Below are 461,373 nucleotides of genomic sequence, written 5' to 3'. Positions count from 1 at the left end.
AAGATGCAGTAGATGCAGTTGGTAATCGTTTTGACTTAATTTTAGTTGCGGCTCGTCGTGCCCGCCAAATTGCTGTTGGTGGTAAAACGCCACTAGTAGACCCTGAAAACGATAAACCAACGGTTGTTGCTTTACGTGAAATTGAATTAGGTTTAGTTGATAGCGCTTCAATGGACTTAATTGACCGTGAAGAACAACAACACCAAGAAGCAGCAGAACTAGCTGCTGTTGCTGCCATTGTTGGTGGCAATCAATAATCGACCTCCCGGTCTGATTTAGCCAACGGCGCAGTATTTCTACTATAGCCGTTGGCAATCCATTCTTTTCATCGTATATTCGTAACTTACCTAATTTACTTCACTAGGGCCTGTTTATCTTTCGAGGTTAAATTTGCAGCAGCATGCATGGTATTTAGGCAAGGCAGAGCCTATGTAGTGTGGTTATTCCCCATGCATAGGCGATAACGCAGCATAAGTGCCAAACATGCGCAGCCCGAAGGGTTCTGCCTAGGGGCAATTTACTCTTTGTTGCTCGGTTTTTACTTAGCCCGCTAGGCTAAAAACCTCGCGCCGCGATTAAATCGCCCCTAGATTGAACAAATTTTAATCCTGAAAGGTCAACGGGCCCTAGAACATTGGAGTGTAAATGTATCTTTTTGAAGGTCTTAAAAAGAAAATTTCTGAATACTTGCCTGCTGCAGATGTAGAGCTGGTACAAAAATCTTACGTGGTAGCCCGAGAGGCCCACGAAGGACAAACTCGCTCAAGTGGCGAACCTTATATTACTCACCCTGTTGAAGTAACTCAAATTCTTGCCGGCATGCATCTTGACCATGAAACGCTCATGGCCGCGTTAATGCACGATGTAATTGAAGATACTGATTTTAGCCAACAAGATTTAGCTGAAATTTTTGGTGAAACGGTTGCTGAATTGGTTGAAGGTGTAAGTAAGCTCGATAAGCTCAGCTTTAAAGATAAAAAAGAATTCCAAGCCGAAAACTACCGTAAAATGATTATGGCTATGACTCAAGACATACGAGTTATTTTAATCAAGCTTGCTGATAGAACGCATAATATGCGCACATTGGGTGCTCTTCGCCCCGATAAACGCCGCCGTATAGCACGCGAAACACTAGAAATATACGCGCCGATAGCAAACCGTTTAGGTATTCACGACATTAAAAATGAGCTTGAAGATTTAGGTTTTCAAGCTCTATATCCTATGCGCCATCGTGCACTTAAATCTGAAGTTGCAAAAGCACGTGGTAATCGAAAAGAAGTTATTTCAAATATTCAAAACGAAATTGAAGCGCGCCTTGAAGAGTCAGGCATAAAAGCGACGGTATCGGGCCGCGAAAAGCACCTTTATAGTATTTATAAAAAAATGCTTAATAAAGAACTGTTATTTAACGAAGTCATGGATATTTACGCGTTTAGAATTGCGGTTGACTCTATGGATACGTGTTATCGCGTATTAGGTGTTGCTCACAGCCTTTATAAGCCTATTGAAACGCGCTTTAAAGACTATATTGCAGTGCCTAAAACCAATGGCTATCAGTCACTTCATACTTCTTTAGTTGGCCCACACGGCATACCTGTTGAGATTCAAATTCGTACTCACGACATGGATCATATGGCAGACAAAGGCGTGGCCGCACACTGGATGTATAAAAAATCAGGTGATGGCGCGGGCAATACGTCACAACAACGTGCTCGCCAATGGATGCAAAGTTTATTAGAGCTTCAGCAAAGTGCTGGCTCATCATTTGAATTTATAGAAAATGTAAAAACTGAGCTATTCCCTGAAGAAATTTACGTATTTACGCCAGATGGCCGAATCGTTGAATTACCAATGGGCGCAACAGCTGTTGATTTTGCATACGCTGTACATACTGACGTTGGAAATACGTGCGTAGGGGCAAGAGTAAATCGCAAACCTTACCCTTTGAGTAAAGCGCTTGATACCGGCCAAACAGTAGAAGTAATTACTAGCTCTGGGGCTCACCCAAATGCAACTTGGCTAAACTTTATTGTTACCGGTAAAGCACGGTTAGGCATTCGTAACTACCTTAAGAGTCAGCATCACGAGGAAGCGCTGTTATTGGGCAGGCGTTTACTCGACTCCGCACTTGGTGAAAATAAGTTCGACAGTATTCCTGATGAGAATATAGCGCGAGTACTTGAAGAACATGAACTTTCTACACTACTTGAGTTACTAGTAGCAATAGGCTCTGGTAATCTGATGAGCATGTTAATTGCTAAACGCTTATTACAAAACGAAAACGATGATTTAACAGACATTACCAACCAAGTCAAAGCAACCATTATTGGCACCGAAGGTATGTTAGTTAATTACTCTAAGTGTTGCCGCCCTGTACCTGGGGATGCAATAACTGCACATATAAGCCAAGGCAAAGGATTAACTGTTCATCGCCAGGAATGTAAAAATATTCGCGGCTGGGAAAGTGAGCGCTCTAAATACTTAGTTGTAAAGTGGGACGATAATCCAGAGAAAGAATATATCGCAGCCCTTAGAGTCGAGATTATTAATCATCAAGGGGCGCTTGCAAAGTTAACCAATGTTGTTGCGACTACCCAAGCCAATATTGTGGAAATAGCCACTGATGAAAAAGAAAGTAATTTATACGTGATAGATTTAGGGGTTACCGTTAAAAACCGTATCCACGTTGCTAACATTATGCGACGCATTCGCGTTATGCCTGATGTACAAAAAGTCTATCGTAAAAAATAAAATAGGAAACACATGAATAAAGCATTTATTTCTACCGACAAAGCGCCTGCAGCAATAGGCACATATAGCCAAGCCGTTAAAGTAGGAACGGCTGTCTACTTATCGGGTCAAATACCATTAGTGCCTGAGACTATGGAAGTTATTTCGGAAGACTTTGGCGAACAAACACATCAAGTATTTAAAAACATTGCTGCTGTATGTGAAGAAGCTGGGGGTCAGATACACGACCTAGTTAAGGTGAATATTTACCTTACTGATTTATCTAACTTTGCTATTGTTAACGAAGTAATGAGCCAATACTTCAAACAACCATACCCTGCTCGTGCCGCAATTGGTGTGCGTGCGCTGCCAAAAGGTGTGCAAGTTGAGATAGATGGAATAATGGAACTACCTTCAACTAATTAGTATTACCTACGAGCTATGGTCCCAGCTATAGCTCTATTTCTCCATAACCTCGTTTTGTTTTCTTGACTCAAAAGTAAATTTCTAGCAATCTGTTATTATGTAATATACTCAAACTTAACTTAAGTAGTAGAGAAGGATTAACTAGTGTTTAAGCTTGCTCATAATGGAAATATTTTACTTGATGTAAGTAAGCACGCTCCGCCGAGTGCTGCGTTCGTGATTGAAGCTCTCGAAATGTCGACTTTTTGTGACTGTAAAATCGATCATGAAGCCATAAACAACTTCTTCAAAAATAAAAATACTGAGTCAGTTTTAGTTGTTGCAACTAAGTACGATGCCGCAATCAAGATAGAAATTAGCGATGATAAAATGCTAGCTATAGGCGAGCTCACTCTCGCTCAGGGCGGTAAGCAGCTAAGCCTAGATGATGCGAAAAAATACCTTGTTAAAGCTGGAATAGTTCGTGGCTACAAGCAAGTATTTTTAGAACAATTACTAGAAAAACAAGCCGAGCTATCACCTGGGACAATCGTTAAAGGTACTCTCGCCAAAGGGCGGCTTCCAAGTGATGGATTAGCGACAAAATTAGTAACAGTGGTAGAAACCCTAAAAGATCGTTTAAACGCGCCAAAATTAAAAGAAGATGGCAGCGTTGATATGCGTGACTTTGGAAAACTCGCAAGTGTAGAACCTGGTACAGTACTTATTCGACAGCACCCCGCAACCCCTGGTAAAGAGGGCTTCACAGTAGTCGGTGATATACTTACCGCTAAACCTGGTGAAAATAAACAACTGGTCGCAGGTGAAGGCACTGAAATATCAAAATTAAACCCTATGGAATTAGTCTCTACTATTGCCGGCGTTCCTGTAGAAATTAATAACGGAATGCGTGTAGATGATATTTTTACAATATCTGATGTAAATGTGAAAAGTGGCCATATCGACTTTGAAGGCAGTGTGATTGTTACACGAAACATCGATCCTGGTATGAAAATAAACGCAAAAGGCGATATTACTATCTTAGGTACTGTCGAATCAGGGGAGCTTACTGCTGGCGGTAATATCACTGTGAAGCAAGGTGTAATTGGCCATCAAAAGCCTGAGGATAAATCGTTATCCTGCAAATTAGTTTGTGCTGGAGATGTCCATGTTTCTCATTCACAGTATTGTTATATAGAAGCAGCTAACATATTTATTGATCGCCAAACTAGCCACTGCGTTATGAAAGCGAAAAAATTACTACAAGTTGGTCAAACAGACTTACCTAAAGGTAAAATTTTTGGTGGTGAAATACTGGATGCTACAACGCTCATTGCTGGTGAAATAGGAAACGAATCAGGCGCAAAAATGGCAATAAATTTAGCAGCTTCAGGCGCTGAAATAACTGCTGACACAGACAATTGCTTTAAAGATTTAGCAAATACAGATCAACAATTAGATACTCTTCAAGCTGCTCTCGAAAAAGCTGATTTAGTTAAAGATATTGATAAAAAGAATCAGCTAATAGCCAAAATTGGCGCTACACAACTGCATTATTGCCAACAGGCTGAACAATTAGAAAAACGCCTTTCGAGCTTAGATCATGAGTTACATGATTTGCTTAGTGATGCAAACCTTGCTGTTAACACTGTTTTGCATTCTGGAGTAGAAATTCATATTTTTAATAAAGTACTCAAAACAATCCGTAATTACCCACCATGCAATGTAAAGTTGTTGAATAATAAAGTAGAAATCGAGTTTAAAACACACTAGAAATGAGTGCAAATACAGGCACTCAAATCAATAGCTCCTCATATACCCTAAAGTAAATCACTTACTGTATCGTAAGTTTTATTTGGCCACACACTAACCTGTACTTGTCCAATATGTTGCTTTTGCAGTAGTAACATAGCCAAGCGCGACTGCCCTATTCCACCGCCAATTGTTTGCGGAAATTTACTTTGTAGTAGCGCTTTATGCCAATCAAACTCTAAGCGGTCTTCATCTCCAGTTGTACTTAACTGCGCTTTTAAAACCTCAGGGCTTACACGTATACCCATTGATGAAATTTCAAATACATCTTCAAGTACTGGATTCCATACTAAAATATCACCATTTAAACCCATGTATTGATCGCATGTTGGCGTAGACCAATCATCGTAATCTGGGGCTCTTACATCGTGAATTTTGCCATCACCAAGCGCGCCACCAATACCAATTAAAAATACAGCACCATATTCTTGTGCAATGGCTTTTTCGCGTTGCTTAGCGCTAAAGTCAGGATACATTTTACGTAGCTCTTCACTGTGTACAAACTTAATGTCGTCCGGTAAAAAAGGCGTCAAACCATAAGACTCACTTACAAAAGCTTCCGTCTCTTTTATCCCTTTATAAATAGATTGAACAGTTTGCTTTAGTGTTGCCAGCGAACGCTCTGTCGTTTTGTTAATTACTTTTTCCCAATCCCACTGATCAACATATACAGAATGAATAGGACTTAATGAATCTTCATCTGGGCGCAAAGCTTTCATTTGAGTGTAAATACCCTCACCAACACCAAAGCCATAAGTTGCCAGTGTTTTACGTTTCCACTTAGCCAGTGAATGCACCACTTCGTAGCGGCTATCTGTAATCGCTTTCACATTTACAGCAACTGCGTTTTCATGGCCGCTTAAGTTATCTTGCGTGCCGTCGCCAACCTTAGCCAAAATAGGGGCTTGAACCTCAACCAGCCCTAGTTGGGTTTCTAGTTGCTGTGAAAAAATTGCTTAACTTTACTTATTTGCTGCTGTTGCTGGACATAGTGTGAACTCATAATAATTGGCCTCATTCCCAGTTATTGTTACTTGCTTAATTGATAAAAAACGCTCTAATGAGCGCCTTCAATGAAGTTAATGTAACGATTTAAAGGATTAATTCAATATCCCATAACAAAAATAGCTTCAATATATAAAAAGCATTAATTAAGTGGTATAAAAACCATATATTCGATAATTTTATGACAAATATATAATGGAAAATTATTTAATCGATAATCTCGATAAACAGATACTTCATGCGTTAATGGCAAATGCCCGTACTGCGTATGCCGAATTAGCAAAAAGATTTAATGTAAGCGCAGGGACAATTCACGTAAGAATTGAAAAAATGAAGCAAGCAGGGATCATTATAGGCACCCAATTAACGATTAATACTAAACAGCTGGGCTACGATGTGTGCTGCTTTATAGGCATTAATTTAAATAACGCACGTGATTACCCGCAAACGCTTATAAAGCTAGAAGCATTAGAGGAAGTGGTAGAGGCTTATTACACAACAGGTAACTACAGTATATTTATAAAGGTAATGACAAAGTCCATTGATCACTTACAAGATGTGCTGATTAATAAAATACAGGCAATAGAAGCCATTCAATCAACAGAAACACTTATTTCTCTACAAAATCCAATTAGCCGTACGGTAATGCCTTAACTGCAAAAATCTCGTATAATTGCCGAAAAAGAGGATAACCATGCAGCAAACTCGCTATCAAAGAATCGAAGACGTACTTTCGCGCCGTCAAACAGACCTAACCGTGTGTTTAGAAGACGTGCACAAACACCATAACTTATCTGCAATAGTACGAAGTGCTGATGCGGTTGGTTGCCATCACGTACATGCTGTATGGCCTGAAAAGCAAAAATGGCTAACAAATAATACCTCAGGTGGCAGTAAAAACTGGCTAGAGACGCACTTACATAGAAATATTGATGATGCCGTTACTGCAATGCGTGAACGCAATCCAGAAATACAAATACTCGCGACTCACCTATCAGAAGATGCCGTTGATTTTAGAGAAGTAGATTACACCAAGCCAACGGCTATTATTGTTGGACAAGAAAAAACAGGGATCTCAGAAAAAGCCCTAGAATATGCTGATCAAAATATTATTATTCCAATGCAAGGCATGGTGCAATCGCTAAATGTTTCAGTTGCTGCTGCGCTAATATTGTTTGAAGCACAGCGCCAGCGTGAACTTGCAGGTTTATACAATAGAGATATGCTCAGCGCTGAAGTTAAGCACCCGCTTTATTTCGAAGGTTGCCACCCTATTATTGCAAGGCAGTGTAAACAAAAAAAATTACCTTACCCTGCACTTGATGAAAACGGCGAAATAGTCGCTGATGAGCAATTTTGGCAAGCTTTAAAACATACTTGATGCACTTACACTCTGTAAGTACACTTAATCTACATTAAATAATAAAAGTTGAGCCTACTTTGTCTAAACCTAGCTTAAGCCAATACCCAATAACAGAACTTAAAGGGGTTGGTCCAAAAATGGCCGAGCGCTTGTTGAAGCTAGGTATTTTAACTGTACAAGATATGCTCTTTCATTTACCACTTCGCTACGAAGATCGCACTCGCTTATACGCAATTAATGAGCTGCTACTTCATAGTCATGTAAGTGTGGAAGCAACAATTGAAACAAGCCAAATCACGTTTGGTAAAAGGCGCATGCTTGTTTGCCAAATCAATGATGGTACTGGGAGGCTAACATTACGGTTTTTTAATTTTACCGCCGCACAAAAAAACGCATTTAGTGCTGGTAAAATAATACGTTGCTTTGGTGAAGTGCGCCGTGGCCGTGTTGGCTTTGAAATGAGTCATCCTGAATACAGCATCAGCGATACCTCTAACGAGCAGCCGGTAGCGACAACATTAACGCCCGTTTATTCAACTACCGAAGGTTTAAAGCAACTATCGATTAGAGCTTTAAGCGAACAGGCTATTGATTTACTAAATAAATACTCAGTAGAAGAACTACTGCCTTCACAGTGGCAGCCATCAAATATGCCACTAAGTGACGCCTTATTATTACTGCACCGCCCACCAAATGATGTTGATGTAACTGCATTAGAGCAAGGTACTCACCCTGCTCAACAGCGCCTTGTATTTGAGGAGTTACTTGCTCAAAACCTCAGCTTATTAAAAGTACGAGAGCAAGGGCAACAAGTTAAAGCCGTGGCATTAAATCCGGTAAACACATTAGAAAGCCAATTTTTAGAGCAACTTCCTTTTGCACCCACAAATGCGCAAAGCCGCGTAGTTGCTGAAATTAAAGGTGACATGCAACACGCGTATCCCATGATGCGTTTAGTACAAGGCGATGTAGGCTCTGGTAAAACCCTAGTAGCAGCACTTAGTGCACTAACAGCCATTGCTCAGGGCTTTCAAGTCGCTTTAATGGCTCCTACTGAAATTTTATCAGAGCAACATGGTGTTAATTTTACAACGTGGTTTAATCAACTAGGTATAACAGTTGCTTGGCTTGGCGGTAAAACAAAAGGCAAAGAGCGCGTAGCAACACTTGAAAAAATAGCCTCTGGTGAGGCGCAAATGATTGTAGGTACTCACGCTTTATTTCAAGATGAAGTTAAGTTTAATAACTTAGTGCTTATCGTTATTGATGAACAACACCGCTTTGGTGTTCATCAGCGTTTATCACTGCGTGAAAAAGGTAAGTTTGGTGATTGCTATCCCCATCAACTGGTCATGACTGCAACACCCATCCCACGCACACTCGCTATGACAGCGTATGCCGACTTAGAAACCTCTGTAATTGATGAGCTACCACCAGGGCGTACGCCAATTACAACAGTGGCACTTCCTGATACTCGCAGAGACGATATTATTGCCCGCGTTAAATTAGCGTGTAACGAGCAAGGCCGCCAAGTTTACTGGGTGTGTACACTTATTGATGAATCAGAAGTCCTGCAATGCCAGGCAGCCGAAGACAGTGCACTGCAGTTAAAAGAAGCATTACCAGAGCTAAACGTAGGCTTAGTACATGGGCGAATGAAATCAGCTGAAAAACAAGCCATTATGAGCGAGTTTAAGGCAGGTAATATACATGTTTTAGTTGCCACTACGGTTATTGAAGTTGGTGTAGATGTCCCTAATGCGAGCTTAATCATTATAGAAAACCCTGAGCGCTTAGGCTTAGCACAGCTGCATCAGTTACGCGGGCGAGTTGGCCGCGGCGCTACGGCATCGCATTGTGTGCTTTTATATCACGCACCACTGTCTCATACCGCTCAAAAGCGATTAGGTGTACTACGCGATAGTAACGATGGCTTTGTGATAGCAGAGCGCGATTTAGAAATTCGTGGCCCTGGTGAAGTTCTCGGCACAAAGCAAACTGGTTTAGCAGAATTCAAAATTGCAGACTTAACGCGCGACAAACAAACACTTAATCAAGTAAGACCTATCGCGCAGCAAATGCTAAAACAATACCCTCAACATGTAGATCCTCTGATTCATAGATGGCTTGGCAATAAGTCAAACTACGCACAAGCATAACCCTCATTGAAATATATTTTCACTTTTCTGCAGACGTAAAAAAGCCCGAATCGTTAGATCCGGGCTTTCTACAATGTGAAGTCGGTGCGCTACCCAGTAGAATGTCGTAGTGCCCACAGCGGTAGAAAGTCACGTAGCAAATGCTACTGTATTGGGAGGTCGGACTGGGATAATGGCCGACTGAGATATTGAGGGGTTTTGTTGTGATTCTAGCGTCGGGAGTCGCTTCGCTCGCTCGCCCTACGTGATGGGTGTTGATGTAGTGTGTGTTAATTGCGCATATTTCACTTTTCTGCAGACGTAAAAAAGCCCGACTATTTCTAGTCGGGCTCTCTACAATTTGAGGTCGGTGCGCTACGCAGTAGGATGTCGTAGTGCCCACAGCGGTAGAAAGTCACATAACAAATGCTACACTATCATTGTGTCGGGGCGGCCTTCCGTGGGGCTCGCCTTCGAGCTGTTTGGTTTCACTACTGAGTTCGGTATGGGCTCTGGCTACCGCTTTTATTTTCACTTTTCTGCAGACGTAAAAAAGCCCGACTATTTCTAGTCGGGCTCTCTACAATTTGAAGCCTGGTAATGTCTTAGTGCCCACAGCGGTAGAAAGTCACATAACAAATGCTACACTATCATCGGTCGAAGCTTTGACTTCACTACTGAGTTCGGCATGGACTCTTGGCTATTTATTAAATCCCAGATAGCAAAAAACCCGTTACATTACTGTAACGGGTTTCTTTAATTTGAAGCCTGGTAATGTCCTACTTTCACATAGCAAATGCTACACTATCATCGGCGCTGTTTCGTTTCACTACTGAGTTCGGCATGGGATCAGGTGGGTCCAAAACGCTATTGTCACCAAGCAAATATGGTGCAAAGAATTAATGACAAGCACGTAGTGCTACCATTTTCTTTGCGCAAGGTGCCTAAAATTTAACGCTACGCGCTAAGAGTCACCTCTTGAATTTGGAAAATATCTGATAATATTTTTTAAGTCTTTCTAAGTAATGTCTACTTTAGTCATATTAACTTCTTCGCTTGCTTCACTATCACATAAAACGCGTTTGGCGTTGTATGGTTAAGCCTCACGGGTAATTAGTACAAGTTAGCTTAATGGCTCACACCACTTCCACATCTTGCCTATCAACGTTGTAGTCTTCAACGGCCCTTCAGAGACTTTAAAAGTCTAGTGAGAACTCATCTCGAGGCCTGCTTCGCGCTTAGATGCTTTCAGCGCTTATCAGTTCCGAACGTAGCTACCGGGCAATGCCATTGGCATGACAACCCGAACACCAGCGGTTCGTTCACTCCGGTCCTCTCGTACTAGGAGCAACCCCTCTCAATTCTCAAACGCCCACGGCAGATAGGGACCGAACTGTCTCACGACGTTCTAAACCCAGCTCGCGTACCACTTTAAATGGCGAACAGCCATACCCTTGGGACCGACTTCAGCCCCAGGATGTGATGAGCCGACATCGAGGTGCCAAACACCGCCGTCGATATGAACTCTTGGGCGGTATCAGCCTGTTATCCCCGGAGTACCTTTTATCCGTTGAGCGATGGCCCTTCCATTCAGAACCACCGGATCACTATGACCTACTTTCGTACCTGCTCGACGTGTCTGTCTCGCAGTTAAGCTGGCTTCTACCATTACACTAACCGTACGATGTCCGACCGTACTTAGCCAACCTTCGTGCTCCTCCGTTACTCTTTAGGAGGAGACCGCCCCAGTCAAACTACCCACCAGGCACTGTCCGTAACCCCGATTCAGGGGCCAACGTTAGAACATCAAAACTACAAGGGTGGTATTTCAAGGTTGACTCCACAACAACTAGCGTCGCTGCTTCAAAGTCTCCCACCTATCCTACACATGTAGGTTCAATGTTCAGTGCCAAGCTGTAGTAAAGGTTCACGGGGTCTTTCCGTCTAGCCGCGGGTACACAGCATCTTCACTGCGATTTCAATTTCACTGAGTCTCGGGTGGAGACAGCGTGGCCATGGTTACACCATTCGTGCAGGTCGGAACTTACCCGACAAGGAATTTCGCTACCTTAGGACCGTTATAGTTACGGCCGCCGTTTACCGGGGCTTCGATCAAGAGCTTCTCCCTAAGGATAACCCCATCAATTAACCTTCCGGCACCGGGCAGGTGTCACACCGTATACGTCATCTTGCGATTTTGCACAGTGCTGTGTTTTTAATAAACAGTCCCAGCCACCTGGTCACTGCGGCTCCCGTCCGCTTAGAGAGCAAGTCTCATCACAGATAGGAGCGTACCTTCTCCCGAAGTTACGGTACGATTTTGCCTAGTTCCTTCACCCGAGTTCTCTCAAGCGCCTTAGTATTCTCTACCTGACCACCTGTGTCGGTTTGGGGTACGATTCCATATAATCTGAAGCTTAGAGGCTTTTCCTGGAAGTATGGCATCAGCAACTTCATCACCGTAGTGACTCGTCTCGTGTCTCAGGTTTAGTGTTCGTCCGGATTTACCTAAACAAACGCCCTACTCACTTTCACATAGACTACCAACGCTATGCTTGCTTAGCCTGCTCCGTCCCCCCATCGCAATTATATCGAGTACAGAAATATTAATCTGTTTCCCATCGACTACGCCTTTCGGCCTCGCCTTAGGGGTCGACTTACCCTACCCTGATTAACATGGGATAGGAACCCTTGGTCTTCCGGCGTGGGAGTTTTTCACTCCCATTATCGTTACTCATGTCAGCATTCGCACTTCTGATACGTCCAGCATACCTCCCGGTACACCTTCAACCGCTTACAGAACGCTCCCCTACCACTCAGAATAAATTCTGAATCCGCAGCTTCGGTGCATAGTTTAGCCCCGTTACATCTTCCGCGCAGACCGACTCGACCAGTGAGCTATTACGCTTTCTTTAAAGGATGGCTGCTTCTAAGCCAACCTCCTGGCTGTCTGGGCCTTTCCACATCGTTTCCCACTTAACTATGACTTTGGGACCTTAGCTGGCGGTCTGGGTTGTTTCCCTCTTCACGACGGACGTTAGCACCCGCCGTGTGTCTCCCGGATATTACTTTACGGTATTCGGAGTTTGCAAAGGGTTGGTAAGTCGGGATGACCCCCTAGCCTTAACAGTGCTCTACCCCCGTAAGTATTCGTCCGAGGCTCTACCTAAATAGATTTCGGGGAGAACCAGCTATCTCCCGGTTTGATTAGCCTTTCACTCCTAGCCACAGGTCATCCCCTAACTTTTCAACGTTAGTGGGTTCGGTCCTCCAGTTGATGTTACTCAACCTTCAACCTGCCCATGGCTAGATCACCGGGTTTCGGGTCTATACCTTGCAACTAATCGCCCAGTTAAGACTCGGTTTCCCTACGGCTACCCTATTCGGTTAACCTCGCTACAAAATATAAGTCGCTGACCCATTATACAAAAGGTACGCAGTCACCCAACAAGTGGGCTCCTACTGCTTGTACGTACACGGTTTCAGGTTCTATTTCACTCCCCTCACAGGGGTTCTTTTCGCCTTTCCCTCACGGTACTGGTTCACTATCGGTCAGTTGGGAGTATTTAGCCTTAGATGATGGTCCACCTATATTCAGTCAAAGTTTCACGTGCTCCGACCTACTCGATTTCACTTAAAATGTCTTTTCATGTACGGGACTATCACCCTGTATCGTGGCGCTTTCCAGCAGCCTTCCATTAACACATAATAAGCTTAAGGGCTGTTCCGATTTCGCTCGCCGCTACTTTCGGAATCTCGGTTGATTTCTTTTCCTACGGGTACTTAGATGTTTCAGTTCTCCGCGTTCGCCTCGTTAACCTATGTATTCAGTTAACGATACCTGCAAGCAGGTGGGTTTCCCCATTCGGAAATCCTAGTCTCAAGCGCTTTTTACTAGCTTGACTAGGCTTATCGCAAGTTAATACGTCCTTCATCGCCTCCAACTGCCAAGGCATCCACCGTGTACGCTTAGTCACTTAACCATACAACCCAAACGGGTCTTTGTTTTGTGACAGTTTAACTTCGCCAGAAGTCAATATTGAATACTAAAGTAGATACCAATCAATCAACGTAAAACGTTAATTAAATGGCACTGAATGGTACTGCTACCATTCTTTTTTACTTTTGAAAACTCTTGATAAATACAATGTATCTATCAGAATTTTATTATCAGCTTTTCCAAATTTTTAAAGAGCAAGAGATACAAAAACCTCTCAAAATTAAACACACTCTATTCTCAGGCGGTTAATGGCCCGATAAAGAATATTTATTTTTAAGAAGTAAAAGTGGTGGAGCTAAGCAGGATCGAACTGCTGACCTCCTGCGTGCAAGGCAGGCGCTCTCCCAGCTGAGCTATAGCCCCACATATGCTGGTACTTACTGTTTTAACCATCTTCTTGATTAGACAAGAAGTGGTGGGTCTGAGTAGATTTGAACTACCGACCTCACCCTTATCAGGGGTGCGCTCTAACCAGCTGAGCTACAGACCCAAAACAATAAGTGTTGTTCTCTTTACAATAACAATCATCTGTGTGGACACTACGAACAAATAAGTTCTAAATCGTATAAGGAGGTGATCCAGCCCCAGGTTCCCCTAGGGCTACCTTGTTACGACTTCACCCCAGTCATGAATCACTCCGTGGTAAACGTCCTCCCGAGGGTTAGACTATCTACTTCTGGAGCAACCCACTCCCATGGTGTGACGGGCGGTGTGTACAAGGCCCGGGAACGTATTCACCGCGTCATTCTGATACGCGATTACTAGCGATTCCGACTTCATGGAGTCGAGTTGCAGACTCCAATCCGGACTACGACGCACTTTAAGTGATTCGCTTACCTTCGCAGGTTCGCAGCATTCTGTATGCGCCATTGTAGCACGTGTGTAGCCCTACACGTAAGGGCCATGATGACTTGACGTCGTCCCCACCTTCCTCCGGTTTATCACCGGCAGTCTCCTTAGAGTTCTCAGCATTACCTGCTAGCAACTAAGGATAGGGGTTGCGCTCGTTGCGGGACTTAACCCAACATCTCACAACACGAGCTGACGACAGCCATGCAGCACCTGTATCAGAGTTCCCGAAGGCACCAAACCATCTCTGGTAAGTTCTCTGTATGTCAAGTGTAGGTAAGGTTCTTCGCGTTGCATCGAATTAAACCACATGCTCCACCGCTTGTGCGGGCCCCCGTCAATTCATTTGAGTTTTAACCTTGCGGCCGTACTCCCCAGGCGGTCTACTTAATGCGTTAGCTTTGAAAAACAGAACCGAGGCTCCGAGCTTCTAGTAGACATCGTTTACGGCGTGGACTACCGGGGTATCTAATCCCGTTTGCTCCCCACGCTTTCGTACATGAGCGTCAGTGTTGACCCAGGTGGCTGCCTTCGCCATCGGTATTCCTTCAGATCTCTACGCATTTCACCGCTACACCTGAAATTCTACCACCCTCTATCACACTCTAGTTTGCCAGTTCGAAATGCAGTTCCCAGGTTGAGCCCGGGGCTTTCACATCTCGCTTAACAAACCGCCTGCGTACGCTTTACGCCCAGTAATTCCGATTAACGCTCGCACCCTCCGTATTACCGCGGCTGCTGGCACGGAGTTAGCCGGTGCTTCTTCTGTCAGTAACGTCACAGCTAACGGGTATTAACCGTTAACCTTTCCTCCTGACTGAAAGTGCTTTACAACCCGAAGGCCTTCTTCACACACGCGGCATGGCTGCATCAGGCTTGCGCCCATTGTGCAATATTCCCCACTGCTGCCTCCCGTAGGAGTCTGGGCCGTGTCTCAGTCCCAGTGTGGCTGATCATCCTCTCAAACCAGCTAGGGATCGTCGCCTTGGTGAGCCATTACCTCACCAACTAGCTAATCCCACTTGGGCCAATCTAAAGGCGAGAGCCGAAGCCCCCTTTGGTCCGTAGACATTATGCGGTATTAGCAGTCGTTTCCAACTGTTGTCCCCCACCTCAAGGCATGTTCCCAAGCATTACTCACCCGTCCGCCGCTCGTCAGCAAAGTAGCAAGCTACTCTCTGTTACCGCTCGACTTGCATGTGTTAGGCCTGCCGCCAGCGTTCAATCTGAGCCATGATCAAACTCTTCAATTAAAAAGTTTTATGTCTTTCGACAGCTCAATGAATTCTGAATTTTTTAATATCTTTCGATATTGAATTGACTGTGCCGAATAATTATCGAAATAACTATTCTGTTGGTCACTCAGTTTTCAATTGAGACTCTAATTTGTTTGCCTCGATAATTACCCATAAAGAATAAGTAGTTTGGCTGTTAGAACTCAATCTGTACGAGTGCCCACACAGATGATTGCTTTATATTGTTAAAGAACGTTTTGAGCCGCTTTAGCGGCTCAAGGGGTGCGAATAATACACCCTTTATTTTTCGAGTCAATACTTTGTTTTAAACTTTCTTTTTAGAAGATTTAAAACCGAAGTTTTATTTAACTCTCTGAGTAGTTCGTGCCTCGCTATGCGTTGGCCTTTCCCGTCTCAGTGGGGTCGCATTATAGGGAGATCCGAAAACAGATCAACCCTTTTTTTAGATCTTTTTACTGTTCGAACAAAAATAGAACAGAACCGAGTGAAATCATATTAAAACCTTAGTAAAACGATGTTTTTTTGTGCTCTTCTTTATTATTTAATACAAATATCATTGCTATGTTCAATTAAGACGTTAAGATAGCAAGTTCACAATGTTAAATTAATGTTTATTTCCTGTTTATTGGTAGATCTAAAATGAAATTACCCGATCAAAAAGCTTTTATCTTCTCTGTTATTCTTGCTGTAGTTGGTTTTGTTGTTGTTAAGTTTGCTTTAGCAAGCCTGGCACTAGACCCTGCGCTTCTATTTGGTGTTGGTTTGTTAGTAGGCGCACTTGTTATTGCAGCAATGTCGTCTGATGTAACTGAAGAAGCCGAAGTAAAAACAAAGACTCTCTATGTTGGTAACCTTCCTTACCGCGCAAATGAAGGTGTTGTTCGTGCATTATTTGAAGAACAAGGCAAAGTATTCAATGTTCGTTTATTAAAGGATAAAAATACTGGCAAGCGTCGTGGTTTTGGTTTTGTTGAAATGGCACAAGCTGATGCAGACAATGCAATTGCTAACTTGAACGATAGCGAGTTCCAACAACGTACTTTAAAAGTACGTGAAGCAAAACAAAAACAAGAAGACGATTCTAATGCTCTACGTACTGAGACGGATCAGTCAGTGTAACTAGCTTTACCGCTAGCTTATTGCTAAACACATCAGCCGTTGCATAATATTGCAGCGGCTTTTTTATGTCTGTTCGCTTATTCACACATAGGTTAAGTTGGTTAAGTAGGTAGTTGACTCTGTTTGCTATCGCTACACCTGAATCAAGTAATTTTACATTCCCTTCAAAATACTGACTAATCGGCTCTACTAATATCGGAAAGTGCGTACACCCTAGTACAAGTACATCTATAGCTTTATCTATATTTAGGCCATCAAGCACTTGGTGCAACTTGTTTGTATCTAAATAGTCTGTAAAAAAGTGTTGCTCAGCTAATGTGACTAACTCCACACTGCTATATAGATTAACGATTACATTACGTGCATGTTCAGCAATTAATGTTTTAGTGTATGAACTGGCGACCGTGGCTGGTGTGGCTAATAAGCCAATATGATTTGAGCGTGTTAATTCTGCGGCAGGCTTTATTGCTGGCACAACACCTACTATAGGAATATCTGTCACTTGGCGAACAGCACTAAGTGCAGATGTAGAAGCCGTATTACACGCTATTACTATTAAATCAACGTCAAGCGTGTTGGCTTTGATGAAATGAATAAGTGAGCACAATCGGTTGATTATTGTTTGTTGGGATTGAGCACCATAAGGTAGGAATGCATTATCCATAAAATAGCTGTACTGAGCATTGGGGATACTTTGCTTTATATGTTCAAGTACAGTAGTTCCACCAATACCTGAATCAAAGACCATTATATGCGCTGACAAACTACCGTTCCCACTTTACTTTAAGAACGGCAGTTTGCCATGAGGTATTTATAAAAGAAAGTAGTTTAGCTTTGTGTGGTTTCTAAATCGGCAAGATCATCGGCCGCTGAATTTAATTGATTAAGGTTTTCGAACATAGACTTTGTGTAATCTACTAACTTATCTATTTGTTCCTGATCTTGATTTAACCATTGTAGAATGCCAGCTAGTTGATTTTGTAATCCAAGTTCACCCGCTTTTTCAAAAGCACTTTTAAGGTCGTCATTAAAAGGGGCTAAACCCTCTGCTACTTGTTTTTCTGGTGCTGGTTTATATTCTTCATAACTTTTAACTGTGGCTATTGTTTTTGTTTGGCGTAAATCCATAGAAAAAGCCACCAGCTGATCGCTGTCTAAACTCAGCTCTTGTGCTTGTTCAAATGCTTCATCTAAATCACCACCAAAAAAGGTTTTACTTAAATCTTGTAAGTCTTCCATCATCGCATTAATCGCTTCTTGCTCTTGCTCATTTAAGTCACCATTAACCGACATCGAAAATAATACCTGTCGAGATTGCGATGATGAGCTTGCAAACGATTCACTATCACTGTTTCTCTGATAGCCACTCGCCGATTGAGATTCAAATGCATCCGCAAAGCTAATACTTATCTCATCGCCTTCTGCGGTAGTGAATTTATACTCTGCATTGCTAGTCATACTGACATATTGAGCCTGACTTATATTTACGCTGGCAGGTTGTGGATTAAATAGCGACTCTTCAAATTTATCAAACCCATTGTAAATTCCCTCTTTGGACTTATTGATGCCCTCTTCCATTTCGTCATTAAATACACCTGTTCCTTTGAGTTCATCAACAGCGTCGTCAATCCCTATTTGAACTCCTTTGCGCGCATCGCCTAACATGTCTTTAAGCTTTTCATCATTAGCGCCATTAGCTTTTGCTTTATTTACAGCGCCGCTGACAAAATCGAGTACGTTTTTTACGATTTCATCAAAATCAAATAGTGGTTTGTCTGCTTTTTTCTGCGATAGGCAATCCAAGCTGCTCAGCCATTTTATCGCCAAGCACTTTTGCAGCTAATTCTTTGCCACGTTGCTGGTAACTATCTTGGGGAGATTGAATAGTAGGTTGCTGTATATCTGCTTTATTATTGAATTTATTAATGTTGTTGTTTGGCGTGAAGCCATAGTTACCTATTTTCATGTTACATCTCCTAAGCGTGCATAATTTATTATCGGCTATAACAATAAAAACTAAAGTGCAATGTGCAATAAAACAGCATAAATGCTAGTCAAAACTAGACAAATACGCAGCGCTCCCTACAATAGCGCCGATAAACAGATCTTAGATAAGGTAGTAGCGTTAATGGCAGTTATTAAAATAGATACCACACAGTACCAAGCGCAGTTAAGTGAAAAAGAGCAGCGTATTAGTGCGCAGTTTCAACGTTTTGGTGTGGAGCAACTAGAAGTATTTAGCTCAGAGCCAACTAACTACCGCCAACGTGCTGAATTTAGAGTATGGCACGACGGTGACGATCTGTTTCACATTATGTTTGATCAACAAACAAAAGAAAAAATCCGTGTTGATACATTTGATCCAGCAGCGCCTTTAGTAGGTGAAATAATGCAAGTGATGATTGAAAGCCTCAAGCCTTGTGAAATATTACGCCGTAAGTTATTTCAAATCGATTACCTATCAACGCTAAGCGGTGAAATTTTAGTAAGCTTGCTTTATCACAAACCACTGGATGATGAATGGTTAAGTGAAATTAAAGCACTTAAAGAAAAGCTTAGCAGTAAATACAAAATTGACTTTATAGGCCGTGCTCGCAAACAAAAAGAAGTACTAGGTGATGACTTTGTAACTGAACGTTTAACCGTTAATGGTCAAGAGCTTATATATCAACAAGTAGAAAATAGCTTTACTCAGCCTAATGCAAAAGTAAATATTAATATGCTGGAGTGGGCGCAAGATTTATGTAAACCACTTAAAAATGATTTATTAGAGCTGTATTGCGGTAACGGTAACTTTTCAATTGCGTTAGCGGGCTGTTTTAATAAAGTATTAGCAACAGAAATATCAAAATCATCTGTTCATTCTGCTCAATACAATATTACTAAAAATAACGTAGAGAACTTAGATATTATTCGTATGTCGAGTGAAGAGTTTACTCAAGCAATGAATGGCGAGCGTACTTTCTCTCGTTTAGATGGTATTGATCTTAAAAGCTATGACTGCCAAACCATATTAGTTGATCCACCGCGCGCGGGCATGGATGAATTAACGTGTGACTTAGTGGCTAACTACGAAAGCATAATTTATATATCGTGTAACCCTGAAACCCTTGAGCGTGATCTTGATCACTTAACACGTACGCACAACGTTAAGCACTTTGCTATATTTGATCAGTTCCCATATACACATCACATTGAGTCGGGCGTTTTCTTACAACGCAAATAACCAGCCAAAATTAAAGTGCCAGTACTTTTATAAGTGCTGGTATTTGCTCCTCACTAAATACTTGAATACCATTTTTCATTAATAATGCTGTAGTTAAACCTAGACCTTCGATTTTTACTCCGCGATGCTTTCCATCATATATTGTATTTCGTCCGCAAGAAGGACTCGATTCTTTAAGTAGAGCAAAACGCACTTGATTCTTTTTACAGAGTTCTAGCGCTATATTAGCCCCAGTTTGAAACTGCTCTGTTACATCTTCTCCTAAATTAGTAACTACACTCCCCTGTATTATTTCAGCAGGAGATCTAGGAGTAGGAAGCCCACCAGCGACCTCAGGACAAAACACAATTAATCTATTTTGTTTTTGCCACAAATTAAGCTGTGGATGCAAAATTGCGTGTCCTCTACCATCGTAGCGAACAGGTTGCCCTAGCAAACAACTCGATACTAATATTTTTTCCATCGCTATATCCTTATAAATAAAAAAAGCTCTTTAAGGAGCTTTTTTTATTTTGGCTAAATTTATTTATTAGCTAGGTAATTAATTAATTTTCCAATATCTTCTGGTTCAGTAATACCCGACTCACGACCCAGGTTTAATTTGTACTTACCATTTACAATAAAGGTAGGTACGCCACGTAGTGCGCCTTTTTCTTTAAAGTAGTCTTGATCGCGTTTCATTTTAGAGCTCAGCGTACGTACCGAGAAGCTTTTAAACAGCTTATCAAACTTATCACCATCAACGCCCTGCGCTACAAATATATCTTTTACATCTGCAAGCTCATTAAATTTAGCGCGCTTTGTATGGATATGATTAAAGATTGCAGAAATAATCTGATCTTTTTGTGGGAGTACTTCAGCTGTCGCAAGTGCTTGGCTCATCATCTGTTGGTTTTCTGGGTCACGTACACCCACAAAATCAACATGACTCTTTTTAAATTTAACATTTTTATCAAGCTTAGGCTTAAACTCAACAATTAGTGCCTCCATGTTATTACATGCAGGGCAGTAAAATGAGAAAAACTCTTTAACTTCTGGCTTTTTAGTTGCACGCTCAGAAACAACGTCGTAATGCACGCCTTCTTCATACGTTGCTGCAAAGCTTGCTGCCGCCATAGGAAGTAATACTGCAAGCAAACCTGCTTTAACTAATTTAATCATTATTATGCTCCGAAATTATAAGGCTAATAAAAACGCAACTAGTTCATCAAACTGTTGTTGGCTTTTAATTGTATTAATATTAATTTTATATTTATCGTTAACAATAAAAGTAGGTACACCTGTAAGTGCGCCTAATTTTGAATATTTGTTTTGATTATCTTGTAATGCACGCTCAGCTGAAATAATAGGCATGCTTGCCATATCTTTATCAAACGTTTCGCTATCAATGCCATTTACTTCTAAAAGTTTTTTCAAATCTTTCATCTCAGTCAATGGTGCACGTTGAACATGAATACTTTTAAATATTTGCTCTGTGATAGCATCTTCTTGCCCATGTTTTTTGGCGATCAGATAAGCAAAGCTCAGATTGGTTTGCGCCTGTGGTGAAACACCACCTAAAAAGTTAACATGATTTTTAATAAACGTTGCACCTGTTGGTAAGCTTTTTTCTATTGCCTGAGCAACAGGTTCAAACTTAAAGCAATGCGGGCAATAATATGAAAAAATTCCGTCACTTGTGGTGTTTTACTTTTCTCTGCATTAATAATTGTATATTGATTATCAGCTTCAAATTGTGCAGCAAATGCCGCAAATGGTAAACAAAGAAGTAGTAGGCCTAGTTTTAATTTTTTAAGCATTTGTATCTCGTTGTACTTGTCTTTAAATAAAATATTACGGCAATAACTTTAACGGCGCTTCTTGCAGTGCTGCAAGTTGCTCCTTCAGTGCTAAAATTTGTTGCTCCCAGTATTTGTCATCAGCAAACCATGTAAAGTTCCGCACAAAGGCAGGATCGCTCCATCGTTTAGCTACCCATCCCATATAATGGATAATACGCATTGCTCGCAGCGGTTCAATTAATTTGAGTTGAGAGTGATCAAAATCACAAAACTCTTCATACGCATTTACAAGGGTGTCTAACTGTAACAGTTGCGTCGCTCTATCGCCACTGAGCATCATCCATAAATCTTGGATTGCAGGACCTTGGCGGCTGTCATCTAAATCAACAAACATTAGCGCATCACCAGCCCACAAAATATTACCAACGTGGCAGTCACCATGTAAGCGAATACTTTGCACATCTTTATACTGTTTTTGCGCCTGCTCTATCACTAAATCTAAAATAGTATAAAAGGCAGTATTTATTCCCATGGGCACTAAGTTACTTTTTTGAAGATGAACTTTGGCTGTATGCAAATACTCATCACAGGTAACTGTTGGCCTGTAAGTAAAAGGTTTTGTTTTAGCTACTTGGTGCATACGGCCAATTAATCGCCCCATTACATCAAGCTGATCTAAATTATCAACCTCAAATAAACGCCCGCCTACACTTGGAAACAACACAAACAAATACCCTTCGTGTTCAAACAAGCTTTGCCCATTATATAAAATAGGGGCAACAACGGGTACTTCCGCTTCTGCTAGTTCAAATGCAAAGTCATGCTCTTCTTGAATTTGCTCTTTACTCCATCGCTCTGGGCGATAAAACTTCACTACGTAACGCAGGCCATCATCGGCTTTAAATTGGTACACTCTGTTTTCATAGCTATTGAGCGCCAATAAACCAGATTCGGCGTACACACCTACGCTTTCTATTGCATCGAGTATTAGGTCAGGTGTTAAGTCAATAAAACTAAATTTACTCATACTCTTCTTATATAAAATAAAAGCGGGTTATATACCCGCTTTTGTTAATTACTATATCAACTTACCTAATTAAGGTAAGTTGCGATTATCGTGCTTTAAAAAAGTTACTCGACTGCGATATTGTCTCATCCGGCTCATCTACCGGTGAAAGCACAAAGTTAAACTCAGTCATCGGCGCCTTCAAATCATAAGGGTCCATTACAAGTGACAATGGCACGTTATGAGATTCCCCTGCCTGCACAGTAAATGACTGCTTACCAATATACTTAAAGTTATCTAACCCTTGTACTTTAATATTAAAGGTTTGCTCATACTGCGCTTTATTAATTACCTTTAATGTATAGGTGTTCTCTACTAAACCATCAAAATCGACACGATATAATTGGTTTCGGTCACGAATAATATCAAAGTCCATTGTTTTACGCAGTGCTATATTAGCTACAAGCGCCCCCGTAAGCACAACAAGTATAACTGTGTAACCAATGATTTTAGCGCGTAGTGGATTAGTTTTATTTTCAGGTGTTTCGAGGTTTCGCTCTGTCGTATATGAAATAAGCCCACGCGGATATTCCATTTTATCCATTACGCCATCACACGCATCAATACACGCGCCACAGTTTATACACTCAGCTTGTAGCCCATTTCTAATATCAATACCCGTTGGGCATACTTGAACACATAAATTACAGTCTATACAGTCGCCTAGTTCTAAATCTTCATGATCTACTTTACGTGAACGAGGACCACGGCTTTCACCTCGGCTTTCATCGTACGTTACTGTGTATGTGTCTTTATCAAACATAGCTGATTGAAAACGTGAGTAAGGACAAATGTGTAAACACATAATTTCTCGCATCCAACCGGCATTGCCATAGGTACACACAGCAAAGAATATAATGCTTACTAATGCATAACCGCCTACGTTAAACGTTACAAAATCAGGAAGTAACTCTCTTATCGGCGTAAAGTAACCGACAAAGGAAATAGCGGTATATAACGAAAATAATACCCAACTAGTATGTTTTGCCGTTTTACGCCAAAACTTATCAAAATTCATGGGCCGTTGATCGAGTTTTTTACGTTGATTAGCAGTACCTTCAAACTTCTCTTCGAACCAAATAAAAATAAAGGTCCAAACAGTTTGTGGACATGTGTAGCCACACCACACTCGCCCATAGAAGGTGGTCACTAAAAACAGCGCAAATGCTGCCAACATAAAAATGAACGCGAGTATGGTGAAATCTTGTGGCCACAACGTTAAACCAAAAATATTATATTTTTGCCCGATTAAATCAAACAGCACAGCTTGTTGGTCGTTAAAATTAATCCATGGTAGTGCCATAAATGCAAGCAAACCTAAAAAACCAATACGCTGCCTTAATAATTGATGAAGACCTTTCACTGCTCGCACATAAATACGATTTCGGGGATTAAACCTGTCATCTTGACGGCTTAAATCCGGTTTTTGGATTTTTACCTCCACAGGAATGTTCTTTACTTTAATTTGTTTGTCCATCGAAGTTCCTCAACGCCGCTTGGAAATAAAAGTTTAGCAATATTCAAATGCCCTATACAGTAAAGTGTAGCAAGTTACTTGCTAGGCATGATCAGTTTGATAAATCATCATTTGAATACTTTCAGATATTTCAGAAACATCTGATTGCTATTAAGCATTATACCAATATTGATTAAAATTACTGGCATAGATCGCTAATAATTTATTCATCTCAGTTACTTGCTTTTAAAATGCATTTTATTACACTGCATGGTAATTCAACCTCATTCAGATCAAGGTTTACGTGCTCATGAAAAAATTTATAATACTGGTGTTAATGATCCTTGCTTTTTTTACGATCGATCATCCACTTATAAAAGAGCCTCGAGAGAAATTACTAGGTGAAGGTATTAGTTTTTTAAGCGAGACAACTAAAGTCAATCGCAGCCCCGCAGCTAATATGACTAAAAGCCGTATAAAATCACAATTAAGACTGTCTGACTCAGGGAAAGAGTACGTAGAGAAAACCTTTACAACAGACGAGTCAGTGCAGTTGTTTAATTTACGTTATTGTCGTGAGCGTGAGTTAAACCTATATTTTTACGATGAGCGTTTAAATACTGTATGTAAAATAATATCTGAAGCGTTAGAACAAAGGTGAGCAAAGTAATGGATTTTTCAAAATTAAATAAGAAAGCCAGTGACTCGTTTCATAAACAGCGCAACATGCTTAAAAAACTAGCGCAGGGAAAAACACTAAAGTGCGAGAAGTGCAGTGGTGTTTTAACGCTAAACCTAGCGACCACCGAAGCTGGTAAAGGAGTAGTAAGGTGTAAGCAAGGTTGTACTGACATTATTCTGGAATTGGGTACTTAATCTGAATTTTGGATAATAAACCAATCCCAAGCCGCTATTTAACGTTGAATTTACTTGCAATAGGCCCACGTAATAAAAATAACCTGAGCACTAAAAGTACACCTAGTCGTCCCAGCCTTCGTCTGTATATAAGCCACTATTAAGCGCTACAATCTCAACAAGTTCAGCAAAACCTAAAGCAAAATCGCCCATTAGCTCATATTGCTGTAAACAGAGTAACTGTTCATCCATTAAATTTTGTGCTGCAATTTGGCTAATAATTTGCTCATCGAGTGCAAAAAAGCTCAGTGTAGCTTGAGCGCTCTCTAGTGCTTCTTTATATTGTACTTCTAATTGTGGGGCATCTAGCAGTTTTTGAGTGTACATTGTGGTTGCTTGTAAAAAACCTTCACTCCAGCTTTTACAAAAATAAATATCATAATTAGCAGGCAATTTATAACCAGCTTCAAACACCTGTTCGCTAATTTGATGATATAGCGCCATAAACAAAAACAATGTCTCTTCGTCTAAATCATTGGCTTTATTTGATAATATTGTATCGAGCCATTCATGCACATCAAGTGGTTCAGGAGAGCAAATTACGCCAAACAAATAACCTTGGCTTTGTAATAATGTCATTGCTTGGGGCTGGGTATCTAAAAATGTGCTGAGCTGCTTCGCGTGCAACTCAGTAAATTGAGGTAATTGCATTAAAACTCTTTATTAGTAAATATTAAAAATTGAGCGGGTAACGACCTTGATTATCTGGACGACCCAAAAACTTAACCGCATCATGTACATCTTTTGGAAGACTGGCATCAGGTTTAACATAGCCCGCGACTCTGAAGTCAAAATTAGCTTTAAGTGTAGCATCAGCCTCAAGGCCTAACGTATTATCTGGATCAATTAATATAGCAATATCGCCCGACTTACAGCTTAATTTACCAGCCAGAGGGCCAATATTAAACCACCCATTTAAGCCTTGTACGTCAATATTAGGACTCGCTATTTCACCCTTTAATGAATCACAATATGGTGCACCGGTGCTGTATTCATCAATTTCCAAAATTACACGCCCTTTAGCGGTTACAGGCAGAGGAAGTCGCACTCGTTGCATTGCACGCTCTACTGTCGAACGAACAAGTCCATCAGTCACTATAACTTCCTTATTAAAAAGCCCATAGCTTACATCCGCATAACCCGAAATATCACTGCGCTCACGTGCATTGCCAAATTTTACATTAGTATTTAGTTTACCTATAAATAACTGCCAGCCAGCAATATCCCAACGGACATTATTTAACTGCTCGTCATCAAAACGGACCTGCATCATTTGACCTTGCCAGACAGTACCTACAGTTTGCCCTATTTCTAATTGTTTTGGTAAATACGGCTTTGCGATATCAAGCGCAATAGCTGCCGGTAATTTCATAATACAAAACACGATAAAACTAAGTAAAAAGACAATCGATAACGTTATTATTTTTTTCATTAATTAATTCTCTAATACCAAACGACTTACACGAACGTAGCCCGATTTATCATCACGACTTAAATCTAAATTTTCGACACGTAAACCATGCTGATTCACCAATTCGTCAAGCCATTCTATTAACTGGTTAAACTCTACGGAATCAAGTGTTAAACGTAATGAACTATCACTTGGCTGCATTTTACTAATACTGATATTATAACGACTACGCGTTGAGTTAACTATCTGGCTTAAGTTTTGGTTGCTTTCTATTCGCGTATTACCTGCGGCTTTAAGCTTAACAATACTTTCATCGACCCAAACTAATAACTCTTGCTGCTTAATTTGTGATTTTTCAGCTCGCTCAATTGCATTATTTAATGGTCTAAAAATTCCCATTACTAATACAAAAATAATAAACACGCCACCAGCACCAACAACTAATTGTTGCTCTTGTTCTTTTAGCGAACGCCAATATTGTATTAACTGCTTTTTCATACTGCACCTCGCAGTTTTATTTCACCTACAACAAAGTCACCATCATTGTTTAGTGATCCCTGTTCTACGGTCAAGCCCTGCTTTTCAAGAATACTTTTAACTTTACCAAAAGTTTGAAAGTCTTTAGCTCGGGCACGAATGCGTAACTCATTACGACGTTTATCGTAGCGAAGCGTTTCGGGGGTAAATTCACTCACTTGCGAAAAAACATCTACTAACTGAGCTGTTAAATCTAAAAACCCAGCATCACTTGTACCTTGTACTTTTTTTAGTGCACCATTAATTTGGCTCTTAATTAGCTGTGGGCGTACTTTAGTACCTGGAAATGCATTTTGATAGCGTTCTACAACTTGTGCTTTTGCTATATCAACTTTGGTATTTAATTGATGCAACTCTAACGCCTTTATTGCGATTGTTGACGCTAAAGCAACGCCGGCAATAATTGCCGCACTTTGCCAGTATCCCCACCACAATGTACTTTTCTTTTTAAGCTGATACGTCCCTTGGCGAAGATTAAATTTAACCTGTCCAAGCTGCTTTGCAAATAATGCCAACGGTAAATCGTAATCACTCGTTTGTGCTTGCAAATTTACACTCTCAGGAAAGTGATTAGCAGGGCTAAAATGTTTGATTTCAGGATTACCCATGGCTGATAAGTAACCGTTTAACCAACTGGTTTCTACAGCACTGATATGCCATTGGCCTTGCTTAAATAACCACTGATTATTAAGCTCTATTGCAGTGACTATATCGTTATCAGCAAAAGGGAGTAATAGGGCATCAGGAATAATTGTATATACCGCTAAGTGATGTTCGTTAAATAGTGCTAACCATTGCTCAAACCATTCTCTGTCAGTCATTGCAATTCGAACTGCGTGCTGTTCGCCAACCATTGTTGACTCACCAACAGCAATAAATAACTCATCGACATCACACGCTATATCTTCTTCAAGCATATAGGGTAAAGCTTGTTCTAATTTGCGATTCCACTTTGTTGGCAAAATGACTGTTTTCAGTTGCACCTGATCGCAAGGAAGCAATACGATCACTTCCCGACTTTGTGCTTTCTCGCTCAGCTCACTTAAGTGACTCGCATTTAATAGTTCACCACTTGCTATTATTTCTTGTTCTTGCGGTGAATAAATTAACCAATTAAGGCTATCTTGTTCAGTTTGACCCGTGCGGATCAACAGTATCTCTGTCACTGTACGCCTCCAAATTTTCGCGCCAGTATCGTTACGTCGCCATTTTCGGCGTACAGTAAGGTGGTCATCGAAAAACGCAGGTCAACGAAATTTGCCTGCGTTTGTAATTTAAAATAACTACTCTTCATATCAAATAAGTTTTCAACAGCTTTGACGTTTTTTCCGCCTTGTTGCTGAACCACTTCAAAAAACTCATCTTTACTATCAAAGCCCGCCTGCGGACGCGCGGCAATAACCGCTTCAGCTCCTGATAAACTAAGCTCATCAATTAATGCGCTAAGTATAAGTGCTTGCTCTGGTGCTAATGTATTTACGTTAATAGAAAGCAGCTTGCTGCCAGGAATAACACATATATAAGGTAATACCTTTTCCATTACTAAAGGATTAAACCCTTTAACTAAACGCAACTCTGATGTAGAAGCGAATAAACTATTTGCAGTCATATATGGGAATTCACGTGATAAGTACTCGTCTTCTTCAGCGCCAGAGCGATAGGTTATGCTATCGCTATCAAGCCAATCAAATACACTATCGGCCATCGCCTCTTCTGATTCATTCGCTGGTAAATCATCTATATTTTCAAGAAGAGCAAACAAAGCTTTGTGCGCTGGGTTTGTTTTTTCTGCGCTGTTTGGATCGGGCTCTACGGCTAACGCATTCAAATTTAAGCATGCTTGTAAATCAGTGATTTTTCCACTCAACGTACCGTTATCTACAGGGTAAGGCACATCACCTTGTGTTGCCCATACTTGCTCTAACGTGGTTTTTTCTGCATCATCTTTTTTACTTTGAATAAGGGCTTTAATGGCAAGTTCTTCTGCGCCATAGGCATACCATTTAGCTTGCTGATGCCCTTGTAAATTGGTACTTTTTTGGACTTGCACCATTAAATTTGCACTCATTTCTACAGCTAGAATTGCAGCTAAAGCAACAATAAATAATACAATGACTAAAGCGGCTCCACGCGAAGAGTGCTTATCCATTAAGGAGTCCCTCCGCTTGTTCTGCTTGAGGTTGTATTAGTAGAGTTCGTACTTGGTGGTACTACTATTTTCCCTTGCCCCGGCACTAAAAACACACGACGAATAGGTTCTGCGTCAACTTGCTGTAGAGTAACCGCAACGGCTTTAGGCAACGCTTTAATTTCCCATTTATCTTGCCATTCATTTTTATCATCTAAAAATTCAAACTTTAATTCTTCAATCCCTTCTAGAATAACTTGTATTCGCGGCTCCATGTTATCAAGCTGATCGACATAAACACGGTACACGCGCTCTAAGTTATCATCTATAACCCTATATCCAACGGCTTGAAGTTCAGAGCGTGGTAGTAAATTAATCGGGTTTATCCAACCATCGCGTACAAAAGCAATCCCATCATATTGACTATCAAGAACATATCGTCCGGCCAATAAATACAGCTCTTGCACATCACCAGATTCATTACGCACCGCTCGCTTTGTCATTTGGCTAAAATCTTGATCCATCAGTCTAAATGTAGTTTGTAGTCCATTAAGCTCGGCTATTTTTTCATCTGAGGCATCTTTCGCTCTCGTGGTGGTATCTAATATTTGGTGCGTAGCAATAATTACAAAAGCTAAGATCCCCAATGCCACCATAACTTCGAGTAATGTAAATCCACGTTGCTTCACTTACTTCTTACCTTTATTTAAATAGGTTGTAAGCTCATAAGTAGATTGCTCATACTTTTCATCGCTAAATACATTAATGGTCAGTTTTACAAAATTTTTATCTGCAGTAGGAATTACTTCTTGCTGCCAAAACCACTCTATCCCTGCCATTACTTCACTGCCTCGTGCGCCATTTTTACCTTGCCACTGCTCACCTTTAGTGCGCTGTTCTATTAAAACATTCTCAGCAACCCATGAAGCGTAAGTTTGCTCTTCAATCGTCGATAGATGGTGAATATGCTCGCCTGTTGCTTGCATAGCGGCAATACCTGCCATGGCACAAATACTCAATGCAACGAGCACTTCAAGTAAGGTGAAACCTTTATGGTTATGCATTTATTCTGGTTCTCGACGTAAATTAACTGGGGCTGTAAATTCACCTTCAATATAATAGACAGGCTCACTTTGCTCTTTTAATTCAAGTATTAGCTGAAATGCACTAACCTCTCCTGATGATAAAATAAGTACTTCTGGAATTTTAAGTTTTTTAAGTTCCAGCAAACTATCTTCGTCACCACCACTCATTAACTCACGCCAGTTAGCTTGCTCAAGCAAGTTATCTTGTGCCCAAGCTAAATCTTCAAGATTAAGTGTTACTTTAAAACGCTCATCAAACTCCGTTGGTTTAAACAAGTCTTCTCTATCGAAGGTTATCCATTTTTCGCCATCAAAAACTAAAAACTCAAACACATTGTCATCTAAGTGAAAACCAAGCTCTACCTGATTTAAAATAGCAAATTCTGACGCCATATTAATGGTGGTATGCAGCCTAAGTGCCTGAGTATCTAGCTCATCCTCAGCTCCGCCTTCTAAGCTGTATACCACCATTTTTGTGGCAAAAGCGATAATCACTAATACCACTAAAATTTCGATCAAACTAAAACCACGCGTTTTTGCGTTTATACGCGTAGAGCTTACTTGCATAGTAAGCTCTCGTTATTTACGTATAAAAACAATGTACTCTTAATTTGCATTATTGTTTTTCTTCATCCCAGTTCCCAATATCATCATCGGTTCCGGGTTCACCATCTGGGCCAAAAGAGAAAATATCAAACTTACCAACTTCTCCAGGGCTAATTAACTGATAAGTATTACCCCAAGGATCCTCTGGTAGTTCACTGATAAACCCACCATCTGGAAAGCGTTTAGGAACAGGCTCAATACTTGTTTTATTAACAAGGGCTTCTAAACCTTGCTCTGTGCTTGGATAACTTTTATTTTTAAGCTTGTATAGGCTCATTGCATCTTCAAGCTGCTGAATATCTAAATGCGCTTTATCAATAGCAGCCTCTTCTTGTTGACCCATAATATTTGGTGCCACAATTGACATGATCATTCCGATGATAACAAGTACCACCATTACTTCTAGTAAAGAAAAACCTGATTGTTTGTTCACGTAATTACCTCATTATTCTAAAAATACTAATATATTAAAAGTTATTTTAGGTTAAAGCCCAACGGCTTTATTCATTGCCATAATTGGCTGTAAAATTGCCATAACGATAAAAAGTACAATAACGGCCATTGACGCTATCATCGCGGGTTCTAATAACTTAAGCGACACATTAACCATACTTTCAAATTCGCGATCTTGGTTATTTGCAGCACGTTCTAACATTTGCTCCAACTCTCCAGATTTTTCACCACTGGCTATCATATGCAGCATCATGGGTGGGAATAATTTTGTTTGTTGAAGCGCAGCCCTTAGACTCGCTCCCTCACTTACTCTATCAGAAGCGTCAGCAACTGCTTTCTTAATTTTTTCGTTAACTAACACACCTCCTGATATTCGCATCCCTTCAAGTAGAGGTACCGAACTTGATGATAAAATACTTAGCGTGCGTGCAAAACGAGCTGTATTAACACCACGTGCAACTTTGCCAATTCCTGGCATATGCAGCACCCTATCGTCCCACCAAAAACGTATTTTTGGCTGTTTCAATGCATGCTTAATCCCAATAGCTATGCCTGTAATAGCAATTAAGCTAATAAACCAATAATTTTGCACAAAATGACTGCCGGCCATTACCCATTCTGTTGTCCAAGGTAATACTTGCTTGGTCTTTTCGAAGGTTTTTAATATTTTAGGTACAACTGTACCTAATAAAACCGACACAATACCAATTGCAAACACCACTAAAATAATAGGATAAACCATTGCTTGAGTAATTTGGCTTCGCATATGTTGACGCTGCTCGGTGTAATCAGCTAAGCGGTTAAGTACTTGGTCAAGGTGGCCCGACTTTTCACCTGCGGCAACCATTGCACGGTATAAATCGTCAAATACATGGGGGAACTCGCTCATACCATCAGCAAGCGTATAGCCTTCAACAACTTTTGAGCGTACTGACATAAGCATGCGCTTTAAACGCGGCTTTTCACACTGCTCAGCTACAGCCATTACAGCACCTTCAACTGGCAGTGCTGATTGAATCAGCGTTGCTAACTGACGAGTAATAAGTGCCAGATCAGATGTTGATATAGTGGGTTTAAAAAAGCTACCAAATAAAGGGGCTTTTTCACCTTTAACTTGTTTATCACTTTGCGCTGCTGGAACCACTTCGAGCGGCGTTAGCTTTTGATCACGTAAAATTTGACGTATTTGTCTAGCCGTATCAGCTTCTAAAATACCTTTTTTCTTTACCTCTACCATCGAGAGCACGATACTCAAACGCCGCCATAATTAACCTTCCTCACGGGTAACACGTAATACTTCTTCAAGTGTTGTTTTACCTGCGAGTACACGGCTACAGCCATCTTGGCGAATACTAGGGCTACGCTTACGAATGTATTTTTCTACGCTTTGCTCACCTTTACCGTTGTGAATCATTTCGCGTATTGTTTCATCAACTACAAGTAACTCATGAATACCCGTACGACCACGGTAACCGTTAAAGTTACACTCTTCACACCCGACCGCTCGGTAAATTGTAGGTTGGCTTTCAAAAGGGGCGCCTAACAGCTGGCATTCATGCTCATCAGCCGTGTGACCTTCTTTACAGGTATTACATAACGTACGTACTAAGCGTTGCGACAACACACCGAGTAACGACGATGAAAGTAAGAATGGTTCAACACCCATATCTTCCATACGTGTAATTGCACCCGATGCGGTATTTGTATGCAGAGTAGACATAACAAGATGACCGGTAAGTGACGCTTGAACACCAATTTGCGCCGTTTCAAGATCGCGTATTTCACCCACCATTACTACATCAGGATCTTGACGTAATATTGCACGTAAACCACGCGCAAAGGTCATATCAACTTTAGCGTTAACCTGTGTTTGACCAATACCCGGAATCTCATACTCGATCGGATCTTCAACTGTCAGAATGTTGCGATCGCGTGAATTGATTTGACTCATACCAGCATACAACGTAGTACTTTTACCAGAACCCGTTGGCCCTGTGACTAAGATAATGCCATGCGGTTTACTGATTAAATCAGAAAACAATGCACGATTTTCTGCGGTCATACCTAAATCTTCTAGATTTAAACGTGCGTTATTTTTGTCAAGTAAACGCAGTACTACACGCTCACCAAAGCTTGATGGCATTGTAGATACACGTACATCAACTGCACGCCCAGCAATACGCAAACTAATACGGCCATCTTGAGGAATACGTTTTTCGGCTATATCAAGCTTGGCCATTACTTTAATACGCGATACAAGTAACGATGCGAGTTTACGATTAGGCTTAAGGACTTCTTTAAGTACACCATCTACCCTAAAGCGAATAACAAGCTCTTGCTCGAAGGTTTCGATATGAATATCAGATGCCCCTTCCTTTATCGCTTCACTGAGCATGGCGTTAATAAGTTTGATGATTGGTGCATCATCATCACCGGCGAGCAAATCTTCTGTTTGTGGAAGTTCATCGGCGAGTGAGAACAAATCAACCTCATTCCCTATATCTTCCATCATTTGTTGCGTTTCAGAGCTATCACGTTGATAAGATGCTTCCAATAACAACTCAAACTTATCGTCAGCCAACTGCTCTAATGTAAAACCATTACCTGCAATACGGCGCACTTCTAAAAGTACTTCTACGTCAAGCTCACCACGATAATATACAATACGATTATCTTTATTTTTACTTAGCAATACACCTGCGCGCCTTGCATAAGAAAATGGTAAACGTTTAGCTGGTAACTCTATTAATACATCATCTGCTAATAGCGCATCCTGATGATGCGTATTAGGATGAACCACATCTTGGTTTATCTCTTGTATCGCATTAGTCATCTTTACGCTCTTGTGCATTTTGCTTACGTAAATGTTCTTCATACGTTGGTGGAAGTATTAATTCATCGTTCCATTCAGGCAATATTGGCGAATCAGTCGCTGGCATTAAATCAATCCCATCTTCGCGCTGTTTAAATTGCTCACCACGGATAAAGTTATACTTATTAAAACTTAGCTTATTCATGCTTACACCATCACGAATAATTGTTGGGCGAATAAATACAATAAGATTACGCTTACGACGTGTTGTATTGGTTGATCTAAACAAATGGCCTAAAATAGGGATATCGCCTAATAACGGCACCTTAGATACACTTTCTTGCACGTCTTCATCTATTAAGCCGCCAAGCACAACCATACCGCCATCATCAGCCATAACTGTTGTTTTAATTGAACGCTTATTTACTGAAATATCAACCGCAGTTGCACCACTGACGCTCGATACTTCTTGCTCTATCGTAAGCTGTACAGCAGAACCATCATTAATCTGCGGGGTAACAATTAGTTTAATACCTACTTCTTGACGTTCAACCGTTTGAAATGGGTTAGCATTATTACTGCCGGTTTGTGATCCAGTAATAATAGGTACTTCTTGACCGACTAAAATAGATGCTTCTTCGTTATCCATTGTAGTAATAGACGGTGTAGCCAAAATATTCGAGTTTGTATCGGTAGCTACTGCTTGAATGATTGCACCCCAGTCATTTTTAACAACACCCAGCGCCAGACCATTAATGCCACTAAGTAAGGAAGCTAATGGACCATAATCACCTTCGGTTGTTTCTGTATAGGGCGTTACAGTACCAGATTCTGTTCCTATTATATTTTTGGTAACCGTTACATCTTGTGCTTGCTCCGCCGCAACAGCTAATGAGCCAACGGGAACCGTAGTGCCGTTGTTAAACTGTAACATACCGCCCTGCTCAGAAATCCACTGCAGGCCTAAGTTAACCCCGTCGCCTTCCATTACTTCAATAATAATTGCTTCAACTAATACTTGTGCACGACGAATATCAAGACGCTCAATTACCGACTCTAGTGAGCGCATGGTGTCTGGCTGCGCGGTAATAATTAATGAATTTGAATCTGGGTGAGCTTCTATACTGCTTTCATTGCTGTTTCTGCTACGAGTTTTAGTTGTGCCGCCTTGCGCGTCATCAACAAGTGACTTACTCACACCTTGCAATACTTTTACTAAATCTTCAGCTTTAGCATAATTGAGGTAAAACACCTTGGTGTTACCTTGGCTTTCTAATTCACCATCTAAGCGTTTAATAAGTTCTATAGCACGCGTACGTGCTTGGCCTTCGCCACTTACAATAACGCTATTAGTTCGGCCATCGGCAACCACTTTAGGAATTAAAAATTCAGGAACACTGCCTTTACCACTGTCTTTATAAATGTTATCAACGACCGATACTACATCATCAGCAGTTGCATACTTAAGCTTTACTATATCTACACGCTTGTCACCCGCCTGATCAACAGAGCGAATAATCTCAACTAAGCGATTAACCGATGCTGCATGACCCGTTAGCATCATAACGTTAGCCGCATTAAAATTAGCAACATGACCACCATCTTTTTGATCGCTAAACTGACGAACTAATGGACCTAGCTCTTGTACGCTTACGTTTTTAACGCGCACAACGCGTGTAATCATCATGTCGCCACTAGCTTCATTACCCTCTGTAATAAGTGGGACATTTGATTTTTTAGCGTCTGAACTTTTCTCAACCTTAATAATGCCATTGTCCATTTCAACAGCTGAGTAGCCATAAACTTCTAATACATTTAAAAAGAACTGATAATAAAGTGCTTCATCCATCAACTCATAACTGCGCACATTCACTTTGCCGCGTACATTTGGGTCAATAATCACTGTTTTATTAAGATTTTTACCAACAATGTTAATAAACTCGTTGATATCTGTGCCTTTAAAGTTAGCTGCATACTCAACAGCAGAAACAGACAAAGAAATACTTGCTGCTAAAAAAAGTGCTGCATACTTAGCTAACCCTTTTTTAATTTTTTTGAGGTGTAGCACCTGAACCATTATATTAAAACTCCAAAGCTAAGTTATTACAGGCTAAATTGCACATCTAGTTGCTCGCCATCACGTTCTATAGTGATATTAGCATCTGTGCTATTGCGCAGCTCATTAATAGCTGACATTGCCTGTTTTAAATCTGTTAATTGATAGCCATTAATCGCAATAGCTAAATCGTTATTTTGTAATCCCATTTGCTTAAATAGCTCAGGTTCTTTTCCTGGACTTAAGCGATAACCTATAAGTACTCCATCACTCATCGCTTGTGAGACACGTATATAGTCAAATAATTTACCTGGTTCTTCGAGTAACTCTTCACGTGTTTCTATTAAGGCTTCTCTTACTTGTGGATCTGCGGTTGCATTTATTTTTTGATCGTTTGATGCTATTAGCATCTGTGGTCCCATTTCTGAATCGTCTCGGGCAGCAAGAACAGGCATTGATACTTTTTTTGTGAAATCTAAACCATCAAGCATTAATGTTTCAAAGCCACCACTTACGCTTAAAATTACACGATCTGGTAATATTTGTGCAACTTTCGCACGTGTTCCTTGTATAACTTCTTCCGCTAAGTAACTTATTTGTTTTCCTTGTGATTCTATAATAGCCACACCTGCTTTATCATCATGGCTTACCGCCACTATGCCTGTTAAATTTATACTTAAGCGTGTTTCAGGTGCATTGTTAATAACTTGTGATTGCCGCGTAGTACTATTATTTGTTGCAACTTTTTTACCAAACAAAAATTGCTCCACTATATGCTGCGTAGAGCGATTACCAGCGACACCCTTGGTTTGATTAGCGTAGTGCATTGGAGTAAGTGGAGATACAACCGGATTTGGCCACATAAGCCAAACCAATTTTGATAATAAAAAGCAAGATAAACAACAACTAATAGAGTCACTAATGCACTTAATTTTGCATGTGGTAAACGAATTAAAAATTGTTTAAGTTGCTGTATTTGCTGTTCCATAAATAATATTCTTATTTTAATTTACTGCGTAAGCGCGTACCCATAGTACCCTTTCATTTTTCATTCAACAAGCACGCTAATATTAAACTTTGTAAACAGAATGAGTTGACTCACTCTCTCAAGGCAAAACAGACTGCGATTATAATACCTTCAGCCTACAATGATTTCATGATAAATTTTAAGTTATAACACACTAGATTAAATGCCTTATGAGTAAAAAAAGTAACAGCCACGTAAGTTCAGACCATAAAGATGAGTTAAAAGTTCGATTAGATAAGTGGTTATGGGCCGCTCGCTTTTATAAGACTCGTGCGACTGCACGTGAAATGGTACAAGGCGGCAAAGTGCATTATAATGGACAGCGTACAAAAGCGAGTAAAATAGTAGAAGTTGGCGCAAACATAAAACTTGCACAAGGAGTAGATGAAAAGCTGATAACTATACTCTCAGTGCTTGAAAAACGCCAAAGCGCCCCCATAGCACAGACCATGTATCAAGAATCTGATGCCAGTATTGCTAAACGCGAAGAGAACAGCATCGCACGTAAAAATAACAGCTTTTTTGCCCCTCATCCGGATAAAAAACCGGATAAAAAGCAAAGACGCGAACTTTTAAAAATGAAATCAAGTTAGGTATAGCCGCTCATGCAACAAGATTTACTTCACCGTTATTTATTCAACGAACTAGATGTTCGTGGCGAACTCGTACAAATCGAGAATGCTTACAATGAAATGATTGCCGACCATAATTACCCAGACCCTGTTAAAGCATTACTTGGTGAGTTACTCGTTGCAACCTGTTTACTTACTGCTACCTTAAAGTTTGAAGGTGAAATTGCTGTACAGCTTCAAGGTGATGGCCCAGTTAAATATGCAGTTATAAATGGTGATGACAAACAAAACATGCGTGGTATTGCGCGCCTGCAAAGCGAAATTACGGGCACAACTGTAAAAGAGCTTATTGGCCAAGGCTATATGGTAATCACTATTACACCAGATAAAGGTGAACGCTATCAAGGGATAGTACCGCTAGAGCATGATACTCTTAGTGAATGTATCGAAAGTTACTTTGAGCAGTCAGAGCAGCTAAAAACACGCCTTTGGTTTGCAACCGACACAACAGAAGGTAGCGCAAAAGCATGTGGTCTATTTTTACAAGTACTCCCAGTTGATAAACAAAAATCAATTGAAGACTTTGCACACCTAGAAGCATTAAGTAACACGATTAAAAATGAAGAGTTGTTACACTTAGATGCGAACACTGTTCTTACACGTCTTTATCACGAAGATAATCCTCGCGTATTTGAACCTCAAGCGATTAAATTCAAATGTGGTTGCAGTCGTGATAAAACAATTACTGCACTTGTTAATATTGGACAAGAAGAACTACTCAAAGATGTAGCTGAGAAAGGGACTGTTAACATTAACTGCCATTACTGTTTAAAAGAGTATGTTTTTAACGAACAAGACATAAAAAGCATTTTCAACTAAATGTTCAGCTTCATCTATATATAGTAATTAAAGCCGCAAAATATGCGGTTTTATATTATAAAAAGATGATACCGGTGTCATATTTTCTGCTAATTCCATGACACCGGTATCATTGAAATTATTCATGTTTTTTCTTAAATATATGTGTTTTTAGGGGCTTTGCGGGCTCGAATATCTTAAAACCTTCTGTTACTATAATTTCAGTTTAAGGGCACTGATAACCCCAGAGCTATCCGTTCAAACTCTCACACATAGTTAGGTATAAACATGACTACAGGCGCTACACGTTTTGTCGATTTAACCGCAGCTGAACTTGTCGAGCATGCGATCCGCCGTGGCGAAGGTACTTTAGCCGCAAATGGTGCTTTTGTTGCAATTACAGGAAAACGAACTGGCCGTTCACCAAAAGATCGTTTTATTGTACAAGAAGCGACAACTCAAGATGACATTCAATGGGGCAACGTTAACCGCCCATTTAATGCAGAAAAATTTGACGCATTATGGGCTCGCGTAGAAGCACATGTTCAAAGTAATGACCACTTCACCTCTCACCTAGAAGTTGGCGCTGACCCTGAGCATTATTTACCTGTAGTCGTAACTACAGAAACAGCGTGGCACCATATTTTTGCCAAAAACATGTTTATCGAACCACAAAACTATAACGCCTCAAACTTACCACAATGGCAAGTAATGAACGTTCCTTCGTTTGTATGTGAGCCGGAACGTGATGGCACAAATAGCGATGGCACCGTTATTATTAACTTTGCACAGCGTAAAGTATTACTAGCAGGTATGCGCTACGCCGGTGAAATGAAAAAATCGATGTTTTCTGTACAAAACTTCCTACTACCAGCAAAAGGTGTATTACCAATGCACTGTTCTGCTAACGTTGGTGAAGCAGGCGATACAGCATTATTCTTCGGTTTATCTGGTACGGGCAAAACAACTCTTTCAGCAGATCCTACTCGCTTTTTAATTGGTGATGACGAACACGGTTGGGCACCTGGAAGCGTGTTTAATATTGAAGGCGGTTGCTATGCTAAATGTATCGACCTGTCACAAAAGAACGAACCTGTAATTTGGAATGCAATTCGCTTTGGTACTATTTTAGAGAATGTAGTGCTAGATGAGAAGGGCGTTCCTGACTTTCACGATACAAGCCTTACTCAAAACAGCCGTGCAGCATACCCACTTGAACACGTTGAAAAACGTAAAGTAGAAAACCGCGCAGGCGAACCAAAAGCAGTTATATTTTTAACTTGTGATGTAAGCGGTGTATTACCACCGGTATCTGTTCTTAGCGAAGAAGCTGCTGCTTTTCACTTCTTAAGTGGATACACGGCTAAAGTTGGCTCAACTGAGATTGGCTCTACTAGCGATATTGAATCAACATTCTCAACCTGTTTTGGTGCACCATTTTTCCCACGCCCTGCTGGTGTTTACGCTGAGCTTCTTATGAAGCGTGTACGCGAGTTTGGCGCTAAAGTGTACCTTGTGAATACAGGTTGGACTGGCGGCCCTTACGGTACAGGCAAGCGCTTTGATATTCCAACGACTCGCGCTGTAGTTGATGCTATTGTATCTGGTAAATTAACAGGCGTTGAGACTCAACATATTGATGTTTTAAATCTAGATGTGCCAGTTGCCGTTCCGGGTGTAGATACAAACTTACTTAACCCTATTAATACGTGGGAAGATAAAGCTAAATACAATGAATACGCAGCAAAACTTGCCGCAGACTTCACTGAGAACTTTGCTAAGTACGACGTATCAGATGATATAAAAAATGCAGGACCTAAAGCTTAAATAAACTTTAAGATTGTATTTTAACGCCAGCCTTGAGCTGGCGTTTTATTTTTTAAATATGCATTGTAAGAAGTGCGACAAAATGTCGCACTTTTCTTCTCTAAAACACTATAAAATACCTAATAATTATTGTTTAAGTACACTCACTTATTACGGCTACTTTATTCATGCTTCAAAAGCTTTCTTGGCAAAAGATATTTAGACGATTACACCTTTATTTAGGCTTATCAATAGGGTTTTTACTCACTGTTATTGCATTATCTGGCTCAGTATTAATATATTACCCACAAATAGATTCACAACTGAACCTCACTAAAGTAAATATAAAGCATACAGACAAAGTCGACTGGGATTTGGCATACAAAAACTTAAAAACGGCTTTTCCAGATAAGTATGGGCCCTGGCGGCTTGAGGTAACAGATGACAATTCAATCATACCGGCTCGTTACTATAACCCTGTAGAAACACAAAATCGTGAATTTGCAACCTTAATGATTTGGCTCTCAAATGATAAATATAAAGTAATTCGAAAAGATTACTGGGGCGATTATTTTGTTACGTGGTTATATAACCTGCACTTTTCATTACTCACAGGAAGTACCGGCATTATAATTGTGGGGTATATAGGCATTGCCACATTAATCCTTCTCATATCTGGGTTATTAGCGTGGTGGCCAAAAAAGGTCAATGGATAAAATCGTTAAAATTTAAACGTCGCAGTTCTAAAATAGGCCTACTTTATGACTGGCATAAATTAATTGGTTTAAGCTTGTGCATCCCATTATTAGCTCTAACGATTACAGGGATTATGCTTGCTATTCCAAAGCAGACAGATCCTATATTAACCGCTTTAGTTAGCGATATAAACTCCCCTTCAAAAACACAAATACAAATACAACCGAGTAAACAATCTAATATTCCTTTATCGCAAGCGATACTAATAGCTAAAAAAGCATTACCGGGTGCGCGTTTAGCTTGGATTGAAACACCATCAAACTTAAATGCGATTTACAGATTTAGATTTCAAACTGTAAACGATCCTTCTTATCGCTTTCCACATAGCTATATAGAGGTTAATGCTCTTACAGGGAAGTTAGAGAGCATGTTTAATATAGATAAACAAAGTACGGCTAGTAAAATTAAAAACTGGATACACCCTCTACATGACGGCAGCATTGGCGGTAACATTTTAAAAGTCATTTGGATGTTGAGTGGCTTCGGATCTGCAGCATTGTTCTTTATTGGCATATATAGATGGTTAATTAGAACCAGGAGAGTATAAAATAAACTTTAGTTTAAGGAGTACACAAAACACTTTTTAGTAAGTCTTGTCGATAGTTTTTAATATAAAGTATATGGCCTTAGTTAATCTTAGGGTTAAAAATTAATAACGCTCAGTACATATGAAATTAAAGCAGCCCCTAACCGCTTATCTGGCTATAAAACAATTAATGAATGCTGGTAGATAACGTGGCTAGTTTACACAGGCACTCCATAAGTACTATTAAATATCATGCCCTTTAGATTTAAGTTCATGTGTAAAACCTCTGTATCAATCTCTACCTAACTATTTTCATTCTCTTCAGTTAACCTACCCAAAGCGTATATAAAGGCTTAAAGGTCATGTTCAATACTTATAACAAGACCAGATAGTTAAAGCTTTTATATTAGGTAAGATGTTAAACCAATTGGTATTATTTACCCACAGTACAAATGCTACCACTCATTGTTGAGCGAAGGTTTTTTATGCTTTTTACGGGAGTCGCAACGCTCGCCCGACCTACGTGATGGGAGTTGATGTGAGAGAGTGTTAAGTGTGCACATTTCACTTTTCTGCAGACGTAAAAAAGCCCGACTATTTATAGTCGGGCTTTCTACAATGTGAAGCCGGTGCGCTACGCAGTAGGATGTCGTAGTGCCCACAGCGGTGGAGAGCCACAGTGAAATGCTACACTATCTTTGTGTCGCGATATGAGTGTGTGTTAATTGCGCACATTTCACTTTTCTGCAGACGTAAAAAAGCCCGACTATTTCTAGTCGGGCTCTCTACAATTTGAAGCCTGGTAATGTCCTACTTTCACATAGCAAATGCTACACTATCATCGGCGCTGTTTCGTTTCACTACTGAGTTCGGCATGGAGTCAGGTGGGTCCAAAACGCTATTGTCACCAAGCAAATTTGGGCGTTAATTCGTATCGCTACGCATTAACTGAATTTGGAAAATATCTGATAATATTTTTTAAGTTTTTCTAAGTAATATCTACTTTAGTCATATTAACTTCTTCGCTTGCTTCACTATCACATAAAACGCGTTTGGCGTTGTATGGTTAAGCCTCACGGGTAATTAGTACAAGTTAGCTTAATGGCTCACACCACTTCCACATCTTGCCTATCAACGTTGTAGTCTTCAACGGCCCTTCAGAGACTTTAAAAGTCTAGTGAGAACTCATCTCGAGGCCTGCTTCGCGCTTAGATGCTTTCAGCGCTTATCAGTTCCGAACGTAGCTACCGGGCAATGCCATTGGCATGACAACCCGAACACCAGCGGTTCGTTCACTCCGGTCCTCTCGTACTAGGAGCAACCCCTCTCAATTCTCAAACGCCCACGGCAGATAGGGACCGAACTGTCTCACGACGTTCTAAACCCAGCTCGCGTACCACTTTAAATGGCGAACAGCCATACCCTTGGGACCGACTTCAGCCCCAGGATGTGATGAGCCGACATCGAGGTGCCAAACACCGCCGTCGATATGAACTCTTGGGCGGTATCAGCCTGTTATCCCCGGAGTACCTTTTATCCGTTGAGCGATGGCCCTTCCATTCAGAACCACCGGATCACTATGACCTACTTTCGTACCTGCTCGACGTGTCTGTCTCGCAGTTAAGCTGGCTTCTACCATTACACTAACCGTACGATGTCCGACCGTACTTAGCCAACCTTCGTGCTCCTCCGTTACTCTTTAGGAGGAGACCGCCCCAGTCAAACTACCCACCAGGCACTGTCCGTAACCCCGATTCAGGGGCCAACGTTAGAACATCAAAACTACAAGGGTGGTATTTCAAGGTTGACTCCACAACAACTAGCGTCGCTGCTTCAAAGTCTCCCACCTATCCTACACATGTAGGTTCAATGTTCAGTGCCAAGCTGTAGTAAAGGTTCACGGGGTCTTTCCGTCTAGCCGCGGGTACACAGCATCTTCACTGCGATTTCAATTTCACTGAGTCTCGGGTGGAGACAGCGTGGCCATGGTTACACCATTCGTGCAGGTCGGAACTTACCCGACAAGGAATTTCGCTACCTTAGGACCGTTATAGTTACGGCCGCCGTTTACCGGGGCTTCGATCAAGAGCTTCTCCCTAAGGATAACCCCATCAATTAACCTTCCGGCACCGGGCAGGTGTCACACCGTATACGTCATCTTGCGATTTTGCACAGTGCTGTGTTTTTAATAAACAGTCCCAGCCACCTGGTCACTGCGGCTCCCGTCCGCTTAGAGAGCAAGTCTCATCACAGATAGGAGCGTACCTTCTCCCGAAGTTACGGTACGATTTTGCCTAGTTCCTTCACCCGAGTTCTCTCAAGCGCCTTAGTATTCTCTACCTGACCACCTGTGTCGGTTTGGGGTACGATTCCATATAATCTGAAGCTTAGAGGCTTTTCCTGGAAGTATGGCATCAGCAACTTCATCACCGTAGTGACTCGTCTCGTGTCTCAGGTTTAGTGTTCGTCCGGATTTACCTAAACAAACGCCCTACTCACTTTCACATAGACTACCAACGCTATGCTTGCTTAGCCTGCTCCGTCCCCCCATCGCAATTATATCGAGTACAGAAATATTAATCTGTTTCCCATCGACTACGCCTTTCGGCCTCGCCTTAGGGGTCGACTTACCCTACCCTGATTAACATGGGATAGGAACCCTTGGTCTTCCGGCGTGGGAGTTTTTCACTCCCATTATCGTTACTCATGTCAGCATTCGCACTTCTGATACCTCCAGCATACCTCCCGGTACACCTTCAACGGCTTACAGAACGCTCCCCTACCACTCAGAATAAATTCTGAATCCGCAGCTTCGGTGCATAGTTTAGCCCCGTTACATCTTCCGCGCAGACCGACTCGACCAGTGAGCTATTACGCTTTCTTTAAAGGATGGCTGCTTCTAAGCCAACCTCCTGGCTGTCTGGGCCTTTCCACATCGTTTCCCACTTAACTATGACTTTGGGACCTTAGCTGGCGGTCTGGGTTGTTTCCCTCTTCACGACGGACGTTAGCACCCGCCGTGTGTCTCCCGGATATTACTTTACGGTATTCGGAGTTTGCAAAGGGTTGGTAAGTCGGGATGACCCCCTAGCCTTAACAGTGCTCTACCCCCGTAAGTATTCGTCCGAGGCTCTACCTAAATAGATTTCGGGGAGAACCAGCTATCTCCCGGTTTGATTAGCCTTTCACTCCTAGCCACAGGTCATCCCCTAACTTTTCAACGTTAGTGGGTTCGGTCCTCCAGTTGATGTTACTCAACCTTCAACCTGCCCATGGCTAGATCACCGGGTTTCGGGTCTATACCTTGCAACTAATCGCCCAGTTAAGACTCGGTTTCCCTACGGCTACCCTATTCGGTTAACCTCGCTACAAAATATAAGTCGCTGACCCATTATACAAAAGGTACGCAGTCACCCAACAAGTGGGCTCCTACTGCTTGTACGTACACGGTTTCAGGTTCTATTTCACTCCCCTCACAGGGGTTCTTTTCGCCTTTCCCTCACGGTACTGGTTCACTATCGGTCAGTTGGGAGTATTTAGCCTTAGATGATGGTCCACCTATATTCAGTCAAAGTTTCACGTGCTCCGACCTACTCGATTTCACTTAAAATGTCTTTTCATGTACGGGACTATCACCCTGTATCGTGGCGCTTTCCAGCAGCCTTCCATTAACACATAATAAGCTTAAGGGCTGTTCCGATTTCGCTCGCCGCTACTTTCGGAATCTCGGTTGATTTCTTTTCCTACGGGTACTTAGATGTTTCAGTTCTCCGCGTTCGCCTCGTTAACCTATGTATTCAGTTAACGATACCTGCAAGCAGGTGGGTTTCCCCATTCGGAAATCTTAGTCTCAAGCGCTTTTTACTAGCTTGACTAAGCTTATCGCAAGTTAATACGTCCTTCATCGCCTCCAACTGCCAAGGCATCCACCGTGTACGCTTAGTCACTTAACCATACAACCCAAACGGGTCTTTGTTTTGTGACAGTTTAACTTCGCCAGAAGTCAATATTGAATACTAAAGTAGATACCAATCAATTAACTCATAGGAGTTAACTAAATGGCACTCAATGGTACTGCTACCATTGTTTTTTTACTTTTGAAAACTCTTGATAAATACAATGTATTCATCAGAATTTTATTATCAGCTTTTCCAAATTTTTAAAGAGCATATTAATTAGTTATCCCAAAGGGACACGCACTAATTAACAATCATCTGTGTGGACACTACGAACAAATAAGTTCTAAATCGTATAAGGAGGTGATCCAGCCCCAGGTTCCCCTAGGGCTACCTTGTTACGACTTCACCCCAGTCATGAATCACTCCGTGGTAAACGTCCTCCCGAGGGTTAGACTATCTACTTCTGGAGCAACCCACTCCCATGGTGTGACGGGCGGTGTGTACAAGGCCCGGGAACGTATTCACCGCGTCATTCTGATACGCGATTACTAGCGATTCCGACTTCATGGAGTCGAGTTGCAGACTCCAATCCGGACTACGACGCACTTTAAGTGATTCGCTTACCTTCGCAGGTTCGCAGCACTCTGTATGCGCCATTGTAGCACGTGTGTAGCCCTACACGTAAGGGCCATGATGACTTGACGTCGTCCCCACCTTCCTCCGGTTTATCACCGGCAGTCTCCTTAGAGTTCTCAGCATTACCTGCTAGCAACTAAGGATAGGGGTTGCGCTCGTTGCGGGACTTAACCCAACATCTCACAACACGAGCTGACGACAGCCATGCAGCACCTGTATCAGAGTTCCCGAAGGCACCAAACCATCTCTGGTAAGTTCTCTGTATGTCAAGTGTAGGTAAGGTTCTTCGCGTTGCATCGAATTAAACCACATGCTCCACCGCTTGTGCGGGCCCCCGTCAATTCATTTGAGTTTTAACCTTGCGGCCGTACTCCCCAGGCGGTCTACTTAATGCGTTAGCTTTGAAAAACAGAACCGAGGCTCCGAGCTTCTAGTAGACATCGTTTACGGCGTGGACTACCGGGGTATCTAATCCCGTTTGCTCCCCACGCTTTCGTACATGAGCGTCAGTGTTGACCCAGGTGGCTGCCTTCGCCATCGGTATTCCTTCAGATCTCTACGCATTTCACCGCTACACCTGAAATTCTACCACCCTCTATCACACTCTAGTTTGCCAGTTCGAAATGCAGTTCCCAGGTTGAGCCCGGGGCTTTCACATCTCGCTTAACAAACCGCCTGCGTACGCTTTACGCCCAGTAATTCCGATTAACGCTCGCACCCTCCGTATTACCGCGGCTGCTGGCACGGAGTTAGCCGGTGCTTCTTCTGTCAGTAACGTCACAGCTAACGGGTATTAACCGTTAACCTTTCCTCCTGACTGAAAGTGCTTTACAACCCGAAGGCCTTCTTCACACACGCGGCATGGCTGCATCAGGCTTGCGCCCATTGTGCAATATTCCCCACTGCTGCCTCCCGTAGGAGTCTGGGCCGTGTCTCAGTCCCAGTGTGGCTGATCATCCTCTCAAACCAGCTAGGGATCGTCGCCTTGGTGAGCCATTACCTCACCAACTAGCTAATCCCACTTGGGCCAATCTAAAGGCGAGAGCCGAAGCCCCCTTTGGTCCGTAGACATTATGCGGTATTAGCAGTCGTTTCCAACTGTTGTCCCCCACCTCAAGGCATGTTCCCAAGCATTACTCACCCGTCCGCCGCTCGTCAGCAAAGTAGCAAGCTACTCTCTGTTACCGCTCGACTTGCATGTGTTAGGCCTGCCGCCAGCGTTCAATCTGAGCCATGATCAAACTCTTCAATTAAAAAGTTTTATGTCTTTCGACAGCTCAATGAATTCTGAATTTTTTAATATCTTTCGATATTGAATTGACTGTGCCGAATAATTACCGAAATAACTATTCTGTTGGTCACTCAGTTTTCAATTGAGACTCTAATTTGTTTGCCTTACTTAGCGAACTAAGCTTGGCTGTTAGAACTCAATCTGTACGAGTGCCCACACAGATGATTGCTTTATATTGTTAAAGAACGTTTTGAGTCGCTTTAGCGTCTCAAGGGATGCGAATAATACACCCTTTATTTTTCGAGTCAATACTTTGTTTTAAACTTTCTTTTTAGAAGATTTAAAACCGAAGTTTTATTTAACTCTCTGAGTAGTTCGTGCCTCGCTATGCGTTGGCCTTTCCCGTCTCAGTGGGGTCGCATTATAGGGAGATCCGAAAACAGATCAACCCTTTTTTGAAGAAAACTTGAAATAATGTGCTGTTCGCTGAGTATTTGAGCTAAACGCTCAAAAACACAACTAAACCATCTCTACCCAGCGGTTTATAAAGCTATTTAAAATTAAAGTTATGGCAACCACCTATGGGTATAGATATATTTGCATCATCTATGCTGAAAAAGCTAGCCAATAGAGCAAGAGTCGTATAACTAAAATCACTTAAATTAGTCAAAAGCTGAAAATTGAATTGACTGGGCTATGTTTAACCATAGTTTTACATATTTAATAAGTAAGTTTACTTAACCTTACGATGAAGTTCATAGTATCGGTATAGATTAGAAAGAATACGTTATGTCTTATAATCACTCCTATAAATAGTGGAAATGATCTTTAGCTAGAATCTAATAGGCTATTTTGTATAAATGATAAGTGAAGAGTAACTAGGTAGAGCTATTAAAGCAGCTGTCAAAACAACTTATCGATTCAGAATCTATGAGTCGATACCCATAATAGAAGATAATTACTGATTCATATAGGTTGACAAATTTTAGGCAAGAAAAAGCCGAGCATAAGCTCGGCTTTTAGGTTTCTTTAAGACTTACTCTGCAGACTGTGCGTCTTCTTGAACTGCTTCGCTAGTCGCTGGGCGACCAACTAGTTCAATATAAGCCATTGGTGCATTATCACCAGTACGGAAGCCACACTTAAGAATACGAGTGTAACCACCTGGACGATCTGCATTACGCGGACCGATTTCACTGAATAATTTACCAACAACTTCATTATCACGCGTGCGAGCAAACGCTAAACGGCGATTTGCTACACTGTCAGTCTTAGCCAGTGTGATTAAAGGTTCAATTACACGACGTAACTCTTTCGCTTTAGGCAAAGTAGTTTTGATGATTTCATGTTTCACCAAAGAACCTGCCATATTGCTAAACATCGCTTTACGATGGCTACTGTTACGGTTTAATTGACGACCACTCTTACGATGGCGCATGACCCTATCCTTCTAACTAAACTAATATAGTGATTTAGATTATTCAGCTAAACTTGCAGGCGGCCAATTTTCTAGGCGCATGCCCAGAGAAAGACCACGTGAAGCTAGCACGTCTTTAATTTCAGTTAGAGACTTCTTACCTAGATTAGGCGTTTTAAGAAGCTCAACTTCAGTGCGCTGAACTAAATCACCAATATATTGAATTTGCTCGGCTTTCAAACAATTTGCTGAGCGTACTGTTAGTTCAAGATCATCAACTGGACGAAGTAGAATAGGATCGAACTCTGGCTTCTCTTCTTTCTCTTCTGGCTCAGTTACATCACGTAAATCTACGAATGCATCTAATTGCTCAGCTAAGATAGTAGACGCACGGCGGATCGCTTCTTCTGGATCTAAAGTGCCGTTTGTTTCCATATCAATGATTAATTTGTCTAAATCTGTACGTTGCTCAACTCGAGCTGATTCAACCGAGTACGCAATACGTTCAACTGGGCTAAATGATGCATCAAGCAACAATCTACCAATTGGACGCTCATCGTCATCAGAGGATAAACGACTAGATGCCGGCACATAACCACGACCACGTTCAACACGAATACGCATGCTGATCTCGCTGTTATTTGTAGTTAAATTACAAATAACGTGATCTGGATTAGCAATTGTTACATCGCCATCGTGCTGAATATCAGCCGCAGTAACAGGGCCTACACCAGATTTAGTCAGGGTCAGAAAAACTTCATCTTTGCCTTCTAACGTTACTGCTAAACCTTTAAGGTTTAATAGTATTTCAATGATGTCTTCTTGAACGCCTTCTTTCGCGCTGTACTCATGTAATACACCGTCGATTTCAACTTCAGTTACTGCACATCCAGGCATAGATGAAAGTAATATACGGCGTAAAGCATTACCCAGAGTATGGCCAAAGCCTCGCTCTAATGGTTCTAAAACTATTTTAGAACGCGTTGGGTTGATAGCGTCGATGTCGACTAACCTTGGTTTTAGAAATTCTGTAACAGAACCCTGCATTTTATCCTCTCTTAACTCTTAACTTTACTTAGAGTAAAGTTCGACGATTAGTTGTTCATTAATGTCCGCAGACAGGTCTGAACGCTCAGGTAGACGCTTAAAGCTGCCTTCCAATTTCTTACCGTCAACTTCAACCCAAGTCGGCTTTTCACGTTGCTCAGCCAACTCTAGAGCAGCGATGATACGTGCTTGTGTCTTAGACTTCTCACGGATTACAACAGTATCTTCTGGTGTAATTACGTATGAAGGAATGTTCACAACACGACCATTAACTAAAATCGCTTTATGGCTTACTAACTGACGTGCTTCTGCACGTGTGCTAGCAAAACCCATGCGATATACAACATTGTCTAAACGTTGCTCTAAAAGCTGTAACAAGTTTTCACCTGTGTTGCCTTTAAGGCGAGCAGCTTCTTTGTAGTAGTTACGGAATTGCTTTTCTAATACACCGTAGATACGACGTACTTTTTGCTTTTCACGTAATTGTAAACCGTAATCAGATAAGCGACCTTTACGAGCGCCGTGCTGACCAGGTGCAGTCTCAAGTTTACACTTAGAGTCGATAGCTCTTACGCCGCTCTTAAGGAACAGGTCAGTACCTTCACGACGACTCAGCTTGAGCTTAGGGCCCAAATATCTTGCCATGTTATTTCTCCTAACCTATTGTTAAACGCGACGTTTCTTCGGTGGACGACAACCATTATGTGGTATTGGCGTCACGTCAGTAATGTTGGTAATACGGTAACCAGCAGCATTCAAAGCACGTACAGCAGATTCACGACCTGGACCTGGACCTTTGATGAAAACTTCTAGATTCTTTAAACCGTATTCTTGAGCAGCAGTACCTGCACGCTCTGCAGCAACCTGAGCAGCAAATGGTGTAGATTTACGTGAACCACGGAAACCTGAACCACCGGCAGTAGCCCATGATAATGCATTACCTTGACGGTCGGTAATCGTTACAATAGTGTTGTTGAAAGACGCATGAACATGAGCCATACCATCAGCAACTTGTTTTTTAACCTTTTTACGACGAATTGGTGTCTTAGCCATAATACTATCCCCTTATCGCTTAATAGGCTTACGAGGACCCTTACGGGTGCGCGCGTTAGTCTTAGTTCTTTGACCACGTAGTGGTAAAGAGCGACGGTGACGTAGGCCACGATAACAACCAAGGTCCATTAGGCGCTTGATATTTAAAGTAACTTCACGACGAAGATCACCTTCAACAGTGTACTTGCCAACTGCATCACGCAGTACGTCAAGAATTTCGTCTGAAAGTTCACCGATTTTTGTGGTTTCGGCGATACCAGTCGCTTCTAAGATAGCCTTAGAGCGAGTCTTACCTATGCCATAAATAGCTGTTAAACCAATAACTGCATGTTTATGATCAGGGACGTTAATGCCAGCAATACGGGCCACTAACACATCTCCTATATTCGAATTTGGTAATCATAAGTTTGAAAAGCCCGTAAGGATACTCAAACGAAGACCAAATTACTACTAAAAACACAGGCCGAGAAAACTCAGCCTGCACGACTGTTTACTTAGCCTTGCCTTTGCTTATGCTTAGGCTCACTGCAAATTACGCGTACTACACCAGCACGTTTAATAACTTTACAGTTACGGCATATTTTCTTAACGGAAGCACGTACTTTCATTGCTCAACTCCGTAAACTGACCTTATCGACCGTAGCCTTTAAGGTTCGCTTTTTTCAGCACAGAATCATACTGATGAGACATCAGGTGAGTCTGTACTTGTGCCATAAAGTCCATGATTACAACAACGATAATCAAAATTGATGTACCGCCGAAATAGAATGGCGTTTGCCATGCCATAGTCATGAATTCAGGCACCAGACAGATAAAGGTTATATACAAAGCACCTGCCAATGTCAGGCGTGTCATCACTTTATCAATGTATTTAGATGTCTGCTCACCTGGTCGAATACCTGGGATAAATGCGCCAGATTTCTTAAGGTTGTCTGCAGTTTCACGCGGGTTAAACACCAACGCTGTATAGAAAAAGCAGAAGAAGATAATAGCCGCAGCTAAAACAAGTGAGTACAACGGTTGACCTGGAGTCAGCGTAGTAGCAACAGCTTGTAATACATCAGCGACCGGACCTTCACCTTGGCCGAACCAGCTTGCAATTGTACCAGGGAACAGAATTATACTGCTAGCGAAGATTGGTGGAATAACACCCGCCATATTTACTTTTAGTGGTAGATGCGTGCTTTGAGCAGCAAATACTTGACGACCTTGTTGGCGCTTTGCGTAGTTAACAACAATACGACGTTGTCCACGTTCAAAAAACACTACAAGATAAGTAACAGCGAATACGATTACCGCAACCATCAACAGTACAAAAACATTCAAATCACCTTGGCGCGCCATTTCGACTGTCGAACCAATAGCAGACGGCAAGTTAGCTACAATACCAACAAATATTAGAACAGAAATACCGTTGCCGATACCACGTTCTGTTATCTGTTCACCCAACCACATAAGGAACATAGTACCAGTTACTAAACTCACCACTGCGGTGAAATAGAAACCCATACCAGGGTTAACTACTAACCCCTCCATCATGCCCGGTAAGCTAGTAGCAATACCGATTGATTGAATAGTAGCTAGCACAAGCGTGCCATAGCGTGTGTACTGGCTAATTTTTTTACGCCCTTGTTCACCTTCTTTCTTAAGCTCTATAAACGGAGGATACATATGCGTTAATAGTTGCGTAATAATCGAAGCCGAAATATACGGCATAATACCCAGTGCTAACACTGAAGCTCGCTCAAGTGCACCACCACTGAACATGTTGAACATTTCAACAATGGTGCCCTTTTGTTGCTCGAAGAAATCGGCAAGTACAGCGGCGTCAATCCCAGGGATCGGCACAAATGAACCTAGACGGTAAATTATGATAGCACCCAATACGAAGAGTAATCGGCGCTTCAATTCCGAAAGTCCACTTTGTGCACTTTGTGTATCTTGACCTGGTTTAGCCATTAGTACTTCCTTAGTCTTCTACCTTGCCTCCGGCAGCTTCAATTGCTTCGCGAGCACCTTTAGAGGCTTTAAGGCCTTTAACGGTAACAGCGCGTGAAACTTCGCCAGATTTAACAACTTTAACGAAAAGAACGTTCTTTTTAACTAGACCAGCTGCTTGTAACGCGCTTAGGTCTACCACATCGCCTTCTACTTTAGCGATTTCAAAAAGGTTTATTTCTGCAGATACTAAAGATTTGCGAGAAGTGAAACCAAATTTTGGTAGACGACGTTGCATAGGCATTTGACCGCCTTCAAAACCAACGCGTACTTTACCGCCAGAACGTGACTTTTGACCTTTGTGACCACGACCACCAGTCTTACCTAGACCAGAACCGATACCACGACCAACACGTTTTGGAGCAGTTTTTGAACCTGCAGCAGGTGAAAGTGTATTCAAATGCATCGAATTAACCCTCTACCTTAACCATGTAAGAAACCTTGTTTATCATACCACGTACACATGCTGTGTCTTCTAACTCAACAGTGTGGTTGATACGACGTAAACCAAGACCGCGTAATGTAGCTTTATGTTTCGGTAAACGACCGATAGAGCTTTTTACTTGTGTTACTTTTACAGTTTGATTTGCCATGGTTACCCCAGAATTTCGTCTACGCGAAGGCCACGTTTTGCAGCGATAGACTGTGGAGAATTCATATTCTCAAGAGCCGAAATCGTTGCACGTACCACGTTGATCGGGTTAGTAGAACCGTAACATTTAGAAAGTACGTTCTGCACACCAGTAACTTCTAGTACTGCACGCATAGCACCACCTGCGATGATACCAGTACCTTCAGATGCTGGTTTCATGAACACTAGTGAGCCAGCATGACGTCCCTTAACAGGATGCTGTAATGTATTGCCATTTAGGTCTACGTTAATCATGTTGCGACGTGCCTTTTCCATTGCTTTTTGAATAGCAGCTGGAACTTCACGTGCTTTACCATAACCAAAACCTACTTTACCTGCGCCGTCACCAACTACAGTTAGTGCAGTAAAGCTAAAGATACGACCACCTTTAACTACTTTAGACACACGGTTTACCGCGATTAGCTTTTCAGCTAGATCAGGCTGTTGTTGCTTTGCTTCTACGTTAGCCATTGTCTACTCCTAGAATTGCAAACCGGCTTCACGCGCAGCATCAGCTAGCGCCTTCACACGGCCGTGATATTTAAAGCCACTGCGATCAAAAGCAATCTTTTCGATGCCTTTGTCAGCCGCACGTTCAGCAACCGCTTTGCCAACTGCTTGCGCAGCTTCAACGTTACCGGTGCCTTTAACTGTTTCGCTAATAGCCTTTTCAACAGTAGAAGCAGCAGCCAGTACATTACCCTCAGCATTTACTACTTGAGCATATATGTGACGTGGCGTGCGGTGGATAACAAGACGCGTTGTGCCTTGTTCAATATAATTTCTACGAGTGCGTTTAGCACGACGTAGACGAGCTGTTTTTTTATCCATCGTCTTACCTTACTTCTTCTTAGCCTCTTTACGGCGTACATTCTCATCTGAATAACGAACACCCTTACCTTTATAAGGCTCAGGTTTACGGTATGCACGAATGTTAGCAGCTGTTTGACCAACTAACTGCTTATCTACGCCCTTAACTAGAACTTCTGTTTGGCTTGGAGTTTCAATCGTAATTCCTTCAGGAACTGCGAAATTAACTGGGTGTGAGAAACCAAGTGTTAAGTCTAAAACTTTACCCTTAGCTGCTGCACGGTAACCAACGCCTACTAACTGAAGTTTCTTCTCGTAACCTTCATGCGTACCAACAACCATGTTGTTGATTAGAGCACGAGCAGTACCTGCTTGAGCCCATGCATTAGCTACGCCATCACGAGGTAAAGTTGTAATAACGTTGTCATTAACTTGTACTTCAACAGCGTTGTTGATAGTACGAGTTAGTTCACCGTTTTTGCCTTTAACTGTGATTTCCTGGCCTTTTAATGTAACTTCTACACCGGCAGGAACAGTAATTGGTGCCTTTGCTATGCGAGACATAGTTCCCCTCCGATTAAGCTACAAAACCAATGATTTCACCACCAACACCAGCACTACGTGCTGTGCGGTCTGTCATTAGGCCTTTAGAAGTTGATACGATAGCGATACCAAGACCACCCATTACCTTAGGTAATTGGTCACGTTTCTTATAGATACGTAAACCAGGGCGACTTACACGCTGGATATTTTCAATTACAGCTTTGCCTTCGAAGTACTTTAACTCGATAGAAAGCTCAGGTTTCGCTTCACTGTTAACAGCGAAATCTACGATATAACCTTCGTCTTTTAGTACTTTAGCTAATGCTACTTTCAGCTTTGAAGTTGGCATCGTTACAGATACTTTCTTCGCTGATTGACCATTACGGATACGTGTAAACAAATCCGCGATAGGATCTTGCAAGCTCATAGTCTTACTCCCATGATTCTATTACCAGCTAGCCTTTTTAAGGCCAGGAATTTCACCGCGCATAGCTGCTTCGCGAACTTTAATACGGCTCATGCCGAATTTGCGAAGGTAACCATGTGGGCGGCCCGTAATGTTACAACGATTACGTTGACGTACAGGGCTAGAATCACGAGGTAAAGCTTGTAGCTTAAGAACCGCGTCCCAACGATCATCTTCAGATGTGTTAACATCTGTGATGATAGCTTTTAGTGCTGTACGCTTTTCAGCGAATTGAGCAACTAGTTTTGTGCGCTTAGCTTCGCGCGCTTTCATAGAATTCTTTGCCATAACCCTACCCTTATTTCTTAAATGGGAAGTTAAACGCTTCTAACAACGCACGGCCTTCCTCATCAGATTTCGCAGAAGTAGTGATAGTAATATCCATACCGCGTACACGGTCTACTTTATCGTAATCGATTTCTGGGAAGATGATTTGTTCACGTACGCCCATGCTGTAGTTACCACGTCCATCAAAAGACTTAGCACTTACGCCACGGAAGTCACGAATACGTGGGATAGCGATTGATACCAAACGCTCAAAAAAGTCCCACATACGCTCGCCGCGTAGGGTTACTTTACAACCAATTGGGTAACCTTCACGCACTTTGAAGCCAGCAACAGATTTGCGTGCTTTAGTGATTAGAGGTTTCTGACCAGAGATTGCTGCAAGATCAGCTACTGCGTGATCTAAAATCTTCTTGTCAGCTAGGGCTTCGCCCACGCCCATATTCAATGTGATCTTTTCGATCTGAGGGACTTGCATGACAGAGCTGAAACCAAACTTCTCTTGAAGTTCAGCTACTACTTTGTCTTTATATACTTCATGCAGTTTCGCCATCATTCTACTCCAACTATTAGATAGTTTTACCAGTAGATTTAAAGATACGTAATTTCTTACCATCTTCAATCTTGAAACCTACACGATCAGCTTTACTCGTTTCCGAGTTGAAGATCGCAACGTTTGATGCATCCATAGATGCTTCTTTCTCAACAATTCCGCCAGCTTGGTTCAATTGTGGAACCGGCTTTTGGTGTTTCTTGATCAAGTTTATGCCTTCGACAAAGATTCGACCAGATTCAGTAACAACTGAAAGCACTTTTCCGCGCTTACCTTTGTCTTTACCTGCTAGTACGATTACTTCGTCATCACGACGTATTTTTGCTGCCATGATTGGCTCCTTACAGTACTTCTGGGGCTAGTGAAACGATTTTCATGAACTTATCATTACGAAGTTCGCGAGTCACAGGGCCGAAAATACGTGTACCAATTGGCTGTAAGTTATCATTTAAGATAACAGCAGCGTTGCTGTCAAAACGGATCAGAGAACCATCTGGACGGCGAACACCTTTTCTGGTACGCACAACTACCGCGTTTTTAACATCACCTTTCTTCACTTTACCGCGAGGAATAGCTTCTTTAACAGAAACTTTAATGATGTCGCCAATCGCTGCGTAGCGACGGTGTGAACCACCAAGGACTTTTATACACTGCACTTTGCGAGCGCCGCTGTTATCAGCAACTTCCAGCTGAGTTTGCATTTGGATCATGTTAATGACCTCCGGTGTAGTAATTACAACGTGTCTTAAATTTGTTTAAAATCAAGACATTTCGATTAAATCCCACTCAAAAACAAACGAGTTGTCTCTTAAGGGCGGGCAATTGTACCAGCATTGAGGGGGTAGCGATAGGTTATTTTTTAATTAATTTGGAGTGATGGGAAATTAAAGCTGAGCAATTCCGGCTATGTAGCTATTTTACAGGTGGTTACAAAACAAACAAGGCACCTGTAATGTGCCTTGTTTGTTTAGAGCGCAATAAATTAACCAAATAAACCTTTTAATTTATCTTTAATCTTATCTTTTGCTTTTTCTTTTGCCTTTTCTTTTGCCTCATCGACCTTTTGTTTAGCTTCATCTTTGAGCGCACTGCCAACGTCAAGCTTTATACCTACATCGTGGAAAGGGCCTTTTATGCGAAGTGGTATTTTAAAGCCTGTACTGTCATCAGTCGTTCCCTGTCCTTCAATCGATCCAACTATGCCTGTAACCAAACGGTAGTTAACCGTTGTTTGGGGTAAATCAACATCGCCTTCACCTGATATTCTAATAAGTGGGCTGATAAGTGATAGGTCGGTATTTTTGCCAACACCATTAGTAAAGTTGAAGCTTCCCGTTAGTGCAGAGAAATCTGTTTGCTCTGATTCTTCAAACCCAGTATCTAACCCTTCAGATGCTGCACCAAAGTTTCCTGAAATAAGCTCCTTACCTTTACGTACCATTTCAGCTATATTCGCGCCTTTTACAGCGCCATCAGCAAACTCAAACCCAAGTTTTCCGTTAAGCGCACCAATAAACGACTTTTGACTTTGGCCAGTTGTGCTTAGGTTCCAATTTAAAGAACCCTTACCCATTAGCTTGTCAAAACCTGCCGCATCCGCTAATAAAGGCTGTGCATCTATACCAGCTAAGTCAAAGTTAGTTGATATTTTATAAGGCACTTGTTGTGCGTTTACATTGATAACGCCTTTACCTGACCCTTCATAAGCAGAAAAGCTATCTAGGCTTAGTTTTGCAACGCTATCTTTTAAAACAACAGTAAATTGATTTGCGCCTAATTTAATATCATTGGCTTTTAATCCACTTGAACGAATCACTACATTTGCATCTAGTGAATTTAATGCACTTAAATCAATCTTAGTGTCATCCCATACTATTGGCTCTGCAGGTTTATCTTCTTGCTCTACTGGCTCTTCTTGTTTTGCCACTGCTTCAGGTAGGTACGGGTTTAAGTCAAGCATACCTAAATCAATATCTGCATTTACTGCTAAACGCTTACCTAGGTTAAGCTCGCTCTTACCTTTTATTTCTAATGCGTCTAACGTCGCAACTAAATCTTCTAAATTAAATTTCTCACCTAGTAGGTGCATTTTACCGTTTACACTAAATCCGTTAAATGCATTGTCTTTAGCGTCTAGCTCTACACCTTGCCATTTCGCAATACTTTTAACAGACTCACCGCTTAGTGCTAACTGACCTTTAATATCTTGGCCTTGCTTAGCTATGCTCCCTTCGAACGTTAAATCAACTAAACGAGAATCTAAGGTTTGTTTAACATTAAAAGTAGCACCTTCAATTGCTTTAGCTGGAGTATCTAATTTTATATCAAGCTCAAAACGCTCCTGCATATAAGTAATACCCCCTTTTACTTCTAATGTTTTACGAAGTGATGGAAGTAAAATAGCGAGTTCTAAATCACTAATTTGTTGCTTAGTACCTGTTTGACCATCTAGATAAGTAAATGTACCGCCATAAATAGCAACCTCACCTAGCTCAATATCAAAGTTATCTGGAAGCTTTATTGCTTCACCTGATTGGCTTTGCTCTTTAGGTTGCTCTGCAACTGCATCAAACAACTGCCAATTAGCTTTACCATTTTTGTCGGTTTCTAATAGGATATTTGGTTCGTTTATAACAAACTTATCTAATTTAAACTCACCACCAAATAATGAAAACCAAGGTATATGTACAGCAAGCTGTTTCAAACTCGCCATGTCGGCGCGCGAACCTGATCCCATATTTGCAAAATGCACGTCGTTAAGTTCTAACTTTAATGCAGGGAATACGCTAAGTGTTTTATCACCTTTAATAGTAAGAGTGCGCCCAGTTGTTTGTTCTACCTGCTGCGACACTTTATTAAAAATAGTATCAGTAGGAATTAAAAACGGTGCGGCAACAATTAGTGCTATACATAATAAAAGTATTACACCTACAATTTTAAGTAAGGTTTTCATGATCGTCCTTTCAAACGTGCAAATAATGCTCTTATCATAGCGAGTGTTAGCTTTAAAATCATTGCTGAAGTTGTAAAAATGCTATTTAGTTTAACTTATTTGGCATGATATGAATCCGTGCTGAAAATTTCAGTATAAAAAACATATAGTAGAGTACTAATGAAATGGTTAATGCTATAAAAAAGCATTAACTAAATAATTCAATTTAATGTTCTTGAAATTAAACATTGTAAATTTAATGACAATATCTCACAAAAACCTCAAATCAAAATAACTAATATTTACCTATAATTTAATCTTGATACATTGAAAAGTATACATATTTATCCCCTGTCACTATTAAGCATTGAGGACAGCGCTGTTGTTATTGATGTAATTGCGCTAAAATAGACCAGCAAAAAAATATATATCTAATCCGGAGATTCTACAAGGCATGAAAAAACTGCTAATTTCACCGTCAAAAATGACGCTAGGCGAACAAGAAAATCAAATCTATCAGAACATTCTGAAACAATCTTCAGAGTTAAGCCTTAACCTTATGGCCGTGAAAGTAGAAAACCACCCTGATGATTTTTTACCTTGGTGTTACGAACTATTAAATGCAAGTAGAGATCGTATGAACTACGATTTACTAGAGCCGCAACAATTACCTATACTTAAGAAGCTACACGATCAGCTTATTTCAGCTATCAGCTTTTTACAGGTTAAAACTTTACGTATTGCTCCGTGGCCTGTTGTAAGTGTATTTGTAGAACAACACAAAGACGTTATTGCTCTTGATGAACAGCTTCGCTTAGTAGACTACATTAAAAGCATTCGTGAACAATCTCTTAAAGATATGATTCCTGAAGATTTACTTGCGTTTAGCGGTAAGCATATGGCGTCACTTGATCCAAGCACATACAACTTTGATGTTGAATGGTTTGCCTCAACTAAGAGTGCAAAAAGCTTTCATCAAATGCTTAGCGATTTACCAGGTGATTTTGATGCAGCTCTAGCAAACATCCCACTTGAAGGTGATATCACTCAATATGAATACCAGCAATTTGTTGCTGCTTACTCAAAAGTGTTTACCGACAACAATGAAAAACCAACGCTAGCCCCTGCAACTCGCTTGCTAGCAATGCGTCGCCCTGATTTATTTACTCCGATTACAAATAATCGATTAGATGCATTATGTGGCGCTCTTGGAGTTCCAAAACTTAAAAATAGTGATTTTGAGCGTTACTGGCAAGATATCGTTAAAGGTATTCAAGCTATGTCGTGGTATAAAATGGCTAATGCAAGTAACGAACTAGAGGAACAGTTAGTTGCTATTAAAGCACTGATCCCATGTTTCTTTTATTATGCAGACACTAAAACACCTGACAGTTCAAACTACATCAAGTTACTTAGCAAGCCTAAGCGTAGTACAACAACGACAGGTAAAACTCAACGTAGAGGCAAAGAGTCTGCAGAAATTCTAGTAGACCGTGCTCTTGCTGCTGACGATATTCCTGAGCATATTCGCAGCAAACGTGACTCGATCATTAATGAAGTACAAAAAGGTCGAGGCGTTAACGAAACAATTAGTCTAATGCGTACTATTTTCGGCTAAATAAATCTAACCTAGCTGTACTTTAATGGTGCGGTTAGGTTAATTTATGCACCAGCAGCGTGCGAACACTTATTAAAATTACCTCAATAAAAAAACACTACTCCTTTGTAAGTCATTATTTTTAAACTATAAAAATACATTTTAAAGTAAATAAAACCAAGCTGGCACACACAGTGCACCACCTCCCCAGTTAAACAATAAAAATGCATCCAATTAAAAGGTTAAAGCAATACATAATAAAACCTTGGCATGCAAAAATCATATAACGGGAAATGGACATGCTCAAACTAAAAAAACAATTGCGATTAGCACCATCGCATTAATGGCTGCAACATCGGTAGTCTCAACATCGGTTCAAGCTGAAGTAACAGCAAATGCGGCAGCAACATCAAATTACTTATGGCGCGGCCAAGAGCAAACGGGTGGTGATGCGGCAATATCCGGTGGTATTGACTACGCTAATGAGTCTGGTTTTTATGCCGGTACTTGGGCTTCAAATGCATCTTGGGCTGACGAAATGACCTACGAGCTTGACTTATACGCAGGCTTCGGTGGCGACATTAACGAAAGTGTTAGTTACGATGTTGGTTATATTTATTACGCTTACCCAGACGCAGCTTCTGAAGCTGACGCAGATTTCTCTGAAATTTACGGTAGTATTAGTGTTGAAGGCTTCACGTTTGGCGCTTCTGTACTTGCAACATCAGCTGCAAGTGGTGACGGTACAGACTTTGGCGACTCACTTTACCTAACTGCTGATTATGGCTTTGCTGTCGGTAGTAACGGTACTGAAATGGCACTACATTTAGGTCATTACTCTGGTGATTTTATTGGTGACGACAATATCTTAGATTACGGTATATCTATTTCAAAAGACGGTTTTACTTTTGGTTTGTCTGATACAGATATAGATGATTCAGATATTAAAGCCTACGTAGCTTACTCTGTAGACTTTAACTTATAAAAAAGAATGTGTTACTTGCTGCAACACGAAGGGCCTTTTGGCCCTTTTCTCGTTTATAATATTACTTGAATGGTACCTTAGTACAACTCACTTCAACTGTTTTAGGGTACCAAGCCGGAGCAATTTGATTAACAGCCACCTCTGCCAAACCATTAGTAAACGATTTATACGTATGGACACTTTGCCATTCACCTTGTGGGCAATGAGTACTTAAATCTAACGGCTTAGATCCTTCATATAATGCAAGAGCAAAATTATGATGCCATTGTGAACTCTCTTGAGTTTTATTGCTCACGTTGTCTTGTACACCATTATCAAAGTAAATGTTCGTACATCCCGTTAATATAATCAGCATACAACTTGTTATAAGTAACTTAATACTCATAATGCCTCTCCTACTATTTCATCTTGGCACCATACTTTAATAGTGTGAGGTGCATATATACCAAATGTAATTAAACTAAGTGCTCCATCACTAAACGTTTGTTGTGACTGCATTTGAGTTACTGATTTATCTACACATACTTTTTTCACATCAACGCGCTCTTCTCCAACCAATCCCCATAAAAAGAACGGTCGACTATCTTCATAACTCGCTTTGCTTGTTATTTTGGCTGCTTGCTGTGGCTGAATTGTCACCGCAGAGCAAGCGGTTAGACTTAGTATTAAAACGCTTATCATTAGCTGCTTCATTCTTATCCCTTGTTGTTTACTCTTAATGACAGCAGTGTACAAAAAAACTAAAGTTAAGTTAGTAAGAAGGTGTGGGGAAAATGTAGCGGTTTATACAAAAATTTATACAATTTTCTACAAAGTTTAGGATGAGGGCTACTTACTAAATGAGTTTAGATATAGTAAAAATAACTTTACTGTTAGCTATCAATAACCTCTTTCAATAGCTATAAAAATGCCAGTCAGTAAAACAACTGGCATTTTTTATACTGCATTTAAAAGCTACAGTGCTTTAATATTATCGCCACTTTTCTTGTCAATTAACTTAATAAAAGGATCCACACCTGCAAATTTAGGTAATTCAGTTACCTTTAGTATAATGGTATTTACACCCGTTTTTATCTCGTGCTTTTGCATATAGATCACAGCACTTTCACTATGTACCTCATTCGGATCTGCGCTAAATAAAGCAACATCTATCATTTGCGCTAGCGGTACATCTTCTTCATTACCTTCGCCATCGGCATGCTTTTTCGCTGCAGCAATAGTCAATGTAATGATATGTTCCCCATCAGCAGATTCAGCCTCTTGCACATCAACATCACTGATTTTTAAATCATATAACGTAATGGCATTAAATTGATCTTCAATGAATGCTTGTTCTTGCTCACTCGCTCCTCGCTTTAGATAGGCAATAAAGTCTAACGTGGTTGGGTAAAACTCTTGCGCATATTGGTAATCTCGCAAAAACGCTCGCAAAGCGGCATTTACGCGCTGCTCACCTAACAAATCATGTATGGCCATCATTACCACGGCACCTTTGTTATAGTGGATATACTGCTGCCCTGCGGCGCGTGCAAGTGTACGTTCCTCATAAAGCTCTGTCGTGCGTCCTAATAAGTAACGATCAAGTTCATACTTTAAGAATTTACGAAGGTTGTTTTCACCATACTTTTCTTTCATCACCATGATAGCTGCATATTGCGATAGCATTTCAGATAAAATATTAGAGCCTTCGACATTCGCGCCAATCACTTGGTGCGCCCACCACTGGTGCGCCAATTCATGCGATGTTACATAGTAAGGAAAATTAATATTATCTGGGTCACGTGTATCTGTAATAAACCCCATATTTTCAGAGTACGGTACTGTATTAGCAAAACTCTGCGCAAAACTACGATAGCGAGGAAACTCAATAATACGCATTTGCTTATGCTGATAAGGACCAAACTCTTTAGAGAAGTAATCTAAAGAATCTTTAGTCGACTGAATCATTGCATCTACATTCCAAGCATGATCTTTGTGATGGTAAACCTCAATATGTACGCCATTATGCTGCTCTTTTTTCACCTCAAGCTCCATTGAAAGTAAAGTGTAAAAGTGCAACATAGGTGCATCCATTTCGTATACAAATGTGGTTCGGCCATTTTTAGTACTTTGTGATTGCAAGTAACCTGGAACCATCGCAATTTGCGACTCATCAGTGGAAATTGTGGCAGCAAAACTTACATAGTTATCTGCAAACAAAGGTTGATTATGATACTGCGTTTCTTCAATTTTATTACCGCGTTTTAACTCTGGTAAACCCCTTTGACGACGCTCACTTTTATCTTGTATTTGCTTACCAAAGGAATAACCAAAACTCGGGAACAGTGCCGTGTTGTCAATAAAAGTACCGTTATACACAAGTCGCTCATCGCTTCCTCTATCTTCAAACCCTTCGGTATAACGCTCTACACTCATTGTAATTTCGCGGCTCTCGTTTGGTTGCATGGGTTTAGTAAAATCTAACCAAGCATGACGATACTGCTCGTTTAACTCCCCAAGTTGCGCGCCATTCACCTCAACACTCCATTTATGAGTATGATCAGGCTTATTTACTAATATTCGTGTAATCGGTTGTTGCGATTTATTCTCTATCTGCATTACCACGGTAGCTGTAATACGACGTTCTTTAGGGTAGATATCAGCAGTAACAACAACATCTGTTGGAATAGGTAAAGCCGCATCTACAAACTGACCAAACTCACGCTCATACTGCTCTTGTAAGTCTTCATACTGTTCACTGGTTATAAATTGATTGAGAACCGTTGTGTTGTAGTAAATAAAACTTCCTACACCACCAAAAATAAGGGTACCACATACAATAACCGCTTTACCTGAATTGCCTAGCTGATAGCCTAACAACTGAACGCGTGCTTTTAAATTTTGCCCAGCCCCACGAGGCCAAAGCGCATAGCTAAGTGCAGCAATAATCATACTAAAACCTAACCAGTATAAATTATACCAATGCACCGCAGTTAAAAAGTGGCCATAACCATTAATATCTGAATAAGGCGCCTCTGGTGTCCGACCTATTACAAACATATTATGCTCAAAACCATAGTTACTCATCACCAAAGTAGCGATAAAGTACAGCACATATAATCCCATACCTACGTATTTATTTGGGCTAATTACTTGTAGTAAAAAGGCAAAACCACCTTGAAAGATAAGCCCGAGTACAAATAAATAACCGAGTCTAATTACATATTGTGCAATATCAAAGTTCGCCATGCCCATCATCATTTGATAAAACAATGTCACCACGGAGCCAAATGCGCATAACAATAATAAAACAGCACTCAGCGCTACATATTTAGAGCCCCAGAACACCCAATTCGCAACAGGGTACGCATCGATAATGTCGGCCATTCGTGATTCACGATCATGCCATACAAGTTCACCACAATAGTAAACAAGTACTATCATCATCAATATGCCAAAGCTACCTTGAATAAGCTCAACCATTCTAAATGTGACTGGCCAAACATCAGTTCCGTATGGACCCATTGAGCCTACCAACGCTGGAATTAATGTCGCTAAAGATAAAATAAGTAAAATACCAAACGAATAGCTTTTTATAACTTGTTTGACTTCAAAAAAAGTACGCGTTAAAAATTGCGACCACGCATTATTTCCCGTCGCTTTTGCCGTTATATTAAACTTAAGTGCAGCTGCAAAATTAGTATTATTATTTTTACTCGCCTTGCCTTTCACTTTTTGCTTTTGAGCCAAATGATGAGATGTATTGAGTGCTGCAATTGCCAATGCTAGTAAGGCAACACCGACCCAAATTAACCTATTATGTAATAACTGATCAGTTAACGTAATTTCCATTACATTACGCTCTGCTATTGTCCAGTATTCCATCTGCATTCTCATTGCCGACATACCAAACATATCTAGGTAAGCTGAGATTTCACGATATTGGATATCAGAGAAAATATTAGATCCAACCAAATAGCTAATAAGTAGGGCAACAGCAACTAGATAGAGCGTTACCATGCTACGAAAGCGCATTGCCACAGCATTAATGAGCGATGAGACAACAAACAAAGAAGGAGCTGCAATATAAAAGAAAGGCACTAAATAATAACTTAGTTGGTTTTCACCTATCATTTCACTGTCTAACCAACCCATTAAGCTACCAAAACCACTGCCAACCCACACACCCAACATAGTGCTTGAAAACACTAATAGCGTGACTAAATAAGCCCCAATGAATCGACCAGCTCTATACTGAGCGATGTTTAGTGGCTTACTCAGTACCAATTCGTTGAGCTTACTCACGTCATCACGAATAGCTGAGCTTCCAACAAAGTTGACCACTAAAAAAATAGCAAACACCGACATAATCGCAATAACTTGCAAAATTGCGTAAGGAGAATTTATATTTACATTGCTGCTTCCCCCTATTTGCACCGAGTCAGAAACCGATGCCATAAAAGTAAGAAAAAACAAAATAAGTGACGTGATATAGAAAGAAGGCTGACGCATAAAATAGCGCAGCTCAAATTGCATCATTTTAAACAACATAATCAGTATCCTTATGCTGCTTTATTGCGGTGTTGGTGCAATGTTGAAAAATAGACGTCTTCTAAATCAGCAGGCTTAGACTCAAACCCTTCTGGCGCATCGTCAGCAAACACACTGAGTAATGTTTGTCCTGCAAACAAACGCTTCGCTATTACCGGTAATGATTGTTCGAGTTCCAAAGCCTCGGCTTGACTCATTGCTTTGTGCCAAATTTTTCCCTGTAACGTATTCGTAAGCTCAATTGGGTTACCTTCAAGTAAAATTTGACCATTAGCTAATACGGCCATATTTGGGCAAAGCTCAGACACATCTTCAACTATATGCGTTGATAAAATCACCACTTTACTTTCACCTAAACCCACTAACAAATTATGAAAACGATTTCGCTCTTCAGGATCTAGACCTGCCGTTGGCTCATCTACAATGAGTAAATCAGGGTCACCTAATAAAGCTTGTGCAATACCAAAACGTTGGCGCATACCGCCCGAGAAACCACTTACCGCATTTTTTCGATGATCATATAAATTGGTTTGCGCTAACAACCCTTCAACGGCCTCTTTACGTTCAGCCTTATTACTTAAACCTTTTAAAATAGCCATATGATCAAGTAAATCATAAGCACTAACACGCTGATAAACACCAAAGTCTTGCGGTAAATAACCTAAACGCTCACGCAAGCTTTTAGGGTGTGTTAACACATCAATACCATCAAATACAACGCTGCCACTATCGGCTGATTGCAGTGTAGCGATCGTTCGCATTAATGAAGATTTACCCGCACCATTAGGACCCAGTAAACCAAACATCCCTTTAGGGATATTTAAATCAACACCTTGTAGTGCATGTACGCCGTTATCGTAGGTTTTTGATAACCCTGTTATTGATAGCATTTTTACTTCCTTGAATATAAGTAATTATTTTTATAATGTTTTATACCACAAAAAAATAGGAACATAAGTTACTTGCTGGTTAAATTTGTAACAACAAATAAACATAGTTTAAACTCATAATACTTGCTTGCACTGTATTCACTCGGTATAAAAACCACATATACTTTTTATAAGAAGCGAAAAGCCATGCAAGATCACCAAAGCCAGCCATTAAACGACTTTATAGAATACCCACACGACGAAATGCTAAATCGCGCTAACGAGTTTTTAACCACTAGCCAACGCCGCCATAGCATTCGCAGCTTTAGCGATCGCCCAGTACCAAAAAATATTATTGAGACATGTATAAAAGCAGCGGGCACAGCACCAAGTGGAGCGAATCATCAGCCTTGGCATTTTGTGGCTATAAACAGCAGTGATGTAAAAAAACAAATAAGAGAAGCCGCCGAAAAACTAGAGCGATCTTTTTACGAAGGCAGAGCAGGTGAAGAGTGGTTAGATGCGCTAAAACCGTTAGGCACCGACGCCAATAAGCCTTATTTAGAGCATGCACCTTGGCTTATAGCTGTATTTAGTCAAAAAAAGGGGGCGTAAGCACCGATGATAAAAATACTAATTACTACGTACACGAATCGGTTGGTCTAGCTACCGGCTTTTTAATTCAGGCTTTGCATCGCAGTGGTTTGGCAACCCTTACTCATACTCCAAAGCCAATGAGTTTTTTAACCGACATATGTGGCCGCGATAGGGATAACGAACGCCCATACATGCTACTTATTGCAGGTTACCCAAGTGATGATGCAACAATACCTGCTCATGCACTGGATAAAAAATCTATTGATGAAATAGCTACTTTTATTTAGTGTTTTCTGCTCGGCAAAACCACTCATATAGCAAAGCAATGATCGACTCAACTTTTGGGTCGGTCAATGAGTAATAAATAGTGTGTCCATCTCGGCGGGTCATAACCATATCCGCCTTGCGTAAACTGGCTAAATGTTGAGATAGTGCAGATTGAGCCAAGGGCACATTTTTATTTAATTCACCAACACTTTGCTCACCTTGTAGCAAACTGCATAAAATCATTAAACGATTTTTATTAGCCATTAATTTTAAAAACTGTTCGGCTTGTTCTGCATTCACAGCGAGTTGTTCAATATTCATTTAATCACATCATTTATAAATATGCTTTTAAGTATAGACTTTTACATTAGATAACTCTAATATAAATTAACATTAGGTATTACTAATATAAAATTGAGATTATAATGAAAATAAGCGATGCGATACTTTTAATCGGCGGTAGTGCAGTAACAATATCAGTACTTTTAAGCTATTTTGTACATAGTAATTTCCAGTTTCTAACATTATTCATAGGTATTAACTTAGTGCAGTCAGCTTTCACAAAGTGGTGCCCATTAATGTCTTTTTTACGCAAAAGAGGATTCACAGACTAATGCTTACTTCAATTCCTGACTTACTAAAAGTTATCACACCTAACCAGCGGCGTATTGACGCAGCGCAAGCAAAAATAGAGCTCGAACAAAATAAAGGCCTACTTATTGATGTGCGAGAACCCGCAGAGCACGCTACAAAAGCCGCTATAGGAGCAATAAACATTCCGCGTGGGTTACTCGAAATGAAATTAATGGAAATAGAAAAAGATGCTGCACGGCCAATATACTTACACTGTGCAAGTGGTGCTCGCGCAACATTGGGAGCAGAAGCGTTAACGCGTGTTGGTTATGAAAACGTTAGCGTTATTACCTGTGATGCAAATCAAATTTGTAGCGTATTTTAAGCATCAACTAAGTACTTATAATTATGCGCCTAACAAAGGTAGGCGTTTAACTTTGTGATAAGTCAGTGCTAATTTAATACACTCTTTAACTGGGTGTTCTGGTAATGGCTTTTCACTATTTAATACAATTGCCCGGTTACCTTCAAAAGTGAGACTGTGGGAATACAACTCTCTAAATGTGCTGACTAGCTTTGATTGGCAATGAAAAAACAAATAACACGATGAGCCCTTAAAGCCTATGCGAATGGGGCTGCCATTTATTACGTTATAACTTGGCTCTCCCCACTTTAAAGACTCTTCAACAGCTCCTAAGTTTTGCTCTTGTGCTACGGTATAAATTAACTCTCGTAATTTTATAAGCTTACTTTTTGCTATCTCAGGATAATTATTAAATATATTTTTTATATCCGTATTCATAAAAATATCCTTGTAAGCGCTCTACCTATACTTAAAGATAAATTACTTTTGTTGTTTTTCATCCAGTAAAACAAGTAGCATTTGTTCTATATTTTTTACACTATAAGTCAGCGCTCTTAGTAGCTCTTTCTCACTTTGCTCTGTCGACTGCTGCGACGTTTTACCTTGATTAGCCAATACATCTTTTTGTTCAAGTATCGCCTCTCTAAACTCACTCGCATTAACTACACCGAGCAAAGATACTAAAGCGCCGTGTCCTGATTGCCCTGCCGTTTCAAAACTTAAACGATATAACCCAAAGAGCCGCATTAACGGGCCTTGGCTCAACCCAACATCAGTTATTTTTTCAAGCGGTATCGACTTTTCCTCTTTAAATAATACCCCACGTTTAACTACTAGCTTTTGTGGTAATAGTTCAGCAGACATCGCAGCTAATATTCGCCCAGCCGCCAACCACACTATAAATAAAATCAAAGGGATGAGTGGAATAGTAACCAATGCTAAAAAACTAATGAGTGATGCAGTAACCATCCAGTATTGTTTTACTTTAAAATCGAATGATGCACTTTTTAAAATAATTTCAGCCATAATCATATTATTTCTAATCACCATAAAAATTTAAAGTACTCCATTACAAAATTGAATGCAATTTCATCAAATATAAAGTTATTCTAAAAATATGTTACTTATATTTCGTAATACATATAAAAAATTGCAATCCAAAAAACCACTAAACACTTTACTTCAGCTACTTACATATATTTAAAATTTCACACACTAACTTACAACTCAAAATACTTATAACCGTTACACTCACTGCGTCAAACCAATAACGAATCTTATAACTACATTAATAGCGAAGGTAATCATGAATACTTATGTGAAAAAGAGTTTGCAACTGTTACTTAGCACATTAGCCTTATCAAGCCTAATGGCTCAAGCGCAAGATAAATCTCCGTGGTCGGTTGGTGCTGGGCTTATTTCAACTGAATCTCCCTATGCGGGCACAGATAATAGAACATTGCTCTTACCTATGATCAACTATGAAGGTGAAAAATTAACCTTTAGAGGCTTTGTACTCGATTACAAATTAGTTGAAAATAAGGGGTTTAATTGGTCAGTAATACTAGAACCCGGTCAATTTTTTGATTCGTCTGATTCTGATCTCGCCGAGATTAAAGCACTCGACGATCGCAAAATATCTCTCTATGCAGGTTCTAAAGTAAGTTATACCACAGGGTATGGTAGTTTAAGTGCCAGTGCGTCACACGATATATTGGGCCATGGCGATGGCGCAAAATTAAAAGCTCGCTATAGCTACCCATTCAAACTTTCTAAACAAATTATGTTAATACCTTCATTTGGAGTTGAGCTAAGCAGTAGCAAAGTATCAAATTATTATTACGGTGTTACAAAGGGCGAATCAAACACTTTTGATGCATACGAATTAGGCTCTACAGTGAATTATAATGCCGGTATGCTACTCAGCTACCAGCTTAATAAAAAATGGAATGTGAGTGCTATGATTAACTACACACAACTAGACTCTGATATTGAAGACTCGCCAATTATAGATACGTCGAGTATCTCAACTGCCATGATGTCGGTTAGCTATCAGTTCTAATTTAAAACATAGAAGCCGAGCATATATAATGCTCGGCCTCTAAATGCTATTGTTGATTAATTATTACCTTTATATTATTTCTATCAGGGCCAATAACGCTAAATGTATAATTACCCTGCTCAGCAACGCTCAAAGCTATATTAGTACCCACCGCTTCCAGTAAAGTCAGTTCACCTATATTTACAATTGGGGATTCACCTACACCACCGTAATCAACGGTACTCCAATCCTCAGAAGCCACTTTAAACTCATAATCACCCGCTTCTAAAGCTAATGACGTTGTATAAGTAGCATTACCCTGATAAATAAGTGGGTTATCCGTATTCCATTCATTTAAATTGCCTCGAATAAATACTTGCGTATCAGCAAACATTTCCGCATTTAAAATGATTAATGTAACGGCGCTTAAATCGCTCGCATCCAATACAAATTGATATTCGCCATCATTAGCAATATCTATAGTCATATTTGCGCCACCAAGTGCTAATAGTTTAGCTTTGCCTAAAGTTGCACTAATATCGCTATCAGCAGAGCCATAATCAACCGAACTCCAGTCTTCAGAGGCAACTTTAAATTCGTAACTCCCTGCAGCGAGAGTATTAGTAAAAGTATAAATACCCTTTCCTTTGTAAATCAGTTCGTCTGTGACTCCCCAATTATTTAATGTACCTCGCACAAAAATGGCATTACCAACAAATGGCTCCTCGTTATAAATTTTAAGTGTTGGGCTCTCCTTATCGCTAGCATCAAATACAAACACATAAGTGGCATCAATAGCGGCAGTAAAAGTCATGTTAGACCCACTAGCTGTTAGGGGCTCACTTTGACTTTCAATTACTTCTTTATCAGCATCTGATAGCGCACCAAAATCGACAGTAGACCAATCTTCTGAGGCTATTTTAAATTCATAGTCACCCGCACTAAGCGTAACAGCTAAGCGGTACTCTCCATTACCAACATATTCAAGTACATCACGAGTACCCCAATCATTTAACGAGCCGCGCACATAAACGGCAGTACTCGCAAAAGGTACTACATCGGGGGCGCCCACCGTTGCATTAGCACTTAACCCTACACCTTGGCCATCGTCTTGCGGCTTAACAAATACCGCCATTGTGTATGCTGGTACGTTAAAGCTACCTTCACCATCTCCTTGAGTAAAAGAAGCTGCAGCCATCATTGGATCAACACTATCTTTAAGTATACTGTGTAACTCAAAGCCATTCGCCGTTGGTATGCTATGAGTAAGCAACTGCTCGGTGCTATTAATAACCACAACGAGCGCATCGTTGTTTGCATCAATGTCGGTTAATCCTTCGCCATCATCAATACTCATAACAATTAAGCCATGTTGCTGGTTTTTGCCCACATTATGAAAACCAACACGTTCTATTACATCTTGCTCTGTGGTTAATCTAAATAATGGGCTAGCACTGCGAATAGCTAAAAACTCTTGAAAAACACCACCAGCATAAGCAATATTTTGCGGTTGTGCAGCAGCTTGAGGGTTACCCGAAATAGGCATTATTTCAGACCATTTCTCTTGGTTTTTCTCAGCATTAGGTAAGCCAATATTCCAATTATTATTTTGCTTAGTTAAATCAACTGCATTAAACCAATCTCCGGCATTGTAACTATCACGATCCATTGACTTTGAACGCAGTAAATCAGCGCCCAGTTGCATAAATGGTATGCCTTGGCTTACAAGCGGCATAGCGAGCGCCATATTGTGAGCACGTACACGCTCTTCAATATTCATACTAGCAGCATGTTTATATTGTAATTGATCCCATAGCGTTTCGTTGTCATGTTTAGAGACGTAGTTAATGCTATCGGCAGGGTCAAGTGCATATGCTGTTGGCTGAGTATTCCACGTAAAGCTATTGCCCTTGGCTGAATTACCTTTAAAGTCTTTTAGAATATAATTTTGTAAATTCCCAGCAAGCGATAAACGCAATGTATCTTGCTCAGCTAAATTGCCATCGGTTGGGTTATTGCTAAACAATGCTCCACCTCGAATAGCCTCGCGGATACGGTCGTTAAAGGTACCCACCTCTGAACCCGCCATATCGGCTTGTTTTGCTTGCGTAAATAAACGGTTATTAGCTACTTCACCAAAGTCCCAACCTTCGCCATAAAAATAGTTATCTGCATCGATTGCTTGAACCGCTTCACGCGCTGCTAAAATAGATGATTTAGGCATATGCCCCATCACATCAAAGCGAAAACTATCATAACCAAAGTCACGGGCTAAAATCACTAATGAATCAGTGACAAACTTATCCATCATGACATGCTCAGTGGCGGTGTTTTCACAACATGTTGATTGCTCAATGCCACCACTCACTTCGTTGTACCTGTGATAATAGCCGGGTACTAATTTATCAAATACCGACTTATCCCAAATACCTGATGCTGTTGTATGGTTATAAACAACATCCAGCACGACTCTTAATCCAATTTCGTGTAGCGACTGCACCATAGCGCGCGTTTCAACTACGCGAGCAATACCCTCAGCCGTTGAGGCATAAGACCCTTCAGGGGCAATAAAATGATGCGGATCGTAACCCCAGTTAAAACCATCTAGGTCACGCATAGTACTGGCAAGTGCTTGGGCATCGTCAGAGCCTGGTAAATAACTTTGCAGCAACTGGACAATAGTGCTGTTCTTGTCTTCTGTTTTACAAGCGTCTGCTTCATCATTTATACGTTCACATAACTTACCTAACGTATCGGTTATTTCAACTCGCTCTGCGGCATTTTCTTCAATAGTGCCAATGTCTGTCACTGGTAGTAAATGAAAGTGAGTTAAACCCTTATCAGCCAACTGCTTAAGATGCTGCATTGGCACGCTTTCGCGCTCTGTAAATGCAAGGTATTTACCGCGATTTGGTGCACTAACACTGGTATCGCGCACACTAAAGTCACGTACATGCCCTTCATAAATAATCGCATCTTCTGGATTGGTAACGGTCGGTATACTGCGTTCATCCCAGCCCTGTGGTTTGGTGTCATCGTCATTTAGGTTGATTAGCTGCGAATACAAACCATTGCTTGATACATTGAGTGAATAGGGGTCTGTACTCCATAAACTTTCAATCGCTTTAGTGATTGGGTGATATACATCAAACGTAAAACGGTAGTAATGGCGATCGTATTTAGTATCTAAGCTGATAGACCAAATGCCAGTATTACTATCAAATAGCATTGCACTGCTATGCACTTGTGCTTTATCGGCATCAAACACATTAAGTATCATATTATTGGCCGTAGGTGCCCATACTGATACATCAATTGCATTGTTATTGTAATTAACGCCTAGTAGCGCCTCGTTAGCATCATTTTCATTTTGCGTATAAAGCGCATCTAGTGCTTTTGCTGTTTGAACGTAACTTGCTTCAAGAAGTTTGCCATCAAGATCAAAACCCGCCACTAGCAGTTGTTGTTTAATTAATTGCTTAGCGGCCTCTGCATCCCAGTTACCTTGATAAGCGGTCCAATCACTCAAGTGCGGTACTTTTAGTGCTTGCTCATCGGTTAAGTTGGTTTGTATCAACTCAATGCTTTGACCATTTAATCCAGTCTCTTCATCAACCTTTAAATCTGCGCTTGCAGAGCTATATAATTTAATGATTTGACTCAGTTCATTACTCGGTTTATACAATACTGTATTTAAATCTATCCAATGTGCAGAAGCCCCTGCAATAGCAACCGGACGCTCACCTAAATTTAAAATAGGAAACTCAAAAACAGACGGCTCACCATGTAAAGTAAAGTTCATACGCTGAAATTTTTCGTCGTCTTGCATTAATGGCATTGTTAAATCAACATCACCAAATGCCTTACCATCACCTTCTGTGCCTATATGAATAATAAAATTAGCGCACTCGTTGTAATCGGCTTTGAGCTTTATAATCCAATAAGCACCATAATTCGGATCTATCCCATCATGCACATGGCCGTTTTCCCAATCGCTCGTATCAAAAGGCGGTGCAAAAGCATCGCACACATCGTTATTCCACGAATGCAATCGGTAACCTTCATAGTTAGCGTCTGTTACGCGGTTATAAAATAAAATTGCCTCATTATCGCCAGGAAATACAACAGGATCAGGTAACGTTGGATCAGCGCCAACAATACAGCTTTCATTTTTTTCGTCGGGAACCGTTGGCGCTGCGCATTCAATCGGCTCAGGATCGACACACTGTGTGCCAGTTTCGTTTGGTACTTGAGGTACATTACAAGTGAGTAACACTTGCCCCGATTTCACATCATCACCACTGCCACATCCTACTAATAGCATTAAGTTTAAGGCGACTAAGAAGTAACTATATTTTTTAATTTTTTTCATTTTTAAACGCTCCAACTTGCTAAATTAATGACTATAAGTAAAACCAAGATAAAGCTGACGACCAAAGTACTGAGTCGTACCGGTGCGTTGCTTTGTGCCAAAGTAGCTTTGGGTCGGTTCATCTGTCAGGTTATTAACTTGCAAAAGCATTGTTAGGGAATCAGTAAGTTTGTATGACGTTTGAAAATCTATCACCGTTTCAGAGTCAAAATTAACAACTTGTTCGTTGATAGCAACTTGCTCAGATACAAACTCATCACGATAACGTGTATTTAAACGTGTTTCGAAGTTGTTATTTGAATAAAACAAAGTCGCGTTAACTACATTATTTGAAAGCCCAGGTAAAGATTGCGATACGGTATCGCCTCCTAAACTGGTAATAGACGAGATTTCGCTCTCGGTGTAAGAGTAACTACCGTTGATCCCTAACCCATTAAATGGCTCGGGTAAAAACGTAAATACATGGGTATAAGCTAACTCTAACCCTCTAATATAACCGCCCTTGCCATTGTTAACGGCGGTGGTGTAAATCCCATTGGTTGTGGCAACTTGTTCACCACTTATTGGGTCTTCAATAAAATCAGGTACGTTAAAACCATTGCCTTTAAAGTCGAAGTTTTCGATTGATAAGGTTTCAACAAACGAGTCTATGTTTTTATAAAATAGGGCTGCGGCTACAGACCCGTTACTCTCTTCAAAATAATATTCGTAAGATAAGTCATATTGGTCAGCATAAAATGGCTTTAAAAATGGGTTGTTATTGCTCGAACCATTAATGACCCCATCATCACTTACGTTAGCACTGGCATCACCGGCAAGGCGGTTTATTGGTGCTCGCGACATCACTTTAGCGGCAGCAAACCGCAATTGAGAATTGTCATTCAATTGCAGGTTTAAATTAAGTGATGGTAAATAATCGGTGTACTTTGTCCCTAGTACATTGGGTGCATAAAGGTCGTTAATAATCCCGTTTTCGTCGACAATATTTTGTGCTCCCAAGCGGGCATCACCATTTACGTTTTCAAGTACGGTTGCCGACTGGTCTGTCTCAATTCGACGTACACCCACGTTACCTAACAACGCTAAACCAGCAACTTCAGTATTTATATTCACCATCACGTAAGCGGCCAATACATCTTCAAACACTGAACCACTTTGCAATAATGTCCAGGAGTAATTACTAGTATATCCTTGGGCGTCATCAACACCGTCTGCATTACCCCATGTTTGCACTGGTTGTGGTGTCCCATCTGGAAACCATGCGTTTAGCGCTTTGTCTAAATCAATGGCTAAATAAGAGGGAAAATAACTAAACTCACCTTGCCAATCAACAATTGAGGTCATCTCGTCTGTTAAACGCATCGGAGGCTGTGTTGATGAAAATGCGCCATCATTTCCGTATTCAAATACCGAACGCTTACGGCTATATTCTCTATCAGAATAGCGTGCACCAAACTCAACAGAGCTAAATATATCGTTTTCTAATTCGTATTTAAAGTCGAGCCTAAATGCGGTTACTTCATCTTCGGTTTGATCCGGGTAAATACCGTATTTACTAACCATAACGCGGTTTATATCGCTAAATGCAGCGGCTTGATTAAAGCCAACATCGGGTAAACTTAGGCCATTTAATTGATAGTTAATCGCAACGTTCGTATCAAACACAGGGGCTTCTGCGTTGGCATCTTCAGCTACTAAGCTCCATAACAAACCATTTCTAAAGTTACTTTTAGCGCGTGATAATGACACGTCTGCATTAACGCTTAAACGATCATTCACTTGCCAATCAGCGTTAACACCAAAGCTATCTACTTCGTCAAAGTCTTGGTTATCATCATTTACTATTTCAACGCGAGTATAGCTTTGTGAAGTTCGATTTACAGCAGCGCCAATAACTGTATTTCCATCAAGCTGAGGATTTGCATATGCTGCAGAAGGGCCACCTAACTTCACCCTAAAACCACGAGCATATGACTTTTTATCAAATCGAGATAAAAACGCATCCCCTTTAAGTCTAAAGTTATCAACAGGTGCCCACTCTATTGCGGCTAAATAACCATTTCGAGTTTCTTCTCCACCTGAGTGCTGTAGTTCAAAGCCTTCACTTATGTATTCGTTTGCTGGATTTTGCGTTGGCCCATTAGTGTCGTTAGCGAGCCCATCAACATCTTTAGTATCATTGTAAGCAAGGCCAATAAACTGAGTTGCGACGCTTGGCTGAAATAATCGCGCATAACCAAGTGCTACGCCAAGTGTGTCATCGAGGTATTTACCTTGATATGAAAAACTAATCCGGTCGCCAAACTCCGTTGCATCAAATACCTCTGACGCACGGTCGTTATACATGCCTCGCACATTGGCTACAAATTTATGCTGTTGTGAATTATTTAATGGGCTCGCTGTTTCAAGTTCAACAGTGCCCGCTACACCGCCTTCAATTAAGGATGCTTTGGGTGATTTATATACCGCAGCAGAACTAATAAGTTCAGAAGGGTATTGGTCAAACTCAATACTACGACTACCACTGGTCGATACTTGCTCGCGACCATTTAATGTCGAAAAAACAAAGCCGCCCGAAAGCCCACGGATGTTAATTTGTGCAGCTTGGCCGCCGGTTCTTACCGCCGATATACCAGGTAAACGCGTCAGTGCATCAGCCATTGATATATCAGGTAAAGCACCTAAGTCATCCGCTGATATTTGCTCCGATACCGTATCGCTAAAGCGCTTTTGATTCAAAGACTGTATTAAGCTGCGGCTAAAGCCGCTCACTTCAATTACTTCTAAGTCTGCTTGAACTTTTTCAGGTTTACTTTCGTCCTTAGTTTGGCTTTCATTCGCTATTGCGCTATTTGCAGCAAATAATGCCAGCATTAGCGCGCTTAATTTGAATTTTTTCATGTGTGCGTACCTTTTAGTTATTGTTATTCGTTATGTCAGTCAGTGCAGTTAAAACATAACCAACAAAGTGTAACTAAAAGGTAATCAAATTGTGATGAATACGTATGCATCATAGAGGGCTTTGGCTGTAGCTATTTTGTACAAATAATTCAGCAACAACCAATTATAAAACTACAAACCAATTACCACCCTTATGGCTAGGGCAATAAACACAACACCCAGTATTTTGTCTAACCACGGGTTTTGCTTAGTAAAACCAAAACGATTTTTAGACACCTCAGTTAGCACTGCAACTAATAAATACCAACCAGTATCAATTACAAACACGGTTAAGCACATAATAATACCAATGCTTAAAGTGAGGTTTTGCGGATCTATAAATTGTGAGAACAACGCTAAAAAGAAAATCGCGAGTTTAGGATTTAAAAAAGCAATCGCGAATCCATCTTGTAGCGCTTTACTCGCACTTACTTCACTCTTTTGTACTTGCAGCTCGTTATTACTTGGTTTTGCTAGCAGTATTTTTAAACCTAAATAGGCTAAATACGCAGCGCCTAAATACACCAATATTTGGTATAGTGTTGGAAATTGAGCCATTAATGCTCCTAAGCCAAGTAATGAGGCAGCAGCATAAAGCCCAACGCCAATACCATGACTGAGCGCAGCAAGCATACCGTTTTTCATGCCACCACTAAGCGTGTGCTTTAACACCACCGCAAGGCTTGGCCCTGGCGACATCGCGCCCATCATGCATACCAATGCTAAACTCAACCAAACAGATAAAGCCATTTATGTTCCTTATAACTTATGGTTTTCAATAGCTAATCCGCATACGTACTTACCTATGCTTTTTTATTTAACCTGAACTCTGGTTAAGAGATTTACTAACGTATTGAATCATAATGATATTTAAATTTATTTTCTCTAGCCAGAGATTTTCAGTGAAAACAAGGCGAATTTACGCGTCAATAGCGGGCCTATTGCAAGTAAATTCAACGCAGTTAGCGCTGAAAATAGCTGCTCAAGATAGATTTATTATCCAGAATTGAGGTTATTTACTATCGAAAGTGTATTCAAAGTCATAGTAATGAATACCTTGCTCTATACGAATTTTCATACTGCCGCTTAAGCCTTCAAGTTCGCCAGTGCCTGAATCGGGAATTACATTTAAAATTAGGCTGTCTTGGCCTTTATCCATAGTGCCAAAATGCTGTAATACAAAACTGCCTTTTTTGCCGTCAAGCTCACCTAACACTTGCTCTATGGCAACATAACCGGCACTGCCTTGCGTAGGCGTCATGGCGCTAAGCATTTCGCCTTGGCTGGTGGCATTTAAGCTACCTTTAAATGTTTTATCTATCGACATGCGTCCTAAGTTAATGCCTTGCTGCCCTTTGGCATAACCTTCAATGGGCGCTAAAGTGACTGTAAATTCACCGTTTATTATATTTGTAGTCATAACGAATCCTTATTGATGATATTTAATACTATTGATTTTTAATTCGATGATGCCATATCTATACCTTAACCTTCAAAAAGAATCCACTATGTCAAAAGAAACATCTATAGCCGAAAAAGCTGCGTTTAGCAGTTTATTACCTGTTTTTGCGTTTATTAAACCGTACAAATGGATGGTAGTAGCCGCCCTAGCTGCGTTATTAGTTACCGCAGGCGTTAACTTGTCATTAGGGCAAGGTGTTAAATTTGTTATTGATCATGGCTTTATTGCAGGATCAAAGGCCCAATTACAGCAGGCCGTATTAGTACTTATTGGTTTAATCAGCTTATTAGCAGTAGGCACTTTTAGCCGTTTTTATTTAATGTCGTGGATTGGCGAACGAGTAAGTAACGATATTCGAAAAGCCGTGTTTAATCGTATTGTAACGCTACACCCTAGCTACTTTGAAGAAAACCGCAGTGGCGAGCTTATGTCGCGTTTAACCACCGACACCACATTACTACAATCAATTATTGGCTCATCATTTTCAATGGCGTTGCGCAGTGTACTTATGCTGATTGGTGGGCTTGCTATGCTGTTATTTACTAATTTAAAGCTCACCTTAGTGGTTGTGGCCTGTGTGCCGCTAGTACTTGTCCCAATGATGATATTTGGTCGCAAGGTACGAAAACTAGCAAGTTCTAGCCAAGATGCTATTGCCGACATAAGTACCTATGCAGGCGAAATCATACAAAATATTAAAGTAGTGCAAAGCTATAGCCACGAAGAACAAGAGCAACATGCCTTTGCACTCGAGACCGAAAAAGCCTTTAACGTGGCTAAAAAACGTATCAAACAACGTTCGTTTTTAATAGCCGTAGTGATTTTTTAACCTTTAGTGCCATTAGCGCAATGCTTTGGGTGGGTGGTAACGATGTACTTGCGGGTACTATGACCGGCGGCGAGTTAGGTGCATTTGTGTTTTACGCTATTATGGTGGCAATGTCGGTGGCTACCGTTGCTGAAGTGTATGGCGAACTACAACGAGCAGCAGGCGCGGCTGCAAGATTACTTGAGTTACTTGCTGTTAAAAGTGAAATAGAAAACCCGTTAAACCCACAAGATAGTAATTTACTGCAAGAAAGTAGCAGCCCTGCAATTGCGCTTGAAAACATTAGCTTTAACTATCCTTCTCGCCCCGACGTAAGTGCGCTTAATAAAATAAGCCTAAATATCGAGCAAGGCCAAACTGTGGCTATTGTTGGCCCTTCCGGCGCTGGTAAAACTACATTATTTGAATTACTACAACGTTTTTACGATCCGGCCAGCGGAGCTATTAAGTTTAAAGATATAAATATTAAAGACCTATCACTTAATACTCTGCGTAATAAAATGGGCATGGTAGCGCAAAACCCTATTTTATTTAGCTCCGATGTTATGCATAACATCCGCTACGGCAACCCAAATGCAACCGATGAGCAAGTGTATGCCGCTGCAAAACATGCCCATGCCGATGAATTTATAAAGCAGTTGCCACAAGGCTATCACAGCTTTTTAGGCGAGCAAGGCGTTAGGTTATCTGGTGGGCAAAAGCAACGTATTGTGCTTGCCCGCGCTATATTAAAAGACCCAGAAATACTCCTTCTTGATGAAGCCACCAGCGCACTAGATGCACAAAGTGAGCACTACGTACAAGCGGCACTTGAACACCTAATGCAAAACAGAACAACGTTAATAATTGCCCATAGGCTGGCCACGGTAAAACATGCTGATGTGATTGTGGTAATGGAAAATGGGGAAATAATAGCAACGGGTTCTCACCAAGCGTTATTAGCCAGCAATCCGCTGTATCAAAAACTATGTGAATTACAGTTTAATAAAGATTGAGCTGGTACAAGTAATTAATTAAAGTAGCAGCGGCTTTGCTGCTACTTTTTGCTAAACCATTTGTTCATAGCCGCATCATAAGCCTCTGTTAACTTAGTTTTACCGCACAATTGCCCTGCGGTTAAATAACTATCTGGTAATTCATTTTTTGGCATAACGCCTGCGCCAATAAACACCTTTTTAAAACAGGTATCACCTTTACGATAGGTAGTAGATTGCATACTTTGCTGCTCTATTTGTAATAGTGGTTTCACCGTTGCAGAGTATACTTTTGGAACTGTGATCCTCTTTACCGTTGCGTATTCATCAGCTGTTGTACCAGTAGAGGTTGTACTAGCAGGTAAAGATCCTATTTGTTGCTGTAAAATGCTATTAAGGCCTTTTTGTAAGTCGATTTTTTTATATGGCGTTAATTCTGCAGAGTGGGCATTTATTTTGGTCGAGCTTGTTATAGTGGAGTTTACCGGTTCAGCCGTTTTTTCTGCTTTTTTACTAGAAGAGCTTACTGATTTTAATACTGTTTTACTTACCGGCTCACTTGGCTTTTTTTCTATGCGCACACTTTTATTAACACTCTGTTGAGGCGCTTGCTGTGTTGCTTTAATTTTGGCTGGCACACTTACCATATAGGCTTTAATTGGCGGTGATTGCGGCTGTTTTATTTCAGGTACCTTTAAAGTTGCTAAAAAAACAACAATAATCCATGTAAAAGTATTGATAAAATAATTGTCGAACGCCACTTTGCCATAAATATGTCCCTATGAAAGAACTAGTTATGACAGCTAACCGGTTTAAAAGTGCCATTAAATAAACAAATAAACCGCGCATTAGCGCGGTTTATAACCAACTTCAACTGAAAATAATAAACTATCTCAAGTCACTATTTTCAACGTTAACTACGTTGAGTTTGCTTGAAGCAGGCAGATATCAGATTAATTACAATTAACCTTGCGTATTAGGCACTATCTGAATTTCTACGCGGCGATTTTGAGCACGACCATTTGCACTATCGTTAGTCGCAATTGGACGTGTTTCGCCATAGCCTTTAGTGCTAATACGTGCCGCCATAATTTGTTGATTCACTAAATAATCTTTTACACTTTGTGCACGCTCGCGCGACAAGTTCATGTTGTAGCTATCTTTACCTGTGCTATCGGTATGGCCTTCAACACTAAGGTAAGTTTTTTCATACTTATTCATAACGTTAGCAATCGCGTTTAACGTGTCGTTAAAACCTGATGAAATATACGATTGATCCGTCGCAAAGGTAATATTTGATGGCATAACCAAACGTAAGTTGTCGCCCTCACGCACAACTTCAACGCCCGAACCCGCTAGTTCATCACGAAATGCTTCTTCTTGCTTATCCATGTAGTCGCCAACAGCAGCGCCCGCAAGTGCCCCTATTGCTGCACCAATAAAAAAGCGTTTATCTTTATGGTTACTCGTAGCTTTACCTAATACGCCACCTGCAGCAGCGCCAATTGCTGCGCCTTTACCTGCGTTATTCATTTCACAACCTGAAAGCAATACAGCTAATACGGTTACGCTTAAAAGTGATTTAGTTAAAGTCATGATGTTACCTATTCAATAAGAATTTAGCAGGAGTATGCAAATACACGTATGAACAAACTATGAAGAGAGTGTTAAAAGCAGCGCATCTTGCTTGATTGTTAAACAGACCTCAAACTAATGTGCCGTTTTAATAAAAATGTCATACTACGCTGTGACAATTTAATGAATTTTACAAAGGATATTGGCGCAATGTTAATTGCTATTTTTAGACAATTTTTTTTACTAGGGTGCATGAGTTTTGGTGGCCCCGCTGCGCATTTAGGCTATTTTAAGCGCCACTTTGTAGACTCGTTAAATTGGTTAACTAACACGCGTTACGCACAACTTATTAGTTTAAGCCAAGCATTACCAGGGCCTGGCTCTAGCCAAGTTAGTTTTGCGATTGGTGTTGAGCGGGCTGGGGTACTTGGTGGTATAGCTGCTTTTTTAGGCTTTACTCTGCCTTCGTTTTTAATAATGGTGCTGCTTGCGGTTAGTGCTCATCAGTTTGACGCTGTTTACTTTGCTATTATTGCAGGCTTAAAGTTATTTGCCGTTGTTATAGTCGCTGATGCAACACTTAGTATGGCTAAAAGCTTTTGTACAAGTGCTGCGCTTAAGTTACTTGCGGTAATGAGTACACTTGCTTTGGTGTTATTTCCAATGATGGGAACTCAAATAGCAATTTTAATCACCGCTGCCACAATAGGTGCTATATGGCCTTTATTAAAACTTGGCACAGTAGCAAAAGGTGCTAGCAGTACAAAAAGTAATATTAATTGGATTGCACTGGGGTTGTTTGCGCTCTTACTTGGTGTTAGCTTTATTCCACTAGGGTATGAGTTTGCTTTGTTTACCCCTTTTTACCAAGCGGGTGCAATGGTGTTTGGCGGCGGACACGTAGTACTGCCGGTACTTCAAGCTGGCGTACCAGCATTGAGTGATGATCAGTTTTTAAGTGCTTACGCGAGCGCGCAGGCAGTGCCTGGGCCTATGTTTACTATTGCTACTTACTTAGGCGCACAACTTACTACTGAGCAACCTTTAGTGGGCGCCCTTATAGCTACACTGCTTATATTTATGCCTGGTTTTTTACTTATACTGGCGTTTCAGAAGAGCTGGCTTAATTTGGCAAGTAAGCCACGTTTTGCAAGTTCAATAGCGGCGCTTAATGCAGCGGTAGTCGGTTTTTTAGCGGCTGCACTGTATTCGCCAATTTGGACATCGGCTGTGCATAACTTTTGGCAAGTTGCGTTAGTAATAATTACATTTGCATGGCTGCGATTTAAAAAGCCACCTATTTGGTGGCTCTTAGCTTTATTTATTGCTGTGGGTCTTTTACAACACTATTTGCCATCACTCTAAATGTTGGCTTATCTGTTTGTTGCTCGTTAGGTGGGCTTAATTGTCCACTTACACTTTGATACGCTCTAAGCCCAAACACGGGTAATACCGCAAGTAAATGATCCATTATTTCGGCTTGTAAATGCTCGTACGAAATCCAGCGTTTGTCTTCACTAAAGCAATAAAACTCAATAGGTAAACCATGGTTTAGTGGTTGTAGCTCTCGTACCATTAACGTAAGCGACGTATTAATTTTACTGTGCTGTTTTAAATAGCCTTCAGCATAGCGACGAAACAGCCCTAAATTAGAAACTTGCGCAGGTAGTGTCGTTACTCGGATATAGTCATGTAGCGGAATAGCCGCATCAATTTGCTTTCTAAACTCATCACTTACTAAACAAATACTGTGCATATCTATATTAAGTGAACGTTTAATACGCCTACCGCCCGACTCTTGCATCCCGCGCCAGTTTTTAAACGAGCCCGCCACCAACATATAAGTTGGAATAGTTGTGATGGTATTATCCCAGTTACGTACTTTTACTGTGTTTAAACCCAAATCAATCACTTCGCCATCGGCGCCGTAGTTTTCTACTTGGATCCAATCACCATACGTTACTAAACGATTTGCAGCTATTTGAATGCTCGCTACAAAGCCTAATATGGTGTCTTTAAATACTAATAATGTAACCGCAGCAATAGCACCAAAACCAGAGAGAATATAAGTGGGTGACTTCTCAAGAAAAATGCTCACAATTAAAATTGCACACACAATAAAGGTGATTAGCTTAACAACCTGAATTAAGCCCTGAATAGGGACTTCACGAGCAAATTCAAGTTGGTTATAAATAGCGCCAGCAATACTCACTATGCTGCTTATAATAAAGCCGACGTAGATAATTAATAAAGCCTGCCCCACCGTTTTTAATATTTCGGCGGCCAATTCGTTAACCGGATAAACACTGTCGAAGGTCGCTAAAAATAAAACACAACAAAGCAACCCTGCAATACGTTTGTTGAGCTTGGTTAACATTGGAGAAAGTGCACCAATCCGCTCGGGAGAAAGCTTAGTTACTATTTTTTGAATGCCTGGCAACATTAAACGACGCGTAAATAAATACAGTACTAATAGAGAACATACGCCAATCGCAGTAGCTGTAATTGAGCTCAGGAAATCTGCATCGGGCACTTTATCAAACCAAGGAGTAATTAACTCCTGTAGGTGGGTATTCGTCATAGTGTTTCAATTTCCTTACTGATTTGTGGTTCAGGTAAATTTTGCTGAGCATAAATATCGGCAAGCTGCTGATCTTTAGCAACCCATAGCTCATTCACATAATGCTGAAAATTAACTTTAAATACGTCATCGCTTTGATAGCTGCCCTGCATATTGTCATTAATGGGCGTTACGTTTATTGAAACATAAATAGAATCTAACTCACCTTTTAACAAGTTACGGCAAACATGATCTGTTTTGCCGCTATATACTAAACTTGTATTAAGCATGGCATCAAATTGATCGGCTAATACTTCAAGCGCAAAAGCAATGCCGCCCGCTTTAGGTTTTAATAAATGCTTAAAAGGACTTTGTTGCAGATTATGTTTGGCTGGTGTATAGCGTGTACCTTCAACAAAATTAATGATGGTAGTAGGATGATGACGGAAATTACGACAGCTATGTTTAGTTCGCTCTACATCAAGCCCTTTGAGTTTAGGGTTTTTAGCAAGCTGCGCTTTGCTTACCCGTTTCATAAACGGCATACCCATAGCCCACGCACCAGTGCCAATAAAAGGAACGTATTTTAATTCATCTTTTAAAAAGAACTTAGGGGCAGGCAAAGCATGTAATGAGCTAAGTACGGTTATATCTAACCAACTCGCGTGATTACAAATAAGTAAATACCAACTTTTTGAGTTTAAGTCGCCACTTATATCAACCACAATATTAGGGCAACCTAACCAAAGCCCTAAACGATTGCCGTTACACCAACCACGATAAGCGCTGTGCAATATAGAATTAACAATAGGTAGAGGAAGCAATAACTTAATAAGACCCAGCATTAATACCAGCGACCCAAAAAGTATGACATTAGAAAACAACACGCAGCCTACAATTAAGCCGTTAAGCCAATTTGGTAACCACTTTTTTAGCATAACTGTAAGCTCATATTTTTTACCTTTTCTTTATGGTTTTTCGAGCGATTGCAATGTTTGCTCTTTATTTTCCCATAAACGATTTAACTCACTTTGAAAGCGAATTCTAAATTCAGAATCACCGGTGTAGTCACCAATAAGCTCTTCGCTTACCGGCCTTACTTCCACGTGTACGTTGATATTTTTTACCTTACCACCAGCAAAATCCATAAAAGTAGGGATGCCATCGGGGTAATGAATTGTGACGTTAACCACTTTAGTAATTTGCTCGCCCATTGCTTGCATTACAAAAGCAATACCGCCCGCTTTTGGTTTTAATAAATGTGGGAACGGGCTATTTTGGCGCGCATGCTTTTGCGTAGTAAAACGAGTGCCTTCAACAAAGTTAACCACACTTACTGGCATCTCTTTGAATTTTTCGCAGGCTTTACGCGTAGTTTCTAAATCTTTACCACGCAGCTTTGGATTCTTTTTTAATTGGCTTTTACTCGTGCGCGTCATAAACGGAAAATCAAGCGCCCACCAACACAAACCTAGAATAGGCACGTAAATAAGCTCCTTTTTTAAAAAGAAGTTTAAAAATGGAATTTTACGGTTAAACACGCGCTGCAATACTAAAATATCGACCCAGCTTTGGTGATTTGCAATTACTAGGTACCAATCCTTTAGCTTAAGGTCTTCAAGGCCAGTTACATTAAGTTTTGTTGGCGTAAATAACATTTGATTTAAGCTATTAAAAGTGACCCAAATAGTTGCACATTGTTTAGCAACCCAGCTCATTAATTTTTGCAGTGGCTTAATAGGGATAAGCTTTATAAGCCCACAAATAAAAATAGGCACAAACCAAAAGAGTGTGTTTATTGCGTACAAAATAATACTAAGTACACCGCGAATAACTGACATTACTTCTACTTCCTTTAAACATGGCGCAGCAACTAATACTACGCTTTCAGTTGCTTACAAATTAATCTTCAAAATAGGTATAACCTTCAAGGCCTGCATTAAGCTCAGCTAAATAACCTTGTTTACACTGCATCGATACATCAAGTTTATTAACTTGGTACGCAAAGTTGTCAGCTAAAATAGCGCTATCATAGTCAACAAACTTTAATACATCCTTAACGCTATCACCTTTTATGGCATTGGTTAACACATAACCTTCGTCGTTAAGCTCTACATGCACCGAATCGGTATCACCAAATAGGTTATGTAAATCACCTAAAATCTCTTGATATGCACCCACCATAAACATCGCAATATGGTATTGCTCGCCATGTTTATATTCTGGAATGGGTAAGCTAGTTTCGATACCAGCACCTTCAACGTATTCGCGGATTTGCCCGTCAGAGTCACAGGTAATATCTTGAATAATCGCACGTTGCGTCAATGGCTGAGTTAAATTTTCGATTGGCATAACCGGAAACAACTGCTGAATACCCCATACATCTGGCAATGACTGAAATAATGAAAAGTTAACAAAGAGTTTATCGGCCAGCTTTTCGTTTAAATCGTCGAGCACTTCACGGTGCGCGCGCGCGTTATTACTAAGCGATGCACGTACACGATGTAAAATAGTAAAATAAAGCTGCTCTATTTTTGCCCACTCTAGCATGCTTACTAAGCCATGCACGTACTGATCGTGCGCTTCGCTAAATAAGTGCATGGCGTCGTGATAAATCTCTAATGCCATACGCGGGTTTAAACGCTGTAAACACTGCCACATTTCATCAAGCACTAATGCGCTATTTTCAAGCGGTGGCTCTGGATTTAAATGATTTGGCGCTTTTTCTACGTCTATTACATCAGTAATTAATACCGCATGGTGAGCCGTTAAAGCACGTCCCGATTCGGTGATAATAGCCGGATGCGTAAGGTTATGTTGGTCGCACACGTCTGCAAATGCATTCACTACATTACGTGCGTACTCTTCTACTGTGTAGTTCATTGAACATGCACTGCGTGAGCCAGAGCCCTCGTAATCAACGCCTAAGCCGCCACCCACATCAACGGTATTTAACGGTACGTTTAATTGCGTAAGCTCAGCAAAGTGGCGTGCGCATTCACGCAAAGCACGGTGAATATCACGAATATTGGCAATTTGAGAACCAATATGAAAATGCACCATTTGCATTAAGTGCAGTTTATTATGCTTTTTAAGCACTTCAACAGCACTTAGTACTTGGCCTGCCGTTAAACCAAACTTGCCTTTTTCGCCACCGGTGTTTTGCCACTTGCCTTTGCCTACTGAGTTTAGGCGAATACGAATACCAATAGCAGGTTCAATGCCTAGGTTGTCTATTTCTTCAAGTAGTGTGGTCAGTTCTGAAAGCTTTTCTACCACAATTTTTACGCTGTGGCCCATTGCTTGACCAATACACGCTAAACGTAAAAACTCACTGTCTTTATAGCCGTTACACACAATAGTAATTGGCTCTTTTGCTACGCCCAAAATAGCCATAAGTTCTGGCTTTGAGCCTGCTTCTAGGCCAACAAGTCCGCTTGGGTGCGCTAATAGTTTACTTACTACAGAACGCTGCTGATTTACTTTAATTGGATAAACACAGGTGTATTTACCGTTATATTCACGATTTGCTCGCGCTTGCGTAAACGCGTTAGTAAGTGTGTCTACACGATTTTGTAAAATATCGGTAAAGCGTACTAAAACCGGCAACGTTAACCCTTGTTGCTTAAACTGCTCTGTTAATTGCGTTAAAGAAATGGCCGGTTTTGTTTGGTCGCCATCTGGGTAAGCTACCAGTTCGCCTTGTGCGTTAATATCAAAATAACCATCACTCCAATGAGCAACGTTATAAGTGGCGCGTGCTGTTTCTAAACCCCAGGTCATGGCAACTCTTCTTTAGTCAATTAGGTATAAAGCCGCATTTTAATACGTCACTATCCACTAGGCTAACAAAAATTGAACTTTCACTCACTCCTAACTAACTTTATTCGTTAAATCAGTTAAAATGTCGTTGAGCAAAACGCCAAGCACTGGCAAAATTGCCCCTTTTTCATACTCAACCTAAAAAGTGTAATAGCAACTATGGCAAATTTAGATCAAAGTAAGTGGTTTACTGAAATTAGCGACCGCGATGGCAGCGCATTTTCATTACGTATTAATAAAAAGTTAGATGAAAAACAGTCTCCTTTTCAAAAGGTAGAAATGTTTGAAACCACAGACTTTGGTAATTTAATGATCATCGACGGGTGTACTATGGTCACAACCCGCGAAAACTTCTTTTATCATGAGATGATCAGCCACCCTGCACTTTTAGCGCATCCAAACCCTAAAAACGTGGTTATTATTGGCGGCGGCGACTGCGGTACTTTACGCGAAGTATTAAAACACCCAGGCGTAGAAACTGTAACGCAAATAGATATCGACGAAGTAGTGACGCAAATGTCGTTAAAATACTTCCCAGAGCTTTGTGAATCTAACAACGACGCCCGTGCAACGGTTATGTTTGACGACGGTATTAAATACATGCGCGAAGCCGCTGGCGAATCTATCGACGTGGTTATTGTTGATGGCACCGATCCGGTGGGTCCAGGTGAGGGCTTATTTAACCATGCGTTTTACACAAGCTGTTTAGATGCATTGCGCCCAGGTGGTATTTTAGTACAACAAAGTGAATCGCCACTTATGCACATGCCATTGTTAGTTGAAATGCGCGAAGCAATGCTAAGCGTAGGCTTTAACGATTTACAAACACTGCCATTCCCACAACCAATTTACCCAAGTGGTTTATGGTCGGTAACACTTGCACGTAAATCACAAGCATTTAACGGTTTCAGAGAAGACGGCGCAGTACAAATAGCTGAGCAAAGTGAATACTACAACAGCGGTATTCACCATGGTGCACTCGCTACACCTAACTACATGAAACGCGCATTCGATAAAAAATAGTCCCATTCACTTAGATATAAATTGCATTAAAAAGGGGCCCTAATAGGCCCCTGATTGTTTTAATAGCTCACTGTTTAAACTTTAAAACGATGCACTAAACGATTTAACTCATCGGTTAATTGTTCCATTTTTTTAGATACATCTTCAGTTGTTCGTGCAAGTGCAACACCTTCAACAGTTTGATCATTTAGTGATGATAAATTTTGACTTATTTCGTCGGCGACCGTAGTTTGCTCTTCTGTAGCCTGCGCTGTTTGCATTGCCATATCGTTCACTTTAGTTGACGAGCTTTGCATTGCATTAAGTACATCATTAGTTTGAGTAAATGACCCCACAGCATCATCAGCAAACTGCTTTCCTTCATCAATTGCTTTTATAGATTGCTCAACACTTGTCGCAAAGTGCTCAATCATTTGTTGAATATCGTTAGTGCTTACCTGTGTACGTGTTGCAAGCGTTCTGACTTCATCAGCAACAACAGCAAACCCTCGGCCATATTCGCCAGCACGTGCTGCTTCAATTGCCGCGTTTAATGCTAATAGGTTGGTTTGCTCCGCAATAGCACGAATAACCTCTAATACTTTGGCTATGTTATCTGAACTTTGTTGTAGTTCAGTTGAGCGCGCCATCGCCTGATCCATATTTTGTGAAAGAGAGACAATACGAGCGCTCGAATTAGCAACGGCAGTTAAACCTTGTTGCGCCAAATTTAAAGAGTTATCAGCCTCACTCGACGATTGTTGAGCAACTCCTGCAACTTCTCTACTTGCCACACTCATTTCATGTACAGCACTGACTATAGATTCAGAAGCCTGACCTAAAGCTTGGTTTACACTGTTATTTTGATTCGCAACCTTACTTAGATCTGCACCTAACGTATTTAGTTCTTTTGATTGCTCTAAAATATCGCGAACAAGCTGCTGTAAATTGTCTAAAAAGCTATTAAAACCGGTAGCAAGATCTGCAAACTCATCTTGAGATGTTACTTGTATACGCCCCGTTAAATCACCATCCCCCGATGCAATATCATTAATACGTTCTGTAACAAAATTAATTTGTTGCGTTAACTGTTTAGGTATTATGTAGCTAAACCAAACGGCTATTAATAAGATAATTATAACGAAAACTAACATCATCAACTTGGTCGACTCTATTTTTTCGGATAATTTATTAATTTCTTGTTCGGAAGTTTTTTCAGCTAACTCTCCAGCGTGGTTAAGCCTTGCTCTTAAATCAGCAAATGTCTGTTCCGATTCAAACTGTTTTGCCTCACTCTTATCAGCCATATAATCGTTAGAAGCATTAAACCAAGCGTTAAAAGTAGCATCAAAACTTCTAAATTCATTTTTGATTTCAGGAAAATCAGTGAGAAGTTCCAGATATTGCTTTAATTTTTGTATTACTTGCGCTGCATTTTCTTTGTAGTCTGCCTTATATTTTTCAATATCATTAGTATGCGAAACAAAGTTTAACTCTGCGAGCTTAGCTTGATATAAGTCACGATCCGCATTTAATGCGAGTGAAGTTGCCTTAATAAATTTTTCAGATTGCACATCCAATGCATTTTTTTGTAGATTAATTAAATGGGTGTAGCCAATAATTAACGACAATACTGCAATTCCTAAAATCACTATAGGAAAAGAAACTTTAACGCGAATACTATGCAAATTCATTTATCACTCCTGACGGGATTACACACTATAACTAAGTTTTAAAAAGGCAACACATGCATTAAATTTATAATTTCCATTGCATGTTAAGCATTACTTGCTGTTGTGAAATAGACTGTTTAAAACCAATTGCAGCTCTATTTTCAACTACACTTTTAAGAGTAGCTCCTTCAACACCTATTTGTAACTTTTCACTCAACTGATAACGCCATGTTGCAGTTATACCTTCACCATGACTGCCATTAGGGTCAAATACAGTGGTATCGTTATCTGTAACTTTAAAATAATCATAACGCAACGATACTCTGTGCTTACCTTCTTTATGACTCATCATTAAATAATGACTATAGTATGTATTGTCTATTAACGCATTATATCCCATTTCAGTTTTACCACTTAACACTTGCGCAATGAGGCGTGTTTTTTTATTTAACTTATAGAGCCATGCGGCGCTGGTAAACCGAGTATCCCACGCATATTGTCCTGAGCTAATATTAAGCTTGGTCGGATCGCCATTGTTATCATAATAATAAATTCGAAATTGTGATTGTTTTAAGTAATCCCAGTGCATACCCACATAATAACCAAAGCGACCATCCACCTCTTCAAACGGTAATACTTGGTTAGCTTGCCAACGTAATTGGGATTCATTTAATGCTGCTATAGGTGCAAACCTGACGCCTTCGTTAAATGTTGTTTGCCTGTCATGTAATGCAAAACCACGCCATGCGAGCAATGTACCTGCGGGATCATTTCCTTTAAATGTAGCTCCTATAACGCTAAAGCCATGTGCACTATTAAAACGCTTTGCAGGTCGCTTTATAGTAACCTCAACTCCGACAGTACGTAGTTCTTCACCAATCCAACTATTAATTGCTGAATTTGTATAATTATATGGCGACGTCCAGCCAATATCTGGGTTTTCTAAAGACATTAATGGATAAAAGCCACCTACACGTACATGCCATTTATAGTTACTGTTAGATAACGGTTGGTACTTTATGTAAGCTTGCGTTAAACCTAAAGCCACATCAGGGTCTTGATTTATATTCAGTACACCATGAGCCGACCAACTAGATGCTAAATCAACATTAAAATCTAAAATACCTTGTGATAAAATAAGCTCATCGCTTTTAGCATCGTGCCGATACAATCCAATACCGCCCTCTTGAAAACTAAGCGTATCATCACCTTGCACTGCTCTAACTTGTATTAAGCCTTTTACCTGTGCACTTAACGCACCACTAAAAAATACAATACAACACAGCAGTGTCAGCTTTAGTAAGTTATTAGTAATCATCGAATTCGTCCGTGGCAAAATCAATTTGTTCGGTTATAGTTTGCTTTATTTTATAAGTAAGTGGGGCTGAATTTACAGTTACACTCTCTGATTCAACATTACTAATATCACCAAATCCTGAATGCCATACATTGAGAGTGTATTCTCCTAAAGGTGCTGCTAAATCAACCTTTCCTGTTATATCGGTAATAGCAAAAATAGTGCTATCAACCACAACGATATAACCCAACATCCAATCATGAATATTACACCCAAGCTCTACAACACCGGTTTGCTCAAACACCAAGGGCGCTTTAGGTTGTTCTTTATATAGCTTTAATTCGAATGTTTTAGCCTTAGAAAACGAATACACATGATGCATAATAGAATCTGCATTTGGAAACTCCACTTTAGCGTTTTGCGGTACAACTAAAATGCGTGGTGTAAACTCTCTGTTTTTTTGACTCATTGCATAAGGCGCATCCGGTGCAATGATTACTTCTGAAGTGTTTTTTGCAGTTAGCCACACGACGGCATTCGCCATTGGTTCATCTTTTGTATTTTTAATTGTTATTTGAATTGCCGCTGCTTGCCAACTTAAAACCATTGATATTATAAAAATTAAATACTTAATCATTCGCTTACCATTCTTATTTTCAACTTATTTATATTATAGACCGGTTAGATTACTTATTTCTTTCTATTTTTTATAACATTGAATACGTATGTAGAAGTTCGTATTCCTTAATAACTGCCTTTATGCTGGTTAATTCATACTGGCATACCAAGGATCTCATAATGAGAACATCAACACTTTTACTTTTAGCTTTTTCGAGCAGTTGTTTTGCTCAAACAGCGACGTTGCAATCTCCTAATGGCAATATAAAAATAACTATATCAGACGAACTAAATACTCCAACATATTCTATTGATTTTAAAAACAGACCAGTAATAACTAGCTCCGCTCTAGGGTTTGAATTTAAACAACAAGCACCTTTTAGCGAAGGCTTTAAAATAGCAAAAACCCAAAAACAAACCGTTAATACTCAATGGCAGCTGCCTTGGGGTGAGCGCCAAACAGTGACTGATAAGCATAATGAAGTTGCCGTAACATTTAATAAATCACAGCCTCAAGGTGGTACTTTCACCGTAAAATTTAGAGCCTTTAATAATGGTATTGGCTTTAGGTACGAAGTGCCTGAACAAATAGGTTTCGAAAAAACAGAAATAACCAAAGAGCTTACCGAGTTTGCAATAGCCGACAGTAACAATGCAACAGCATGGTGGATACCTGCTCGCGGTTGGAATCGTTATGAGTATGTTTATAACACCACCCCGCTTAATGACGCAGCTTTAGTGCACACTCCATTTACCTTTAAAAATAAAGATGGCATACATTTAAGTATTCACGAAGCTGCACTTGTTGATTACGCCGCCATGGTGCTTAATCAACGTCGCCCTGGTACATTTCAGGCAGATTTAACACCTTGGTCAGACGGTATTGCAGTTAAAAAACAAGGCGCATTCAATACCCCGTGGCGTACAATCCAAATGGGCGAACATGCTGTTGATTTAGTTAATTCGGATATTATTTTAAATTTAAACGAGCCAAATAAGCTCGACGATGTATCGTGGATTAAACCTGGTAAATACGTCGGTATTTGGTGGGGAATGCACATAGAAACACAAACGTGGGGGAGCGGCGAAAAACACGGAGCAACCACAAAAACAACTAAATACTATATGGATTTTGCAGCGCAGTATGGTTTTGATGGCGTATTAGTTGAAGGCTGGAATATTGGCTGGGATGGTGATTGGTATTTTAATGGCGATGTATTTAATTTTACAAAACCTTATGACGATTTTGATATTGCAACACTTGCACAATATGGCAAAGAGAAAGGCGTTCAGCTCATTGGTCATCACGAAACGTCAGGTAATGTGAGCAACTATCGTGATCAAATGGAAGACGCCTTTGCTCTTTACGAAAAATCAAACGTAAGCCAGGTAAAAACAGGTTACGTAGCTGATGGCGGGAATATTAAACGCATAGATGAAAACGGCATAGCTCGTCATGAATGGCACGATGGCCAGTTTATGGTTAACGAGTATCTTTACAACATAAAACTTGCCGCAAAGCATAAAATTAGTATAAATACCCACGAGCCGATTAAAGATACGGGTCTGCGCCGCACCTACCCCAACTGGATTGCGCGTGAAGGCGCACGTGGACAAGAGTTTAACGCATGGGGCTCCCCGCCTAACCCACCTGAACACATACCAATGCTTGCCTTTACCCGCATGCTTGCAGGCCCAATGGACTTTACACCTGGTATTTTTGGTATGAGCTTTAATGGCTTAGGTGATGACACAAATCGCCCACAAACTACACTTGCCAAACAGCTGGCGCTTTATGTTGTTTTGTATAGCCCAATTCAAATGGCGGCCGACTTACCTAAAAATTACTTAGCGAAGCCCGACGCATTTCAATTTATCCAAGATGTTCCCACCGATTGGCAGCAAAGTATTGCCCTAGATGGCGAAGTAGGCGACTTTATTGTATTTGCCCGCAAAGAGCGTAAAAGTGGTAAATACTCAGGAAACGATTGGTACTTGGGTGCCGTTACCGATGAAAAAGCCCGTACGATTAAAGTAAAACTCGATTTTTTAGATCAAGGCAAAAAATTTGAAGCACAAATTTATAAAGACGGTGAAAATGCCGAGTGGAAAAATAACCCATACAATTTAGCTATCGAGAAACGTATTGTAACTGCAAACGATAAGCTTACTTTAAAACTAGCAACAAGTGGTGGTACAGCAATTCGCTTTAAAGCACTTTAAATAACACAAAAAATATACCAAGTAACCTGGGCTATTGGCTTTTCAAGATTTTCAACCCAGGTGCTATTTAATCGCGGTGCGAAACTTGTAACTTAAATAGCAGCGTGCACTTACTTGGTATTTATGAGGGATAACCATATACATTAGGCGCAGCGTTGCCTACAAACCAAACACACATTTTTTAAATAACCCTTTGTCAGCCTCACCTATTCTTTTTTAGATATGCCATTTGCTGTAATGCTCTGTAATAGATTTCTTTAGCTGCATCATCTACCTTTATCAATAATTCCACATAAAAAATTAGTATTGGATAACAATAATCCTAAGTTGCAGCTAAAACGAAGAAGAACATAAAAAGTGGTTACTCATACAGCTTAGGCATTTAATACCTATTTCTTGCAATCTCGATTGCCAATCTCACAGCATTCCGAATGCAATATTGAAAACAAATAACAACGGTAGTTTTATTCTTTTTTTCGTAAAAATCACGCAGCTGAAATTAATAAAAATACAATATTTTCTCAAAACCAATTTATATCTCAATAGCTTAAAAGGAACACTTACAATGGCTAAAAAAGAAAATCCAACAAAACCATCAGCTAACAACATACCTTGTTGGTCAGATAACGAAAGTGTTGAACAAGCCTGTAGACGTTTAACTGAGATGTTTGTTGGCCTCGGCCAAGTACCACGTATTGATAAAGGTCAACAACCTGCGCAACGTGCCGTTTTTAGAAAGCAACATGGCATCGCATACGGTAAGTTTAAAATTAATCCAGACATAGACCCGCAATTCAAAATTGGTATTTTTTCTAAAAGTGAATATGAATGCGCCATACGTTTTTCGAGTGATACCACTCCTCCTCACCCGATTTACACAGCACACTTGGTTTAGCAATGAAGTTGTTTGCGGTCAATGGAGATAAATTAATTGGTGAAAGCAATACCGCTGATTTTATTTTTCAAAATATGGATCGTTTTTTCACTAAAAATGCGCAACAGATGTGCCAATTTACAACAGCAGGAGTGATTGATAAAGATTATGATGCTTACCTAAATGACCCTAAAAATAGTGACGTTGCTAACATCCTAAACGACATGCAAAAAGTTGAATCGAGCTGCTTAAGCGCCAAATATTGGGCTATTTTGCCATTCAAGCTAGGTGATCAACAAATTGTTAAATATCGCTTAGTTCCTGAAGAGAGTGAAGTCGGCGCGCCATGCGTTGATAACAATTACCTTGCTTTAGATTTACAGCGACGATTACGAGAAGGGAGTGCTAAATTTCGATTTGAGGTACAACTACGTACAAATCCAGAAACAATGCCACTCGATGACGCTCAAGCAGTATGGAGCACTCAACAAAGTCCTTATGTGTGTATTGCTCGTCTACATCTAGCACAACAAAATATTACAGCAATTGGCCAAGCCGAACTTGGTAGTAACTTGGCATTTAATATTTGGCGCACTTTAGCCGCCCATGAACCACTTGGCAGTATCGCACTTGCACGAAAGTCAGCCTATGCAGCCAGTGCAAAAGCACGTCATACAGCTAACGGACAACAGCTACAAGAGCCTACTAAATTAACTAACTTCAATCCAGAACAAGCACAAGAAGCGGATTCTGAATGTATTGTTTATGCCGGAATTTACCCTCCTATTGGCGTAATGCGCGTTGGCAACAGCAAGGACGATTATTTTATTGGTCCGCAGCAACCTCAACCAGTTCCCAATAGTGACGAATATGCGTATCGCGATAAAAGCGGTGCACTTAAACGCCAAGCTGCAGAGTTTAGAATTTATGGTTTTAACGCTGCAGGTAAGGCTATAAAAGAGCTTACACTAGATAATGCAGATATCACATGGCACGCCCAACTCGCCAATCAAAAATCATCTTGGTACGAGTTTCAAATTGCTTTAGATATTCCTGAAGCCGCAGACGCTCCACCTTCGCTACTGCGTAATAATAATGTAGCAGACCGAGATAAACTTCATATTAATGGTGGTCAGCGCAAGCTAAGTGGTAAAAACGTAAATAGCAAAAACGAACATAACTTTATTGGTAAGTTTATGGACGAAGATGTCTACTTAGGCGAGATGCGCAGCGATAACCACGGTCGATTAATAATGTTAGGAGGACATGGTGTTGCCCGTAATTTAAAAGGCGATATTGCGGTAACTTTCGCCAACAACGAAGGTTGGTATGACGATATATCCGATGGCCCAATTACTGCCGAGGTTGTTTATAATGGTGTTGCATTAAGAGTTGAACCAGCTTGGGTCATTTGTGCGCCGCCTGATTATGCGCCTATGCAAAAATCAGTTCGTACTATGTGGGATTTAATGCGCGATGTTGCTGTTAATAGTAGCATGCTAGCACGACCACAACGCCCATCATTCACAGAGGATATTCAACCTCTATTTTCTAGGATGACCAATTTACAGTGGGTTAATAGCGGCTTTGCTGGTGCATTCGGCTGGGGTGGTCAATTTGATTATACGACCCCAGAATGGTTGGCAAAACTTAGTGACCCATCACCTGCATATCAAGAGCTCCGCCGGACTTTATCTAATAACTTTCGTCGAACTGATGTATCAGGTGCACAAGCACCTCAACTATGGCCTTGGTTATATGGTGACGCTATTAGCATCCCTCCAACAGGCTCAGTACGCCAGCATGCGACTTTGTCTAATTTACAATTGTCGTTTTTAGACCAGTGGGTAAAAGGTGATTTCATTAATGATTACAAACCACAATCACGCTGCCCTGTGCCAACTCAGCCACCAACTATTGATGACTACCCTGTTGCCGAACAGCCTGAACAGCTAACGCGTGGTGCAATGGAGTTTTGCCTTGCTGATGCATTTCATCCAGGCTGTGAGATGACTTGGCCAATGCGAACGGCCGGAATGTATATGTCTCCATTTCGACTAAAACATGCATTACCTGATACACAAAGTGATCATTGTTATTATGGGCCTATTATGAATCATGATATTTATACTTTAGCAAAAGGCCCTTTGTTTGGTGGCCAAGTAGCAGGAGGGATCACACGTTGGATGGCTATTCCATGGCAAACTGACACGGCCAGTTGTCGCGATGGTTATAGCTCTGAGTATGACCCATTTTTACCCACATTTTGGCCAGCTCGTGTTCCCAATCAAATAATGAATCAACGACGCTATCAACAGGTTCTTGATACATCATTATCTGATAGTACCCGCCAGCAAGCGTTTGCATATAGAACAGATTGGCTTGATGACTTGCCCCTACATGGTAACCCTGCAACCTATACCAACCAAATAAATAGTATGGTTGAGCACTTTGCAGAACTTGCTATTGTACAAACACATACTGGTGCTATTAACGACGAACAATTCCCCAACACTATGCAGGTAGGCATGCTACCTCATAATAAAGCAGGCGAAGGTTTAGTTAACTTAGCCAGTAAAGCAATACAACATAGTAACGTTACTCTCTCTGTAGATTTGACTCATAATCGAAGCAAAGTAGATTTAGGCGTGACCGAAAAAGCCAACCGTTTTCATCGCATCAAAGGACGTTGAAATCGCTATGCCAATGATTAAAAATGAGGACGCAAAAAACAGTGTTGTGATCATTGGTGCTGGCGTGGCTGGATGTATTGCCGCGCTTGCTTTGTGCGATTCTTATAAGGTGACGCTTATCGATAAATCAGCATCTCCTGAAGAACGTATTGGAGAGTGCTTAGCACCCGCAGCAAGACGAATTTTAAAACAACTCAACTTACTAACTGAATTTGAAAGCCGATTAGAAACGGATATTGCACTTCCTCATCATTTGCCTAATGCCGGAATGCAAATAAGCTGGGGTCAAGAAGCCCTGCACATTGCAGATAACCTCAATAACCCTGATGGTTTCGGCTGGCGACTAGACCGAAAAAGGTTTGAGTTGTTTTTACGTGAAAAAGCCCAACAGCGAGGCGTAGAATGCATTTGGCCCGCTAAATTAATTAACAGTCAATACAAAGAAAACTCTTGGCATATTACACTTATAAATTCAGACTTAAATGAAGATCAGGAAGTAACCATAGTGTGTCCATTCGTTATTGATGCAACTGGTCGCCAAGCACATTTTGCCAAAAAGTATACCGATCGCCAGCAAAGTGATCGCCTCATATCATGTTGGGCAACTTTAGATGACAATAGCGAAAATAAACTGGGCAATATTCACTCAACTAATAATGGTTGGTGGTACAGTGCTCCACTTCCAAACCAGCGGCGTGTTTTAGCCTTCCAAACTGATTCAGACCTAATGCCTAAGGGGCTGCATCGCGATCCAGCATACTTTATTAAGTATGCTCAACAACACTCATCACTCGCAAAATTACTAAATGACAATCAAAAAACGCTAAATTTACAGGGCATTGTAAGTGCTAACTCAACACGTTTGAACAACTTTTCAGGTCAACAATGGGCCGCATTAGGTGATGCAGCTATAAGCTTTGATCCCTTGTCATCACAAGGAATTTTTAACGCAATGGCAAATGCGATGCAACTCGTATTACTGCTTAAAAAATCAAATATACTAAAAATTATCGACAATGATATACAACAGCACTTTAATAAAACTTACCAACAGCAAATAGAGCAAATATGGCGTCATTATTTACACCATCAACATTTCTTTTATAACCAAGAACAGCGCTGGTCTAAAATGCCTTTTTGGCAACGCAGACATCAATATAAAGCATAACCATGATTATTTTTACGCTAGAGTGTTGATCTTTCATGACTAAAGCTACTTTAGCTAGGGGTGATTTAGTTATCGCAGGAAGTTTGCAACCTAGTGGGCTAAGTAAAAACCGAAAAATAGTAAACCGTCTCTAGGGCAAACCCAAAGGGCTGCGCATGTTTGGCATTTATGGGGAGTAAAAATATATATTAGCTATCCAATGCTAATAATTTTTCTAACTACTCGAATAATTACAAATCAAGTAGCTATAAAAAGTAAGGTCACTATTTAATCTTCGTAATACCAAATAGCTTAATTAAGTAAGCTATTTTGAGGTAAGAAAACAGTGTCGATAATAAGGCAAAAATTCGTTATTTAGTTGTTCTATATAAGAAATATTTAACACAGTTAGCGTCAAGTTTAAGCTCTCAAATTGCTCAAAGATTATTACGAATTGGTATTAATGATTAATGATGTAACAGCTCAAAAGCATGCTAAGAAGCGATACAAACACTCTATTTTGCTCCATTATAAAAAACACTACGAAAAAGCTGTATACAATACCCTAAAAAAAACGATTAATGCCTGACCATACATAGCACATGTATTTTGAAATATGTGGAGGTAATCATATGGCTTATACCTTGTAAGTCCATTTGGTATTAAACACTTAGTTTACAGTTAGTAACTACACAGCTATTCGCTTTAAACAGCTTGGTTAGTTACTTTTATAGGCAAGTATATTTGCGCACTTAGCCCGCCTTCGGGACGATTTTCAAGCATCACTTTTCCATCGTGCATATCTACTATACGCTTGATAATTGCCAGCCCTAAACCACTGCCTTCGCTCCCTCGGGCAGCATCACCTTGCTTAAATGGTTCGAACACAGACTCTAACTCACTTTCAGGAATGCCGGGGCCATTATCGTTTACTGCAATAACGACATATTTTTTATTTGGACTAAAATAACTAAGTACTTCTATATCATCTTGTGAATAACGCAGCGCATTACCAATCATATTTGTTATTACACGCTTAATAGCCACAGAGCTTAGCGGTATATTGCCAATACTTGGGTTCTCTTTAAACGTAATTACACGTTGATGCTTTAGCTCCGAATGAATAACTTCAGCCACCAGTGCATTTATATTTTCACAGGTTAGTTCTTCACGCTTATGATGGCGTAAGTACTCGATAAATTGGTCGATAATACCGTTCATGTCTTCAATATCGTAAATAATACCTTCGCGTAAGTACTCATCAGCTTCAGCCATCATTTCAGTCGCTAAACGAATGCGTGTAAGCGGCGTGCGTAAATCATGTGACACACCAGCCATTAATAAACGGCGGTCATTCTCAAGTGCAGCAATACCCCGCGACATCTGATTAAACGCGCGCGTTACTTCTATCACTTCTGTTGAACCTTCCTCTGCTAACTTAGTAGTAAAATCACCTTTACCAACTTTTATTGCAGCTTGCTGTAACGCTTTAAGCGGCCTATTGAGGTGCCTTGCAAACAACCACCCACCTAACACACTTAAAAATCCGATGCTTGATAAATAAAAAGTTAAAAACTCTAAATTATTCTCTTGGAAACCAGTTAACGGTACTTTAACCCAGTAACCTGGAGCTTGGGGGCTTCGACCCAATATATGAGTGGACCAGTTTGGCTAATGCGCACACGCGAGAAGCCATTTAACTGTTTCGTCATACTGCGCGATAATCCTGAATACTCACGAGTTTGCCCTAACCCATTACGCATTGCCTCACGTTGAGTCATTACTTCAATTCCTGTGATTTCAAAAAACTTTTCTGAAACCTCGTCGTTTATCTCAATGCCGTCTTCCCAATCTATAAATACGGTTTTTATTTGCTTTGCGAGCATTAAATTTACTTGCTCAATTGTAGGCTTTACAACATATAAGCTTACTGTAACGTAAGACACTATTTGGTTTATTAGTAATAATGCGGCTACCAAAAAAACCGTTTGTCCAAACGCACTACGCGGAAAAAATCCCATATAAATTACTTTTCACCATCAGGAACAAATACATACCCCAAACCCCATACGGTTTGAATATAACGCGGATTGGCAGCATCAATTTCAATCATGCGTCGAAGTCGCGACACTTGCACATCAATACTTCGCTCAAGCGCACTGTAATCACGCCCACGCGCTAAGTTCATTAGCTTATCGCGGCTAAGTGGCTCTCGTGGATGCGAAACAAGCGCTTTAAGCACTGCAAACTCACCACTGGTAAGCGATATTGTTTTGTCCCCTTCACTCATTTCGCGCGTTGCTAAATTAAGGGTGAATTTACCAAATGCGATCAAGTTTTCTTCAGCAGCAGGGGCGCCTGGCACTTCTTTTGCGCGGCGGCGTAAAATAGCTTTAATACGCGCAAGTAATTCCCGTGGATTAAATGGTTTTGGGATGTAATCGTCAGCACCGAGCTCTAAACCTATAATTCGATCTACTTCATCGCCTTTAGCGGTGAGCATAACAATAGGGATTTCGTTTTCTTTTTGGCGTAACCTACGACAAATTGACAATCCATCTTCACCTGGAAGCATTAAATCGAGAACCATTAGATGAAAATTTTCACGCTCAAGGAGTCTGTCCATTTGCTCCGAATTTCCTGCGGTTCTCACAATAAAACCTTGCTCAACTAAGTAACGTTCAAGCAAACTGCGCAAGCGCATATCGTCATCAACAACCAATACTTTTGTGGTCTCGTGTCCCATAATCTCTTTCTTATTTTTATATCCAATTATTAGTTAATATAAATGAAAAACTGAATAATCAAAAACTAATTACTTGCTTAGATTGTTACTGAACATTTCAAAGCTTACTTGCTCGTACTTTATTACATTTTACGCTCGACAAGTTTTGGCAAATTTAATAACGTGCACACCATTAGAGTTAATAAAGAATTCACCATGAAAACAAATTTAGTTACCCGCGAAGGTTACTTACAATTACAACAAGAACACGACCAACTATGGAACGTTAAACGCCCAGAAGTAACAAAAATAGTCAGCTGGGCGGCCAGTCTCGGAGATCGCTCTGAGAACGCTGACTATCAATATAACAAGCGTTTGCTACGCCAAATTGACCGTCGCGTACGCTATTTACGCAAACGCATACCTGATTTAAAAATCATCGACTACTCTCCCGTTCAAGATGGAAAAGTGTTTTTTGGTGCATGGGTCGAAATTGAAAACGAAGAAGGTGAAACTAAAAAATTCAGAATTGTCGGACCTGATGAAATTTACGACCGAAAAGATTACATATCAATAGACTCACCTATGGCGCGTGCATTGATTAAAAAGCAAGTAGATGACGACTTTGAAGTACCTACTCCTCAGGGTAAAAAGCAATGGTATGTAAACAGTATTGATTACCAAAAAAAGAAATAAAAAGTTTTGATTCAGATCATGTTAACTTTTGATTGTGTAAATTAGGTCAATAAGCTATAAATGAATTATTCAAGTTGATTTGTTTAATTTGAAAGCAGTTAATTAAGGTCGTGGGTATGTCAAACATAGTACAGCGCATATTAAATAATGCCGTATTGTTTGCACTTTTAATGAGTGTAAGTTTGACGCTGCATGCCAATAACACTGAAGTAAACCTTGATAACGCTAAACTATCTAATCACTTTATTGCTTGTGATATTCCTGACCAGGCAAACCTCGATTTTGACGTAGACTCTCACGTTAATACTATTACCTTTAGGTCGCCTCAACCACTTCCTAATGTCGTAGATTCTTTTTATAAGAGCACCAATCTAAACAGACCTTTTAGCACTGCGTACCAACGCGGACCACCTAGCTATTTAATTTAATTCATTATTTTACAACTTAATTAAATTTTATAACGACTAAGGTGACTACTATGTCTAACTTTAAAGAATTACGTACTCAAAGCATTTCTCACGGCGTTATTGCAAGCACATTTGCAGATGACCAACCATTAATTGATTTATCATCTCCAGCGCTAAAAATGGTAAATAACTTTACCCAAAAAACGCCTATTCGTGCAGAGTATACAACAACGATTACAGATGCACTTAAACAAGTTAGTGCACAACAATCTGATTTTGTTTTAGTAACCGACGAGAACCAAAAGTTGATTGGTCTTGTTTCTAGCGCCGATTTACAAAGCTCTAAAATTACGATTATTGCAGAGCGTTTAAATTCCCCACGAAGTGAAGTAAGCTTGCGCGATATTATGACGCCAATTAGCCGACTTACAGGTGTAAGCATGCAAAGTTTAAGCTATGCATGTATTGGTGATGCGCTGCAAACAATGGAGCATCAAGGTGTAATGTTTTTATTAGTAACAACGGCAAGTAGCGAAATTTGTGGTTTAATTTCAGCTCGCCAAATAGCTAAAACATTACATATTCCACTGCATATTAGCCCTATAGCTCACTCTTTCAGTGAAGTATTAGAAAACATTGAGCACCCTCACTAGGGCGCTCTTTTAGTTGAATTGATTTACTCCCTTCCCAACCATCTTAAAGCAAGTGAAATAGCTTGCTTTAAGAGCTTTTTATTACTACCTCCTGTGATATTATTCAAGCAATTAACGGCGCCAGTAACACGCTTCTGGTCTTATTTTATTGTATAAAAAGGTTTTTGCATGAGCGATATCTCTGCACGTTTAGCCGGTGAGTTAAACGCACAGCAGCAACAGGTTGTTGCAGCTACAAAATTACTTGATGAAGGTGCAACTGTGCCTTTTATTGCTCGTTATAGAAAGGAAGTAACCGGTGGCTTAGATGACACCCAATTACGCCTTTTAGAACAGCGTTTATCATATTTACGTGAACTAGAAGAACGCCGCAGCTTTATTTTATCAACCATCGAATCTCAAAATAAATTAACAGCAGAGTTAAAGGCAGATATTAGTACTGCGCAAAGCAAAACTGAACTTGAAGATTTATATCTCCCGTATAAAGCGAAGCGCCGTACTAAAGGCCAAATAGCAATTGAGGCCGGATTAGAGCCACTTGCTGATGCACTGTTTAAAAATGCTAACCTTGATCCTGAACAACAAGCTGAACAATTTATAAATATCGAAAAAGGCTTTGCTGATATAAAGGCAGTGCTTGAAGGTGCTAAGTTTATTTTAATGGAGCGCTTTGCTGAAGACGCAAAACTACTTGCTAAATTTAGAAGCCACATTAGCCAAAATGGCGCAATTCAAAGTACCGTTATTAAAGGCCAAGAACAAGCTGGCACTAAATACCGTGATTACTTTGAACACCAAGAGCTTCTAAAAAAAGTACCTTCGCATCGCGCACTTGCAATGCTGAGAGCTCGAAATGAAGGTGTACTTCAGTTAAATGTTAACCCTGAGCCTAGTGCTGAAAATTCAGCGCAACTTTGTGCCAACATGATTGCTGAGCATTACCGTTTAGATATTAAATATAAAGCGGCAAGTCCTTGGTTATTAAACGTTGTGCAATGGGCGTGGAAAATTAAATTAGGGCTGCATTTAGAAAACGAATTTTTTGCAGCCATGCGCGAAAAAGCAGAAGCTGGTGCAATCGACGTATTTGCTAAAAACTTAAAAGATTTATTAATGGCTGCACCTGCAGGCCCTCGCACTACACTTGGCCTCGATCCTGGTTTACGTACAGGCTGTAAGATTGCCGTTGTTGATAGCACAGGTAAATTACTAGCTACACAAACTATTTTCCCTCATGCTCCACAAAATCATTGGGATAAATCGTTGCGTACGTTAGAGCAACTTTGTCGTCAGCATAAAGTTGAGCTAATTGCGATTGGTAACGGTACTGCATCACGCGAGTCAGATAAGTTAGTTGCTGAACTTATCAAAGCAAACAGCGAACTTAAACTTAGTAAAATTATGGTTAGCGAAGCGGGTGCATCGGTTTACTCAGCTTCTGAATTTGCAGCTAATGAATTTCCAGATTTAGATGTTTCTATACGAGGCGCTGTTTCTATTGCGCGCCGCCTACAAGATCCTCTTGCTGAACTTGTTAAAATTGAGCCAAAATCAATTGGTGTTGGCCAATACCAACACGATGTATCGCAAAGCCAATTAGGCCAAAGCCTTATCTCCGTTGTTGAAGACTGTGTAAACTCAGTAGGCGTAGATTTAAACATGGCATCGGTACCGCTACTTACACGCGTATCTGGTTTGAACAAAACATTAGCGCAAAATATCGTTAATTATCGCGATGCTAACGGCACATTTACTAAACGTAGTGAGCTTAAAAAAGTTGAGCGTTTAGGGCCAAAAGCATTTGAACAAGCGGCTGGTTTTTTACGTATTAACAATGGTAGCGATCCGCTAGATAACTCATCAGTTCACCCTGAAGCTTATCCTGTTGTTAAACGTATTTGTGAACGCAATAGCGTCGATGTCAGTAACCTAATCGGTAACAGCGACTTTTTAACTAAACTTGCTGCTAATGATTACACTGACGAAAAGTTTGGCTTACCAACCGTTACCGACATTATTACTGAGCTTGATAAACCAGGTCGAGATCCTCGTCCTGAATTTAAAACAGCTGAGTTTAAAGCCGGTGTTGAAAAAATTAGTGATTTAAAACCAGGTATGATTTTAGAAGGCGTGGTTTCAAACGTTGCTAATTTTGGTGCGTTTGTTGATGTAGGTGTTCACCAAGATGGTTTAGTACATATTTCCGCGATTACTAATAAATTCATATCAGATCCGCGCGAAGTTGTTAAAGCTGGTGATATTGTAAAAGTGAAAGTCGTAGAAGTCGATGCAGCGCGTAAACGTATAAGCTTTACTATGCGCTTAGATGACGACATTGACACAAGTAATAAGTCAGCAGCTCCAGCTACGCAAAAGCCACAAGCACGTGCTAATAATTCGCAACCTCGTGCTGCAAAGCCTAAACGTGACAACGGTAATGCGTTAATGGGTAATGCATTTGCCGATGCGTTCGCTAATGCTAAAGTGAAAAAATAATAGTTGTACAACTCGGGCGTGTTGACCTTTCGTGGTTGAATTTGCAGCAGTATGTTTGGTATTTGGGCAAGGCAGAGCCTATGTCGTGTGGTTACTCCCCATAAATAGGCGATAACGCAGCATAAATGCCAAACATGCGCTGCCCTTTGGGTTCTTTCTAGGGACGATTAACTCTTTGTTGCTCGGTTTTTACTTAGCCCGCTAGGTTACAAACCTCGCGCCGCGATTAAATAGCCCCTAGATCGAACAAATTTCAATCCACAAAGGTCAACACGCCCTAAACTAAAACGAAAAAAACCGCGTAAGCGGTTTTTTTGTGGTTATGTTTTGCTAGATTATTAACTTAACGCTGAAAAACTACTTTGGTTCGCTGGCGATGTCGCCATTTGATAAAAGTTAGCAATACGCCCTGCACGTGCCTCAACATTGGCATCACGTGTTTGCTCGTCACTTTTAGCTGTTTTTGTATCGCTGCTTTCATCGCTAGAGAATGAAGCTTCAAGTTTACTTTTTGCGTCTTCGTCATCTTCTTTTTCAGGTTGTGCAAGCTCAGCCTGAGCCGCTGCTAGCTTTTGCGTAGCATCTGCAGCAATAGAGCGATCAGCTCCCGAAGGCTCAGCAGGAGCTAATGCAGCAGCGCGCACCGTTTGCATTTTATCAATCGTCGCTTGTGGGTCGCCGGGTATTTCTGATACATCAATTTGTACTTCTCCGCCAACTGCGTAATTAGTACCATCGGGCCCGCGTTGATATTCATAACTTGGCGAACCTGCATGTTGTCCACCTACAGAGGCATGCGCTTGTTCGTGTATTCTGACTTCGGTATCTCGAGCCTTGAGCTCTTTAATTTGTAGCTGTTCTTGCTCTAATTGCAGCTCTTCTTGCTCTAATTCTTGTTGCTCACTTGCTTCGTTTTCTTGTTCAGAGCCTTCAGGGTTTTCTGAGTTTTCATCGCGTTGTTGAACTGATTTTTCGTCTGTTGTTTTTCCCGTTGCATCATATGTTACGCTATCACTTCCACCTGGCAACTTCGCTTTTTCAGCGTCACTTTGGGCTTTAGTTTCGGTATTACTTGCGCTACTTGATGCTGGTGCAGGAATGACTTCGCGTAGTTGGTTGTCACGTCGTGCAGTTTCCGTATAAACATTTGCAGTGTTTATATTGATAGATGGAAATGGCGTGACAATATTCATAATACTAAACTTTAATATCGATTAACGTGCCAAGTACATCATCGGCCGTTTGAATTGATTGCGTATTTGCCTTGGCATTAAACTCTTCAACTTTTAAGTTAACAAGCGCTTCATCAACACGGGCAGGTTGTGCTACAGGTGCAGTAATAGCTTCTTCAGGGCGTGCTGCCGTAAGCTGACGTTGCTGCGCTAACTGCGCGTCGTCTTGCTGTTCAATATTGGCACGATTAATCTCAGCACTGGCCTTTTCGATACCTTGGCTAGCACGATTAAATCCTTCAACACCGTTATTAAATACAGATCCGATTGGCATATTAAAACCTCCACCAAATTAACATTGCTTAATTATCGCTCAGGTTATGCACAAAATAAAGCTTTAAACTGCGCTATTTTCAGCTCAATTTTAAAGCATTGATTTAACGACAGATAAAAACTCTCTCTTATGAGAAATAAATGGGGCGTGCGATGCTTTATCAAGCACTTCATATTCAAACTCAGTATTTAGTGCTGATATTTCCGCAATCACTTTATAAGGTACAAGTGCATCTAAACGCCCGAATATACCTTTAATAGAGACCGGGCAACGAGTAAATAACTCACGCAAGTCTTCGTTTTTTAAAATATCCAAACCTGCCATAAGCGCTTCAGTATTTGGTGCGCTGTACTGATTTAGTAATAGTTTAAGTTGCTTTATATCATCCCTTGCCGACTCACTTCCCATCGCTTGAATTGCTAAAAATCGCTCTATCGTTTTTTCTCTATGATTAACTAGTTGGTCTTTAAATTGTTCTAATACTTTGGAATTAATACCAGGCCAATCTATTTGCTCTGCAAAAAATGGCGTTGATGCAACCAATATTATTTTTGACACTTTTTCAGGCCAATGCTTAGCAATATACAGTGCAAATAAGCCTCCTAATGACCAGCCCATTAAAATTGATTGTGGTTGTAGTTGTTCACTCAAAAGTGCGGCTGCATCATGGAGTGTATAAGGGCTTGGGCAAGCAATACTATTACCAAACCCAGGTAAGTCAAGGCTGCGTACATTCCCTGAATATAAAAATTCAAGCTCTGGCTGAACCAACTGCCATACCCCCTGATTCATTCCCCAACCATGTAATAACACTAACTCATTTTGCATATTTGCCTAACCTTTACCAAACTTAGGCTTATCATAACGTTTAAATAGGTGGTTGTAATGCACGGAGTGAATCAATGAAACAAGCCGTTTTAAATTGGTTATTTCCCTCTTATTGCGTGCAATGCCAAAGCCCGATTACAGCTAATTTAGGGTTGTGTGATTATTGCCTTGAAGATTTACCGTTATTTGATTTTAGTAAGCATACTAATTTACTGCACCGACCCGATATTGTTGAGATGTTTCCTAATTGCGAGTTTGATAAGTTATTTGCCTGCGCTTTTTATCAACCGCCCTTTGAGCATTGGCTTAAGCAACTTAAATTTAATAACCAAATTCATTATAAAAAGGCATTGCAGCAAGTCATTAAAAAACAGCTTGTACAACTGTTTGCTCAGAGCCAAAACTTACCTGATGCTTTTGTTATTTTACCACTGCATAAAAATCGTTTTTTGGACCGTGGATTTAATCAAGTCAGCCAAGTATGGTATCCATGTTTAACTAATTACTTACCATTGAGTAACGTACTTATTCGCGACAAAAAAACACAGGCTCAGTCAAAACTATCAAAAACAAAGCGTATTAAAAACTTAAAAAATGCCTTTATTTGTACAGAGGATATGCGCGGTAAAACCGTCGCTATTGTTGATGATGTAATGACAACGGGCGCTACATTAAATGCAGCGACTCATACATTAAAACAAGCTGGCGCTAAACAAGTATGGGCTTTTGTAACCTGTTTAACGCCAATTTAGTAATTAAAAAATACTACCCACCATTTGCGCGAAACGTGTGACCAAAAAATAAAGCATTGCTTAGCAGTCGACTAGTACCATACCAGTAACCTCTAAATACAGGATCGTCGGTCATACCAATCACAGTGCCTCGCCCGTATGAGTGCGCAATTAAGCCAGCACCACCAGCAACTTGCTCAACATTAACGGCATCAGTAAAACCTGCCAATAATGGTTTTTTAGTGTAGGTAAGTACATTTACGAACGGCGCATCGGAAGCTTCAAGTAACCATGTGCTGTTTTTAAATACCGGTAATGTATTACGATTAAGTGAAAAACTAAGTGGGTGAGTTAAATCTACATTGGTATTAAAAATGGCACCTGCAATGCGCTGACGTCCAGCTAAATGATCTTTGTCGCCATAACTTAAACCTGTCGTATTAAATGCGCTCGCTACATCTTGTCGTGATAGATAACTTGCTTTAAGTATTTGCTGATCAACTAAAAATTTAGCGCCGCCTTTATGACCCCAAATAACACCACCTTTTCTTACCCAGCTTTTAATTGCCACTTTATCAGTGTCAGATAAGCTATTGTAATTGCCATGAGCAAGTACAATATGGCTGTAATCACTTAGCTCAAGTGAGCTAAAGCGGTTCATTTCAACAATTGTTGGCGCTGCGCCAACAAAGCGATCTAGGTAATACCACACTTCGCCTACTTCGTACTGGCTCGCGCCCTGCCCACCAATAAGCAGTACCTTTGGCACACTAACAACGGCCATTGATCGTGAACCTAAATCAGCGCCTTTACTTGTTAAACCTGATGTAATTGGTTTAATTGCAATACCAAATTCACTTTGTGCTTTACTAAGCTGGGCAACCCAATCGATATTTGTTTGTAGGCCTGCTGGAATAATAATACTACCTGGTTCGAAGCTTACCTCCCCCGATGTTGATTTAGCAGTTAATGAGCTCAATGCAACGCGTGCTTTAATGCCTTGTTTAAGTAAAGTATTGAGCATTTTAGGGGCTAAATAATCGTCCCATGCAAAACCAAAGGCATAACCATTTTTTAAATCGGAAAAAGATGTTTTTACCGCTTTATTCCAAGCAGTATCTGCAACATCTAAACCCCAATTGCTTTTAACTTTTGCAAACGGTAAATTAAAAGCATGCGCTAGAGTCCAACCCGAAACATCATAGAATGTATTATCAGCAAAGTTTTTTTGCTCACTAAAAATAGCTTTTACTAAACGGTATTGCGGTTGAGCTAATGGCACAAAATAACTATGAGTACTAAAAATTTTTCCATTTTCTTTTAATGGTTTAGTAAGTGGGTAAGCGTTAATTTGATGCTGTTTTAGTAATTCTAAAAAGTGCTTAATACGGGTGTTGTCGCTCGCGCCTTCAACAACATAACCTTTAAAGCTCTCGTCACTGGCTAAATCAGCAGCCTGATTATAAAACTTCGCTTGGTAATCTAGTAACGCCTGGCGATTATCAATGGCTGCTTTAAAGGTTGATAAGCTCGTTAATAGCTGATTTTTAATAGTAAATGCAAAGCTTAAAGGCCCGTTTATAGTTTCTTGAATATGCCCACGAGAACTCGCTTGCTCGAATAAGATGCCTACACCACCATTTACATCCGGGTAGGTTGAGCCTTTTCCGTAATAAAAATCGTCAAAACTTTCTTCTGTAAAATAAAGTGCGTTATTTTCATCTAACGTTTTTGCATGATAGTTGGCAATCGCTTTCGTTAAAGTTACATTTTCATCTGGTGTTATTGGGTGTTTACGACTTGGGATACCTGGCTGAAAAAAATAACTGCTATTTGGTCCCATTTCATGAAAGTCAGTTAAAACATTTGGTTTCCACTGATGAAATTTGGCAATTCGCGCGCGCGATTCAGGATGTTGTAGTAACAACCAATCACGATTTAAATCAAACCAATAATGGTTAGTACGGCTACTTGGCCAATTTTCAACATGTTCACGGGTCTTAGGATCAGACGATAAATTCATACCTCGGTTACTGTTGGCCCAATTAGCAAAACGAGCAAGCCCATCAGGATTAAGTGAAGGGTCGAGTAAAATAACCGTGTTATTTAATAGCTCATCTATTTCAGCACCTTGAGCAGCTGCTAAATAATAGGCTACCAATAATGAAGCGTTGCTGCCCGATGATTCATTGCCGTGTACACTATAACCCATCCAGACAACAGCAGGTTGGTCTTTAGTTTTGTCACTGTTGTTACTTAAACGCGCCAAATGAGCTTGGCGAGTTTGCTCTATGTTTGGCAACTTGTTGGCGGCAGTAATTGTTAGCATCACAAGCGGGCGTTGCTCATGTGTACGGCCAATAATTTCAAAGTTTATGCGGTCACTTTTTTCGCAAGTACTTCCATATAGCGCACTAACTGGTCGTGTCTTACATGCCACTCCCCCACTTGATAACCTAGCACTGCTTCAGGGGTTGGAATGGTAGGGTCAAATTGAACATCTTGCTCAAAATAATAAGATAGTGGCTTTGCCATACTTGAAAAACTCAGTAGTACCACCATTATTGTTAACATGAACCGCATATAAATCACTCTAAAAATGTTTGTTAATTGCACGCTACCATTGCTTAAAATAGATGCCAACTTTTTACGCTCAACACTAGCCGCAACACGATGAGCGGAGTATGATATGCAGTATCCGAGTAATTTAGTCAGGTATAAAGCCGTTTTTATGATTTCTATTTCCGAAACAGCGCAAGCGCATTTTGCTAAACTATTAGCAGATCAATCACAACAAACCAATATTCGTGTTTTTGTTGTAAACCCTGGTTCATCACAAGCGGAATGTGGTGTGTCTTATTGTCCAGAAGACGCTGTTGAAGCCAGCGATATTCGTCTAAATTTCAATGGTTTTGATGCTGTTGTAGATGCAGAAAGTGCGCCATTTTTAGAAGAAGCCGAGATCGATTTTGTTACTGACAAAATGGGCACTCAATTAACGCTAAAAGCGCCGAATGCTAAAGCTCGTAAAATTGGTGATGATGCATCATTAAATGAACGCGTGCAGCACATGCTTGAAACTGAAGTAAACCCGCAACTAGCAAACCATGGCGGCCAAGTAAGTCTAGTAGAAATAACAGCTGCAGGCATTGCTATACTTCAGTTTGGTGGTGGTTGTAATGGTTGCTCTATGATCGATGTAACGCTAAAAGAAGGCATCGAGAAAGAAATGATCGCTAAATTTGAAGAAATCACCGGTGTTGCTGATATCACAGAGCACGAAGCGGGCGATCACTCTTACTATTAATTATTATAAATGCTAAAGCCACTAATCTATCGTTTAGGGAGTAACCCTAAACTTAGCTTAAAGCGCTTTTTTCGCGGCTTAGCACTATTTGTGCTAGCCGTGGTATTCATCTCCCTTGGGTATTACACTCATTACAGTTTGCAAATAATTGGCGTTGCAATTTTAGTCCCTGCACTGTTTTTTGCAGCTTGGGGTTATTGCGGGATTTTTGCTAACCGCTTTTCACAAGTCATTAAAGGCATTGGCCCAAAAAATCACGATCCCGATTTATGGAAATAAATAATCATCGCACTTAATCTAATAGCTTGTTATTTTCTTTAAGCCTTTGGTATTTAATAATCAAAGTCACGCCCCGCATTAACATAAAACAGCTCATAGCTAACCATAGTCCATTATTTTGTAATTCGTTAAATATCCAAAACACCCCAAAAAATCCAACTGTAGCCGAAAAAAGCATACTATTACGCATATCTTTTGCACGTGTTAAACCCACAAAAACACCATCAAATAAAAAACAACTCATAGCAAGTAATGGAAGTGCAATAACCCAAGGCAAATAAAGCGTCGCCTCATTAATAACCTCTGGCACATTGGTTAAAAGCATAATAATTTGAGCACCAAAAACGGCAAAAAACAGGCTATACAACAATCCAAACATCATTCCCCAAAATACACTGATTTTTACCCATAACTCGATATTACTTACACTTTTTGGCCTTTTGCTTGCCCTACTTTTGCCTCACTAGCATATGCAATACCATCTAAAGCAAAACTAACTAACATTAAAAAGTTAAGTAGCACGGCGTTAGCAGCGAGTGTCGTTTCGCCAATACGTGCACCATAAAATGTCATAAAGCTAAAACATAATTGCAGTATTAAAGAGCGAATAAAAATATCGCGATTCAAACTCAATAATTCAGCCATTTTGCTAATACTCAACCAATTCGGTACATTTAGCTCAATATCTTGTTTTTTAGCTAGTTTAACCACTAAAAAAGTGCAAAAATTAGTGCGGTATAGTCAGCAATAAGTGACGCCCATGCAGCACCAGCAACCGCCCAATCAAGGTAAACAACAAAGTAAATATCGAGTACTATATTGACTATGTTTGTTACTAATAATAAATAAAATGGCCCTCGCCCGTAATGTACACCAAGCATCCAACCCAGTAACACTAAATTACACAATGCTGCTGGAGCACTAAAAATGCGGATACTAAAATACTGATATGCTTGTGCGAGTACATCGCTATTAGCAGCAGATAAAAATGCAATAGCATGTTTTATCAAAGGAGATAAAGCGATAAGTAGTACAGCAACAAGACTTGCAAGTAATAAGCTACGTTTAAGTAAGGCGGCTAATTGAGTTAAATCATTTTCTCCGTAAGCCTGAGCGACCATGCCAGTCGTACTCATTCTTAAAAATCCCGCTAGCCAAAATAAAATAGAAATAACAGCAGAACCAAGCGCAATACCCGCTAAATAGTGAGCGCTCCCTAAGTGCCCAATGACAGCAGTATCAACAATTCCTAACAGTGGTACTGTGATATTTGATAGAATCATCGGACCGGCTAACAACAACAAGCTTTTATGGTGTGCTTTATTATGTATAAGAAATTGTTTCATTTAGTATTATTTTCTCTCATTAGTGTATCTCTACGCGTTCAAGCTGCTGTTATTTTACAATACCATCATGTTAGTGAAAGCCTTCCTGCCGTAACGAGTGTTAGCGCGAATACATTCACTAAACATTTAAGCTATTTGAAAGAGCATAACTTTAACGTTATTCCTCTTAATGAACTAATAAATGCACTTCAGCAAGGTAAAACATTACCTGAGAAAACCATCGCAATCACTTTTGATGACGGTTACAACAACAATTACGACGAAGCAGCGCCAATTTTAGAGAAATTTAATTATCCATATACTATTTTTGTAAATCCAAAATTAATTGATGAAGGCCAAAGTTATGTAATGGGCTGGGATAAACTCAAAGAGCTTAGCAAAAAGGGCGCGCTTATAAGCAACCACAGTGCTCAACATGATTATTTGCATATTAAACTTGATAACGAAACGGATGCCCAGTGGAAAATACGTATCAAACAAGATATTTTGTATTCACAACAACGTATAAAAGAAGAGGTTGGCCAAGACTACAAATATTTAGCCTACCCGTATGGTGAATTTAATAACGAATTACAAGCTCTTGTGACTGATCTTGGCTTTATAGGTATTGGTCAACACTCTGGGGCGGTGAATAAAAACTCAAACTTCAGTCGCTTGCCGCGTTTCCCAGCTTCTGGGTTTTACAGTAAACTAGATACGTTAATCACAAAACTAAATTCTCATGCTTTTAATATTACAAAGTTAACGTATCAAGATAGCGTGACAACACAAAACCCACCAACACTAACCATAGAGTTTGAAATGGGAGATTTTCATAAAACACAGTTTGCCTGCTATGTCTCAAATATTGGCCAAGCAAGCTTAAATTGGATAAGTAAAAATACGGTTGAAGTCACTTCTCCAAAAGAGCTAAATAATGGCCGTTCTCGCTTTAATTGCACTGCGCCTTCGATTAAAAACCCGAGTGACTATTATTGGTTCTCACAGCCGTGGGTTATTGAAAATAATTAAACTTTAATAGCCTGATTCAATAGCCGCTCAGTTACCTTATCCAACGCAACAACTTCGTTTGCTGCGTTTAACTCCACAGCAGCTTTTGGCATTCCCCAAACCACAGACGAAAATTCGTCCTGAGCTAGTGTGTACGCGCCACCTTCCCTTAAAGCGAGCAATCCTTTTGCGCCATCACTCCCCATTCCGGTTAACAACGCTGCCACAACATTCTTAGCGTTAATTTCTACTAATGAATTAAACAATACATCCACTGCTGGTTTATGCCGATTTACAGGCTCATTATCATCAAGTTCACAATATAAGTGTCCCCCATATTTTTTAATGGTTAAATGCAAACCACCAGGAGCAATATAAGCGCAACCTGCGACTAGCTTATCACCCTGCTCTGCTTCTTTAACACTAATGATACATGTACGATCCATCCTTAAAGCGAACGAAGTACTAAATACAGGGGGAATATGTTGAGTAATAACAATCGGCGGGCAATTAATAGGCATTTTTATTAATACTTCTTTTATCGCTTCAGTACCCCCGGTTGATGCGCCTATAGCAATAACTTTATTTAATAAAAACTGAGCATTGATAGGTAAAGGATCACTCGATGGTAACGCTTTTTTATAACTTCTAACTCTTGCACCAGCGGCTACTCGTACCTTTTGCTGAACTAAATACGCATATTGGCTTATTTTATCTTTTATATTAGCCGTTGGTTTAGCTATAAAATCAATCGCACCGAGCTCTAGTGCCTCTAATGTAATTGGTGAACCTTTTTGTGTTAATGTAGAAATCATCACTACAGGCATTGGCCTTAGGCGCATTAGATTTTTTAAAAAGCTAATACCGTCCATTTTTGGCATCTCTACATCCAATGTAAGTACATCAGGGTTAAGTTGTTTAATCATTTCTCGTGCTTTATATGGATCCTCAGCACTACCTACAACTGTAATATCTTCAGCTTGCTGTAAAACGTCAGTGAGTAATCGCCTAATTAAAGGAGAGTCATCTATTATGAGTACTTTAATCATAAACACACCTAAAACAGTTCAATATCCGTAACTACATCTTGTTTTTTAAGGCTTTGTAAATAACGAACTTCACGCTTCTCAATAGTATTGTTATGTAGGTTTTTCAACTTTTTCATATGAACTTTACCAGTGTGGGGATGAAAAAATATTTTCCTTGGCCAAGGGCCTCCCATATCATGCGCCACTAAATTAAGGGCTTCCTCTTGAACATAAGCGGTAGCAAAACTAATATTACCCAAACCGATATCAGTCATCGCGCTAATAATTTTCCCCCCACCAAACAGCTTAATTTTTAAGTTTCGACGTGAAGCTCCATTTTTTAGCACTTCGTTTATTAAATATTCCATAGCCCAGTTACCGTAACGACAACTTAAGCTATGTGCATTATTAAGCTCCACTCCTTTTTGAATTGGCAGCATAAAATGGTTCATCCCGCCAATTCCTAGTACTTCGTCATAAACGCAAGCCGCAATACACGAACCGAGTACTGTTGAGATAAGTTCATTGTTTTTTGACACATAGAACTCACCAGGGAGCACTTTGGCAACAACGCTCTGCCGACCTGAATCCCAATACCGCTTAATATGCTCAAAGCTAGGTAATACTGTTCTAAATTCCGCGTGCATTACTGCCCTTTTGATACATCGTTTTACCTAAGTTTTTATATTGAGAATGCTCTTTACCCATACTTTCTGAGTGACCTAAGAACAAATGCCCTTGCTCACTCAATATATTAGCGTAGCGTTCAAAAAGCTGATCTTTCGTTTCTTTATCAAAGTAAATAACTACATTACGACATAAAATAAGATCAAAAGGACCATTCATTGGCCACTCTTGTAATAAGTTTAAACGTTTAAACGCTATACATTCCTGCAATTTTGGCTTTACTTTATATGCCTCACCATCCTTACTTTTTAAAAACCAACGCTTGAGCTGCTGCTCACTGAGTCCATTAACATTTGCAGCGGTATACATGCCACTTTGCGCTTTTGCTAACACGTTTGAATCTAAATCTGTGGCTAAGATCTTCACATCCCAATCACTCGGAAATGCAGCATTTAATGTCATTGCTAAACTGTAAGGCTCCTCCCCAGTTGAGCAACCAGCAGACCAAAATCTCACGCGTTTGCTGTGCTTATTTGTTTTTAAAAGGACAGGGATAAGTTCAGATTTAATAAATTCAAAATGATGAATTTCACGGAAAAAAGATGTTAAGTTCGTTGTTATAGCATTAATAAAGGCATCGAACTCTTGATCTTTATTCTTTTTCAAGAAAGCTAAATATGATTTAAAATCAACAAGGTTTCGCTCTCTAATACGTCTTGCTAAACGCGAATAAACCATTTCTCGTTTATGTTCACCTAATACAATTCCGCATGCGTTATAAACAAGATCGGCAATCTCTTTAAAATCTCGGTCGGTAAATAAAAACTCTTTCATTATTCACTCTCAATCAAGCCAACAAGCAATGCCTCAATGTAATTACATAACAACGAGGCCGAGAAGGTGAGTTGTTAAAACTCTTCCCATTCATCTGCCGAGTCAACAAAATTATCTCCTCGCGTTTTACTGCGAATATAATTATTCTGCGGCCTTTGAGATAGCGCTGGCGTTCGCATCGTAGGTGAAATCATCGCTGTATCTTGCTGACCTAAAGAGAAAAAGTTGAGTAACCGCCGCATTTCATTTGCCTGCTCAGCCATAGACTCGCCAGCGGCAGAGGCTTGCTCTACTAAAGCAGCATTTTGTTGAGTCATTTCATCCATTTGTGAAATAGCTTTATTTACCTGTTCAATACCGGCGCTTTGCTCTTCGGATGCTTCTGTAATATCAGAAATCATTTGTGTGACTCGTTGTACTGAAACAACAATTTCTTTCAGTGTAGCGCCTGATTCATTAACTAATTGAGAACCATCAGCGACCTTACCTACACTGTCTCTTATTAATTCTTTAATTTCTTTAGCTGCGCCCGCTGAGCGCTGAGCTAAGTTACGAACTTCCCCTGCAACAACCGCAAAGCCTCGCCCTTGTTCACCAGCTCTAGCAGCCTCTACAGCAGCATTAAGCGCCAATAAATTGGTCTGAAATGCTATTTCGTCAATGACCCCAATAATGTCAGCAATTTTTTTGCTTGATTCATTAATCGCCGACATACTCGTGACAGCTCTGTTAACGACTTCGCCACCCTGTATTGCTTTTTCACAGGTTTCTTCTGCCAAATCATTTGCTACTTTTGCGTTATCAGCATTTTGGCGAACGGTACTGGTCATCTCTTCCATGCTTGATGCTGTTTCTTCAAGTGATGAGGCTTGCTCTTCTGTTCGCTGACTCAAATCAGCATTGCCTTGAGATATCTCTTCAGCGCCACTTGCAACTAAAGTAGCCGATGAATTTATCCGATTTATAACTTCGGTGAGCTTATCTGCTGTCGTATTTGCATCACGTTTGAGTTTATCAAATGAGCCTTTATATTCTTTCTCGATTCGTTTTGACAAATCACCATTTGCCATAGCATCAAGCATATCTCCAGTATCGGCGACAGCATCATCAACAATTTTAACTAAACTATTTAGCCCTTGAGCTAAACGTAAGAAAAATCCTTCTTTTCCATTTTCAATAACTCTTGTATCTAAATCGCCTTTACCTGCTGCACTAATGAGCGTCGCAATTTCTTTTTCTATAGCAACTTCAGCAGTCCTATCTTCCCATTCTACAATTGTGCCTAACTTTTTACCTTCTTGACTAATCCAAGGTGAAGCTATTAAGGTAAAAGTAACACCTGCTAAAAGTAATTCAGCTTTATGTGGTTTATCCAAATTTTTTAGTAACTCACGTTGGTGCGCAGGGTGCTTATGAAAGTCATCAACGCAGGTACCTATAAGATTATCTACAGAAAAGTTTGGTAATACTGTTTGCAGTTCTTTTTCTCGTATTTTAAGCATTTTTTGAACGCAATCGTTCACAAAAATAATATTAAGCTCTTCATCGGCAATCATTACATTTGCCTGGCAAACTTTTAGGGCATTAGCTAAATCGGCTGCCTTTCTAGAAGCTTTTTCAAGCTCTTTTTGCGCTGTAATATTTGTAGCGTACTTAATAACCTTAAAAGGCTTACCATTCATATCATAGATTGGGTTATAAGAGGCTTGTATCCAAATTTCTTGGCCTTGCTTTCCTATTCGTAAATACTCACCTGAATCAAACTCACCTCGACCAAGTTTAGTCCAAAACTCTTTGTATTCATTGCTATTTGCATATTCCGGTGCGACAAATAATCTATGATGCTGACCTTTAATTTCATCAAGCTGATAACCAAGAGCATTTAAAAAATTATCATTAGCGCTAATAATACTGCCATCTAAACTAAATTCGATAACCGCTTGGGATTTACTAATTGCACTAATTTGTCCGGCAGCATTTGCCGATACCAACTTTTGATCTGTGATATCTGTAGCAAGTTTAACGACTTTGAGTACTTGGCCCTCAGAGTTAATAATTGGATTGTAAGTAGCCTGAATCCAGACCTCTTTACCACTTTTAGCAAAACGCTTAAATTCATCGGAAATAAACTCGCCATTGCGAAGACGCTGCCAAAAATTTTTGTAGTCATTACTTTTAGCATCATCATAATCTACAAATAAAGAATGGTGTTGTCCTTGTACGTCTTCTAATTGGTATTCCATTACGCTAAGAAAGTTAGCATTTGCGGTAATTATTATTCCGCTTGGCTCAAACTCAATCACAGCTAATGACTTATTTAATGCGCTTACAATTAAATCATTACTTGATTCTGACTGTTTTGGATTACTAAACCATCCCATGCCCATCACCACCTTTAAGTTTATTTTTTATTACTTTATTTAGTTATTTTATAAACTAAATATTCATTGTTTTTTGTAAGTCGATCAACGCCACCATTTTATCGCCCACATTGACCAACCCAGCAACGTACTCACAATTATTTGATTCAGATAAACTAGGAACAGCTTTAGCATCTTGCTCTACAATACTGTAAACATCAGAGACTGCATCTACTGCAATACCTATAATTTTACTGCCCTGTTCAAACTCTATTTTTATAACAATAACCACTGTCAATGGTCCATAATCAGTACTTGGTAAGCCAAACCGTAAACGTAAATCAATAATTGGCACAATTGTGCCCCGCAAGTTAATTACGCCTTTCACAAACTCAGGTGCGTTAGGTAGTACTGTAATTTCCTCCCAGCTACGAATTTCTTGTACTGTTAGAATATCAACGCCGTACTCTTCATCAGCCATAATAAAAGTTAAAAATTGCTTCACTCCTTGTTGCTGCTGAAGGTTTAATTGGTTACTGAGCTGGCTTTGCTCTGAGTTCATAACGCCTCCAAAGTGGCTTGCGTTTCAATGGTTAGTTCTTGACTGCCTGGTTTTTTTAAACCTGAGAGCTTTATTAAGCCACTAATATCCACAATCAGCGATACGCGCCCATCTCCTAAAATAGTAGCACCCGATACGCCATCAACTTTGTGATAGTTAGCTTCTAAACTTTTAATCACAACCTGTTGCTGAGACAATAAATCATCAACTAAAAGTCCTACTTTTTGGTTATCAGTTTCAACTACTACGAGTAATGTTTTATCTAAAGACTCAATCGCATTTTGATGATTAAAAATAGCGTATAGACGTAAAATAGGAATATATTCATCTCGAAGTCTGAGTACATCAAGGTCTTTACCCACTCGACTTACTTTTGTGATATCAATTTGTAATGACTCAACAATCGAAATGAGCGGTATAATATAGGTATGTTGAGCGACTTTAACGAGCTGACCATCTAAAATAGCTAACGTAAGCGGTAATCGAATTGTGAATGTTGAACCAATACCAGGGGCCGATGTTACTTCAACTGAACCATTTAAAGATTGAATGTTACGCTTAACAACATCCATGCCTACACCTCGACCCGATAGCTCACTCACTTCATCCATAGTAGAGAAGCCAGGCATAAAAATTAGTTCATTGATTTCATCGTCCGTTAAATTACTATCGGCTGTAATTAACTCATTTGCGATTGCTTTTTCTTTAATTTTTTTGGTATTAAGGCCTTGACCATCATCCATTATCTCAATAACAATATTACCGCCTTGATGAAATGCATTTAACGTGACAATTCCCACTGGATTTTTCCTGCAAGCACTCTTTGATCTACGGTTTCTAACCCATGATCAAGTGAGTTTCTAAGCAAGTGCACCATAGGATCTGAAATTTTTTCCATCACGGTTTTATCAAGTTCGGTTTGCTCACCAATCAACTTAAGCTCGACTTGCTTATTTAGCTTTTGTGCTATGTCGCGTACCAATCGAGGAAAGCGACTAAATACAAAATTAATTGGTAACATACGAATACGCATTACGTTTTCTTGTAAGTCACGTGTATTGTGTGCAAGTTGCGCTAAACCCTCTTTCAACGAAGTAATCGTCGTTGATGTTATTTCCTGCTCACTTAGCTGATTCAGCATAGCTTGAGTAATTACCAGTTCACCAACCATGTTTATTAATGAGTCAACCTTATCAATGCCAACACGGATTGAGGTTGACTCTGGCGCACTAGCGACTTTTTTATCTTTATTGCTACTTGGTTTTGATTTGGCGGGTAAGGTTGTTATTTTTTCTAATTTTTCAGGTTGATCTGAGAGAGCTAAATCATGGTTATGATCTGAAATACTAGCTGGTTGTTCATCATCAAATGATCTTACACATAATTCAACTGTAATATCTGCATCATCTTCTACCCATTCAAAGACTTCTTTTATCGCCTTTTCGTCATGGCTTGTATTTAAAAAAAGCGCCAGTGTAAAAAACATTCATCGTAACTTAACTCCGTAATATCAGGCACTGAATCATAAAAAACGGTTGTTTTTAATTCACCTAACTCAGCAAGTTCACTGATCATGTACAGCGGCTCATTTCCTGTTTTAAATAAGTGATGATGAGGCTTAAAGTTAATTTGATATGTGTTACTAGTCGATAGCACAGCTTCGTTTTGTGGCTTACTCTCCAATACGTTGTCTTTTTTCTCTAACACATGTTCAAATTGCATCCGCAAAGCATTAGCTTCAGTTAAATCAGACGCTTGATCTGCTTGAAGCGCGGCAAGTAAACCTCGCAAGCAATCAACTGCTTTGAGTAATAAATTAACGTGTTCAGTGCTAAGTTCTCGCTCTCCTTGGCGGATCTGGTCTAATAGTGTTTCAAGTACATGGGTAAAATCAGCAACAGAACTAAAACCAAAAGTACCACTTCCCCCTTTAATTGAGTGAGCAGCTCTAAAAATAGTGTTGATAGTTTCTAAGTCTTCCTCACCTGGCACTAAGTTTAAAAGCTCAGCCTCCATAGTATCTAGGCCTTCAAAACTCTCTTCAAAGAAAACTTCAAAAAATTGACTCAAATCTATACTCACACAATACTCCTTCGCTAGCGAATAACCTTTTTAATAACGGCTAATAGCTGTTCTGGGTTAAACGGTTTAACTATCCAACCTGTTGCGCCAGCGGCTTTACCTTCTACTTTTTTTCTAAGCCCGACTCTGTAGTGAGCATAAGTAATGGTGTAAATTTATAATTAGGTAAGCCTCGCAGCTCTCTAATCAACGTAATACCATCCATTATTGGCATGTTTACATCCGAAATTACGACATCAAAATCTTGTTGTTTAGCGATAGCTAATGCTTCACTTCCATCTTTTGCTTCAATTACATCAAACCCTGCTGTTTTTAGAGTAAAACTTACCATTTGACGCATTGATGCTGAGTCATCAACCGCTAAAATTTTTTTCATATGAATTCCTAACCTTTACTTTCAAGTATTAAGTAATGACTTAAACCGAGTTGCTCAATTGAATGTGTTAATGCTTCACTCGCCCCTACCCAAATTATTTTATGCTTAATGATAAGCAGATGTTTTTGCAAAGCACATAAAAGTTGAATTGAAGCAGTATCGGCAGACATTACATCGCTAATATCAAGACAAATATCATTATTACTATTGAGTTCTTTTAGTAAATCTTGATGCAGTGTTTCAGCTTGCATAATGACAAGTTCACGTGGAAGTTTTAACATTTAGTAAGTACATTCCTTGTCAATTTATTTCATAATAAAAGCTTAGACCTAGTTATTAAAAATGCCATAAAAGGGCCTAAAAAAATTAAATTAATTTTTGTAACAGGAATGAAAAACAAAAAAAGGAGCATAAAGCTCCTTTAAAATACATGAAAAGTTAAAAACTAGTTTTTATAGTAATCGGCTATTTTTTTAAACTCTTCGGTTAAAGTCGTCGCATTAATTAATGGCACACTACCTTGTTTAAATTCGGGTTTAAAAATAGCTCTTACGGCTCCATGTTGATCAACCATAGCGACCGAAGCACTATGATCAACTGCATATTCTGATTCACTACTATCGCTAATGGCGTAAATTAAGCCAAGCTCTCGAACAACAGGAAAAAGGTGTTTATGTTCCCCTGATACAGCTAAAAAATCAGGGTTAAAGTAATCTATATATTGCTTTCGTTTAGCTGGTGTATCGCGTTTTGGATCAACCGATAAAAACCAAACTTGTAGCGGATAATCTGCCTGTAAGTTTTTATAAACAGCATTTAACTTAGCTAGTGTTAATGGACAAATATCTGGGCAGCTTGTGTAGCCTAAAAATACTAAATTCCACTGTCCTAAAAATTGTTGCTTAGTCACTAATTCGCCGCGCTGATCGTTTAACGTAAAATCAGACAGTGGCTTTGCATTTTCGTAAACTAATGCATCTACATCTGGTGGACTATTTTCATTTGAACATGCTGATAAAAACAAAACTAAAACAACAATTAATCCAAGCCATAACTGCTTCATAAAGGGAGCCATTTATCTATAAATAAGATTACAAAGAGTACCATTAAATGAATAATCGAAAAACGAAATAAGCCCATTGCAGTCTCATCATTTCCAGCAATTTTTAATTTGACCGCCTTATATATAAACACTGCATTTAATACACATGCGCCTATTAAATAAATTACTCCAGACATACCGATTAAATAAGGCAATACGCAAACAACAGCGAGTAAAACAGAGTAGGCAACGACGCAGGTTTTACAAAAGTCGATTCCATGGGTTACCGGTAACATAGGGATTTTAGCGCGTTCGTAATCACTTTTTCGTGCTATAGCCAGCGCCCAAAAGTGTGGCGGAGTCCAGGTAAATATTATCATTACAAGTAACCAAGGGGCTGCTGCCATTTGGTTTGTTTCTGACACCCAACCTAATAATGGAGGCATTGCGCCAGCCAACCCACCTATAACAATATTTTGCGGTGTAGCACGCTTTAAAAATGATGTATAAACAAATGCATAACCTACCAATGCAAATAACGTTAATATAGCGGTTAAGGTATTAGCCCACACCATTAGCATAATAAAACCAGCAACCCCAATAATAGCTGCAAAGCTAAGCGCATGTGTTTTACTTAGACGCCCTTTAGCCACAGGACGATGACGAGTCCTTGCCATTTTTGAGTCTATCTCGCTATCAACCACGTGATTAATAACCGCTGCAGCAGCAGAAAGTAGCCCTATACCTAACAAGCTAATAAACTGTACAGCCATACCACGCCCTACATCGGGAGCCAGCGCTAAACCAACCCAAGCTGTTAGTACCAGCATGGCTACCACTTTAAATTTACTAATTGCTAAGTAGTCTTGCAGCAAACTATGAGTACGCGAAATTAGCGATTGAGTATTAACGGGTAGCAGTATTTTTTTATCAATTATAAGTGCCATTACATTTCCCCTTTATGTGCGTGATTTTAGGTAATAACACAACCTAACCATGCTTAATAACAGTATGGCAGCCATCAAATTATGCGCCAGTGCAACTCCCAACGGAATATGCAAATGTACTAAAATAAGCCCTAAGCTAATTTGGCAAAGCAGGACAAGTAATACGCTCACCACGCAATTTTTAATTTTTTTAGAGTACGCTTGGCTGTATATTTTCCACATAATTAGCGCCAGAACGATGCAAGTAACCAGTGCCCAAATGCGGTGTAATAAATGAATAGACATACGCGCTTGCTGCGATAACACACCAAACTCATAATTACTGTGCTCAAGTGGTAATTGAAATACGCTACTCAATGAAAACGGTTGTGCGTAATTACACAATGGCAAACCACTACAATGAGGAGCGGCGTAATTTGCAGCCAGCCAACCACCAAGTGCAATTTGGATAATTAATACACTGAGCGCTACTAAACTTAAACCAAAATAGCGTTTTGCGCCGCTATCGCCACCCATAATAGGTTTTGCGGTTAGCCGTAAATATAAAAGCGTTATAAGTGACAAAATACTAAAGCCACCTAATAAGTGGCCCATTACAATAAGCGGCTGAAGGTTCATGGTTACTGTCCACATACCAAGGGCAGCCTGAAACACCACGAGTAGAAGTAAAGCTAAAGGCAATTTAACTGGCGTAGTTGGATATTGGCGCTTTAAAAAAGCCAACACAAATAAACCTAAAATAAGTAAACCTAAAGCACCTGCAAAGTAGCGATGAATCATTTCTTTCCACGCTTTTGCTGTTTCGAACATCATATCGGGGTAGCTTTGAGTTGCTAAGGCTATGTCAGCCTCATGCTTAGGTACCGTTAAAAAGCCATAACAACCAGGCCAGTCGGGGCACCCTAAACCTGCATCGCTTAAGCGGGTGTACGCACCTAAAGCAACTACAATCAAAGCGAGTAACCCTGTTATTAATACTAAGTTTTTATAATTTTTATACATCAGATACTCCAACTTAAGCTCAGCTTAGTTAGCTAGAACGAGAATAGTTAAGTAATTTTTTTAGATCTTTTAATAACCCTTTTTGTACTAAACGGTTTTCTTGTGGCTCAGCCTTAAAGGGATATTCAAGTACCACTAACCCCATATGATCAATTAAATATAAACTTGCAGGATTTAAACTCTGTTGCTCTGTAATAATTTTCCATGGTAGATTTTTATTGTCGGGACTTCCCATTACAGCCATATCAACCTTGCCTTGGTTTTTACCAAGTGCCACATATAAGTTATTCAGTGCATTGAGCTGTTCGCTGCATGGGGTGTTACATTCGTTTGAATAATTAAGTGCAATAGTCCATTGTTTGGGATTATTTTGCGGCCAATTTTTAAGTTTTATTTCTTGGCTTAAAAACTCACCATTATTAGTAATTGCAGTAGGCAACCAATCAAACTTTAAAGCGCCATATGCCAAAGCTAATGGGATTGCGCAGCAGCCCACAAACAACAAAAGGGATTATTTTTCATTATGTGTCCTTTTTTTACTCGCAAAAATAGCCACAACAGCACATGCAACAGCAATTAAAAACCATTGCACAGCGTAGGCATTATGCTTTTGAGGGCTCATAACAACGGCCTCATAATGAGGTGTTGCAATCTCATCACCAGTACCTTGTCTGTAAGCCATAAAATTAATTAATGATTGCTGGCTTTGAGTGCTCAACATATCCAAGTCGATAGATTGGATTCTTGTAGGTAAGTCGTTATTTGTAGTTTTATCTTCAAGCGTAAAGCTACTTAAATTATTTTCTTTTATTTGCGCTTTAAGAATAAAAATACCTTTAGGCAGAGTAACCTTTGGCAGTGCATCTCTAGATATAGGCGCTTTTACCCATCCTAAATTAACTAAAATCACTTTTTCTTCGGTGTCTGGCTTTAGTAAAGCAAGTAAGTCGTACCCTACTTGCCCGTTATAAACTTGATTATCTAAAAGCCAATATTGGTTTTGCACAAATCGCCCTTTTAACTCAACCAATACACCAGTTTTGTTCCAGCTATCAGGCAGGTTAAGTAATTGAGACCAGCTCATCACACCTCGAGTCTGTTGCTTAGCAATAGCGGTTAGTTGTTGCTGCTTTTGCTCACCTCGCTCCAACTGCCAAAACCCTAATCGCACACACACAAGTACAACAACCACAACCATACAAAGTGTGATTAGTGAGCTAAGCTTTTGTTTGTGCCATAAAACTAACTGCATAAAGGGTCAACTCAGTGATTATTAAAATTATTATCGTACTGTTGTTAATATTTATACTTTTTAACTTATTTAGAGCATTGTTTATTATGGTGTCAGGGAAAACTGAGGGACGACCTATGTCTCACTTTTTAGGTCGTCGCGTATTGTTTTCGGTCGTTGTTTTAGTTGTTGTTATTGCAGCGCTTAAACTTGGTTTTATTAAAGCAAATAATTCGCCAATAAACGCTACAGCACATATACAAATACAAACAAACACAGCCACACCACATCTACAAAGTGCCAATACCAAGCAGCTGCTTGAAAAGCAAAGTGCTTATCTTTAGTAAAGTGCCCTTTTAATATCCGTAAAAATATTACAAATAAAAGTACGGTTCCTAGCGTTACATGCATGCCATGAAAACCAGTCAATAGAAAGAACGTATTACCGTAAATGCCCGCATCTAGCGTTAGATTAAGGTCATTATATGCATGCATGTACTCCTCAACTTGCAGCCCTAAAAAGCAAACGCCCAATAAAATAGTAGCGCCTAAAAAAACCTTAAGTGGAGTGCGTTTATTGTTTTCCATTGCTACGTGGGCAAAATGTAAAGTAACTGAGGAAGTAAGCAGTATTAAGGTATTTATAAGCGGTAAGCCTTGCCAGCCCATAGCTTGAGTAGTTTCGCCAGCAGGTGTTGAAACTAGCGGCCAAACAGCTTCAAAAGTTGGCCATAAAACCTCGTTAGTCATTGCATTATTGCCTGCGCCTCCAAGCCAAGGTACCGACAATACCCGTGCATAAAAAAGCGCACCAAAAAAGGCCATAAAAAACATAACTTCAGAAAAAATAAACCAGCTCATACCTTGTCTAAAAGAGCGATCCATTTGTGCTGAGTACAAACCTTGGTCCGACTCACTAATTACATTTTTAAACCAGCTAAACAACATATACACAAGTACAGCAATACCGGCATAAAGCAGATAAACCCCGCTACCACCTTCTTTACCTACACTCATAACTGTTAAGCCTGCCCCTACTGCAATAAAAAACAATGCAACAGCACCTACAATAGGCCACGGGCTTTGTTCTGGTACATAATAATGCTCATATTCTTGATTCATTTTATTTACTCCTAGTTTCACACTAGTTTAAAAAGCTAGTTATTACTTGCCACCAGCTGTTCACTAATATCAAATACGGTATAAGATAAAGTTAATTCTTCAATATCGCTTGGCAGTGCGGTATCAACATAAAAAAGCAATTTAAATTCAAGTTCTTCCCCTGCTTTTAGAGGTTGCTGATCAAAGCAAAAACAGGCTATTTTATGTAAATACTTTGCCGCTTTACCTGGTGAGACTGATGGTACAGCCTGCATTACTTTATCTAGGTTGCTGCTATTTTTAGCACTAAACATTACCTCACGCATTGCACCTGGTTTTACCACTACACTGTATTCTTTTGATTTAACTTCAAACGGTGCACCACTTTGTGCGTGAGTAGTAAAGCTAACGCCGACTTCTCGGTTTTGTACTATTTGTGTACTTTGCTCTGCTTGCTCAAGCGAAGGCTTTCCATTAAGCCCTGTTACATCACAAAACACGTCATACAAAGGTACTAAAGCAAAGGCAAAGGCAAACATGCCTATGCAAATAAGTACCAAACGTTTGAGTAGCGGTGTGTGTGTCATTACTTAATAACCGGCGGCGTAGAAAAAGTATGATATGGCGCTGGAGAGTCAACTTCCCACTCAAGCCCTTCTGCCCCTTCCCATACTTTTGCAGGCACTTTATCACCGCCACGCGCGCATTTAATTACCACAGCTACAAACAACAATTGCGATAAACCAAAGGCAAACCCACCAATACTTATGATTGCATTAAAGTCGGCAAATTGAAGAGCGTAATCGGGAATCCGACGCGGCATACCGGCAAGCCCTACAAAATGCATAGGAAAAAACAGTACGTTCACGCTCACCAGCGATAGCCAAAAATGCCATTTAGCCAATGTGATATTAAACATATTGCCTGTCCACTTGGGCAGCCAGTAATAGGCCCCCGCCATTATCGAAAATACAGCCCCTGTTACTAATACGTAATGAAAGTGCGCCACTACAAAATAAGTATCGTGATATTGAAAGTCAGCAGGTGTAATTGCCAGCATCAATCCCGAAAAACCACCTAAGGTAAACAGCACAATAAACGCAATACTAAAAAGCATTGGCACTTCAAAAGTTATTGAGCCTTTCCACATTGTGGCAACCCAATTAAATACTTTTACTCCTGTAGGTACCGATATAAGCATGGTCGCGTACATAAAAAACAACTCGCCAGCGACCGGCATCCCAGTAGTAAACATATGATGAGCCCATACAATAAAGCTCAATAGTGCTATGGAGGATGTGGCGTATACCATTGAGGCATAACCAAAAAGTTTTTTACGAGAAAAGGTAGGTACTATTGTAGATATAATGCCAAAGGCAGGAAGAATCATTATGTATACTTCGGGGTGACCAAAAAACCAAAAAATGTGTTGGAACATCACCGGGTCGCCACCGCCTGCGGCATCAAAAAAGCTGGTCGCAAAGTACTTATCGGTAAGTACCATAGTGACAGCCCCTGCAAGTACTGGCATTACCGCTATTAATAAAAAGGCAGTAATTAACCACGTCCATACAAATAAGGGCAACTTCATCCATGTCATGCCTGGGGCACGTAAGTTCACTATGGTTACAATCACATTGATTGCGCCCATTATTGAGCTAATTCCCATAATATGTACGGCAAATACAAACAATGCAGTATTATCATTACTGTATGTTGTGGACAGTGGTGCATAAAAAGTCCAACCAAATGCAGGACCCCCACCAGGCATAAATAACGATGCCAATAGGATTAAGAACGCAAACGGTAAAATCCAAAAGCTCCAGTTATTCATTCTTGGCAATGCCATATCTGGCGCGCCAATCATGAGTGGTATCATCCAGTTAGCAAGGCCTGTAAAGGCTGGCATAACCGCACCAAACACCATAATTAAACCATGCACTGTGGTCATTTGATTAAAAAAGTGAGGGTCGACCAACTGTAAACCTGGTTGAAATAGTTCAGCTCTGATCACCATAGCCATTGCGCCACCAATTAAGAACATGGTCAGCGAAAAAATTAAATATAAACTACCTATATCTTTATGATTAGTTGTGTAAAGCCAGCGTTTAAAACCTTTAGCTGGGTGATGAGCATGATGAGCTTCATTGGCGTTAGGTTGTTCTACTATGCTACTCATTAGTTCGCCTCCACTTTGGCATCAAGTGCTGTCTGTATTTGACTCGGTTGAATAACATCACCCGTATCATTACCCCACGCATTACGTTTATAAGTAATAACCGCAGCTAATTGCTTTATAGATAACTGCTTGGCAAAAGCTTGCATTGCCGTACCGGGTCGTCCATGGATAACTACATCAATGTGATCTTTTATATCGCCAAGCACTATCGGACTGCCTTTAAGTGCAGGAAATACACCCGGTAACCCCATGCCCGTAGGCTGATGGCACGCTGCACAATTAGCCATATATACTTGTTCGCCTAAAGTCATTAACTCTTCTTTTGGGAGGGTTTTATCAAGTAATGCGGCATCTGCTAATGCTGCTTTTTGTTTAGCCTGCTTTGCATCTGCTAACCATGTTTTAAAATCAGCCTCAGATTTAGCAACCACCACAACAGGCATGAAGCCATGATCTTTACCACACAGCTCGGCACATTGGCCTCGGTAAGTACCTTCTTCGTTAATATTGGTCCATGTTTCGTTTATAAAGCCGGGGTTCGCATCTTTTTTAACTGCAAAATCAGGTACCCACCAAGAGTGAATAACATCATCAGAAGTCATTAAAAATCGTACTTTTTGATTTATTGGCAGTACAAGAGGCTTATCAACCTCAAGTAAGTAGTTAGGGTTTTTATCTGCAAGATTCGCTATTTCATCTTGCGGGGTAGACAAAATAGAGTAGAACTCTACATCTTCGCCCATATATTCATAATGCCATTTCCATTGCGAACCCGTAATTTTAATAGTGAGATCAGCTTTGCTGGCATCTTCCATTGCAATAAGGGTTTTAGTGGCTGGTACTGCCATAGCAATTAAAATAACAAACGGAATTGCAGTCCAAAGTATTTCTACTTTAGTGCTTTCGTGAAATTGGGCAGGTACAGCCCCTTTAGATTTACGGTGATGAATAAGTGCCCAAAACATAATTGCGAACACTATCACCCCAATCACACAACATATTATAAATATGGTCATGTGCAGCTGATATACATTATTGCTTATATCGGTTACGCCTTTGCGCATATTGTATTGGCTGTTCGCCAAAACTGAGTGCGAAAAAACACATAATATAAGCCACAAGGTAGAGGTCAGTTTACCCATGTGACGGCTCCTTTGATGCTATTGCGAATGCAAAGCGAAGAGGCATACGGCTTAAACGCCAATTCGTTATTTTTATTTTTTTAGCCAATCTTATTTAATATTGATTGGTTTTGCTGCGCCAACAACGAGTTTGTGTATATTGTGTGTTCTCAAAACTAAAAAGCTGTGAGTTATTATTAGCTCAGCACATTAATAATTAGCTAAAAAACGAACAACAAGCAAGTTTTAGTATAAAAAACAATCAGGTGATATTGAGTAATTAATAAAAAGTCAGTAATCAACTAGTCAACAGGAAGTTCAAAATATGAGCAAAACAAAGGGGTTTAACGTATTCGGAGGGGGAAATATAAGTGCAAAAAAATTTACAGCTAAAATAATTAGTTGGCTGTTTACGTCATATTTTTAGTGCTAATGTTAAAACAAAAATGCGTGCTAAAAAGCACGCATTTATAAAAATAAATTAAAAACTACATCCAATCAGCGTTTCTTATAACTCCAACGGCTAAACCTTCTATATTAAAAGATTCATTTTCTAGATCAACTTCAATTGGCGAAAAGTCGTCATTCTCAGCATGCAATAATACTTTTCGGCCTGCTTTTTCAAACCGCTTTACGGTAACATCATCATCAACACGAGCAACTACAACTTGTCCATTTTCTGCAACTTGAGTTTTATGCACAGCTAACAAATCACCATCCATAATACCTATATCTTTCATGCTCATACCGTTAACGCGCAATAAAAAATCAGCAGCTGGTTTAAACATTAATGGATCAATTTTACAATGACTCTCAACGTGCTCTTGCGCCAAAATAGGCTCTCCCGCTGCGACTCGCCCGATAAGAGGTAAACCTAACTGTTCAGGCTCTTCTTCCTCAACAAGTTGAATACCTCGGCTTGCACCTGGTTTCATCTTAATAGCACCTTTTTTAGCAAGCGCTTTTAAATGCTCTTCAGCAGCATTGGCACTTTTAAAGCCTAATGTTTGTGCAATTTCAGCACGTGTAGGAGGCATACCAGTGTCTTTAATAAAAACTTTAACTAATTCGAGAATTTGAGCTTGGCGCTTCGTTAATGGTCGCATACAACTGGTTTTCCATACAGTACATTTAACTGTGAGTATATACAGTTAAATAAAAATCGCAAATTTAAATTACATTGATTGCTTGCTGTTAATAAATCACTTTTACACTTATGTAGAAACAACGACTGCTTACATAAAATAAACATTTGTATCTTTATATTTACGATTAAGGGCTAATTTGATGACAGCCACATGTTAATAAATTGAAAACAACTTATTAACATGTACACTTTATGTGTACAAACACTTAAAAGGATTATCAAATGAAAAAATATTCACCATTGTTTATTGGCTTATTGTTTAGCGGCTATGCGTATGCCCAAGTCCCACTTTTCGAAGTGCAGCACTCTAACTTTACGCAAAACATTAATAAAGAAGGTAATGCTCAATCTCAATTTGGACAACCGCTTTTCGAACTAAGCGCAAAAACCAATGCATTCTTTTTACCTGTTCAGGGAAGTGACATTGAATTTATCAAAAGTACAGCAAGTACATCAGCAACTGGTAACTTAATTTGGGTAGGTAAAAGCTTAGATGGTGACGAAGTAACACTGATAAAATCTACAAAGGGGATTTCTGGTACGATAAAGGTAAATGAACATGTTTATAAATTGCAACCGAATAAACATTCTGGTCATAATTTTATTGAATTAGATCCTGCCAAGCAACCTGCTGAGCATGCACCCGATTATCAGCAATCTAGCAACACTATTTCAATCAGTGAACAAATTTTAACAGAACAAAGCTTCCAAACAGCTATGGCAACTAACGCGCAAAGCAATATTAGCTTACTCGTTTTATACACCCCAGCCGCAGAACAAAAATCTAGTGATATTAATAGCTTGATTGATCTTGCAATAGTAGAAACTAATCAGGGTTACCAAAACTCAGGTGTCAACGCAGTTGTTAGTTTGGCCCATGTAAGCCGAGTTAATTATACTGAAGCTACAAATTCAGGTACGGATTTAAATCGTTTAGCTACCAAAAACGATGGTTATATGGATGAAGCGCACACACTACGAGATCAATACGGTGCTGATGTAGTCATATTAATAAACGACGTTAACGGCTACTGTGGCCAAGCCAAAGCAATTGGTGCAAATGCTAACAGCGCATTTGCGATGGTTGATTATGACTGTGCAACCGGCTATTACTCTTTCGGTCATGAAATTGGTCATTTACAAGGTGCTCGTCATAACCCTGAAAACGATCCATCAACATCTCCTTATTCGTTCGGCCATGGTTATCAGCAACCTCAATCACAATGGCGTTCAGTAATGGCTTATAACTGCACAAATAACTGCACAAGAATCAATTACTGGTCAAATCCAAACAAATCATACAGCGGAAGTGTTATGGGAACTCCATCAAAACACGATAACGCTAGAGTCTTAAATTTAACAAACCCCACAATTGCAAATTTTAGATCTGCATCTAGCCCACCGGTAAATAACAATACACTGCAAAATAACCAATCTATCGTTGTTAGTGGTGATCGAAACAGTGAGCAATTGTTTACTTTTACAGTGCCAAGTGAAGCTGAGCAAGTCACATTTTCGACCTCTAATGGCACTGGGGATGTTGACCTACATGTAAAATATAATGCAATTGCAACGAGCAGTAACTACGATTGCCGACCGTATAAAAACGGAAATAATGAAAGCTGTAGCGACACCCGCACTGGTAATTACTCTATTATGATTAAAGGCTACAGTGCTTTTAGTAATGTCGAGTTAATAGCTAGTTACCAATAAAAGATCTGGCTAAGTATAAGCAAGTAACATTATGCTGCTTGCTTATATTTAGCCTAGGGCGATTTCTTCTTTACTGCTCGATTGTATCAATAAACTACGATATCCCTATTATTACTTCTTACTATCCGCCTCACGCTATCTGGCTATAAATTTAGATCCACTTTTTTATTTTCATTATCTTAACTTTATGAAAATATAAGCCATATTTTTACTACTATTTTAAAAGGTAAGCTTATGAGTATTTGGTATCAACCTGTTACTTTAGAGTTTTGCAAACAGCTAGATGAGGGTATAAACGGCCAAGGTACACTAATGAAAACCATGGGAATTGAAATTACCGAAATTGGTGATGATTACCTCGTAGCAACTATGCCTGCCATACCAGCGCATCATAATCCAATGGGCATGGTGCATGGAGGAGCCAACGTAGTGCTTGCCGAAACAGTGGCAAGTTATGCAGCTAACTTCGTAGTCGACTTCACTCAGTTTTATTGTGTCGGACAAGAAATTAGCGCCAGTCACTTAAAAGCATCTCGTAATGGTACTTTAACAGCCACCGCAAAAGCGTTTCATATTGGTAAGCGTAGTTCAGTCTGGGAAATAAAAATTACTAATAGTCGAAACGAGCTTTGCTGCGTATCAAGAATGACCGCAGCCGTAGTAGAGCGAAGATAATTACTTACTGTTACTTTTCGATTGGGTAAATTGTAATTTCCATACCCGCACCAATAGCAGATATACGTAATAATGTATCTGCATCTAAAGCTTGGTTAAAACACTTAGGCGATGTGCCTGATTCAAAACCAATATCAAATGTTCTACGTGAACAACTTAGCCATTGCTTTAACGCATTACGCGAACACGATTCAATAAGCTCACAGATATGGTTAATTGCTTTATCTGGTGTACCTACTTCACCTGTAGCTTCAATGCGGGCTAACTGACGGTATTCGTCTTTGTCATAATGTAAAACTGTAGCGACTTTTTTTAAGTCTGCCACTAGCACGCTAATATCCTGCTTTGATTCAAGCTCTAGATCTACATTTAAAAATTGAATTTCCGACATTGTTTAGTATTTATCCTCTAATGATTACACCGCAAACTTTAACGCAGTTTTACTTTTATACCAAATCAACTATGTAATATAAGCTGTTTTATATGGTAAATAGATAGTTTTACGCATTTATAATCCATTATTTAATATTTATCATTTTTAAGTACAAACAATACTTTTTTATAAACTCCATGGCCTGTTGACCTTTGAGGATTAAAATTAAGTGAATTATTGTTTAAAAAAGTATAAAAAATAACCTTGACTTTTATATGCCACCGGTGGCATTTTAAATATGCGGGTTAAATACACTGTTTAAAGAGGTGTATTTAAATAAAGCCAAACACACCTCACTCATATTTACGCTTACTTATAACACAAAAAATAAGTGCAAAATCTGAACTGAGTGGCATTACCTAAATTCAGCAGGAACACACAATGAAAACGTCAAAAAGATTCACTCTCAGGCCACTTAATTACATTATTAGTGCATTATTAATTAGCACGACAGCTCAAATCAGTGCTGAAGAAGCCGAACAAACAAATATAAAAAAGAAAAGTGAAATTGAGTTAATCGAAGTTACAGGCTTTAGATCATCACTTAATAAATCGCTGGCTACCAAAAGGTTTGAAGTAAATACCACGGAATCAATTGCAGCCGAAGACATTGGTAAATTTCCAGATTTAAATATCGCAGAGTCACTACAGCGAATCCCTGGTGTCGCAATTTCGCGAGAAGGAGGAGAAGGACGTCAAATTACTCTACGTGGTTTAGGCCCATCTTTTACCCGCTCAACCCTTAATGGTATGGAAGTTCCTGCTAGTACAGATGGGACTGATTCGGGTGGTGGTGTAAATGGCGGCAGAGCATTTGACTTCAACGTTTTTGCATCAGAGCTATTCAATCGCGTTGATATTCAAAAATCACCAACAGCTGCAACCGAAGAAGGAGGTATTGCAGGTACTGTCGATATGTATTCAGCAAAACCTTTTGATTCCCCCGGTCTTCATGTAGCTGCGTCGGCACAGGCAGGCTATAACGATTTAACAGAAGAGACAGACCCTAGAATGGTATTTATGATCAGTAATACATTTGCTGACGATACCTTTGGGGCTTTATTCTCTGTCGCTAAATCAGAGCGCACAGTTCGCCAAGAAGGTTTTGGTACCGTTCGCTGGACAACCCCCGTCAAAGACGGCGGCGGTGTCTATGCTGACACATCAAATACTGACGTTATTGGCACAGCTGATGTGGGAAATTGTGAATTTGAAGGTGAGCAAGTTGATGATGTAAATTGCCTATGGACTCCTCGACTTCCCCGCCCTGATTTTTTTGGTAATGAACAAGATAGATTAGGTTTTACAGGCTCATTACAGTATGCGCCTAACGATGACTTAGTAATTACCTTCGATACCTTGCATTCTACCCTCGACAACAGTCGTACGATGTATAATTTCTTCGAAATGTTCAGAAATACATTTAGCGAGATCACTCCAGACTCTATTACAGTTGCCGAAAATGGAAAACAAATTCAGGCAGGTACATTTAGTGGAGTAAAGTCCCGTGCAGAAAGCCGTCAACAGGTATCTAAAACAAAATTTAAACAGTATGTGTTATCTGGTAAATACCACCTATCTGACTACTTAAAATTAGATGCAATGATCGGCACCGCTGAGTCAAATGCTCGCTCTGAGCAATATCGTTATAATATGACCAGCAATACACCTCATACCGTCTCAATTGATTTTGGAAATAGCGCAAATACTGCAGTGATGGATTATGGCTATGATAATTTAGATGCAAGTTCATTTAATTTAACAGACGGTCGACTTCGTGCTACGGATGTACTCAGAAAAAATGATACTGCCAAATTAGATTTAACTTACGAAACAGACTTTATGAGCATTAAAGGTGGGATTGCTTATAACGATAGAACAGTAAACTATGATGAATCGCAAATTAATGGATTTCCGGATCAAGAGTCAGCCGTCGGCTTTTCACAATTAATGCCTTACGATGATTATGGTTCAGGCTATGATGGTACGTTACCGCAATTTATTGTGGCCGATTTTGATGCAATTGAATCACAACTACTCAATAAAGAGTGGACGGCGCGAAGTGCACAAAGCTGGGAAGTTGAAGAGGAAACCATCGCTGCTTATATTCAATCAGATTTTGAATATGAAATATCTGATATGCTCCTACGAACAAATGTAGGCTTACGTTATGTAAAAACAGAAACAACATCAACGGGCTTTATTCAAAGCGATCCTGTTGAAATTGAAAATAGTTACGATAATGTTTTACCTGTTTTAAATTTAGCACTGGATGCAACGCAAGATGTTGTTGTACGTTTAGGGTTATCCAAAACCATGACCCGTCCAAGCCTTGGCTCACTAAACCCAGGTAACCCATCATTCTCCTATTTAAATGGAACAGTCAGTGCGGGTAATCCATTTTTAGACCCATTCACCTCAACAAATACTGATTTAGGTATCGAATGGTATTTTGATGAAGAGTCGCTACTTGCTTTAACTGGTTTTTATAAAGATATAGGTACTTTCATCACCAGCTCAACTGAAGAAAAATTAGTTGACCCTGCATACTTACCTTTCATTGATAACGATCCGCAATACGATCCATCAAGTGCACTTGACCCAAGAACAACACCCTACACCCATTACGTACCTGTAAATGGCAAGGGAACTGTTGTTAAAGGTATTGAGCTAATATATCAACAGCCATTTAGCTTTTTACCGGGGTTATTAAAAAATACCGGTATTGTTTCTAACTACACTCACGTATCCGCAGGAGAAATAACGGGGCTTTCTAAAAATTCATATAATTTCACACTTTATTACGAAGAAGAAAATTATGGCGCTCGCGTTTCAATGAATAAACGCGATAACTACATTACTGATTATACTGGCAGTAATGGTAATGCTGAAGAAGCAACAACAGGTCCAGCACATTATGACCTTTCTGCTTTTTATAACCTCAATGACAATGTAACCGTAACATTTGAAGCTATTAACTTAACCGATGAATATGAGCGCTTGTATACCACTGGTGACGGAACTCTTAATTTACCACGAGAGTATAATCATACTGGTAGGCAATTCTTTTTAGGTATTCGCTATAGTATGTAAGTATCTTAACCAAAGCTCAGGTTAAATAGCTTATACAAAGCTGATAGTTTCCCCGCACTATCAGCTTTTTTTACAAAAATAAAAAGAGCAAGTACCAGTAACCATTTCAAGCTAAATTCTAAGTCTTCTTTATCTTTTTTAATCAACAGCTTAAACTAGCCATTCCTGTAGTTCACATATGTGATGGATATGACTCGATTTATTCTGGCCTTATTGGCTTGTTTTTTGTGTGTTTCGGTATCAGCGGAGCAGTTCACCCGTTTTTCTACTGCAAAAAAACACCTTATTAAAACCCTACCTGACAACGCTAAAAGCATCTACTGCGGCTGCGACATTAAAAAAGAAGGTAAAAAACTCGTTCCAGATCCCGCAAACTGTGGTTACGTTCCGAGAAATACGCTTACACGCTCAGGTAAGATAAACGTGCGAGCACTACGCATTGAGTGGGAACACATTGTTCCGGCGTGGGAATTTGGTCATCAACTACAATGTTGGCAAGATGGCGGGCGAAAAAATTGTAGAAAAGTAAGTGCTAAATTTAGAAAAATGGAAGCCGATATAAACAACTTAGCGCCAGCTATTGGCGAAATTAATGCCGATCGCTCCAATTATCGATTTGGCATGCTTAACGAAAACGCCACACAGTATGGCCGCTGCGAAGTAAAAGTAAACTTTAAACAACGTGTAGTTGAACCGCCTGTTTATGCGCGAAAACGTATAGCCGACACCTATGCTTATATGCAAAAAACCTACGGTTTAAAGATATCAGATAAGCAACAAAAGCTCTTTAATGCATGGCAAAAACAAACGTTTGCAGCGCAAAGTGATACTAAAAAACTATAATTTAATTGGTTGCGCACTATTGAGTAAATTTTATAGTGCGAGATTAAGTTAGTAGCCTAAATAATTATCTAAAATATGCCCACTTTTAAACGGTATTATAAATCTTGATGCGGGCCAAATATTTCGTAATGAATGTGCTCACTTTTAACACCGAGCCCAAGTAATTGGTTTTTTATAAATGCCATGAACCCCGCAGGGCCACACAAGTAAAAGTCGCCATTACTCAATGGTAACTGTGCTTGTACTGCGTTTAAGTTCATCAACCCTGTAAAATCAGCGCCCTCTGTCGCTTGGTTAAACCAGGTTATTGTTTGCAAGCGGTTATTCTGCGCTGTTAGATCATATAAATATTTTGAAAACGAGTGCTGCTGAGTATTTTCGCAGGCATGTAAATACATAATCTCTTGATTAGAATTATCACTTAATAACGTTTCAAGCATAGCCAGCATTGGCGTTTGCCCAACACCTGCTGAAATGAGTACCGCTGGACTTGTGTTATTGCGTAAAAAGAAGTCTCCTGCCGGCGGGTATAACTCAACAATAGTGCCTTGCTCTAATGAGTGTAAATAATTAGACACCATGCCAGGCTTTGGCTGTAGCTCTTTTTTAACACTAATACGGTAGTTTTTAGCGTTACTTTTTTGTGAAATAGAATACTGGCGAATTTCTTCATATTCAGCGCCCTCTGGCTTAACTTTAATACCTAAATACTGCCCTGGTTTATGTGTAATAACAGCTTCGCCATCAACTGGCGTAAGTGTAAAGCTCGTTACTAGTTCTGATTCAGCCTGCTTGCTGGTTATTTCAAATTGGCGAGTTCCCGCCCAACCACCGTGTTTATTTTTACTGTGCTCATACAAAGCAGCTTCTTCGGTTATACAAATATCAGCAAGTACGCCGTAAGCTTCGCGCCAAGCGTATTCAACATCGGGAGTAAATTGCTCAGGAATAAGCTCTTTTAAAGTACCAATTAAATGTGCACCTACAATAGGGTAATGCTCAGGTAAAATATTCAAGCTTGTATGCTTATGATTAATACGTGTTAGCGCTTCTTTTAATACGGCTAAATTATCAATATTTTGTGCATACGCAGCCAATGCATTAAAAAGTGCAAATTGCTGACGACCTGTATCTTGATTCGCCATATTAAAAATATTTTTAAGCTCAGGATTATGGCTAAATAAACGCTTATAAAAATGATCGGTAACAACCGTACTCGCCTGCGCTAATAACGGAACTGTGCTTTTTACAATCTCAATAGTTTTATTAGATAACATATGTGTTTCCTATGGATGAACTAACCACGACGCCCATCAACACGACGCCGCGTTAATATAGGTATGCAGTGAATTGAAAATAACGAAAAAGCCACTAGCCACAGCAAAGCACTTATTTGCCAAGCAAGGTGAGGCCCAATAATAAAAGGGAGTAATGAACGAATAATAGCGGCCACAAGCAAAAGCGCAAAAGCAACAGCCATGTAATGAGGAATAGCGAGTGTACGCCCTGTATGACCATGCGATACACGCGTCATCATTGCTAAAATCATCATACCTATTGTGCCAATAGTGATTAGGTGCAGCGCATCTTTAAATTGTATTGCACTGCTATAAAAGCTAAATACAACCATCATTAACCCTACGCCTAACGTAAGGTACGAAACATGCAAAGACCATAACAACGGCACTCTCAATACCTTGCTATCCCAACAACAACCAGTCCTAAGCAGGTGAAGCACAGCAACCGTTGCAACAACCAACGCAGGATTAATCGTGTTCAAAAACAACTTGTTGATAAAAAATAAAGTGATAGCCACAATAGATAAATACATCACCGCTTTATCTATTTTAGGAGTGCGAACTTGCTCGGTTAAACCCAGACCTTTAGCGGTAAAAAATGGTAGAACGCGACCCGCAACAATACCAACTAGTAAAGTAATTACCAGTACTGCGGTATCAACCACACCAAGTGCAAGCTGCATGTTTTGTTTTAAAACAAGTATTAAATACAATACATTGAGCCCACAAAGCACAGCTAAAATAGCTAAAAACGGATAGTTACTTTTGCTATTGGCTTTTAATAACATATTAGCCAACGCGGCTATGGCGCCTAGCCACCAAATAACTTGTAATGTAAGTGCAGCATATAAATTAAAATGAGCAATATCAGGCAATATCACAAAAAAGGCTAAGCGCGCTGCAAGCCATATAAACGTAAGCCACATAAGGGCTTTCCCACTTATGCTCGGTACGCCTGTCCATGTTTGTGCAGCGGTAAGTAAAAAGCCAACAGCTACAACTCCTGCAAAGCCAAACAGCATTTCGTGCGCGTGCCATAATGTAGCGGGTATCGATAAGTGCCAACTTGCATGGCCTGTTAAAATAAGTAGCCAATACCCCACCGACAAAAACGCTAATAAACCACCACCCAAAAAGAAAGGCCTAAAAGCAAGCATCCATAACGGCCATTGAGATACTTGATGAATAGCAACGCGTGCTGGCATTGGCTCAGTTAAGTTTATAGGGCGCATTATCGTACCTCCTGCCCTAAACCATACTGATCAAAAAAGTTCTCAGCGCACGCTAGTGCCTCATACAGTGAACTAAACTGTGTTTGATTATTTAAATTATTCAGCATTAGAGTGTTCATGGCGATCTCTGTAACCAACTACGTTACTTAGCTATTACACATACTGTGCCAACAACTTTATTCATTTAAATTCAATAAGTTAAATTAAACCACTTTACACTATGAGTCTTTATGACCTACTATAAATTAACTCATAAAAACACAAACAGGTCATTTTGACATGAACCAGCAATTCAACCTTACCCAAGTTGCTCTAGAGCTTGCTCAAAGTACACTGCACGAGCATAGTTTTGATCAATTACTAGCAACGGTTGAGCGGGTGATTCCTAGTGATGCTAGTGCGTTATTAGCGCTTCAGGGCGAGCAATTAAAACCACTGGCAATTAAAGGATTAATGCCCGACAGTTTAGGCAGACGATTTAAAATAGCAGAGCACCCTCGCCTAGAAGCTATTTGCAAAAGCACACTTGCGCTGCAATTTGCGCACGACTGCCCACTACCCGATCCATACGACGGATTACTATTAGCTAAAACCGGCGACATACCGGTACATGCATGTTTAGGTTTACCTCTTTATGATAAAAACGCGCTACTTGGCGTACTTACGTTTGATAGCCTTAACGCCAATGCATTTAACAGCATAAGCGCTGATACACTCAATACTTTACAAACGCTGTGTAGTGCGCACTTTAAAACGGCCTTAGAACTTGCCCATTACAAACAGCATGCACAGCACTCAAGTGCATTAGTACAAGAACTAAATCGTGAAGCATTAACACGGGACGGCGGTGAAATTATTGGTCAAAGCCCGCTAATGCAAACACTTAAAAACGACATTAAACTCGTTGCAGCATCTAACTTTAGCGTGCTGATATTAGGTGAAACAGGGGTAGGGAAAGAACTTGTTGCGCGTAACATTCACTTAAATTCAGCTCGAAAAGATCAACCGCTTATTCACTTAAATTGTGCCTCACTTCCCGAAAACCTCGCCGAAAGTGAATTTTTTGGTCATTCTAAAGGGGCTTTTACAGGCGCACTAAATTCGCGCCAAGGTAAATTTCAATTAGCTGATGGCGGCACGTTATTTTTAGATGAAATAGGCGAACTACCCCTTGCCATGCAAAGTAAACTATTACGAGTGCTACAAAGTGGCGAAATACAAACGGTAGGAGAAGACACGCCAAAATACGTAAATGTACGCGTTGTTGCTGCAACCAACAGAAATTTAAAAGAAGAAGTAGCTCAAGGTCGCTTTAGAGCCGATTTATACCATCGCCTCAGTGTCTACCCTATTACTGTGCCACCACTTAGTAAACGCGAGCACGACATAACACTCTTAGCTGGTTATTTTATTGAGCAAACAGCCCGTAAATTAGGGATAAAACAATTAAAACTAAGCCCCGAAGCGCAAGCATTACTTAATCAGTACAGCTGGCCAGGTAACGTGCGCGAGCTTGAACATGTCATTAGCCGCAGCGCCCTAAAAGCAAAACAAAGCCAATGGCAAAATCCAATAATAACCATTACAAGCGAGCACTGTGATTTAATCCCGAGTGCGCCGCAAAACTCTCTAGTAGCAAGCCAAAGTACAACCAACACCTTAATCAACCAACCTTTAAAGCAAACTGTAGAATCGTTGCAATACAACGTAATTACTGAGCAATTAAAGAAGCATAACTACAACTGGTCAGCAGCAGCAAGAGTGCTTGAATTAGATAGAGCTAACTTAGTACGCTTGGCTAAACGCCTAGGGATAGAAGTAAAAAAAACACTATAATCATTTAAAACATAGCTAAAATGCGGCTAATACCAATCTGCTTATATATGGGGTCTATTTAACGTTAAGAAAATTACGCTAGAACTAGGCAAAAATTTTTGTATCTAGTTGTTCTAAATAAAAAATTTTTAACGACGTTATAGTGAAATTTAATTCGTTAAATTGATCAAAGATTTATGCAGGTTGGTATAAAACTATTGATTAGCAGCTAACTTACTAAAATGTGTTTTTAGCAACCCTGCAAAAGCTTGTACTTTAGCAGTGCGATGCACTAAGTGATGCGTGACTAACCATACATCGGTAGGCCAGCTTAACTCACGGTGTAATATAGGCACTAAATCAGGATATTGCGCCGCTACGTCATGCTGCAATCCGCCAATGCCTAGCCCTTTAATTATTGCACGAGTCGCTTCTGCGGTTTCAGATACTCGCAGCTTTATTTGCGATGCGGGAATATATTCATCAGCCCACGCAAAATAAGGCACGCGGGCATTAAAACCTGCCACACCCGATACAAAATTATGCTGTTGTAAATCACTTAATAATTTAGGCATGCCGTATTTATTAATATAACGTTTATTAGCGTATAAGCCCGATGAAAGCTGGGCCAAATGTTGAGCAATATAATCGCCTTCATCAGGCCTTGGGCCTGCACGCACAGCAATATGTGCTTGCCCGTGATCGAGCCTTAGCCTTTTTTGTTCTAAAATAACTTCTAACTGCACCTGCGGGTGTAACGCTTGAAACTGCTCACACACATCCCCAAGTATATCCATAAAACCGCTTACCGTAGTTAACAACAAACTCCCTCTAAGGGTACTATCGGCTGCTGCTATATCGTTATGAAGCTGCTCTAACGAGCTATGAATAGTCTGCGCCGTTGCAAATAACTTAGTGCCAATTTCAGTTACTTTGTAGCCACGCGCATGGCGATGAAAAAGCCGTGTATTCAAGTTTTTTCAAGATTATTAATTCGTCTAAGCACTGTGCTGTGGTGTACATTAAGCTCTTCTGCTGCCGCTGTTAACGTGCCTAAACGTGCTACTTCAAAAGCAACTTTAACGTCTTGCCAATCTTCAAACTTTATCGCCATGCTGCCTACCTTTTACTTATGTGCATATACGCACATAAGTGTTGCGTTTATTGGGGTTTTCTACAAGCAAAATTTTGCTACATTAGCCATGAAACTTAAAACATTAAAAGGCCACTACCATGTCAGCACCAAAAATTATCGCTCTAGCAGGAAGCCTTCGCCAAGAAAGCTTTAATCAAAAAATTATTAATGAAGCAGCACGTTTTGCTCTACAAACAGGTGCTGAAGTAGAAGTAATAAAGCTAAACGAATTAAACATACCACTATTTAACGAAGATATAGAAGCGCAAGGCACACCAAGCGATGCACAGCTTTTAAAAGACAAGCTACGTACAGCCGACGGTATTTTACTAGCAAGCCCAGAGTACAACGGCTCTATTACCGCAGCACTAAAAAACGCCATTGATTGGGCATCGCGCACAGAACAAGGTGCTGTTCCTGCTTTTCGTAATAAAGTGGTCGCTTTGTTTGCAGCATCGCCAGGTGGGCTTGGTGGATTACGAGGTTTAAATCATGTGCGTGATATATTAAGCGGCATTGGTTCATTAGTTCTTGCCGATCAGCTTGCTGTACCCGCTGTACACACTTTGTTTGATGAAAATGGGCAAATAAATGAACCTGTAACGGCTGAAAAAGTATCAGCCCTTGCTCATCAATTAGTAAGCGTTGCAAGTAAGTTAAAATAACTTGCACGCCCGCTTACTTACTTTGTCGCCGCTATTTTTGCGGCGATAAAATCGGTATGCGTTACATATAAAAGCCCTGCGACTTTACGTATTACGTAGTCTTCTTGGGGATCTATTTCCCCATCGGCATACGCTAAGCGCCATAATAGTTCTATTATTTCTATTCGCTGTACCGCACTGCAATGCTCATTAATCTGTTTTGAAAACTGAAAGTAATCTATCGCACCATCCAAACTACTCGCCGCATTAGTAGTGAGCTCATCAACTTCGATATCTGTTAAATTAAAGTACTTTTTTAAGGTTACAGTCAGGGTTTGTTGTTCATCATGTTCAAGCTTGGTGTCGGCACGCATTACTTCAATAAGCAATGCAGCCACAGCTGTTTTTAAATCGTGCTTTTGCATACTTGGCTGCTGGTCATCGAATACTGCAAAAAGCTGTTTTATTTGTTTGAACATCACGTTATCCCTTTTTGGGTGTTAGACTGAATATAAAGAAATCGAACTTGTATAAGTAATTAATGGGTATAAAGTTCGCAAATTAAAGGATACATTTTTATGAAAGGATTAAACTCCCCACGCTTCACTATAGGTGCGATACTGGTGGCCCTTTCGAGCGCAAATACAGCCTTTGCTGAAAACGCCGAAACAGAAAAACTCTACGACTTTGACAACAAAGTGCATTACTACCAAACAAAAATTGGCGAAGACAATTATAAAATAAAAATTAAGTCTGACGATTACAAACACTTTTCCAACCAAAGCGTATTTTTATTACGCCATGCTGAGCGCTTATGTCGTGGCAACACCTTTATGTTGAAAGTGCTTGAAGGCGTGCAAGAATACGAACGTTTTCCAACTAAACCACGCGCCTATCAACCAGATTTAAGTGTTTTACTACAATGCGAAACTAAAGAAGATACAAGCAAGGGCAAGTAACCTTAGTCTTTATAACCCCAAGGTGCTGATGGTGGAGTAATCGGTTTAGTTAAATCAAAATCCACCTTAAACTCACGTCCTTGGCGAATTAATCGATAAGTAAATACTTCCGGGTAAATATACATTTGCCATGTATTACCTACAGACTGTGCAATCCCTTGTTTTACAAATAACTCTTTAGAGTACTGGTCTGCTGGAAACGACTGCATTTGTGCAAACCCTGCATCAAGCGTATGGCCACCATACATAGTTGATGCGTCGTCGCTGCCATCTTTATGACGATGATCGTGCTTTAAACTCAAGCCACTTCCTGTTTTTGTTATGATCCATGTACGTGATGCATCATCACCCACATGAAACGGTACTTGTAGCTCAGTGTCGGTACATTTACGAACATGCATAACCAGTTTTTTATTCTCAAATGAACTTGGCCCTTTTGCATTATCTACACTTACTTTACCCTCAAACGCTTTACCACAATGCGCGGCAATACTATTAAAAAAGGCATCGTGAGTAGGAATAGACACCAAAGGTGCAGGGCGTGCAAAGGCTGTTGATGTGGCAAGTATTAGAGTTGCTGCCGTTAATAATTTCATAAGTCACCGTTATAATAATTTTTCAATACCATAGCGGCTTAAGTTAATTATGGGAAATAACTGCGATAAGTGACTTTTCAGCTCTGTTTTTCATCAACGTTAAAAGTGAATGATGGAAATCTTGAAATATCACCTCTCCCCATATTCGCGAATAAACACCAAAATTTGTATTGTCTTGCACGGTCGTTTTTAACGTTAAAATTGTATTGCCGCCTTTATCTTCACTTAATTCATATCCACCGTAAAGAGGTGAAAAGTATTCGCCGCCAAGTTTTACGTGTTTATCGAGTGCGTCATCGGGAATAGCATCTGGGTCTATGTCAAATCTATAAAGCATCTGTTTATTTGGTTGCCAATCCGTAATAACTTCTTTAAATATAACCCCTTTTTGCCAAGTACTTGTGCGAACAGCGCCTATACCGCTTGCATTCATACTTGCCTTTAATGGCTTTGGTACACCAATTAATTGAGTGAGTGAAAAAGGCACTTCCTGTGGTTTTATATCACTCACATTAGCTAACTGTTGCCATACAGCATTGATGGGCGCGTTAATAGTTATTGAATTTGTTACTTCGTATGTTTTTGATAAATTTAAAAAATTAACTTCAATAGGTGAGAGCAATATAGGTAACAACGCGATTGATAATAAAGAACTATTCGCTTTTTTTATTTCACGCTTTCTAACAAAACCCGCAAGTAATCCACCAATGCTGGCAAAAAACATAAAAGCAGGCAAAGCCATAGCCACACAAATACTGCCTTCAAGTAAAGTAATTACACTTACAAATAAAAAAACAAAAATAGGCTGCCAAGCAATTGTCACCATTTGCCTTTTAGTTAATGTTTCTGTGCTTTTAAATTCAAAGTGAATACGAATATAACCAATTGCAACAGGCACTAAAAACATAAATGATATAGAGACTAAGCTACCTAAATTATAAGCATTGAATAGCTCTATAAACAGCCGCATAAATATGCCGTAAAGCGTACCAAGTAAAATACCAATTGATTTAGGGGAGTTGAGTTGCATCTCTATTCTTTATTGTTGTTATTAACAATCCGAAAATAACAGAAGTATTATTTCACCACAAATAAAACGAAATTAACGGCTGCCACCAATAAGCTTTTCAAACAAAGCGGCTTTAACAACCACTAAGACTAAAGGATAATAACCTGCCGTTAACACTATACTATTAGGTAAATAGTGCTCCGCCTCCTTAATGATACATTCAAGATTATGATTTATAACAACTTTCAATCACCTTCTGTAATTTCATAATTTTTAGTGTAAAGCAGTTTTTTAAATTGACTGTATTAAAAACAACCATGCACGACCTTTTGCCTATACATAGCAGCCTAACAGCTGATTTACCCTGCATGTTCAATATTCATTTGCTTTAACAAAAGCCGTATTTATTTGATTAAGCAACAATGTTGCAGGAGAACGCATGCAAACTACACCACCCGGTGATGCACCATCAAACACGCACAAGAATGCTCAAAGCTACGAGCAGCTTCACAAACCGAGTTCAGAGTTTAATACTCGCGACGAGTATCTCGAACATGAATTACAGATTATGCAGCCTAAACGCTGGCGTCCTAATTTACCGTTTAGAGATTACCGATTTGAATTTGAAGACACCATTCCTGCAATGGCGGGCACTATTGGTAAAGTCGTTATGGTGGGGGCTATTGCGGCAACATTTGCAGCACCTCTTGGTTTAAGCGATGCGTTTGTTTTAGAAAACGTGCGCTACGAATTACTCATTGTTTCTATTTTTATCATCTTATTCTCAGGCTTTATTTTACCAACAGCTAACTTGGCTGGTACTCATGGCCCTCTTATACCGTTAATTCCTATTGTAGTTGCAGCTGGCGGCCACCCTATGGCGTTTGGCTTACTCATTGGTGCCTTTGGTTTTATTTTGGCCATAACCAAAGGAGGAAGTATGCTCGCGCGCCTAACCAGTAAAGGTGTATGTGGCGGGCTACTCATTTATTTAGGCTTTATTGGTACTATTTCGCAGGTTAAAAAGCTGTTTGCCTGGGCTGAAGCCATTGATATGGCACATATTGCGTTTATTGTTATTTTAACCACCATTTTATTGTATGCACTGTTAGAGCACTTTAAAAAGCGTTGGTTAGCCGTGCCGTTAAGCTGCCTTATTGGTGGTGTGGTTGCCTTTGCTTTAGGTGCACCGTTTGAGTTTCATACTGCACCGGGTTTACCAAATATGAACCCAGCTTACTGGTGGGGTGAAAACACGGGCTGGATGCTTGGCCTACCAACACTTGAAAGCTTTGTGGTTGTACTCCCATTTGCAGTGCTTGCCGTTGCTATGTGGTCTCCTGATTTTTTAGGCCATCAAGTATTTCAAAAAATAAGCTATCCGCAACGCACTGAAAAAGTACAAATGAATATCGACGACACCATGCTAAGTGCATCGGTTAGACAAACATTCGGCTCACTTGCCGGTGGTGCTAACTTTGCCTCCTCTTGGGGTACTTATATTGTGCCTGCTGCTATAGCTAAACGCCCTATCCCTGCTGGCGCTATTTTAACTGCATTATTTTGTATAATTGCAGGTTTATGGGGTTACCCTATGGATTTAGCAATTTGGCAGCCTGTATTGTGTGTAGCGCTTATTGTTGGGGTGTTTATCCCGCTACTTGAAGCTGGCATGGAAATGACGCGCGAAGGTAAAACGACGCAATCAGCCGCTATTGTGGTGTTTGCTTCGACCTTGGTTAATCCTGCTTTTGGTTGGTCACTTACTATGTTACTTGATAACTTAGGGCTGATTGGCTGTAAAGAGCGCAGCGCTGAGCTAACTAAAATGAGCCGCTGGGTGATTCCACTTATTATGTTTGTGTTACTTACCACTGTAATGGCAATTGTAGGCATGTTACCCGGTATACCTGCGTTAATGGCTGACTTTAGGCATTAAGCCTTAGCTACCACATCTAATATTTACCCACAAAAAAGCACGGTAATTACCGTGCTTTTCAATACGTGATTTTACTATATACAGATTAAACAATTACTGCCAAGGGCGCTCAGTCGCTAGTTGTTTTTCAAACGCATCTATTTGTGGGTTGAGCGTTTCGGTTACACCAATAAAATCTAAGCCACTTAATAGGCGCTCTTTTACGTCTTTACGAATATCAAAACTAATTGGTGCAAACTTACTACTTGTTAGTGTTTGATTTTCAAGGTCGATTTCAATGTTAATATCGTCGTGCTTCTCGCTAAGTACAAATAATTGTTCAAGCGTATCGGCAGGTAACGCAATGGCTAACATTTGGTTGTTACCACAGTTATTAAAGAAAATATCAGCAAAGCTTTCAGCCAAAATAACTTCAAAACCATATTGTTTAAGCGCCCATGGAGCGTGCTCTCGAGATGAGCCACAACCAAAGTTGTCGCGCGTTAATAATATTTGCGCACCCTGGTAGCATGGGCGATTTAAAATAAAATCAGGGTTTGGCTCGTCGTTATCTAGGTAGCGCCAATCATAAAACAATGCCGCATCAAAGCCTTCGCGGCTCGTTGATGTTAAAAACTGCTTAGGAATAATTTGGTCAGTATCTACATTGTTTTTATCAAGTGGAGCCATTAAACCACTAAAAAATACGCTCATTAGGCTTCTCCTCTAATATCAACAAAGTGACCATGTATTGCAGCGGCTGCCGCCATTGCAGGACTAACTAAATGGGTACGCCCGCCACGACCTTGACGACCTTCAAAGTTACGATTAGAAGTAGATGCACAACGCTTGCCTGCTTCTAGGCGGTCATCGTTCATAGCTAAACACATAGAGCAACCTGGTTCCCGCCACTCAAAGCCTGCGGCTTTAAAAATATCGGCTAAGCCTTCGTCTTCAGCTTGTTTTTTAACTAAGCCAGAGCCCGGTACAATTAACGCCTCTATGCCGGCTACAACGTGCTTGCCTTCAACAATTTTTGCCGCAGCACGTAAATCTTCAATACGGCTATTAGTACATGAGCCAATAAATACCGTGTCTACTTTTGCGCTTGATAATTTATCGCCCGCTTTTAAGTCCATGTATTTAAGTGCGCTGCGAATAGCATCGGCTTTAATTAAATCAGGTTCTTTATCTGGATCGGGTATGCACTCATCAACACCAATTACTTGCTCTGGGCTTGTGCCCCAAGTAATTTGTGGTTGAATGTCGTCAGCATTTAGCTCAACAACTAAATCAAAGTGTGCGCCTTCATCTGTTTTTAAGGTTTCCCAATATTTAACGGCTGCATCAAAATCAGCGCCTTTAGGTGCAAACGGACGACCTTTTAAGTAATCATAAGTAATTCGGTCAGATGCAATTAAACCCGCTTTTGCACCCATTTCTATGCTCATATTACATAGCGTCATACGGGCTTCCATTGAAAGCGCTTCAATGCCTGCACCACAAAACTCTGCTACATAACCTGTGCCACCAGCAGTACCTAACTTGCCAATTACCGCCATAATTAAATCTTTAGCCGTAACCGTTGGACGCAAGACTCCATTAATTTGAATTTTTAATGATTTCGCCTTTTTTTGCTGTAGCGTTTGCGTTGCTAATACGTGCTCAACCTCAGACGTACCAATACCATGCGCTAATGCGCCAAACGCACCATGCGTAGAAGTATGGCTATCGCCACATACAATGGTTGTGCCTGGCAAGGTAATACCTTGCTCTGGGCCCATTACGTGCACAATGCCTTGGTTAATCGAGTTTAAATCGTAAAGTACAATACCAAACTCTTTACAGTTTTTATCAAGCGCCATTAATTGGTTTTTAGATACTTCGCTTGCCGCATCAAGTGAACGGCTCTTAGTCGATACGTTGTGATCCATCGTTGCAAAAGTTTTTTCTGGGCAACGTACAGTACGGTTTTTTTCACGTAGACCTGCAAAAGCCTGCGGAGAAGTAACTTCATGCACTAAATGGCGGTCAATATAAAGTAAGTCGGTTTGCTCATTTATGCTGGCAACGGTATGTGCTTGCCAAATTTTTTCGTATAACGTTTGGGCCACTTGCTAATTCCCTAATCTGTTTGAGTTGCAGCATAACGGTGCTGCAACTTTACTATGTTATTAAATGCGTGAAACGATGGCTGCTGCCACATCGCTTGTGCTGTAACCTTCATTTGGATATATATCTGGTGTGCCAACGCCTGCTTCTACGGCTTCTGCTACTGCTTTTTCAATGGTGCGAGCCGCTTCGTCTTGCCCTAGCGAGTAACGTAGCATTAATGCGGCACTTAAAATTTGTGCTATTGGGTTTGCAACGCCTTTACCTGCAATATCTGGTGCTGAACCGCCTGCTGGCTCGTACAATCCAAAACCCGATTGATTCAAGCTTGCCGATGGTAATAAGCCCATTGAGCCTGTGATCATGGCGCACTCATCTGACAAAATATCGCCAAATAAGTTATCGCAAAGTAGTACGTCAAACTGGCTCGGCTGTTTAACTAGCTGCATCGCTGCGTTATCTACGTAAATGTAATCTAGGCTTACTTCTGGGTAGTCTTTGCTTACTTCGGTTACTACTTCGCGCCATAATACGCTTGATGCAAGTACGTTGGCTTTATCAACAGAAGTAACATGGTTACTACGTAATTTTGCAGCTTCAAAAGCAAAACGTGCAATACGTTCAATTTCTTTTCGTGAGTATGTTTGCGTATCAAATGCAAACTCTTCTTCGCCTTCGCCGCTACGGCCTTTTTCGCCAAAATAAATGCCGCCGGTTAGCTCGCGCACACATAAAATATCAAACCCTTTTTCGCTAATATCAGCGCGAAGTGGTGACGCTGCACTTAATGCAGGTAATAACTGTGCAGGGCGCAAATTACAAAACAAACCAAAGTGCTTACGAAGCGGCAATAATGATGCGCGCTCAGGCTGCTCATTTGGTGGTAAGTTTTCCCATTTAGGACCGCCTACCGAACCAAATAAAATAGCGTCAGCGTTTTCACATGCAGCAAGTGTACTCTCTGGTAATGCTTTACCAAATTCGTCAATGGCTGCGCCACCAATTGCATAATGCTCACGGTTCAGGGTAAAACCAAACTTATTGCTCACAGCATCCAATACTTGTTCTGCTGCTGCCATTACTTCTGGACCAATACCGTCGCCAGCTAATACGGCAACGCTGTAGTTTGTTTTACTCATCCTGCTTTCCTTTGTTGTTTTAAATCAGACACTTTTTGTGCACGATAAATTAAGTTATAAACACGGATCATGGCGCGTACCGACGCTTCAACCACATCCGCTGCAATGCCCGCACCGTGGTAAGGTCGGCCATCGTATTTAGCTATAATATTTACTTGGCCTAATGAGCTTGCACCTTGGCCTGTCGCTTCTAAGTTATATTCAATCATTTCAACGCTCATACCGGTTAAGCGCTCAATAGCTGCAAACGAGGCTTCTACTGGACCATTACCTGTCGCGGCTTCTTGTTTAGCTTCGCCATCAATTCGCATTCCAATCGTAGAGCTTGCTACCGATTGTGAGTTAGAGGCTGAGTTAACAAACTCTAATTGGTATTTTTCGTCTTTGTCGTTAATTTGATTAAAGTAAATCATTGCCTCAAGGTCGTAATCGTATACTGTGCCTTTTTGGTCAGCCAATTCGATAAAGCTTTTATATAAGCCATCCATATCGTAATCAGATTTTTGATAGCCTAACTCTTCTAAGCGATGTTCAATAACATGGCGACCCGAACGCGAAGTCATATTTAATTGGTTGCTTGGCACACCAACGCTTTCTGGCGACATAATTTCATAAGTATTTTGCGCTTTTAATACACCGTCTTGGTGAATGCCTGAGCTATGTGCAAAGGCGTTTTCGCCAACAATCGCTTTATTTGGTTGTACTGGCATATTACAAATTTTAGCCACTTGACGAGATGCGCGGTAAATTTCTTCACTTTTAATATCTGTGTATACTTTTAAATGGTCTTTGCGCATTTTCATGATCATTGCCACTTCTTCAAGCGAGCAGTTACCAGCCCGCTCACCAATGCCATTAATAGTACACTCAATTTGGCGTGCACCCGCTTGTACAGCAGCCACCGAGTTTGCTACTGCTAAACCTAAATCGTTGTGGCAATGCACACTTAAACGCGCTTTATCAATATTTGGCACGTTATTCATTAAATGGCGGATCATCGCGGCGTATTCGTCTGGCGTTACAAAACCAACGGTATCTGGCAAGTTAATAGTTGAAGCTCCGGCATTAATAGCCTGCTCAACAATTTTGCATAAATCCCAATGCGGCGTACGACCGGCATCTTCACACGAAAATTCAACATCATCAGTATAGTTACGCGCCAATTTAATTGATTTAACAGCCATTGCCGTTGCATCGTCTAGGCTCATACGTAATTTATGTTCAAGGTGCAAAGGGCTTGTAGCAATAAAAGTATGAATACGGCTTTGTTGTGCTGTGCGAAGTGCTTCGCCACAGGCCTCAATGTCTTTGGCAACAGAGCGTGCTAAACCACAAATAATCGGGCCTTTTACCTCGGTTGCAATACGTTGCACCGAGCGAAAATCAGCAGGGCTCGAAACCGGAAAACCCACTTCCATCACATCCACATTCAAGCGGCTAATTGTATGCGCTAATTGAATTTTATCATCTTCAGTAAGGCTTGCTTTAAGTGCCTGCTCACCATCACGTAAGGTGGTATCAAAAATCCATACTTTATCTTGCTCTTGCATAACTGCCCCTCATTCCTATGTTACCCAAATTTCAATTAATCCCAGCCGCGAGATAAAAAAACCCCGCAATTGCGGGGTTTTTAGTGTTCAACTCGATGCAAACACACTAATCCCCGCTCACTTGCCATAGCAGTAAGAGGTTCAGTTTTAGTGTAATTAAACGAATAATATGCATCTTGTTTTCTTGTGTGTGTGTTCAGTGAAGCCTATTTTTAACATTACAAAGCGATGGAAGCAAGCATAAAAATTCCACAAAACAGATTTAAAAATGATTCATTTGGGTTTTTTAATTCAAACCAGATGCTTATTGAGAATTAAAATAACAAATACGCGACTAGTGACGCTTAAATTAATAAGCACTGCAATATACCGTGCTTATATTAACTTTTTACAATTTTTTTAAGCTATGCTTCTTTACTCGTTTCTCTTACGTAATGCCCGGCTCCACGAGTAATATAACGCAGCTGCCAAATAACGCGCTCAATCAATTCGTCGCGTTGCAATCCTTCTATATCGAGCGCTTCTGCACCCGCATTAAATACGAGCGTTACCATAGATTCCGCCTGAATATAGGCATGCATAGCGTTGCACTTAGTTTCACTTTCTAAATAATGAGCCAGCTCTAAAATAAAATGTTTTACCTCGCGCGCTACTGCGGCTCTAAATGCTTTAGAAGTCCCAGAGCGTTCTCGCAGCAACAACCTAAATTGGTTACTTGAGTTATCAATAAACTCCATAAAAGTAACCACTGAGGTATTTATAACACTGCCGCCATCGTTCGCTATTCGCCTGCGAGCTTGACGCATTAGTTGGCGAAGAGTTAAGCCGGCTTCGTCTACCATGGTTAAACCTAGCTCATCCATGTCTTTAAAATGACGATAAAAAGACGTTGGGGCAATACCGGCTTCTCGTGCTACTTCGCGTAAACTTAAATTCGAAAAACTATGATCAGCACTCAGCTGATTAAATGCCGCTTGAATTAACGCCTGTCGTGTTTTTTGTTTCTGTTGCGCTCTAACACCCGACATCAACAGCTCCCTGAATTATTTTATATGAATATTTAGTGATATTAGCTCAATTGTACAGTCTAATACTTGACGACAAGAGTTTGAAATACTATTTTAGCTTACAGTTGTACGCTGAGATTGAGAATTATGAATAAACCACCGATTATTTGGACAAACGTCCTATTTTTTAGCCTAACCTTTTTGGCGGCTGCCACACTTGTACCTTGGTACGCCATTAGCTACGGATTTACCAGCGCGCATTGGATTGCTTTTGTAGGCTGCATGTTTTATGCAGGCTTATCAATTACTGCCGGCTACCATCGATTATGGGCACATAAAACCTATAACGCACACCCTGCAGTTGAATTTATTTTTGCGCTTGGCGGTGCTTTTGCACTGCAAAACAGTGCATTGCATTGGAGTAGCGATCACCGTATACACCACGGTCAAGTTGACGACCCAATAAAAGACCCTTACGCGGCGACCAATGGTTTTTGGTATAGCCATATCGGGTGGATGTTACGTGACTACCAAGGCGATAGCTACGGTGATTATAGTAATTGTCGTGATTTACAGCGCAATAAAATAGTTATGTGGCAACATAAACATTACTTAAAGCTTGTGATTGCTATGAACGTAGGCTTGCCTCTTATACTTGGTTTATTGGTTGGTGATGTGTGGGGGATGTTAATTCTTGCAGGTTTACTACGCTTAGTACTGAGTCAACACTTTACCTTTTTTATAAATTCGGTTGCACATATTTGGGGCTCTCGCCCATACACCGAAAAAATACGGCACGTGATAACGGCTTTTTAGCGTTATTTACTTATGGCGAGGGGTATCACAACTTCCACCATATTTTTGCAAGCGACTACCGTAACGGTATTAAATGGTTTCATTACGATCCAACAAAATGGATGATCCGCTCTTTAGCAGCTGTGGGTTTAGCCAATAAGTTAAAGCGTACTCCTGTTGAACGTATAGAAAAAGCGAAGGCCGAAACGCTCATGAGCAAAACGCAAACGCGTCTTGCAAAATTGCCTTTAGCACAAGATAAGATTACATTATTACAACAAGAGTACGATTTACTGCTGAAAAAACTGCAAAATTATTGTTCACTACAAAAACAAGTGTTAGAAGTTAAAAAAAATAACATGGCAAAGCAGTGTGAACGCTCAGCATTAATGGCACAATACCATGAGTTGGAAGCCGCCTGGGAAAATCAAAAACAGGCATGGCTAGCACTTAATGCGAGGTTATTAAAAGCCTCTTTTAATTAATTTAGGAGTGGCTGTGGCCAAACAACCAGAACAAAAAAAGTACCCGTGACATACCAATATGACGCAATCATTATTGGCACGGGTCCTGGCGGTGAAGGTACCGCCATGAACCTTTCAAAAAACGACAAAAAAGTAGCGGTTATTGAACGCCAAGAATCTGTTGGTGGCGGTTGTGTACATTGGGGCACAATTCCTTCAAAAGCGCTTCGCCACTCTGTTAGCCGCTATATTGAATACAAAGCAAATCCGTTATTTAATGTTGGTGAGCGCCCTAGCCGCTTAACATTTCCTGATATTTTACGTCACGCAAGTTCTGTTATTTCTAAGCAATCTAATTTACGTAGTAGCTTTTACGATCGTAACCGCATTCATATGTTTCAAGGTGATGCGAGCTTTGTAGATAAGCACACGATTGAAGTAAAACGAAATGATGGTTCAACTGAGCGACTGACTGCTAAAACGATTGTTATAGCAACGGGTTCGCGCCCTTATCGCCCGCCAGAGGTGGATTTTACGCATTCTCGTATTTACGAAAGTGACACAATACTTGGCCTTGAGCATGACCCTCATCGCGTACTGATTTATGGTGCAGGTGTTATTGGTTGTGAGTACGCGTCAATATTTAAAGGTTTAGGCGCTAAAGTTGATTTAGTTAATACACGCGACCGACTACTTGCCTTTATGGATGCAGAAATATCTGACGCGCTTAGCTATCACTTTTGGAATAGCGGTATTGTTATACGTCACAACGAAGAGTTTGACCGAATTGAAACGCGTGATGATTGCGTTATTATGCATTTAAAATCAGGTAAACGTGTAAAAGCTGACTGTATTTTATTTGCTAATGGCCGTACTGGTAACACTGATACACTAAATCTTGAAGCCATTGGCTTAAAAGCCGATAGCCGTGGCCAATTAAAAGTTAACGAAACATACCAAACAGAAATTGATAACGTCTACGCTGTAGGTGATGTAATTGGCTATCCAAGCCTTGCAAGTGCTGCGTTTGACCAAGGTCGTATAGCTGCTGATGCAATTGCATGTGGTAACTGCGATGACAGACTGATTGTTGATATTCCGGCTGGTATTTATACCATCCCAGAAATGAGCTCAGTCGGTAAAACCGAGCAAGAGCTTACAGCCGCTAAAGTACCGTATGAAGTTGGCCGTGCTCAGTTTAAGCATTTGGCACGTGCTCAAATTGCTGGTACTGAAGTAGGTAGTTTAAAAATATTATTCCACACCGAAACCAAAGAAGTACTTGGCGTACATTGTTTTGGCGAGCGTGCCTCTGAAATTGTTCACATTGGCCAAGCCATTATGGAACAAAAAAATGGTGGCAATAATATCGACTACTTTGTGAATACCACATTTAACTACCCGACCATGGCTGAAGCCTACCGTGTTGCAGCATTAAATGGTTTAAATCGCTTATTTAAATAAGTAGTTTTAAATGTCTTTATAAATAGGTAACAAAAAACCCGCAACTTAGCGGGTTTTTTACTTTTAAACAGTTTTAAAGCTTGTTTAAGTGACTATTACTTATGGTACTTAGCACTTAGCTCATGTACTGCATTAATGAATACGCCAGCATTTTCAGGGTCTACATCTGGTGTAATACCGTGGCCTAGGTTAAACACGTGGCCATTACCTGTACCGAAGTCTTCTAAAATAGTGCCTACTTCTTGGCGAATACGCTCTGGTGTACCATGTAACATAGATGGGTCCATATTACCTTGTAGAGCTACTTTATCACCCACACGGCGTTTAGCGTCGCTAATATTAATAGTCCAATCAAGGCCGATTGCATCACAACCTGTTGCTGCAATAGCTTCAATCCATTGACCACCATTTTTAGTGAACAAAGTAACCGGTACTTTACGACCATCGTATTCACGAATTAAGCCATCTACAATTTTATGCATATATTGCAGTGAAAACTCGTTGTAATCGCGCGGGCTTAATACACCACCCCATGAGTCAAATACCATTAGCGATTGCGCGCCAGCTTTAATTTGAGCATTTAAATAATCAATAACTGAGTCAGCTAACTTATCGAGTAATAAATGAAGTGTTTGCGGTTCTGCAAACGCCATTTTTTTGATTTTACCAAATACTTTGCTGCTACCGCCTTCAACCATATAAGTTGCTAGCGTCCAAGGTGAACCAGAAAAACCAATAAGCGGTACTTCACCTTTAAGTTCACGACGAATAGTGCTTACCGCGTTCATTACGTAGCCAAGCTCGTCAGTTGGATCAAGTTTTGGAATTTTTTTAACATCAGCAAGTGATGAAATAGGACGTTCGAACTTAGGACCTTCGCCAGCTTCAAAGTACAGACCTAAACCCATCGCATCTGGAATCGTTAAAATATCACTAAATAAAATAGCAGCATCTAACGGGTAGCGACGTAGTGGCTGCAGTGTAACTTCACATGCAAGCTCAGCATTACGGCACAGGCTCATAAAATCGCCCGCTTGTGCACGTGTAGCGCGATACTCTGGTAAATAGCGTCCTGCTTGGCGCATCATCCATACCGGAGTTACATCAACAGGTTGTTTTGCAAGTGCACGTAAATAACGGTCGTTTTTTAATTCGCTCATGGCGTAAATGATCCTAAGACTTGTATAAATTGTGCAAGATTGTACCACCATATTCTCCGACCCTCTATTGCTTAGGGACGAAAACAGCCTTACCTAGAGGCAGATCAATATAATCTACGGTTTCAACCTATTTTGACTATAAAACAAGCAAACAAACCATAACATTTAAAACTTTTTATTAATATGTTTGCAACATCGAAAAAAGCTTGTTATTGTTTGTCCCGCGTTAACAAAAACAATAATAAAAATCTTAAAATAATAAAAATAAAAGTTTTAAAATAACAACAATAAAAATTATCTCATAAAAATAAGAAAGCTTGTTATAACAAGCCAATGAAAGAAATTAGACCACCTTAACCGGTGGTTTTTTCTTGCCTGCAATAAATCTCACCATTTACCATTCAATAAATTACATCGCTTTTAGAACATCTATTTTACTTGTTGATATACACGCAAATTAAATATATCTTGATGTATATAAACTTATTATACTTAATTTAAAGACCAACCCAGCTAGGAGAACAGTTATGCTGACGCGTGTAGAAAAAGCTCAACAGAAATGGGGTGGTAGCCACACAGTAATCGATAAGTGGTTAAATGAACGCCAAGAGCTTATTGTGCTCTTTTGTAAAATGGCTGGTTTTTCTCCATATGATAAAAAAGATCATGCTTTACCAGAGCCTGCTCAAATTGAATCTTTTTGCCAAATTCTGATGGATTACTTGTCTGCTGGTCATTTTGAAATTTATGATGACATTGCTAAAGCTTGTGAAAATAAAGGCCCAAAAAGCCAAGAACTTGCCAATGCAATTTACCCGCGTATTTCTAGTACAACTGATATTGCACTGGATTTTAACGATAAATACGCAGAAGTAGATAAAGAAGACTTATTAAAAGATTTTGATAACGATTTATCTGTTATCGGTGAAGCGCTAGAAGCACGATTTGCGTTAGAGGATGAGCTTATTGACAACTTATTTTCTAATCACACAAATTAATACGTTACTTACACGTATTAAAAAAGGGACCTAAGGTCCCTTTTTGCATTTATAAGCTAAATAACTTTTAGTTTATATGATGATTATTTTGCAGGAGCTGCGTCTTCATCGTTTTGAATTTCAAGTAATTCAACATCAAAAATAAGTGTTGAGTTAGCAGGAATTTTACCTAAATCGCGGTCGCCGTAAGCAAGTTCTGAAGGAATAGTAAACTTGTACTTAGAACCCACTGACATAAGCTGTAAACCTTCGGTCCAACCCGCAATTACGCGGTTAAGAGGGAAAGTTGTAGGTTCGTTGCGTGCATATGAGCTATCAAACTCAGTACCGTCTAATAAAGTACCTTTGTAGTGTACTTTAACTACATCGGTTGCTACTGGCTTTTCGCCATCACCTTCACTAAGCACTTCGTACTGCAGGCCAGACTCCGTTACTGTAACACCTTCTTTTTTAGCGTTATCAGCTAAGTATTTAACACCCGCTTCTTTGCTTTTTTCAGACTCAACTTTTGCTGTTTCTTCTTGCTTAGTACGTACTGATGTATCTAATGCAGTTAACACTTCACGAATTTTTTCTTCGTCAATTTTTGCATTACCAGCAAGTGCGTCTTCAAAACCACGAATTAAAAGTGCTTGGTCTAGTTCAATACCAATTTCAGTTTTGTCTGCTAAGTCTTTATTTAAAAAGTTACCTACAGATGCACCAATACCGTATGCTTGTTGCTGTTCAACAGTGTCTAGCTTAACTTCTGCTTGCTCTTTTTTTGCTTCTTGATTACAAGCTGTAAGCGCTAAAACTGACGCTGCAATCAATGACAATTTAATCGTCTTTTTCATTTTAAATCTCCGACACACTTTGCAGTTGTCATTTATTGTATTATTACTAGTTAAAGATTAACGGCCTACATGATAGGCTGCTTGTTTAATGACTAAATTTCACATTGTTAGCTAAACTAAAAACATATCCAGTGATTAGACAAACAACCTAGGCATTCAACGCGTCCTAGTCTAACCTCTCAGTCACTAAGAGTTAAGAGGAAATACCTGTAACATGTCGATATTTCGTACTTTTTTAATCGTATTTAGCTGTTTTTTAGCTACAGCTTGTACCGATAAAAAACAACAGGCTGTAGCAAGCTACGAACATGCTGCGCAAGGTGCATTTTCATCAACGCTATCGAACGATGGTAAATACAGCTTGATCTCCTCCATTAACCATGGGGTCGCCCTGTGGGATAATCAACAGCAAGTGCTAAAATACCAGTGGTTTCAGCAACAATCACAAGATAGCCTAGTGTATGCAGTAGCCATTGCTTTTGATAACAGCGTGGCCGTTACCGCCGAAAAAACCACGTTTGCGGTGTGGGATATAACCACAGGCAAAAATAAAGGTTATTACAAAATACAAAAAGCCAGTATTCGCGATATTGCCATTAGCAATCAAGGCCGTAGTGTTTTATACGGCCGTAGCGACGGCGTAGTTGTATTCATAAACCTTGAAACCGGCAGACGTATCGAATTTTTAGGTCATCAAGATAAAGTTAACACCGTTGATTTATCGCCCAACGGACGCTTTGCTTTAAGTGGCTCTAACGATTATGTTGCTTACTTTTGGGATACACGTACAGGGCAAGTAATTCATCGTTTTAATCACCCAACGCGTGTTACCCACGTAACGCTCGATCCACAAGGTCGCTATGCGTTTACGGCCGATAGTATGGCACAAGCAAATGTATGGAAGCTGACTACAGGTGATCTTGTGAGTAAACTGAAGTATATTGCGCGTCAGAAAATTTTTACTGCTGTGCGTTTTAACGAACAAGGCACTTTGCTTGCAACCGGCTCGCCAAATAAGCGCGTAGATTTGTGGCAAATACCAAGCGGTGAAAAAATTCAAACTTGGCAGGTTGCCCCGCGCGAAGGCAGTAAGCCTAAATCGGCGGTGGTGCTAGATGTGACATTTACAGATAACGGTAAGTCGTTGTTAACCGAAAGCTCCAGCGGTATCGCAGAGCGATTTATTATACGAGAGAATAATGAACACAATTGAACATCGCTTAATGGAACTTGAAGCCAAAGTGGCTTTTCAAGACGAAACGATTGAAGTCTTAAATGATGAAATAAAAGTGCACCAGCAACTTTTAGCAAAAATGAAACGCCAAACTGAGCTACTAGCAGAAAAAATTAAAGAGTCGCAGTCATCATCGTCTATGATGTCTGAAGTACCTGAGCCGCCTCCACCGCACTACTAAAGCCGGTAAAAATTAGGCAATAAAAAACCGGGTTAGTCGCCCGGTTTAAACACACCAATTACTTGTTCAAATTGGCGAGTAGACGCCTGAACAGCGTTATCGGGTTGCGCCATTTTATGACCACACTCAACACACTCTACTTTTTCAACATCATGTTCTCTGTATAGCATCATAGTATCCATGGCTTTGCAGTCAGGGCACGATGCACCAGCAATAAATCGCTTCTTTTGTCTCACAACATTTTTCCTGTGGTTTGAACTGCCGCTATTTTATCGTATAACTTCACTTGTTGATACGCTTGATAAGCGCATTAAGTTCTATGTTATGATAGCGCCAACTTAACAAGGGCACAGCAAAGTAACGCATTCATGATCCAAATCTCAGAAATAGAACTACTTCGTGGCGGTAAAGCCTTATTAAAAAACGCATCAGCTACGTTATTTCCAGAACACAAAGTAGGCCTTGTTGGCGCTAATGGCTGTGGAAAATCAACGTTATTTGGTTTACTAAAATCAGAACTGCAACTAGATGCCGGTAGCTGTAGCATTCCAAAAGATTGGTCTATTGCCTCAGTAAAGCAAGAAACTCCAGCCCTTGAAATAAGCGCAATTGATTATGTACTCCAAGGCCATCCAGAATACTATGCAATGCGTATAGCACTGCGTGAGGCCGAGAAAAACAACGATGGCGACACACAAGCCAAAGTACATATTCAGCTTGAAAACATTAAAGGCTATAGCATTGAATCAACCGCAGGTGAGCTATTACACGGCTTAGGCTTTGCTAATAACCTAATAGAAAACCCTGTAAGCTCGTTTTCGGGTGGTTGGCGTATGCGTTTAAACCTTGCCCAAGCATTAATACGCGACGCCGATTTACTACTTCTTGATGAGCCAACAAACCACCTTGATTTAGATGCCGTTTATTGGCTTGAACGCTTTTTACGCGCTTACACCGGCACCCTTGTACTTATATCGCATGACCGTGAGTTTTTAGATGCGGTGGTTGATCAAATTTGGCACGTAGATAAGCAACTTATCAACGTTTACAAAGGTAACTACTCGCAGTTTGAGCGCCAAAAAGCAGAGCGTTTACTACAACAACAAGCAATGTTTGATAAGCAACAAGATCAAATTGCTCACCTTGAGCAGTTTATAACGCGCTTTAAAGCAAAAGCCAGTAAAGCTAAACAAGCACAAAGCCGTGTGAAAGCGCTTGAACGCATGGAAAAACTAGCGCCAGCACATGCCGACTCGCCGTTTAACTTTGAGTTTGCAGAGCCAAAAGCATTGCCAAACCCACTAATGACGATAGATAAAGCAAAAGCGGGTTATGGTGACGTCACTATTTTAAATAATATAGAGCTAAACCTTGTACCAGGCAGCCGAATTGCTTTACTTGGTCGAAATGGCGCAGGTAAATCAACATTAATTAAACTGCTTTCTGGTGATTTAGAGCCGCAAGCTGGCGAAGTTATTCAGCATCACGGATTAAATATTGGTTACTTTGCGCAGCATCAGCTTGAATCTCTTGATTTAAAAGCCAGTGCAATAATGCACATACAACGACTAGACCCAAAAGCCACTGAGCAATCACTACGTGACTTTTTAGGTGGTTTTGCCTTTATTGGCGATAAAGCCCTTGAGCCCGTAGCCCCATTTTCGGGCGGCGAAAAAGCACGTTTAGTACTTGCCATGTTGGTATACCAAAAGCCAAACTTATTACTACTCGATGAGCCTACAAACCACCTTGATTTAGAAATGCGCCATGCACTTGTTATGGCACTACAAGGCTTTGAAGGCGCCATGGTTACTGTATCGCACGACCGCCATATGCTTAAAAATACCGCCGATGAGTTTTACTTAGTAGATGACGGCAAAGTAACCCAGTTTGGTTACGATTTAGATGCGTATTACCAGTGGTTACTCAATGCGAATAAAGAAGCGGTTAAAGCGCAGCAAAGCGACGAGCCTAAAGCAAATCCGGGTGTTAACCGTAAAGAGCAAAAACGCTTAGAGGCTGAGTTTAGAAAGGCCACTCAGCCACTTAAAAAGCAAATTGAAAAGCTTGAAAAGCAACTCGATAAATTCACCGCTGAATTAAGTGAAGTTGAAGTGACCTTAGGTGATAACGAACTCTACAACGACGATAACAAAGCCAAGCTTAAAGAGTTATTAGCTAAGCAAGCAACCCTTACACCTAAACTTAACGACGTTGAAGAAGAGTTACTTATGGCACTTGAAGAAATGGAAGAAAAAGAGCAGGCATTCGCCGATGAACTTGCTCAATAGCGACCATTTTTGGCAGTTTGCGTGCACCTTGTACGCAAAGCCTGTGCAACAAACAACCTTGCTGGCACTACAAAACCAGCAAGGAAAAAACGTCAATTTATGCTTATTACTGCTTTATTTAGATTCATTAAATTTAAGTATTAATACCCAACAGCTAAATGAGTTAACGCAAGTAGTGAGTGAGTTTGATACTCACGTATTACAACCCCTGCGCGCCGCACGCAGCTATTTAAAAACTAATCAGAATACGATAAGTGATTACGCTACAATACGCGCAGAGTTACTAAGCACTGAGCTAAAGCTTGAAAAACAACAGCAATGCATGCTCATAAGCACCGCTAACGGTCTTAAATTAAAAACTTCTGATACACCCAACAATATAAAGCTATACGTGTAAGTAAATACATTTCATACATTGTTGAAGTACGCACCGAATCTATAGAACCCCCTCTTAAAGCATGATCTAAATCAACTTAGCTTCACTCCTACACCTGCTTAGAAAAATTACTTGATCTCGATCACGTTGCGACCTGCAAACACCGCTTATGATTAACCCATCAAAAACGAGGGGAGCAACTTATGAGCGTATTCTTTAGAGACTTTTTTACAGATCCAGTTTTATTTATGTCTTTTGGGTTTTTAACCATCGTTGTTTCTTTGTGTATCTTTTTTGCTTTTTTCTTTTTGAAAAAAATACATGACGCAGAAATTCCCGAACAAAATTAAGCACGACGCACAAAGCGCCCTATCAGTTACTGATTAGGCGCTTTTTATTCTTTTTGATACACTAGCGATTCTTTTTTGCAAAGTGTGTAGTACAAATATGATCCCACAGTTTAAACCCGCATGGTGGATGACAAACCGTCACGTTCAAACCATAATGCCGCGTTTTTTCCGCCCATTTCATAACACTAGCTACGAACTTGAGCAACTTGATACACCCGATGGCGATTTTATCGAACTTGCTTGGTCACTTCCGCATAACGAAACTGCACCTCTTGCTATAGTCCTTCATGGCCTTGAAGGTAATATAAATAGCTTTTACGCTAAAGGCATGATGAAGGCATTAAAAAAGCAAGGTTATGCAGTTGTGCTTATGCACTTTAGAAATTGCTCAACCGAAGTAAATCGCTTGCCTCGCGCATATCATAGTGGTGATACAGCCGACTTAGCTTTTTTTATTAATCATCTAAAGCAACAATATCCAAATAGACCTATGGTTGCCGTTGGCTTTTCGTTAGGCGGTAACGTACTTGCCAAATACTTAGGTGAACAAGCACTAGCATGTCCTTTAAGCGCGGCTGCGGTTGTTTCTGCACCTTATGATTTGTCGTCATCAAGCGATGTAATTCGTAAAAGCCTAGGTAAAATTTATCAAAAGTATTTGCTCGATCGCATGAAAAAGTCGATGCAACGTAAGTTGCCACAAATTAAGCAGCTAATATCTATCACTACCGATCAATTAATGAACATTGACGACCTATTAGAGTTTGATAACCAGCTAACGGCTCCTTTGCACGGCTTTGAAAACGCTCACGATTACTATCGTCAAGCCAGTGCGATGCCATATTTAAAGCATATTGCTGTGCCTACATTAATTATTCATGCAAAAGACGACCCCATGCTCTCAATTAAAGCCGTACCGAGTAGGCAAGACGTAAGTGAGCATGTTACGCTGCGCATCTCTGAAAAAGGAGGGCATGTTGGCTTTATTGCCGGTAAAAATCCGTTTAAGCCTATATTTTGGTTAGAAAAAACCGTACCCAATTACTTTGGGCAATATGTTTTAAATAAAGTGAATAATGAGCAACTATGATCATCCCTTTTGAGCAACTCGATAAAGATACGCTATACAACTTAATAGAAAGCTATGTTTTGCGCGAAGGCACCGACTATGGCGAAATAGAGGCTAGTATTGAATCTAAAGTAAACCAGGTTAAGCTTCAGCTAAAAAATGGCGAAGCCATGGTGTTTTTTTCAGAGCTTCATGAGTCTGTAACCATTATTTCGAAAGGCGAATTTAAAGCGCTGCAAAGTGAAGAGCATCAAGCAGAGTCGTTTGATTAGCACTTGTAACTTTTGAATTGAACGTACACAATGGCTTTTTACCCTAAGAGCCAAAACATGATAAAACTCAGCACTCTAGTGGTAGCCATATCACTAGCTTTAACTAGCCAAGCCCAAGCAGAACAAACAATAACAGCATCTGACAAGGCAATTAAACTCGCTAAAGACACCATTTTAATTGATACCCATATCGACGTACCTTATCGAATTCACGAAAATTGGGTTGATGTAACTAAAGCAACAACTGATGGCGATTTTGACTACCCTCGCGCTGTAAAAGGCGGTTTAAACGCACCGTTTATGTCAATTTATATTCCTGCGCATTTGGAATTTGAAGGTAAAGAAAAAAGCTACCAGCTAGCCAATCAAATGATTGATAGTATGGAAGCCATAGCCCAGCGCGCACCCGATAAGTTTGCTATTGCTAGCTCAAGCACTGATATAGAAGAGCAATTTAAACAAGGCAAGCTTTCTATAGCGATGGGTATGGAAAACGGCTCTCCAATCGAAGGGGACATGAAAAACCTTCAGCACTTTTACGACCGTGGTATTCGCTACATCACGCTAGCGCACTCGCAAAGCAACCATATTTCGGATTCATCTTACGATATACGCCGTAAATGGAAAGGCTTAAGCCCATTTGGTAAAAAGCTTGTCACTGAAATGAATAATATTGGTATGCTAATCGATGTATCGCATATTTCTGATGATGCGTTTTATCAGGTTATGGAGCTTTCTAAAACACCAGTAATTGCCTCTCACTCATCACTTCGTAAATACACGCCCGGCTTTGAGCGTAATATGAATGACGATATGTTATTAGCGCTGAAAAAAATGGCGGCGTTATTCAAATCAACTTTGGCTCAAGCTTTGTTACCGCTAAAGCAGGTAGTTGGGGCAAGCAATTAAAAAACACAAAAGAGTCAGCTAAAAAAGAAGGCACTAAGTTAAGTAAAGATTTTGATGCTGCGTACCGCGCTAAAAACCCATACCCATTTGCAAGCCTTGAGCAAGTACTTGACCATATTGATCACGTAGTTGAGCTAATTGGTATTGATTATGTAGGTATTGGCTCTGATTATGATGGAGTTGGCGATTCATTACCTATCGGTTTAAAAGATGTATCTAGCTATCCTAATCTTGTTCAAGGTTTAATGGACAGAGATTACAGCGACAAAGATATTAAAAAGATTCTTAGCGGTAATTTATTAAGAGTTTTAAAACAAGCTGAAGAGTATGCGAAAAAGCACTAAAATTTTAGCTGTAAGCAAAATGACCTAATACACCTAATATTATAAACGCGGTCTTGGCCGTGTTTATATGACTAATGCTATGGCAGCTTTAGCTTTATTAAAGTGTTATTTATAATGTCGTATATAATATTATGTGCATGTTCTGCTTCTTCATCATTAGGTTCCTCTTTCTTTCTCTCTTCTTTATATTCTCTTAAGATATCTTTAGGATTTAGCTTTCCCTCTCCTAGCTCTATTTTTTTATTTGGCTTATCTATAAAAAATTCATATATATTAACTAAATCGTTTGATTGCTTTTCACTCAATACATTATTGGCTCTGGCATTATCTTTAATTATATAAAGCAAATTTTCATACTCTTTGGATATTCTTCCATTAGATAAAAAATCAGTCCAAAGTCTCGATCCATTTTCTTTATCTATAAGATCCTTCAACTCATAAAGTTTTAATGAAAGCCTTTCTGTTAATTGAAATTTGGCAAAGTTATTGGATTCTTTAGCTACTTTTAGCGAGTTTTTGGCAATTTGCCAAGTAAGGATAGCAATAAACAAAGTGACAATTGCTGTAGAGCAAGTCACTATTTCTGCAATACTTAATTCCATATAAACCCTCTGTAATATTGGTAAATAAATTAATATAACAAACATTAATAAGTCCCAAGTGGGACATTTTCTATCTATTTTTATAAGGTAGTTAAAAAAAGGGTCCAAATTAATTCCTTTTTATTTTATTGCTACAGCTTTACTCTAAAAGCTGTTTTAGGATGCCCAAAGCCGCCTTATTTGGCAAATAATACCACAAAGAATTCCCTCGGGTTTCGTAAAACTCAACCCAAGCTACGGCAATAAAGCGATATAGGAGCTAATCACTTTTCTTCAGGCATTAAAAAAGGCCACCTAAGTGACCTTTTTATAACAATTAACTTTAAAGCTAATTATTACGCTACGATAGTTGCTACAACACCAGCACCTACAGTACGGCCACCTTCACGGATAGCAAAACGAAGACCTTCATCCATCGCGATTGGTGCGATTAGAGTTACTGTCATCTTGATGTTATCACCAGGCATTACCATTTCTACGCCATCTGGTAACTGTACGTCACCAGTTACGTCAGTTGTACGGAAGTAGAACTGTGGACGGTAACCTTTGAAGAATGGAGTATGACGACCACCTTCATCTTTAGAAAGTACGTATACTTCTGAAGTGAATGTAGTATGTGGGTTGATTGAACCAGGCTTAGCTAGTACTTGACCACGTTCAACGTCTTCACGTTTAGTACCACGTAGAAGTGCACCGATGTTTTCGCCAGCACGACCTTCGTCAAGAAGCTTACGGAACATTTCAACACCAGTACAAGTAGAACGAGTTGTATCATTGATACCAACAATTTCTACTTCGTCATTGATGCGGATGATACCAGCTTCAACACGACCAGTTACAACAGTACCACGGCCTTGGATTGAGAAAACGTCTTCGATAGGCATGATGAAAGGCTTATCGATGTCACGCTCTGGCTCTGGGATGTAAGAATCAAGTGCGTTTGCAAGCTCAACAATCTTATCTTCCCACTCTTTCTCGCCTTCTAACGCTTTAAGCGCAGAACCAGCGATTAGAGGTAAGTCATCACCTGGGAAATCGTATTCTGAAAGAAGTTCACGAACTTCCATTTCTACTAGTTCAAGTAGCTCTTCGTCATCTACCATGTCACATTTGTTCATGAACACGATGATGTAAGGAACGCCAACTTGACGAGAAAGAAGGATGTGCTCACGTGTTTGTGGCATAGGGCCATCTGTCGCAGCAACTACTAAGATCGCGCCGTCCATTTGAGCAGCACCAGTGATCATGTTTTTAACATAATCGGCGTGACCAGGACAATCTACGTGTGCGTAGTGACGTGAAGGAGTATCGTATTCAACGTGAGACGTTGAAATAGTGATACCACGTTCGCGCTCTTCAGGAGCGTTGTCGATTGATGCGAAATCTTTAGCAACACCGCCGTATACTTTTGCAAGTACGTTAGTGATTGCTGCAGTTAGTGTAGTTTTACCGTGGTCAACGTGGCCGATTGTACCAACGTTTACGTGCGGTTTTACGCGTTCAAACTTTTCTTTTGCCATGACGGAACCTATCAGTTTTGTGTATCTAAATTACATATGAAAATAATCCACCAGAGGTAGATTAAGTTAATTTTTTCAAATAGTATTTTCTGACAGATAAAGGAAGTAATCAAGGAGATTCTTAGGACTGGTGCTGATAGGCAGAGTCGAACTGCCGACCTCACCCTTACCAAGGGTGCGCTCTACCAACTGAGCTATATCAGCAACACAAGAACTGGAGCGGGCAGCGGGAATCGAACCCGCATCATCAGCTTGGAAGGCTGAGGTAATAGCCATTATACGATGCCCGCATAAAAATCTGTTCTTAAACTACCTCTAACCGTCAAGAATAAAGTGGTGGAGGGAGCTGGATTCGAACCAGCGAAGGCTGAGCCGTCAGATTTACAGTCTGATCCCTTTGGCCGCTCGGGAACCCCTCCACGATAATTCTCTACTAATTCACTTCCGGTAAAAGGAAAGTGGTGCCGACTAACCGAGTCGAACGGTTGACCTACTGATTACAAGTCAGTTGCTCTACCAGCTGAGCTAAGTCGGCACTGCTTTAGTACGGGGCGAGATATTAGAGTAAGGTTTATTGGGATGCAACAATAAAATTAAAAAAAGTGTAAATTTTTAGTTTAAATGCTCAATATTCACGCGAAAACACGTTTTTTGAACTTTTTTATATTGTTTTGTTTAGCTGATGCCAGTAATTTAATCCTTTCATTACGAGTAATGAATCAAAAATACTTCCCTCAAATTGCTGTTGTAAAAGTAAGCCATAGCCACCAGCAAAAATTATTTGTACTTTTTGCCCTGTTTTTTTATCCGTTAAGTGCAACTTAGCTTGCTCAATTACTCCAATGGTTGCGACTAAAGCACCATTTTTTAAACCATTAGGCGTATTTTTACCCAGTTCATTGGTAAACGGTGTTTTACCGTCATCAAAAACACGTTGAGTATTTTGTGTAAGTGATGAAGTCATTAAATCAAGCCCAGGTAAAATCCAGCCACCTAAATGTAATCCTTCACTATTGAGCACATCAATTGTTGTCGCAGTACCCGCATCAACAACAATGCATGCTGTGTTTGGATATAACGTAAAGCCTGCAATAAGCGCAAGCCATCTGTCTATGCCTAAGTTACCCACATGCTCGTAAGCGCATACAAGATCTCCAAGCGTTTTGGTTACCTTGGCCTCAAAGCAAGTAATATTATTGCTAGCCGCTTGCGCGAGAATATCGCTTAGTAAATCACTGCGCCCTACACATGCATAAATCACTTCGGTTATTTGTAACCAAGGCAGGTTATTTATATCTGCCGGTTGTGCTTGCTCGTTATGCCACAACACAGCTTTTAATGATGTATTTCCTACGTCGATCAGTAATCTCATACTTGCGCCTTTCTGAGGGAGACTTCCCCACCGTAATAACTTTTTACTTCCCCGTCTTGGCGAATTCGTATTCCACCTTGTGGGTCAATACCTTCGCATATTCCACGCCAGCTTCGGTGCCCTGTATTTAGCTCAACATAATCGCCAGCAAACGCATTAAGCGAATTCCATTGCTCATACATATCTTGTAAGCCAGTTTGACGATACTGCACTAAACGCTGCTCTAAATGATAAGTAAGTGACGCCACCAGTTGGTTTTTATCAAGCTTTTGAGTATGTTGATTTAAGTCGGTCCACGCTTGGTCTATATGTTGGCTAAAACTCTCAGGCATTTGTAAATTAATACCGATACCCATCACTAACTGACAAGGTCCTTGCGGTTGTCCATCTAATTCAACCAATACACCTGCAAGCTTTTGCTTATTTATATAAATATCGTTAGGCCATTTAAGCTCTACATCAATTTGGTATAACGCTTTAATTGCATCATAAACTGCAAGACCTACTGCAATTGATACGCCCATTGCAGCTTGTAAGCCGTCATCTAAACGCCAAAAGTAACTGTAATACAGATTAGCGCCGAATGGGGATTGCCAAACACGGCCGCGTCTACCACGTCCTGCTTGCTGCATTTCAGCAACAATAACAGTGCCAGACTCAAGCGCTGTTTTGGCCTGTATACGGCGCATAAGCTCGCTGTTTGTTGAATCAATAATAGGGTGTACTTCTACATCGGCAGTATTTGCACCTAGCGCTTTGTAGTGCTGATCAATTTGCGTTTTATTTAAAAGGCCCACCTGACTATTCAAACAATAGCCTTTGCCAGTCACTTTAAAAATATCCAAGCCCATTTCTTGTAACGCTTTAATATGTTTACTTACTGCAGCTCGGCTAATGCCAAGCTGTTCACCCAGCGCTTGGCCAGATACAAAAACACCTTGCTTTAAAGCATTTAAAATAGCGAGTTTGTTTCCATCAGGTGCTTTCATTGCTTAGGCTCCGCGTTAATATGGCATTCGTTGCGTGCATCCATTAAACGTACTTCGTGCTCTAACATAATGTTGTAACGCGTATAAACCACTTGCTGAATGTGTTTAATTATTTTTATTAGGTCGCTGCCTTCACTATTTCCGTGATTAACAAGTACTAGTGCTTGTTGTTGATGCACTTCAATACCTGCCTCGCGGTGCCCTTTTAAACCACTTTGATCGATTAACCAACCTGCCGCGACCTTGTGATGACTTTGCCCATATTCGTAATGAGGTAAATCAGCAAATTGCTTTAATAGCTCAGCTAACTGCTGGTTGGTTATTATAGGGTTTTTAAAAAAGCTACCCGCATTGGCAAGTGTATATGGGTTAGGTAATTTGCTATTGCGAGTTTGTATTACTTGATCGAACACAGCCTGCGGCGTAACAACCTTAAGTTGCTGCAAAGGGCCATAACTCAATACTGGTTGCCATTTTTTTGGGAGCGCCAAATGTACCTGCGTGATCACCGCTTTATTTTTAAGGGCATGTTTAAATATTGAGTCTCTGTAAGCAAATTCACATTGTTCGCTATTTAATGAATGCATAGTTTTAGTGGTTATATCAAAGTACTCTACCAACTCAACAAATTTAGCTATTTCAACGCCATAAGCACCAATATTTTGTACCGGCGATGCGCCAGCGGTGCCCGGTATAAGTGCTAGATTTTCAAGCCCGGGTATATTTTTCTCTAATAAATAACTGACTAGTTGATGCCAATTTTCGCCTGCAGCAATACTTATTAGTGTGTCGCTCTCACGATCGGTAATTTTAATTCCTTTTAAAGCTATTTTTATAACCGTACCCATGTAGTCATTTAAAAATACGGTATTACTGCCCTCGCCTAGCAAACAAAACGGCGCGCTAAAACTTTGCGTTTTAAGTTGTTCAAGCTGAGTAATTTCAACAAAATTTTGGCATTGGCTGTTTAATGCGAATGTATGTAAGGAGTGTAATGAATGCGCCACAAAGCTCTCTAAAAATACCGGTAACTAATCGCAATAGTTTACCTCATCGTCGCAAATGTGGCACTAGATTGTAAAAATCACTCAACCCGCCGTGTCAATCGTGATATAAAACCTGCACTTTTTATTTGTGTTCAGAGTAATGATGAAAATTAAACCTCTTTTTTTAAGCCTCGCTATGGCGGGTATGTGTTCGCAAGCAATGGCTAATGCGATTGACCAAAACTCGTATGCTAACCTTGATGATGTTGTTACTACGCATTTAAGCCTTGATTTAGATGTCGATTTTGCCGACAAGCAGTTAGAAGGTTTTGTTGAGCATACTCTTCAGTGGAACAACAGCAAAAGTAGAACTCTCGTACTTGATACCCGCGACTTAGACATTGATAAAGTAATGTACAAAGATCAAAGCGGTAACTGGAAAAAAGCGACTTTTGATTTAGCTAAGCGAGACGACGTTAAAGGTTCAAAGCTTACAATTAAGTTTAAAAACCAAGCTGAAGTAGTTCGTATTTACTACAACAGTCGTCCAGAAGCTTCAGGCCTGCAATGGTTAACACCAGAGCAAACGGCAAGTAAAACGCATCCATTTATGTACAGCCAATCGCAAGCAATTCATGCACGTAGTTGGATCCCAGTGCAAGATACACCCGCAATGCGTGTAACTTACTCTGCACGAATTCATACACCAAAAGATATACGTGCTGTAATGAGTGCCGACAACAAAGATGCGCTTTATAAAGATGGCGACTACATTTTTGATATGCCACAAGCAATTTCACCTTACCTAATTGCTATTGGCGCAGGTAACTTAGAATTTAAAGCAATGTCGCACCAAACTGGCATATTTGCTGAGCCTACAATTTTAGATGCCTCAGTTGCTGAATTTGACGACACCCAAGCCATGATCGATAAAACAAACGCGATGTACGGCGAATATGCATGGGGTCGCTACGACTTATTAATGCTACCACCAAGTTTTCCGTTTGGTGGCATGGAAAACCCACGCTTATCATTTATTACTCCAACTGTTGTTGCCGGTGATAAAAGTTTAGTTAACCTTATTGCTCATGAGCTTGCTCATTCTTGGTCAGGTAACTTAGTAACTAACGCAACATGGGAAGACTTATGGTTAAACGAAGGTTTTACCTCGTACGTTGAAAACCGCATTATGGAAGAAGTATTTGGCCGTGACCGTGCGGTTATGGAACAAGCACTTGATTCAGCGTCTTTACGCGCACAACTTAAAACAATTGATGCACCAGATACACGCCTTAATTTAAAACTTAACGGCCGCGACCCAGACGATGCATTCAGTTCAGTGCCTTACACTAAAGGTCAATTATTTTTAATTTACCTAGAAAACAAATATGGTCGCGATAAGTTTGACCCGTTTGTAAAAGCGTACTTTAAAGAGTTTTCGTTTAAATCACTTACTACCGCGCAATTTGTTACTTACTTAAAAGCTAACTTAATAGAAAAGCATCCTGGTGTTGTAAGCATGGATAAAGTAAACGAATGGATTTTTGAACCTGGATTACCAAGTGATGCGCCAAACCCTACTTCTGATGCATTTGATAAAGTAGATACAGCAACAGCAGCATGGCTAAAAGGCGACACAACTGCAACTCAACTGCCAACGGCTGATTGGTCTGTGCATGAGTGGCTACACTTTTTAAATAACTTACCACGCGATTTAAGCATAGAGAAAATGAGCGAGCTTGATAGTGAATTTAACCTAACGCAATCAACTAACGCTGAACGTGCGTTTGCTTGGTTTATGCTAGCAGTAGGTAATGGTTATCAACCAATTTATCCTGCGCTTAATAAGCACTTATCAGGTATTGGCCGTCGTAAGTTAATTGTGCCGTTATATAAATCACTTATCACTAACGGTAAAAAAGACTGGGCACAAAGCGTGTACTTAAAAGCACGTCCTGGGTATCACCCTCTTGCACAAGGTACTATTGACGCATTATTTGAATAAATAGCGTTAACTAGAAACTAAAAAGGGCCAAATTTGGCCCTTTTGTTTTTCTGTTATTTTGTCACTTTTTCTAAAAAAGCTTTACGCTCTGACGTTGTGGCTTGTTGCCACCAAAAATCAAGCATATTCGCTGCGCTTGGCATCCCCTGACTATTAACAGGCCCTAGTGGCTTATTTGATTTTTGAGAAACAACAGCCGAACTTACCATTGGTTTCACTGGCTTTACTTTTTCCATTTGATTATTGGAAATAACAGTTAAGGGTTCAGGCAGTGAGCTGCCTTTGGCTTGTAAACTCACTTCTGGTACTTCTGCAAATAGTTTCGCCGACACGGCGTTATCTGCCCGATTAAACACCAAAGTGTAATTTTTCCCAGCTTCAACGGTAACATCTACCCAAAACGGTTCTGACTCAATCACTTCATGATCGTCAAAGCCTTGTTCATATAAGTCGGTATATTTTAATTTTAGCTGATAAGTACCCGGCGCAAGCTCTAAATCATCAACCCGACTAAATAAAGAGCTTTCTATAACACGCTCTCCCACTTGTAATGGCACAAACTCCTCAGGGAAGTGAATATTTTCTGCCATACTCGATACACTAAATAACAGCACTGCCGCACTGCCCATTAATACTGATTTACGCATATTTACTCCTTTAGTTATTTTCAGTTTGACACTGCTATGAAATTTTGTCATTAGTGAGCCTAAATTTCATAATATTTAATTAGGGACATACCATGAGTCAAAATACAATTTTTACAAAAATAATTAATCGTGAAATTCCAGCAGACATTATTTATGAAGATGATGATACCCTTGCATTTAAAGATATAAATCCTCAAGCCCCATTCCATGTATTGATTATCCCAAAAAAGCAATTGCCACTATCAATGATATAAATGATGAAAATTCATACTTAATTGGCAATTTATATACCGTAGCAGCAAAGTTAGCTAAACAACATAATTTTGCAGACAACGGCTATCGAGTAGTAATGAACTGTAACGAGCATGGTGGGCAAACTGTATACCATATACACTTGCATATGCTTGCAGGGAAAGAGATGGGCTGGCCTCCGTATCAAGATGTTAAAAAGAGTTTTATTTAAATAATGACTTTTATTGTACTCTTTTAATATACGTTAAGTGCCAAATGTTAATATTTCTCATGTTTAACAAACGAAAAACAATTACTTATTTGCAACATTTTATGTTTAAATAATCGTAAAATCGTACTTGTTTTCAAGTAAAATAGCGACTTTCTAATACAAAAGGTGTGGAAGTCGTGATAAACTTAATCAGTCAGCTTTATAAAAGAGTATAAAAATATGAGCAGTTCTGCCTTTTTGTTATTAGATCAAGAGCCAATTAATACTATTGGCATTAACGTTTTAGAACCTTTGTTAAAAACGCAAGGCCTTGACGTAACCACAGGTACAAACATTTTAGATATACCTGAAGGGACTCGATTACTGTTTATTGAAACATCAAGTAAAGATGCATGGGGAAAGCTAAAAGAACAATTAGTAAACCTACGCGTTAAATGCGATATCATATTATTTAACCTAGACGAAAATCCAGAACTAGCTAACCGTGCATTATTAAGCGGTATTCGTGGTGTGTTTTATACGACTGATAACGCCGATGTATTAATGAAAGGTATTCGTTTATTAATGGAAGATCAGCTTTGGTATCGCCGTGACATAATGTGTAACGCATTAAACCGTATGCTGCAGTTTAATAAAGATGCACTTCATAAGCTAACCGAAGGTGATATAGAACCAGTTAAATTAACTAAACGAGAAAAAGCAATTATCTCGTTAATGAGTAATGGTTCTAAAAATAAAGAAATTGCTGAAGAATTAAGTATTAGTCCGCACACTGTAAAAACTCATCTATACAGTGCATTTAGAAAAACTAAATGTCGTAATCGCATTGAGCTATTGTCTTGGGCGCAGCAAAATATACCAGACGAAATTCGTTAAATACGCATTTCGTTTAAATATAAAAACAGACACTTAGGTGTCTGTTTTTATATTTACTACCCACTTGTTAAAACATCACTTCGCTGGAAACTAAATGCTCGACTCTTTCACTCTTTACTTTGCCAGCATAGCCATAGTGGTTGTAATGACCTTGCTTAATTTTTTAACATGGCGAACAAACAAGCAAACTCCGGGTACGCTGCTTTATATTTTTTACCCTATTTTATTACTGGGTTCTGTTATTGGTTTTACCCTTGTTGGTAATACACATAATTTAGTTATTATTAGCATTGCCAGTAGCATGATGTTTGCAGCTTCAATTGTGCATTGCCTATCACTCAGCCAATTTTTAAATTATCACGGTATTGGCTTCAAATTAATCTGCTCATTTACTGCTTTTAGCGCTGTAATGCTCGGTTATTACACCTTTTTTGATCCCTCTTTACACGAACGAGTTATTGCATCTGATATACAACATATAGCTGAAGCTATATTTTTATTATTTATATTTATCAAACATGCCCGTGCGCCCTATCCTAATGGCAGTATTGTATACATTATTATATTGACTCTCGTTGCTTTTAGTTTTATTGGCCGCTCGTTATTTATGGACGATATTGAACAAAGTAATCTATTAATTAATGGCTGGTTTAGCTCACTATTATTTTTAAATGGCGTCATTGCACCCATGTTCTATGCTGCAGGCATGGCCTTATTGTGTAATGAACGCAGAGAGCAACACCTCAATAAACTAGCCGATAAAGCGCAAAAAGACTTAGAAATACGCGGACTATTTCTCTCAACTATTAGCCACGAAATACGCACCCCACTGAATGGCATTTTAGGCAGCGCTCAGCTTGTCATGAACCAAACAAGTGATACTCGTAATAAAGCTTATTGCGAGGCAATTATAAACTCCGCCGAATCACTCAATTTACTCGTAGATAAAGTACTTGATTACGCAAGCCTAGATCAAAGTGATGAAGCACTTTATGAAGAAGATATAGAATTTAAAACATGGCTCAATAATTTATGTCTATTACTGAGCCCACTTGCCGAGCAAAAACATCTTAAATTTGAGCTTGTGTGCAATATTCCAGAGCAAGCTTGTTATTACTGCGACCAACAAAAACTTAGGCAAATTATTATTAACTTAGTGGGTAATGCCATTAAATTTACCGACCACGGTGTTGTGAAAATTCAAGTTGATTTAATTTTAGAGAAACAACTTGAACACACCATAAAAATAAGTGTGAAGGACTCTGGCCCAGGCATAGAAAACGACGAGATAGCTTACTTAACAGAACCTTATGTACAAAGTAGCGCAGGTAAAGAAAAAGGTGGAACCGGCCTAGGTTTAGCCATTACCAGCCGTTTGCTTGAAAAGCTTAGTAGCCGACTCGAAATTGCAAGCCAACTCGGTACAGGCAGTGTATTTAGCTTTATCGTCACTTTTACTTTGGGCGAACTAAGTTTAGTAGAGCAGCGACACCAGACTAAAGATTACCTAACAGGCCTTGATGTATTATTGGTTGAAGATTTAGATTTGAACCAAAAAATTGCTATCGAATTTATGGCCGACGATGAGCACAAAATTAAGCTCGCAAAAGATGGGAAAAGCGCTATTGAGCTTATGCAAAAACATCACTTTGATGTAGTGTTACTTGATATGAACTTACCTGATTTAACAGGCCAAGAAGTACTTAAACGCCTAAAACGCATTGATCATAAAAATCAACGAACTCCCGTGCTCGCTTTTACTGCAAGCCTTAGCCCCGACGAAGTAAAAGAATATTTAGAATTAGGAATAAAAGATATTGTTGGCAAGCCTATTAAACACCAAAAGCTTCGCCAAGCACTTAGCGACTCTCAATCAAATCAAACGGCTAATATTACTGTAGAACTTATTGACACTTTGTACGACGAAACCGCAGCAGAGACACTAACCACTTCGTTTAGTGAAGATGAAGTATCGTCTATTTATAACGAATTTGTACTTTCAGCACGAAATAAACTCATTCGTTGCCAAGAGCTTACTACTCAGCATCCAGAGCAATGTATTAAGCTTTTACATCGCCAGGCAAGCACAGCCTTACAGTTAGGTTTTAATCGTTATGGTATAGCGCTAAAAAAATAGAGCGCCGCTTACTCGATAAAAAACCACACAACGACATGCTTGATGAAGCGTTAGATCTGTGGCAACAAAGCTTAGAGCAATATTTAAAGTTTGTGCGCGGGCAACTTCTATAGCCTAAGAGAAACAAGGTCTCACAAAAATTGTAGAACATAAATTTATATCTCCTTAGAGCATTCTGCGCTTATCATTAAATCGCTCTAAACTAATGTAAAAGGGTCTGCATCTAAATAGGCAGGAAACGCTGCTTTAAACTCATCCAGTGGTGCTTTTTCAAGTGTTATAGTAACTAGTTGCTCGGTGTCATCTTGCGCTTTAGTTAATGCATCGCCTTTAAAGTCGTATACTGCAGTACCGCCATTGTGCGCCACGCCATTACCGTCGTCACCCACTCGATTAACGCCTACTACGTAACACAGGTTTTCCATTGCGCGCGCCATAAGTAACGTATCCCAAATATGGCGGCGCACAGCTGGCCAATTTGCTACGTTTATCATTACATCGTAGTCGTTATTATTACGTTGAAATACCGGAAAGCGCAGGTCGTAACATACTTGCGGTAATAGTTTAAAACCGTTGATTTCAAAAACTTTACGCGCTTGCCCTGCTACAACGTAATCGCCCTCGCTGCCTAAGCGAAATAAATGGCGTTTATCGTAATAACTCACCTCACCATCGGGTTTTACCCAATAAAACCGATTCGCTTTTTTATCGCCTTGTGCAACAAGTACCGAACCTGCAATAACCGCACTATGTTTATGAGCCTGCGCCTTTAACCACGTCAGTACTTTACCGTTTTCAGGCTCTGCACAATCTAAATTGATAGCAAAGCCAGTCGAGAATGTTTCGGGCAGTAAAATAAGATCGGGCTGATGCGTAATTGCTTCAAGCTGTTTATTAAACATGGCTAAATTAGCATCTTTATCAAGCCAATAAAGCGAGCTTTGCAATGCTGTAATGGTTAAAGTTGACATAATATTTGCGCAGCCTCTATGAGAGTGTTGTCGTTTTTAGCAAAGCATAAACGAATTACTTTGTCGGTTGGTGCCTTTTGATAAAACACACTTAACGGAATAGCCGCAACACCTGCTTGCTCAACTAACCAATGGCAAAAATCAACATCGTTTAAATCCGATACATCACTGTAATCTAACAATAAAAAGTAAGTGCCCTGGCTAGGTAAAATTTTAAAACGGCTGTTACTTAAATGACTCGCTAATAAGTCGCGTTTTTGCTGATAAAACCCGCTTAGCTCATCTATATGCTCACCTTGCTGCTCTAGCATATCGGCAAGCGCATGCTGTGCGGGGGTAAAACTTGAAAACGTAACGTACTGATGAATTTTTCTAAATTCGACAGCTAAATCGGCAGGTGCAATACAGTAACCCATTTTCCAGCCCGTGCTATGAAATGTTTTACCAAAACTCGATATAACAAAGCTTTTGGTAAATAATTCATCATCGCGTAATACACTTAAATGCGGTTGTTCATCAAACGTAATGTGTTCATATACCTCATCGCTTATTACATATAAATTGTGAGTACCAACTAACTTTTTAAGCTGTTTTATATCATGTGGCTGTAATATTTTACCGCTTGGGTTATGAGGCGTATTTATAATAATTGCACGGGTATTTTTAGTAATTGCTTGGCTTACTACTTGCCAATCAATGGTGTAATTTGGCGCACTTAAGGCAATGTGTACCGACTTTCCACCAGCGAGTTTAATTGCCGGTTGGTAAGAGTCATATGCAGGGTCAAATACAATCACTTCATCACTGGGGCGCACAATTGTTTGAATAGCCACAAACAATGCCTCTGTTGCACCCGAAGTAACAGTCACTTGATCAGCTGCGTTTATATCAGCTGTATATTTGCGCTTTGCTAAATCAGCAATTTGTTGCTGTAATCTTGGTACACCACTTGAAGGTGAATATTGATTAACGCCCTGCTGCACATAATAATTTAACTGCGTTTTTAAAAGATCAGGAGCATCAAACTCAGGAAAGCCTTGAGAGAGATTAATTGCCGAAAACTCATTAGCCAATCCGCTCATTTGGCTAAATATACTAACGCCTAAATTTGGTAATTTACTTTCAAACACGAGATGCCCTTAATGATGGTTTTGCGCTTAAAGCGATGCTATCATTGCTTAAAACAGAAGTATAGCCGTCTAAAAACAATTAACTTTACGCTCATTAGTGAGGAATGTATGCAAAACAATACCGCTATTTCACAACTTATTGAAGCCGGAAAATGGGTTAGCCAAAAAGGCTGGGTACCCGCAACAGGCGGAAACTTTTCAGCTCGTACTAGCACTGGCTTTGTTGTTACAGCAAGTGGGCACGATAAAGGCTCACTGACGCAAGCGCATTTTTTGCAATTAGATCACCAAGGCGAGCGCCTAGCAGGAGCTGTAAAACCATCGGCAGAAACACAATTACACCTAAGTTTGTATCAGCTTATACCTGATGCACAGTGTGTTTTACATACTCACTCTGTAGCCGCTACCGTACTGTCGCAAATTACCCAAGAGCATCAGCTTGATTTAACAGGCTATGAAATGCAAAAAGCACTGAGCGGCTTTACTTCGCACTTAGAAACGCTGAGCATTCCTATTTTCGATAACGATCAAGATATTGACCGATTAAGCCTGCTGGTCAGTGACCATCATTTACATACGCCTATAGAGCACGGCGTACTGATACGTGGTCATGGTTTATATGCAGTAGGACGTAATATTGATGAAGTTCGTCGCCACTTAGAAGCCTTAGAGTTTTTATTTAGCTGCGAACTAGAGCGCCTAAAAATAATAGGCATTCAAGCGGGAGTAACTAAATGATTAAAGCCATTTTAACCGATATCGAAGGCACAATAACCCGTATTTCGTTCGTTAAAGAGGTGTTATTTCCTTACGCGGCAAAACAGTTACCTACCTTCATACGTGCCAATGCTAATAAACCGGATGTAGCCGAGCAAATTAATGCCGTAAAAGCCCTTATCGAAAAGCCAAACGCCGATATAGAAGAAGTCATTAGCGCCTTACTTACCTGGATTGATGAAGATAAAAAAATCACTCCACTTAAGCAGTTACAAGGCTTAATTTGGCAAACAGGGTATGAACACGGCGATTTTAAGGGTCATTTATACCCAGATGCATTTGATTTTTTACAAGCTCAACACAACAACGATATTACTTTGTATGTGTACTCATCTGGTTCGGTAAAAGCGCAGCTGTTGCTTTTTAAATACAGTGATTATGGCGACATTCGCAGCTTTTTTCTGACTTTTTTGACACCAAAGTTGGCGCAAAGCAAGAACGAACTGCCTATAACACCATTGTTGAACTGTTACCGTTTCAGGCAGAAGAAATACTCTTTTTAAGTGATGTAACCGGTGAGCTTGACGCCGCGCAGGCTGTGGGTTTAAAAACACTACATTTAATTCGTGATGGGCAAGCAAGCACTAAAGCACACCCTTATATTAATGACTTTAGCCAATTTAAATTGGAGCAATTAGTATGAGCCAATTAACGGTGTATGCCGACAACAATGCAAACAAGACACTTGTGAGCACATCAAATACTGATGATATTGCAAAGCAGCTAGCTAAAGTAAACGTACGTTTTGAACAGTGGCAAGCAAATGCAGATATTAATCAGCACACCACCCATGAGCAAATTATTAGTGCGTACAAAAGCGATATACATCGGTTAAAAACTGAAAATGGCTATCAAACAGTAGATGTTATATCTCTAGCTAAAGGTAACCCTGGCGCATCAGAGCTGCGCAAAAAGTTTTTATTTGAACATACTCATAGTGAAGACGAAGTACGTTTTTTTGTAAAAGGCCAAGGGCTATTTTGCCTGCATTTAGGCAATAAGGTTTATCAGGTACTTTGCCAACAAGGCGATTTAATTTCAGTGCCTGAACTTACCCCGCATTGGTTTGATATGGGAAGCGACCCTGAGTTTACTGCCATTCGCTTATTTAACAATACAGAAGGCTGGGTAGCAAAAAGCACTGACTCGTCTATTGCAGAGCAATTTCCACTATTATCGTAAGTTGGTCATTCAAAACCTTGGTCCACACTAATACATAACGTGGACCAAAAATACCGCGAAGTTACTTAAGCTTTATGAGACCGCCATTTTCTACCTGACTTTGGTTATAAACCCCCGTGTCTAACACCCACCCTGTAACCAGTTTTGCCGGTGTTATATCAAATGCAGGGTTATATACATTGGCATTAGTGGGTGCCCACAAAGCCTCACCAAAGCTACCGCTCACTCCGCGCACTTCTTGAGGATTACGTTGCTCTATTTCTATATCATCACCACACGCGGTGTTGGTATCAAGCGTAGTAATAGGCGCAACTACATAAAATGGAATGTTATGAAAATACGCAAGTACGGCTAAATTATAGGTACCCACTTTATTAGCAAAATCACCATTGGCGGCAATACGATCAGCCCCTACCACTATTTTATCTACCTTACCTGCAGCCATTAAACTTGCCGCCATATTATCGCAAATTAATGTGTAAGGTATTTTCCAGCGCTCAAGCTCAAAGGCAGTTAAGCGACCGCCTTGTAATAATGGTCGTGTTTCATCAACCCACACATGTACGTTGCCATATTTTTGCTGCGCTTTGTAAATAACACCCAGTGCAGTACCAATACCAGCGGTTGCAAGAGCCCCTGTATTACAATGAGTTAATATGTTGTCGCCACTACTTATAAGCTCGGCGCCACGGCTTGCCATTCGTTCACACAGCTCAATATCTTCAATAAACAACCGCTCAGCAGTACTAACAATACCGGCAACATAATCGCTTTGCGTTAAAGCTTTTCGCAATGCCGCCATACAATGCATTAAATTAACCGCCGTTGGACGAGTGGCTTCTAGTTCATTGATTGCTTTTTCAAGCTCACTTTTCACTACCCCTTGCCCAGCTAAATACGCCACTAACAAGCTCGCGCCTAAACCAATAAGTGGAGCTCCACGCACTTTTAAGTTAATGATCAGCTCTTTCATGGTTTCTACATCATGGCACTGATGCCATACCTGCTGGTGAGGTAGTAAATATTGGTCGAGCACACTAAGCGACCCGTTTTCATATTTTAAACTGCTTGCGATTAAATTTTGCATAATGCTTAAGGTATTAAAAATGCGTAACGTTATTTTACACCACTTTGAATAACTCTCAAGTTAGACTTGTAGACATCTAAACATTTAAAGGTATAGAATGCTTAAAAGCTGATTTTTGAGATTAAAACCATGACTAACTATGTTGCTTTTACCGCACAGCGCGCTATCGATTACGTATCGACATTAATTGAATCTAAACAATGTAATTTTTTTGATTCCGGACAGACCTTATCTGCGTATGAGTTTGGTGATGGCAATCTTAATTTAGTGTTTAGAATTACTGATGAGCAAAACAATAGTGTTATTTTAAAGCAAGCTCTGCCTTACGCGCGTTGCGTGGGTGAGTCGTGGCCATTAACACTTGATAGAGCCCGTATAGAAGCACAAGTTTTACTTAACCATGGTGCTATTTGCCCTACTTATACTGCTAATGTTTTACATTATAGTGAAATACAAGCCCTGACTATTTTAGAAGATTTAGGTAATTTACAAATATTGCGTACTGCACAAAATAATGCAGAGCAATTTCCTAAATTGGCACAGCATGTAGCTACCTACTTAAGCCACACCGGCTTTTATAATTCAGATTTTTACTTAACCGCGCAAACTAAAAAAGCGCTCGTTAGCCAATTTACTAATCCTGAGCTTTGCCAAATCACTGAAGACTTATTTTTTAGCGACCCGTACATTGGGCACGAACGTAATAACTACCCAGATCAACTACAAAGCGAAGTTGATGCAATACAAAAAAACACCGCATTAAAGTTAGAAATAGCAAAATTAAAAGCTAATTTTTTATCTAACCCGCAAACATTACTTCATGGTGATATGCATAGCGGCAGTATTTTTGTTGATTGTAATAATACAAAGATGATTGACCCAGAGTTTGGTTTTTTTGGACCTATTGGGTTCGATATTGGCTCTTTTATTGGTAATTTACTTTTAAATTACTGCGCACAAGCAGGTCATATTGAAGATTTTGTGGCTCGTCGTAATTACCAAACACATTTACTTAGCTGTATCGTAGACACCTATAGTTTATTTGAGCAGCAATGGCTTGAATTAATACGCACTAAAACAACAGATGAATCACTAGCGCCAGTAGGCTATGCGCAATACTTTATGAAAAACGTATTGCAAGATGCTGTTGGTTACTGTGGTGCTGAGCTAATTAGGCGTACTATAGGGCTTGCGCACGTAAGCGATATAGATAGTATTAGTGATGAGAATGCGCGCCTTACAGTGCAAAAACAAACATTAGCACTAGGCGAGCAACTTATTTTAAATGCACAAACATGCAACAACAAAGAAGCATTCTTTAGTTTATTAATAAGCCAATTAAACTAACAAACATTAAAAAGGCGCTATTAGCGCCTTCTAGTTAATTAAAACTTACTTGTAGTTTTCGTAAATTTTATCAAGCGGTTCCGAAAGCCCACTTTCTTGCACTATACGTACATGCTCACGTTTTAATTCACGGGCACTAGTCACACCACAAGAATGAGCTATTAGCCCAGCGCCATAATGAATGTATTTATTATAGTTAGCTACTCGCTGCGCTTTATCAGCTACATCTAAGCCACGTTGCAAACGCTCGTTATGCGTAGTGATCCCGGTTGGACAAGTATCTTTATTACATTGCATTGCTTGAATACAGCCCAGTGCAAACATATGACCACGAGCCGATACAACAAAATCAGCACCGAGCGCCAATGCCCAAGCAACCTTTGAAGGAACAATTAATTTACCAGAAGCGATTATTTTAATACGATCTCGAAGCCCATGTTTTTCAAGTATATTAACTACAAGCGGTAAACTTTCGCGCAGTGGTAAACCCACCGAATCCATAAGCGGTTGCGGTGCTGCGCCCGTACCACCATCAGCACTATCTATGGTAATAAAGTCAGGTGCAGACTCGATACCACGGTGATTTATTTCAGCGAACAACGTTTCTAACCATCCGTATGCACCAATAACAGCTTTAAACCCTGTAGGCTTACCTGTCGCGTTACGTACAGTGGCAATCATATCAAGAATATCGGCTGGATTTTTAATTTCAGGGTGACCATTGGGGCTAATCGAATCTTGCCCTTCTGGTATCCCCCTAATTTTAGCTATTTCGGCATTAACTTTGCGCCCTGGAAGCATTCCACCCTTGCCAGGTTTAGCGCCTTGGCTCATTTTTAGTTCGAACATTTTAACTTGTTCGTGAGCCGCTATTTCTTTAAGCTTTTCAGTACTTAAATTACCGTGCTCGTCTCGTGCACCATATTTAGCGGTACCAATTTGAAAAACAATATCAGCCCCGCCTTCTAAGTGATAAGGGCTTAATCCCCCTTCACCTGTGTTCATCCAACAACCTGCTAACTTAGCTCCTTTTGATAAAGCACGTACAGCGGGTTTTGATAACGCACCAAAGCTCATACCTGATACATTAAATAGCGAGTTGGTGGTGTAAGGTGTTTTACAGTATGGACCCAAAGTAACATTACTCGGGTCGAGCGCTTCTTCATCTAAAGTAGGAAACGCACAGTTCATAAACATAACTGTACCCGTTACTTCTAAGCTTTGCGTAGAGCCAAATGCCGCAGTACGGTCAACATCTTTTGCAGCACGATAAACCCAGCTTCGTTCAGCTCGATTAAATGGCATTTCTTCTCTATCTTGCGCAAAAAAGTACTGCCTGAAGAACTCCCCTTGGCGCTCAAAAAAATACCGAAAACGCCCTATCACGGGGTAATTTCGCCTTATAGCGTGCTTAGTTTGTGTAATATCGCGAAAATAAAAAACAATTACAGTAAGCACAACGCACCCGAGTAAAACTATAAACATACTTGCAAATATATCGATACTAAACATTATAAAATTGCTCATTTATGACCCTTGGTGATTTTTAAAATAAGACCTAATAAGTACTGACCGCTTTAATGAACTAAATGGCTCATCATAATTACTAACCTGCTTACTTAAATAAATACAACTACTTACCAACAGAGTACTAACTTACATAGCTATAAAAACAACTCAGTACCCATTTTTAAAAATTATACTTATTTACTTTCCAGCTTAACTGATTCATTTTTTATATACATACGTACTTGTGTTTCTAGCACTGATAAAGGTACTGAACCATGGCGTAATATTTGATGATGGAATTCACGAATATCAAAATTTTTCCCAAGCACTTGCTCTGCCTCAGCGCGTAAACGTTTAATAGTTAACTCACCAATTTTGTATGACAGTGCCTGTGCTGGCCACGATATATAACGATCGGTTTCCGTTTTAACATTATGCAGCGAAAGCGCGGTGTTTTCGCTCATAAAGTTCATAGCCCGATCTCTACTCCAGCCATACATGTGCATTCCCGTATCAACAACTAAACGTGCTGCTCGCCACATTTCATAAGTTAAGCGACCAAAACGGCTATATGGGTTTTGATAAAAGCCAGCTTCTAAGCCCAAGTATTCAGAGTAAAGCCCCCAACCTTCGCCAAATGCCGAAAGGTAAGCATCACGACGGTAGCTCGGTAGATTTTCAAGCTCGGCATTAAGTGATATTTGTAAATGATGTCCTGGCACTGCTTCGTGCAGAGTCAACGCTTCTAAAACATAGAGAGGGCGCTTATCTAATGCGTAAGTATTCACCCAATAATAACCTGCTTCATCATCTCGATTAGAGCCAGAATAACGGCCTGTTGTGTATTTAGGAGCAATATTGGCTGGTACGGGGGCTACGCCATAAGGTTTACGTGGCAAGGTATGAAATAGCTTAGGCAGCTGTGCATCCATTTTTTTAGCAATATAAGATGCTTCTTTTAAAAGCTGCTCTGGTGTTGTGGCATAAAATTGTGGATCCGTACGTAAAAAGTGAATAAATTCGGCGAATGTGCCTTTAAAACCTACTTCAGCTATTACGTCCTCCATTTCACTGCGAATTCGAGCGACCTCTTTTAATCCAAGTTCATGAATCTCTTTAGGCGTCATGTCGGTAGTAGTGTAATACTTAGCTCTGTTTTTATAAAATGCCTCGCCATTAGGTGTATCTGATATGCCAACGCTTGTGCGTGCACTAGGTCGATACTGCTGCGTAAAAAACACTAAATAATTTTTATAAGACTGTATAACATCTTCTTTTATAATGTTTTTAGCTTTTTGTTGTAGTGCCTTAAATTCACTATCGCTCAAACCAGCAGTATTAGTTAAAAAAGGTTTATAAAACTCAGATGTAGTTATATCGTCAACAATGTAAGCATTAATTGAATCTTCGTAACCCTCTAGCACAGCTTTAGGTTGAGTAAGGCCCGTTTCTATCCCTTTTTTCATCCAATATATGTTTTGTTCAAAAAACCGTGGAACTTGCGCCAAACGTGCAAGGTATGTATCGAAATCTTGCTGATTTTTATATTGAGAGCTATTGACGATATATGATAATCCAGAGTGAAAACCATACTCTGATGTAAGCGGCATATAATGCGCATTGAATATATACTCATCAACGCTGTTTTGTACTTGTGCTCGAATAATGCTGAAGTTTATTTGATTTTCATCACTTAATTTATCAATGCTGACGGTATCTAACTCGGCAAGTAACTGTGTTTTATTTTTATATTCTTGCGTTAAAAATTCGGGCGATAGATTTGGTAACAAGTAACCTTTAACCCCTTTTGCATTGCTATAAGGATTAATGCTTTGTCTGTAATCAACAATGCTTTTGGCTGTCTGCGTAAACTGTTGATCTGCATTTTGCGTTGTTATTTGACATGCACTTAATGAGCATAAAAACATGAAACCAAGTAAAGAATGACGCATTGGCCGCTGTAAAAAATGATTCATTGTAATTTAACTTGACGATGTAATAGATATCACAAAGCTATCGTAGGCTAAATAAATAGCAAGTAAATGAGACCAATCAACGGTTATAAACCTTACTAAAACTAAGTGTATTTCGAGAGTAAAGTATATCAACAGAAGTAAAAACAAGCTTAATTGATGAGAAAAGCAGCTATTGAGTTGTTAAAATGAAAATTTAAGTTCCGTAACTCTTTTTTTACTTTTAAATAACCGCCATAACGATTAATGTAGTAAAAAATAATAAAAGCTCGGATGCATAACCGCCTCACGGAATGAGATATTTCAATTAACTCTTATGCGTACTCAGTTGGTATTTAAAAATGATGTTCCATGATTCCATGGCAATTGCACAAGAAAAGATGACTAAAGTGTGTGTGTTTTTAGAGCGTTATGCGCTGCCGCCAACCCCGCTTAATTTTCAAGTAATTTATACCTATATTAGCCAAGCCAATATAAACCTTAAAAATGCACTAGAACGTGCGATTGCAACAGAAGAAAATATAGACAGTGTTTTAATTGAACAATTATATTTTCAATTTTTAAATGAAGGGCACACAACTCAGGTCTCGATGATTCAAAATGTTGACGGTATTATCGGGTCACTTTCTCGAAATGCTCAAGCAACAGAAAAACAAATTATCCGCTTTGCTGATCAAGTAAATGAATGTGTACATACGCTTGATGAAAACAGTATAGAACAAAGCCGTAAAGCTCTTAAAATCCTCAATACACAAACCGTAGAGTTACTAGAGCAGCATAAACAATTTAAGAAAGAACTTAGCAAAGCTAAAAAGTTACACGAAAAAACACAAAAGCAATTAACTCAGCTCCGAAAGCAGCATATAGTAGATAGCCAAACGGGCCTTTATAAACGTCATTATTTAACTCAACAAACCCAAGTTTGGACAAATCAAGAAAAGTCCATTTGTGCCATTGCTGTTCAAATAGATAACCTTGATCACTTTGTTGATAATTATGGTGATATTCTTGGTGAAGTTATTTTGAATAAAGTCGCTAAGCAAGTACAAAAATATGTATTCCAAAGCGGTTTACCTGGACGGACTGCTAAAGACCAATTTACTATATTACTCGCCGACATTGATCCTGAAACGGCAACTTTAATAGCCGAAAAAGTACGTAATGGGGTAGAAAAGTTGCGATTTGTTAGCTCAAAAAGTGGCACAAAACTACCCGCTATAAACTTATCATTAGGTATTGCACAGCATCAGCAACAAGATGATTTTAATCAACTTGCTAAAAAAGCCTCAAATGCAGCTTTTAAAGCTCGATCTCTTGGGCAAAGTTGTTTTATTGCTGGGCATTAAATCACCTGATAAATCATATTCAAATTGCACCTGCAGTACACAATAAAGTACACTAGTGCTTATTGCCACGATAGAGATTAATCATGAACGAAACACCGCAAAAGACCACGCATTTTGGCTATAAAACGGTAGCTGAAAACGACAAAGCCTCAATGGTTGCAGACGTATTTCACTCAGTTGCAGCAAAATACGATGTAATGAATGATTTAATGTCTTTTGGTGTGCACCGCTTATGGAAACGTCAAACTATTGCCAGTTCTGGTGTTCGCAAAGGCCATCATGTACTTGATTTAGCTGGCGGCACTGGTGATTTAACGGCTAAATTTAGTCAATTAGTCGGTGAAACAGGTCAAGTTGTTTTAGGCGATATTAACTCCTCAATGCTCAAAGTGGGCCGTGAGAAGCTGCATAACTTGGGTCTTGTTGGTAATATTGACTACGTACAAATGAACGCCGAAATGTTGCCATTTCCAGATAATAGCTTTGATGTGATCACTATTGCTTTTGGTTTACGTAATGTAACCGATAAAGACAAAGCACTTCGTTCTATGTACCGTATTTTAAAGCCAGGTGGTCGCTTACTAGTGCTAGAATTCTCCAAACCTGAGCATGAAGTACTAAGTAAAGCTTACGATTTTTATTCATTTAATTTATTACCAACAATGGGCAAACTAGTTGCTAACGACAGCGAGTCGTACAAATATTTAGCCGAATCGATTCGTATGCATCCAGATCAAGATACCCTTAAAGCAATGATGGATGACGCTGGCTTTGAACAAACAACTTATCAAAACCTAACTGGTGGTATTGTTGCACTTCACCGTGGTTTTAAATACTAAGGCAGAGTGATATGGCGCTTGAACAAGTAACTGAAAAAAATAATGATAGGTCAACCACATCTACTTTTTCATGTTGCCCAACTTTGTACTTTCGCTTATCGAGCATGTACTTAATCAAGCACTTAAACTCGACCCAAAGCTTTCAAAAAAACTAAATGAAGTTAAAGAGCTGCGTTTAGTTGTTGAAGTAAGAGATTGGCAACAAACAATCCAACTCGTTTTTGCTGATAAAAAACTACATTTATATACCGCACAAAGCAGTGATAACGCTGATTGTATGATAAGCGCCGATATAGATACGCTTATTGCGCTAAAAAATCCAGCGATGCTTACCCAGCTAATACGCCAAGATAAACTCGACCTGCAAGGTGATTTAAATATTGCCCAAACTTACAGTAACGCATTTTCGAGTTTAGATATTGATTGGCCAGAACAACTATCAAAGCATATTGGCGATGGCCCGGCCCAGCAACTTTATTTACACTTAACCTCGCTCAAGCAGCAAAACAGTAAAGTAAAAAAGCAGTTAGCCACTACACTTACTAGTTTATGTCAGGATGAGCTTGCTATAACTATTCATCCCTTAGAGCTTGAGCAATTCAAACAACAAAACCGAGTAATTAAAAGCCAAGTTGCTGCTATTGAACAGCGTATAAACGCCTTATTAAACATCGTAACCCGCTAAGGATTTTTTGTGTCGACTGCACGATTGTATTACATCACTAAAACACTACTTAGCTACGGGTTAGATGAGTTAGTCCCTAAGCATAAAACGCCCTGGTTTGCCAAAATAGTGCGTGGAAGCTTTTTTGGCTACGCAATCAGCATAAAGATAAATCCGTAGGGTTGCGTTTACGTCTTGCATTACAAGAACTTGGTCCTGTATGGATTAAGTTTGGCCAAATGCTCTCCACCCGTCGCGATTTACTACCACACGATATAGCCCTAGAGCTCGCGTTTTTACAAGATCAGGTACAACCTTTTGAAGGTGAACTTGCACAAGAAATCATTGAAAAAGCACTCGAAATTAATGATATAAGTGAATTATTTAGTGAGTTTTCACAAACACCGCTGGCCTCGGCATCTATAGCGCAAGTACACACAGCAAAACTTATTGATGAGCACAACATTGAGCAAGATGTTGTAATAAAAGTTATTCGTCCAAATATTCATGAACAGATTAATGCTGACTTAGCGTTAATGGAAAAGCTCGCTAAAGTACTTGCCAAAGTACATAACGAGTCAAAACGCCTGCGCCCTGTAGAAGTTGTTAAAGAGTATAAAAAAACACTCCTTGATGAACTCGACTTAATGCGAGAAGGCGCTAATGGCATTCAGCTTAAGCGTAACTTTGAAGATTCTGATTCTCTTTATATCCCTGCAGTTTATAGCGATTATAGCCGCCATAATATATTAGTGATGGAGCGTATTTACGGCATACCTGTCTCTGATACTGATGCACTATTAGCACAAAATACAAATATGAAATTACTTGCTGAACGCGGTGTAGAGGTGTTTTTTACACAAGTATTTAGAGACAGTTTTTTTCATGCTGATATGCATCCTGGCAATATATTTGTCTCTCGCGAACATCCTGAAAACCCAAAATACATTGGTATAGATTGTGGTATTGTTGGTACGCTTAATAAAGAAGATAAACGCTATTTAGCTGAAAATTTCATTGCCTTTTTTAATCGTGATTATCGCCAAGTTGCCCAGCTACATGTTGATTCAGGTTGGGTACCACCCGATACCAGCATTGAAGAATTTGAATTTGCGATTCGTACAGTGTGTGAGCCTATATTTAACAAGCCACTTGCTGAAATTTCATTTGGTCATGTGCTTGTTAATTTATTTAATACCGCACGCCGCTTTAATATGCAGGTACAACCTCAACTCGTACTACTACAAAAAACTTTATTGTATGTTGAAGGGTTAGGCAGACAGCTTTACCCGCAACTGGATTTATGGAAAACAGCTAAACCCTTTTTAGAAGACTGGGTAAAACAACAAGTCGGCCCATTATCTGTATTGAAACAAATGTATGCTAATTTACCTTTTTGGGCAGAAAAAATGCCCGAGCTACCGGATTTAATTTATCAAAATTTAAAGCGAACTCCTCGCACTCAAGTACAAATACAAAAGGTATCTCAAAAACCTTTAATCTTGGGCTTGTTTGGTAGTGCGACAATAATCATGTCAGCTCTTTGTTATTTACAGCACGATTTAATTGCTGCCAGCATCGCTATTAGCTGCTCTGCTGTTAGCTTTATAACTGCATGGCGCAGCGCATAAACTAAGTGCTATTTGCGTTATTGAGCGTATAATTAGTATTTAAAATATACATTTAATCATTTTATAGACTGGAGATAACCATGGGTTTTGGTGGTATTAGTATTTGGCAATTATTGATTGTACTAGCAATCATCGTTCTTCTTTTTGGTACTAAAAAGTTACGTGGAATGGGTGGGGACTTAGGCGGTGCTGTTAAAGGCTTTAAAAAAGCCATGTCTGATGAAAAAAGTACAGAACAAGACACTACCGAGCAAATCCAAAAATCAGAAAATGCTGCTCCAAACGATCCAGCTAACGCTGAAAAAACCAAAGATAGTAATAAGGTTTAATTAGCATGGGAATGTGGGAGCTTGTTATTGTTCTTATTGTTGGTTTAGTGGTTTTAGGCCCTGAACGCTTGCCTGTGGCTATAAGAACAGTGAGCCGCTGGATTAAAACAGCCAAGTCGCTAGCTAATTCAGTTAAAGCCGAAGTCAGTGAAGAGCTGCGTGTGCACGAACTACATGAAAACCTTAAAAAAGCAGAACAAAAAAATCTAAAAGATTTGAGTCCAGAACTACAAAACTCATTGAGCGAGCTACAACAAGCAGCTCAATCAGTTACCCACAGCTATAAAAAACAACCGCCAAAGACAGAAAACAACCAACATATTGATGAAAAAAAGTGAAATTAATTTCCTTTTCAATGGTCAACTTACTAAATGGTATAAATAATAATGGTTGAGCAAGTAAAATCGGGGTTTGTGGCTCACTTAATTGAGTTACGAGATCGACTTATAAAAGCACTATTGAGCATTTTCGTTATTTTTATTGCCATAGTGTATTTTGCAAATGACATTTACGCTTTTGTTGCACAGCCGCTAGTCTCACATTTGCCAAGCACTGCAACTATGATTGCAACTGATGTGACAGCACCTTTTTTCGCCCCTTTTAAACTGACTTTATTTGTCGCTTTATTTGCATCTATTCCATGGATATTACATCAAATTTGGGGGTTTATCGCACCAGGGTTATATCAGCACGAAAAGAAAATGCTCATGCCTATTCTCGCCTCTAGCATAATACTGTTTTATGGTGGTATAGCCTTTTGTTACTTTGTAGTACTGCCAATTATTTTAGGCTTTTTTACAAGCGCAGGTCCTGAGATGATGACTCTTGCGCCCGACATAAGTAGTTATTTAGGATTTGTATTAAAATTATTTTTTGCTTTTGGTGTCGCGTTTGAAATTCCAGTTGCCATTATGCTGCTATGCTGGAGTGGCGCAACAACGACAACAAGCTTAAAAGAAAAACGCCCTTATATCGTGGTAGGTGTTTTTGTAGTCGCGATGTTTTTAACACCGCCCGACGTATTATCACAAACATTACTAGCGTTTCCGATGCTGCTTTTGTTTGAACTAGGCTTAATTTTAGCGAAATTTTATACCGCTAAACCACAACAAGAATCTGAGGAATAAAATGAAAAAACAACTACTCTCACTATTGGTTTTATTAAGCGCACCCACATTTTCTGCGCAAACAGAAATTAACACTCAAGCATTACAAGCATGTAGCTTTATTGAAAACGACTTTAACCGTTTGCTATGTTACGACAATACTATTGCGGGTAAATCGCTAACCAAGCCATCAGTTTCAAAAGTTTTAGCACCACCAACAACAAATACTAACGTGCCAATACCTGCTCCAACACAGAAAGCGTCATCAGTTGCAAATGCCGATGATTTTGGTTTAGAGCATAAAGAGATATACAAAGAAAAAGATACTGAAATTAAAGCTACAATTACTTCAATAGAGAAAGCAGCTTATGGTGAGCTCATTATTAATTTAGATAATGATCAACAATGGCGTCAAATTGGCTCTGATAGTATGCGCTTAAAAGAAAGTGATACGGTTGTTATAACTCGTGGTGTTTTTAACTCATTTTTATTAAAAAAAGCGAATCAAAATCGCTCTATTCGCGTTAAGCGCACTAAGTAATGTCGTATACCTTAATTGATGCTGGTGTTAATTTAACTAACCATCAGTTTGATGAACAGCATCAAGAGATTATTAACCGCGCCAATAGTGCAGGCGTTAACAACATGCTTATTATTGGCTGTGACATAGCAGGGAGTGAACAATCTCTTGAGCTGGCTATAAAGTATCAGCAATACTCTACAGCCGGCATACACCCCCATGATGCAAAATCAGCCACCAGCGAATTAGAGACTCAATTAAAACACCTTGCAAAGCACGATGAGGTGGTTGCTATTGGCGAATGTGGGCTTGACTATAATCGCGATTTTTCACCTCGAGATATTCAGCGCAGCGTCTTCAGGCGCCAGCTTGCTGTAGCCGAAGATTTAAATTTACCTGTTTACCTACACGAACGTGATGCCAATGAAGATATGCTTAAAATACTTAATGAATTCAAAGTACGCGGTATACTTCACTGCTTTACCGGTAATGCTAGCTCGTTAAAAAGTTATCTAGATTTGGGGCTTTACATTGGTATTACTGGCTGGGTATGCGATGAAAGACGTGGGAAAGAGTTACAACAATTAGTCCCTCACATTCCTTTAGAACGCTTGCTACTCGAAACTGATTCACCTTTTTTAATTCCGCGCTCGATTAAGCCTAAACCCAAATCACGTAAAAATGAACCCGCATTACTTCCACATATTTGCCAAACTGTCGCTCAACTGTATAAAATTGAAGCTGAAACTGTAGCAACTCAAACTACAAAAAACTTTAATCACATTTTTGCTCTAGAGACACGTTAATGATAGTTGCAAAAGTTTTATTTAGCCTACTTACCCTAGTATGTGTATTTAACGCTTCTGCAAATCCCATTGTAATAAGCCAAAATTTTAAATCCCAAAATATCATAAATTTAAACTATTCTTTTGAACCAACTTCGCTTTTAGAAGCTCGAAATAGTAATTTGAAAAATTGGCATTCACTTAAAAATAGCTCATTAAACTTAGGGTTAGAACAACGACCAGTATGGCTTACATTTACAATAAAAAACACACTCAACAGTGAAGTTGAGCCACTACTTTCAATAGATAATCCTCTCTTAAATAAAGTTCAGGTTTTTCATTTACACAATTCTGAGCTGCTTTCACAAACACAAATAGGCGACGCCTTTGTGCTTTCTCAGCGCCTAATAAAAAGCGAATCTTTATTAGTTAAATTAACATTGCCTGCAAACACAACAACAACTGTGATCCTCAAAGTTACGGATAGTGCGGGGTTACGAGTACCTTTAACTTTGTGGCAGCAAGATAGTTATTTAGCTTACAAAGGTAAACTAAATTTAATATATGGTTTGCTCATTGGTTTTGTATTTTCGTTAGCCTTTAGCTGTCTTGTTTTATATGGGTTCTCACGCAAGCTCTATTTTGCTTGTGCTGGTATGATAACGTTGACGTTAGGTTTATTACTCTCCTATTTGTGTGGATTTGGCTTGCGTTTTTTTCATCCAAACCTAACGGGTATACAGCAACTAATGAGCTCTATGTTACTGATGCTTATTACCTTGTTGTTTTTACCTTTACAGCAACTCATTTGCCAACCTAAACGCTCTACGCTGTTAAAGGTACAAACGATAATAACCAGCCTATTTGCCATTTCATTACTATGTGTTTGGCTGCTACCTAACTTAATCGTTACTTTATTTAGCCTTGTAACTATTCCTATTATTTTGTGCTTTTATATTATCACTACACTTATATGTACTCGTAGTGACCCATCCAAACAAAATAAAGGCCTTTTACTGACTTTAATCTTCTTCCTTATAGTTATGGCCTACTTTATTGCTACAGCAATGGGCTGGTATTCACTTGGTCAGAATAGTTTAGTTATTGTCTTTATTTGCTTTTTTAGCTGTATTTTTTGTTTGTGCTATACCGTAATGGAAAAGTTTATTTTGCAACGCGACCAACAAATAGTTACGCAGCAAACCTTGATTGCTAAAAATACGGCGCAAGATACACTCTTAAACGAACGTCTAGCGTTACAAGAAAAAGCTCGCCGAGAGTTAGAAGCGCTTGTCGACGAACGAACCTTTGAACTACAAGTAACCTTAAGAGAGCTTGAAGAGAAAAATAGAGAGCTTGAGCAACTTAATACTGAAGATGCTTTAACCGGTATAAAAAACCGTCGCTTTTTTGATAAGAAATTAATAATGGAGCTTCGCCGTTCTCGCCGAGAGCAAACGCCATTAAGTATTATTATGCTTGATATAGACCGCTTCAAAACAATTAATGATACGTATGGTCATTTAACTGGCGATCAGGTTATTAGAGCGGTGTCAGATATTATAAAAAATAATCTAAAGCGTCCACTTGATGAAGTTGCACGCTACGGTGGCGAAGAATTTGTAGTGCTGCTTCCAAATACACCAAATGAAGGCGCGTTAGATATTGCAGAACAAATACGCGAAACAATTGCGCAAAGTACTGTAATTGTTGCTGGCACTGACATTAAATTTACAATTAGTGCTGGTGTTTACACTAGCGTCGCAGATGATCTTAACACCCCCGAAATATTTACCGAGCACGCTGATAAAGCCCTCTATTACGCTAAACAGCACGGTCGTAATCAAGTAATTAATTTTCCAATTCCACAGTAGGAGTATTCTAATATGGCCCAATCAGGACTAGACCTTTTTCCGTATACTCGTATGCGCAGAATGCGTAGAAGCGATTTTTCTCGTCGTCTAATGGCTGAAAACCAACTTAGCGTAAACGATTTAATCTACCCCGTTTTCGTACTTGAAGGTAAAAATCGTCGTGAAGCGATTGAATCAATGCCCGGCATTGAACGTTTATCAATAGATTTATTGCTTATTGAGGCAAAAGAGCTCGTTGAGCTCGGCGTGCCAGCCATTGCAATCTTTCCGGTAACGCCTACAGATAAAAAGTCATTATTCGCCGAAGAAGCTTACAATGAAGATGGTTTAGTGCAGCGAACTGTTCGCGCTTTAAAAGAAGCTTACCCTGAACTCGGTGTAATTACTGATGGTGCACTTGACCCATTCACTACACATGGGCAAGACGGCATCATTGATGACTCAGGTTACGTCATCAATGATGTAACAACTGAAATATTGGTTAAACAAGCACTTTCTCATGCACAAGCTGGAGCCGATGTTATCGCTCCTTCAGATATGATGGATGGCCGTATTGGCGCAATTCGTGAAGCACTTGAAGCGGATGGCTTTATCCATACTCGCATTATGGCTTATTCAGCTAAGTATGCCTCTAGCTATTATGGTCCTTTCAGAGATGCAATAGGTTCTGCAGGGAACTTAAAAGGTGCTGACAAAAAGACCTACCAGATGGATCCTGCAAACTCTGACGAAGCAATACGTGAAGTTGCATTAGACTTACAAGAAGGCGCTGATATGGTTATGGTTAAACCTGGCATGCCTTATTTAGATATTGTACGTCGCGTAAAAGATGAATTTGGCGTGCCAACTTTCGCCTATCAAGTTAGCGGCGAATACGCTATGCACAAAGCCGCAATCGATAATGGCTGGCTGAACGAGGAAGCAACAATAATGGAATCTCTCTTGGCATTTAAGCGAGCTGGTGCTGATGGTATTCTGACTTATTTCGCTAAACAAGCTGCACAATACTTAAAAAGTAAATAATGTAATACAATAGTCACAATTTCGCTATTTTTGCTTTCATTTTATTTACTTATTGTATTTTATTTGTAATAAATTTTCCTTAAACTAAGTGTCCCATTTGGGACACAATACACGGGAAAAAATAATAATGTTTAAAACAAAAATAACGCCACTAGCGCTTGTTATAGCAAGCCTTAGTGCACCAGCCTCCGCTAATCTTATCATTTCGGAATATGTAGAAGGAAGTAGCAACAATAAAGCAATTGAGCTTTATAATAACTCGACTGATTCGTTATCACTTGCTGGCTATAAATTAAATTTATATGTGAACGGTAAAACAACGATACAATCTACGCTCGACTTATCAGCTACTTTACCTGCCAACGGAACCTATGTAATCGTAAACCCAAGTTCAAATGATGAGCTAAAAGGTAAAGCTGATTTAGAGCATAGTGTTACAAGCTTTAACGGTGATGATGCATTAGTTCTAATTCAAGGCGACACTGTCATTGATAGTTTTGGTCAATTTGGTACGGATCCGGGCTCTTATTGGTCTGAAGGTGGCGTACAAACACAAAATAAAACACTTCGTCGCAACGATAGCGTCCTCGTTGGCCGTACCTCGCCAAGCGCTCCTTTTGACCCAAGCGAAGAATGGGTGCAATTTGACCAAGATGATTTTTCTGGTTTAGGCGTATTTGGTAGTGACTCAGCTCCAGTACCAGAACCTGAGCCACTAGATCCATTAGTATGTGGTGCAGATAAAACATTGATTAGCGCTATTCAAGGCGATGGTGCAGCAAGCCCTCTTGTGGGTAGTGTTGTTGAACTTGAAGGCGTTGTAACAGCAGACTTCCAAGGCGACGATGAGTTAAAAGGCTTTTTTATAAGCTCACTTGCTGCAGATATAGACGCTAACCCACTGACTTCTGAAGGCCTGTTTGTTTACTTTGCAGATACTGACGTAAGTGTAGGCGACCATGTACGTGTGCAAGGTACTGTTGAAGAATATTTTGATGCAACACAAATCGGCAGCGTAAGCCAAGTAGCTGTTTGTGATACTGGCTTAGCTTCAACCGCTACAAAAATAACTTTGCCTTTAGCTGATGCAACTTATTTAGAATCGTTTGAAGGTATGCTAGTAACGCTAGAACAGCCATTAGTTGTTACCAATAACTTTGGCCTTGGTCGATATGGTGAAGTTGAAGTCGCGACTGAGCGCTTGTATCAAGGTACGCAAGTTGCGTTACCTGGTGATACTGCTAACGCAGTTGAAGCCGAAAACTTAACTAAGAAAATATTAATCGATGATGGCTCAACTGTTCAAAATCTAGATCCTACAGCCTATCCAACTCCTGGTTTATCAGCAGAAAATACATTACGTACTGGTGATACAGTAAATACAGTGACTGGTGCACTTGCTTATAGCTTTAGCCTTTACCGAATTCACCCAACTGTAGCACCTCAATTTATTGCAACAAATGCACGTAAAGACGCACCTGAACTTAATGCTGAGGCAGATTTACGTGTAGCAAGCTTTAACGTACTTAATTACTTTAATGGTGATGGCCAAGGTGAAGGGTTCCCTACGAGTCGCGGTGCAGATTCTGAAGCTGAATTTATTCGTCAAGAAGCCAAAATTGTAAGTGCCATTAGCGCAATGCAAGCTGATGTTGTTGGTTTGATGGAAATCGAAAATGATGGTTTTGGTGAATTTAGCGCTATTGCTAGCTTAGTTAATGCATTAAACGAAGCTGATGCAGCTAACCAGTATGCATTTGTTGACTTTGGTCTTGATCAAATCGGTACAGATGCAATCACGACTGCGTTGATTTATCGTGCTAATAAGGTAGAAGAAGTCGGTACTGCCGCTATTACTACTGATGCACCATTTGATTTTAGTAATCGTACTCCTATCGCACAAAGCTTTAAATCTTTAGCAACTGATGAAGTATTTACTGTAGCCGTAGCGCACTTAAAGTCTAAAGGTGGTTGTGGTAGTGCAAGCGGTGCGAACGAAGATCAAAATGATGGCCAAGCTTGTTGGAATGAAATACGTACACAAGGTGCGAATGCATTCGCAGATTGGCTTGATAGCAAACCAACGGGTGTTGACGACGAAGATACTATTCTAGTTGGCGACATGAATGCTTACGCAATGGAAGATCCAATACGTGCGTTTGCTGATAAAGGATATAAAAATGTAGTCGCAGAGCTTGATGGCAATACTCTTGCTTACTCTTATAGCTTCTCTGGCCGTGCTGGTAGCCTTGACCATGCAGTAGCTAGTGCATCATTACTTAGCAAGGTAGTATCAGCTAAAGATTGGCATATTAATGCTGATGAACCAATTTCGCTTGATTACAATGTTGAATTTAAAAGTGATGCTCAACAATCAAGTTTATATTCTCAAAGCGCATACCGCGCCTCAGATCATGATCCTGTAATTGTTGATATAAAATCTGAAATTACGCTAACACCAGAAGAGCAAACACCCGTTATTACAGCGAATCAAACGTTTGCTATTGATGAAAATAGCGCGATTGGGACAGTAATTGGTACGCTTGATTTTAGTGACCCTAATGCAGATGAGTCACCAGTTGTTAAATTTATTGTATCAGGAAACAGCAGTGTTTCTATTAACAACCAGGGACAACTCATTGTAGCCGGTGAGTTAGATTACGAGTTTGAAAACCGCATTACCTTATCTGTTCAAGCACAAGATAGTGCAGGTAACGTATCTAAAGCTGAAAATGTAGCTATTAAAGTTAATAACCTACGTTCAGATGACGATAACGATGCAGGTTCATTATTTTGGTTAACACTTCTTTTAGCACCGCTATCAATCGTGCGTAGATTTAAAAAGAAATAACTAATTTAGATACCCTTAAAAAGCCGCAATCGCGGCTTTTTTTATTTTTATACAAATGTAATTCAGACAAGCTTCAGTAAACACCTCGTAATATCGCCTTATTATATAAATCATCGTCAACTAACTAACCAAGTAAGAAGCAACTACATAGCCGTGGGTGTTTTTTACACGAAGAGTGGTCGAGATCTTTTATGCCTCTTACTTAGCTTTTTGATTTTTAATGTATTTATTTAGGTTTAAAAATTGCTTAAGTAAATAACTTAGTCTCAACCCTAAAAATAAGTCGTGTTTTTATAAAGGAATGAAAATGAAACAATTTACCCATCGATTATCAACATGGCAAAAGAGCTCAAAGCCACTCTTGGGTCTACTTATTATATTTTCGGCTTGGGGTAACAGCAATCAAGCATTTGCAGCTACAACAGAAGCAGCCATTCCACAAAGTAGTTTATTTGACGTTATAAGCGCGCGTGCTAAAAAACTAGCAAGTGAAGAATATATAGCTCCAAAAAACATTGAACTTGATGCTCTCAATAATATTGATTATCAAGATTATCGCTCTATCCGCTTCAAACAAGACAAGTCAGTGTGGAAAGACGAAGGTCTTTACGAGCTACAGCTATTCCACCCCGGTTTTTTATATAAAACACCCGTTACAATTAATACTGTTAATAGTGACTCAAAACGCACCCGCCTCCCATTTAGTACTGACTTTTATCAGTACGATGGCACTGCTGCTCCTCTAAAAGAAGAAATTACTAAAAGCATTGCCAATACTCAGCTTGGTCACGCTGGCTTTCGATTACATTACCCACTAAATACCAATGAGTACAAAGATGAAGTAATGGTATTTCAAGGTGCATCTTATTTTCGTGTTGTTGGCCCAAAACAAGTTTACGGATTGTCTGCTCGCGGTTTAGCGATTGATACTGCAGAAGCTTCAGGCGAAGAATTCCCAATGTTTAAAGAGTTTTGGTTAGTTAAGCCAAAACTAGATCAAACTAATATTGTTATGTTTGCACTACTTGATAGCCCATCAGTGTCGGGGGCATATAGGTTCGATGTAGACCCAACCACAAATACGGCTGTAAAAGTAAATATGCAAATATTTGCACGTAAAGACGTTAAAAAACTAGGTATTGCCCCCTTAACGAGTATGTTTTATCACGGTGAAAACAGTACTAAATTTTTTGATGACTACCGCCCTGAAGTACACGATTCAGACGGTTTATTAACACAATCGCAAGATAATAAATGGGTGTGGCGCCCACTTAACAATCCCGCGCAACTAAGCGTCACTTCTTTTACATACGAGAACCCAAAAGGTTTTGGTTTAGCGCAACGCGATCGTGATTTTAATAACTACTTTGATACAGAAGCTCATTACCACGACCGCCCTAGCCTTTGGATTGAACCAGAAGGTGAATGGGGTAATGGTCGAGTTGAGCTAGTAGAGATACCAACTGACACAGAAACGAATGACAACATAGTAAGTTATTGGGTACCTGAAAAACCCTTCAAAGCGGGAGATTCATTAAAACTAAGCTATAAAATGACGACTTTTAATGCCCATTTAAACCAACATGAAAAAGCACGCGTGGTGCGTACTAGAATTGGCAGTGCAGCACTACCAGGTGAAGACAATCCTCCACCAAAAAGTCACCGTCAATTTACTGTTGACTTTTCAGGCCCAGAGCTTAACCAGCTCTCTAAAAAGCTAGATTTAAAGGCTGATATACAGCTAACAACAGGGGAAGCGAGTGATGTAACAATACAAAAGCTACCTGATACATATGGATGGCGTGTGGCCTTTAAAATCGCCCCACAAGACGGAAAACCAGTAGATATGCGTTTATCGCTAAAACTACGTGAAAAAGAAATTAGTGAGGTATGGAGCTATGTTTGGTATCCAAATGACATCAAGTAAGCAAAACAAGGGAACGTCAATGCCTTTCAAAACAGTTCGTGTATGGCTGTTTGCTATTGCAGCTCTTGGCATATCAGGTTACGGCATATCTATTATGTTTGAAATTTTAAATTCAAACGGTATGACCTTACTTGAATATGCATTACTCGCCCTATTTTCAATTACGTTTGCGTGGATTGTTACTGCATTTTGTAACGGTACAATTGGTTTCTTACTGCAACTACTGCGCATCGATCCACTAACTTTAAAGCGTATTAAGCCAATCTCTTTCGACAGCCAAGCACTTGCTAAGCAAAGAACAGCGGTTGTTATGCCAATCTATAACGAAGATACTCATCGTGTTATCGCAGGCTTTGAAGTAAGCCTAGAATCACTAAAAGAAACAGGGCAACTAGATCATTTTGACTTTTATTTACTTAGCGATACCCAAGACCCACAAATAGCCAAAAACGAGTTAAGTGCATGGCATGCATTGTGTGAGCGATTAGGCAGTACAGCTAAACACGTTTTTTACCGTCGTCGCGAAGATAATAAACACCGCAAAGTAGGCAACCTAACTGATTTTTGTGAACGTTGGGGCAGCCAGTACGACCATATGATTGTACTTGATGCTGATAGCGTAATGACCGGAAAGTGCATGCTAGAGCTTACTACAAGCATGCTAAACAACCCGCAAGCAGGCCTTATTCAAACAATTCCTATCCCCGTTCGTCAAGATACTTTTTTTGGCCGCTTTTTACAGTTTGCATCCGTACTTTACAGCCCAATGCTAGCGACTGGTTCTGCTTTTTGGCAAACCGATAAAGCAAACTATTGGGGCCACAACGCAATCATTAGAGTTGAGGCGTTTATTACCTGTTGTGGCTTACCAACGCTTAAAGGTAATGCCCCATTTGGTGGTGAAATACTAAGTCATGACTTTGTAGAAGCCTCTTTGTTACACAGTGCTAATTGGGACGTATTGCTACTATCAGACATTGAAGGGAGTTATGAAGAAGTTCCAAGTAACATTTTAGATTATGCTGTACGCGACAGACGTTGGGTACAAGGGAATATCCAACACCTTGGTTTACTGTCCTCATCAAAATTAAAGTTAATGAGTAAATTTCATTTTTTATTGGGAGCAACGGCCTATATTTCATCGCTAATTTGGCTATCAATGCTCGCACTAAGTACGATTGATGCCGTAACACGTGCGCTTAATAGCGATGTTTACTTTAATCGCGCTTACCAATTATTTCCGACGTGGCAAATTGCCAAAACCGAACTGATTGATTCACTACTTTACTTAACAATCATAATTTTACTACTACCTAAATTAATGGGTGTTATTGTTACATTAGTGCACAGAAACAAACGCTTTGGTGGTTCAATTAAGCTGATACTAGGCTCAATCATTGAAACCGTATTTGCTATTATTGTTGCACCATTAATGATGGTATTTCATGCTTACTTTGTTATATGCGTATTTTTAGGTAAAAAAGTAAAGTGGGATGCACAGCCTCGTGAAGGTCGAATGGTTCCTTGGAGGGAAGCGTTTGGTTATACGCTATTTTCAACTATCGTCGCTATTGCATGGGGCAGCACAGCGTATTACTTTACCCCTGTATTTTTTGGTGGTTGTCGCCAATACTATTAGGCTTAATACTCGCAGCACCTATAGTCCGTTACTCAAGTAGCATTAAGCTAGGCGTGTTCCTTAGAGATCTAGGTATATTTATTTGCCCTAGTGAAGTAGATAACGATGCTACTTTAGAAGCGCTTAAGGTTCATCTCAAAAAGATTTCTGTACCTCAAGAAGGTCAATATCCAACAACTATTCCAACACTGCCAAAAGAGCATGTGGTTACAATGCCCATTCAAAGCTTTAATAAGCCACACAAGCTAAAGATGAAAGCGCTAAAAGCTAAAGCGATAAAAAAGTTTAATTAGCGCTAAATAAAAGAGCCGTTAAAAACCAAAAAAGGAGCAATAAGTTGCTCCTTTTTTATTGTCTAATAAATATTTTTCCGCATTAAAATAGTTAACCTGAGCTCTGGTTAAGAGATTTACCAACGTCTTGAATTATAGTGATATTTAAATTTATTTTCTCTAGCCAGAGATTTTCAGTGAAAACAAGGCGAATTTACGCGTCAATCGCTGGCCTATTACAAGTAAATTCAACGCAGTGAGCGCTGAAAATAGCTGCTTGAGATAGATTTATTATCCAGAGTTCAGATTATACCAATCTGCTTATATATGGGGCCTATTTGACGTTAAGAAAATTACGCTAGAACTAGGCAAAATTTTTGTATCTAGTTGTTCTAAATAGAAAATTTTTAACGACGTTATAGTGCAATTTAATTCGTTAAATTGATCAAAGATTTATGCAGGTTGGTATTAGTTAAGATCTCCCATCAAAAATTAACCTAATAAAAAATAGCAGACCACATAAATGAACATGCTTTTATTAAAAATATAGAGCTACTCCTCCTTGGCATATTCTTATCCAAAAATTATAGGCAATAAAAAACCCGCAACATGTGCGGGTTTTTTTAAAGAGTTAAAGAGCTAATTACTTAGCTGCTTTTTTCTCTTTTTCTGCAGCGATTACAGTTTCAGCTACGTTAGCTGGACATGCAGCGTAGTGTGAGAACTCCATAGAGAACTGACCACGACCCGATGTCATTGTACGTAGTGTACCGATGTAACCGAACATTTCTGATAACGGTACATCTGCCTTAATACGGATGCCTGTTAAACCAGCTTCTTGGTCTTTCATCATGCCACGACGACGGTTAAGGTCACCGATAACATCACCAACGTGATCTTCTGGAGTGAACACGTCAACTTTCATGATTGGCTCAAGAAGTTGTGCGCCCGCTTTAGGGATCGATTGACGGAAAGCGCCTTTAGCAGCGATTTCGAACGCGATTGCAGATGAATCCACGGCATGGAAGCCACCGTCGAAAAGTTCAACTTCAACGTCAAGTACTGGGAAGCCAGCTAGAACACCTTCGCCCATCATTGACTTAAAGCCTTTCTCAACTGCAGGCCAGAATTCTTTAGGTACGTTACCACCAACAACTGATGATTTAAACGTGAAGCCTGAAGCAACTTCGCCTGGCTTGATACGGTAGTCGATTTTACCAAACTGACCAGAACCACCAGATTGTTTCTTATGCGTGTAGCTATCTTCGATTTCACGAGTGATAGTTTCACGGTAAGCAACTTGTGGTTGACCAACAATAAGGTCTACGCCGTAAGTACGCTTAAGGATATCTACTTTGATATCTAAGTGAAGCTCACCCATGCCTTTAAGAATAGTCTCGCCTGAATCTTCATCAGTCTCAACTTGGAAAGATGGATCTTCTGCAACCATTTTACCGATAGCAACACCCATCTTCTCATTACCGCCTTTATCTTTAGGCTGTACAGCAATCGAAATTACTGGAGTTGGGAATACCATTGGCTCAAGTGTTACTGGGTGCTTAGGATCACATAGAGTGTGACCAGTTTGCACGTTTTTCATGCCTACGATAGCAATGATGTCACCAGCTTGTGCGCTAGTTAATTCGTTACGGTCATCGGCTTGCATCTCAACCATACGGCCAACACGCTCAGTTTTACCAGTAAACGAGTTAAGGATAGTGTCACCCTTATTTAGTTTACCTGAGTAAATACGTACGAATGTTAATGCACCAAAACGGTCATCCATTATTTTGAATGCTAACGCTTTGAAAGGTTCATCTGCAGAAACGATTGCAAATTCGCCATTTTCGTTACCTTCTTCATCCATAAGAGGTTGAGGATCAACTTCTGTAGGAGATGGTAGGTAATCAACAACAGCATCAAGAATAAGCTGCATACCTTTGTTCTTAAACGCAGAACCACAGTATGTAGGGAAGAAAGCAAGCTCACGAGTACCTTTACGGATACAACGCTTGATGTCTTCTACAGAAGGTGCTTCACCTTCCATGTAAGCTTCAAGTAGTTCATCGTCTTGCTCAAGGGCAGTTTCAACAAGCATTTCATAATACTCGTCAGTTTTTTCTACCATGTCTGCAGGAACGTCTGTAATTTCGTAGTTTTCAGGAAGACCAGTGTCATCCCAAACGTATGCTTTTTTAGTTAAAACATCTACAACACCAACAAATTCATCTTCAATACCAATTGGTAAAGTCATGATTAGTGGTACAGCACCAAGTACTTTACGTACTTGCTCAGTTACACGGTAAAAATCAGCACCCATACGGTCTAATTTATTTACGAAGATAATACGTGCAACTTCTGAATCATTAGCATAACGCCAGTTAGTTTCTGATTGTGGTTCAACACCACCAGAACCACAGAACACACCAACACCGCCATCTAATACTTTAAGTGAACGGTAAACTTCTACTGTGAAGTCAACGTGCCCAGGAGTATCGATAACGTTAAAACGGTGATCTTTCCAGAAACAGCTTACAGCCGCAGACTGAATAGTAATACCGCGCTCAGCTTCTTGTTCCATGAAGTCAGTAGTAGATTCACCATCATGAACCTCACCTGTTTTATGGATTTGACCAGTAAGCTTTAGGATACGCTCAGTAGTCGTGGTTTTACCCGCATCAACGTGCGCGAAAATACCAATGTTTCTGTACTTCGATAAATCTGCCATTAATTTTACTCTTAATAAAGTCGATAAATTATTCGGCAGGAGTATAACATCACTTAAAGCGAACATCACCATGCAAGCCGCTTAAAATGCAATCAATTCAATATATTTTTTTATGCGCAAGGTCTATTTTGTATTTCAAGTTGAGAATCGCATGTAACATAATGAAAACACTATTTTTTTCTCGCCCTAACTTTAGGTACATAAAGTTATTTCGTTATTTTGGAACAACACACTACCATAGCTTAAACAGCTAAAACTTTAATATATACTCAGAAATTACTAATCTTTAAAAACTAATACTTGTTTAAACTAAGAGCGATTTAATCACCGCATATATCACCCAAGATGAAGAAAAATTAAATAGTCGCAATTTTTTCATGCTTTACATCAGCTTACAAGTTGCACAATAAGATAATAAGAATTATTTGCATTTGGGTGTTGACAGACACTTGAATCTAACTGATAATCAATATCAACAAGGCGGGAAATATACTGACTTGTAACGGAATGAATTGATTTGTTTCTCGACCCTGAAACAACGTGTGGCGCACGTTAACAGCTATGGTTACTTGTTATGAGCCGCAACGCCCCTTGATGTTTATGACGAGTAACCGCCCTACTATTTTACTTGCTACATTGCTCATATCGGTGACGGTAGATATGAAACTAAAAAAGCCCTTACGGGCTTTTTTTATGTCTGTAATTTAGTTGGTTAAATTAAACTAAATCAATTAACGACGGTTTTTACGTGCTCGCGCTCGACGCTGAAGCTTTTCTTCTTCTTTAGCTTGTTTTTTAGCTTCTGCAGCTGCGCGTAAACCAGCAACCATTACTTCTTCTTCCTCACGCATTTGCGGAGTTTCCATCGTAATACGGCCAATAATACCATCGCGCAATTCGTTGATTAGTATTTCAGACATTTTATACGTGTCTATTTGGTTACCACCACGAATACAACCACGCTTTTTGCCTGCCATTTCAACAAACTCCCAATCACTCTCAGGAAGTTCAGCGATTTTATAGCGCGCTTTTAAAAGCTCAGGATAAGCACGTAATAAATATTCAGCGGTATAACTTGCTACTTCTTCATACTCAAGTGCGGTATCACGAATGGCACCTGTAGCGCCTAAGCGATAACCTGAGTTTTCGTTTTCTACTTTTGGCCAAAGCATACCTGGCGTATCGTAAAGCATAATACCGTCTTCAAGCTTAATGCGTTGTTGTGCTTTCGTTACAGCAGGTTCATTACCTGTTTTTGCAACTATACGTCCAGCCAATACATTGATCAACGTAGATTTACCCACGTTAGGAATACCCATTATCATGGCTTTTATTTGCTTATCGGCGCCTAATTTATGCGGCACTAACTTTTTACACAGCTCATTGATACGATGTACTTCAGCTGCTTTATCGTGACCAAAAGAAATCGCTTTAACGCCATTTTCTTGTTCAAAATAATCCTTCCAAATTTGCGTCATTTTAGGATCAGCTAAATCAGCTTTGTTCAAAATTTTGATGACCGGCTTACCTTCACGCAAGGTTGCCACCATCGGGTTTTCGCTACTATAAGGAATGCGCGCATCAAGCACTTCAATGATCACATCCATTTGCGGCATTATTTCTTTAATTTCATTGCGGGCTTTATTCATATGCCCAGGGAACCACTGGATAGCCATTTTTAACTCCTAACGTATAATTAACCGTTATTTTAACTGGCAATTCATTTAATTGCGCTATACTGGCGCAAATTTTTTTAGATTAGTTGTTATGGCTCTTAAATCCACCATTATGAAGGTGCAATTATCGCTTAGCGATATGGACCGCCACGTTTACCAAGATTTTAGTTTAACCTTGGCACAACATCCGTCAGAAACCGACCAACGGTTAATGATTCGCTTACTCGCTTTTGCACTCAATAGCTGTGATGGTTTAGAATTTACTAAAGGATTAAGTGCTGATGATGAGCCTGAACTTTGGCATGTAAGCTATAGTGAAGAGATAGAGCTGTGGGTTGAGCTTGGCTTACCAGATGAAAAACGCCTTAAAAAAGCCTGTAATAAATCTAAAAAAGTGGTGCTATATACTTATGGCGAAAACAATCAAGCAATTTGGTGGCAAAAACATCAACCTAAATTGTATGAATTTAAAAACCTGAGTATTTTTAGCCTTGATTACGCAGCCACACAAGCACTTGCTGCTTTGGTTGATCGTGGCATTAAGCTCGCCATTACCATTCAAGATGGTGAAGCATGGGTAAATACCGATACAACTAATATTGAAATAAAACCACAGCAGTTAATGTAACTAATCACTTTTTTGAGGGCGTATGAAAGTTAAACACGTTATTGTTTTACATGGCTTGTATATGTCTGGCTTTGTTATGCGCCCACTGTGCTCTCGCTTGGAAGAATCTGGTGTTAAGGTATTAAACCTTACTTATAATACGCTTGATCCAAACCGCGATGCTATTTTTGCTCAAATTGATGAATTTATTGCAGGTGAACCTTCTGCACTCGTATGTCACTCAATGGGCGGATTAGTCGCTCGCGCATACCTAGAAGCTAATTCAGTTGCAAGCCAACACATTACAAAAGTAGTTACTTTAGGCACGCCTCATCAAGGTAGCCATATTGCACAAAAAATGAAGCAAAAAGGGTTTGAGTCTTTTTTAAAAAATAGCGTTGAATTTTTGCTTACACAAAATGGTAACTGGCCGTTTAAAGCGAAGCTTTTTAGTATTGCAGGTGACTTACCCATTGGTTTAATGCCCCTTATAGTTAAAGGCAGTAAATCAGATGGCACTGTATTACTTGATGAAACTAAGCTCAAAGGTATGGCTGAACATAAAGTGTTCCATTTAAGCCATACCAGTATGATTTACTCACGCGAAGTGGTCGACTACATTTTAAAATGCTTAAGCGAGAAAGATTAATCCTCAGCATTGGCTGCTATTTTATAACTAATTAAAAATACCACTGCCAGTATCAGCGGAATGGGCGCTGCTATGTAACCAAAAAAGTCTGAATTAGCAAAGCTTGCACCTGCTAAGTGCGCTACTAGCCCAAGCACAAATGCGATGACTGCAATTCCTACCACGATTAACTCTGCTTTATTTTGTTTCGCTGTTTTTGCATGCATGTTATCTCTCCTAATTATTTCGACAACATTATTATGCGCCGTTAGGATGGATGATTTTTGACCTACATCAATAAAAAAATAGCTAAGTTATTACCTTGAATAAAGTTTGTTTCAGATCATGATTTATATACTTTTAAGTTTTATTTATTTTTGAGGGGTAGTATTTTTATTAATCAGTCCCACTTCTATTAATAGTCTAAAGTGAATACAGATACCAAGAACAGTTGATAGGTTAAAGCGATTAACCAGATAAATTTAAACGATTTTACTAATTTATCGAAATTAGTAATACTTATCACAAGTTCACAAATCAACGGTTATTCAAGGAGCAAGTTATGTCACAGGTAAACGCAATAGGTCTAAACAGTGCAAAAAGTGATGACATCGTAAAATCACTCAATACGCTATTAAGCAGCTACCAAATTCAGTACATGAATGCGCGCGGTTTTCATTGGAATATTAAAGGCCGTAACTTTTTTGAACTGCACATTAAGTTTGAAGAAATTTATAACCTATTACTTTTAAAAGTAGACGAAGTGGCTGAACGCATATTAACGCTAGATGGCGAGCCTCTTCATGCATTTTCTGATTACTTAGAAGTAAGCAAAATTCAAGAAGCAAAAGGTATTAGCGATGGAGTTACTGCTGTAGAAAATTTACTAGCCGGTTACAGCACGCTAATTAAAATGCAGCGCGAAATATTGAACCAAGCAAGTGACGCTGAAGACGAAGGGACTGCTTCGTTAATGAGCGATTATATCTCAGAGCAAGAAAAACTCGTTTGGATGTTAAAAGCTTACTTAGATTAATTTTAATCTAAAAAAGATAAAAGCCCTCATAGAGGGCTTAATTAGGGATAAATCGTAAACGATTCGTCGACTATATTAGTCATCTCGTAATACTAAACAATACCCCAGTGATCAGTGGCGTTGTTTTTGGTTTAAATGGACAATAAAAGGCCTCAGTAACAACCGAGGCTTTTTATTGTGAATAACAATACTAGAAGCTAATACTGCTATTATTGATTAAAACTTACTTCTAAAACCAATGTATATAGTTTGACCGATTGGATCATACGTACCAGCTTCAGTTTCAGTACCCGTATCAGAACCACTCACTCCTGATATTATTCTCGGTGGCTCTTTATCAAATAAGTTATTAGCCCCGACATATAACTCCATTGAATCACTAATATGATAGCTTGCTTGTATATCATGGTATGTTACAGAGTCAACACCAACTGAGCCTGCTGGGATATTATCAAAGCCATATTTAAATTGACGACCACAAACTTAATCGTATTTTTAGGGTGATTGCTCAACTCCTGAATAACGCCATTAGTTAACCGAGTAATACCTTCATTGTTAAAGCTCCCTTTCAATTCTAATACATATGAGGGGCTGCGAGAAAATCTGGAATTCACCATGTGCTCCCAACATAAATTGCCTTACAGATATCAACTTATATAGAATAATACAATTTTCCGATTTTGCAGTTAATTTAACAGAGCAATAAAAAAGGCCATTTCGAGGGCTTTTTCTTCTAAGCTTTTAAAACGACCTGATGCACCACCGTGCCCTGCATCCATATCTGTTTTAAAGACTAAAATATTACTATCCGTTTTGAGCTCACGCATTTTTGCAACCCATTTCATAGGTTCCCAATATTGCACTTGTGAATCATGAAGACCCGTAGTAACAAGTATGTTCGGATAGTTTTGCGCACTAATATTGTCATAAGGTGAGTAAGCTTCGATCACATCATAAAACTGTTGATCGTTTGGATTACCCCATTCATCGTATTCATTTGTTGTGAGCGGAATACTCTCATCAAGCATCGTGGTTAATACGTCTAAAAATGGTACATGACAGCCAACACCACAATATAACTCTGGTGCTTGGTTTACAACCGCCCCCATTAATAAACCACCTGCACTGCCGCCTGAGGCAAACACCTTGCTGCTATCACAATAGCCTTGCGCAACAAGCGTTTTTGTCACATCAATAAAGTCACTAAAGCTATTTTGTTTATGCTCTTTTTTACCTTGCTCATACCATTCGCGGCCTAGCATTTCAGAGCCTCGAACATGCGCAATAACATAAACAAAGCCACGATCGAGCAAGCTCAGTGACGAACTAGAAAAACTTGGATCAATCGTATAACCATACGCACCATAGCCGTATTGAAATAACGGATTTGTGCCATCCTTTTTAAAGCTGTCTTTTCGATAAACAACAGATACAGGGACTTTGATGCCGTCGCGAGCAGTTACCATTAATCGCTCTGACTGATAGTCATCGGTATTAAAACTACCCAGTACTTTTTGTTGTTTAAGTAGTGTTTTTTCGCCTGTTGCTAAATCAACATCATATAAAGAACCCGGTGTTGTTAAGCTGGAGTAATAAATACGCGCAGTACGTGTGTCTGGCTCTGGGTTCATTGCTATAGCGGCATAGTAACAAGGATCGGCAAACTCAAGTGCCATACAATTTCCTTGCCTATTAACAACTACAAATCTAGCTTGCCCTTGCTCGCGTTCACTTAATACTAAAAAGTCATTAAATAACTCAACACCTTCAAGCAGGACATTTTCTCTGTGAGCTGTATGCTCAAACCATTGTGTTTTATCAGCAATCGTTTCGTTTGTTGCCGTCATTAATCTAAAGTTTTTAGCCTGCCAGTTAGTCACAATATAAAATGTGTTACCTAGCTTATCTACGTCAAACTCGTGGCCATCTTCACGCGGCATTAATGCTTTAAATTCGCCAGTGGGCTTATTAGCATCAAGCACCCATGTATCGTTGGTCTCTGTCGATGCTAAATCAATAATAATTAAGCTTTCGTCGCGGCTTTTACCAAGCCCCATAAAAAAGCTACTATCTTGCTCTTCGTAAACCATTACGTCTTGGCTTTGCTCGCTACCAAGCTCATGCCGAAACACTTGATAGCCTAATAATGTTTTTAAATCTTTTTTAACATAAAAAACGGTTTTATTGTCATTAGCCCAAACAACTTGCCCTTCTGTGTTTTCAAGTACATCAGGTAGCATCTCACCTGTTTCAAGGTTTTTAAAACGCACTAAATATATACGTCGGCCTTCAGTATCTTCAGAATAAGCCATAAGTTGTTCACACGGGCTAAGAGCGACTTCACCTAATTCAAAAAATTCGAACCCTGCCGCTAGCGCATTTATATCGAGTAAAAGCTCTTTATTATCAGCCTCTATGCTGGTACTGCGGTAATGGCGTGAATATTCATCATCGCCACGCACTTCTGAGTGATACCAATACTTTCCGTCTTTAACGGGTATCGAGTTATCGTCTTTTACAATACGCGCTTTAAGCTCTTCAAATAGTGTATTTTGTAATGGCTTTATAGGTGCTAACTGTTTATCACAATAGGTATTCTCAGCATGCAAATGCGCTAGTACGTGTTCATTTTGACGTTCATCATCACGCATCCAATAATAGTTATCGACACGTGTTTTATTATGCGCATTGAGTATATGAGCTTGCTTTTTAGCGATAGGGACGTTAGACAATAAATTTAGAGAGTGATCAGGATGAGGCACAGAAAAGACCAATTTGAAAAATAACAATAATTGCAGTTTACCATAAAAATAAAAAAGCCCACTCAATAGTTGAGAGGGCTTAGAAGCTAATACGTTTCATTACTAAAATCGTTCTACCTATGGGAAGAAGGTTATTTATATTTATTAATCTGATACTTGTATCCATGCCATAGCCCAGCTTTGTCCAATGCCGGGTTCAAACATAACTTTATTCTCATCATTAACACGGCAAAATTCATTGAATGGCCAAGGCCTACATTGATAAATTTTTCCCGTTTTAGGTTGTAGTACTTTTGTACCTGCATTGTAAGAATCGCTACTTTGTGGATAAATAAATTCATATGCGTCATATTCTTTAACTACATAATCATCACATTTCGCGATGCAATGAAAATCAACTTGGGCTTTACAAATACCACTACTTTGCAATGCAAAAATTTCGTTTTGTCGATAAGCAACAACGAGCCCTTGTTCAGTCATTCGCCCTGCGCTTATTAATGGTATATGCACATTAATGTGCTCGGCAACTAAACGCGGCCATGCATGGGATTCACCTTGCTCTAACGAGGTGATTTTATAATCAAACGATAAACTGACTAGCTCTCCTTGCAAGTCATAAAAGGTTACACTCACCACATCACCAATAAATAATTGGGTATGATGATTTAAACAACCTATAGTTGACCACTTTCCACAGGCCAACGACGTATGCATAAACACAGCAACACCTTAAGAGTCACAAACTATTACCCATACCTATATGGATACACAAAAAATACATCTAGGGCAAGTTATACGCACTAATAAATCGTGCAAAAAATTTATCCTCACCTTAATAAGCTAACAACTTGATGATTATAATTTGCAACCACACAACAATCAAAAAAAGAATGTAACCAAAATAAAAAACCAACCCTTTAAGGCTGGTTTAATGTGTTTTTAACTAAATAAATAAGTTAAAGGCTCTTTCGCCCACGTAAATATCAGCAACACCAATAAAGATATAAATATTAACCACGCAGGCCAAGACGCTTTTGTTACTTTAGCCTCAGAGTCATCCGCTTTTAACTCTTTTGAGCCTGTGATCATCGCCTTAACTAGCGGTTTTCCTTTTATTCTATAAACAATAATAGCTAATACATGCAAGCCAATAGCATAAAGTAAAATGTCAAAATTCAGCTCATGTAGCCAATTGGCAAAATCAATCGTATCGCTAGACACATATTGAGCAAGCGGCCCGTCAGTTAAAATACCATCACTGCTCATTAAGCCACTTACAAGTTGCGTTATGATTAATATAAAAAACACTATCACCATACAGCTACCGGGTGCTGAATGGCCTAACGATTCGCTTGGTGTTTTGAGTGCCTTTAAAATAGCACTAGGAGAGTGCAGTAACCCACTTAATCTCGCGGTTTTACTACCAATAACACCCCATATTAAACGTGTTACTATAAGTGCTAAAGTAAAAAAACCTGCAACAAAGTGAAGCTCAATCATGCCCTCTTCAATACTAAAATAAAGTACTGCAATACTTACAACCAAAAACCAATGAAAGCATCTAATAAACCCATCCCACACTTTTAACGTCGTCATTGTGCCTATCCTTAAAAAAACAGTATTATTTAATTTGTTAACTACTTTAACATCATAATATTAAGGTATCCTTATGAGCCATTCTACAAGCCGTGAGAGTAAATATCATGCAACCAGTTAAAAAAGCTATTTTAAAAGGCTTTTTAGATATGCTACCACTGTGTTTAGCCGTTGTTCCTTGGGGTATTTTATGCGGCTCTTTAGCGATTCAAAATGGTTTTAGCGCCTTTGAAACCCAAGCAATGTCGTTATTAGTATTTGCAGGCTCTGCACAGCTTGTTGCGATTGAACTTATGGCGGGCAACACACCATTGCTCACAATTTTATTCACAACATTTATTATTAGCTCTCGGCACTTTTTATACGGTTTAGCAGTGCGTCATAAGGTCATTGATCAACCTGTGCGTTGGCGCTTACCGGTGAGCTTTGTTTTAACCGACGAGCTGTTTGCGTTTTCTCATCATCGAAAAGCATATAGAACAAAAACACGCTTAATATACGCATTGAGTGCTGGTTTTAGCTTTTATATTGCATGGAATATTTGGACATTAATTGGCATTGTAGCGGGCACAATGCTGCCCGACTTAACTAATTTAGGGCTCGACTTTGCGATTGCTGCCACGTTTATCGCGTTGGTTATTCCGGGAATCAAAAATTTGGCCTCACTTGTTACGGTAATTGTAGCAGGCGTTAGCGCAACGCTTTTAAAAAGTACCGGATTTGAGTTATGGCTTGTTTGCTCAGCGCTGCTGGCAATGAGCGCAGGTTACGCTACAGCAAGACTAACCGCTAAAAAGGAAGCAACGCTATGATGACAACTATTTTACTCATGGCGTGCATTACATTTTTTACGCGTTATTTATTTTTACACCGCGCTTTACCGTTTAAAGTAGGTCCTAAAATGCAGCAATTTTTAAGCTTTAGCGCACCTGCGGTGCTTACAGCAATTTGGGTGCCTATCGTATTTTTAAATGAAGAGGGCATTAACTTAAACTGGCAAAACCCTTATTTAAGCGCAGCGATAGTCGCCATTATTGTTGCCTATAAAACACATAATATTTATTACACAACGCTTGCCGGTATGGGGCTATTTCTGATTTTAAATTAGAGCGCTCTTTATACTTTATGAAATACTGTACTCAGGTTAAAATACCGATAACAATAATAAAAAAGACGCCAATATGCACAAATTCCATCAATTAAGCGCAACAAGCTTGCAGGGTCAACCTATTAACTTTAGTGATTTTGAAGGTAAGGTTGTGCTTATTGTTAATACCGCAAGTAAATGTGGATTTACCTACCAATACGAGTCGCTGCAAGCTTTGCATAATAAATATGCCAGCCAAGGTTTAGTTATTTTAGGGTTTCCGTGTAATCAATTTGGTCAGCAAGAACCCGGCGACGCTACACAAATAGAGCAAGGATGTTTAATTAACTTTGGTGTGAGTTTTTTAATGGCGGCCAAAGTAGATGTAAACGGTAAGCATGCTCACCCAGTCTTTCGTTTTTTAAAATCGGCTTTACCTGGTTTTTTAACACGTAAAATAAAGTGGAATTTTACTAAATTTTTAATTGCCGCAGATGGCACGCCAATTAAACGTTATGCACCTTTTACTAAACCCGAAAAGCTAGAACTTACAATTCAAAAAGCTTTGGCACAGGCTAAAAGCACGCTTTAAAAAGTAATAAAGAGGCGCTAGGCCTCTTTATTGCCAATACTATTGAAACTTAAACATACGCATAACTGCACATTTAAACTCTCAATATTAATTGGTATTTTATTTATACTAGTGAAATTTAATCGGTGTAATCGCTTAAATCGTCTTCGCCTAGATTTTTACGCAAGCGTTTTTGCTCAAGGTAGTCTTCCAACTTCTTTTTAACCTTTTGCTTGTTCTTATCGTGTTGATTACGGCCGAGCATTTCGTACTCGTCTTCAACAAAATCGTCATCTAGCGCATCGTAACTAAATGTCTTACCCACAACCCACTCCATAAAGTGTTTGAGACCAACCAAGGATTTTATTATCGCAATAGCCGGTAAATTAAAAATGTTTAACACCAAAATGCGCTGCAAATTAGCATCAAAATAAAGCCACGTGACTACTGTAAATAGTCTTCATGTCAGTAATGTGAATAAATAGCGCTAAATTTGAATTGAGGAAAGTGAGAGTTTTTTATCGTATCGATAAATAAAATTTATTAATTTTTATTAGTTAGCCAATTTGACTAAAAAATAGTTATTTATTAATTAATTTCATTTACTAAAAAACAAACAAAAACAGTTAAGCATATGTTTTATATTAAAAAATAAAACTGGCATCAAACTTGTTATTAATTAATCGTCATCAACAAAAAGTAGAGAACAAACATGAAAAAATTACTATTAGTTAGCGCATTAATTTGTTCACCAGCCGCTATGGCTCATAACGATAACGATTCTGCAATTTCATTTAGCAGCGATGAATGTAACGTCGAATTTAAAAACGACGTACGTATTAAACCAAACGAATTAGAAATTTTTACTGCCAATAATAATAAAACCATGCTATTTAATACCCATGGTGACTTAACCGTAAATGGCGAATTTGTAGCACTTAATAACTCACAACGCGAAGCGCTAACCAGGTACTCTGATAGCTTACGCACTCAATTGCCTGAAGTAGCTAATATAGCGCTTGAGGGTGTTAAAATTGCCGGAGTAGCATTAGAAGAAGTAGGCAATGCATTTAATATTGACGGCCTTGATAATATGTCAGAGCTTATGGACGACATTAAAATCGAAGTAGAAAACACATTTTACCAGCAAGGTACATTTGTGATGGGCCAACAAAGTTTTAATCAATTTGGCTCAAACTTTGAACAACAATTTGAGCAGCAGATAGAAACAGCGGTTGAATCAGCTGTGATGCAATCAATGGGCAGTATTTTAGTTGCTTTAGGTTCTGAGTTACTTGGTTCAGGCGGTGATATGGATGCCTTTGAACAACGTATGGAAAATATGGGCGCACAAATAGAAGAAAAAGTAGAGCTACATGCAAGCGCACTAGAAGAACGTGCTAACTCTTTATGTGGAAACTTTGCTGATATTGCAAAACAAGAAGAGCAATTAGTAATGCAAGTGCCAGAGCTTGAAGGTTACCAGTTATTTAGCTTTAAACAAAATTAGTACAGCAAACGTTATTTAACATCCCTTTGGCAGCACTTAAGTTTACTTAAATGCTGCTTTTTTGTGTTTCGCAAACTTATACCAACCTGCATAAATCTTTGATCAATTTAACGAATTAAATTGCACTATAACTTCGTTAAAAATTTTTTATTTAGAACAACTAGATACAAAAACTTTTGCCTAGCTCTAGCGTAATTTTCTTAACGTTAAATAGACCCCATATATAAGCAGATTGGTATTACTTTTTAGCTAATAAAGTAAGCTTACCCAATGTAACTATTGCTTGCTCAGTTTGCGCGCTCCATTGCACACCATAACTTAACCTGACGCAGCTTTTATATTTATTAGAGGCCGAAAAAACAAGCCCAGGGGTAATACTAATACCTACCTCAAGCGCAAGTAAAAACAATGTTTGGCTATCGTACTCGCCTCCTAAATCTAGCCACATTACGCAGCCTCCTTTTGGATTGCTTATACGTGTGTTTTTTGGCATTGCTTGTTGTAAGCACCATCGCATACGCTCTTTATTATCGCGCAAGCGCTGCCTAAGTACTTTTAAATTTCGGTCGTACTCGCCGCTGGCAATAAATTCAGATAACGTCCATTGGTTTATTAAAGAAGCAGAGCAACTTAGCGCTCTTTTATATCGCCTTGCTTGCGTTGCAAATTTACCCGCAACTAACCAACCTACACGATAGCTCGGCGCTGCCGTTTTAGAAAAAGATGAACAACTAATCACTAATCCTTTTTTAGAGTACGCTAAAGCAGGTGTGCCTCGTTTTGCCGTAAAATATAAATCGCCGTATACGTCATCTTCAATAAGCACTACGTCATGACTTTCAAGTAGCTCCACCAGCTGCTGTCTATTTGTATCAGGCATAAAGCTGCCCACAGGGTTGCTAATTGCTGTCGAGAATAAACACGCTTTTATGTCATGCTCATTTAAAGCGCGTTCCAAATCACTTAACCAAATACCATTATCTGGGCACAGTGGTATTTCGAGCGCTTTAAGCCCTAGGCTTTCTATTAACTCGATAATTCCGTGATAACAAGGCGTCTCAATAGCAACTACATCGCCAGGCTTTGTTACACATTTAAGCGCAATAGCCATGGCTTCTTGCGCACCATTGGTGATCACAAGCTCGTCCATATCAATGCCAATACCAAAATCTAAATAGCGATGCACCAATTGCTTTTTCAGCGGTACAAACCCATCTGTTGGCCCATAGTTAATAGCTTTACTGCCCGCAATTGTCATTACACGGCGCATGTTTCTGGCGAGTGCTTTATCGGTGGGTGCAGCAGCAATTGGATTAGCAATACCAAAAGGGACTACGTTAGCTTGATGAATCGCACTGTACACCTGCTCTATTAAGGCTTGTTTATTTACCACAACAGGCTCGCGACTTAATTTAACGCGCTTAGGCAAATTGCGCGCCATGCTAACGACTTTTAAAAAATATCCCGATTTTTCACGTGCTTCTACTAACCCCTGATCTTCAAGTACTTGATACGCTTGCTTTACGGTAGGGATACTTATTTTTAAGTTATCTGCCATTTTGCGCAGTGATGGAAGTTTTTCGCCAGGCAGTAAAACCTGTTGGGCACTCATATCTCTGATCAACTGAATAACTTGTTGATATAGAAACTCATGCCCTTGGCTATTTTTTTGTCTTATCATCACACACCAAATCTGTATAGGTTACATTTTTACTTTTCTGTATATGGTAAGTATACAGATAGGTCTTAAAATAGCCATTCAATCGGGCTTTGGAGAGTAACCATGAAAAGTGCAGCGCTATACATTACAACCGTTTTAATTTGGGGTTCTACTTGGTTGGCCATCGAATTTCAACTGGGCGATATTGCGGTAGAGTTATCGTTATTTTATCGCTTTACTATTGCAGCGCTTTTGATGTGGTTATATGTAGCGTACAAAAAACCCGACATGCGATTTAAATTACTAGATCATGGCTTTTTTGTTTTATTAGCCATTTGTAATTTTGGATTAAACTATTTAATGCTTTACTGGGCGCAAAATCACTTAACCTCCGCAATGACCTCAATTGCCTTTTCAATGCTGCTGGTTATGAACATAGTCAACACTCGACTATTTTTTGGTAAGCCAATCTCAAAACGAATTTATACAGGTGCTGTACTCGCTGTGTTAGGTATTACGTGTCTGTTTTGGCCACAGTTACAGCAGTTCGACTTGAGTAATGGTGCGTTGGTCGGGTTACTACTTGCCCTTGGTGGCACCTTTGTGGCTTCATTAGGAAACATGGTAAGCGTTCGTAATTCTCGTAAGCAAATTGGTGTATTGCAAGGCAATGCATGGGGTATGTTATACAGCGCTATAGGCTTAGCTTTATATGTATTAATGAACGATGTGCAATTTAGTTTAAATGCTCCACCAAGTTACTGGTTATCACTACTTTACCTATCAATATTTGGCACCGTAATCGCTTTTGGGTGCTACTTTGCGCTGCTAAGAAATATAGGCCCTGAAAAAGCCAGCTACGTTATTGTTTTATTTCCATTAGTGGCAGTAACACTGAGTAGCTTTTTTGAAGGCTTTGAATGGCATGCAAATACCTTTGCAGGATTTAGCCTAGTGCTATTAGGTAACGCCATTGTGCTTACCCCAACAAAACAAATTAATGCCTTTTTAGCAAATAGAGCAATAGCTAAAAGTGGCTCCGTCCCCAGTTAGACGCGTTATTTAACGCAACTAACGCAAAGCGCCTACAGTATGTAGGCGCTTTTTTTATTACCAATATAGTGAAAAAAATAAACTCATCATTGCAGTGCCATTGACTCGTTATAATAAACGCCATCATCAATGAACAATTTCAAATAATTTAAGCTGTTTTTTGATTATATATTTACCCACATTAGTAATTATCAATAACAGCAACTTTACTGATATAAAACATAGCCGCAAAGCATGAAGAAAAACACTTTAATCAAAATAATTTAATCTGAATAATTAGTCAAAAAAAACAAAGTAAAATGCATAAAAACCTAAACAAGCACACAAGCCTTGCAAATATAGAGCAGTAGGTATTTTGTTTTTTAAATAACTATTCAAAACACTTATTTAAAAAGTAAAATCGAACGTATTTAAAAGCTTTTCACATCAAAATAACTAATGCTTCACACTCAATTTTTATCGTTGTATTTTTAATCAGTTAACGTGCAAAATGCACTCGATTTCAACAGGCAAACTCGGAGCAAGGTAATGAATCCAATTAATACATTAAACCAAACGGCATCTGCGCACATTGCAGTTAAACCAACTAACCGTAAAGCAAAAATGTTAGCTAGACTTAACACTATTGGTAAAAGGTTAGCACTTAGCGGCGCAGCTCAATATAAATAATCACCCAACCATGATTATTTTTGCGGTGCAGCAAACACTCAACCACTAAATGAAGCCTCTTCTTTAGATCCCACAGTTTGCTGCAACCTATTTATTATTCAAAAACTGCCTTAATTTCCATTTATTTACAAAAAAAACCTCATTTACGTACAAATATTAGGCAAACAGTCATTTTGCTATTTACACAGCGGTATCACCTAAGTATTATTCTGCGTCACGGAGAGATGGCAGAGTGGTCGAATGCACCGGTCTTGAAAACCGGCATGGGTTTATAGCCCATCTAGGGTTCAAATCCCTATCTCTCCACCATATTTTAATTGGTGGCTTTTTTACTTCCATCAATACAACCGGTTATGCGTTGGAGAGGTGTCCGAGTGGCCGAAGGAGCTCCCCTGCTAAGGGAGTATAGAGTTTGTAGCTCTATCGAGGGTTCGAATCCCTCCCTCTCCACCATACTTAATTTAAACCACTTAATTGTGGTTTTTTTGTGCCTAAAATTTATAAAAACTAAACAAATTGTGCCTTGTAATAACTTCGGGCATTATTAACACAACTTTAGCCACTTTAGGTTTAGCTATGATCCGATTCATATTGCTATCAGTTTGCGCGGCAGTTCCATTTTTTACCTTGGCACAAAGTACAACAGTGTATAAGTGTGTAATTAAGGGCGTTACTACCTTTAGCCAAACGCCTTGCGCTAAAGATGCACAAGTTATTACTCTTAAAGATATAAACGTAATTGAAGCATATAAAAGCTCTACGCCCGATAAAGGTATTAGCGACACCTCTGTGGATGACTACTTAGAGGTTCAACAAATAGAGCGTGAAATAAAGCGTCTTGAGCTATCTATTGCACAAAACCAAAAAGAATACGCAGCTAAAAAACAGCAGATAGATTACATGACTCAAGATAAAGCCAATCGTTTAGGCGCTTCGTCTATTGCTGATGCTATCGCAACTAAAACAAATTCGTTAAAGCAAGCTTACGACGCATCAATTAATCAAATGCAGCAAAAAATAGAGTCATTAAAACAAAGACAGCAGCAGCTTAGCCAAAACCCTTAAGTGCTCGTTTTACTATCGAAATAAACTGCTCAACGTCTTCTCGGGTATTATAAATATGTGGCGATACTCGTATCCCAAATTTACGAGCATCTACGCTGACTTTCGCTTTATTAAGCTCTGTAAGTAAATAGTCTTGCTGCTTGTTAAAAAATAAAATAACAGTCCCGCTACATTTATCACTACCCATAGGTGATGCAACATATTCAGCTAGTTGCTCATGAATAAGCGTAAGCATAGCTAAATTATGATCCCTTACCTTGTGAGCAGTTAGCTCTGCAAAGTAATTAATGCTATTTGCAGCGATAATATAAGGCGCTACAGAAGGTGTTCCACCCCAAAACTTAAGCGCACTGCTGTTATATTTAAAATTATTAATATCGAACTCAAATGGATTTTGATGCGAAAACCACCCCACATCTTTAGGCTCACAGAACTTTATTTGATTTTTGTTAACCCATAAATAAGCTGCACCTGGGCCACCACATAACCATTTAACGCTCGAGCCAATTATAAAGTCAGCATCGAGTATGCTTAAATCAAGCGGTATCACACCCGCTGACTGAGCAACATCAACTATTGACAGACTATTAGTTAATTTACTTATAGCTACAATATCGTATACCGGCGCCTGCACACCTGTATTTGAATATACATGGCTTATAAAAACTAAGTCGATATCACAAGTTATATAACGTTGCCAAACACTAATATCAGTTAGATTTTCGTGCTCTGGTATAAACATAATTTGCGCACACTCTGGCAACGCTTTTTGCATTGCAAAACCCATGCTCGGAAAATCACTTTGCGCCATAAGCACTTTACAATTTTTTTGCTGTAATCGAGGGTGCGACATAAGCAACTTTGTTAAGCCACTTGATAAATTAACTTGAGGACAAAACTGCGAACTAGGCGCATTAAATAACTTACCAAGCGCGGTAGTAAATTGCTCAACTGCGGGCAGCCATTGTTGCCAAGGTTCTTTATTTGAGCTCTCCCACGGTAAAAAGTAGTGCTGTTCTAAATATTGCTGTGTATTTTTAAGAGGACGCCCTACCGAGTGGTTTAGTAAATAACAACCATCAGCCATACAAAAATCATTTTTAAGCATGCTATTTAACCCATTCTTTAAGTGTATTTAGATCGTCAAAACGTGTTTTTATATCGTCGCGTTTGGCACTGGCTCGCCTATCTCTTAATTTTTCGAGCGAATCAAGTAATACATGAAGCGGCGGACCACTTGCTGTTACCTTGCTCATATGCTGCTGTTGCATATTTTTTGAAGGCTGAGCAATAAATTTTTCAACCAATTGATTATGATGACCGACTGCGGTGTCGCCATGTAATTTACACACTTGAATAAATAACGTTGCATGGCTTTTAAACCAATCTGTATTTTTAAATGGCTTGGCTTGTAAAAAGTCATCCATAAAGCTTTGCATACGCATGGCTTCTCGTAGGATTTGTTGATCCTCCGGCATCATATATAAAAACTTATCCACCAGCATTTGCGAGTAACTAGGCTCATTTGCGCTACATAGCCCTAGTAACATATCAATCACGTTAATACCTGCAAAGTCACCAGCATTTGCACCTCTGTAAACCTCTTTACCTACACGGTACGGTTTATAATAAGGGCGAACGCAGTTAAAAAAGCGATCTGTATCGAGCTCAGAATAAAGTGCATTATTTGACTCAGTTACATCTATAAGCGCTTGTTTAGCTACTTTTAATAACTCACCACACAAGGGGTGTGAAATACCTAACGGCAATATTTTTAATAAAGCATCACTTGCACGTTTATAGGCCAAAATACCTTGGGTGTTGTAATCAATAAATAGCTTTTCATCAGGTAAATTAGTAAACCGTTTATAAATACCGTTAAGTGCTTTGTTATGAGTAGTTAAGTGGGCGGTAGCAAAACGAGGGGTTACGCCAATGGATGCGCCTATATGCATAGCAAGTGCTGAGGCTTCAATTAGTGGAGAGGTAGTTTCTCTGCTTGGCTCAGTAATTTCATGGCGCCTACACGCCGCCATAAATAATCCTACGTTACCGAGTAAGTCAAAAGCACTATCAAAGCCTTGATCTGTGTTTCCCTCGGCCAATAAATTGCTAATTAATGCGTTGCCTTCTTTTTCTAACTGTTGCTTTAAGACCTCACCTATTCCTTCTACATTTGCTTTATCGGTTTGCTGCCAATAGAGCTGCTCAAGTTCACTATTTAAAGTGACAAATCCTGTTCGTATCCATTGATCGAAAATAGCGGTATGTGTGTTCATTGTTGTGCTCTATTATTTTTATAATTAAATGCTAACAGAGTTTAATGAGAGTAAAACGCCAAAAAAATAGTAAAAACCATAATATTTAGCAATAATCACTACAAATATAAAAATAATTAATGAAAGCCGATAACTATGTTAGATAGAAAAGATCAGCAATTACTCATCGCACTGCAAAGCCAAGCCCGCATGTCAGTTTCAGACTTGGCTAGCAGCATTAATTTGTCTGATACACCTTGCTTAAGGCGTATAAAAAAGCTCGAACAAGAAAACATTATTACCGGCTACCACGCAGCTATAAATCCTAAAGCACTTAACCTTAATGTGCTGGTGTATGCGTTTGTGAGGCTAAGCCAAAACTCGGTAAGTGCTGCTGAGCAATTTGAACACCATGTAGAAAAATTACCACATGTATTAGAGTGTTGTGTAATATCAGGAAGCTATGATTATCTATTAAAAATTATTGCACACGATCTTGAGAGCTATGAGAGATTTGTAAAACATCAATTAGGTGGTTTAAGTTGCATTGCTAATATAGAATCAACTGTCGTGTTAAAGCAGTCATTTAGCAAAAAGCAGTTACCATTATAAAAATTCCGCAAATAACTTACTGTTAGCTATACTGATATTTAAAAAATGAGAATAATAATCGCTTGGACCTTATGTGAAAAATTTTAACTCAAAATATCACTCTTTTATTTTTTACATAATTTTTGCCTTTGCATACTTCTTAGTCGGCATTGCACTCACTAAACTTGCTTTTAACTCACAAATAATTCCTATTTGGTTACCCGCCGGTATTGCTTTAGTGGGATGTTATATATGGTGGTGGCGATTTATTCTGCCATTATTTATAGCTTCTATAGCTTTTAATCTTAATGTTTTTAATAACTCAGTCCATGAAATGGTACTCATTGGCAACTCATTTAATGAGGCGATGTACATCTCTTTTGGTGTTGTAATACAGGCAATGGTAGGTGCGGCGCTTTTAAAATTTTGGTTGGGCCATCCGTTACGCTTTAAAAAACGCAAAAATATCATTTATTTTATTGTTGTAGTAGCCATTTTAGTGAGCTTAATTTCGGCTAATTGTGGTGTATTTGCACTGAGTGAATTCAACCCTGTTTACAGTATTGATAATCACTGGAGAAATGTTACTTACTGGTGGCTTGGCGATACTTTAGGCGTTTTAATTGCCACTCCATTGTTACTGTCTCTGCTACCACAAAAGTCGAATCAATATAATATATCTGTATTACCGACTCTTGCAGTATGTTCAGTTTTATTTGTCTCGGTTGCCGTTACAACTCAATTGTATGACCGAGAAAATCGTATCAATACGATTAAAATTGCTGAGCGTGAAGTTCACGTTATAGAAAATAGCTTATATAGGTACACAAATCGCAGTATTATTGCCGTGCAAAGTTTAGCGAGCCAAGTCCAATCATCATCGAAATTAAATCAGCAAGACTTTTATTCTTATGCAAGCCAACTACTCAAACAACATTCATTTATTAAAGCTTTATCGTGGAATGTAAAAATAGACCAAAATCAGCGCAATGCTTTTACTGAAGAAATCTCAAATATTTATCATTTAGATATTGATATCGTAGGTAAACCACTTGAGGATAATGACCCTCTCGTTATTGTTAAATATATTGCACCTTTTAACGGTAATCAAAAAGCGATTGGATTTAATGTCTTTTCAAATTCAGATAGAAAAGCATCATTACTCAACCCTGCCATTAAATATTTACCTATTAGCACTAAAATAATCCAACTGGTGCAAACCAAAGAGCCAAGCCCAGCTTATTTATTATTTGCGCCTGTGTACTCTCAAAGTATGAGTGGAGAAAAAATTAAAGGCTATGCCACTGGTGTGTTTTTAGTGCGCAGTATGATTGAACAAGCTATTTCTGAGCAACAATCAGACATGTTCTCGATTGGTATTTATGAAGATATAAACGAGCCTCCATTTTATACTAATTACTCAAAGAACCTCGACCAAGCACAAGGCAGTCGCCCAATGTCATTCAATGTCGACTTTGGTGGGCAACAATGGGTTGTAAAACTATCACTAAAAGAAAAGTTTTTATCACAGCACAATAGCCAACTCACTTTATTATTACTTATACTCCAAGTGGCCGTATGCTCATTAATTTTGATGGTATTACTACTATTTAATCAGCAGCAAATTGCGCTGACTCGCCAAGTAGCTGAGCGCACTTACTCTCTAGTACAAGCTAAAAAGCAATCTGATTTAGCTAACCAAGCTAAAAGTCAGTTTTTAGCGAATATGAGTCATGAAATACGTACGCCGTTAAATGCTGTAATTGGCTTTTCGTCTCTGGCGCGTAAAGAAGATAACGCAAATACACTCATTGGCTATTTGGATAAAATAAACTCATCTTCAAAAAGCTTGTTAAATCTAATAAACGATATTCTCGATATATCAAAAATAGAATCACAACGCTTAGTTCTTGAATATATCCCATTTGATTTAAATGCACTTGTACAGCGTATTAATACCATGTTTGAACAAAGCGCTATAAATAAAGGCCTTGATTGGAAAATTAACTGTAAATTACCAGCCGACACATGGTTTATTGGCGATTCTATGCGGATAGAGCAAATACTGCTTAACTTATGCAGTAATGCTATTAAATTTACAAAAAAAGGCAGCGTTACACTAAATATCGATACCGAGTTTGTATCTACCAATGAAGTAAAAATAACAATTAACGTTGTTGATACTGGTATAGGCATTAAATCAAACCAACATAACAAACTGTTTAATGCGTTTACTCAGGCCGATAGCTCTACTTCACGGCAGTTTGGAGGGACTGGCCTTGGTTTAACCATCGCTAGAGAGCTGAGCCAATTAATGAACGCCCAAATAACGTTGCAAAGTGAATTAGAGCAGGGATCTACTTTCACATTTGAGATACAGCTAGAAACAACAGAGCCAGAAGAACTCCCAACCATAACGACTGCAAATACCAATGCTGCATCTTTAAGTATTCTTGTTGCAGAGGATAATCCTGTAAATCAAATGGTCATTAAAGCAATGCTTGGGTCGCTAGGTATTGTGCCGCACATTGTTGAAAATGGTGAGCTGGCGGTCAACATTGTAAAAGAACAACATTTTGACTTAGTGCTTATGGATTGCCAAATGCCCATAATGGATGGTTATAGAGCCACGGCACTGATCAGGCAATTTAAAACAGACGAAGAGCTCCCTATCATTGCTTTAACCGCCGACGTTATGCCAGAGGATAAAGCACATGCACAAGCTGTTGGATTTAACCAGCATCTTGCAAAACCGCTTGAACTCAGTAAGCTAACCGAGTGTCTTGTCCAATATGCAGAAGTTAATGAACAATAGTGGTTTAATTTCAAACATATTTTTTGGTTTTATTTTAAGTGTTTTTTCGCATATTGTTGTCGCTCAAAATTGTATATCGCAGGCGAGCGACTTCAAATTTATAACAAAAAGTAAGCAACAAGGCCTATTACGCTTTGAAAATGAGCACAATCACCAGCGTTTTAATTACCACGCCCTTTTACCATTCAATCATTACTTAGATTATGCGTATAAACATATAAATAAAGCCAATCCCCGTGCAAATATGCCATGCCCCGTTATTACACAAACGTATCAGCAATTAGTGACACAAGGTACGCGAAAATCAGACCCTACTATTGTAGATATTATTGCCCCTTTTGAGCTTACGCATCCAAGCAGTAATAAAGTTGCACTATTAATCCACGGGTTAACTGACTCACCCTTTACGTATCACGATTTAGCACAAGTGTATTATCAGCAAGGCTATACCGTGCGTACTATATTATTACCAGGGCATGGAAGTGCCGCAAGTGCTTTACTCAATGTAGAGGTTAGCCAGTGGCAACAGGCAATAAAGTACGGAGTTGAGCGATCGATGCAAGACTTTGATGAGGTGATACTTGCAGGTTACTCTACCGGTGCAGCGTTACTTATTGATTACGCAACCAAACACACTGTTTCGCCTAAAATTAAAGCGCTTATGCTTTATTCGCCCGGCTCTGAGCCGCATAATAAGTACGGCTGGATAGCAAAGTGGATTGATGCCATACCCTTTGTTAATTGGATAGATAAAGACGCCGATGTAGACTTTGCTAAGTATGAATCATTTCCTTTAAATGCAGCTGCCGCTTCATACGATGCAATGTCACTTGCAAGCGTAAGTAGTTTAAACAAACGCCCTGCACTTAAATTGCCTATTTTTAGTGTACTTTCCGACATTGATACCACGATAGATACGCGTGCCACGCTAAAATTATTAAGTGCGTTGCACAAAGGTAATTCAGTAAAATATAAGCCGCTCGATACTTTAGTACTTTATGGAAGCACTGATATTTTACCGCCAGACTTTGCTAGAGACTACACAGTAAATAATCCGCAGTGCACAACGCCTCAGTGTAAAAAAGTTCATGGTATGTCGCATATTGCTGTTGTTAACTCACCGCAAAATCCACATTATGGAATTAACGCAACCTATCGTAATTGTGGCAGCTTTATTAATGACGAGCCCCTGTACAAAACATGTAAAACAACAACAAATCCACAACTAGGAGAGCGTACAAGCGCCAACTTAAAACACTATCCGGCTTTACAACGCTTAACTTATAATCCTCATTTTACCGAGCTTAAAATGCAAATTAGTACGTTTATTAAAAATGTAGAACAGCTTAGAACAACTACAAGGTAAGTAGTCATGGGAACGTTTTCGCACCAATGGTTTAGCAGTATTAATGAGATTGATCAGGCGCAGTGGCAACGTTTATTTGGTGATGAACCATTTACTCAACATGCTTTTTTATATGCCCTTGAACAAAGCCAATGCGTAACACAAAAAAGCGGTTGGCAGCCCCATCACCTCGCTATTTTTGAAGATGATACGCTCGTTGCACTTGCACCCGGGTATTTAAAAAGTCATTCATATGGCGAGTACGTATTTGACTGGGCATGGGCTGAGGCATACGAAAAACACGGTTTAGAATATTATCCCAAGTGGCTATCTGGAATTCCCTTTAGCCCTATTGAAGGCAAGCGTATTGCTATCGATCACGCTAACCCAAATGCGGTGTATCAGTACATTACAGAGCAACTTAGCATACACAGTGCTGAGCAAAAGTGGTCGGGTTGGCATGTTAATTTTTGCGACCAAGCCCAAGCGACTTCATTAACTGAGCAACATGCCATGTTAAGAGTGGGTGTGCAATTTCAGTGGTTTAATAAAGGTTTTGAAACCTTTGACGACTTTTTGCAAATACTTAGCTCACGAAAACGTAAGTCACTTAAAAAAGAGCGAGCTAAAATAGCGCAACAAAATATTGATATTGAATGGCTGCAAGGAACGCAAATTACGCCCGAGATAATGCAATTGTTTTGTGAGTTTTATCAGCGTACCTACTTAAAGCGTTCTGGTCATTTGGGCTATTTAAATATGGAGTTTTTTACGCTTTTACATGCCTTAATGGCTAATAATCTCGTTATTATGCTGGCCAAAAGAGACGATAACGTGATTGCTGCAACACTCAGTTTAGTAGGTGCAAATACGCTGTATGGGCGCTACTGGGGAGCAAGTGAGGAAGTAGATTCGCTTCACTTTGAGTTGTGTTATTACCAAGGTATTGAGTTTGCAATAAAACATAAACTCAACTGTTTTCATTCGGGTGCACAAGGTGAGCACAAAATAGCACGCGGATTTGAACCCGTACTTACCTACTCTGCTCACCATATTGTTGATGGCGATTTCAGTAATGCAATAAGCGACTACTTAAAGCGTGAACGCGGCCATATTGATATATATAAAGAGCAATGTAGCTCATTACTGCCGTTTAAAAACGAGTAACTGATTATTTGCAGGCATGGCAGTATCGCTAATAAGCGTAAGCCCTGCTTGCTTAGCTAGTTGTTCAACTGCTTCAAAATCTCTTATTCCACTTAACGGATCGCGCTCTGTTAAAAAGGCACTAAAGTCATCATTACTTGGGCTGGTAAATTCATCTTGGTACTTGAATGGCCCATAAATACACAACATACCGTCGCTATTTAAGTGACGTTTAACACCGTCAAAAAAACGTTCAACTAATTGCCAACTTACAATATGAAATGTGTTTGCAGTATAAATAGCGTCAACCTTATCTATTGGCCACTCATTATTTAAATCAAGCTCAAGTGGTGCATGTAAATTAGTTAAATTAGCTTCGTGGTGCCATAAATTAATCCCTTCGTGGTTTATAGCGCGATCACTTGTATACCATTGTAAATGTGGTAATTGTTCTGCAAAAAACACACTATGCTGGCCGGTTCCTGAGCCTATTTCAAGCAATACTTTCGTTTTATTAAGTACCTGAGTAAGCACTTTTAAAATAGGCTTTTTGTTATTTTCGCAAGCTTGTGAGAAAGGTTTAGCCATTACTTTGCACCAAATGAGAAGCATATTGCACAACAATATCGCAAATTGCTAATTTTGGGTAACTAAAATTGTATCGAGTATTTATAAAGACTATTAAATTCATAACACTACAACTAATTTAAGGCAGTGGTATGTATTATGCTTTAGTTATATTAACCCTTACTTGGGTTAATTTATGATTTAATTAATAGGAAAATATTATGCATACTCCCTCTTATACAGCTGTAGATGCAGCTGTTGCTATAATTGAAAAAACCACCGACGATCATAGTTATGCCGTTGATATGAGAGCTACAGTAATCGATTTACTTTCGCATCCTAAACATAATCAAAAGGCGATAACAAAACATGAAACAGATCAGATATTTATTCTTGGCTACAATTAAAACTCAAATTAATATCGCAAATAATTTTAATAATAACTGTTTACACTGAAACCGATTAAATGTAATGATAACTATTATCGTTAGCCTGAGTCGGTTTTTTTATGTCTTCAAATCATGCACAGCATCGTTACCATAAAGAACTCTCTTGCCATTGCTTAAGACCCGGCCTGCATGCACCCATGCTCGTTGCCGATTACATAGAAACCGCTCTAAACGTCGCCAAAAACTTTGAACAACAGCGAAATCCTTTGCTTCAAGAGTTTTATCTTAGGCGCACACACCATGAAATTATGAACAAAATGTGTGACCCTCTTATCCATAATGCTATTCGTAAGCAATGTTTAGAGCAGTTATACAAACCATTATTAGCATTGAAACGGTTTTATAAAGTGCATAACAATACTGCACAATTTTTAATACTGGAGCGTGAAGCTCGTATTCTTAGCCACGAATTCAACCCTTTTTAAGGAGCACACTTATGAGCAACTTTAGAACAGAATCAGACAGCATGGGCGAGCTACAAGTACCTACTGATGCGCTCTATCAGGCGCAAACACAACGAGCAGTTAATAACTTTGCGATTAGTGGCCTTTCTATGCCAAAGCAATTTATCACTGCACTGGCTTATATAAAGCAAGCCGCTGCACAAAGTAACTGCGAGCTTGGCCATCTAAGTAAAGACAAAGCAAATGCTATTGAGCAAGCTTGTCAAAGTATTATTGATGGCGAACATGTTGAGCATTTCCCCGTTGATATTTTTCAAACAGGTTCGGGCACAAGCTCAAATATGAATGCCAACGAAGTTATTGCAACACTTGCTAGCCGATTAGGCAATGAAAGCATTCACCCTAATGATGATGTAAACATGGGACAAAGCTCTAACGATGTAGTTCCTACCGCTATCGCACTCAGTAGTGCAATAAATGTAGTGTATGAATTACTTCCTTCGCTTGAAAACTTATCGCAAAGCCTAGAAAATAAAAAAGCTGAGGTAGGCCATATAGTTAAAACGGGCCGTACGCATTTAATGGATGCAATGCCTGTTACATTTAATCAAACACTAAGTGCATGGCAGTCACAAGTTAATCATGCTGCAGCAGGAATTAGACATAGCTTAGAGCGTGTATGCGAACTTGCACAAGGTGGTACAGCGGTTGGAACAGGAATAAATGCAGACCCTAAATTTGCAGCAAAATTTACAGAAAACCTAAGTGCCAATGTAGGCATTAGATTTACGCCTAGCAGTAACTTTTTATAACATAGGTTCACAAGACGCCATAGTTGCGCTTTCGGGGCAATTAAAAGTACTCGCTGTAGCACAAATGAAAATAGCAAACGACTTACGCTGGATGAACTCAGGACCACTAGCGGGCCTTGGTGAAATAGAGCTTGAAGCATTGCAACCAGGCTCGTCTATTATGCCTGGCAAGGTAAACCCAGTAATACCAGAAGCCGCTGCAATGGTAAGTGCACAAGTAATAGGTAACGATGCCACCATTACAGTGGCAGGCCAAGCGGGTAATTTTGAGCTGAACGTTATGCTGCCAGTCATTGCTTATAATATTTTACAAAGTATAGAATTACTTGCCAATAGCGCGCAAGCATTGGGCGATAAAGCCATTGCCAGCTTTAAGGTAAATCAGCCTAATATAGATAAAGCGCTCGCTAAAAACCCAATTTTGGTAACTGCGCTTAATCCGGTGATCGGTTATGAAAAAGCAGCAAAAATAGCAAAGCAGGCTTATAAAGAAGCTCGCCCTATTATTGATGTAGCCGAACAAGAAACCGATTTACCACGCAGTGAACTCGAAAAGCTACTTAATCCCACCAAACTAACGCAGGGCGGACTTTAATTACTTGATTATATAGTTTTTATTGCCGTAAAAAATGCACAGTGTATGATAGTGATGAATATTTCATCACTATCAAGGTTTATTATGCGTACCCCATTGTTAGCCATACTTTTACCTCTTTGTTTAACTGCATGCTTAGATAAAACACCAGCTGAAACAGAGCAAGTAACAGTCACCTCTGAAACTGAAACATCAAAGCCAGTACTTCAAAAATTACAAGAGAATACTAAAACACAAAACAAATCAGTTGCTGAAAAAATCCCGAAAGCCGATTTAAAAGAAGTTTCAATAGAAGATATCAGAGCAGCTAAAACCGAGTTAAATACACTTATTGCAGACACGCAATGTGATACAAGCACGCAATGTAGGGTAAATGCAGTGGGTAGCCGCGCATGTGGTGGACCGAGTAGTTTTATTGTGTATTCAACAAAATCAGTGTCTGAAGAGCAAGTAACAGCCTTAAGTGATAAAGTTACAAAGCTTGAAAGTAACTATAATGCACAAAAAGGGATGATGAGTATTTGTCAGCATTTAACAACGCCAAGCACGCAGTGTGTTGAAAATAAATGTGTTAAACTTGAAGGCTCAGCGGTAAGTGCATTTTAAGGATAACGTTATGAGTTGTTTATCATCGGCAATTAAACTATCAATTTTAAGCGTTGCTAGCAGCATTTTATTACTAAGTGGTTGTGCTAGCACAATAACGTCAAGCAATGAACAAAGTAAAAACTTGTCTGACTTAAACAATGAGCTGAATGACATGGTGAGTGATAATAGCTGCACCGCTAGCTTTCAGTGCAAAGTGCTTGAAGTTGGCGCCCGCGCATGCGGTGGACCGAGTAAATATGTTGTTTACTCAACACTTAACACCCCGCAAGAAAAAGCTGAAAATATTGCGCAACTCATAACAAAGCAAGAAAAAATAAAAAATGCAGCACAAGGCTTAACCGATTGCTCCCCTGTACTTGAAGTACAATCGCTGTGTATTAATCAGCAATGTCAGTCGTTTGATATAAAGTAAATCAAACTTAATTTCAGCGTTAACTTAAATACGGAATTAACGCTGAAATTACTACCACCAGTATCACGCAAATACCTGCTTTTATAATGTACTTCATGGGCATTGTTTTAAGCACCCAATACGCATAAATAAAACGTACAAAATAACTCGCCGCTGTACCAAACAACGCAAAAATAATTAAGTAAGCAATTAAAATAATATTCATAATAATCTAGTGTAACTACTTAGTTTTTTTAGTGTGAGCAATTAGTAAGTCAGCTACTTGTTGTTTTACGGCTCGCTTATCATCACTTGAGACATCAAAGCGACTGGCTAGTTGCGCAATTTCATCATCATTTAAATTAAACGATAAACGTTGACGCGTTTTTTTAGATTTTACATCTAAGCCAAGTATTTTACGGATCATATCTGACGGCGTTAGCTCTTGATCAATAGCTTGCTTTTTTATCAGCTTTTGAACTTCACTGCTTAGATCAAATGCCATTTGTGTGGCACGTACAGCTTGTTCCTGACGTAACCACTTGTCTTTAGCATCACTCACTTAGCATCTCCGGGAAACAAGTCTACAATGTCTGACATTGGACGCATGAGCGTTAGCGATACTTCGGTTTCGCCGCCATCCCAAATTTCGATATTTAAACCAAAACCTTCATTATCTGACGCTAAGCAAATCATTTCACATGGCTCACCACCTTCTTGCTCATAACGAGGCAAAGTTTGGTTGCGGTAATCTTTATTATGGAAATAACACACATAAGGCGACTCGCTTTGTTGATAGCTTTTAGCTAAAAACTGCATAAAGCGCTCTGGTGTATTTTGCACTGTAATGTGGGTTAACGACTCTTCATCAAAAATACGCGCAAACTCATCAAGGCTAAATATCTCCTCAACTTCGTTTCGCTGAATTTTAATAGAAAAGTTAGCCCACTCCTCGCCGTCATCTTGCTCAATTTGTAAAAATACAACTTGGCCGCTGTTTGTCTCAAGTACAAATTCAGTATCGCTACTATGCTGATATTGGTAAGTCTGAATACCAGTAACACGTAGCGTTTCACCTTTTAGCCATGCCGGATAAGCAAAGGAGTCGATAACGCTAAACATGTCGCCTTTTTTAAGCTCGCTCGGATGATTAAGCTGACGCTCTGGCTCTTTTTTAGATTTGAAAAAATTAAACATAGGAAGGCTGCCCTCTAAGCAAAAAAGGTAACTGAGCAAAACTCGGTTACCTTTTTAAAGTATAAACGTAATGGTTAGCTATTTTGCTTCGCTTTGATGCGAGCTAAAATATCAGCGCTTTTTGGACTTGTGTCGCCAATGCCTGCTTCAGCCATTTTTGCTTTTAAGTCATCGCCATTTACGTCTGACTCAAGTTGTTTTGCAGCACCTAGCTGGTCGCTACGATCTTGTTGGCGCTGTTTAATGCGTTCAAGTGATTGACGAGCCGATGTCATAGACGAGCTGTTTGTATTAAGCGTGCTGTTAACAGCCATTGTTGCTTGCTGTACGCTTTCAGTGGTTTTAACCATTGTAAGCTGGCGCTGATTCTCTTTAATCGATTTTTCAGCATCTTTAACTTGCTGCTTAAGCGTAACAATGTGATTGCTAAAGCCAGATAATACTTGCTCGTTTTCAGCTTTTTCAGCTTCAAAGTCACCAATTTTTTCTGCAATTTCTAATGCTAACGCTTCGTTGCCCTTTTCAAGAGCTTGGCCTGCATACGCTTCATGTTCAGCGATTGATGCATCTACAGCGCTAATTTTACGCTTAGTTTGCATTTCTTTAGCCATTACTTCAGTAAGGCTTTTTTTAGCACGGTGAAGTGCATTTTGCGCGTCTGCAATTTCTTGCTCAAAAATACGGATACCATTTTTGTCTACAATAGCTTCGCCTGCTTCACGAGCGCCGCCACGTACTGCTGTAAATAATTTTTTTAAAATACTCATAATCTTAACTCCACTAACTAGCTATTAATCGTTTAAATACAAGGTCACGGCTTCTAGTGCATCGATAGCGTTATCGGCTAATGTCACTAGTTCGTGGGTAACGTCATCTAATGATGAATTTACCGACAGTGCACCAAAAATCGCGTATTTGTTATCGATTTTAGCAAATGCACTCAGTGGAATTGGCACGTTTAAACGTAGTAATGTTTCGTTCAACTCGTTGCGTAATTCACTCTTAACTTCATCTTCGTCAAACAAGTAGCTAATACATAATAACTGCTCTTGCGTTTGTGTAACAAAAATTGGAAGTTCATCATTTCCATCAACAATGACTTGTAAAACATCTTGCTCGCCTGGGTTGGCAATCAAGAAAGACTCAAAGTTAGCACCTTCAGTTTCAAAAGAAGCTAATTTTATTGAAAGTTCATTTAATTCCATGTCTCTGCCTTTTGTCGTTTGACATATTATGTCTGAGTTAAGATTCTCACGGCCGACATATTATGTCAACCATGTTTTTTAATTTTTATACAATTCGCTTTCTATTTGCCATGCAGTTCGGTAGTAATCATATAATTGACCAGAGCCTAACCTATTGACCTCAACACTTTTAACTTGTTCAAAGTATTGATTGGGAAATACAAAGCTTGCCAATAAATATTCTTTACTAATCCACCTTGATGGCACAGGCATAGCCGTCGCATCATTAATACGGCCACTGGCCGACTGCCCCATTTTAGTAGCTATAGTCCAGCCCCACTGCCCAAACGAAGGTATGTTTTGCTGATACTGCTCAACATACTCAAACCCAGCCGCTTTAACTGTTTTAGCAATGCTTAAAAACGCTTTTTTAGCGTGGTAAGGTGAAGTTGATTGAACCGCCATTGCGCCATCGGGTGCTAATAACTGACGTACATGATTATAAAAGTAGTCACTGTACATTTTATTTAGATCAGGGTGATTTGGGTCCGGTAAGTCAATTAAGATGGTGTCGAACTGCTTAGATTGATCAAGCAGCTTTTCTACTTCTAAAAATGCATCACCCACAATTATGTTGGCTCGCGAGTCTTGCATCGATTTATTGTTTAGCTGTAGTAATCGCTTATTGATGTGCTCTGGCGGCGTAAAGTCACCGTCTTTATGACCAAATAAATTGAGAAGCTGCGCATCTAAATCTATTAGCGTTACTTCACTTACAGGCCACTTTAAAACATCTCTAAGTGCAAGCCCGTCACCACCACCAATTATTAATACACGGTCGTGTCTGTTAGAGGCAAGCATTGCAGGGTAAACCAGCATTGAATGATATATTTGCTCATCAATACTTGAGAACTGTAAACGCCCATTTAAATATAAATCGGTGATTGGCTGAGGTTGGTTTTTGCTTAATCTTTCGGTTAAAACTACGTGCTGGTATTTGGTTGCTTGCGAATAAATTACTTTATCTTTGTATAAAACATTACTTAGATTGTTCATCCAGCTACTGCCAAATACTAAAATAAAGCCAAACAATGCCAATAGTACTATATGGCAAACTAAAAGTGCCTTAGCAAAGCGCACATGGGTATGGTAACGCCATAAAAACGCGAGTCCTGCGATGATATTAAATAACGCCGTCCACGCCGCAGCTTGCATTATAGGCATTGAGAGCATGATGCTTACCCAAATGGCGGCACCAATACCAGCACCAATATAATCGGCACCATAAATAGTCCCTGCGTTGTTTTCTAAAAAACGGCCATAAACGTGCTGACGAATACGCGCTATAAGCGGTATTTCCATACCAATAAATAAGCCCAGTATTAAACCAAAAACATAAGGTAGAAAACGTGACCACTCTTGTAGCTTTTGAAATACGTAACCATTAAGTACAACATCAGGGGGTAAATTAAAAATGCTCGAAAATAAATGAGGAAGAGAATAACTTACAGCTATTACACCCGCTATCGCTAAAATGCAGCCCATGCCAACCAAAGCAATAATGCTTTCTAGCCAAGCAAAAGCGGTAAATGCATCTTTAAACCAGCGCGCTAAAAAAGCGCCTAAGCCCATTGCTACAATCATAGTACCAATCATGGCGTAAATAGCGCTTTCTACTGAGCCAAGTACACGGCCCGCATAATGAGACAGTAAGTATTCATAAATAAGGCCGCATCCAGCAAGCACGGCCATAACAGTAATTAGTAATATATCGTGCCCAAGTAAGCGAGACTTACTTGGGGAGTGTTGGTTGATGACACTGATTATGCGCCTAGTAAGGTTGCCATAGTGATACCTACAGCAAATGATACTGCTGCAGAAATAGTAGCTACACCTACATTTTTTTGACGATTAACTTCATCGGAAATATCGCAACCAGATAAAATTATTTTAATTGTCACTAAGTGCAAAATAATAAATGCGACAAGGCTCACAACAGCGCTAATAGCCCAGTATAGTAAACTCGCATTAATATTATCAGCAGCGTATGGCGCAACACCCGTTGCAGCTGTAATAGCTAATGCACTACCTATTAAAAATCCAGCATAACGAATACCCACAGCTAAGTTACCATCAACAATTGCTTGTTGTAGGCAGTCGCCACTTTTGTTTGTACGCTTAAATAACTGCACTCGGTATTGGCTAACAAGTAGTAATACAACACTACCTATAATAAAGGCGGCAATTACAATTGGAAGACCATGCCAGCCATCAGTAGCCACCCATAAAAGTGCTGAGCGAATAACTATTGCAACGCTAACAACATGACCAAAATCAATTATTGAAGCTGTAACGTTACCTTTAACTATTTCGTTGTGCAGGCTTACTTTACGAAGCGCTACTTTATCTTGGAAAAAGTGGCCCAACTTAATAAGTACAATAGCTAATGCGCCGTAAGCTAACATTTGCAGTGCTTCTTGTTGCAGTGTTGCAGCAAAAGCACCACTACTTACACCTGTTAATACAATCGCCAGTGCCACTAAACCAGCGGCAAAGCTAATACCAAAAGCAAAGTTATCACGCTCTGTTATTTCATCATTTGCGTGTAAGTTTGAAACCCAGCCTTTTATATATTTAAGGCTTACAAATAATAAAACAATAATTGCAAAATCAATCGCCAACGCTTGTAGCGACCACATAGTTATTCCATTAAATTCATACATATTATTCTAACTCCAACTTATTCTTTTACTTACCACGGCTCACGCCACGAGAGGTTCTGCTACCGCTATCACGCACCGTTCCTGAGCTATTGCTATAACTGCTAGAACGAGAATAACTACTGCGGCTTTTTGGTGGCGTATAACTACTACGGCTTAAACCGGATGCACCTGTTTTTTTACTCGCATAAGGGCTTGTAAACTGCTTACCTTGGCGTTGGTATGTTTGGCGCGTGCGTGTTTCTAGTGCGCTTTGGGTTTTAATTTGTTTAGGGCTTGAATAACGCGAACGGCCATAGTCATTGTAATAGCTATACTTTCGGCGCTTACTCCAGCTTCCATATTCAACACGGTCAAATACATCACCTAAAATACGGTACATTCCGTACCATTGCCAAAAGCTAATACCATTGCTATTTGATTGCCAGTTACCATAGTTAGGGTTACCTACCATTTGGTTACCAACACCCTCACCTTCAGCTTGCTTACTAATTGCGCCTACACGCGCTAAGGTGCCTTTCGACATATCAGCGAGCATATTAATAGGATCGGTTAACGCATCAGAAAATAGCGTAGGTTTAGATGCATCACGCAACAAATCAATGCTATGTAACGTATCTTCGTAAGGAGGAATTAAGTAAGTTCCTTTAATATCTTTAAGTCGCTGCGTTAAGCCACTATAAAGTGCACCTTGGCGGGTTGCATCAAGGGTAATTACATCAACAACTTTTGTAAGCTCTGGCTGTTGTTTTTTAAGAAGCTCGCCATACTCTTTAAGTAACACAGCATTGCGTACACTTCCGTTATCGAGGGCAGTACCAAGCTGAGACAGCTCCGTATCTACCTTTTTAATAGACTCTTGAATTGTTTGTTGCAGCTGCTCTTCTTTGGATTGACAACCCATAAGCACTGCGAACAAACAAAACAGGCTCATAAGTTTCCAAGCTTTAATATTCGACATTCATGTCACCTGATTTACTAAATTAACTCAGGTAGTTTTACACAGGTCACTTATTAAACCAACAATGAAATTGCAACAAAATGAGAAGAAACGAATGGTTATGAAATCAAAGTGTAATTTAGTAAAAATATTGAGCTATATCGTGAGGTTCGAATCGAAGTAAAAGCTTTATAGAGGTACGTGGAGTGCTTTTAATATCCTCGCTCAACTTACGTGTTCGGCGCTGAGTGAGTGTATGTTAATTGCACGCATTTCACTTTTCTGCAGACGTAAAAAAGCCCGAATCGTCAGATTCGGTCTTTCTACAATTTGAAGCCTGGTAATGTCCTACTTTCACATAGCAAATGCTACACTATCGTTGGCCGGGGCTCGCCTTCGAGCTGTTTTGTTTCACTACTGAGTTCGGTTTGGGCTCTTGGCTATTTATTAAATTTAAAAAAGTAAAAAACCCGTCACATTGCTGTAACGGGTTTCTTTAATTTGAAGCCTAGTAATGTCGTAGTGCCCACAGCGGTGGAGAACCACATAGCAAATGCTACACTATCTTTGTGTCGGGATATGAGTGTGTGTTAATTGCGCACATTTTACTTTTCTGCAGACGTAAAAAAGCCCGAATCGTTAGATTCGGGCTCTCTACAATTTGAAGCCTGGTAATGTCCTACTTTCACATAGCAAATGCTACACTATCATCGGCGCTGTTTCGTTTCACTACTGAGTTCGGCATGGGATCAGGTGGGTCCAAAACGCTATTGTCACCAAGCAAATATGGTGCAAAGAATTAATGACAAGCACGTAGTGCTACCATTTTCTTTGCGCAAGGTGCCTAAAATTTAACGCTACGCGCTAAGAGTCACCTCTTGAATTTGGAAAATATCTGATAATATTTTTTAAGTCTTTCTAAGTAATGTCTACTTTAGTCATATTAACTTCTTCGCTTGCTTCACTATCACATAAAACGCGTTTGGCGTTGTATGGTTAAGCCTCACGGGTAATTAGTACAAGTTAGCTTAATGGCTCACACCACTTCCACATCTTGCCTATCAACGTTGTAGTCTTCAACGGCCCTTCAGAGACTTTAAAAGTCTAGTGAGAACTCATCTCGAGGCCTGCTTCGCGCTTAGATGCTTTCAGCGCTTATCAGTTCCGAACGTAGCTACCGGGCAATGCCATTGGCATGACAACCCGAACACCAGCGGTTCGTTCACTCCGGTCCTCTCGTACTAGGAGCAACCCCTCTCAATTCTCAAACGCCCACGGCAGATAGGGACCGAACTGTCTCACGACGTTCTAAACCCAGCTCGCGTACCACTTTAAATGGCGAACAGCCATACCCTTGGGACCGACTTCAGCCCCAGGATGTGATGAGCCGACATCGAGGTGCCAAACACCGCCGTCGATATGAACTCTTGGGCGGTATCAGCCTGTTATCCCCGGAGTACCTTTTATCCGTTGAGCGATGGCCCTTCCATTCAGAACCACCGGATCACTATGACCTACTTTCGTACCTGCTCGACGTGTCTGTCTCGCAGTTAAGCTGGCTTCTACCATTACACTAACCGTACGATGTCCGACCGTACTTAGCCAACCTTCGTGCTCCTCCGTTACTCTTTAGGAGGAGACCGCCCCAGTCAAACTACCCACCAGGCACTGTCCGTAACCCCGATTCAGGGGCCAACGTTAGAACATCAAAACTACAAGGGTGGTATTTCAAGGTTGACTCCACAACAACTAGCGTCGCTGCTTCAAAGTCTCCCACCTATCCTACACATGTAGGTTCAATGTTCAGTGCCAAGCTGTAGTAAAGGTTCACGGGGTCTTTCCGTCTAGCCGCGGGTACACAGCATCTTCACTGCGATTTCAATTTCACTGAGTCTCGGGTGGAGACAGCGTGGCCATGGTTACACCATTCGTGCAGGTCGGAACTTACCCGACAAGGAATTTCGCTACCTTAGGACCGTTATAGTTACGGCCGCCGTTTACCGGGGCTTCGATCAAGAGCTTCTCCCTAAGGATAACCCCATCAATTAACCTTCCGGCACCGGGCAGGTGTCACACCGTATACGTCATCTTGCGATTTTGCACAGTGCTGTGTTTTTAATAAACAGTCCCAGCCACCTGGTCACTGCGGCTCCCGTCCGCTTAGAGAGCAAGTCTCATCACAGATAGGAGCGTACCTTCTCCCGAAGTTACGGTACGATTTTGCCTAGTTCCTTCACCCGAGTTCTCTCAAGCGCCTTAGTATTCTCTACCTGACCACCTGTGTCGGTTTGGGGTACGATTCCATATAATCTGAAGCTTAGAGGCTTTTCCTGGAAGTATGGCATCAGCAACTTCATCACCGTAGTGACTCGTCTCGTGTCTCAGGTTTAGTGTTCGTCCGGATTTACCTAAACAAACGCCCTACTCACTTTCACATAGACTACCAACGCTATGCTTGCTTAGCCTGCTCCGTCCCCCCATCGCAATTATATCGAGTACAGAAATATTAATCTGTTTCCCATCGACTACGCCTTTCGGCCTCGCCTTAGGGGTCGACTTACCCTACCCTGATTAACATGGGATAGGAACCCTTGGTCTTCCGGCGTGGGAGTTTTTCACTCCCATTATCGTTACTCATGTCAGCATTCGCACTTCTGATACCTCCAGCATACCTCCCGGTACACCTTCAACGGCTTACAGAACGCTCCCCTACCACTCAGAATAAATTCTGAATCCGCAGCTTCGGTGCATAGTTTAGCCCCGTTACATCTTCCGCGCAGACCGACTCGACCAGTGAGCTATTACGCTTTCTTTAAAGGATGGCTGCTTCTAAGCCAACCTCCTGGCTGTCTGGGCCTTTCCACATCGTTTCCCACTTAACTATGACTTTGGGACCTTAGCTGGCGGTCTGGGTTGTTTCCCTCTTCACGACGGACGTTAGCACCCGCCGTGTGTCTCCCGGATATTACTTTACGGTATTCGGAGTTTGCAAAGGGTTGGTAAGTCGGGATGACCCCCTAGCCTTAACAGTGCTCTACCCCCGTAAGTATTCGTCCGAGGCTCTACCTAAATAGATTTCGGGGAGAACCAGCTATCTCCCGGTTTGATTAGCCTTTCACTCCTAGCCACAGGTCATCCCCTAACTTTTCAACGTTAGTGGGTTCGGTCCTCCAGTTGATGTTACTCAACCTTCAACCTGCCCATGGCTAGATCACCGGGTTTCGGGTCTATACCTTGCAACTAATCGCCCAGTTAAGACTCGGTTTCCCTACGGCTACCCTATTCGGTTAACCTCGCTACAAAATATAAGTCGCTGACCCATTATACAAAAGGTACGCAGTCACCCAACAAGTGGGCTCCTACTGCTTGTACGTACACGGTTTCAGGTTCTATTTCACTCCCCTCACAGGGGTTCTTTTCGCCTTTCCCTCACGGTACTGGTTCACTATCGGTCAGTTGGGAGTATTTAGCCTTAGATGATGGTCCACCTATATTCAGTCAAAGTTTCACGTGCTCCGACCTACTCGATTTCACTTAAAATGTCTTTTCATGTACGGGACTATCACCCTGTATCGTGGCGCTTTCCAGCAGCCTTCCATTAACACATAATAAGCTTAAGGGCTGTTCCGATTTCGCTCGCCGCTACTTTCGGAATCTCGGTTGATTTCTTTTCCTACGGGTACTTAGATGTTTCAGTTCTCCGCGTTCGCCTCGTTAACCTATGTATTCAGTTAACGATACCTGCAAGCAGGTGGGTTTCCCCATTCGGAAATCTTAGTCTCAAGCGCTTTTTACTAGCTTGACTAAGCTTATCGCAAGTTAATACGTCCTTCATCGCCTCCAACTGCCAAGGCATCCACCGTGTACGCTTAGTCACTTAACCATACAACCCAAACGGGTCTTTGTTTTGTGACAGTTTAACTTCGCCAGAAGTCAATATTGAATACTAAAGTAGATACCAATCAATTAACTCATAGGAGTTAACTAAATGGCACTCAATGGTACTGCTACCATTGTTTTTTTACTTTTGAAAACTCTTGATAAATACAATGTATTCATCAGAATTTTATTATCAGCTTTTCCAAATTTTTAAAGAGCATATTAATTAGTTATCCCAAAGGGACACGCACTAATTAACAATCATCTGTGTGGACACTACGAACAAATAAGTTCTAAATCGTATAAGGAGGTGATCCAGCCCCAGGTTCCCCTAGGGCTACCTTGTTACGACTTCACCCCAGTCATGAATCACTCCGTGGTAAACGTCCTCCCGAGGGTTAGACTATCTACTTCTGGAGCAACCCACTCCCATGGTGTGACGGGCGGTGTGTACAAGGCCCGGGAACGTATTCACCGCGTCATTCTGATACGCGATTACTAGCGATTCCGACTTCATGGAGTCGAGTTGCAGACTCCAATCCGGACTACGACGCACTTTAAGTGATTCGCTTACCTTCGCAGGTTCGCAGCACTCTGTATGCGCCATTGTAGCACGTGTGTAGCCCTACACGTAAGGGCCATGATGACTTGACGTCGTCCCCACCTTCCTCCGGTTTATCACCGGCAGTCTCCTTAGAGTTCTCAGCATTACCTGCTAGCAACTAAGGATAGGGGTTGCGCTCGTTGCGGGACTTAACCCAACATCTCACAACACGAGCTGACGACAGCCATGCAGCACCTGTATCAGAGTTCCCGAAGGCACCAAACCATCTCTGGTAAGTTCTCTGTATGTCAAGTGTAGGTAAGGTTCTTCGCGTTGCATCGAATTAAACCACATGCTCCACCGCTTGTGCGGGCCCCCGTCAATTCATTTGAGTTTTAACCTTGCGGCCGTACTCCCCAGGCGGTCTACTTAATGCGTTAGCTTTGAAAAACAGAACCGAGGCTCCGAGCTTCTAGTAGACATCGTTTACGGCGTGGACTACCGGGGTATCTAATCCCGTTTGCTCCCCACGCTTTCGTACATGAGCGTCAGTGTTGACCCAGGTGGCTGCCTTCGCCATCGGTATTCCTTCAGATCTCTACGCATTTCACCGCTACACCTGAAATTCTACCACCCTCTATCACACTCTAGTTTGCCAGTTCGAAATGCAGTTCCCAGGTTGAGCCCGGGGCTTTCACATCTCGCTTAACAAACCGCCTGCGTACGCTTTACGCCCAGTAATTCCGATTAACGCTCGCACCCTCCGTATTACCGCGGCTGCTGGCACGGAGTTAGCCGGTGCTTCTTCTGTCAGTAACGTCACAGCTAACGGGTATTAACCGTTAACCTTTCCTCCTGACTGAAAGTGCTTTACAACCCGAAGGCCTTCTTCACACACGCGGCATGGCTGCATCAGGCTTGCGCCCATTGTGCAATATTCCCCACTGCTGCCTCCCGTAGGAGTCTGGGCCGTGTCTCAGTCCCAGTGTGGCTGATCATCCTCTCAAACCAGCTAGGGATCGTCGCCTTGGTGAGCCATTACCTCACCAACTAGCTAATCCCACTTGGGCCAATCTAAAGGCGAGAGCCGAAGCCCCCTTTGGTCCGTAGACATTATGCGGTATTAGCAGTCGTTTCCAACTGTTGTCCCCCACCTCAAGGCATGTTCCCAAGCATTACTCACCCGTCCGCCGCTCGTCAGCAAAGTAGCAAGCTACTTTCTGTTACCGCTCGACTTGCATGTGTTAGGCCTGCCGCCAGCGTTCAATCTGAGCCATGATCAAACTCTTCAATTAAAAAGTTTTATGTCTTTCGACAGCTCAATGAATTCTGAATTTTTTAATATCTTTCGATATTGAATTGACTGTGCCGAATAATTACCGAAATAACTATTCTGTTGGTCACTCAGTTTTCAATTGAGACTCTAATTTTTTTGCCTCGCTACCTAAGTAGCTTGGCTGTTAGAACTCAATCTGTACGAGTGCCCACACAGATGATTGCTTTATATTGTTAAAGAACGTTTTGAGTCGCTTTAGCGTCTCAAGGGATGCGAATAATACACCCTTTATTTTTCGAGTCAATACTTTGTTTTAAACTTTCTTTTTAGAAGATTTAAAACCGAAGTTTTATTTAACTCTCTGAGTAGTTCGTGCTTTGCTATGCTTCAGCGTTTCCCGTCTCAGTGGGGTCGCATTATAGGGAGATTCGAGCGGGGGTCAATGTTTTATTTCAGCTTTTTGACAATTAAATGAATTTAGTATGAAAGCTATACAAATAAAGGGCTACAGGATACTTTTAGTTTAAAAAACACGCACAACATATGTATCTATTGATGAGGTATTAGTAAGGTTTAAACTAAGCTGTATGTTAAACAAACAACACACAGCTTTATTTTAAATTAAAGGTTTATTTAGATGCTATTTCCCATACGGCAATGGAGCCTGATATTTCATTTCCAACGATTAAGAGTGGGTTTCCTGTAGCACTCTGCTCTGCTGGAACGAATTCCATTCCTTCAGGCGCTAAATCGCCTGTAATATTAGCGTCTTTAATTAAGCCTCTATTATAGAAGTAGTCTTCAAACTGCACATTGTATGGATTAGTAATGTCGTACACCATAATGCCGCCCATACGCTCAAGCCCTATAAAAGCAAATGTACGATCGTCAATTTTACCAATAGTCAGCGCTTCAGGCTCTGCGCCTTTATCATCTGAACGTGAGTCACCTTTGTTTTCATCTTCATTATTGTTAAATGATTCACCATGCACAGATGCTGTTATACGTGCTATATCGTCGCCTGAATCAAAAACCACCAGCCCATTGCTATCCCAAATAGTAAAAGAACGTGCGCCATAGCCGTAAAGCGATTCGTATTGTCCGTCGTTATTGGTATCGCCTTTTATTGTTGTTACTTTTAAGCGACCAATATCATCATCGTCATTATTTAAGTAATCAAAATTAGCAGCAAGCGTTAAGTCTTCAACGCGGCTTTCATCTATATAAGCTAAGCAGCCATCGTCTTTATCGTAATCAAGTCCGCCCTTTGCTATACAGTCTGCTTCATCCGTTGTATCAAAAAAGTATTCTCTTGCGTCACCTTCGTTGGCAGTAACTATAAAGTTAGCGCCTTTCCAACTAAAGCTTGAGATAGTATCGGGCTGGTACATACCATAGAGCCCTGGGTATGATTTAAAATTCACGCCGCCGTCTTTATCTGAGGCATCAAGTTGTAAGCTTGACCAATCTTTAAAGCCTAAGCCCTTTAGCTTAAGACTGTTGTCTTGTAGGTTAACTATTGCAAGTGCATTGTTTTCTTGAATAGATACATAAGCATATTTGTTATCTTTAGAAATGCTAACGTACTCGGGCTCTAAATCCATAGCTACTGTAGTATTTATTAGATTACCGTTAATAGTACGACCATTTGGGTTTGCAAAAACTCCCCTTGCGCTTCTAGTTCGGTTTGTTTGTTGTTATAGGCTTTAAAATCAATATTTATTGCTGTATCGGCTATTACACTATTTTTTATATCGATAATACTAATAGAACCTTCAGGATCTACGCTGTAGTCGCCACTTGGTTCACCTTCGTTAGCAACCACTGCCTTTGCGCCATCATGGGTGAACGCCACCATGTCTGGTAAAAATCCGACTGTAACATTTTTAATAAATACAGGTGAGTCGCCGCTTATATCGTAAAAAGCAATTTGACCTGCATCACCCGTGCTTTCAGCAGCCATTGCCACTGCAAGTAGATTGTTATTTTCATCAATAGCAATGCTGTTTGCATCGCCTTGGGTAAACTCGTTTAAAGGCAACGTAATAACGGATGTTAAATTTGTGCCGTTTATAACCCCTTCGTTATCTTTAACAAGTGCGGCAGTGTCAAAGGTGTCGGCGGGTAAAATATTAACAACAGCGTCATCACCTGAACTGTTAATAGCGTAAATCCATTTTTTAGATGCTTGATATGCAACTATTTCAGCTGCACCTTCTGGGTTTTGTGCATTTAATACACCTCTACCCACAAGGTAAATATTTAATGCTGAATTGGCATTTATACCATTTAACCCATTAGTCCCACCTGTGCCTTGTTCTCCCTGTAATCCTTGAGAGCCGTTTTGACCATCGTCACCATCAAGTGAGCAACCAGTAAGAACAGATATAAGTGACAGCGCAATAATTGATTTTTTAAACATGTAATTTTCCTTAGTATTGTATTTGCTAAATATCAACACACAGGCATGACAAGATTATGGCAGTTTTAATACAGCCCCTTAGCCTAAGTAATTAGCTTATACGCTAGCGGAGTTATTAAAATTAAAGCGGCCGTATAACCAAGAATTTTTACAGTCGGGGAATACTCTCGTTTAATTGCAACCCCTAGCAAAGGTCTAAGTACATCAATACGTGTAATACACCATGTAATAACACCGCAAAAAGACCAAGTCCCTGTAATAATGATGAATGGTTCAGCAACAGGCCCTAAACTTAAAGGCTGTAGTAAAAAACACAAAACAATCAAAATGCTTTGATGCAATAAATAAAAGGGAAACACCCATACATTGAGCTGTTTTAAATAGTAAGTATTAAAATTTAAAAATCGACGAGCGAGCGCAAGTACAAAAAATACACCTACAACACGTTGAATATTGTAGCTACCGATTAAAATAAAATGAGGAAGAGTAAACACCTTCTGATAACTTAATATTATAAGTACAAACAAAACCGCAAAACTCAAAGCCAGTAATACCAAATTTTTATTTAAGCAGTTCCAAAAGTAAGTGTTTTTGGCAAGTATGTATCCTGCGAGTAGCAGTATTAAGCCGTTAGTCTCTCTGATTGAATCGCCAGTTAAGTAATGGCTTGTAAATAGTACGGCAATAGTGAGCAAGGTAATTAAAAGCCCAAATGACATATCCCCTTTAACAAATGTTTTTAAAGGCGTAATAAAAGGCAAGCGTGCAAAAAGAGTTAAAACGATAATGATCAGCATAAATTGCCACAACGAGCGCAAATACCACAAGTGATTTACATCCACATGCGGCCACACTCCAGACTGATAATTAATAAAAAGCGTATTGTTAGTCTCTATAAAAGCTAAATAAAATTGCCAATAACTAATATCAATAACACCGTGCTGCGACATTTCTGCAAACAGCTGTAAAGGCACTATTAGCCATAGTCCCACCAGCAAGGGTAATAGTAAAAAATAGAACGGTATAAGGTGAAATGTAACCAAGATTTAAAGCTGCTTACTTTATCAATCATAAAACGCAGTGCTACGCCCGAAATAAACCAAATGAGCAACATGCGCCAAGGTGAAAACACCAACATTAAATATTCAACATACTGTGATGTATAGCTACTTTTAAAATGAAATCCCCAGTTTTCGCTATACAACATGCCAATGTGATAAAAAATTAGCGACGCAAATGCGATTACCCTAAGCCAATCAAGATAATATTTACGCAAATTAACTAATGAAGGTTGTTGTGTTTGAGTGTTCATGCTTTTACTACTTTATGTATGTTATGCGTTATTCATACCTAAAGCTCTCGCTAAAACTATCTACAAGTGCTTATATTACAGGCAATAGTGATAAAAGGTGGTATACAGGGATAAGCGTGCCACATTAGCAATAAGCATACATTTATGAACCTACAGCACTTTCAACGTTTTCAAAGCATTTACGCATCAGTATTACTGTGTGCTTACGTATTAATTAATAATACAGTAAACGCTACAACCCAAATAATGGAAGCCCAAAGAGAAGGCGCTTTAACTTTTTTAATGTGGGAGCCATTTGTTTGGGAGTATTCAAGTGCCTTGAGTACTTTGCTTATATTCCCTATTTTAATTTGGTTTTTAAGACACTTATCTTTTAATTGGCAAAATATTACGGCTTCATTAGGTATGTACTTTGGTGCCTCTATTATATTTAGCGTGTTACACGTTGGTATTATGGTAGGGGTTCGTAAATTCATATATTTGTTGAATGATGGGTCTTACAACTTTGGACTTAGCTGGTTTGAGCTTATTTATGAATACCAGAAAGACGCTATAAGCTTTGTGTTTTTCATCGTACTTATCAAAGTATATCAATATGTGGTGCAGCAGCTACTAGGTGAAGCTTCTTCAATTGAAGAAAGTGAGCAGCAAACAACATCGACCATAAATCGCTTATTGGTTAAAAAGCTCGGTAAGGAATTCATTATAAAAATAGAGGATGTTGATTGGCTTGAATCGTCGGGTAATTATGTAAACCTACATATAGGCTCACGTATATATCCGTTAAGGGCAACACTTACAGCATTAAGTAAACAACTTGAAAAGCAGGGGTTTTGTAGAATTCACCGCAGCCATGGCGTAAAACTCGATAAAGTGGAGTCCATTACACCACTACCTAGTGGCGACAGTGAAATAAAACTAACAACAGGTAAAGTACTAAACCTATCTAGACGCTATAAAGAGCAATTTAAACTAACGTTGCAATAATACAAATCAAACAAGCGATAATGGCTTACACTAAAATCAGTGGCCAAGTTTAGTTGGCCACCAGCTTATCTGACACACTTAACTGTAAATCAAGATCTGAAAGCGCATTATTTTGTTCAAACAAACTTAAAGAGGTTTGCCAAATATCGATTTGATGCTCATTTAATTGTAGTTCCAAGTTTTTAGCCTTTCACTCAGTTAAAAGGCTATTTAAATCACTGCGAATTAATATTTGCGGATTAAATAACTTTTGCGGTACATCAATTGGCTTAATTTCATCATAAGCAATCACTGTTTTTTTACCTGGCTGCATTTGATCGATTAACGACATAGAAATCACTTTAACTTTGTTGTTTCTCTCACCTCTTTCAAAGGTAGCCGTTTTGGCATGTTTGCCAGAACGAAGATACAACTCTGCTTGCAATGGAAATAAATCGGCTTTATCAACGGTAAGTTGAATTTTTTGATAGCTCGCCTTTTCTGAATAAGCCGTTAAATTAAACACTATGACAGCTTCATTCGTTTCATAAGACTCTATATCGTAATCTTGACTCCAACTAAGTGTCGCAATATCGCCCAGTGATGCCTCCCCCAATAATTTTTGTAAAGGGGTTATGCGTATTGGTCGTCGGCTTTTCGGCATGAACATCCAATAATCATTTTCCTTCATCAAGACCTTTTGTCCTTGCTCTGAAGCCGTTTTAAAAACAACAAGTGATTGTTTATTGATAGATGAATAAACATCATATTGCTTTTCACTTTTTAGCTTCTCTTTATTATATGCACTGACTGTTGCCGAAATTTTTACTGACTCTGCTTCACTTCGATAAGCATCAACGTTGACAAGAGCTGCTTGCAGATCAAATCCACCTTCGTATTGTTCATTTACAGTTTGCGCAACAGCTGATACAGAAATAAGCAACAGCGCACAGATAGATATAATATTTTTAAATTTAAACATGACTTAGCGCCTCTGTAATTGATTTTGAACTGCCTTTATATGCAGCCTTTAGTGCCGCTAATACACATACCAATACCATAGTAAGTAATACAATACCTGCTACTTCCCATGAGAAAGTAATGGTTAAAGGGTAACCCTGATTGCTACCTGGCGGTGGTGGCATTTCTAAACCTAAATAAACCAATCCCCAAGCAATGAAGGCAGATGCAACAATACCTAACGCCGCGCCAATGAACCCTATCATGCTTGACTCTAATACAAAGTTACGAATAATTTCCCATTGATAAGAGCCCATTGCCGATACAGTCCCTATTTCACGGGTTCTTTCACTAACAGTCATCGCCATCGTGTTTGAAATTGAGAAGAATACAAGTAACACCATAATTCCACCTAACAGGCCAAAAATACGGTTATAAAGATCTTTTACTGACTGATAATAGAATGCGCGCTTCCACCAAGGTGTAAACTCCAATGACTGGTCACGCTTCTGATAATCTAAAACTGTTTGTTGTGTTTTACTTATGTCAAATAAGTAAACCGACAATGAGCTGACTTTCTCGGTATACAACAATGATTGCGCATCTGATAGTTTCACATAGAGCTGTCGCTTATCTAAATCTGGCACACCTGTCGTATAAATACCCCTTATTGTAAAATCCATCGCATTCAACGCACCATCTGTCGTTGTCGACATGAGCGTAATATAATCCCCCACAGTCACCTTTAAGTTGCGTGCTAGCTCCTTACCTAATACACCTAATACAACTTCTGCTTCATCTTCATTACCAAAGTTTGATAATGCTTTACCTTCTAACATTGTTAAAAAAGGCCCTTTAACCATAAACTCTTCGGGGTCTACACCCAGACCAATAAAAATTGAGCTTTTTTCACCGTTAGATACAAGACCATTGAAGTTTATGCGTGGCAATACACTTTTAATGTCTTCGTCGGTTTCAAGTTGAGCTATTAACTTTTCAATATCAGATAAACCATATTGCAGCGGTGTATCTTCTTCTTTTAGAAATTTTTGATGTGTAATAATAAAATTACCTTCATCTCTAGCCGCTTTTTCTGCCAGTGATTGATAAGTAAATAAGGCAAAACCACTCGTCGTTAAAATAGCGGCAACGGCAACTGCAGCAACTAATATTGTGAATAATGAACGCCTACCATTTCGGCAAACGTTAAAAAATGCAAATGAGATCCAACGCATTATCCTGCCCTCCTATGAGCTTCATATGGATTAAATACCGATAAATTACCATCAGCTAGATTTAAAACACGATGACAGCGATCTGTCATACGATGGTCATGTGTTGCTACAATAAAGGTACAACCTAGGTCATTGCCTAAATCACGCATCAGATCAATGATCATATTCGCGGTCGATGTATCTAAATTTGCGGTGGGTTCATCCGCAATCACAATCTCAGGTCGCTTAACCAATGCTCGAGCAATAGCAACACGCTGCTGTTGACCACCTGACAATTGATCTGGCCGTTTAGATATATGACCTTTTAAACCAACTTTATTAATAATATCAACAACTTTATCCATTCTTTCTCGCTTATTCATATTAAGCATTAAAAGTGGATACTCCACGTTTTCATAAACAGACATCACTGGGATCAAATTATATCTCTGGAAGATAAATCCTAGTTTTTCACGACGAATTTGTGTCATTACTTTTTTATCTTTTGAGACTGCTTTACCTGCAAGCCAAATTTCACCTTTATAGTCATCGTCAAGCAAGCCACAAATGTTTAAAAGTGTTGATTTCCCGCTACCTGAAGGGCCACATAATGCAACAGTTTCCCCTTTTTTTATCTCAGCAGATACGCCTTTTAATGCGTCGACGACGACTTCTCCAGTCTTGTAAGACTTAACAATGTTCGAAAATTTAAGCATTACAATTATCCTTTTTCAGCCTTTGAAAGGCGCGCTAGAGCGTCAGACTTGTCGATGAATAATTTAGCTCTAGTTTGATCTTCTAATTTATTTGCAGCCAATGCGGCACATCTATAAGTTGATTGTTTTAGCTGTTTATCTAACTTCGAAAATCCATCACTATCGGCCAATACTTGATTTAATAAATGAGCGCCATGTTCAGCACGATTCATCATTTTTGGTACCTGCGCAAAGGTACAGCCAGCAGTCACATAAACGCTTGACTTAAGTGGATATGGCATTCCTTTAACTTGCTTAATTGCTTTATTTAATTTCGCAATGCCAGCTTCTGCGAATTTCATTTTTTGCCAAGGTTGACTGGTGTATCGTGCCTGCGTTGTTTCAGCACTTCCTAACATAGCTAAAACAACGGGATTTGATGCTTTATTGTTGAGTTCAGAAAGCGCGTTCACAGCAAGTTGATTTTGCTCTTGGGATCCAGCAAGTCCCTGTTGATATGCTGTAATAACATGCGCTGGGATTTCACTTGCAGTAACTGAAGAGCTTGCTAGTACAACACCTAAAAGCATTTTTTTAATCGTAGAAAATTGGTTCATTATCGTTATCCTGTATTGTTTCTGTTGATGAACATATCTTAAGAAACAATCACCATAGAATGTTAGGCAGGCGATAATCGGTTGAATAGGGAGATAAACGGGAAATAGTAATGATGAATATACTTTGTAGTCCTTTTTTAGGGGAGCGATCAAATTAGTAAGTTGAATTATGATAGTGATTAGAGCGCACTCAATACAATCAAAAAAGAGGTAAATCATGATTTACCTCTTTTACAGTATTAAATCCGCTTCAATAATGTGTTTTTCTACAAGGTAGAAGTGTATTGAAAAATAGTAGTTAGCTCATACTTTTTGTTATAAAGAGTGAGCTAACTTAGATTCTTCTATTAATGATGATTTATTCTAAATGATCAGGATAGTGAGTTCTTCTTGGATCGTAGTTAAACCAACTCAAGTTCTTTTATTTCCCTACCTATAAATATTTTTTGATAACTTAAGTCTACTTGTAAATTATATCTTTCATACAGCGACCTATGGTGGCCTTCATTGATAGCCCCACCAACTATCAATGGTGTAATCTCATTTGGTACGAGCTGCATGCCTGAGGATAAGCTTTTAATATTCTTTTTATGTAATTTCATTTCTAATTTATAGCTTAGTAACATAGTAGTACGTTATTACACCACACTAAGTTAAACATGCAATGTAAAACATTAACATTTGTACTTTTAATGTTAATATGAAATTATGATTATTTAAAATTTAAAGATGTTGATAGAAAGGAATTCCATGATAATCAATGGGTTGGTTGGAAATGCGCAAAGCGATGTGATGAGGGGTATCCTCAAAGAAATAACTCAAAAAATATCAGAAGAGATAATAAAAAAAGAGAGTGGTAATGGGCTATTAAATGGGCTGGCTGGTTACATCTTGTTTTTATACAATGCAGGTAAGTTTGAGGATATTTGTGTCGGTGATTCACTCCTAAATGAAAAAATGGAGCTTTTACAGGCTCAGTTAGCTAAGCAGTCCTTGGAGTTTAGTTCGGGATTAGCTGGGCAGGCATGGTTGTTGGAGTTTTTAAATCAATCAAATAAAGCTGATTACGATAGCGAGCTTCTTGAAAGTATAGATATTCTATTTGCTAATAGTTTGTCTCAGAATGATGTTTGGCTTGGTGAGATTGAAACAATACTAGGTCTAGCAGGTTACACACCTTATACAGCAAGACGTGCCCGTTTTACTGATCAAACAAGACTTTACAGTATTATCGTTAGAGCTTTTGAGCAAACAGCCACTTACTTTGATAATGGAAACATTACTTGGTCTCAACCCTATAAGTCGGCTTATAGGTTTAATCAAAATGATGAAAACTTACCTGAGTATAATTTAGGCTTAGCCCATGGTGTGCCAGGTATTATTGCTGCTTTAGTTCCTGTCCTATATATACCCAAACTAAAGGCAAGAGCGCGTAAGTTATTGTTAGGCAGTTGTGATTGGCTATTGACTAATCAAAACTGTAATTTAAGTAGTAACGCTTGTTTTGGCAGTTGTGCTGGTGATGGGGGAGATTCCCGTTTAGGTTGGTGTTATGGTGACTTAACAATTGCTTTGACTCTTATGCGCGCAGGGGTCGCTTTAAATATGCCTCATTATGTTGAAAGAGCACTAGGTATCGCTCGTCACGCAGCCAAGCGTGATGAAATTTCTGGTTACGTCAAGGATGCGGGGATTTGCCACGGTTACTTTGGGTTAATAATGATATTTAGCTTGTTAAATAAACTATCTCCACACCCAGATTTACAAGCAGCAATTAACTATTGGCTAAGTTTTGCTTTAGAGCAATATGAAGATAATGGAGTTAGCAGCTTTTACAGTTATAAAGGTGATGAAGGCGGTTATGAAGAGGATTTCAGTCTCTTAATGGGGTATTCAGGAATTGGGCTAGTAATTATAAGTCTTTTAAATGGTGAGTTTGGTTGGGCCGATAGTTTGCTAATTGATTAAAATACAAAAGGAAATTGGAATGACTAATAAAATAAAAAATGCTCCATTCTTTGTTGTACGTGCACCACGGTTAAGTAACGAACAACTTCTACAGTTTAATAATGCGAATGCTGATACTAATAAAATACTTGAAAGCTGGTTAGCTATGTATGGTGTTCAAGAAGCACTTTATTTAGCTAGCCCCTCGTTATTAGAACGCATAAATCTATGGCGTGAAAAACCAGACACTAAGCAAGGTAAAAAGGTATCACACGCTTTAATAAAATATATGATCCGGATGTGTTCAAGAGCAACACCGTTCGGTTTATTTTCGGGTGTAAGTAAAGGTGAGATCACTTCGGTTACAGATTTAATCTGTGGGGATTATAAAAAAGATAGCCGAAAGACTCGTTTAGACATGTTTTACCTAAATGAGCTTAAAGACTATTTTATCAAGCATACCTCGAAATCTGACACACTAAAATATAAACCAAATCCCTCTCATTATTTCATCGCGGAGCAGTGTCGTTACATAGAAGCTTACCTCTTCGATGATAGTATGCAATATCGTTTAAGCGCGGTGGAAAGTGACGAATATTTTAAATTTGCTTTAAATTTAGCAAGTACCGGGATTAGCTTTAATAACTTATGTAAGGCTTTTTGTGAGCAATATATAGATGCCGATAAAGAAGATGTAGAGTCATACATTCAAGATTTAATAGATGAAGGCATTTTAATAGCTGATATACCATTGCCATTAACTGGAGATTCTCCAGATTATGCTTTATTAAAGTCTATTCAAAATCTTAAAGAAAATATTTACGCTGATCATCTTGCTACAGTTTTGGTAAAAATGAGATCATCTAGATGAAGATAACTTAGGAAGCATTGCACCATACAAGCAATTACTTACACATTTAGATAAATTGCCAATAAAAGCACAAGAAAATAAGCTGTTTCAAGCTGATATATATCGCAACTACAGTACTTGTTATTTAAGCGAAATAGAAATTAACCGCTTGCAAAAGCAACTTGAGCTACTGTCTGGTTTGAGCTTGAACGAAAGAAGCAATCCTTTATCCCCGTTTATTAACCAATTTAATGCTCGTTTTGAAGGGCAGTTTGTAGCACTTGATGTCATTTTAGATGATGAAACAGGGATTGGTATTTCAAATGAAACAGGCTATGAAGCACCTTTGGTTGCCGGCTTACACTTCGCTCGGGCTGGCGGTATTGTCAATACTCCGGCAGGTGTGAGTCTAATTGATGCAATTATTGAAGAAGCAATTAGTTTACCAAAAAATCGCAATAAAAACTGTATTGCTCTAAAAAGTAAAGAACTCAAAGTTAAAGCGACAAATACTGACGCACTAAAATATTATCCCAGCTCTTTTGCTGCAATGCTAAGTTTGTACGAAGATGATAAACACAATCCTATAATTAAGTTTAATGGCTGCTATGGGCCATCATCAGCAAATTTATTAGGCCGTTTTTGTCATTTAGATGAAAGTTTAAAAAATGCAGTGAGGGAAGAGTTAAGGCTAGAACAGGCGCATTCTCCAGATGTTATTTTTGCTGAAGTTGTACATATGCCAGAAGGGCGACCCGGTAACGTTATTGCTCGTCCGCATTTACGTGAATACGAGATTGTATTTATGGCTGACAGCAGCCTAAATGACGAATATCAAATTCATTTAAGTGATTTATATGTTTGGGTTGAAGGCCATCAGGTTAAGCTCTGGAGTAAGCGATTAAATAAACAAATTGTTCCGCGCTTGTCATGTGCACACAATTATTCTTCGCGCAGCCTTAGTGCATATAAATTTTTATGCATGCTGCAACATCAAGATGGGCGAGTACCTCAGTTTTCTATGCCGCAAAGTACAACCAGAGATAGTTTTGTACCACGGATAATGTTAGATAATTTAGTGCTTAGTGAAAAAACATGGCGCATCGATAGAAAATATCTACAAGAAGTGTTAATTGATGGCCAGCTTAATATGGATAAGCTCAATACTCTCTTAGCTACCTTCCAATTAGACCCGCAAGTTTGTTATGCAATGTTTGATAATATTTTGCAATTGGACTTGCGAAACTCAGACATGTTTGAAATTTTACTAGCAGAGACTAAAGGACAAACCAAGGTTGAATTAAAGGAGGTTTTATCTTCTAGTTTTTCCTCACGTGTAAAAGATGAACAAGGGCATCATTATAATAATGAAGTAATAGTACCTTTTAGAAATACAGCGGCAAAAGTACATAAGCACTTTGTAGGTGAGCCACTTGCAAATATATCGGCCAAGCCAATTAAAAGAAGGTTTAGTGCTGGTTCTGAGTGGCTCAGTTTAAAAATTTATAGCGGTAATTCTTTAGTTGAACAACTTCTGTGTGAGAAGTTACTTCCACTCATTGAGTCAAACAAAAACCTTTATAACAAGTGGTTTTTTATTAGATACTCAGATCCAGACTGGCATATTAGAGTTCGTTTTCATGGAAAGCCAAATATATTATGTGGTGAGTTACTACCTTTATTAAATAACCAACTTGATCCAATGATCGAAAGCGGTGAATTACATAAAGTAGAGCTAATGACATATGAGCGAGAAGTTGAGCGCTATGGTGGGCCTGAGTCCATAGCCTTGGCTGAATCTTTATTTATGTATGATAGTGAGTTAATTACAAACGCATGTTTACTAGTCGACGACCACGGTGAAGATATACGTTGGCGAATAGCATTAAATTATACACATAAGTTACTCAATCTATTTAATTACACGGATGATGAGCGTTTAAGTTTGATTAGCCGTTTACGAGATGGTTTTGGTAATGAGTTTAACGAAAATAGTATTTTACGTAAGCAGTTAGGTAGCCGTTTTCGAGAGTATCAAGATCAGTTAAATGACGACTTCATTAAGCTAAATACTGTTGATACAGATGGCCTTGATGAAACGCAAAAGTTTATTTTTAAATTACTTAAAGAATGGCAAAATAACGCTGAGCCAATTGTTAAAGCCTTAGTTAAGCTCATTAAAGAAAATAAGCTTAACTGTACACGAGATTCACTTTTAGGCTCACTTTTACACATGCATAATAACCGTATATTTAAAGCATATGGAAGAGAGCAAGAGTTTGTAATACATGATTTGCTAAGGAGAAAATACTTTTCTACAGGTAAAGCTAAATAAAAAAAGCGCGTTTAAAGTTGTAATACCTTTAAACGCGCTTATATATTTTACCAATCCTCGCTACAATAACGCTATTCAATTAAGTGTGTTTTTCAGTCAAGATTCAGTACTAATAAACTAACCTACTGAGTATTTGCACAAGAAGTGATTTACGTAATCTTCTGCACAAACATAAGACTTATTTAGCTAAAACAACGAAAAAAGGAAATTGTTTTAATGGCTCTAACAACTGTTATTCTTGCTGCGGGTAAAGGTACTCGCATGCGCTCTGCTCTACCTAAAGTTTTGCACAAAGTTGCAGGTAAACCAATGGTACAGCACGTTATTGATAATGTGATGGCATTAGGTGCAACGACTACAAACTTAGTTTATGGACATGGCGGCGAACTATTACAACAACAACTTGCCGATAACGATGTAAATTGGGTACTCCAAGCAGAACAACTCGGTACTGGCCACGCAGTAGCGCAAGCCAACTCTCATATTAACGATGAAGACACAGTATTGATTTTATACGGTGATGTACCGCTAACAAAACAATCAACACTAGAGCGTTTATTAGCCGCAACACCTAAAAATGGTTTAGCGGTATTAACGGTAAATTTGGTAAACCCAAATGGCTATGGTCGAATGCTTCGTGCCGGTGGTAAGTTAGTCGGTATTGTTGAGCAAAAAGATGCAAGCTCAGAGCAGTTACTTATTAACGAAGTAAATACAGGCATTATGGCTGTTAACGGTAAGCTATTAAAAACATGGTTGGGTAACTTATCTAACAATAATGCACAAGGCGAGTACTACTTAACAGATATCGTTGCAATGGCGCACAGTGAAGGTGTAGAAATTACTTCAGCTCAGCCAGATCATGCAATGGAAGTTGAGGGCGCAAATAACCGCGTACAACTTGCTGGTCTTGAGCGCGCTTACCAAGCATGGCAAGCGCAAGAGTTAATGTTAAATGGTGCAACACTTGCTGATCCTGCTCGTATTGATGTGCGTGGAACAGTTACCACCGGTGAAGATGTACTTATTGATATAAACGTTATTTTTGAAGGTAATGTAACCCTTGGTAGCAATGTACAAATTGGCCCTAACTGTGTCCTTAAAAACTGTACCATAGGCGATAACGTTATTATTAAAGCTAATACGCTGATTGAAGATGCCACAGTTGCAGATAAGTGTACGTTGGGTCCTTATGCTCGGCTTCGCCCAGGCGCTGTAATGGAAGAAGACTCACACATTGGTAACTTTGTTGAGATGAAAAAAACCCGTTTAGGCAAAGGCTCAAAAGCCAACCACTTAAGTTACTTAGGTGATGCTGAAATTGGCGAAAAAGTGAATATTGGCGCGGGTACTATTACCTGTAACTACGATGGTGTTAATAAATCAAAAACTATTATTGGCGATAATGCTTTTATTGGTTCTAATTCATCACTTGTTGCCCCAGTAAATATAGGTGCAACTGCAACAATTGGTGCAGGCTCTGTGATCACCAGTACCGTTGAAGATGACCAATTAGCAATAGCACGCTCTAAACAGCGTAATTTAACAGGTTGGAAACGCCCAGTTAAAAAATAATAAGCCAACACCTTTTTAAGGCGAGTTATATACTCGCTTTTTTATTGCTTATATTTTGACTATTATTTAAACTTATGGTTAACGGATTAAAAAATATACTCAAGGAAGTGTTATATGTCAGCTCATGCTCGCCGTGCTATTGCCGAAAGGCAACGTCAAAGCCAAATAAAAAGCATTCTATCAGGTAATAACCACACTCTTATTCAAATGAACTCAGAGAGTTTGTAGACTACATTATCTCTGTAAAGATGAAGCAAGGTAAATTTCGTTCAGAAGTGGTTGATTGGCTTGATGAGTTACTGGAAGAGCATAATTCACTATCAAGTAAATGGAAACGAATTAAAGATCCTTTGAAAGCAGGGGCTGGTCTATATCCTCTATTTGATGATATTAAAGCTTTAGTCATTATTGCAGAAGTAATGAAGCGCCAAGGTAATACGTTTGGTAAGTTTAAAATCAAAATATATAATGGCTCCCCCGCTATTATAATCACTTCTTACCCTGGTATCAGAGCTCATTTAACTGGAACTCATTATTTAGCAAGTAATCCTAGGCTTTTTACTATCGGCGTAGGCAAGCTAGAAGCCTCTAAAGCAATGAAAGGAGGCTTTGTAGTTAGTTTATTAATTTCAGTTACATTCCACAGTGTAGATTTGTTTTTAAATGATCAAAAAACATGGCATGACTTAGTCGCAGGTATAGCTGTCGATATGGCAGTTGTTGGAGCTGCTATAGCTACAACATTTGCAGTTACTTATTTTGCAACCGCTTTTGCTGGGGCCATTATTGTTACTACTGCTGCAATACCTCTCCTTATTGTTGTCAGTGTAGGTATAGCTTTTACTGCCTGTACTAGCTCAGACTTGATCTGACAGTTACCCATTTTTCTAATGGTGACTGTTAGTTTAGATTTGAGCTAAATTCTTTTCTGCCCAAACCGTTTTTCCATCCAGTAATGTTTCAAGTGGTGTTCGACCGCAACATACTTTTCCTTGATGAGTCCGATCATTGTTGTAGTAATCCATCCATTCGTCCAGATCTTTTTGTAGTTCTTCCATTGAATCGTACAACTTTTTGCGGAATGTGATTTGATAGAACTCGTTTAAAATCGTCTTATGGAAACGCTCACAGATACCATTTGTTTGCGGGGACATTGCTTTCGTTTTTGTATGGTCGATGTCGTTAATTGCCAAATATAGCTGATAATCATGATGCTCAACTCGCCCACAATACTCAGTTCCTCGGTCAGTTAATATTCTAAGCATAGGTAACTTATGACCTTCGAAATAAGGCAATACTTTATCATTGAGCATGTCAGCCGCTATAATTGGCGTTTTCGTTGTGTAGAGCTTCGCAAAGGCGACTTTACTGTAGGTATCCACAAAGGTTTGTTGATAGATACGACCAACACCTTTAAGGTTACCAACATAAAATGTGTCTTGTGAGCCAAGATAACCGGGATGCGCTGTTTCAATTTCACCACAGGCTTCATCGTCATGTTTTTTCTTTTCTAGCGCAGCAACTTGAGCGTCAGATAAAATAATGCCTTCATTAGCGACTTTGTTTTCCAATGCTTTCAATCGTTTTTTGAAGTTTTCTAAATCGTGACGCAACCAGATTGAACGAACACCACTACCTGAGACAAACACGCCTAACTTACGAAGCTCATTGCTGGTTCTATGTTGACCGTGAGCAGGATAGTCAACTGCATAGTTAATGACGGCTTGCTCTGTTTCTTCGTCAACGCGATTCTTTATATTTGGTGTACGGCGGTTCTTTTCGATTAATGCATCAATACCACCTTCATTAACGAGTTCTTGATAACGATAAAATGTATCTCGTGATACGCCCATGACTTTACAGGCTCTTGATACATTGCCTAGTTCTTCGGCAAGGTTAAGTAAACCAGCTTTGTGTTTTATGATTGGATTGTTAGTATGCAACATGAGAGTTACCTTTTTGTTTGTTTTGATTTAAAGATTCGACACCTTTATCAAAACGGGTAACTCTCACTTTTTCAAGTTGAATTGTCAGATCTTGTCTGAACTAATACAACTTACTACTGTCTAGGTTTGAAGTGCAGTGGAATGTCTTACATTTCTGAGATACAAACAATACCACAAGAATTTAGAGTAAACATATTACCTGTTGGTTGCTCAACCGGATAACGTGCACCTCCCGCAACTTCTTTAGTAGCAACATTAGCACTACGGCCTTGTTGAGAAAGGTTTTTAATAGCTTTTTTATTCATTTTAATATTCATAATATTTTCCTTACATTTCTAATTTATTGATGGTTTCAGGGCTACAAGTAATAACTGTTGGGGGGCAAAAACCACCTACAACTTTGTCTGTCATTTTAATATCAATTACATTGAACTCTTGTAACTGTTTAAGTTTTCTTTTATTCAATTTCATACGTTGTCACCGGTTACAGCTGAATAACAATAAATGGTGGAATACAACCATTACCATTTTCATCCATATACACTCCACCAAAAATATTTGCTATCATTTCTTTATTTTGTAACTCAATCATGTTTTTACCTTTAAGTATTAATAAAAGTGAATTTTAACTTTGCTTTATACGGGTATTACTACACCCATAAGTAAGAAAATTACATCCATTCTTCAGGTGGAAATGGACGTGGATCGTTACCGTCTTCAGGGATCGCCATAGTGATCGGCCCACCAGGGACTCCAGGGCCTCCATCCTCCTTAAGGCTTAGAGTAAAATTAACATCACCTTTACCGCCAACAACTTGCTCTTCTTGTGATTTTTCTAATGAAAATGGGTGCATTTTCTTTTCCTTATTTACTTTCTCATTGATGGCATTATTGCCGTTTTTATTACGTGATACTCCGCCAAGAACTCACGTAACGTTAAAGCTTGTCTTTAACTATACAGTTTTTACTTACATCCACTCTTCAGGTGGAAATGGGCGAGGGTCGTTGCCATCTTCAGGGATAGCCATTGTAATTGGGTCTGTAGGATTGATCCCACCGCCATCCTCTGTACAACCGCCAAAATAAGTAACTTTAGAGGCAACAACGCCACCTACAACTTGCTCTTCTTGTGTTTTTTCTAATGAAAATGGGTGCATTTTCTTTTCCTTATTTACTTTCTCATTGATGGCATTATTGCCAGTTTTTATTATGTGATACCCCGCCAAGAATTCACATAACAGTAAAAAACTAATATTTGTGTTTAGCTACTTACATGATTACCGGGTTAAAGTTCTAATAACTTGACCCAAACAGTCGACCCAATTACCATTTTCGTCCCAACCTAGGCCACCATTTACATTTTTTAGTTGAACAATACTTAACTCTTTCATATATATTTCCTTTTTATCAATTATTAATGTTCTAACATGTAATCAACTATATAATCAGACATTGGAATACCTGATTGCTTTTCAAAACCAATAAACATGGGAGAAGGGTTTGCTTCTAAAAAATAATACTCACCGCTTTCGTTCCTACGCCAGTCTATAGCAGTCCAATTAAGGTATAACTCTTCAGCAATATGCTTTGCTTGGCTCTTTATTAACTCAGGTGTATCAATCACTATCAGCTTTGCATCATCATCTTCTCTAAAATCAGCCATGTCGCTTTTAAGCTCAATGGAGATAACACGCTTACCAACTACATAAGTTCGTATATTTGTCCCAGCAATAAACTCTTGTACTGTAATGGGTGATTTAGCCAATGCTGCTTCTACTCTTTCTGTTTCTAAGTGAGACTCTGTTAACATTTCAGTATGCGCGCCACCGAAAACAGGCTTAAAAATACTTTGCTCTAAATTTTTATATGCAAACTTTATATCTTCTATGTTGTTACCAACATAGGTTTGTGGAATTTTAACGCCCAAATTTTTTATTTTTTGTAATTGATAGGGTTTTTCTTGATGATGCTGAAAAGCCTCCCAGCCATTAACCCACTTAGTGCTATTGTCTAAGTAAAACCATGTTCTTAAACAGGCCATGCTATCCTTTGCTGCAATACCCTGCTCAGTCATATAAGTGGCTCGAGTCTCCTCATCGGACACACCCGAAAAGCTACGCCAAAACACGGCTTTAATATCACTTAAATTAATCAGCGTGCCGCATCTTAAAGTTAAACTGCCATTGCCATCATTAGGTGAAAAACTAAACTTTATTTTTTTGGAAAGTCATGTGTTTGCAGTAAGTATGCTTCAACACCACGCATTTTTAACTTTTCAAGTATTTGCTGGGCATGCTCATCATGTGACTGCCCAATAACAATATAAGCCATTTATAAACCCTATTAGTTAAGTGTGTAATAATCTAAATTACTTATGTCGCTTTCCGCGATATTAAATATTTGGCAGCTATTACTTATAACACCGTCTGAATCCAAATAACTGTCAATACAGTCGGCTGCAATTTGCTTATCTAAAAAACGCTCTAATTCATATTCTGATTGGAAGTACTTAGCCATTTTGTTATTCCTATTTTATTATTTTTGGCTGCAACAACTACGCTTTCAAATATGCATATTAAATCAGCCAATTACTGGTTTAGAATTCAAATTCATGTCGCTCAATGTTTTCGACGGGATTAATAATGAGTTTATTTTTTAAAGATTGCAAAAAACCAAAAAAAACATAAAGCAATGTAAATCAACACTTTATATTTAAATGTTATTTTATTATAATTTCATTTTATGCTCTAAATATGAAATAGCGTGGTTTGTAAGCGCTGCATATTGTTTAATTAGTTGGTGAATTGAGCGGGGCCGTTTCAACTATGAGTAGCAATGTTTAAAGTTCAGGAAATGACTATTCATGAATAAAGTAAACGCTTTTTTATAGGTATAAGCATGATTCGTAAAAGGGTTTTATCGAAAACTTAATCGGCAAATTCAACTGGGATTCTCATTAAAACTATTATTTAAAGTCTTGATTAGTAATTCAGGGCGCGAGCATACTTTGTTAAAAATGTTAACCAAAAAGAAGTTCTTCTCTAAAAGCATCATCATAACAAGCTCTTACACACTTACTTCTTATTGACCCCTTGCTTTTCGTATGCTGCTTTATCATGTTCCTAACGACGCGTCTAAATAGTGCCATATGTTGCGCACTTAATGGCTCATGTATTTGACAGGCATCTTCTTTAAATACGACATCCAGTATCCAGTGTTGCTGATTTTCTATCAGCCAATGTTGTCTTATTGCTTTACTTATCAATATATTGTCTGTCAGCGATGTTAGGTAGTAATGTGTGTCAATACTCGTTCTATTACCCTTCGTTCGCTCTCGCTGCACCGCAACGATTGTCCTAACTGATGGCCAGCTCTCTTTAATTTCACTCGGTAATAAACGCGCATCAAGACAATCTATCGTGCGTACTTCTTTTCGCCCATGCCCTGCATCTTGTGTTACATGACTAAGTATCTCTGAGTTTTCAGATTCATACTGGTGTGTAAATGCATCTTGAATCGCGCTATAAAGTTTCTTTTGATTACCCTTTGCTTGCACTAGATAATCTGCATGTCTGCTAATTAGCTGTTTTAGCGTTTCTTTTTGGCAGTGCAAAGCATCAAGTGTAATGACGGTGTTATTGATATCGAGTATTTTCAATAAATCCCGAACTGCCGGTATTTCATTCGTCTTACTGCCAACTGTTTGATGGAATAATGTGAGACCTGCCTCACAATCAAATGCTGAAACGAGGTGTAATTTATCAGCAATGTGTTTACTTGCTCCGCGAATAGTTTTGCCATCGAAGGCAATGACAGGATGCGCTGATTTAACGCGGTTTTGATTGACCCAGCTATACATCGCGAGTAGTAATGAGTCAGTATCAACGGTTCTAAAAATCCGAGCAATACTATGTCGAGTGGGTATGCCATTTTTGAAAGAACGAAATCCTCTTAACCAATTAAGCTTACTTTCGCCATAGACTTCAATATCTTGCCAGTTTTCACACCCTGATGTAACGGCAGTAATAATAAGAAAAAGCACATCAACTAAGTTATGGTGTTGATTTATATGTGAACGATTATCTTTGACGAGTTCTAAATGTGAGAAGAGTGACATAATAAGTGTAAGGTTATGAAATTTATGGTATTAGATCATAAAATTTGTTTATTTACAAAGTGTGATCCCGCCCTGATTAGTAATTAGCAGTAAAATCACATATTGAATCAAGCTTAGAATAAAAACCGCAATATCAATAAAGTGCTAAAAATACCTGCTAAAGGGAAAGGTTTTGAATTACTCTGTCATCTTAAGTTATTTAGTAAGGGGTGACTTAATATATCACCATAAAAAGGATCTATTTTATAAATAAATCGACAATCACTGGCTCAAAATGTAAATGTATGTCCGCTTACCAACGAAAAACCGAAGTAACCAATATGATAACTATAGAAGAGCATGGCCTAGTAAATTATTACCCTGATAGGAAGCTATAGTAACCTGGTGATGAAAGCCCCTAACAATTTAAAGCACAATAGATAAGAATAGTAAGCGCCGGCAATAAGCTCAGCTATTTAGCTTGAGAGTCCATTAGTAATCAGAGTTTAATACTTGGAATTTATACAGCGTTATTACTTGTTAACGGTCTCTCAATAGAAGAGTCTAAGCTCAATCGAACCACTGTATAAAAGGCTTTGATTGCAGCCAAAGCTTGGATATCACATTACCTAAACAAGGTTAAATAATAATTAACTTATGGGACTATTACCATACCAGGGCTTAGATGATATAACACCAATAAAAAACTTGAAAAACTCAACTGCTGGTCGTCGTTAAAAATGGGGGGATTACCTGCCCTTTGTTGTATATTAAAGCTCGCAGTTTTTGATGGCAAAAAAAGGAGCATATCTGCTCCTTATTCATCTTATTTCTCGCAATAAGTTAATATTACTTCTCCGCCAAGAGGGGTAATACTATTTTTCGGTTTCAAAAATACCAACCATTTTATTAAAAATTTCGTCGATTTTATCCGCTAAACTTTTAGCGCCACCGTTAATTTTTAATACTTCTTTTTTATCTAAAGTTTTCATTTTAAGAGATCCTGAATTTTATCCCAAACTTTCCCTATAACTGACTTTCCGCCATTTACTTCTTCTAATTGCACTGTATTTAGTTCTTTCATTTTAAGAGTTCCTGAATTTTATCCCAAACTTTCTCTATCACTGACTTTCCGCCATTTACAACTAAAATTTCGTCTTTATTTAAATCTTTCATTTTTATACCTCTTAAAATTATTTTTGTACTACGTAATGAACTATACTACCCATTACAGGGCCTCCAATTACTAATAACGCAACTGTACCACCTACCACTTGATCTTCACTTTTGTTTAATTCTTGCATCTTTATTCCTTATTATTGAAGTTTTTCGTAAATATAACCACCTGCCAAACCAGCTAGAAACATTATTGCTAGTGGGTTACCGCCATTAACTTGCTCTACTTGATGCGTATTTAATTCTTTCATTCTTATATCCTTTTCAATTAGTGTTATTACTTCGCGATTAAACGCCCTAGTTCCCAACCAGCTTTAAATGCTGCCCAAAGTGCATTACCACCATTCACTTCTTCTAACTGTACTGCGTTAAGTTCTTGCATCTTTATTCCTTATTATTGAAGTTTTTCGTAAATATAACCACCTGCCAAACCAGCTAGAAACATTATTGCTAGTGGGTTACCGCCATTAACTTGCTCTACTTGATGCGTATTTAATTCTTTCATTCTTATATCCTTTTCAATTAGTATTATTACTTCGCGATTAAACGCCCTAGTTCCCAACCAGCTTTAAATGCTGCCCAAAGTGCATTACCACCATTCACTTCTTCTAACTGTACTGCGTTAAGTTCTTGCATCTTTATTCCTTATTATTGAAGTTTTTCGTAAATATAACCACCTGCCAAACCAGCTAGAAACATTATTGCTAGTGGGTTACCGCCATTAACTTGCTCTACTTGATGCGTATTTAATTCTTTCATTCTTATATCCTTTTCAATTAGTATTATTACTTCGCGATTAAACGCCCTAGTTCCCAACCAGCTTTAAATGCTGCCCAAAGTGCATTACCACCATTCACTTCTTCTAACTGTACTGCGTTAAGTTCTTGCATCTTTATTCCTTATTATTGAAGTTTTTCGTAAATATAACCACCTGCCAAACCAGCTAGAAACATTATTGCTAGTGGGTTACCGCCATTAACTTGCTCTACTTGATGCGTATTTAATTCTTTCATTCTTATATCCTTTTCAATTAGTATTATTACTTCGCGATTAAACGCCCTAGTTCCCAACCAGCTTTAAATGCTGCCCAAAGTGCATTACCACCATTCACTTCTTCTAACTGTACTGCGTTAAGTTCTTGCATCTTTATTCCTTATTATTGAAGTTTTTCGTAAATATAACCACCTGCCAAACCAGCTAGAAACATTATTGCTAGTGGGTTACCGCCATTAACTTGCTCTACTTGATGCGTATTTAATTCTTTCATTCTTATATCCTTTTCAATTAGTATTATTACTTCGCGATTAAACGCCCTAGTTCCCAACCAGCTTTAAATGCTGCCCAAAGTGCATTACCACCATTCACTTCTTCTAACTGTACTGCGTTAAGTTCTTGCATCTTTATTCCTTATTATTGAAGTTTTTCGTAAATATAACCACCTGCCAAACCAGCTAGAAACATTATTGCTAGTGGGTTACCGCCATTAACTTGCTCTACTTGATGCGTATTTAATTCTTTCATTCTTATATCCTTTTCAATTAGTATTATTACTTCGCGATTAAACGCCCTAGTTCCCAACCAGCTTTAAATGCTGCCCAAAGTGCATTACCACCATTCACTTCTTCTAACTGTACTGCGTTAAGTTCTTGCATCTTTATTCCTTATTATTGAAGTTTTTCGTAAATATAACCACCTGCCAAACCAGCTAGAAACATTATTGCTAGTGGGTTACCGCCATTAACTTGCTCTACTTGATGCGTATTTAATTCTTTCATTTTTATTGGCTACCTATTTATATTATTTAAGTTGATTCATTAGATCTCTAATGGCTTGCAGCCATGCACCCTCATGATAAACCGTTGAAACACCACCACTCACTACTTCCAACTGAACTATATTTAATGTTTTCATATACCTCTCCTATTGAAAAATCTTTGGAATAGTTGGGACTTTAGGTCCAATTACACAACCACCATCTACAATGCCACCATTAGCTTCTTTCACTTGCATTATGTTCAATTCATTCATGATATTTTCCTATTTTAAGTTTATTGTGTTTTAGTAAGTCTGATTAGATTTTGGTATTTCAATAGGGCCACATATTACTGGTCTGCTTCCAGTAGAAACTGCACCACCTGTTGCTTCTAAGCTTTCTGTACAATTTAATAATTTCACTTTTAATCTCCAACGCTTTAATTTATCTACGCTACAATCGAAGCATAATTTTTTATAATATAAATATTGCAAGGCCAATAAAGGCTGGATTTATAGACATACCACCATTGACGTTGTTTATTTGAGCTCCATTTATATTCTTCATTATTTTCATTTTTATCTAGCAATGAGGTCTAAAATAATCTCTATAAAAGTAGGTGGAGATCTATCTACTGCTACATCACAACCACCATTTATTTTCTCTAATTGAACAACATTTAACTCTTTCATTTATTTCTCCTTTTTTATTAATTAACTTATTAAAAAACTGCCATCTGAACTTGTATCTATAAACTCTTCATTTTCAATATTTAAGCTATTTATTTTCTTTATAGCTTTAGTTCTTGAACCTAAATCAGGCTTATCTACTTCTATTGCTTCACCATACCTAAGCTCTATAACTCTATCTGCACTGGCTATTGTTTCAGGCCTGTGTGCAATAATAATACGTGTCACATCTAGGTTTTTTACTGCTTCGTTTACCGAAAACTCTAGCTTTGTATCTAAATTACTTGTTGCTTCATCCATAAACAGAATTTTAGGTTTTCTGTACAAAGCTCTTGCAAGTAATAAACGCTGTATTTGCCCGCCCGATAACGCAGCTCCCATATCACCAACAAGTGTGTTGTAGCCCATTGTCATTTGTAAAATATCGTTATCTATAGCTGCAATTTTAGCCGCCCATTCAACTTGTTGCATATCGAGCTCTGGGTCAAAAAACGATATATTGTCAGCTATTGAGCCTGATAGAAGCTGGTCGTCCTGCATTACAGCTGCAATCTGCGTTCTATATTGACCAAGTCCTAGCTGTCTAATATCAACACCGTCTACTTCAATCTTTCCTTCGTCGGGTTCAAACAATCCAAGCATTAACTTTGCAAGTGTGGTTTTACCGCAACCCGACGGGCCAATAATGGCGACTGACTCTCCGGCTTTAATTGATAGGTCTAAGTGTTTAAATACCGGTGCTTCTTTTTTGTTGTATCGGTAATTAATGCCTTTAAGCTCTATGTTGCCACTGATTTTCTTACCACTCATTTTGCCTTGAATATTTTGCTCTTTCTCAGTTAAAGAAATATCAGCTAGGCGGTTAAAATGAAGGCTAAGCATTTTAAATTCGATTATTTTTTCGATTAAGCTCGCCATTTTTTCTACAAATTGGCGTTTATAAGCCATAAAGGCAAACAACATACCGACCGTTAAATCACCTTCCATGACCAGCATGGCTGCAAAGTAAATAACTAGAACATTTTCAAGACCAAAGATAATTTTATTAAATGCTTCGTAGCCTATGTTTAAGTGTCCTACACGTATTCCTGAGTTCAAACTGTCTGCATACTTGTTATGCCATACACTTTGTCTTTGAACTTCTCGCCCAAACAGTTTAATCGTTTGGATACCTCTAACGGTTTCCATAAAGTTCGATTGCTCTTTGGCTTGGTTTACTATTACCTCTTCTGACATTTGACGAAGTGGACGATACATTGCAATTCTAAACACGGCATAAATGGCTATCGCTATTAAAACGATGACGCTGAGCTTTGGGCTGTATAAAAAAATCATAATAAGTGTTGCGATAGCCATCACACCATCGATAACCGCCTCTATTACTCCTTTAGTAAGTAACTCCTTTACTTGTTGCAGTGAGCCGAACCGAGAGACGACATCACCTATATGCCGTTTTTCAAAATACTGTAATGGTAATCTGATTAAATGATGAAATAGATTGGCACCAAGCTGTATGCTCATTAAATTACCAAAGTGCAATAATAAAACACTCCGTACAGCTCCCGTGACCATTTCTATTCCCATCAACAAGCCAAATCCAATTGCTAAAATAGCGAGTAGATTTTGGTCGTAGCTTAAAATCACTTCATCAACTACAAGCTGCATGTAGTAAGGGCTCGCTATTGCAAATGCTTGCAGTAATAGTGATAAAACAAACACTTTACCTAACGTTGACTTTAAACCTGTGACCTTGCTCCAAAAATCAGATAACTTTAAATTTACACGTGAATCTTCTGACTTAAACTCTTCTGTTGGGCTCAATTCCAATGCAACACCCGTGAAGTGTTTAGAAAACTCTTCCATTGTATATTTGCGTTCACCTAAACCCGGATCGTGTATCTCAATTGACTTTTTAGTTACCTTTTTAAGTACTACAAAATGATTCATATCCCAGTGTAAAATGCAGGGAGTTTTAAGCTGCGATAAATGATCTAAATCTAATCTTAAAGCACGAGAACTCAGCTTCAACTTATCTGCTATTTGCATCAGCTCTTCAAGGTTGGCACCTTTCAAAGATATTTCATGCTCTTGACGTAAACTTGTTAAGTCAGTTTTATATCCATAATACGCAGCAACCATTGCAATACTTGCTAATCCACATTCAGCTGCTTCTGTTTGTAAGATTACTGGAAGTCTTTTTACTCCACTAAATCTTAATAAATGCATTGGGTTTTCCATTATACTGCTCCCTTAATGCTATATATTGGCTCAAATAACCACTCAAACAGCGAACGACTATCTACCATAATGTCGGCCTCTAGTAACATGCCTGCTTGTAAAGGAACTGAAGCCCCATAAGCTTGCGCATTTTGATTTGTTAGCTCAACTACCACCTGGTACATAGGCTCTTGAAGCGACACGGGTAAAGCAGTCTCATTTGGTAAAAGTATTGATTTAGATACACTTTTTATTACTCCGTCATATATACCAAAGCGTTGGTACGGAAATGCTTGATAACGAATGCGTGTACCTTGTCCTTTCTGCACAAATCCATATGCTCTTGTGGGTACAAAAAGAACGGCTTCTAATTTTGTGTCCTCTGGTAAAACAGCCATCAATGGGTAATTTGATTGCGCCATCATTCCAGGTTTAACCAACAAGTTACTAATGCGTCCACTACGCTGGCTACGAACATCATAACTACCTTGTGATTCAGCTTGGCTAATCTGCTGATTTATATTAGCTAATTGAGAACGTAGCTGTGATTCAATCTCTTGTTGATTCATCGGCATTTGTATTAATTCAAACTGGTACTGACTGAGTAACTCTTTTTGCGTGAGTAAACGCGCTTCTAAATCTTCTGCTTGTTGCTGAATCGCAAAATAATTATCTTTTACCGTCTCTAAATCAGCATTAGAAGCAAATTGTTTTTCTATGAGCGACTCCGTATCAGCAACTCTCTTCTTACTCAAAACAACTCGTTTTTCTAATAATGTCAGCTGTTTTTGGGCCTGCTCCACCTGAAAAGTCGTACTCGCTATTTGAGATTCTAATTTTTCAAGACTCACTTCAGCTAATAACTTTTGATTTTGTAAGTTTTCATTTAAAAATTGCTTTTGCTTGGTTAACTCACTCACAATCACATCATTAATGTCGTTGCCTGAGGCCAGTAACCTTTCTATGCGTATCCGTGCTAATAACTGCCCTTTTGCGACATGATCCCCTTCTTCAACAAAAATTTCATCAATAACACCGGTTGTTAAAGGGTAGACTTTAGATAGCCCTGTTGTTGGCCGCAAATAACCGGAAACAACTTCTTTTCGGTGGTATTCACCTAATACAAGATATGTAAAGCCAACAACAACAATTCCTAAAATTAAACCCAGGATCCATTTAAAAGACATATGAGTTGCTATAGTTACTTCCCCATCAAGTTTTTGTCCTTGATGGTCAATCGCTTCTTTACGAAATAAATCAGACATATTTACGCCATTGCCTCAGGTAGTGGTGTACTACAATGTAATTTCCATTCACCTGACTCTTTTACTAGCGAATGTAAATTGCTCGACACTTTATCTATAGCTTTACCATCTATCTCTGCTTTAAAATTAACTACATCCCTTACAACTAATAAGTCGTCTTGCTTTGCAATTAATGCAACATTTTGCAAAGTAAACTTAAAATCAAATTGCTTTCTTAGTGTTTCAAACTGTTGCTTAGTTGCATTAAATAAAGGGGAGCCAGAACAAAAATAATCCTCTAGATCATCTAAGCTACCATCGCAGATTAATGCATAGTAACTACTAAAATATTCATTAAGCGTCATAGTAAACTCCAAATTATTTAACTTTTAAAGAGGGTTTTTATTGCCGCCCTCTGATTCGATGGAATTTATATTCACAGATAATTATTCATTTAGCAAATGTAAGGATAATTTAAAAAATTATTTTTTTCAGTCACTTAAGATAAAAAGTTATTTTAAAATAAGCTAGTAATAGTGACTAGGTTTGCTTTGCTAATATGATAAACATATTTACGGATATAAATTTCGAAAGGAATACATAAAGAAGTCTCATCTCAATAGTTGTTTGGGTCTAATTTAATTGGACGCTTCATTTATTGGCATTAATGCCAATAAATTAAAGAAAAAATATAAGTTAAAAAAGTAATACAAAAGCTACCCAGAAGCTTTTAAAGATAAAGCTATTTTAATAATAAAAGAGCGAGGCTACAGTACTGTAAAAGCTGCTAAGCCTCTTCGCGTCACCAACAATTCACTTTACAGATGGAAATATAAAGCAATTACTAAGTAGCAAGGGATTACTTTGGATGAATTTGAACGGGGTAAGTAAAAATAGATGAAAAAACGCTAAATCACGAATTCAAAAAGTAATACTAACTAAGGTCAGGGTGATATCAGGTGGTCAGTGCAACATGTTTTAAATAATATCATTAGGAGTTAAATAGTTTAATATCCTTCTAGTTCGATCATTTAGTTTTTAGCGATTTTAGGTCAAAGCCATGTAGGCTTGTCCTTTTGGGGAAGTACGACGCAACTTTATCAACATATACTTTAAGGTTTTACAGACGTATGCGATGACTATTTGAAAGTATGCGAAGTAGTTTAAGGTAACTATTTAAACACAAGCGGTAATTCTCCCAAGAAATAATAGAAGCCAAATATGGAATTTTCTCTTATTGTAAAGACAGGAGAAAATTATGAAAAAAGCACATTTTACAGACAGTCAAATCCTTGCCATTTTAAAACAAGCCGAAAACGGCGTGCCGATCCCTGAGCTATGCCGTGAACATGGTATGGGCAACTCAACCTTTTATAAATGGCGCGCTAAATACGGCGGCATGGATGCGCCTTTAATGACACGAATGAAAGAGCTTGAAGATGAAAATCGCCGTTTAAAGAAAATGTATGCTGAAGAGCGGCTAAAATCTGAGGTCATTCAAGAGGCAATGGCAAAAAGTGGTAAAGGCTTCTGAGCGCAAAGTCTTGGCTCATGAAGTCGTTAGCACAAATAAAATGAGTATTGTCTTAGCCTGTCGTACTTTCATGATAAGTGAAACATGTCAGCGTAATTGGGGATTCGGTTTATGTTTTTTATATTTACGCAATGTTAAAGGCTACACATGGAATCATAAGCGTGTTTATCGTATTTACCGTGAGCTTGAGCTGAATCTGCGAATAAAGCCTAGAAAACGCCTAACAAGGGAGAAGCCTGAACCATTGGCTGTCTCTGAGGCCATTAACGAATGTTGGTCAATGGATTTTATGCACGACCAATTATCTGATGGCAGAGGGTGTCGCTTGTTCAATGTGATTGATGATTTCAATCGCGAAGGACTCACAATAGATGCTGACTTATCACTCCCCGCTGAGCGTGTTATCCGCTCACTCAATCAAATTATAGAATGGCGTGGTAAGCCAAAAGCTATCAGGTGTGACAATGGGCCTGAATATATTAGCCATAAATTAGCAGAGTGGGCGTTAAATAATAATATTGAATTACGATTTATTCAACCAGGTAACCCGCAACAAAATGCTTATGTAGAGCGGTTTAATCGCACGGTTAGGTATGACTGGCTAAGTCATTATATTTACAGTGATATTAGCGAGTTACAAGATAAAGCAACCGATTGGTTATGGACTTATAATAATCAACGCCCTAACATGGGTATAGGTGGCATAACACCCATACAAAAACTGGAAAAGTTAAACAACGGAAATTCTACAGATAGCCTCCATTAAAAATGGGGGGATTACCGGATATTAACAAAGGCTATAACTTTCTGTGGTCATAGGTTGGGTGAGTAGTTCACAGCATAAGCCAGCAATTCCACAAGTTGTTGTTAAATACACCTTAAGAAAGGGTGACGTGGATATGTAAATATATACTACTATAAAATGCTTTTTAGATAGTTTGAAGTATAACTTTGAGAATTTAGTAAATAAGCCAACCAGATTTTTTATTAAAATATTCAGCCACTTATACAAAGTAAAACTAATTAGAACAAGTACATTTAGCAAATAAAAGTTTATCAGTGGAGAGGGAACTTCTTAACTAAAAAGTCCAGACTAGTCGACCTAAATAAGCTTAAATGGTTACGGTGAACGCTTACTCTCTTGAAAACCAAATAGTATCTGCAAAACTAATTGCAGCTGTAAAAAGCTTCATTAACCCCCTTATTTTTCATGCCTGAATTCTCATCTAAAAACTTAATTGAGACTAAAACAGATAAATTTTCTACCTTTACCACCTTAAAACGAAAGTCATATGCGTCTGAACATAAATAGCTCCCTCGCTTTATAGAGGTAATGCTATCTAAATCTTTATCACTAAGGGAAAGTACACCGTAAAATTCTTCGTTTTTAATTTTAAAAAGTAGCTCCCCCTTATAAAAAAATCACCTTTTTCTAACCTTGACCCATATATGACATTGCCCTTTAAGGTAGAGTAAACATACTTTTTTGACTCATAATTATCATACGCCATTAATAGGTCCTTTTTATTAACGAGATCCCCGTTTTTGACATAAACTTCACTAATATTCCCTGACTCTCTGGAATATAAATACTCCTGAAGCTCGGGAGTATTTATATTAAAAATAGCGGAAAATGAAATTGCAGTATATAGATTGACTATTAACAAACCCCCCTTACTTTATTAAATCAGATAAACGAGAAACAGAAGATAACATATCAACAGGAGAATCAGTCATAGTCGGTCTTACAATCGTTATCCCTGTTGCACCGTTTATCATCTTAGTTTGATCTAATGCTATAAGATTTCCTGCATTCAACTCTTTTGATTTTAGTACTTTTAAGTTTTTTTCTTTAATACAATTTTCATAAATATTAATCCTATTATTAGTATTTGTTATCGTTTTTCGTGAACACGAATTAATTTATCCTAAAAATATAAAAAATGTAATTATTAATTATTATTTAACAGCATAACAATTAGACTTAAGCTGTTGAAATTAATTAAATTATAAACATTAGCAAGTGAAAAGGTTGGCATAAGATAAAACTTGTTTTATTTTTAAATGAGCGATAGTATTTAGTTTCCTTATTGCATTTGCATTTCTCGCACATGTAGCCCAAAGTACCGCCATACTTTGGGCATATCCCTTTAAATTTATATAGCTTCCGAATTACTCTAATAACCGTACTACTCATGCTTAAACGCTGAAAAAAAACTAATCGTTGATGATACTTGCCAAGAAAAAATAAGAATTATCATGCGTTACAAGCAGTTTTTCGAGGGATACCGAATAGTTCCCTACTTACGCTAGGGTTTCAGTCATAGAGAAGTTAGAAAGTGCTTGAAAGTCATTCAAAGCACTATAAATATTGAGGCCCGCCGTAATAATATTATCTGTACGCGGTTGCGCATTCTCAAAGCAAATATTTACTTCGGCAACCTTTATCATCATGAGAACAAAGTTTGAGTCTAAAGCTTAATGGATTGCTCCGGCAGTACATTAGCAGAGGTATAAAATTAAGCACAGTAATGGACAAATAGATTATGCAAGAGCAACGTGACAGAACTAGAGTCTAGGGAAATAACTTTATTACAAACAACTGAAGTTATCTGAAATACACTTAGAGTGTGTGACTTAATTTAGCTAGTTGTACATTATAGACTTGAATTCGCAGTTACCAAAACGCAGTAAACTTACATCCTAAGTAATGCCACATTTTCTAGCATTAAAACCTCAAATTAAATGCAAAAAATACTGCGTTAAGTTTGAATAGAATTTTTCGGGCTTTAGTCTAATATTAAAACCTTAACTTTTTGCAATTAAAAGAAATTAGATTAGCGAGTAACTCAAAAGTTAAAGATATTAAATAAAATTGATTTTATCCAGAAATAAACAGCAAGATTAAATTAAGCACCAATCTGTTCAGTCAACTTTTGTGTTTTAAGTAACAAGTATGTGTTCTATAGAAAACGCACAAAGTCACAGCCAATTAAGTTATTACATATAAAGATACAAAGGAGTTTTCTTTGGAAAAACCAATCAAATTTAAGTCGTACTAATTTTGATATATAGCGCTCACCTTACAAAACAGTAATTTATTTTTTCTATAGTGATAACCTCACAAGTTCATTATTCACTAACTCTGATACTTCTAATGATAGGGTATTTACTGTACTCGAAGAATTAACATTTAAAATGAGTTCTTCGGTCTTATTAACTTCATATACTTTTTTAGGAATAACTTTAATGCCTTCAGAAAAATCATATTCGTAAACAGCTTTCCCCGTTGAGTGATAAAGTTTATTTTGACTTATTGATAAAGAGTGTTTATAAGCTGATTGTTTAACTTTAAAACCTTTTGTTTGCTCCCCTGTAGATAAATCGAAAAATATCAACATATCTAGATTATTCAAAAAAACGAGTTTATTATCAAGTAACTGGCCAAACCATACAGCATTTTTTACTGGCAACAATATACTATTAGAGTTGCTCCTGTTAAAAATATAAGCAGTACTATTCGTAGTAATTTTACCTTGTACAATATAGCCAATATTATTTTCTTGCAAATAATTAACCGAGATTAAATTACCTTTTGGGGTAATGACATCTTTAACCGATAAATCTTCATATCTGAGTATTTCTATTTCATTTTTATTAATACCAAGGGCTTCTTGGGAATCAGAAGATATTTTAAAGTCCTTATATCTTAAATTTACCTTTTTAGACGTGACCTTACCGTCTTTGAATACTGTATTTAACTTAATTAATCCCCCATCCCTACTTAAAAAAACAACATTTTCTCCAACTATATTTGCAAAGCCACTTTCTAGCTTTGATACACGTTCAAAGTTTTTAGAAGTTAAATCGAACCTGTAAATATTATGAGAAAAAGGGTAAGTAAGCCCTAAAATATTTTTATTATCAATTGGATAGGTTACTGAGTAAACACTTTCACTATCCACTTTTGTCTTACTTTCTAAACGATTATTTCTTAATGAGTATTCGTAAAAAATCTCTTCTTTATTGTCATACCACAACAATGAATCTGTTTCATTTTGGTAATTAATTGACCATATTCTACTCTTAGTCTCGTATAGTTTTATTTGTGCGCCACCTTCCAAATCCGTCATATATAATTCACTAGAATTAAATTGGTGTCTTTCAAATATAATTTTGTTTTTACTTTTTATAAAGTAGAGAAGCTTATCTCCATACGAATTTAAGTTTGGCGAACTTATTTGAAACTCATCACCTGTGCTTAAGTTTCGATTAACAAGGGCTGACAATTCTGAACGCTTCCTGTAACCATATTTTGAGTAAATATAAGAGTTGTTAGCTAAACTTAAAGCGTTTACTTGATGCGAAGGCTCACACTCGAATAAAAATTTACTATCAGCATTACCTGTTAAACCAACCTCCCACAGCTCACATTTACCTTCAGTTTCTAAACTATAAATTGCACGTTCGCTATCAATTGACCAACCTGCTGGGAATATATTAGCGTTTACTTCTGAGATTTTTCTCTCTTGCCCGGTATTTAAGTTTTTTAATAAAAGTGCTGAATATGATTGATCTTCTTCAAGGAATGAAAGTGCGACAGTTGAGCTGTCTGGGGAAAGTATCATTCGACTATACACTCCCTGTAGCCAAGAAAGCGTTTCTTCGTTAAATTTTTTCTCTACAATCTTTGAGCTTTTTGTTTCAACCTTTGATAACGTATCTTTTTGTTTATTGCCATTTTGATTTAGTATGCTTTGAAGCATGAAGATACTACTAAAAAATCCTAAAATTAACATGGCTATTAGCACTATTAACTTTTTTGTTTTTTATTAGGTGTTTCTTTTAATGCGCTAACTTGGCCCAAAGCCAAAGATTCGTCTTCATAGTAAATAACTTCCGGCTCTAAAAAAACTATAGCCCTTTCTGTAGTGTGTTTTTACTACTAAACCGCGTTGAATTTCAGATTTTAGGACTTTTCTAAGTTCTGACATTGCTCGGTTAATTGCGTTGTCATCAACATAGTGTTGGCACCAAACATCATCAACAAGATCTTGACGGGTAATAATCTCGTCTTTATTTATGATCAAATAACATAAGATTTTAAAAAGAAGAGGCTCCAATTCTCTTTCTACTTCACCATCAGAAATTATTTGAAGTTTTGGATTAAGGCTCCACGCACCAAACTTGATTTCTTTGACACTACGGGGGAAATTTACTTCTTTCATAATTGTTATAACCCAACATCCATATCACAGCTTGAGAATAAAAAATGTTTAAACTGTTTCAAATGGGAAAACATTAACGAGAGATTAACAGCTATATAAAGTAATGTCATCTGAACAGTCACAAAAAAGCCCACATAAAGTGGGCTTTTTAAAACCGGATAGGCTTACTTGTGACGTAATTGCTGAATTACGCGTAACTGAGCAACTGCTTCTGCCAGTCGCGTAGCCGCTTGTTGATAATCAAACTCAACAGCTGACGAATTCGCCATATGTTCTTCAGCTTCACGTTTAGCTTTTTGTACAGAATCTTCATCTAAATCTTCACCACGAACCGCAGTATCTGCAAGAATCGTGATGTGATTTGGTTGAACTTCTAATGTACCGCCAGCAACATATATCACATCTTCGTGACCAAATTGCTTAACTAAACGTACCATACCAGGTTTAAGGGCAGTTAGTAATGGAGCATGGCCTAGGTTTACACCCAGCTCGCCTTCACTACCAGATACTTGAATCGATTCAACAAGACCAGAGAACAAACTCTGCTCAGCGCTTACTACGTCAAGATGTACAGTCATAGCTGTCATACTACCCTCCTAGTTACATGCCTTTGGCTTTTTCTTGAGCTTCTTCGATAGAGCCAACCATGTAGAACGCTTGCTCTGGCATATCATCAAATTCACCGTTTAAGATGCCTTTAAAGCCAGCAATTGTATCTTTTAGTGATACGTATTTACCAGACGCGCCTGTAAACACCTCTGCCACGAAGAATGGCTGAGATAGGAAACGTTGGATTTTACGTGCACGAGATACAAGTTGCTTATCTTCGTCAGAAAGCTCGTCCATACCTAGGATTGCAATGATGTCTTTAAGTTCTTTGTAACGCTGAAGAACTGTTTGAACGCCACGTGCTGTATCGTAGTGCTCTTGACCAATTACTTGTGGGTCAAGTTGACGCGAAGATGAATCAAGTGGGTCTACCGCTGGGTAGATACCAAGTGATGCGATATCACGTGAAAGTACTACTGTTGCGTCTAAGTGAGCAAAGGTCGTTGCTGGAGATGGATCTGTTAAATCATCCGCAGGTACGTATACCGCTTGGATTGATGTAATTGAACCCGTCTTAGTTGAAGCAATACGCTCTTGAAGCACACCCATTTCTTCAGCAAGTGTAGGCTGGTAACCTACCGCTGATGGCATACGACCAAGTAGTGCAGATACTTCTGTACCAGCAAGAGTGTAACGGTAGATGTTATCTACGAAGAAAAGTACATCGCGACCTTCGTCACGGAACTTTTCGGCCATAGTAAGACCTGTTAACGCTACGCGTAAACGGTTACCTGGAGGCTCGTTCATCTGGCCGTATACAAGCGATACTTTATCAAGTACGTTTGAATCGTTCATCTCATGGTAGAAATCGTTACCCTCACGTGTACGCTCACCAACACCTGCGAATACTGAGTAGCCGCTGTGCTCGATTGCGATGTTACGGATAAGTTCCATCATGTTTACAGTTTTACCAACACCGGCACCACCGAATAAACCAACTTTACCACCTTTAGCAAACGGACATACAAGGTCGATAACCTTAATACCAGTTTCTAAAAGTTCAACTGAACTTGATTGCTCTTCGTATGAAGGCGCTGCACGGTGAATAGACATACGGTCTTCTTCGCCGATTGGACCCGCTTCATCAATTGGCTCACCAAGTACGTTCATGATACGACCAAGCGTTGCTTTACCAACTGGAACTTGAATCGATTCACCTGTATTCATAACTAAAGCACTACGACGTAAACCATCAGTAGTACCCATAGCGATAGTACGCACTACACCGCCACCTAGCTGCTGTTGAACTTCTAGAGTCAAACCAGCTAAATCGCCATCTGTTACTCTTAGTGCGTGGTATACCGCTGGCACGCTATCTTGTGGAAATTCAATATCCACAACGGCGCCGATAATTTGGACGACCTTACCTAAACTCATGTCTATTCCTCTCGTTAATCTTTACCTGAAGCATTAAACTGCTGCTGAGCCAGAACAAATCTCACTAATTTCTTGTGTGATTGCTGCTTGGCGAGCCTTGTTATAAACAAGCTGTAGCTCGTCCATAAGGTCACCTGCGTTATCAGTTGCAGCTTTCATTGCAACCATACGAGCAGCCTGTTCTGAGGCAGCATTTTCTACCACACCTTGGTATGCTTGAGACTCAATAAAGCGTACTAACAAAGACTCTAAAATAGCCTCTGGGTTTGGCTCGTATAAGTAATCCCATGTGTGAGCAGATACTTCTTCTTCAGCTTTTGGCAAAGGGAGTAACTGATCTATAATTGGCTCTTGCTTCATGGTATTAACGAATTTGTTATATACCAAGAATAAACGGTCTATTTTGCCTTCAGAAAATGCATCAAGCATAACTTTTACAGGACCAATAACGTCTTGTACTGAAGGTTTATCTCCTAGGCCCGCTTTTTTAGCGAGTAGTTGACCACCAAAACGTTGAAAGAAGCCAGCTGCCTTACTACCTAAAGTAGCAAATTCAGCATCAACACCTTTCTCTTTCCACGCTTTAACATCAAGTGCAACTTTCTTAAACTCGTTTGAGTTTAGACCGCCACACAGACCACGGTCTGTAGAGATAACAATATAACCAACTCGTTTTACTTCACGATCTTTTAAGAACGGGTGAGTAAAATCAAGATTTGCTTGAGCAACACGACCAATTACTTCACGTAATTTATTAGCGTATGGACGGCTTGAAGCAACGCGTTCTTGCGCCCTTTTCATTTTAGACGCAGCAACCATTTCCATTGCGCTAGTGATCTTTTGAGTGTTTTTAATACTCCCGATCTTGCTTTTAATCTCTTTTCCGCTGGCCATGACTCTCTCTCCGAATCAAGGTGTGCTTTAGTTTCCTAAAGCGCACCATTAATAACTAAATTACCAAGTTTGCGTAGACTTGAACTTCGTAAGAAGTTCTTTAAGCTGCGCTTCGATCTCGGCATTCAAGTTACCAGTTTCATTGATTTGAGCCACAAGCTCTGCGTATGTGCTAGTTGCATAAGAAAGTAAAGCTGCTTCAAAGTCACCGATTTTCGCGATTTCGATGTCTTGAAGGAAGCCTTTTTCAGCGGCAAATAACGACAAAGACATTTCAGCAACAGACATTGGCGCGTACTGTTTCTGCTTCATTAGCTCTGTTACACGCTCACCATGCTCAAGTTGAGCACGAGTAGCATCATCAAGGTCAGACGCGAACTGCGAGAACGCAGCTAATTCACGGTACTGAGCTAGGGCTAGACGGATACCGCCACCTAGTTTCTTAACGATTTTAGTTTGTGCAGCACCACCAACACGCGATACCGAGATACCAGCATTTACTGCCGGACGGATACCTGAGTTGAATAAGTCAGTTTCTAAGAAGATCTGACCATCGGTGATAGAGATAACGTTAGTCGGTACGAACGCAGAAACGTCGCCGCCTTGAGTTTCAATGATTGGCAATGCCGTCAATGAACCAGTTTTACCTTTCACTTCACCATTAGTGAACTTTTCAACGTAATCTGCGTTTACACGCGATGCACGCTCTAAAAGACGAGAGTGAAGGTAGAATACGTCACCTGGGTATGCTTCACGGCCTGGTGGACGCTTAAGTAGTAATGAAATTTGACGGTAAGCAACTGCTTGCTTAGACAAATCATCATATACGATTAATGCGTTTTCACCACGGTCACGGAAGTATTCACCCATAGTACAGCCCGCGAACGGTGCTAAGTACTGAAGTGCCGCAGATTCAGAAGCAGATGCAACAACTACGATAGTATTTGCTAGTGCACCATGCTCTTCTAATTTACGAACTACGTTTGCAATAGTAGATGCTTTTTGACCAATCGCAACGTACACACACTTAACGCCTGTGTCTTTTTGATTGATGATTGCATCGATTGCTAGTGCAGTTTTACCTGTTTGACGGTCACCGATGATAAGTTCACGTTGACCACGACCAACTGGAATCATCGCATCGATAGATTTATAACCAGTTTGAACTGGCTCATCTACTGACTTACGCTCGATTACACCTGGTGCAATTTTTTCTACAGGTTCAAACCCGTCGTTATCTAAAGCGCCTTTACCATCGATTGGAGCACCTAGTGTGTTTACAACACGACCAAGTAGACCAGGACCAACAGGAACTTCTAAAATACGACCAGTTGTATATACTTTTACGCCTTCAGTAAGGTCAGCGTACGGACCCATTACTACTGCACCAATTGAGTCGCGCTCAAGGTTTAGTGCGATAGCATAACGGCTGCCAGGAAGCTCAATCATTTCACCTTGCATACAGTCAGCAAGACCGTGGATGCGGATGATACCGTCAGTAACAGATACAATAGTACCTTCGTTACGAGCTTCACTTACAACTTCGAACTTCTCAATACGTTGTTTGATCAGATCTGAAATTTCAGTGGAATTAAGTTGCATGCTCTTTTTCCCAATTACGATTGTAGTGTTGTAGCTAAGCGGCTTAATTTACCGCGAATAGTACCGTCGATTACAGTGTCGCCAGACCTAATAATAAGCCCACCAACCACTGACGCGTCTTCACTACAATTCAGCTTAACTTTGCGTGCGAAACGTTTTTCAAGTGCCGCTACCAATGACTCTTGTTGCGCAGCAACAAGAGGAGTTGCAGAAATCACATCTACTTCGATTTCTTTATCGTATTGTGCTTTAAATTCAGCAAATAACTGTGCAACTTCAGGTAGAGCTGTCAAACGTCCATTTTCAGCCATCACCTTAACTAGGTTCTGACCTTGTTCGTTGAGCTGCTCAGCACAAAGTTGAATAAATAATTCAGCTTGTGCAGTAGCTGTAGGCATACCTGCTAAAGCAGATGATGCTTGTTCATTGCTGGCTACGTGGCCTGCAAAGAACAACATATCATTCCAGCTTTCTAGAGTGCCTTTCTCAACGGCAAGTTCAAAAGCCGCTTTAGCGTATGGGCGAGCGATAGTAGTCAAATTAGACATGCTCATACCCTCCTAATTACAGCTCAGCGACAAGTTTTTCAACGATGTCACTATGTGCGGCTTGATTAATTTCACGCTCTAAAATACGTTCTGCACCAATCACTGCCAGTGTTGCTACTTGCTTACGTAGCTCTTCTGTTATGCGATTACGTTCAGACTCAACTTCAGAGTGCCCTTGAGCAATGATACTTTCACGCTCTTGCTGACCACGAAGTGTTTCTTCGTCAACAATTAGCACTGCACGCTTTTTAGCTTGATCAATGATATCAGCCGCTTGAGCTTTTGCATCTTTAAGCTGTTCAGCAGCTTTCTTTTGCGCAAGTTCTAAGTCTTTTTCGGCTCTATCAGAGGCAGCTAAACCATCTTCGATTTTTTTCTGGCGAGCTTCAATTGCACCGTTTAGTGGTGGCCATACGTATTTCATACAAAATAATACGAACACCGTAAACGCAATCAATTCACCGATAAGAGTGGCGTTTAAATTCACAACCGCTCCTCCTTAAATAGTAAGCTGTTCAAAAAATAAAATTAAAGTACGAACAACAATACCATAGCGATACCAACACCAATCATTGCTACAGCATCGATTAGACCAGCAAGAATAAACATCTTAACTTGTAGCGATGGTGCAAGCTCAGGTTGACGCGCACATGCTTCAAGGAATTTACCGCCCATGTTACCAAAACCGATTGCTGTGCCGATTGCACCAAAGCCGATTAGTAAAGCTACTGCGATATACTTAAGACCTAATACTAGTTCCATTTTTTTCTCCAAAGTTTCAATTGTAAATTAAAGTTAAATATTAAAGGTTATAAAAATTAGTGATTATCTGAGCTTGCCATACTTAGGTATACGATTGTTAGCATCATAAATACGAATGCTTGCAATACAATTACTAAGATGTGGAATACAGCCCAAACAAAATGCAATGGTAATTGCATAAATCCGATAGCGCCGATCAAGATGAAAATCAATTCACCTGCATATAAGTTACCAAACAAACGTAGCGCTAATGAAAACGGTTTAGAAACCAGCGCAATCAGTTCAAGTAATAAGTTAAACGGGATTAAAAGGATTTGTAGTGCAGTATTATTTGAACTAAACGGGTGAAGTGTTAGTTCTTTAATAAAACCACCGATGCCTTTTATTTTAATTGAGTAGCCTATCATTAAAATAAATACGCCAAGCGCTAGCGCCGCAGTCATATTAATGTCAGTCGTTGGTACAATTTTCATGTACACATCGTGTGAATCCATACCAAACGCAGTTTCACCAACAAAACCAGCTAATGCAGGTAAAAAGTCAACCGGTATTAAATCCATTAAGTTCATTAAAAATATCCAAACGAATATTGTTAATGCTAATGGTGCAATAAGCTTGCTTTTACCATGGAAAGTATCACGTACGTTGTCACCAACAAACTCTACTACCATTTCAATGAAACATTGAAATTTTCCAGGTACACCTAGTGTTGATTTTTTAGCGGCACTACGAAAGATCCATAAAAATATAAGACCTAAACCGATAGACCATGCGAGGGTATCTATATGCCATGTCCAGAATCCACTGTCCGTACATGCTTTATTGAAGGCGAGACCTGTATCGGTCGAGCACATCTTAGCATTGGTCAAATGGTGCTGGATATGGCCAGATAGAGTAACTTCTTCTGCTGCCATGTTATATCCCAAAAGTTAATGTTTAAAAAAACGGGTGCGAACAATCCAGTAAAGAGCGCCAGTATATAAGTACTAAAAAAGGGTAATAAAATTACCGGAAAATGCTTCAGTACTAGCGCAAACAATACAATTGTTAGCATAAATTTTAATCCGTTGCCGCGTTTTAACGAGGCATACGCTTGATTTGCTCGACTTGCACCCATATACCTAAATGCATAAAGTGCAAATACAAAGTGCGGAAGTACTGCGACAAATCCACCAGCGAGTGATGAAAGCGAAGCATTGGCTCCCGAACTAAAAAAATAATTACAGCAGCAACTAATGCTACAACACCCTGAAGGCAAATTAACTTTAATACGGCAAGTCTATATGGACTCGCTAACTTATCAGTCACGTTTAGTTAACCTTTATTGCGTTCTAATTGTTAGGGTGTGAAAACTGGCGAAATTATACTTAATCCTGCCAGTTTTGCAACTTGAGTAGACGGTTTGTAACACGAAATAGCTACAAATGTCTCTTTTTAGACATGTAGAAAACTAATGGTGGGTATTGTCTTGATTAATGCGATTTAAAATACCGTCAAGTTCATCCAAATTAGTATAAGAAATAACAAGCTTACCTTTGCCTTTTTTATTGTAATTTATTTCAACTTTGGCACCTAGGTTTTCAGCAAGTTGTTGTTCTAATTGCTTAACATCTGGATCTTTTTCGGTTATTTCTTTAGCTGGCACTGGTTCTAAAATTGAGCGAACTAACTTTTCGGTTTCTCGAACTGTTAGTGCTTTAGCGACAGCTAAACGAGCAGCATCAGACTGCGCTTCGCCTTCAAGGGCTAACAGGCAACGAGCATGGCCCATTTCAATATCGCCATGCTCTAACAAAATCTTCACATCGTTATTTAAGTTATTTAAACGCAGTAAATTAGTTACAGTCGTACGTGATTTACCTACCGCATCAGCTACTTGTTGATGTGTTAATTCAAATTCTATTAGTAAACGATTAAGTGCAACCGCTTCTTCCATGGCATTTAAATCTTCACGCTGAATATTTTCTATCAGCGCAATCGCAACGGCAGCTTCATCGGGTACATCTTTAATAATACAAGGTACTGTTTCAAGCTTAGCTATTTGCGCTGCGCGCCAACGACGCTCACCGGCGATAATTTCAAAGCTATTATGTGCAATAGGGCGCACAACAATAGGTTGAATAATACCTTGTGAGCGAATAGAACTAGCAAGCTCTTCTAGCGCCTCTTCAGACATGTCTTTACGAGGTTGGTATTTACCAGAGTGTAAAAACTCTATTGGAAGTTTTTGTAATTCACTGTTATTTGGCCCAGCTGCATTTTTTACAGCTTCAGTCACGTTTGATGTGTCTTGTTCCTTGCTTGCGCTCGGTGCAGGCTTTGACGAACTTAAAAGTGCATCGAGTCCTCGGCCTAAACCTCGTTTTTTAGCAGACATGTTATTTTTTACCTCAAAGTTAGGCGACAACGGACGCTGTTTTTTCTTTTCTGCGTAACATTTCACCAGCGAGTGCTAAATACGCTTTAGCGCCACTTGATGCCCGGTCATAATACATAGCTGGAGCACCAAAACTAGGTGCTTCGGCTAAGCGAACATTACGTGGGATCACCGTACGGTATACTTTATCGCCAAAATGTTGTTTTAATTGTTCTGATACATCATTTGCCAAACGGTTACGCGGGTCATACATAGTACGAAGTATGCCTTCAATTTGTAAACTCGGATTCACTAATCTAGCAAGCTGCGTAATCGTATCCATTAATGCGGTTAACCCTTCAAGTGCATAATACTCACACTGCATTGGTACCAAAATAGAATCAGCCGCAGCCATAGCATTAACAGTTAACATATTTAAAGAAGGCGGACAGTCTATAAAAATAAATTCGTACTGGTCCTGAATTTTTTCAAGCGCGTTACGTAAACGCACCTCACGGGCAAATAATTCCATGAGTTTAACTTCTGCAGCGGTTACATCACCGTTTGCAGCAATCATATGGTATTCGCCTGACGTTTCTTTGATGATAACGTCTTCTATAGGTTTATCTTCAATAAGTAAGTCGTAAATAGTTGGCACATCGCCGTACTTATCTACGCCACTCCCCATAGTCGCATTACCTTGCGGATCGAGATCAATTAACAGCACTTTACGTTTCGTTGCAGCCATAGATGCAGCGAGATTAACAGCGGTTGTAGTTTTACCCACTCCACCTTTTTGATTTGCTAATGCGATGACTTTTGCCACAGTGTCTCTGATCCCTAGTCTTTAGAAAGAATAATTAAATGTCGTTGTGCATCTAACTTAGGCACTTCTAATGCAATTTTTTGCTCAAACTTGACGCCTGCAGGTAATGACTCTAGCTCTTCGCTAGGGAACACGCCTTTAAGTGCTATAAATTTGCCCGAATGATCAATTAAGTGCGAACACCAGTCAACCATATCTTGTAATGAAGCAAATGCGCGACTAAGTACGCCGTCTAATTTAACACTTGGTTGATATTCTTCAACTCTAGACTGCACAGGGGTTACATTATCAAGACCTAGTTCATGTTTAACATGCATTAAAAATCGCACACGTTTACCTAAACTATCTAATAGCACAAAATGTGTATTTGGTAATGCAATTGCCAACACGATACCCGGTAAGCCAGGCCCTGTACCTACATCAATATAATGATGTCCGGGTAAATGAGGCGCAACAACTAAACTGTCCATAATATGCTTAATCATCATTTCTTCAGGTAAACGTACTGAAGTTAAGTTATAAGCTTTATTCCACTTATTTAATAACTCAACGTAACGGACTAGCTGTTGCTGTTGTTTTTCTGTTAGCGCAATATCAGTTTGCGCTAACAATGTAGTTAATTGTTGCTGTAACACTATGTACCCTTATCGTTACGCAGATTTGCGTAATAAGCCTTGCTTCTTCAGATACACCAATAATAGCGAAATCGCCGCAGGGGTGATACCAGAAATACGCGATGCTTGACCAATCGTGTCAGGACGTGACTCAATAAGCTTAGCAACTACCTCATTTGATAAACCAGATACGGTTTTGTAATCAAACTCTTTTGGTAAAATTGTTTGCTCATGACGAAGCTGCTTATTGATTTCATCTTGTTGGCGCGCAATATAACCTGCGTACTTAGTATGGATCTCAACTTGCTCGAGTGCTGCTTTATTTGTGAATTCAGATCCCAATCCGTCAATAGCCATCAGATCGTTGTAACGTATCTCCGGACGGCGAAGTAATTCTTCCAAGCTTGCTTCACGCGTAAGCGGGGTTTTAAGTAATGCGTTTACTTGATCTACAACGGCATGATCTTTGTGGATCCATGTATCTTTAATGCGTTGTTTCTCTTTTTCGATTACTTCCATTTTTTCGTTAAATGCCTGCCAGCGTTCGTCATTAACCAAACCAAGCTCACGGCCTTTTTCAGTTAAACGAATATCAGCATTATCTTCACGAAGTAATAAACGATATTCAGCACGGCTGGTAAACATACGGTAGGGTTCTTTTGTACCCAGTGTTGCTAAGTCATCGATTAATACACCAACATAAGCTTCATCACGACGTGGTGTCCAAGAATCTTTGCCTTGCACTTTTAGCGCAGCATTCATACCTGCAATTAAGCCTTGTGCACCTGCTTCTTCATAGCCGGTAGTACCGTTAATTTGACCCGCGAAAAATAAGCCTTCAATAAATTTAGTTTCTAAAGACTGTTTTAAATCACGTGGATCAAAGTAGTCATATTCTATTGCATAACCTGGTCGACAAATATGTGCATTTTCAAAACCAGAAATAGATTGCACAATCTCAAGTTGTACATCAAACGGTAAACTAGTCGAAATACCATTTGGATATAATTCGTATGATGTTAAACCTTCAGGCTCAACAAATATTTGATGTTTATCTTTATCTGCAAAACGAACAATTTTATCTTCAATTGAAGGGCAGTAGCGAGGACCAATACCTTCAATAACACCTGAGTACATAGGTGAGCGATGTAGGTTTTTACGAATAACATCATGTGTTTTTTCGTTTGTGTAAGTGATGTAACACGGTATCTGTTGTGGGTGATCTGATTGTTTACCCATAAACGAAAACACAGGTGTTGGTGTATCACCAGGCTGTGCTTCCATTTTTGTAAAATCAACAGTACGTGCATCAATACGTGGCGGTGTACCTGTTTTTAAACGATCAACTCTAAATGGATGTTCACGTAAGCGATCAGCTAAAGCGATTGAAGGAGGATCGCCTGCACGGCCGCCTTTGTAATTTTCTAACCCTATATGGATTAAGCCACCTAAAAAAGTACCCACGGTTAAAACAACACTTGGTGCACTAAAACGCAAACCCATTTGAGTTACTACGCCAGTAACACGATCGTTTTCAACAATAAGATCATCACACGATTGTTGAAAAATTTTAAGATTATCTTGATTTTGTAATGTTGTTTGAATAGCCGCTTTGTACAAGGCGCGATCTGCTTGTGCTCGAGTTGCACGAACAGCAGGTCCTTTTGAAGAATTTAGTGTACGAAATTGGATCCCGCCTTTATCAATGGCCTGTGCCATTGCACCACCAAGCGCGTCAATTTCTTTTACCAAATGACCTTTGCCTATCCCACCAATTGCTGGGTTACAAGACATTTGACCAAGGGTATCCATATTGTGAGTCAGTAGCAGGGTATTCATCCCCATACGGGCAGCTACTAATGCGGCTTCAGTGCCAGCATGTCCACCACCTACTACGATAACGTCAAAATTTTCGTGAAAAATCATTAATGGGATCCTACTTAAATCAAACCGGTAAACTTCAAAAGGGAGCGTATTCTACCTAGAAATTGGCAGAAGATAAATGATTAAACAGTGGGCAAGATCTAAGTATGTGATCTCTAATAATATAAAGGATCTTTTAAAGAGATCTTTTATTACTATTACTACTACGGATCGACTTTTCTGTTGATAAGGTTTAGATCTTCATTAAAAACATCAAATTAGATCAGATCTAAAGGTGTTAATATGATCGGATCATCCCGCAAATAAGCTCTGATCAAAAAGGCACTTTATGCACAGGGCTGAATCAGTTAGATCTTATCCCATGGATAAGCATGCTTTAAAAAGCAGTTTATTCAATCTTTATCCACAAAATCTATTAAATTATTAGTAAATTGTGGGTAACATTATATGTAATTTTTACTTGATCTCTCTATTTTAAGCCTGTTTTGGTTATCCAAGAGTCTAACCATGCTAATGCGGTGTCCTCTGGTAGTGCTTCATCGAGAATATTAAGCTCTAAGCGTTCTGCTACTTTTATAGCGCCTTTTTGAGCTAATAAGGCATCTATATTACGTCCAGCTTGGTTGTAAGTGTCATAACTGGTATCACCTAAAGCGATTACTGAGTATTTTAATTGAGATAAATCATTAGCTTGAGTCACATCTTCAACAAAGCTAATAAAGTTTTCAGGGTAATCACCTGCGCCATAAGTAGATGTGCAAATTAACCAAATGGTATTTTGCTGATCAATATCGCTAAATTCAGGTTGATCATGTAGTTGTGTAGTAATACCAAGGTTATTTAGCGCGTCGCTTAGTTGCTCTGCAACATACTCGGCTGATCCCATTTGGCTGCCAACAATAAGATTTACTGAACTCATGAATATTAGTGATCACATTTGTTTTAATTGCTGGCTATGATAACTGAGTGAGGGTAACAGTAAAGTTAAGAGTGCCATTTTGTATAACTATTTTTGCAGCAATTTTACACTCATTCAAAAATACTTCATTAAGTTGTTGATAATATAGGGTTTAACAAATTATCTTTAAATGTAATCTTCTGATCAAGTTGTTGATAACAGTGGGGAAAGCTCTGCTTAAGTAGGCTTATTAGGTTGTTTTATATCCGCTAAGTTATTGATATTTCTAATCAGTAAAAAGTTGAAATAGTAATTTATATATTAAAAGTAGATGTTGATCATAATGTGGATATAAAGCCTGTTGATAACCTCAAATTTAGATCTAAAATAAATTTTTAAAATGATCTAATAAAGCAGATCTAATGAAATTAATTAAAAATAAGCTCATAAACGGATAAATATTAATAAATAGTGAGGTTTTTTCAGCTTGTTTACCTGTTTTTGGTATTTGTTTGAGCTGAAAATTAGGTATTGTGGATAAGTGATCTCGGTATTTTTAATTTTATGCGAATTTAGAGCTGCTATTTTTTTTAATTTTGCTGGTTGAGTTAGCAGATCAAAACTTTTTAATACTTAACAGTTGAGTTATTTTATTTAAAAATCACAATGATTATCAAATTATATGTTATCAAAAGTAAGTTTTTTAGAGTAATAATCAGTGTTTTTAGCTCTTTAATTGAGCAAAAAGCATCATTCTTTGCGTGTATGAGGTGTGTTTTAGTGCATTTTTGTGGGCTAAAGTAAGTATAAGAAAGCCATTTATAACTAATTTTTGTATGAAGTATAACGCTTTAAAAGTGTGTTATTGTTTGAAAAATGTATCGGTTTTGTATTAATAATAGGGGTAATTTACGCTATTAATGCCGCTAAAGAGTATATTCCACATTGTTTAATCTAAGTAATCAGACCTCTCTTAGCACGTAACAAAGGTAGCTTTGAATATGATTTATCGACTGTAACTCTCAGGTATTAGACGTATAAATAGCATATTTTAAAGCCTAATTTTTTATATGAAAAAGAGCACCTGAGTGCTCTTTATTATAAGAATATGCTTGTAATAAGGTGTTTATTTACCAATACAAAACGAGCTAAATATCTTTCCTAGTAAATCGTCAGAGGTAAATTCACCGGTTATTTCATTCAAATACTGCTGTGTTAAACGCAGTTCTTCAGCCAGTATTTCACCGGCAATGTGCATTTCTAATTGTGTTTTACCGATATCTAAATGATGGGCCGCACTTTCCAGTGCATCCAAATGACGACGGCGCGCCATAAAGCCACCTTCAGTTGCACCTTGAAAGCCTATACAGGCTTTTAAATGCTCGCGAACAAGTTCAATACCGTCAGCATTTTTGGCACTTAAGCTGATGACCGGGTATTGTTGCTCTTGCTCCATTCCTACTATATCACCCGATAAATCGGCCTTATTTCTGATGACTGTCACGCCCATACCTTCTGGTAATTTTGCCATAAACTCAGGCCAAATTTTATGCGGGTCAGTATCTATAGTGTCAGTGCCATCAAGCATAAATAAAACGCGATCGGCTTGGTTTATTTCATCCCATGCACGCTCAATGCCTATTTGTTCTACTCTGTCTGGGCTTTCGCGCAGGCCTGCGGTATCTATAATATGCAGTGGCATACCATCTATATGTATATGCTCTCTTAGTACGTCGCGAGTGGTACCGGCTATTTCTGTTACTATTGCGGCTTCACGACCAGCTAGAGCGTTGAGTAGGCTTGATTTACCCGCATTTGGGCGACCAGCAATAACAACACGCATACCTTCGCGCATTATGCTGCCTTGCTTGGCTTGATTAGTTACAGTATTAAGCTGGGTAATAATGGCGTCTAAGTCGCCTGACACTTTACCGTCTGATAAAAAATCAATTTCTTCATCAGGAAAGTCTATTGCCGCTTCTACATACATACGTAAGTGAATTACTTTTTCTACGAGTGTTTCTATGTGCTTAGAAAATTCACCTTGGAGAGACTGTAAGGCGCTTTTAGCTGCTTGCTCGCTCGTAGCATTAATTAAGTCGGCGATGGCTTCTGCTTGTGTTAAATCAAGCTTGTCATTCATAAATGCACGCTCAGAAAACTCACCTGGCTTTGCTAAACGAACCCCGTCTATTTTACTAATTTCTTTGAGTAACATATCAAGTACTACAGGACCACCATGGCCTTGTAGCTCAAGCACATCTTCGCCTGTAAATGAGTTAGGGCCTGCAAAGTAAATGGCAATACCTTGATCAAGTTGTTCGCCAGCTAGGCTTTTAAATGGCACGTAATCGGCGTAGCGAACTTTAGGAATTTTACCTACCACTTTTTCGGCAACGCTTTTAGCAAGGCTGCCTGAAACGCGAATTATACCAACGCCACCACGTCCGGGAGCGGTTGCTTGTGCTGCAATTGTATCTTGATTGATCATGCTATTAATTTGCCAACGATGAGTAACTTTATGGCGGTATTGTAACCTATGAAATAAACACTCGCGAATACTCTGGTGAAAAACAGGCAATAAAAAAGGCGACCTAAGTCGCCTTTATATAAGTAATATACCCAAACCATCTCGATGTGGCTTGGGTATAGGCGCTAGCCTCTTACTTTAATTCCTTTTTTTCCATGCCACGGTAGATGATTAACATCTGGACAATAGAAATAAGGTTAGACACTAACCAGTAAAGAACTAAACCCGATGGGAACCATAAGAAAAATACAGAGAAGATAACCGGCATAAAGGTCATCATTTTTTGCTGCATTGGATCAGTAACCGTCATAGGTTGTAGCTTTTGCGTCACAAACATACTCGCACCAAATAATATTGGTAATACGTAGTATGGGTCTTTCGCAGAAAGGTCAGTTAACCAAAAAATGAATTCAGCGTGGCGAAGTTCAGTTGACTCTAAGAATACGTAGAACAAGGCTAAGAAAATTGGCATTTGTAGCAAAATAGGGAAACAGCCACCCATTGGGTTAACTTTTTCTTTTTTGTACATTTCCATAGTTGCTTGGCCGAACTTTTGACGGTCGTCACCAAACTTTTCTTTAAGAGCTGCCATTTTAGGCTGTAGGGCACGCATTTTTGCCATTGAAGTGTATTGCGCTTTAGTAAGTGGGTACATTAACGATTTAACGATAATAGTGATGGCAATAATTGCTACACCCCAGTTACCTAAAATGCTATGTAGCCATTTTAGCAATACAAATAAAGGTTGCGAAATAAACCATAGCCAACCGTAATCTACAGTTAAGTCTAGGTCTGGGTGAATCGCTTCAAGAATATCCGATTCTTTCGGGCCCATATAATAAATAGCAGTTAGTTTTTGCTCACTACCAGCTTGAATATTAACAGCTTCATCTTTAGCACCAATAATAGCGGCATTACTTTTTGTAATTAAGCTATAAATTGTATTTGATTGATCCTGCATTGGAACCCAAGCACTTACAAAGTAATGTTGAATAAAGGCAACATAACCACCTTGGGTGTTTTTGTTTAGGTTTTTATCAGCCATATCTGAAAAACTATACTTTTCGTATGGTTCTTCGTCAGTACCGTATGCAGCACCTAAATAGTTTTGATCAACCATGCTGCCTTTTTCTTGTACTGTACGCTTAATCTGCGTGTATAGCTGTACTTGAAGCGGTGCGCTGGTGGTGTTGTTAATTTTGTATTCTAAGCCTACGTCATACTGACCTTTTTTGAATACATACGTTTTAGTAAAACTAACACCATTACGATCTGTAAACTGAAGTGGAACGCGAAGCTCATCACCCGTTAAGGTATATGACTTTTGTTCGGTATTGTAAGTAGGGCGACCGTTAGCTGATGCGTCAGGGCCATTTAAGCCAATTAAGCCACTTTGTGAAAAGTATTGTTTGCCATCAAACTCACCAAGCAACATAAAAGGAGTGTTACTTCCTTTGGTGTCTTCGTATTGAAGAAGGTCTGCTTCAACAATGTCACCGCCTTTGGTGTCAATTTTAACTTTAAAAACGTCAGTTGTGATTTCAATAACTGAACGTTTAGCTAAAGTTGCTGAAGTAGGTAATTCTGAATCTGACGATGAAGGAATATAATCATCCGACTCTGGTGAATTTGCTTTTAGTGTTTGTGTTGTGGCACTTGGATCGACTTTAGGCTTGTTGTAATCATTGTCCCATTCTTGGAACAATAAAAACGACACTAGCATTAGGCCAATTAATAAAAACGTGCGTTGCGATTCCATAACAGCTCTTATTTCTCGTGTTGGTGGTTAATATGGGTTAATTTTTCAGGGACGGGGTCGTCTCCGCCTGAATGTAAAGGATGGCATTTTAATATGCGTTTCAAAGCTAACCAACTACCTTTTACCGATCCATGCAATTTAATTGCTTGAATAGCATAACTAGAACAGGTTGGATTAAAACGACAATGCGGACCTAACAGCGGGCTAATCCACTTTTGATAACCGCGGATAAATAACACTAAACAAAAAGTTGGTAAAGCAACAAGTGGTTTAAGTAACCTCATGATGTTTATGCCCCTACTTAAGTTTAGTGAGATAGATATCATGTATTTAAAGACTCAATTAGAAATTTTAAATGCATGATTAAAAGGTGAGCTAAAGATACATTAATTAACCCTGCAATTCTATTGCAATTAGGTTTGTTTATTAGATTTAGCTGATTTGTTTGGGCGTTTCTTAAAAGGTGGCGGTTTAGGTGCACCTGGTTTACAGCGTTCGTTAATTTTTCGCCATAATTTAGTAAGTTGTTTGGTTATTTCTTCATTAGACTGCTCATCAATACCATTTTTAACCATAAGCACAATATCAATATTATCGATGCTGTGTTGATTTAAACGAAAACTTTCGCGAGCGAGACGTTTAATACGGTTTCGTTGGCATGCCTTTTTTACACGTTTTTTAGCAACAGTAAGCCCTAACCTAGGTTTATCTTGGTTATTTGGTTTAGCTAATAGAGTAAAGAAAGGAGTTGCAGCCCGAGCGGGTTCATTAAATATGCGAGAGTAATGCGAGGGAGTTAACAGACGTAACTCCCTGCCAAAGCTAAAGTCTTCCACTTATAAATTAAGCAGAAAGAACTTTGCGGCCTTTAGCGCGGCGACGTGCTAATACTTTACGGCCATTTACAGTTGCCATGCGAGCACGGAAGCCGTGTGCACGTTTGCGTTTTAAAACGCTAGGTTGAAAAGTTCTTTTCATAACAATCTCATCCGATCGGTTAAAGTTAAAACATCCTATACAGGTCGCGATCCTGGCATAGGTGCCATTGCGAGCGCGAGATATTATAGATGAAGTGACTCAAAGTCAATCATAATTACAGCCTATACTAAGTGTTAGTTACTCTATTCATGGTGATCGAGAATTATGATCCACTAGGATCATCATAAATAAGAAGTTTTCCACAGCCCCTGTATAAAAAGTGAATAAAAGCAGGGGAAAAGTAAAATGGATCGTAAAATTGGTTCGCGATCTTAGTGTTATTTTGTTATGATCTGTCATCAGGCTTTGAAATAAAAGCTTATTTAAATCAGTCTGTTAATGTTTTTATACAGCGATATCAACAATTTTATAAAAATCAATCTTTTACTTGTGGATAAAGTGTCTTCATAATACGCGGCCTTGGGCCACTTATTTGGCTATTTTGACGCAATAAATGCATGATTTTTAATCATTAATGATGTGCGGGAATAAAAATTATATCTCTGGGAGTTTAACTGTGTATCTGTCGGTTTGGCAAAGTTGTTTATATGTATTGCAAGATGAATTGCCTTCGCAGCAGTTCAGTATGTGGGTAAGACCACTTCAAGCAGAAAGTACCGAAGATACCTTGACGATTTATGCACCTAATCGCTTTGTGCTTGATTGGGTGAGAGAAAAGTACCTCAATAGAATTAACGAACTATTAGTAGAAATTTGTGGTGTTGAAGCACCAGAGCTGCGTTTTGATGTAGGAAGTAAACCTTTATTAAACGCTCAAGCTGCACCGGTTGCAGAAACACAATCTGCGCCAAGCGCACACGCTTCAACAAAACAGCAACCTCGTGAGCAAAAGCCGGTGGTTGAGCCTGCACCTAAGTCAGGTTACAAATCTAATATTAAAGAGAACTATACCTTTGATAGCTTTGTTGAAGGTAAATCAAACCAATTAGCAAAAGCTGCGGCCACACAGGTTGCCGACAATCCTGGTTCTGCTTTTAACCCTGTATTTATATACGGTGGTACTGGTTTAGGTAAAACTCACTTATTACATGCAGTAGGTAATGGCATTATGGCAAATAAGCCAGACGCTAAAATTGTTTATATGCATTCAGAACGCTTTGTTCAAGACATGGTAAAAGCACTACAAAATAACGCAATTGAAGAGTTCAAACGTTATTATCGCAGTGTTGATGCATTAATGATTGATGACATTCAATTTTTTGCTAACAAAGAGCGCTCCCAAGAAGAGTTCTTCCATACCTTTAATGCATTGCTTGAAGGTAACCAACAAATTATTTTAACCTCTGACCGTTATCCTAAAGAGATTGAAGGCGTTGAAGACCGCCTTAAATCACGTTTTGGTTGGGGTTTAACTATCGCGATTGAGCCACCAGAGCTTGAAACACGCGTTGCTATTTTGATGAAAAAAGCACAGCAAAGTAAAATTAATTTACCACACGAAGTTGCTTTTTTATTGCTAAAAAGTTACGCTCAAATGTGCGTGAATTAGAAGGTGCACTTAACCGTGTAATCGCCAATGCTAACTTTACCGGTCGTCCAATTTCGATCGATTTTGTAAAAGAAGCACTGCGCGATTTACTTGCTTTGCAAGACAAACTGGTTACGATTGATAATATTCAGCGCACCGTAGCAGAGTACTATCGAATTCGTGTATCAGATCTGTTGTCTAAGCGCCGCAGTCGCTCTATAGCAAGGCCTCGCCAAGTTGCTATGGCATTATCTAAAGAATTAACTAATCACAGCTTACCTGAGATTGGTGACGCATTTGGTGGACGCGATCATACGACCGTATTGCACGCATGTCGTAAGATAAAATCACTACGTGACGAAAGCCACGAAATTAAAGAAGATTATCAAAACTTAATAAGAACATTGTCATCTTAGGGCTGACTTTATTATGCAAATAACAATATCAAGACAACAATTTTTAAAGCCATTGGTGCAAGTGTCAGGTGCAATAGAGCGCAAACACACACTACCAATTTTATCTAACGTTTTGTTAGTGGTAGAAAACGGACAACTTTCAATGACAGGTACAGACCTTGAAATTGAATTAGTTTCTGGCGTATTTGTAGGTGACGATATTGCCGATACAAAACTAACGTTACCCGCTAAAAAGTTACTCGATATTTGTAAAAGTCTACCAGACGGTTCAGACATTACTTTAAGCTTGCAAGAGCATCAATTACTTTTAACCAGTGGTAAAAGCCGTTTTTCATTAACGACATTATCTGCTGATGATTTTCCTAATCTAGAAGAGTGGGACGGAGAGGTTGAATTTCAACTAACTCGTTTAGAGCTTCGTAAGTTACTCGAAAGCACGCATTTCTCGATGGCGAATCAAGACGTACGTTATTATTTAAATGGTATGTCGTTTGAAGTAGATAATACTGATATAAAAACAGTCGCAACAGATGGCCACCGTTTAGCGATTGCGCAAAAACAGCTAACGCAATCGCTTAATACTCAGCGTCAATTAATAATACCTCGTAAAGGTGTGCAAGAAATAATGCGCCTTATGGTCGCTGATGACGAGTTAGTAACAATTCAGTTTGGCGCTAATCATATCCGTATTATCGATTTAGAGTTTACATTTACAAGTAAGCTAGTTGATGGACGTTTTCCAGATTACCGTCGTGTATTACCGCGTGGTGGCGACAAAGTTATTACAGCTAACCGTGAATGGTTACGTAATGCATTTCAACGTGTGTCTATTTTATCTAATGAAAAGTTTCGTGGTGTACGCTTAAACTTATCAAACGGTTTATTAAAAATTACGGCTAATAATCCAGAGCAAGAACAAGCGGAAGAGGTTGTTGAAGTAAGTTACCAAGGCGCGGATCTAGAAATAGGCTTTAACGTGTCTTACGTATTAGATGTACTAAACACATTGAAAACAGAAGACGTACTATTTACATTAGCCGACTCAAACAGCAGTGCATTAATTGAAGGTGCAGGCGATGAAGAAGCAATGTACGTTGTTATGCCTATGCGTTTATAAGACTATAAATACACAATGAGCTTAAGTCATTTGAGCCTCAAATATTTTCGTAATATTGAGGCGCTGACGCTAGAACCAGTTAACGGCGTTAATATAATATATGGTGAAAATGGCAGCGGAAAAACCAGCCTTTTAGAGGCTATTTATTACCTTTCTCACGGCAAATCTTTTCGTACTCCAAAACACAAAAGTATTATCGCGCATCAGCAAGAGCAGTTTGTAATTCACGGGCGCAAAACAATACACGACTTATCTATTCCAATTGGTATTAGTAAAACCAAAACGGGTGAAACTAATTTAAAAATTCAAGGTAAGGCGAGCCGTAAAATATCAGAACTTGCTCAACTTATGCCGGTACAAATTATTACACCAGAGAGCTATTCTTTATTTTTTGGCGGGCCAAAAGAGCGCAGAAAGTTTTTAGATTTAGGTTTGTTCCACGTGGAACATGAGTTCTTTTTTGTGGCAATCGTTTAATAAAGTACTTAAACAGCGTAATGCGTTGTTAAAAACTAAGCCAAAGAATTATTTTGACCAAATTAAGTTTTGGGACAAAGAATTTGTTAGACTGGCTGAAGAAATAAATAAATTAAGATTGGCGTATATAAGTAGGTTTAAGCAGCAGTTTTTTGATAAAATGTGTGCAGAATTAACGCTTGTACGCGATTTAGAAATGACCTTTAATGCAGGTTGGAAAGAGACTGAATCTCTTGCAGATGCGTTAGAGCAAAACTTTGAGCGAGATGCTCGCCAAGGGTTTACAAGTAAAGGGCCTCATAAGGCCGACTTTAGTTTTAGTGTCGCTGGCAACAGTGTGGAGAATACATTCTCACGCGGTCAATTGAAGTTATTACTATATGCGTTAAAAGTTACGCAAAATAGCTTAATTGAGTCAGAGACAGATAAGCAATCTATATTGCTAATAGATGATCTACCTTCAGAGTTAGGCGAAGATACAAAAGAGAAAGTGGGACAATTACTTGCTCACTGCAGTTCTCAAATTTTTATCTCTTCAATTTTATCTGAAAGTATTTCTGCTGTGGTGGAACCCATGCAACGAGAACTACAAATGTTCCACGTGAAACATGGCAACCTAATAACAAGATAAGTGGGATTAACCATGTCTGAGAATTATGACTCGTCGAGTATTAAAGTACTTAAAGGATTAGACGCAGTAAGAAAGCGTCCTGGAATGTATATTGGGGACACCGATGATGGCACAGGCTTACACCACATGGTGTTTGAGGTCGTTGATAACTCTATCGATGAAGCCCTAGCAGGTCATTGTGATGATATTTATGTAACTATTCACTTAGACGGTTCTGTCTCAGTACGAGATAACGGCCGTGGTATCCCAACTTCTATCCATGAAGAAGAAGGCGTATCAGCAGCCGAAGTTATTATGACGGTACTTCATGCCGGTGGTAAGTTTGATGATAACTCTTATAAAGTATCAGGTGGCTTACACGGTGTTGGTGTTTCTGTTGTAAATGCACTTTCAGAAAAACTAAAACTTACCGTTCGCCGTGAAGGTAAACTACACGAGCAGTTTTACACTATGGGCGTTCCCGATGCACCTTTAGCTGTTATTGGTGACTCAGAAACGACTGGTACAGAACTGCGTTTTTGGCCAAGTGGTGAAACATTCACAAATTTAGATTTTCATTACGAAATTTTAGCTAAGCGTTTACGCGAGCTTTCATTCCTAAATTCAGGTGTGAGCATCATTTTAAATGATGAACGTGAAGAAAATAAATCTGACCACTTTAAATACGAAGGCGGTATTCAAGCTTTCGTAGAATACTTAAACCGTAATAAAACACCTATACATAAAGGTGTATTCCATTTTACTCATGAACGTGAAGAAGATGGTATTAGCGTTGAAGTATCAATGCAGTGGAATGATGCATACCAAGAAAACATTTACTGTTTTACAAATAATATTCCACAACGTGATGGTGGTACTCATTTAGCCGGTTTTAGATCTGCGCTAACACGTACGCTTAACAACTACATGGAAAAAGAAGGCTTTAACAAAAAAGCTAAAACAACCAGTAATGCGACCGGTGATGATGCTCGCGAAGGTTTAACGGCTGTTGTTAGTGTTAAAGTTCCTGATCCTAAGTTCTCATCGCAAACAAAAGATAAGCTCGTTTCAAGCGAAGTTAAATCTGCGGTTGAGCAAGCAATGGCTGAAAAGTTCACTGAGTTTTTATTAGAAAACCCAGTAGATGCCAAAATTGTTGTTGGTAAAATCATTGATGCATCTCGTGCACGTGAAGCGGCGCGTAAAGCCCGTGAAATGACACGACGTAAAGGTGCAATGGACTTAGCAGGCTTGCCGGGTAAGCTAGCTGATTGCCAAGAAAAAGACCCAGCCCAATCTGAACTATATATAGTGGAAGGGGACTCTGCTGGCGGATCAGCCAAGCAGGGACGTAACCGTAAAAACCAAGCTATTCTTCCGCTTAAGGGTAAAATCTTAAACGTAGAAAAAGCACGTTTTGACAAGATGTTATCTTCGCAAGAAGTAGCAACGCTAATTACTGCATTAGGTTGTGGTATTGGACGTGACGAATATAACCCTGAAAAATTACGTTACCATCGTATCATTATCATGACCGATGCGGACGTGGATGGTTCTCACATTCGTACGTTACTACTAACATTCTTCTATCGTCAAATGCCTGAAATTGTAGAACGCGGCTATATTTATATTGCTCAGCCACCACTTTACAAAGTGAAAAAGGGTAAGCAAGAGCGTTATATTAAAGATGATCCAGCATTAGTTGAATACTTAACATCGCTTGCGCTTAATAATGCGGCTTTATATACAAGTGCAGATGCGTCGGCGCTTGAAGGTGAAGCACTAGAGACAATAGTTCATGATTACCAAAACACAGTTAAAGTAATCGAACGCTTAAAACGTAAATACCCAAGTACGGTAATGGAGCGTTTAATTTATCAAAGCGAACTGAAAAAAGAAGACCTTTCAGATGAAGCTAAAGTAATTGAGTGGACTAAAGAGCTAGTAGACGACCTAATAGCACGAGATGAAGATGCGACTATTTTTAATGCTGCAACAGAGCATGATACAGAGCGTAATTTATATTATCCGGTTGTGAATATTCGTCAGCATGGTGTTGATAAATCGCATGTGTTGAGCTATGACTTTATTACCTCACGCGATTACCAACGTATTGCTGTGACTGGTGTTAACATCGCAAATATCATTACAGAAGGCGCTTATATTCAACGTGGAGAGAAAACACTTCCTGTTGATAACTTTGTGGATGCTTTAGAATGGTTGATAGCAGAATCTAAACGTGGTCTATATATTCAGCGTTATAAAGGATTGGGCGAAATGAACCCAAGCCAGCTTTGGGAAACCACAATGGATCCTAGTGCTCGTCGTATGTTACAAGTGACGATCGAAGATGCCGTAGGCGCGGATCAATTATTTGCTACCTTAATGGGTGACCAAGTAGAGCCTCGTCGTGAGTTTATTGAAACTAACGCATTGCGCGTAGTTAACTTAGACGTATAAAAAGAATATTTACACCAAAAAAGGAGCCTGATGGCTCCTTTTTTATTTTCTTCAATTACACAAACTGCTTAAAACCTGAGTGTACACACGGTATACTAAAGGTAATTTTCACGCTACTTCTTAGATAGTAAAAAGCCAAATATGCAAAAATATGACGTAAAAACCTTTCAAGGTTTGATCCTGGCTTTACAGGATTATTGGGCGCAGCAAGGCTGTGTCATTATTCAACCACTTGATATGGAAGTGGGCGCCGGGACATTTCACCCGCAAACATTTTTAAAGTCTATTGGTCCAGAACCAATGTCGAGTGCTTACGTTCAACCGTGTCGTCGTCCTACGGATGGCCGCTACGGTGAAAACCCAAATCGCTTGCAACACTATTACCAATTTCAGGTGGTTTTAAAGCCATCACCAGATAACATCCAAGAGCTTTACTTAGGCTCGTTAGCGGCTATGGGTATCGATACACTAACTCACGAAGTTCGCTTTGTAGAAGATAACTGGGAATCACCTACGTTAGGTGCGTGGGGCCTAGGTTGGGAAATTTGGTTAAACGGCATGGAAGTAACGCAGTTTACCTACTTTCAACAAGTTGGTGGTATTGAGTGTTCACCTGTAACGGGTGAGATCACTTACGGCCTAGAGCGTTTGGCAATGTACATTCAAGGCGTAGATAGTATTTACGACTTAGTATGGGCAGACGGTCCACTAGGGCGCGTAACCTACGGCGACGTGTTCCATCAAAATGAAGTAGAGCAGTCTACTTACAATTTTGAACACGCAAACGTAGAAGACTTATTTGCTCAGTTTGATAAATGTGAAGCAGAGAGCCAAAAGTTAATTGAAGCAAACTTACCACTACCTGCTTACGAGCAAGTAATGAAAGCATCGCATGCATTTAACTTACTAGACGCACGCCACGCAATTTCGGTAACCGAACGCCAACGTTATATTTTACGCGTTCGTGCGTTATCAAAAGCGTGTGCACAAAGTTACTATGACAAACGCGAAGCGCTTGGTTTCCCGCTGTGTAAGGATAAGTAAGTATGTCAGCACAAAATTTATTAGTAGAAATTGGCACAGAAGAGTTGCCACCAAAAGCACTGCGTAAATTAGCAGAAGCCTTTGCTGCAAACTTAACTGCAGAGCTAGAAACACTAGAATTAGCACACCAAGGCGTAAGCTGGTATGCATCGCCTCGTCGTTTAGGTTTACAAGTAAAAGCGCTTGAAGCTAAGCAACAAGACAAAGAAGTTGAAAAGCGTGGTCCAGCAACTAAAGCCGCATTTGACGGTGACGGTAACCCAACAAAAGCAGCAATGGGTTGGGCACGTGGTTGTGGTATTGAAGTAAAAGATGCACAAACACTCGAAACTGACAAAGGCGCTTGGTTATTGCACATTGCTAAAGTAGCAGGGCAAGAAACTAAAACGCTAATGACAGGTGCAATTACTAAAGCATTGGCTAAACTACCGATTCCTAAACCAATGCGTTGGGGCGCGAATAAAACACAATTTATTCGACCAGTGCACACAGTAACTATTTTGTTTGGTGATGAGCTACTTGAAGGCGAAATTCTTGGTAAGAAAATAACTAACCAGCTTCAGGGTCATCGCTTTCACCACCCAGAAAAAATTAGCATAAACCATGCGGACGACGTTTTTGACGTACTTAAATCTGCTTACGTTATTGCTGATTACGAACAACGTAAAGCGCAAATTCGTGCACAAATAGAAGAGGCTGCAAGCGCAGTTAACGCTGTTGTTGCAATGGATGAAGATTTACTAGAAGAAGTAACATCACTTGTAGAGTGGCCAGTGACTTTAACGGCAACATTTGAAGAAGCATTTTTAGATGTACCGGCCGAAGCGTTAATTTACACCATGAAAGACGATCAAAAATACTTCCCGTTATTAGATCAAAACGGCAAACTTTTAAATAAGTTTTTGTTTGTATCTAACATCGAAAGTAAAGATCCAAGTGTGGTTATTTCTGGTAACGAAAAAGTAGTGCGCCCGCGTTTAGCCGATGCACAGTTCTTCTTTGAAACAGATAAAAAGAAAACCCTAGAAAGCCGATTAGAATCGCTTGATAGCGTATTGTTCCAAAAGCAACTTGGTACGCTTAAAGATAAGTCTGAGCGTATTAGTGAACTTGCGGGTTACATTGCTGAGCAATTAGGTGCTGATAAAGTGTTAGCGCAGCGTGCAGGCTTATTAAGTAAAACAGATCTAATGACTGAAATGGTAATGGAATTTACCGACGTACAAGGTGTAATGGGAATGCATTACGCTCGCCACGATGGTGAAGCCGAAGATGTAGCCGTAGCGCAAAACGAGCAGTACATGCCACGATTTGCAGGGGATAACTTACCTACAAACTTAATTAGCTGTGCAGTAGCGATTGCTGATAAGTTTGACACGCTGGTGGGTATTTTTGGTATAGGCCAAGCACCTAAAGGTGACAAAGACCCATTTGCTCTTCGTCGTGCTGCTATTGGTGCACTGCGCATCATGGTAGAAAAAGAACTACCACTTGATATTTTAGACCTAGTCGCTAAATCGCAAACATTGTTTGGCGACAAGTTAACTAACTTAAATGTATCAACTGACGTATTTGAATTTATGCTAGGGCGCTTCCGTGCTTGGTATCAAGACGAAGGTATTGAAGTAGACGTAATTCAAGCAGTGCTTGCACGTCGTCCGACTAAACCTGTTGATTTTGATCGCCGGGTTAAAGCCGTAAGCCACTTCCGTACATTAGACGCAGCAGAAGCGCTTGCAGCGGCTAATAAGCGTGTAGGTAATATTCTGGCTAAAAACGACATTACCAGCCAAGGTAGTGTTGATGAGAGCTTATTAAGCGACGACGCCGAAAAAGTATTGGCATCACAAGTAGCAAAATTTACCACTGACCTTGCACCACTTTATGCAGATGGAAACTACCAAGAGGCATTAAGCCAATTGGCGGGTATTCGTGAAAGTGTTGATAACTTTTTTGACAACGTAATGGTTATGGCCGACGATGAAGCTGTTAAGCAAAATCGTCTTGCGCTTTTAAGCCAGTTAAGCGGATTGTTTTTAGGTATTGCAGATATTTCTGTTTTACAAAAATAACACCGATTAGCAATTTAAAAAGCCAGCGTTTTGCTGGCTTTTTAGTTTTCACTGTATGCAAAGGATACCCATTGATGATTTCTATGAAACGAATTTTAACCTTAGCAATTGCTGGTTTACTTACTGCCTGTACAAGCCAAATTTCGATTAGCGATGTATTGCCACAGCAAGAGCTAGATAAAACAATTTATCTAAGAGGCGACTTTACGCTTTGGGACGCTGAACCTCAGTATCAGTTTTCGCCAGTTGGTCCAGCGCTTTATCAAGCACAAGTTAAATTTTCTAGCCCTGGTAAAGTGTACGAATTTAAAATAGCCGATGCCGATTTTAGTGAAGGCTACAACTGTGGTTACAGCGATGCACAACCAGCAGGGCAAAGCCTAACACTCGGCCAGCCAGCGCTTGCCGACTGTAATACTATTTATAATTACTTTAGCTATACACCCGCAATAAAAGGCACCTACATAGTAAGTATTGATTACAGTGACTACGATAAGCCACAAGTGACGATAACGAAGAAGTGATTTTTAGCTATTTAATAGCCCTAGTGGGTTGATGGATTTGTGACAAGGACGTTGTATGAAAACTAAAGAATGGAACGAAGAAATAAAAATTGATGATATTACTTATCCTGCTGATCAACTAAATAGAAAGCAAGATGCAGAACTGCTGACTAAAATCCTTGTTCGTCGCTCAAACGCAAATAGAACAAAGACTAATAAATCTTCTTACGTAATTAACATTAATGCTGAGTGGGGCGCGGGTAAAACTTACTTTGTAAAACGTTGGGCTGAAGATTTAAAGCATGAACACCCAGTTATTTATATAGATGCTTGGTCGAATGACTTTATGGATTCCCCCATAATTACTGTACTAGCTGAAATTCAAGAGCAGCTTCTAAAAACAGTTAATCAAAGTTACTTAAGTAAAGAAAAGAAAAAGCGTTTTGAAAATATAGGTATATCTGTATTACCAAAAATTTTAGCAGCATTGGTTAAGCGATATGGTGGCTTTGATATTGAAGACCTATTTGTAGACGAAAACTCTGACACAGATACTTCGTCATCAACACAAAACAATAAACCATTAGATTTGTCAGCTGCTATGGAAGCAATGACTACGCAAGCGTTTAAAGAGCATAGTGACTATAAGAAGGGAGTAAAAGAGCTAAAGGACACTATTAAAGAGTTAGTAAAATACTCGATTGAAAAGCCAAAAGGAGGCTTGCAAGCAATAACTCGAAGTTATCCTGCGTTTATATTTATAGATGAGTTAGATCGATGTCGACCAACTTATGCCGTAGAAATGCTTGAAGCGATAAAACATATTTTCGATATTGAAGGGCTAGTGATTGTAGTATCAACTCATACGGAAGAGTTACAGCATACGATAAAAGCTTTGTATGGAAATGACTTTAATGCTGATAATTATTTAAGGAGGTTCTTCGATACAAAATACCATCTAGATGTTGGGATTTCCGCGAGTTTACTAGAAGCAAACTGCGATTTTACTGTATTAGATAATCAATATCTTGAACAAAAAAGCATTTTACTGTTTCCGCTTTTATCTCAAGGGGATGATATAAAAAAACAACTATCTTCGTTTATCGCTGAAATTTCTAATTGGCAAAATTTAGCACCTAGATCAGCTATACAATTAGCAGATAGATTACTTACAAGTATAGAGTTAATTGGCGAAGAGAAAACAGTAGATATTCTGGTTCTACTAATCTTACTTTGCTTATATATGTTCAATAAACCTCAATATGACTATGTGTGTTTGATCTTCAAAGATAACCCGTTTGTTATTAACAATAAAGTTACTGACTTAAAGCTTTCAGCTAAAGAGTTAAATTTGTCTGGATACTTGAAGGAAATGATCAACTCTGCCAAGCTCTTAGGCAGGAGCAAACAGTCACCTATTTCAGATGGCTATGAGCGACAAACACTTATGAAGCATTTTTCAGAGTTTTCAAAGATGGATCTTTTTACTTATCTTCGTAGCTTTCAAAATGTATTAAAAAGAGGTGACAATATAAAAGAGACTAACTACTTAAATACGTTTGGTTATGATGGGAGAGGCGTTATCAGTGAATCTCAGCTATTAGAAGCTCACATGACATTCTCCGGAGTAAATAGTTTTACTGCAAATGATTACTTGAATCTAATTGGCTTAACAAGTAAATTTGCTGACAATTAATAACTTTAAAGCCCTTTCTTCACCACATATCTATACGGTGCTTCTTCTGCATCTTTAGCCACCAGCGTGTGATCCATAAACGTACAAAAGCTTGGAATGTCGCGAGTTGTTGATGGGTCATCAGCAGTTATTAATAACGTTTCACCATCATTCATTTTGCGAATAGCAGCACGTACCATCATTACTGGCTCTGGGCAGCGAAGGCCTATGGCATCTAATTGGTGATCGGGATTATCAAAGCTCATAATAAATTGGCCTGTTTAATTAAAGTGATTGCTGTGTACGCGAGTGCTTAGGTATAGCAATTAGTAAGTTTGGCAGTTTAACGCAATTTTAAGTGTAATTTAACTATTTTACTTATCTTAATATGCCCATTTCATTTGAAACATTATTGCTGCAAAACACGTTATTTAATAATACGCCCGATCACATAATTACGCTGTTACATGCTTGTTTGATAAAGGGACGTTTTTATAAATGAAGCTAATAAAAAAGGCGAACTGAATAAAATCAGTTCGCCTTTTTAATCACCAAGATGGTTTTACATGTTTAAGCTAATTAGTCTTGAACACGTTCAAATACAGTGGCAATGCCTTGGCCTAAACCAATACACATAGTTGCTAAACCGTATCGTACATTTTTGTCTTCCATTAAGTGAATAAGCGATGTGCTAATACGCGAACCCGAACAACCCAGTGGGTGACCAAGTGCAATTGCGCCGCCATTTAAATTCACTTTTTCGTCAACAACATCCATTAACCCTAAATCTTTCATTACAGGTAATGATTGTGCTGCAAAGGCTTCGTTAAGTTCTACTACGCCTAGGTCATCAATTGTAATACCGGCTTGTGCAAGTGCTTTTTTACTTGCTGGTACTGGGCCGTAACCCATAATTGATGGATCGCAACCAGCGACTGCCATTGCTTTAATGCGCGCACGAATTGGCAAACCAAGTTCTTTTGCTTTTTCTTCGCTCATTACTAACATTGCAGATGCGCCGTCAGAAAGTGCTGAAGAAGTACCGGCTGTTACCGTACCTGATGCAGGATTAAATACAGGGCGAAGCTTTGATAGACCTTCTACTGTTGTTTCTGGGCGAATTACTTCGTCGTCTTCAACTAAGATAAGCGAACCATCTGCATCGTGACCTTCCATTGCTAAAATTTCGCGACGGAAACGGCCCTCAACAGTTGCAGCTTGTGCACGTTGATGTGAGCGATAAGCAAATTCATCTTGTTGCTCACGGCTAATGCCATGAAGCGTAGCAAGGTATTCTGCTGTTAAGCCCATAGAGCCAGACGCTTGTGCAATTGATGTTGCTAAGCCTGGGTGAAAGTCGTTGCCGTGAGTCATAGGTACGTGACCCATGTGCTCAACACCACCAATTAGGTAAGTGTCGCCAGCGCCTGTCATTATTGCGCGTGCTGCGTCATGCAATGCTTGCATAGAAGAGCCACATAAACGGTTAACCGTAACAGCAGGAACGCTGTGCGGAATACCGGCAAGCAATGATGCGTTACGTGCTACGTTAAAGCCTTGCTCTAATGTTTGCTGTACACAACCCCAATAAATATCGTCAATTGATGCTGGATCAACTGCTGGGTTGCGATCTAGTAAGCCTTTCATTAAATGTGCGCTTAAGTCTTCTGCACGTTTATGTTTGAATACACCACTTTTAGAGCGACCCATTGGTGTGCGGATACAATCTACAATTACTGGATTATTCATGATATTAACCTTCCACCTTATAGAAAACACGACCTTCTTCGGCCCACTTGCGAGTTTGCTCAGATACTTGGTAAATCGCACCTAGGTGAGCGTATTTGTCTGCTGCTGCAACAAAGTTAGCTAAACCAGTTTGATCTAAGTAACGGAACGCGCCGCCTCTAAATGGAGGGAAACCAACACCGTAAACTAATGCCATATCTGCTTCTTGCGGCGAGGCAACAATGCCTTCTTGCAAGCACAGTAGCACTTCGTTGATCATTGGAATCATACAACGGTCGATGATTTCTTGTTTATCAAATTCTTTTGGTGCGTCTGTAATTGGGCTTAATAGCTCAATTGCTGTCTCGTCATGAGACTTTTTAAGACGACCGCGACGATCTGTTTCGTATTTGTAAAAACCGGCTTTGTTCTTTTGACCAAAACGTTTTTCGTTGGCAAAAATAGTCACAGGGTCTTTATCAGCACGCGCCATACGCTCAGGGAAACCGTCAGCCATTACGCCAGTACAATGGAACGCTGTATCAATACCTACAACATCAAGTAGGTAAGCCGGACCCATAGGCCAGCCAAATACGTTTTCCATAACTTTATCTACTTTTGCAAAGTTAGCGCCTTCAACCACTAATTTGCTAAAACCTGCAAAGTAAGGGAATAAAACACGGTTTACAAAAAAGCCTGGGCAATCGTTAACAACAATTGGCGATTTACCTAATTTAAGCGCGTAATCAACTACTGCATTAATTGTTTTATCTGAGGTTTTTGCACCACGGATAATTTCTACTAATGGCATTTTTGGCACTGGATTGAAAAAGTGCATACCACAGAAGTTTTCTGGCTTATCTAGCGCTTGTGCTAGTAAATCAATACAAATAGTTGATGTGTTTGAAGTAAGTACCGTGCCTTCTGGCATGGTCTTTTCAAGATCAGCGAGTACTGCTTGCTTAACTTTCGGGTTTTCTACAACGGCTTCAACAATAATGTTGGCACTTTGTAGGTCTGACGCGTTAAGTGTTGGCTTAATTTTGCTAAGTGTTGCCAACATTTTTTCCATTGGCATGTGTCCACGCTTAACTTTTGCACCTAATAACTTAGACGCTTCACCCATACCTAAATCAAGCGCATCTTGTTGGATGTCTTTCATTATAATAGGTGTACCTTTATAAGCAGACTGGTATGCAATACCGCCACCCATAATACCAGCACCTAATACAGCGGCTTGCTTAATTTCTACATCGCTGTGCTTAGCAAATTTACGTGCTTTGCCTTTAATGTATTGGTCAGCTAGGAATATACCTGTTTGTGCAGCTGCTTCTGGTGTACGTGCTAATTTAGCAAAGTTGGCATTTTCGATTGCCATTGCTTCATCGCGAGTACAGTTTGCCGCTGCTTTAATAGTACGTACAGCCATAACCGGTGCAGGATAGTGGCCTTTGGTTTTACCCATTACCATACCTTCTGCCATAGCGAAGCTCATGCCTTGCTCAACACGGTTTAATTTAAGTGGCTGTAGTTTTACGTTGCGTTTTGCTTGCCAATCTAGCTTGCCTGCAATCGCTAACTCAAGTGTTGATAGACTTGACTCTAAAAGTTTGTCAGCACTAACTACTGCGTCAAACGCACCTACTTTAAGTGCATCTGCTGCGCGGTTTTCTGCACCTGAGGTAATCCACATCATCGCGTTATCGGCGCCAATGATGCGTGGTAAGCGCACTGTGCCGCCAAACCCTGGCATTATGCCAAGTTTAACTTCTGGTAGGCCCATTTTAGCTGTTTCGCTTGCTACACGATAATCGGTAGCAAGTGCCCACTCACAACCACCGCCAAGTGCCAAGCCGTTTATGGCGCTTAGGGTTGGGAATGGTAAATCTTCGATTGCGTCGAAAATATCGGTCGCATTTTTGATCCACACTACTAATTCTTCTTCAGGTCTAGTAAATGTAGGTAAAAATTCGAAGATGTCGGCACCAATAATAAAGTGCTCTTTATCACTGGTAAAAATCATGCCTTTGATATCAGAATTGGCGGCTAATTCTTTTAATGCTGCTGCGCAATCTGAAAGAGTTTTTTGAGATAATGTGTTTACAGAACCTGCAACACAAAACTTAAACTCGGCGATGTTTTCCTTTAGGAAGCTAACTTCAAAGGAATCGCTTTTATATAACATTATTATTCTCCCTAGTTGACGAACTAAGACTGGTACGATGAGTTTGCATTTCAATCAGTGTGCTTGCTTTAAATTAAAAATGCAACGAAAAATTTAACCCGGTTACAATCGACTGGTTAAAATATAGCTGGTTTGGTGCTAAGGTGGTTGAAAAGTTTTTATTCACTACTTTAATTTTTTATTAAAGGACATTATGAAAAAATATTTATTAAGCATTGCGGCAGCTGCATTCATTTTCCCTCTTCATTCTGCCGAGGCAAGTATTGATAACGATGCATTTTTAGATGCTGAAAAAAAGTCCGTCATGGAAGTTATCAAGATTTTAAACAAGCGGTTAGTAACCTTAACCATCCGTTAAAGCCGTATGTTGAAAAAACGTATTGGCAACGACATCCTAATATTAAATACCAGTCAGAAATAGAAAACTACTTAACTATTTATCAGCATACGCCCCTTGAATGGCCGGTGCGTAAAGCATGGTTAGCGTATTTAAAAAAGAAAAATAAAAAAGCGGCATATATTAATAATTACCGTGAAACATCAAATACAGAGCTTACGTGCACTTATTTGGATTTTCAGCTTGATTTAGGTGCACCTGAAAAAGCAATACTAAATCAAGTAACCGATCTATGGACTGTCGGAAAGTCGCAACCGCAAGAGTGCGACGGGCTTTTTTCAGTGTGGCGTAAAAAAGGTTACATGGATAAAGAAACTGTTTGGCAGCGAATTACGCTTGCAGCCGAAGGTGGCAAGCAAAGTTTATTACCTTACTTAAAAACGTTATTACCTAAAAATGAGCGCTACTTGGCTGATTTATATCTAAAGGTGCGTCGAGACCCTAGTGCTTCTGCTGGTTTATATCGATACAAAAAAAGTCAGCTAAAGAAGGGCAAATAGCAATTTATGGTGTTAAGCGTTTGGTTTGGCGCGATAAAACACTCGCTTTAAAAGCATGGGAAAAGATAGAAAAAATATTTAAGTACAGCGACGAAGAAAAAGCGGATGTGTATTACACCTTTGCGTTGTCACTTGCTTCAAGTGGGCATAAGCAAGCGAGTTTTTGGCTAAATAAAGTGCCAAAAGAGCGACTAGACAGCAAGCTTATTCAATGGCAATTGGGCAATATGCTCAAAACCCAAGATTGGGAGGGGATTGCTGCATTTTTTACAGGGAAAGAAAATTTAAGCCTCGGCCAGCAATATTGGTTAGCTTATAGCTATGCACAACGTGGCGAGCAGCAAAAAGCAGACGATATTTGGAAAAAAGTAGCGACTAATCGTGATTATTATGGCTTTTTAGCTGCCGCACGCTTAGGGTTGCCAGTTGATTTAAATAATGAGCCTTTAATAGTTGATAAGGTACTGGTAGATAACGTTAGTAATGCACCAGGCTTTAAACGAGCAAAAGCGCTTTATGATCTTGAGCGCTTCACGTCGGCTCGCCGTGAGTGGAATTACTTAACTGATACCTCTAGTGATGAAGAAAAGCTAGCTGCATCACAACTATCTACAGACTTGGGCTGGCACGACAGTACTATTTTTACTTTAGCAAAAATTAAAGCGTGGGATAACGTAGAGCAACGTTTTCCGTTTGCGTTTCAAGATGTATTTGAACGCTACAGTAAACGCAGCAAAATAGATGTGGCGTGGAGTATTGCTATTGCAAGGCGTGAAAGCTCTTTTGCCCCTGATGCACGCTCTCACGCTAATGCACGTGGTTTAATGCAATTATTGCCAAGTACGGCCAAATATGTAAATAAAGGCAGTGTGTCGAGTAATCGATTATATCAGCCTAAAACAAATATTAGGTTAGGTACCAGTTATCTACAGTATTTAAAAAAGAAGAACCATGGCAACGAAATACTAGCAACGGCTTCATATAATGCAGGGTATCACCGCGTTAAACGCTGGCTACCTGATGAGGCTATTCCGGCTGAATTATGGGTGGAGCTTATTCCGTATCGTGAAACCCGTGATTATGTAAAAAATGTGTTTGCGTATCGTCAGGTTTACCATACTAGAATGGGCCGAGAAGGAAATGTTCTCGCGCCATTGCTTCAAATGAAAATGGGCGGTTAGTAAATATAAGTTTAAAGTGGGGGGATATTTACATGCTAGATACCCCTTTTTTGAGCGCTTTGCGGATAATACCAATTTTATTAAAACATGATCATTCTAGCGCATTAAATAACTACGTTAAAAATTATTTATATAGAACAACTATGTATCATAATTTTAGCCTTGTTATTAAGCTATTTTCTTATCGCTATAATAGATCATTAATTTAATGCAATTGGTATAAGTGGTAGACTCAGAGCAAGTTAAATTTAACAGATGGATTAACAATGGATAAATTAGCCGTTTTATACGCCGAACATATTGCAACACTGCAACAGCGTACTCGTACAATTTGTAATAGCGAAGGGTTAGAAGGATTAGTAATTCATTCAGGCCAAGCTAAGCGCCAGTTTTTAGATGATATGTATTATCCATTTAAAGTTAATCCACAGTTTAAAGCATGGTTACCGGTTATTGATAATCCTCATTGCTGGATTGTGGTAAATGGCAGCGACAAGCCAAAACTCATATTTTACCGTCCAGTAGATTTTTGGCATAAAGTGCCAGACGAGCCTCGCGACTTTTGGGCCGAGTACTTTGATATAGAGCTACTACTTCAGCCTGATCAAGTAGAAAAGTTATTACCATACGATAAAGCTAAATATGCTTACATGGGTGAATACATTGAAGTAGCGCAAGCCCTTGGTTTTAGTATTATGAACCCTGAGCCTGTACTTAACTATTTTCATTACCACCGCGCTTATAAAACGCAGTACGAACTTGAATGTTTACGCAACGCTAACCGCATTGCAGTAGATGGGCATAAAGCTGCACGCGATACATTTTTTAATGGTGGTAGCGAGTTCGACATTCAGCAAGCGTATTTAATGGCGACACGCCAAAGCGAAAATGAAATGCCGTACGGCAACATTGTTGCGCTTAACGAAAACTGCGCTATTTTGCATTACACGCACTTTGATCCAAAAGCGCCACACACTCATAACTCATTTTTAATTGATGCCGGTGCAAACTTTAATGGTTATGCCGCTGATATTACTCGTACGTATGATTTCAAAAAGCAAGGTGAGTTTGCTGAGCTTGTACAAGCGATGACAGTTCAACAAATCGAGTTAGGTAAAGGTTTAAAGCCGGGTATGCTTTATGGTGATTTACACGTTGAATGCCATAACCGTATCGCACAAATACTCAGTGACTTTAAAATTGTTAACCTACCCGCGACAGAAATTGTTGAGCGTAAAATTACCTCTACTTTCTTCCCGCATGGACTAGGGCATCACCTTGGTTTACAAGTGCATGATATGGGCGGTTTTATGAGTGACGAAAAGGGCACACATCAACCATCGCCTGAAGGGCATCCGTTCTTGCGTTGTACTCGCCTGATCGAAAAAAACCAAGTGTTTACTATTGAGCCTGGTTTATACTTTATTGATTCACTGCTTGGTGATTTAGCACAAACCGATAATAAGCAGTTTATTAACTGGGAAAAGGTAGAGTCATTTAAACCATTTGGCGGCATTCGTATTGAAGATAACATTATTGTTCACGAAGATAGCCTAGAAAATATGACACGAGATTTAGCGCTCGATTAATTCTAGTTAACACCAATTAGTTTATACACGTTAAAATACGTACATTATTTAAAGGGGCCTTTTGGCCCCTTTTTACAAGTTTAAAATATGTCTGAATATAAATACCCTGCTGCTGACGTTTTTCATCAAGAAGAAATTAAAAAAAGTACGTTTATAGTTCACATTGCACACACCCCCGATTTAAATTCAGCTAAAGCATTTATTAAAAGCATTGAAGAAAAGTATAGCGATGCGCGTCATAACTGTTGGGCACATGTGGCAGGCAACCCCGGTGGCAGCCATGTTTATGGTTTTTCGGACGATGGTGAACCAAATGGCACTGCAGGAAAGCCTATGTTAAATGTGCTGGTGGGTTCAGGCCTTGGCGAAATCACAGCTGTCGTCACACGTTACTTTGGCGGCATAAAATTAGGCACTGGCGGACTAGTACGTGCTTATGGTGGCTCACTAAACAATGCGTTAGTGAAGTTGCAAACAGTGCTTAAAGTTCCCAGTGTTGAAATTACAGGGAGTAGCGAGTACAGCATGCAAGGCGCGATTGAGCAGTTATTAAAAACAAAGTATCAAGTGCTTAATATTGATAAGCAATTTACTGCTAATATTGAATGGGTGATTACAATAGATAGCCGCGAAGCGCAGCAAGCAATCAAAGATATTTTTGATTTAAGTCACGGCGCAGTTGAGTTAACGATTAAAGAGTAATAACCTACACAAATTGCATGTAATGCATATTCACTCTATTTAATTTGGTTGATACTACTCAACCTGAATTTACTAATAATAAAAGCGATAAGCTAAATGCAATTTCGTACCATCATAAAAATTCTTGGCCAACTCGTTGCGCTGTTTAGTATTACCATGGTGCCCTCAGCACTGGTGTCTTTAATATATAAAGACGGTGGTGGTGTTCCTTTTGTTTTAGCATTTATCTTTAGTGTTGTTATTGGCATGATGGCTTATTACCCAAACCGTCATGAAAATGGTGACTTAAAAGCACGTGAAGGCTTTTTAATTGTTGTTTTGTTTTGGTTGGTACTTGGGGCATTTGCATCGTTACCGCTTATATTTTTACAAGAACCGAATTTATCGCTCGCTGATGCGGTATTTGAAGCATTTTCTGGCTTAACAACCACAGGCGCTACAGTGCTTACCGGTATTGAGTATTTACCCAAATCGGTGTTGTTTTATCGCCAGCAACTCCAGTGGTTTGGCGGTATGGGTATAATCGTACTCGCCGTCGCTATACTGCCTATGTTAGGCGTGGGTGGTATGCAGTTGTACCGCGCTGAAATTCCAGGCCCGGTAAAAGATTCAAAAATGACTCCACGGATTGCTGATACAGCTAAGCATCTTTGGTACATTTATGTGTCGCTTACGTTGACATGTATGCTCGCTTATTGGGCGGCAGGAATGAGCTGGTTTGATGCTATCTGCCATGCATTTTCTACAGTGGCGATAGGCGGCTTTTCTACTTATGACGCATCGATAGGTCACTTTGATAGCCCTGTCATTAACTTTATTTGTGTATTCTTTTTAATTATTGCTGCAATTAATTTTTCGCTACATTATGCCGCTGTATCGAGCCGAAACGTAAGAGTTTATTTACGTGACCCTGAATTTAAAGTTTTCCTATGCATTCAGCTTGCACTTGTAGTTATTTGTTTTACGGTGCTTTCGTCAAATGAAATATATGCTAATGGCGACGAAACCCTCGATCAGGCTTTATTCCAAGCAGTATCAATGAGTACAACGGCAGGCTTTGCTACTGATAACTTTTCAACATGGCCTTTGTTTTTACCTATTTTACTTATATTTTCGAGCTTTATTGGTGGCTGTGCAGGCTCTACCGGTGGTGGTATGAAGGTCGTTCGCGTATTTTTACTTTATTTGCAGGGCGTGCGTGAGCTTAATCGTTTGGTGCATCCTCGTGCTATATATTCAATTAAGTTGGGTCGAAAGGCGTTGCCAGATAAAGTGGTAGAAGCTGTGTGGGGCTTTTTCTCTGCTTATGCGCTGGTGTTTATTATTATTATGTTAGCGCTTATGGGCACGGGTATGGATAACATAACGGCGTTCTCTGCCACTGCTGCTTGTTTAAATAATTTAGGTCCAGGTTTGGGTGATGTAGCATCGCATTATGGCGCGATAACTGATGGCGCTAAATGGTTACTTACTATTGCGATGGTGTTTGGCCGGTTAGAAATATTTACTTTACTTGTGTTATTTACGCCAACGTTTTGGCGTGGATAAAGCTAACTGTTTTATTTAAAAAATACATTACAAGGGAGAGAATATGCCAATAAGCAATCTTAATAATATAATTATTGGCAGCTTGGTCGATCTAGAAATTTTAACGCCTACCAGTAGTAAACGTATTAAGACTGAGATGGTGGGATTACTTGATGATAAATTTATTATTTTAAATTATCCAAGCTCAAAACGCTTACCTGCGGCAAGTGATTATTTACGTGACGGTATAACCGTTGTCGTGAGGGCTTTAATAGAAGGCAGCGGTGGGAAAGTAATTGCGTTTCGTCAGAAAATTATGTCTATTTCTTCTCATCCGGCTCGGCTTATTTTTATAAACTTTCCTGAGCAGGTTCAGTTATTTAGTTTGCGTTCGCAAACGCGTATCCCTACTTTATTACCTGCAAAGCTAAAACTAAGTGACGACAGAGTACTCGAAGGTGTTATTAAAGATATCTCATTAACGGGAGTTATGTTTGATGTTAGAAGTAATAAAGAGCTTGAAAGTATAAAAGATATGCAATGTACTATTATGCTAGATAGCAGTGCGCAAAATTTTGAAGGCGAGGTGTGTAGTGTTAAAGAGCATGATGCGGGGATCAGGTGTGGTATTAAACTATTAGCCAGTGAAGATGAAATGAATACCTTTATGAAAGAGCACTTTATTGATCCCTCCATGCTCGAATTCGAAGTCGGTTAAAAGAGATTTCGCTATTTTGCAACAAAATAGCGATTGCCTGCTTTATAGATGAAAATTATTTGGTTATTATTTTTAATAATTAAATAAATAATATAAAACAGTAACTTAAAATAATAAAAGATTACCGTAATCTAATTTCATGTAATAAACCCAACCCAAATAAAGCTAATTTTTTGCTTTAAACCTCATCTAAAATATCTAAATTCATAATTTGTGGTTTTTTAATCTAAATTAACCTCTTGTTTTTATTGTCTATTTTGTTTTTTCATATCGCTGTGTTGCTAAAAAGCAACAGGAAAACACTTGAAATTTATCCATATCACGATTTTATACTGTTAACCAAATGAAAAATAACAGCTTTTAAAAGTTGGCACCTAAGTTGTAATAGTCATGGTGTACTGAACTTAAGCGTGATTTAAAGTAAGACACCTTAATCGCACACACATAAATTTGAAGGATACATATTATGAAACGCATTAATAAAACACTAGCACTTATTGCATTAGCATCTTCTTCAGCCGCTTTTGCTGCAACAGATTTTGATACACTTGATGTAGATGGCAGTGGCACAATTAGCCAAGCAGAAGCATCAGTAGATGCAAAGTTAATGAGCATGTTCTCAGAACTTGATACTGACCAAAATGGTGAGTTATCAAAAAAAGAATTTTCAGAAGCTTAATTAACAAGTATTTATCCTGAGTTGCCACAGACAACCTAAGTAGGCAAGGAGCTTACGAAAGAGGGTAACAAGGAAGTGAAAAATTACGTTTAAGCTAAACGAAGCAACTTTTTTGATAGAACATTGAAGGATTAAACTATGAAACATTTAAATAAAGCACTGGCACTTATAGCTATAGCGTCTTCTTCAGTTGTATTTGCAGCATCAGACTTTAATAGCCTTGATATAGATGGTAGCGGCACAATTAGCCCAAGTGAAGCGGCAGTCGACACCGATTTAATGGCTGAATTTATCGAGCTAGATACCGACGGTAGCGGTGAGCTTTCTAAAGAAGAGTTCGCTAATTACTAGTTAACCAGAGTTCAGGTTAATTAATCTTTTTCAGATTAAACATTTTTCACAGTCAGGGATCTTTGAAAAGGACTTCCTCTTTATTATTTAGGAAATTATTATGAAAACATTAAACACAACACTGGCCGTCATCATTTTAGCATCGTCGTCAGCTGCGTATGCCGCCGTTGATTTTGCCTCTTTTGATATCGATAGTGACGGGGTTATCACCAAGCAAGAAGCGCAAGTTAACGCGCAGTTAGTGAAATTATTTGATGACTTAGACACTGACGGGAATGGTGAGCTTTCTAAAGAAGAGTTTGCAAAAGTACAGTAACTCTAAAATGATAATTAACACGCGATTATCAACGATTAAAGCCGCCTTCGCCAGCGGCTTTTTATACGTCATAAGACTACAAAAATATAGCACTTACCTGAAATAGTTTTTCTACTACATTAATGTGTTTTTTATCGATTAAAAACATAATAACGTGATCGCCTGACATAATAATGGTGTCGTCATGAGCAATGAGTACGTCGTCATTTCGTACAATTGCCCCAATCGTTGTACCTGCAGGAAGTTTTATATCTGCAATAGCACGGCCAACCACCTTTGATGTATTCTCATCACCATGGGCTACCGCTTCAATCGCCTCTGCTGCACCTTTGCGTAATGAGTAGACGTTAACAATGTCGCCACGACGTACATGTGTTAGTAATGCCGAAATGGTGGCTTGTTGAGGAGATATGGCAATGTCTATTTCTCCCCCTTGTACTAAATCAACGTAAGCACCACGCTGAATAAGTACCATTGTTTTTTGTGCGCCCATACGTTTTGCAAGCATGGCTGACATAATATTTGCTTCATCGTCATTGGTTACGGCAATAAATACATCAACTTGATCAATATGCTCTTCTGAGAGTAATTCTTGATCTGATGCGTCACCACAAAATACAACTGTGTTATCTAGCATTTCTGAGAGTTGCTCAGCACGCTCTTTGCTACGCTCAATTAATTTAACAGTGTGGTTTTTTTCAAGTGAGCGGGCAAGGCCCGCGCCAATGTTACCGCCACCCGCAATCATAATTTTTTTGTAAGAACGTTCAAGTTTTTGTAGTTCGTTCATTACTGCGCGTATATGTTTTGTAGCGGCAATAAAAAATACTTCGTCATCGGCTTCAATGACCGTTGTACCTAGTGGTTTGATTGCTTTACCTTGGCGGTAAATAGCGGCAACACGGGTTTCTACATTAGGGATGTGTTCTTTAAGTGCAGACAATGCATAACCGACGAGTAAACCGCCATAATAGGCTTTCACTGCAACTAACGAGAGCATGCCATCGGCAAACTGCAATACCTGTAATGCGCCAGGGTAGTCGATTAAGCGACGAATGTACTTGGTCACGAGTGCTTCTGGGGCAATGTAATGATCGATTGGCAAGTCGTCGTTCTGAAAAAGTTTCTCGCGGTATTTTAAATATTGCTCTGAGCGAATACGGGCAATTTTAGTGGGCGTTTTAAAAATACTGTACGCCACTTGGCATGCAACCATGTTTACTTCATCTGAACTGGTTACTGCAATAACCATATCGGCGTCTTCAGCTCCAGCTTGACGTAATACATCAGGATGCGCACTGTGTCCTACTACACCTTGTAAGTCGTACTTATCTTGAAGTTCACGTAATCGGTTACCATCTATATCAACGACTGTAATTTCATTCTGTTCGCCTACTAAATTCTCAGCGAGTGTTGCGCCTACTTGGCCAGCACCGAGTATGATTATTTTCATTATTTACCCGTGTTATAAGTAGCAATTAAGAGCCATTTTTAAATTATAAAAATGGCTAATTTACAGTTCATTAATTTTAGATTTTTTTAACTAGCTTAGCGTAATAAAATCCATCGCTTTCGCCTGGTAGTAGCTGTAACCCTGGCATTGTAACGGTGTCTTTGTCATGCAGAGGAATGTGCTCTGCATCGTCATTATTAGCTAAAAACTTAGCTACTTGTTGCTGATTTTCTTGTGGAAGAACCGAACATGTAGCGTATACCAATGTACCACCTGGTTTTAAAAGTGGCCAAATACTATTGAGTATATCACCTTGTAACTTAGCTAAATCTTCGATGTCTGATGCGCGACGTAACCATTTTATGTCAGGGTGGCGGCGAATTACACCAGTGGCCGAACAAGGCACATCAAGCAAAATACGATCAAATAATTTTTCGTCCCACCAAGTATGTGGTTGCGAGGCATCACCACATTGCAAGTCTGCACCTAAGCCAATACGGGTAAGGTTTTGCTTAACACGTTCAAGTCGAGTTGAGTCGCTATCGAGTGCAAGTACGTCTGCGTCAGCAAGTTCTAATATGTGACAGGTTTTTCCGCCAGGTGCTGCACAGGCATCTAAAATAGTGTCATCTGCTTTAGGCTCTAAAAAGCGTGCTGCAAGTTGTGCTGCGGCATCTTGTACTGAACATGCACCTGTATCAAACTCTGGTAAGGAAAATACATCGCGTGGTTTAGCGAGCTTAATACCGTCTATAAAGTCAGGATTTAAGGTATGTTCAATATCGTTCGCCGTTAGCATATCGCTGTATTCTTGCGTGCTATATTGTGCTTGATTCACACGTAACCACATAGGTGCTTGTTGTTGGTTTTCTGCAAGTATGTCTTCCCAACTATCTGGGTAGGCCTCTTTTACTTGTTTGATAAACCAATTAGGGTGGTTGTATAAACACACAGGGATAAGCTTCGCTTTTTCTTCAAGCTCAATTTGCTGGCGTTGAAAACTACGTAATATAGCGTTAATAAGCCCTTTTAAACCTAAAGCACGTAATTGAGCAAGTGCATTTACAGTTTCAGATATTGCTGCGTGCGGCGGTACACGCATGTGTTGTAGTTGATAAATACCTACATATAATAAAAATTGAAATATTCTGCGTTTACCTTTTAGTGGATCTTCCACTAAATGTTGGCAGTAGTTTTCAAGGCTAGGTAAGTAGCGTAAAACGCCATAACAAATTTGTTGTAGTAGCGCTTTGTCTTTTGGTGGTAAGCCTTGGCTAGCAAATGGCAGTTCTTGATTAAGCGAAGCGCCTTTATCAACTACGTTATATAAAGTTTCAGCGGCAAGCGCTCGTACGTTTTGAACATTACTCATTGTTTTCGCCTAATACTGTGCCAGGGGTAACCCAGTCACTACGACCATTTAAAAAGTCGTTAATTGCCATTGGTTTTTTACCTTGCGGTTGTAATTGCGTAATACATAAAGCATGTTCACCACACGCCACTACTACGCCATTTTTGTCGCTTGATAAAATTTGCCCAGGATTACCTGATTGCGAGGTAACCTGCGCTTGATAAATCTTTACTGTTTGCCCACTCATTTGAGTAAAGCACACAGGCCATGGGTTAAAAGAGCGAATGTTTCGCTCAATTTGCAGCGCACTCATGGACCAGTCTATATTAGCTTCCTCTTTAGAAAGCTTTTTAGCGTAGTTAGCAAGTTCATCGTTTTGAGGTTCAGGCGTGATCTCACCATTAGCTAATTTATTAATGGTTTCAATTAACGCATCTGGACCTAGCTCAGCAAGCTTGGTATATAAACTAGCGCTAGTTTCTGTCGTGCTAATAGGGCAGCGGCTTATATGTAGCATATCGCCGGTATCTAGCCCTTCATCCATTTGCATTATTGTTACGCCGGTTTGTTCATCACCAGCCCAAATTGCGCGTTGAATAGGTGCAGCACCGCGCCAGCGCGGTAATATAGAACCATGCACATTTAAACAACCTAAACGTGGAGCTTCTAAAATAGCTTTAGGTAAAATTAAGCCATACGCTACAACAATCATAATGTCGGCATTTAAGCTTGTTAGCTCTGCTAGTGCTTCATCATTTTTTAATGACTGTGGCTGAAAAACCGGTAAGTTGTGCTCAAGCGCTAGCGCTTTTACTTCACTGGCTTTTAATTTTTTACCACGACCGGCAGGGCGGTCTGGCTGGCTATATACCCCCACTATTTGATGTTCGCTTTGTATTAGCGCTTGTAAATGACGTGCGGCAAAATCCGGCGTACCGGCAAATATAATGCGTAATGGTTGAGTCACTGAGTTTTCCTAAGGTGCTTATTACTGTTCTGCAAACTTGGCTTCTTTTTCAAGCTTTTTACGAATACGTTGGCGCTTTAATGGAGATAAGTAATCAATGAATAGCTTACCTTGAAGGTGATCTAGTTCGTGTTGAATACAAATGGCCAGCAGTTCGTCTGCATCTAGTACAAATTCTTCGCCGTTTTCGTTAAGTGCAGAGACTGTTACTGTTTCTGCGCGGTCAACTTTTGCATACGAGTTAGGTACTGATAAACAGCCTTCTTCGCTAATAGTTGAGCCATCTTTTTTGATGATTTGTGGATTAATTAATACCAGTGGCTCATCACGCTCTTCTGATACGTCAATAACAACAATTCGTTGATGGATATCTACTTGTGTAGCAGCAAGCCCTATACCATTTTCATCATACATAGTTTCCAGCATATCTTTAACAATTTGGCGTACTGTATCGTCAACTTGAGCAACTTCTTTTGCTATTGTACGTAAACGTTCATCTGGAAATCTTAAAACTTCTAACCTAGCCATAGTTACCTTTTTCACTTGTGCTTAATTTAGGGTATTGTATGCTCTTATTTTAGCCATTCACGTTCACCTTTAACAGGTTTTGGGCAATAATAATGAAAAAACAATACAAGGAAGCTCAATGAGATCCCCGTTAGTTGCAATCATGCTTGCATTAAGTGCTGCTTTTCCGGCAGTTGCAGATGTGTTGGAAATAAAAAAAGACGCGCCAAAACAGTATGTTGTAAAAAAAGGAGACACGCTCTGGGATATCTCTGGTATTTATTTAAATAAACCTTGGCTATGGCCAGAATTATGGCAAATGAATCCTCAAATAAACAACCCAAATCTTATTTACCCAGGGGATGCGCTAACATTAGTTTACGATGCAGACGGAAAACCTCGTTTAGTGATAAATAAAGCATACAGAAAGCTTTCTCCGCAGGGGCGTATTACCCCTAAAGGTAAAAATGCAGTTACAACATTGCCACTTGAACTAATTAAACCTTACTTGACGTATGAGCAAGCAATTAATAGCGACGAGATAGATAATAAGCCATATGTTTTGGGCGCAAATCAAAATACTAAAACACAGACACTGGGCCATATTTTATATATAAATGGTGATTTAAAATTAAATCAGGCTTACGCCATTTACCATAAAGGCGAACCTTATGTTGATCCTAAAACAAATACTGCACTAGCTAATAAAGCAAGCTTTGTTGGGGTGGTACGTGTATTTAGGCGAGGGGATATCACCAACGGTGTGCCAGCTTCAGTAAGGGTTGAGTCGGTTAAGCGTGAAATTAAACAAGGCGATTTTTTATTACCTCTAATGCAGGGACAAATGTTGCCAGCATACTTTAATATGCACCGACCTAAACAGCCTGTTGAAGGTGCGGTCATTGCTTCTGCTAATCACAGTAGGGAATTCAGCACGATGGACATTGTGGTGCTAAACTTAGGTTCAGAACAACAAGTAGAACCAGGTCACATATTAGATATTGAACGTCAATCACCAGGTGTAATTGATGGACGGCGAGGGCCTCGTTATCCTGAAGACTCCAGTAGCTTTGAAAAACTGGTATCAGACACCAGTGAGTTTTTAGGCTTAGAAGCAGACGAAAACAGTACCGTTTGGACTATGCCTAAAGAAAAAGTTGGTGAGCTAATTGTCTTTAAAGTGTATGACAAAGTAAGTTATGCATTAATAACTAAAAACCAGCACCCAATTCGCATTGGAGATATTGCAGTTATTCATTAAGAAGTAGCGAGTCGGTGCTCTAGGAGAGTGCATGGATCAGTCATCTGGCAATCTAGCCCACTGGCTTGCCTTTTATATGTGTAAAGGGTTGGGTATAAAAACCCTTTTAGCACTATCTACAAACTATTCCCTTGGGTCGTTATTCGACTTATCTCATGACAAGCTTTTACAGCTTGGGTTAACCGCTAATCAAGCGAGTAATTTACTCAACACCAATTGGCAACAAGTCAGTCATTATGAGCAATTAATAGCGCTGAACAACATTACTGTTGTCTGTATTTTTGATGCGCTTTACCCAGAAGATCTCCGGCAGATTGCCAGTGCGCCTTTATTACTCTTTTGCAGGGGAGATGTCTCGTTATTATCAACGCCACAAATTGCAATTGTTGGCAGCCGTAATGCTACCCCTACCGGGCTTGAAATAGCCTCAGAATTTGCATACGAGTTAACTTTGGCGGGTATTACAGTTACTTCAGGTATGGCGCGGGGAATAGATGGTGCCGCACATAAAGGCTCTCTTGCTGGTACGGGGAAAACCATAGCGGTGCTTGGTACTGGGGTTGATATTTACTATCCCAAACGCCATAAACTATTAACAGACCAAGTTTTAGAAAGCGGTTTGCTGGTGAGTGAGTTTTTACCAGGCACAGCTGCTCATGCGCATAACTTTCCGCGTCGTAATCGTATTATTTCTGGGTTATCGTTAGGAGTGCTTATTGTTGAGGCTGAAATTAAAAGTGGTTCGTTAATTACAGTACGCTATGCGCTTGAACAAAATAAAGAGGTATTTGCAATACCGGGTTCTATTAAAAACCCGTTAGCGCAGGCAAGTCACTTTTTAATAAAGCAAGGTGCTAAGCTGGTAGAAAACGTGGCTGACATTCTTGATGAGGTGAGTTTCACTTACGACCATAATGTATGTAATAAAGAGCAGCCGATTCAAGCCAATTCTCAATGTGAGGTTTTAAATAGTATTGGCTTTGAAGTAACCAGTGTAGATGACATTGTGCGTCGTGCGCAGTGGCCAATAGATAAAGTACTTAGCAGGTTGCTCGATTTAGAGCTAGACGATCAGATTGAGCGAGTGTTAGATGGTTACATCAAGTTAAGCGCAGGAAGGTAATATGTTTGATATTCTTTTGTATCTTTTTGAAAATTACATTCATAGCGAAGCGGATATATTTGCAGAGCAAAATGAGTTAACCGATGAGCTACTGCGTGCGGGCTTTCATAAGCCCGAGATATTTAAAGCACTCGATTGGTTAGAGCAATTAGCCGATTTACAACACAGCGACGAGTCTCCTTATCTTATTACTAACCCTAAAGATGCTGTGCGTATATTTACCGATAGTGAATGCCAAAGGCTCAGTGCTGAATGCCGTGGCTTTTTAATGTTTATTGAGCAAATAGGCGTAATCAATAATGTAACTCGTGAAATGGTAATGGACTGTTTAGCCTCTCTCGATAAAGCAACTATAAGCCTAGAGGATTTAAAATGGATTGTACTTATGATCTTGTTTAACGTTCCTGGCTCTGAAGAGGCATATGAGCAAATGGAAGATTTGATTTTTGATGAACCCAGCGAACTTCTTCATTAGAGATAATTATCTTGATTGTACTCAAATTACTTAAAAGGATAAGCACGGCATTGCTTGTATCTTTAAGTGGTTTGGGTATATTAGGCGAAAATTCACCAACCTATTAGGATCACCATGAGTAAAATCGACCATTCGCTTTTCTCGGCGAACAAGCACGCCCTCGAAAAAGAATACGAGATATGCCCACAGTGTGGTTCAGAGTTAGTGATCCGCAATAGTAAATCAGGCCCTTTTTTAGGATGCGCAAGTTATCCAAAATGCGACTTTATTAGGCCGCTGGCACACCAAGACAGTAACGAAATCAAGATATTAGAAGGTTCAGCATGTCCTGAGTGTAGCAAACCGCTGGTGGTTAAAAATGGCCGCTATGGTATGTTTATTGGGTGTACGGGTTATCCAGAGTGTCATTATATTGCTAACGAAAATGAAGAAAAGCAAAGCGAAGATACTTTGCCTAGTTGCCCTAAATGCAAAAAAGGTCATTTAGTCGCGCGCAGTAATAAGTTTGGTAAAGTATTTTATTCTTGTGATTGCTACCCAAGTTGTAAATACACGCTTAATAATAAACCGGTTGAACATCCGTGTCCTGAATGTGACTGGCCTATCGTCATAGAAAGAAATATGGCAAACGGCATATTATTGCAATGCCCACAAAAAAGCTGCATGCATAAGCTCACCCCAACTGAATAACGTTTAATTATATCTGGAGACTACTTTGTCAGACCTTTCAAATACGCCCACTGCAATAACATGCTTAACGCAAGGCGAAGTTATTTTATACCCAACAGAAGCTGTATATGGTTTAGGTTGTGATCCAGATAATCAGCAAGCCGTTGAGGCACTATTAGCTATTAAGCAGCGCCCGGTTGAAAAAGGGCTTATTTTAATCGCAGATAACTACGGACAATTATTAAAATACGTAGCTGATGCAAAAATACCAATGGATAAACGCGCTGATATTTTTTCGAGTTGGCCTGCTGCAATTACATGGGTTATGCCTGCATCTGAAAATACGCCTAAATGGCTCACAGGGCAGTATGATACCATCGCGGTAAGAGTAACAAACCATCCAACAGTAAAGCGTTTGTGCCAAGAGTTTGGTAAGCCATTAGTATCAACCAGTGCAAACTTAACCGGTCAAGAAACGGTAATTAGTATTGAGCAAGCCAAAGCGCAATTTGCAGAACAAGTTGGCTTTTACGTTGACGAGGCGTTAGGTGGCAATACTCAACCAAGCACAATAAAAGACGCCATGACGGGCAAAATATTTAGAGGTTAATATGCAAAGCGAATTATTAGATCAAGTAAAAGCATACTTTATGGCTTTGCAAGACACTATTTGCAAAGGTTTGGAGGCTGCAGATGGCAGTGCTAAATTTATAGAAGATAACTGGCAGCGAGCAGAAGGCGGTGGTGGTCGCACACGTGTAACCACAAATGGCACTGTAATAGAGCAAGGTGGAGTTAATTACTCTCATGTATTTGGCGCTTCAATGCCTGGTTCAGCAACAGCACACAGACCAGAGCTTGCAGGACGTAGCTTTCATGCGTGTGGTGTGTCGTTAGTTATTCACCCTAAAAACCCTCATGTACCAACAAGTCATGCCAATGTGCGCTTTTTTATAGCCGAAAAAGAAGGCGAAGAGCCAATCTGGTGGTTTGGTGGCGGGTTTGATCTCACTCCTTTTTATCCAGTATTAGAAGACGTACAGCATTGGCATCAAGTTGCTCACGACATTTGTGCGCCATTTGGTAGTGAAGTTTATCCAAAATATAAAACATGGTGCGACGAGTATTTTTATTTAAAGCACAGAGACGAGACGCGCGGAGTAGGCGGTTTGTTTTTTGACGATTTAAACGAACTTGGTTTTGAAAAGAGTTTTGCGTTTATGCAATCGGTGGGTAATGGATTTTTAGATGCCTATTTACCGATTATTGAACGTCGCAAAAATGACGAATACACAGAACAACAACGTGATTTTCAGCTTTATCGCCGCGGACGTTATGTAGAGTTTAATTTAGTATGGGATAGAGGTACGTTGTTTGGGCTACAAAGTGGCGGGCGTACAGAATCTATATTAATGTCTATGCCACCACTTGCACGCTGGGAATATAACTATAAACCAGAGCCAAGTAGCCCAGAAGCTAACCTATATCAGTATTACTTACGCCCGCAAGAGTGGCTAACTAGTAAACCAAGTGAGTTGATAGCCAGAGAATGGCAATTATAACAATTACACAGTAATCAAAAAGGCGCTAATTAGCGCCTTTTTGCATTGTGCTAAATACAAATTTAATGCTGATTGATCATGTGCGTTGCTAGTTGAGAGAATGATTGTTTTAATCCTTCACGTAACAATGGATTGTCTATTTCTATATCTAGCGTTTTATTCATGCAGTACATCCACTGATCGCGCAATGCTTTATCTACAGTAAAAGGCATATGGCGTTTACGTAGCATTGGCTGGCCATGTTTTTCTGTAAATAGGTTTGGCCCGCCTAACCAACCAGATAAAAATTCAAAAAATACTTGGCGAATTCGATCTAATGGCAGAGGATGCATATCATATAACGGTTTAGCGTATTCATCTGACTCCATTATGTCGTAGAATCGATTGGAGATAGCGCGCGCTCCTTTTTCTCCACCTATTATTTCGTACGGTGTTTTTTCAGGAGTAGGAGCCTGCTGCTCGGGAGCTGGCTTAGATTTAGAAAAAAGTCGTTTAATCATATTATTTATCATCGTTAATAGGCAGTGTATAGCTGCAAAGAGGTTGCTTTAAAATGGACAAATATGCGGTTTTTGGAAATCCAATTAAACATTCAAAATCCCCGCGATACATAAACAATTTGCTGTATCACTGGGTGAGCAAATCGACTATCGCGCAATATTAGCACCTATCGATAACTTTGAAAAAACAGTATTGTCTTTTTTGAGCAAGGTGGTGTGGGTGCTAACGTTACAATGCCATTTAAAGAGCAAGCCTATGCAATGGCTGATGAGCTTACGCCATTAGCTAAAATTGTAGGGGCTGTTAATACCTTAAAAAAACGAGACGGTGGCACATTACTCGGTGATAACACCGATGGTGTGGGCTTTGTAAATGATTTACTTGCAAATGAAGTAGCCATAACTAATAAACGCATTTTAATCATAGGTGCGGGCGGTGCTGCTCGAGGGGTTATTTTACCTTTGTTAGAGCATAACCCACAGGAAATAATAATAGTTAATCGCACAGCGCAAAAAGCCAAAGAACTCGCAGAGCTGTTTACTCAATATGGGCCAGTATCTGGCTTTGGCTTTGATGATTTACCAGTAAGCGATTACTCACTAATTATAAACTCTACCTCTAGCAGTATGAATAACGAACTTCCAGCACTTGATAAAAAACACATAACTAACTGTGAAGTCGCTTATGACATGTTTTATTCACTGCAAAATACCATTTTTATGAATTGGGTTGCACAGCATAATATTAACGCTAAGCTTTTAGATGGCAGTGGCATGCTAGTTGGCCAAGCTGCTCAAGCATATTATGTATGGCGTAATAAAATGCCAAAAATACTTCCCATTGTTGATGCGCTCAAACAAGGAACGCTTAAATGAATCAGGCAATACAATTTATAGATAGGCTAGAGTTTAGAGAGCCTGATCATCAGTTAGTATTTTTTGCACAAGTTAGTGGCATGCTGGTGGAGTGTGTAATAGAAGTAAATACACTTAAATTAACAGACGAAAGCCATGCAACAGAGTATTTTGAAAAATATCGTTTTGATTATGAAGAACGTGCCGAGGAGCTTATCGAAGAAGAAAGCTATAACTCGGCAGGCCAAATTGAAGTAAGCTTATTAACTTAAGTTAGCCATTTCAGCTAAGTATTCATCTTTAAGTGACACATAGTTATCGGCAGATATTTTTAAAAAGGCAAGTTCTTGCTCTGTAAGAGGGCGGGCTTGCTTAGCCGGACTTCCTACATATAAGTAACCAGACTCTAAACGTTTGTTTGGTGGTACTAAAGAGCCGCCACCTATAATTACATCGTCTTCAACAACCACGTTATCCATAATAATAGCGCCCATACCTACTAGTATACGGTTTCCTAATACACATCCGTGCAGCATTACCTTATGACCAACAGTTACATCGTCACCTATAATTAGTGGATAACCATCAGGGTTGCTTTTAGTTGCACGAGATAAATGCAATACACTGCCATCTTGTATATTGGAGCGCTTACCAATACGTATATAGTTAACATCACCACGTGCAGCTACTAACGGCCACACACTACTATTATCATCTAAAGTAATATCACCAACCAAAACCGATGACTCATCAATATAAACAGACGAATTAAACGAAGGTGTTATACCTTTATAAGAACGGATTGCCATATTTAGTACCTTTTAGATAATAGTTATTAGCTTTGAGTGTATCAGCAAGGTGATTTTTGTACCATACAGTGCACTGTTTGGCTACAAAACTATCAGTTTCAGGGTGTTTAGTTCAAATACTGACCGAACAGCATCTTTTTTTACTTTTTCTTTAAAAAAGTGCTTGCGTAAAAATCTGTTCTCCCTATAATGCGACCCCACTGAGACGGGAAACGCCGAAGCATAGCAAGGCACAAACTACTCAGAGAGTTAAATAAAACTTCGGTTTTAAATTATCGAAAGAAAGTTTAAAACTAAGTATTGACTAAAAAAATAAAGGGTGTATTATTCGCATCCCTTGAGGCGCTAAAGCGACTCAAAACGTTCTTTAACAATATAAAGCAATCATCTGTGTGGGCACTCGTACAGATTGAGTTCTAACAGCCAAGCTACTTAGGTAGCGAGGCAAACAAATTAGAGTCTCAATTGAAAACTGAGTGACCAACAGAATAGTTATTTAGGTAATTATTCGGCACAGTCAATTCAATATCGAAAGATATTAAAAAATTCAGAATTCATTGAGCTGTCGAAAGACATAAAACTTTTTAATTGAAGAGTTTGATCATGGCTCAGATTGAACGCTGGCGGCAGGCCTAACACATGCAAGTCGAGCGGTAACAGAAAGTAGCTTGCTACTTTGCTGACGAGCGGCGGACGGGTGAGTAATGCTTGGGAACATGCCTTGAGGTGGGGGACAACAGTTGGAAACGACTGCTAATACCGCATAATGTCTACGGACCAAAGGGGCTTCGGCTCTCGCCTTTAGATTGGCCCAAGTGGGATTAGCTAGTTGGTGAGGTAATGGCTCACCAAGGCGACGATCCCTAGCTGGTTTGAGAGGATGATCAGCCACACTGGGACTGAGACACGGCCCAGACTCCTACGGGAGGCAGCAGTGGGGAATATTGCACAATGGGCGCAAGCCTGATGCAGCCATGCCGCGTGTGTGAAGAAGGCCTTCGGGTTGTAAAGCACTTTCAGTCAGGAGGAAAGGTTAACGGTTAATACCCGTTAGCTGTGACGTTACTGACAGAAGAAGCACCGGCTAACTCCGTGCCAGCAGCCGCGGTAATACGGAGGGTGCGAGCGTTAATCGGAATTACTGGGCGTAAAGCGTACGCAGGCGGTTTGTTAAGCGAGATGTGAAAGCCCCGGGCTCAACCTGGGAACTGCATTTCGAACTGGCAAACTAGAGTGTGATAGAGGGTGGTAGAATTTCAGGTGTAGCGGTGAAATGCGTAGAGATCTGAAGGAATACCGATGGCGAAGGCAGCCACCTGGGTCAACACTGACGCTCATGTACGAAAGCGTGGGGAGCAAACGGGATTAGATACCCCGGTAGTCCACGCCGTAAACGATGTCTACTAGAAGCTCGGAGCCTCGGTTCTGTTTTTCAAAGCTAACGCATTAAGTAGACCGCCTGGGGAGTACGGCCGCAAGGTTAAAACTCAAATGAATTGACGGGGGCCCGCACAAGCGGTGGAGCATGTGGTTTAATTCGATGCAACGCGAAGAACCTTACCTACACTTGACATACAGAGAACTTACCAGAGATGGTTTGGTGCCTTCGGGAACTCTGATACAGGTGCTGCATGGCTGTCGTCAGCTCGTGTTGTGAGATGTTGGGTTAAGTCCCGCAACGAGCGCAACCCCTATCCTTAGTTGCTAGCAGGTAATGCTGAGAACTCTAAGGAGACTGCCGGTGATAAACCGGAGGAAGGTGGGGACGACGTCAAGTCATCATGGCCCTTACGTGTAGGGCTACACACGTGCTACAATGGCGCATACAGAGTGCTGCGAACCTGCGAAGGTAAGCGAATCACTTAAAGTGCGTCGTAGTCCGGATTGGAGTCTGCAACTCGACTCCATGAAGTCGGAATCGCTAGTAATCGCGTATCAGAATGACGCGGTGAATACGTTCCCGGGCCTTGTACACACCGCCCGTCACACCATGGGAGTGGGTTGCTCCAGAAGTAGATAGTCTAACCCTCGGGAGGACGTTTACCACGGAGTGATTCATGACTGGGGTGAAGTCGTAACAAGGTAGCCCTAGGGGAACCTGGGGCTGGATCACCTCCTTATACGATTTAGAACTTATTTGTTCGTAGTGTCCACACAGATGATTGTTATTGTAAAGAGAACAACACTTATTGTTTTGGGTCTGTAGCTCAGCTGGTTAGAGCGCACCCCTGATAAGGGTGAGGTCGGTAGTTCAAATCTACTCAGACCCACCACTTCTTGTCTAATCAAGAAGATGGTTAAAACAGTAAGTACCAGCATATGTGGGGCTATAGCTCAGCTGGGAGAGCGCCTGCCTTGCACGCAGGAGGTCAGCAGTTCGATCCTGCTTAGCTCCACCACTTTTACTTCTTAAAAATAAATATTCTTTATCGGGCCATTAACCGCCTGAGAATAGAGTGTGTTTAATTTTGAGAGGTTTTTGTATCTCTTGCTCTTTAAAAATTTGGAAAAGCTGATAATAAAATTCTGATAGATACATTGTATTTATCAAGAGTTTTCAAAAGTAAAAAAGAATGGTAGCAGTACCATTCAGTGCCATTTAATTAACGTTTTACGTTGATTGATTGGTATCTACTTTAGTATTCAATATTGACTTCTGGCGAAGTTAAACTGTCACACAACAAAGACCCGTTTGGGTTGTATGGTTAAGTGACTAAGCGTACACGGTGGATGCCTTGGCAGTTGGAGGCGATGAAGGACGTATTAACTTGCGATAAGCCTAGTCAAGCTAGTAAAAAGCGCTTGAGACTAGGATTTCCGAATGGGGAAACCCACCTGCTTGCAGGTATCGTTAACTGAATACATAGGTTAACGAGGCGAACGCGGAGAACTGAAACATCTAAGTACCCGTAGGAAAAGAAATCAACCGAGATTCCGAAAGTAGCGGCGAGCGAAATCGGAACAGCCCTTAAGCTTATTATGTGTTAATGGAAGGCTGCTGGAAAGCGCCACGATACAGGGTGATAGTCCCGTACATGAAAAGACATTTTAAGTGAAATCGAGTAGGTCGGAGCACGTGAAACTTTGACTGAATATAGGTGGACCATCATCTAAGGCTAAATACTCCCAACTGACCGATAGTGAACCAGTACCGTGAGGGAAAGGCGAAAAGAACCCCTGTGAGGGGAGTGAAATAGAACCTGAAACCGTGTACGTACAAGCAGTAGGAGCCCACTTGTTGGGTGACTGCGTACCTTTTGTATAATGGGTCAGCGACTTATATTTTGTAGCGAGGTTAACCGAATAGGGTAGCCGTAGGGAAACCGAGTCTTAACTGGGCGATTAGTTGCAAGGTATAGACCCGAAACCCGGTGATCTAGCCATGGGCAGGTTGAAGGTTGAGTAACATCAACTGGAGGACCGAACCCACTAACGTTGAAAAGTTAGGGGATGACCTGTGGCTAGGAGTGAAAGGCTAATCAAACCGGGAGATAGCTGGTTCTCCCCGAAATCTATTTAGGTAGAGCCTCGGACGAATACTTACGGGGGTAGAGCACTGTTAAGGCTAGGGGGTCATCCCGACTTACCAACCCTTTGCAAACTCCGAATACCGTAAAGTAATATCCGGGAGACACACGGCGGGTGCTAACGTCCGTCGTGAAGAGGGAAACAACCCAGACCGCCAGCTAAGGTCCCAAAGTCATAGTTAAGTGGGAAACGATGTGGAAAGGCCCAGACAGCCAGGAGGTTGGCTTAGAAGCAGCCATCCTTTAAAGAAAGCGTAATAGCTCACTGGTCGAGTCGGTCTGCGCGGAAGATGTAACGGGGCTAAACTATGCACCGAAGCTGCGGATTCAGAATTTATTCTGAGTGGTAGGGGAGCGTTCTGTAAGCCGTTGAAGGTGTACCGGGAGGTATGCTGGAGGTATCAGAAGTGCGAATGCTGACATGAGTAACGATAATGGGAGTGAAAAACTCCCACGCCGGAAGACCAAGGGTTCCTATCCCATGTTAATCAGGGTAGGGTAAGTCGACCCCTAAGGCGAGGCCGAAAGGCGTAGTCGATGGGAAACAGATTAATATTTCTGTACTCGATATAATTGCGATGGGGGGACGGAGCAGGCTAAGCAAGCATAGCGTTGGTAGTCTATGTGAAAGTGAGTAGGGCGTTTGTTTAGGTAAATCCGGACGAACACTAAACCTGAGACACGAGACGAGTCACTACGGTGATGAAGTTGCTGATGCCATACTTCCAGGAAAAGCCTCTAAGCTTCAGATTATATGGAATCGTACCCCAAACCGACACAGGTGGTCAGGTAGAGAATACTAAGGCGCTTGAGAGAACTCGGGTGAAGGAACTAGGCAAAATCGTACCGTAACTTCGGGAGAAGGTACGCTCCTATCTGTGATGAGACTTGCTCTCTAAGCGGACGGGAGCCGCAGTGACCAGGTGGCTGGGACTGTTTATTAAAAACACAGCACTGTGCAAAATCGCAAGATGACGTATACGGTGTGACACCTGCCCGGTGCCGGAAGGTTAATTGATGGGGTTATCCTTAGGGAGAAGCTCTTGATCGAAGCCCCGGTAAACGGCGGCCGTAACTATAACGGTCCTAAGGTAGCGAAATTCCTTGTCGGGTAAGTTCCGACCTGCACGAATGGTGTAACCATGGCCACGCTGTCTCCACCCGAGACTCAGTGAAATTGAAATCGCAGTGAAGATGCTGTGTACCCGCGGCTAGACGGAAAGACCCCGTGAACCTTTACTACAGCTTGGCACTGAACATTGAACCTACATGTGTAGGATAGGTGGGAGACTTTGAAGCAGCGACGCTAGTTGTTGTGGAGTCAACCTTGAAATACCACCCTTGTAGTTTTGATGTTCTAACGTTGGCCCCTGAATCGGGGTTACGGACAGTGCCTGGTGGGTAGTTTGACTGGGGCGGTCTCCTCCTAAAGAGTAACGGAGGAGCACGAAGGTTGGCTAAGTACGGTCGGACATCGTACGGTTAGTGTAATGGTAGAAGCCAGCTTAACTGCGAGACAGACACGTCGAGCAGGTACGAAAGTAGGTCATAGTGATCCGGTGGTTCTGAATGGAAGGGCCATCGCTCAACGGATAAAAGGTACTCCGGGGATAACAGGCTGATACCGCCCAAGAGTTCATATCGACGGCGGTGTTTGGCACCTCGATGTCGGCTCATCACATCCTGGGGCTGAAGTCGGTCCCAAGGGTATGGCTGTTCGCCATTTAAAGTGGTACGCGAGCTGGGTTTAGAACGTCGTGAGACAGTTCGGTCCCTATCTGCCGTGGGCGTTTGAGAATTGAGAGGGGTTGCTCCTAGTACGAGAGGACCGGAGTGAACGAACCGCTGGTGTTCGGGTTGTCATGCCAATGGCATTGCCCGGTAGCTACGTTCGGAACTGATAAGCGCTGAAAGCATCTAAGCGCGAAGCAGGCCTCGAGATGAGTTCTCACTAGACTTTTAAAGTCTCTGAAGGGCCGTTGAAGACTACAACGTTGATAGGCAAGATGTGGAAGTGGTGTGAGCCATTAAGCTAACTTGTACTAATTACCCGTGAGGCTTAACCATACAACGCCAAACGCGTTTTATGTGATAGTGAAGCAAGCGAAGAAGTTAATATGACTAAAGTAGACATTACTTAGAAAGACTTAAAAAATATTATCAGATATTTTCCAAATTCAAGAGGTGACTCTTAGCGCGTAGCGTTAAATTTGAGGCACCTTGCGCAAAGAAAATGGTAGCACTACGTGCTTGTCATTAATTCTTTGCACCATATTTGCTTGGTGACAATAGCGTTTTGGACCCACCTGATCCCATGCCGAACTCAGTAGTGAAACGAAACAGCGCCGATGATAGTGTAGCATTTGCTATGTGAAAGTAGGACATTACCAGGCTTCAAATTAAAGAAACCCGTTGCAGCAATGTGACGGGTTTTTTGCTATCTGGGATTTAGTAAATAGCCAAGAGTCCATGCCGAACTCAGTAGTGAAGTCAAAGCTTCGACCGATGATAGTGTAGCATTTGTTATGTGACTTTCTACCGCTGTGGGCACTAAGACATTACCAGGCTTCAAATTGTAGAGAGCCCGACTAGAAATAGTCGGGCTTTTTTACGTCTGCAGAAAATTGAAATATAAGGGAATAGCGAACATTACTCACTCGAGGTCCTGCAGTCACAACTTATGTATTGTGTGGGGCAAGTATGTAGAGCATTAAATGTGTTTTGCTCAAATGTTGCAGTTTTGAATGTATGTATTTTAAAAATGGATAAACCGAATCACTTAATAAATGATATTGGTATGATTGATAAATAATCAAACCATTTTTTGAAGGGTATATGGGCTGATAAAATCATCAGCCCATATATTTAATAATCAGCCAAGTAGTTAGCTATTAGATAAGAATACAGTAAGTTTTTTACCTATTTTTAAATGGTCACTTGAAAGGTTATTCCATTGTTTTAGTTTATTAATACTGACTTTGTAATACTTAGCTATTTTCCATAAGCTTTCGCCTGATTTAACTTTATGCTCGATTTCTTGATCTGCAAGTATAGGGAGTATCAGCTTTTTCCCTGCGCGAATACGATTGCTTTTTAGATTGTTAAAGGCCTTTAACTGATTAACTGTTATTGCATGGCGTTTAGCTATGACACTGAGGCTGTCGCCAGATTGAATGGTGTAGTGTTGCCATTGACTGTAATCACTACTTTTTTGATTTGCGAGCATTGCTTTAAACTCTATTTGCTCATCGGCAAGAACAACGATATGAGGCGCATCAATAACTGCTGGAAAGCGGATTACACCGTAATTTAATGATTCGAGTTGTTGCCACTTCTCTTTGTTATCTATGATAACGGATCCCGAAACTGGTATTACCGCAATGGTATTTTTGTTTGCTATCGCAGGAAATACCATTTTTTGGCTTTTGAGTAGTTGGGCTGCAGCAAGTAACTTAGGGACATATTGACTTGTTTGTTTAGGTAGTTTTAAGCTGAAGAAATCTGTTGGCTTACCCTGCCTTTTATTGTTTTTAATTGATCTTAAAACGCGGCCTTCACCTAAATTATAAGCCGCAATAGCATGATACCAATCGCCATCGAAACGTTTGTATAAATACTCCATAAAATCCAATGCTGCACGGGTACTGTCGATCACGTCTTGTCTACCGTCATACCAAGGTGAAATTTTTACTTTAAAATACTTAGCAATAGAGGGCGTTAACTGCCATAGACCAGACGCATGTTTATGAGAATAGGCGCTTGCATCAAAATCGCTTTCAATAAGTGGCATTAATGCCAGCTCTATTGGTAAATCTCGTTTTTCTATTTCAGTCACTATATGATAAAGATAAGGTGTAGCGCGGCGGCTTATTTCATCCATATAATTAGGATGAGATAAGTACCAAGCAATGCGCTTGTTCACATCGGGGTGGTTTGAATTAGCAAAACTTAGCTGTGCGCGAATACGTTGCCAAACATCGTCCAGCTCTTTAGGATTTAAAGGCGCGATTTGTTCAATTGCTTTACTTTGTTGATTAATAACAGGCTTAGCTTTAATAATTGTTTTAGGGGCTGGTTGCTCTGGTGTTGTCTCACAGCCAGATAAAATAAAAATCAGTGGCAAAATGCCGATATATCGATTTAAAAACACGTAAAAACTACTCCGTAATATAAATGCAGCTAGCTAAAAGCCGGTTAGCTTAACATAGGGAATGTTATAAACAGCGCTATAATCACCTGTTTAAACTATTTTACAGGTGAGTATTTTAGGTGGTATGTATTGTTAAACTCAGTTAAATTAATAGGGTTACAATAAGTTATCGATTTAGTATTGGCCAAACGGGCTTGTTTTTTAGGGATGATGGATGCGTTTAATCTTACTTTTTTTATTTTTATCGACTTTGCTGAACGTAAATATTGTCGCAGCCACACAAGTCACACCTCCTGTAAATATAGCTCCTTCGTTGCCTACTACGCAAAATAACCATGATTTGATATACCAGCAATTATTTAGTATGCACAGCCAACTTGCTAGTTTGGATGAAAAACTACAACAACAAAAAACACTCGGTAATGATGTTAAAGCCCTAGAAGCGGCGCAGCAAGCGCTAACAATTCAACTATCTAGATTCCAAGCTCAACTCGAAGCGCAAGATAAACTACAAGCTAGTCAATTTACTGGTTTTGATGGGCGGATAAGTGATATTGCAAGTAACACTAATATGTGGGGGTGGCATTTACAATTTTTGGTTTGATTATCACGGTTGCTGCAATCGCGCTCGGCTTTAGTGCAAAAAATAGAGCTGTTTACGAAGCCAAACTTGCTGCTAATACAGCTTCAGATAGTCATATGCTGCAATGGTTAGAAGATAATAAGGGTAAATTAATTTCTGAGACCAAAGTTGAACTCGAACAAGTCAGCTTAGAGTTAAAAGATCGAGCCGAAAAGTTAGCAGCAGAAGCGAGAGCTGCACTGAGTAAGATTGAGCATGATCTCATAGAAGAAAGTAAAAGAATTGTCACTTCAAATAAAGGAGAGGCAAATAAAGGCTTAAATAAACACAACAAACCTCCCACAGGGGCTTCAGCTAAAAGTTGGTTTAAAGTTGGTTTAAGTGCATTTGAAAATAATGAATACGATGATGCGTTAAAAGCTTGGGCAAAAGTACTGGAGTTATTAGACCAAAAAGAAGAGCCCGAACTTTATGCTATCACACTGACGAACCAAGGCATTACTTATGGTCAGCAAGACAAACCTGATGACGAGCTCAACAGCTACGCAACTTTGATTGAGCAGTACAAAGACTCATCGAATGAAGAGATTCTAATTCAAGTGGCTAAAGCGATGGGTAACCAAGGTATAAGATATGGTCAGCAAGGCAAGTATAATGATTCACTAAACAGCTGTACAACCTTGATTAAGCAGTTCAAAGACTCTTCGAATGAAGAGATTCAAATTCAAGTGGCTAAAGCGATGTATAACCAAGGCGTTACTTATGGTCAGCAAGGCAAACTTGAGGGTGAACTCAGCAGCTACGTAACCTTGATTAAGAAGTTCAAAGACGCGCCTAATGAAGAGGTTCAAATTCAAGTGGCTATGGCGATGTGTAACCAAGGAGTTGCTTATGGTCAGCAAGGCAAGCTTGATGACGAGCTCAGCAGCTACGCAACCTTGATTGAGCAATTCAAAGGCTCAGCGAATGAAGAGATTCAAATTCAAGTGGCTAAAGCGATGGCTCACCAAGGCATTACTTATGGTCAGCAAGACAAACCTGATGACGAGCTCAACAGCTACGCAACTTTGATTGAGCAGTTCAAAGGCTCATCGAATGAAGAGATTCAAATTCAAGTGGCTAAAGCGATGTGTAACCAAGGCGCTACTTATGGTGAGCAAGGCAAACTTGAGGATGCACTAAACAGCTTTATAACCTTGATTGAGCAGTTCAAAGACTCTTCGAATGAAGAAATTCAAAAAACTATAGCTAATTCAAGAGCAAATATGGCCGAGCTTGCTTTACTTTATGAAACGCCGGAACAGGTGCTTTGCCGTGTTACAGAAGTTGAAGAGTTCATAACTGACCAGCAGGTTTTAGCTGTAATGCAGTTTATTCGCTTTTTATTGGATGATAAAACGATTGAAGAGGTGCTTAGTGCTTTAGCAGAAATTCCAACAGAGATGAAATTAACGTGGGGGTTTAGTGAAATCAAAGATTATTTAACAACTAATTTTGAAGGTGAAAAGCTGCAACAGGTTCAAGCTATTGTGAGCTTTTTGAGCAACATAAAGATATTGAAAAGTTAAGAATTGAGTTAGGGTTAAAAAGTTAGTTTTTGATTTTAATATCTTAATTTGTCGCCATAAATGACGACCTACATGTAGGGCGTGCTTTAGCGCGTAAAGAAGCTTGCAGTAGGGTTGCTACTTTGTGTTGACGCCATAAATGACGACCTACACGTAGGACGTGCTTTAGCGAGTAAAGAAGTTTGCTGCAGGGTTGCTACTTTGTGTTGACGCCATAAATGACGACCTACACGTAGGACGTGCTTTAGCGCGTAAAGAAGTTTGCTGCAGGGTTGCTACTTTGTATTGTCGCCATAAATGACGACCTACACGTAGGACGTGCTTTAGCGCGTAAAGTAGTTTGCTGTAGGGTTGCTACTTTGTATTTTCATCATAAATGACGACCTACAGCAGGCATCCTTGGGATAACTGAGCTACCTTTTTAAATGAAACTTTGTTTAGAAGAGGGAATTTTGGATGAGTTGGAGTGATTTAAAAAAAGGGCGAGTATCAATTCAGACCGGCGAATATTTTATTACTATCACATGCCAGAATAGGCGGAACATATTTAGTGACTATGAGCTTGCCAATACTTTTTGCAAATGTATTGCTGATAATGAATTTAGTCATCAGTGCCGCTGGTTAACATGGGTTCTTATGCCTGATCACTTTCATGGTTTATTACAGCTTAAAGGGGATAAGTTAGGCAATGTGGTTGGTCATTTAAAAGGGTTATCATCTTGGCGAGTAAATAAGGTTCGTGGATTTCGTCAAGACGTGTGGCAGCCTGCGTATTATGATCATGCTTTACGAGAAGAAGAAAATAGAATTGAAATAGCAAGGTACATTGCAGCGAACCCTTTAAGGCGTAGCATAGTCAACAAGCTTGGTGATTACCCTTTTTGGGGTTCAGTATATTTGTAGGTATTTGTCGCCATAAATGACGACCTACATGTAGGACGTGCTTTAGCGCGTAAAGAAGTTTGCTGTAGGTTTGCTACTTTGTGTTGTCACTATAAATGATGACCTACGCGTAGGGCGTGCTTTAGCGCGTAAAGTAGCTTGCTAGAGTGTTGCTACTTTATGTTGTTGCTGTGAACGACGCTCTACTGATTACTCACCCAAACACACACCTAAAACATGCCCCCTGAGGTTTTTGTACATAAACCAAATCACCGCCGTGGTTGAGCATAATTTGCCGCGACAAGCTCAAACCAATACCCGAGCCTTGTTGTTTGGTAGTAAAAAAGGGCACGAATACCATATCGATAACATGTTCAGCAATACCAGGTCCGTTATCGCTGACTTCAATGTAAAGCTGTTGTGCGTGATTTTGCGCGAGGGTGAGTTGAATCGTTGGTGCTTTATTAGGATTTTTCGCGTTATGTTGGTGGCTTGTGGCGAGTACTTCAAGTGCATTTTTTACTAAGTTAACCAGTACTTGTTCTATTTGGCTGTTGTCGAGCATCACTAATTGTTGGGTATTAATATTAAGCTCAAAAGTAGTACCTTGGCTAAATGCTTGCTGCTGATGTAATGCAACTATTTGTGTGAGCACACTAGCTAAATTATAAGGCGCTAATTTAGGTGTAGGTAAGCTACTAACTTGGCGAAAGCGTGCTATAAAATCGCCTAAATGCTCAGTGCGAGACGCAAGTGTAGTGAGTGCGAGCTGTAAGTCTAGCTTATCTTCAAGCTCATCAAAGCACAGCGTTTGTGGTAATAAAGTGGTGCACGTGTTAGCGAGTGATGAAAGTGGCGTTATAGAATTCGCTATTTCGTGAGTTAGCACTTTAGTTAAGCGCTTATAGGCCTGCTGCTCTTTTAACTGCAATTGGTCGTGAATAGACTGTATGCTGACAACGCGGCGAACTTTACCTTGAATTTCGGCGATACTGAGTGCAATTGATAATGTATCTTGCTGTTCACCTGTTTGCCAATGCAGGGTATTACATACGTTTCGCTCGGCTTTTAAAAGAAGATCACCCACAGCGCCCAATTCACTCAAGTGCTTAATGTTTTTACCTAAAAGCTTGCTTACAGCGGGGTTTGATTCAATCACTTGGCCACTGTTATCAGACACCAATACAGCCAAATCGACATGAATTAGTAATGCTTGTAAAAACTGAGCTTGTTGCTCGGCATTAAAGCGTGCGGTTTGCATTTGTGCTTTTACTTGATCGAACTGCTGGCGCATTGGGTGATACTGGCTAAGGCCTAACGTACTATCGCCATTAGCGAGTGCGCGAATAACTATTTCAGCTTGTTTTTGTTGGCGAGTAAATAGTGTGAAAATATGGGCGCTCAACGCAATACTAACTAAGACGATTAACAATAATGTTGCCGAGAAACCTTTATTAATAAGTAAGTAGCACAGTAATGCACTGCAGCTGCTTAATGCGACTAGGTTAAATCCGAGGGAAAAGTAAGGTCGCATGTTTATAATCCATACTTTTCAAGGCGACGATACATAGCACCGCGCGTTAAACCAAGCGCTTTGGCAGCGTGGCTTACATTACCTTGATGATGAGTAAGGGCAGCTCGAACTGTGCGTTGTTCAAGTGCCTCTAAATCAAAAGTATCGTATGAATTATTGCTATTAACGGCTGTATTATTCGCATTATTATTGTTGTTAGCGGTAGCGCCAATTACTGAACTCACATCAAGATTTTCGCCTTCACTTAATATTACCGCGCGCTCTATTGAGTGGGCTAGCTCACGCACATTACCCGGCCATGAGTATTGGCAAAGTGATGTCATATCATCTGCTGCAATGGTTAAGTCGCGTTTGTATTTTTGTGAAAAATGATTTAGGTAATAATCTACTAGTAATGGAATGTCGTCACTGCGCTCACGTAAGGGAGGTAATCTGATTTCAACAGTATTAATACGATACAGTAAGTCTTGACGAAAGCGACCGTCGACGACGGCTTGCTCAAGATTATCGTTAGTGGCACAAATGAGGCGAATATCAATATCAATTGTTTTACTGCCGCCGATCGGAGTTACTTGGCGGTTTTGCAATGCGGCGAGTAACTTAGCTTGATGTTCAAGAGGTAGGTTACCTAGCTCATCTAAAAATAAGCTGCCGCCTTGAGCCAGCTCAAATTTACCAATTCGATCCATTTTTGCATCTGTAAATGCCCCTTTTTTATGGCCGAATAACTCACTTTCAAATAGGTTTTGCGCCACTGCGCCCATATCTAAGCTCAAAAAGGTGTGTTCGCTACGCATACTTGCTTGATGAATTGCGTGAGCGGTGAGCTCTTTACCTGTGCCACTTTCGCCAGTGATTAATATATTAGCGTCGGTTTTTGCGGCTTTTTCAATGGTATTAAATACTTGCTGCATTGCTGCGCTTTGCCCTAAAAACTCAAATGATGGCGTGTTTAATGCCTGATTAAGTCCCTGCTTTTGGCGAGTAAGTTTACCAACTTGTTGTTTGTCTTTTGCGTGCGAGAACGCAGCAGCAACTGCGCCAAGTAATTGCTCATTTTGCCAAGGTTTAGCAATAAAATCAGACGCACCTGCTTTAATGGCATCTACCGCAAGCTGAATATCACTGTAAGCGGTCATCAGTAGCACCACAATATTAGCGTCTTGCTCAATGATTTTTTTGAGCCAATAAAACCCTTCTTTGCCGCTAATCGAATCTTGGCTAAAGTTCATATCCAATAAAATCACGTCAATGGGCTGATCGCTTTCTCGTTGCTTGCTAATAATGCTAGCAATATCAAAGGGATTATCAGTAGTTTTGACGCTTTGATAGTGTTGCTTTAATAGCAAGCGTGCTGCAATGAGAATATCGGGATTGTCGTCAACAATTAAAATTGAGCCTGTGTGTTTCATGGTTTTTATTTTTATAGAGTTTTATTTAGCCTAAAACAAAAAAGGAACAGTGTCCATAAATGGACGCTTATTAAAATAAAAAGTGTTCTATAAACGGACATTTAAAGTATCTATCTGTATAAGGTGTTATTCAAGCTGTTGTAATTAAAGAATAATTAAAGTTGGCATACGCTTTGTAATAGCAATAGGTAATTAGTTAAATTAAACCTGTATTAAGGCGGCAACATGGATAAGAAAATAGAACGCTCATTTACTCAAAAGTATTTTAAAAAATTCATCTTTGCAACGATGGCCTTAGGTGTTGCGGCGGCTGCGTATGGCTTTACGCAAACTAGCGATACAGGTCGTAGCCAACATGTTGAGCGCAGTAGCCTCACCGTTAGCACAGTTAAACAAGGTGCATTTAAAGATGCGTTGAGCTTACGCGGTCAAGTGGTGCCAAAAACCAGTATTTACCTTGATACTATCGCCGGTGGCCAAGTTGAGGAGCGTTTGGTAGAGCAAGGCGAATTTGTAGAAGCAGGCCAGCCCTTGGTGCGCTTGAGTAATACTAACTTGCAACTTGATGTTATGGGCCGTGAGGCTCAAGTAACAGAGCAGCTAAATTTTTTACGTAATACGCAAATGAATATGGAAACTAGCCGCTTAAATTTACGCCGCGACTTATTAGAAATAGAGTTAAAGATTACGCATTTAACACGCCGTTTAAAACAAACTAAACCATTAGTTAAAAGTGGGGTGTTGGCGCAAGATAAATTAGCAGAGCTTGAGGAAGATTTAAGTTATTACCATGCTCGCAAAGAGCTAACGCTTGAGCGTCAAAAGCAAGAAAAGTCAATACGTGAAGTGCAAGTCGCACAGCTTTCAGATAGCGCTAAAATGCTCGAGAAAAACCTTCAATTTGCTCGTCGAAACCTCGATAACTTATTAGTAAAAGCACCGGTATCAGGTTATTTAAGTGAGCTTGATGTAGAAATTGGCGAATCAAAAAGCAGCGGCGCACGCCTCGGACAAATCGATATTCCTAACGAGTATAAATTAGTGGTACGTCTTGATGAGTTTTATTTAAATCAAGTTCAGCGCGATATGGCCGTGATGATTGAACTTGATGATGACGCTATTACCGCCAAAGTGAGCAAAATTGATAGCCGCGTACAGCAGTCTCAATTTCAAATCGAAGTGGATTTACCAAGTAACATTAAAAGTATTAAGCGTGGCCAAAGCATCGACCTTGAGTTGATGCTTGGCAACAACAAAAACAATGCCTTATTGCTTAATCGAGGCGCATTTTTCACAAACTCGGGTGGTAATTGGGTTTACGTAATTGAGCAAGGTAGTGATAAAGCACTGCGCCGTGATATTCGTTTAGGTAAAAAAATCAACATTATTTTGAAGTGCTTGAAGGACTAAAAGCAGGAGATCAAGTGATCACCTCAAGCTACAGCAACTTCGAAAAAGCACAACAACTACAATTTTAAGGATAATAACAATGATCAAACTAACTAATTTAAGCCGTGTATTTCGTACTCAAGATGTTGAAACAGCTGCACTAAGCAATATTACTCTAACCGTAAAAGAAGGTGATTTTTTAGCAATTATGGGCCCATCTGGCTGTGGTAAATCAACCTTATTATCTATTTTAGGCATGTTAGATTCGCCAACGAGTGGAAGCTTTGAGTTTGCAGGTACTGACATTGCAGGTTATAGCGAAAAACAATTAGCAGAGTTACGTAAAGCTTCGATTGGTTTTGTATTTCAGAGCTTTAACTTAATTGATGAATTGACAGTTTATCAAAATGTAGAGCTGCCTTTGCAATATCAAAAAATTTCAAAAAGTGAGCGTAAAGAGCGTGTTGAAACCATTTTAAAGCGAGTGGGTATTGATCATCGAGGCGATCATTTACCGCAACAGTTATCGGGTGGTCAGCAGCAGCGAGTGGCAGTAGCGCGAGCTTTGGTGATTAACCCTAAGCTAATTTTAGCTGATGAGCCAACGGGTAATTTAGACTCAAAAAATGGTGATGAAGTAATGGCAATGCTCCGCGAATTAAATAAAGAAGGCACCACGGTAATTATGGTTACGCACTCTGATAAAGAGGGTAATTACGCAGATCGTTTAGTACGCCTACTTGATGGCCAAGTGATGCTTGATAAAGCAAATAACGTACAACAAACGGTGGAGGTTGCATAGTATGTTTGTAAGTTACTTTATTACAGCGCTGCGTTCGTTCAAACAGCAAAAACAACATTTTATTTTAAATGTATTAGGTTTAAGTATTGGCTTAGCTTCAGCTATTTTAGTGGCGTTGTTCGCACAAAATGAGCTGTCTTACGATAGTCAGCAGCCACATGCTGAACGTGTTTACCGCGTAGGCCAAGACTTCTCGAAGTTGGGCTTATTTGTGATCCCAATCTTCAATTATTCACAAGGAGCGAAGGCAGTCGAGTATAGCCAAGTGGAAGAAGTCTTTGGTTTGACTATGGTGTCGATGACTAGAGAGGCGATGGTTGACGTACAGTATCGCGATCAGGGTTTTAAGCTCAGCGATTTATATGGAGCAACTCCAAATATTGAGAATTTTATCAATATGAACACATTGGCTGGCGATTTAAAAAATGCTATGAGTACACCTGGTAGCCTAGCATTGAGTGAGTCTGAAGCACTGCGTATTTTTGGTTCTGTGAATGTTATTGGTAATACGCTACAGCACGAACAAGGGCAATATACTGTACGGGCGGTGTTTGCGGATTTACCAAGCAATACTCACTTTGCATTTAAAAACCTAGTGTATGTAAAACATGACCCGAGCAACCTTATGATGAATAGTAGCTACGTTTATATGCGTTTAGCGCCACAGGCCGATCCAATCGCACTTGCGGATACACTTTCTAAACAATACTTTAATGGGCAAATGGCGGGGCAAATTGCCATTGAATTTCACCCACTATTAGACTTACATTTAATAGCCAAATCACCATTTGAAATGAAAGCGGGTGGCGCAAAGCAAGTCGTGATGATTTGTGCGGGTTTGAGTGTGTTGCTTATTTTAATTGCGGGCTTTAACTTTATCAATATGACGGTGGCGCAGTCCACAAGGCGTGCTAAAGAAGTTGGGGTGCGCAAAGCACTTGGCGCAAGTAAAGGGCAGTTAGTAACGCAATTTTTAGCTGAGTCTATGTTGGTTGCGTTATTGTCGATGATTACTGCATGTGTATTAGTAGAGCTGTTATTACCGAGCTTTAATCAGTTAGTCGATCGTGAGCTAGTCGTAATTTATTTTTCAGCCTTTGGTTTGGGTATTATGAGCGTGGTGATTGCTGTAGGCATACTTGCCGGTTTGTACCCTGCATTGTTTATCTCATCATTTAGCGCTAAACGAGTATTAAGTGGCGATTTACAACGAGGCAGTACAGCTACTTGGGTGCGTAAAAGTTTATTAACCCTACAAGCTTCATTGGCAATAGGCCTGATCATTGCCTCGATTACGTTATTAAACCAATTATCTCACTTACAAAGTCTTCCTTTGGGCTATCAAACACAGCAACGCTTAGTGGTTTCAGAGTTGCCAGTGCAATCGGTATTTACGCAGCAGCCTAGCGCACTCATTAATCGCTTGACGGCTATTGATGGCGTAGAGCAAGCAACGATTATTGATACCCGTTTAACCGTTTCAATTAATAATACATTACAGCCAACTTGGCCCAATGGAGAATCATCAGGTGGAATAACCCCTGTGATAGGTTCTGGTTTTGATGTCGTAAAAGGGCTAGGCCTTACGCTCATTGCTGGTAGAGACTTTAGCCGTGAGTTTTCCTCAGACTGGGCGACGCGAGCAAACGGGGTTACAACGGTGGGTACAATTATTACAGAAACCGTTGCCAAGCAGGCTGGTTATAGCAATGTGGCTGATATTGTTGGACAAACAATTAAAGACACAGGGCGTAATGTGGATATGCGGGTTGTCGGTGTTGTAAAAGATGTAAAAATTGGTAATGCACAAGATGCAAATTCTAACATTATGTTTTTATGTGGCTTTAACTATTTAGCACCGGTATCTGAAGTGATTTTAACAGTTAATCTGCAAAAGCTCCCAGCTATAAAGCAAGAAGTGATCGCAGCCTTGGCTGAGGTGTCTAATATTTATGAGCCAAAAATAAACCTACTAGCTGAAAACTATAAAGCGGTTTTAAAAGCTGATGAGCGTGTTTCTTTTGTAGTACTTATTTTTACGGGCCTTGCGGTATTCTTAACCTGCTTAGGTACATTTGGTTTAGCTTCGTTTGCCACAATTCGTCGCCAAAAAGAAGTGGCGGTACGCAAAGTACTTGGCGCATCACGTATTAGTATTATGAACCTACTGGCAAAAGAGTTTTTAATTTTAGTATTGGTGAGTGTAGCCATTGCATACCCAATAACCTATTGGCTGGTGGGTGATTGGCTCGCTAATTTTAATGAGCGTGTTGATCAAGCGCTGTGGGTTTATTTAATTGCAGCTCTTAGTGTTGCAGTAATTACTTGGCTCACGGTTGCAAGCCTTGCATTTAAGGCTGCAAGCACACGGCCATCGCTTACTTTACGTTATGAGTAAATAAAGCTCAGTGAATTAAAAAAGGGTTAGTGAACACACTAACCCTTTTTTGTATCGTAAATTTTATTGATACGAAATGTAATACCCAGGTACATGCGCTTGGGTATAAAAATGCCCGTCAATGTATGAATCTTGTATTAAAGTTCCAATATTTGCAGCATTAATACGCATACGAGCCACCATTTCATGGACTGCTTCAGCTGTGAAAACGTCTTCGACTGGAGGGTCGCCAACAAAATTAGTAAACCACGGAAACCAGCTATTATCATTGCCACTTACGCTTTGGTCAGGGTGGTAGATACCGCCCTGCCAGCGATCAAATTTCAGACTTTCTAAACTAAATAGGCCAAAGTTTGCTTGCGTCATACATGCATCAGCGGCTTGGTATTCAGGGTAGCCAGAACTGGCAGCAAACTGATTGCACACATTGTGTGGGAGGTTGCTGGTATTTGCTGCAGAATATTCTATAGCTCTAAACATAACAGGGCGAGAGGGGGTACCTGCGGGGAAAATAATATTTGCCGCAACAGGAGAATTCCAACGTTCATTATACATCGCAATTGATAGGCCTAAGTCCTCTTTGTTTATTGCAACGTTATTTTCATGTGTCCATGAGCCGCCAGGATCAACAGGAGTGCCGCTGTTATCGAATATTGTTCCATGTTGGTTTGCCTCCAGTTGGTTAAGTAGGTTTGGCGTTGTATTGTCGACAACCGTTACTGGGATCATGCTACTAGCTGCACTAGGTGTATAATTTGTAGTTGGGTTGTTCAATGCTTTCCAACATAATAAGCCATAACCATAGCCGTCATTTATCATCGGGCAGTTTGCCATATTTGCAGATGATTGGTTGCTTTGATAAGTGTGATTAACCGATGCAGCTGCGGCTTCACCTGTACCTACTAATACTCCCCACGATTGAAGTGTTATTTGTGCATACGGTAGTTCACTTTCTGGTAAATAGAGTGTGGTGCTAGATATTAAGTTAAGCGCTAAATCGAACTCATAGAGCACTACGGGGCGCATTCTATTTTGCTTTTTCTTAGGGTACTGGGCTATCACGGTTTGCTTTGAAGGTGGGGTTAGGTACTTATCACTCACTTGTGCTAATAAATAAATCTGATTTTTTGATATATAGCTGCTTATAAATTTGTTTACGTTCCAAGTTGATAGCTCGCGAGACTTTATAATTTTTGCATTATTATCAGTCAGCTGTAGAGTACTATCTTGTTGCAAAAGCCATGTATTTTCACTCAAACCAATTACTTTAGTATGTTCAAAATTATATTGATTTTGTTGATCATGACTCAGTGTATTTATGATGGCATTACTATTTACTTGGTAGCTAGAAAATGATGTTTCTTCATTGTGATACTGATGTAAAGGCGCCGAATATTGACCAAATAAAGCGGTTAATTCAATTCTAATAGTGTTATCTAATTCTTTAACAACCCACTGATCTTGCGCCTGCTGGTGGAAAGTTATTGGAGTGTATTGACCCTCCTTATCTACACTGTATGCCTGCCATGTTGTTTCACACTTTGATATGCATAACTTAGACGAGCGAACAAGGGCATGTTGTTTCTGTGAGATTAGAGAATCTTGTTCGTCTTCAAATTTAAACTGAAGTGGAGTGCCTCTTTCAGTGATCTCAAAAGAAAAAAGAATGCGCCGTTGGTTACCGCTAACATGCAATGCATTGTGATTACTCTGGCCTAATCTGAGTTTGGAATAGGTATTTGATGTGTGTACTTTATCTGCTTTACCTAAAAAAGCTGAGCCATTATTTTGTTTATGGCTTTGCTCTCCTTCTTGGAGTTCTAAAAATTGTAAACGTTGAATACACGCTTCTTCCTTACAAGTTTGTAGCTGTATTTTACGTTGCAGGTATGTAAAATTAAACCAAGGTGTTTGAGCTAAATAGCTTTCTTGGTTTGCATAAAATAGTACTGGTAGAGTACTTGTATCGAATTGTTTTGCTATTGCTGCACAATGCATACTTGCTGTTATTGTAAGTGCAGTGATAAAAAATGTAAGTAGTTTTTTCATGATGATTCCTTTGCTTTAAACATACAAAAGAGGGTAGGAAACACCTACCCTTTATAAGTTCGATCGCAGTGCTTAATATACAACCCCTTGCTGCTGAATAGCATTAACACCTTGATTTAGCTGAATAGATAGCCAGCCTTCTACATCACTACGAAGAGATGCGGTGTTATCAGGACCTGACTGGCTGGCATAAAACCATAAACCGGTAGGCATAGGTGCGGTAACATTTGGGCCACAAGTAAAGTGATTAGCGGCATACATTACAGCGCCAGAGCTACCAAACTCAAAATGACTATCAGAATAACCGCCATAACCTCGTGCTTTAACATGGGCTTCTGAGTCCAGCGTGAAGTGGTAAACTTCGTTAGGTTGCAACAAAAATGGACTTACGTCAGATGAATCAAATCGAGCTCGCATTGTCGAATTTACGCTCGCTTCGTTACCTGAACGGGTAATTATGCCTGCAATATTAGTAATTAAATCACTGGCAAGTTGTGCATCGAGTAAGCTACCCGCATTGTCATTCACTATTGCAGCAGTAATACCTAAAGCTGCTTTTATAGTGCCCAGCACCGAGTTAATATCCCATCCAGTGTTAAAGCTCATTGCTGCACCACCGGCTTTATTAAACAATACAATCTCAGGGGCAGAACCAGGTAAATCAACGGCAAACTTTGCGCCATCGGCAGAGTGTGCATTAGTGGCTTTTGACCAAATTTGTCTTGCAGTCCCTTTTACATGGAAACGCGAGGCATAAGTGCCTCTAACTTCTAAGTTTCCTGAACATGAATTACTTTGATTACAATCAAAACCCGCTTTATCGGCACACAGCATTTTTACCGAAAACTCAGTAGAGTTATGACTTATTGTGTTGTCGTAGCCATAGGCTTTGTGTTTTGACCAACGCTCACCATCTCCTGAATGAAATGCGCCGTAAGCAGTACTGGTAAAGTTAAGTCCGTGTTTAGACATTCCTTTATTGTCGCTAGACGTATCAGTTGAGGCTGATGGGGTTGAAGGGTAATTTGTTACCACAGTACCAGAGCCTGTATTTGGCACTACCATTTGGCAGGCACAGGCTGACTTTGGACCACCCTTTGCATCTTTATTTAATAACTCTTTAATTTCATTATAAGTAGTTGGATCCATTTCCTTGTTATAGCTTAAAACAGAGAGCCCTTTTTTCTTAGGAGCTGCGTAATTTTCAAACCACGCTTCAAATAATCGTGGATTGTTTATTTCGACAAACTCAGCTAACGAAACCATTTTTTGCATTGTTAACCATTGCTTAAAAAGAGCCGGCTTATATTGTATAAGGTAGCGTGCAAGGTAATAGCTGTCCTCTGGTGAGTGATCAGCAAGCACCGTAGACCATAAATCAAGCGCATTTACGTCTATCTCTTTTATTTGGCTTAAGATTTCTTCGGCCTGATAAGTTGCTGTTAGTTTTTCAATATAATGATTGAGTACCGCTTCTTCATCGTTTTCAGCCATAAAATCAAGCAAAGAAAGCGAGTCAGTAGACCACGCTGAAATAGTCTGCCAAGTTTGTTTACTAACTTGAGCAGGTGCCATTGCACCATAATCATTTTCTAAAGCGGTAGTACGGTGGTTGGTATTTTCAACAGTACCTGCAAATGCAGTGGTACTTATGATTGCCATATATACAAGAGAACCTAAAGCAAGTGGTGTCATTAATGTACGTTTCATTTTTATTCCTCCATAAATAATAAATAAGCACAAATAATGTGCCCTTTTATATTGCTTGTTTATTTTCATCACGAAAGGAATTAGCAGGGTCAGCAGGGGGCGAGTTGGGTAAAAGTGAGAAAAGCAAGGGGATGTAAACATGTTGGATATTGTTTTTTGAATTGAATAAATATATATATCTTTAAATACAAAAGCTTAAAAATAAATTTACCCGTTTTTACCCAATTGCCCCATGATTTTAAGTGTGATTTACCTCTCTTTGATGCACACTTTTTGAGTTGATTTTGTATTTAATAGATATGTAAATACAGTCTCAACAACAGGATCAAGTAAATAAATGGAGGTAAATATAATGAAATATACAATTTTAATATCAAGTCTGTTACTAACAACCTTTGCACATGCTCATAGTGCAAAAATGCTGCAAGAAGAACTGCAAGCTAATGCGCAAAACTGCCCTAAAAAGCAAACAACGTTCCTCGCTTCAATGAAAATATCGACAGGAACGTTTTCATTTTTAAAAAGTGATACAAGTAGTGGGTGTACGGAAAAAAGGCTTTCTGCATCAGGTCGAGAAAGCCCGATGTTAGATTGTGGTCAGTTTGATGATTGGCGTTTAGCTTACGATATGGGAAACAATATGTGTGAGTCGTTACACTCAAATATGATGCGTTTTGACAATACATTAAACCCAGATATGCAAATATTTACTCGCTTTGAAGGCCCTTATGAATTTAAAGGGGACGAACATCATCAAAAATTTAAAGCCAACATGGGCGTTACATTAGCGTGTTATGTCTGTGATACAGCAAAATAGCTAAACCGTAGCACGAGGTGATATAAGTGATACCTTGTGCTTTTTAATTCTGATTCAGGTTAAGTAACCTGAACTCTGGATAATAAATCTATCTCTAGCAGCTATTTTCAGCACTAACCGCGTTGAATTTACTTGCAATAGGCCAGCTATTGACGCGTAAATTCGCCTTGTTTTCACTTAAAATCTCTGGCTAGAGAAAATAAATTTAAATATCACCATGATTCAATACGTTAGTAAATCTCTTAACCAGAGTTCAGGTTAAATAGTGAGGTGAGGCTTTAGCAAGTACTTCAAGCTTTTGTACTTGTTGTTTTAGTTTATGTAAATCATCATGCTCTTCATTGCAGTGGTTAATAACATAATGTGCGGTTTTTATTATATTACGCCAGCGAGGTTTTTTAGGCAGTGTTTTAATCGCTAAATAACGCTCTAATGTACGCACCCGGAGCCGACCATCATCAATGTTTACTTTCCACATTTTACTTTCTTCTGCAAGCTCAATTCTTGTTTTTGAGCTTGTTTGTTCCCAAATACTCAGCGATAGCGTCATAACTTCTACAATTAATTGGCGAGTGTCTTGCTCTGTGTCGGTAGCTTCGTTGGGGGCGGCGTTATTCACTGTATTTGGAGGTTTGCTTATTTGTGCTAAATATTTATAGCTGAGCAACACTCCTGCCATAAAGGCACTAAATACCGCGAATACATTATAAAGAGTGAAATAATTATGCTGTGGCTTATTTGGGAGAATATCGGCTTGCTTCAAGCGTAGCTGGTATAGATTGGCCGTATCTGTTCGATTTTGGCGTAACATTGTATTGTAATCTTCAAGCGTACTTAGCGCATCACGGTATTGTTTTGATTGCTGTTGTGACTGAGCGAGTGCGATGTAAAATAACTCTGTTAGTTGGCTGTTTTGATTGTGGTTTTTGGCTAACCCTTGTTTTAATAACACTTGTGCTTCAGTGTCATTACCTTCTAGTTGTTTTAATTTTGCCTCTATTAATAGCGCCCGTTGGTCGACTTTGTCATTTTGAATAAGGCTACGGGTACGTTTTTGTGTTGCTAGCCATTTATGTGCCTCATTAAGTTTATTTTGAGCTAAAGCGATTTCAGCGAGTAGTAAGTAGGCGCGTGAAGCTTGAGTATGTGCACCGCTATTGTTTAACTGCGTAAGCGTTGAATTTATAAGATTTATAGCTTTATCAAACTGTAACTTTTTAAAAAACACTTCAGCTAAGCTTATCAGCGTATGGTTTGCCTTTGTTTGATTGCCAAGTTGTGTATGTAGTAAATGTGCTTGTCGAAATGACACGATAGCATCATCTAATTGATTAATATCTCGCGATATATTACCTAAATTATTTAAAGTAACGGCTTGGCGTTTTAAGTCGTTTAATTGCTTAGCAATGTCGTAACTGTTTAAAAATAAAGTTAAAGCGGTGTCTAAATCCCCAAGCGCTTGATATACATTAGCAAGATCATTCGATGTTTGACCTTCATAACTTAAGTTTTTTAACTGCGTAGCAAGCTTTTGTGTTTTATGAAAATAAGTAAGAGATTGAATATAACCTCTTTGTCTGTATGCATTAATACCAAGTTGTCGTGTTACATGATATTGCTGTGAAATACTTAAACTTTGGCTAAGTAGTTGCTCAAGCTCGGAGTTTGCTAAGGCTAAATCACCAGCTTGCCTATACAGTACAGCTAATTCTAATTTAGCCTCAAATGATGCTGTTGAGTGTGGCTTGAGTTTACTGATTTTTTGCTTGCAGGTTAAAATGTCACTCGTTATATCAACCGATTTATCCTGCTCACAAACACTTGCCGATACCGGATAAGAAAAAAGTAAGAATATAATAAAAACAATATTTAGAAACATCACTAAGTACGAGTTGCATTTTTGTTAAATTAAAAGTAACACAGTATTAACTTTTCGTCATAAAGATTGCGTGACTATTAAATATCACGTATTTTTTGTGCTGGATTTCCTGCAACCAGGGTATTAGCAGTTACGTCTTTGGTGACTACCGAGCCGGCACCAATCACGCTATTATCGCCAATGGTAATACCTGCTAAAACAATAGCTCCTGCGCCAATCCATACGTTATTACCTATAGTTATTGGTGCTGCAAAGTTTTCTTTCTGTAGTCTTTGTTTGGGCTCAACTGCATGAGATACTGCTAATAGCTGAACATTAGGGCCAATTAAGCAGTCACTGCCAATCGTTATTGCACCTTCATCAATTGGTGCATCTAATACAGTGCAATTAATGTTTATAAAAGTACGATCACCAATAGTGATCTGATTGCCGTAATCGCAGTGAAAACCAGCTTCAATTATAACGCCCTCACCACATTCCAAAAATAACTCTCTAATACGTTTTAAGTTGCCTTTGCTCGGACTTTTATTGAATAGGCGGCAGATTTCTTGAGCGGCTTTGCGCTCTTCAAGTAACTCTTTAGTAATTGAATTAAATTGTTTTAACATATTATTTTGAAGTGTTGAGCCACTTCTTCATCCATTCAGATTGGTGTGTGAGTAAATAGGATAAGTTTTCTTTAGCTTGATAGGTATGCCCTTCATACGGGAGCATAATTAGCTGAGCTGTTTTTTTATTAGCAATTAATGCTTGATACATTCTCATTGACTGCATTGGGTAGGTGCCAGAGTTTTGATCGCTTTCACCATGGACTAATAATAATGGTTCATTTATTTTATCTGCGTAAATTAGAGGCGATATATTAATGTATGTTTCCTTTGCTTGCCATAGATTACGTTTTTCTCCCTGAAACCCAAAGGGTGTTAGGGTTCTATTATAAGCGCCACTTCGTGCAATGCCAGCTTTGAATAGATCGGTATGCGCAAGTAAGTTTGCTACAGTAAAAGCTCCGTAAGAGTGGCCCATAACCGCTAATTTTTGCACATCAATACGACCAGTTTTCTCTAAAGCATTTACAGCAGCTTTGGCATTTAAATGAATTTGATTAATAAAGTCATCGTTAGGTTCGCTTCCATCAAATGAGGTGATTGGCATTGAGGGAGATTCGAAAACGGCAAAACCGTCATGCAGAAATACCAGTGGGCTTAGCCAGGGCGCGAGCATACTTTGTTAAAAATGTTAACCAAAAAGAAGTTCTTCTCTAAAAGCATCATCATAACAAGCTCTTACACACTTACTTCTTATTGACCCCTTGCTTTTCGTATGCTGCTTTATCATGTTCCTAACGACGCGTCTAAATAGTGCCATATGTTGCGCACTTAATGGCTCATGTATTTGACAGGCATCTTCTTTAAATACGACATCCAGTATCCAGTGTTGCTGATTTTCTATCAGCCAATGTTGTCTTATTGCTTTACTTATCAATATATTGTCTGTCAGCGATGTTAGGTAGTAATGTGTGTCAATACTCGTTCTATTACCCTTCGTTCGCTCTCGCTGCACCGCAACGATTGTCCTAACTGATGGCCAGCTCTCTTTAATTTCACTCGGTAATAAACGCGCATCAAGACAATCTATCGTGCGTACTTCTTTTCGCCCATGCCCTGCATCTTGTGTTACATGACTAAGTATCTCTGAGTTTTCAGATTCATACTGGTGTGTAAATGCATCTTGAATCGCGCTATAAAGTTTCTTTTGATTACCCTTTGCTTGCACTAGATAATCTGCATGTCTGCTAATTAGCTGTTTTAGCGTTTCTTTTTGGCAGTGCAAAGCATCAAGTGTAATGACGGTGTTATTGATATCGAGTATTTTCAATAAATCCCGAACTGCCGGTATTTCATTCGTCTTACTGCCAACTGTTTGATGGAATAATGTGAGACCTGCCTCACAATCAAATGCTGAAACGAGGTGTAATTTATCAGCAATGTGTTTACTTGCTCCGCGAATAGTTTTGCCATCGAAGGCAATGACAGGATGCGCTGATTTAACGCGGTTTTGATTGACCCAGCTATACATCGCGAGTAGTAATGAGTCAGTATCAACGGTTCTAAAAATCCGAGCAATACTATGTCGAGTGGGTATGCCATTTTTGAAAGAACGAAATCCTCTTAACCAATTAAGCTTACTTTCGCCATAGACTTCAATATCTTGCCAGTTTTCACACCCTGATGTAACGGCAGTAATAATAAGAAAAAGCACATCAACTAAGTTATGGTGTTGATTTATATGTGAACGATTATCTTTGACGAGTTCTAAATGTGAGAAGAGTGACATAATAAGTGTAAGGTTATGAAATTTATGGTATTAGATCATAAAATTTGTTTATTTACAAAGTGTGATCCCGCCCTGATTCTTTTCATCATTGCTTTTAAATACTTTCTAACTATAAATTTTATATCTCTTTATTTATTATTAGGTCTAACGATAAATGCATTTTTATTTTTTGTATGCATCTAGATGTATATATTTTTGATAATTACGAGCCTTGGTGGTTTTGGTCATTTTATTCAATTGTTGTTAATTTAGCCGACTTTATGATGGTAGCTATATTTTTTATAAACAAAGATTTTTTAGCTTTAGCTGCAATTAAAAAATGGTTCCACAATAGTATTATGAAAAGGAATAATAGTAGTGGCTGACATACTGTGGGATTTGGTAGCGATTAGAGATTATGTAGGTATCTTTATTACATGGTTCTTTGTAATTGCATTCTTTATAATTTATCAGCAAGCATAAACAGTCCCTATAAAAATACAATGTACCTTTCTGGAATTATGATGATTTCGTACACCTTAAGTACACTATTCGATATGGTTATAGTGCAGGGCGCGAGCATACTTTGTTAAAAATGTTAACCAAAAAGAAGTTCTTCTCTAAAAGCATCATCATAACAAGCTCTTACACACTTACTTCTTATTGACCCCTTGCTTTTCGTATGCTGCTTTATCATGTTCCTAACGACGCGTCTAAATAGTGCCATATGTTGCGCACTTAATGGCTCATTTATTTGACAGGCATCTTCTTTAAATACGACATCCAGTATCCAGTGTTGCTGATTTTCTATCAGCCAATGTTGTCTTATTGCTTTACTTATCAATATATTGTCTGTCAACGATGTTAGGTAGTAATGTGTGTCAATACTCGTTCTATTACCCTTCGTTCGCTCTCGCTGCACCGCAACGATTGTCCTAACTGATGGCCAGCTCTCTTTAATTTCACTCGGTAATAAACGCGCATCAAGACAATCTATCGTGCGTACTTCTTTTCGCCCATGCCCTGCATCTTGTGTTACATGACTAAGTATCTCTGAGTTTTCAGATTCATACTGGTGTGTAAATGCATCTTGAATCGCGCTATAAAGTTTCTTTTGATTACCCTTTGCTTGCACTAGATAATCTGCATGTCTGCTAATTAGCTGTTTTAGCGTTTCTTTTTGGCAGTGCAAAGCATCAAGTGTAATGACGGTGTTATTGATATCGAGTATTTTCAATAAATCCCGAACTGCCGGTATTTCATTCGTCTTACTGCCAACTGTTTGGTGGAATAATGTGAGACCTGCCTCACAATCAAATGCTGAGACGAGGTGTAATTTATCAGCAATGTGTTTACTTGCTCCGCGAATAGTTTTGCCATCGAAGGCAATGACAGGATGCGCTGATTTAACGCGGTTTTGATTGACCCAGCTATACATCGCGAGTAGTAATGAGTCAGTATCAACGGTTCTAAAAATCCGAGCAATACTATGTCGAGTGGGTATGCCATTTTTGAAAGAACGAAATCCTCTTAACCAATTAAGCTTACTTTCGCCATAGACTTCAATATCTTGCCAGTTTTCACACCCTGATGTAACGGCAGTAATAATAAGAAAAAGCACATCAACTAAGTTATGGTGTTGATTTATATGTGAACGATTATCTTTGACGAGTTCTAAATGGGAGAAGAGTGACATAATAAGTTTAAGGTGATTAAATTTATGGTATTAGATCATAAAATTTGTTTATTTACAAAGTGTGATCCCGCCCTGTGGGCTTAGCGGATCAAATTCTCTAAATAAATTCGTTCGTACGGTATTTTGTTGACTAAGCTTTTTATTTTTAAACTCATCAGGATAAATCCATAAAATAGCAGGAATTTTATCTGATATATTATAGCTGTTAGGTAAATGTAGTGTTCCAGTGAGATCTAATCCGTCATTTCTTTTGTAGCTAATATTAACTGGCTGATTAGTAAGTTTATTTTTATTTTCACTAGAGTAAAGTAAGACCTTTTTTTAAAACTTTTGTTCGTTAATGCGTAATATTGAGGTGCGCTTGAATTATTTTGTTTCTGTATTATTAAGGTATTATTAGCGACCCATAAAGGCATTTCTATATGTTCAGCATTGCTTAAAAATATTGTTTTATTAAGGTTGCTCAATGTATTGTAATGTTTAGCTATTGGTCTTATACCTTTTTTACTTTGACCAGAGGAAAAGAAAAATAAGTTATTATTTTGTTCAACTAAAACTTCATATCCGGCAGGTGTGCGTAAAGTTTGTGGGTCGCCAAAGTCATTATATTTATCCCGATAATCTCTTTGATGGATTAAAGTACTCGTAGGAGTTTGGGCATTAATTAAAGTTGTTCTTGCCTGCTTACTATCATAACGCCAATCTTGAAGTATTCCTGTACCAGATAAACCCCATAATACATCGTGAACTCTCCATGTTACTTGGTGTATCAATTTTTTATTGCCTGAAAATGGGCTCTCCAACTTATAAATATGATCGTGATAGATTTGTGGTAAAGACATATCTCCTTTATCACTCGCTTCGACCCAGCTGATAGTGGAACCGTGTGACGGCAGCCATTTAACCAACCTAGCACCAATAGGAACACTGTCTTTAGATTTAGGTAGGTTAATCTTATCGTTTAAATTTGGTAGGTTGTATATGGCAGTGGGACTTTCTATGTTAATGACATTATAAGACCTACCCCATTTTTTATAAGGTAAATAAGATGATAGTTTATTGGGCAGCATTGAATATAGTAAATAATTTCCATCAGGGGATACTGAAAAATAATTTAATAAACTACTTTCCGTTAAAATAGAAACTTCACCATTTAAATTAACCTTTACTAACTTAGTTTGGTTTATAGATATAAACTGATTCTTCATCTCGTCATTTATTAATAAGCTTTGGTGGGTCCGTCCTTGATCTGTTTGTAGATCAGATGACAATAAATTGGGTTTTTTACGTATATATTCAGATGACTTTATCGGCGAGTTACGTTTTTTTACTATAATAGCTTGACCATTAGGTAGCCACCTTAAATGCCTGTCGCCAAGGCTTGTAGATAAATTAATGTTAGTTAATTTTTTAAAGTCATTTTTAATTACATCATGTAACCATAGATGTGTGTTGGTGTTATTTTGAATTAAAAAAGCTATTTTTTTAGCATCAGGAGACCAATTAAAATCGACAATCACTCCTTCTACCGTCTTAATTTCTTCTCTAGAATTTTTTGAAATGTTAAGTAAAGTAGCGCGGCTATATTGTTTAGTATCAACTCTGCTCGATAAATTAGTATAAAAATCCAGACCAGCTAGTTGTATGCGTTGTTGAGATAAGTACTTTATAGATGGATATTTAATTTGGTGTAAAAATAAAACCTGTTCCCCATCAGGTGATAATGAAATAGTTTCTTGCCCCGTAGACTCTATGAGATTTGCCCATTTACTATTATCTTTTTCAATAGCTTCAACGGGTGAGGGGGCAATTAACCATAGCGCTACAATAAGGTAAAATTTATTCATTTCTTAACGCCTTAATCGGATCTTGTCTTAATGTTTGGCTGATCGGGAAAAAGCTGGCGATAATCGCCAATATGAATAGTCCAAGCCAAATTGTCAGTGTTAACCACCAGTTTATAGGCAGGTCAATACTAGGTAATGACATGCAATAGCCTATAATTAAAAATGCGGTAGAGAAAGCAAGTACTAAGCTCATTGTAATAGGTTGCATTAGCTCAAATAAGCTTTCTTTTAGTAGCCTACGATTATCAGCGCCCATAGCAAGTTTAACGCCTAAACTATATCTGCGCACTTTAACTAAGTAGCTGACTATACCGTTTACTCCAATACACACCATAAGTAGTGATGTTGATGCTAATACAATAGCCAACCATGCCGCATTTAAGTGGCGCTGTCTTTTCTCATTAAACTGAGCGGTTAAAGAAGTTAAATCATTTATATCTAAACGCTTATCGGTATCGATAACAGTTTGTTGAATTTGAGAAAATGCTACACTCTCATTTGAAACAGTGAGTAGATACGAAAATTGGCGCCACCCTGGATAATCTTTAGGGGTAAATACTTCATAATTTTCACTTTCAGGGCTACCTGGAACATAAGTATTGCTGACAATACCTATAATTGAAAAATAACTCTTATTGTCAAAGCTAACTTTACTGTTTAGCACTTCACTATTGTTTTTATTCAGCAAGCTAGCGAGGCGTTGATTAATAATAATCGGTGGGTTTTCGAGTTCCTCATCTCCTTTGGCAAAGCCTTTACCCGTTATCGTTAGGTTTAGCTCAGTAAAGTAATTGCTTGTTACTAAGCTATTGCGTGCTTGGGCAATATACTGTCCTGCTTCGTTATATATTTGGTTAACGTTAACCGTTTTTGGTAATCTCATTTCTGATGAAACAGCTAAGCTGCTCACATTATTCAGCGCAAGTAGCTTTTGACGAATAGCTTTGTGTAAATTAATACGTTCGGCAGATTTATCAATATTGCTGTAATTAATGGTCAAGGAGTACTTACCTTGTGTATTTATACCGTTATCTCTTAGTGCTTCAGATAGCGTAACTAAAACTACGTGGCTAGCGGTGGTTAATACTAAAAATGAAAATAAAATTTGCAAACCGACAAGTAAGTGACTTGTCGCTGAACTCATTTGTTTACCGGTTCCCTTACCGCTACTTTGTAGGCTGTCCATTAGATTTCTTTCTTTCACAACGCTAAGCTCTATAAACGAATAAAGAGAGGCAATACTTACAATTAAAAATACTGAAAATAACATGGTATTTATACTCAAAGAAAGCGTGTCCAAGCGTTGAATAGCGTCAGCTGCTAGATTTTGAATAACCATGAACCCTATCTGAGTAAGAGTTAAAGCCAATAGTACTGCAATACTGATAAGTAAAATATTATGCTTTAATGTTTCAATAATTAGTTGTTTTTTACTGGCGCCAAATGCAAAGCTAATAGCAAGAGGTTTTATTCGTGTAATCGCTTTTGCCAGCTGCATGCTAGAAAGGTTGATAAGTGCAATTAACATCAGTAAGCACACGCCTAACAAAAGCATTAAAACCACTTTTCCACTGTCACCTTTCAATGCTTCACTGAATGCGATGACACGCGCATTTACTGTAAAGTCTTTTAAAATATTAGGAGCGTGCAGCTGTGCGCCTTTGAGCGATAATTCACTTAATTGTTTACTGATTTCTTGATCTGATATTGCAGGTTTGAACCTAACAACACTTTTGTATGCGCCCATAAAGCCATTGGATGTTTTAGGATTAAAGGTTTCATCAGCATCAATAGGTAACCAAATAGCATCATTTATATTGCTATATGTAGGTAATACCAAGTCATCAGGTGCGACGCCTATAACAGTAAAACGACGTTGGTTCAGCTGTATTTTTTTACCAATAATATTAGGGTCGCTATTATAGTGGTTTTGCCACGCACGGTATCCTAGTATCACAGACATTTGCTTTGTGCCGAGTGATTCCGCTTTGTTAAATAACCGACCAAGTAGAGGTTTTACGCCAAGTAAATAAAATAAATTATGTGAGGTGAGTATAACGTCTATTTCGGGTCTATTAGGTTGATCTAAAAGTTTATAATCAGTCCACTTATGGTAAGTAGCAACATCAGTAAAAATGGTGTTTTCGTCTTGTATATAGCTCATTACTTTTGAGTTACTTGCAGGTCCAGAGTAACCTTTAGAGTTTATTGTACCTTCAAGTAAATATAAGTTATTGCTTTGTTGATAGGGTAAAGGAGAGAAAAATACCAAATCAACTAAACTGAAAGAACTAATGACCATAGATAGCGTAAGAGCCAATGTAAATACAGTGGTAAAGTAATACTGTTTAGCACGTTTAAATGTTTTATAAGCTGTTTTTAGCATGGCTGTGAAGCCTCTATATTAAGCTCATTGTGTTCAGTAACGACTGCGCCATCTTTTAGCTGGATATTTCGCAAAGCCATATTGGCATAACGCGGGTCATGGGTAACCAATACAATAGTGGTACCTTGCTGGTTAAGATCCTTAATTAACGCCATGATTGCGTCGCCATTTTTTGAGTCTAAGTTACCAGTGGGCTCGTCGACCAGCATGATGCCAGAATCACCAGCTAATGCGCGTGCGATCGATACGCGTTGTTGCTGACCGCCGGAAATTTGATTCGGATGTAAATCTGCTTTATCTCCCAGGCCTACCTTTTCAAGGCAATCTAAGGCTCGTGCATGGCGAGATGATAAAGAATCTCCACGGTACTTCAGTGGTAGTGCTACATTTTCAAGTACGGTCATTTCATCAATTAAATTAAATGATTGAAATACAAAACCAATTCGATTACCGCGTATTTTTGCTCGTTGGTTTGAATCCATATCAGAGACTAACAAGCCATCAATATAATATTCACCACTTTGGGGTGTGTCGAGCAGCCCCATAATATTGAGTAACGTTGACTTACCACAACCAGATGGCCCAGATATAGAAATAAACTCACCGTCGTATACTGTAAAGCTAATCCCTTTTAAAATTTGGCTTACTTGTTCACCATTAGAAAAAGATTTACTTAGGTTATTAACTCTTAAAATTTCAGTATTCATGTTTTTCCTTAACCAGCAATTTTTATTGTTGTTGTTTCAGCGGGGATATCTAATGTAGAAATAATAACTTGCTCACCAGGTTCTAAGCCTGACAATACTTGGATTAATTGTCCTGATATTTTACCGTATTGAACTTTAACTCTGACTGCTTTGTTATCAAGTGTGAGCTTGAATAATGAATCATAACTACCTTCATTTGTGCCAGCGGGTTGTTTAATGTAGTTCACGTCTTTTTGTACATCTGCAAAAATGGTTGCATCGACCTGCTGCATGGGTTTCATTGTGTCTGACTCTGCAGTTTCGAGTTCGATATCAATTTGTACAGCGCCGTCGCTGATCACAGGGTCAACACGTACGACTTGGCCGCGCACTTGGTCATTCAAAGTACTGATTTCTGCTTTCATACCCATTTTAATTAAATGGGCTTGAATTTGTGGCACCTTAATTTCAGCAACTAAAGGGGAAAGACTACCAATTAACGCCAGTTCAGAGCCCGCAGTGACACTTTGTCCTAAACTTAGAGGTAGTCGTTGAATTACGCCACTCATTCCAGCTTTAACTGAGAGTTGTTCAACCATTAATTTTGCGACATCAAATTCGTCTTGTGCTTGAGATATTAAGTCATCTTGAATCGATAGGGCTTCTTTTTGCATCAGTGTTAACTTATCAAGCTTTGATTCTTCAAGGTAAATACGTTTTAATAACTGCTTGGCTTCTAGCTCATTTTTTGGCACTGATCCCTGAAACAATACCTGATTTAGCTAATGTACGTTCAGCTTCAACTTGCAACATGGCTATTTCAGATTGTGCTTTTAGTTCAGATACGGTTGACTCGTTATTTAACATCTCGCGTTGTTGTAGTAATACGGTTTGTCGCTTTTGGGTCTTGGCATTTTTAAGTTTTGCCAATGCTAAGCGCAGCTTACTTTCTATTCCAGGGTTATTTAAAGTAAGGATTACTGTGTCATGTTTAACCACTGCACCCGCTTTTAGTTTTATTTCGTCTACTACAGCATTACTTGTTGCGGTAAGTAACCGTTTATTAATTGATTGCAGTGATCCATACCCCTCAACTTTAATCGAAAAGTCTCCGCGCTCAACCTTCGCAATCGTAACTGAACCTTTAGAGATAACCTCTGTATTATCTGAAAACCCAAGTTGCCACCCTGAAAGTAGCATAATGGCAGATAAACCTATCAACCCTTGATAGATTAGTTTGGATGTGATTTTCATTATTATTCCTTTTGTTATACTTTGTGTGTAATTTAATTACACAGCTTGAGCTAACGTTTGGTTTTTAATTAATTCTTCAAGATCAATTATTCTATCTGCGGCTTGTATTGTTTCTTGCCTATGAGCAACGCTAATCCGTGTGATTTTCTTTGATTTTAAATACTGATTGACTTGTAGCTCGGTAATGGCATCTAAGTGGCTAGTTGCTTCATCTAAAAACAAAATGACGGGTTGGCTGTAAAGTGCTCTCGCTAAAAGCAATCTTTGTTTTTGACCTCCTGATAATGAGCTGCCTAAATCACCAACTTGAGTATGTAGACCCATAGGCATGCTCTGAATTTCATGCCATATTGCAGCGCCTTTAACAGCTTCTGTGATTTTATCTAGATCGGGTTTTGGTTCAAAGAAGCAAATATTTTCAATTAAAGAACCATTTAGTAGTTGATCATTTTGCATGACAGTTGCACACATTGAACGAAAGTTTCTCATTCCAAGCATGTTTATCGAATGCCCATCTAATAAGTAATCACCTTGTTCTGCTTTGATTAATCCAGTCATCAATTTAAGTAGTGATGATTTCCCTAAACCGGAACGGCCAATAATTGCGACTGATTCTCCTGCATTTATTTTAAAATTGATTCCTTTAAACAACCAAGGAGAAGATGTTGAGTATCTAAAATGTAAGTCGCGTACTTCGATATGCCCTTTAACGTGTTCTTTTGTTATCGATAATTGGGGGGTTTCTTGCTCTTGGCTTTGCATCACTATATCAGACATTCTACGCAAGTAAGTTGAAGCAAGCTTGAACTTAAATATATGATCTACAAGAGTTTGTGTGCTGCTTGAAAATTGTTGCCTATAAGCTAGGAACGCAATAAACATCCCTATTGTGAACTCTTTATTTATTATTAATGTGGCACCAATAAAAATAACAATTAAATACTCTATTTTACTCACTAAATCTTGGCTAATTTCTGCTGCTATAGTGATCTTTTCACGTTTTATATTTTCATTAGTTGTATCAGCAAATAAATTAAGCCACGAAGAAAGTCTTGTGCTTTCTTTTACGTAGCATTTTATAGGCATAATTGCTCTGATGGTCTCTAAGAAGTGACTATTCTCTTTTGCTTGTTTAGACAAAACTTGTTCTAAATGTTTATTCTCTTTATTGGTTAAATAAAGCCTAAGAAGTAATGTGAAAGAGAGAAATGATACAGATACTAAAGCAAGAGTTGGGGAGTAAGTGTACATAATGATTAAAGTTGTAATGCCGAGAAGCCCTTCAACAATAGCAGAAATAAATCCACGACTGATCATGCGCTGGACCTCATTAAACGCTTCAAACCTTGATTTTATATCTCCAACATGGCGAGATTCAAAAAAGGAAAGTGGTAAATGAAGTAAATGGCGCTGAATATTAGCTTTTACTTGAAAGCCTAAGTTTTTGTCTAAATATAAAATTGCAGCAGAGCGAACAATATTGCTGAAAGTTGTTAATAAGGTGATAGCTATAAAAGCAATCAGCAGCCATATTAGTACTCCATTATCAGAAAGCGGTATGCCATGATCTATTACAATTCTTATATAGTATGGGGATATAAGAAGAAAGCATTGTAGAATCAAAGCAATAATAAATATTTTAAATAAAGACGATGCCAATCCTTCAATATTACCAATAAATGCTCTCAGCGGCATTTTTACTCGCTCATCAGCGACGATAAACTCTGATGATGGGGTAAGTTCAATGGCTATTCCAGTAAATGCTTCAGATACTTGTTTCCAGGCAAGTTTGATCTTTCCTTTAGCTGGGTCATGGATGACTATTCCAGATCTATTAACAGAAGCTAGGGTGACGAAGTGATTAAAGTTCCAATGTAATATTGCAGGTCCCTTTAGTTTTGAGAGCTGCCCTAACTCTAATTTTAACACTCGGCCAGACAGGCCAATATCATCGGCTATTTTTAAAATGTGCTTAACAGTTATCCCTTGAGTTCCAACAGGATAGCGTTGTCGCATAGCAAGCATATTGACTTTGTAGCCATGATAAAAAGCAATCATAGCTATGCAAGTAGTTCCACATTCAGCTACTTCACTTTGTAAAAAAAGTGGTAATTTTGATGGTTTAAAGTCAATATAATCGGTTAGCCGCATTTAAATTTTCACTATTTAATTAAGTTTATAACTTTTTCAGATTGTTGAGTGAGAAGTATTTTTATATCAGCAGAAGGGGATAATTGAGTATAATTTCTAGTTTCTAATTTTAAATATACTTTTTTCTCTTTATCATTAGACTTGTTTCCAATAATCATTGTAACAATGCCATTTAATATATCCTCATTAGCAATTATTTTTACTTTATCGTTTATATTTATATTTGTTTTTTCATTTTTTAATATCCAAAAAGATAATTCATTATCAAGTGGTGTGTTTAATATGTAGCCTAAAGGCTCAAAAGGTTTTGTTATGTTATTTTCGGTTTCAGAGTGAAAGAAAAAACCATCAATTGGAGAGCGTATAAAATCAGTGTTAAGTTCACTTTCATTATTTAATTTAGATATAGATAATATTTTCTGATCTTTTTTTACACTTTCTCCACTTGTTGCAAGGTGCTTATTAATAATTATAACTTCATTATAAATAATGGGTGTATAGTTTTCTGGAGATACCTTTACACTTAAATTTTTACTCGTTGAAAAAGTTAAAATGTTAATAATAAAAAAACTAAATAAAAATATAGCGATTAAAATAAAAATTGAATTATTAATGATTTTAGGTTGTTTTATAAGTGACTTACCTATATCGCTAGATTTGTATTGATTTCTAAGTGCTTCTTTTCTGAACATATTAACAATTGACATGTTGTTAACTTACTTTCTTAACAGCAATATCGCCAACAACACTGTTACTATTCATATAGCTTAAAGGGCAACCCATTTGCCAGCTATCAAGCGTAGTAAAACCTTTAACCCACGTACTAAATTTTTCATTATTTAAGGTCAATGTTCCATCGGGGTTAATTTTTCCAACGGCATTTCTGTCATCATTTAAAGCAACTGTACATTTGTTAAGATTGCCATTTGCTCTAATCCCAATTGAATTTGGTTTACCGGCATAGCATATATAATTAGTATCAGGATTGATGCTTCCAGTTTTTACTGTGTATCGTTGTGTTAGTTCTTTCACTAAATGAACGGCGGATTTTTTGATGTTAAATCCGTTATCACTTTTTGATTATCTCCACCAAGGTTAGTAATTGCTTGAAAAAGCAGATTAAATCGATTGTCTTTTTGGAGAGTTTGATCGTAGCGTTCGCAAAATTTTAACACGCTCTCATGGTTTAAATCAGTTACATGAACTCTGAGTGTTATGGAAAAACCTAAATCGGTATTTGCCGCATCTAGCAATCTTGTCCAAATTTTATCAAAGCTACCACGACCACTTCGTGTTAATCGAGTTTTGTCATGCGACTCTTTGTCACCATCAATAGATATTTGAAAGCTGTTTTGTTTTAGTTCTACTAATCTTGTAAGTGTTTTAATATCAAGCAGAAAGCCATTAGTAGTTAAATCACCTGTAAGCTTACATCCATACTTTTCAGCGAGTGATAAGCTATATTCAGCTATATCAAAAAGAATATCTTTAGCTAATAAAGGTTCACCACCAAACCAACTTAAAGATAAGAATTCCAGTTTTGGAATCTTATTACGAATTAAAGTTTTTGTTGCTTCCACCAACCAATTAGGCATTTTTCCTATTTCGAAATCTTCATAGCAATATACACATCGAAAATTACATTGTTCAGTTGGGAAAAGTATAAGTTGGAATTTTTTATTTGTAAGGCTATTTGCAAGATGTTGTCTAGAAAAACCTTTTACTTTTTGCACATTAGACATGATATTCCTTGTGTATGGGGCTGCTTTTAATAAGCAGTCCCCATTTTATTTTAGTTGCTATCTTTAGATTTACAGCCAAAGTTGATTGTTATACCTTCTTCTTCTTCTTCTTCTGGAGAAAAGCCACCTGCAACTGCATTAGCTAGCTCTTCACTTAGTTCAACCTCACCTGATTCGTTTAATTTAATTTCTTGGCTTTCGATATTTTCAAATTTCTTAGTCATTTTATTTTCCTTTATTAAATGTTAGTACCTCTTCAAGGAGGTGAAACTACTATGACTAATTTTATATGATCTGATAACTGTAATATTTACTAGCTTCTTAATAAAAAATCATTTAAATATGAATTTATTCTTTCTAAGTAATTATTAGTTTCTTTTATTTCTTTTATTTTTTTATTTTTATCGTTTTTTCTATTCTTTTTACTAGGGCTATATAATCTGTTTTTTTGTACAATTCGTTTATTTTTATTTTATTTAATTCACTTGGGTAGTTATCTTGTAAATTACAAAGAGTCATGCCGTAGTTAAATTCATCATTTATTTCTATATATTTTTTAGAGTCTTTTTTACAAGATAAGAAGATGGGGGTAGTTTTTCAATTTCAATTAGATTTGATGAAAAAGTTAATAATAATAAGGAGTCAAGAGGCGTTTTTTCCATCGTTGAGATTAAATGTTTCATAACGGTGTTTGCTTTATTAATTTTCTCCATCCCCATGAAAGCCTCATAGAGACGAAAGCTATACACCCCATTCTTAATGCATGTTGTTTTATTTATTTGTTGCCAACAAAGCTGAATTACAGCTTCATATTCTCCTAAGCCTATTAAAGCTGTTACTTTTGCTTCTAAATACACATCGCTATTCTTCAATTTTTCAGGAATTATTGCTTTAAGCTTAAGTACTTCACTAAAATTTGATTCTAAAATATAGAATTTCAAAAGCTCATCAAGTGTAGCTGCATATAGTGTGTGCCATTGCTCACCTAAAATTTCTTCATTTACAGTTATACCTCCGAGGTTTGCTTTGTCTTGATTTGCGATAATAGCTATTTCATTCATTAATGATTGAAACGCAGATTTCTGATTCGTGAGTTTGTAAAGCCGCAGTAAGTTAATGGTTGGATCTATTAAATGAACTAAATTTTGACTCTGTTTATTTTGTATATATTTATCTGACCAATAGGAAATGGCACGATGTAAAAATTGTTCGGCTTCTTGTGTTTTTCCTTGATAAGCTAAAATGAGAGGAAAAGTATTGATAAGCCAGTGTAGAGTTTCATTGGAATCAGAATTCTGATTGAGAATATCACTATCAAAAGCAATGCACATTTTTTTGCACCATTTTTCGAGATTTGATAAAGATGTTAAGTCTCGCTTTTCAGTAAACCGTTTTAATTTTGGATGATATTGTTTATAAAGTGTAGCCTCCATTAATTAATACCTTCGTGGTTTGTCGCGATTTTAGATTTTTCGTCATTATCCTTTACTTGGCAATACACCTCATCTGGACTGATATACCCTCCTACAAGCGCATCAAGTAACTCCAAGCTTGTAATTTCTATCAATCCGTCATTTGTTCTGTGAGCAGTAATTGCATGTTTTTCATTTTTTATGTTGTTATGCATTGGCTGTACCCTATAACTTTGAATTAAAAAATACAGCCTATTATGGTGTTTTGGTTTTGCAATAATTAATGCGTGATATATGGGTAACTAAAACATAACTTATAAAAAAATCAATTACTTAAAACTTTGTGGCAATTGCTATTGCAGTGAGTTACTATATTGTTTGTTAAGGGACTGTTAAGGTTTAAGTGCGGCTTCATTTATGTTAATTAGGTTTGGTGAATATTGTTTAGACACAGAAGAGATGTCTCTTCAAGTAAATGAGCAGTCTGTTGTACTAGAACCAAAAGTTTTCGCTGTATTGATGTACTTTATTGAACATCATGAGCGTTACATATCAATGGATGAATTACATGAAAATTTATGGAAAGACCGCTGTGTTTCTGATGCTGCTGTAAGGCGAATTATAAGCAAAATCCGCATAGTATTGAACGATGACCATAAGAACCCTAGATACCTTCAATCCCTCTCCAAACGAGGGTATAAATTAATTTGTCCTGTATTTAAAGTTGCTCCGCTTGTAGACAAGAAAAGCGAAGAAAGTTTAGCTCGCAATAAAGTTAGTAAAAGTAAGGCTTTTCTATTTCTTATTATAGTAACCATCTTCGTATTTTCATTAGCCTATTTATTGGCGAAAAAAGAAGATCATGAAATTTCAGTCGTCACTGAGGTAGTCAGCACAGTTGACTCAAATAAAACATCAGTCGCGATTTCGAATGATGGTCGATACATCGCATTTACAAGTAAATTAAGCCGTGGAAATAATTTCCAAATTTACATAAAGGATCAACAAAGCCAAGCTATAAAGGTGCTTGTAGATAATACGATTCTGCCTACAGGTTTAGCTTTTTCACATGATGGAAGCCATTTGTTCTTCTCTGATAATTTAGATGGGGTGGCATCGCTAAAGCGGATAGATCTTACTAGTAAAGAGCATGGCATAGATGTTTTAGTTACACACTTTTCTTTTATAGCCGATGTTTTTATAGGTATAAAAGATAGTGCTATTTATTTCTCGGGGCAAAAGAGTCTCGAAAGTGCAATGCTTATTTATAGATTAAATGCAGGTTCAGGTTTAATCGAAGAGGTTACTTCTGTTGCTCAAAAAGGGGCTCATGATAGCCGGGCTGATATTTCACCGAATTTTGGTCAGTTAGTTGTACTCAGGGTTTACATGGATAGTAAGCGTAATGGTATAAGGGTATTGGATCTAAATACGGGAAGTATTCTTTTCAATTATGAGCAGAGTAATATTATTTATAGTGTTCAGTGGCTTGACGATGAACATATCGTTTTATTAGATGATAAGAAGCTGGCTAAAATCAATGTTAGAACAGGGCGCTTAGATAACATAATTAATAAAAACAAAGGTGTTGTTTCATTTGATGTGGTAAGCCCAAACATGCTACTTGTTATTAGAGATAACGACATAATCAATACAATCATTGAAAAAAAACTGCCTTTAAGTAACTTTAAAAATATTGAATTGATTCAGGAAAGACAATCAGGACAAAGTAGTATTATCGATTATCAACCCATAGGAGATAAGGTTTGGATGATCGAGAAGCTTAAAGGTGTAAGCGATTTAGCTTTTTATCAAAAGGAAAAACCTAAAGAAAAGGTTGTGTTTTTAAGCACGGAAAAATCACTTGAGTTGATAGCGCCATCTTTGTCTGGGCAATATGTGCTACTTAAACTCCAAGGTCGTATTACTATACTAAATACGTTTAATAATAACTTAACCTATATATCTAAAGTAGATGAAATAATAGGTGACGTTGCTTTTTCAGATGATGAAACATCTATTTTATATAGTAAAAAAAGTAATGGCGACTGGTTGGTTTTTGAATATTTTATTAAAGAAAAAACTAAATCTATCATTTTTGAGGGTTATCGTTTTGTCCGACAATTTAAAGGCGACTATATATTAGGTGATAATACAGGACAGTTGTATCATTATGATGTGAATCTAAAAGCGATGGCCCTATTGCCAATAAGTGTGTCGAAAGAGAAGTATACGAATTGGACTGTTGTGAATGGTAAAATTTTCTGGAGTGGCCATAACTTGATAAATACGACATTCTATGAAATTGATGTGGATGATGTTGATGGCTCTAGCCTAAGCTCTAAAACTTTTGACTTTAGTGTGATTAGACCAAAATTTCATGTGGACAAAATAAATAATTTAGTTGTAGTTGATAGTTTAGGAAATAAATATAGTGAAATAATTTCCATTAAAATTCAGTGATTTATGAGTGTGATTCATTAGGTTACGAAAAAGTTTTTAGTTTGTTATTGATATATTGCCTCTTCTAGCTCAAATTTGATGTGAAGCATATAACAACTAAGCAACTACCTAATAAGGGTCTACTATGAAAAATATTTATGTGAAATCTTTAATCTTTACAGCCATTTCTGCTCTTTTAATGCTAGCAAGTATAGATGGTGTTAGTGCGGGTTATGACACCTTACAACTTAGTGATAATGATTCACCTAGCTCTAATTGTGTAATATATCCTATATTGTGCAGAAAAGAATCTTAGATGAGTTATGGCCATGGTTAACATAAATGAGCTTCACACTCGAATTCGTCTAATAAATTCGGTAAGTAGTTTTAATAATTTTTTTAGATATAAAGAATACTTATAACTATGTTCAAATGGGGATTGTTATTTTTGAACTCTCTGACTTATTTCAATTTGATGTGAGCCATTTTGGTAATTTTAATGATGCTTTTTTGGATAACATTAAGTCTAATAATGAATTGGTCCGTTATTGCGTCAATGAAGTAAAAACGATTCAACTTAGTGAACTCAGCAAGGGCTGCGAGTTTACACTAATTATTCCGATAAGCTTACACAATAACAAGTTTGCCTGCTTGGTGATTGAATTGCCAAGTTTGAGTGTTGAATCACATAACATTCAAGTTATGGGTGACTATTGGCGAATATTCTTGGTAGAAATCTTTGAAGCGTATAGGCGAGTATTTAGCAGCAATGCCGTTAAGATAACGCGAAGAGAAAAAGAGTGTATTCAGTGGGCTTCCATGGGGAAAACATCGTGGGAAATAAGCCAAATTCTAAGTATTAGTCAAAGAACCGTTGATTTTCATCTAACAAATTGTATTAGAAAAACAAACAGCACAAACCGACAACATGCAATTGTTAAATGTATTTTAAGTGGGCAATTACTTACATAATATATGAATTTTCCAGAGTAACCAAAAGCGCATTTTGCGCTTTTTTTGATCTACATCTTGCCATTTGAATCGTTTCGTTTAAAATCTATTAACTTTCGAAACGAAACTTAATTTATGACTAAACGAAACACACAGCAACGTCGTCACAATATCTTGGTTCAGGTTAATGAGCTAGGTGAAGTCGTGGTTGAAAAGTTAGCAGAACAGTTTCAAACCTCCGAAGTAACCATTCGAAAAGATTTAACCGCGCTTGAAAAAAGTGGTTTATTGCTGCGCCGTTACGGTGGTGCTATTGCATTGCCTAAAGAGATTGTTAGCGATGAAATAGATTCAAAGCGCAAAGTGGCTATAGCAAAAGCAGCAGCAAAACTTATAAAAGATCATAACCGAATTATTATAGATAGCGGACGTACTACAGCCGCAATGATCCCTGAGCTTGCAAATAAACGCGGGTTAGTTGTTATGACCAATGCCATTAAAGTCGCGAGTCGTTTACTATCACTTGAAAACGAGCCGACACTTTTGATGACCGGTGGAACATGGGACCCGCATTCTGAGTCGTTTCAGGGGCAAGTTGCCGAAAATGTATTATGCTCTTACGACTTCGATCAGCTATTTATTGGTGCTGATGGCATAGATGTAAAACGTGGCACAACCACTTTTAATGAGCTGGTGGGTTTGAGCCAAGTTATGGCAAAAGCGGCACGTGAAGTAATCGTAATGGTTGAATCAGATAAGATTGGCCGAAAAATACCAAATTTAGAATTACCGTGGAAAATAGTAACCACATTAATAACCGACAACGGCTTAGCTGACGATAAACGCAAAGCAATTGAGGCGTGTGGTGTAAAACTAATTTGCGCAGAGATTATACAATAGCTACTTAGTAGCAAGTATTTAAAAAATTAATGGAGACACTATGTGTGGAATAGTTGGGGCAGTTGCAGAACGTCCAGTAAATAAAATCTTAGTTGAAGGCCTTAAACGCCTTGAATACCGTGGTTACGATTCAGCAGGCGTAGCATTGCTTGATGGCAACACACTTAATACGGTAAAAGCAGTAGGTAAAGTAGTTAACGTAGAAGCAGCGCTAGAAAAAGCAGGCGTTAGCGGTCATACAGGTATTGCACACACTCGCTGGGCAACACACGGTAGCGTAACAGAAGCCAATGCTCACCCACATGTTTCAAATAGCCAGCTTGCACTTGTCCACAATGGTATTATTGAAAACCATGCAAGCTTACGTGCTGCGCTTAAAGGTGACGGCTATGAATTTTTATCAGACACCGATACCGAAGTTATGGTGCATTTAATTCATCAATTACGCCAACAACACACTACATTGTTAGCCTCTGTTCAAGCTGCGGTAAAACAGTTTGAAGGCGCTTTTGGTACCGTTGTATTTGATAAAGACAACGACAACGAAATTATTGTAGCGCGCTCAGGCAGCCCACTTGTTATTGGTTTAGGCCTTGGTGAAAACTTTATTGCCTCTGACCAACTTGCATTATTACCTGTTACTCGCAGCTTCATCTTTTTAGAAGAAGGCGATGTAGCGCGTATTACTCGCGACACAGTCGAAATTTTTGATGCAGACGGTAACGCCGTTGAGCGTGAAGTTATTGAATCAAACATTACGCAAGATGCATCAGGCAAAGGCGATTACCGCCACTACATGCTAAAAGAAATTTACGAGCAGCCACTTGCTGTACGTAATACCCTTGAAGGACGTTTAAACGACGATCGCGTAGCAATTGATGCGTTTGGCGAAAGCGCTCAGCAAATATTTAAAGACGTAAAACATGTGCAAATTATTGCCTGTGGTACGTCTTATCATTCAGGTATGGTTGCACGTTACTGGCTTGAGCAGTTTGCGGGTGTTAGCTGTAATGTAGAAATAGCTTCTGAATTTAGATACCGCCAGTCGTTTGTACATGAAAATAGCTTACTAGTTACTATTTCTCAATCGGGTGAAACAGCCGATACGCTAGCTGCATTACGCTTAGCTAAAGAGCAAGGTTACATGGCCTCAATGACCATTTGTAACGTACCTGGTTCATCGCTTGTACGCGAATCAGACCTTGCCTTTATGACCAAAGCGGGCGCTGAAATTGGTGTAGCATCTACTAAAGCATTTACTACGCAATTAGTTGGTTTGTTAATGCTTACTGCGTCTATAGCGCAAGAGAAAGGCCTTGATCAAAGCGCAATTGTAAATGCAATTAAAGTACTTCCCGCTAAGTTAGAAGAAACATTATTACTTGCTGATGGCATTGCAGACCTAGCAGAAGAGTTTGCCGACAAGCACCATTCATTATTTTTAGGTCGTGGCTCGCAATACCCAATTGCAATGGAAGGTGCGCTTAAGCTAAAAGAAATTTCGTACATTCATGCGGAAGCTTACGCCGCTGGCGAGCTAAAACATGGGCCACTTGCACTTATTGATGCCGACATGCCTATTATTGTTGTAGCACCAAACAATGAGCTATTAGAAAAGCTTAAATCAAACGTAGAAGAAGTACGCGCACGTGGCGGCATTATTTACGTATTCGCAGATAAAGATTCACACTTTGAGTCAGACGACACAATGCGTGTAATCAACGTAAACCACACTGACGACATTATTGCGCCAATTGTTTACACCTTGCCATTGCAGCTACTGTCGTACTACGTAGCGGTAATTAAAGGCACTGACGTTGACCAACCACGTAACTTAGCTAAATCGGTTACGGTTGAGTAAAATCAATGAGTTGGTGATTACCCGTTAAAGATAAAAAGGCGCTCAATGCGCCTTTTTAATATGTGCGCTCACTTAAGTTATAAGCAAAGTAGCCATAGGCAATTACTAACATCAAACCTAAAAATGATATGTGCATTATACGAGCTAAAATTAAGTCTATAGGCCGCGCGTGTCGCAAAATCGCTTCATCATTAACTATCGTAGCTTTTACTGACTTTTGCCGTCTAATAACTTTGCCATACATGCTTACTCTTATGCCTATTCCTTTGTCCCAAAGCGGCTCATGTACCCCTTCTTCGCGCAATTTTCTCTCAATGTGTTTCATTGTAATGCGAGTGAAGCATAAGGTTGAAATAAGATAGCTCATTATTATTGGTAAAGAGATAAATAAAAATATTTTTTCAGGCATTACATACATAATTTAAAACCAGTCAATGCTTGAGCTTAAATCATATAATTCGCCAGAAATAAACTTACCAACTTCATCACCCGCTTTACCGACCATGAATCCAGCCCCGAGGCCGGCTCCAATTAAGATAACCCAACCAACTGGCCCCATGGCAATTGCTATACCTACACCAGCTGTAACTGTTGCACTTCCGGCGCCAATGCCTGCGGCTGTCCCTAAACCAAGCCCTGTTGTTTCAACAATGGCACGTCGCTGCCAATCTTTACCTGCTTTGTAATCTTTATAAACGCTATCAGCTCGAAGACCAGCATCAACAGCAATGATAAACTTTCCTGCAAAATTAGAATTTTGTTCTAGTCTACGTAAGTGCTGTATGTTAGCTAAAGAAGTTAATTTGAGGGGAGTAGAAGTTCTTGCGCTTCTTGCTGTATCAATGCCTCGCTGTGCACTAGACCATATATTACCTTTCGCAGATGCTTTCACCTGGCCTTTGAATTTGACCATTTCCCTTTTAAATACAGTATTAAGCTCTAGGTGAGCTTGCTTAGCTCTGTTACCTAGCTTGATTAGTTCTAACTTAGGTTGCTTGTTTTGCGATGCTTTTCTTATTTCAATTAAGCTAGTTTGGTATTTTAGAATTGCTTTTCCAAATGAGCTCAATCTTACTTGGCTTGACTCTAGGGAAGTAAATGCCGCACCAGTAGCGGCAATAGCGTCAAAATTTCTACCTGAAAATTTTAGTTCTGTCAGTTTTCTTACTTTGTCCACGTATGGGGAGATTTCTGCGTCATATAGTGCGGCAATAGCCAAGGCATCTTCATCACCGAAGCTGTTTACTATAGTGCTGACATTTCTTTTTGTATGCTGAGGCCAAGACACAGTACTGTCAAGTGCGCAAGCTATGTCAGGACGAGAACGCCTAAAGTCGCTCATATCCCCAGACTGTGGGGATCTTAAAATAAAGGGGTTCCTTGAGGTATAAAATTACCTATAATATGAGGGTTATCTTCTCTAAATCGCTTTAGTTGCTCTAAATCACTGGTGTTAAATGGTAGGCTTGCTCTGCTTTTTGTATTAAAGCATAAATCAAATTGAGACATGATATTTCCTTGTATCTAAAACTTATCCATCAGATTACAAAAAATAACACACTTGAAATATTGAAATCAAGAGTACAGTGTGTTTAAGCTATTTTCGTAATGATTGATCTATTTGAAAAATAGTATTAATACAAAGCAATATCCAGGGGATAATCGTTGAATAAAACAAGGTTCATTTTATTAAAACCACTAATCTCTACTTAATAAGCGCTAAATACGCTAAAATTGCAGGCTAATTTTTTAGCAATGAGCCCGTAATAAATATGACCTCAGCCACAAGCCCTAGCACTTTTTCCGAACTTGGCCTTATTCCAGAGCTATTAGCTCGATTAACCGATTTGGAATATACCCAGCCTACATCTATTCAAGCTAAGGCTATACCTAGTGTGCTTGCGGGCAATGACCTAATTGCAGGGGCAAATACGGGCTCGGGTAAAACAGCAACGTTTGCATTGCCTATGCTACAAAAGCTATTTTTAGAGCAAGGCGCTAAAAAAGCAGCGAGCAAAGGCAACTTTGTAACGGGACTTATTTTAGTACCGACGCGTGAGCTTGCTACGCAAGTGGCCGATAGTGTTAAGTCGTATTCTGCTAACTTTAATGGCGCAATTAAAACGGTGGCCGTGTTTGGTGGTGTGTCGGTTAATACACAAATGCAGGCACTGCGTGGTGGTGCTGATATTATTGTGGCAACACCAGGGCGCTTACTCGATTTAATCTCAAGCAATGCCATTAAGCTCGATAATGTAACTACGCTTGTGCTTGATGAAGCCGACCGCATGCTAAGCCTTGGCTTTATCGAAGAACTGGCTAATTTGTTGGCTCTTATGCCTGCTAAAAAGCAAACTATGTTGTTTTCAGCGACCTTTCCTGAGCAAGTAACACAATTAACGCAAGAGCTGCTAAATAATCCAGTTGAAATACAAGTACAAAACAAAGAAGAGAGCACACTTGTTCAACGCGTGTTTACGGTAAATAAAGGTGAAAAAACCACTGTTTTAGCGCATTTAATTAAAACGCATAAATGGCGCCAAGCATTGATTTTTGTAAACGCGAAAAAAGACTGTGAGCATTTAGCGGCTAAGCTTGAAAAACACGGTGTTAATGCACAAGTGTTTCATGGTGATAAAGGCCAAAGTGAACGTACTCGCGTAATAGAAAAGTTTAAAGCGGGCGAAATCGAAGTACTTATCGCAACCGATATTGCTGCTCGTGGTTTAGATATTGAAAAGCTGCCAGTGGTAATAAACTTTAACCTACCACGCAGTCCTTCTGATTATATGCACCGTATTGGCCGAAGCGGCCGTGCTGGTGAAGTAGGCTTAGCGCTTTCATTGGTTGATTATGAAGATTTGCATCACTTTAAAATAATCGAGAAGAAAAACAAACTACGCTTAGAGCGTGAACAGGTTACAGGCTTTGCTGTAAACCAAGCTAACCTTGATGCTGCACAGGCGCTTAAAAATGAAAAGCCAATGGCAAAACCAGAAGGCACAGGCAAGAAAAAGAAAAAAATAAAGCCGATGATATAGATGATGTATGGAGCGGCTGGAGAGGGCGCAATTAATAGACACAAAAAAGCCGACATACGTCGGCTTTTTTATTGGGAAGTTAAAAACATGTTTAAAGTTAAATTACATGTTATTTAGTTGTTTAACCATCGCTTGGGCTACTTCTCGTGAAGATTGATAATTGGTACCGGTAATAATTCGACCTTCAACTTCAATAAATGATTGGTTTCGTTGCCCATAATTGAATATTCCACCGCGTTGTTTAATAAGGCTTTCTATCGAAAAGGGAAATTGTTGGTAATAAGCTGCGTCTGTTTTTTCAAAGGCGGTTGGATAGCCTGTAATTTTACGCCCTGCAACTAAGTACTCGCCACTAGCCAGTTTGAGATTAACTATACCAGCGGTGCCATGGCACACAGCGGAAATTATCCCTTTATTTTGTTCATAAACATGCATAGAAATTGCTTGAATGTCTTTGTTCTCAGTGACCTGATACATCGCATTACCGCCACCAACATAGTGAACAGCTAAATACTTTTCAGGGTCGACTTGTTCAGGTGCTAATGTGTACGCTAACTTGTACATAAAGTCTTGATTATAAATGTATTGGCGATGTGTTTTATCTGAAGTATTAATATAGGCAAGTGGTAAGGTACCCCCTTTGCTACTTACAACATCAACCTGATACCCTGCATTTATGAACACGTCATAAGCTTCTACTAATTCAGAAAAGCTAGTGCCTGTAGCTAGGGCTGAGTCGCCATGAAAGTCGGCACTCGATACTATAAATAACACACGTTTATCCATCGCAGCTAAAAACTGTTCTGATTGCGTAATATCCAGTTGGCTGGCTGTTTTACTAACAATTTTCCAGCCGTCAGAAAAGCGTTTTAGTAAGAACTGATCGATGTATTGTTTTACGGGTGAGGCGGTCGTTATTTTTGCACGAGCCGTGGCTATATCGTTATCAACTGTTATTGAAAGAATGGCACCTGTTCGCGTTACTTTTTTTGTTTTAAACCAGCTTGCAAATTCCTTTGCCGTAACTTGCCAAAATGGTTTATTAGGGTGGCTCAGAATTAGGCTTGCTTTAGGGTGAAATGCTGAGGTTATTAAGTTTGGATCTGCGTTGCTGGTGCCGTCTATGTATTTTTGAATGACTACATGCACAGCTTGCTGTTGCTCTGAGTTATTGGCTAAGGTTGAAAACTGAGTGATTGCCAGTAGTAATATAAAAAATTTAATGATTGTTTTCACAGTTATAAGCTCTTAATTTAATGTGGCTTTAAATTTAAGCTAAATATAATTAAAACAATGAATTAGTTTATATTTTAGGAGTCTCAAATTATAAATTGAGAGTTCTAAACTTATTTGGAGTCAACCCAGTTTGTTGTTTAAACGCATTATAAAATGTGGATGGTGCGCTAAAACCGCTTTGCTCTGCAATATCATCAATACTGGTGTTTGGGTGTTCAAGCAATAGCCCTTTTGCACATGCCACGCGCAAACTATTGACGTATTGTTTAAAGTTCATTTGATAGTGCTTATTGAGCAGTTGCGATAAAACAGTATGCGATGTTGATAACCGCTTAGCCAAGCGAGGCAAAGTTAACTGTGGATCGATATATAGCTGATCTTTAGCCATCAACTGATTTAGCAAAATAGAGTAGTGTTCTGCCTGTTCTTTAGACAATTTATTATTGGCATATTTATCTATTTTATTCGATGAAGGCGAAGGTGGTTTTAACAGTATTATTGACGATAAATATAAGACGACCGAAAAGCTGATCGCCCCCATAATATAAGAGGTATATGAGGCAGTAAAATACGCCAGCCAAATTAAACTACACCCTACGATAGTTATAAATGTTTGCTCAGAAAGAAGCTGCTTCCAATTACCGGCTACCTCTTTAAAACGAGAATAGTAGAGGTAGCTTGCGATTATAAGGCAGACAAACCATACATAGCTTGAACCTCGATACAGCCAATATTGCCATAATTCAAGATTTTCATTGTAGGGGTAAATCATCCCGATAGTAAAAACAACTCCGACCAGACAAATAAATAGTCGACTAGGGAAGTTATTTACAGTGACTGATTTTGATTTCGTATAGGTGTAGACAACTAAGCAGGGACCAAGTAGGCAGCATGCGGTCAGCCCTATTTGTAAAATACTTTTATCGAGTGTGGGTATAAAATAAAAAGCGACTGACTTAGCAATACGAACACTGATTAGTAACAGTAGGACAGCTAACCATGTGTCTGACGGTTGTTTATTTTTACGAACAAATAGCCATAGTGCTAATATAACGCCATTAAATGCGCCTAATGAAGAAAAGAAAAACAATAGGTATGAATAAGCTTTCATAAAAAGTTAAGTCCATTAATTTGTGTTAACTATCCCAAATTAACCTTTAAATCGCAAATCTATTGGTACGCTTAATTCTTGGAGTCATAAAGCGCTTTATTAAATAAGTAAAAATACCGAACAATTTACAGTATTGTTCGGTATTAGCGTCTCATACTATAGGCGTTCTATCAGCATTCACGATGTTATGTACGCTCATAAACCTAGTGTTCGTGAGCGTGCTCTTCTTCTTGTGCTATACCTAACCAAGTGATAGCAGCAGGTGGGAAGGTTAGTTCTAGTTCACCTTCAACTTCTAGATCTTCTAGGTGTACTTGCACTATGTGTTGAGCAATTGGGTCGGCAATATAAGCAAACTGACCATTTTGCGCCACTGTCATACTAAAGCTCATACCTTCGGGCATTGTGGTTACGTCTGCCTGAGTAATATCGACTTGGCCTGCGAGTTCCCAGTGCATTTCGCCGTCATGGTCATGTCCTGTAAGTACATTTAAAAAGCCTAGACTGTCGAGTACTAAAAAGTGTTCACCACTGGCTGAAAAAGAATAAGATACAGCACTTGCGCCATCAGCAAGTTGCCATTCTACTTCTTCCATTTCGGCATTTTCAGGATGAATGCTAAGTAATACTGAATCACTGCCATCGTGTCCTGCGGCTATGCCAAAAATTGTGTCGTTGTTTTTGTGGCCGTACAAAGTACCAATACGTTGAGCGCCTACGGCGTTTATATTTACAACTTTTTTAGCGTTGTATACATCACCTTGCTGGTGAGCAATCAATACACCATCGCCACAACCAAATACAACATAATCGTGATTTTGTGCTGCGCCGTGTAAATCGGGGCAGGTTACTTCTAACGTTTGCTCTAGTTCGTAATTACCATCGTGAAGATGATATACACCCACTTGATCGGGAAGTACTTTGGCATTAGATGTGCTACTTGCATCGTCTCGACGAATGGTTGAGAGTAAATGTTCACCGCGAGGCTCAGCTACACCATGCATGTTAATATCATAGTTAATGCCAGTAAGTGTGGCTGTTGCATTGGTAATATCGTTATCGGTTAATACTTCAACCGAAGCAGAAGCGCCTGAATCTGCATCGCCATCGTAAAATATTGCTAATTGTCCGTCGTGAGTTATTAAGTGTGTAGGGCGGCTGCCGCTTGTAAGCTCGTAACTACTAAACACCGGGCTTTGCTCGTAATCATGTAAATGAGCGCCGTGATCTTCGCGCCACATACCGCCGTCTATAAACCCTAGGTAATCTTGAGTACGATTAGCAATAACAGCATAACGAAAGTCAGGTGATGCAGATAACGTGTTTGAGTCATCGTTTAATACAAACGTATCAAGTAGTGCGTTATCGTCTAAATCAAAAAAGCTCGCTTCGTTGCTGTCACCTGCCAGAACAGCAAGCCTGCCAAATGAGCTTATGGTATAGCCGTCGTCATGCTCGTCATCACTTTCATGCTCGTCATCTACCACAGCAATAGGATCTTTTTCTACAATGTTGGTTTCTGCATCGCCACAGGCGGTAATTAATGTGCTGCTTACTGCAAGTGCTATCAATTTTAGTTTGAATAATTTGGTCATATTAGTTTCCCTTTATTTAAAATTCTTTTTAGAAGTAACCGCGAATACCAAGTGCGAAACTTCGTCCTGGGCGTGGCGCTATCTCTTTTAAAAATGAGCTATGCACGCGTGCTTCTGTATCTGTTAGGTTTGTACCTTTTAAATACAGAGATAGGTCTTGATTAAGTATCGATAGGGCGTAACTCACACTGGCGTCAATTAGGGTGTAACCGTCTGTTGCGGTTTCTTCAGGAGCCGTGCGATCTTGATCTTGGTAGCGAGTTACATGAATATGCGCACTTAATTTTTCGCTGTTGTAGCTTAGCTCGCTGCCAAAACGTAGTGGAGGTGTACGCGGCAGGTCGCCGCCGTCTTTAAGGCGTGCACGTACATAATCTGAGAATAAATCTAACTTGAACTCATCTGTTAATTGCCACGCAATTTGCGCTTCAAACCCGTGTAAAATTACGTCGTCTGTTTTAAATAAATAAACCGGTAGTTCTGATGAATGGTCGTGCTCGTCAACGCCTTCTTCTTCATCGCCATGGTCGTGTCCACTTTCGGCGAATAAACCGGTGTCTATTTGGTAATAGTAGTTATCTACTTGGTTGTAAAAGGCATTTAAAATAAAGCCAACATCGCCTTGAGTTTTACGCAGGGTTAAATCGATATTATTGGCAGTTTCTAGGTCTATTGTTTGCTCAGACAAACCTAAATGGCCATCTTCATCTAAATCAAATAAGGCGCCTACTTCGTAAGTGCCAGTACCAATGTGTGGCCCAAACGATAACAACTCAGAGGCAGAAGGCGCACGTTCAGAGCGCGATACAGAAAGACCTAAGTTATAGTTAGGTGTAAAATTCCATACTACCCCTGCCGATAAACTGACTGGCGTAAACTCATGCTCTACATCAAATACGCGAGTAAAATTGGTTTCTTCTTCGTGATTATGATCGTCATGTTCATCACTTTCATTATGTGCATGAGCATCAATACTTGGCAGTAATACATTGCTTGCGTTAAGTTCTACGCGCTCTATTCGGCCACCTAATTGCACTAAAAAGTCGCCAAAGTGCCTTTCTTCCATTAACGCTACAGCAAAGCTTTCGGTCTCTGATGGCGGTGTAAAAGCTTCTTCACCTTGCGCCTCTACATCACTATTTTTATAGTGAAAACTAAAGCCGCCATTCCACTCGCTAAATTGGTTATGTAGTAGGTCTATGCGTAATTCGTTTGTTTCGTTTTTAAAGGTAGTGCCAACAGCGCCACCCTCAATTTCAGCGTGTTCGTAGTCGGTATGGCCAGCGCGCAGATTTACCTTGTTTAGCCACTTATTATTTAGATTGAATTCACCTAGTAATTGCACTTTGGTTTGCTCTAAATCGGCAAATACGCTTTCCTCGTCACTATGCTCACTTTCATCACCATGAGAATGACCAGGAATACCGTATTGACGATTAAATTGCTCTACCGCTATGCCAATAAATCCGTTATCCATTAAATAGCTAGCGCCAACAGTAAAACCGTCAGACTCTTCATTGCTGTTTTCAACAGTGTAATCGCCATGATGCTCTTCACCGTTGCTATCTATATCGGCAGCTACAGGCACCTCGTAGTCGTCGGCTTCACGCCAAAATGCATCGGCATAAAAAGCAAAAGAGTCTGTACCTGTAGTGGCATTAAACGAGGCTACTTTTTGGTTATCTACTGAGTTGTGCTCTACGTTCCATTCGCCGCGTGTTGTGCTGTCGGTGGGTACGCGGTTATCAACTATATTTACAACGCCGCCAATAGCGCCGCTGCCATAAAATAGAGTTGCAGGGCCCCGTAATACTTCAATTTGTTGTGCTGTAGACGCCTCTGATGCAACAGAGTGATCAGGGCCAACGCGCGACACATCACTTACATCAAGGCCATTTTGAGTAATAAGTACACGAGGGCCGCTTAAACCACGAATAATTGGTGTGCTGGCTACTTTACCGTGAAAATTTGTATTAACGCCTGGGAGCTTTTCAAGGCTGTCGCCAAGGGTTGCAGCTTGTTGTCGTCTTAGTTGTTCGCTAGATAAAACACTAACAGGCGATGCAGATTCCATTGCCGACATATGAATTGGTGTTGCCTCAATGTCTATTACTTCAATAGGTGAGCGCTGAAGCGTAAACGATACAGAGCGTGTTTCATCTGTGTCTATAGTAATATCACGATGTAAATGCGCATAACCTGGCGCAACGATGTGAAGCTCTTTGAGTTCATTGTTTAGTTTGGCTATTACAAAGTGACCGTTTTTATCGGTGGTGACTTTTATGTCTGAGCCTTCAAGTTCTATTACAGCATTACTTATAGTACTGCCTTGTGTATTTACCACTGTGCCTTGAATGGTTTTTGCAAGCACACTCGCGGGCAATAAAGCGGCTATTAAAAGAGCTAACTGTGATCTTTTTTTCATTCTACCTTACTCTTGGTATGTTATATTGTATCAATTGTGCTTCAAATGTTATAATGTATCAAGTGTAATTAACGATTGTTATTTAAATGCTCATGCAAAAGTAAATATTTATTTGTAGACATTGATTAGTAGAGGAAAAAATGAAATCGAGTCAAAGTGTAATGGATCGTCTAGCAATAGGGCTTTCGTTAATGTGTACAGTGCATTGTTTTGCAACGCCAATTATTTTAGTACTTCTACCTAGTTTGGCAGCACTACAACTAGATAACGAACAGTTTCATATATGGATATTAATGGCTGTGCTACCCACAAGTTTACTTGCGTTAAGCTTAGGCTGTAAAAAACATAAACAGTTTAGTTATATGGCTTTTGGGATTGTGGGGTTGTGCTTAATGTTACTTGCTATTTTTATAGGGCATGAAGGTGCAGAAAAGGCGCTAACTTTAACTGGCTCAGCTTTTATAGCTGTAGCACATTGGTTTAACTACCGCCAGTGTCTTAAAAAAGAAGATGAGGATTGTCCGTGCTCAGGTAATTAATCTTATCAAATAGTTTAATGCCTATATTATGGTGGTATAGCTCTCATCGACTAAATGAATATTGATTTATATTAAAGACTCAGCTTTAAAATGCGAGTTTTATACCAATCAGCAATAATACTTGATTAATTTGAGGGCTTAAACCTGATGCTAACTGTGTTAAAAGTTTCTGATATACGACTGCATGGATGCAGGAGATAGAGCAATGCAGGAGCAATTAGTGATAACAACTAAATAACGAAATTTTTGCTTTGTAATCGACACGATTTTCTTAACTAAAAATAGCTCACTTAATTAAGCAGATTGGTATTAAATTTAAAAACACTATAAAAACACACAAAAAAAGCGACTACCTAATAAGGTGTCGCTTTTTTAGTAAGCATTATTAGCTTACTTGTAAAAGGCTTCAACAGTGCCTTTTCTTGTAAGTAAAAGTGGTTGCCCGCGACGATCAAGCCCTTTTGGAGATGCAAATTTTATCCAACCTTCGCTGATGCAGTATTCTTCAACATCAAAACGCTCTTTGCCGTTGAACGTGATACCAATATCGTGTTCAAAAACGTCTTCCACATGATGTGGGCTGCGTGGATTAATAGAAAGGCGATCTGGTAAAGCAGGTTTTGCGGTAGTGTCGTTCATGGTCATATTCTATATTGAATGAAGTATGCGCTATTGTAGGCAATACAAAGCTTTCGCTCAAGAGAGATAGTGGTAAATGTGTTTAAAAATGTACTAATTAATGAGTTGTGTATACAAATGAGATTGAGCTTGGAAAATATTTACAGAGGAGGATTTTGAAGATATTTGACTAAAAAATGATAAAGGTAAAAATATTAATGGGTTATCTCTAACCCACTAAATTGTTTAGCAATTAGATGCAAACAATGTTTTCGGCTTGTGGGCCTTTTTGACCTTGTGTAACAGTAAACTGTACACGTTGGCCTTCAGCTAAAGTTTTAAAACCGTCGCCAGAGATTGCGCTAAAATGTGCAAAAACGTCTGCGCCAGATTCTTGCTCGATAAAACCAAAACCTTTTGCTTCGTTAAACCATTTTACTGAACCAGTAGTTGTATTAGACATAATATGTATCCTAAAAAATTAATATAAGTGTGCCTGAAAAGAGGCGATTGAGCCGGAAAAAATAGTTAACTTGAGGATATCGTGTAGGATTATTACTAAAACAACTCGGTACTAACAAATAAAACAGAACTTCTTTCAAACTAGTATTCAAAATGGGTTATTGCTAACCCATTTAACGAAAGCAATTAGATGCTAACGATGTTTTCAGCTTGTGGGCCTTTTTGACCTTGAGTAACAGTAAACTGTACACGTTGGCCTTCAGCTAAAGTTTTGAAACCGTCGCCAGAGATTGCGCTGAAATGAGCGAAAACGTCAGGACCAGATTCTTGCTCGATGAAACCAAAACCTTTTGCTTCATTGAAAAATTTAACTGTACCAGTTGTAGTATTAGACATAATAGTATCCTAAGAATTAATAAAAGTGCGCCTTAAATTAAGGCAATTTAACAGGAAGAAAACATACATTTAACTGAGGATAACGCGAAGGATTATTACTAATATCAACGTGGTACTTACAAATAAATAGGGTTTTCTATCAACCCGATGCGAAGCAGGATAACAGTAAGTTAAGCCGTATACCAAGCTTTATTGTAATTTTATTTTAGAAGTACTAATTTTTTATCTGTTAATTATTAGCCAGTTTACTAACGCCTATGCAGATTTGTTTTTTACAATTAAATTAAAGCTTTTTAAATCAGTTTGTTATGTTTTATTTGGTGTTCTTTTAAGTGAATTAAATAGAAACCTCAAGTGCTTAAAACGTCTATCACTTATCTGTTTAATTTTTATATGGATCTTAGATTATTTAATTGACTGGCTCTAAATTGCAAATTTAGGTGCTAATAATGTAATCCAAAGTGTTTCAGTAATTATTTTAATAATCGATTCTATGTCCACTTTGATGGGTTTTACCTCTTTTTATATTTACTGGAGGCAAGCGTAATTAAAAAATAACAAAAGGTTATTGGCGTTTTTAATCACTATATAAAAGGTGAAAAGTAACTACTTGTTATACGGGCGATACTCAGTTCTATCAACATAGGCGAGTGTAACTCAGTCGCTTTAAGCCAGAGTTATAGCATTTAACATGCTGCGCTTTTTATGTCTTTTTTTGTAAAATATTAGTCACTTTTTGTTCACCAAAATTACCTTTTTTAGTCATATCTTTTTTCTATAGTGCAGCGGTTACTCATTTGAGATTTTTAACTTCAAGCAAAAAATAACCACTAAACAATGGGAATTATGAATGAAAATTAAAAAAGTCGCTGCGGCAATCGCTCTAACGTTTGCGTTTAGCGCAGTGAGCCATGCAGATGTACTACCGCAAAGCCAAAAAGACAGCAGCTGGTATAGCGCTGCGCAAACTAAACTAACAACAAAAACAGCACAAGCGCAGGCTACACAAGCCACTAAAGCTAAAAATGTCATTTTATTTGTGGGCGATGGCATGGGTATTTCTACTCTTACCGCAGCGCGCATTTTGCAAGGGCAGCGTAATAACCAATCTGGCGAAGAAGGTTATTTAAGCTTTGAAGAGTTCCCATACTCTGCACAAGTTAAAACGTATAACGTAGATGCCCAAACTCCCGACTCAGCAGGCACGATGACGGCAATGATTTCGGGTGTTAAAACCGATGTTGGCGTAATTGGTGTAGATGAAGATATTGAACGCGGCGTGTGTTCAACAGTGGCAGGTAATGAATTACTTACAGCTACAGAGCTTGCTGAAATTAAAGGCCTTGCAACAGGCGTTATTTCTACTGCACGTATTACTCATGCAACCCCTGCTGCAACGTATGCTAAATCGGCTGACCGTAACTGGGAAGACGTATCCGATATGCCAGAAGATGCCGTAACGGGTGGCTGTGAAGACATTGCATCGCAACTGGTTAACTTCGAAAAAAACCTAGAAGCACGATTTGTAGGGACCGACGTAGACGGCCTTGATTTTGTAATGGGTGGCGGTCGTCGTCACTTTTTACCAAAAGACGAAACAGCTAACTCAACAGATGCAGTAAGTGCTATAGAGGGCGACCGTACTGACGAGCGCAACCTAGTGACTGAGTGGCAAACACAATACCCAGATGCTACGTACGTGATGGATCAAACAGGCTTTGATGCAATAGCGGATGACGCCACTAAAGTATTTGGTTTATTTAACGAATCCCATATGCAATACGAAGCTGACCGCGCAAACGATGTAGCGGGCGAGCCTTCACTTACCGATATGACCACTAAAGCAATTGAAGTGCTTGGTAAAAACGATAATGGATTTTTCTTAACGGTTGAGTCGGGCCGAATTGACCACGCGCACCATGCGGGTAATGCGTACAACGCGCTTAACGACACCATTGAGTTTGCTAAAGCCGTGCAAGCTGCGGTAGATAACACCAACCCAGAAGAAACCCTTATTTTAGTAACCGCCGATCACAGCCATGTATTTACTATTGCAGGCTACCCTAAGCGTGGTAATCCAATTTTAGGTCAAGTAGTTGCAGTAGGTGCAACAACACCAAGTCTAGCCGCCGACGATATGCCTTACACCACAGTCGGTTACGCAAATGGCTTAGGTTTTAGAAATTTAGGCGACGAGACAAATGCTGATGCAAGTTACACAAGTGCTGCTGTTGCAGGGCGTGTTGAGCTAAATGGCGTTGATACAACAACCCCAGGTTTTCACCAAGAAGCAACCGTACCAATGGGCTCAGAAACACACGCAGGTGAAGACATATCTTTACATGCTAAAGGTCCTGGTGCTCAGCTAGCCCAAGGTGTAATTGAACAAAACGTTGTATTTCATCTAATTAATCAAGCTCTTGAATTAACTCAGCAATAATGGCGGCTAACATGAACAAATTAACGGTACTTTCTTTGGCAGTAATGGTCGCGCTAGCTGGTTGCTCGAGTGACGATAACAAAAATGAAAATAATATTATCGCAGTAGATAATACTGTTGCAGTGGGCTCTGAGCAGTGTATTAATGGCGGTGTAGAGACGCAAGTAGGCGCAGATACTAATAATAACGACGTGCTAGATAGCAACGAAGTTAACTCAACTAATTTAGTGTGTAATGCACCCGCAACGTCGCTAACAAGCGAGCAGTTAGCCTCGCTCACTAGTAATACTTGGTTTAGTGAAGCACAAACAAAATTAGGTGCTGCACAAACAGCCAGTAGCAACATTGTTACTGAATCAGGCAAAGCTAAAAACGTAATTTTATTTGTGGGCGATGGTATGGGTATTTCTACCATAACCGCAGCACGTATTTTAGCGGGTCAGTTAGAGGGCGAAATGGGTGAAGATCACCAGTTAAGCTTTGAAACTATGCCTTTTTCAGGCTTTGTAAAAACATACAACGTAGATGCGCAAACGCCAGATTCGGCAGGCACTATGACCGCAATGGCATCGGGCGTTAAAACCGATGCAGGCGTTATTGGTATTGATGAAGCGGTTGAACGTGGTAATTGTGCATCAGGCAAAGGGCACGAACTTGTTACCTCGTTAGAGCTTGCTGAAATTGCAGGCAAAGCAACAGGGATTATTTCTACAGCGCGTATTACTCACGCAACACCCGCTGCAACGTATGCTAAATCGGCAGAGCGTAACTGGGAAGATATCTCCGATATGCCAGAAAGTGCTGCAACGTGTGAAGATATTGCATCGCAACTGGTTAACTTTGAGGCCAACTTAGAAGCACGCTTCAGTGGTGTTGATGTAGACGGTATTGACGTAGTAATGGGCGGCGGTCGTCGTCACTTTTTACCAAAAGATGCTGCGTTTAATTCAGCCGATGCAGTAAGTGCAGTTGAAGGGGATCGTACAGATAACCGCGACTTAACCGCAGAGTGGAAAATGCAATATCCAAATGGCACGTACGTAATGGATCAAACCGGTTTTGATGCAATAAGTGACGACGCCACTAAAGTGTTTGGCTTATTTAATGAGTCCCACATGCAGTACGAAGCTGACCGTGCAAACGATGTAGCAGGTGAGCCTTCGCTTTCACAAATGACCGAAAAAGCAATAAACGTACTTGATAACAACGAGCAAGGTTTTTTCTTAACGGTTGAGTCGGGTCGAATTGACCACGCGCATCATGCGGGTAACGCTTATAACGCGTTAAACGACACTATTGAGCTTGCCAAAGCCGTTAAAGTGGCGATGGAAAACACCAACCCAGAAGAAACATTAATAGTTGTAACTGCCGATCACAGCCATGTATTTACCATTGCCGGTTACCCTAAACGCGGTAACCCAATTTTAGGTAAAGTGGTTGCAGTAGGCGCTACTGAGCCAAGCTTAGCTGCCGACGATATGCCTTATACAACTGTTGGTTATACCAATGGTGGTGGCTTTAGAAACCTAGGTAGCGAGACCGATGCCGATGCAGGTTACGCCTTTGCACCTGTTACAGGGCGTGTTGATTTAACTGATGTTGATACAACAACACCTGGTTTTCATCAAGAAGCACTGGTACCAATGGGCTCTGAAACACATGCCGGTGAAGACGTAGGCGTTTATGCAATGGGACCAGGTGCACACTTGGTAACAGGCACAAACGAGCAAAGCTTTTTATTCCATGTAATGGACTTTGCCGCTGACTTTGTAAAAACCGCAGACGAAAAACTAGCGCAATAAATACCGGCTAGTTATAAATTTAGTTAAATATATCTAAATAAAAAACCCCGCCTACTTTGCGGGGTTTTTGTCATTAAGCTGACATTTTTAATCGTTATGTTATTGCCATAAACTTGAAATATAAATAAGAGATAGCTAAATGAAAAAAGCGTTATTAATAATTGCCACGCTTGTAAGTACAAGTAGCTTTGCCTCGCAATGTGATATTGATGCTAAGCATTTAAAAGCCGATTATAAAATTACCAACAGTCATAAAGCGCAGCAAAGTAGCGAGTCACTTACCCTTTGGCGAAACGATCAGCAAGTAGCGCATCAAAGTGAAGTAATAACCGAGCTTTGGCAGCACTTAGCCAATAATCAAATACGACCAATACGTTACTTTAACGCCCAGCAACGCGGCATTGAATATCAACCATCTGAGGTACGCGGCGTACAAAATTGGAGTGCTAAAAGTCAGCTGGTGGATAACCACCTAATCGAAAAAATGACCTTAGTAAGCACACAAGGCACAGGCTGCGATGAAGTAAAAAACTATACATTGAGCGAAAATGGCAACGACTTTAACCTCACCTTTTTTACGCATTCAAAATTAGTTAAAACATTTAGTATTAGTAATAAAAAAAGCCAAACAACCACCTTACTTAGCCTTAATAATGTAAGCACTGATGAGCCATTAATTAGTGCTCAATTTGCACAGTGGGATCGCTTTCAAACCACCGATTACGCCGACATTGGCGATAACGAAGGTGACCCATTTTTAGCTAAAATGATAAACCTTGGTTTTATAGAGCACAGCGCAACAGGTTTTTACAACCAGCAGGGCGAGGCTATTCAAGGAGGACACCACCACTAGGTCTTTAAATGTTGTAGTTCATAGCTAAAAGAATGACAGGCAGTTATGAGCTACAAGCAAATATTCAGACGAGGGTTAAAGTCGCAATTACCAAAGTAATATTATTAAGTTATTTTCCTCCTACTTCCAAAATAACCACCTGCCACATAATATTTATAATTGGCAATAAATTACACTATTTGATATTAATAGAAGTTCACACTATCAGGATGTTATATCTCTAAAGGGACTTCATGAGCAAGGTTAAGATTAAGTTAGTATCTATCGGTCATTTGCCGTTGGGATTTGATCCGAAGAAAATCAAAAACTCCTCGTCTTCATTATTTGAAGTAATTGGAAAAATTGATAATCATGAATTGCGATGCAATTCAGATGGTTTTGACTGGGAGTTTTCTGATGATTTAGTCAGAGAACAAATGCCCAAACTAAATGGCGCAGACTTTATGATTGCAATTGTTAACGTTCCATTAGAAGGCAGTTGGTATTCCCGTAGATTAGGCAACAATCAAGTAGTTTTTACGTTTTATGAAATCAAAGAAATATTGCAGAGTGCTAATATCCCTTTGGAAAACGTCATTTATCGCCTACTCAATGCCTACACCTTTGCATATAAAAGAAACGAGAATAAGATCCCCGAATTTCATGAAATGACAGATTTTACCCATGATGAAACACGTGGGTGTATTTTCGACATGAACGGGATTAAATCAGACCTAGTTGCCTCATGTCACAATCCAATCATTTGTAGCGAGTGCAAAGAAAAACTTAGGCGAGATCGAGTTTCAAATGACGACATAGAGTCAGCTGAAAAGGATATTAAAAAGATTCGTAAAGACCTTTACTTTCGTATTCTCGAAAAGGTTAAGCGCCACCCAATTTGGACTTTAGTTCTTTCAAGCCTATTTGCCTTCTTGCTAGGGGTTGCTGGCTCAATCACAGGATCTTATGTATTTGAGTATCTTAACAGTATCGAGAGCGAGCCACGAGATATAACAAGTGGTCCAATAGGACAGCCCGATGCTACGGTTGCAAAAACACCTCCTCCGCAGTCTGCCAATTAACCAAGCGTTTTAGTGAAAATAAGGAAATGTCCTTTGGTAGAGCTGTTATATGCACAAGGAGTATTAGCATTGTTTAATAAATTAATTCCAATTTCACTAATAGTTTTATTATCAGCATGTGGTGCAACTCACCCACCCTCATACCAAAAAGACAGAGCACCTGAAAATAGAGATCAATATAGCGGTGCGGAAGGTATGACTCAGTATCAAAAAGATCAAAGTCACCTTATGAGTAAAGAGTTATCTGATAAATGCAAAAAAGCTAAAATTGATCTGGCTATCGCAAAAACTAATGAAGACTCTAAAGAAATTAATAAACAAAATTCATTAATTAAGAGTACATGCGTATAACTGTTTTATTCCGAGTAGGGCAAAGTCATTCAAATAAACTAAATCTAACAAATAATAGACGGCTACTTCATAGCCGTCTATTATTTGGATCTTACCTCTAAGAATTCAAACTCAACTGCCTAAATTACTCCAAATGAGCATCATCAGGCTTTTTAGGTTTACTCGCTACTTCTGTTAAGCCGTCTTCGCAATCACCGCTGTCGCAGGTATTTAAATCGCTTTGTGCTTGTTTATCTTGTTGCAGCACTTGTTTTAAATCTTCCATGCGTTGGCGAACTGCTACGCCGTAGCTGGCGTCGTCTCCCCATAATGCAGCTAGTTGCAGTACTGCAGCGCGATCGTGGTCTCTAAATAACTTACCGGCGCGCTCTGCATCTTGCTTAGTGTTACCTAGTAACTCGAGTGCTTCTACGGCAAGGTTAATAGCTGAGTCGACTGTTTCGCGGTTAAACGCATCTACTTTTAAATTAAGTAACTGATACGCATGGCGGCGGTCGATTGCGCGAGCAACTATTTTAAGCTGCGGGTAGTTTTTATGCGCGAGCTTAATTATCTCAATAGTTTTATCGGGGTTATCAATTGCAATTACCAGCATTTGCGCGGTGTGCGCGCCTGCGGCTTCAAGGAGTTCTTGGCGTGCTGCATCGCCATAAAATACAGTATTGCCAAAACGGCGTAGTAATTCTATTTGGCTAGGGCTGTGATCAAGTACGGTAATTTCGTAGCCTTGTGCGTGCAGTAAACGCCCCATAATTTGGCCAAAACGTCCGTAGCCCGCAATAATTACGTGCTTAGCGGTGCTAATTTGCTCTGGCTTATCAAACTCAGGCAGAGCACTGCTACTGCGTTTTTGTATTTGCTCATAAACCATAAGTAATAACGGCGCTATTAGCATTGATACCGCCACAACTAAGGTAACAAGGCTGGTTTGCTCGAGCGTTAAAATACTTAAGGTAGTGGTAACGCTTAAAAGTACAAACGCAAACTCACCCCCTTGGGCAAGCGCTAAGGCAAATAATAACTGCTGTTTGCTGTTAATTTTAAAGGTAACGGCAAGGGCAAATAAAATGCAGGCTTTAACTACAATGAGTAAAACCACTAAGCCTATAACGGTACTAAACTCGTTAAATAGCAGCTCAAAGTTAATTGATGCGCCAACAGTTATAAAAAACAATCCTAAAAGTAAGCCTTTAAAGGGTTCTATATCGGCTTCTAATTCGTGTCTAAATTCGCTCTCGGCAAGTACAACGCCGGCTAAAAAAGTCCCCAGCGCAGGCGATAGACCAATACTTTGCATAACTAGCGCAATAGCGACCACTAAAAACAGTGCAAAAATAGTAAATATTTCACGCATGTGTGTTTGAGCAATGTATCTAAATAACGGGGCCGATACGTATTTACCGCCGGCAATAATAGCGGCAATAACCGCAACCGATACACATACTTGTTGCCATACCGGCCAGCTTGCAATAATTGAATCGCTGATTTCTTTTGTGTTAGTTTGCGGGGCAAATGCAAGCAGTGGCAATAGGGCTAAAATAGGAATAATTGCGATGTCTTGAAACAGCAATACCGAAAAAGCGTTTTGTCCGGCTTCTTGCTTTAGCCAGCCTTTTTCTTCAAGGCTCTGCAGCACAATAGCAGTAGAGGAGAGCGCCAGCATTAAACCAATGGCGAGTGCGGTTTGCCAATGCATGGCAAAAAACCAATAACAAAATGCAAAAATTGCCGCTGCCGTTAACACAACTTGCAAGCCGCCAAGCCCTAAAATAGAGTGGCGTAATGTCCATAAACGCGAAGGTTGTAGTTCAAGGCCCACTAAAAACAGCATCATTACTACGCCAAATTCAGCGAAGTGCATTACATCGGTTTGATCGCCCACAACACCCAGCGCATAAGGGCCAATGAGTATGCCGGCAATTAAATAACCTAACACTGAGCCAAGTCCGACTCGTTTTGCAATAGGGACAGCTACAATGGCTGCTGCTAAGTAAATTAAAGCAATTTCTAACACGCGTTTATCCTAATAACATCAAGGCTTTTAGAATGGCTTAGCTGCTTATAAAATACAATGGATTATATGGCTCAAAGTTGCTTATTTATCAGTAGTTATAACACTAATGGTTATAACTACTGGGCTAAAAATAGCACTTTATGTTGAAGGGCTTATTTGGGGGTTAAATATTACAAATACTTATAATTGCTGAGCTTGGTTGGCCTGAATCAGAATGGTAAATAGTAATGTTTGAGCTGATTGTATTTTCAACGTTTGTTTCAATTACTGTTACTTCAAACTCTGCTGATGCAGGTAGGTCGATATCTAATTCGCTATCGAGGTAAGTACTTCCGCTTTTTTGCAAAGTAAGTGGTTTGGTTTGATCAAAGCTAAATTGAAAGCTATCTGACGCTAAAAGTGTATCTACCATGTTAAAGCGTAAGTTAACGGTGTCGGGGCCTGAAAACTCAGCACACACAAATACCGAAACCTCAACAGCTTGTAAAACGGGCATGCTATTTTGGCCTATATCCACAGTAAAGTTGCTTTGCGTAATTGCTACGGAGTTGTATTCCCCAGCTGCAAGCCTTTGATCTGAAGTTGTTATCGTTATTTTTTCGCCTTGCGCTAAATTAACCTCTTCATCAAAAAAGCCGTTTGTGTTGGTGCTGTACTGCTGTCCATTAATTGTTAGCTGTGCATTGCTTATAGCCGCTTTTTGCACATTAGTGAGTTGCCCTTTAATACGACCGGTAAGTTGTGCAGAGTTAGTTACTGTAATTGAAAATTGCACACTTTTTGAAAAGCCATCTGCATCAGTTGCTACAACGGTTAGCGTGTAACTACCTGTCATATCGGCGATAAATTCGGTAATACTTTGGTTTGTATTGCTTAAGCTGGTGCTCGAACCTGAAGGGGCTGATAGCGTCCAAGCGTAATCGAGAGTGGTTCCTTCTGGGTCGTAACTTTGGCTTACATCAAATTTAACTGCATTGCCCACTACATCGTAGCGCGATTGCTCCCCGTGAAGCTAATTACTGGCAATGCGTTTTGTATTACATCAATTGTTAGGGTTTTTGTGTCAGAGAACTGCACGCCATCGTTAGTGCGTAACGAAATAACAACTTGCCCCTCTACTGATGCGCTAAACGTTGGTTTTGATATTGTATTACTGCTAAGCGTTGCTTGGCCTTGCGACGAAATGATTTCCCATTGGTAACTTAGTGGCTGGCCTTCTGGATCGTAACTAGTCGAGGCATCAAGTAAAACTTGTTCATCAACCGTTATGGAGGTTTCATAAGTTACCAAAGTAACAGGCTTTTTATTGCTACTGGCATGCAGTGCTGAGGTTGCTTGGTTTGAACTTAATTGCCCATCAGACACTGTAAGCGCTACAACGTAGTCGCCTTCTTTATCGGCAACAATAGAGGGCGTTGCTGATGTGTTGTTAGTGAGTTGCGATGCACTATTTACAGGCTTGGCTTGTAACTGCCAGTTATAACTCAGCGTATCTCCGTCTGGGTCGCTGCATTGTTGGCACTGCAAAGTGGTTGATTCGTTTAACGTAATATCACGTTCGGATTCAAGTGTTGCTATTGGGGCTTTATTGCTTGTGGTAACAGTTAAAGTAACTGATGCGGTATCACTTTCGTTTTGTTGATCGGTAACAGTGAGTGAAAGCGCGTAATCTCCAGCTGTAGACGCTGAAAACCCAGCGGTATGATTTTGCATGTTTGAAAGAGCCGGCGTGCTGCCCTGGGGTTTTGCTGTAATTGCCCACGCATAACTAAGCGTATCGTTTTTATCGGGATCAGTACTTTGGTTACCGTAAAGTGTAACAACTTCATTTGGAGCAATTGTTTGATTTTCTACGTTTATCACCGCTTGTGGCGATGAATTAGAATTAAGCGATTCACTTTTTATGAGTACGACAGTGCTTGCTGTATCACCTTGTGAATCAGTAACGGTAAGCTCAACTTTAAACTCGCCTATTTCGTCGGCAACAAACTGGCTTTTTACTTGAGTCGCATTTTCAAGCGTTGCATTACTTGCTACGGGCTTGGTAATAAATTGCCATTTGTATTGATTAATGGCGCCGCTGGTTGTGCTACTTTGCGCGCCATTTAAAAGCACAACATCACCTTGTTTAACGGTTTGTGTGCTACCTGCGTTAGCAGTTAGCTGGGTATTTGCAGTAACGGTGAATTGTTTTTGTGCAGGTGCGCTTGAAAGCTTGCCGTCACTCACGGTTAATACTAATTGGTACTCTTGTGCTTCAGATACTGAAAACTCAACGGTACTTTCATTATTAACCGTAATCGGTATTTCTACTTGTTCGTTTTTGCTGGTTAATTGCCATTGATAGGTGAGTGCATCGCCATCGGGGTCGCTACTTTGTGCTGCGCTAAAAACGAGGGTGGTATTTACTTTAAACCCCGATTGCTCGGTGGTGATAACCGCAACAGGCTTTGTGTTAGTGCTGAGCGGTTTAGTTACTGTTTTGGAGTCTGAACCACCAGAGCCACATGCAACAAGCGTGAATAGAGTCGTGATTAGAATTAAGAGTTTCCATTTCATAGTATTAATATCCTTTTAATAAAGTCGAATACTAATATGTACCGAAATTAGCTATAAAGCAAAAAAATAAATCAAAATAGGTACTTTTTATATTATTTTAGGAAATAGTTAACGTGAAGCAGTGCTGCTTTTAAATAACTTATACTTTGAGAGGAGTGCTTTATGCCCAGATTGATAGGGCATAAAGTATATTAAATGGCAGTTGAATAACGCTTAAATAAAGTTAGTCAGCTACTTTTACTGAACCGCTAATATTATCGATACTTACATCGCCCGAGCCCGACTCAGTGATAGTCAGCCCCTTTGCATGATTAACGCGAATATCACCCGAACCATCTTCAATTGTTACGCTTGAGCCAATATGCTCAATAAGCAGGTCGCCAGAGTTATCATCAACATTAACAGCACCGCTTATATGGCTTATCACTAAATCACCCGATCCATCTTCAACGTTTAGCGAACCGTTTATGTTGCTCACGTGCATTTCGCCAGACCCATCGTCAATAGTTGCATTGCCGCTTACGTTGTTAATGTGAATACTGCCAGATCCATCGGTTAATTCTAAATTACCTGCGATGTTTTCAAAGTTTACTTCACCTGATCCATCGTCAACAGTTAGGTTTTTAGCACCGCTTATTGTTAAATTTCCTGAGCCGTCTTTTACATCAATATTGCTTTGCATAGCATTTATTAAAATGTCGCCAGAGCCATCATCAATATCTAAATTTAGATTACTTGGCACAGTAACCACTAAATTAATACTTGGAGATTGACCACTGTAAAAGCTAATACCATTACGGCTTTTATTTTGGGCAACAAGCTTTGCCTGTTTACCGTCTTGCTCGAGCGTTAGCTCGTATTCGTCTTCAATGTCGGCTGTGTAAATAGTGGCATCAACACTGATGCTGGTGGCCGTTTTTGAGCCTTTTATTTCAAGGCTACCTGCGCCGCTTAACACATTTAAGTATTCTAGATTATTGCTTGGCAGTGATAGCTGTTGAGTTTGCTTTACTGAGGCAACGCTTGGCGATATATGAAATACACAGCCACTTAATAATAAAATTCCGCCAATAAGTGAAAGTGGTTTTGTAATGTTAGATACAGTTGATGAGCTCATGTTTAGTCCTTTGGTATTTATTGTTTGTATTTATATAAACAATATAGAGCAAAAATAAGGCCGAAATGTAAGTTATTGTTTTATATAGGGTGGTGTTTTTTTATGAAAGTTGAAATACTAATAAGTGGTTAAAATAACTAACTATTAATAAAAAAGGATGCGCGATGCATCCTTTGTTTAATTTAGAAACTTTAACTGTGGTATTAATGTGCTCTGAAGTAGCTTATTTGTTGCTTAATTTTTTCAGCTAATGTCATTAGTTCACTTGCCGAATTTACAGTACTTTGCGTGCGAGACTCACCCTCTTTAGCGAGTTGGCTTATAGAGTGTAGGTTTTGAGTGATTTCTGCAGCAACGGTGCTTTGTTGATCTGTTGCCTCAGCTATATTATTTGATGAGCGAGTTAGATCACCAATACTTTGAGTGATTAAGTTAAGTTGCTCTCCTGTTTTTTCGCCCTCTTCAGCTGATTTAATACCCAACTGACGGCTTTGTTCCATTTGTTTAGTTGCGGCGGTAACTTGTATTTGTAGCTGTTCAATTGTTTGGCTAATTTCTAAAATTGATTTTTGAGTGCGCTGCGCTAATGTTCTAACTTCATCGGCTACAACTGCAAACCCTCTACCTTGTTCGCCAGCTCTTGCCGCTTCTATTGCTGCATTAAGTGCTAGTAAGTTTGTTTGCTCAGCAATCCCATTAATTACTTCGGTTACTTTACTTATTTCGTTACTCGCGGTGTTTACTTTTTCTACAGAGTTATGGCTATCATTTAACTGTTGGCTTAGTTGCATTAAATCATTAACAACTTGGGTTAATTGTGTTCGACCTAATTGAGCTTCTGCATCAACTTGTTGGGTTCGTTGAGCGCCTTCATTTGCGTTATTGGCTACATCTTTAATGGATACTGACATTTCTTCGATGGCGGTGGCTATTAGATCTGTTTGCCCCATCATTGCATGTGCTTCTTTGCCGTTAGTGAGTGCAATTTTTTTGGAGATGCCCGCTTGCTTTTCCAGCTCAACTACAGAGTTTTGTAAGGCGAGTATTAGTTTTTTGAGTTCAACCGACATGCTGCTTACACTCGCGGTAATTTGGTCTATTTCATTTTCACTATTTGTGTTGGTATTTAAAAAATGTTGTGACAAATCACCTTTACCTAATGCATCAACGCTACGTGTTAACTGTCTTAATGGTTTAAGTGTTTTTACTAGCACCCAAAAAAGTAAAATTGAGATAGCAAGGATCCCCCCAACAGACGTTATGCTGTTAACTACCATTAGTTTTATGCTTTCTTCAGTGAGTTCGCTTTCTTTTACACGACCAAGTAAGGTCCAATCCCACCCAGGTACCGTTTTACTGTAAGCAAACATCGGGGTGTTATTTTCACTATTGTATTTTAATGACAGACCTTTTTTAATTGCCTCTAGATTAAGCCCATCAAGTGCTTTGGAGTTCACTTTTGAGTCAACTGCGGCCTCTTTACCTGCTATAACTACATCATTTGTATTTCTGAAAACAAATAAGTTACCGCTTTCTTCAATTACTATTTTATTAACAGACTCTCTCAGCGATGCCAGTGCATCGTTTATATTAAAACCTATGTATAAAATACCAATTACTTGGTTTTGTTTATTTTTAATTGGTTGGTAAACAGTCATATACTCGTTGCCGAATAATTTAGCGTAACCTTCATAGCTTTGACCGTTCATAAGAGGCTGATAGCCTGGGTGTTTTTTTCCTAGGTATGTGCCAATAGCCCGTTGCCCATCACTCTTTTTTAAAGAGGTAGTAATACGAAAAAATCATCCCCATCTCGCATAAATACCGTGGCGTTACCTCCGGTTAATTTAGCGTAATTTTCAACAATATCGATATTGTTATTAACCTGTTCACCATCATGTAAAAGAATAGGAACCATAGTATCTACGACCATTACTTTTTGATCGCTTTTTTTAAATTCACCAGGGTACATACCTTTAAATACGGTCGCATTGCGTTTTGCTATTGCAAGTAGGCTGTCGTATTGGAGTTCTAAAAGATCTGAAATAGCGGTTATTTCAGACTTAATCGCAGTTTCACTTTTTTCAGAAAGTGTATTAGCCGAGATTAAATAGGTAGATAGTCCCACTAAACTAAAAATACATAACGTTAAAGTGAATGCTAGGGCACCAATTTGTTTTGATATTGACCAGTTTTTATAGCTCATACTTCACTCCAAAGAAAGACGGTATTTATGCGTACTTAGTTTAATTATAGGCATTTTAAGTTGTTTTTTGATGACTTACTAGCAACTAAATTAACCTAATCATCAATTTATCATATAAAAAAATTTAATAATAATAAAAAGTTAGCAATTTATGTTGAAGGTGTTATTGCTGAATTTATTTGATTATAGCTAGGATGGTTATTTTTATTACTATTTTTTAAATATAAAAAATCCGATATGGCATGCCATATCGGATTTTAATTTAACTCATTAAATTTAAATTAAAAGCTGTAAGTAATATTACCGTATAAGAAACGCCCGTCTAATCCGTAAGGTGCATACGGTGTGTACGGGAATATTTGGCCAAAGTCAGAGTAACCAATGTTATCCACGGTTGCTTGTGGGTACTGATCGAATAAGTTGTTTGCACCAACGGCAAATTTCCAATATTCGTCTGGACGGTATGCCACTTCTAAGTCGGTGATCCATTTAGGGTCTAGGTATTCATCGCGATCAGCTGTAGTTGATATATCAGCGACTTCACCATAACGTGTGGCACGAAGCGTTGTTTGCCATTCGTTAAAGTTCCACACTGCTGATAAGTTCCATTTGCTATCTGGCGTGCCCTCTTCAAAGCGGCCTACTTCACGACGTGCAAACACTACGTAGTCGTCACCTAGTGAGTTTAGTTCGCTTGGGTTGTCGTTTACGTGTGTTACTTCGGTATCGTTAAAGTTAGCTGCTACGTTTAAACGTAAATCACCTAAGTTGTCTAAATCTAGATTATAAGTGGCAACTATATCTACACCTTGCGTGCGTGAGTCGATAGCGTTGGTAAAGTAGCGTACGCTTTCGGTATTTAGCTCACCGGCATTTTGTAGTATTTCAACAACTGCATCGCCTTCTAAGTTTTCAGACAATACAATACGGTCATCAATATCAATACGGTACGCATCAACGGTTAAGCTAAAGCTGCCTTGCGTGTACATAAAGCCCGCAGTAACGTTTACTGACTCTTCTGCATCTAGCGGCTGAGCACCGAGTGCTTGCGCTGCGGCTGAATCGGTTGGGAATAGACCAACTTCAAATGGTTGGTTGTTCTCAAGTACAGTAGAGATTTGGCGGTACGAGCTTTGCGCTAAAGATGGTGCACGGAAACCTGTGCTAATTGCACCGCGCAGCGATAGGTTTTCAGTAATGCTGTAACGCGAAGCAAGCTTAGAAGTAAATGTGTCACCAAAGTCGCTGTAATCTTCATAACGACCCGCTAAAACTACGTTCCATTTTTCTGTTAAGTAGGTATCAAACTCAACAAATAAAGCGATGTTATGACGGCTTTCGTCAGTCGCACTTTCTGGTCCAAAACCAGCAAGTACTTGCGCGCCACCGGCTGCAATTGGGTTACCATCGCTATCAAGTGCGGTGATGTAAGACGCTTCTTCGCCTTCTTCAATTTTGTAGCTTTCGTGGCGGTATTCAGTACCTACGGTAAAAAATACGTCATCAGGTAAGCCTAAATCAAGTGTGGTATTGGCCGTTGCGTTTACTAAAAACTGATCGTAAACCAATGCACCGTTGTCAAATTCGTTTGGGCTGTCGGCACCTAGTGATGTGTTAATACTATTTATAACACCGAAACCAAAGTCGTTACGGCCGTAGTTGGTACTTACATCCCATGTCCAGTCGTTAGTTTCGCCTTTTAAGCCCAGCGCAAATGAGTAGTCTTGTACGTCTGTTTCAATTTGCGGCAAAAAGCCATCTGGGTACACTTCTAAAACGTTACGGCTGTCTTTTGCACGGCGGTAAAAACCACCTGAATTACCTTCACGCTTTGAGTAGCTACCAAATGAATAAAGGTTTAAGCCGTTATCTAAATCGTAACCCATGTTGTAAAACAACGCGTAATCTTCAAGGTCGGCTTTACCAAAGCGGTGGTTGTAACGATCGATAGTAAATTCGCGTGGGTCTAGGCTGCCATCATCAAGGCGGCTGTATTGTTCGCGAGGGTCAAAGCCTGAGCGTTGAGTTGAGTCGTTATCACGGTATTCAATTGATACGTTTACAAAGCCGTTATCAGATAACGCAAAACCAGAGTTTGCGCTAACAGTGCGTGTTGCACCGTCGTTTACTTCGCGGTCGCCACCGGTATTAAACGCTAAGTCGCCGTTTGCATCTGCGTAGGTGCTTTCTAGCTGAGGTACGCCAGCCATTTGAGTATCGTATTTACCGTACGTTACGCTTACGCTACCGCCTTCTGAGGCATCTTTAAGTACAATGTTAATTACCCCAGCAATTGCATCAGAACCGTACTGTGCGGCTGCGCCATCACGTAGTACTTCAACACGCTTAATGGCTGATGTTGGAATCATGTTCAAATCAACAGCGGTAGAGCCTCGGCCAACAACACCTGCTAAGTTTAATAGCGCACCGGCATGGCGGCGCTTACCGTTTATAAGTACTAATGTGTGATCGGGTGCTAATCCACGTAAAACAGCTGGTTTTGCATGGTCAGTACCATCACCCATAGTGGCACTTGGGTAGTTAAAGCTAGGTACTTGGTTTGCTAGTATTTGGCTTATTTCTAGCTGACCCGTACTTTGCATATCACCGCTGGTAATAATATCTACAGGTACTGAGCTTTCGGCAATACTGCGTAAGCTTCTGCGAGTACCTGTTACTGAAATCACTTCAATGCTCTTTTCGGCCTGAACATCTTGTTCTGCAGCAAATACAGAAGAATAGGGTGCACTAAGTGCAGAAGAAATGGCCAGGCTAAGTGCTACTTTTTTGGCTGATAATGGCTTTAACATGATGTTGATTCCCTTGAGGGCTGCTGACTATTGATTTTAAAAAGGAGCGCATCATATAGAAGCGACTATCCTAGTGCAAAGATAAAAACTATCTAAGATATTCTAAGTTGTTAACAAGTAAGGTCACTGTTTACGCGCGATATAGGCGTTTGGATCGTTGTAGTTGCAATCTTGTGTCGAATGGTTGCGAATTCAAGGGGATTTTAGATAAAAGTTAGTAAGACGTAAAAAGGCCAAGCAAATGCTTGGCCTTTCAATTTTTTAAATTTAGTAATTTAAATTATTCAGGGGCAACTTCAAGCGTTGTAAATAATGCATAACGTCCTGCATCTACGCCTTCTTCATTTACGGTAACCTTGTTAGAGGTTTCGATTAGGTATAGGCCTGGCTCTTTCCACGTAATTGTAAACATACCGTCTTTATCGGTCGTTACTTTTACTTCGCCACGCTCGTTACGGTAGCGTGTGTCGCCTTTTAAAATACTTACTTCAACGCCTTCACCAGCAGATTTACCATCTTGTAGTAACTGAAAACGTGCTTGTTCACCTACAAATAAATCGTTTGGATGCGTTGGACCGCTAAGCTCTAAGCCTAAACCTAACTGTGCAGGTTTTGAGGTGCCATTTCGGCTTACAAATGTATCTACTGTTGAAACAACCTTCGTTGTCGTTACATCTTTTGCATTGCTAGGTAACTCAGCTTCTGTTTTTTTACCAAATACGCGCTTGCGCTTACCTTCTTCATTTTTGTAGAAGGTCATGTACATTGGCTTTTGGGTCATTGCAATGTGGTAAGTGCCTTGCTCTGTTAAGCTTACCGCAGCTGAGCTTTTACGCTTTAAGTAATAAGCACGAATGGTGTCGCTTACTGGCTCACCATTAGGTGCAAGTGCCATTAATAATGTGTCGTCGTACTCGGCGCCTTTTTCTTTAGGTTTAAAGGCTTTGTCTGGTGCAAACATTTCGTTAGAGATACTAGCGTCAATCATTACGTAATGCGCTTTATCGCCTGATAAAGATGTATGCGAAGGTAGTAACCAACGTCCGTGTGCACTTGCTGAAGTTGACACTAAAGCAGATAAGCTCAATGCGCCGATTAATGCGGTTTTTAATAAATTAATTTTCATTGTATTTCCTTAAATTCAAATGATTAAGTAGCAGCTACTTAGTGCTTACAGTGACGAAGCTTTTAGAAAACTCGTTTTTACCATCAATTGTCAGTTTGCCTGATTTAGTTAAATCGAGCTCAACGCGGGTGTAGTCTCTGCCGCCTTCTTCGCGTACAACTTCAATATTTAGTAAGTATTTACCTGGTTTTACAGGGTTACCGTCTAAATCATTACCTTGCCAATTTATGGTGTAAGTACCTGCGCGTTTTGTTGCGCCGCTAATGCCGTCAAAGTTGGCATCGCTTTTACCAGCTTTACGCCACCATTGGCGTAAGTCTTTAAACCATTCTGCTTTTTGCACCCAAAGTGCAAGCGTTGTAACGTGTTTGCGCTCTGGTGTTTCAAGCCAAACTGCAACGTATGGGCGGTGATACGGTTGTACTTCTAAGTCGGGAAGCGTTAATTCAACCTCTAGCTGTGGTGTTTGCGCATGCGCCGTTGTTTGAAAAAACGCAGCTACGAGCAGTAATGCGGCGCTTATAAATAATTTAAATTTAACCATTAAGACACTCCTTTTATTTGTGGAACCCAACATAAATATATAACCAGTGGAGTTGCCACTCCCAGTAAAGTTATCCATATTCCTGCTAAGCGTTTTTTTCTATTTTGAAACAAAATAATCATGCCGGTGATGGCAAATAAAATCATTAGTACGGCAGATATATCAATTACCCAACTCCATACTTCACCGCTGTGGCGGCCTTTATGTAAGTCGCCAATAAGGCTTAAAAAGCCACCTGTTTGGTAATCAAGATTTAGCTCGCCAGTTGTAAAATCAAGCTCTGCGTAGGCAAACCCAGCAGGCAGTGGGTAGTCGAGCATGACAAGCGCGTCTTCTTTTTCCCACTCAATGCTTTTTACTTTTGTAAGTGAATATTGCTCGGCTAGGTAAGCTTCTATTTCAGGGTAAAGCGTTGGTAGCGTATTTAGCTGTTCATTGGCTTTGGTAATTAGCTCTGCTGGAATTGTTGCAGTTACTTGACCGTTATCTTTATCGTTTTTAAGCCAATCAATATGGTTGAGCACAATGCCGCTAACGCAAAACAAAATAAGCAGAAAAAATAAAGCTGTAGAAATATAAATATGTAGAGCGCGACTTGTACTATACAAAGTTCGCTTATTAATAAACGCCATAAATAGTTTAATATTGTAAAATTTACAACATGATAATGATTTGCATTAGTCATTACAAATTTACTTACTTAACTTTACATTAAGATTTTACAAGTGGAGGGTATTTGTAGTTATACGTTTAGTACTTAGGTGGAGTAGAGGGCCTTAAGATAAGGTAAATCATTACCGATATTTCTATCGCTGCAACGAGGTAAATAACCCAAATCGGGGCGGTAGAGTACAGTAAAAATATAAACCCAATTAACATGCCAATGGCGGCATAACATTTTGCTTTAACGGGAACCACTTTGTGAGCTTGCCACTGTTGTAATGTAGCCCCATAACGAGGATGGTTAAGTAACCAGTGTTCTAGCGCGGGCGATGAGCGAGTAAAGCAAGTGAGCGCTAAAATGAAAAATATAGTGGTGGGCATAACAGGCAGTACAATGCCAATAATACCAAGTGCAACCAGTATCAGCCCTAGCATTTTTAGCCATAAATTTTTATAACAAACAAAGGCCGCTCTTATATTCACTTATGCTCATTTTGTTTAATTACGGATACATTAAATTGTAAGCTAATTGAGGCGCAATTCGAAGTACTTATGCCAATTTTATTAAAATCATGATGATTATATAGTATTAAATAGTGACTCATCTCGTTAAAAGTTTTTGCTTGGTTTTAGTGCGGTTTTTGATCATTAAATAGACCAAATATATAAGCAGATTGGTATGAAATAACAACAGCACGCAATAAAAAAGGACAAATGTATTTTGCCCTTTTTTATTGTTGAATAGATTATGTGCGACTTTTTTAGAAGTAGTAACCTAAATTTATATTGAAGCGACGTTCTGTATCGCCATCTCCTATCATTGTTCCGCCAATAAATGGCTGGTTACGCGCTTGAACATAATCAAAGTAGGTAAAAAAGGCACCGGCCGATACACTCACACCTGTTATATTCATCCACGTATTGGCGCTATCGTCTGATTTGTCGTATATGGTGCTGTAGTCGTTATAAAATTGTAGGGCATTTACAGGCCCCCATTCTACCGAATAATTGTAGGCAACGTTAAGGCTAGACATAGTTGCCTCGCTTGAAATCGTATCGTAATAGGCATAGGCTGCAACCGAAATACGATCACTTTGATCGTCTAAGTCGTAGTCATACTCGCCATGTTGAAGCTGAATATTCCAGTTATTAATCTGACTATCAAGGTGTACAGCCCATGCACCATAACTACCTGCTCGGTCTACACCGTCATGTAAGCCGCCACTGAGTAGTGAAATACCAATATCTGTTGTTATGTTTTTACTGTGCTTAATTTGATATGTTGCACGCCCAGCAAAGGTATTGTACTCACCAAGCTCATTAGCTGGTTCTGCATATGTTCCTTCGCTTGCACTGCGGCTACCAACAATATCATAAGAATAACGATGGCTTTTATCTGATGCTGATCCGTCAACACCGCCAAGCTCGTCATTTTTGAAAAAGCCTAAGTCTAATTTCCAGTTATCTTTCAATTTGCGTTTAACGACAACACCTAAATCAAAATCATCTTCTAGGCCAATATAATAGTTGCTGCTAAAAAAGTAGTTATGAGAATTATAAGGACCGTTACCAAATGGCACTTGTGTAATGCCTGCTTGCGCTTCCCAATCATTTGTAAACTCATAACCTAGATAGGCATATTTAATTACGGTCATATAATCAAAAAAGCGAATTTCACCATTTACTGAGATATCGTTAATTTTTCCTGATACATTTAAACGAAAAATATCAAAATCGAAATCACCGTCACGATCTTTATTATCTTCATCGTATGAGGCCACGCTATAGTTAGCGCGAATTGCACCACCGAATTTAATACCGTCGTCTTTTTTTACTGGCTCTACAACAGTTGCTGTTTGCTGAGCCTTTTTACTAATTTTAGCAACTTGCTCTTCATGCTTTTTATTGATTTTCTGTTGTTTGGATTTCTCTTCGATTAATTGATTTTCGAGCAGCTGCATTTGCTGTTTTAGTTGTTTTAATTGGTTTTGAAGGGTGTCGAGATCCGTGGCGTAAGAAGTGCCAGTAACACCACTTAAAATTAATGCTAACGTTAATTTAGAGAGTTTAGTCATAGTAGCTGCTCAGATGTTGATTAAAAAATAAAAAATTCAAGGCGTCAAAAAACGCCTTACGTTTAGAGTAAGTACAAAACTTATGTGTTTTTATTATTTATTCTTTAGGAGCTTGAGTCAGCGCACCAACTTCTAGTAGGGGAGATGCATCTAATTTGTCAGCATCCATCATTGCGGCTACGCGCTGCATTGACGAGAGTAAAAGACTCTGTTCCCATTCAGCAAGTGCAGAGAACTTTTCAATAAAGTGTTCTTGCAATGGCTGAGGTGCTTTTTCAAGTAACTCTTTTCCTTTTTCTGTGAGGTATAAGCTCACTCGTCGTTTATCCATTTGACTGCGTACGCGTGTTACTAAATCTCTACTTTCGATTCTATCGAGAATATTTGTGACGGTTGCTGGGCTTAAATTGACATTTTGAGCAATACGACTGGCAGTTATGCCGTTTGTTTGGGAAACTTCCTGCATAATAAGCAGTTGTGGCCCTGTTAAACCCGCTGTTTTATTTAGTTGCTTAGAGTGCAAATCAATCGCACGGATCACTTTACGTAAAGAAACTAATAACTCGTCATATTTCTGCATTTTTTTATCTCGTCGAAAAAGCAATAGCTTGCCGTAATCGCGAAATGTTACACATCAAATAAATTGAATTCAAATTATATATTGTATTTCAACCCGCTTTTATTGGTTTTTAATGCTTAGAGCAGAAACTAATGTAAAATTATATTGTTCAAAATTTATTAAATATTCTTAGCATCTTGTATACATTAAGTTGCGCACAGTACGTAGGTTGTGAATAATTGGCAAGTCTTATTACATAGACTTTAGTATTATTCATTTACAGCTGTTAGTACAAAGTAATTGTTTGTGAGTTTACTGTAGATGTATTAATCGGCAATGAACAAATTCAGCAATCAATATTTAATATCAATAGCGTATACTTTAAGTATGCATTATTGTTTTTGCACAAATATTAAAAATCTTTAGTATCAGTATTATAGGGGAAGGTATGAAATTATCGCCATCAGTTAGCATTGAGCAAAGCGAAACCGGTCTTGAGTTTATTAAAATAGCTAGTGCAAAGTGCGATGCAAAAATATTTTTGCAAGGTGGGCAAATTACCGAGTTTATTCCTAAAAATAACAAGCCGCTTATTTGGGTGTCACAGAGCGAAACCTATCAAGAAGGTGTAAGTATTCGAGGTGGTATTCCAATTTGTTGGCCATGGTTTGGTACACATGCTAATGATGGATGGCCAGCCCATGGTTTTGCGCGCACAAGCGTATGGCAAGCCGATGAAGTACACGAATCTGATGAGCAAATTACAGTTAGTTTAAAGCTACCCATGAAGCTTGTTAATACGACGTATTGGCCGCATCAGTCAGCATTAAAAGTTGAGTTTGTATTAAGCGATAAATTACAGGTTCGCTTGACGACCACTAACTTAGGGAGTGTACCATTTAGCTTTACTCAAGCGCTGCATACCTATTTTCCTACCTCAGACATTACAAATACTCATGTCGATGGGTTGCAAGGCGCGCAATATGTTGAGTTTAGTGAGGGGCCATTTGTACAACATGGCATTGTAAGCTTTGAGCGCGAAACCGACATGGTTTATACACAAGCAAATACAGAGCAAACCATTAATACGCCAGAAGGTGTTATTAATGTGAGCCGCGAAAATTCAAGTTCGTGTGTACTGTGGAACCCATGGATAGAAAAATCAAAACGCTTATCTAATTTTGCTGATGATGAATATAAAACAATGCTCTGCCTAGAGGCCGCTAATGTTTTAGGCGATAAAGTAACGCTTGAGCCAAAACAAAGCCACACCTTAATAACCACCATTAGTTGGTAAGCCAGTCATAATTAAAAGCAGAAATAGGGACAAATAGTGTTTAACAATCAACAAATAATGGATTTACCAAAGCATAGTGATATTAGCTTTAAGCCATTGGCTGATAAAGCCTTATTACATACACAGCTTAGCTCGCTTCTGTTTTATATTCCGCTAATTGGAGCGCTTATTGCTGTTTGTTATTTTAATGAAGCCTTTGCTAATAATGCACAAACGTATTTGCTAATTGGTATGCCAATTTTGGTAGCCGTATCTATGGCGTACAACATAATAAGTGTGAGGCTGCGAGGTTTTGCAGTGCGAGATCATGACATTGCTTTTAAAAAAGGCGTTATTTGGCAACAAGTGACGGTATTACCTTTAGCACGTGTACAGCATATGGAAATACACCAAGGGCCAATAGAGCGAAAACTTAGTCTTGCGAGCATTAAATTATTTAGCGCTGGCGGTGTAAGTGCCGATTTACAAATTAGTGGGCTAACCCATGATGATTGTAAAAATATGCGCCAATTTGTACAAAATTACCGTCAAGACGACGCAACTACTCAGGCAACTTTAGTCGATGAGTAATACAACTATCGAAGATAAAGCGAGCCCTATTTACTGGCAAAAAGTATCGCCCTGGGCACTTTTATACTTTGTTGTGCACTTTAGTGTGCGGTTTGTAAAAGATGGCCTTTTAAACTTACTGCCCATGCTTGTGGTGTTTGTTACTCAAGTAGAAAATAAATTATTTTGGGCACAGGTTGCAGGCGGTATTGCACTAATTTTGCTACTTGTTTACTCATTTTTATATTATTTAAATTTTAAGTTTAGTATTAGTAGCGACAACGAAATATTGCTTAACAAAGGTGTATTTAAAAAAGAGCGACTTACGCTTAAATTTGGCCGCGTGCAAAACGTTAATATTGCCGAGCCGTTTTATTTTACCCCCGTAAACTTAGTTAATTGTATTTTTGATGCCGCAGGCAGTGTGTCACAAGAAGTTGTTTTACCTGGCGTCACTCAAGATTACGCACAGCAAATGCGTAAACAAATATTTGATTTTAAAGCGCAGCAACAGCAAGAAATACAAAATACTGAACAAAGCGAAACAGACACTATCGAAAACAGCCTAAGCATTAGCAATAAAGAAATAGCCAAATTTGGTTTAATGTCGAATATGGCTATTTTAGCAATCGCTGCTGTTGCCCCTTTTATAAACCTGATTGTTGATTTTTTAGAGAAGCAAATTATTGCGAAAGTAGAAGGCTTTTATCAACAAGAGCTTGGTATGCTGGCAAGTGCTGCTACTTTTGCGATGATCACCTTAATTGTTTTGCTAGTTTTGGTCGCTGTGATGCTATCGGTGACTATGTCGCTTATTCGTTTTTATAACTTTGAGCTTTATTTTAAAGGTCAAAAGTTTAAACGTATTGCTGGCTTGTTAGAGCGCCATCAGCTTTCTATGAGCATGGACAAGGTGCAATCTATTGTTATTAAACAAAACCTAATGGGGCGATTACTAAAGCGATTTACCGTGGAGTGTTTACAAGCAAGTAGCGGCGGAATAGCAGCCGGTGTTGCAGCTAAAAAAAATAAACAAACCTTAGTATTACCAGTATTAAATAGCGAACAAGTTGATAGTGTATGCCAGTGGATTTACCCGTGGTTTAATAGTAAAAAACTCGCTTTTAAGCGCGCAGAACGAGCGCTTTTGTATAAAAATTTAGGCTTTTACTCACTTTTACCCAGTGCACTCGTGTTTGGCTTTTGTTTTATTGCTGATATTAATACTTTGATAAGCCTTGGTGTTTTGGTGGTGCTTTCTGGCTTGGTAACTTTGTCGCATCAGCGTTATGGTTATTACATGCATGAGGATAATGGCCGATATTACATGGTTGTACGCAAAGGTATGATTGGCGTTCATTACCGTGTTTTTGAGCTTTATAAAGCGCAAAGTGCACGCAGTATAAGTACGTACTTAATGAGAAAATCAGGCTTAAAAAGCCTGTATATACAACTTGCTTCGGGCTTTGCATTTATGCCCTATATAAAGCAGCAAGATGCTGACTTTATTATTGATTTTACAATCAAACAGATTGAGTCAGATACTCGCAGCTGGATGTAAATCACCCTAATAAAACATGTGTAAATACTCATTTTCACATGTTTTATTACACTTTCTTACTGCCCATGAAAGACATTTAATAATACTCTAGATGGTATTAAGGAATTCTTTTAGGGACGCTCATGAAAAAAACACTTATCGCATCGGCTTTATTACTAGCAGCACCGAGCTTTGCAGCCGATTGGCAAACTATTCATACCGAACATTTTAATGTTCACTACAGTGTTGAGCATGCTGATTTTGCTAAATCAACTGCAGCAGAGCTTGAAATAGTACGCATCAAAGTGCTTGAGCAGCAAAACCGAGCACTTGATAAAACAGTTGATGTAGTTGTGTTTGATCCCCTAAATGCGGCAAATGGCTTTGCGCTACCTACCTCAAATAATCCTGTAATGGCGCTTTTTATAACCCCACCACAATCCGACACCGTTATATCAAACAGCGCTGGCTGGCAGCAGTTACTTGTACTGCATGAATATATTCACTTAGTACACTTAGCACAGCCAACACGCAATGACTGGCAGCAAAAAGTACGTGGCATATGGGATTTATACGACTTAACCTACAGTGATACACCGCGCTGGGTAGCCGAAGGTTATGCCACATTGATTGAGTCTAAAATGACGGGCCGTGGGCGTTTATTTGATAACTACTCAGAGTCAATACTGCGAGAATTTGCTCAGCAAGGTGCTTTGCCAACCTATGGGCAATTAAATGGCGAGCAGGGCTTTATGGGCGGCTCAATGGCGTATTTAATGGGGAGCCGCTTTTTAAATTGGCTAGAGCAAAACTATTCAGAGCAAACACTCGATAGTGTTTGGACGCGAATGCAAGGCGTAAAAACGCGGGATTTTGATGAGGCATTTAGCGGTGTGTTTGGGCAAAGTGCAGCCAAGCTATACCGCCGATTTATAGCTGAATATACCTATAAAGCAATGCAAATAGAGCAAGGGGAGGTGTTACTTAATAGTGAACTTTGGCTTGAACTTAACTTATATGCAAGTAACCCCGCACTTTCAAAAGATGGTAGTAAAATTGCAATTGTTGAGCGAGACAAAGAGAGTAATACCAAGCTTATAATTTATAGCACGGATGACAACATTAAAGCGCAAGAAGAGTTTACTAAAGCGCAAAAAGAGCTACTCGAAAACGATGCACAAGACATCCCCGATGCAGCGCCAAGTGTGTTTAAGCGCGAACAAAAACAAGTGCTTAATCAAATTAATCGAGCCGGTATTGCAAACCCGCAATGGGTAAATAATACAACGTTATATTTTAATGCGTACAGCAATGAAGAGTCGGGTATTTATAACAAAGTGTCTGACATATTTAGCTATAACACTGACACTGGAAATATTACACAACTTACCGAACTTGCTGGTATACGACGATTTAGCGTAACCAGCAATGGTGAAACCTTATATGGCGAGCAAATAAGAGATGGCTACTCTGAATTAGTAAAGGTTGATCTAAACACGCAAACCATCACACCATTATTTACAAAAAGCCTTGAGACAACTTACGATTACCCAATACTCAGTCCTGATGAAAGTAAATTGGCTTATTTATCAACGTCATTAAATGAAAACTGGCAATTGTATATACAAGATGTAGGTGGTAATAAGCAGCAATTAGTACCTATGCCAAACGGCTATCAATATTTAAGTCAGCCGAGCTTTAGTCTTAATGGTGAGTCACTTTACTTTGTTGCAGGCTTAAATAGCGCTACTGATATTTATAACTACAACATAGAGAGTAAAACACTCAGCAAGTTAACTCAGGGGCAGGAAGCCGTTGCCCACCCGATTGAAATGGCTGATGGCTCGTTACTCTATTTTTCGATAACCGCAGATGGGCCAAATGTAAAAACATTGCCAAAAGCTATAAACAGCACTGTAGTTACTGAATTTTCGGCTAATAAAAAAGCATCGCTGCTCATTGTAAACGAACATACGCTTCCAAAAGCTAAAATATATACGCACCAAACAACGCAGCAAACAAATTACAACGTGCTCGACCAGCACGCTACTTTTGCACTAGGGACGCAGTATTATTCGGCTTCTACCAGTTTGTTAGATTTAAGCATTAAAAGTAGCGATTTATTAAAACAGCTCGACTTGCAAGCAGGATATAGCACTGATTTACACGATGGAGCACTGCACGGTGGTTATGTGCAGGCAAAATATAATGCGCTTGATGTAAAACTGAAACTTGCACTGTTTGACTATAATTTAAATACATCGCGGCAGTACCAAGCAAGTTTAAATACCGACATAGATGCCCGTGGTGGTTTTGCTGCAGTAAGTTACCCAGTTAAATTTGGGCAGCTAAGTTTAACGCCAGAGATTGCCTACAATTACACTGATTATAAGCTAAGCCATAAAAGTTGGACGCGTTTAGGCGTTGCTCAAAATTGGCAATATGATCGTCAAGATTTTGCGATAGGCCAAAGTGTTTATGCGAGTTGGTACGATGGCAGTAGTAAAAGTAGTAATTGGCAAGGTTACGATTTAGCCGCCAAAATTTTTGGTAGGGCGTTTGGTATTCCTCTTTATGCAAACTTTGATCAAAAACAGCGTGATGACAATAGCCTTGCATTAGGTGGTTTTAGCTCAAATCTTATTAATCAGCAACAAAGTAGTGAACATGTACTTTCATCTGTTCTGCCCTTTTACAGCGCAACTGCAAAGCGCTATCAAGGCTACGGTGGCGGCTTTAGCTTTAAAGAAGGCATGCCGTGGCTTTATTATAAGCAACATCAACTCGACGACACCGTATACGCACAAAGCTACGGCTTAAAATACCAAGGTGATTTTAGTTTTGGGATGGGGCCTGCGGGCGTAAATGATTTAACATTTAATATGGGACTGTCGCGAGTAGAAGGCGACAGTTTTGAAGATGAAATGCGTGCTTGGCTGAGCTTCTATTATTCGCTTTGAATGGTTATTAAGTAAGTGTTATATTCTGATTTAGTTTAATAAAATAAGTATTTTAACAATGTCATTTAAACACTTGAAAGTCCCACTGGATGTGGTACTTCCAAGCGTCCCGTCCGACGCACCAGGCTTAAGGTATGAAAAGCCATCAATTGGTAACAACTATTGGGTTGTTGATGACTTTTTTGATAGCGAAGAGGCGATGAGTATTCGCTCTTCATGTTTAAACAGTGAAGTTTGGAAATTCGGCAAACCTTATACAAAAGAGCTTTGGCCAGGAATGCGTACGCCCGATGCGTTAAGTGATTTACAGCTTAATAAAGTAGAAGAATATGTTAAGTCTGTTATAAAAAAAGATAAATTATGGGTTGCTAAGTCAGATAAAGTTGTAGTGGATACGAATACTGCAATATTAGTGGGTGCAGATGAAGGGGCATCTCGACCTCATGTAGATAATCGTTTTTTATGCAGATATGCAGCCGTTTTATATTTAAGCCCGAACCCTAAACCCTCTGCAGGTACCTCTTTTTATCGTTTAAAATATGCAAATGAAGCGGCTGGTGGGAATATTGTAGATCCTCCGTTCGCTAATCTGGTTGATGCTTTGAATGTAACTAGTTTACCTTATAGTGCATGGTATAAAGACATCGACATTGATAACCGCTTTAATCGTTTAATTGTATTTAAAGGTAATATTGTTCATAGCGCTTCAAAGTATTTTGGAGACGATTTAAATACTAAAAGGTTGGCGGTAACTTTTTTTGGATGTGTGAAGATTAATTAAAAATAATTAACTATTACCTGCTCGTCCCAATTGTTATTTCGTCTTTTCTTAGATAAAACACCTTATTGTTAAACCAACAACAAGGTGTTTCTTTATTAAGCGTTTGTGGCATGTCGTTTTTTATAGCGATTTACCTGTGACTGTTTTTTACGTTTTCGGCGGGTAAACCATAAGTAAAAGCCGGTTCCGGCTAGCCATACCGGACTTAAGCCAATTACACACCACAGTATTTTACTAGTAAGACCTGCGAAATAACCAAAGTGAAGTTTTCTGAAGCTATCAATTACTTGCCAGCCAATACCAACTTCGCGAATATCCCAGTTGACCATGTGGTCACCAGTCAATTTATTGTAGGTAACAGTATTGGCGTATTCACTGGCAAACGGGTTGGCAGTTTTAACTTCTCCAAATACGGTAATATTTTCATCCGGTTCTAATGGCATAACCAAAAAAGTGCTATTAAAAGTAGTTATTTGTTGTTTGCTATTATCTAAAATATCTTGAAACGAGATATCTGCACTATGTAGCTTTTTGGTTAGCACAAAATGTTCTTCTTCTGCGTGCTCTATTACTTCGTGATACCAAACAGCCCAGTTAAAGTAGCCACCTGTAATCGCTAAAATAATAATGATAGGGGAACCAATAACACCGGTCATTTTATGAATATCGCTAAGGACTATTTGTAGTGTCGCACGCCAGCGTACACTAAACAGACGTTGCCAAAACTTGCGATAAATAATGAGGCCTGTAATGCCTAAGATTAATAAAAAAAGCAAAAAAGAAGCCTAAAACAGTACCTGTTTGCCCAGGTAAACTTTTTAAGTCATTTAGTAAAAATGTGTAATGTAGTTCTAAAAACCAATCAGTAAAGTAATGGCTAGTGTCTACTGGCTCCGATAAAATATCACCTGTGTACTGGTTTAAATGAAACTTATACCATTGCTCTGTACCGCGTTTAACTAAGTAAACCCGATCAGCAGTATCATTGTTAAAAATCTCCCAGCTACCCACTAGATACTCAGGGTAAGCATGTTCTGCTTTAGCGATTAATTTATCGATTGCTATACGCTCTGGCAACGCTTTTACAACAAAGTGACTATCAGGCATAAGTAAGCCATCTATTTCACTTTTAAAAACTAATACACTGCCTGTAATACTAATGACAATGAGTGGAATGATTGCAATAAGGGCAATCCAGCTGTGGATCTTAAAAAGTATTTTTCTCATGGATGGTTTTATATGCAGTAGCTAATGACCTGCGCATGATAACAACTATCATTTTTATTTGTAAGTTTCAGTAATGAATTTCAATAAAACAAACAAACTGTGAACTTAATTCTACGGTTTTTGTATACTCAGCTTGCCAGTACCTAAAATAAGTTTTTGCTATTTAGTTGAGTTAAATTTACGCGGCTCTACAATGCCGCGCTCATAGTAAAAGCCTTTTAAAACATATGTTTAATAAATGTTTTTATTTCCATTTCTAGTTAACATTTATGTAACGAGTGAGGTTGCTTTGGCGCATTATTTGCCTATATTGTCTTCTTTTATTTTGGTTTTTAGTTTTTTACCACTACTAAACAAAATTCGAAAAAATCGTAGTGTCTCAGGTTTATCACTATTGATGATGACGTTTGGGTTAGCGCAAAGCCTTTATTTTATAACCTACAATATTTACTTTGAGCGCTATTATATTGCATTACCATTTATTGTAACCGGTGCGTTAAGCGGGCTTATTTTGTATTTTTTTGCACGTTTCAACGCAGCTAAACGAGAGCGCGTACAGCTGGTTACTATGTTAGGTTTTTCGTTACTGCCTTTTTCACTGCTTTTGAATTCAAACCTCGATACTGCAACGGTATTAAGCGCTTTAACGTATGTTGGCCTTGTGATGAGTTCGGTACGTGTTATGCCGCAAACTTATAAAACATTGCGTACGGGTAATGTAAGTAATTTAAGCGCGCGCTACTTTAGCTTGCAGTTTATTGCTGGTATTTGCGGCTTAGTTGTTGAGCTTTCAAATGCAGCCACAAGTACTGCGCACTTACTTATGTTTATTATGTTGTTGCTTACAAACGCTGTGCAATTTGGCTGTATGCAATATTATAGAGTGCGACCTGTAATGGCTTAAAGCTAAAATAAAAGTGCTAATTGAGTTTAGGTGTGGCAGTTTTAAGCTATTAATCATTACAAAGTTTAAACAATGCAATTAACTATTCATCAAATTGATGCGTTTACGAATGAGTTATTTAAAGGTAACTATGCGGCAGTGATCCCATTGAAATCGTGGCTAAGTGACGATTTAATGCTAAAAATTGGCGCTGAAAATAACGTATCTGAAACGGCTTTTACCTGCCAGCAAGACGATGGCAGTTTTGTTATTCGCTGGTTTTCGCCGTTAATGGAAATTGACTTTTGTGGTCATGCCACACTTGCGGCTGCCTATGTTTTATGTGAAGAGCATAATATATCGCAAATTCGCTTTATTGCTGATGCGGTGGGCGAGCTAATCGTTAATAAAAACGCTGATGGCAGCTTTGCAATGACCTTTCCGAAACAAGCACCGGTTGAAGTGCAAAATGTACCGCAGCAATTGCTTGATGGCTTGTCTATACAACCGAGTAAAGTGCTTAAAAACCGCCAAGCTTACTTTGCTATTTATGAAAATGCCGATCAAATACTTGAATTAAAAACTAGCTCAGAGCTTTTAAAAACGCTTTATCCACTTGATGTAGTGGCCACTGCTCCAAGTGCTGAATATGATTTTATATCTCGTTATTTTTGGCCTGCAAGCGGTGGCGACGAAGATTATGTGACAGGTTCTATTCATACTGGCTTGGCACCTTACTGGGCGCTGCAATTAGGTAAAACTACGTTAAGCGCTTATCAAGCTTCAAGCAGAGGCGGGCAGCTAACTTGCGAAGTGGGTGATACAACCGTCACCTTAACCGGGCATGCTGTAAGGTATTTAGAAGGCACTATTTATATTTAATCTTTATTGTTCTTGTTATAAAAAAGGCCACGTTAAACGTGGCCTTGGTTTTACTCAATTGTTAGAGCTGCTTTACGCTTCTAGCGCTTTTGCAATTAAGCGATCAATATATTTTTTATGCGCTTTAGTTGCTGTATCTGCACCCCATGCAACACTGGTATCGGCTATTTGAGTTAGCTGATATAACGCAGCGGTTTTAGCTAGGTTATCAAATTTACTTGCTTTACCAAGGCCTGCAATCGCGATTAGCTGGTTAACATACTCAATTTGTAAGTTGTGGCTAATAGAGTTGGCGTCTTTGCGTTTCACAAAAATGCTGGCAGTTAAATCTTGCATAAACTGAGTTAGGCTATATTCATTACCGTATAGAGCGGTGTCAGAAATACGCAGTAACACAGCAGGGTGTAATAGCTGGGCAAGTACAGACTTTTGCATCCCTAAAATCATTTGGTGTGCTTTAGGGTCTTCATTTTTGCCAAAGTGATTAAAGCCACGACGTTGCAGCTGTAAGTAGCTATAAAGAGGTTGCATGTTTTGTAGTACATCTGGCGCAAATACAAACTTTGCTAGTATATCCATTGCTTGTGTTTGACGCTCAAGCGATACCGGTGTAAATGGTTTATCTGCGTTTGCATCACCCACTACAGCGCGCTCAACGTATACGCCACCAATCTGGCGAGAAACCACACCTGCTTGAGCTCGGTACTGACCAAATAAGTTATTAGCAGAGGTAACAAGCTGTTGGTAAGACTCACCTTTAACCGTTGCTTTATCTTTTAGTTCAGTAAATAGTTTATTGATAAGTGCCATGCGATCTGCGCCATAGGCTGCAGGGTTTGACGACAAATCACCAATCATTACACGTGGATCGATATGGCGACCTGGTGCGCGCATGTCGTCGGCATCGTTACCAAAGGCAAGGGCATGTTCACTTGAACGAGCAAGTATTTTTTCAAGTCGAGCTTGCTCAGCCGCTTCATCTGCAAGTGATACGCTATAACCGTAATTAATTGCCCAATCATCATAAGGACCTGGTTTTGTTTGAAAAATATCACCTTGCTGCACACCAATTGGGGCAATGTTAGCCGGTGCATAATCCATAACAGAGCCGGTTACTATGCCTTGGGTTTTGTTTTTGTCGTGTACTTCTTTTTCATCCCACAAAATAGATGATTTCATATTGTGGTTAAGACCTAAAGTATGGCCTACTTCGTGAAGTACCAGTTGCGTTAAACCTTGGCGAAGCATTTCTTTATCTTCAATTTTGTCGCCGCTAGCAAGGCCTTTGGCAAGCATTAGATTTTGTTGAATCTCATGCCCAAGAGAGCAATTTAGCTCGCCGGTATTTGTTGCTTCACCGTGGCTCATTGTTCCTTGGGTGAAAAGTGTGTCGTAAATCCAGCGGTTTTTCATAAATACAAACTCAAGCATAATGTCTGAGCCCAGTATTTCGCCTGTTAATGGGTTGGCAAGTGCTGGACCGTATCCGCCAAATGGAGGTTTAGGTGACGAAGTCCAGCGCAGTACGTTGTAATTAATATCGCCCGCATCCCAATCTGCATCATCTGGTTGTACTTTTACTTCTAAAGCATTTTTAAAACCGGCTTTTTCAAAAGAGGTATTCCACGTTAAAACAGCGTCACGAATAGTATCGCGCCATTCAACTGGTGTCGTATTCTCTATCCACCAAGTAATTGGTTTTACTGGCTCTGAAAGCGCTGCACTTGGGTCTTTCTTTTGTAAGTCCCAGCGTTTTATAACATCTTGATAAGGTGCCCAATCGGTAGATGTCATTTGATCAAATTGATTTGTAAAATAACCAATGCGAGCATCATCCATACGGGGTGCATAATTGTTGCTAGGAAGAGCAACAAACGAGTGCTGCACTTTTACCGATACACTGCGAGGATCGCTTACTGCATTAGAGCCACGTACAGTAGGGCTTGGGTTAGTAAATACGTAATCAACTACTACGTCTAAGTTATTAGGGTATGGACGCTGTTTAATAATGCGTGATTTTTTATCGTCTAGTTTACCTACTTTAAAGCGTTTTTTAGCGTTTTTATCTGCTGGATTTGGCGTAGGTGATACTTTATGAAGTGCTTCGCTTAAAAATAACTTATTTACATTAAATGCTATTTTACCGTCTTCTTCTTTTTCTATTTTAATGCTCGCAAGTACCGCTTCACTAATATTGGCATCACTCGCTTTTGAAATCGCACTGCTTTCGTCAAATTTGTAGCGAGGTGTTTTGCTAATAATATCGATACGGTCAAAGTATTTTCTAAATTCAATTAACTTAGTTTCACGGTATGCACCACGATAATGGCCTGCATCTGTAACGCCATCGACAGTGTGCGCAAAATACACAAACGGCGTATTGAGTTGGGATTCGTTAATCACCATAAGGTGCTTACCGGTTTTTTCGTCTTGATAAAGGCTAAATATACCGGCAAATTCGGTTTGTCCTTTGATCATTTCGCTAAGTGTTTTTGACTCTTTTTCGTCTTTTTTATCGGCTGCAAATGCATGGCTGCCAAACGCTAAGCTAAGCGCAAGGGTGATGGACGTTAATTTCATTTTGAGACTTTTAATATTTGTTAATTTAATTGGACTGTACGTAAATTAATTTAATTTCGCACATCTTCGCGATGAAATTTAAGCGTTCAAAGCTAATTAATTGATATTAATAAATAAAAGTTTGTAACAAAATATAACGAATGAGATTAATCACCATTTCATTCATCTTTTATACTTATATAAAGTTGTAATTTGGATGTATTTGCAACAGTTGCTTACAAATGTCATCTTAATGTTTCGTATAGCTCTGGTATTATGGTGTTAATAGAATTTTAGGGATAAATAAGATATGCAATCAAATTCACTTAGATGGGTTTTTCCATTCGTCGCGCTTGCTTTAGGTATCGTTGGTTTTATGGCAATTAACGCTATTGCAAAAGAATCAGAAAAAGAAGTTATTGATGCTCGTCCAACGGTGCAAGTTGAGCCTGTGGCAGCAAATGATCACCAAGTTATCATTAATAGCTACGGCGAAGTAAAACCACTTGAAAATACACAGCTTTCGGCGCAGGTCTCGGGTGAAGTATTAAGTTGGCACCCTAATTTTGTAGCCGGTGGTGTAGTTGCTCGTGGCGAGACGCTGTTTACTATTGAAAAAGATAACTATGAAGCTGCAGTACTTGTTGCAGAGGCAGAGCTTGCCCGCGCGCAAGCCGGTTTAATTGAAGAGCAAGCTCAAGCGCAAGTAGCCGAAGACGAAGCCAAGCGCTTTCCAAGTAAAGCGCGTACCGATTTATTTTTACGTAAACCTCAAGTGCTCAGTGCACAAGCATCTGTTAAGTCGGCGCAAGCTGCATTAAAGCGCGCGCAACGTGATTTGGATAATTGTGATGTAACAGCCCCTTATGATGCATTGGTTATTAGTCGAAATATAGGTGTTGGACAATTTGTCACTATGGGTTCGCAAGTTGCTGAACTCAATAATATTGAGACCGCTGAAGTGATTATTCCTATAGCAGGGTTCGATAGCGTTTTTTTGCCAGAGCGTATTAAAGGTATTACCGCAACGATTATTCAAAAAGGCCTAAACAGCTTCACCCGTGAAGGTGTAATTGACCGCGACCTAGGGATTGTTGATAACGCTACGCGTATGAGCAGTTTAGTAGTGCGTATAGAAGACCCATACGGTCTTAAGAATATACAACCAGCCATTAAGTTTGGTAGCTACGTACAGGTAAATTTTGCAGGTGCAATGCTTAATAATATTTACCGCTTACCGCAAGAATTAGTTAATAACAAAACCGTATGGATCGTTAATGAAGAGCAGCAACTTGAGCCGCGCAAAGTCACAGTTATTCGTGAAGAGGGTGAGTACTTTTACATCAGTGATGGTTTGCAAGCAGATGATAAGTTGGTGATTACTTTGCCAGAATATCCGCAAAAAGGCATGGCTGTAAAAATTGCGGGCCTTCAAGATACTAAAAAAACAGAGGCACTTGAAAATGCTTCCACTGAAAAATTATAAGGTAGGCTGAGTTATGAGTAACACTGAACTACCAAATACAGCGCCTAACGCTGAAAAACAAACCGGTATTATTGCTTACTTCGCTAATAACTCCGTTGCTGCCAACCTAATGATGATTTTTATTGTGGTGATGGGAATTATTAGCTTTCTAAATATCCAACGCCAAATGTTCCCTAATGTAGAAATTAACTACATTAATATTGAAGCTAACTATCCAGGCGCTTCACCACAAGAAATTGAAGAAAGCATACTTATAAAAATTGAAGAGTCGCTAAAAGATGTGACCGAAATTAAAAAAGGTGTGTACAGGGCATTTAGAAATGGCGGTAGAGCAAGTCTTGAAATTAATACCGATGTAGGGCTTACCGATATACTCGATAAAGTTAAATTACGGGTTGATGGTATAGCAACGTTCCCAGCCGGTATGGAACCGGTCACCATAAGTCAAGTTGAGTTTAAACAAGATGTTATAGGTATGACGCTCGTTGCTGACTTACCGCTAACTGAGCTTAAGCCTATAGCAAACCAAATAGAAGATGAGTTACTACAGCTATCTAACGTGTCGTTAGTGGTAAACGATGTTCCTCTTGATGAAATAGCAATTGAAATCGAACCCGATACGCTGCGTCAATATAACCTAACCCTTAGTGATGTAATGAATGCAGTGCGTCGTTACTCAGCTAACTTTTCGGCGGGGCAGCTAAAAACAGACGCAGGTGTTATTTCTGTTCGCGTCGAAAATCAGTTTTACTCTGGTGAAGAATTTAGGCAAATACCGGTAAAAATAGGGGCTAACGGCGCTAAAGTGTTACTGCAAGATATTGCCGTGATTAAAGATCAGTTCACTGAAGGTGAGCGTTACTTTAAATTCAATGGTGAAAATGCAGTTTATATATCGGTGAAAGCGACTGAAGAGCAAAGTATTATCCCAGTTGCTGATTCAGTAAAAGCATTTATAGAATTAAAAAACAAAGAGCTACCACTGGGGGTTCGTTTAGAGCCACTAATGGATTTTACGTATTACCTAAATGCCCGCTTAGACATGATGGTTACAAACCTCATTCAGGGCGCTATTTTGGTTGCAATTATGCTATCAATCTTTTTACGCTTTAAGTTGGCATTATGGGTAATGATTGGTTTACCAGTGTGCTTTTTGGGCGCAATGATGATGATGCCACTGTTTGGTGTAACCATTAATATTTTATCACTTTTTGCTTTTATTATGGTGCTAGGGATTGTGGTGGACGATGCCATTGTCATAGGCGAAAGTGCCTACACCGAAATAGAGAAAAAAGGCGGCGGTGTTGTTAATGTGGTTAATGGCGCAAAACGCGTAGCAACCCCCGCAACTTTTGGTGTACTAACTACCATTGCAGTATTTGCTCCATTTACGTTATCTACAGGTCCAGAAAGTGCCTTCTTTTATGGTATAGCTGTGGTGGTAATGCTGTGTTTGGTATTTAGTTTGATTGAATCAAAGTTGATATTGCCTGCCCATATTGCCCACACTCATTTTTCACCAATAAAAGAGGGGGCTGGCGAGATCGGTTTAATACGCGATTTTTTGGTTTTGTAAATGGCCCATATAAGCGCTTTGTTGTACGTTGTGTTGAATGGCGTTGGTCAGTATTATTTTCATTTATCGCCCTATTGATCGTAACCTTTGCTTTAATCTCATCAAATCAAGTTCGTACTGGGTTTATGCCAAAAATTCCGCATGACTACCCACAAATAAATCTAGAAATGAATGACAATGTATCAGACATACAAACAATAAATGCTATTCGTGAAATAGAGACGATGGTGATTGCGATTGATGAAGATACCGAGCGCAAATATGGTCAAAAACTCATAAGAGATATTTTAGTATTTAACCAAGGGCGCACCGAAGCCCAAGTGCTCGTACCTCTTGTTGATGAAAGTATAAGGCCTTATAACGCGTTTGAATTATCACGCCGTTGGCGCGAAGCCATGCCTGATATTGCCGGTGTTAAATCATTAACCATTTATGATGATGTAAATGGAGGAGGCAGTGACGGCGAATTTGGTTATTTATTATATGGCTCAGATATTGATACATTAAATAATGCTGGTCGTCGCTTTATAGAATTGCTGCAACAGCAAGAAGGTTTGTTTGATATTAGCTCAACAATAGACCCTGCCAGTAAAGAAGTGCAAATGAGCCTAAAACCGGTCGCTTACGACTTAGGTTTAGATTTGGCTTCTATTGCTAATCAAGTTGGGGCAAGCTTTTACGGTGGTGAGGCTCAGCGTGTTATTCGAAACGGCGAAGAGGTGCGTGTAATGGTACGTTACCCTAAACTGACTCGAGAGGCATTTTCGTCACTTAAGCATGCGGTTGTTACTACCCCGCAGGGCCGTGAAGTACTGCTTGGTGATGTAGTTGAACTCACTGAAACACCGGGTATTAGTTATATTCGCCGCGAAGGGGGTTATCGTACAGTGTATGTTTATGGAAACATAGATGAAGAAGTGATTGAGCCAAACGAAGTTGTAGATCAAATTAAAGAAAAATTACTACCACAACTTAAAGAAGAGTACCCAAGTGTTAAGTCAGAACTTGGTGGCGCCATTGAAGAGCAACAAGATCAAGCTAATCAGCAGAAGATGTTTTTCTTCGGCGGCATGATTTTGGTGTATATCTTATTAGCCGTACCCCTTAAGAGTTATGCGCAACCACTTATTGTTATGTCGGTGATTCCATTTAGCTTAACGGGAGCAATATGGGGGCATTACTGGTTTGGTTTGGATATAACTTTAATGTCTGGCTTTGGTATTATTGCAGCAGCAGGGGTGGTTATAAACGACTCACTCGTTATGACCGATTATGTGAATCAGGCCCGTAAAACAGGTGTTAGTATTAAAAATGCTGTAATAGATGCCGGTTGTGCTCGATTCAGACCTATATTACTTACTTCAATTACTACATTTGCAGGTGTATTGCCCATTATGTTTGAAACAAGCTTGCAGGCTAAGTTTGTAATACCTATGGCGGTAGCGCTTGGTTTTGCAGTGATGTTTGCAACATTAATAACGCTTATATTGGTACCATGTTTGTATATTATATTAAGTGATATTGGTAAGGTGTTTACACGCATTTTGGGTGGGATTAGGGCTGTATTTAAACGTCGCCCGCAGAAGGTTTAGCTCAATAAATAACATACGGGCTTAAATGCTGGGTACAAAAAAGCACTGAATAATTAACCATTCAGTGCTTTTTATCATTTGTTGTTACTACATTAAGTATTAAAACAACAATAATTAATCTTTAAATTGCTTATGGCAATCTTTACAGCCTTTAGCCCATGCGCCAAAAGCTTTACCAATTACGGCCTTATCGCCTGATTGAGCCGCTACTGCTAGCTCATCTGCGTATTGTTGGAATGCAGTTGCTTTTTTCATAAAGGTATCGTTTTCAGACCAAACAGCAGCAAGTGCAGCTGTGTCGCCTTTATCGGTTCCTTCGTAAAACGCTTCCCATGGCATTTTTGAAAGTGCAGCTGCGTTGTTAGCACGCTTTTTAAATTGCTCTGCGTCAAAAGGTACTTTGCCTTTTAGCATTGCACCCATATCGCTTATTTGTACTGAGATCATTGAAAATGCAGCTTGGCGATACTCAATTGCGTCACTTGGCTCTTTAAATGCAGAATTTGCCGATACGCTAAATGCACACGTTGCTAGCGCTATTGTTGCTAATACGTTTTTTAATTTCATGTTTGCCCCTGTTGGAAATTTTAATTATTAATTAAGTATATTGTATCTAACATCGTATTTATTCAAGCAAATGCGATGGGTTTAATTAAAATTTAATCGTTTATGTCTATGTCAGCAAATATCATCCCGCGACGCATGCTTCGAGTTGCTAAAAATACCTCGCCAAGTAAAGACATAAAGGCACATATAAGCAATGCCATTGCTGCAACAAAGCAGCAGGCAATTGTAACGCCTAAATTTATAGATTGAATATGTGATAAAAACAACAGCATAACCACAGCACATACAAGCAATGCGCTTAATACACTTAAACTAAAAGCAATATGTATACATCGAGAGCGCTTTAAAAGGGCGCGAAGTTCTGTAGCCAGTGATTTATTGAAATCTTCATCTGTACTTACCTTTAACCTGCGTTCTAATTGGCGTGCCCTATCGGTAATTCGTGCTAAGCGATTAGATAACACACCCAGCGTGGCAGCAATCCCGGTTATGAGGAACACAGGAGCCACTGCGGTTTGGATTACTTTAGCCATAGTTAAGATGTTAATCACTTCATTATTCATATTTGTCTCAAAAAGGTCGATTTGTTTACACTTGTTTACACTTGTTTACAAATTTAAATTGAATTATTGTTACTTCAAATCAATTGCTTAGGCTTGTTTTCTGTCTTTGTGTAGACGCATTGTAATTTGTTTGTAATCAAGGTGTTGCTCAGGGTGGGTGTAAAGTTTTATATTCTAGTTACAAACCAATTACGATTGGTATAAGCACAATAATATAAAACTCGTCCCAGGGGAAATAATGTCTAAAAACATAATAAAAAGAACTGCAATAGCAACTGCAGTATCAAGTGCGTTTATTGCAACATTCGCAAGTGCAACAACTTTACCTACAGTTACTATTGCTCATCACCAAGCAGAGCAAGTTAAAGATACTGTTTCTGCACAGAAAGAACCATCAGCATATATGATCGTACTTCGTGCGACGACCTCTGTTGATGGATTTGTAAATGGTACTTATCAGGCATCAAACAACCGTGAAATTACGGCAAATATTGAGCAGCTTCAAGATACAATGACTTTAGAGCTCAATAGCTTAGATTTTGATGCGAAAGTAATTGGTAAAACTAAAATACTAGCACCAACACTAATTGTTCAAGCATCACCAGAAGCATTAGCTAAAATAGCAAAAGACTCACGTGTAGCTAAAGTATTACCTATGTTTGATAACGAGTTACATGTAGCTGCAACGTCTGACTATATTCATGCTAAACCTTTAATCGATGAGGGTATTGTAAGTGGTAAAGGCCAGCGAGTAGCTGTTTTAGATACAGGTATTGATTATACTCACAAAGCATTTGATGGCGCGGGTACTGTTGAGGCATATGATGCTGCTCAAGCAGATCCAGCTGTAGTTACTTGGCCACAAGGTATTGTAAAAGGCGGTTTCGATTTTATTCGCAATGATGCTGATCCAATTGAAAACGATCCTGTTGTTGTTATTGCTGATGTTGATGAGCCAACAAATCACGGTACATCTTCTTCACACTCAGTTAATGGTATTGCACCGGATGTAGAGCTATATGTTTATTCTGTATGTGGTGGTGGCTGTCCAAGTGCGGCACAAGTTGCAGCATTAGAAGCTGCTATGGATCCTAATGGGGATGGTGACATTTCTGATCGTGTCGATGTAATGAATATGTCACTCGGTGGCGAGTTTGGTGATACATACACAGGTGGTGGTGCGCAGTACCTAATTCAACGCGCCGTTGATTTGGGTGTAAATATGGTTATTTCTGCTGGTAATGACGGCGATAACCCATTTCGTGTTGGTGGCCCAAGTACAACACCGAATGCACTATCTGTAGGCGCGATGACGCACCCAACAGCTCAAGTTAGTATAGCTACTGGTACTGTTGCGGGCGTTGAAGGTAATATCCAAGGTTCAGGGTTTGGTTTGCAGGCTGACTATGCTATTTCAGGCGCTGATATTGAATTAGTTTACCCTGATGCTAACCAAAATGGTTGTGATGAGTTTGCCGCTGATGTTGATTTTACAGGTAAAGCAGTATTAATTGACCGTGGCACGTGTGCATTTACAGTTAAAGTACTTAATGCACAGAAAAAAGGTGCTGAATTTGTACTGATTGCTAATAATACAGATGATGGCACCCCTGCACCTATGGGTGGCAGTAACGCTGCTGTTACGATTAAAAATGTAGGTATTAATTTTGCCGCAGGTGTTGCTTTAAAAGCGCAATTAGCGGCAGGTGATACGGCAACATTTGATATTGATGTTAAAGTTAAAACAACATCGGGAGCCGTAGCAACTTTCTCTTCTCGTGGTCCTTCTATGGATGGTTTATTAAAGCCTGAAATTACTGCACCAGGAACGGCTATATTAGTCGCCGCCGCAGGCACACAAGATGGACTATCACCAGTAGATGGTACGTCTTTCTCTGGCCCTATAACTGCCGGTGCCGTTGCGATGATTCGCGAAGCTCACCCTGAGCGTAATGCATTTGAAATTAAAGCTACGATCATGAATGCAGCTGACCTAAATGTAACCAACGAGCCGCTAGCAACTAACCCTGACTCAAAGCTTGCTCCAATTAGTATGATTGGTTCAGGCTTAGTTGACGTAACTAAAGCAGTTAATTTACCAGTAGCTGCATGGGTTAATAATACACAATTTAATACTAAGCAAGCTGCGCTTTCTTTTGGTCTGGTGTCTATGACTGAAACAGAGTCGTTAACGCAGACTGTAACGGTTAAAAACTTTTCATCAGACGCTAAAACGTATGCACTACGCACTGAAGCGCGTTACCAGAATGATGAAGATACAGCTGCAATTAGTTGGGATTTCCCTGCATCAGTAACAATTCCTGCAGGTCAGTCAATGAATTTTGACGTGGTACTAACTGTTGATCCTACAAAACTGCCAGTATGGGAATTAGAAAACCCGTTTAGTGCTGACGATATTGCAGCAAGAAGCGCAGCACTTACTTCAGTAGAGTTTGATGGTGCATTAGTATTTGATGATGCAAGTACAGATACAGATCATGATTTACACGTTGTGTATCACGTAATGCCAAAAGCAGCGACAGCGCTAAGTGTTTCATCTCAAATTATAGACAACGAGATGGCACTTATCGTTGAAAATAGTGGTCAAACAGAAATTACGCCGTTCGCAGAAACCATTATTGCAATGGGTACTGAAAAAACACGAGAAGAAGCTGAATTTAATATTATTTCGACTACTTTCTCTGCTTTTGCTGATGACTCTTGTGATTCGGGTATCTTTGTAACATCTTCTATCCAATTACGTGACCCATTAACTCATGTATTCCAAGCTGGCTTTAGACTTGAAATAGATACAGATAATGACGGCGTATTTGATCAAATTATGCAAAACTATAACGACCGTGGTCGCCAAACTGCATTCCCAGGTCGTAGCCGTACAGTAATTGGAACAACAGATGGTGCGGGTAACGACTCTTTAGCATGGGTTACTCCGATGTTTCATTCAGCGGGTGAGAACACGGTTACATTCTCTGCGTGTACAAACTTATTTAACGTAGATGCTTCGCTAATTGGCGAGCAAATGAACTTTAAAGCTTCAGTAGGTAGCCCTGCTTATCAAACGGGTGTGTTTTCTGAAACAGACAGCGTTGAAGGTTCAACGTTATTTGGTACTTCTCCTACTGTAGCATTAACGTCATTAGAGACAGGCGAAGTGGTTTCATCACTTAAACCTGGTGAAAAAGCTATTGTTGAAGCCAGCGGTCCATTTGCATTATCGCAAACATCTGGCCTGGGTGTTGTTAAAGCAATGGCAAGTGCTGATTTAGAGCTTCCTGCAATTGAAGCTCCAATGTTAGTTGGTGGTGAATTTACAGTTTCTGAAGATGCAGAAAATGGCACAGTTGTTGGTAAATTAACAATTACGGAGTCTGATTTTGACTTAGACGTTTCGGAGTACTTCGTTCAGTCTAATACCAATATTGGTCTAGGTGTTGATGAGCAAGGTCAAGTAGTTGTTGTAAATACAGAGTTGTTAGTTGGAAATTCATCAGCTGAAATTCAAGTTGTGGCAATTGATGTACGCGGTAATGTTTCTGAACCTGTAATGGTTAACGTTAGCGTTGCTGAAGTGGTAGTACCTCCAGTTGTTGAGACTAAGAAGAAAAGCTCTTCTGGTTCTCTTGCATGGTTAACATTACTAGTAGCGCCGTTTGCATTTATGCGTCGTCGTAAACAAAAGTAATTTTATAACTTAACTGTTATATAAAGGGAGCTTCGGCTCCCTTTTTACATGGCTTCTCAAATTAAATAACGACAAATTCTAATTTTAGATATATTTATACCAATCTGCTTAATTAAATGAGCTACTTTGAGTTAAGAAAATCCTGTCGATAACAAGGCAAAAATTTCGTTATTTAGTCGTTCTATATTAGAAATTTCTAACACCGTTAGCGTCAGGTTTAATCTCTCAAATTGATTAAGTTGGTATTACTTAATAAAAATTAAATACAACAAGGACTTTGACTGATGAAACGTACCCCTTTGCATTTGCTGCACTGTCGATAGCTATCTTAAGTGGTTGTAATCAAGCCCCAGAAGAGACTCAAAAAAATAATACACAAATTAAAACTGTTCAAGTAGCCCAAGCTATTGCACCTATTGCTAAAAAAGTGCCATATGAGATGACTATTCATGGTGACACACGTGTAGATAATTACTATTGGTTACGTGATGACGAACGTAAAGCGTCAGAGGTTATTAACTATTTAGAAGCCGAAAATACATATACAGATGCAATGCTTGCACATACTAAAACGTTGCAAAGTAAATTGTTTGAGGAGCTAAAAGGGCGTATTAAAAAAGACGATGATTCAGTCCCAGTTAAAAACGGTGATTATTTTTACTCAACGCAAAATCGTGGCGACAATGAATACACGACTTACCTACGCAGTAGTGATTTTTCAGGCACTGATCAGCAAGTTATTTTAGATGTAAATGAGCTTGCTAAAGGCCATGATTATTATGCGGTAAGTGGCTTAGATGTAAGCCCGAATGGCAATTTAATGGCTTATGGCGAAGATACTGTTAGCCGTCGTATTTATAGTATAAAAATAAAAGATTTAACAACCGGTAAATTACTCGAAGACACACTTGAAGGCACTAACGGTGGCATTGTGTGGGCAAACGATAATAAAACGGTTTACTACATTAAAAAAGATTTACAAACTCTACTAGGTTATCAAGTTTATCGTCATACATTAGGTACATCACAAGCTGATGATGAGCTAATTTACGAAGAAACTGATACCAGTTATTACATGGGGATGAGTAAAAGCAAAGATAAGTCAGAGATTTATATTTGGCACAGCAGCACGGCTGCATCAGGTGTGTCGGTATTGAGCGCTGATGATGCTAAGGCAATGCCTAAGCGTTTAATTGAGCGTGAAGCTGGGCTGGAATATGAAATTTCGAAGTTAGGAAATACTTACTACATTGTAACTAATTTAAACGCAGTAAATTTTCAGCTAATGAAAGTGGATATTGATAAAGCAGGTAACAAAGCTAATTGGCAAAGTGTGATCCCAGCGCGTGATAATGTCAAACTAGAGGGCATTGATTTATTTGGTAACTACTTAGTATATCAAGAACGTGAAAAGGGTCAGTCAAAACTTATTGCTCGCAATTTAAAAACAGGTAAAGAGTTACCACTGAGCTTTAACGATAGCGCTTATACAATTAGCACTTATGGCAATAATGAGATTGATAGCGATACGTTACGTGTTTACTACACAAGCATGACAACGCCTGATTCATCATACGATGTAAATTTAGCAACAGGCAACAAAACATTACTTAAACAACAAACTGTATTGGGCGACTTTAGTGCTGACAACTATGCCTCAGAGCGCATTTTTGTAACTGCGCGTGACGGTATAAAAGTACCGGTAAGTTTGGTTTATCGTAAAGATGCGTTTAAAAAAGACGGTACAAATCCATTGCTGCAGTACGGTTATGGTTCGTACGGGGCAACGATGGATCCAACGTTCTCCAGCTCACGCTTGAGCTTGTTAGACCGTGGCTTTGTATTTGCTATTGCTCATGTTCGAGGCTCGCAAATGTTAGGTCGTCCTTGGTACGAAGACGGTAAATTACTGACAAAAAAGAACACGTTTAATGACTTTGTGGATGTAACCGAAGAATTAGTGACTCAGAAGTATGGTGCAAAAGGGGAAATATTTGCTCGAGGTGGAAGTGCTGGCGGCTTATTAATGGGCGCTGTAGCAAACCAAGCACCAGAGCTTTATAAAGGCATGGTTGCTGCGGTGCCATTTGTCGATGTAGTAACCACTATGCTAGATGCGAGTATTCCGCTTACCACAAATGAATATGGCGAATGGGGTAATCCGAACGAAAAAGAGTACTACGATTATATGTTATCTTACTCGCCATACGATCAAGTCTCTAAGCAAGCATATCCTAATATGCTAGTAACGACAGGCTTGCACGATTCACAAGTTCAATACTTTGAGCCTGCCAAATGGGTTGCAAAACTTCGTGATTATAAAACGGATAACAATAAATTACTGTTTAAAATAGATATGGAAGCAGGGCACGGTGGTGCATCGGGTCGCTTTAAGCGCTTAGAAGATACCGCATTCTATTATGCGTTTATTCTTGATTTAGCAGGTATTAAAAAGTAACGAACCTGTTGAGCTAAAACAGGTCATTATGTGAATATAAAGTGCTTCTTAAAGAAGCACTTTTTTTGTGGTAGGTTAAAACTAAATATAGTGCCTTTACCAAGTTCACTGTGTACATTAATTTCGCTGTCCATCAGTTTCAATAACCCCCGACATATAGCTAGCCCTAAGCCGCCTTGCTGACGACCCGCTTTATTTGAATTAGTGGCTTGATAGTGAGGATTAAAAATAGCACTCAGTTCATCTTGTTTTATTCCAACGCCAGTATCTGAAACATGCACGAATAGCTGATTGTCGCCACTGCGCTTTACATGCACTGCAATGCTACCACCGCTAGGCGTATGCCTAATAGCGTTGTCAATTAAGTTACTTAATACGCGTTCTAATTTTGCGATATCGGCTACAACAGGGAAATCACAAATTGCAGGTTCTACCGATAAATGAATACCCTTTTTATTTACAGCTAAGCTAAATTTAGCAATGCAGTCATAAATTAACTCGCCTAAATTAAAGGTTTCTTTATTTATGTTTATTTCGCCATTTTCTAAATGGGCAAGTTCAAATATTTGCTCTATGAGTAATTTTAATTGTCCGCAATTATTAAGCGACACTTGTAAGTATTCTTGTTGTTCTTTTTGACTTAATTGCTCACCAGATTGATTTAAAACCTCTAAAAATCCTTGCAGTGATGCAAGTGGTGTACGTAGGTCGTGCGATAAGTGAGTGAGTAACTCTTTGCGTTGTTTATCGCCCTCTTCAAGTGCTTTAAATTGCTCATTAATACGGGTAAGCATTGCTTGAATGCTGCGACCCAAACTATGTACTTCATTGCTTTTTTGTGTTGAATAGTTACTTAATTTTGTATCTGTAAGGCTGTAATTGGCCGCTTCAATATTGCTTACATCACGGGCTAAACGCTGTATTGGATTGGTAAAAAAGCGTAGTAAAATTAGCATTGCAATGAGTAAAAAGGCTAAAGCGGAGCCAAGCCATAAAGCGGCTAGCCATAGCCTGTCATTATTTTTTATAGTATTGAGGGAGGTATCGTAGGCTTCACCGCCAATAATTACATATAGGTAACCTTGTAACTTGTCGTGATTAAATACAGGCGCAACCGAAAATATTTTTTTGGTCTTTATTGCGCGGATTATCACCATAGATAGGTGCTGCTTTAGGATCATTAATGAGCTTTTTTAAAGGCGCTAAATCGATATAGTTACGCTTAACTTTTCCTGGCTTTGCTGAGTAAGTAAGAATTTTTCCGGTTTCGTCTACAAAATAAAATTCAAACGCAGGGCCTAATAGCATTAAAGTATGAAAAAGGTTTTCGAGCGCTTTATAGTCGTAAACACCTTCTTTTATCAATGGGTTATCTTGTACTAAATGCTCAGCTAACGCTAAATGCAAATTTTGCTCACCATGGTGTTTTGAAGTAAGTTCTAATTGTTTGCTCCAGCCATAAACAAGTGCACAAATAAAACAAAATATAACAACTAACGATATGGCTAATTTTTGGTACAAAGATAATTTCATAATAGGAGTCTTAATTTAGTTGGCTAGGGTTTAGTTTATAACCCACACCCCAAACTGTTTCTATAATGGGCACTTTCTGGTGCTCTTCTAGCTTGGCGCGTAAGCGGTTTATGTGCGAATTAACTGTGTGCTCGTAACCACTATGTTGATATCCCCATACTTTATCGAGTAATTGTTGGCGACTAAAAACATGATTAGGGTGGCGTGCAAAATAAACAAGTAAATCAAATTCGGTGGCGGTAAGGTTGAGTGCTTGCTTGCCTAAATAAACTTGGTGCGAACTGAACTCAATGTGGAGTGACCCTACGTTTAGCGTTTGTTCGCTATCAACGGGTGAGTTATCGTTATTCTGACTGGCAAGTAATTGTGCTCTGTGGCGCAGTTGGGTCTTTACTCTGGCTTGTAACTCACGCGCAAAAAAAGGTTTACAAATATAATCATCTGCGCCCATTTCAAGACCAATCACTCTGTCCATATCGCTACTGAGCGCGGTCAGTAAAATCACAGAAGTAGTAGGATAATGTTCTTTTATTTTCCGGCATAAACTCAAACCATCCATTTGCGGTAAGTTTATATCGAGTAAAATGAGTCCGTAGGGGTGCTTAGCTATTTTTTTAAAGCAAGCTCGGCACTCGCAACATGATCAACATGTAAGTTAAGTGAAGTAAGCTGCGTGGTAATTAATTTACCTATTTCTCTGTCGTCTTCTACTACTAATAATTTTTCGTGACGCATGTATAACCTCGTAAAAAGGGGGCATCCGTGCTCCCTTACTTCCCCATTACAAGCTGGTATGTCAACGCGTAAATATCGTTAATATTAATTACTGAGTTCGAGTAATGACAACTTTCGCCAATGGATTATCAAATTTATGTTCAGGGCTTAGCACTGAACTTGATAGCCCGTCTTCATTAGTAACTACACCAGGGTGTCTTGCTACAAAATCAACATCATCGCGGGCTTCATTAAAGCCTTCGCCGCCATCCACAGGACCCGGTAATGTACCAGCTGCTTCTGTATTTGCTTCCGTACCTGCATCATAAGCAACGGTGGTGCGCATAATAGACTCACCAACGGCTAATGTAGATACATCTACAGCACTAAGACCGGTAAACCCATCATTTGTATTCACCATCATAGTGGCAAGCGATAGTTTTAGTACTTCAAGCGTGTCGGTAGTAATCGTGATTGTGGTATTTGCACCAGGTCCAACTGGGCCTTCACTCGATGCATTAGCAATACCATTTTCAAATGTAAGGAGTTGGCTGTTATCCCCGCCTTCAGCCATTGTTTCTAATGCCACTGATGAAGGACTGCCTATTTGCCATAGCGTACCTTCATGGTGTGCAATAACGGCAACTGGTGAAAATGGTTGACCAGCAGTTAAATTACTTACAGTAACGTTAAATTCATAGCTGGTAGCTGTCGGTGCTGGTGTTGGTGCAACTACTTGATCAGGCTCGTTGCTATCATTGTCGCCACATGCTGCAAGAGTAGTTGCAAGCGCTAGTATTAAAGCGCTTTTTTTAAAGTTTTTAAAAGATGACATTATAGCGCTCCTACTTAACCGTAACGGTTAGTTTTGCTACTGGGTTTAACCATCTGTGCACTGTATTGCTTAAGTCACTATTACCAGCGGTTAGATCGTCATCACCTAAGTTACCAGGATGAATATGAATATTAATATTGCTATCGGTGCTTGTTAAACCAGCACCACCGGTACCAGCATTACCACCAGGAGCAGCTGGAATACCAGGCGTACCTGGTGCACCTGAACCTTCTACTACAAGTTCATTATTTTGTTCAGTACCGGCATCGTAAGCATTTAAAAACACAGTATACGTTCCAGCTTCAGTTGGAATTTTCCAGCTATCAAGACCGACAAAACCGTCATTTGTAGGAAGTAGCATTGCGGCAACAGAAAGGTATTCGTTACCATCAGATGTCGTTAGGGTTGCCATTGCAGATACTGTTGGCGCAAGTAGACCTTCAGCCGGGTTTGCAGCCATATCACTACCTGCGGCAGTTGCTTGTGCAACTAGTTCTGCAATATTTCCGCCCTCAGCCATTGTTTGTAATGCGGTAGAGGCTTCCGTTGCTACTTCGAACAGTTTATCTTCACTGTCGTGAGCAGTTATTAATACGGGTGTAAAATGGATGCCTTGAGTTAAGTTGGTGATTTTTAAATCTAACTCTGCGGCCATAGTTGATTGGCTAGCTGCCGCTAAAAGAGTTGCAATTGTTAATGTAGAAGCTTTCATTATTATTTCCTGTAAGTGATGATTCGAGTTAAGTATTGAATAATCGTCTCCAGAAACTCTCACAAACTTATCACTTTTTTATCACAAGATTTTACGCTGTGATTTTTTGCTAATACAGCAGTTGATTTATGGACATTTGTTTAATTAAAAGGCAACATACATGAAACAAAAAGGAGAGTGTTATGGAAGAAAATCAACAGGTTGAACCAGTTAATAAAGATGACCGTACGTGGGCTATGCTATGTCATTTAAGTGCATTAGCTGGATTTATTGTGCCGTTTGGCTCAATAATTGGGCCATTAATTGTGTGGTTAATTAAAAGAGATGAGATGCCAGTTGTTGACGTGCACGGTAAAAAGGCGCTTAACTTTCAAATAACGATGGCAATTGCATATGTAGTTTGTTTTTTACTGATGTTTGTAGCAGTAGGCTTAATATTACTACCTTTAGTGGCAATTTTTGGGTTTGTAATGGTTGTACTGGCGAGTATTAAAGCTAACGAAGGTAAAGAGTTTAATTATCCGTTTAGTTTAAATTTGATAAAATAAACACACAGTTTATTTTTATACCAATTGCATTAAATTAGTGATCTATTATAGCGATAAGAAAATAGCTCAATAACAAGGCTAAAATTATGATACTTAGTTGTCTATATAAATAATTTTTAACGTAGTTAGTGAGTTATTTAATACGCTAGAATGATCATGTTTTTAATAAAATTGGTATTATAAACCCAGCTATAGGCTGGGTTTATACGTTTAGCCATAAGGGCATTATGCTTTATCTCACGTTATTTATTAGCGCATTTATATCTGCCACATTATTGCCCAGTTCTTCTGAGGTAATCATGGTGGGGATGATTACTCAAGGTGAAGTTAATTTATGGCTTATGTGGTGCGTAGCAACACTTGGAAATGTATTGGGAAGCTGCGTTAATTACTGGTTAGGCACGCAGGTACTACGTTTTAAAGATAAAAAGTGGTTTCCTGTATCGCAAAAAGGGCTTGATAGCGCACAAAAACAATTTAATAAATATGGTGTATATAGTTTGTTATTTGCTTGGTTACCGGTTGTGGGAGATCCATTAACAGTAATTGGAGGCATATTTAAAGTACGGTTTAGTGCTTTTTTGTTGCTAGTAATGCTAGGCAAAGGCGCGCGCTATTTAGCGGTTATCGCCCTTGCCGTTGGATTCGAAAAACTCATTTAGATACAAAAGTTATTTCGCCCAATCAAGTGTTAACGACACTGAGTCGGCAAAACGCAGTGCATGCGGTTTATCAACACGTGCTTTAGCGTAATGAACACTTGGGTGCGAGTGACAAACCGCAAGAATTTCAGCAACTAATTTCTCGAGCAGTAAAAAGTGCCCTTGCTCTACTAAACTAATCACTTCTTTGGTGATCACTTTATAATTTAGTGCTTGGTCTACTTCATCCGTTTTACAGGCATCATCAGCAGGGTAGTGAATCTCCAGATTGATCACTACGTCTTGCTTTTTTCACGCTCATCGGGGTTAAAGCCAATAAATGTACGCAGTCGCAAATTAGTAACGTTAATAATTGCATTAGCCATAGGTTAACCTTTTATAAGCTGCAAAAATTCGTTACGCGTTTTAGGATCGCTTCTAAAGTTACCTAACATTACTGATGTACGCATGCTTGAATTTTGCTTTTCTACACCACGCATCATCATACACATGTGTTTTGCCTCAACAATAACGCCTACGCCCTTAGCGCCAGTAACTTCTTCAACTGCTTTAGCGATTTGATGCGTTAACTGTTCTTGAATTTGAAAACGGCGTGAAAACATATCAACAATACGGGCAAATTTAGACAAGCCTAATACTTTACCGTTTGGAATATAAGCAATATGGCAGCGGCCAATAAAAGGCAGTAAATGATGTTCACACATAGAGTAAAGCTCTATGTCTTGCACTAACACCATGTCGTCAGCATCAGACGTAAATACCGCTTTATTAGTTATTTCATCAAGTGTTTGACGATACCCCTGCGTTAAATATTCCATTGCTTTTGCAGCACGTTTTGGCGTATCAAGTAAGCCTTCGCGGTTAGCATCTTCGCCTACTGCGGTGATGATTTTTTGGTAACTTTCTTTTAATTCATTATGCATAAATATCTCAGTTTATTTAGCTTATTTACTTTAAATGACGACCGCCATCTACAGGTAAAGAGCGCCCTGTGATGTATTGGCTTTGTAATAGTAAATCAATGCTATTGATAATTTCTTGGCATCCGGGTTCAATGCCCATTAATGATTTTTTAAGGGTCTTAGCGCGATATTGCTCATCGTCATGTTCATTAAAAATAATGAGCGATGGAGCAACCGAGTTCACTTTTATGTTTGGCGCATATTTAGCGCTAAACGATTTAGTTAGGTTGTCGAGTGCTGCTTTACTTGCTGCGTAAGCTAAATGTTTAGGGCTGCCTGTTTCAACTACATAATCAGTGAGGTGAATTATATCGGCAGGTACTTTTTCATTTTGCTGATATTTTAAAAGCAGCTCTGCGCACATTAAATTAATTAAATACGGTGTTTTGGCATGTATACGCATCATATTATCAAACAGTGCTGCGAAGTCAGGATTGTTAGCTTCGCAGTCCCAGCTTGATGCGTTATGTACAATAGCGCGCAGCGATGATGTATGCATATTAAGCGTATTTATAAATGCACTAATACCGTCATCGGTACTAAAGTCAGCATAAATACATACAGCGCCTTGTTGCTCTAATTTATCAACAGCTCCGTGACGAGTACGATACGTAATAATAACAGCCTGCCCTTGGGCTATATAATGCTGAGCTAGCGCTAAACCAATACGTTGGCCTGCGCCGGTAATTAAAATGGGCGATGTCATATAATGCAGTGTTCTCTTTGGCGGGTAATTAATAAATATTAGCGTGTTAATTTAGTAAAATATACGCAGTCTCTTGATCTGTCGATCAAAAAAGCAATTAATCATTAATGGTATTAATTGCTTTATTTTATTTACTAAAACATTAATCGTAAATTGTCGGAATTGGTTGGCGCTTATGTTGTGTACGCGTGTAAATACTCACAAGCTTTTGTTCAACATCATTAGACACAGGTTTACCTTCTAAAAAGTCATCAATTTGCTCATAGCTTAAACCAAGTGCTTCTTCATCTGTTAAGCCTGGGCGGTCACTTTCTAAATCAGCTGTAGGTGCTTTATCTACTAATAAAGCTGGCGCACCTAGTGCAGTTGCAAGCGCACGAACTTGGCGTTTTGATAAACCAAAAAGCGGCGCTAAATCGCATGCACCATCACCAAATTTGGTATAAAAACCAGTAATGTTTTCAGCACTATGGTCAGTACCTACGACTAAACCTTGGCAAAAACCTGCAATTTCATACTGAGCAACCATACGTTGGCGTGCTTTAACGTTGCCTTTAATAAAATCTATCTGAGCTTGCTCAGGAAGGGCTTCGCTGCTACCAACTATAGCTGCAAGCGCTTGCTCATGCAGTGCATCGGCTGCCGGTTGTACGTTAACGGTCATACGTTTACTTGGCTGAATAAAATCAACCGCCATTTGGGCTTCGTCTTCATCGGCTTGTACGCCATAAGGCAAGCGAACAGCAATAAATTGATACTTATCAGTGTCTAGCTCTTCATTTAGCTGGTTGACTGCTAATTGGCACAAACGTCCACAAGTTGATGAGTCAACGCCACCACTTATACCGAGCACTAACGACCTTGAGTAAGCTGCCACTAAGCGTGCTTTTATAAAATTAACTCGACGGATTATTTCTGCGTTTATATCAATTGTTGGCTGAACTTTCATTTCAGCCATAATTTCGGCGCGCATGGCCAGCTCCTATAGTCTTATATAAACTTATTATGTGATTAAGCGTTTAATAATTAAAGCCCTAAATGGGCTTTAATCTGACGTAGTTCTGTTTTTAGTTGCTCAACTTCTGCGAGTAGTTCGTCTAACTCACTATTTTTAAGTGCATTAACTTTTGGCTCATGAGTATTATTTGTTAAGTTAGTTTGCTGGTCTGCGAGCTGATGTATATAGCGACTTTCTCGCTTACCAGGTTCTCGTTCTAACTTTATTACGTAATCATTTTCAATAAGCTCATTTAGTGCACTCTCTACTTCGTTTACATTATTAAACTCAGCAAGTCGAGTACTTCGAGTTCTCAGCTCTCCTGGTGTCTGTGCGCCGCGTAATAGCAGTAAACAAACAATAGCGCGCTGTTGCTGTGAAAATTGTAAATTACTAAATTCAGTATTACAAAAACGATGGTCGTATTTATTTACGCGACCAGAAAGGCCTTCGTCTATTGTAACCAAACGCAGTTCGATTAGTTCATCAAGTATATTTTGTACGTCGTTTTCAGTGAAATTTACAACAGGATCGCGATTAGACTTTTGATTACATGCATTTGTAAGGCCATTTAACGATAGCGGATAATGCTCTGGCGTCGTACTTTGCTTTTCTAGTAAGCAACCAATAACACGTTGTTGATTTGCTGATAACTGCATAAATAATCTCAAATTAGTAAGCGTATTTTATTAGCTTACACTTTTATTGGGTATCAAGCCATTGGCTAAGTTTAGGTTGTAAAGCGGCTAGATCGAGAGGTTTACTCAAATAGTCGTCCATTCCAGCGGCAAGGCATTTATCTTTATCGCCCTGCATAGCATTTGCGGTTAAGGCTATTATAGTAATATTTTTATTATACTTACCTGCATCGCCTTTTCTTATCGCTTGTGTTGCCTGATAACCGTCCATTTCTGGCATCTGGCAGTCCATTAAAATAAGCTCATAAGGCTCGCCTTGCTTTGTATTGAGCTTAACAATTGCCTCAAACCCATTTTGTGCAATATCAAAGCTCACTCCAGCCTGTTTTAATAACGCTGAGGCGACTACTTGGTTTACTTTATTATCTTCCACTAATAAAATTTGTGGTTGAGAAAAGTTAGTGGCGACCATTTTTGTGAGTTTGTTTTGCAACTGAGCTTGCTTTTGTTGTAGTTCTATAAACTGATCATTAGTGAGTGAATCAAATAAATCAGAAGGCGTTAGCGGTTTGAAAATCATACAATCAATCTTTATCGCTAGCTTTGATTCCTCTTTTGAGTAGCTCATAGGTGCCATTATTACTAATTTACAGCCTTGTATATTTATAAATCTTTTTAGAGCAGTAATGCATTCTGGCGACGCTTTTTCAAAAAAGTAGTAATCAATTAAAATGGCATCAGTATTTTGAACCTCATTATGTGAGTAATTCAATATTTGTTGATAGTCATTGATGCAATCTACACTAGCGCCCCAAACAGAGAGCTGCTTACTTGCTGTATTAGCATTTAAGCTGCATTCATCAATTATTAAAATATGCTTATCTTTAATTAAATGACTCGGTAGATCTTGCTCTTTACTGAGTCGAGGTTGTATCTTTATTGTGAAAGAAAAAGTGCTGCCTTGGCCTTTCACGCTGGTTACACTAACCTCTCCGTTCATGAGTTCACAAAGCTGTTTTACTATTGCAAGGCCTAATCCTGTACCACCAAACTGACGCGTTGTTGAGGCATCTGCCTGTGTAAAGGAGTTAAACAATGTCGCTTGTTTTTTAAAGTCGATACCAATACCAGTATCAATAATAGAGCATTGTAAAAATGAACCGTTGGTTGTGTCATTTATTTTTGCCACAATTATTACTTCACCATTTAAGGTGAATTTAACAGCGTTACCGATCAAGTTATTTAAAATTTGACGTAGCCTGTTTGGGTCGCTAATTATTTCGCTGACTGTAATTTGAGTGGCATCTAAAATAAGCTTGGTATTGTTTTGCTCTACTTTTAAGGCGAACGATTCAACCACCTCACCTAATAATTTAGGTAAGTTAAATTGTACATTGTCGATATCGAGTTTACCGGCTTCTATTTTTGAAAAGTCTAAAATGTCATTAATTATATTAAGTAATGATTGAGCAGAAGATTGGGCTAACTCTATATGGTGTTCTTGTTGTTGATCTAATTTTGTTTGCTTTATTATATTTAACATTCCGAGCACGCCGTTCATTGGGGTGCGAATTTCGTGACTCATACTCGCTAAAAACTCACTTTTTGCGGCAACTGCTTGTTCTGCTGTTTCTTTAGCCGTTACTAGCTCTTGTTCAGTTTCAATACGTTGCTGGCTAGAATGTAGGCTACCTATCAATGCGGCGACAGCGATTAAAAAACTTTCCTCATTTTTAGTCCAATTACGTTTAATTCTACATTGCTCAGCACAAATAATACCCAATACACCACTGCCTGCAGGTATAATTACACACAGCATAGATTTGATCTCTAACGGCAATGAATAATGTGTGGAGAGGGGCGCCAAGGTTGAATTTTGTAAAACATCAGAAGCATTAAATACAGCTTGATGGTCAATAGTATTAAAAAAGTCCGGGAGGTTTTTCCTAAGCCAAAGTAACTCTATTTTATCTGCTGAGTTCAATTCACTGTGCACGGCAAATGGAATTAGTTGGCTTTTGCCTTTATCAAAAAACCGTATGCTGGCGCGCTCAATTTGAAATGCTTGGCAAATAGATTGTGTAATTATGTCCTTGGATTGGCTTAGCTGGCCGTTTAAAATTAATTTATTTATAGTAAGCGAGGCTAAAATTTCGTTATGCAACGCTATAGAGCTACTTTCTAATTCAACTTTTTTCGGGTATCTATATTCTGCAATGATCCAAAAATTCTTACACATCGTCCGTTTTTTTGCTCTGCCTCACCATGCACAAGCACCCAAATTGACTCTCCTTCTGCATTCATTACCTCCAGCTCAACTTCGTATTTTTCGCCGTGTTTTATAGCACGTTCAATCAAAGGTTTAATGGTTTCTCTGCTCGTGCCTTTTTTAAAGTAGCTCAAATCTATTGGCCACTTAGGTTGGGTATTTAATGGGTATTTGAATATTTTTTTGGTCATATCTGACCAATACACTTGCTGAGTTTCTAAATTAAATGACCATGCGCCGATTTGTGCTAAATCACTCATTGTTTCGAGCATTTTCTCGTTTTGTTGTTGGCGATTAAGCATTTTTAAAAAGAATAAAAACGCCCAAGTCAGTAATCCACAAATAATAATAATAGCCAAACGCAATGGCCAAATAGCTGAATGAGGCGGATTCCAACCGAGCTTTGGGGTAACGTATAGTTGCCAGCTTCCACCTTGGAAGTTCAAAGTGAATTCAAGAGGGTTTTGTTCAATAATATTTGAGTTCCCATAAAAAAACTCCCCTTTTTTACCTAAACCATTGCGACCTTGTATGGCAACGAGATACTCCTTTTCAAGTTCATAGATTCCAGAGTTGGTATAAATTTTTTGAATATCGAGCACAACTGATAACAAACCCCAAAATTCATTTTTAGGAGGGGTGTATACAGGGACTCTGGCTATTAATGCCTCACCTCCTTGCACTAAAGTGAGTGGCCCAGCCATGATGATCGTGTTTGTGTCGCGGGCTCTAATTGCATCTGCACGTTGATTTTTGTTATTTAAAAAATTAAGACCTATCGCTTTTTCATTTCCTTTTAAAGGATAAGTCATTTGAATAACCATATTTGGGGCGCCGCCAATATTACGCAGTTCTTTTGAGGTATTGAAAAGAGGGGCGGCAATCTGTGCAAAGCGTTCTTGCTCTAAGTTTGGCTCTACGGCTACAGCAACACCTAAGCCACGCACTAGTTGGATATTAGAAACTAAAGTCGATTCAAGCTGGGCGCGATAGGTGCTTACTTCGGAGAGGATTTGCAATCGATGGGCGTCTTTTGCTCGATTATAGTTAATACGCTCAAGTACCACACAAACCAATACAGTTAATGTAAGCGATAGCCAAAAGGTCAGCTTAAAGTTATGAACATTCGTTTTTTTATTATTAATCGATGGTGGCATTAGCTGCATGTTGGCGTTAATTAAGGCAAATTAACTATAGCTAATTTATTACGAAAATGAAAACAGCGCTAGAGCCTGTTGGTCTTTCGAGGTTAAAAAATTAATCTTGAAAGGTCAACATGCCCTTAAATACGCCGTTTATTTTTTATAATTAGTTGTTTAACTAGTTACGCATCGCTCACTTCACGCGCCCAATGATTTTGCTTTGCTACATGTAGCTTGCGGTAACCATCAAGTAGTGCCGCATGCTTTTTAAAGCCTTCAAGCGATAAACCAGGAAAAGTTAAACCGTTAAACTGCTTTTCACCTTCGGCAATTTCTATAGCCAGGGCTACATTATTAGCACCAAACATTAAGCCTAATGCATCTTGGTAATCGGCGTATTCGCGCTCGTCATCGTATTTAATTTCAAGAATCGCTTTTAAACAGCGGAAGTGGCGCATTGCCTCTTCGTTTACTTGGCCTGTATGAAGTATCCAGTCAACCCAATCAATGGCTTCTTCGCTGCCTGCAGCTAAACATAGGTGTGCTTTAAGCTCACCTATGCGCAGTGTGTGCCATGGCGTGTCGGCATCGGTTGCAAGGCCAATAAATTCTGCGGCGCGGATAATATCGCTGTGACCTGCTTCTTCAAGGCTGTCGTAAATGTCCATCCATTGCTCTGCATCGTACTGATCAAGCGATAAGAAGGTTTCGCGGAATTTAGCGCCTTCGTTGTTGTTGCGCCAAATAAGCTCATCAACAGGGTAAATGTCTGACATGCCCGGTACTAAAATACGACATGCGTATACGTTTAGATGCGTGTAATCCATGATGTAGATATCATGATCCATGCTGTGAATTAGGTCAGTACAGAAGTTATATTCTTGCTCTGTTGTGCCGCTAAAGTCCCAATGGACAAATTCAAAGTCAGGTTTTGCACGGAAGAAATCATGCGAAATCAAACCGCTTGAATCAATAAAGTGCAGTTCAATGTTCTCTGGTGTTGCTACTTCATCGTTATCAAATGTTGCAGGTTGGAATACATCTAGCTGATCAAGACGACGACCTTGTAGTAACTCGGTAACGGTACGCTCAAGCGCAACTTCAAATGATGGGTGAGCACCAAACGAAGCAAATACAGAGCCATCTGTTGGGTTAATAAGCGTTACGCTCATTACAGGGTATTTACCCCCAAGCGATGCATCGGCAATGCGTAAATGAAAGCCATGGCTGCGAAGCTCTTCACACGCTTCGTGAATTTTAGGGTATTGCTTAACAACGTCTTCAGGCACGATTGGTAAACAAATACCTTCGGCGATGATGCGGTTTTTAATCGCGCGTTCAAATACTTCTGATAAACCTTGTACGCGCGCTTCAAATTTCGTGTTACCAGCGCTCATACCGTTAGATACAAAAATATTACCAATAACGTTTACCGGTATGTATACGTCTTGGTTATCGCGTTGGCGAGTGTAGGGCAGGGTACAAATGCCACGATCGATATTGCCTGAGTTAAAATCAAAAAGGTGTGATGCGTTAAGTTCGCGCTCTGGGTCAAAGTAATCCCATAAGCTTTCATCCATAATACCTTGTGGTACTTCATCGCCTTCAACTTTAAACCATTTTTCGCTTGGGTAATGAGTGAACTCGCCATTAGCAAATTCTTCACCTAGATAAAAGTCTGCAAAAAAGTAGTTACAGCTTAAACGTTCAAAGTATTCACCTAGCGCTGAAGCAATAGATGCTTTGTCGGTTGCGCCTTTACCATTGGTAAACATAACACCGCAGTCGCTGTCTTTTATATGAACCGAATAACAGTTAGCTACAGGATTAAGCCAAAGCGCTTCTTCAACATTAATGTTTAGGGCTTTAAGCTTGTTTTGCATGGTAGAGATTGACGATTCTAGGTCGCGGTCTTTACCTTTGATAAATGTTTTTTCAGTCATATTGATCTCAACTAGTTCTGCACGATGTGTGGAGCTGACATTATCGTGGATTTTGATGTTTATTTCACCCTTTGCGAGCAAGAACATTATTATTTAATAAAACTGTGGTTATTATATGCTCTCAACGCTTGGTGAAAATTATCAAAGGAAAGGCCGATGTTTAAATTAATCAAATGGTTACTGTTATTGACTGTTATTTTAGGGTTGGCGAGTACCGCCGTTGTTTATGGTGTACTTAGTTTAAGTTTACCGGCTCTTGACGGAAGCGGGCGTAGTAACGCGGTAGTAGAGCCTGTAAAAATTTCGCGAGATGCATTAGGGCAAGCAGTAATAAACGCCAATAGCCGAAACGACGCCGCCTACGGTTTAGGTTATGCACACGGGCAAGACCGATTCTTTCAAATGGATTTATTAAGGCGTAATGCAGCAGGCGAGCTAAGTGAATTATTTGGCGAAGCTGCGCTGGGGCTTGATAAAAAAATGCGTTTTCATCAATTGCGTAAACGCAGCCAAATTATTTTACAAACGCTGCCAGAGGCAGATAAGCAATTACTTAAACGTTACGCTCAAGGTGTAAACGAAGGTTTAGCGCAAGTAGGGTATTCAAGCTTTGAATATTTACTAACAGGTGCAGCACAAAAGCCATGGCAAAGTGAAGACAGCCTACTTGTGATATTTAGCATGTACCTAGATTTACAAAGCGCCACATTTGAGCGCGACCAAGCACTCATTCAAATTGAGCAAGCGTACACAAAGCAAATGGTTGATTTTTTAACGCAGCCGAGTAAGTACCAAGCCGCGCTTAATGGCAGTAGATTAGCGCCTTATAGCGGCGGCATACCTACTTTGCCAACTCAAACACAACACACAGTTAAAAGTATTGAAGCCAATCAAGAGCGCGGCAGTAATAACTGGGCTGTTACGGGAACGCTTACTAAAACAGGCGCTGGTATGGTGTCGGATGATATGCATTTATCGATGGCAGTGCCTGTAATTTGGTACAGAACACAGCTAAATTACATGCAAAATGGAGCGCCTACCCAAGTAACTGGTGTATCGCTGCCAGGCGCACCTGCCATTGTAGTGGGCACAAACAATAATATTGCATGGGGATTTACGAATGGCTATTTAGATACAGCCGATTGGATTGCCTTAAATGATGACAGTAAAACATGGCAAGTAGATGAATCGATTGCATTACCCGATGGGGAGGTTGAAAACTATTCATTAATACTCAGTGAATATGGCCCTGTAAAATACATTAACGAAAAACCTTATGCACTTAGCTGGGCTGCACATCAGCCTTACGCCGTTAATATGCAACTCTTAAAGTTAGAGCAAGCCAAAACAGTAGATGATGCACTTGCTGTAGCAAGCGATGTGGGCATTCCGGTGCAAAATTTAATGGTGGTAGACAGCCAAGGTAGCGCCGCGTGGAAAAATATCGGTGGTATACCGGCTCGTAAAACACCAAGTGAGCTTGGCGTAAATGCCGATGATTACAGCGTGCTTTGGCAGCAAAACGAATTACAACGGCCCTTTGTTAAAAACCCACAGAGTGGGCGATTATGGACTGGTAATTCTCGCGTGGTATCGGCTGAGGATAACGCGCGTTTTGGTAATGGTGGCTATGCACTCGGTGCGCGTTCGAGTCAAATTCGCGATAGATTATTTGAAAAACAAACATTTGCTGAGAGCGACTTTTACGCATTACAACTTGATAATCAAGCTCGCTTTTTAATGCCTTGGCATGCTCTGCTATTAAAGCAATTAAAAACAGAGCAAACCAAAAATCAGCAATATATAACAGCACTCGAAAATTGGCTGCAATGTGCATGTTCAAACTCCATAGGGTATACCTTGGTTAAGCGCTACCGCGATGAAGTGATTAATATTTTATTTAGTAATATGGAAGACGAATTAAATAAACAACAAGGCACACTTAAATACGTAAAACGAGATTTAGAGCCCGCTGTTTGGCAGCTTATTAACAACAAACCCAACACATGGATAAACCCACAATTTAAGAGCTGGGATGCACAATTACACGGTGCATTTAGCCAAACTATCACTAAGCTTACAGAACAATTTGGCAATAACGTACAAAGCTGGCAGTGGGGCAAGGTAAATGAGTTAGTGATAGAGCATCCATTTGCAAAGCAAATGCCGTTACTTGCTAAGTTATTAAATATGCCTACAGCTACGGGTTTTGGTGATAGTTACATGCCTGCTGTACAAGGGCGTAGTTTTGGCGCATCGCAACGCTTTATTGCTCAACCTGGGCATTTAGAGCATGCAATTATGGCTATTCCTGGTGGGCAATCGGGGCATCCATTATCTGAATTTTATAGAGCGGGTTTTAGTGATTACGTTGAGGGCAAACATACACCTTTATTGCCGCAAGAATTAATACATCAAATAGTAATAGAGCCTGCGCAATGAACTAAAGTATAGCTAAACACGTTCTATATAATTACTAATAAAACAACAGAGAACTAAAATGAAAAAAATATTACCCGCATTAATAACAGGTTTATTACTAAGTACAGTAGTGCAAGCAGATGAAGGTCCAGTAACAGCACAAAAATTAAGTGACCATGTATACGTACTATTTGGGCAAGGCGGTAATATTGCAGCAAGTGTAGGTGATGATGGCATATATATTATTGATGATCAGTTTGCCAAGTTATCAGACGACATTAAAAAAACCATTAGCGATTTAAAACCAGGTAGCGCAGAATTTGTTATTAATACACACCATCATGGCGATCATACCGGTGGTAACGAAAACTTTGCTAAAGCGGGCGCGCACGTTATAGCGCACGACAACGTACATAAACGTTTAGAAGAGCAGCATGGAGAAGGGTCAGACTTTTTACCACGTATTAGTTTTGGTCACGATTTAAAACTGCATTTTAATAACGAACACGCGCATGTAGTGCATTACGAACATGCACATACCGATGGTGATTCAGTTATCTTTTTCAGTAACGACAACATAGTACACATGGGCGACATTTACTTTAATTTTGGTAGCTTACCGTTTGTTGATGTAGATAGCGGCGGTAGCGTTAATGGTATTTTAGCGGCAGTAGACGATGTAGTTAAACAAATTGACGACAACACTAAAGTAATACCAGGGCACGGTAAGGTAAGTGACCGTTCAGGACTAATAGCGTATGGTAAGTTAGTTCAAAGCGCGAAAGATGTGATGCTAAAAGCAATGCAAAATAATGCCAGCTTAGAGCAAGTACTTAAAGCCGATCCATTGGCTGAGCTGAATCTTGAATACGCAGGCTGGTTACCAAAAGAGAAAGTAACCACACTTTTTTATCGCAGCTTAAAGTAGTACATCTAAAGTAAAAAACATGATACAAAGCTGAGTGTATTCTTGATTTAATCGAGCGTGCATTCGGCTTTTATTTTCTTATGCCTAAAGGAGTTGTGTATGTCGGCAGAAAAAACCCATCTTGAAATTTGTAACTTAACCAGAGAGCAATATCCGCAAATTAAAACCTTGATGGATCAAGCGTATCCCGACTTAGGTGGTGCGTGGCCAAGTCATACCATTTTTAGATTAATAGACCAATTTCCTGAAGGGCAAATAGGTATTGTAGATGACGGCGTGCTGGTGGGCTTAGCGCTGAGCGTACAAGTTGATTACACACGTTTTTCAAACCCGCATACATACGAAGATATTGCAGATGGTCACGACCGTGTATTTAGCGATACCGATGGCGATGCGCTATATGGCTTAGATGTTGCCATTAGCGAAACTCACAGAGGCATGCGCTTAGGTCGTCGCCTTTATGATGCCCGTAAAGAACTGTGCCGCCAATATAACCTACGCGCTATTTTAGCGGGTGGTCGTATTCCACGTTATTACAATCACAGTAGTGAAATGACGCCAATGGAATACATTGCAAAAGTAGATCAGAGAGAGCTATACGATCCTATTTTAAGCTTTCAGTTATCTAACGATTTTCAGGTAAAGCGTTTACTTAAAAAGTACCTACCGGAGGATCAAGAGTCAGTTGGTTACGCCACTTTGCTTGA

Annotated in this window: 362 protein-coding genes, 10 tRNA genes, 12 rRNA genes and 40 pseudogenes (2 of these 424 running past the window's edge); 170 read left to right on the top strand and 254 right to left on the bottom strand. The window is 39.4% G+C overall.

Annotation, left to right across the window (positions count from 1 at the left end):
• The 4 genes from rpoZ to P4S65_RS05915 all read left to right on the top strand — a co-directional run.
• Positions 1-257 carry the 3' portion of a DNA-directed RNA polymerase subunit omega gene (gene rpoZ, locus P4S65_RS05930; protein ID WP_007378835.1) on the top strand. It extends 19 nt beyond the left edge of the window, so only the last 257 of its 276 coding nucleotides appear in the window; its start codon lies beyond the left edge, outside the window; its stop codon occupies positions 255-257.
• A gap of 388 nt (positions 258-645) precedes the next feature.
• Positions 646-2,751 (top strand): bifunctional GTP diphosphokinase/guanosine-3',5'-bis pyrophosphate 3'-pyrophosphohydrolase, encoded by a 2,106-nt coding sequence (spoT, locus tag P4S65_RS05925; RefSeq protein WP_008139659.1) that lies wholly within the window; start codon positions 646-648, stop codon positions 2,749-2,751.
• Between the two features lie 12 nt (positions 2,752-2,763).
• Positions 2,764-3,156 (top strand): RidA family protein, encoded by a 393-nt coding sequence (locus P4S65_RS05920; protein ID WP_007378833.1) that lies wholly within the window; start codon positions 2,764-2,766, stop codon positions 3,154-3,156.
• Between the two features lie 144 nt (positions 3,157-3,300).
• A complete protein-coding gene (locus tag P4S65_RS05915; RefSeq protein WP_337119742.1) occupies positions 3,301-4,908 on the top strand; it encodes a DUF342 domain-containing protein in 1,608 nt (535 codons plus the stop codon).
• A gap of 47 nt (positions 4,909-4,955) precedes the next feature.
• Here the strand turns inward: P4S65_RS05915 and asnA are convergent.
• Positions 4,956-5,950, bottom strand: a pseudogene (gene asnA / locus P4S65_RS05910) (aspartate--ammonia ligase).
• Positions 5,951-6,147: 197 nt separating this feature from the next.
• Between asnA and asnC the strand changes: the two are divergent.
• Genes asnC through recG form a run of 3 tightly spaced genes read left to right on the top strand, consistent with a single transcriptional unit; the run spans position 6,148 to position 9,474 of the window.
• Positions 6,148-6,606, top strand: a complete 459-nt coding sequence (gene asnC, locus P4S65_RS05905) for a transcriptional regulator AsnC (RefSeq protein WP_007378830.1) — start codon at positions 6,148-6,150, stop codon at positions 6,604-6,606.
• Between the two features lie 40 nt (positions 6,607-6,646).
• Positions 6,647-7,333, top strand: coding sequence for a tRNA (guanosine(18)-2'-O)-methyltransferase TrmH (gene trmH, locus P4S65_RS05900; protein WP_007580009.1), 687 nt, complete (start codon positions 6,647-6,649; stop codon positions 7,331-7,333).
• Between the two features lie 59 nt (positions 7,334-7,392).
• Positions 7,393-9,474 carry an ATP-dependent DNA helicase RecG gene (gene recG, locus P4S65_RS05895; protein ID WP_033041124.1) on the top strand — a complete coding sequence of 694 codons (2,082 nt, stop codon included), beginning with the start codon at positions 7,393-7,395 and terminating at the stop codon, positions 9,472-9,474.
• Between the two features lie 745 nt (positions 9,475-10,219).
• On the opposite strand, the gene rrf (P4S65_RS05890) is transcribed toward recG, so the two are convergent.
• The 5 genes from rrf (P4S65_RS05890) to P4S65_RS05870 all read right to left on the bottom strand — a co-directional run bounded on the left by rrf (P4S65_RS05890) (position 10,220) and on the right by P4S65_RS05870 (position 15,555).
• Positions 10,220-10,334 (bottom strand): 5S ribosomal RNA (rrf, locus tag P4S65_RS05890).
• Positions 10,335-10,545: 211 nt separating this feature from the next.
• Positions 10,546-13,436: ribosomal RNA gene (locus P4S65_RS05885) — 23S ribosomal RNA — on the bottom strand.
• Between the two features lie 304 nt (positions 13,437-13,740).
• Positions 13,741-13,816 (bottom strand) — tRNA-Ala (locus P4S65_RS05880).
• Between the two features lie 50 nt (positions 13,817-13,866).
• Positions 13,867-13,943, bottom strand: a tRNA-Ile gene (locus tag P4S65_RS05875).
• A 76-nt stretch (positions 13,944-14,019) separates the two neighbouring features.
• A 16S ribosomal RNA gene (locus P4S65_RS05870) occupies positions 14,020-15,555 on the bottom strand.
• 642 nt (positions 15,556-16,197) lie between these two features.
• Here P4S65_RS05870 and P4S65_RS05865 point away from each other — a divergent pair.
• Positions 16,198-16,677, top strand: coding sequence for an RNA recognition motif domain-containing protein (locus tag P4S65_RS05865; protein WP_007378558.1), 480 nt, complete (start codon positions 16,198-16,200; stop codon positions 16,675-16,677).
• Here P4S65_RS05865 and murI read toward each other — a convergent pair.
• Positions 16,640-17,440 (bottom strand): glutamate racemase, encoded by an 801-nt coding sequence (gene murI / locus P4S65_RS05860; protein ID WP_096792307.1) that lies wholly within the window; start codon positions 17,438-17,440, stop codon positions 16,640-16,642. The two genes, P4S65_RS05865 and murI, sit on opposite strands and share 38 nt — an antisense overlap.
• A gap of 65 nt (positions 17,441-17,505) precedes the next feature.
• Positions 17,506-18,643, bottom strand: a pseudogene (locus tag P4S65_RS05855) (DUF5610 domain-containing protein).
• A gap of 162 nt (positions 18,644-18,805) precedes the next feature.
• Between P4S65_RS05855 and trmA the strand changes: the two are divergent.
• Positions 18,806-19,903, top strand: coding sequence for a tRNA (uridine(54)-C5)-methyltransferase TrmA (gene trmA, locus P4S65_RS05850; RefSeq protein WP_337119741.1), 1,098 nt, complete (start codon positions 18,806-18,808; stop codon positions 19,901-19,903).
• Between the two features lie 10 nt (positions 19,904-19,913).
• Here trmA and P4S65_RS05845 read toward each other — a convergent pair whose 3' ends face one another.
• From P4S65_RS05845 to ccoG, 5 genes and pseudogenes are all read right to left on the bottom strand, one after another.
• The gene (locus P4S65_RS05845; RefSeq protein ID WP_337119740.1) at positions 19,914-20,366 is read right to left on the bottom strand and encodes a DUF523 domain-containing protein; all 453 of its coding nucleotides are present in this window, start codon (positions 20,364-20,366) and stop codon (positions 19,914-19,916) included.
• 59 nt (positions 20,367-20,425) lie between these two features.
• The gene (locus P4S65_RS05840; RefSeq protein WP_337119739.1) at positions 20,426-21,064 is read right to left on the bottom strand and encodes a thiol:disulfide interchange protein DsbA/DsbL; all 639 of its coding nucleotides are present in this window, start codon (positions 21,062-21,064) and stop codon (positions 20,426-20,428) included.
• Positions 21,065-21,079: 15 nt separating this feature from the next.
• Positions 21,080-21,702, bottom strand: a pseudogene (locus P4S65_RS05835) (thiol:disulfide interchange protein DsbA/DsbL).
• Positions 21,703-21,736: 34 nt separating this feature from the next.
• Entirely contained in the window at positions 21,737-22,711 is a 975-nt protein-coding gene (locus tag P4S65_RS05830) for a serine/threonine protein kinase (RefSeq protein ID WP_008137601.1), read from the bottom strand.
• An 85-nt stretch (positions 22,712-22,796) separates the two neighbouring features.
• Positions 22,797-24,227 carry a cytochrome c oxidase accessory protein CcoG gene (gene ccoG, locus P4S65_RS05825; protein ID WP_337119738.1) on the bottom strand — a complete coding sequence of 477 codons (1,431 nt, stop codon included), beginning with the start codon at positions 24,225-24,227 and terminating at the stop codon, positions 22,797-22,799.
• 289 nt (positions 24,228-24,516) lie between these two features.
• Between ccoG and P4S65_RS05820 the strand changes: the two genes are divergently transcribed.
• Complete coding sequence (locus P4S65_RS05820) at positions 24,517-24,867, top strand: hypothetical protein (RefSeq protein WP_096792302.1); 351 nt, start codon at positions 24,517-24,519, stop codon at positions 24,865-24,867.
• 8 nt (positions 24,868-24,875) lie between these two features.
• A complete protein-coding gene (locus tag P4S65_RS05815; RefSeq protein ID WP_007378567.1) occupies positions 24,876-25,082 on the top strand; it encodes a hypothetical protein in 207 nt (68 codons plus the stop codon).
• 102 nt (positions 25,083-25,184) lie between these two features.
• Here the strand turns inward: P4S65_RS05815 and P4S65_RS05810 are convergent, their stop codons facing one another.
• The 13 genes and pseudogenes from P4S65_RS05810 to gspC form a co-directional block, all read right to left on the bottom strand.
• A complete protein-coding gene (locus P4S65_RS05810; RefSeq protein WP_007378568.1) occupies positions 25,185-25,772 on the bottom strand; it encodes a UPF0149 family protein in 588 nt (195 codons plus the stop codon).
• A gap of 22 nt (positions 25,773-25,794) precedes the next feature.
• Positions 25,795-26,553, bottom strand: coding sequence for a type II secretion system protein N (locus P4S65_RS05805; protein ID WP_007378569.1), 759 nt, complete (start codon positions 26,551-26,553; stop codon positions 25,795-25,797).
• A 3-nt stretch (positions 26,554-26,556) separates the two neighbouring features.
• Complete coding sequence (gene gspM / locus P4S65_RS05800) at positions 26,557-27,030, bottom strand: type II secretion system protein GspM (RefSeq protein ID WP_007378570.1); 474 nt, start codon at positions 27,028-27,030, stop codon at positions 26,557-26,559.
• A complete protein-coding gene (gene gspL, locus P4S65_RS05795; RefSeq protein WP_007378571.1) occupies positions 27,027-28,235 on the bottom strand; it encodes a type II secretion system protein GspL in 1,209 nt (402 codons plus the stop codon). Before gspL ends, gspM begins: the two co-directional genes overlap by 4 nt.
• Positions 28,232-29,218, bottom strand: coding sequence for a type II secretion system minor pseudopilin GspK (gene gspK / locus P4S65_RS05790; protein ID WP_007378572.1), 987 nt, complete (start codon positions 29,216-29,218; stop codon positions 28,232-28,234). The genes gspL and gspK overlap by 4 nt, the downstream gene beginning before the upstream one ends.
• A complete protein-coding gene (gspJ, locus tag P4S65_RS05785) occupies positions 29,218-29,886 on the bottom strand; it encodes a type II secretion system minor pseudopilin GspJ (protein ID WP_337119737.1) in 669 nt (222 codons plus the stop codon). Before gspJ ends, gspK begins: the two co-directional genes overlap by 1 nt.
• Positions 29,887-30,261, bottom strand: coding sequence for a type II secretion system minor pseudopilin GspI (gene gspI / locus P4S65_RS05780; RefSeq protein WP_007378574.1), 375 nt, complete (start codon positions 30,259-30,261; stop codon positions 29,887-29,889).
• Positions 30,262-30,849: a prepilin-type N-terminal cleavage/methylation domain-containing protein gene (locus P4S65_RS05775; RefSeq protein ID WP_007378575.1), complete on the bottom strand. Its 588-nt coding sequence runs from the start codon at positions 30,847-30,849 to the stop codon at positions 30,262-30,264.
• Positions 30,850-30,898: 49 nt separating this feature from the next.
• Entirely contained in the window at positions 30,899-31,321 is a 423-nt protein-coding gene (gspG, locus tag P4S65_RS05770; protein ID WP_007378576.1) for a type II secretion system major pseudopilin GspG, read from the bottom strand.
• 51 nt (positions 31,322-31,372) lie between these two features.
• A pseudogene (gspF, locus tag P4S65_RS05765) lies at positions 31,373-32,606 on the bottom strand (type II secretion system inner membrane protein GspF).
• A gap of 2 nt (positions 32,607-32,608) precedes the next feature.
• The gene (gene gspE / locus P4S65_RS05760; protein ID WP_337119736.1) at positions 32,609-34,174 is read right to left on the bottom strand and encodes a type II secretion system ATPase GspE; all 1,566 of its coding nucleotides are present in this window, start codon (positions 34,172-34,174) and stop codon (positions 32,609-32,611) included.
• On the bottom strand, positions 34,167-36,230 hold the full coding sequence (gspD, locus tag P4S65_RS05755) for a type II secretion system secretin GspD (protein WP_096792298.1): 2,064 nt from the start codon (positions 36,228-36,230) through the stop codon (positions 34,167-34,169). The genes gspE and gspD overlap by 8 nt, the downstream gene beginning before the upstream one ends.
• Positions 36,231-36,256: 26 nt before the next feature.
• Positions 36,257-37,197: pseudogene (gene gspC / locus P4S65_RS05750) on the bottom strand (type II secretion system protein GspC).
• 209 nt (positions 37,198-37,406) lie between these two features.
• Here gspC and hslR point away from each other — a divergent pair.
• The 4 genes and pseudogenes from hslR (at position 37,407) to P4S65_RS21865 (ending at position 41,775) form a co-directional block, all read left to right on the top strand.
• Positions 37,407-37,829 (top strand): ribosome-associated heat shock protein Hsp15, encoded by a 423-nt coding sequence (gene hslR, locus P4S65_RS05745; protein WP_007378582.1) that lies wholly within the window; start codon positions 37,407-37,409, stop codon positions 37,827-37,829.
• A gap of 12 nt (positions 37,830-37,841) precedes the next feature.
• Positions 37,842-38,687: an Hsp33 family molecular chaperone HslO gene (gene hslO, locus P4S65_RS05740; RefSeq protein ID WP_337119735.1), complete on the top strand. Its 846-nt coding sequence runs from the start codon at positions 37,842-37,844 to the stop codon at positions 38,685-38,687.
• Positions 38,688-38,954: 267 nt separating this feature from the next.
• Positions 38,955-40,493, top strand: a complete 1,539-nt coding sequence (locus P4S65_RS05735; protein WP_337119734.1) for a phosphoenolpyruvate carboxykinase — start codon at positions 38,955-38,957, stop codon at positions 40,491-40,493.
• Positions 40,494-40,660: 167 nt separating this feature from the next.
• A pseudogene (locus tag P4S65_RS21865) lies at positions 40,661-41,775 on the top strand (PepSY-associated TM helix domain-containing protein).
• 776 nt (positions 41,776-42,551) lie between these two features.
• Here the strand turns inward: P4S65_RS21865 and rrf (P4S65_RS05720) are convergent.
• The 21 genes from rrf (P4S65_RS05720) to P4S65_RS05620 all read right to left on the bottom strand — a co-directional run bounded on the left by rrf (P4S65_RS05720) (position 42,552) and on the right by P4S65_RS05620 (position 59,276).
• Positions 42,552-42,666 (bottom strand): 5S ribosomal RNA (gene rrf, locus P4S65_RS05720).
• A gap of 150 nt (positions 42,667-42,816) precedes the next feature.
• Positions 42,817-45,707: ribosomal RNA gene (locus P4S65_RS05715) — 23S ribosomal RNA — on the bottom strand.
• 299 nt (positions 45,708-46,006) lie between these two features.
• A 16S ribosomal RNA gene (locus P4S65_RS05710) occupies positions 46,007-47,542 on the bottom strand.
• Between the two features lie 1,014 nt (positions 47,543-48,556).
• Positions 48,557-48,958: a 50S ribosomal protein L17 gene (gene rplQ / locus P4S65_RS05705; RefSeq protein ID WP_002959450.1), complete on the bottom strand. Its 402-nt coding sequence runs from the start codon at positions 48,956-48,958 to the stop codon at positions 48,557-48,559.
• 39 nt (positions 48,959-48,997) lie between these two features.
• Positions 48,998-49,984 carry a DNA-directed RNA polymerase subunit alpha gene (locus P4S65_RS05700; RefSeq protein ID WP_002959452.1) on the bottom strand — a complete coding sequence of 329 codons (987 nt, stop codon included), beginning with the start codon at positions 49,982-49,984 and terminating at the stop codon, positions 48,998-49,000.
• Between the two features lie 24 nt (positions 49,985-50,008).
• On the bottom strand, positions 50,009-50,629 hold the full coding sequence (gene rpsD, locus P4S65_RS05695) for a 30S ribosomal protein S4 (RefSeq protein ID WP_002959461.1): 621 nt from the start codon (positions 50,627-50,629) through the stop codon (positions 50,009-50,011).
• 21 nt (positions 50,630-50,650) lie between these two features.
• Entirely contained in the window at positions 50,651-51,037 is a 387-nt protein-coding gene (gene rpsK / locus P4S65_RS05690; RefSeq protein ID WP_002959471.1) for a 30S ribosomal protein S11, read from the bottom strand.
• Between the two features lie 12 nt (positions 51,038-51,049).
• Positions 51,050-51,406 (bottom strand): 30S ribosomal protein S13, encoded by a 357-nt coding sequence (gene rpsM / locus P4S65_RS05685; protein WP_002959473.1) that lies wholly within the window; start codon positions 51,404-51,406, stop codon positions 51,050-51,052.
• Positions 51,407-51,531: 125 nt separating this feature from the next.
• Positions 51,532-51,645, bottom strand: a complete 114-nt coding sequence (rpmJ, locus tag P4S65_RS05680; RefSeq protein ID WP_002959476.1) for a 50S ribosomal protein L36 — start codon at positions 51,643-51,645, stop codon at positions 51,532-51,534.
• Positions 51,646-51,667: 22 nt separating this feature from the next.
• The gene (gene secY, locus P4S65_RS05675; protein ID WP_007376464.1) at positions 51,668-52,996 is read right to left on the bottom strand and encodes a preprotein translocase subunit SecY; all 1,329 of its coding nucleotides are present in this window, start codon (positions 52,994-52,996) and stop codon (positions 51,668-51,670) included.
• A gap of 10 nt (positions 52,997-53,006) precedes the next feature.
• Entirely contained in the window at positions 53,007-53,441 is a 435-nt protein-coding gene (gene rplO, locus P4S65_RS05670) for a 50S ribosomal protein L15 (RefSeq protein ID WP_002959480.1), read from the bottom strand.
• Positions 53,442-53,445: 4 nt separating this feature from the next.
• Positions 53,446-53,628, bottom strand: coding sequence for a 50S ribosomal protein L30 (rpmD, locus tag P4S65_RS05665; protein ID WP_002959482.1), 183 nt, complete (start codon positions 53,626-53,628; stop codon positions 53,446-53,448).
• A gap of 2 nt (positions 53,629-53,630) precedes the next feature.
• Positions 53,631-54,137 carry a 30S ribosomal protein S5 gene (gene rpsE / locus P4S65_RS05660; protein ID WP_002959485.1) on the bottom strand — a complete coding sequence of 169 codons (507 nt, stop codon included), beginning with the start codon at positions 54,135-54,137 and terminating at the stop codon, positions 53,631-53,633.
• A 9-nt stretch (positions 54,138-54,146) separates the two neighbouring features.
• Positions 54,147-54,497 carry a 50S ribosomal protein L18 gene (gene rplR, locus P4S65_RS05655; RefSeq protein WP_002959486.1) on the bottom strand — a complete coding sequence of 117 codons (351 nt, stop codon included), beginning with the start codon at positions 54,495-54,497 and terminating at the stop codon, positions 54,147-54,149.
• A gap of 9 nt (positions 54,498-54,506) precedes the next feature.
• Positions 54,507-55,040, bottom strand: a complete 534-nt coding sequence (rplF, locus tag P4S65_RS05650) for a 50S ribosomal protein L6 (protein ID WP_007376463.1) — start codon at positions 55,038-55,040, stop codon at positions 54,507-54,509.
• Between the two features lie 13 nt (positions 55,041-55,053).
• Positions 55,054-55,446: a 30S ribosomal protein S8 gene (rpsH, locus tag P4S65_RS05645; RefSeq protein ID WP_007376462.1), complete on the bottom strand. Its 393-nt coding sequence runs from the start codon at positions 55,444-55,446 to the stop codon at positions 55,054-55,056.
• Between the two features lie 21 nt (positions 55,447-55,467).
• Positions 55,468-55,773, bottom strand: coding sequence for a 30S ribosomal protein S14 (rpsN, locus tag P4S65_RS05640; RefSeq protein ID WP_033016334.1), 306 nt, complete (start codon positions 55,771-55,773; stop codon positions 55,468-55,470).
• A gap of 10 nt (positions 55,774-55,783) precedes the next feature.
• Positions 55,784-56,323, bottom strand: a complete 540-nt coding sequence (gene rplE, locus P4S65_RS05635; RefSeq protein WP_024610257.1) for a 50S ribosomal protein L5 — start codon at positions 56,321-56,323, stop codon at positions 55,784-55,786.
• A gap of 16 nt (positions 56,324-56,339) precedes the next feature.
• Positions 56,340-56,654 (bottom strand): 50S ribosomal protein L24, encoded by a 315-nt coding sequence (gene rplX / locus P4S65_RS05630; protein WP_002959496.1) that lies wholly within the window; start codon positions 56,652-56,654, stop codon positions 56,340-56,342.
• A 10-nt stretch (positions 56,655-56,664) separates the two neighbouring features.
• On the bottom strand, positions 56,665-57,033 hold the full coding sequence (rplN, locus tag P4S65_RS05625) for a 50S ribosomal protein L14 (RefSeq protein ID WP_002959498.1): 369 nt from the start codon (positions 57,031-57,033) through the stop codon (positions 56,665-56,667).
• A gap of 272 nt (positions 57,034-57,305) precedes the next feature.
• Positions 57,306-59,276 carry an AsmA family protein gene (locus P4S65_RS05620; RefSeq protein ID WP_096792294.1) on the bottom strand — a complete coding sequence of 657 codons (1,971 nt, stop codon included), beginning with the start codon at positions 59,274-59,276 and terminating at the stop codon, positions 57,306-57,308.
• A 433-nt stretch (positions 59,277-59,709) separates the two neighbouring features.
• Between P4S65_RS05620 and P4S65_RS05615 the strand changes: the two genes are divergently transcribed.
• Both P4S65_RS05615 and P4S65_RS05610 read left to right on the top strand, forming a co-directional pair.
• Positions 59,710-60,873: a hypothetical protein gene (locus P4S65_RS05615; protein ID WP_033023362.1), complete on the top strand. Its 1,164-nt coding sequence runs from the start codon at positions 59,710-59,712 to the stop codon at positions 60,871-60,873.
• A 322-nt stretch (positions 60,874-61,195) separates the two neighbouring features.
• Entirely contained in the window at positions 61,196-61,837 is a 642-nt protein-coding gene (locus P4S65_RS05610; RefSeq protein ID WP_337120732.1) for a TorF family putative porin, read from the top strand.
• A gap of 61 nt (positions 61,838-61,898) precedes the next feature.
• On the opposite strand, the gene P4S65_RS05605 is transcribed toward P4S65_RS05610, so the two are convergent.
• The 4 genes from P4S65_RS05605 to P4S65_RS05590 all read right to left on the bottom strand — a co-directional run bounded on the left by P4S65_RS05605 (position 61,899) and on the right by P4S65_RS05590 (position 67,257).
• A complete protein-coding gene (locus tag P4S65_RS05605; RefSeq protein WP_008138787.1) occupies positions 61,899-62,222 on the bottom strand; it encodes a Bor/Iss family lipoprotein in 324 nt (107 codons plus the stop codon).
• Complete coding sequence (locus tag P4S65_RS05600) at positions 62,219-62,530, bottom strand: Bor family protein (RefSeq protein ID WP_096792292.1); 312 nt, start codon at positions 62,528-62,530, stop codon at positions 62,219-62,221. Before P4S65_RS05600 ends, P4S65_RS05605 begins: the two co-directional genes overlap by 4 nt.
• Before the next feature lie 261 nt (positions 62,531-62,791).
• Positions 62,792-66,367, bottom strand: a complete 3,576-nt coding sequence (locus P4S65_RS05595; protein WP_337119731.1) for an ABC transporter permease/M1 family aminopeptidase — start codon at positions 66,365-66,367, stop codon at positions 62,792-62,794.
• Between the two features lie 11 nt (positions 66,368-66,378).
• On the bottom strand, positions 66,379-67,257 hold the full coding sequence (locus P4S65_RS05590; RefSeq protein WP_007376453.1) for an ABC transporter ATP-binding protein: 879 nt from the start codon (positions 67,255-67,257) through the stop codon (positions 66,379-66,381).
• A gap of 186 nt (positions 67,258-67,443) precedes the next feature.
• On the opposite strand from P4S65_RS05590, the pseudogene P4S65_RS05585 reads away from it, so the two are divergent.
• Positions 67,444-68,120: pseudogene (locus P4S65_RS05585) on the top strand (nitroreductase family protein).
• Here P4S65_RS05585 and P4S65_RS05580 read toward each other — a convergent pair.
• Positions 68,113-68,421 carry an ArsR/SmtB family transcription factor gene (locus P4S65_RS05580; RefSeq protein ID WP_096792289.1) on the bottom strand — a complete coding sequence of 103 codons (309 nt, stop codon included), beginning with the start codon at positions 68,419-68,421 and terminating at the stop codon, positions 68,113-68,115. The pseudogene P4S65_RS05585 and the gene P4S65_RS05580 overlap by 8 nt on opposite strands.
• A gap of 104 nt (positions 68,422-68,525) precedes the next feature.
• Between P4S65_RS05580 and P4S65_RS05575 the strand changes: the two genes are divergently transcribed.
• Both P4S65_RS05575 and P4S65_RS05570 read left to right on the top strand, forming a co-directional pair.
• Positions 68,526-68,714, top strand: a complete 189-nt coding sequence (locus tag P4S65_RS05575) for a YgaP family membrane protein (RefSeq protein ID WP_033023357.1) — start codon at positions 68,526-68,528, stop codon at positions 68,712-68,714.
• The gene (locus P4S65_RS05570; protein ID WP_007376450.1) at positions 68,714-69,058 is read left to right on the top strand and encodes a rhodanese-like domain-containing protein; all 345 of its coding nucleotides are present in this window, start codon (positions 68,714-68,716) and stop codon (positions 69,056-69,058) included. The genes P4S65_RS05575 and P4S65_RS05570 overlap by 1 nt, the downstream gene beginning before the upstream one ends.
• A gap of 21 nt (positions 69,059-69,079) precedes the next feature.
• On the opposite strand, the gene P4S65_RS05565 is transcribed toward P4S65_RS05570, so the two are convergent.
• The gene (locus P4S65_RS05565) at positions 69,080-69,475 is read right to left on the bottom strand and encodes a DUF1801 domain-containing protein (RefSeq protein WP_008138776.1); all 396 of its coding nucleotides are present in this window, start codon (positions 69,473-69,475) and stop codon (positions 69,080-69,082) included.
• 42 nt (positions 69,476-69,517) lie between these two features.
• Positions 69,518-70,063 carry a PH domain-containing protein gene (locus P4S65_RS05560; RefSeq protein WP_033016345.1) on the bottom strand — a complete coding sequence of 182 codons (546 nt, stop codon included), beginning with the start codon at positions 70,061-70,063 and terminating at the stop codon, positions 69,518-69,520.
• A 280-nt stretch (positions 70,064-70,343) separates the two neighbouring features.
• On the opposite strand from P4S65_RS05560, the gene P4S65_RS05555 reads away from it, so the two are divergent.
• The gene (locus tag P4S65_RS05555; RefSeq protein ID WP_096792288.1) at positions 70,344-71,099 is read left to right on the top strand and encodes a MipA/OmpV family protein; all 756 of its coding nucleotides are present in this window, start codon (positions 70,344-70,346) and stop codon (positions 71,097-71,099) included.
• Between the two features lie 46 nt (positions 71,100-71,145).
• Here P4S65_RS05555 and P4S65_RS05550 read toward each other — a convergent pair whose 3' ends face one another.
• The 4 genes from P4S65_RS05550 to P4S65_RS05535 form a co-directional block, all read right to left on the bottom strand.
• The gene (locus tag P4S65_RS05550) at positions 71,146-75,450 is read right to left on the bottom strand and encodes an alpha-1,6-glucosidase domain-containing protein (RefSeq protein ID WP_337119730.1); all 4,305 of its coding nucleotides are present in this window, start codon (positions 75,448-75,450) and stop codon (positions 71,146-71,148) included.
• A gap of 24 nt (positions 75,451-75,474) precedes the next feature.
• On the bottom strand, positions 75,475-78,351 hold the full coding sequence (locus P4S65_RS05545; RefSeq protein ID WP_337119729.1) for a TonB-dependent receptor: 2,877 nt from the start codon (positions 78,349-78,351) through the stop codon (positions 75,475-75,477).
• A gap of 171 nt (positions 78,352-78,522) precedes the next feature.
• A complete protein-coding gene (locus P4S65_RS05540) occupies positions 78,523-79,140 on the bottom strand; it encodes a LysE family translocator (protein ID WP_096792286.1) in 618 nt (205 codons plus the stop codon).
• 262 nt (positions 79,141-79,402) lie between these two features.
• Positions 79,403-79,810 carry a DUF3224 domain-containing protein gene (locus P4S65_RS05535; RefSeq protein ID WP_033038281.1) on the bottom strand — a complete coding sequence of 136 codons (408 nt, stop codon included), beginning with the start codon at positions 79,808-79,810 and terminating at the stop codon, positions 79,403-79,405.
• An 88-nt stretch (positions 79,811-79,898) separates the two neighbouring features.
• Between P4S65_RS05535 and P4S65_RS05530 the strand changes: the two are divergent.
• Positions 79,899-81,676 (top strand): annotated as a pseudogene (locus P4S65_RS05530) (ABC transporter transmembrane domain-containing protein).
• Positions 81,677-81,717: 41 nt separating this feature from the next.
• On the opposite strand, the gene P4S65_RS05525 reads toward P4S65_RS05530, so the two are convergent.
• Together P4S65_RS05525 and P4S65_RS05520 are read right to left on the bottom strand one after the other, a co-directional pair.
• A complete protein-coding gene (locus P4S65_RS05525; RefSeq protein WP_337119728.1) occupies positions 81,718-82,416 on the bottom strand; it encodes a hypothetical protein in 699 nt (232 codons plus the stop codon).
• Positions 82,417-82,618: 202 nt separating this feature from the next.
• A complete protein-coding gene (locus tag P4S65_RS05520) occupies positions 82,619-83,251 on the bottom strand; it encodes an OmpA family protein (protein WP_096792282.1) in 633 nt (210 codons plus the stop codon).
• A 189-nt stretch (positions 83,252-83,440) separates the two neighbouring features.
• Here P4S65_RS05520 and chrA point away from each other — a divergent pair, with 189 nt between their 5' ends.
• The gene (gene chrA / locus P4S65_RS05515; protein ID WP_096792281.1) at positions 83,441-84,595 is read left to right on the top strand and encodes a chromate efflux transporter; all 1,155 of its coding nucleotides are present in this window, start codon (positions 83,441-83,443) and stop codon (positions 84,593-84,595) included.
• Here chrA and P4S65_RS05510 read toward each other — a convergent pair.
• From P4S65_RS05510 to speA, 4 genes are all read right to left on the bottom strand, one after another.
• Positions 84,552-85,811 carry a mechanosensitive ion channel family protein gene (locus tag P4S65_RS05510; RefSeq protein ID WP_007376437.1) on the bottom strand — a complete coding sequence of 420 codons (1,260 nt, stop codon included), beginning with the start codon at positions 85,809-85,811 and terminating at the stop codon, positions 84,552-84,554. The two genes, chrA and P4S65_RS05510, sit on opposite strands and share 44 nt — an antisense overlap.
• Positions 85,808-86,728, bottom strand: a complete 921-nt coding sequence (locus P4S65_RS05505; RefSeq protein WP_337119727.1) for an acetyltransferase — start codon at positions 86,726-86,728, stop codon at positions 85,808-85,810. Before P4S65_RS05505 ends, P4S65_RS05510 begins: the two co-directional genes overlap by 4 nt.
• Positions 86,729-86,758: 30 nt before the next feature.
• On the bottom strand, positions 86,759-87,631 hold the full coding sequence (locus P4S65_RS05500; RefSeq protein WP_337119726.1) for an acyltransferase: 873 nt from the start codon (positions 87,629-87,631) through the stop codon (positions 86,759-86,761).
• Positions 87,632-87,692: 61 nt separating this feature from the next.
• On the bottom strand, positions 87,693-89,573 hold the full coding sequence (gene speA, locus P4S65_RS05495) for a biosynthetic arginine decarboxylase (protein ID WP_337119725.1): 1,881 nt from the start codon (positions 89,571-89,573) through the stop codon (positions 87,693-87,695).
• 198 nt (positions 89,574-89,771) lie between these two features.
• Between speA and speE the strand changes: the two genes are divergently transcribed.
• Positions 89,772-90,635 (top strand): polyamine aminopropyltransferase, encoded by an 864-nt coding sequence (speE, locus tag P4S65_RS05490; protein WP_337119724.1) that lies wholly within the window; start codon positions 89,772-89,774, stop codon positions 90,633-90,635.
• A gap of 74 nt (positions 90,636-90,709) precedes the next feature.
• Here speE and P4S65_RS05485 read toward each other — a convergent pair whose 3' ends face one another.
• The 3 genes from P4S65_RS05485 to P4S65_RS05475 all read right to left on the bottom strand — a co-directional run bounded on the left by P4S65_RS05485 (position 90,710) and on the right by P4S65_RS05475 (position 94,221).
• Positions 90,710-92,308, bottom strand: coding sequence for a methyl-accepting chemotaxis protein (locus P4S65_RS05485; protein ID WP_337119723.1), 1,599 nt, complete (start codon positions 92,306-92,308; stop codon positions 90,710-90,712).
• Between the two features lie 64 nt (positions 92,309-92,372).
• Positions 92,373-93,605, bottom strand: coding sequence for a hypothetical protein (locus P4S65_RS05480; protein WP_337119722.1), 1,233 nt, complete (start codon positions 93,603-93,605; stop codon positions 92,373-92,375).
• On the bottom strand, positions 93,595-94,221 hold the full coding sequence (locus P4S65_RS05475) for a methylamine utilization protein (RefSeq protein WP_008138744.1): 627 nt from the start codon (positions 94,219-94,221) through the stop codon (positions 93,595-93,597). The genes P4S65_RS05480 and P4S65_RS05475 overlap by 11 nt, the downstream gene beginning before the upstream one ends.
• A 161-nt stretch (positions 94,222-94,382) precedes the next feature.
• Here P4S65_RS05475 and P4S65_RS05470 point away from each other — a divergent pair, with 161 nt between their 5' ends.
• From P4S65_RS05470 to P4S65_RS05455, 4 genes are all read left to right on the top strand, one after another.
• A complete protein-coding gene (locus P4S65_RS05470; protein WP_337119721.1) occupies positions 94,383-96,425 on the top strand; it encodes a glycoside hydrolase family 97 protein in 2,043 nt (680 codons plus the stop codon).
• A gap of 565 nt (positions 96,426-96,990) precedes the next feature.
• Positions 96,991-97,320 carry a hypothetical protein gene (locus tag P4S65_RS05465; RefSeq protein ID WP_337119720.1) on the top strand — a complete coding sequence of 110 codons (330 nt, stop codon included), beginning with the start codon at positions 96,991-96,993 and terminating at the stop codon, positions 97,318-97,320.
• Between the two features lie 2 nt (positions 97,321-97,322).
• Positions 97,323-99,992: a LodA/GoxA family CTQ-dependent oxidase gene (locus P4S65_RS05460; protein WP_337119719.1), complete on the top strand. Its 2,670-nt coding sequence runs from the start codon at positions 97,323-97,325 to the stop codon at positions 99,990-99,992.
• Positions 99,993-99,999: 7 nt separating this feature from the next.
• Complete coding sequence (locus P4S65_RS05455; protein ID WP_337119718.1) at positions 100,000-101,160, top strand: tryptophan 7-halogenase; 1,161 nt, start codon at positions 100,000-100,002, stop codon at positions 101,158-101,160.
• Between the two features lie 684 nt (positions 101,161-101,844).
• On the opposite strand, the pseudogene envZ reads toward P4S65_RS05455, so the two are convergent.
• Together envZ and ompR are read right to left on the bottom strand one after the other, a co-directional pair.
• Positions 101,845-103,160: pseudogene (envZ, locus tag P4S65_RS05450) on the bottom strand (two-component system sensor histidine kinase EnvZ).
• Positions 103,161-103,165: 5 nt separating this feature from the next.
• On the bottom strand, positions 103,166-103,885 hold the full coding sequence (ompR, locus tag P4S65_RS05445; protein ID WP_007376425.1) for an osmolarity response regulator transcription factor OmpR: 720 nt from the start codon (positions 103,883-103,885) through the stop codon (positions 103,166-103,168).
• A gap of 195 nt (positions 103,886-104,080) precedes the next feature.
• Between ompR and greB the strand changes: the two genes are divergently transcribed.
• The 4 genes from greB (at position 104,081) to P4S65_RS05425 (ending at position 108,116) form a co-directional block, all read left to right on the top strand.
• Positions 104,081-104,560, top strand: a complete 480-nt coding sequence (gene greB / locus P4S65_RS05440; protein WP_007584978.1) for a transcription elongation factor GreB — start codon at positions 104,081-104,083, stop codon at positions 104,558-104,560.
• A 116-nt stretch (positions 104,561-104,676) separates the two neighbouring features.
• Entirely contained in the window at positions 104,677-104,988 is a 312-nt protein-coding gene (locus tag P4S65_RS05435; protein WP_007376423.1) for a hypothetical protein, read from the top strand.
• 50 nt (positions 104,989-105,038) lie between these two features.
• Positions 105,039-105,620, top strand: coding sequence for a CBS domain-containing protein (locus P4S65_RS05430; RefSeq protein ID WP_337119717.1), 582 nt, complete (start codon positions 105,039-105,041; stop codon positions 105,618-105,620).
• Positions 105,621-105,788: 168 nt separating this feature from the next.
• Positions 105,789-108,116 carry a Tex family protein gene (locus P4S65_RS05425; RefSeq protein ID WP_096792266.1) on the top strand — a complete coding sequence of 776 codons (2,328 nt, stop codon included), beginning with the start codon at positions 105,789-105,791 and terminating at the stop codon, positions 108,114-108,116.
• A gap of 338 nt (positions 108,117-108,454) precedes the next feature.
• Here P4S65_RS05425 and P4S65_RS05420 read toward each other — a convergent pair whose 3' ends face one another.
• The 3 genes from P4S65_RS05420 to bioH all read right to left on the bottom strand — a co-directional run bounded on the left by P4S65_RS05420 (position 108,455) and on the right by bioH (position 110,450).
• Complete coding sequence (locus tag P4S65_RS05420; RefSeq protein ID WP_337119716.1) at positions 108,455-109,309, bottom strand: putative metalloprotease CJM1_0395 family protein; 855 nt, start codon at positions 109,307-109,309, stop codon at positions 108,455-108,457.
• 4 nt (positions 109,310-109,313) lie between these two features.
• Positions 109,314-109,622, bottom strand: a complete 309-nt coding sequence (locus P4S65_RS05415; protein WP_007376419.1) for a hypothetical protein — start codon at positions 109,620-109,622, stop codon at positions 109,314-109,316.
• Between the two features lie 90 nt (positions 109,623-109,712).
• Positions 109,713-110,450: a pimeloyl-ACP methyl ester esterase BioH gene (bioH, locus tag P4S65_RS05410; protein ID WP_096792264.1), complete on the bottom strand. Its 738-nt coding sequence runs from the start codon at positions 110,448-110,450 to the stop codon at positions 109,713-109,715.
• A 74-nt stretch (positions 110,451-110,524) separates the two neighbouring features.
• Between bioH and P4S65_RS05405 the strand changes: the two genes are divergently transcribed.
• Entirely contained in the window at positions 110,525-111,202 is a 678-nt protein-coding gene (locus tag P4S65_RS05405) for a ComF family protein (protein WP_337119715.1), read from the top strand.
• A 13-nt stretch (positions 111,203-111,215) separates the two neighbouring features.
• Here P4S65_RS05405 and P4S65_RS05400 read toward each other — a convergent pair.
• Positions 111,216-113,764, bottom strand: a pseudogene (locus tag P4S65_RS05400) (M14 metallopeptidase family protein).
• Between the two features lie 148 nt (positions 113,765-113,912).
• Between P4S65_RS05400 and nfuA the strand changes: the two are divergent.
• Together nfuA and P4S65_RS05390 are read left to right on the top strand one after the other, a co-directional pair.
• Positions 113,913-114,488 (top strand): Fe-S biogenesis protein NfuA, encoded by a 576-nt coding sequence (nfuA, locus tag P4S65_RS05395; RefSeq protein WP_002959571.1) that lies wholly within the window; start codon positions 113,913-113,915, stop codon positions 114,486-114,488.
• Between the two features lie 9 nt (positions 114,489-114,497).
• Positions 114,498-114,767 (top strand): hypothetical protein, encoded by a 270-nt coding sequence (locus P4S65_RS05390; protein WP_007376414.1) that lies wholly within the window; start codon positions 114,498-114,500, stop codon positions 114,765-114,767.
• A 13-nt stretch (positions 114,768-114,780) separates the two neighbouring features.
• Here P4S65_RS05390 and P4S65_RS05385 read toward each other — a convergent pair.
• A pseudogene (locus P4S65_RS05385) lies at positions 114,781-116,050 on the bottom strand (MATE family efflux transporter).
• 42 nt (positions 116,051-116,092) lie between these two features.
• Between P4S65_RS05385 and P4S65_RS05380 the strand changes: the two are divergent.
• Positions 116,093-117,124: a polysaccharide deacetylase family protein gene (locus P4S65_RS05380; RefSeq protein WP_337119714.1), complete on the top strand. Its 1,032-nt coding sequence runs from the start codon at positions 116,093-116,095 to the stop codon at positions 117,122-117,124.
• On the opposite strand, the gene P4S65_RS05375 is transcribed toward P4S65_RS05380, so the two are convergent.
• From P4S65_RS05375 to P4S65_RS05315, 13 genes and pseudogenes are all read right to left on the bottom strand, one after another.
• On the bottom strand, positions 117,121-118,152 hold the full coding sequence (locus P4S65_RS05375) for a protein-glutamate methylesterase/protein-glutamine glutaminase (protein ID WP_033030244.1): 1,032 nt from the start codon (positions 118,150-118,152) through the stop codon (positions 117,121-117,123). The two genes, P4S65_RS05380 and P4S65_RS05375, sit on opposite strands and share 4 nt — an antisense overlap.
• A gap of 8 nt (positions 118,153-118,160) precedes the next feature.
• Positions 118,161-118,778 carry a chemoreceptor glutamine deamidase CheD gene (gene cheD, locus P4S65_RS05370; protein ID WP_007376410.1) on the bottom strand — a complete coding sequence of 206 codons (618 nt, stop codon included), beginning with the start codon at positions 118,776-118,778 and terminating at the stop codon, positions 118,161-118,163.
• The gene (locus tag P4S65_RS05365) at positions 118,762-119,592 is read right to left on the bottom strand and encodes a CheR family methyltransferase (protein WP_007376409.1); all 831 of its coding nucleotides are present in this window, start codon (positions 119,590-119,592) and stop codon (positions 118,762-118,764) included. The genes cheD and P4S65_RS05365 overlap by 17 nt, the downstream gene beginning before the upstream one ends.
• A gap of 74 nt (positions 119,593-119,666) precedes the next feature.
• Entirely contained in the window at positions 119,667-121,973 is a 2,307-nt protein-coding gene (locus tag P4S65_RS05360; protein WP_033016339.1) for a methyl-accepting chemotaxis protein, read from the bottom strand.
• Positions 121,974-122,028: 55 nt separating this feature from the next.
• On the bottom strand, positions 122,029-122,514 hold the full coding sequence (locus P4S65_RS05355; protein ID WP_007376407.1) for a chemotaxis protein CheW: 486 nt from the start codon (positions 122,512-122,514) through the stop codon (positions 122,029-122,031).
• A pseudogene (locus P4S65_RS05350) lies at positions 122,511-124,596 on the bottom strand (chemotaxis protein CheA). Before P4S65_RS05350 ends, P4S65_RS05355 begins: the two are co-directional and overlap by 4 nt.
• 14 nt (positions 124,597-124,610) lie before the next feature.
• Positions 124,611-124,972, bottom strand: a pseudogene (locus P4S65_RS05345) (response regulator).
• Positions 124,973-124,980: 8 nt separating this feature from the next.
• A complete protein-coding gene (locus P4S65_RS05340; RefSeq protein WP_007376404.1) occupies positions 124,981-125,253 on the bottom strand; it encodes an STAS domain-containing protein in 273 nt (90 codons plus the stop codon).
• Between the two features lie 164 nt (positions 125,254-125,417).
• Positions 125,418-126,035 (bottom strand): SCO family protein, encoded by a 618-nt coding sequence (locus P4S65_RS05335; protein WP_337119713.1) that lies wholly within the window; start codon positions 126,033-126,035, stop codon positions 125,418-125,420.
• Positions 126,032-126,961: a heme o synthase gene (cyoE, locus tag P4S65_RS05330; RefSeq protein WP_096792252.1), complete on the bottom strand. Its 930-nt coding sequence runs from the start codon at positions 126,959-126,961 to the stop codon at positions 126,032-126,034. The genes P4S65_RS05335 and cyoE overlap by 4 nt, the downstream gene beginning before the upstream one ends.
• A gap of 12 nt (positions 126,962-126,973) precedes the next feature.
• Positions 126,974-127,963 carry a COX15/CtaA family protein gene (locus P4S65_RS05325; protein WP_096792251.1) on the bottom strand — a complete coding sequence of 330 codons (990 nt, stop codon included), beginning with the start codon at positions 127,961-127,963 and terminating at the stop codon, positions 126,974-126,976.
• Between the two features lie 28 nt (positions 127,964-127,991).
• Positions 127,992-128,485, bottom strand: a pseudogene (locus tag P4S65_RS05320) (transmembrane cytochrome oxidase associated protein).
• Positions 128,475-129,215: an SURF1 family protein gene (locus P4S65_RS05315; protein ID WP_337119711.1), complete on the bottom strand. Its 741-nt coding sequence runs from the start codon at positions 129,213-129,215 to the stop codon at positions 128,475-128,477. Before P4S65_RS05315 ends, P4S65_RS05320 begins: the two are co-directional and overlap by 11 nt.
• A 14-nt stretch (positions 129,216-129,229) precedes the next feature.
• On the opposite strand from P4S65_RS05315, the gene P4S65_RS05310 reads away from it, so the two are divergent.
• Positions 129,230-129,538 (top strand): DUF2909 family protein, encoded by a 309-nt coding sequence (locus tag P4S65_RS05310; RefSeq protein WP_081824568.1) that lies wholly within the window; start codon positions 129,230-129,232, stop codon positions 129,536-129,538.
• Here the strand turns inward: P4S65_RS05310 and P4S65_RS05305 are convergent.
• The 5 genes from P4S65_RS05305 to lexA form a co-directional block, all read right to left on the bottom strand.
• Positions 129,441-130,316 (bottom strand): cytochrome c oxidase subunit 3, encoded by an 876-nt coding sequence (locus tag P4S65_RS05305; RefSeq protein WP_002959610.1) that lies wholly within the window; start codon positions 130,314-130,316, stop codon positions 129,441-129,443. The two genes, P4S65_RS05310 and P4S65_RS05305, sit on opposite strands and share 98 nt — an antisense overlap.
• 35 nt (positions 130,317-130,351) lie before the next feature.
• Positions 130,352-130,882 (bottom strand): cytochrome c oxidase assembly protein, encoded by a 531-nt coding sequence (locus tag P4S65_RS05300; protein WP_337119710.1) that lies wholly within the window; start codon positions 130,880-130,882, stop codon positions 130,352-130,354.
• On the bottom strand, positions 130,882-132,474 hold the full coding sequence (ctaD, locus tag P4S65_RS05295; RefSeq protein WP_002959615.1) for a cytochrome c oxidase subunit I: 1,593 nt from the start codon (positions 132,472-132,474) through the stop codon (positions 130,882-130,884). The genes P4S65_RS05300 and ctaD overlap by 1 nt, the downstream gene beginning before the upstream one ends.
• Positions 132,474-133,616 (bottom strand): cytochrome c oxidase subunit II, encoded by a 1,143-nt coding sequence (gene coxB / locus P4S65_RS05290; RefSeq protein ID WP_033039608.1) that lies wholly within the window; start codon positions 133,614-133,616, stop codon positions 132,474-132,476. Before coxB ends, ctaD begins: the two co-directional genes overlap by 1 nt.
• A gap of 467 nt (positions 133,617-134,083) precedes the next feature.
• A complete protein-coding gene (gene lexA / locus P4S65_RS05285; RefSeq protein ID WP_007376396.1) occupies positions 134,084-134,701 on the bottom strand; it encodes a transcriptional repressor LexA in 618 nt (205 codons plus the stop codon).
• 263 nt (positions 134,702-134,964) lie between these two features.
• Between lexA and P4S65_RS05280 the strand changes: the two genes are divergently transcribed.
• Both P4S65_RS05280 and P4S65_RS05275 read left to right on the top strand, forming a co-directional pair.
• The gene (locus P4S65_RS05280) at positions 134,965-136,455 is read left to right on the top strand and encodes a M12 family metallo-peptidase (RefSeq protein WP_337119709.1); all 1,491 of its coding nucleotides are present in this window, start codon (positions 134,965-134,967) and stop codon (positions 136,453-136,455) included.
• Positions 136,456-136,689: 234 nt separating this feature from the next.
• On the top strand, positions 136,690-137,130 hold the full coding sequence (locus P4S65_RS05275) for a PaaI family thioesterase (RefSeq protein WP_033030264.1): 441 nt from the start codon (positions 136,690-136,692) through the stop codon (positions 137,128-137,130).
• Positions 137,131-137,140: 10 nt separating this feature from the next.
• Here the strand turns inward: P4S65_RS05275 and P4S65_RS05270 are convergent, their stop codons facing one another.
• Positions 137,141-137,521, bottom strand: coding sequence for a hypothetical protein (locus tag P4S65_RS05270; protein WP_007376393.1), 381 nt, complete (start codon positions 137,519-137,521; stop codon positions 137,141-137,143).
• A gap of 423 nt (positions 137,522-137,944) precedes the next feature.
• On the opposite strand from P4S65_RS05270, the gene P4S65_RS05265 reads away from it, so the two are divergent.
• Both P4S65_RS05265 and P4S65_RS05260 read left to right on the top strand, forming a co-directional pair.
• Positions 137,945-140,656 (top strand): TonB-dependent receptor, encoded by a 2,712-nt coding sequence (locus P4S65_RS05265; protein WP_096792244.1) that lies wholly within the window; start codon positions 137,945-137,947, stop codon positions 140,654-140,656.
• A 189-nt stretch (positions 140,657-140,845) separates the two neighbouring features.
• Positions 140,846-141,499, top strand: coding sequence for an endonuclease (locus tag P4S65_RS05260; RefSeq protein WP_096794058.1), 654 nt, complete (start codon positions 140,846-140,848; stop codon positions 141,497-141,499).
• Between the two features lie 95 nt (positions 141,500-141,594).
• On the opposite strand, the gene hmpA is transcribed toward P4S65_RS05260, so the two are convergent.
• Together hmpA and P4S65_RS05250 are read right to left on the bottom strand one after the other, a co-directional pair.
• Positions 141,595-142,776, bottom strand: a complete 1,182-nt coding sequence (hmpA, locus tag P4S65_RS05255) for an NO-inducible flavohemoprotein (protein WP_096792243.1) — start codon at positions 142,774-142,776, stop codon at positions 141,595-141,597.
• 20 nt (positions 142,777-142,796) lie between these two features.
• Positions 142,797-144,029: an NnrS family protein gene (locus P4S65_RS05250; protein WP_337119708.1), complete on the bottom strand. Its 1,233-nt coding sequence runs from the start codon at positions 144,027-144,029 to the stop codon at positions 142,797-142,799.
• 279 nt (positions 144,030-144,308) lie between these two features.
• Here P4S65_RS05250 and norR point away from each other — a divergent pair, with 279 nt between their 5' ends.
• Positions 144,309-145,865, top strand: a complete 1,557-nt coding sequence (norR, locus tag P4S65_RS05245; protein ID WP_096792241.1) for a nitric oxide reductase transcriptional regulator NorR — start codon at positions 144,309-144,311, stop codon at positions 145,863-145,865.
• A 194-nt stretch (positions 145,866-146,059) separates the two neighbouring features.
• On the opposite strand, the pseudogene P4S65_RS05240 reads toward norR, so the two are convergent.
• Positions 146,060-146,958, bottom strand: a pseudogene (locus tag P4S65_RS05240) (LysR family transcriptional regulator).
• 119 nt (positions 146,959-147,077) lie between these two features.
• On the opposite strand from P4S65_RS05240, the gene P4S65_RS05235 reads away from it, so the two are divergent.
• Positions 147,078-147,644: an NADPH-dependent FMN reductase gene (locus P4S65_RS05235; protein WP_033040563.1), complete on the top strand. Its 567-nt coding sequence runs from the start codon at positions 147,078-147,080 to the stop codon at positions 147,642-147,644.
• A gap of 17 nt (positions 147,645-147,661) precedes the next feature.
• On the opposite strand, the gene P4S65_RS05230 is transcribed toward P4S65_RS05235, so the two are convergent.
• Entirely contained in the window at positions 147,662-148,102 is a 441-nt protein-coding gene (locus tag P4S65_RS05230) for a tellurite resistance TerB family protein (RefSeq protein WP_008138681.1), read from the bottom strand.
• 99 nt (positions 148,103-148,201) lie between these two features.
• On the opposite strand from P4S65_RS05230, the gene P4S65_RS05225 reads away from it, so the two are divergent.
• Positions 148,202-148,582 carry a hypothetical protein gene (locus P4S65_RS05225; protein ID WP_337119707.1) on the top strand — a complete coding sequence of 127 codons (381 nt, stop codon included), beginning with the start codon at positions 148,202-148,204 and terminating at the stop codon, positions 148,580-148,582.
• A 2-nt stretch (positions 148,583-148,584) separates the two neighbouring features.
• On the opposite strand, the gene P4S65_RS05220 is transcribed toward P4S65_RS05225, so the two are convergent.
• Positions 148,585-149,178, bottom strand: coding sequence for a hypothetical protein (locus P4S65_RS05220; RefSeq protein ID WP_337119706.1), 594 nt, complete (start codon positions 149,176-149,178; stop codon positions 148,585-148,587).
• Positions 149,179-149,221: 43 nt separating this feature from the next.
• Positions 149,222-150,208 (bottom strand): hypothetical protein, encoded by a 987-nt coding sequence (locus P4S65_RS05215; protein WP_337119705.1) that lies wholly within the window; start codon positions 150,206-150,208, stop codon positions 149,222-149,224.
• A gap of 418 nt (positions 150,209-150,626) precedes the next feature.
• Here P4S65_RS05215 and P4S65_RS05210 point away from each other — a divergent pair, with 418 nt between their 5' ends.
• A complete protein-coding gene (locus P4S65_RS05210; protein WP_337119704.1) occupies positions 150,627-152,126 on the top strand; it encodes a DUF3360 family protein in 1,500 nt (499 codons plus the stop codon).
• 93 nt (positions 152,127-152,219) lie between these two features.
• Here P4S65_RS05210 and leuD read toward each other — a convergent pair whose 3' ends face one another.
• The 5 genes from leuD to fabR all read right to left on the bottom strand — a co-directional run bounded on the left by leuD (position 152,220) and on the right by fabR (position 157,934).
• On the bottom strand, positions 152,220-152,819 hold the full coding sequence (gene leuD / locus P4S65_RS05205; protein WP_337119703.1) for a 3-isopropylmalate dehydratase small subunit: 600 nt from the start codon (positions 152,817-152,819) through the stop codon (positions 152,220-152,222).
• Positions 152,819-154,219, bottom strand: coding sequence for a 3-isopropylmalate dehydratase large subunit (gene leuC, locus P4S65_RS05200; protein WP_337119702.1), 1,401 nt, complete (start codon positions 154,217-154,219; stop codon positions 152,819-152,821). The genes leuD and leuC overlap by 1 nt, the downstream gene beginning before the upstream one ends.
• Positions 154,220-154,279: 60 nt before the next feature.
• Complete coding sequence (gene leuB / locus P4S65_RS05195; RefSeq protein ID WP_337119701.1) at positions 154,280-155,356, bottom strand: 3-isopropylmalate dehydrogenase; 1,077 nt, start codon at positions 155,354-155,356, stop codon at positions 154,280-154,282.
• Positions 155,353-156,906 (bottom strand): 2-isopropylmalate synthase, encoded by a 1,554-nt coding sequence (gene leuA / locus P4S65_RS05190; protein ID WP_002961090.1) that lies wholly within the window; start codon positions 156,904-156,906, stop codon positions 155,353-155,355. Before leuA ends, leuB begins: the two co-directional genes overlap by 4 nt.
• 404 nt (positions 156,907-157,310) lie before the next feature.
• Positions 157,311-157,934: an HTH-type transcriptional repressor FabR gene (gene fabR, locus P4S65_RS05185; RefSeq protein WP_002961087.1), complete on the bottom strand. Its 624-nt coding sequence runs from the start codon at positions 157,932-157,934 to the stop codon at positions 157,311-157,313.
• 126 nt (positions 157,935-158,060) lie between these two features.
• On the opposite strand from fabR, the pseudogene P4S65_RS05180 reads away from it, so the two are divergent.
• Positions 158,061-159,193: pseudogene (locus tag P4S65_RS05180) on the top strand (acyl-CoA desaturase).
• Between the two features lie 45 nt (positions 159,194-159,238).
• A complete protein-coding gene (gene sthA, locus P4S65_RS05175; protein ID WP_045984434.1) occupies positions 159,239-160,636 on the top strand; it encodes a Si-specific NAD(P)(+) transhydrogenase in 1,398 nt (465 codons plus the stop codon).
• Between the two features lie 95 nt (positions 160,637-160,731).
• Here the strand turns inward: sthA and hemE are convergent, their stop codons facing one another.
• Positions 160,732-161,796 (bottom strand): uroporphyrinogen decarboxylase, encoded by a 1,065-nt coding sequence (hemE, locus tag P4S65_RS05170; protein WP_337119700.1) that lies wholly within the window; start codon positions 161,794-161,796, stop codon positions 160,732-160,734.
• 527 nt (positions 161,797-162,323) lie between these two features.
• Between hemE and P4S65_RS05165 the strand changes: the two genes are divergently transcribed.
• On the top strand, positions 162,324-162,794 hold the full coding sequence (locus tag P4S65_RS05165) for an Rsd/AlgQ family anti-sigma factor (RefSeq protein WP_008138658.1): 471 nt from the start codon (positions 162,324-162,326) through the stop codon (positions 162,792-162,794).
• Positions 162,795-162,877: 83 nt separating this feature from the next.
• Here P4S65_RS05165 and fkpA read toward each other — a convergent pair whose 3' ends face one another.
• Positions 162,878-163,630: an FKBP-type peptidyl-prolyl cis-trans isomerase gene (gene fkpA / locus P4S65_RS05160; protein ID WP_007378902.1), complete on the bottom strand. Its 753-nt coding sequence runs from the start codon at positions 163,628-163,630 to the stop codon at positions 162,878-162,880.
• A gap of 214 nt (positions 163,631-163,844) precedes the next feature.
• Between fkpA and P4S65_RS05155 the strand changes: the two genes are divergently transcribed.
• Positions 163,845-164,843 (top strand): WD40 repeat domain-containing protein, encoded by a 999-nt coding sequence (locus P4S65_RS05155; protein ID WP_337119699.1) that lies wholly within the window; start codon positions 163,845-163,847, stop codon positions 164,841-164,843.
• Positions 164,830-165,045 (top strand): SlyX family protein, encoded by a 216-nt coding sequence (locus P4S65_RS05150; RefSeq protein WP_004335946.1) that lies wholly within the window; start codon positions 164,830-164,832, stop codon positions 165,043-165,045. The genes P4S65_RS05155 and P4S65_RS05150 overlap by 14 nt, the downstream gene beginning before the upstream one ends.
• 32 nt (positions 165,046-165,077) lie before the next feature.
• On the opposite strand, the gene P4S65_RS05145 is transcribed toward P4S65_RS05150, so the two are convergent.
• Positions 165,078-165,281 (bottom strand): YheV family putative zinc ribbon protein, encoded by a 204-nt coding sequence (locus tag P4S65_RS05145; protein WP_007378899.1) that lies wholly within the window; start codon positions 165,279-165,281, stop codon positions 165,078-165,080.
• Positions 165,282-165,413: 132 nt separating this feature from the next.
• On the opposite strand from P4S65_RS05145, the gene P4S65_RS05140 reads away from it, so the two are divergent.
• The 5 genes and pseudogenes from P4S65_RS05140 to P4S65_RS05120 all read left to right on the top strand — a co-directional run bounded on the left by P4S65_RS05140 (position 165,414) and on the right by P4S65_RS05120 (position 170,656).
• Entirely contained in the window at positions 165,414-167,336 is a 1,923-nt protein-coding gene (locus P4S65_RS05140; RefSeq protein ID WP_337119698.1) for an ATP-binding cassette domain-containing protein, read from the top strand.
• Positions 167,320-167,733: a TIGR02444 family protein gene (locus P4S65_RS05135; protein ID WP_096792229.1), complete on the top strand. Its 414-nt coding sequence runs from the start codon at positions 167,320-167,322 to the stop codon at positions 167,731-167,733. The genes P4S65_RS05140 and P4S65_RS05135 overlap by 17 nt, the downstream gene beginning before the upstream one ends.
• 426 nt (positions 167,734-168,159) lie before the next feature.
• A complete protein-coding gene (locus tag P4S65_RS05130; protein WP_096792228.1) occupies positions 168,160-169,152 on the top strand; it encodes a hydrolase in 993 nt (330 codons plus the stop codon).
• Complete coding sequence (locus P4S65_RS05125) at positions 169,149-169,403, top strand: YheU family protein (RefSeq protein WP_008138653.1); 255 nt, start codon at positions 169,149-169,151, stop codon at positions 169,401-169,403. Before P4S65_RS05130 ends, P4S65_RS05125 begins: the two co-directional genes overlap by 4 nt.
• 30 nt (positions 169,404-169,433) lie before the next feature.
• Positions 169,434-170,656: pseudogene (locus tag P4S65_RS05120) on the top strand (dipeptidase).
• A 77-nt stretch (positions 170,657-170,733) separates the two neighbouring features.
• On the opposite strand, the gene P4S65_RS05115 reads toward P4S65_RS05120, so the two are convergent.
• The 9 genes from P4S65_RS05115 to murB form a co-directional block, all read right to left on the bottom strand.
• Entirely contained in the window at positions 170,734-171,258 is a 525-nt protein-coding gene (locus P4S65_RS05115) for a hypothetical protein (RefSeq protein WP_337119697.1), read from the bottom strand.
• A gap of 335 nt (positions 171,259-171,593) precedes the next feature.
• Entirely contained in the window at positions 171,594-172,778 is a 1,185-nt protein-coding gene (gene tuf / locus P4S65_RS05110; RefSeq protein ID WP_008133488.1) for an elongation factor Tu, read from the bottom strand.
• Between the two features lie 128 nt (positions 172,779-172,906).
• Positions 172,907-172,982 (bottom strand) — tRNA-Thr (locus P4S65_RS05105).
• 11 nt (positions 172,983-172,993) lie between these two features.
• A tRNA-Gly gene (locus tag P4S65_RS05100) sits at positions 172,994-173,068 on the bottom strand.
• A 44-nt stretch (positions 173,069-173,112) separates the two neighbouring features.
• Positions 173,113-173,197 (bottom strand) — tRNA-Tyr (locus P4S65_RS05095).
• A 40-nt stretch (positions 173,198-173,237) separates the two neighbouring features.
• Positions 173,238-173,313, bottom strand: a tRNA-Thr gene (locus P4S65_RS05090).
• A gap of 126 nt (positions 173,314-173,439) precedes the next feature.
• Positions 173,440-174,150 carry a type III pantothenate kinase gene (locus P4S65_RS05085; protein WP_337119696.1) on the bottom strand — a complete coding sequence of 237 codons (711 nt, stop codon included), beginning with the start codon at positions 174,148-174,150 and terminating at the stop codon, positions 173,440-173,442.
• Complete coding sequence (gene birA / locus P4S65_RS05080) at positions 174,147-175,139, bottom strand: bifunctional biotin--[acetyl-CoA-carboxylase] ligase/biotin operon repressor BirA (RefSeq protein WP_337119695.1); 993 nt, start codon at positions 175,137-175,139, stop codon at positions 174,147-174,149. The genes P4S65_RS05085 and birA overlap by 4 nt, the downstream gene beginning before the upstream one ends.
• Entirely contained in the window at positions 175,136-176,146 is a 1,011-nt protein-coding gene (gene murB, locus P4S65_RS05075) for a UDP-N-acetylmuramate dehydrogenase (RefSeq protein ID WP_337119694.1), read from the bottom strand. Before murB ends, birA begins: the two co-directional genes overlap by 4 nt.
• 142 nt (positions 176,147-176,288) lie before the next feature.
• Between murB and P4S65_RS05070 the strand changes: the two genes are divergently transcribed.
• A complete protein-coding gene (locus P4S65_RS05070) occupies positions 176,289-178,130 on the top strand; it encodes a M1 family metallopeptidase (RefSeq protein ID WP_337120731.1) in 1,842 nt (613 codons plus the stop codon).
• A 53-nt stretch (positions 178,131-178,183) separates the two neighbouring features.
• Here the strand turns inward: P4S65_RS05070 and P4S65_RS05065 are convergent, their stop codons facing one another.
• Positions 178,184-178,777, bottom strand: a complete 594-nt coding sequence (locus P4S65_RS05065) for a DUF2057 domain-containing protein (protein ID WP_096792221.1) — start codon at positions 178,775-178,777, stop codon at positions 178,184-178,186.
• Positions 178,778-178,869: 92 nt separating this feature from the next.
• On the opposite strand from P4S65_RS05065, the pseudogene P4S65_RS05060 reads away from it, so the two are divergent.
• The 3 genes and pseudogenes from P4S65_RS05060 to P4S65_RS05050 all read left to right on the top strand — a co-directional run bounded on the left by P4S65_RS05060 (position 178,870) and on the right by P4S65_RS05050 (position 182,366).
• A pseudogene (locus tag P4S65_RS05060) lies at positions 178,870-179,240 on the top strand (histidine triad nucleotide-binding protein).
• 219 nt (positions 179,241-179,459) lie between these two features.
• Positions 179,460-180,116: a helix-turn-helix transcriptional regulator gene (locus P4S65_RS05055; protein ID WP_007378044.1), complete on the top strand. Its 657-nt coding sequence runs from the start codon at positions 179,460-179,462 to the stop codon at positions 180,114-180,116.
• A gap of 94 nt (positions 180,117-180,210) precedes the next feature.
• Positions 180,211-182,366: pseudogene (locus P4S65_RS05050) on the top strand (response regulator).
• A gap of 84 nt (positions 182,367-182,450) precedes the next feature.
• Here the strand turns inward: P4S65_RS05050 and P4S65_RS05045 are convergent.
• Positions 182,451-183,224 (bottom strand): amidohydrolase, encoded by a 774-nt coding sequence (locus tag P4S65_RS05045; RefSeq protein WP_096792217.1) that lies wholly within the window; start codon positions 183,222-183,224, stop codon positions 182,451-182,453.
• Entirely contained in the window at positions 183,212-184,354 is a 1,143-nt protein-coding gene (locus tag P4S65_RS05040) for a methionine aminotransferase (protein ID WP_096792216.1), read from the bottom strand. The genes P4S65_RS05045 and P4S65_RS05040 overlap by 13 nt, the downstream gene beginning before the upstream one ends.
• Positions 184,355-184,462: 108 nt before the next feature.
• Between P4S65_RS05040 and P4S65_RS05035 the strand changes: the two genes are divergently transcribed.
• From P4S65_RS05035 to P4S65_RS05025, 3 genes and pseudogenes are all read left to right on the top strand, one after another.
• On the top strand, positions 184,463-185,092 hold the full coding sequence (locus tag P4S65_RS05035) for a methylthioribulose 1-phosphate dehydratase (protein WP_008136552.1): 630 nt from the start codon (positions 184,463-184,465) through the stop codon (positions 185,090-185,092).
• A pseudogene (gene mtnC / locus P4S65_RS05030) lies at positions 185,089-185,774 on the top strand (acireductone synthase). Before P4S65_RS05035 ends, mtnC begins: the two are co-directional and overlap by 4 nt.
• The gene (locus tag P4S65_RS05025; protein WP_337119693.1) at positions 185,771-186,313 is read left to right on the top strand and encodes a 1,2-dihydroxy-3-keto-5-methylthiopentene dioxygenase; all 543 of its coding nucleotides are present in this window, start codon (positions 185,771-185,773) and stop codon (positions 186,311-186,313) included. Before mtnC ends, P4S65_RS05025 begins: the two are co-directional and overlap by 4 nt.
• A gap of 61 nt (positions 186,314-186,374) precedes the next feature.
• On the opposite strand, the gene mtnA is transcribed toward P4S65_RS05025, so the two are convergent.
• Complete coding sequence (mtnA, locus tag P4S65_RS05020; protein ID WP_096792215.1) at positions 186,375-187,400, bottom strand: S-methyl-5-thioribose-1-phosphate isomerase; 1,026 nt, start codon at positions 187,398-187,400, stop codon at positions 186,375-186,377.
• Between the two features lie 129 nt (positions 187,401-187,529).
• On the opposite strand from mtnA, the gene mtnK reads away from it, so the two are divergent.
• Complete coding sequence (gene mtnK / locus P4S65_RS05015) at positions 187,530-188,747, top strand: S-methyl-5-thioribose kinase (RefSeq protein ID WP_337119692.1); 1,218 nt, start codon at positions 187,530-187,532, stop codon at positions 188,745-188,747.
• Positions 188,748-188,792: 45 nt separating this feature from the next.
• On the opposite strand, the gene P4S65_RS05010 is transcribed toward mtnK, so the two are convergent.
• Both P4S65_RS05010 and P4S65_RS05005 read right to left on the bottom strand, forming a co-directional pair.
• On the bottom strand, positions 188,793-190,274 hold the full coding sequence (locus P4S65_RS05010) for an FMN-binding glutamate synthase family protein (protein WP_337119691.1): 1,482 nt from the start codon (positions 190,272-190,274) through the stop codon (positions 188,793-188,795).
• 176 nt (positions 190,275-190,450) lie between these two features.
• On the bottom strand, positions 190,451-192,232 hold the full coding sequence (locus P4S65_RS05005; protein WP_337119690.1) for a DUF885 domain-containing protein: 1,782 nt from the start codon (positions 192,230-192,232) through the stop codon (positions 190,451-190,453).
• A 356-nt stretch (positions 192,233-192,588) separates the two neighbouring features.
• On the opposite strand from P4S65_RS05005, the gene P4S65_RS05000 reads away from it, so the two are divergent.
• The 14 genes and pseudogenes from P4S65_RS05000 to mdoH all read left to right on the top strand — a co-directional run bounded on the left by P4S65_RS05000 (position 192,589) and on the right by mdoH (position 209,056).
• A complete protein-coding gene (locus tag P4S65_RS05000) occupies positions 192,589-193,575 on the top strand; it encodes a GGDEF domain-containing protein (protein WP_007378027.1) in 987 nt (328 codons plus the stop codon).
• Between the two features lie 83 nt (positions 193,576-193,658).
• The gene (gene ubiE, locus P4S65_RS04995; RefSeq protein ID WP_007378026.1) at positions 193,659-194,414 is read left to right on the top strand and encodes a bifunctional demethylmenaquinone methyltransferase/2-methoxy-6-polyprenyl-1,4-benzoquinol methylase UbiE; all 756 of its coding nucleotides are present in this window, start codon (positions 193,659-193,661) and stop codon (positions 194,412-194,414) included.
• Positions 194,415-194,425: 11 nt separating this feature from the next.
• Positions 194,426-195,099: pseudogene (locus P4S65_RS04990) on the top strand (ubiquinone biosynthesis accessory factor UbiJ).
• A gap of 9 nt (positions 195,100-195,108) precedes the next feature.
• A pseudogene (gene ubiB, locus P4S65_RS04985) lies at positions 195,109-196,709 on the top strand (ubiquinone biosynthesis regulatory protein kinase UbiB).
• A gap of 80 nt (positions 196,710-196,789) precedes the next feature.
• Entirely contained in the window at positions 196,790-197,038 is a 249-nt protein-coding gene (gene tatA, locus P4S65_RS04980) for a Sec-independent protein translocase subunit TatA (RefSeq protein WP_007378023.1), read from the top strand.
• A 5-nt stretch (positions 197,039-197,043) separates the two neighbouring features.
• Positions 197,044-197,376, top strand: coding sequence for a Sec-independent protein translocase protein TatB (gene tatB, locus P4S65_RS04975; RefSeq protein ID WP_337119689.1), 333 nt, complete (start codon positions 197,044-197,046; stop codon positions 197,374-197,376).
• Between the two features lie 48 nt (positions 197,377-197,424).
• A complete protein-coding gene (tatC, locus tag P4S65_RS04970) occupies positions 197,425-198,165 on the top strand; it encodes a twin-arginine translocase subunit TatC (RefSeq protein WP_007378021.1) in 741 nt (246 codons plus the stop codon).
• A gap of 1 nt (position 198,166) precedes the next feature.
• Complete coding sequence (locus tag P4S65_RS04965; protein WP_337119688.1) at positions 198,167-198,685, top strand: hypothetical protein; 519 nt, start codon at positions 198,167-198,169, stop codon at positions 198,683-198,685.
• Positions 198,685-199,470: a TatD family hydrolase gene (locus P4S65_RS04960; protein WP_007378019.1), complete on the top strand. Its 786-nt coding sequence runs from the start codon at positions 198,685-198,687 to the stop codon at positions 199,468-199,470. Before P4S65_RS04965 ends, P4S65_RS04960 begins: the two co-directional genes overlap by 1 nt.
• Entirely contained in the window at positions 199,470-201,323 is a 1,854-nt protein-coding gene (locus P4S65_RS04955; RefSeq protein ID WP_096792209.1) for a diguanylate cyclase, read from the top strand. The genes P4S65_RS04960 and P4S65_RS04955 overlap by 1 nt, the downstream gene beginning before the upstream one ends.
• 12 nt (positions 201,324-201,335) lie before the next feature.
• On the top strand, positions 201,336-202,346 hold the full coding sequence (hemB, locus tag P4S65_RS04950; protein WP_007378017.1) for a porphobilinogen synthase: 1,011 nt from the start codon (positions 201,336-201,338) through the stop codon (positions 202,344-202,346).
• 127 nt (positions 202,347-202,473) lie between these two features.
• On the top strand, positions 202,474-205,197 hold the full coding sequence (locus P4S65_RS04945) for an ExeM/NucH family extracellular endonuclease (RefSeq protein WP_096792208.1): 2,724 nt from the start codon (positions 202,474-202,476) through the stop codon (positions 205,195-205,197).
• Positions 205,198-205,504: 307 nt separating this feature from the next.
• Positions 205,505-207,124 carry a glucan biosynthesis protein G gene (locus tag P4S65_RS04940; RefSeq protein WP_337119687.1) on the top strand — a complete coding sequence of 540 codons (1,620 nt, stop codon included), beginning with the start codon at positions 205,505-205,507 and terminating at the stop codon, positions 207,122-207,124.
• Positions 207,096-209,056: pseudogene (gene mdoH, locus P4S65_RS04935) on the top strand (glucans biosynthesis glucosyltransferase MdoH). Before P4S65_RS04940 ends, mdoH begins: the two are co-directional and overlap by 29 nt.
• A gap of 622 nt (positions 209,057-209,678) precedes the next feature.
• Here mdoH and fusA read toward each other — a convergent pair.
• Positions 209,679-211,763, bottom strand: coding sequence for an elongation factor G (fusA, locus tag P4S65_RS04930; protein WP_007378013.1), 2,085 nt, complete (start codon positions 211,761-211,763; stop codon positions 209,679-209,681).
• Between the two features lie 731 nt (positions 211,764-212,494).
• Positions 212,495-213,439: a ribosome biogenesis GTPase YlqF gene (gene ylqF, locus P4S65_RS04925; RefSeq protein ID WP_337119686.1), complete on the bottom strand. Its 945-nt coding sequence runs from the start codon at positions 213,437-213,439 to the stop codon at positions 212,495-212,497.
• Positions 213,440-213,530: 91 nt separating this feature from the next.
• Here ylqF and P4S65_RS04920 point away from each other — a divergent pair, with 91 nt between their 5' ends.
• Together P4S65_RS04920 and P4S65_RS04915 are read left to right on the top strand one after the other, a co-directional pair.
• Positions 213,531-214,067, top strand: coding sequence for a YaeQ family protein (locus P4S65_RS04920; protein WP_096794055.1), 537 nt, complete (start codon positions 213,531-213,533; stop codon positions 214,065-214,067).
• A gap of 22 nt (positions 214,068-214,089) precedes the next feature.
• The gene (locus P4S65_RS04915) at positions 214,090-214,695 is read left to right on the top strand and encodes a PGAP1-like alpha/beta domain-containing protein (protein ID WP_033030961.1); all 606 of its coding nucleotides are present in this window, start codon (positions 214,090-214,092) and stop codon (positions 214,693-214,695) included.
• Here P4S65_RS04915 and P4S65_RS04910 read toward each other — a convergent pair.
• Positions 214,692-214,901, bottom strand: a complete 210-nt coding sequence (locus tag P4S65_RS04910; RefSeq protein WP_007579816.1) for a hypothetical protein — start codon at positions 214,899-214,901, stop codon at positions 214,692-214,694. The genes P4S65_RS04915 and P4S65_RS04910 overlap by 4 nt on opposite strands.
• A 335-nt stretch (positions 214,902-215,236) precedes the next feature.
• Here P4S65_RS04910 and P4S65_RS04905 point away from each other — a divergent pair, with 335 nt between their 5' ends.
• Positions 215,237-215,710, top strand: coding sequence for a Dps family protein (locus tag P4S65_RS04905; RefSeq protein ID WP_337119685.1), 474 nt, complete (start codon positions 215,237-215,239; stop codon positions 215,708-215,710).
• 216 nt (positions 215,711-215,926) lie between these two features.
• Here the strand turns inward: P4S65_RS04905 and P4S65_RS04900 are convergent, their stop codons facing one another.
• The 4 genes from P4S65_RS04900 to P4S65_RS04885 all read right to left on the bottom strand — a co-directional run bounded on the left by P4S65_RS04900 (position 215,927) and on the right by P4S65_RS04885 (position 220,068).
• A complete protein-coding gene (locus tag P4S65_RS04900; protein ID WP_337119684.1) occupies positions 215,927-216,082 on the bottom strand; it encodes a hypothetical protein in 156 nt (51 codons plus the stop codon).
• 314 nt (positions 216,083-216,396) lie between these two features.
• A complete protein-coding gene (locus tag P4S65_RS04895) occupies positions 216,397-218,472 on the bottom strand; it encodes a S9 family peptidase (RefSeq protein ID WP_337119683.1) in 2,076 nt (691 codons plus the stop codon).
• A gap of 144 nt (positions 218,473-218,616) precedes the next feature.
• Positions 218,617-219,186 carry a chitin-binding protein gene (locus tag P4S65_RS04890; RefSeq protein ID WP_096794054.1) on the bottom strand — a complete coding sequence of 190 codons (570 nt, stop codon included), beginning with the start codon at positions 219,184-219,186 and terminating at the stop codon, positions 218,617-218,619.
• A 225-nt stretch (positions 219,187-219,411) separates the two neighbouring features.
• The gene (locus P4S65_RS04885; protein WP_096792201.1) at positions 219,412-220,068 is read right to left on the bottom strand and encodes a cytochrome b/b6 domain-containing protein; all 657 of its coding nucleotides are present in this window, start codon (positions 220,066-220,068) and stop codon (positions 219,412-219,414) included.
• Positions 220,069-220,175: 107 nt separating this feature from the next.
• Here P4S65_RS04885 and P4S65_RS04880 point away from each other — a divergent pair, with 107 nt between their 5' ends.
• The 3 genes from P4S65_RS04880 to P4S65_RS04870 all read left to right on the top strand — a co-directional run bounded on the left by P4S65_RS04880 (position 220,176) and on the right by P4S65_RS04870 (position 221,747).
• Positions 220,176-220,880: an AzlC family ABC transporter permease gene (locus P4S65_RS04880; RefSeq protein ID WP_337119682.1), complete on the top strand. Its 705-nt coding sequence runs from the start codon at positions 220,176-220,178 to the stop codon at positions 220,878-220,880.
• Complete coding sequence (locus P4S65_RS04875; protein WP_149613491.1) at positions 220,877-221,176, top strand: AzlD domain-containing protein; 300 nt, start codon at positions 220,877-220,879, stop codon at positions 221,174-221,176. The genes P4S65_RS04880 and P4S65_RS04875 overlap by 4 nt, the downstream gene beginning before the upstream one ends.
• Before the next feature lie 73 nt (positions 221,177-221,249).
• Positions 221,250-221,747, top strand: a complete 498-nt coding sequence (locus P4S65_RS04870; RefSeq protein ID WP_004335023.1) for a glutathione peroxidase — start codon at positions 221,250-221,252, stop codon at positions 221,745-221,747.
• 118 nt (positions 221,748-221,865) lie between these two features.
• On the opposite strand, the gene P4S65_RS04865 is transcribed toward P4S65_RS04870, so the two are convergent.
• A complete protein-coding gene (locus P4S65_RS04865) occupies positions 221,866-222,051 on the bottom strand; it encodes a PA3496 family putative envelope integrity protein (RefSeq protein WP_007579801.1) in 186 nt (61 codons plus the stop codon).
• Positions 222,052-222,438: 387 nt separating this feature from the next.
• On the opposite strand from P4S65_RS04865, the gene P4S65_RS04860 reads away from it, so the two are divergent.
• Positions 222,439-223,236 carry a YggN family protein gene (locus P4S65_RS04860; RefSeq protein ID WP_337119681.1) on the top strand — a complete coding sequence of 266 codons (798 nt, stop codon included), beginning with the start codon at positions 222,439-222,441 and terminating at the stop codon, positions 223,234-223,236.
• A 238-nt stretch (positions 223,237-223,474) separates the two neighbouring features.
• On the opposite strand, the gene P4S65_RS04855 is transcribed toward P4S65_RS04860, so the two are convergent.
• Positions 223,475-224,917, bottom strand: a complete 1,443-nt coding sequence (locus tag P4S65_RS04855; protein WP_337119680.1) for an aminotransferase-like domain-containing protein — start codon at positions 224,915-224,917, stop codon at positions 223,475-223,477.
• A gap of 102 nt (positions 224,918-225,019) precedes the next feature.
• Here P4S65_RS04855 and P4S65_RS04850 point away from each other — a divergent pair, with 102 nt between their 5' ends.
• From P4S65_RS04850 to P4S65_RS04830, 5 genes are all read left to right on the top strand, one after another.
• Positions 225,020-225,949, top strand: coding sequence for a DMT family transporter (locus tag P4S65_RS04850; RefSeq protein ID WP_337119679.1), 930 nt, complete (start codon positions 225,020-225,022; stop codon positions 225,947-225,949).
• 528 nt (positions 225,950-226,477) lie between these two features.
• Entirely contained in the window at positions 226,478-226,618 is a 141-nt protein-coding gene (locus tag P4S65_RS04845) for a hypothetical protein (protein WP_007377900.1), read from the top strand.
• Positions 226,619-226,836: 218 nt separating this feature from the next.
• Positions 226,837-226,927, top strand: a tRNA-Ser gene (locus tag P4S65_RS04840).
• A 51-nt stretch (positions 226,928-226,978) separates the two neighbouring features.
• Positions 226,979-227,071: transfer RNA gene (locus P4S65_RS04835), tRNA-Ser, on the top strand.
• Positions 227,072-227,194: 123 nt separating this feature from the next.
• Entirely contained in the window at positions 227,195-227,683 is a 489-nt protein-coding gene (locus tag P4S65_RS04830; protein WP_033032141.1) for a DUF4124 domain-containing protein, read from the top strand.
• On the opposite strand, the gene P4S65_RS04825 is transcribed toward P4S65_RS04830, so the two are convergent.
• Together P4S65_RS04825 and P4S65_RS04820 are read right to left on the bottom strand one after the other, a co-directional pair.
• Positions 227,667-228,791, bottom strand: a complete 1,125-nt coding sequence (locus P4S65_RS04825; protein ID WP_337119678.1) for an aminotransferase class V-fold PLP-dependent enzyme — start codon at positions 228,789-228,791, stop codon at positions 227,667-227,669. The two genes, P4S65_RS04830 and P4S65_RS04825, sit on opposite strands and share 17 nt — an antisense overlap.
• Position 228,792: 1 nt before the next feature.
• The gene (locus tag P4S65_RS04820; RefSeq protein WP_337119677.1) at positions 228,793-229,962 is read right to left on the bottom strand and encodes a PrnB family protein; all 1,170 of its coding nucleotides are present in this window, start codon (positions 229,960-229,962) and stop codon (positions 228,793-228,795) included.
• Positions 229,963-230,097: 135 nt separating this feature from the next.
• On the opposite strand from P4S65_RS04820, the gene P4S65_RS04815 reads away from it, so the two are divergent.
• The 4 genes from P4S65_RS04815 to P4S65_RS04800 all read left to right on the top strand — a co-directional run bounded on the left by P4S65_RS04815 (position 230,098) and on the right by P4S65_RS04800 (position 235,859).
• Positions 230,098-230,553: an Lrp/AsnC family transcriptional regulator gene (locus tag P4S65_RS04815; protein WP_008137945.1), complete on the top strand. Its 456-nt coding sequence runs from the start codon at positions 230,098-230,100 to the stop codon at positions 230,551-230,553.
• Positions 230,554-230,626: 73 nt separating this feature from the next.
• Positions 230,627-233,347 (top strand): ATP-binding protein, encoded by a 2,721-nt coding sequence (locus P4S65_RS04810; protein ID WP_337119676.1) that lies wholly within the window; start codon positions 230,627-230,629, stop codon positions 233,345-233,347.
• Positions 233,337-234,713 (top strand): alpha/beta hydrolase, encoded by a 1,377-nt coding sequence (locus P4S65_RS04805; RefSeq protein ID WP_337119675.1) that lies wholly within the window; start codon positions 233,337-233,339, stop codon positions 234,711-234,713. The genes P4S65_RS04810 and P4S65_RS04805 overlap by 11 nt, the downstream gene beginning before the upstream one ends.
• A 6-nt stretch (positions 234,714-234,719) precedes the next feature.
• Complete coding sequence (locus P4S65_RS04800) at positions 234,720-235,859, top strand: GNAT family N-acetyltransferase (protein ID WP_033032145.1); 1,140 nt, start codon at positions 234,720-234,722, stop codon at positions 235,857-235,859.
• Here the strand turns inward: P4S65_RS04800 and P4S65_RS04795 are convergent.
• Positions 235,836-236,426 carry a DUF938 domain-containing protein gene (locus P4S65_RS04795; protein ID WP_337119674.1) on the bottom strand — a complete coding sequence of 197 codons (591 nt, stop codon included), beginning with the start codon at positions 236,424-236,426 and terminating at the stop codon, positions 235,836-235,838. The two genes, P4S65_RS04800 and P4S65_RS04795, sit on opposite strands and share 24 nt — an antisense overlap.
• A gap of 200 nt (positions 236,427-236,626) precedes the next feature.
• Between P4S65_RS04795 and P4S65_RS04790 the strand changes: the two genes are divergently transcribed.
• From P4S65_RS04790 to P4S65_RS04770, 5 genes and pseudogenes are all read left to right on the top strand, one after another.
• Entirely contained in the window at positions 236,627-236,812 is a 186-nt protein-coding gene (locus P4S65_RS04790; protein ID WP_007377909.1) for a hypothetical protein, read from the top strand.
• A 101-nt stretch (positions 236,813-236,913) separates the two neighbouring features.
• The gene (locus tag P4S65_RS04785) at positions 236,914-237,279 is read left to right on the top strand and encodes a hypothetical protein (protein ID WP_337119673.1); all 366 of its coding nucleotides are present in this window, start codon (positions 236,914-236,916) and stop codon (positions 237,277-237,279) included.
• An 11-nt stretch (positions 237,280-237,290) separates the two neighbouring features.
• A pseudogene (locus P4S65_RS04780) lies at positions 237,291-238,665 on the top strand (class II fumarate hydratase).
• 84 nt (positions 238,666-238,749) lie between these two features.
• Positions 238,750-239,271: a hypothetical protein gene (locus tag P4S65_RS04775; RefSeq protein WP_096792188.1), complete on the top strand. Its 522-nt coding sequence runs from the start codon at positions 238,750-238,752 to the stop codon at positions 239,269-239,271.
• 10 nt (positions 239,272-239,281) lie between these two features.
• A complete protein-coding gene (locus P4S65_RS04770) occupies positions 239,282-239,686 on the top strand; it encodes a hypothetical protein (protein WP_337119672.1) in 405 nt (134 codons plus the stop codon).
• Between the two features lie 19 nt (positions 239,687-239,705).
• On the opposite strand, the gene P4S65_RS04765 is transcribed toward P4S65_RS04770, so the two are convergent.
• The 14 genes and pseudogenes from P4S65_RS04765 to P4S65_RS04700 form a co-directional block, all read right to left on the bottom strand.
• Positions 239,706-239,891 (bottom strand): hypothetical protein, encoded by a 186-nt coding sequence (locus tag P4S65_RS04765; RefSeq protein WP_007377914.1) that lies wholly within the window; start codon positions 239,889-239,891, stop codon positions 239,706-239,708.
• A gap of 15 nt (positions 239,892-239,906) precedes the next feature.
• Positions 239,907-240,227 carry a hypothetical protein gene (locus P4S65_RS04760; protein ID WP_007377915.1) on the bottom strand — a complete coding sequence of 107 codons (321 nt, stop codon included), beginning with the start codon at positions 240,225-240,227 and terminating at the stop codon, positions 239,907-239,909.
• Positions 240,224-240,862, bottom strand: coding sequence for a DUF4178 domain-containing protein (locus P4S65_RS04755; protein WP_096792186.1), 639 nt, complete (start codon positions 240,860-240,862; stop codon positions 240,224-240,226). Before P4S65_RS04755 ends, P4S65_RS04760 begins: the two co-directional genes overlap by 4 nt.
• 74 nt (positions 240,863-240,936) lie before the next feature.
• On the bottom strand, positions 240,937-241,629 hold the full coding sequence (locus P4S65_RS04750; protein WP_007377917.1) for a PspA/IM30 family protein: 693 nt from the start codon (positions 241,627-241,629) through the stop codon (positions 240,937-240,939).
• A 24-nt stretch (positions 241,630-241,653) separates the two neighbouring features.
• Positions 241,654-242,067: a YjfI family protein gene (locus P4S65_RS04745; protein ID WP_004335098.1), complete on the bottom strand. Its 414-nt coding sequence runs from the start codon at positions 242,065-242,067 to the stop codon at positions 241,654-241,656.
• A 78-nt stretch (positions 242,068-242,145) separates the two neighbouring features.
• Positions 242,146-243,798 (bottom strand): polyamine aminopropyltransferase, encoded by a 1,653-nt coding sequence (locus P4S65_RS04740; protein WP_442961665.1) that lies wholly within the window; start codon positions 243,796-243,798, stop codon positions 242,146-242,148.
• Between the two features lie 71 nt (positions 243,799-243,869).
• Positions 243,870-244,769, bottom strand: a complete 900-nt coding sequence (locus P4S65_RS04735) for a DUF350 domain-containing protein (RefSeq protein ID WP_033032158.1) — start codon at positions 244,767-244,769, stop codon at positions 243,870-243,872.
• Positions 244,770-244,794: 25 nt separating this feature from the next.
• Positions 244,795-245,727, bottom strand: coding sequence for a CHAD domain-containing protein (locus P4S65_RS04730; RefSeq protein ID WP_337119671.1), 933 nt, complete (start codon positions 245,725-245,727; stop codon positions 244,795-244,797).
• A gap of 645 nt (positions 245,728-246,372) precedes the next feature.
• Positions 246,373-246,487 (bottom strand): 5S ribosomal RNA (rrf, locus tag P4S65_RS04725).
• Positions 246,488-246,698: 211 nt separating this feature from the next.
• A 23S ribosomal RNA gene (locus tag P4S65_RS04720) occupies positions 246,699-249,589 on the bottom strand.
• Positions 249,590-249,888: 299 nt separating this feature from the next.
• Positions 249,889-251,424, bottom strand: a 16S ribosomal RNA gene (locus tag P4S65_RS04715).
• Between the two features lie 610 nt (positions 251,425-252,034).
• Positions 252,035-253,827, bottom strand: a pseudogene (locus tag P4S65_RS04710) (choice-of-anchor I family protein).
• Between the two features lie 83 nt (positions 253,828-253,910).
• Entirely contained in the window at positions 253,911-254,801 is an 891-nt protein-coding gene (locus P4S65_RS04705; RefSeq protein WP_337119670.1) for a hypothetical protein, read from the bottom strand.
• A 2-nt stretch (positions 254,802-254,803) separates the two neighbouring features.
• Positions 254,804-255,139: a hypothetical protein gene (locus P4S65_RS04700; RefSeq protein WP_337119669.1), complete on the bottom strand. Its 336-nt coding sequence runs from the start codon at positions 255,137-255,139 to the stop codon at positions 254,804-254,806.
• 144 nt (positions 255,140-255,283) lie between these two features.
• On the opposite strand from P4S65_RS04700, the gene P4S65_RS04695 reads away from it, so the two are divergent.
• Complete coding sequence (locus P4S65_RS04695; protein WP_337119668.1) at positions 255,284-256,126, top strand: LytR/AlgR family response regulator transcription factor; 843 nt, start codon at positions 255,284-255,286, stop codon at positions 256,124-256,126.
• A 49-nt stretch (positions 256,127-256,175) separates the two neighbouring features.
• On the opposite strand, the gene P4S65_RS04690 is transcribed toward P4S65_RS04695, so the two are convergent.
• The 5 genes from P4S65_RS04690 to P4S65_RS04670 are packed head-to-tail and all read right to left on the bottom strand — an operon-like array spanning position 256,176 to position 259,591.
• Positions 256,176-256,304 (bottom strand): hypothetical protein, encoded by a 129-nt coding sequence (locus P4S65_RS04690; RefSeq protein ID WP_282098404.1) that lies wholly within the window; start codon positions 256,302-256,304, stop codon positions 256,176-256,178.
• Positions 256,305-256,316: 12 nt separating this feature from the next.
• Entirely contained in the window at positions 256,317-257,087 is a 771-nt protein-coding gene (locus P4S65_RS04685) for an outer membrane lipoprotein-sorting protein (RefSeq protein WP_008137622.1), read from the bottom strand.
• Complete coding sequence (locus tag P4S65_RS04680; protein WP_337119667.1) at positions 257,080-258,300, bottom strand: ABC transporter permease; 1,221 nt, start codon at positions 258,298-258,300, stop codon at positions 257,080-257,082. Before P4S65_RS04680 ends, P4S65_RS04685 begins: the two co-directional genes overlap by 8 nt.
• Positions 258,300-258,995, bottom strand: a complete 696-nt coding sequence (locus P4S65_RS04675; RefSeq protein WP_096794035.1) for an ABC transporter ATP-binding protein — start codon at positions 258,993-258,995, stop codon at positions 258,300-258,302. The genes P4S65_RS04680 and P4S65_RS04675 overlap by 1 nt, the downstream gene beginning before the upstream one ends.
• 5 nt (positions 258,996-259,000) lie before the next feature.
• Positions 259,001-259,591, bottom strand: coding sequence for a hypothetical protein (locus P4S65_RS04670; RefSeq protein ID WP_337119666.1), 591 nt, complete (start codon positions 259,589-259,591; stop codon positions 259,001-259,003).
• Between the two features lie 750 nt (positions 259,592-260,341).
• Between P4S65_RS04670 and P4S65_RS04665 the strand changes: the two genes are divergently transcribed.
• The 5 genes from P4S65_RS04665 (at position 260,342) to P4S65_RS04645 (ending at position 267,170) form a co-directional block, all read left to right on the top strand.
• Positions 260,342-261,559 (top strand): lanthionine synthetase C family protein, encoded by a 1,218-nt coding sequence (locus P4S65_RS04665; RefSeq protein ID WP_096794038.1) that lies wholly within the window; start codon positions 260,342-260,344, stop codon positions 261,557-261,559.
• A 19-nt stretch (positions 261,560-261,578) separates the two neighbouring features.
• On the top strand, positions 261,579-262,409 hold the full coding sequence (locus P4S65_RS04660) for a lantibiotic dehydratase (RefSeq protein ID WP_337119665.1): 831 nt from the start codon (positions 261,579-261,581) through the stop codon (positions 262,407-262,409).
• 55 nt (positions 262,410-262,464) lie between these two features.
• Positions 262,465-264,723, top strand: coding sequence for a lantibiotic dehydratase (locus P4S65_RS04655; RefSeq protein ID WP_337119664.1), 2,259 nt, complete (start codon positions 262,465-262,467; stop codon positions 264,721-264,723).
• 216 nt (positions 264,724-264,939) lie between these two features.
• Positions 264,940-266,298 carry a bifunctional UDP-N-acetylglucosamine diphosphorylase/glucosamine-1-phosphate N-acetyltransferase GlmU gene (gene glmU / locus P4S65_RS04650; protein WP_096794040.1) on the top strand — a complete coding sequence of 453 codons (1,359 nt, stop codon included), beginning with the start codon at positions 264,940-264,942 and terminating at the stop codon, positions 266,296-266,298.
• A gap of 275 nt (positions 266,299-266,573) precedes the next feature.
• Positions 266,574-267,170, top strand: a complete 597-nt coding sequence (locus P4S65_RS04645; protein WP_337119663.1) for a hypothetical protein — start codon at positions 266,574-266,576, stop codon at positions 267,168-267,170.
• 33 nt (positions 267,171-267,203) lie between these two features.
• Here the strand turns inward: P4S65_RS04645 and P4S65_RS04640 are convergent, their stop codons facing one another.
• From P4S65_RS04640 to P4S65_RS04590, 11 genes are all read right to left on the bottom strand, one after another.
• Positions 267,204-268,244 (bottom strand): IS481 family transposase, encoded by a 1,041-nt coding sequence (locus tag P4S65_RS04640; RefSeq protein WP_096792469.1) that lies wholly within the window; start codon positions 268,242-268,244, stop codon positions 267,204-267,206.
• A gap of 146 nt (positions 268,245-268,390) precedes the next feature.
• On the bottom strand, positions 268,391-268,561 hold the full coding sequence (locus P4S65_RS04635) for a hypothetical protein (RefSeq protein WP_157770559.1): 171 nt from the start codon (positions 268,559-268,561) through the stop codon (positions 268,391-268,393).
• A 10-nt stretch (positions 268,562-268,571) separates the two neighbouring features.
• Complete coding sequence (locus tag P4S65_RS04630; RefSeq protein WP_157770560.1) at positions 268,572-268,715, bottom strand: hypothetical protein; 144 nt, start codon at positions 268,713-268,715, stop codon at positions 268,572-268,574.
• A 200-nt stretch (positions 268,716-268,915) separates the two neighbouring features.
• The gene (locus P4S65_RS04625; RefSeq protein WP_096794042.1) at positions 268,916-269,098 is read right to left on the bottom strand and encodes a hypothetical protein; all 183 of its coding nucleotides are present in this window, start codon (positions 269,096-269,098) and stop codon (positions 268,916-268,918) included.
• Between the two features lie 114 nt (positions 269,099-269,212).
• The gene (locus tag P4S65_RS04620; protein ID WP_096794043.1) at positions 269,213-269,401 is read right to left on the bottom strand and encodes a hypothetical protein; all 189 of its coding nucleotides are present in this window, start codon (positions 269,399-269,401) and stop codon (positions 269,213-269,215) included.
• Positions 269,402-269,658: 257 nt separating this feature from the next.
• Positions 269,659-270,318: an ATP-grasp domain-containing protein gene (locus tag P4S65_RS04615; RefSeq protein WP_337119662.1), complete on the bottom strand. Its 660-nt coding sequence runs from the start codon at positions 270,316-270,318 to the stop codon at positions 269,659-269,661.
• 269 nt (positions 270,319-270,587) lie between these two features.
• Positions 270,588-270,761: a hypothetical protein gene (locus P4S65_RS04610; RefSeq protein ID WP_157770561.1), complete on the bottom strand. Its 174-nt coding sequence runs from the start codon at positions 270,759-270,761 to the stop codon at positions 270,588-270,590.
• A gap of 502 nt (positions 270,762-271,263) precedes the next feature.
• The gene (locus P4S65_RS04605) at positions 271,264-272,361 is read right to left on the bottom strand and encodes an ISAs1-like element ISPsesp1 family transposase (RefSeq protein ID WP_337119635.1); all 1,098 of its coding nucleotides are present in this window, start codon (positions 272,359-272,361) and stop codon (positions 271,264-271,266) included.
• Between the two features lie 3,621 nt (positions 272,362-275,982).
• Positions 275,983-278,196, bottom strand: coding sequence for a peptidase domain-containing ABC transporter (locus P4S65_RS04600; protein WP_096794045.1), 2,214 nt, complete (start codon positions 278,194-278,196; stop codon positions 275,983-275,985).
• On the bottom strand, positions 278,196-279,440 hold the full coding sequence (locus tag P4S65_RS04595) for an HlyD family secretion protein (protein WP_096794046.1): 1,245 nt from the start codon (positions 279,438-279,440) through the stop codon (positions 278,196-278,198). Before P4S65_RS04595 ends, P4S65_RS04600 begins: the two co-directional genes overlap by 1 nt.
• 2 nt (positions 279,441-279,442) lie before the next feature.
• A complete protein-coding gene (locus P4S65_RS04590) occupies positions 279,443-279,784 on the bottom strand; it encodes a hypothetical protein (RefSeq protein ID WP_096794047.1) in 342 nt (113 codons plus the stop codon).
• A gap of 358 nt (positions 279,785-280,142) precedes the next feature.
• Here P4S65_RS04590 and P4S65_RS21860 point away from each other — a divergent pair.
• Both P4S65_RS21860 and P4S65_RS04585 read left to right on the top strand, forming a co-directional pair.
• Positions 280,143-280,271, top strand: a pseudogene (locus tag P4S65_RS21860) (hypothetical protein); the annotation flags it as partial.
• Between the two features lie 406 nt (positions 280,272-280,677).
• Positions 280,678-281,719 (top strand): IS3 family transposase gene (locus P4S65_RS04585; protein ID WP_337119661.1). Its coding sequence is split into 2 segments (ribosomal slippage): positions 280,678-280,934 and positions 280,933-281,719, totalling 1,044 coding nucleotides; the frame shifts between segments, so codons are not numbered across the junction.
• Between the two features lie 1,538 nt (positions 281,720-283,257).
• Here P4S65_RS04585 and P4S65_RS04580 read toward each other — a convergent pair.
• The 22 genes and pseudogenes from P4S65_RS04580 to rpmH form a co-directional block, all read right to left on the bottom strand.
• A complete protein-coding gene (locus P4S65_RS04580; protein ID WP_337119660.1) occupies positions 283,258-283,407 on the bottom strand; it encodes a hypothetical protein in 150 nt (49 codons plus the stop codon).
• 653 nt (positions 283,408-284,060) lie between these two features.
• A complete protein-coding gene (locus P4S65_RS04575) occupies positions 284,061-285,719 on the bottom strand; it encodes a transcriptional regulator (protein WP_337119659.1) in 1,659 nt (552 codons plus the stop codon).
• Positions 285,720-285,836: 117 nt separating this feature from the next.
• Entirely contained in the window at positions 285,837-286,181 is a 345-nt protein-coding gene (locus P4S65_RS04570; protein ID WP_337119658.1) for a winged helix-turn-helix domain-containing protein, read from the bottom strand.
• A 164-nt stretch (positions 286,182-286,345) separates the two neighbouring features.
• Positions 286,346-286,768: a F0F1 ATP synthase subunit epsilon gene (locus P4S65_RS04565; protein ID WP_007377666.1), complete on the bottom strand. Its 423-nt coding sequence runs from the start codon at positions 286,766-286,768 to the stop codon at positions 286,346-286,348.
• 13 nt (positions 286,769-286,781) lie between these two features.
• Entirely contained in the window at positions 286,782-288,167 is a 1,386-nt protein-coding gene (gene atpD / locus P4S65_RS04560; RefSeq protein WP_007377665.1) for a F0F1 ATP synthase subunit beta, read from the bottom strand.
• A 33-nt stretch (positions 288,168-288,200) separates the two neighbouring features.
• On the bottom strand, positions 288,201-289,061 hold the full coding sequence (gene atpG, locus P4S65_RS04555) for a F0F1 ATP synthase subunit gamma (RefSeq protein WP_033031118.1): 861 nt from the start codon (positions 289,059-289,061) through the stop codon (positions 288,201-288,203).
• A gap of 60 nt (positions 289,062-289,121) precedes the next feature.
• Positions 289,122-290,663, bottom strand: coding sequence for a F0F1 ATP synthase subunit alpha (atpA, locus tag P4S65_RS04550; protein ID WP_004335270.1), 1,542 nt, complete (start codon positions 290,661-290,663; stop codon positions 289,122-289,124).
• 14 nt (positions 290,664-290,677) lie between these two features.
• The gene (gene atpH, locus P4S65_RS04545) at positions 290,678-291,211 is read right to left on the bottom strand and encodes a F0F1 ATP synthase subunit delta (protein ID WP_007377663.1); all 534 of its coding nucleotides are present in this window, start codon (positions 291,209-291,211) and stop codon (positions 290,678-290,680) included.
• 16 nt (positions 291,212-291,227) lie between these two features.
• Positions 291,228-291,698, bottom strand: coding sequence for a F0F1 ATP synthase subunit B (atpF, locus tag P4S65_RS04540; protein WP_004335264.1), 471 nt, complete (start codon positions 291,696-291,698; stop codon positions 291,228-291,230).
• 41 nt (positions 291,699-291,739) lie between these two features.
• Positions 291,740-291,973, bottom strand: a complete 234-nt coding sequence (atpE, locus tag P4S65_RS04535) for a F0F1 ATP synthase subunit C (RefSeq protein ID WP_004335261.1) — start codon at positions 291,971-291,973, stop codon at positions 291,740-291,742.
• A 56-nt stretch (positions 291,974-292,029) separates the two neighbouring features.
• Entirely contained in the window at positions 292,030-292,887 is an 858-nt protein-coding gene (gene atpB, locus P4S65_RS04530; protein WP_024597178.1) for a F0F1 ATP synthase subunit A, read from the bottom strand.
• 26 nt (positions 292,888-292,913) lie between these two features.
• A pseudogene (locus tag P4S65_RS04525) lies at positions 292,914-293,281 on the bottom strand (ATP synthase subunit I); the annotation flags it as partial.
• Between the two features lie 142 nt (positions 293,282-293,423).
• Positions 293,424-294,350: a ParB/RepB/Spo0J family partition protein gene (locus tag P4S65_RS04520; protein WP_007377660.1), complete on the bottom strand. Its 927-nt coding sequence runs from the start codon at positions 294,348-294,350 to the stop codon at positions 293,424-293,426.
• 19 nt (positions 294,351-294,369) lie between these two features.
• Positions 294,370-295,155 (bottom strand): ParA family protein, encoded by a 786-nt coding sequence (locus P4S65_RS04515; protein WP_007377659.1) that lies wholly within the window; start codon positions 295,153-295,155, stop codon positions 294,370-294,372.
• A 14-nt stretch (positions 295,156-295,169) separates the two neighbouring features.
• Positions 295,170-295,790 carry a 16S rRNA (guanine(527)-N(7))-methyltransferase RsmG gene (rsmG, locus tag P4S65_RS04510; protein WP_007377658.1) on the bottom strand — a complete coding sequence of 207 codons (621 nt, stop codon included), beginning with the start codon at positions 295,788-295,790 and terminating at the stop codon, positions 295,170-295,172.
• Between the two features lie 15 nt (positions 295,791-295,805).
• Positions 295,806-297,695, bottom strand: coding sequence for a tRNA uridine-5-carboxymethylaminomethyl(34) synthesis enzyme MnmG (mnmG, locus tag P4S65_RS04505; protein ID WP_337119657.1), 1,890 nt, complete (start codon positions 297,693-297,695; stop codon positions 295,806-295,808).
• Between the two features lie 427 nt (positions 297,696-298,122).
• Positions 298,123-298,572, bottom strand: coding sequence for an FMN-binding protein MioC (gene mioC, locus P4S65_RS04500; RefSeq protein WP_007377656.1), 450 nt, complete (start codon positions 298,570-298,572; stop codon positions 298,123-298,125).
• Positions 298,573-299,677: 1,105 nt separating this feature from the next.
• Complete coding sequence (gene mnmE, locus P4S65_RS04495; protein WP_337119656.1) at positions 299,678-301,042, bottom strand: tRNA uridine-5-carboxymethylaminomethyl(34) synthesis GTPase MnmE; 1,365 nt, start codon at positions 301,040-301,042, stop codon at positions 299,678-299,680.
• A gap of 172 nt (positions 301,043-301,214) precedes the next feature.
• Positions 301,215-302,840, bottom strand: a complete 1,626-nt coding sequence (yidC, locus tag P4S65_RS04490) for a membrane protein insertase YidC (protein ID WP_337119655.1) — start codon at positions 302,838-302,840, stop codon at positions 301,215-301,217.
• Positions 302,841-302,848: 8 nt separating this feature from the next.
• A complete protein-coding gene (gene yidD, locus P4S65_RS04485; RefSeq protein ID WP_008138026.1) occupies positions 302,849-303,124 on the bottom strand; it encodes a membrane protein insertion efficiency factor YidD in 276 nt (91 codons plus the stop codon).
• 129 nt (positions 303,125-303,253) lie between these two features.
• Positions 303,254-303,676, bottom strand: a complete 423-nt coding sequence (gene rnpA / locus P4S65_RS04480) for a ribonuclease P protein component (protein ID WP_033031124.1) — start codon at positions 303,674-303,676, stop codon at positions 303,254-303,256.
• A gap of 7 nt (positions 303,677-303,683) precedes the next feature.
• A complete protein-coding gene (gene rpmH, locus P4S65_RS04475; protein WP_004335215.1) occupies positions 303,684-303,818 on the bottom strand; it encodes a 50S ribosomal protein L34 in 135 nt (44 codons plus the stop codon).
• A 517-nt stretch (positions 303,819-304,335) separates the two neighbouring features.
• On the opposite strand from rpmH, the pseudogene dnaA reads away from it, so the two are divergent.
• The 8 genes and pseudogenes from dnaA to P4S65_RS04435 all read left to right on the top strand — a co-directional run bounded on the left by dnaA (position 304,336) and on the right by P4S65_RS04435 (position 315,702).
• Positions 304,336-305,723: pseudogene (dnaA, locus tag P4S65_RS04470) on the top strand (chromosomal replication initiator protein DnaA).
• A 13-nt stretch (positions 305,724-305,736) separates the two neighbouring features.
• On the top strand, positions 305,737-306,840 hold the full coding sequence (gene dnaN, locus P4S65_RS04465) for a DNA polymerase III subunit beta (protein ID WP_007377651.1): 1,104 nt from the start codon (positions 305,737-305,739) through the stop codon (positions 306,838-306,840).
• Positions 306,841-306,855: 15 nt separating this feature from the next.
• Positions 306,856-307,948 (top strand): annotated as a pseudogene (recF, locus tag P4S65_RS04460) (DNA replication/repair protein RecF).
• A gap of 12 nt (positions 307,949-307,960) precedes the next feature.
• Positions 307,961-310,387, top strand: coding sequence for a DNA topoisomerase (ATP-hydrolyzing) subunit B (gene gyrB, locus P4S65_RS04455; protein ID WP_033040338.1), 2,427 nt, complete (start codon positions 307,961-307,963; stop codon positions 310,385-310,387).
• Between the two features lie 141 nt (positions 310,388-310,528).
• A complete protein-coding gene (gene glyQ / locus P4S65_RS04450) occupies positions 310,529-311,431 on the top strand; it encodes a glycine--tRNA ligase subunit alpha (RefSeq protein WP_007377648.1) in 903 nt (300 codons plus the stop codon).
• 2 nt (positions 311,432-311,433) lie between these two features.
• Positions 311,434-313,503 carry a glycine--tRNA ligase subunit beta gene (gene glyS, locus P4S65_RS04445; protein ID WP_096792166.1) on the top strand — a complete coding sequence of 690 codons (2,070 nt, stop codon included), beginning with the start codon at positions 311,434-311,436 and terminating at the stop codon, positions 313,501-313,503.
• 74 nt (positions 313,504-313,577) lie between these two features.
• Positions 313,578-314,027 carry a hypothetical protein gene (locus tag P4S65_RS04440; RefSeq protein ID WP_337119654.1) on the top strand — a complete coding sequence of 150 codons (450 nt, stop codon included), beginning with the start codon at positions 313,578-313,580 and terminating at the stop codon, positions 314,025-314,027.
• Between the two features lie 55 nt (positions 314,028-314,082).
• Positions 314,083-315,702, top strand: a complete 1,620-nt coding sequence (locus P4S65_RS04435) for a KAP family P-loop NTPase fold protein (RefSeq protein WP_337119653.1) — start codon at positions 314,083-314,085, stop codon at positions 315,700-315,702.
• Positions 315,703-315,707: 5 nt separating this feature from the next.
• On the opposite strand, the gene tusA is transcribed toward P4S65_RS04435, so the two are convergent.
• The 3 genes from tusA to fadB all read right to left on the bottom strand — a co-directional run bounded on the left by tusA (position 315,708) and on the right by fadB (position 319,594).
• The gene (tusA, locus tag P4S65_RS04430) at positions 315,708-315,947 is read right to left on the bottom strand and encodes a sulfurtransferase TusA (protein ID WP_004335190.1); all 240 of its coding nucleotides are present in this window, start codon (positions 315,945-315,947) and stop codon (positions 315,708-315,710) included.
• A gap of 313 nt (positions 315,948-316,260) precedes the next feature.
• The gene (gene fadA / locus P4S65_RS04425) at positions 316,261-317,430 is read right to left on the bottom strand and encodes an acetyl-CoA C-acyltransferase FadA (protein ID WP_024597185.1); all 1,170 of its coding nucleotides are present in this window, start codon (positions 317,428-317,430) and stop codon (positions 316,261-316,263) included.
• 4 nt (positions 317,431-317,434) lie between these two features.
• Positions 317,435-319,594 carry a fatty acid oxidation complex subunit alpha FadB gene (gene fadB / locus P4S65_RS04420; protein WP_337119652.1) on the bottom strand — a complete coding sequence of 720 codons (2,160 nt, stop codon included), beginning with the start codon at positions 319,592-319,594 and terminating at the stop codon, positions 317,435-317,437.
• Between the two features lie 193 nt (positions 319,595-319,787).
• Between fadB and P4S65_RS04415 the strand changes: the two are divergent.
• The 8 genes and pseudogenes from P4S65_RS04415 to P4S65_RS04380 all read left to right on the top strand — a co-directional run bounded on the left by P4S65_RS04415 (position 319,788) and on the right by P4S65_RS04380 (position 327,554).
• Positions 319,788-321,672: pseudogene (locus P4S65_RS04415) on the top strand (transglycosylase SLT domain-containing protein).
• A gap of 266 nt (positions 321,673-321,938) precedes the next feature.
• Positions 321,939-323,261: a Xaa-Pro dipeptidase gene (gene pepQ, locus P4S65_RS04410; protein ID WP_007377641.1), complete on the top strand. Its 1,323-nt coding sequence runs from the start codon at positions 321,939-321,941 to the stop codon at positions 323,259-323,261.
• 87 nt (positions 323,262-323,348) lie between these two features.
• Positions 323,349-323,963: a YigZ family protein gene (locus P4S65_RS04405; protein ID WP_007377640.1), complete on the top strand. Its 615-nt coding sequence runs from the start codon at positions 323,349-323,351 to the stop codon at positions 323,961-323,963.
• Between the two features lie 96 nt (positions 323,964-324,059).
• On the top strand, positions 324,060-325,511 hold the full coding sequence (locus P4S65_RS04400; protein ID WP_337119651.1) for a TrkH family potassium uptake protein: 1,452 nt from the start codon (positions 324,060-324,062) through the stop codon (positions 325,509-325,511).
• Between the two features lie 43 nt (positions 325,512-325,554).
• Positions 325,555-326,208, top strand: a complete 654-nt coding sequence (locus P4S65_RS04395) for a flagellar brake domain-containing protein (protein WP_033031142.1) — start codon at positions 325,555-325,557, stop codon at positions 326,206-326,208.
• Positions 326,209-326,674: 466 nt separating this feature from the next.
• The gene (locus P4S65_RS04390) at positions 326,675-326,887 is read left to right on the top strand and encodes an EF-hand domain-containing protein (protein ID WP_337119650.1); all 213 of its coding nucleotides are present in this window, start codon (positions 326,675-326,677) and stop codon (positions 326,885-326,887) included.
• 138 nt (positions 326,888-327,025) lie between these two features.
• The gene (locus P4S65_RS04385) at positions 327,026-327,238 is read left to right on the top strand and encodes a calmodulin (RefSeq protein ID WP_007377636.1); all 213 of its coding nucleotides are present in this window, start codon (positions 327,026-327,028) and stop codon (positions 327,236-327,238) included.
• Between the two features lie 100 nt (positions 327,239-327,338).
• Positions 327,339-327,554, top strand: a complete 216-nt coding sequence (locus P4S65_RS04380) for a calmodulin (protein ID WP_007377635.1) — start codon at positions 327,339-327,341, stop codon at positions 327,552-327,554.
• Positions 327,555-327,630: 76 nt separating this feature from the next.
• Here P4S65_RS04380 and trkA read toward each other — a convergent pair whose 3' ends face one another.
• The 4 genes from trkA to def all read right to left on the bottom strand — a co-directional run bounded on the left by trkA (position 327,631) and on the right by def (position 331,853).
• Entirely contained in the window at positions 327,631-329,007 is a 1,377-nt protein-coding gene (gene trkA, locus P4S65_RS04375; RefSeq protein ID WP_007377634.1) for a Trk system potassium transporter TrkA, read from the bottom strand.
• Positions 329,008-329,083: 76 nt separating this feature from the next.
• On the bottom strand, positions 329,084-330,379 hold the full coding sequence (gene rsmB, locus P4S65_RS04370; protein ID WP_033040320.1) for a 16S rRNA (cytosine(967)-C(5))-methyltransferase RsmB: 1,296 nt from the start codon (positions 330,377-330,379) through the stop codon (positions 329,084-329,086).
• Entirely contained in the window at positions 330,372-331,325 is a 954-nt protein-coding gene (gene fmt / locus P4S65_RS04365; protein WP_008138058.1) for a methionyl-tRNA formyltransferase, read from the bottom strand. The genes rsmB and fmt overlap by 8 nt, the downstream gene beginning before the upstream one ends.
• Before the next feature lie 21 nt (positions 331,326-331,346).
• A complete protein-coding gene (gene def, locus P4S65_RS04360) occupies positions 331,347-331,853 on the bottom strand; it encodes a peptide deformylase (protein ID WP_007377631.1) in 507 nt (168 codons plus the stop codon).
• Positions 331,854-331,971: 118 nt separating this feature from the next.
• Here def and P4S65_RS04355 point away from each other — a divergent pair, with 118 nt between their 5' ends.
• From P4S65_RS04355 to hemF, 6 genes are all read left to right on the top strand, one after another.
• Positions 331,972-333,093: a LysM peptidoglycan-binding domain-containing protein gene (locus P4S65_RS04355; RefSeq protein WP_033031144.1), complete on the top strand. Its 1,122-nt coding sequence runs from the start codon at positions 331,972-331,974 to the stop codon at positions 333,091-333,093.
• A 31-nt stretch (positions 333,094-333,124) separates the two neighbouring features.
• Positions 333,125-334,216 carry a DNA-processing protein DprA gene (gene dprA, locus P4S65_RS04350; protein WP_337119649.1) on the top strand — a complete coding sequence of 364 codons (1,092 nt, stop codon included), beginning with the start codon at positions 333,125-333,127 and terminating at the stop codon, positions 334,214-334,216.
• Position 334,217: 1 nt separating this feature from the next.
• Positions 334,218-334,691, top strand: a complete 474-nt coding sequence (locus tag P4S65_RS04345) for a DUF494 family protein (protein ID WP_007377627.1) — start codon at positions 334,218-334,220, stop codon at positions 334,689-334,691.
• A 114-nt stretch (positions 334,692-334,805) separates the two neighbouring features.
• A complete protein-coding gene (locus P4S65_RS04340; RefSeq protein ID WP_337119648.1) occupies positions 334,806-335,381 on the top strand; it encodes a DNA topoisomerase family protein in 576 nt (191 codons plus the stop codon).
• A gap of 25 nt (positions 335,382-335,406) precedes the next feature.
• Positions 335,407-335,970: an L-threonylcarbamoyladenylate synthase gene (locus P4S65_RS04335; RefSeq protein ID WP_337119647.1), complete on the top strand. Its 564-nt coding sequence runs from the start codon at positions 335,407-335,409 to the stop codon at positions 335,968-335,970.
• Between the two features lies 1 nt (position 335,971).
• On the top strand, positions 335,972-336,922 hold the full coding sequence (hemF, locus tag P4S65_RS04330) for an oxygen-dependent coproporphyrinogen oxidase (RefSeq protein WP_337119646.1): 951 nt from the start codon (positions 335,972-335,974) through the stop codon (positions 336,920-336,922).
• Between the two features lie 62 nt (positions 336,923-336,984).
• Here the strand turns inward: hemF and P4S65_RS04325 are convergent, their stop codons facing one another.
• Positions 336,985-337,422: a group II truncated hemoglobin gene (locus P4S65_RS04325; RefSeq protein ID WP_004335148.1), complete on the bottom strand. Its 438-nt coding sequence runs from the start codon at positions 337,420-337,422 to the stop codon at positions 336,985-336,987.
• Between the two features lie 53 nt (positions 337,423-337,475).
• On the opposite strand from P4S65_RS04325, the pseudogene aroE reads away from it, so the two are divergent.
• Together aroE and P4S65_RS04315 are read left to right on the top strand one after the other, a co-directional pair.
• Positions 337,476-338,298, top strand: a pseudogene (gene aroE / locus P4S65_RS04320) (shikimate dehydrogenase).
• A complete protein-coding gene (locus P4S65_RS04315; RefSeq protein ID WP_004335144.1) occupies positions 338,295-338,549 on the top strand; it encodes a DUF1488 family protein in 255 nt (84 codons plus the stop codon). Before aroE ends, P4S65_RS04315 begins: the two are co-directional and overlap by 4 nt.
• On the opposite strand, the gene P4S65_RS04310 is transcribed toward P4S65_RS04315, so the two are convergent.
• Positions 338,541-339,086 (bottom strand): gamma carbonic anhydrase family protein, encoded by a 546-nt coding sequence (locus P4S65_RS04310; RefSeq protein ID WP_337119645.1) that lies wholly within the window; start codon positions 339,084-339,086, stop codon positions 338,541-338,543. The genes P4S65_RS04315 and P4S65_RS04310 overlap by 9 nt on opposite strands.
• 585 nt (positions 339,087-339,671) lie before the next feature.
• On the opposite strand from P4S65_RS04310, the gene P4S65_RS04305 reads away from it, so the two are divergent.
• The 5 genes from P4S65_RS04305 to rrf (P4S65_RS04285) all read left to right on the top strand — a co-directional run bounded on the left by P4S65_RS04305 (position 339,672) and on the right by rrf (P4S65_RS04285) (position 345,006).
• Positions 339,672-341,206: ribosomal RNA gene (locus tag P4S65_RS04305) — 16S ribosomal RNA — on the top strand.
• 76 nt (positions 341,207-341,282) lie between these two features.
• Positions 341,283-341,359, top strand: a tRNA-Ile gene (locus P4S65_RS04300).
• Between the two features lie 50 nt (positions 341,360-341,409).
• Positions 341,410-341,485 (top strand) — tRNA-Ala (locus P4S65_RS04295).
• Positions 341,486-341,789: 304 nt separating this feature from the next.
• Positions 341,790-344,680, top strand: a 23S ribosomal RNA gene (locus P4S65_RS04290).
• Between the two features lie 211 nt (positions 344,681-344,891).
• Positions 344,892-345,006 (top strand): 5S ribosomal RNA (rrf, locus tag P4S65_RS04285).
• Between the two features lie 491 nt (positions 345,007-345,497).
• Here rrf (P4S65_RS04285) and P4S65_RS04280 read toward each other — a convergent pair.
• The gene (locus tag P4S65_RS04280) at positions 345,498-346,763 is read right to left on the bottom strand and encodes a LysM peptidoglycan-binding domain-containing protein (RefSeq protein ID WP_337119644.1); all 1,266 of its coding nucleotides are present in this window, start codon (positions 346,761-346,763) and stop codon (positions 345,498-345,500) included.
• A gap of 214 nt (positions 346,764-346,977) precedes the next feature.
• Between P4S65_RS04280 and P4S65_RS04275 the strand changes: the two genes are divergently transcribed.
• The 3 genes from P4S65_RS04275 (at position 346,978) to P4S65_RS04265 (ending at position 349,817) form a co-directional block, all read left to right on the top strand.
• Positions 346,978-347,367 carry a hypothetical protein gene (locus tag P4S65_RS04275; protein WP_337119643.1) on the top strand — a complete coding sequence of 130 codons (390 nt, stop codon included), beginning with the start codon at positions 346,978-346,980 and terminating at the stop codon, positions 347,365-347,367.
• Positions 347,343-348,914 (top strand): tetratricopeptide repeat protein, encoded by a 1,572-nt coding sequence (locus P4S65_RS04270; protein WP_337119642.1) that lies wholly within the window; start codon positions 347,343-347,345, stop codon positions 348,912-348,914. The genes P4S65_RS04275 and P4S65_RS04270 overlap by 25 nt, the downstream gene beginning before the upstream one ends.
• A gap of 456 nt (positions 348,915-349,370) precedes the next feature.
• On the top strand, positions 349,371-349,817 hold the full coding sequence (locus P4S65_RS04265) for an REP-associated tyrosine transposase (RefSeq protein WP_337119641.1): 447 nt from the start codon (positions 349,371-349,373) through the stop codon (positions 349,815-349,817).
• 193 nt (positions 349,818-350,010) lie between these two features.
• Here P4S65_RS04265 and P4S65_RS04260 read toward each other — a convergent pair whose 3' ends face one another.
• Together P4S65_RS04260 and P4S65_RS04255 are read right to left on the bottom strand one after the other, a co-directional pair.
• Complete coding sequence (locus tag P4S65_RS04260) at positions 350,011-351,330, bottom strand: sensor histidine kinase (RefSeq protein ID WP_337119640.1); 1,320 nt, start codon at positions 351,328-351,330, stop codon at positions 350,011-350,013.
• 2 nt (positions 351,331-351,332) lie between these two features.
• Entirely contained in the window at positions 351,333-352,742 is a 1,410-nt protein-coding gene (locus P4S65_RS04255; RefSeq protein WP_337119639.1) for a sigma-54-dependent transcriptional regulator, read from the bottom strand.
• Between the two features lie 225 nt (positions 352,743-352,967).
• On the opposite strand from P4S65_RS04255, the pseudogene P4S65_RS04250 reads away from it, so the two are divergent.
• The 3 genes and pseudogenes from P4S65_RS04250 to P4S65_RS04240 all read left to right on the top strand — a co-directional run bounded on the left by P4S65_RS04250 (position 352,968) and on the right by P4S65_RS04240 (position 357,331).
• Positions 352,968-354,220: pseudogene (locus tag P4S65_RS04250) on the top strand (efflux RND transporter periplasmic adaptor subunit).
• A gap of 11 nt (positions 354,221-354,231) precedes the next feature.
• On the top strand, positions 354,232-354,933 hold the full coding sequence (locus P4S65_RS04245; protein ID WP_007377361.1) for an ABC transporter ATP-binding protein: 702 nt from the start codon (positions 354,232-354,234) through the stop codon (positions 354,931-354,933).
• Position 354,934: 1 nt separating this feature from the next.
• Positions 354,935-357,331 carry an ABC transporter permease gene (locus tag P4S65_RS04240; protein WP_033030516.1) on the top strand — a complete coding sequence of 799 codons (2,397 nt, stop codon included), beginning with the start codon at positions 354,935-354,937 and terminating at the stop codon, positions 357,329-357,331.
• Between the two features lie 63 nt (positions 357,332-357,394).
• Here P4S65_RS04240 and P4S65_RS04235 read toward each other — a convergent pair whose 3' ends face one another.
• Together P4S65_RS04235 and P4S65_RS04230 are read right to left on the bottom strand one after the other, a co-directional pair.
• Positions 357,395-359,380, bottom strand: a complete 1,986-nt coding sequence (locus P4S65_RS04235; RefSeq protein ID WP_337119638.1) for a hypothetical protein — start codon at positions 359,378-359,380, stop codon at positions 357,395-357,397.
• Positions 359,381-359,452: 72 nt separating this feature from the next.
• Positions 359,453-361,090 (bottom strand): hypothetical protein, encoded by a 1,638-nt coding sequence (locus P4S65_RS04230; protein ID WP_337119637.1) that lies wholly within the window; start codon positions 361,088-361,090, stop codon positions 359,453-359,455.
• Between the two features lie 352 nt (positions 361,091-361,442).
• On the opposite strand from P4S65_RS04230, the gene P4S65_RS04225 reads away from it, so the two are divergent.
• Positions 361,443-361,907: a hypothetical protein gene (locus P4S65_RS04225; RefSeq protein WP_096794019.1), complete on the top strand. Its 465-nt coding sequence runs from the start codon at positions 361,443-361,445 to the stop codon at positions 361,905-361,907.
• A gap of 253 nt (positions 361,908-362,160) precedes the next feature.
• Here the strand turns inward: P4S65_RS04225 and P4S65_RS04220 are convergent, their stop codons facing one another.
• The 17 genes from P4S65_RS04220 to P4S65_RS04140 form a co-directional block, all read right to left on the bottom strand.
• Complete coding sequence (locus tag P4S65_RS04220) at positions 362,161-363,786, bottom strand: tetratricopeptide repeat protein (RefSeq protein WP_337120729.1); 1,626 nt, start codon at positions 363,784-363,786, stop codon at positions 362,161-362,163.
• A gap of 77 nt (positions 363,787-363,863) precedes the next feature.
• Positions 363,864-364,394, bottom strand: a complete 531-nt coding sequence (locus tag P4S65_RS04215) for a sugar O-acetyltransferase (RefSeq protein ID WP_096794017.1) — start codon at positions 364,392-364,394, stop codon at positions 363,864-363,866.
• Between the two features lies 1 nt (position 364,395).
• Positions 364,396-364,941, bottom strand: a complete 546-nt coding sequence (locus P4S65_RS04210; RefSeq protein ID WP_337119636.1) for an alpha/beta hydrolase family protein — start codon at positions 364,939-364,941, stop codon at positions 364,396-364,398.
• 84 nt (positions 364,942-365,025) lie between these two features.
• Positions 365,026-366,123, bottom strand: coding sequence for an ISAs1-like element ISPsesp1 family transposase (locus P4S65_RS04205; RefSeq protein WP_337119635.1), 1,098 nt, complete (start codon positions 366,121-366,123; stop codon positions 365,026-365,028).
• Positions 366,124-366,700: 577 nt separating this feature from the next.
• On the bottom strand, positions 366,701-367,798 hold the full coding sequence (locus tag P4S65_RS04200) for an ISAs1-like element ISPsesp1 family transposase (protein WP_096792602.1): 1,098 nt from the start codon (positions 367,796-367,798) through the stop codon (positions 366,701-366,703).
• A 233-nt stretch (positions 367,799-368,031) separates the two neighbouring features.
• Positions 368,032-369,645, bottom strand: a complete 1,614-nt coding sequence (locus tag P4S65_RS04195; protein ID WP_337119634.1) for a hypothetical protein — start codon at positions 369,643-369,645, stop codon at positions 368,032-368,034.
• Positions 369,638-372,031, bottom strand: coding sequence for an ABC transporter permease (locus P4S65_RS04190; RefSeq protein WP_337119633.1), 2,394 nt, complete (start codon positions 372,029-372,031; stop codon positions 369,638-369,640). The genes P4S65_RS04195 and P4S65_RS04190 overlap by 8 nt, the downstream gene beginning before the upstream one ends.
• Entirely contained in the window at positions 372,025-372,738 is a 714-nt protein-coding gene (locus P4S65_RS04185) for an ABC transporter ATP-binding protein (RefSeq protein ID WP_096794014.1), read from the bottom strand. The genes P4S65_RS04190 and P4S65_RS04185 overlap by 7 nt, the downstream gene beginning before the upstream one ends.
• Before the next feature lie 8 nt (positions 372,739-372,746).
• Positions 372,747-373,472, bottom strand: a complete 726-nt coding sequence (locus P4S65_RS04180; protein WP_337119632.1) for an efflux RND transporter periplasmic adaptor subunit — start codon at positions 373,470-373,472, stop codon at positions 372,747-372,749.
• Positions 373,459-373,971 (bottom strand): hypothetical protein, encoded by a 513-nt coding sequence (locus P4S65_RS04175; RefSeq protein ID WP_337119631.1) that lies wholly within the window; start codon positions 373,969-373,971, stop codon positions 373,459-373,461. The genes P4S65_RS04180 and P4S65_RS04175 overlap by 14 nt, the downstream gene beginning before the upstream one ends.
• 36 nt (positions 373,972-374,007) lie before the next feature.
• Complete coding sequence (locus P4S65_RS04170) at positions 374,008-376,122, bottom strand: peptidase domain-containing ABC transporter (protein ID WP_337119630.1); 2,115 nt, start codon at positions 376,120-376,122, stop codon at positions 374,008-374,010.
• 11 nt (positions 376,123-376,133) lie between these two features.
• Positions 376,134-376,829 carry a hypothetical protein gene (locus P4S65_RS04165; RefSeq protein WP_096794011.1) on the bottom strand — a complete coding sequence of 232 codons (696 nt, stop codon included), beginning with the start codon at positions 376,827-376,829 and terminating at the stop codon, positions 376,134-376,136.
• 4 nt (positions 376,830-376,833) lie between these two features.
• Positions 376,834-377,154: a hypothetical protein gene (locus P4S65_RS04160; protein WP_337119629.1), complete on the bottom strand. Its 321-nt coding sequence runs from the start codon at positions 377,152-377,154 to the stop codon at positions 376,834-376,836.
• The gene (locus tag P4S65_RS04155) at positions 377,154-377,864 is read right to left on the bottom strand and encodes a radical SAM protein (RefSeq protein ID WP_337119628.1); all 711 of its coding nucleotides are present in this window, start codon (positions 377,862-377,864) and stop codon (positions 377,154-377,156) included. The genes P4S65_RS04160 and P4S65_RS04155 overlap by 1 nt, the downstream gene beginning before the upstream one ends.
• A 50-nt stretch (positions 377,865-377,914) precedes the next feature.
• Entirely contained in the window at positions 377,915-378,088 is a 174-nt protein-coding gene (locus P4S65_RS04150) for a hypothetical protein (protein WP_157770558.1), read from the bottom strand.
• Between the two features lie 321 nt (positions 378,089-378,409).
• Complete coding sequence (locus P4S65_RS04145) at positions 378,410-379,297, bottom strand: hypothetical protein (RefSeq protein ID WP_337119627.1); 888 nt, start codon at positions 379,295-379,297, stop codon at positions 378,410-378,412.
• Positions 379,297-379,491: a hypothetical protein gene (locus P4S65_RS04140; protein ID WP_096794008.1), complete on the bottom strand. Its 195-nt coding sequence runs from the start codon at positions 379,489-379,491 to the stop codon at positions 379,297-379,299. The genes P4S65_RS04145 and P4S65_RS04140 overlap by 1 nt, the downstream gene beginning before the upstream one ends.
• A gap of 202 nt (positions 379,492-379,693) precedes the next feature.
• On the opposite strand from P4S65_RS04140, the gene P4S65_RS04135 reads away from it, so the two are divergent.
• The 5 genes from P4S65_RS04135 (at position 379,694) to glmS (ending at position 385,430) form a co-directional block, all read left to right on the top strand.
• Positions 379,694-381,739 carry a winged helix-turn-helix domain-containing protein gene (locus tag P4S65_RS04135; protein WP_096794007.1) on the top strand — a complete coding sequence of 682 codons (2,046 nt, stop codon included), beginning with the start codon at positions 379,694-379,696 and terminating at the stop codon, positions 381,737-381,739.
• Between the two features lie 124 nt (positions 381,740-381,863).
• Positions 381,864-382,034, top strand: coding sequence for a hypothetical protein (locus P4S65_RS04130; protein WP_157770557.1), 171 nt, complete (start codon positions 381,864-381,866; stop codon positions 382,032-382,034).
• A 116-nt stretch (positions 382,035-382,150) separates the two neighbouring features.
• The gene (locus tag P4S65_RS04125) at positions 382,151-382,690 is read left to right on the top strand and encodes a helix-turn-helix transcriptional regulator (protein ID WP_337119626.1); all 540 of its coding nucleotides are present in this window, start codon (positions 382,151-382,153) and stop codon (positions 382,688-382,690) included.
• A gap of 114 nt (positions 382,691-382,804) precedes the next feature.
• Entirely contained in the window at positions 382,805-383,569 is a 765-nt protein-coding gene (locus tag P4S65_RS04120; RefSeq protein ID WP_033030535.1) for a DeoR/GlpR family DNA-binding transcription regulator, read from the top strand.
• 40 nt (positions 383,570-383,609) lie between these two features.
• A complete protein-coding gene (glmS, locus tag P4S65_RS04115) occupies positions 383,610-385,430 on the top strand; it encodes a glutamine--fructose-6-phosphate transaminase (isomerizing) (RefSeq protein WP_306724574.1) in 1,821 nt (606 codons plus the stop codon).
• A 55-nt stretch (positions 385,431-385,485) separates the two neighbouring features.
• On the opposite strand, the gene P4S65_RS04110 is transcribed toward glmS, so the two are convergent.
• The 3 genes from P4S65_RS04110 to P4S65_RS04100 all read right to left on the bottom strand — a co-directional run bounded on the left by P4S65_RS04110 (position 385,486) and on the right by P4S65_RS04100 (position 386,939).
• On the bottom strand, positions 385,486-385,839 hold the full coding sequence (locus P4S65_RS04110) for a hypothetical protein (protein ID WP_337119625.1): 354 nt from the start codon (positions 385,837-385,839) through the stop codon (positions 385,486-385,488).
• A 12-nt stretch (positions 385,840-385,851) separates the two neighbouring features.
• On the bottom strand, positions 385,852-386,718 hold the full coding sequence (locus P4S65_RS04105; RefSeq protein WP_337119624.1) for a hypothetical protein: 867 nt from the start codon (positions 386,716-386,718) through the stop codon (positions 385,852-385,854).
• A 74-nt stretch (positions 386,719-386,792) separates the two neighbouring features.
• On the bottom strand, positions 386,793-386,939 hold the full coding sequence (locus P4S65_RS04100; protein ID WP_157847575.1) for a hypothetical protein: 147 nt from the start codon (positions 386,937-386,939) through the stop codon (positions 386,793-386,795).
• Positions 386,940-387,202: 263 nt separating this feature from the next.
• Here P4S65_RS04100 and P4S65_RS04095 point away from each other — a divergent pair.
• Positions 387,203-388,506, top strand: a pseudogene (locus P4S65_RS04095) (DEAD/DEAH box helicase).
• Positions 388,507-388,573: 67 nt separating this feature from the next.
• On the opposite strand, the gene P4S65_RS04090 reads toward P4S65_RS04095, so the two are convergent.
• The 4 genes from P4S65_RS04090 to P4S65_RS04075 all read right to left on the bottom strand — a co-directional run bounded on the left by P4S65_RS04090 (position 388,574) and on the right by P4S65_RS04075 (position 394,838).
• A complete protein-coding gene (locus tag P4S65_RS04090; protein ID WP_337119623.1) occupies positions 388,574-389,707 on the bottom strand; it encodes a nuclear transport factor 2 family protein in 1,134 nt (377 codons plus the stop codon).
• Between the two features lie 88 nt (positions 389,708-389,795).
• Positions 389,796-390,818 carry an AraC family transcriptional regulator gene (locus tag P4S65_RS04085; protein ID WP_337119622.1) on the bottom strand — a complete coding sequence of 341 codons (1,023 nt, stop codon included), beginning with the start codon at positions 390,816-390,818 and terminating at the stop codon, positions 389,796-389,798.
• Positions 390,819-391,021: 203 nt separating this feature from the next.
• Positions 391,022-392,413, bottom strand: coding sequence for a 5-methyltetrahydrofolate--homocysteine methyltransferase (locus tag P4S65_RS04080; RefSeq protein WP_337119621.1), 1,392 nt, complete (start codon positions 392,411-392,413; stop codon positions 391,022-391,024).
• A 28-nt stretch (positions 392,414-392,441) separates the two neighbouring features.
• Positions 392,442-394,838 (bottom strand): TonB-dependent receptor, encoded by a 2,397-nt coding sequence (locus P4S65_RS04075; RefSeq protein ID WP_337119620.1) that lies wholly within the window; start codon positions 394,836-394,838, stop codon positions 392,442-392,444.
• Positions 394,839-394,978: 140 nt separating this feature from the next.
• On the opposite strand from P4S65_RS04075, the gene P4S65_RS04070 reads away from it, so the two are divergent.
• The gene (locus P4S65_RS04070; protein ID WP_033030558.1) at positions 394,979-395,377 is read left to right on the top strand and encodes a MerC domain-containing protein; all 399 of its coding nucleotides are present in this window, start codon (positions 394,979-394,981) and stop codon (positions 395,375-395,377) included.
• A 390-nt stretch (positions 395,378-395,767) separates the two neighbouring features.
• Here the strand turns inward: P4S65_RS04070 and P4S65_RS04065 are convergent, their stop codons facing one another.
• The 3 genes from P4S65_RS04065 to P4S65_RS04055 all read right to left on the bottom strand — a co-directional run bounded on the left by P4S65_RS04065 (position 395,768) and on the right by P4S65_RS04055 (position 396,853).
• Positions 395,768-396,016 (bottom strand): DUF3297 family protein, encoded by a 249-nt coding sequence (locus tag P4S65_RS04065; RefSeq protein WP_007377376.1) that lies wholly within the window; start codon positions 396,014-396,016, stop codon positions 395,768-395,770.
• Positions 396,017-396,248: 232 nt separating this feature from the next.
• On the bottom strand, positions 396,249-396,458 hold the full coding sequence (locus P4S65_RS04060; RefSeq protein ID WP_007377377.1) for a cold-shock protein: 210 nt from the start codon (positions 396,456-396,458) through the stop codon (positions 396,249-396,251).
• Positions 396,459-396,643: 185 nt separating this feature from the next.
• Positions 396,644-396,853 (bottom strand): cold-shock protein, encoded by a 210-nt coding sequence (locus P4S65_RS04055; RefSeq protein WP_006792548.1) that lies wholly within the window; start codon positions 396,851-396,853, stop codon positions 396,644-396,646.
• An 850-nt stretch (positions 396,854-397,703) separates the two neighbouring features.
• Here P4S65_RS04055 and P4S65_RS04050 point away from each other — a divergent pair.
• The 5 genes from P4S65_RS04050 to P4S65_RS04030 all read left to right on the top strand — a co-directional run bounded on the left by P4S65_RS04050 (position 397,704) and on the right by P4S65_RS04030 (position 403,360).
• Positions 397,704-399,293 (top strand): alkaline phosphatase, encoded by a 1,590-nt coding sequence (locus P4S65_RS04050; RefSeq protein ID WP_033030560.1) that lies wholly within the window; start codon positions 397,704-397,706, stop codon positions 399,291-399,293.
• 11 nt (positions 399,294-399,304) lie between these two features.
• Positions 399,305-401,095, top strand: a complete 1,791-nt coding sequence (locus tag P4S65_RS04045) for an alkaline phosphatase (RefSeq protein WP_337119619.1) — start codon at positions 399,305-399,307, stop codon at positions 401,093-401,095.
• Between the two features lie 139 nt (positions 401,096-401,234).
• The gene (locus P4S65_RS04040) at positions 401,235-401,948 is read left to right on the top strand and encodes a hypothetical protein (protein WP_337119618.1); all 714 of its coding nucleotides are present in this window, start codon (positions 401,235-401,237) and stop codon (positions 401,946-401,948) included.
• 233 nt (positions 401,949-402,181) lie between these two features.
• On the top strand, positions 402,182-403,009 hold the full coding sequence (locus P4S65_RS04035) for a hypothetical protein (RefSeq protein WP_337119617.1): 828 nt from the start codon (positions 402,182-402,184) through the stop codon (positions 403,007-403,009).
• A 69-nt stretch (positions 403,010-403,078) separates the two neighbouring features.
• Entirely contained in the window at positions 403,079-403,360 is a 282-nt protein-coding gene (locus P4S65_RS04030) for a hypothetical protein (protein ID WP_337120728.1), read from the top strand.
• A 124-nt stretch (positions 403,361-403,484) separates the two neighbouring features.
• On the opposite strand, the gene P4S65_RS04025 is transcribed toward P4S65_RS04030, so the two are convergent.
• The 12 genes and pseudogenes from P4S65_RS04025 to P4S65_RS03970 form a co-directional block, all read right to left on the bottom strand.
• Positions 403,485-405,374 (bottom strand): monovalent cation:proton antiporter-2 (CPA2) family protein, encoded by a 1,890-nt coding sequence (locus tag P4S65_RS04025; protein WP_337119616.1) that lies wholly within the window; start codon positions 405,372-405,374, stop codon positions 403,485-403,487.
• Between the two features lie 163 nt (positions 405,375-405,537).
• Positions 405,538-406,356: a PKD domain-containing protein gene (locus tag P4S65_RS04020; RefSeq protein WP_337119615.1), complete on the bottom strand. Its 819-nt coding sequence runs from the start codon at positions 406,354-406,356 to the stop codon at positions 405,538-405,540.
• A complete protein-coding gene (locus P4S65_RS04015) occupies positions 406,356-407,933 on the bottom strand; it encodes a PKD domain-containing protein (protein WP_337119614.1) in 1,578 nt (525 codons plus the stop codon). Before P4S65_RS04015 ends, P4S65_RS04020 begins: the two co-directional genes overlap by 1 nt.
• Positions 407,934-408,156: 223 nt before the next feature.
• Positions 408,157-409,050, bottom strand: coding sequence for a hypothetical protein (locus P4S65_RS04010; protein ID WP_337119613.1), 894 nt, complete (start codon positions 409,048-409,050; stop codon positions 408,157-408,159).
• Positions 409,051-409,253: 203 nt separating this feature from the next.
• Positions 409,254-411,256, bottom strand: a pseudogene (locus P4S65_RS04005) (methyl-accepting chemotaxis protein).
• Between the two features lie 281 nt (positions 411,257-411,537).
• Positions 411,538-414,066 carry a TonB-dependent receptor plug domain-containing protein gene (locus P4S65_RS04000; RefSeq protein WP_442961660.1) on the bottom strand — a complete coding sequence of 843 codons (2,529 nt, stop codon included), beginning with the start codon at positions 414,064-414,066 and terminating at the stop codon, positions 411,538-411,540.
• A 280-nt stretch (positions 414,067-414,346) separates the two neighbouring features.
• Positions 414,347-415,192 carry a DUF4198 domain-containing protein gene (locus P4S65_RS03995; RefSeq protein WP_002960196.1) on the bottom strand — a complete coding sequence of 282 codons (846 nt, stop codon included), beginning with the start codon at positions 415,190-415,192 and terminating at the stop codon, positions 414,347-414,349.
• A 34-nt stretch (positions 415,193-415,226) separates the two neighbouring features.
• A complete protein-coding gene (locus P4S65_RS03990) occupies positions 415,227-415,736 on the bottom strand; it encodes a DUF2271 domain-containing protein (protein ID WP_024589611.1) in 510 nt (169 codons plus the stop codon).
• On the bottom strand, positions 415,736-416,368 hold the full coding sequence (locus P4S65_RS03985) for a PepSY-associated TM helix domain-containing protein (protein WP_337119612.1): 633 nt from the start codon (positions 416,366-416,368) through the stop codon (positions 415,736-415,738). Before P4S65_RS03985 ends, P4S65_RS03990 begins: the two co-directional genes overlap by 1 nt.
• A gap of 118 nt (positions 416,369-416,486) precedes the next feature.
• The gene (locus tag P4S65_RS03980; RefSeq protein WP_033023731.1) at positions 416,487-416,882 is read right to left on the bottom strand and encodes a YbaN family protein; all 396 of its coding nucleotides are present in this window, start codon (positions 416,880-416,882) and stop codon (positions 416,487-416,489) included.
• A gap of 278 nt (positions 416,883-417,160) precedes the next feature.
• Positions 417,161-418,474, bottom strand: a complete 1,314-nt coding sequence (locus P4S65_RS03975; RefSeq protein ID WP_337119611.1) for a porin — start codon at positions 418,472-418,474, stop codon at positions 417,161-417,163.
• A 97-nt stretch (positions 418,475-418,571) separates the two neighbouring features.
• A complete protein-coding gene (locus P4S65_RS03970) occupies positions 418,572-419,054 on the bottom strand; it encodes a MarR family winged helix-turn-helix transcriptional regulator (RefSeq protein ID WP_007377393.1) in 483 nt (160 codons plus the stop codon).
• Positions 419,055-419,481: 427 nt separating this feature from the next.
• On the opposite strand from P4S65_RS03970, the gene P4S65_RS03965 reads away from it, so the two are divergent.
• From P4S65_RS03965 to P4S65_RS03945, 5 genes are all read left to right on the top strand, one after another.
• Positions 419,482-420,330, top strand: a complete 849-nt coding sequence (locus P4S65_RS03965) for a D-hexose-6-phosphate mutarotase (RefSeq protein ID WP_096793990.1) — start codon at positions 419,482-419,484, stop codon at positions 420,328-420,330.
• A 36-nt stretch (positions 420,331-420,366) separates the two neighbouring features.
• Positions 420,367-420,900 (top strand): PH domain-containing protein, encoded by a 534-nt coding sequence (locus P4S65_RS03960; protein ID WP_096793989.1) that lies wholly within the window; start codon positions 420,367-420,369, stop codon positions 420,898-420,900.
• Complete coding sequence (locus P4S65_RS03955; RefSeq protein WP_337119610.1) at positions 420,893-422,440, top strand: PH domain-containing protein; 1,548 nt, start codon at positions 420,893-420,895, stop codon at positions 422,438-422,440. The genes P4S65_RS03960 and P4S65_RS03955 overlap by 8 nt, the downstream gene beginning before the upstream one ends.
• Positions 422,441-422,562: 122 nt before the next feature.
• The gene (locus P4S65_RS03950) at positions 422,563-425,379 is read left to right on the top strand and encodes a TolB family protein (RefSeq protein WP_337119609.1); all 2,817 of its coding nucleotides are present in this window, start codon (positions 422,563-422,565) and stop codon (positions 425,377-425,379) included.
• Between the two features lie 58 nt (positions 425,380-425,437).
• Complete coding sequence (locus tag P4S65_RS03945) at positions 425,438-426,160, top strand: DUF6445 family protein (protein ID WP_337119608.1); 723 nt, start codon at positions 425,438-425,440, stop codon at positions 426,158-426,160.
• Between the two features lie 95 nt (positions 426,161-426,255).
• Here P4S65_RS03945 and P4S65_RS03940 read toward each other — a convergent pair.
• Positions 426,256-427,387: pseudogene (locus tag P4S65_RS03940) on the bottom strand (PepSY-associated TM helix domain-containing protein).
• 289 nt (positions 427,388-427,676) lie between these two features.
• Here P4S65_RS03940 and P4S65_RS03935 point away from each other — a divergent pair.
• Both P4S65_RS03935 and P4S65_RS03930 read left to right on the top strand, forming a co-directional pair.
• Entirely contained in the window at positions 427,677-428,291 is a 615-nt protein-coding gene (locus tag P4S65_RS03935; RefSeq protein ID WP_033015705.1) for a PQ-loop repeat-containing protein, read from the top strand.
• A 72-nt stretch (positions 428,292-428,363) separates the two neighbouring features.
• Complete coding sequence (locus P4S65_RS03930; protein WP_306724592.1) at positions 428,364-429,152, top strand: PhzF family phenazine biosynthesis protein; 789 nt, start codon at positions 428,364-428,366, stop codon at positions 429,150-429,152.
• A 72-nt stretch (positions 429,153-429,224) separates the two neighbouring features.
• On the opposite strand, the gene P4S65_RS03925 is transcribed toward P4S65_RS03930, so the two are convergent.
• Positions 429,225-431,732 carry a zinc-dependent metalloprotease gene (locus tag P4S65_RS03925; protein ID WP_337119607.1) on the bottom strand — a complete coding sequence of 836 codons (2,508 nt, stop codon included), beginning with the start codon at positions 431,730-431,732 and terminating at the stop codon, positions 429,225-429,227.
• 289 nt (positions 431,733-432,021) lie between these two features.
• On the opposite strand from P4S65_RS03925, the gene P4S65_RS03920 reads away from it, so the two are divergent.
• A complete protein-coding gene (locus P4S65_RS03920; RefSeq protein WP_337119606.1) occupies positions 432,022-433,197 on the top strand; it encodes an efflux RND transporter periplasmic adaptor subunit in 1,176 nt (391 codons plus the stop codon).
• A gap of 13 nt (positions 433,198-433,210) precedes the next feature.
• Positions 433,211-436,365 (top strand): annotated as a pseudogene (locus P4S65_RS03915) (efflux RND transporter permease subunit).
• A gap of 114 nt (positions 436,366-436,479) precedes the next feature.
• Here P4S65_RS03915 and P4S65_RS03910 read toward each other — a convergent pair.
• On the bottom strand, positions 436,480-436,932 hold the full coding sequence (locus P4S65_RS03910) for a c-type cytochrome (protein ID WP_096793980.1): 453 nt from the start codon (positions 436,930-436,932) through the stop codon (positions 436,480-436,482).
• A 92-nt stretch (positions 436,933-437,024) separates the two neighbouring features.
• On the bottom strand, positions 437,025-437,495 hold the full coding sequence (locus tag P4S65_RS03905; protein WP_007377300.1) for a DUF2721 domain-containing protein: 471 nt from the start codon (positions 437,493-437,495) through the stop codon (positions 437,025-437,027).
• 238 nt (positions 437,496-437,733) lie between these two features.
• Here P4S65_RS03905 and P4S65_RS03900 point away from each other — a divergent pair, with 238 nt between their 5' ends.
• Positions 437,734-441,198 carry a S8 family serine peptidase gene (locus P4S65_RS03900; protein WP_337119605.1) on the top strand — a complete coding sequence of 1,155 codons (3,465 nt, stop codon included), beginning with the start codon at positions 437,734-437,736 and terminating at the stop codon, positions 441,196-441,198.
• Positions 441,199-441,475: 277 nt separating this feature from the next.
• A complete protein-coding gene (locus tag P4S65_RS03895) occupies positions 441,476-443,656 on the top strand; it encodes a S9 family peptidase (protein ID WP_337119604.1) in 2,181 nt (726 codons plus the stop codon).
• Between the two features lie 26 nt (positions 443,657-443,682).
• Here P4S65_RS03895 and P4S65_RS03890 read toward each other — a convergent pair.
• The 4 genes and pseudogenes from P4S65_RS03890 to P4S65_RS03875 form a co-directional block, all read right to left on the bottom strand.
• Positions 443,683-445,189 (bottom strand): annotated as a pseudogene (locus P4S65_RS03890) (sensor histidine kinase).
• A gap of 10 nt (positions 445,190-445,199) precedes the next feature.
• Positions 445,200-445,924 (bottom strand): annotated as a pseudogene (locus P4S65_RS03885) (response regulator transcription factor).
• 88 nt (positions 445,925-446,012) lie between these two features.
• The gene (locus P4S65_RS03880) at positions 446,013-446,738 is read right to left on the bottom strand and encodes a spondin domain-containing protein (RefSeq protein WP_007377305.1); all 726 of its coding nucleotides are present in this window, start codon (positions 446,736-446,738) and stop codon (positions 446,013-446,015) included.
• Positions 446,739-446,748: 10 nt separating this feature from the next.
• Positions 446,749-447,450: a spondin domain-containing protein gene (locus P4S65_RS03875; RefSeq protein WP_007377306.1), complete on the bottom strand. Its 702-nt coding sequence runs from the start codon at positions 447,448-447,450 to the stop codon at positions 446,749-446,751.
• 182 nt (positions 447,451-447,632) lie between these two features.
• On the opposite strand from P4S65_RS03875, the gene P4S65_RS03870 reads away from it, so the two are divergent.
• A complete protein-coding gene (locus P4S65_RS03870; protein ID WP_337119603.1) occupies positions 447,633-447,998 on the top strand; it encodes a DUF4870 domain-containing protein in 366 nt (121 codons plus the stop codon).
• A gap of 227 nt (positions 447,999-448,225) precedes the next feature.
• Complete coding sequence (locus P4S65_RS03865; RefSeq protein WP_337119602.1) at positions 448,226-448,660, top strand: YqaA family protein; 435 nt, start codon at positions 448,226-448,228, stop codon at positions 448,658-448,660.
• A 9-nt stretch (positions 448,661-448,669) separates the two neighbouring features.
• Here P4S65_RS03865 and folX read toward each other — a convergent pair.
• The 7 genes and pseudogenes from folX to ycaO form a co-directional block, all read right to left on the bottom strand.
• Positions 448,670-449,025: pseudogene (gene folX / locus P4S65_RS03860) on the bottom strand (dihydroneopterin triphosphate 2'-epimerase).
• A 3-nt stretch (positions 449,026-449,028) separates the two neighbouring features.
• Positions 449,029-449,583 (bottom strand): GTP cyclohydrolase I FolE, encoded by a 555-nt coding sequence (gene folE, locus P4S65_RS03855; RefSeq protein ID WP_007377310.1) that lies wholly within the window; start codon positions 449,581-449,583, stop codon positions 449,029-449,031.
• A gap of 25 nt (positions 449,584-449,608) precedes the next feature.
• Complete coding sequence (gene folM, locus P4S65_RS03850; protein WP_008136123.1) at positions 449,609-450,328, bottom strand: dihydromonapterin reductase; 720 nt, start codon at positions 450,326-450,328, stop codon at positions 449,609-449,611.
• Between the two features lie 142 nt (positions 450,329-450,470).
• The gene (gene nadE / locus P4S65_RS03845; protein ID WP_306724606.1) at positions 450,471-451,301 is read right to left on the bottom strand and encodes an ammonia-dependent NAD(+) synthetase; all 831 of its coding nucleotides are present in this window, start codon (positions 451,299-451,301) and stop codon (positions 450,471-450,473) included.
• Between the two features lie 53 nt (positions 451,302-451,354).
• The gene (locus tag P4S65_RS03840; RefSeq protein ID WP_007377313.1) at positions 451,355-451,984 is read right to left on the bottom strand and encodes a YceH family protein; all 630 of its coding nucleotides are present in this window, start codon (positions 451,982-451,984) and stop codon (positions 451,355-451,357) included.
• Positions 451,985-452,027: 43 nt separating this feature from the next.
• Positions 452,028-455,389: pseudogene (locus P4S65_RS03835) on the bottom strand (ATP-binding protein).
• Between the two features lie 167 nt (positions 455,390-455,556).
• Positions 455,557-457,317, bottom strand: coding sequence for a 30S ribosomal protein S12 methylthiotransferase accessory factor YcaO (gene ycaO, locus P4S65_RS03830; RefSeq protein ID WP_337119601.1), 1,761 nt, complete (start codon positions 457,315-457,317; stop codon positions 455,557-455,559).
• Positions 457,318-457,473: 156 nt separating this feature from the next.
• Here ycaO and P4S65_RS03825 point away from each other — a divergent pair, with 156 nt between their 5' ends.
• The 3 genes from P4S65_RS03825 to P4S65_RS03815 all read left to right on the top strand — a co-directional run.
• A complete protein-coding gene (locus P4S65_RS03825; RefSeq protein WP_337119600.1) occupies positions 457,474-459,759 on the top strand; it encodes a penicillin acylase family protein in 2,286 nt (761 codons plus the stop codon).
• Between the two features lie 58 nt (positions 459,760-459,817).
• Entirely contained in the window at positions 459,818-460,666 is an 849-nt protein-coding gene (locus tag P4S65_RS03820) for an MBL fold metallo-hydrolase (protein ID WP_337119599.1), read from the top strand.
• Between the two features lie 99 nt (positions 460,667-460,765).
• A protein-coding gene (locus tag P4S65_RS03815) for a bifunctional GNAT family N-acetyltransferase/carbon-nitrogen hydrolase family protein (protein ID WP_008136135.1) crosses the window boundary here: on the top strand, positions 460,766-461,373 show its 5' portion. 925 nt of this gene lie beyond the right edge of the window; only the first 608 of its 1,533 coding nucleotides appear in the window; the start codon lies at positions 460,766-460,768; the stop codon falls past the right edge of the window.

The organism is Pseudoalteromonas sp. B131b (genome assembly GCF_037162545.1).
GTDB lineage: Bacteria > Pseudomonadota > Gammaproteobacteria > Enterobacterales > Alteromonadaceae > Pseudoalteromonas > Pseudoalteromonas fuliginea.
This window is presented reverse-complemented; position numbering and strand designations above follow the sequence as displayed.

Coding starts and splice junctions, on each gene's coding strand:
- spoT (WP_008139659.1), top strand. CDS start 646: ATGTATCTTTTTGAAGGTCTTAAAAAGAAAATTTCTGAATACTTGCCT.
- P4S65_RS05920 (WP_007378833.1), top strand. CDS start 2,764: ATGAATAAAGCATTTATTTCTACCGACAAAGCGCCTGCAGCAATAGGC.
- asnC (WP_007378830.1), top strand. CDS start 6,148: ATGGAAAATTATTTAATCGATAATCTCGATAAACAGATACTTCATGCG.
- trmH (WP_007580009.1), top strand. CDS start 6,647: ATGCAGCAAACTCGCTATCAAAGAATCGAAGACGTACTTTCGCGCCGT.
- P4S65_RS05865 (WP_007378558.1), top strand. CDS start 16,198: ATGAAATTACCCGATCAAAAAGCTTTTATCTTCTCTGTTATTCTTGCT.
- trmA (WP_337119741.1), top strand. CDS start 18,806: ATGGCAGTTATTAAAATAGATACCACACAGTACCAAGCGCAGTTAAGT.
- P4S65_RS05845 (WP_337119740.1), bottom strand. CDS start 20,366: ATGGAAAAAATATTAGTATCGAGTTGTTTGCTAGGGCAACCTGTTCGC.
- P4S65_RS05840 (WP_337119739.1), bottom strand. CDS start 21,064: ATGATTAAATTAGTTAAAGCAGGTTTGCTTGCAGTATTACTTCCTATG.
- P4S65_RS05830 (WP_008137601.1), bottom strand. CDS start 22,711: ATGAGTAAATTTAGTTTTATTGACTTAACACCTGACCTAATACTCGAT.
- ccoG (WP_337119738.1), bottom strand. CDS start 24,227: ATGGACAAACAAATTAAAGTAAAGAACATTCCTGTGGAGGTAAAAATC.
- P4S65_RS05820 (WP_096792302.1), top strand. CDS start 24,517: ATGAAAAAATTTATAATACTGGTGTTAATGATCCTTGCTTTTTTTACG.
- P4S65_RS05815 (WP_007378567.1), top strand. CDS start 24,876: ATGGATTTTTCAAAATTAAATAAGAAAGCCAGTGACTCGTTTCATAAA.
- P4S65_RS05810 (WP_007378568.1), bottom strand. CDS start 25,772: ATGCAATTACCTCAATTTACTGAGTTGCACGCGAAGCAGCTCAGCACA.
- P4S65_RS05805 (WP_007378569.1), bottom strand. CDS start 26,553: ATGAAAAAAATAATAACGTTATCGATTGTCTTTTTACTTAGTTTTATC.
- gspM (WP_007378570.1), bottom strand. CDS start 27,030: ATGAAAAAGCAGTTAATACAATATTGGCGTTCGCTAAAAGAACAAGAG.
- gspK (WP_007378572.1), bottom strand. CDS start 29,218: ATGGATAAGCACTCTTCGCGTGGAGCCGCTTTAGTCATTGTATTATTT.
- gspI (WP_007378574.1), bottom strand. CDS start 30,261: ATGCATAACCATAAAGGTTTCACCTTACTTGAAGTGCTCGTTGCATTG.
- P4S65_RS05775 (WP_007378575.1), bottom strand. CDS start 30,849: ATGCAAGTAAGCTCTACGCGTATAAACGCAAAAACGCGTGGTTTTAGT.
- gspE (WP_337119736.1), bottom strand. CDS start 34,174: ATGACTAATGCGATACAAGAGATAAACCAAGATGTGGTTCATCCTAAT.
- gspD (WP_096792298.1), bottom strand. CDS start 36,230: ATGGTTCAGGTGCTACACCTCAAAAAAATTAAAAAAGGGTTAGCTAAG.
- hslR (WP_007378582.1), top strand. CDS start 37,407: ATGAGTAAAAAAAGTAACAGCCACGTAAGTTCAGACCATAAAGATGAG.
- hslO (WP_337119735.1), top strand. CDS start 37,842: ATGCAACAAGATTTACTTCACCGTTATTTATTCAACGAACTAGATGTT.
- P4S65_RS05735 (WP_337119734.1), top strand. CDS start 38,955: ATGACTACAGGCGCTACACGTTTTGTCGATTTAACCGCAGCTGAACTT.
- rplQ (WP_002959450.1), bottom strand. CDS start 48,958: ATGCGCCATCGTAAGAGTGGTCGTCAATTAAACCGTAACAGTAGCCAT.
- P4S65_RS05700 (WP_002959452.1), bottom strand. CDS start 49,984: ATGCAGGGTTCTGTTACAGAATTTCTAAAACCAAGGTTAGTCGACATC.
- rpsD (WP_002959461.1), bottom strand. CDS start 50,629: ATGGCAAGATATTTGGGCCCTAAGCTCAAGCTGAGTCGTCGTGAAGGT.
- rpsK (WP_002959471.1), bottom strand. CDS start 51,037: ATGGCTAAGACACCAATTCGTCGTAAAAAGGTTAAAAAACAAGTTGCT.
- rpmJ (WP_002959476.1), bottom strand. CDS start 51,645: ATGAAAGTACGTGCTTCCGTTAAGAAAATATGCCGTAACTGTAAAGTT.
- secY (WP_007376464.1), bottom strand. CDS start 52,996: ATGGCTAAACCAGGTCAAGATACACAAAGTGCACAAAGTGGACTTTCG.
- rplO (WP_002959480.1), bottom strand. CDS start 53,441: ATGCATTTGAATACACTTTCACCTGCTGCAGGTTCAAAAACTGCTCCA.
- rpmD (WP_002959482.1), bottom strand. CDS start 53,628: ATGGCAAATCAAACTGTAAAAGTAACACAAGTAAAAAGCTCTATCGGT.
- rpsE (WP_002959485.1), bottom strand. CDS start 54,137: ATGGCTAACGTAGAAGCAAAGCAACAACAGCCTGATCTAGCTGAAAAG.
- rplR (WP_002959486.1), bottom strand. CDS start 54,497: ATGGATAAAAAAACAGCTCGTCTACGTCGTGCTAAACGCACTCGTAGA.
- rplF (WP_007376463.1), bottom strand. CDS start 55,040: ATGTCTCGCATAGCAAAGGCACCAATTACTGTTCCTGCCGGTGTAGAA.
- rpsH (WP_007376462.1), bottom strand. CDS start 55,446: ATGAGCTTGCAAGATCCTATCGCGGATTTGTTTACACGTATCCGTAAT.
- rpsN (WP_033016334.1), bottom strand. CDS start 55,773: ATGGCAAAGAATTCTATGAAAGCGCGCGAAGCTAAGCGCACAAAACTA.
- rplE (WP_024610257.1), bottom strand. CDS start 56,323: ATGGCGAAACTGCATGAAGTATATAAAGACAAAGTAGTAGCTGAACTT.
- rplX (WP_002959496.1), bottom strand. CDS start 56,654: ATGGCAGCAAAAATACGTCGTGATGACGAAGTAATCGTACTAGCAGGT.
- rplN (WP_002959498.1), bottom strand. CDS start 57,033: ATGATCCAAATGCAAACTCAGCTGGAAGTTGCTGATAACAGCGGCGCT.
- P4S65_RS05620 (WP_096792294.1), bottom strand. CDS start 59,276: ATGAAAACCTTACTTAAAATTGTAGGTGTAATACTTTTATTATGTATA.
- P4S65_RS05615 (WP_033023362.1), top strand. CDS start 59,710: ATGAAAAAACTGCTAATTTCACCGTCAAAAATGACGCTAGGCGAACAA.
- P4S65_RS05610 (WP_337120732.1), top strand. CDS start 61,196: ATGGCTGCAACATCGGTAGTCTCAACATCGGTTCAAGCTGAAGTAACA.
- P4S65_RS05605 (WP_008138787.1), bottom strand. CDS start 62,222: ATGAGTATTAAGTTACTTATAACAAGTTGTATGCTGATTATATTAACG.
- P4S65_RS05600 (WP_096792292.1), bottom strand. CDS start 62,530: ATGAAGCAGCTAATGATAAGCGTTTTAATACTAAGTCTAACCGCTTGC.
- P4S65_RS05595 (WP_337119731.1), bottom strand. CDS start 66,367: ATGTTGTTTAAAATGATGCAATTTGAGCTGCGCTATTTTATGCGTCAG.
- P4S65_RS05590 (WP_007376453.1), bottom strand. CDS start 67,257: ATGCTATCAATAACAGGGTTATCAAAAACCTACGATAACGGCGTACAT.
- P4S65_RS05580 (WP_096792289.1), bottom strand. CDS start 68,421: ATGAATATTGAACAACTCGCTGTGAATGCAGAACAAGCCGAACAGTTT.
- P4S65_RS05575 (WP_033023357.1), top strand. CDS start 68,526: ATGAAAATAAGCGATGCGATACTTTTAATCGGCGGTAGTGCAGTAACA.
- P4S65_RS05570 (WP_007376450.1), top strand. CDS start 68,714: ATGCTTACTTCAATTCCTGACTTACTAAAAGTTATCACACCTAACCAG.
- P4S65_RS05565 (WP_008138776.1), bottom strand. CDS start 69,475: ATGAATACGGATATAAAAAATATATTTAATAATTATCCTGAGATAGCA.
- P4S65_RS05560 (WP_033016345.1), bottom strand. CDS start 70,063: ATGGCTGAAATTATTTTAAAAAGTGCATCATTCGATTTTAAAGTAAAA.
- P4S65_RS05555 (WP_096792288.1), top strand. CDS start 70,344: ATGAATACTTATGTGAAAAAGAGTTTGCAACTGTTACTTAGCACATTA.
- P4S65_RS05550 (WP_337119730.1), bottom strand. CDS start 75,450: ATGAAAAAAATTAAAAAATATAGTTACTTCTTAGTCGCCTTAAACTTA.
- P4S65_RS05545 (WP_337119729.1), bottom strand. CDS start 78,351: ATGAAAAAATTCAAATTAAGCGCGCTAATGCTGGCATTATTTGCTGCA.
- P4S65_RS05540 (WP_096792286.1), bottom strand. CDS start 79,140: ATGGCTTTATCTGTTTGGTTGAGTTTAGCATTGGTATGCATGATGGGC.
- P4S65_RS05535 (WP_033038281.1), bottom strand. CDS start 79,810: ATGACTACAAATATAATAAACGGTGAATTTACAGTCACTTTAGCGCCC.
- P4S65_RS05520 (WP_096792282.1), bottom strand. CDS start 83,251: ATGACTTTAACTAAATCACTTTTAAGCGTAACCGTATTAGCTGTATTG.
- chrA (WP_096792281.1), top strand. CDS start 83,441: ATGTTAATTGCTATTTTTAGACAATTTTTTTTACTAGGGTGCATGAGT.
- P4S65_RS05510 (WP_007376437.1), bottom strand. CDS start 85,811: ATGACGAATACCCACCTACAGGAGTTAATTACTCCTTGGTTTGATAAA.
- P4S65_RS05505 (WP_337119727.1), bottom strand. CDS start 86,728: ATGCTAAAAAAGTGGTTACCAAATTGGCTTAACGGCTTAATTGTAGGC.
- P4S65_RS05500 (WP_337119726.1), bottom strand. CDS start 87,631: ATGTCAGTTATTCGCGGTGTACTTAGTATTATTTTGTACGCAATAAAC.
- speA (WP_337119725.1), bottom strand. CDS start 89,573: ATGACCTGGGGTTTAGAAACAGCACGCGCCACTTATAACGTTGCTCAT.
- speE (WP_337119724.1), top strand. CDS start 89,772: ATGGCAAATTTAGATCAAAGTAAGTGGTTTACTGAAATTAGCGACCGC.
- P4S65_RS05485 (WP_337119723.1), bottom strand. CDS start 92,308: ATGAATTTGCATAGTATTCGCGTTAAAGTTTCTTTTCCTATAGTGATT.
- P4S65_RS05480 (WP_337119722.1), bottom strand. CDS start 93,605: ATGATTACTAATAACTTACTAAAGCTGACACTGCTGTGTTGTATTGTA.
- P4S65_RS05475 (WP_008138744.1), bottom strand. CDS start 94,221: ATGATTAAGTATTTAATTTTTATAATATCAATGGTTTTAAGTTGGCAA.
- P4S65_RS05470 (WP_337119721.1), top strand. CDS start 94,383: ATGAGAACATCAACACTTTTACTTTTAGCTTTTTCGAGCAGTTGTTTT.
- P4S65_RS05465 (WP_337119720.1), top strand. CDS start 96,991: ATGGCTAAAAAAGAAAATCCAACAAAACCATCAGCTAACAACATACCT.
- P4S65_RS05460 (WP_337119719.1), top strand. CDS start 97,323: ATGAAGTTGTTTGCGGTCAATGGAGATAAATTAATTGGTGAAAGCAAT.
- P4S65_RS05455 (WP_337119718.1), top strand. CDS start 100,000: ATGCCAATGATTAAAAATGAGGACGCAAAAAACAGTGTTGTGATCATT.
- ompR (WP_007376425.1), bottom strand. CDS start 103,885: ATGGGACACGAGACCACAAAAGTATTGGTTGTTGATGACGATATGCGC.
- greB (WP_007584978.1), top strand. CDS start 104,081: ATGAAAACAAATTTAGTTACCCGCGAAGGTTACTTACAATTACAACAA.
- P4S65_RS05435 (WP_007376423.1), top strand. CDS start 104,677: ATGTCAAACATAGTACAGCGCATATTAAATAATGCCGTATTGTTTGCA.
- P4S65_RS05430 (WP_337119717.1), top strand. CDS start 105,039: ATGTCTAACTTTAAAGAATTACGTACTCAAAGCATTTCTCACGGCGTT.
- P4S65_RS05425 (WP_096792266.1), top strand. CDS start 105,789: ATGAGCGATATCTCTGCACGTTTAGCCGGTGAGTTAAACGCACAGCAG.
- P4S65_RS05420 (WP_337119716.1), bottom strand. CDS start 109,309: ATGAATATTGTCACGCCATTTCCATCTATCAATATAAACACTGCAAAT.
- P4S65_RS05415 (WP_007376419.1), bottom strand. CDS start 109,622: ATGCCAATCGGATCTGTATTTAATAACGGTGTTGAAGGATTTAATCGT.
- bioH (WP_096792264.1), bottom strand. CDS start 110,450: ATGCAAAATGAGTTAGTGTTATTACATGGTTGGGGAATGAATCAGGGG.
- P4S65_RS05405 (WP_337119715.1), top strand. CDS start 110,525: ATGAAACAAGCCGTTTTAAATTGGTTATTTCCCTCTTATTGCGTGCAA.
- nfuA (WP_002959571.1), top strand. CDS start 113,913: ATGATTTCTATTTCCGAAACAGCGCAAGCGCATTTTGCTAAACTATTA.
- P4S65_RS05390 (WP_007376414.1), top strand. CDS start 114,498: ATGCTAAAGCCACTAATCTATCGTTTAGGGAGTAACCCTAAACTTAGC.
- P4S65_RS05380 (WP_337119714.1), top strand. CDS start 116,093: ATGTATAAGAAATTGTTTCATTTAGTATTATTTTCTCTCATTAGTGTA.
- P4S65_RS05375 (WP_033030244.1), bottom strand. CDS start 118,152: ATGATTAAAGTACTCATAATAGATGACTCTCCTTTAATTAGGCGATTA.
- cheD (WP_007376410.1), bottom strand. CDS start 118,778: ATGCACGCGGAATTTAGAACAGTATTACCTAGCTTTGAGCATATTAAG.
- P4S65_RS05365 (WP_007376409.1), bottom strand. CDS start 119,592: ATGAAAGAGTTTTTATTTACCGACCGAGATTTTAAAGAGATTGCCGAT.
- P4S65_RS05360 (WP_033016339.1), bottom strand. CDS start 121,973: ATGGGATGGTTTAGTAATCCAAAACAGTCAGAATCAAGTAATGATTTA.
- P4S65_RS05355 (WP_007376407.1), bottom strand. CDS start 122,514: ATGAACTCAGAGCAAAGCCAGCTCAGTAACCAATTAAACCTTCAGCAG.
- P4S65_RS05340 (WP_007376404.1), bottom strand. CDS start 125,253: ATGTTAAAACTTCCACGTGAACTTGTCATTATGCAAGCTGAAACACTG.
- P4S65_RS05335 (WP_337119713.1), bottom strand. CDS start 126,035: ATGAAGCAGTTATGGCTTGGATTAATTGTTGTTTTAGTTTTGTTTTTA.
- cyoE (WP_096792252.1), bottom strand. CDS start 126,961: ATGGCACTTATAATTGATAAAAAAATACTGCTACCCGTTAATACTCAA.
- P4S65_RS05325 (WP_096792251.1), bottom strand. CDS start 127,963: ATGTATAAAAATTATAAAAACTTAGTATTAATAACAGGGTTACTCGCT.
- P4S65_RS05315 (WP_337119711.1), bottom strand. CDS start 129,215: ATGCAGTTAGTTTTATGGCACAAACAAAAGCTTAGCTCACTAATCACA.
- P4S65_RS05305 (WP_002959610.1), bottom strand. CDS start 130,316: ATGAATCAAGAATATGAGCATTATTATGTACCAGAACAAAGCCCGTGG.
- P4S65_RS05300 (WP_337119710.1), bottom strand. CDS start 130,882: ATGACACACACACCGCTACTCAAACGTTTGGTACTTATTTGCATAGGC.
- ctaD (WP_002959615.1), bottom strand. CDS start 132,474: ATGAGTAGCATAGTAGAACAACCTAACGCCAATGAAGCTCATCATGCT.
- coxB (WP_033039608.1), bottom strand. CDS start 133,616: ATGGGTAAACTGACCTCTACCTTGTGGCTTATATTATGTGTTTTTTCG.
- lexA (WP_007376396.1), bottom strand. CDS start 134,701: ATGCGACCATTAACGAAGCGCCAAGCTCAAATTCTCGAATTAGTTAAA.
- P4S65_RS05280 (WP_337119709.1), top strand. CDS start 134,965: ATGAAAAAATATTCACCATTGTTTATTGGCTTATTGTTTAGCGGCTAT.
- P4S65_RS05275 (WP_033030264.1), top strand. CDS start 136,690: ATGAGTATTTGGTATCAACCTGTTACTTTAGAGTTTTGCAAACAGCTA.
- P4S65_RS05270 (WP_007376393.1), bottom strand. CDS start 137,521: ATGTCGGAAATTCAATTTTTAAATGTAGATCTAGAGCTTGAATCAAAG.
- P4S65_RS05265 (WP_096792244.1), top strand. CDS start 137,945: ATGAAAACGTCAAAAAGATTCACTCTCAGGCCACTTAATTACATTATT.
- P4S65_RS05260 (WP_096794058.1), top strand. CDS start 140,846: ATGACTCGATTTATTCTGGCCTTATTGGCTTGTTTTTTGTGTGTTTCG.
- hmpA (WP_096792243.1), bottom strand. CDS start 142,776: ATGTTATCTAATAAAACTATTGAGATTGTAAAAAGCACAGTTCCGTTA.
- P4S65_RS05250 (WP_337119708.1), bottom strand. CDS start 144,029: ATGCGCCCTATAAACTTAACTGAGCCAATGCCAGCACGCGTTGCTATT.
- norR (WP_096792241.1), top strand. CDS start 144,309: ATGAACCAGCAATTCAACCTTACCCAAGTTGCTCTAGAGCTTGCTCAA.
- P4S65_RS05235 (WP_033040563.1), top strand. CDS start 147,078: ATGTCAGCACCAAAAATTATCGCTCTAGCAGGAAGCCTTCGCCAAGAA.
- P4S65_RS05230 (WP_008138681.1), bottom strand. CDS start 148,102: ATGTTCAAACAAATAAAACAGCTTTTTGCAGTATTCGATGACCAGCAG.
- P4S65_RS05225 (WP_337119707.1), top strand. CDS start 148,202: ATGAAAGGATTAAACTCCCCACGCTTCACTATAGGTGCGATACTGGTG.
- P4S65_RS05220 (WP_337119706.1), bottom strand. CDS start 149,178: ATGAAATTATTAACGGCAGCAACTCTAATACTTGCCACATCAACAGCC.
- P4S65_RS05215 (WP_337119705.1), bottom strand. CDS start 150,208: ATGCAACTCAACTCCCCTAAATCAATTGGTATTTTACTTGGTACGCTT.
- P4S65_RS05210 (WP_337119704.1), top strand. CDS start 150,627: ATGCAAACTACACCACCCGGTGATGCACCATCAAACACGCACAAGAAT.
- leuD (WP_337119703.1), bottom strand. CDS start 152,819: ATGAGCGTATTTTTTAGTGGTTTAATGGCTCCACTTGATAAAAACAAT.
- leuB (WP_337119701.1), bottom strand. CDS start 155,356: ATGAGTAAAACAAACTACAGCGTTGCCGTATTAGCTGGCGACGGTATT.
- leuA (WP_002961090.1), bottom strand. CDS start 156,906: ATGCAAGAGCAAGATAAAGTATGGATTTTTGATACCACCTTACGTGAT.
- fabR (WP_002961087.1), bottom strand. CDS start 157,934: ATGTCGGGTGTTAGAGCGCAACAGAAACAAAAAACACGACAGGCGTTA.
- hemE (WP_337119700.1), bottom strand. CDS start 161,796: ATGAGCGAATTAAAAAACGACCGTTATTTACGTGCACTTGCAAAACAA.
- P4S65_RS05165 (WP_008138658.1), top strand. CDS start 162,324: ATGCTGACGCGTGTAGAAAAAGCTCAACAGAAATGGGGTGGTAGCCAC.
- fkpA (WP_007378902.1), bottom strand. CDS start 163,630: ATGAAAAAGACGATTAAATTGTCATTGATTGCAGCGTCAGTTTTAGCG.
- P4S65_RS05155 (WP_337119699.1), top strand. CDS start 163,845: ATGTCGATATTTCGTACTTTTTTAATCGTATTTAGCTGTTTTTTAGCT.
- P4S65_RS05150 (WP_004335946.1), top strand. CDS start 164,830: ATGAACACAATTGAACATCGCTTAATGGAACTTGAAGCCAAAGTGGCT.
- P4S65_RS05140 (WP_337119698.1), top strand. CDS start 165,414: ATGATCCAAATCTCAGAAATAGAACTACTTCGTGGCGGTAAAGCCTTA.
- P4S65_RS05135 (WP_096792229.1), top strand. CDS start 167,320: ATGAACTTGCTCAATAGCGACCATTTTTGGCAGTTTGCGTGCACCTTG.
- P4S65_RS05130 (WP_096792228.1), top strand. CDS start 168,160: ATGATCCCACAGTTTAAACCCGCATGGTGGATGACAAACCGTCACGTT.
- P4S65_RS05125 (WP_008138653.1), top strand. CDS start 169,149: ATGATCATCCCTTTTGAGCAACTCGATAAAGATACGCTATACAACTTA.
- P4S65_RS05115 (WP_337119697.1), bottom strand. CDS start 171,258: ATGGAATTAAGTATTGCAGAAATAGTGACTTGCTCTACAGCAATTGTC.
- tuf (WP_008133488.1), bottom strand. CDS start 172,778: ATGGCAAAAGAAAAGTTTGAACGCGTAAAACCGCACGTAAACGTTGGT.
- P4S65_RS05085 (WP_337119696.1), bottom strand. CDS start 174,150: ATGAGATTACTGATCGACGTAGGAAATACATCATTAAAAGCTGTGTTG.
- birA (WP_337119695.1), bottom strand. CDS start 175,139: ATGAAAGCACCTGATGGAAACAAACTCGCTATTTTAAATGCTTTAAAG.
- P4S65_RS05070 (WP_337120731.1), top strand. CDS start 176,289: ATGAAAATTAAACCTCTTTTTTTAAGCCTCGCTATGGCGGGTATGTGT.
- P4S65_RS05065 (WP_096792221.1), bottom strand. CDS start 178,777: ATGCGTAAATCAGTATTAATGGGCAGTGCGGCAGTGCTGTTATTTAGT.
- P4S65_RS05055 (WP_007378044.1), top strand. CDS start 179,460: ATGAGCAGTTCTGCCTTTTTGTTATTAGATCAAGAGCCAATTAATACT.
- P4S65_RS05045 (WP_096792217.1), bottom strand. CDS start 183,224: ATGTCAACTTTAACCATTACAGCATTGCAAAGCTCGCTTTATTGGCTT.
- P4S65_RS05035 (WP_008136552.1), top strand. CDS start 184,463: ATGCAAAACAATACCGCTATTTCACAACTTATTGAAGCCGGAAAATGG.
- P4S65_RS05025 (WP_337119693.1), top strand. CDS start 185,771: ATGAGCCAATTAACGGTGTATGCCGACAACAATGCAAACAAGACACTT.
- mtnA (WP_096792215.1), bottom strand. CDS start 187,400: ATGCAAAATTTAATCGCAAGCAGTTTAAAATATGAAAACGGGTCGCTT.
- mtnK (WP_337119692.1), top strand. CDS start 187,530: ATGACTAACTATGTTGCTTTTACCGCACAGCGCGCTATCGATTACGTA.
- P4S65_RS05010 (WP_337119691.1), bottom strand. CDS start 190,274: ATGAGCAATTTTATAATGTTTAGTATCGATATATTTGCAAGTATGTTT.
- P4S65_RS05005 (WP_337119690.1), bottom strand. CDS start 192,232: ATGAATCATTTTTTACAGCGGCCAATGCGTCATTCTTTACTTGGTTTC.
- P4S65_RS05000 (WP_007378027.1), top strand. CDS start 192,589: ATGGCAATTGCACAAGAAAAGATGACTAAAGTGTGTGTGTTTTTAGAG.
- ubiE (WP_007378026.1), top strand. CDS start 193,659: ATGAACGAAACACCGCAAAAGACCACGCATTTTGGCTATAAAACGGTA.
- tatA (WP_007378023.1), top strand. CDS start 196,790: ATGGGTTTTGGTGGTATTAGTATTTGGCAATTATTGATTGTACTAGCA.
- tatB (WP_337119689.1), top strand. CDS start 197,044: ATGGGAATGTGGGAGCTTGTTATTGTTCTTATTGTTGGTTTAGTGGTT.
- tatC (WP_007378021.1), top strand. CDS start 197,425: ATGGTTGAGCAAGTAAAATCGGGGTTTGTGGCTCACTTAATTGAGTTA.
- P4S65_RS04965 (WP_337119688.1), top strand. CDS start 198,167: ATGAAAAAACAACTACTCTCACTATTGGTTTTATTAAGCGCACCCACA.
- P4S65_RS04960 (WP_007378019.1), top strand. CDS start 198,685: ATGTCGTATACCTTAATTGATGCTGGTGTTAATTTAACTAACCATCAG.
- P4S65_RS04955 (WP_096792209.1), top strand. CDS start 199,470: ATGATAGTTGCAAAAGTTTTATTTAGCCTACTTACCCTAGTATGTGTA.
- hemB (WP_007378017.1), top strand. CDS start 201,336: ATGGCCCAATCAGGACTAGACCTTTTTCCGTATACTCGTATGCGCAGA.
- P4S65_RS04945 (WP_096792208.1), top strand. CDS start 202,474: ATGTTTAAAACAAAAATAACGCCACTAGCGCTTGTTATAGCAAGCCTT.
- P4S65_RS04940 (WP_337119687.1), top strand. CDS start 205,505: ATGAAACAATTTACCCATCGATTATCAACATGGCAAAAGAGCTCAAAG.
- fusA (WP_007378013.1), bottom strand. CDS start 211,763: ATGGCAGATTTATCGAAGTACAGAAACATTGGTATTTTCGCGCACGTT.
- ylqF (WP_337119686.1), bottom strand. CDS start 213,439: ATGGCTATCCAGTGGTTCCCTGGGCATATGAATAAAGCCCGCAATGAA.
- P4S65_RS04920 (WP_096794055.1), top strand. CDS start 213,531: ATGGCTCTTAAATCCACCATTATGAAGGTGCAATTATCGCTTAGCGAT.
- P4S65_RS04915 (WP_033030961.1), top strand. CDS start 214,090: ATGAAAGTTAAACACGTTATTGTTTTACATGGCTTGTATATGTCTGGC.
- P4S65_RS04910 (WP_007579816.1), bottom strand. CDS start 214,901: ATGCATGCAAAAACAGCGAAACAAAATAAAGCAGAGTTAATCGTGGTA.
- P4S65_RS04905 (WP_337119685.1), top strand. CDS start 215,237: ATGTCACAGGTAAACGCAATAGGTCTAAACAGTGCAAAAAGTGATGAC.
- P4S65_RS04900 (WP_337119684.1), bottom strand. CDS start 216,082: ATGGAGTTATATGTCGGGGCTAATAACTTATTTGATAAAGAGCCACCG.
- P4S65_RS04890 (WP_096794054.1), bottom strand. CDS start 219,186: ATGCATACGTCGTTGGCCTGTGGAAAGTGGTCAACTATAGGTTGTTTA.
- P4S65_RS04885 (WP_096792201.1), bottom strand. CDS start 220,068: ATGACGACGTTAAAAGTGTGGGATGGGTTTATTAGATGCTTTCATTGG.
- P4S65_RS04880 (WP_337119682.1), top strand. CDS start 220,176: ATGCAACCAGTTAAAAAAGCTATTTTAAAAGGCTTTTTAGATATGCTA.
- P4S65_RS04875 (WP_149613491.1), top strand. CDS start 220,877: ATGATGACAACTATTTTACTCATGGCGTGCATTACATTTTTTACGCGT.
- P4S65_RS04870 (WP_004335023.1), top strand. CDS start 221,250: ATGCACAAATTCCATCAATTAAGCGCAACAAGCTTGCAGGGTCAACCT.
- P4S65_RS04860 (WP_337119681.1), top strand. CDS start 222,439: ATGAAAAAATTACTATTAGTTAGCGCATTAATTTGTTCACCAGCCGCT.
- P4S65_RS04855 (WP_337119680.1), bottom strand. CDS start 224,917: ATGATAAGACAAAAAAATAGCCAAGGGCATGAGTTTCTATATCAACAA.
- P4S65_RS04850 (WP_337119679.1), top strand. CDS start 225,020: ATGAAAAGTGCAGCGCTATACATTACAACCGTTTTAATTTGGGGTTCT.
- P4S65_RS04845 (WP_007377900.1), top strand. CDS start 226,478: ATGAATCCAATTAATACATTAAACCAAACGGCATCTGCGCACATTGCA.
- P4S65_RS04830 (WP_033032141.1), top strand. CDS start 227,195: ATGATCCGATTCATATTGCTATCAGTTTGCGCGGCAGTTCCATTTTTT.
- P4S65_RS04825 (WP_337119678.1), bottom strand. CDS start 228,791: ATGCTTAAAAATGATTTTTGTATGGCTGATGGTTGTTATTTACTAAAC.
- P4S65_RS04820 (WP_337119677.1), bottom strand. CDS start 229,962: ATGAACACACATACCGCTATTTTCGATCAATGGATACGAACAGGATTT.
- P4S65_RS04815 (WP_008137945.1), top strand. CDS start 230,098: ATGTTAGATAGAAAAGATCAGCAATTACTCATCGCACTGCAAAGCCAA.
- P4S65_RS04805 (WP_337119675.1), top strand. CDS start 233,337: ATGAACAATAGTGGTTTAATTTCAAACATATTTTTTGGTTTTATTTTA.
- P4S65_RS04800 (WP_033032145.1), top strand. CDS start 234,720: ATGGGAACGTTTTCGCACCAATGGTTTAGCAGTATTAATGAGATTGAT.
- P4S65_RS04795 (WP_337119674.1), bottom strand. CDS start 236,426: ATGGCTAAACCTTTCTCACAAGCTTGCGAAAATAACAAAAAGCCTATT.
- P4S65_RS04790 (WP_007377909.1), top strand. CDS start 236,627: ATGCATACTCCCTCTTATACAGCTGTAGATGCAGCTGTTGCTATAATT.
- P4S65_RS04785 (WP_337119673.1), top strand. CDS start 236,914: ATGTCTTCAAATCATGCACAGCATCGTTACCATAAAGAACTCTCTTGC.
- P4S65_RS04775 (WP_096792188.1), top strand. CDS start 238,750: ATGCGTACCCCATTGTTAGCCATACTTTTACCTCTTTGTTTAACTGCA.
- P4S65_RS04770 (WP_337119672.1), top strand. CDS start 239,282: ATGAGTTGTTTATCATCGGCAATTAAACTATCAATTTTAAGCGTTGCT.
- P4S65_RS04765 (WP_007377914.1), bottom strand. CDS start 239,891: ATGAATATTATTTTAATTGCTTACTTAATTATTTTTGCGTTGTTTGGT.
- P4S65_RS04755 (WP_096792186.1), bottom strand. CDS start 240,862: ATGTTTAATTTTTTCAAATCTAAAAAAGAGCCAGAGCGTCAGCTTAAT.
- P4S65_RS04750 (WP_007377917.1), bottom strand. CDS start 241,629: ATGAGTATTTTAAAAAAATTATTTACAGCAGTACGTGGCGGCGCTCGT.
- P4S65_RS04745 (WP_004335098.1), bottom strand. CDS start 242,067: ATGGAATTAAATGAACTTTCAATAAAATTAGCTTCTTTTGAAACTGAA.
- P4S65_RS04740 (WP_442961665.1), bottom strand. CDS start 243,798: ATGGCCGTGCTTGCTGGATGCGGCCTTATTTATGAATACTTACTGTCT.
- P4S65_RS04735 (WP_033032158.1), bottom strand. CDS start 244,769: ATGTATGAATTTAATGGAATAACTATGTGGTCGCTACAAGCGTTGGCG.
- P4S65_RS04730 (WP_337119671.1), bottom strand. CDS start 245,727: ATGTCGAATATTAAAGCTTGGAAACTTATGAGCCTGTTTTGTTTGTTC.
- P4S65_RS04700 (WP_337119669.1), bottom strand. CDS start 255,139: ATGAACACTCAAACACAACAACCTTCATTAGTTAATTTGCGTAAATAT.
- P4S65_RS04695 (WP_337119668.1), top strand. CDS start 255,284: ATGAACCTACAGCACTTTCAACGTTTTCAAAGCATTTACGCATCAGTA.
- P4S65_RS04685 (WP_008137622.1), bottom strand. CDS start 257,087: ATGTTTAAATTTAAAAATATTATATCTATCTGTGCGCTGTTGCTTATT.
- P4S65_RS04680 (WP_337119667.1), bottom strand. CDS start 258,300: ATGCGTTGGATCTCATTTGCATTTTTTAACGTTTGCCGAAATGGTAGG.
- P4S65_RS04675 (WP_096794035.1), bottom strand. CDS start 258,995: ATGCTTAAATTTTCGAACATTGTTAAGTCTTACAAGACTGGAGAAGTC.
- P4S65_RS04670 (WP_337119666.1), bottom strand. CDS start 259,591: ATGAACCAATTTTCTACGATTAAAAAAATGCTTTTAGGTGTTGTACTA.
- P4S65_RS04665 (WP_096794038.1), top strand. CDS start 260,342: ATGATAATCAATGGGTTGGTTGGAAATGCGCAAAGCGATGTGATGAGG.
- P4S65_RS04660 (WP_337119665.1), top strand. CDS start 261,579: ATGACTAATAAAATAAAAAATGCTCCATTCTTTGTTGTACGTGCACCA.
- glmU (WP_096794040.1), top strand. CDS start 264,940: ATGGCTCTAACAACTGTTATTCTTGCTGCGGGTAAAGGTACTCGCATG.
- P4S65_RS04640 (WP_096792469.1), bottom strand. CDS start 268,244: ATGTTGCATACTAACAATCCAATCATAAAACACAAAGCTGGTTTACTT.
- P4S65_RS04635 (WP_157770559.1), bottom strand. CDS start 268,561: ATGAATATTAAAATGAATAAAAAAGCTATTAAAAACCTTTCTCAACAA.
- P4S65_RS04630 (WP_157770560.1), bottom strand. CDS start 268,715: ATGAAATTGAATAAAAGAAAACTTAAACAGTTACAAGAGTTCAATGTA.
- P4S65_RS04625 (WP_096794042.1), bottom strand. CDS start 269,098: ATGCACCCATTTTCATTAGAAAAATCACAAGAAGAGCAAGTTGTTGGC.
- P4S65_RS04620 (WP_096794043.1), bottom strand. CDS start 269,401: ATGCACCCATTTTCATTAGAAAAAACACAAGAAGAGCAAGTTGTAGGT.
- P4S65_RS04615 (WP_337119662.1), bottom strand. CDS start 270,318: ATGACTGAGCAGGGTATTGCAGCAAAGGATAGCATGGCCTGTTTAAGA.
- P4S65_RS04610 (WP_157770561.1), bottom strand. CDS start 270,761: ATGGCTAAGTACTTCCAATCAGAATATGAATTAGAGCGTTTTTTAGAT.
- P4S65_RS04605 (WP_337119635.1), bottom strand. CDS start 272,361: ATGTCACTCTTCTCACATTTAGAACTCGTCAAAGATAATCGTTCACAT.
- P4S65_RS04600 (WP_096794045.1), bottom strand. CDS start 278,196: ATGGAAAACCCAATGCATTTATTAAGATTTAGTGGAGTAAAAAGACTT.
- P4S65_RS04595 (WP_096794046.1), bottom strand. CDS start 279,440: ATGTCTGATTTATTTCGTAAAGAAGCGATTGACCATCAAGGACAAAAA.
- P4S65_RS04590 (WP_096794047.1), bottom strand. CDS start 279,784: ATGACGCTTAATGAATATTTTAGTAGTTACTATGCATTAATCTGCGAT.
- P4S65_RS04580 (WP_337119660.1), bottom strand. CDS start 283,407: ATGATGATAAAGGTTGCCGAAGTAAATATTTGCTTTGAGAATGCGCAA.
- P4S65_RS04575 (WP_337119659.1), bottom strand. CDS start 285,719: ATGCTTCAAAGCATACTAAATCAAAATGGCAATAAACAAAAAGATACG.
- P4S65_RS04570 (WP_337119658.1), bottom strand. CDS start 286,181: ATGAAAGAAGTAAATTTCCCCCGTAGTGTCAAAGAAATCAAGTTTGGT.
- P4S65_RS04565 (WP_007377666.1), bottom strand. CDS start 286,768: ATGACAGCTATGACTGTACATCTTGACGTAGTAAGCGCTGAGCAGAGT.
- atpD (WP_007377665.1), bottom strand. CDS start 288,167: ATGAGTTTAGGTAAGGTCGTCCAAATTATCGGCGCCGTTGTGGATATT.
- atpG (WP_033031118.1), bottom strand. CDS start 289,061: ATGGCCAGCGGAAAAGAGATTAAAAGCAAGATCGGGAGTATTAAAAAC.
- atpA (WP_004335270.1), bottom strand. CDS start 290,663: ATGCAACTTAATTCCACTGAAATTTCAGATCTGATCAAACAACGTATT.
- atpH (WP_007377663.1), bottom strand. CDS start 291,211: ATGTCTAATTTGACTACTATCGCTCGCCCATACGCTAAAGCGGCTTTT.
- atpE (WP_004335261.1), bottom strand. CDS start 291,973: ATGGAACTAGTATTAGGTCTTAAGTATATCGCAGTAGCTTTACTAATC.
- atpB (WP_024597178.1), bottom strand. CDS start 292,887: ATGGCAGCAGAAGAAGTTACTCTATCTGGCCATATCCAGCACCATTTG.
- P4S65_RS04520 (WP_007377660.1), bottom strand. CDS start 294,350: ATGTCTGCTAAAAAACGAGGTTTAGGCCGAGGACTCGATGCACTTTTA.
- mnmG (WP_337119657.1), bottom strand. CDS start 297,695: ATGATTTTTCACGAAAATTTTGACGTTATCGTAGTAGGTGGTGGACAT.
- mioC (WP_007377656.1), bottom strand. CDS start 298,572: ATGAGTTCAGTAAATCTTATTGTTGGCAGCCAAATGGGATCAGCCGAG.
- mnmE (WP_337119656.1), bottom strand. CDS start 301,042: ATGATCAATCAAGATACAATTGCAGCACAAGCAACCGCTCCCGGACGT.
- yidC (WP_337119655.1), bottom strand. CDS start 302,840: ATGGAATCGCAACGCACGTTTTTATTAATTGGCCTAATGCTAGTGTCG.
- yidD (WP_008138026.1), bottom strand. CDS start 303,124: ATGAGGTTACTTAAACCACTTGTTGCTTTACCAACTTTTTGTTTAGTG.
- rpmH (WP_004335215.1), bottom strand. CDS start 303,818: ATGAAAAGAACTTTTCAACCTAGCGTTTTAAAACGCAAACGTGCACAC.
- dnaN (WP_007377651.1), top strand. CDS start 305,737: ATGCAAATAACAATATCAAGACAACAATTTTTAAAGCCATTGGTGCAA.
- gyrB (WP_033040338.1), top strand. CDS start 307,961: ATGTCTGAGAATTATGACTCGTCGAGTATTAAAGTACTTAAAGGATTA.
- glyQ (WP_007377648.1), top strand. CDS start 310,529: ATGCAAAAATATGACGTAAAAACCTTTCAAGGTTTGATCCTGGCTTTA.
- glyS (WP_096792166.1), top strand. CDS start 311,434: ATGTCAGCACAAAATTTATTAGTAGAAATTGGCACAGAAGAGTTGCCA.
- P4S65_RS04440 (WP_337119654.1), top strand. CDS start 313,578: ATGATTTCTATGAAACGAATTTTAACCTTAGCAATTGCTGGTTTACTT.
- P4S65_RS04435 (WP_337119653.1), top strand. CDS start 314,083: ATGAAAACTAAAGAATGGAACGAAGAAATAAAAATTGATGATATTACT.
- tusA (WP_004335190.1), bottom strand. CDS start 315,947: ATGAGCTTTGATAATCCCGATCACCAATTAGATGCCATAGGCCTTCGC.
- fadA (WP_024597185.1), bottom strand. CDS start 317,430: ATGAATAATCCAGTAATTGTAGATTGTATCCGCACACCAATGGGTCGC.
- fadB (WP_337119652.1), bottom strand. CDS start 319,594: ATGTTATATAAAAGCGATTCCTTTGAAGTTAGCTTCCTAAAGGAAAAC.
- pepQ (WP_007377641.1), top strand. CDS start 321,939: ATGGATAAATTAGCCGTTTTATACGCCGAACATATTGCAACACTGCAA.
- P4S65_RS04405 (WP_007377640.1), top strand. CDS start 323,349: ATGTCTGAATATAAATACCCTGCTGCTGACGTTTTTCATCAAGAAGAA.
- P4S65_RS04400 (WP_337119651.1), top strand. CDS start 324,060: ATGCAATTTCGTACCATCATAAAAATTCTTGGCCAACTCGTTGCGCTG.
- P4S65_RS04395 (WP_033031142.1), top strand. CDS start 325,555: ATGCCAATAAGCAATCTTAATAATATAATTATTGGCAGCTTGGTCGAT.
- P4S65_RS04390 (WP_337119650.1), top strand. CDS start 326,675: ATGAAACGCATTAATAAAACACTAGCACTTATTGCATTAGCATCTTCT.
- P4S65_RS04385 (WP_007377636.1), top strand. CDS start 327,026: ATGAAACATTTAAATAAAGCACTGGCACTTATAGCTATAGCGTCTTCT.
- P4S65_RS04380 (WP_007377635.1), top strand. CDS start 327,339: ATGAAAACATTAAACACAACACTGGCCGTCATCATTTTAGCATCGTCG.
- trkA (WP_007377634.1), bottom strand. CDS start 329,007: ATGAAAATAATCATACTCGGTGCTGGCCAAGTAGGCGCAACACTCGCT.
- rsmB (WP_033040320.1), bottom strand. CDS start 330,379: ATGAGTAATGTTCAAAACGTACGAGCGCTTGCCGCTGAAACTTTATAT.
- def (WP_007377631.1), bottom strand. CDS start 331,853: ATGGCTAGGTTAGAAGTTTTAAGATTTCCAGATGAACGTTTACGTACA.
- P4S65_RS04355 (WP_033031144.1), top strand. CDS start 331,972: ATGAGATCCCCGTTAGTTGCAATCATGCTTGCATTAAGTGCTGCTTTT.
- dprA (WP_337119649.1), top strand. CDS start 333,125: ATGGATCAGTCATCTGGCAATCTAGCCCACTGGCTTGCCTTTTATATG.
- P4S65_RS04345 (WP_007377627.1), top strand. CDS start 334,218: ATGTTTGATATTCTTTTGTATCTTTTTGAAAATTACATTCATAGCGAA.
- P4S65_RS04340 (WP_337119648.1), top strand. CDS start 334,806: ATGAGTAAAATCGACCATTCGCTTTTCTCGGCGAACAAGCACGCCCTC.
- hemF (WP_337119646.1), top strand. CDS start 335,972: ATGCAAAGCGAATTATTAGATCAAGTAAAAGCATACTTTATGGCTTTG.
- P4S65_RS04325 (WP_004335148.1), bottom strand. CDS start 337,422: ATGATTAAACGACTTTTTTCTAAATCTAAGCCAGCTCCCGAGCAGCAG.
- P4S65_RS04315 (WP_004335144.1), top strand. CDS start 338,295: ATGAATCAGGCAATACAATTTATAGATAGGCTAGAGTTTAGAGAGCCT.
- P4S65_RS04310 (WP_337119645.1), bottom strand. CDS start 339,086: ATGGCAATCCGTTCTTATAAAGGTATAACACCTTCGTTTAATTCGTCT.
- P4S65_RS04275 (WP_337119643.1), top strand. CDS start 346,978: ATGCGTTTAATCTTACTTTTTTTATTTTTATCGACTTTGCTGAACGTA.
- P4S65_RS04265 (WP_337119641.1), top strand. CDS start 349,371: ATGAGTTGGAGTGATTTAAAAAAAGGGCGAGTATCAATTCAGACCGGC.
- P4S65_RS04260 (WP_337119640.1), bottom strand. CDS start 351,330: ATGCGACCTTACTTTTCCCTCGGATTTAACCTAGTCGCATTAAGCAGC.
- P4S65_RS04255 (WP_337119639.1), bottom strand. CDS start 352,742: ATGAAACACACAGGCTCAATTTTAATTGTTGACGACAATCCCGATATT.
- P4S65_RS04245 (WP_007377361.1), top strand. CDS start 354,232: ATGATCAAACTAACTAATTTAAGCCGTGTATTTCGTACTCAAGATGTT.
- P4S65_RS04240 (WP_033030516.1), top strand. CDS start 354,935: ATGTTTGTAAGTTACTTTATTACAGCGCTGCGTTCGTTCAAACAGCAA.
- P4S65_RS04235 (WP_337119638.1), bottom strand. CDS start 359,380: ATGAAAAAACTACTTACATTTTTTATCACTGCACTTACAATAACAGCA.
- P4S65_RS04230 (WP_337119637.1), bottom strand. CDS start 361,090: ATGAAACGTACATTAATGACACCACTTGCTTTAGGTTCTCTTGTATAT.
- P4S65_RS04225 (WP_096794019.1), top strand. CDS start 361,443: ATGAAATATACAATTTTAATATCAAGTCTGTTACTAACAACCTTTGCA.
- P4S65_RS04220 (WP_337120729.1), bottom strand. CDS start 363,786: ATGTTTCTAAATATTGTTTTTATTATATTCTTACTTTTTTCTTATCCG.
- P4S65_RS04215 (WP_096794017.1), bottom strand. CDS start 364,394: ATGTTAAAACAATTTAATTCAATTACTAAAGAGTTACTTGAAGAGCGC.
- P4S65_RS04210 (WP_337119636.1), bottom strand. CDS start 364,941: ATGCCAATCACCTCATTTGATGGAAGCGAACCTAACGATGACTTTATT.
- P4S65_RS04205 (WP_337119635.1), bottom strand. CDS start 366,123: ATGTCACTCTTCTCACATTTAGAACTCGTCAAAGATAATCGTTCACAT.
- P4S65_RS04200 (WP_096792602.1), bottom strand. CDS start 367,798: ATGTCACTCTTCTCCCATTTAGAACTCGTCAAAGATAATCGTTCACAT.
- P4S65_RS04195 (WP_337119634.1), bottom strand. CDS start 369,645: ATGAATAAATTTTACCTTATTGTAGCGCTATGGTTAATTGCCCCCTCA.
- P4S65_RS04190 (WP_337119633.1), bottom strand. CDS start 372,031: ATGCTAAAAACAGCTTATAAAACATTTAAACGTGCTAAACAGTATTAC.
- P4S65_RS04185 (WP_096794014.1), bottom strand. CDS start 372,738: ATGAATACTGAAATTTTAAGAGTTAATAACCTAAGTAAATCTTTTTCT.
- P4S65_RS04175 (WP_337119631.1), bottom strand. CDS start 373,971: ATGAAAATCACATCCAAACTAATCTATCAAGGGTTGATAGGTTTATCT.
- P4S65_RS04170 (WP_337119630.1), bottom strand. CDS start 376,122: ATGCGGCTAACCGATTATATTGACTTTAAACCATCAAAATTACCACTT.
- P4S65_RS04165 (WP_096794011.1), bottom strand. CDS start 376,829: ATGTCAATTGTTAATATGTTCAGAAAAGAAGCACTTAGAAATCAATAC.
- P4S65_RS04155 (WP_337119628.1), bottom strand. CDS start 377,864: ATGTCTAATGTGCAAAAAGTAAAAGGTTTTTCTAGACAACATCTTGCA.
- P4S65_RS04150 (WP_157770558.1), bottom strand. CDS start 378,088: ATGACTAAGAAATTTGAAAATATCGAAAGCCAAGAAATTAAATTAAAC.
- P4S65_RS04145 (WP_337119627.1), bottom strand. CDS start 379,297: ATGGAGGCTACACTTTATAAACAATATCATCCAAAATTAAAACGGTTT.
- P4S65_RS04140 (WP_096794008.1), bottom strand. CDS start 379,491: ATGCATAACAACATAAAAAATGAAAAACATGCAATTACTGCTCACAGA.
- P4S65_RS04135 (WP_096794007.1), top strand. CDS start 379,694: ATGTTAATTAGGTTTGGTGAATATTGTTTAGACACAGAAGAGATGTCT.
- P4S65_RS04130 (WP_157770557.1), top strand. CDS start 381,864: ATGAAAAATATTTATGTGAAATCTTTAATCTTTACAGCCATTTCTGCT.
- P4S65_RS04125 (WP_337119626.1), top strand. CDS start 382,151: ATGGGGATTGTTATTTTTGAACTCTCTGACTTATTTCAATTTGATGTG.
- P4S65_RS04120 (WP_033030535.1), top strand. CDS start 382,805: ATGACTAAACGAAACACACAGCAACGTCGTCACAATATCTTGGTTCAG.
- glmS (WP_306724574.1), top strand. CDS start 383,610: ATGTGTGGAATAGTTGGGGCAGTTGCAGAACGTCCAGTAAATAAAATC.
- P4S65_RS04110 (WP_337119625.1), bottom strand. CDS start 385,839: ATGCCTGAAAAAATATTTTTATTTATCTCTTTACCAATAATAATGAGC.
- P4S65_RS04100 (WP_157847575.1), bottom strand. CDS start 386,939: ATGTCTCAATTTGATTTATGCTTTAATACAAAAAGCAGAGCAAGCCTA.
- P4S65_RS04085 (WP_337119622.1), bottom strand. CDS start 390,818: ATGAAAGCTTATTCATACCTATTGTTTTTCTTTTCTTCATTAGGCGCA.
- P4S65_RS04080 (WP_337119621.1), bottom strand. CDS start 392,413: ATGACCAAATTATTCAAACTAAAATTGATAGCACTTGCAGTAAGCAGC.
- P4S65_RS04075 (WP_337119620.1), bottom strand. CDS start 394,838: ATGAAAAAAAGATCACAGTTAGCTCTTTTAATAGCCGCTTTATTGCCC.
- P4S65_RS04070 (WP_033030558.1), top strand. CDS start 394,979: ATGAAATCGAGTCAAAGTGTAATGGATCGTCTAGCAATAGGGCTTTCG.
- P4S65_RS04065 (WP_007377376.1), bottom strand. CDS start 396,016: ATGAACGACACTACCGCAAAACCTGCTTTACCAGATCGCCTTTCTATT.
- P4S65_RS04060 (WP_007377377.1), bottom strand. CDS start 396,458: ATGTCTAATACAACTACTGGTTCAGTAAAATGGTTTAACGAAGCAAAA.
- P4S65_RS04055 (WP_006792548.1), bottom strand. CDS start 396,853: ATGTCTAATACTACAACTGGTACAGTTAAATTTTTCAATGAAGCAAAA.
- P4S65_RS04050 (WP_033030560.1), top strand. CDS start 397,704: ATGAAAATTAAAAAAGTCGCTGCGGCAATCGCTCTAACGTTTGCGTTT.
- P4S65_RS04045 (WP_337119619.1), top strand. CDS start 399,305: ATGAACAAATTAACGGTACTTTCTTTGGCAGTAATGGTCGCGCTAGCT.
- P4S65_RS04040 (WP_337119618.1), top strand. CDS start 401,235: ATGAAAAAAGCGTTATTAATAATTGCCACGCTTGTAAGTACAAGTAGC.
- P4S65_RS04035 (WP_337119617.1), top strand. CDS start 402,182: ATGAGCAAGGTTAAGATTAAGTTAGTATCTATCGGTCATTTGCCGTTG.
- P4S65_RS04015 (WP_337119614.1), bottom strand. CDS start 407,933: ATGAAATGGAAACTCTTAATTCTAATCACGACTCTATTCACGCTTGTT.
- P4S65_RS04010 (WP_337119613.1), bottom strand. CDS start 409,050: ATGAGCTCATCAACTGTATCTAACATTACAAAACCACTTTCACTTATT.
- P4S65_RS04000 (WP_442961660.1), bottom strand. CDS start 414,066: ATGTTAAAGCCATTATCAGCCAAAAAAGTAGCACTTAGCCTGGCCATT.
- P4S65_RS03995 (WP_002960196.1), bottom strand. CDS start 415,192: ATGAAAATTAATTTATTAAAAACCGCATTAATCGGCGCATTGAGCTTA.
- P4S65_RS03990 (WP_024589611.1), bottom strand. CDS start 415,736: ATGGTTAAATTTAAATTATTTATAAGCGCCGCATTACTGCTCGTAGCT.
- P4S65_RS03985 (WP_337119612.1), bottom strand. CDS start 416,368: ATGGCGTTTATTAATAAGCGAACTTTGTATAGTACAAGTCGCGCTCTA.
- P4S65_RS03975 (WP_337119611.1), bottom strand. CDS start 418,474: ATGACTAAACTCTCTAAATTAACGTTAGCATTAATTTTAAGTGGTGTT.
- P4S65_RS03970 (WP_007377393.1), bottom strand. CDS start 419,054: ATGCAGAAATATGACGAGTTATTAGTTTCTTTACGTAAAGTGATCCGT.
- P4S65_RS03965 (WP_096793990.1), top strand. CDS start 419,482: ATGAAATTATCGCCATCAGTTAGCATTGAGCAAAGCGAAACCGGTCTT.
- P4S65_RS03955 (WP_337119610.1), top strand. CDS start 420,893: ATGAGTAATACAACTATCGAAGATAAAGCGAGCCCTATTTACTGGCAA.
- P4S65_RS03950 (WP_337119609.1), top strand. CDS start 422,563: ATGAAAAAAACACTTATCGCATCGGCTTTATTACTAGCAGCACCGAGC.
- P4S65_RS03945 (WP_337119608.1), top strand. CDS start 425,438: ATGTCATTTAAACACTTGAAAGTCCCACTGGATGTGGTACTTCCAAGC.
- P4S65_RS03930 (WP_306724592.1), top strand. CDS start 428,364: ATGCAATTAACTATTCATCAAATTGATGCGTTTACGAATGAGTTATTT.
- P4S65_RS03925 (WP_337119607.1), bottom strand. CDS start 431,732: ATGAAATTAACGTCCATCACCCTTGCGCTTAGCTTAGCGTTTGGCAGC.
- P4S65_RS03920 (WP_337119606.1), top strand. CDS start 432,022: ATGCAATCAAATTCACTTAGATGGGTTTTTCCATTCGTCGCGCTTGCT.
- P4S65_RS03910 (WP_096793980.1), bottom strand. CDS start 436,932: ATGAAATTAAAAAACGTATTAGCAACAATAGCGCTAGCAACGTGTGCA.
- P4S65_RS03905 (WP_007377300.1), bottom strand. CDS start 437,495: ATGAATAATGAAGTGATTAACATCTTAACTATGGCTAAAGTAATCCAA.
- P4S65_RS03900 (WP_337119605.1), top strand. CDS start 437,734: ATGTCTAAAAACATAATAAAAAGAACTGCAATAGCAACTGCAGTATCA.
- P4S65_RS03880 (WP_007377305.1), bottom strand. CDS start 446,738: ATGTCATCTTTTAAAAACTTTAAAAAAAGCGCTTTAATACTAGCGCTT.
- P4S65_RS03875 (WP_007377306.1), bottom strand. CDS start 447,450: ATGAAAGCTTCTACATTAACAATTGCAACTCTTTTAGCGGCAGCTAGC.
- P4S65_RS03870 (WP_337119603.1), top strand. CDS start 447,633: ATGGAAGAAAATCAACAGGTTGAACCAGTTAATAAAGATGACCGTACG.
- P4S65_RS03865 (WP_337119602.1), top strand. CDS start 448,226: ATGCTTTATCTCACGTTATTTATTAGCGCATTTATATCTGCCACATTA.
- folE (WP_007377310.1), bottom strand. CDS start 449,583: ATGCATAATGAATTAAAAGAAAGTTACCAAAAAATCATCACCGCAGTA.
- folM (WP_008136123.1), bottom strand. CDS start 450,328: ATGACATCGCCCATTTTAATTACCGGCGCAGGCCAACGTATTGGTTTA.
- nadE (WP_306724606.1), bottom strand. CDS start 451,301: ATGCGCGCCGAAATTATGGCTGAAATGAAAGTTCAGCCAACAATTGAT.
- P4S65_RS03840 (WP_007377313.1), bottom strand. CDS start 451,984: ATGCAGTTATCAGCAAATCAACAACGTGTTATTGGTTGCTTACTAGAA.
- ycaO (WP_337119601.1), bottom strand. CDS start 457,317: ATGACTGAAAAAACATTTATCAAAGGTAAAGACCGCGACCTAGAATCG.
- P4S65_RS03825 (WP_337119600.1), top strand. CDS start 457,474: ATGTTTAAATTAATCAAATGGTTACTGTTATTGACTGTTATTTTAGGG.
- P4S65_RS03820 (WP_337119599.1), top strand. CDS start 459,818: ATGAAAAAAATATTACCCGCATTAATAACAGGTTTATTACTAAGTACA.